We start from the raw sequence: 461,373 nt of genomic DNA on the forward strand, positions 1-461,373 counted from the left end.
TCGACGACGAGTCCGGCAGGCTGGAGCCGAGCGCGCGGGAGATGGCGCACGTCAAGCTGCGCTCGGTCGGCGACATCGACGCGGACCTGTTCACCGGATGGCTCAAGCAGGCCCGAGACCTCGAAAGCGCCTCGGCGGCGCGATGACACAATCGACGACGTGCCTGTGATCACCGACGATTCCCGTTGCCCCTGCGGTCTCGGCGAGCCCTACGGCGTCTGCTGCGGCCGCTTCCACCGGGGCGCCGCGACCGCGCCGACCGCCGAACTCCTGATGCGGTCGCGGTTCAGCGCGTTCGCCGTCGGCGACACCGCGTACCTCACGAAGACCTGGCATCCGAAGACCCGGCCCGCCGATCTCGAACTCGACCCCGGGCAGCGCTGGACGTTCTTGGAGATCCTCGGCAAGACCGGCGGCGGACCGCTGGAGAACGAGGGCACCGTGGAGTTCCGGGCTCACTACCGCCAGGATCGCCGGGCGGACAACATGCACGAGAACAGCCGCTTCGTCCGCGTCGACGGGCAGTGGAGCTACGTGGCCCCCGTCGGCTGACGAACCCGGTGCAAGGGTCTGTTCCCCGCGCGACGTGACGGCTACTATCTCCCCCAACATTGTTAGGGAACTTTCTTAACGATTTCCGCCCAGGTCCGCCGCCGTGTGCCCGAGGAGGCGCGCTCGTGAGTTTTCGGCAGAAGAGAACCCGGATCCCCTTACTGGCCATGACCGTCACCGCGCTGGCCGCCGCGGTCTGCGGGGTGACCACCGCCCCCGCCGCCACCGGCGCGGAGGTGGCCGTCGGCGCCGCCGCGGGCGACGCCACCCCGATCCCCGGTTTCGTGATCCAGTCTTCGGCGCAGGTCAGCGACGATTCGGCGGTGTCGAAGCCGGGCTTCCCCACCGCCGGCTGGTATCCCGTCTCGTCGCGTTCGACGGTCTATGCCGGATTGCTGCAGAACGGCAAGTACGCCGACCCGTTCTACTCGACGAACATGAAGAACGTCCCGACGGCGCAGTTCTCGGTGCCGTGGTGGTACCGCACCGATCTGAACGTCGACGACACCTCGAAGCGCACGTACCTCGACTTCAGCGGCGTGCTCTCCAAGGCCGACGTCTGGGTCAACGGCACCCGGATCGCGACGAAGGACCAGGTCAACGGCGCCTACACCCGCCACGACCTGGACATCACCGAGCACGTGCGCCAGGGCGCCAACAGCGTCGCGTTCAAGGTCTACCCCAACGACCCCAACAACGACCTCTCGATGGGCTGGATCGACTGGGCGCAGACCCCGCCGGACCAGAACATGGGCATCGTGCGGGACGTCCTCGTCCGGCGCGGCGGCCCGGTCGCGCTGCGCAGCGCCCACGTCGTCCAGAAGCTGAACTCCGCGCTCGACCACGCCGACCTCACGGTGAAGGCCGACGTCCGCAACGACTCGGCGGACGCGGTGCAGACCACCGTCGCCGGAACGGTCGCGGGCAAGCCGGTCAGCCAGACCGTCTCGCTGGCCGCCAAGGAGCGCAAGACCGTCACCTTCCCCGTCGTCGGCCTCGACAAGCCGAACCTGTGGTGGCCAGCCGGGATGGGCGGGCAGCACCGGTACGAACTCGACCTCACCGCGAGCGTCGGCGGCACACCGTCGGACGCCTCGAAGTCGAAGTTCGGCGTCCGCGACGTCAAGGCGCCGCTGAACTCCAGCGGCGGGCGGCAGTACAGCGTCAACGGCAAACCGCTGCTGATCCGCGGCGGCGGCTACACGCCGGACCTGTTCCTGCGCTGGAACGAGACCGCGGCGGCCGACAAGCTCAAGTACGTGCTGAACCTCGGGCTCAACACGGTCCGGCTGGAAGGCCATATCGAGCCGGACGAGTTCTTCGACCTCGCCGACGACCTCGGCGTGCTGACCATGCCCGGCTGGGAATGCTGCGACAAATGGGAAGGGCACGTCAACGGCGAGGAGAAGGGCGAGCCGTGGGTCGAGTCGGACTACCCGATCGCCAAGGCGTCGATGTTCTCCGAGGCCGAGCGCCTGCGTGACCACCCGAGCGTCATCTCGTTCCACATCGGCAGCGACTTCGCGCCGGACAGGCGGATCGAGCAGGGCTACCTCGACGCGATGAAGGCCGCCGACTTCACCCTCCCGGTGATCCCGTCGGCGTCGAAGCGGCCGTCCCCGATCACGGGCGCTTCCGGGATGAAGATGAACGGCCCGTACGACTACGTCCCGCCGGTCTACTGGTACGACAAGTCGCAAAAGGACCGTGGCGGGGCGTGGAGCTTCAACTCCGAGACCAGCGCGGGCGTCGACATCCCGACGATGGACACCCTGAAGCGGATGATGTCGGCCAGTGAGCTGGAAACGATGTGGAAGGACCCGTCGGCACCCCAGTACCACCGCTCCTCGTCGACGACCTTCGCGAACCTGAAGCTGTTCGCCAACGCGCTCACCAAGCGCTACGGCGCGCCGTCGGACCTGAACGACTTCGTGCGGAAGGCGCAGCTCGCGCAGTACGAGAACGTCCGCGCCGAGTTCGAGTCGCACTCGCGCAACTACACCGACTCGACCAACCCGTCGACCGGGTTGATCTACTGGATGCTCAACAGCCCGTGGACCTCGCTGCACTGGCAGCTGTTCGACGCCTACATGGACCAGAACGGCGCCTACTACGGGGCGAAGAAGGCCAACGAGCCGCTGCACATCCAGTACTCGCACGACAATCGCTCGGTCGTGGTGATCAACCAGACGTCGAACGCGGCGAGCGGGCTGACGGCGACCACGAAGCTGTACAACCTCGACGGCACCGAGAAATACAGCAACACCAAGACCGGGCTGTCGGTCGGCGCGCTGGGCGCCAAGGCCACCGCGGTCACCGTCCCGGCGGTGAGCGGGCTGTCGAGCACTTACCTCGCGAAGCTGGTGCTCACCGACTCGTCCGGCAAGGAGGTCAGCCGGAACGTGTACTGGCTCTCCACCAAGGCCGACACGCTGAACTGGGGCGGCAGCGACTGGTACTACACGCCTCAGTCGGGTTACGCCGATCTGACCGGGCTGAAGAACCTCGGCCAGTCCGCCGTCGGCGCGACGGCGAAGTCGGTCGCCGGCGCCGACGGCACCACCACGACCACCGTGACGCTGAAGAACACCTCGGGCGGCAAGCTCCCGGCGTTCTACGTCGACTCGAAGGTCGTGGACGCCGCGGGCAAGCCGGTGCTCCCGGTGGAGTGGAACGACAACGCGGTGAGCCTCTGGCCGGGTGAAACGACCACGCTGACCGCGAAGTACCGCACGGCCGACCTCAAGGGCTCCAAGCCTTCGGTGCGGGTCTCGGGCTGGAACACCGGGACGCAGACCGTTCCTGCCGACGGCTCCGGGCCGAGCAACCCGGTCGACTACCAGGCCGAGGACGCGGCGATCGACCAGGGCGCGGTGGAGTCCAACCACGCCGGGTTCACCGGCACCGGGTTCGTCAACTACGACAACGTGGCGGGCAGCTCGGTCGAGTGGACGGTGAACGTGCCGTCCGCGGGTACCTACGACGTGGTCGTCCGGTACGCCAACGGGACGACGGCGAGCCGGCCGCTGGACTTCTCCGTCAACGGCTCGATCAGCGCGTCCGGTGTCGGCTTCGGTGGCACCGGGGCCTGGCCGAACTGGACGACGAGAACCGTCAAGGTGACGTTGGCGGCGGGAGTGAACAAGATCAAGGCGGTCGCCACCACGGCGAACGGCGGCCCCAACATCGACAAGATCACCCTCTGACCGCGGGAGTCGCCCGAGGCCCCCTTCGCCGCCCGGCGGAGGGGGCCTCTTCCGTCGGGCGTGGGTTACGCTTTCCGGGTGACCGGCAAACCCGACCCGCGCCTGCGGGACCTCGCGATGCTGCGCCGTGTCCGCGACCGGATCGATCGCGACTACGCGCAGCCCCTGGACGTCGAAGCGCTGGCCCGCGGCGTGCACGTCTCCGCCGGTCACCTCAGCCGCGAATTCCGCGCCGCGTACGGCGAATCGCCGTACAGCTACCTGATGACCCGCCGGATCGAGCGGGCCATGATGTTGCTGCGGCGCGGGGACATGTCGGTCACCGAAGTGTGCTTCGACGTCGGTTTCTCGTCGCTGGGCACGTTCAGCACGCGCTTCTCCGAACTGGTCGGCATCTCGCCGAGCGCGTACCGCAAGCAGGCGGCGGAAGACGGGCGGGGCATGCCCGGCTGCGTCGTCAAACAGGTCATGCGACCGATCAGGAATCGAGAAGCGGCCCCGCCGCGCGCCGACCTACCTTGAGGCGTATGACCCTCTCGATTCAGGCGTCCTACCTTCCCGCAGACGATCTCGAGGCTTCGGTCTCCTTCTATCGCGACATCCTGGGCTTCGAAGTGCGCGACCGGGGCCCGCTCCAGGCCACGGTCGGCCCGCCGGGGCAGCCGGAGACGTCGCTCCTGCTCCGGCCGCTCGCCGCCGATCCGGGGCTCACCGACGAAGAACGCGCCACGATCGCCGAACTGATGGCCAAGGGCGTCCACGGGATCATCGTGCTGTCCACCCCGGACCTGATCGGGACCTTCGACCGGATCCAGGCGAAGGGCGCGGACGTCGTCCAAGAACCGATGAAGCAGTCCTGGGGCGCTTTCGACTGCTCTTTCCGCGACCCGGCGGGCAATTTGGTGCGGTTCGAGGAGCGGTAGCCCGGCCTCGGTGCGCGCACTCTGACGCTCCCGGGTGATGATGAGCGGCGTGGAGATCGCGGTAGAACTCGTGGCATTGGTGGTGGCCGTCCTCCTGGTCACCGCCGCGGCGCGGAAACTCGACTGGTCGGCGCCGCTGTGCCTGATCGCGGTCGGGGTCGTCGCCTCGTACGTGCCGGGCGTCCCGGAGTACGAACTGGATCCGGAGGTCGTGCTGCTGGGGCTGTTGCCCCCGCTGCTGTACGCCACCGCGATCCGCACGTCGCTCATCGACTTCCGCCGCAACCGCGGGCCGATCCTGCTGTTGTCGGTGGGGCTCGTCATCTTCACCACGGCCGCGGTCGGGGTCGTGGCGTGGCTGGTGATCCCCGGTCTGCCGCTGGCCGCCGGGCTCGCGATCGGCGCCGTGGTCGCGCCGCCGGACGCGGTCGCGGCCACCGCCGTCGCCCGCAAGGTCGGGATGCCGCGCAAGCTGACCCGGCTGCTGGAGGGCGAAAGCCTGTTCAACGACGCGGCCGCGCTGGTCGCGTTGCGGACCGCCATCGCGGCCATCGCCGGTTCGGTGAGCCTGCTGCAGGTCGGCGGCGATTTCCTGCTGGCCGCGGCGGCGGGCTGGTGATCGGGTTCGCCGTCGGCGCGCTCGCCGCGCTGATCCGCACCCGCCTCGAAGACCCGGTCACCGACACCGCGCTTTCGCTGGTGGTCCCGTTCGTCGCCTATCTGGCCGCCGAAGCGATCCACGGTTCCGGCGTGATCGCCGTGGTCGTCGCGGGGCTGATCCTCGGGCACAAGGCGCCGAGCATGCTTTCGGGTCGCTCGCGGCTGGCCAGCAGGCTGAACTGGCAGACCATCCAGTTCCTGCTGGAGAACATCGTCTTCCTGCTGATCGGGCTCCAGGTCCGCCGGATCATGACCGAGGTCGGCGACAGCGGGCTGACCGCGCTGGAACTGGTGCTGATCTGTGCCGCCACCCTGGCCGCGACCATCGTCACGCGAATCATCTGGATGGCGGGGATCGGCCTGGCGCGCCGCGTGTTCCGCCGTCACGCCTGGCCGTGGCGGTACTCGGCCGTGATCGCCTGGGCGGGGATGCGCGGCGTCGTCACGCTCGCGGCGGCGTTCGTGCTGCCCGCGGACACCCCGCAGCGGGCCGTGCTCGTGCTGGTCGCGTTCGTGGTGGTGGCGGGAACGCTGCTGTTGCACGGGACGACGTTGCCGGTGCTGGTCCGCCGCCTGAAACTGCCGCCGCCCGATCCGGCCGAGGACGCGCTGCAGGAGGCGGCCGTGCTCCACGACATGACCAGGGCAGCGCTCGAAGAACTGGAGAAGATCCGGACCCCCGAGGACCCGGACGACATCGTCGAACGCCTGCGCAGCCGGCTCCAGCACCGATCGGACTCGGCCTGGGAGGAACTCGGCAGGCAGAGTGCGCTGTCCGAGACACCGAGCGACGCGTATCGGCGGCTGCGGCTGCGGCTGCTCGAAGTCGAACGGGAGAAGTTCCTGGAGGCGCGTGACTCCGGGATGGCCGATGATGATGTCCTGCGCCGGATCCTCGACCGCCTCGACATCGAGGAATCCATGCTGGACAGGGAGGAGGAGACCGTGCCGGACTCCGATCGGGAACTGCGCACCCCCGCCGCGACGGCGGGATCCTGCAAACATCTGACCAAGAACTGGCCGTCGGTCGAACCCAGCTCCCCGGACGTCTGCGCCGTCTGCGTCGAGAACGGGATGACCTGGGTGCACCTGCGCGAATGCGTCAAATGCGGGAACGTCGCCTGCTGCGATTCCTCACCGGGCAAGCACGCGACCGAGCATTTCCACGACACCCTGCACCCGGTGATGCGCAGCCACGAGCCCGGCGAGACCTGGCGCTGGTGTTTCGTGGACAAACAGCTCGGCTAGCTCGGTAGGGTCCGGGGTATGAGCACCCCTGAGCAGGAAGTCGAATACCGCCAGCACCGGTTCTCACCTCCCCCGGGCGCGACCGAGATCTTCCTTGTCCGCCACGGTGAATCCGCCCCGGCGAAGGGCGACAACCCGTTCGACCTCGTCGACGGGCAGGCCGATCCGGACCTGGCGCCGGAAGGCAGGGACCACGCCGAGCGGGTGGGGCGCCGTCTCGCCGACGAGCGGATCTCCGCGCTGTATGTGACGACGCTGCGCCGGACACCGCAGACCGCGGCACCGCTGGCGGCGAAGCTCGGGCTCACGCCGGAGGTCGAGCCGGACCTGCGCGAGATCCACCTCGGCGACTGGGAGAACGGCCTCTTCCGGCGCTACACCTACGAAGGCCACCCGATCGTCGAGCAGCTGTGGCGCGAACAGCGCTGGGACGTCATCCCCGGCGCGGAGACGATGGAGTCGTTCGGCGGGCGGATCCAGGCGGCCATCGGCAGGCTCGCCGCGGCCAACCCGGACCGGAGGATCGCCGTGTTCACCCACGGCGGCGTCATCGGCGAGGTCTTCGCTCAGGCGAGCGGCGCGAAGAACCGGTTCGCCTTCCTCGGCGCGGACAACGGCTCGATCTCACATCTGGTGGTGTCGGGCGAGAACTGGCTGGTGCGGCGGTTCAACGACACGTCGCATCTTCAGTCGCCTTTCGGCTGATCCGGCCCGCCGCGACCAGGTGCACGACGACCAGGACCGCGACCGCCTCGGCGGCCAGCAGCCCGATCAGCACGAGCACCTGCGTCACCCCGGCCTGTACCGGCCCGGCGCCACCGAGGAGGACACCGACGTAGGCGCCGGGCAAGGTCACCAGGCCGACGGTCCGGGTCTGGTCGAGGGCCGGGATCAGCGCGTGCCCCGCCGAAGGGCGGCAGATCTCCAGCGCGGCCGGGCGGGGAAGGAAACCCAGTGCCAGCGCGGCTTCGTACTCGCCGTGCCGGGACACGAGTTCGTCCAGGGCCCGCCTCGCCGCCTGCGAGGTCGCGGACATCGCGCCGCCGATGACGATCCCGGCGATCGGCACGATCGCGATGGGCCGCCACGGGACCACTCCGGTCGCGAGGACAAGGGTCAGCACCGGCACCACTCCGGACGCGATGGCGAGCGCGACCCATGCGAGATCCTTCGCCACCCCGATCCGGCGCGCGGAGGTGACCGCCGCGATCGTGAACATCAGCAGCACGAACCCGCCGGTCAGCCAGCCCGATTTCAGGATCCCGACGATCACCAGCGAAACGGCGCTAAGCTGCACGACGGCGCGCGCGGCCGCGAACAGCACCGCCTTGCCCTGCCCCAGCCGTCCGAAGTGCACCACCGCCGCGCCGAAGATCGCCAGCACGGCCAAGACCACGGCGAGCACCGGGCCGAACTCGATCGCACCATCCGTCACCCGGATGATCCTGCCTTAGGACGTACAGGTCACCGGTGCGCCCGGGCGGGCGCGGTGCGGTCGCTGACGACCTCGCCGTCGACGAGGATCCGGCACCGCAAGGCACCGCTACCCGAACCCTGCGCGGAGAGGCTGTAGAACTCGTCGTGGCCTTCCTGGCTCTCGCGCTCGAACGTGGTGCTCCACGGCGCTGTCACCTCGGTCTTCTGCAGGAGCTCGGAACCCTGCGCGACGTAGGTGACGTTCTGGGCGCCCTTCGCGCCGGAAAGTTCGTAGACGACCGAGTGGATCACGGTGCGCACGGCGGCCGCGGCCTGTTCGACCCGCGGCGCGGGCGCGCTCTGCACCGGGCGCGAGGCCTTCGGCAGCATGTAACCGGTCAGGGTGACGGCGACGGCCACCACCCCCAGCACGACCACGACGGTCCCCAGCGGCTTCAGCCTGCCGGGGGCACCCGGCCCCGGCGCCGATGCCGGAGGGGTCGCGGTGGGAACACCCATGGAGAGGTCTTCTCTCGTCCGAGCGCACTTCCGTCGAGTGCGTCGACTACTTCTCGTTCGAAGGTGACTCCGCGTTAGCCGTTATCGGGAAGAAACCCGATATTCACCCTTTTGGGTGTCCCAGTGAGCGGAGAGGGCCTGGTCATGGGGCGATCGGCGTAAACACAGTGAGCCGAACAGCTCACTTTGAGTGATACAGCGTCAATCGACGAGACCCGTGCCGGCGAGCAGCCCGAGCACCCGCCTGCCCGCCGGCGGCAGAGGTGGGCGTCGGCCGAGGACAGCCACGCGGACTCCGCGATCTCGCGTCCCGGCACGGGCTCCCCGCGGTGTTCGGCGGTGTAGCAGGTCATGCGGACACGGCGGCCGTCCGCGTAACCGTCGGCCTGCTCGTTCAGCACCGCGAAGAAGCGGAAGCTCAGCGGGTCGAGCTCGACGCCGAGCTCCTCCCGGATCTCCCGGCACAGGCCGGCGACGTCGCCTTCCCCCGGCTCCCGCTTGCCTCCCGGCAGGTAGAACTTGGCCTTGCCCTCGGTCCGCACCGACAGGAGGCGGCGGTCACGGACGTGGATCCAGGCCAGTGAATCGATCTCTGCTTCGGACACGGCCTGATTCTGTCGTAGCCCGGGGGCATCATGGCAACCGTGTATCGGGAGAGGACGGCACCCGGCGGCCTGGAGGGCGTGGTGCGCTGCCTGTGGGAGGACGCGGGCGGAGCGCCGAAGCGGATCGTGCCCGACGGCTGTGTGGATCTCGTGGAATGCGACGGCGAGGTCTTCGTCGCCGGGCCGGACACGGCGCCCTGGACCTGGGAGGCCGGCGAGCGGGCGCATGGCGTGCGGTTCGCCCCCGGCCGGGCGAGCGACGTCCTGGGGCTGGGTGCCGACGAGCTGCGTGATCAGCGCGTCTCCCTCGGCGATCTCTGGGGCAAGGAGGGCGAGCTGCTGGCCGAGCGGGTGCTCTCCGGCGCCGCTTCGCTGACCGATGTCGTCGCGAGGCGCCGGGCCGGGCGAGCCGACCGGGAGATCTCGGAGCTGATCGCCAGGCTGGACGGCGGCGCGCCCAGGGTTTCGGCCGCGCTGAAGCGGTTCGCCACCGGGGAGCGGCAATTGCGACGGCGGTTCACCCTCGCGGTGGGCTACGGTCCCGCGACCTACCTGCGTGTCAGCCGGTTCCAGCGCGCCATCGGCCTGTCGGGGTCGGCGCCGGATCTCGCCTCGCTGGCGTTCTCGGCGGGATACGCCGACCAAGCTCACCTGAGCCGGGATTGCCGGGAGTTCTCCGGGCTGAAGGCGAGTGAGTTCTTCCGCGCCAGGAAGTGAGCGATGTCCACTGTGGACCGATATAGATCACGGTAATGCGGATAGAACTCGTCGTAGACATCGGCGTCCGCGCTCGGACGGACGATTTCGGCGACGGGGTTCCAGGCTTCGACATCCGGCTCCCGTCCCAGTGCGACGGACGCGAGAACGGCGTTCCCGAACGCGGCACCGATGGTTTCCGCGGGGATCTCCTGCTCGATCCGCGCGACGTCGCTGACGATCCGCGTCCACACCCCGCCCTGTGTCCCACCGCCGACGGCGACGATCCGGCCGGTGCCGCCACCTGCCTCCCGCATGGCTTCCAGGTTGTGCCGCACCCCGTACGCGGTGCCTTCCAGCGCCGCGCGATACAGATCGGCGCGATCGTGGGAAGTGGTGAGCCCGGCGATGACGCCCCTCGCGTCCGGATCCGGCACCGGTGTCCGTTCTCCCGCGAAATACGGCAGCATCAGCAAGCCGCGGCTGCCCGCCGGGACCTCGCCCGCCGCCGCGGCCAGTTCTCCGAACTCTCCGCTGACGAGCTCCCGCAGCCAGTCGGTGATCGCGCCGGAGGTGGCCATCCCCGCCGCGAGCGAATAAGTACCGGGAAAAGCGCCGCGGGTCGTCCACAACCCCCGCCCGGGGCGGGGATCGGAGAGCATCTGGACCAGGAACATCGTGGTGCCGTACATGAGCATCGTGTCCCCGGGCGCGGTGACCCCGACGCTGGTCGCCTCGGCCCAGGCGTCCACCGTGCCCGCCGTCACCGGGATCCCTTGCGGCAGGCCGGTTTCCGCGGCTGCCTCGGCGGTGACCCGGCCGGCCACCTCGGTCGGCCACGCGAGCCTGGGCAGCTCTACGCCGGGGGCGATCGCGGCGACCCGGTCCGTCGCCCAGCGGGCCTCGCGCAGGTCGTACATCGGGTCGCATTGGCTCGCGGAGTGATGGTCGAGGACGTATTCACCGGTCAGCCGCAGCACGAGGAACGAACTCGCCATCAAGAAGAGCTCCGCACGGTCGAACACGTCCGGTTCGTTCTTCGCCAGCCAGCGCCATTTCGGCCCGACGGCCTGCGAACCGAGCGCGCTCCCCCCGCGTTCCACAATGGATTCTTCGCCGAATTCCTCGTTCAATTCCCGGATTTCGTCGAATGCGCGGGTGTCGACGCCGTAAAGGATCGCGGGGCGCAGCGGTTTACCGGAAGCGTCGGCCGGTAACAGCACCGGGCCGATCCCGCTGACCGACACCCCGATGATGGGATGATCCTCCGCGCCGGCCGAAAGTTCTCTCGCGAGGGCGAGGAAGTCGTGCCACCACACGGTTTCCGCGTCGTGCTCGAACCAGCCGGGACGGGGCCGGGAAGTCTCGTGCGGCCGGGACGCGCGCGCCACCACCGTGCCCCGGGAATCGACGAGGACACCTTTGGAACTCGAAGTGCCGATGTCGATGCCGAGCACCAGGCCCGGTTCCCCCACGACCCCTCCGAACTCTTCCGCGCGAGTAGCGCGATCAGCGGATGGTAACGATTGTCGGTCAAGCTATTCTTCCCGTGCGAAGGTGTCAATACACCTGCAGAAGGGGAGGTCACGGTGGCCACCATCAACGACGTGGCGGCGAAGGCCGGGGTTTCGACGGCGACCGTGTCGAGGACGCTCAACGGCAAGTCCACTGTGGACCCGGTACTCGCGGCACGGGTGCAGGCCGCCGCCGCGGAATTGGGCTACCACCCGAACGGCCTCGCGAGGAATCTGCGCCGCCAGGAGACCGCGGTGCTCGCGCTCATCATCTCCGACGTGGAGAACCCCTTCTTCACCGCGATCGCCCGCGGCGTGGAGGACATCGCGCAGACCGCGGGCTACTCGGTGGTGCTGTGCAACGCCGACGACAACGAGGAGAAGGAGCGGCGCTACATCGACGTCGCGCTCCAGGAGCGGGTCGCCGGCGTGGTGCTCTCCCCCACCGGCCGGGCCACCAACGTCGACCGGCTGACCGAACGCGGCACCCCCGTGGTCGCCGTCGACCGGCCGCTGCTGAAGAACACCGGCGACCAGGTGCTGGTCGACACCAGGCTCGCCGCCCGCGACGCGACCCGGCATCTGCTCGACGGCGGCTACCGGCGGGTCGCCTGCGTCAGCGGGCCGCCAGGGGTGCGCACGGCCGAAGACCGGCTGGCCGGCTACACGGACGCCGTCGGCGAGGGGAACGCGCTCACCCGGCGGGCCGAGTTCCGCGCCGAGGGCGGCAGGCTCGCCGCGCTCAGCCTGCTCGACGAGCCCGAGCCGCCGGACGCGCTGCTGGTCGGCAACAGCACGATGGCGATCGGCGTCCTGGAGGCGCTGGCTTCACGCGGCCTGCGCTCGGGGCAGGACGTGGGGATTGTGTCGTTCGACGACGCGCCGTGGACGACGCTGATCGATCCGCCGCTGACGGTGGTCGCGCAGCCCGCGAACGAGGTGGGCAGGGTCGCCGCCGAGCTGCTGCTCGCCCGCATCGGCGACAGCACGCGCAAGGCCACGACGACCACGTTGCAGGCGAAACTGATCGTGCGCCGGAGCTCACGGCGCGACTGACGACCGGAGAGTGCACGACGTGCCTGGGCGACCGGTTCGCACCGGCCGCCCAGGAACGCCCCACCCCCTTGTTCCCCCAAGCCGGCCCCACACCAGCCGGGTTCTCCGAAGCGGTGGGAAGAAATCGTTTACCTTTCGGAAGGTAAGTTCCTCCTTACCACCTGTCAAGCCGAAGTCCTGGACAAGCTCGCCCGATCCGGGCACACTGTGGCGATATTCCCTACTGCACGTGTTTGATTCCGTGCGCTCTGTGTTCATCTCTGGTGAATTCACCCACGAAATCGAGATGAGACCGCACGAACCCGCACAGACGCGTTACCCTAGGCGTTATGTCGATAGCGCTCGAGAACGTTCTCGCCAAGGCGGGCCTGAAGGTCGACGCCAACGAGTTCCTGAACCTCGTCGAGGACGCGGCGCGGAGGCTGACCCCACCGAACCCCGACCCGTCGCACTACTTCTCGGCGGACCAGCGAGCCGCGCTCACCGACGTCGGCCTGGACCTCTCGCCCCGCGGCGAGGCCGAGCCGGACTTCCGCGCCCGGACGGTCGCCGCGCACGCCGTGCTCGCCGATTCCGCGCTCAGCGTGCTGGAAGCGGCGAAAACGCTCGGCGTGGACGACAGCCGGATCCGCCACCGCCTGAAGGAGGGCAGGCTCACCGGCTGGAAGGACCAGGGCTGGCGGTTGCCCGCCTGGCAGTTCGCCGGCTCCGGGGTGCTGCCCGGCCTGGAGGTCGTGCTGCGCGCCGTCCCCGAGGACCAGCCCGCGCTCGTCGTCGCCGCGTTCATGAGCACCCCGCAGACCGATCTGGTGATCAACGAGCATCCCGCCACCCCGCGCCAATGGCTCCTCTCCGGCGGCGATCCCGAGCACGTCGCGAGACTGGTGGCCACGCTGGGGTCGCCGTTCTGAGATCTTTGCCCGACGACGGAATTTCAGTCGGGGGTAGGCCGTAGGCTGACCCCAACGAGCAAGATCACCCGACAAGGACGGACGACTCCCGAGGTATGGCCCGGCTCCCCCTGCCGCCCGCACGCTCTGTCCTGGTCAAGGAGCTGCACCGCACCAACGACGTGGTGGCGGTGCACCCCGGCACCAGGCTGGTCAGGATCTTCACCGCGCACGGCAACCACCCCCAGCAGTGGAATTCGTTCCGCTACAGCGGCCCGCTCCCGCACGGCCGTTTCGACCCGCAGACCCCCGGTCGCGGCGGTCGCCCGGTCACCGACCCCGGCAACGGCGTCCTGTACTTCGGGCTCACCGTGCGCACCAGCATCGCGGAGGTCTTCCAGACCACGTCGACGGTCGACCGCAAATCCCGCGGCCCGCGTCTTGTGGTCGTCCGGCCGACCCGCACGCTGCGGCTGCTCGACCTCGCCGGCCTGTGGCCGACCCGGGTCGGCGCCTCGCAGGAGATCTCCAGCGGCCCGAAGAAGATCACCCAGGCCTGGGCGCGCGCCATCCGCGCCGCCTTCGGCGACCTCGACGGGGTCTGGTACCGGTCGTCCATGGACTCCGGCGGCCCCGCCCTCGCGCTGTGGGACCCACCGGCCGGGAATTCGCTGCCGGTCGCGCCCGACGTGCTGCTCCCGCTGGACCATCCGGGGCTCGACGTCCCGCTGGGCCGGGTGTGCGAAGAGCTGAACTACACGCTGCTCAGCTGAGCTTCGGGCCTCGTGAGTGGCAAGGACGGTTAGAACCGTCCTTGCCACTCACGAGACTCAGAGGTGACGGCCCCACCACTCGAGCACGGCGTCGAACCGCTGCACCCGGTGCCGGGGCAACCCCGACCGCGTGAGTTCGTGCCCCTCGCCCGGGAACAGCAGGAACTCGGCAGCGACGCCGTTCTGCCGCAAGGCCACGTACATCCGCTGCGCCTGTTCCAGCGGGCACCGCCAGTCCTGCTCGGAGTGCACGACCATGAACGGGATGTCGATCTTCCCCGCGTACGTCAACGGGCTGCGCTTGCGCTGCTCGTCGGGATCGTCCCCGACGTAACCCCCGGCGAAGAACCAGCCGATGTCGGAGCTGCCGACGAACGAGTCCCAGGCGTTGACCGCGCGCTCGCTCCACGCGGCGCGGAACCGGCCGCCGTGATGCGCGGCGAGCCAGCTGGTCATGAAACCGCCGTACGAGCCACCCATCACGCCGACGCGATCACTGTCGAGGTTGGGCAGTTTGAGCGCTTCGTCCAGCAAGGCCAGCAGATCGTCCGCGTCCACGGTGCCGAAGCCGTGGACGATGCTCCGGCCGTGGCTTTCGCCGTAGCCGGCGGATCCGCGCGGGTTGCCCAGGACGACGGCGTAGCCCGCGGCGGCGAGCACCTGCGCCTCGTCGAAGACCTTCCATTCGTACGGCGCGAACGGTCCACCGTGGACCATCAGGACCACGGGATGCGGTCCGTCGCCCTCGGGCCGGACGATCCAGCCGTGGACCGGGTAGCCGTCGGGAGCGGTCGTGTCCAGTTCCTCCAGCGGCAGGATCCCGGTGTCCCGCAACGCCTTCGAGTAGTCGGTGAGCACGCGCGGCTCCCCGTCCGAGAGCAGCACGACGTCGCCGGAGCTCTCCGGCGTCCCGATCACCGCGACGATCCGTTCGCCGTCGACGGCGAACGACTTCACCGCGGTGCGCTCGCCCGCCAGGCGCCGCAACGTCTTCAGCTCGGCCAGTTCGGCCTCAAGGGGGACGGCGCGCAGCTCGGCGGCACCGCGGGTGCGGACCACGACGAGGACCTCGTCACCGAGGACGACCGGAGGGCTCGCCGCGTTGTCGCAGTCCACCGTTTCGACGTCGGTCAGCCGCCGCGGCGACGAGGTCTCGGCTCCGGAGGGCCAAGAGGCTTGCCAGAGCCCGGTGTTGCGGGCGATCTCCTCCTGGCCGGAGAACTCGGTGCCGTAGAAGAGGATCGAACCGTCCGGCGCGACGACCGGCCGGTCCGCGGTGCCCAGGGACCGGACGAGCAGCCGAGGTTCGCCGCCGGCCGCGGGCACCGAGTAGACGTCCGAGCGGACGGTGTCTTCGGCGGCCCAGTCACGCGGGGCGGTGAACAGGACGTGCTCGCCGTCGTCCGTCCACGAAGGATGATCGACGTCGGCCCGGTCGTCGGTCAGCGGCGTGAGCTCGGCGGGCTCCTCCTCGTCGAGCGCGGCCGCGGTGTCCACGACGAACAGACGCTGTGGACGGTCGTTGAGGAAACCCGCGTCGTCGACGCGGTAGAAGAGGTTCTTGATATGCCGCGGCGCTTCTTCGGACGGCTCCGGCGTTTCGCCGTCCGCGTTCTCGGTGCCGTAGCGGCCCGGCTCCGGCACGCGGGCGACGAAGGCGACGCGGCGGGAGTCCGGCGCCCAGACCGGCGCGCCCGCGCCGAGGGGAAGATCGGTGATCCGCTTCGCGTCGCCGCCGGCCGCGGGGATCACGTGCACCTGCGGCTTGGCCACGCGCCCGGAGCCCTCACCCGCCCGGAGGAAGGCGACCCACCGGCCGTCCGGCGAGATGGCGGGGCGGAGTCCTTGGCCCCGTGGGTCCAGGGCCCTTCCCCGCCACCGCCGAGGTCGACCTTGTGCAGGCGGCCGCGGTAGCTGTTCGTCTTCAGATCAGGCCTGCTCACCGCGGTGAGCAGCAGGTCGCCGCGCAGCGCGAGGATGCCGGGGACCGTCAGGGCTTCGATGTCAACGGGACGCACGGCCCCGACGGTACCCGATCCTTAGCAGCTCTAACTACTGATTGAAGACTCCCGCTCCGCGGCTTCCAGCTTCTTCGCCTTGGCGAGGCTGGCCACCGTCGTCACGCTCAGGACCACGACGATGACACCCAGGGAGACCCAGTTGTTGATGTCCAGCCAGTCCGGGACGACGTGGTACTCGTGCAGCGCGTGCAGGAACAGCTTGGCGCCGATGAAGGCGAGGATCACCGCGAGGCCGTAGGACAGGTACACCAGCTTGGTGACCAGGCCACCGAGCAGGAAGTACAGCTGGCGCAGGCCCATCAGCGCGAACGCGTTGGCGGTGAAGACCAGGAAGGCCTCCTGCGTGATACCGAAGATCGCGGGGATCGAGTCGACGGCGAACAGCAGGTCCGCGCTGCCGATCGCGACGATCACCAGGAACATCGGGGTGATCCAGCGCTTGCCGTCTTTCTTCACGAAGGACTTGTGCCCGTGCCACTCCTCGGTGACCGGGAAGAGCTTGCGCACCCAGCGGGTGAGCGCGTTCTCCTCGTATTCCTCTTCTTCGTCCTTGTTGCGGACCATGCTGACCGCGGTCCAGATGAGGACGGCGCCGAAGAGGAAGAAGACCCAGACGAACTGCGCGATCAGCGCGGCGCCCACGGCGATGAACACGCTGCGCATGGCGAGCGCGAGCAGGATGCCGATCAGCAGCACCCGGTGCTGGTGGATCGCGGGCACCTTGAACGACGTCATGATGATCATGAAGATGAACAGGTTGTCGACACTCAGCGAGTACTCGGTGATGTACCCGGTGAAGAACTGGACCCCTGGGTCGTGTCCGGCGAACACCCAGACACCGACGCCGAAAGCGATGGCCACGGCGATGTAGAAGATGACCCACCGGGCGGCTTCGCCGGTGGTGACCTCATGCGGCTTGCGATCGACGATGACCAGGTCCAGCGCGATGAGCGCGAGCAGGCCACCGACCGTGGCGATCCATAGCCACAGGGGAACAGACATGTATCCAACCCTCCGGATAGTGCACAGCAGCGACTAACCGGAGGTCTCTTCCGCCGGTGCGAAACCGGCCGACGGTGCCGGGGGCCTGCGAAGGCCACCGTGCTGACGACACCGCCGCGAAGGAATACTCCCCTCACAGCTGGTCCAGTTTGACCTGTCTGTACGTCTGACGCCAGTTAAGGTTGCCCTTGTCACCAAGATGATGGCGTAACTCCCGTCACACCCACCTCTTCTCCCTCGCGGGGTTACCCGTTCCGGTGGTGGCCACACATCACGCTTGTGTGGTCCCTGTGTGCTGGAGGAGCGACTCTCAGGTTCGGTGAAATACGGTCATTCCGTGCCCCGAATCCCGCTCCCTCGTACGCGAAGCGCGAAGCTCACCGCGCTCGCCGCGGTCGTGGTGGTCCTGGCCGCCGCGGCCGTCGTGTGGACGAACAGCGAACCCGCCCCGTCCGCGGTCAGAACCCAGGACAAGACCCTCGATCTGCCCGAAACCCCGGGCTCGTCGGAGGTCGTCAAGATCGACACCACCACGTACCTGCCCGAACAGACCCCGGCTCCGGCCGTGCTGCTCGCCCACGGTTTCGGCGGTGACAAGAACAGTGTCGCCACCGAAGCCCGTGAACTCGCCGACAAGGGCTTCGTCGTGCTGACCTGGTCCGCGCGCGGTTTCGGCCGCAGCACCGGGAAGATCGCGCTGAACGACCCCGACCGCGAGGTCGCCGACGCCCGGAAGCTGATCGACGCCCTGGCCGGGATGCCCGAGGTCCTCACCGACAAGGGCGACCCGAAGGTGGCCGTGTCCGGCGCCTCGTACGGTGGCGCGCTCTCCCTGTTGCTCGCCGGGACCGACAAGCGGGTCGACGCGATCGCGCCGGTGATCACCTACAACGACCTCGCGCAGGGCCTCTTCCCGAACGCCGCCGCCCCGGCCGCGCCGAACGCCGCCACCCCGGCCGCCGGCGCGTTCACCGCGGACGGCGTCTTCAAGAAGTCGTGGGCCGGCATCTTCTTCTCCGCCGGTTCCGGCGCGGCGCAGTCCGGCTCCCCCGCCAACGACGCGCCCGAAGCCGGTGACGAGACGAGCGAATCCGGTGCGGCACAGGGCACGGGCGCGGCGGGGGCCGCGGCGCAGTCGCTGCCACTCGGCGGCCCGGACGGGCAGCGCCCGCCCTCCGGCCCCGCGGACCCTTGTGGACGGTTCACCGCCGAGGTCTGCCAGGCCTACACCGAACTCGCCACCACCGGGAAGGCGAGCCAGAAGACCGTCGACCTGCTCCGCCGGGTGTCCCCCGCGTCCGTGACGGACAAGATCACCGTGCCGACCCTGCTGGTGCAGGGGGAAAGCGACACGCTGTTCGGGTTGGACCAGTCCGACGCGACCGCCCGGCAGATCTCCGCCGCGGGCGGCAAGGTCCGCACGATCTGGTACACCGGCGGCCATGACGGCGGAAAGCCAGGACAGAAGCTGCGCGCGCAGATCGCCGACTTCCTCAAGTTCTCCCTCACCGGGCAGGGCACCGATCCCGGCACCGGGTTCAGTTACGACATCCAGGGCACACTGCGGGCGAACGGCGCCCCCTCGGTCCGGACCGTCAGCGCCCCGGCGTATCCGGGAGCGACCAGCGACGCCACCGAGCGGCGGCAGTTCGCCTTGGCGGGCCCGGCGCAGTCCGTGGTCCGGCCCGCCGGCGGCAATCCCGCCGCGGTGAGCGGGATCCCCGGATTGAACGGCGCGGTGGCGGGCTCGTCGCGGCTATCCGGGCTGTTCAGCCTGGACCCGCCGGGGCAGGCCGCGCAGTTCGCGACGCCGCCGCTCGACGCGCAGACGATCGCGGCGGGTTCCTCGACGGTCCGGCTCCAGGTCTCCGCGGATCCCTCCACCGGGACCCCGCAGAAGGAAGCCGTCCTGTTCGCGAAACTCTACGACGTCAACTCGGAAGGCGTCCGCACGCTTCCGGCCAACTCCGTCGCGCCGTTCCGCGTCACGGGCCTGCCCGCCGACGGCAGTCCGGTCGAGGTGACGGTGACCCTGCCGGGCATCGTGCGGCCGCTGGAGGCCGGGCACACGCTCCGGCTGGTCGTCGGCACGACGGACCAGGCGTTCGCGACGCCGGTCGAGCCCGCGGTGTTCCGCATCGGGCTGGCGGACGGCGGACGGCTCGCCGTCCCGGTCGTGCCCGGCAACTCCGTCGGCGCGGGTGCGCCCATCGCGCAGCTGCTCGGGATCGCCGGGACGCTGCTCGCGGGTATCGCGATCACGGTGATCGCCGCGTTCCGCCGCCGCCGCGCGCACGACGTCGACGAGAGCCTGGCGAAGACGCCACTGGTGATCGAAGGTCTGCGCAAGGCCTACGCGGGCGGTTTCGTCGCGGTGAAGGATCTGTCCTTCCGGGTCGAACCCGGCCAGGTGCTCGGCCTGCTCGGGCCGAACGGCGCGGGCAAGACGACGACCCTGCGCATGCTGATGGGGCTCATCACCCCGACCGCGGGCACCATCCGCGTGTTCGGCCACTTGATCGCGCCCGGCGCGCCGGTGCTGTCCCGGATCGGGTCCTTTGTGGAGGGTTCGGGCTTCCTGCCGCATCTATCCGGCAAGGAGAACCTGGAGCTGTACTGGGCGAGCACGGGCCGCCCGAGGGACAAGGCGCATTTCGCCGAGGCAGTGGAGATCGCCGGGCTCGGCGACGCGGTGAACCGGCGGGTCCGCACCTACAGCCAGGGCATGCGGCAGCGGCTCGCGATCGCGCAGGCGATGCTCGGCCTGCCGGAGCTCATGGTGCTCGACGAACCGACCAACGGGCTCGACCCGCCACAGATCCACCAGATGCGCGAGGTGCTCCAGCGCTACGCGGCGACCGGGCGCACCGTGGTGGTCTCGAGCCACCTGCTGGCCGAGGTCGAGCAGACCTGTACGCACGTGGTCGTGATGCACCGCGGCATGCTGGTCGCCTCGGGTGAGGTCGGCGAACTGGCCGCGTCCAGCGGCGAGGCGACGTTCCGCGTCGACAAGCCCGCCGAAGCGGCCGAAGCGCTGCGGAAGGTCGGCGGGGTTTCCGGCGTCGACGTGGACGGGGAGCTGGTCCACGCGGATCTCGACGGTCTCGCGCGCGCCGAGGCGGTCGCCGTCCTGGTGCGGGCCGGGGTCGCGGTCGAGCAGGCCGGGCCGCGGCGCCGTCTGGAAGACGCGTTCCTGCAGCTGGTCGGAGAGGACTCGAAGGGTGAGTAAGACCAATGGTTCCGGCCCGGTGACCCGGGCGGATCACGGAGTGCACACCGATCCGGCCGCCTTGCTGGAGCTGACGGAGGTCGCGTCGCACGAACCGACCGAGGTCGGCCCCGACGGGGCGGTGGCGGGGTACCGCGCCGACCGGACGCTGAGGCTCGGTGTCGAACTGAAACGGCAGCTCAAACGGCGGCGGACCCAGCTGATGCTGGGGTTCGTCGCGCTGCTGCCGTTCATCCTGGTGATCGCGTTCGAGATCGGGCAGGCCAACCCGAACCGCCGCAGCGGCGGCTTCGTCGACCTCGCCACCGCGAGCGCGCCGAACTTCGTGGTGCTCGCGCTGTTCGTGTCCGGGACGTTCCTGCTCCCGATGATCGTGGCGTTGTTCTACGGCGACACGATCGCGAGCGAGGCGTCGTGGTCGAGCCTGAAGTACCTGCTCGCGATGCCGGTCCCCCGGCATCGGGTGCTGCGGCAGAAGGCGATCGTCTCCGGCATCCTCTCGGCGGTCGCGCTGATCCTGTTGCCGCTGGTGTCGCTGGTGGTCGGCGTCATCTGGTACGGCGCCGGCGACGCGATCAGCCCGACCGGGGACGCGGTGTCGTTCGGCGACAGTCTCATCGCGATGGGGCTGGCGACGATCTACATCATCCTGCAGCTGGCGTGGGTGGCCGGGCTGGCGATGCTGCTCTCGGTCGCCACCGACGCCCCGCTGGGCGCCGTCGGCGGCGCGGTGATCGTCGCGATCGTCTCGCAGATCCTCGACCAGATCACCGCGCTCGAAGGGCTGCGGGACTATCTTCCGACGCATTTCGCGTTCTCGTGGATGGATCTGATCTCGACCGACATCGACTGGACGAACATGGCCAACGGCATGGTGTCGGCGGCGTTGTACGGCACGGTGTTCTTCCTCCTCGCCGGCCGCCGGTTCGCGACGAAGGACATCACCAGCTGAGAGCGTTTCAGCACTGGAAAACGACCGGGGTCCACCGGGAAGACGAAATCTTCTTCCCTGGTGGGCCCCGGTTTTCACTGGCCGTGGCGACCTTCACCCATTAGCGCCGGTAACCGGTGTTTCATGCGCATGAGAACATCTGTTTTCCGATCATCGACTCATTGGGTGAAAAGCTCCCATTCACCTTCGGAGACCTCCGGGTAATCCTTATCTTCAGTGAATAAGGTGCCGACGCGAGAAGAAAGCGGGGACGTCACCATGACCCAGTCAGTCGAGACCCCGGTCCAAGAATTCTCTCTTGATTGGACCATGAGCGCCGGCAAGGGCGGCCGGGTCGGATTCGCCGTCTCGGGCCAGGTGACGCTTCTCGACAACAATCGCTTCTACAAGATCGACGGGGTCCTCTACATCTCCGAGGGCAGCACCTACTGCCGCGATATCGGCAACCCGCATCTGTTCGTCCGGCGCAACGGCGTCGAGGAGAGCGGCAGGCAGTGGGGCTGGGAGACCATCTGCAACCGCAAGTCCTGCAGCAGGCTGTGCTCGATGGACGCGTACTTCGTGCGCACCGGCTACTGGGCGCCCGCCGACCGCGCCATCCAGCTCAGCATCGGCGCCGAGACCGGCTGGAACCGCAAACGGTCCTTCAGCCCGACGGTCACCGTGCGCCTCAAGGACTAGCGGTCCACTGTAGATCCCCGCGGGCTCCGGTACGGTCGGCCCATGGCCACCTCCTCGATCCGCGTGGACGACGAAGGCGGGATCGCCGTCGTCACCCTGCAGCACGGCAAGGCGAACACCCTCGACACGGAGTTCTGCCAGGAGCTCATCGTCCGGCTCGAAGACGTGCAGCTCGGCGGTTGTCGCGGTGTCGTGCTGACCGGTACCGGCGGCATCTTCTCCGCGGGCGTCGACCTGCGGCGGGTGCACGACGGCGGCACGGGTTATCTCGAGGACTTCTTGCCCGCGCTGTCGGACGCGTTCCTCTCGGTGTTCGGTTTCCCCGGTCCGGTGGTCGCGGCCGTCAACGGACACGCGATCGCCGGCGGGGCGGTGCTCGCCGCCGCCTGCGACCGCCGCGTCCTCGCCGACGGCCCCGGCCGGATCGGGATCACCGAGCTGCTCGTCGGTGTGCCGTTCCCGTTGGCGGCGCTGGAGATCCTGCGATCCGGCTTCGGCGCCGACATCCTCGCCGAACTCGCGTTCCTCGGCGAGACCCATCTCCCGGCGGACGCGCTCCGGCTCGGCCTGGTGAACGAGGTGACCGCGCCCGGGAACGTCGTCGAGCGGGCGGTGGAGGTGGCCAGGAAACTCGCCGAGATCCCGGCGGCCGCGTACGCGCACACGAAGGCGCAGCTGCACCGGCCGTTCCACGAGCGGATCGCCGAACACCGCACCGGCGACGACGCGCACGTCCTCGAACTGTGGAGCTCCCCCGAAGCCCGCGCGGCCATCAAGGCCTATGTCGACCGGGTGCTGCGCGGCTCGACCGGATAGGCGATTGCCCACCGGCGGTGACTCTGTGAGTATCCGACCGCTCAACAGGTCCCGATGGGGAGGGCATGGATGCGGAAGCTCACGGCCGCGTGGTCGATTCTGGCGATCACCGTTCTCGCACTGGCCGGGCTGACCCCGGCCGCACAGGCGGCACCCGAAGACATCAAGGAAGCGCTCGGGAGGATCCCCGGACTGACCGTCGTCTCCGAGAACCCGGCGCCGACCGGATACCGGTTCTTCAAACTCACCTACACCCAGCCCGTCGACCACCGCCGGCCGGACAGCGGCACCTTCGAGCAGCGTTTCACGTTGCTGCACAAGGAATTCCGCTCGCCGACCGTGGTGTACACGAGCGGGTACAACGTGTCGCAATCGCCCAACCGCTCGGAGCCGACCCAGCTCGTCGACGGCAACCAGCTGTCGATGGAATACCGCTTCTTCACCCCCTCGCGTCCGGAGCGGCCGAACTGGGGCAAGCAGCTGACGATCTGGCAGGCCGCCGCCGATCAGCACCGCGCCGTCGAGGCGTTCAAGCGGATCTATCCGGGCAAGTGGCTCGCGACCGGCGGCAGCAAGGGCGGTATGACGGCGACCTACTTCCGTAGGTTTTTCCCGGACGACGTCGACGCGACGATCCCGTACGTCGCGCCCAACGACGTCATCAACTCGCACGATCGCTACAACGCCTTCCTGGCGAACGTCGGCGACGATCCGGCCTGCCGTTCGGCACTGAAGGCGATCCAGCGTGACGTGCTGACCCGGCGCTCCGAGTTCGCGGCGCTCGCCGCCGCCGACGCGGCCAAGAACGGCTACACGTTCAAGACCGTCGGCTCGGCCGATGTGTCGCTGGAGATCTCGGTGATCGACTCGTACTTCGCCTTCTGGCAGTACCAGAGGCAGTCGGACTGCGCGACGATCCCGAAGGCGGGTGCCCCGGCGGCCGAGGTGTACGCCTGGTTCGAACGCGTCGAGAGCCTCAACACCTACTCCGACCAGAACCTCGAGGTCTACGTCCCGTACTACTTCCAGGCGGCCTACCAGCTCGGCGCCCCCGAGTCCTACGAAGGCTATCTCCGGGATCTGCTGCGCTACCCGGGCTCCAACGTGTCGCGGACGTTCGTGCCGAAATCGGTCGACATCCCGCGGTTCGACCATCTCGCGATGCCGGACATCGACTTCTGGGTGAAGTCGCGGGGCAAGCGGCTGATGTTCGTGTACGGCGGGAACGACCCGTGGGGTGCCGAGCCGTTCAAGCTCGGCTTCGGCACGAAGGACTCCTACAGCTACACGGTGCCGGGCGGGAACCACGGCGCCCGGATCTCGCAGCTTCCCGCCGAGCAGGCCGCCGAAGCGACGAACACCGTGCGGCGGTGGGCCGGTCTGCCGCCGGTTTCGCCGGGCGTCAGCATGCGCTCGGCGCCCGCCGGGTTCCCCGACTTCGACGCCGACCTGACCATGCTGGAGCGCCGTCGCCTCTGACCGGCCTCACGCGTTTCGTCCTCTGAATGCGGTACTTGCACACGCAACGATCGCATTCAGAGGACGAAACGCGGCTACTTGATGCCGGCCGCGTCCATTCCCCGGAGCTCCTTCTTGAGGTCCGAGACCTCGTCACGCAGCCGGGCCGCCAGTTCGAACTGCAGGTCGCGCGCGGCCTGCATCATCTGGTCGGTCATCTGCTGGATGAGGTCGGCCAGTTCGGCGCGCGGCATCCCGGCGACGTCCTTGTCCGCGAGCATCCCGGAGCTGCGTACACGGTCGCCCTGCTCGGGCTTCTTGCCACGCGAGGAGTTCCGGCCCGAGCCACCGACGGCGACCGACTCCGTGTCCTCGGCCTCGCTGTAGACGCGGTCCAGGATGTCGGCGATCTTCTTCCGCAGCGGCTGCGGGTCGACACCGCGTTCCTCGTTGTAGGCGACCTGCTTGGCGCGGCGGCGATCGGTCTCGTCGATGGCGTGCTGCATCGAGTCCGTGATCTTGTCCGCGTACATGTGCACCTCGCCCGACACGTTTCGCGCCGCGCGGCCGATCGTCTGGATCAGCGACGTGCCACTGCGGAGGAAGCCCTCCTTGTCCGCGTCGAGGATCGCGACCAGCGACACCTCGGGCAGGTCGAGACCCTCACGGAGCAGGTTGATGCCGACCAGCACGTCGAAATCGCCGGCGCGCAGCTGCCGCAGCAGCTCGACCCGGCGCAGCGTGTCCACCTCGGAGTGCAGGTACCGCACCCGGATACCCAGCTCCAGCAGGTAGTCGGTGAGGTCCTCGGCCATCTTCTTGGTGAGCGTGGTGACCAGGACGCGCTCGTCCTTCTCGGCCCGCTCGCGGATCTCGTGCACCAGGTCGTCGATCTGGCCCTCGGTGGGCTTCACGACGACCTTCGGGTCGATCAGGCCGGTGGGCCGGATGACCTGCTCGACGAACTCGCCGCCCGCCTGCCCCATCTCGTACGGCCCCGGCGTCGCCGACAGGTACACCGTCTGCCCGATCCGGTCGCTGAACTCCTCCCAGGTCAGCGGCCGGTTGTCGACCGCGCTGGGCAGCCGGAAACCGAAGTCGACCAGGTTCCGCTTCCGCGACATGTCGCCTTCGAACATGCCACCGATCTGCGGGACGGTCTGGTGCGACTCGTCGATGACCAGCAGGAAGTCTTCCGGGAAGTAGTCGATGAGCGTGGCGGGCGCGGAGCCGGCGGAACGGCCGTCGATATGCCGCGAGTAGTTCTCGATGCCGGAGCAGAACCCGACCTGGCGCATCATCTCGATGTCGTACGCGGTGCGCATCCGCAGCCGCTGCGCCTCGAGCAGCTTGCCCTGCTTCTCCAGCTCGGCCAGCCGCTCCTCCAGCTCGGCCTCGATGCCGCGGATGGCCTTCTCCATCCGCTCCGGGCCCGCGACGTAGTGCGTGGCCGGGAAGATGCGGACCTCGTCGACCTCTTTCACGATGTCGCCGGTGAGCGGGTGCAGGTAGTAGAGCTTTTCGATCTCGTCGCCGAAGAACTCGACGCGGATCGCCAGCTCTTCGTACGCCGGGATGATCTCGACCGTGTCGCCGCGGGCGCGGAAGGTGCCGCGTGCGAAGGCGATGTCGTTGCGGGTGTACTGCACGTCCACCAGCGCGCGGAGGAAGACGTCGCGGTCGAGCTGTTCGCCGACCTTCAGCTTCGTCGACCGGTCGAGGTACGACTGCGGCGTGCCGAGGCCGTAGATGCACGAGACACTCGCGACCACGATGACGTCACGCCGGGACAGCAGGTTCATCGTCGCCGAGTGCCGCAGCCGCTCGACGTCGTCGTTGATCGACGAGTCCTTCTCGATGTAGGTGTCCGTCTGCGCGATGTACGCCTCGGGCTGGTAGTAGTCGTAGTAGCTGACGAAGTATTCGACCGCGTTGTGCGGGAACAACTCCCTCAGCTCGTTCGCCAGCTGCGCGGCGAGCGTCTTGTTCGGCGCCATCACCAGTGTCGGCCGCTGGACGCGCTCGATCAGCCAAGCCGTCGTCGCCGACTTGCCGGTACCCGTGGCGCCGAGGAGCACGACGTCCTTCTCGCCCGCGTTGATCCGGCGTTCGAGCTCGTCGATGGCCGCCGGCTGGTCACCGGCGGGTTTGTATTCGCTGACCACCTCGAACCGGCCGCCGGTCCGGGGGATGTCCGTGACGGGGCGGAAGTCCGACTGGGCGAGCACGGGGTGTTCGGTTGCGAAAGCCACGGGAACCAGAGTAGGCGCTGGGTCCGACAGTTTCTTCGATCCCCTGGTCAGCTCAGCATGAGCAGTCACAGCAGTTGCAGCAGTCACAACCGTCACAGTTGTTGCACCAGGCCTCGTGCGGCTTCCCGCTCCACGACCCGGGGAACGGGTCCCGGCAGCAGAACTGGCAAGAACAGCACATGTAGGTCGCCACCGCGCAGCCGAAGAAGAACCCTCTCGGCTGGGCCGGCACCCGGAACTTCGGCGTCCAGCAGCAGCCGCCCTGGCCGTCGGTCGGCGGGCCGCCGTGCTTCCGTTTCTTCTTCGGCGGCTCCTGCGGCGGGCCTCCGCCACCGGGAGCGCCCTGCGGCGGGACAGGCCTCGGCGGCGGCGCCTGGTGTCCGCCCTGCGGGTAGGGCGGCTGGGGGTAGGGCTGTTGCTGATACGGCTGGTGGGGATGCTGTTGCGGCCGGGGCCCGGGCCCGATCCAGCCCGGCGGCGGCTGCTGGGGGCCGTGCCCGTGACCGCTGAGGTTGTGCCCGAAGGACCGTCGCACCGCCTGCCGCAGTTCGTGCACGAGCAGCGCGTGAATCAGCTTCGGCTGTTCGAACCTCACTTCGCGAAGGGCGAGTTCGACACCGAGCACGGCGTCGTCGCACAAGCGTCGCGCCTCGGCGAGACCGGTGCCGGTGGCCGTCAGCGGGTTCCACGCCCCGGCGGCCTCGTCCTCGGCGAGGTCCTCGACGGCGTCGAGCAGGTGAGCCGCCCTGCCGAACAGGCGCCCGGCCTCGGCCAGCGGCGCGGCGTTCTCCGGACGGCCCGCGAGGACCGCGGTGTGCGCGAACGCGGCCGCCGTCGCCAGTTCGGCCGGTTCGGTGGCGAGCACGGCCGAATCACCCAGATGGAGGGCGCGTTCGATCTCGCCCTGCCGGTCGACGGCCTCGGTCAGGACAGCCGTGTCGAAGCCGATCCGGACGCCCGTGCGGCTCCCCTGGTCAGCCCAACGCGTCGCGACCCGCTTCGCAGCGAGAGCGACGGAACGCCGCGCGAAGGCGCCGTCGCGATCCTCGACGTGGTCACTGATCTTGGCCGACGCCAGCACCAGGGAGACTGCCGCCGCGAGCTGGGCACCGCCGCCCTTCGCGACCGACGTTCCCTTCATCGCCCGAAGCGGGCAGGGGCCGGCTTCGCGCCGCCCCTCCGCACGCGGCGACTGGGCTTCGACGAGCGCCGAGATGATCAAGCCGTCGTAGTTCGTCACCATTCGGGCGAGATGTCCGTGTTCGTCGCGCAGTGCCAGGCAAAGACCGCAGAGATGGGCGAGCCAGTCCGCGTGCAGCCCTGCGGAAAGCCGGTGGCGGCACGGCCTGATGATCCCGAACATACGTCGACTCCCACTCACCCCTACGGCGCAACCAGCGCACCTTATCCGGCCGGCTGGCTCCGCTCCCCCGGAACCGCGAAACCGTGATCGTCCACCCGGTTGGGCGGTGTTCGCGGGCGTCGGCGCCTTCCAAGATGGGCGCATGACCGCGCTGCATCCGCCGAAGGTCGAGTACTTCGACCCGGCCGCGAAGACCAACACCGATCCGAAGGGCTTCGTGAGGGACGTCGACGAATACCGCGAAGAACCCTTCGGCCTCTACATGGCGCGGCCGACGCCGGGGCGGACGCAGTTCCACTACATCGAGTCATGGCTGCTGCCCGATCTCGGCCTGCGGATCACCGATTTCTGGTTCAACCCCGGCCACGAACGCGATCAGGACTTCTACCTCGACGTCGTCGACATCCGCCGCGAGGACGGCGTGTGGGTCGCCACCGACCTCTATCTCGATCTCGTCCTGCGGGACAAGAAGTCCGTCCAGGTGATCGACACCGACGAACTCCTCGCCGCGGTCACCGCCGGGCTGCTCTCCCCCGCCGACGGCGAACGCGCGCTCGGTGTCAGTCACACGACCGTCGACGGGCTGGCCACCCACGGCCACGACCTGCGCGGATGGCTGTCCACAAAGGACATCACGCTCGGCTGGCGACGGCACTGAGCCACCGTCATCCATCGTTCGGTTGATCTTCGCTCATCCCTTGGGCGCGCGGATCCCGACCGGCCGATGGATACCGGGAGGGGCGTCCTTGCGGGACTCTCGATCACGGCGTAACCGATCGAGAGGGGGCGGATACCCGTGGTCATCGAGACCGAGAGGCTCCGAGAACGCACGGAGACCGTGCCGTTCGCGAGGGCACCGGTGCTGGCGATCGCCGGCGCGATGGGGGCGGTTCTCGCGGCGACGGCAGGTCGCTACGGCTACTTCGGCGACGAGTTGTACTTCCTGGCGGCCGGTCGGCATCTGGACTGGGGGTATGCCGACCAGCCGCCGCTGTTGCCGCTGCTGGCCCGGCTGATGGACGCGTTCGGCGCCGATTCGCCGTTCGTGCTGCGGATCCCCGCGATGCTGGCGATGGTCGCCGGCGTCGTGCTGACGGCGCTCATCGCCAGGGAACTGGGCGGCGGCCGCAAAGCGCAGACGATCGCGGCGGCGACCTTCGCGGTGTCCCTCCAGATGCTGGGCAGCGGGCACTACCTGGCGACCAGCACGATCGACCCGTTCCTGTGGACACTGCTGATCTGGCTGCTCGTGCGCTGGGTGCGGACCCGCGAGGACGGGCTGCTGCTCTGGAGCGGTGTGGTCACCGGGTTCGCGCTGAACACGAAGTTCCTCATCGGTGGCTTCTGGCTGGTCGCGCTGATCGCCGCGGTGGTGACCGGGCCCCGCGACCTCGTCCGCCGTCCGGCGCTGTGGCTCGGCGCGCTGATCGCCACCGCGATGATCGCGCCCACGCTCGTGTGGCAGGCGGCGAACGGATGGCCGCAGCTGACCATGGGCGCGGCGATCTCCCAAGAGGTCTCGGCGGGCTGGGGCGGACGGGCCACGTTCGTCCCGACGCTGGTGATCAGCGCCGGAGTACCGGTGGGGATGATCCTGGTCGGCTATGGCCTGTGGCGGCTGCTGCGGTCCGAACGACTGCGGCCGTACCGCTTCCTCGGCTGGACCGCGCTCGGCGTCCTCGCTCTGTTCCTGCTCGCGAACGGGCGCTACTACTACGCGGCAGGGATGTTCGCCCCGCTGTTCGCCGCCGCGGCGGTGGAGATCGAAGCGGGCCAGGCGTCGAAGTACTGGCGGTGGATCGCCACGTGGCCGGTGTACGTCGTGGCCGTGGTGATCGCGATCCCGCAATCGCTTCCGATCCTCCCGAGGGCGGAGCTGGCGAGTGCGCCGGAGTGGGCCCGGCCGGTCTTCGCCGTCGAGGAGGTCGGCTGGCGGGAGATCACGGAGTCGGTCGCCCGGGCGTACCGGACCGTGCCCGATCCGTCCCGGACCGGCGTCATCGCGGCGAAGTACTGGCAGGCGAGCGCGATCGACCACTATGGACCGGAGCTCGGGCTCCCGTCGCCGTCGAGTCCCAATCGCGGCTACGCGACGCTGCCGAGGCCGCCGGAATCGGCACGGGACGTCCTGTTCGTCGGGAACGACCCTTCGGGGCTTGTGCCGCACTTCACGCGGATCCAGGAGATCGGCGCGCTCGACAACCGGGCCGGGGTCACGAACACGAGCCAGGGCATGAAGATCTGGCTGGCCACCGGCCGGAACGGGACTTGGGACACGGTATGGCCGAAGCTCACGGACTGGGGCTTCTGATGCCTCACCGGTCCTCTCACGACCGACGCGCCAGGCCGGTGGCACGTAAGGTGCGAGAGGACCGGCACCCGAGGGATCTGCGAGGAATGGATGGAAGCCGCCCACGCGGCCGAAACACCGACCGTGTCCAGTGCGGCGTTCGCCCGGCTCCCGGTGGGGCTGCTCGCCGCCGCGGCCGCGGCGGTCCTGCTGGCGACGGCGTGGCGCTACGGCTACTTCGGCGACGAACTGTACTTCCTTTCCGCGGGCAAGCGGCTGGCCTGGGGATATGCGGATCAGCCGCCGGTGCTCCCGTTCCTGGCGCTGGCGATGGACACGCTCGCGCCGGGCAACGTCTTCGTGTTCCGGCTGCCCGCCGTCATCGCGACGGCCGCCGGTGTCGTGTTCACCGGGCTCATCGCCTACGAGATGGGCGGGGACCGCCGGGCGCAGACCCGCGCCGCCGCCGCGTACGCGATCTGCGGGCAGTTCCTCGGCAGCGGGCACTACCTGGCCACTTCGACGATCGATCCGGCGCTGTGGGCGCTCATCGCGTGGCTGCTCGTCCGGTGGATACGGACGCGTGACGACAACCTGCTGCTGTGGCTGGGCGTGGCGACCGCGGTCGCGCTGAACGTCAAGCTCCTCATCGCGACGTTCTGGGTCGCCGCCGGGATCGCGATCCTGCTCTTCGGGCCCCGGGATCTCTTGCGCAGGCCCAAACTCTGGGCCGGTGCGGCGATCGCCGCGGTGTCGATGGTGCCGACGCTCTGGTGGCAGGCCGCGAACGGCTGGCCGCAGCTGGAGATGGGCGACGTCATCGCCCACGAGACCACCGGCGGCTGGAGCGGGCGCGCCGGGTTCCTGCCCGCCCTGCTGACCGGCGCCGGGCTCGGCATCGGTGTCGTCGGTGTCCTTTATGGACTCTGGGTGCTGTCGTTCTCGCCCAGGCTGCGCACCTACCGGTTCCTCGGCTGGACGACCGTCGGCGTGATCGCGCTGTTCATCCTGTCCAACGGCCGGTACTACTACGCGGCGGGCATGTTCGGGGTCCTGTGGGCGGGTGCGGCCGTCCACTTCGGACAGCTGAAGCCGTCACTGTGGTTCCGCTGGATCCCGACCTGGCCGGTGTTCCTGCTTTCCGCGCTGTACACCCTCCCGTACGCGCTGCCCGTGTGGCCCGCCGCCTGGCTCGCGGAAGGCCGCGACGTACCGCGTCCGGCGTACGCGCTGGAGGAGATCGGCTGGCCGGACCTCGCCCGTTCGGTCGCCGACGCCTATCACCGCCTCCCGCCGGAACAGCGGGCGCGCACCACCCTCGTCACGGCCGGCTACTGGCAGGCCGGAGCGCTGGACCGGTACGGCGCCGACTACGGGCTGCCCGCCGTGTACAGCCCGAGCCGCGGGTTCTGGTACTTCGGGCATCCACCCGAGACCGCGGACAGCGTCCTGTTCGTCGGTCCGGATCCCGCGCGGCTGCTCCGGTCCTTCACCGACGCCCGGATCGTCGCGCACGTGGACAACGCGGCCGGTGTCCGCAATGTGAGCCGCGGGATGCCGATCTGGCTCGTCACCGGCCACACCGAAGCCTGGGCGACGGCGTGGCCGGGGTTGAGGGAATTCCGAGTGTGACTTGAGGCTTACGGCGTCCAGCCGGTCGACTCCGCCCAGGCGTCGGCGCGGGTGAAGGCGGCGTCGACCCAGACCTGCTTCTCGTCGGTGTATCGCTCGACGGTCCCGTCGCCGGCGTGCTTCGCGGCCATGGCGTTCTTGACCGCCGCATAGGCGTCGCGTTCGCCCGGATTCTGTCGCAGCCATTCCGGGAACAGCAGCGCGAGCCGCCAGGCCGGGGTCTCCTGCGAGCGGACGTGCAGGTTGACCGGACGCCGGGGGTCGCCGCCGAAGTGGAACCGCTTGGGCCAGGTGCCCTCTTCGCCGTGCGCGTCGTCGAACCACTCCCCGTCCGCCCGCGGGAACCCCGCGTCGGAGAGCGCGTCCGCCAGCTCGTCGGCCTTGTCCAAAGTGGACACCGTCAGCTGGAGGTCGAGGATGTCCTTGGCGGGCAGGCCCGGCACGGACGTCGAACCGATGTGATCGATCCGCACGGCGTTGTCGCCCACCGCCACCCGGATCCGCGCGAGCGCCCGCTCGGCCTGCACCGGCCACGTCTCGTCGTACGGCGCGATCTTCGGCGACATCGGCGCACGCGGTTTGCGGAGCCGCACGTTCGCCTCGAACGGGGTCAGCCGGTCCGCCCACAGCGCGTCGACCTCGGCGAGCACGATGTCGGGCGCTCCGCTGTTGTCGAACCACACGTCGGCCACGGCCCGGCGCTGATCGGTCGTGGCCTGCGCCTTGATCCTGGCTCGCGCGTCCGTTTCGGCCATTCCCCGTGCCTCGACCAGGCGGCGGACCCGGACCTCCTCCGGCGCGTCGACCATGACGACGAGGTGGTACATCGGCGCGAGCCCGCCCTCGACCAGCAGCGGGATGTCGTGGACGATGATCGCGTCCGGCGCGGCGGCCGCCATCAGCTCGGCCGTCCTGGCGCCGACCCTCGGATGGACGATCGAGTTCAGCCGCTTGCGCGAGTCCTCGTCGGCGAACGCCTTCGCGGCGAGCGCGGCCCGGTCGAGCGCACCGTCGGAGGCCAGGATGTCTTCCCCGAAGGCCTCGACGAGCTCGGCGAGCCCTGGCGTCCCCGGTTCGACGACCTCCCTGGCGATCTTGTCGGAGTCGATGAGGACGGCGCCGTGCTCGGAAAGCCGGTTCGCCACCGTCGATTTTCCGGCGCCGATCCCGCCGGTCAGGCCCACACGCAGCATGTCGATCAGCCTAGTGGCGCGACCTGGGCCGACCGCGCAGGGTCACGAGAGGTACGCATCCGGCACAGAAGGATGCAAAAGGCAAGTTCATAGTGACGCGTTACACGACCTTTATGGGTGACACGCCGGGCGGTTACGCCGCTTCCGGGGCCTGATTGCGTACCGTGCGCGGCGAAGGTAGCCCACACGGAGGAAAGATGGCAGACGGCAAGCACGTCGGAAGGCACCGGCTCGGTACGCCGGGCCTGGTGCACTGTGTCCTCCATCGTCCCGTGGCCGAGGCCCTCGCCGAATATCGGCGCACGTGGCTGAGCGCGCTCCTGGTTCCGGCCAAGCACAGCTTCGCCGGGCTCCGCCGCAAGGCTCGCGCCGCGGCGCTCGAACGCATCTGGGTGCCGGCCGTCCGGCCCGCCACTTCCTGACGCCCTTCTCTCCCCCTACCGCGTTCAGTCCTCTGGATGCGGTAGTTGCGCGTGCAAGGACCGCATCCAGAGGACTGAACGCGGGCAAAAGACAGCGGCCCCGGTCCGTGTGGACCGGGGCCGCTGTCTGTCAGCTATTGGCTGAGCGCCTGGATCACGCGCCGCCCGACAGCTTCTCGCGGAGAGCCGCGAGCTGCTCGTCGCTGGCGAGCGTGCCACCGCTCTTGGCCTCGGCCGGAGCGGAGGTGTAGCTCTGCTCGCCCGAGTCGCCGGAGGTGACACCGGTCGCGGCGTCGGCCGCGGCTTCCGCGTCGGCCTCGGCGGCCTTCTGGACCTGCTTCATGTGAGCCTCGTAGCGGGTGTGAGCCTCGGCGTACTGACGCTCCCACTCCTCACGCTGCTTGTCGAAGCCTTCCTGCCACTCCTGGGTGTCCGGGTCGAAGCCTTCGGGGTAGATGTAGTTGCCCTCGGCGTCGTACTCGGCGGCCATGCCGTACTGAGTGGGGTCGAACTCGGTCTCCGGCGTGACGCCCTCGTTCGCCTGCTTCAGCGACAGCGAGATGCGACGACGCTCGAGGTCGATGTCGATGACCTTGACCATCACGTCGCCGTTGACCTGGACGACCTGCTCCGGGATCTCCACGTGGCGCTCGGCCAGCTCGGAGATGTGCACCAGGCCCTCGATGCCCTCCTCGACGCGCACGAACGCACCGAACGGGACGAGCTTGGTGACCTTGCCCGGCACGATCTGGCCGATCGCGTGGGTGCGGGCGAACTGACGCCACGGGTCTTCCTGGGTCGCCTTCAGCGACAGCGAGACGCGCTCGCGGTCCATGTCGACGTCCAGAACCTCGACCGTGACCTCCTGGCCGACCTCGACGACCTCGGACGGGTGGTCGATGTGCTTCCAGGACAGCTCGGAGACGTGCACCAGGCCGTCGACGCCACCCAGGTCCACGAAGGCACCGAAGTTGACGATGGACGACACGACACCCTTGCGGACCTGGCCCTTGGCGAGCGCGTTGAGGAACTCGCTGCGCACCTCGGACTGGGTCTGCTCCAGGTAGGCGCGGCGGGACAGGACCACGTTGTTGCGGTTCTTGTCCAGCTCGATGATCTTCGCCTCGAGCTCGCGGCCGACGTACGGCTGCAGGTCGCGCACGCGGCGCATCTCGACCAGCGACGCGGGCAGGAAGCCGCGGAGGCCGATGTCCAGGATGAGGCCGCCCTTGACGACCTCGATGACGGTGCCCTTGACGGGCTCGTCCTTCTCCTTGAGCTCCTCGATCGTGCCCCAGGCGCGCTCGTACTGCGCGCGCTTCTTGGACAGGATCAGACGGCCTTCCTTGTCCTCCTTCTGGAGAACCAGGGCTTCGACCTCATCGCCGACGGTGACAACCTCAGCCGGGTCGACATCGTGCTTGATGGAGAGCTCGCGCGAGGGGATGACACCCTCGGTCTTGTAGCCGATGTCGAGCAGGACCTCGTCACGGTCGACCTTGACGATGGTTCCTTCGACGATGTCGCCATCGTTGAAGTACTTGATCGTCTTGTCGATCGCAGCGAGGAAGTCTTCCTCCGACCCGATGTCGTTGATAGCGACTTGCTGGGGCCCGGCGGGGGCGGTCGGGGCGGTGGCGGTGTCGGTCGTCATTAGGCGGGTTGCTCCGGTGGATGGGAAGTAGTGGGTTTGCAGTTAGGGCACCATGGGCTTCCGACATGAGGCGACCGCATAAGCAAACGTCCACAGGGAACGACCGCGAGCATCACCGCATCCGGTACGCGACCCCCTGACCCGGACGCTGAGCGAACCGGGGGAAAGAGTAGCGCGAACCCACTGCGCTAACAGATATCCTACGCGGCCCCCTGTACACGGCACAATCAGGGTCGCCCCCACGATCACGGCGGGCGGATAAGCTGTGCCGCGAAGCCCTGACCTGGGGAAAGGATATCGGTTTGAGCCAGCAGTCCGTCGCCGAGCCCGATCGGCACGCACAGGCCGAGGAGCGGCTCGGCACCACGGGGGTCGCCTACCGGGCGGTCTCGGCGCCGGAAGCGACCGCCGCGAACCTGGCGTGGTGGGACGCCGACGCCGACGACTATCAGGCGACCCACGGCGGGTTCCTCGGCGACGCGGACTTCGTCTGGTGCCCGGAGGGCGTCCGCGAGGCCGACGTCGCGCTTCTGGGTGAAGTCGCCGGCAAGCGGATCCTCGAGGTCGGCTGCGGGCAGGCGGCCTGCTCGCGCTGGCTCGCCGCGCAGGGCGCCGAGGCGGTGGCGACCGATCTGTCGGCGGGCATGCTGCGGCACGCGCGGGAGGGCAACGACCGGACCGGCACTCCCGTCCCGCTCGTGCAGGCGACGGCCGAGTCGCTCCCGTTCGCCGACGCGAGCTTCGACGCGGCCTGCTCGGCTTTCGGCGCGGTGCCGTTCGTGGCGTCGGTGGACGTCGTGTTCGCCGAAGTGCGCCGGGTGCTCCGGCCGGGTGCGCGCTGGGTGTTCTCGGTGACCCATCCGATGCGGTGGATCTTCCCCGACGACCCCGGACCGCAGGGGCTCACGGTCACCCAGCCGTATTTCGACCGCACGCCGTACGTCGAGGTCGACGAAGAGGGCGTCGCCACGTACGTCGAGTACCACCGCACCCTCGGCGACTACGTCCGCGCACTCGCCGACGCCGGTTTCGCGCTCACGGATCTCATCGAGCCCGCCTGGCCGGAGGGTCACACCCGCACCTGGGGACAGTGGAGCCCGTTGCGCGGCAAGCTCTTCCCCGGTACCGCGATCTTCTGCACCCAGCGGGGATGACCCCGGCGGCGGAACGGCAGCGGGCACGGTTCGCCGCGCTCGACCCGTGGCTTCCGCCGCCACCCCCGCTCCCGCCGGGCGAACCCCTCGAAGCGGGCGGCGCCATCGGGACGATCACGCACGTGCGGTTCGCGGCGGGTTCCTGGCAACGACTCTGGAGCCCCGCGCATCTGCAGATCCTCTCCGCGATCCTCCCCCTCGACGCGGTCGCGGGCATGAGCGCGCTGCTCTCCGCCTGGCGCGAGCGGATCGCGCTCGCCGACGCCGAACCCGATTCGTCGTGCACGGTCACCTGGCCCAGCCGTGACGTCGCGGTCTCACGGGCCCTGCTCGACCACGGGCTCGCGCCGCAACTGGCGCTGGCCGTCCGGGCACCCGCGGCGGGGGAAGCGCATTCCGTGCCCGGCGTGACCATCCGCGCGTCGACACGGGGCGATCTGGAGGAGATCGTCGGCCTTCGGTTCGAGGAACTTCGCTACACCTCGCTCGTCGGCCACGGTGTCGTCCGGCCCGGCGCCAAGGCCCTGCTCGCGGAAGAGGTCCGGCGCGGCCTGCAGTTCGGCGGCCGGATCTGGATCGCCGAAGAGGAAGGTCTCACGGTCGGGATGGTGACCGGCGGAAAGCGCTCCCCGATCCCCGGCGACGCGCTCGCCGGGCGCCTGCCACCGGGCGAATGGGGTTACGTCGGAACGCTCGCGGTCACCGCGGCCGCGCGGGGACGCGGGATCGGGCGCGCGCTGACCGCCGTCGTGCACGACGAGCTGTTCTCGCCGTCGCTGCGCGGTACCTTCGTCTCGTACAATCCGGCGAATCCGCTGTCCCCGGTGTTCTGGCACCGGCAGGGTTATCGTCCTCTGTGGACGACGTGGGCGGCCGCCCCGGCCGCGGCCCTTCGGTAGCGGTGCCCGGCGCGGTCGACCCTGGGGACGGGATGGAAATCGAGAAGACCTTGTTCGACGCGCACCGCGCCCGGTTCGCGTCGATCGACAGGTTCCTGCCCGAGGCCGCGCCCGCCCCGGTCGCCGGCGAACGCGTGGACGCGGCCACCGCGGCGGGCGTCCAGGTCACCGGGGTGGTGCAGCGCCAGCTGCACGGCCCGGACGACGTCCCCCTGCTGTGGTCGGCCGCCGACGTGCGCCAGCTCTTCCCGTTCATCGGGGACACCGGCACCGAAGGCATGGATGTGCTGCTACGCGCGTGGCGGACGTGGATGGAAGCCGAATCCCCCGGCGAGGACTCGTCGTGCGTGGTCAACTGGCCGAGCCGGGACGCCGAGGCGATCCGCGCCTTCCTCGACCACGGGCTGGTGCCGATGTCCGCACTCGCCGTGCGCACCGGAAGCCATCGGGACGGCCCTGCCGTCGAGGGCGTGACCGTCCGCCGCGCCCGGCACGACGACTTCGACACCGTGCTCGCGATGGCCGTGTCGACCCACGACTACATCGGCCAGGTCGCCACCCGGCACCGCCCGAACGCCGCCGAACTGCTCGCCCCGGCGCTGGAAACCGCGCTCGACAAGGACGTCCCGCTGCTGTGGCTGGCCGAACGGGACGCCCGCATCGCGGCCTTCGCACACGGCGCGTGGATCACCTCATCGCCGGGTTCGGCCGAGGCCGAGCTGCTCCCCCACGGCCGCTGGGGCTACGTCAACAACGTCGTCACCGTGCCCGGCCTGCGCGGAAGCGGGCTCGGGCGCACACTGATGTCGGTGGTGCACAAGGAGTTCGCCGCCGACGGCGCGGACGGCACCTACCTCTATTACAACCCGACCAACCCGCTCTCCTCGGTGTTCTGGCACCGGCAGGGTTATCGTCCACTGTGGACGTCCTGGGAGGTCCATCCGGCGTCGGCCCTGCGTTAGCCGTCCGGTTTGCGGGGGTTTCGTCACTCTTGCGTGTGACGTGGACCCCCAAGGTTGTGCGCCTCCCAGGTCAGGGCTAACTTTTGAACTGACCAGTCAGTTTAAAAGTTCCGCGAGTCACCGACCTGGGAGTTCTTCGTGCGGGTTCAAGCCGACAGGGTGTCCGTGACCGGACCCCACGGCACGTTGCTGTCGCCTACTTCGCTCACCGTTTCGGGTGGTGAGCTGGCGATCGTGCACGGCGAGCCGGGGGTCGGCGTCACCGCCTTCGGGCTGGCGCTGGCCGGCAGGCTGAAGCCCGCCACCGGGACGGTGACCGTCGAGGGCGGTGACCCGCACAAGGTCGTCGCGGTCGTCGACTCCCCGGGCGTGAGCGAGCCGGACGGCGCGTTGCCGCTGCAGGTCGTCGTCGGCGAGGAACTCGAGCTGGCGAAGCGCCCGGCGAACAAGGCCGCCGTCGCGAGCTGGCTGGCCGAGCACGACGCAGCCGCCTTCGCCACCACCCGCTTCGAAAACCTCGAACCGGTGACGCGCACCCGGCTGCTCACCGCGCTCGCCGCGGGCCGCGAGGGCGTCGGCGTCCTCGTGCTCGACACCCCGGACAGGCACACCAGCGACGTCGACAGCTGGGCGCGGCTCGCCCGCGAGCACGCCGAGCGTGGCCTCGCCGTCATCGTGCTGACCGCCACCACCCCGGTTTCGGCCCTGCCGGAGAAGCCCGCGCTCTGCGGCGCCCTCGAGCAGCCCGACCCCGTGCGCTGCGCGCCGGTCGAAACCGCGGAGATCGAAGAGACTTCAGGAGACCAGGAATGAATCCCGTCCGGATCGCCGCCAACGAGCTGCGCCGGCTGAGCAGTGGCACCCTGCCGAAGCTCGCCATGGCCGCGCTCGTGCTGGTGCCGCTGCTCTACGCGTCCTTCTACCTCTACGCGAACTACGACCCGTACTCGCGCCTGGACAAGCTGCCCGCCGCCGTCTTCACCTCCGACACCGGCGCCAAGGACTCGGCCGGCGTGGAACGCAACGTCGGCCGCGAGGTCACCGACGAACTGGTCAAGTCCGGCACGTTCCAGTGGCACGAGGTGTCCCAGGACGAGGCGGCGAAGGGCGTCCGCGACGACAAGTACTCGTTCGCGATCGGCATCCCGCGCGACTTCTCCACGGCGCTGCTGTCGTCGGGCAACTTCCAGCCCCAGCAGGCGACGATCACGCTGACCACCAACGACGCGAACAACTATCTGTCGGGGACCATCGCGAAACAGGTGGCCGAGCAGGTCCGCAAGACGATCGCGGAGAAGGTCGGCAGCGAGGCGGCGGACAAGTTCCTGGTCGGCTTCTCCACGATCTACGGCAAGATCCAGGAGGCCTCGACGGGCGCTTCGCAGCTCGCCGACGGCGCCGGCAAGCTCAAGACCGGGCAGCAGCAGCTGGCCGACGGCGCCAACCAGCTCGCCTCCGGCAGCTCCCAGCTGGCGACCGGGCTCGGCACCCTGAAATCCAGCACCGCCCAGCTCCCCGCGCAGACGCAGAAGCTCGCCGACGGCGCCGGTCAGGTCGCCGACGGGAACCAGAAGGTCGCCGACGCGGCCTCGCTCGCGGCGACGGCCTCCGGCGACATCCAGGCCAAACTCGACGGCTACCGCACCCAGCTGGCACAGGACCTGCGCGACGCCGGCGTCCCCGAGACGAAGGTCCAGGAGATCCTGAGCCGCCTCGACACCCTCCGGTCGCCGGTCGACCAGGCGAACACGAAGATCCAGGGCGCGAACAGCCAGCTCGCCCAGCTCGCGTCCGGTGCCAGGCAGGTGTCCGACGGCGCGCACCAGCTGGCCTCGGCCACCCCACAGCTCACCAGCGGCATCGCGCAGGCGGCCGACGCTTCCGCGCAGATCCGCGACGGCGCCGCGAAGCTCAACGACGGCGAGCGGACCGCGGTCACCGGCACGAACCAGCTCGCCGACGGCTCGGTGCAGCTGCGCGACGGGCTCGCGGCCGGGCTCAAGGAGATCCCGAATCCGGACGACCCCACCCGTGCGGCGACCGCCAACACCATCGCGGACCCGGTGGCGGTCAACTCCTCCGGCGTCGCCTCGGCCGGGACCTACGGCGCGGGCCTCGCCCCGTTCTTCATCTCGCTCGCGACCTGGATCGGCGCGTTCGTGCTGTTCCTGTTGCTGCGCCCGCTCTCGACCCGCGCGCTGACCGCCGGCGCGTCACCGTTCAAGGTCGCCCTCGGCGGCTGGCTGTCCTCGGCGCTGCTCGGGATCGCGCAGGTGATCGTGCTGTTCGGCGCGGTGACCTGGCTGGTCGGCATCGACGTCGCGCATCCGCTCGGCGCGATCGGATTCGCCATCCTGGTGTCGCTGACCTTCACGTCGGTGGTGCACGCGCTCAACGCGTTCTTCGGCGCCGTCGGGAAGTTCCTCGGCCTGGTACTGCTGGTGCTCCAGCTGGTGAGCGCGGGCGGCACGTTCCCGTGGCAGACCATCCCGGACGCGTTGTACCCATTGCACATCGTGCTGCCGATGGGTTACGCGATCGACGGGTTCCGGCACCTGCTCTACAGTGGCGCCTCGATGGAGATCCTCGGTGACATCGGTGTCCTTCTCGCGTATCTCGTCGGCGGGATCCTGGTCTCGACACTGGCGGCGCGGAAACGGCGCACCTGGACGGTTTCGGCGCTGAAACCCGAGCTGGCGTTGTGAGTCCCCGGGGCGAGGCGACGAAGCAGAAGCTGTTCGAAGCGACGTTGCGGCTGTCCGCCAGCCGTGGCCTCGTGGGGCTGACGGTGGACGACATCGCGGCCGAGGCGAAGGTCGCGAAGGGCACCGTCTACTACAACTTCGGCAGCAAGGACGGTCTTGTCGACGCGCTGCTGCGCTACGGCGTCGGCGTGCTCGCGGACCGGCTGCGCGCGGCGACCGGCGACGGCGACCCGATGGACGTGATCGAGTCGCAAGTGGACGGTGCGCTGGAGTTCATCGCCGAATACCCCGGTTTCTCGCAGATCCTGGTGAGCGAGATGTGGCGCACGCCCGGCACCTGGCACGAGACGCTGACGTTGCTGCGCGAGGAGATCATTTCGATCGTGCGCGAACAACTCCACCGGCTGGACGCCGCCGGGCGGCTGCCCGACAGCGTCCAGATCCAGACGGCCGCGGCGGGGCTGTTCGGCACGATGCTGGTGGTCGCGCTCGACTGGCAGGTGTTCCAGCCGAAACGGACCAGGGACGACGTGCGGGAATCGGTGATGGTGCTGATCCGGGGCCTCGGGCGGAGCTGAAGGACGCTTTCCCCGCATCTAACGCGACGAAAGCGTCCTTCACCGCGTCTCATGCGGGGAAAGCGTCCTTCAGCTCTCGGCCTCCCGGACCCACTTGAGCTTGACCTCGAAGTTCCCCTCCAGGCCCGTTTTCGCGATGACGGCGCCCGCCTGGGCGGTCAGCTTGACGCCGAACTTGAGCTCGACCTCGTCCGGTCCCCTGGTCATCGACCGGAAGGTGTCCAGCGCCGCCGCGGCCGCGTCCTTCACGTTCGCGAGCGCCGCTTCGAAGGACCCCTTGGTGTCCTCGATCAGGTCGTCACGCCGGGAGACCCGGGCGGTGCCCGGGACCGGATCGATCTCGACGACCACCGAACCGCCGCCTTCGAGCGGGAACCGTGCCAGGTCGTTCACCGATGCTCCTCACTGTCCACAAGGGATTGTCAACCATTCGCCGGGTTGGATGCTCTTCCGGACGTCGTCGAGCTGCTTCAGCAGGATGTCCAGCCGGTCCCGGTTGCTCAGGTACTCCAGGACGGCGCGATGGAACGCGCCGGTCATCGTCGCGGGCATCAGGTCGGAGGCGTCGAAGCACAGCGCGGACGCCGACGTGATCGTGTCCGCGACCCTCCGGCTCACCTGGTCCGGATAGATGTCGGGACCGAGCCGCCGGTTGGCGGAAAAGGCGTTCGCGCGCAGGATCGACGGCCAGATCCGCTGTGCCTTCTCCGAAGCGAGGAACTCCATCAGCTTCCGTGCCTGCGGGGTGTCCTGGAACATCCCGGCGAGGTCGGCCGCGACCTCGGAGACGTCGCGCCCCGGGAAGGAGAGGAAATCGAAATCGGTCCCCGGCTTGGGAAAGGTCCCGTCGGGGCGCTTGAAGTTCTGGTAGCGGCTCATGATGAACGACGCCTGGTGTTCGAGTGCGCAGCCCGGCGGATCGGTGAACATCGCCTTGCCCGCGTCCCCGAAATCGGTCAGCAGCGCGGCCGCGGTGCCGCCGCGGATCGCGGCGGGTTCGAGCACGGAACCCCAGTCCAGCCACGCCTGCTTGATCTCGGGCGAGGTCCACGGCAGCCCGCCGGACGCCCACTGCCAGTACTTCTCCGGCCCCGCCGCGTGCAGCAGGATGTCTTCGATCCAGTCGGTTCCCGGCCAGCCCGAGGTGGGCGGGGCGCCCATCCCGACGCACCAGGGCGTGCCGCCCGCCGCCGTCAGCCCGGCGGAGTACTCCCGGAGCGCGGCGAACGTCGTCGGGCGGATCCCGGTCATCCGCGCCGGGTCGTACCAGATCAGGCTCTTGAGATCGGCCTTCACCGCGACCGCGTACAGCTTCTCGGTGCCGATCTGCTGCAGGGTCACCCACTGCGAACTGAAGGACCGCTTCACGGCGGCGGAGAGGTTTTCGTCGAGCGGCAGCAAATCGCCGGACTTCCGGTACTTCGCCAGCACGCCGGCGTTCGGCAGGACGGCCACGTCCGGCGGCGTGCCGCGCTGCACGTCCGAAGCGAGTACCTGGTCGACGGCCCGGGTGCCTTCGTAGAGGTAGTCGATCCCGGTCTCGTCCTTGAACGCGTCCAGCACCTGGCGGAACGCCTTCTCCTCGCCGTCCGTCCAGGACGCGAGGACGACGACCGGCTCGTCCGCCGCCGTCGCCGAACAGCCGCCCGCGACCAGTGACAGCGCCGTCAGCACGGCGATCAGGCGTTTCATGGGCGATACCGGTATTCGTCGATCCGGGCGTGCAGCCCGAGCAGGACGAGCCCGCCCGCGAGCAGGGTGCCCGCCGGGATCAGGAACTCCCGTCCGCCGGATTCGGCCGCGGCGGAGGCGTCGGCCGCCACCGCCTTCGCGCCCGCCGTGGCCACCCGGGTGTTGTCCGTCGCCACCGTGGTGGACTGTCTTGCCCGGGCCAGGAACTCGTCGACGGTCACGCCGCATCCCTGCTCCTCGTCGCAGTACCCGGTGAGCAGCTCGGCGAGCCGCCGCTGGCCGGCGTCGTCGGCCGCCTGGATCTGCTGGGACCGCACCGCGGCGACACCGTCGAGCCGCTCCCCGACCGAATCCAGCCTGCCGCGGCTGACCAGCGTGAACACCAGGGCGACCCCGATGGCGGCGATCAGCACGGTGGCCACGAGCAGCGGGACGTTCGCCACCCGCCGGAAACGCTTCCGCAGGTACAGCTGGGTGAAGACCAGCAGCACCAGCAGGGCCAGCACCGGCAGGAGCCACAGCGGGAGCATCGCGAGACTCATCCCGGTGTCCGACAGCTGCCGGTCCAGCGCCTCACGTTGCCTGTCCTGCAACACTTCCAGCTCATCCAGGACACCGCCCGAAGCGTGCAGCAGCCGTGAGGCATGCCAGAGATCGACCGCGCCCAGCACGGCGGCGTCCGGCTGGCGGAAGTGTACGTCGGCCTGTCCGATGGAGCCCGAGTAGGCCGCGACCTGGCTTTCGATCACCTGCAGCGCGTTACCGCCCGCCTCACCCGCCTGGTTGAACTCCGCGACCCGCGCGAGGCTCTGGCTCGCCAGCGCCAGCTGATTCGTGTACTCCTGCCCCGGCCCGGCCAGTCTCGCCTCGCCGGAAGCGAAACTCGCGATCGCGGCGGCGTCGGCGGCCACCAGCGCGGCCCGCGCGGCGGTCACTTCGAGCACCGCCTGCGCGGTGCGGTCACGGACGGTTTCCGCCGTGTTCTGGACGTTTTGGAACGCCCACAGCGAGACCACCAGTACCGCGAGGGTGAGCGCCAGGAGGGCGGTGCGGAGCCGGACCAGCCGCACCCGGGTGGCCGTCACGAAACCGCCTCGCCGAACGGTCTTCCGCAGCCGACGCAGAAGTTCGCCCCGGCGGGTGAAAGCGCGGGGCAGACGGCGCAGGCGACCGGTGTTCCCTCGGGCATCGGCCGATCTTCCTGCGGAAGAGCGATTTCCGAAACCCTCGAGGGGATGACGACGTGCAAGGCGTGGCTGCGGGTCGCGTCCGGCCGCAGCCGCACCACCCCGTTCTCCGCGTCGACGATCTCCACGACCCCGAGAGACGGCTGAGGATCTCTTCGTCGCCCGCGGCGGTGGCCAGGACGACCGCGCGCCCCCAGTCCCGTTCGGCCCCGGCCCGGTCGCCGGCCGCGTAGGCGTCGCCGCCGGCGGTCAGCGCCTCGCCGAGATCGGCCAGCGCGGCGTACTTCGAGACCATCGGGTGAATCAGCGTCGGCGGGATCGGATCGCGCGTCCACCGCCCCGCGATGGCCAGCGCGTCCTCCTCGACCGCGGCTCCCGGCACCGGGACGAGTTCCGTCCACGCCAGCTGGCGATCTTGTCCGAAGCTGGGTTCGAGGTCCGGATCGAGATCCAGGATCAGCTGGTAGTCCCGCGTCTCGTCGCTCGCGAACGAACCGAGCGACAGCTCCTGTTCGCGGACGCCGGCCGCCCGGCACCGGTCGGTGAGGTCGTACTCGTCGGGGAACACCTGCTTGATCGATCGCAGCCTGCTGAACGGCATGGTGCCGATCCGCAGCCGGACCTCGGGTAGCACCTTCGTCATCGCGCTCTCGATCAACTGCCGGAAATCCCCGGCGAGTGCGTCGTCCTCGACGACGGAATCGACGTTGCCGCGCAGGACCCGGCCGATCTGGGTGAGCTCGGCGGGCTCCCAGCCGTCGCCGATCCCCCTGGCGTCGCAGACGAACCGGCCCTCGCAGCTGTTCAGCACGGTCATCAGGTCGGCCCTGGTCTGGGAATCGTTGCGGCCGTCGGTGAGCAGGATGGCGTGGCGGACGGCGTCGGGCACGCCGTCGAAGAGGTCGCGTGCCTTCGCCAGCCAGGCACCCATCGCGGTGCCGCCGACAGCCGCGAGATGCTCGACGGCGGCACGCGCCTCCGCCCTGGTCCGCTCGGAAGCGGTCACCAAGCCGTCCTCGGCCGGGTAGATCGTCTTCGCGCGGTCGGTGCCCTGAATGACCGCGAACCGCACCCCGTCGGGGAGGACGTCGATGGCCGCCGCGGCCGCTCGCCGGGCTTCGCCGATCTTGGTGCTGGGGAACCGCATCGAGCTGGAACAGTCGATCATCAGGACCTCGGCGGCCGTCCTGGCCGCGGACGCCTCGCCGCCACGGGAGACGACGCGGACGATCGCGGTCATCGCCCGGTCCCCCTCGGCCAGGAACTTGTTCTGGTGCACTTCGAGGCCCAGACTCGGTTCCTTCATCTCTCCCCTTTCACACCAGCGTCACCGGTCTCACCGAGTTCGCGAGATCGATCAGCACGTCGTGCGCTTCCGGCGCGGGCGCGTGATGGGCGAGCCGCCGGTACGACCTGTCCAGCACGGTGCGGGCACCCGTCTCGTCCGCGCGCAGGATCTCCCCGCCGGTGATCCCGTCCTGGCCGAGCAGCACCCCCGCCAGCCCGGTCTCGCGCACGGCCGTCACCAGCCGGTCGAAGGCGTCGCCGTCGAGGTCCAACGCGGTCAGCCGGACCACGGCGTCGTCGAGTTCCGCGGACGACGGCAGGTCACCCGTCTCCGGCATCGGCGCGGACAGCACACGCACGCCGGCGATCCGCGCCGCCTCGTCGTAGCGCGAGAATTCCGGGACCTGGTCGAGGATTTCGACGGCGGCCGCACGATCACCGCGCGACAAACGGACCCGCGCGAGGCCGAACGCCGCGCTCACCTGCGATCGGTCCCGCACCCACAAGGCGTCGTAGTACCGCTCGGCGGCGGCCGCGCCGTTAAGATGCTCCTCGCAGAGCCCCAGCGCGAGTTTCGGCGGCTCCTCGCCGGGGATGTCGCGGTACACGGCGGTGAACTTCTCCTTGGCCGCGGCGAAGTCCCCCGCGCCGAGCGCGAGCAGGCCACGGTGCCACGCCACCCGCCAGTCGTGGGCGGCGCGCTCGCCGAGCAGCCGTTCGGCCTCGGCCACCGCCCGCGTGCCTTCGATGACGGCCCCGAGTTCCAGCTGCGCCCGGCACCGGCGGAACCCGACCTCCGGCGAACCGGGCACCTTGTCGAGCTTCTTCAGCAACCGCGCCGCGTCGGGCGCGCGGACGGCACGGAGGAAGTTCGCCTGCGGATCGTCCGGATCCTCACGCGGTACCGGCAGCCCGAGGGCGATCTCCGTGGCGGACGGCCGCGCGCCGAGCGAGACCGGGGTGCCCCGCGTCCAGTGCTCCAGCGGCGGAGCCTGACCGAGTCCCGCGTCGAGCAGCACTGCCCCTTCGGCGAACAGCGTCGATCCGCCGGGCCGGGACTGCTTGTCCCGCAAGGAAAGGATCTCGCCGAGCACGCCGTCGAGCTGGACCAGCATTTCGCGCGCGGTCGCGAACCGCTGTTCGAACGGGGCGGTCGCCCGGTCGAGCACGCGGAGGAACGATTCGATGCCGAACCGGACGCCGCGCGCGTCGGTGGTGACCGACCAGCCGTCGCTGGCCTGGAACAGCTCCCGCAGTGTCACGCCGACGGTGTGGATGTCGGAGCGGACGGTGAGGCCGTGGGTCGCCCGTTCCCGCGGGGTCACCTGATAGTGCTCGGTGCCGACGATCGGGCTTTCGTCGTCGTCGATCTTGCGGATGGCGCCGAAATCGATGAGCTTGATCCGCTTCTCGCCGTGGATCACGTTGTCCGGCTTCATGTCGCAGTACAGCAGGCCTTCGCCGTGCAGGTAGTCGAGCGCGGTCAGGATCTCGCGCCCGTACGCCACGACGTGCTCGACCAGCAGCCGTCCCTCACTGGAGTCCAGCCCGGCCCGGCCGCGGTTCTTGACCTCCCGCAGCGAAAGGCCGTCGACGAACTCCATCACGATGTAGCGGAAGTCGTCGTGCTCCACCACGTCGAGGATCCGGACGATATTCGGATGATCCAGCGCGGTGAGCACCTGGCTCTCGGTTTCCGCGATCCGGACGGCGGCGGTGTTGTTCGTGTTGATCAGGCCCTTGAGCGCGACGTACCGGTCGCCGAGCCCGGAATCCGTTGCCAGATAGACGAATCCGAGCCCGCCGCGCGCGACACAGCCGACCACGTGGTAGCGGCCGTCGACCACGTCACCCGCCGTGAGCTTGGGCGAGAAGGAGAACGGCGTCCGGCAGACCGGGCAGAACCCCTCGGCGGGCGCGGGCCCGCCGCCGATCGAACGGCCGACCGGGGCGGTGCACCCGTGCTTGCCGCAGAACCGTTCCTCCTCCGGGACATGCGGCTCGGTGAGCAGGCGGCCCGCGACGTCCGGGAGTTCGACGACGGGCAGCGGGACCCGGTCGTCCGCGCCGGCGTGGCCCGCGATCTGCTGGGAACGGGTGACCACCGTGCTGGTGATCCTGGTCGGCGCCGCATCGGGGCCGGGGATCACCAGTGTCGGTTTCGCCCGTGGCTCTTCCGGTGCTCCGGGCGGCAATCCGCAGATCTTGCAGAAGCCGGTCTTGCCGAGCACACCCGGGCACCCGTCCCGTCCGCAGGCCGTCATCCGTCGATCCGTTTCCGTACGGTGTCCGCGTACCGCTCGACGGCGGCCGCCGCGGCCGTCAGGTCACAAGGTCCTTCGAAGAGCATCCGCCAGGCGGGGGCGTAGGCGGCATCCAGTTCGACGTCTTCGACGAGCCCGCCGTTACGGGCCATCTCCCCGTACGCGTCGAGCCGGGCGCGCAGTTCGGCGCGCCGGGCGAGGTTCTCGTCGAGGAGCCGGCGCAGGTCGCGAGCGCGATCGACGGTCTTGGCCACGGCACGCTCACAGACCGGAAGCTGCCGTTTCACCCAATCGGTGTCGCCATCCCGCTCCGCCGAACGCAGTTGTGTCAACGCGCCTCTCAGCCGTCGCGCCTTGGGATGGACATGCGGTGCGTCCGAGAAACGGGGCGCGTCGCTCAGATTGTCCTTCTCCAGACTTTCGAGTTCACCCAACCGGGTTTCCAGGAGGGCGAGACGGCCCTCGGTGTCGTCCTCGTCCGCGGGCAAGACGTCCGTACTCGACCGGACCACGCTCACCCCGGGCGAAGTCGCCTCGCGGAACGCCAGCGCGAGCCGCAGCCCGAGTTCGTGCGCGCGCTGGGCCAGCGGCACGAGCACCTCACCGACGAGTTCGTCGGGTTCGGCGGCTTCGTCGATCCCGTAGACGACGACGGTGCGGCCGGAACCGTGACGGCCGGCCGGCGAATCCGCGGCGACGTCGAGCCGCTCGGAGATGCGGCGGCGCACCTCGTCGGCGGTCTTGCCGATCGCGTCGACGGCCAGCACGACACTGCCCACCGGCGGCACCGTCGGCCCGGTCGCGGTCCGGCCGGCGCCGCTTTCGCGGTCGGCGAGGACGACGGCACGCCGCAACGAGGCGGCGACGGCGGAATCGTCCTGTCCCATGATGATCACCCGGACGTCGGCCCGGCCGTGCCCGCCGAGCCACCGGGCGAATTCGGCCGCGAACCGCGGATCGAGCGCGGGCGGCTCCGGATACCGCACGAAGCTCGGGTCGATCGCGGGGCTGCCTTCGGCCCAGCGGCGCAGTTCCGGCAGGTAGCCGAGCATGGTCTCGACCGGGATCATCCACGAGACACGGGCTGCCTCGGTCGCGTACCGGGTCGCGACCATGCCGACGACGTGGCCGGTCTTGTCGGCGATCACCGCGGCACCGCTGAAGCCGTGGGTGATCGGCTCGGCGTCGGGATCGCGGTGCAACTGGACGCGTTCGAGACCGTGCCCGCCGTCGCCGACGACGGTCGCCAGCGACCACATGCCGTCCGACCCGGCGGGGAAGCCGTACGCGCGGACGCGTTGGTGGTCTTCGAGAGCGGTCCGGTGCAGCGGGGCGCCGGAGATCTGTTCCTCCGGGTCACGCAACCGGAGCAGCGCGATGTCCCCGCCGTCGTCGCCGATGGGCGCGGCGTGCGCGACGACCGTGGCGATTCCGGGCTCCACACCGGGAAGCGCCACGAAATCCACCGCGACACCGTCTTGGCCTTCGATCACGTGAGCACAGGTGAGGAGATGCCCGGCGTCGAGCATGGTCCCGGCGCCCAGGACCCGCCCACGATGATCGCGCAGCCGCACCCGCCAGCGTCTGCGCTCGGAAGTCACCCGAAAGACCCTACCGATCGTGAGTGGCGATGACGGTTCTAACCGTCATTACCACTCACGAGGCCTAATTTGTCTGGCGGTGAACCCGCGTCCGCGATCGACGTCGGCAGGGCGCCACCCGGTCATCCACGTCCCCGTGGCAGCCAAAGGCGCCCTGCCACCGCGATAGCGGGGCCTGCGGCCGGGGCGGGTTCACTCGTCGGGTCCGTTTCACGGTCCGTCTTCAGCTCCGCCAACAGGCTCTAATGCGCGGCGTCGTTCCAGGACCGTCCGTACCCGACCGAGACCTCCAGCGGGACCGCCAGCTCGTAGGCCGAACCCATTCCCTGGCGCACCAACGCTTCCAGCTGCTCGCGCTCGCCATCGGCGACCTCGAGGACGAGCTCGTCGTGGACCTGCAGCAGCACGCGGCTCTTCAGCTTCGCCTCGGTCAGCGCCTTGTGCACGTTGAGCATGGCGACCTTGATGATGTCGGCCGCGCTGCCCTGGATGGGCGCGTTGAGCGCCATCCGCTCGGCCATTTCGCGGCGCTGCCGGTTGTCGCTGTTGAGATCGGGCAGATAGCGGCGGCGGCCGAAGATCGTCTCGGTGTAGCCGACCTTCGCCGCGTCGCCCACGACCGAATGGAGGTAGTCGCGCACGCCGCCGAACCGGGAGAAGTACGCCTCCATCTGTTCCTTGGCCTCTTCGGTGGAGATCCGCAGCTGCTGCGAAAGGCCGTACGCCGAAAGCCCGTACGCCAGGCCGTACGACATCGCCTTCACCCGGAAGCGCAGCTCCGGCGTGATCTCCTCCGGCGGCAGCGAGAACGCGCGCGACGCCACGAAGGTGTGCAGGTCCTCGCCGCTGTTGAAGGCCTGGATCAGGCCCTCGTCCTGGGAAAGATGCGCCATGATCCGCATTTCGATCTGGCTGTAGTCCGCCGTCATCAGCTCGGCGTACCCGTCGCCGACGACGAACGCGTCGCGGATGCGGCGGCCTTCTTCGGTGCGGATCGGGATGTTCTGGAGGTTCGGGTCCACCGAGGAGAGCCGTCCGGTGGCGGCGATCGTCTGCAGCAGCGTGGTGTGGATGCGGCCGTCGTCGGCGACCGACTTGATCAGGCCCTCGACCGTGGTGCGCAGGCGGGTCGCGTCCCGGTGCTCCAGCAGATGCTGCAGGAACGGGTGCTCGGTCTTCTCGAACAGGCTCTGCAGGGCCTCGGCGTCGGTGGTGTAGCCGGTCTTGGTGCGCTTGGTCTTCGGCATGCCGAGCTCGTCGAACAGGATGACCTGCAGCTGCTTCGGCGAACCGAGGTTGACCTGCTTGCCGATGACCGCGTACGCCTCCTCCGCGGCCTGCGTCACCCGGCTGAGGTAATGCGCTTCGAGGTTGGTCAGGTGCTCGATGTCGACCGCGATACCCGCCGCTTCGAGCCCGGTGATCACCTGCAGCAACGGCAGTTCGAGCTCGGCGAGCAGCTGCGCGCCGCCCAGTTCTTCGAGCTCCTTGGTCAGCGCGCCCGCGAGCTCGGCGACCGCGCGGGCCTTGACCAGCTCGGCCTGGATCTCCTTCTGCTCCATGTCCTCGGCGCCGCCGTCGAGCAGGGAGAGCTGCCCGTCCCCGGTGTCCGCCTCGGACCGCAGCTCACGGTGCAGGTACCGCAGGGCGAGGTCGTCGAGCTCGAAGGTGCGCTGGCCGGGGCGGACCAGGTACGCCGCGAGCGCGGTGTCCATGACCAGCCCGGCCAGCGTCCAGCCGCGCGCCTGGACGGCGTGCAGGGGGACCTTGAGCTCGTGGCCGATCTTCTGGATCTTCTCGTCGGCGAGCCAGGCCGTGAGCGCCTTGTCGTCTTCGGCGTCCATCGTGGTGACGTCGACGTACGCGCCTTCGCCGTCCGCGGCCGCGAAGGTGATGGCCTTCAGGTCGGAGCGGACCGAGGCGCCGGTGGTGCGGAACGCCAGGCCGACCGGCTTGTCTGTGCCGGTGTGCGCGGACAGCCATTCCGTGAGCGCGCCCGGCGCGAGCTTCGAACCGCTGACCTCGAAACCCTCCTCGGCCTCGGGCTCTGCGCTCTGCAGGGTGGCGAAGAGCCGGTCTCGCAGGACGCGGAACTCGAGCTCGTCGAACAGCGCGTGGACGGCCTCGCGGTCCCACGGGCGCAGCTCGAGCATGCTCGGGCCGAGCTCCAGCTCGACGTCGCGGATCAGCTCGGTGAGCTGGCGGTTCAGCATGACGGCGCCGAGGTGCTCGCGCAGCGCGTCGCCGACCTTGCCCTTGACCTCGTCGACCCGGTCGATCAGCTCGTTGAAGGAGCCGAACTGCCTGATCCACTTCGCGGCCGTCTTCTCGCCGACGCCCGGGATGCTGGGCAGGTTGTCCGAGGGGTCGCCACGCAGCGCGGCGAAGTCCGGGTACTGCGCCGGCGTGAGGCCGTACTTCTCCTCGACCGCCTCGGGGGTGAACCTGGTCATCTCCGACACGCCGCGCTTCGGGTACAGCACGGTGACCTGGTCGGTCACCAGCTGGAGCGCGTCACGGTCGCCCGTACAGATGAGGACGTCGAAGCCTTCGGCGGTCGCCTGTGTCGTGAGCGTGGCGATGATGTCGTCGGCTTCGTAGTTCTCCTTGGTCAGCGCGGGGATGCCGAGGACCTTGAGCACGTCCTCGACCAGCCCGACCTGGCCCTTGAACTCGTCCGGGGTGCTGCTGCGGTTGGCCTTGTACTCCGCGAACGTCTCCGACCGGAACGTCTTGCGGGAGAGGTCGAACGCCACCGCGAGGTGGGTCGGCGCCTCGTCGCGCAGCAGGTTGATGAGCATCGAGGTGAACCCGAAGACCGCGTTCGTCGTCTGCCCGGTCTTCGTCTTGAAGTTCTCCGCGGGCAGCGCGAAGAAGGCGCGATACGCCATCGAATGGCCGTCGATCAGCAGCAGTTTGGGCCGCTCGGCCTGTGCGGTGGCGGGTGTGGCGTTGGCAACGGTCGTGTTCTCACTCGGGCTCACGGGAGCGAGTCTAGGGTGAGGGTCTGACAGTCCTACCTGTCGTGTCGTTTAAGGAGCGCTGCGTGACCGAACAAGCCCTCGAATCCTTCGCCGGGATCGACCCGGCCTTCGCCGGACAGCAGCTCAACGACAAGCTCGGGCTCGAGATCAGCGAATTCGGTCCCGAACGCGTCGTGGGCAGCATCCCGGTGGAGGGCAACCTCCAGCCCTACGGCCTCCTCCACGGCGGCGCGAACGCCGTCGTCGCGGAAGCCCTCGGTTCGATGGTCTGCGCGCTCAACGCCGGCATCGACAAGGCGACGATGGGGCTCGAACTGTCGTGCACCCACCACCGGGCGGTCCGATCGGGGCGGGTGACCGGTGTCGCGACGCCGGTGCACGTCGGACGGGGGACCGTGACCGCCGAGATCGTGCTGACCGACGACCAGGGGCGCCGGTCGTGCACGGCGCGGCTGACCTGCGTGGTGCGGGAGCGTCCGCCGGGCGCCTGAACGAACCCTTCCTCGCGTCTGAGTACGTGAAGGGGGCCTTCACGTACTTTGAGCGGCGTGGATCTCGACACGGCCCAGGTGCGCGCGTTCGTCGCGACCGCCGACCACGGCCATTTCGGTCGCGCGGCGGAATCCCTGTTCCTCACCCAGCAAGCGCTGTCGAAGCGGGTCCGGAAGCTCGAGGACGCGCTGTCGGTCCAGCTGTTCCGCCGCACCAACCGGTCCGTCGAGCTGACCGCCGACGGCGGCCGGTTCCTCCCGCACGCGCGCGAGCTGATCCGCGCGGCCGACGCCGCCGTCGCCGCGATGGGCCTCCAGGACCGCCCGCCGCGGCTCGACGTCATCGATCCGCGCCTCTCCCCCATGTACATGCTGCGGCGCATCGCGGAGCGGGATCCGGCGCTGGCGGTCGAGCGGGTCGCCGGGCGCGGGCTGGCCAACGCCCTCGACCCGCTGGTCCGCGGCGAGATCGACCTCGCGTTCGGCCGCGTCGCGGACCTCGGCCGCGAAGTTCCCACCGAGCTCGACCACCGGCTCGTCCGGCTCGAACCCTTGGTCGCCCTTCTCGCGCCGGAACACCCGCTCGCGGGGAACGATGTCCTGAAATTGTCCGATCTCGAGAACGAGGGCATCTGGATTCCGCAATTGGGCGGCCCGGTCGAATGGCTTTCTTATTTGCAACGCCTATGCAAAGAATTCGGCGTCCCGATCGACGACTCCGGGGTCAGCTACGACCTCCGGCACACACTGGAACAGACGCGCTACGGAAAGCAGCGGGTCACCCTCGCGGGCGCCGACATGGATCTCGCGTCCGACCTCAATCTGCGCGTTCTTCCGTTCGAGCCGTCGCCGCTGTTCCCGTGGTCGGTGGTGTGGCGCCGCGGCGAAGGCCCGGCCCTGCGGCGCCTGCTGGCGCTCGCGGGCCGGACCAGCCACGAAGAAGGTTGGTGCGCCTACGATCCCGAGCGGGCCTGGCTGCCGGACGACGACCTCAAGCAGTTAGGTGCCGGGCGAACCAGCGCGTGAGCTCGGCGTCGACCAGCTTCGCGTGTCCGGTCTGCGGAGCGGGTTCGAGGCCGGGCGCCTCGGCGAATTCGTGTGCCATCCCCGGGATGGTGACGAGTTCGGATCGCCGCTCCCCCAGCGCCTTGTGCAGGGCTTCGGCCGGTTCGGTGATCGAGACGTCGTCCTCCTCGCCGATGACGAGCAGGACCGGCGCGGTCAGTTCGTCCGCCCGCCGCACGTAGTCGTACTCGTTCGCGACCGCGCGGGAGCGGTCCGACCAGGGGTAGGTGATGTCGTAGACCCGCTCGTTCGCCGCGATCACCGGCGCCAGCTGGGTCACCGGGTTCACCAGCGCGGCGGCCGCCACGTCGATCTCGGCGTGGGTCAGCATCTGCAGCGCGACCCCGCCGCCCTGCGAACCGCCGACCAGCCCGACCGGACCGTCCTCAATGGACAGGCGGGAGCGCAGTTCCGCCACCGCCGCCGGGAACTCGGCCTCGACCTGCTTGGTGAGCGGCTCGACGACGTTGAGCACGTTGTCCTCGCTCGCGAGCCGGAAGAAGCCCTCGAAACCGCCTTCGGGAAACCGTTTCCCGGTCAGCGGCAACCCGAGGTGCACCCGCCACGCGTGCAGGTCCCGCATCGGCAGCGCCGCCGCCATGGCCGCCTCGCTGAACGGCGCGCCCAGCAGATGCCAGGTCAGCACCAGTGGCGCCGGACGCTCGCTGTCCGTGGGCGGCAGCGCCACGAACGGAACTCCTGCCGCCACACCTTCGATCGCTTCGGTACTTGTCGTCATGGGAACAGCCAATCGCGAGGTCAGGGCCGAGATCCAACAGCCGTTCGGACCCCGGTGACAACCATCGGTTGTCATGACGCCGAGGAAGCGGGGGCACCGTTGGCGCCCTTTGGGGCAGCATTGCTACGACGAACGGCCGCCCACGAAGGAGCTGAAAAACCGCAAGATACGCGGCCGAAACATGATCCTTACCCACGAGCATGATCGACGTGGTAGCGGTGAATCCCCAGCGTGACCAGCGAAGACTCGCCAACCGGCAACATTCGCCTTTTCGTGCAATTCGTTCTGGTTTCGACCGTCACGATGTGGACACAGAGTGATGGGCGTCTGGGCAGATCATGGCGTATGGGGATATCTTCCTGCCCTAACCTAGCCCCTGTGTCGGGGGCAACGCCTACCGGCGGCTGGTTGGTCATGGGAGGTAGTCGGTGTCAGGAGTGCGTTTTGGACGGGTTTTCGCCGTCGCGGCGGCTGCGTCGCTGGCGCTGGCGGGCTGTGCAGGCGGCAGCAGCTCGTCCGGCAGCGGTGACAGCAGCACGCTGAAGATCGGGTTCATGGGTGACCTCACCGGTGAGAACTCCGGGATCGTGATCCCGCCCCGCAACGGCGCCAAGCTCGCTATCGACGAGTACAACAAGACGAACCCGGCGATCAAGCTGGAGCTCAAGGAATACGACAGCCAGGGCAAGCCCGAGCAGGCGACGTCGCTGATCGCGACCGCCGTCGGCCAGGACAAGATCACCGCGCTGATCGGCCCGGCCTTCTCCGGTGAGTCGAAGGCCATCGGCGGTCAGCTGGAGCAGAACAAGATCCCGAGTGTGTCGCCCTCGGCGACCAACGCGGGCCTCTCCTCGAACGGATGGAAGTACTGGCACCGTGTCGTCGCGAGCGACGCCAGCCAGGGACCGGCGATCGCCAACTTCCTCATCACGGCGAAGTCGCCCAAGAAGGCCTACATCATCTCGGACGACCAGGAATACAGCGTCGGCCTGGCCGACAACTTCGAGAAGACCTTGAAGGAGAAGAACGTCCCGAGCGAGCGCGACAAGTTCGCCAAGGACGCGTCGGACTACTCCTCGACCGTCCAGAAGGTCAAGGCCGCGAACCCGGACATCATCCTCTTCGGTGGCTACTACGCCCAGGGTGGCCGTCTGCTCAAGCAGCTGCGTGACGGCGGCGTGACCGCCACCTTCGCGACCGGTGACGGTTCGCTCGACGCCCAGCTGATCAGCGGTGCCGGTGCCGCGGCCGCCGAGAAGGCCGTCGTCGGCTGCCCGTGCAACATCCCGGACGCCGGCTCCACCGACGAGTTCAGCACCAAGTACAAGGCCGCGTTCAACGTCGATCCGGCGATCTACTCGAGCGAGGGCTACGACGCCGCGACCGCCATCATCAACGCGGTCAAGTCCGGCGCCAACACCTCGGAGAAGATCAACGAGGCCCTCAAGACGATCGACTTCAAGGGTGCCTCGAAGCAGATCAAGTTCAAGGAGAACGGCGAACCGTCGACGGAAGCGATCAACATCTACCAGGTCACCGGTGGTGTCCTGAAGAACCTCGGCGTCTCGACCGAAGCCAAGCTCAACGGCTGACGGAGCAGATAGGAACACCTAACGGAAGCGGGGGCGCTGTGCGATCACAGCACCCCCGCTTCCCGCAAATGTGGCGAAAGAAATCCTCGCCCCGTCCCGTAAGGCATCCACGTCATGCTTCAAGACCTGCAAGCCCAGTTCCTCGGTAGCACCATCGGCGGACTGGTCGCCGGAAGCATCTACGCCCTCATCGCCCTCGGCTACACAATGGTCTACGGCGTGCTCCGGCTCATCAACTTCGCGCATTCCGAAATCTTCATGATCGGGACGGTCACGTCCCTGTTCGTCCTGATCACCATCGCGGGTGGCACCGCCCCGATCACGCTCGGCGTGTTCGGGATGATCGCCGTACTGCTGTTGATCATCATCGCTTCGGCCGCCGTATCCGGTGGTGCGGCGGTCCTGCTGGAGCAAGTGGCCTACCGGCCGCTCCGCAAGAAGGGCGCGACCCGGCTCGCCGCCCTGATCTCCGCCATCGGCGCCTCGCTGTTCCTCCAGGAACTGTTCGGCCTCGAGATCATCGAGTGGATCACCGACAAGTCCGGCCGCGTGCAACAGAACGCGCCGCGCTTCATCCCGCACGAGGAGCTGTTCCACATCGGCAACGGTGTGGTGCGCACGGACCACGTGTTCGTCGTCGTCGGTGCCGTGATCATGATGGTCGTACTCGACCAGCTGGTCAGCCGCACCCGGATCGGCCGAGGTATCCGCGCCACGGCGCAGGATCCCGAAGCCGCCGTGCTGATGGGCGTCAGCATCGACAAGATCGTGCGCCTCACCTTCCTGCTCGGCGGCGCGATGGCCGGTGTCGCCGCCGCGCTGTACGTGATGGAGTACGAGAACACCGACTACCGCATCGGGTTCCTCCTCGGCATCAAGGCGTTCACCGCGGCCGTGCTGGGAGGTATCGGCAACCTGCGCGGCGCCCTGCTGGGTGGCATCGTGCTCGGTTTGGTGGAGAACTGGAGTTCCATCTTCTTCGGTTCGGCTTGGAAGGACGTCACCGCCTTCGTGGTACTGGTGCTGGTCCTGATGTTCCGTCCCACCGGCATCCTCGGTGAATCGCTGCAGCGGGCACGCGCATGAAGGGCAACGAAGAAGTGGCTGAGAAGTCCCCAGAGAACGGAAAGCCGACGCGCGCCGGCTTTCACCCCGTGGACGGCATGCGGGATTGGTGGGCACGCGCCCCGCATTGGCAACGTTATGGCGTGTACCTCGCCCTGATCATCGGCGCGCTGATCCTGCCCGCGCCCGCGATCGGTTCGTTCATGTCGCCGGAATCGGACTGGACCACGGTCCTGATCTTCCCGGTCGGGGTGTACATCCTGCTGGCGATCGGCCTGAACATCGTGGTCGGCCACGCGGGCATGCTGGACCTCGGGTTCGTCGCGTTCTTCGCGATCGGCGCGTACACGCTCGCCGTGATGGGCACCCTGCACGGCTGGGGATTCTGGGGCACGCTCGTGCTCGGTATCTTCCTGGCGGCGATGTCAGGGGTGATCCTCGGTGCTCCGACACTCCGGTTGCGCGGCGACTATCTGGCCATCGTGACCCTCGGCTTCGGTGAGATCGTCCGGATCACCGCGACGAACACCGACTCCATCGGCGGCGCCCGCGGTATCACCAACATCCCGCACCCGGAGCCCATCTTCGGGACCGAGTTCCTGCTCGACCCGGCGCCGTACTACTACCTGATCCTCGCGGCGATCGTGATCGCGATCATCTTCTCGGTGCGGCTGCACAAGAGCCGCGTCGGGCGGGCGTGGGCGGCCATCCGCGAGGACGAGGACGCCGCCGAGCTGATGGGTGTCCCGACGTTCAAGTTCAAGCTGCTGGCGTTCGCCATCGGCGCCATGCTCGGCGGTATGGCCGGTGTGGTCTACGCGAGCAAGGCCGTCTTCATCGAGCCGAACAACTTCCCGTTCATCCTGTCCGCGACCATCCTCGCGGCCGTGGTGCTCGGTGGCGCGGGCAACCTGCCCGGCGTCATGCTCGGCGCTTTCCTGGTCGCCTGGCTTCCGGAACGGTTCCGGTTCCTGTCCGAGTACCGCATCCTGATCTTCGGTGGTGTGCTGGTGCTGATGATGGCGCTGCGGCCGGAGGGTCTGCTGCCGTCGCGGCAGCGCAAGGCGGAACTACGAGAAGGAACGGGCGGGATGGGTGCCATGGGCGCCGAAGTCGCGGGTCCGGATTCCGAGGCTTCGGCGGAGGTGACGAAGTGAGCGCGCTGCTCGAATTCGACAAGGTGACGATGCGCTTCGGCGGTGTCACGGCCTTGAAGGAAGTCAACCTCACCATCGACCAAGGTGAGATCTTCGCTCTCATCGGCCCGAACGGTGCCGGCAAGACCACGGTCTTCAACGTGATCACCGGCGTCTATCGGCCGACCGAAGGCCAGGTGCGCTTCGGCGACACCCGGATCGACGGGATGAAGCGGTTCAAGATCAACCAGAACGGGATCGCCCGGACGTTCCAGAACATCCGGCTGTTCCACAACATGTCGGCGCTCGAGAACGTGATGGTCGGTGCGGACTCGCACCACAAGACCGGCGCGATCTCGGCGACGCTGGGCCTGCCCATCCACCGCAAGGAGGAGAAGCGGGGCCGCGAGCTGGCGAGGGATCTGCTGGACTTCGTCGGCATCGGCCGGGTCGAGCACAACACCGCGAAGAACCTCTCCTACGGCGACCAGCGCCGTCTGGAGATCGCGCGTGCGCTCGCGACCGACCCGAAGCTGCTGCTGCTCGACGAGCCCGCCGCCGGGATGAACCCGGCGGAGAAGAACTCGCTGCAGCAACTGATCCGCAAGATCCGCGACGACGGCCGCACCGTGCTGCTCATCGAGCACGACATGGGCTTGGTCATGCAGATCGCCGACCGGCTGGCCGTGCTCGACTTCGGCCAGAAGATCGCAGAAGGGCTCCCCCACGAGGTGCAGAACAACCAGAAGGTGATCGAGGCTTACCTGGGGGTGGCGGAAGATGCTTCTTGAGGTTCAGGACATCAACGTCCACTACGGGAAGATCGCCGCGCTCAAGGGAATGAGCATCGAGGTCGGCGAGGGTGAGATCGTTTCGCTCATCGGGGCCAACGGCGCAGGCAAGACCACGACGCTGAAGACGATCTCGGGCCTGCGTCCGCTGACCAGCGGCCGGATCCTCTTCGACGGCAAGGACATCTCGAAGACGCCCGGCCACAAACGGGTCGAGCTCGGGATCGGCCAGTCACCGGAAGGCCGGGGCGTGTTCCCCGGGATGACGGTGCAGGAGAACCTCCTGATGGGTGCCTACACCCGCAAGGACGATCTGAAGGCCGACCTCGACGAGGTCTACGAGCTGTTCCCGCGGCTGAACGAACGCAAGACCCAGTTCGGCGGCACGATGTCCGGTGGCGAGCAGCAGATGATCGCCATCGGCCGCGCGCTGATGACCAAGCCCAAGGTGCTGCTGCTCGACGAGCCGTCCATGGGCCTGGCGCCGATGCTGATCGCGCAGATCTTCGACATCATCCGCGAGATCAACAAACGCGGGACCACGGTCCTGCTGGTGGAGCAGAACGCGCAGCAGGCGCTGAAGCTCTCCGACCGCGCGTACGTGCTGGAGACCGGTCAAGTGGTCAAGAGCGCCCGCGGTGCCGAGCTGCTGGACGACCCGCAGGTGCGGGCCGCCTACCTCGGTGGCGACCTGGGCGTCTGACGCCTTTCGAGAAGGGCCCCGTCGCTTCCGCGGCGGGGCCCTTTCTCATGCCAGCTTGATGTCGGTGCCCTTGAGGTTCTTCATGTCGGTCAGCGTCGGACCGCCGAAAGCGCGTAGCACCGCGGGTTTCGCCTCCTTGGGAAGGTCGAAGTAGAGGTCGAACTCGACCCGCACACCGCGCCCCAGCTCGAACTTGTCCGGCTGCCGTTTGATCGTCATCGCCTGGTTGTCGACCGCGATCACCGCGCCGGAATCGGTGACCAGCTGCTGGCGCCGGGTGTCGAAGAGGATGCCGGACACCCCCTTGCCCGTGACCACCAGCCGGAGCCGGACGAACTGCCCCTTCGCCTCGAACTCGGTGTGACTGCCGGTGAGGCTGTGCAGCCCGGCGGCCAGCCCGATGAGGGAGAACTCGGTCTCCCCGTTGAGCGCGGGCGGCAGGTGCAGCGCGGTCTCGTCCGGGCGGACTTCTCGCGCGGGGAGATCGTAGACGGGTTTGGCGGGTGGCTGGTCTTGCCCGGCGGAGCACCCGGCGAGCAGGAGAGCGGCTGTCGCGAGAGCCCCAACGATTCCGATGCGCACCCCGTCGATTCTGCCCCGTCCCGGGCTAATCTGCGGCTGTGGAGTTACGACGTCTTCGATATCTGTGCGCCGTGGCGGAGGAAGGGCATCTCACCCGTGCCGCGGAGCGCCTCGGCATCCGGTCGTCGTCGCTCAGCCAGCAGATCATCGCGTTGGAACGGGAGCTGGACGCCACGCTGTTCGTCCGCACTCAGGCGGGGATGACGCCGACCGCCGCCGCGCTGGCGCTGCTCCCCCACGCCCGCCGGATGCTGGAGGAGGCCGAACTCGGCGCACGGGCCGTCCGCGACACCGTCGGCCGGCCGCTCCGCGTCGGCGTGACACCGGGCGCCCCGGCGGCGGTATTTCCAGCCCTGTACGCGGAAGCGGTGGAGATCGAGGACCTCTCCGCGGCACGGCAGCTCGAACTCCTCCGCCGCGGCGCGCTCGACGCCGGTCTGCTCGCTCTTCCGGAGGAGGTGGACGGCCTGCGGGTGGCCGTCGTGAGCGAGAGGCCGCTGGGTGTGCTCGTCGCGGCTACCCACCCGCTGGCCCGGCTGGACACCGTGGGCTGGGAAGACCTCGCCGGGCTGGACCTCCTTCTGTACGAACGGAAGCTCGCCCCGGGGTATCACGACGCGCTGCTCGCGGACTGCGCGGCGGCGGGCTGGCGGCCGGCTCACGTACGCGCCGGGCCGCCGCGCCGGTCGTTGTTCGTCGGCGAATTGCGGTACGGCGGGGACGTCGTCGCCTTGCGCCCCGAGGAAGAACCGGCCGAAGGTCTGCGACGGCTGACGCTGCGGGAGGCGCCTGTCGTCCGGCACGCGCTCGTATGGGATCCGGCGCACGAGTCCTCCGATCGGATCGCGGCGCTGGTGTGACGGCGCCCACAAAGGGGTTTCCGCGCTGCCCGCCCGGCCTCTCCTGTTCGGTGCCGCCGAACGGCCGTCCGGATCCGCCTCGTGGACGGCACTCTCGTTTCGCGATTACCTCACGGTGTTCGACAACGGAGGAGGATCGTCATGCGACAGTGGGGTTTCGTGTACTTGGCCGACGGCTGCGACCCGGCACGGGATGTGTCCCGTGTGGACAGTGGGGAATGCCTGACGGTGCTGATCGGGGTCGGCCGCGTAGACCAGGTCGTCGCCGCGGCCCGGCGGCTGGTCGGCGAAGGGGCGCAGCTGATCGAGCTGTGCGGCGCGTTCGGTCCCGTGTGGACGGCGCGGGTGATCGAAGCCGTGGGTAGCGAGGTTCCGGTCGGGAGCGTCATGTACGGCGCCGAAGCCACGAAACAGCTCCACGACCTGTTCGGCCTCGGGGCCTAGCAGTCGTCGGTGTGCGCGGCCCCGAGGCAGGCGGCGGGCTCGGCGTGCCCCGCCGCCTGGTACAGCAGGCTGTACAGCGTCTCGCGCTGGTCCTTGTCGAGCCCGCCGAGCACCTCGTCCTCGACTCCGGCGAGGGCGAACTCGGCTTTGACGAGCTGTTTGGCGCCGACGTCGGTGAGTTCGACGATATGCCGCCGCCGGTCCCGCGGTGACCGCCTGCGTTCGATCAGGTTCGCGGACTCGAGGTCGTTCAGCAGCCCGACGACGTTCGTGCTGTCCATCTCCAGCGTTTTCGCGAGGTCCTGCTGCGAACAGCCGCCGAGGTCACGCAGCACGGTCAGCGCGACGAGATGCCGCGGCCGCAGGCCGAGCGGGGCCAGCACGGTCTCGCTGCGCGACCGGATGCGGCGGGTGACGTGGTCGAGCAGCGCGCCGCAACGGTGCGGGGGCTGGTTCACGACCGGGAGCTCGGACACCGGTCAAGTGTACGTTCCTTCATGATGACCGCCACAGCACCAATGGTTTGCGTTACACAAACTATCTGTGCAAGATAGTCGGTATGACGAACCTGCTGCACATCGACTCGAGCATCACGGGCGAGCACTCGATCAGCCGCCGCCTCACCGCGCGTGCCGCCGCGGCCTGGCGCGCCGCGCATCCGGACGGCACCGTCACCTACCGCGACCTGGGCACCGATCCGTTGCCGCATCTGGGCGCGGCCGCCAACGAGGCCAAGGCGACACCGCCGGAGCAGCACACCCCGGAGCAGGCCGCGGCCTGGCGGCTCATCAAGGAGCTCGTCGACGAGGTGAAGGCGGCCGACACGATCCTGCTGGGCCTGCCGCTGTACAACTTCGGCCCGCCGAGCACGGTCAAGGCCTGGGTGGACCACCTGATCGCGCCGGGATTGTCGGTCAACATGGACACCAGGGAAGGCCTGCTCAGGGGCCGAGACTTCATCGTCGTGACCGCACGCGGCGGCGGCTACGGAGAAGGCACCCCACGCGAGGGCTGGGACCACGCGCAGGCGTGGATCCCGCACGGCATCTCGCTGACCGGCCTCGAACCGCGGTTCGTCACCGCCGAGCTGACCATGGCGATGGTCAATCCGGCGATGGCGGAGCTGATCCCGCTGGCCGAGGCCAGCCAGGCCGAGGCCGAACGAGCCATCGACGCTTTGTGGACGCCCGTCGCGGCCTGACTCGTGAGTGGTAAGGACGGTTCTAGCCGTCCTTACCACTCACGAGGACTCAGCCGATACCGGCGGCGAACACGTGCATCGCGGTGTTCGACGGCAAGGTCACCGCGACGACCTCCTTGCCCGCAGTCAGCGGGACCGAGTTCGCGAACACCCGGTACGGCGTGGTCGGGTACGCGGCCCCCGTGCGGGTGTTCTTGCCCAGCACGGTCGCCACCGTGGTCGCGCCGTATTGGGCCGGATCGGCGCAGCACCAGTTGGGGAACCCGAGTTCGGCCTGGCTGGTACTGCCATCGGCGTAGCGGACGACGACCGTGCCCTTCGCCGTGCCGGTACCGGTTCCCGCCAGCACCAGCTTGGCGCCCGTACCCCGCACCGCGATCGTCTGACCGGACGCGAGCACGTTGTCCTTCTGTCCCGAACCGGTCTGCGGCCACGTCAGCTGCGCACCGAGCGCGGAGAAGCCCGTACCAGGCTTGAGCCCCGCCTCAGCGAGCCCTTCCGCCCGGAAACTGCTGCCGCCACCGTCGATGTCCCCCACCGCGACATGGGCCGTGTCGGTCACGCCGACGTTGCCGTACGCCGCGGCCAGCGAACCGTGCGGGACGGTGACCGTCACCGAGTCGGTGACTCGGTTCTCCCCGAGCCGCGCCTGGTACGACGCCGACGCGGTGAGCTGGTAGTCGTCCGGCTTGATCCCCGCGTCCGGCGTGACCTTCACCGGGACCTGGACGGTCTTGCCGGGCATCACCAGTCGCGGACCGGCGGGTACCTCGGCGCGGAAGCCGTTGGCGGGCAAGGAGAACGAGACGTCCCGGACCGGCAACGGCGTGCCATTGGTGAAGCTCAACGTGCCCGTCGCGGTCTGCCCGGGGCCGGCGACCGCCGGGACGGACAGGGTGACCGAGCCGTTGCGGTCTTCGGGGAAGATCCCGCCGACGGCACTCGTGCCGAACAGCCGGACGTCCTGACGTTCACCAGCGCCGATCTTGCCGGTCTTGACCCGCGCGACCCCGCCGGTGGCCGGATCGAACCACCAGCCCGACGGTGCCGCGTCCAGCTCGGCCTTGCTGCCGTACTGCCGAAGGATCGAGTTCCCCGCCAGTACCGTCGCCGGCTTGCTTCCCGTGTGGACTGTCAGCTGGTAGTTCCGCGACGCGGGCTTCCCGGTGTAGGAACCGGAACTGGCGCCGATCCCGACCGTCACCGTGCCCAGGCCGGACGTCGGCGCGTCGACGGTGAACGTCTGCTTCGCCTGGTCGCCGTTCTTGTAGGCGCGAGTCACGCCGTCGTCTTCGGTGAGCGTGAACGAACCCTTGCCCTGCGGGTAGACGTCGAGATCGAGCACGCCCTTGTCCCGCGTCTGCCACGACTTCGTGCCTTCGGCCCACATCGGCACCACGGCACCGGCGCGGACGAAGAGCGGCAACGTGTCGAGCGGCGCGTCGTAACCGTCCACAGTGGTCGGACCGGTGTAGGTCTTGCCGCTCCAGTAGTCGACCCAGGTGCCCTTCGGCAGGTAGATGCCGTTGCGGACGGTGGAGTTCTCGTACACCGGCGCGACCAGGAAGTCCTTGCCGGAGAGGAACTCGTACTTCGCCTTCTCGCCCCACACGTTCGGGTCGTCGGGGTATTCGAGTGCCAGCGGGCGGACCTGGCCGACGCCGGTCTTGTGCGCCTCCACCGAATGGCTGTAGGTGTAAGGCAGCAGCCGCTCCTTGAGCAGCAGGTACTTGCGGTTGATCGAGGTGTACGGCTCGCCGTACCGCCACGGCTGCTTGTCCGACGCGGCCCAGCCGTCCATCGTCATCGAGACCGGAAGGAAGGCCTTCCACTGCAGGTCGCGGACATAGGTCTGCGGGCTGCCGCCGAAGATGCCGTCGATGTCGCCGGTGTTGTACGCGATCCCCGACGTCGTGGCGCCGGCGTAGGTCGGGATCTGCCACTTGATGTAGTCGTAGGAACCGGCCTGGTCGCCGCTCCACAGCACGCCGCAGCGCTGCGCGCCCGCCCAGCTGACCGGTGTCCAGACGAAGCCGCGCGCGTCGCTGTTGTCCTCGATGCCCTTGTGCGCGGTGTCGCAGGCGTCCAGCGCGAACTGGTAGCCCGGGCCGACCCACGCGACGTCGAGTTTGCGGACCCGCACGCCGGCCTTGACCTCTTCGACCTGGTTCGGCACGCCGTTCTCGGTCCACAGGCCCAGCTGCATGTTGTTCTTGCGCAGGCCTTCGCCGGTCTGCTGGAGGTTCTCGTATCCGCAGCCGTAGCCGTCGTTCACGAGCATCCAGCCGTTGGGCATCCCGTGCTCGGTGTACCCCTCCGCGATCTTCACCGCGTCCAGCGTGTGCCGCTCACCTCGGTTGGCGTTGTGCAGGTAGCAGTCGGCGTCGCCGTGTTCGAGCCCGTAGAGCGGTGGCAGGAAAGGCTTCCCCACCAGATCGGTGTAGCCGGTGATGACGTCCTTGAGCCCGTCGCCGACGACGTACGTCGCGTCGAAGCGGCGCTCGTCGTGCGTGGTGCGCACCGGCTCGGTGAAGGCGTAGGTGCCTTGCGCGAAGGTGTTGCGCAGCACGCCGTATCCCGCCGTGGAGGCGTAGAACGGCTGCGAATTCGGGGCACCGCCGTCGTTCCAGTTGTAGTCGGCGAAGATCCGGATCGTCTGGTCGCGGTGGCTGAAGCGGCCGTTCTGCTCGCCGCCGCCGACGAACTGTTCGGTCGCCGTCCGGGCGAGGGTTTGCGTGGTCTGCTTGCCGGTCCAGGACAGCGGCGCCGACTCCTCCCAGAGCCGCTTGCGGTCCGCGCCGTCGTACAACGCGAGCCGCAGCGGGTGTTTGTACGCCCGCAACGTCGCCTTGGCCGTGGAAACCGCCCAGTAGCCGCCCTTGTCGACCGTTTTGGGCGTGACCGGGCCGCCGGTGCGCGGCAGGACGATCTTGCTCCCCGCCGGGTCGGTGAACGTGCCGTCCGGCGCCAGCCAGACCCGGACGGCGCCTTCGGCCGGGAAGCCGACGCGCACCGCGGCGCTTCCCGACTTCAGCGTGACCGTGGGGCCTTCGGCGGAGATCCCGGTCAGATCGCCGAGCCTGCCGGACGCCGCGTCGGCCGGATCGGCGTGGGCGGCGACCGGGGAAAGCCCGAGAAGGGCCACTGCGGCCAAACAACTCAGGGATTGCGCAACTCTGCTCATTCGAGACACCTTTCGCGCATGAATACGCAATAGGGTCTCTGTATAGCGCACGGTTCGCGCAAAGTCATCCGCCGAAGCGGTGCTGCCGACTTTCGTCGGGTCGGCCGAAGATCCTTATGTCACAACAACGCCTAGCGTCCTGCGCAGTCAGTCCGGCCATGGTGTGCCTGAGCCGGTGCACAAGACGAAGGCTGGGTGGTCGTGAGTGATTAGGAGCGTTAGAACGACCAATATCACTCACGACGCCGCGCCAAATCGGAGACATGGACACCAATCGGACATTCGGCGCCCGACGAGTGTCCCTTGTAGACAGGGACAGCAAGGCCCTCATCCCACGCGGTGAAGGGCGGCTTACCCGCGTCACATACGGTGAAAGTCCCCTTCACCACCCTGAGACCAGAAGAACTCAAGACACCGAATTTCTGGCGCAGTACACCTGGTAGAGGTCAGACGGCTTGGACCTCGACGCCCGCGGCCTCGAACGCCCGCAGCACCTTCGGATCGGCGTTGGAATCGGTGACCAGGGCGTGCACCTGCGGCGTCGCGCAGATCCGCGCGAACGCGCGACGGCCCAGCTTCGAACCGTCGGCGACCGCGACGACGCGTTCCGCCCGCTCGACCATCAGCCGGTTGATACTCGCTTCGCCCTCATGATGCGCGAAGGCCCCTGCGTCGGCGTCGAACGCGTCGACCCCGAGGAACAGCAGGTCGATCGTCAGTTCGCTGAGCACGCGAGTCGCCAGCGGCCCGCTCAGCTCGAACGACTGCGGACGCGCGACCCCGCCGGTGACCACGATCTTCACATGCGGCCGGACCGCGAGTTCGTGCGCGATGTTCAGCGCGTTGGTGACCACGGTCAGCCCCGGCGAATCACGGAGACCGGCCAGATCGGACCGCGTCGCCAGCGATCGCGCGACGCCGGCCGTCGTCGTCCCGCCGTTGAGGCCGACCACCATGCCCTGCGCGACGAGCGCCGCCGCGGCGACGCTGATCCGCTGCTTCTCGGGCACGTGCCGGGCGGTCTTGTACCGCAACGGCAGGTCGTAGGCGAGGTCGTTGGCCACCGCACCACCCCTGGTGCGGGTGAGCAGCTGCTGCTCCGCCAGGTGATCGAGGTCGCGCCGGATCGTGGCGGCGGAGACGTTCAGCTCCTCGGCCACGTCCTCGACGTCGATCTTCTCCCGCTGCCCCAGCAGGTCCAGCAGGGTGCTCAGCCGTTCGTGCCGGGCCATCGGCGCCACTCCTAGCTCGCTGCGGCCTATCGCGCATACCGGTGCGCTGTTGGCCACTGTTTCGAGCAGTATGCTGCATCGCGGTTGTCCGCCGCGAGCGGCACGCCGGTCGAGTGGCCCGGCCGGTCACTTCATCCGGAAGTCGTGCTGTTCCGGCAGCGGTTCCTCGGAAACCGCCGCCCAGGTGTCGGACAAGGACGTTTCCCCTTCCCTGATGTTCGCGACCTCGAAACCGCCGTCGTACACGGCCTTGGCCCCGGCGACGTCGCCGAGGGCGAGCCGGGTCCGGGCGGTCAGGAGGGCGACCCGCCCTTCCACGGGCAGCCCGTCCAGCAGTTCGCTCGCTTCGTCCGGGAGTCCCGCGGCGAGTTGCGCCGCGATGGCCTCGACGACCAGTGGACGCAGCGACGGCGCGAGGGCGACCGCCCGCCGGTACAGCCAGGCGGCCTCGTGCCCGGCCGTGGCGATCGCGAGATTCCGCAGGGCCCAAGGGTTCTCGGCCGCCGAGACCGACTCTCGCCAGGCGCCGACCGCGTCCGAATGCCGTCCGGCCGCCCAGTGCGCGACGCCGCGGTGATACCAGGTCAGCCAGTTCTTCGGGGCGTACTCCATGAGATCCGCCCAGTACCGGTTCACCAGCGTCGCCGGGGGAACCGCGAGCGGATCGCCGTCCGGCGGCGTGCCGTCGAGCAACGCGAGCCACGGCTCCTGGTCCGGTCCGAGCGACTCGTCCGGGAACGGCGTGCCGGGCAGGCACATCGGCGCGCGCCGGTTCTCCAGCGCGCCCCAGCCCGAACCGGTGGCCAGGAAGGATTCCGGGGTGACGTCGGCGATCTTCCGCCAGTCGTCGTGATACTCGTCCATGGTCTCCGCCGACGGCAGACCGGCGGCGACGGCCTCGCGAGCCGCCGTCCAGTCGTCACCGTGCACCGCGGCCGGATCGGCGGCGACCGGACCGTACGCCTCCAGCCAGTCCCAGCCCTCCCCCGGCGGCAACCGCAGATGCTCCAGCTGGGTGCGGGCGAGGCCGGCTTGGATCTCCAGATAGCCACCGGCGCCGGGAGCGAGCCACTCCTGCCAACGACGTCCTCCGGCGGACTCGCCCCACAGGAACAGCTTCCGCCCGCGCAACCGGCCGGTGGACACCTGGGCCAGCCCGGTCCCGTCCTGTTCGACGGCCGCGACCCACGGCCTTCCGGTCACCTCGAAGAAGTAGTCCGCCGCGGCCTCCGCGCGGGCCGGATAGGTCAGCTCGCCGGGCACGTCGACCAGGTCGAGCCGCCCCGAATAGCCGTAGTGCCACGCCTGCGTCGCGGGCGCCAGCACGCGGGTGCCTTCGTTCTGCGGCACCGCGATGTTCGACCACCAGTACACCGGGACGTCGTAGGGATGCGGGTTCCGCACCCGCACCGCCACGAGCAGGTGTTCCGACCCGTCCGGCAGCCAGAAGTCGACCTGGTACGGCAGGTCGCGGGTGCGTTCCCACTCCCACAGGCGCAGCACCGGCGTGCCGTCCGGTCCCTCGATCTCCGCGGCGAACATCGGCTCGCAGGTCAGCGTCGTGTGTCCGGTGCTGCCGAGGTTCCACTCGACCCCACCGGCGAACCACGCGTCCCGCAGCGCGAGGTTCGCGGGCTGGAACACCGGGTTGCGGTAGAGCAGGTCGCGTCCGGACGCCTTGTGGACCAGCGAGTACAGCCGCCCGCCCAGCGACGGCAGCACGGTGGCGCGGAGCTTGTCGTTCTCCAGTACCACCGCCGGGATCTCACGTTCGGTGCGCTCGCGGGTGTAGCCGTCCTGCAACAGGCAGGGCAGCGTGGTGTCCAAACGGCCGTAGCCGATGTTCTCCGCCAGGTCCGGCGGCAGCTCGTCCACATTGGACACCTTGGCCACCGCCTCGGGTTTCCGCAGCGGCGGCAGCGGGTTCTCCGGCCCCAGCTCGGCGGCCGGGAGCACCAGCCCGGTGCGGTACAGGCGGGTCATGCGTCCGGGAGCCGATCGCCGGTGGCGGCGTCGAACAGGTGCACCGCGCCCGGTTGCGGTGTCAGGGAGATCGGCTCGCCGCGCTGCCACGGCGCCATCCCCGGAGTGCGGACCGTCAGCACGCGGTCGCCGTCCCGGCAGTAGAGGTATTGGTCGCTGCCCAGTTCCTCCACGACCTCGACGATGGCCTCGAAACCGCCCTCGCCGATCGTCCAGCCCTCGGGCCGGACGCCGACGACGATGCCGGGCCCGGTCAGCGCCGAACGTTGCGCCGGAGTCAACGGCAGCCTGGTGCCGCCGGCGACGGCGCCGTCACTGTCCACAGTGGTCTCCAGCAGGTTCATCGCGGGCGAGCCGATGAATCCGGCGACGAACACGTTGACCGGCTTGGCGAACAGCCCGACGGGCGTGTCGCACTGCTGCAGGAGCCCGTCCTTCAGCACGGCGACCCGGTCTCCCATCGTCATCGCTTCGACCTGGTCGTGCGTGACGTACAGCGTCGTGATGCCCAGCCGCCGTTGCAGGGAGGCGATCTGGGTGCGCGTCTGCACCCGGAGCTTCGCGTCCAGATTGGACAGTGGCTCGTCCATCAGGAACACGCTGGGCTCGCGCACGATCGCCCGCCCCATCGCGACACGCTGCCGCTGACCACCGGACAGCTTCGCGGGCTTGCGGTCCAGGTACTCGGTCAGGTCGAGCACGGCCGCGGCCTCGGCCACCTTGCGCTCGCGTTCGGCCTTGGGGATCTTCGCCAGCTTCAGGTGGAAGCCGATGTTCTCCCCCACCGTCATATGCGGGTAGAGCGCGTAGTTCTGGAACACCATGGCGATGTCCCGGTCCTTCGGCGGGAGTTCGGTGACGTCGCGGTCGCCGATGTGGATGGAGCCGTCGTCGACGCCTTCCAGCCCGGCGAGCATGCGCAGCGTGGTCGACTTCCCGCAGCCGGACGGGCCGACCAGCACCAGGAATTCGCCGTCGGCGACCTCGAGGTCGAGGCCGTCGACCGCGGGACGGTCCACCCCGGCGTAGAACCGGGTGGTGTCGGAGAAGGTCACGGTGGCCATCAGGTCCTACTTTCCGGCGCCGAGGGTCAGGCCGGTGATGATCCGGCGGGCGAGCACAAGGTAGAGCACGAGCATCGGGAGCACGACGATCGCCACACCGGCGATCAGCCCGCCGTACTCCGACTGGTAGCTCGCCGCCCCGTAGAAGGTGAAGAGCGCGCGTGACAGCGTGAAATGCGCCTGGTCCTTGAGGAACACGATCGCCAGCAGCGTCTCGTTCCACAGTCCGATGGCGTTCAGGGTCAGCGCGGTGATCATGCCGCCGCGGGTCAGCGGCAGCATGACCGAGAAGAACGTGCGCGTCGGCGAGGCGCCGTCGAGCGCGGCCGCCTCCTCCAGTTCGTCCGGCAGCGACCGGAAGAACCCGGTCATCAGGAACACCGTGAACGGGATCGACAGCGCCACGTACAGCACGAACAGGCCGTATTCGTTGTCCAGGTGCACTTTACTGAGCACCACGAACAGCGGGATGATCACGGTCTGGAACGGCACCCCCATGCCGATCGCGACGGCGTTCGTCATCGGCCCGGAGCCGCGGACGCCGAGCCTGGTCAGGGCGTAGGCGCAGGGCGCCGACACGGCGACCGTGACGACCGTCGCCAGCCCGACCAGTACCACGGTGGTCAGCACGGCCTCGCCGAAGCCGGCGTTGTTCCAGGCGTAGATGAAGTTCCGGAACGGCTTGCCGACCTTGAACCACTGGTACGGCAGGTCGAACGGTTTGGTGAAGATCTCCACCGGTGTCTTGAACGACGCCGTGAGCAGCCAATACAGCACCAGGATGTTGCCGGCGGTGAACAGCCACACGATCGTGGAACCCAGCACCCGCAACGGGCTGAACCGTTTCGAGCCGGGCGCCGGACGCGGTTTGCGAGGCGGCTTGCGCACCGGTTTCGCCGCTCGCCGCGCGGGCGCCTCGACGTCGGTGACGGACATGGGATCTCCCTCAGAACTGGATCGCGTCACGGCGCATCAACCGGCGGAGCAGGACCACGAGCACGGACACCAGCGCGATCATCGCCACCGCGCAGGCACAGGCGGCGCCGAAGTCCGGGGTGCCGTTCGAGCCGAAGGTCCGGTCGAACACGTAGATCCCCAGCGTCCACGCCTCGTTGGGCGGGGCGTAGGTGCCCGGACCGGCCAGTACGAACACCAGCTCGAAGATCTTGAGCGCGTTGATCGTCCACAGCACCCCGGCGACGCCGACGACGTCCCAGGTCATCGGCAGCGTGATGTTCTTGAACTTCTGCCACGGCGACGCGCCGCCCAGCTCCGCGTCCTCGTAGAGATACGGCGGGATGCGGTCGACCGCGGCCATCAGGATGGTGATGTAGAACCCCGAGCTGGCCCAGATCAGCGAAGCCGTCACCACACCGGTCACATTGGCCGGTGCGAGGAACTTCGCCGCGTCCGCGCCGAGGCCTTCCAGCACGTAGTTCGCCAGCCCCTGTTTCCCCGGCTGGTACTTGAAGACGAAGCCGAGGAACATGCCGAGCGCCACCGGCGCCACGATGTTCGGGAAGAACAGGATGGCTCGGACGATCTTGCCGCCCTTCATGTCCCGCAGCACCATGGTGAACAGGAACGCCAGCGCGAACGTGCCGATCCCGCCGAGGAACACGTAGATCAGCGTGTTGCGGAAGGCGTACTGGAACGAGTCGCTCGCCCACATCTGCGTGTAGTTGGTGACGCCGTTGGGTTCCGGCGTGTCCCCCGCCCCGGCCCAGCTGGTGAAGCTCAGCACGACGGTCGCGATCGTCGGCAGGACCAGGAAGGCCAGGTACAGCACCAGCGCCGGCGCGGCGAACGGCCAGAACAGCCGTTTCTTGCGACTCAGGTGCGCCCCGGCCTTCACGGCCCGCGCCGGCGGTGTCGCCGGAGTCGTGACTGTCGCCATCAGCCCTGGTTCTTCCAGAACTCGGCGCCCTTGGTGGCGAGCTGGTCCACGAACTGCTGCGGGGTGATCTGGCCCTTCAGCAAGGCGATGTCGGCGGGGTCGAAGACGTCGGTCTGCCATTTGCCGCCGGCGATGCCGTCGATCCCGTCGTACTGCAGGACGTGCTCCTTCTTCGGGTCGTCCAGCGCGGCCTTGACCTGCTTGAGGTCGTCCGGCACGGCGAGGTCGGCACGCGGCACGAGGTTGTCGGCCACCACCGGGATCCCGGCGAGCAGGTCCTTGTTGAGGAAGTAGGCGATGAACGCCTTGGCCGCCTCGGCGTGCTTGGCCTTCTTGGTCACCGAGAAACCGATCGACATCTGCTCGACGGTGTCGTGCGTGGCGCCTTCGGGCATCGGGAACTGGAAGGAGCCGTAGTTGATCTTTGTCCCGGCGCCCTGCTTGTCGAGGTACTCGCGGGTCTCGCTCGGCGCCCAGCTGCCGACATAGAGGAACCGGGAGTCGCCGTCGGCCCAGCGCTGCTGCACCTGCGGGAACTTCGCCGCGTCCCAGCCGTCGATGAAGTACTTGGGCAGCTTCGCGGTTTCGGTGGCGGCCTTGAGGAACCCGGGGTCGGTCTTCCACGCCTGGCCGGTCTTGTCGGTCGCGGCCTTGTACAGCCCGCCCGCGCCGACGTAGCGCTCGGCGAGCTGGGTGTAGAAGTACATGTTGTAGAACGGGATGTCGCCGTCGAGGCTGATGGCGGCCTTGCCGTCGGCCTTCGCCTTGTCGAACAGGCCGATCAGCTCGTCCATCGTCTTCGGCTGCTGGATGTCGCCTGCGGTGTCCTTGTTGAACCACCAGGCGCTCGACTGGATCGTGTACGGGACCATGAAGTTGTGGCCCTCGCGGTCCTTGTTCTGCGGGAAGTCGTACGAGCTGGGCGAAAGCACGTCCTTGACGGTCTTGTCGCCCTCGCCGACCTTCATCGCGAACACGTCGTCGACGCTCTGCGTGCCGCCCGGCGTCATGACCGCCGCGCCGACCTTGCTGACGTCCTGGTCGAACAGGTCCGGGACGGCGTCGGTGTTCAGCGCGGGCACCAGGTTCTGGGTGTAGGCCTTGCGGCCCAGCCACTGCACGTCGACCTTGACGCCGGTCTTCTCCTGGAAGCATTTGAAGGCCTTCTGGAGGACCTTGCCCTGCGGCTCGTCGGCCGTCCACATGGACCAGTACGTGAATTCCTTGTCCGTCGCGGGTTTCACCCCCGCCTCCGGACAGGGCGCGTTGAGGAACTGATCGACGCCCGGGAGCGCGTTCTCGCCGGTGCCACCGGCCGTGTCCCCACCGCCGCCGCAACCCGCGAGCAGGAGCGCCGCGCCTGCCGTCAATGCCGTGAGCCTGCCTACCCGCATCCGCCACCACCTGGATCGAAGATCACACAAGTTCTGCTTGTTCTTGCGCAGTTTTGTGAGGTTTCACGCACATGTCAACACTCAATCGCGCAAAGTCTGCTCAATCGTCACCTTGACCGGTTCAACATGATCAAGCTTGAGCACTCCCAGCAGCCGTCGCACCTCGACGGCGACCGCGGCACGCCCGGCACCGAGGTACTTCCGCGGGTCGACGCGCTCCGGATGCGCACGCCAATCCCCCGCCGCGGCCGCGGTGAACACCTTGTTGAGCTGGGTGGCGATATTGATCTTCGTCATCCCGGCTCGCACGGCTTCGGCCAGCCCGTCGTCGGGCACGCCGGAGGATCCGTGCAGCACCAGCGGCACCGGCACCCGCTCCCGCAGCCGTGTGATCAGCTCGAAGTCCAGCGCGGCGTCACGGGTGAGCATGGCGTGCGAACTGCCCACCGCCACCGCCAGCGCGTCGATCCCGGTGGACGCGACGAACTCCGCCGCCTCGTCGGGATCGGTGCGCGCGCCGGGCGCGTGGACGCCGTCCTTGCCCCCGACCTCACCGAGTTCGGCCTCGACCCACACGCCGTGGTCGTGGCAGTATGCGGCGATTTCCCGCGTGGCGCGGACGTTGTCGGTGTAGTCCAGTTTGGACGCGTCGAACATGACGGAGCCGAAACCGAGCGCGACCGCCTCGCGGACCAGATCGGCCGATTCCGCGTGGTCGAGATGCACCGCGACCGGCGTGGCGGCCGCCCTGGCCGCCGCGAGGGCCGCAGTGCCGACCGGCGCCAGCGAGCCGTGGTACTTCACGGCGTTCTGGCTCAACTGCACGATCACCGGCGCTGCCGCCGCGGCGGCGCCGTCGATGATCGCGGTGATGTGTTCGAGCTGGATCGCGTTGAACGCGCCGCAGCCGTGCCGGTCCGCCGCCGCGGCTCCGACGATTTCCCCGGTTCCCACCAGAGGCATGAGGGTTCTCCTAGTCCGGGCGGGCGCGCACGGCGACCAGCCCCTGTTCGGCTCGGTAGTGCGCGAGGTCGACGTCACCGGCGAGCGGGCCGAGCACGGCCGCCCCGGACAACGCGACGGCGCGGCGCAGGATGTCCGGCCAGGATTCGGCGCGGCTCAGCCCCAGCGCCAGCGCGGCGACGACGGCGTCACCCGCGCCGGTGGTGTTGCCACTGAGCACAGTGGACGGTGTCGCGTGCCAGATGCCGGAGCCGGTCACCGCCAGCAGCCCGTCCGCCCCCAGCGAGACGACGACGGCGCCGGCCCCGGCCTTGCGCAGTTCGGCCGCGGCGGCCACCGGATCCCGCAGGCCGGTGACCTCGCGCAGTTCGTCGGCGTTCGGTTTGACGACGGACGGTTTCCCGGCCAGTCCGGCGATCAGCGCCTCGCCGGAAGTGTCCAAAATGGACGGCGCGGTGCCGAGCAGACCGGCGTATCCACCGGCTCCCGGAGGGAGGCTGCCCGAGCAGACGAGCACGTCCGGCTTTCGGGCCCGGACGGCCGCGGCAAACGTTTGCCACTCGTTCCCGGAGAGCCGCGGCCCGGGCTCGTTCAGCAGCGTGACCGATCCGTCGCCGGCGAGAACCGTGATGGTGCGCCGGGTCTCGCCGCCGACCGGAACGGCCGTGGCCGGAACGCCCGCCGCCGCGAGATCGCCGACGACCGCGGCGCCCGTCGCGCCGCCCGCCGTGAAGATCGCCCGGACGTCGGCGCCGAGCGTGTGCAGCACGCGGGCGACGTTGACGCCCTTGCCGCCCGCCCGGTGCCGCACCTGTCGCACCCGGTGCACGTCACCGGCCCGCAGACCGTCCACTGTGTACGTGACGTCCAGCGCGGTGTTCGGCGTGACGGTGACGATCACGGCTGCCTCAGGTCAGGACGACGGAACGGGTGAGGCTGCGGGGGTTGTCCGGGTCGAGGTCCTTGCGGGCGGCGATGGCCCCGGCGACACGCTGCGCGCGGACCAGGTCCGCCAGCGGGTCCAGACCGCTTTCGACGAACAGGCCGCCCGCGCGGGCGACGTCGCCGGCCAGCCCCTCCGGCGCCTGCCCGAACATCCAGGTCACGCGGCCGGGTTCGCTGATGCTGATCGGCCCGTGCCGGTAGTCCCATGCCGGGTACGACTCCGTCCACAGCAGGCACGCCTCGCGGAACTTGAGCGCGGCCTCGTTCGCGATGCCCACGGACCAGCCGGTGCCGAGGAAGCTGAACTGTTCCGCGGTGATCAGCTCGTCGGGCAGCGGCTCGGCGAGCACGCGTTCGGCCTGGTCCGCGACCGCGGTCAGGTCCTCGCCGAGGTGTGCTCGCAGCATCGCCAGCGCCGTCGTGGCGAAGCGGGTCTGCACGACCGAGCGCTCGTCGACGACGGAGAGATCGACGATCGTGTCGGCGGCAGCCTCGATCTCACGGGGCACGCCGGTGATCGCGATGGTCGGCGTCCTGCCCCGCAGCTTCGCCAACAGGGCGTGGACCTCGGTCGTGGTACCCGACCTGGTCAGCGCCACGACGTGGTCGTAACCGCGGCCGTCCGGGAACTCCGACGCGGCGAAGGCGTCGGTCTCGCCGAGCCCGGCAGACTCGCGAAGGACGGCGTACGCCTGGCCGATGAACCACGACGTGCCGCAGCCGACGATCGCGACCCGCGCGCCCGGGGGCGGCAGCAGCTCACTGTTCGCCGAGGCCAGCGCCGCCGCGTCCCGCCAGCGGCCGGGCTGGCTCGCGATCTCCGCCGCCATGAAGGTCCCGCTCATGAACTCCCCATCCGTGCCAGTTGTGCGCAATAGCTGTCACGTTAGGTGCAGTTTTGTGCAACGTCAATGCTCTGTTAGCGCACTTTCACGCATTTGGTCCGCGCGGATTTGCAGGATGGCCTGGTCGCCTACGGTGGACGGATGCGGATCGTCTCGCTGCTCCCCGCCGCGACCGACTTCGTCGCGGCCCTCGGTCTCCTGCCTTCGCTGGCGGGCCGGACCCATGAATGCGACTGGCCGCCCGGTGCGCTGGACGACGTCCCGGTGGTCACGAGCAGCGCGATCGACCACGACGTGCTGTCGAGCCGGGAGATCTCGGCCGCCGTCGGCGGCGAACATCGCGGCTCGGGCCTGTACTCCCTCGATGCCGCCCTGCTCGCGGCGGCCGAACCCGACATCGTCCTCACCCAGGATCTCTGCGATGTCTGCGCGGTCTCGTACCGCCAGGTCTCCGAAACCGTGCGCGCGATGGACGGCGACACCCGGGTGGTCAGCCTCGAACCGCGGACACTCGACGGCGTCTTCACCTGTCTGCGCACCCTCGGCGAAGTATTGGGCGTTCCCGAGCGCGCGGCAGCCGAGACACGTCGTCTTCAGGACCGCTTGGCGGCGGTCCGCGCTCGCGTCGCGGGACGGCCACGCCCGCGAGTGGCGGCCATCGAATGGCTGGACCCGCTCTGGCCCGCCGGGCACTGGGTCCCGGAGCAGATCGACGCCGCCGGCGGGATTCCGCTGCTCGCCGCGGCGGGCGAACACACCCGGCCGATCACGTGGGACGCCGTCGTCGAGGCACGGCCCGACGTACTGCTGCTCATGCCCTGCGGATTCCCGCCCGAACGGACCGAAGCGGAACTGCCGCTGCTGACCGGACTGCGCGGCTGGGACGACATCCCGGCCGTGCACATCCTGGACGGCCCGGCTTACTTCAACCGGCCCGGCCCCCGCGTCGTCGACGGCGCCGAGATCCTCGCCGGGCTCATCCACGCCCCTTCGCCGCCCACAGGTTGAAACCGACGGCCGCCGCCAGCGCGACGCACCAGATCGCCAGATAGCCCGGGGACCAATGCCGGATCAGGGCGACCAGCCCGACGATCAGGCAGATGGCGGCTCCGACGGCGGTGAACAGCGAGACGGCGCTGGCCGGACGATTGCCCATCACTCACGGCTACCCGATTTCCGGGTGATCAATCGTGGTGACCGGCGTCACCCCTGGAGCTGTCACAACCGCGCCGCCAGGATCGTCATGTGTGCAGGAACCGACGGAGAGGAAAGATCATGGAACCGCGAATCAACCTGTTCGAGAACACTGTCGTCCTCAGCTACGTCAAGCGTCTCGGCGCCGCGAACCGCCCGATCGAGGAGTCCTCGCTGCCGCACGCGACCCAGGAACTGGTGAAGCTGCGCGCCAGCCAGATCAACGGCTGCGGCTTCTGCACCGACATGCACAGCAAGGACGCCGTGCACGCCGGCGAGACCTCGGTACGGCTCAACCTGGTCGCCGCCTGGCGGGAAGCGAACGTGTTCACCGAGGCCGAGCGCGCGGCCTTGGCGCTCACCGAAGAGGGCACCCGTATCGCGGACGCGCACCACGGGGTCAGCGACGAAACCTGGGACCAGGTCCGCAAGCACTACGACGACGAGCAGATCGGCGCCCTCATCTCGCTGATCGCGGCGATCAACGCGTACAACCGGCTCAACGTCATCGCCCGGACCCCGGCAGGCGACTACCAGCCCGGCATGTTCGGCTGATCCTCGCGTTCATCGACAACAGGACCGCTTGGCCGGACAACGATTCCGGAAGCTCCCGGTGCTAAACCTTCGGAAACAGCGATTCTTCCGGAGGTTCAGCCCGTGGAACTCGACGTCCGCTTCTTCCCCGTGACCGGGACCCATCGGCTCAGCACCGACCTCGTCGGGCTGCGCGCGAACTTCCACTACGGCTCCGGGAACGTGCTGGAGCAGCACTACGCGGACAAGACGACGATGATCTGGACCGGCGTGTCCGGCGATTTCGCCGGTGTCCGGCAGAAGGAGGCGACACTGCGCGTCTTCGAAACCGGCCCGGCGCAGTATTTCGTCACCTGGTACGAAACCGGGACCGTCGCGACTGCGGCGCACGGCGAGATCTTCGACGGCGGCTATCCCATCGCGGTGATGGCCGACTTCGGCAAGGCGGTGGCCACGGCCGCCTACACGAATCCGCGCGAGGACGGCGGGCAGTACTTCCTCGTGGATCAGGCGACGATCGAGATCCTGGACAAGCCGCACGGATGGCCTTCCTTTCCCGAGCCTCGGTCTTGAGTGGTTTTTCGGATTCTGGGGTGCCGTCCTCCGGCGAGCCTTTATCGGGGAGCCGCGCCTCTGCGATCTGGTGTGAACAACGGGCCGGTTCCGGTGGGGTCGCTGTAGGCGGATGGGGTGAATTCGGGGAGGTCGTCCTGGGCGATCCGGGGGGGGCAGAGGTGATCACGGCCTCAAGTTGTCGCGGCCGGTTGTGGTTTCGGTTCTGGACTTTTCGCGGGGTCGGCCTATGTCCTGAGGTGCATGGTGTTGCGCCTCGGTGTCCCGGTCGGGTCGAGGTAAGCGGGCGGGGTGAATTCGGGGAGGCCGTCCTGGGCGATCCGGGGCAGAGGTGATCACGGCCTCAAGTTGTCGCGGCCGGCTGTGGTTTCGGTTCTGGAATCTTCGCGGGGTCGGCCTATGCCCTGAGGTGCATGGTGTTGCGCCTCGGGGTCCCGGTCGGGTCGAGGTAAGCGGGCGGAGTGAATTCGGGGAGGCCGTCCTGGGCGATCTGTACTTTCCATTCGCTGCGGTGGATCAGCCGGTGGTGTTTCGTGCAGAGGAGGACGAGGTTGTCGATTTTCGTTTCGCCGTGGTGCCGCCAGAAAACAATGTGATGAGCGGTGCACCGCGGCACCGGCATGTCACAACCCGGGAAGGCACAGCCGCCATCGCGGAGGGTGAGCGCGTACTTCTGGGCCAGGGAGACGGTGCGTTTCGACCGGCCGATGTCCAGCGGTTCGCCCGCGGTGCCGAGGACGCCGGGTCTGACACGGGCGTCACAGGCGAGAATGCGGGCGTCGGTGACACTGATCGGCCCGACCAGATCCAGGTGGGCTTCACCGAGATCATTCATCAAATCCTCGTAGGACATGGTGACGAGGATGTGCGTCGCTTCCCCCGCCTGGCCGGGAAGGTTCCGGCTGGTGGTCTTCAAGCGGACATAGTCGGTGAAGGCATCCCCGTAACGTTCATCCTGGGTACGGGAGTCCCGGACCCCGTCGATGGCCTTGTGCGGCTTCGCCATCGGATCCAGGTCGGATTTGAGGCGGGCGTAGGTTTCCAGGTCGAGTCTGGCTTTGAGGCCGAGGGTGCCGTCGCGGTGCTTCACGAACCGCAACTCCGGCCGGGTCTCTTTCGGATCCTCGTTGCGGGGTTCCTTGCCATCGGGGTCGAGCTCGTCGAGCAGGCGCCGTCCGGCACGGGCGATCTGCCGAGGCCCAGCATGACGGGCCAACTCGACCAGGATCTTCTCCCCAGCACGCACATCCTCTTCGGGGACGGCGGACGGGATGCGGGCGAGGGTTTTGATGATGGCGTCGATCTGGCCGCCGCCGATCGCGCCCTCAGCGGCGGCGTCGGCTGTGAGCGGTGCCAGGGGTGGTTCGGGGTCTCCGCCGATCGACGGACCAGGGTGCAGGGCGAGGACGCGGTCGGCGCGGGCGCTGGCTTCCTTGTCCGACACCAGGAAATCCTCGACAATCAACCCCGCCAACGTCGAATGACCACTACGGCCACGCACCCCACGGGAGTTGATTTCCGCGAGGATCGCGTTCTGCTCGGCATCCAACCGGCGCTTCTGGATTTCAAGTTCCTGTTTACGGGCATGCAGCGTCGCGGTGTCGACGCGCCACCACTCGGTGGACGTCTTCGGAGAGGCCTCGTCGCTGGACACAAGATCAACGCTACGCCGAGTCGAACACCTGTGCTATAGCATATTCAGACTACAAAGCCCCGGAATCGCGTGGATCGTGAAGCGGTAAGGGCTTCCGGCATCGAGGCACGCCACCTTCACTCCGGCCGAGGAAAACCAGGCGCTGCCGAACAAGTGCCGCGCGCGCAAAGGCAAAGCCGACGCCCGCCCCCGCTCCCATACTGGCCGTCCAGCGGAGATGAGGAGCAGCGCATGAGCCGAGACGACACGTCGCTCGCCAAGAACGTCCTGGGCGTGCCGGGCATCGTCTTCCTCGTGCTCGCCGCGGTCGCTCCGCTGACCGGGATGATCGTGATCGCGGCCATCGGCATCGCGGTCGGGAACGGCGGCGGCATGGTCGCGGCGTTCCTGCTGGCGACGGTCGTCCTGCTGCTGTTCGCGGTCGGGTACGCGCAGATGTCGCGGGTGCTCACCAGCGCGGGCGGCTTTTACGCCTTCGTGGTCAAGGGACTGGGCAGGACACCGGGGCTCGTCGCCGGTTTCGTCGCGATGCTCGGCTACAACTGTTTCGTCGCGGGAGCGATCGGCACGAGCGGGTTCTTCACCTCCACGGCGATCGACGACGTCTTCGGCCTGAAACTCGATTGGCTGTTCTGGAGCGCGCTTTCGGTCGCGCTGGTCCTCCTGCTCAGCCGCCGCGGGATCGCGGTCAGCGCGAAGGTGCTGGGTGTCTCGCTGATCCTCGAAGTGTCGATCCTGCTGATCATGGATTTCAGCGTGCTGTTCCGGCACGGCTTCTCGTTCGCCGCGTTCAGCCCGTCCGTCGTGTTCCAAGGTGCCGGTGGTCTGGCGTTGTTGTTCGCCGCCAACGCTTTCATCGGTTTCGAGGCGACGGCGCTGTTCGGCGAGGAGGCCAAGGATCCGAAGCGGACGATCCCGCGGGCGACCTACATCGCCATCGGGTTCATCGGGGTGTTCGCCGCGTTCACGACCTGGGCCGTGGTCAGCGCGATCGGCGCCGAGCAGGCGCGGGACGTGGCCGCCGCGCATCTGTCGAGCGGGATCTCGTGCTTTCGGTCGCCCAGGAGTATCTCGGCGGCCCGTTGACCAAGCTGATGTTGCTGCTTCTGGTGGTCAGCCTGTTCGCGGCGCTGCTGGCGCTGCACAATTCGGCCACCCGCTACCTGTACGCGCTGGGGCGGGTCGGCGTGCTGCCGCGTCTGCTCGGCAAGACCAGCCCGCGCAACGGGGCGCCGCGCTACGCCTCGATCGTCCAGCTGGCCTTCGGTTCGTTGGTGGCGCTGGCTTTCCGCCTCTCCGGGCTCGACCCGGTCGCCGACCTCACCGCGAGCATGACCGGCTTCGGCACCCTCGGCATCCTCACCCTGCAATTGTTCGCGGCGGTGGCGATCCTGGTCCACTTCCGCCGGACGCGGGACCGCCGGATCGTGAAGACGCTGATCGCCCCCGGGCTGGGCGCGGTGGGGCTCGGGCTCATCGTGACGCTGGCGATCCTCAACTTCCCGACGCTCGCCGGGTCGAGCAACGGCGTCGTCCCGCACCTGCCGTGGCTGCTCCTGGTGGTGGCGCTGGCCGGGCTCGCGCTCGCCGGCTGGCTGCGGCGCTTCCGTCCTTCGGTGTACGAGGCGCTGGAGACCGACCTCGAACGTGAACCGTCAAACGTTGTTGGTCAGTGAGAGGTTGAACGAATAACGCGAGGCGCGGTAGACGTGCCACCCGTATTCCACGACCCTGCCGGACTCGTCGTAGGTGGTGCGGCGCATCGTGAGCAGTGCCGCGCCCGGCTTCTCGTCGAGCAACTCGGCGTCCTCCTCGGTCGCCTGCCGGGCGCCGACGTTCTGCTGGGCGGCGTGCAGACGGACACCCGCCGAGCGCAACAACTGGTAGAGCCCCTTGTCCCGGAGTTCGTCGTCGGCCGGGTCGATGAGGCCGTCGGGCAGGTAGTTGTTCATGATCGCCAGCGGCTCGCCGCCGGTCGACCGCACCCGCTTCAACCGCCGGACGTGGGTCAGGCCCGGGGTCTCGAGCTGTTCGATCGCTTCGTCGCCCGCGGGCTCGACCCGGTTCACGAGGACGACGGACTCCGGCTTGTCCCCGAGCTCGCTCAGGTCGTCAAAGAGGCTGCTCAACCGCAGCGGCCGGGCGACCTTGGTGCGGACGACCTGCGTGCCGACACCCCGTTTGCGGACGAGCAGACCCTGGTTGACCAGTGACTGGATCGCCTGGCGGATGGTCGGCCGCGACAGATGCAGCCGCGCCGCCAGATCCAGCTCGTTGTCCAGCCGGGCGCCGTTCGGCAGCCTGCCGTCTTCGATGGCGGCGCCGATCTGCCGGGCGACCTGGGAGTACAGCGGTTCCGGGCCGTTCGGATCCACGACGATCTCGCCGGGCACCCAGGGTTTCATGCGCGGAGCCTACCGCGCTCCACCACTATGACCTTATGTCCATATGTCTTGACAAAGTCTCCGGGCGCTTGCGATGGTCGGACGACCACGCGAGCCGGGAGGTACGAACGTGTCGGACACAGTGCGCCGGATAGTCGCCGCGCGAGTGCGGGATCCGGGGGCCGTCGCGGTGGCCGCGGCCACCCGCGTCCGGGCCAAGTCACCGTTCAACGACAAGGGCCGCACGATGATCATCGCCGCGGACCATCCGGCCCGCGGCGCCAACGGTGTCGGCTCCGACCCGCTCGCCATGGCCGACCGCGGCGAACTCCTCGACCGCCTCGGCCTGGCGCTGGAACGGCCAGGCGTCACCGGCGTGCTGGCGACGCCGGACATCATCGACGACCTGCTGCTGCTCGGCGCGCTCGACGGCAAGACCGTCATCGGCTCGATGAACCGTACCGGACTGGCGGGGTCGAGTTTCGAGATCGACGACCGGTTCGCCTGCTACGACGCCGAAACGATCGAGCGGATGCGCTTCGACGGTGGCAAGACGCTCACGAGGATCTGCCTGACCGACCCGGCGACGCCGAGCGTTCTCGAGAACACCGCGAAAGCGGTCAACGACCTCGCCGACCGCAAGCTGATCACGATGGTCGAGCCGTTCCTCTCGGACTGGGTCGACGGGCGGCTGCGCAACGACCTCTCCCCCGACGCCGTGATCCGCTCGATCACCATCGCGTCCGCCCTCGGCCGCACGTCCGCCTACACCTGGCTGAAGCTTCCGGTGGTGAAGGACATGGAGCGCGTGCTGGCCGCCTCGACCCTGCCCGCCGTCCTGCTGGGTGGCGAGGTCAAGGACCCCGACGCCGCCTTCGCCGCCTGGCAGCGGGCGCTCGCGCTGCCGACCGTGCAGGGCCTCGTGGTCGGCCGGTCCCTGCTCTACCCGCACGACGGCGACGTCGCCAAGGCCGTCGACACGGCCGTCGGACTGCTGTGAACACCTGTGGAGGACAACGCGTGAAGACCATCGACCACTGGATCAACGGTGCCGCGACCACGGCGGGCTCCACCCGCACGGCCCCGGTGTACGACCCGGCCGTGGGACAGGCGCGGGCGGAGGTGCTCCTCGCGGAATCGTCCGATGTGGACACCGCGGTGGCCGCCGCGGCCAAGGCGTTCGAGACGTGGGGCGATTCGTCGCTGTCGCAACGGACGAAGGTGATGTTCGCCTTCCGCGAGCTGCTGGTGCGGCACGAGGACGAGCTCGCCCGGATCATCTCCGCCGAGCACGGCAAGGTGATCGACGACGCGCGCGGCGAGATCGTCCGCGGCCGCGAGATCGTCGAGTACGCCTGCGGGATCGCCGACGCACTGAAAGGCGGCTTCTCCGACCAGGTCTCGCGGGACGTGGACGTGCACGACTTCCGGCAGCCGCTCGGGGTCGTCGCCGGCATTACGCCGTTCAACTTCCCGATCATGGTGCCGCTGTGGATGCACCCGATCGCCATCGCGGCGGGCAACACCTTCGTCCTCAAACCGAGCGAACGCGTCCCGTCGGCGTCGCGGCTGGTCGCCGAGCTGTACGCCGAGGCTGGGCTTCCGGACGGCGTGTTCAACGTGGTCAACGGGGACAAGGTCGCGGTCGACGCGATCCTGGAGCATCCCGGGATCTCCGCCGTGTCGTTCGTCGGGTCGACCCCGATCGCCAAGTACGTCCACGAACGCGCGACGGCCACCGGCAAACGCGTGCAGGCGCTGGGCGGGGCCAAGAACCACGCCGTCGTCCTGCCCGACGCCGATCTGGAGTACGCCGCGAACCATCTCACGGCGGCCGCGTTCGGCTCCGCCGGGCAGCGTTGCATGGCGATCTCCATCGGTGTCGCCGTGGGATCGGCCGGTGACGGGCTGATCGAGATCCTCGAACGCAAGGCCGCCGAGATCAAGGTGGGCCCCGGCCACGACGCGGGCAACGACATGGGCCCGGTGGTCACCGAGGCCGCGCGGCAGCGGGTGATCGACTCCGTGGCACTCGGCGCGAAAGAGGGCGCGACCGTGGTCGTCGACGGCCGGGACCTGCGAGTCGCCGGGCACGAAGAGGGCTTCTTCGTCGGACCGTCCCTTTTGGACCATGTGACCACCGGGATGGCCGCCTACCGGGACGAGATCTTCGGCCCGGTGCTCGGGATCGTCCGGGTGTCCACACTGGACGACGCGATCGCGCTGATCAACGCGAACCCGTACGGCAACGGGACCGCGGTCTTCACCGGCAGCGGCGAGGCGGCGCGGCGATTCCAGCGGGAGGTGAAGGTCGGGATGATCGGGGTGAACGTGCCCATCCCGGTGCCGATGTCGTACTACTCCTTCGGCGGGTGGAAGGACTCCCTCATCGGGGACAGCCCGATCCACGGCCCGGCGGGCGTGCGGTTCTACACGCGGGCGAAGGTGGTCACGACGCGGTGGCCGCATTCCGCGGCGGGGTTCAACTTCCCGACCTCCAGCTGAACCACCGCGTTTCGCAGGGCGCCACGTCTCGTGAGTGGTGAGGACGGTTCTAACCGTCCTCACCACTCACGAGGCCCAAGACCGGCGTCAGCGCACCTCTTGCCGTTGCCGTTTCCCGACGATCCGCCAGCCGACCGCCAGCACCACGACCAGCACCGGGATCGAATAGAAAGCGATCTTCTCGGCACCGTCGGAGAAGCCCATCAGGACGACCACCAGCGCGAGGAAGCCCAGCGTCGCCCAGCCGCTGTAGGGCGCCCACGGCATCCGGTAGGACGGCCGTTCGAGCTCCCCGCGCAGCGCCGCCTGGCGCAGCCGCAGCTGGCAGAAGATCAGCGTCGCCCAGGTGGTGATCACGCCGAGCGAGGCGATGGCGATCGCGATGTCGAAAGCGTCCTTCGGCACCAGGTAATTGAGCACCACGCCCAGCACGTAGGCGCCGGAAGTGAACAGGATGCCGCCATAGGGCACGTGACGGCTGCTCATCCGGCCGACGAACTTCGGCGCCTCGCCCTTGTCGGCGAGCGCCCGCAGGATGCGGCCGGTCGAATAGAGCCCGGAGTTGCAGCTCGACAACGCGGCGGTGAGCACGACCGCGTTCATCACGTCGCCGATACCCGGGATCCCGAGGCGGCTGAACACCGTGACGAACGGGCTCTCGCCGCCGTTGTAGAACGGCCACGGCAGCAGCATCGCCAGCAGCAGCACGGATCCCACGTAGAACACGCCGATCCGCCAGACCACACCGTTGATCGCCTTCGGCAGCACCTTGCGGGCGTCCTTGGTCTCGCCGGCCGCGATGCCGACGACCTCGATCGCCGAGTACGCGAAGATGACGGCCTGCAGCGTCATCAGTGCGATGCCGACACCGGCCGGGAAGAAGCCGTTGTGGGCGGTCAGGTTGTGCACGCCCGCCGTGGTGCCGCCGATGTCGGCGCTGGTGAGCACCAGCCCGGCCGCGGTGACCAGGAAGACGACGATGGCCAGCACCTTGACCACCGAGAACCAGAATTCCAGCTCGCCGAAGAGTTTCACCGAAAGCAGGTTCACCACGATCAGCACGCCGAGCGCGACCAGCGCGGTGATCCACTGCGGCACGTCGGGGAGCCATTTGTGCACGTAGATCGCCACCGCGGTGATCTCGGCGATACCGGTCATCGCCCAGTTCACCCAGTACATCCAGCCGGAGGCGAAACCCGCCCACGGCCCGATGAACTTGCGGGCGTAGGTGACGAAACTGCCGGAGGACGGCTCGTGCAGCACGAGCTCACCGAGGGCGCGCATCACGAAGTACGCGGCGATGCCGCAGAGCGCGTATGACAGGACCAGCGACGGCCCGACCTGCTGGAGCTTGCCACCGGCACCGAGGAACAGCCCGACGCCGATCGCGCCGCCGATGGCGATCATCTGCACTTGGCGGTTGCCCAGTGCTTTTGAGTAGCTTTCACCTTTTTCGGTGAGCAGCGAGGAATCCATGGTTGCCAGACGCTAGAGCGTGTGCGGCACGTCACCAACCTTGCTAAGGAAGACTTAAGGTGTGCGGGACGTCACTCCGGCGGTTTTACGGGAATTTCCCTTTTCGATTTGACAAATTCACCCGCGAACCCCGATCGTCGCGCGCGAAGGAGCGCTTCTACGCTACGGCCGTGGACCTCGCAGCGCTGCTGGACCGGATCGCCGACGACGTCGCGCCGGAGATCGGCCGCGGCTCCGTCGCGGACTACATCCCCGCACTGGCCAGGGTCGAACCCGGGCGGTTCGGCATGGCGGTGGCCGAAGTGGACGGTGGGGTGCACGGCGTCGGCGACTGGGAAGTGCCGTTCTCCATCCAGAGCATGTCGAAGGTCTTCACCTTGGCGCTCGCGCTCTCCCACGGCGACGGGGTGTGGGAACGGGTGGGCCGCGAGCCGTCCGGAAACCCGTTCAACTCGCTGGTCCAGCTGGAGAACGAGGACGGAATACCCCGCAATCCCTTCATCAACGCCGGTGCCCTCGTGGTGACCGACGAATTGGCGCACCACGGCGACGCGGCGGAAACGCTGCTCCGGTTCCTCCGGGAGGAAAGCGGGCGCGCGGCCATCGGGATCGACGCCGAGGTCGCCGCGTCCGAGGCCGGGCACGCCGACCGCAACCGCGCGCTCGCGTATTTCATGGCGTCGTACCGGAACATGCGTCATCCGGTGCCCGCCGTCCTCGACCAGTACGTGCGCCAATGCTCGATCGCGATGAACTGCGGCGACGTCGCGCGGGCGGCGGTGTTCCTCGCCCGCCACGGCGTGCGCAACGACGGCACCCGGCTGCTGGAGCAGAGCGCGGCCAAGCGGGTCAACGCCGTGATGCTGACCTGCGGCACTTACGACGCGGCGGGCGAATTCGCCTACCGCGTCGGGCTTCCCGGCAAGAGCGGGGTCGGCGGCGGCATCGTCGCGATCGTCCCCGGCCGGTGCGCGATCTGCGTCTGGAGCCCCGGCCTGGACCCGCGCGGCAACTCCGTCGCGGGTGTCGCGGCGCTGGACCGGTTCACCACCCTGACCGGCTGGTCGGTCTTCTGACGTTCAGCCGCTCGGCCGCCCCATCTCGTGTCCCGGCCGCCCCTCGGTACGCCGACGTCGCTTGATCCGTTCTTCGTGCAGGTGCCGCCGCCCGCCGGTCAGGTCACCGGTGACGTCGCGCGCCATCCGGCGATAGGCCGCGTAGTAGCCGTCGTCGTACTCCTCGATCAGCTGGAAGGTCCACCGCTCCGGGAGCACGTTGAGCCCGACCAGTTCGGTCTGGATCCGCTCCGACCACTCGGCGTGCCCTGCCTTCCGGAGGGCTTCGGCGGCCTCGCCGAGCGCGAAGTCGGCGGTTCCCGTGAGGTGATGGAAGGCGTACAGGTGGCCACGCGCCTGTTCGACCGTTTCGACGGCGAAGATCAGCTTCCCGACGGCGTCGATCGTCGCGTCGTCGGGTTCCGAGGATGAGTCAGGCATGCCGGTGAATGCCCCGGAGGCGGTGTTTCTACACCCCGCCGTCGTATCGCGTCCTGGCGTCGTTGATCTCGTTGATATGGGATTCGGCCCAGTCCCGGATCACCGCCAGCGGCGCCGTGAGAGTGCCGCCGAGCTCGGTCAACGTGTACTCGACCTTCGGCGGCACCGTCGGATGCACGGTGCGCGTGACCAGACCGTCGCGTTCGAGCCCGCGCAGGGTCTGGGTGAGCATCTTCTCGCTGACACCGTCGATCGCGGCGCGCAGTTCGCTGTAGCGCTTGGTCCCGGTGGAAAGGCAGCCGACGATCAGCGCGGTCCATTTGTCCGCGATGCGATCCAGGACCTGTCGTGAGGGACACGGCGCGCTGTACACGTCGGCGGGGCGCCCGTCCGGCAACCAGGCCAGCACCTGGCCCGGTGTGCCCGGACGGGGACGGCGGCGGGATGGCTCCGGCATGCTTCGACGTTATCCGGCGGCCCAGATCCGGCGCATCGCCGGCGGCAGGACGCGGCCGAACACCTGCCCGGCGAAATGCCCGCCCGCGAGGATCGTCCGGTCGTCCTCGATCTCCTTCAGCAGCTGCTCGCGGGTGGCGACGCCCTCCGCCGGGTCGACGTCGAACGCGAACGTCCAGTGGCTTTCGGTGATCTGCACCTGGCAGTGCATGACGTCGCCGAGCACGACGACGCGGCGGGGATCCGCTTCGTCCGGATCGGTGACCACCAGGCTGCTGTGGCCGGGCGTATGCCCCGGCGTGGCGAGTATCCGCACCCCTGGCGCGACGAGGTCACCGTCACCGAAGAAACCGATCACCTCGGCCAGCGGCCGCTGCACGGCGAGCGGATCCGGGCCGACCGGGTCGTTCGTGCCGGACCAGTGTGCCCATTCGGCCTCGCTGACGAGATGCCGTGCCGCCGGGAAGGTCAGGCCGGTCACCGGTCCGCCAGGGCCGTCCGGTGCGGGCGGGACGTTCGTCGTCCAGCCGACGTGGTCGTGGTGCAGATGCGTGTAGATCACGGTGTCGACGTCTCCGGGTGTCAGGCCCTCCTCGGCCAGGGCGTCGAGCAGGCCGCCACCGTGGAACTCGGCTGCACCGGGCAGGGCGAAGTCGACCGCGCCCAGCCCCAGGTCCACCAGGATCGCCCGGTCTCCGACGCGGATCAGGAAGGAGCCGATGCTGACCGGGAACCAGCCGCGTTCGTCGAGGAACGCGTCGTGGGCCGCCCAGCCGGACGGGACACTCGACGGCAGGAAAACGGCGGGGTTGAGCCAGGCGTGGCCGTCGGGCAGGTAGGTGACGGTGGTCCGGCCGACCTGGATCCGGGACCTGGCAGCGGGTCTTGACATGACGTGGTCTCCCTTGTGGACGGTGAGCGAAGCCGTACTCACTTTCGGGGAGCCGCTCTCCGGAGGGAAGTACGCACTTACAAGTGCGCTTCCACGGCGATCCGCGCGAACGAGCGGATCAGCGGGTTCTCCCGCTCGGTCACCCACGCGACGACCAGCGGGCTCGGGGGCATGTCGGCCAGCGGCACCCAGGTGAGCCCGTCGGGCAGGGCGTGCCCGAGCGGCGCGATACCTGCCGAGCCGTTCCACAGGACGGCCTGCAGGCATTCGCCGACCGTGCGCACCACCGGCCCGGCCGCCCGCTCGCCGACGGGGGTCGCCCCGTTCCAGTACTCGCGCCACCGTGGATCCGTTCCCTCCGGCAGCTGGAACCACGGCCGATCGGCTACGTCGGCCAGCCGGAGCGTCGCACGGCAGGCGAGCGGATCGCCGGTGCGCAGCACCAGCCCGACCGGATCCGAACGCAGCACCCGCACGGTGATTCCGGTTTCGTCGAAGGGCGCCCGGGTCAGCGCGACGTCGGCCAGCCCGGCGCGCAGGCCGGTGGTGGGATCGGTGAAATCCGCCTCACGGAAACGGATCGAGACCTCGGGGTGCCTTCGCCGGAACGCCGCGGCCAGGCGGGTGCTCGCCTCCCCCGCTCCGTCGGCCAAGGTGCCGACGGTGAGTGTCGCGGGGCCCGCCGCCTCCACCACCCGTGCGCGAGCGCGTTCGGCCTGGTCCAGCAGGGTGCGGGCCTCGGCGTACAGGGTGGTTCCGGCGGCGGTGGGCTCGACGCCGGCGGCCGACCGCAGCAGCAGGACGACGCCCAGATCGTTCTCCAGCTGCCGGATCGCCCGGCTCAGCGGCGGCTGGGTCATGTGCAGCCGCGCGGCGGCCCGGCCGAAGTGGCGCTCCTCGGCGACGGCCACGAAGTAACGCAACAGACGAAGCTCCATCACCTGCGATGATACCCATCAGGTATCGGGACGTGGAGATCGGTCTTGGACGGCGCCCGGAGACCGGCGCGAAAGTGGGGCCATGCCCTTCGAACCCCTCACCCACGAACCCGCCGTCGACCCCGCCCAGGCCCGGGAGATCGCCCGCGACCTCGTGGTGATCCCGAATCTCGGCGTCGAGCTCGTCCCCAACATCGGCGTCATCGGCGGCTCGCATTCGGTGCTCGTCGTCGACACGGGGCTCGGTCCTCGCAACGCCGGGAAGGTGCTCGCCTTCGCGGCCGAACACGCCCGCGGCCGCAGGCTGTACCTGACCACGACGCACTTCCACCCGAGCACGCGTTCGGCGCGCAGGTCTTCGCGGGCGAGGCGACCTACCTCGTCAACAGCGCCCAGGCCGCGGACCTCGTCCACAAAGGACCGGGCTATCTCGAGATGTTCCGCGGCCTCGGCACCCCGGTCGCACGGGCGCTGGAGGGGGTCGGCCTCGCCACCCCCGACGTGGTCTACGACGACGCGTACGACCTCGACCTCGGCGGGCGGGTCGTGCGCTTGGCGGCCACGGGACGCGCGCACAGCAAGGGCGATCAGGTGGTGACCGTGCCCGACGCGGGTGTGCTGTTCACCGGGGATCTGGTCGAGACCGGGCAGTTCTCGATCTTCCCGTGGTTCCCGCCGTACGACACCGATGTCTCGGGACGGCGCTGGATCGAAGTGCTGGGACGGCTGGCCGCCGCCGGACCGGACCTCGTCGTCCCTGGTCACGGCGACGTCTCCGGACGCCGGATCCTGACCGACGTCCGCGAATACCTCGAACTGCTGCGCGACGAGACCTGGAAGCGGCGCGATTCGTCGCTTCCCGAAGAGACCATCGCCGCGGAGGTCGAAGCGCTGATGATCGAACGCCACCCCGAATGGGAAGGCCGGGACTGGATCGCGAAGGGCGTCGGCTGCTTCTGCGCCGACCACTCAGGCCATGAGGCAGCAGGCACCGGTGAAGCAGCCGAAGGCGCCTCCGCTTGACGCGTTCTTCCAGTGATCGAAGTGGTCGATCACGAGTTCGACCTCGGCCTGCCCGGCCGCGGTGACATCGATGGCGGAGTCGGCGAAGAAGGTGCGGATATCGTCGGAAACGGTGGTCTTCATGGAAGATCTCCCTCGAACCTGCGGTGTTGGATACCGAAATCGTGCAGGTTCGGGCCCCGGTGCCGACAGTGCGAAGCGACACGGGCGACGTGTGGCTTTCGACTGCTCCACTCGTGTCAACCGGACGACGCGAGTGGAGCAGCCGGCTATTTGAAGATGGCGATGGGATGGACGACGAGTTCCCCGGTTTCGGGGTCCCAGTCCTCGACCTTGCCGAGGCATCGGGCCCGGAACGCGCCGGCGGGCGCGGAATCCCGCAGATCGCTGGTCACACAGGTGAACCGGATCCGCCTGCTGCGCTCCGGATCGTCCGGATTCCCGTACGGCGCCACGAAAACCGTCTCGGTGTCGGTCTGGGAGCGTTTACGGAACAGACCCTTCACGGAGATGAACGCCTCGACACCGCGCAGCCGCGTCTTGACCTGCCGGGTGCTCTCGGGACCGTCGGCCCAGCCGAGTTCCTTCACCAGTGCCCGGTTGTGGACCAGTTCCTGCTTCGTCAGATCGACGTAGATGATGTCGTGGTGCTTCTCCAGCACCTTCGTCACGATGCCGATCACGGTGATCGGCTCGGCCTTGCGGATGTACCGCCGGAACTCCTCGTCGGTGTCGGTGCGCTCCGATTCCCCTTTCAGCGGACCGAATCCGCCCGAACCCCAGAACCGCCAGCCCCGGCTCGTCCGTTTCTCGACCTCCTGTTCCAGCGCCTCGTTGTAGCGATGCAGCTGGTAGAGGCCCATCACGGATTTCGTGTGCAGGTAGAAGCCGATACCCCGGATCATGCCCTGATCGCCGTCGGAGCGCGCGCGGCGCCAGTGTTTCACGAAAACGACGATCGCGACGAGGAAGGCGGCCACGGTCAGCACCCAGACCGCGAGCCACCATCCCCAGACGTCCCACCACAGATTATCGGCAGCCACGGATCTCCTTGAAGGCGTCGAGCAGGGATGTCGTGTTCGCGTCGACCATCCGGCCACCGGTGGCCACGGCCGCGCGCTCCAGTTCGGCGGGGTTCGCCTCGCCGAACCGGATGGTGTACGTGTGCACGCCCGGATCCCTTGGCGCGCGCAGGAATTCTTCGATACCGGGGCCGGTGTTGCTCTCCCCGTCGGTCATCAGCACGATCGAGACGCCTCTGCCGGGCTCGGCGCCACGATGGGCGCTCGCCTTCGCGTACGCCTCGCCGAGCGCGGCCCAGACCGCGGTGCTGCCGTCGAACTCGTCGGCCGCGATGAAGGCCCGCAGCGCGTCGAGATCACCGGGTCCGCCGATGGTGAACTCCTTGTCCCCCAGTATCTTCCCGCCGAACCGGAGGACCGTGAGCCGCTCGCCGCGGTAGAAGCGGTCGAACCCTCCGCCCGGACCGCCGCTCAGCCCGGCGAAGGTCGCCCGGAGCGCGGCGATGCGAGGCCCCTTCATCGAACCGGAGAAGTCCAGCACGAAGATCACGCGGCCCGGCGCGCGGGAGGAAGAGGCCGCGTAGTCGTCGAGGAGTTTGTCCACGACGGCCTGTTCGTCCGGGAAGTACAGCGAGTTCCCGATCGAGGACGGCAGCCGCGGATCGAGCCCCACCTCGCCGGTGATCGGACGGCGCAGGGTCCGCTCCATCAGCTTCTTCTGCGTGGCCGGGCTTCTGAGCCAGGACACGACCTGGTCGTACGCCTCCCGCTTGGCCGGGTCGAGCAGCAGGACCGGATAGTCGGACTGGACGATGCCGTCGCGCGGGTACACCAGGTCCAACGGGGTCTTGAGCCTGCCGCTCGCGTTCAGGGAGAGCAAGGTGGACTCGTAGCCGATGATCGCGTCCACGTCCTGGCGCTCGGCGAACCGATCGGCCACGGCGGCCGAGGTGTCCGCCGTCAGCGTGTGCCCGGTGCGGAAGCCCTGCAGCTTGTCGCATTTCACGTCCGGGAGACGCAGCGCCGCGCCCGTGCCCGCGGCGGCCGTCGCCACCCCGACGAGGGAGGTGAGCCCGCTGGTCGACTTGGCCGGATCCGCCATCGCGAACCGGAAGCCACCGCCCGCCGCCGCGTCCGCCAGATCCGCCCACGAGAGCTTCCCGTCCGGTTTGCCGCGGCGCAGCTCCGCCGCCTTCGCCGGGGTGATCCCGACGATGACCGGCGACACCATGGTCTTGGTCGCGAGCGGCCGTTCCCCCTTGTCCCCCGACTGCCGGTGCTTGAGCTGGAAATACCGGTCGGTGGAAAGCCAGGCGAGATCGTGCGTGGCCTTTCCCGGGGTGAGGGAGGCGGCGGCGTCGATGGTTCCCCGGAAATCCATTTCCAGTTCGATTCCCGTTTCCGCGCGAAGGTCTTCGAGAATGGGCCCGAGATCGGCCAGCTCCGAACTGGCCAGCACGCGTAGTTTCACCTTCTGCCCGCCGCTCGTACAGGCGGCCACCAGGAGCAGACAGCACAGGACCGCGAGGAGCCGCTTCACGGGCAGTCCCCGACCGTCTTGATCATCTCTTCCAGCACCGGGTTGTCCGGCAACGGCGTGGTGCTGTCGTCGGCCGCGATCTCCGGGGCCGGCAGCCCCTGTTCGCGCAGGAAGTCGTACAGCCGCGCGCTTTTCGTGCTGCCCGCGGGGGTCGCGACGCCGAAGCCGAGCTCCATCGCGCGGCGCTGCAGCTCCGGATCGAAGGTGATCAGCTCCCCGAGCCGTTCCGCTTCCGGTTTCAGCGCCAGGAACTGGGGTTTCGTCAGGATGTCGTCCTTCGGGTACAGCAGGACCCGATCGTGGTCCGGCCGGCCGCTCTGCGCCTTGGCCCGCAGCTGCATGGCGAGGTACTGGTGCTCGTAGATGACGACGATCGGCTTGTCGCCCTCGGCGAGATTCGCGTAGGACTCCGACAGATCCGAAGACGGGAAGCCTTGGGCCGCCACGAGCGGTTTGATCCGGTTGGCCAGCTCTTTCGCGGCCGAGAGGTTCGGCGGCCCGGCGGGAGCGCCCGCCGGGCGCGGGTCGACGACCGGGACCTGGCGGCCGTTCTCCAGGAACGCCAGCAGGATCAGGTACGTCGCGCCCGAGTTGGAGTCGCAGATGTTCGAGGTCTGGGCGAGCACCCGGTTCCCGTTCCCCGCGCCGAAGCGGCTGATGCCGAGCGAGTCCCAGGTCTGCCCCTTTCGCAGGGTCTCGATGAACTTCTCGGTGTCCAGCGTGTAGTACAGCGGCACCTGCTCTCCCCGCGGTTTCGTGGCGATGTCCTTGCTCGCCAGCGTTTCCGCGTAGCGGCGATACGTGGCGAGGACGATCGGGCTGGTGAACGGCTGCCGCGCGGTGCCCGTCCACTCGTTGGCCCTCGACCGGCGGACGAGACCCGCGGCGGGCTCGCCCGACATGAACACGAAGTCGTACCGGCTGAGGTCGTGGGTGGCGACGTCCCGCGAGCCCGCCCTGGTCACGTGGACGCGGATGTGGTGGCGCATCAGGATTTCCTGGATCTTCGGGTCTTCGAAGAGATCCGATTTGGAGCCCATCTTGCCGCGCAGGACGAGCGTCTGCTGGAACGGCACCACGATCGTGCCGCTCACGAGCAGGGCGATCAGGCCGGCCACGGCCAGGGCCAGGGCGGGCCCGAAAGTGCGGAGAAAACGACGGCGCAGAAAGAACGCCGAGGGTTTTGGTCGGATGGTGAGCTGGGGTTCTTCACGAAGCGAGCTATCGGTGGTCACCGATTTCCTCCCCGAATGTCCGGCAAGGCCCATTTTACCGGGGACCACCGACGGAAAAGCACGTCTCGATCCGGCTTCGGGACCCACCCTCACCAGCCCGGGAGGCTGGACGGTTAGGCTCTTCGGTGGCGAAAACCGCCATGCACCACGACGCCGGGAGATCTGAACCGCCATGCTGGACCGAGCAGTCATCGACGCCCTCTTCCCCGCCGACCTGCCCGAGCCCGAGCACTGGGAACAGCGTTACCCCGCCCGCGAGCTCCCCGAGGGCGCCCTGGTCACCCGGTTCGGCCCGTCGCCGACCGGGTTCGTCCACATCGGCGGGGTCTACGTCGCCACCATCGACCAGGACGTCGCCCGCCGCAGCGGCGGCCGCTACCTCGTCCGGGTCGAGGACACCGACCGCTCGCGCGAGGTCGAAGGCGCCATCGAGCAGTTCGAGCGCGGGTTCGCCTACTTCGGCCTCGCCGCCGACGAGGACATCCACCGCGGCGGCGACTACGGCCCGTACCAGCAGTCCGAGCGCGAGCAGATCTACCTGACCTACGTCCGCCACCTGCTCCGCACCGGCCGCGCGTACCTCGACTTCGCCACGAAGGACGAGCTGGCGGCGATCACCGCCCGGCAGCAGGCGACGAAGCTGCCGACCGGCTACTACGGCTCGTGGGCCATCTGGCGCGACGCCGACCCCGCCGACGTGCAGGCGAAGCTCGACGCCGGGGATCCGTACGTCGTGCGGTTCCGCGCGCCGGACGACACCGGCGCCCGCGCCCGGTTCACCGACGCCATCCGCGGCCCGCTGGAGGCCGAGGCCAACCGCAACGACGTCGTCATCCTCAAGAGCTCCGATCAGAGCCCCCGGCTGCCGACCTACCACTTCGCGCACGCCGTCGACGATCACCTCATGCGGGTCAACCTGGTGATCCGCGGCGACGAGTGGATCTCGTCGGTGCCGGTGCACCAGCAGCTGTTCGACGCGCTCGGCTTCGAGCCGATCACGTACGCGCACATCGCGCCGCTGATGAAGCAGGAGGGCGGTAGCAAGCGCAAGCTGTCGAAGCGCAAGGACCCGGAAGCGAGCGTCGACTTCTACATCGAGTCCGGCTACCCCACCAAGGCCGTCCTGTACTACCTGCGCGGCCTCGCCAACGGCCGTCTCGCCGAGATGCCCCTCGACCAGGCCTTGGCCGAGCCGATCAACCTCGACGAATGCGGGGTCGCCGGCCCGCTGGTCGACCTGGTCAAACTCGACGACATCTCGGCCGACCACATCGCCACGCTGTCCGGCGCCGAGATCCTCGAAGAGGTCCGGGGCTGGGCGGAGCGGTTCGACCCCGAGCTGCGGACCGTCCTCGACGCCGAGCCGGACCTCGCGCTCCGCGCGCTCGCCGTCGAGCGTGACGGCGCCGAGAACCCGCGCAAGGACCTGAAGAAGTGGAGCGAGTTCCGCGCCGTCTACGGCTTCTTCTTCCCGCAGCTGCACGCGGCCGTCGCGAGCCCCGACGACGAGCGGATCACCGCCCTCGGCGTCGACCGCGCCGTCGTCCAGGCCGTGGCGCGGGACTTCGTCGAGAACTACCGGCAGCTCGACGACGGCCAGGAGTGGTTCCAGCAGATCCGCGATGTGGCGGCGAAGCACGGCTTCGCGAAGAACGCCAAGGAGTTCAAGAAGAACCCCGAAGGCTTCCCGGGTTCCATCCGCGAGGCTTCGCAGATCATCCGGATCGCGATCACGGGCTCGACCCGGAGCCCGGACCTGCACTCGATCACCCAGGCGCTGGGGCGCGAGGAGACGCTGGGCCGGTTCGCCGGTCTCGTTGCCGAGTGACTCGTGAGTGGTGAGGACGGTTAGAACCGTCCTCACCACTCACGAGGCGGGCAGGAACTGGTCGTAGAAGGCCGTCTTGATCGCGACGACCGCCTCCTCGGTCTCCCGGAACCGCTCCCGCGCCTCGCCGGAGTCGATCAGCTGCACGAGCCGCAGCCCGAGCTGGTCGGAATGCGTCAGCGACAGCGGGGACGCGGCGGCGAGCGGGCGCGACTTCGCGTCGTGCACGTGATGCGGGTAGTAGAAGACGGACTTGGCGCCGAGCACCGGGCCGATCCGGCGCCAGAGTTCGCCGTATTCGACCGACACCAGCACCTCGCCCCAGAACCGCAGGATCGTCAGCAGCTCGACGTCGGCGTGCTTCGAGTCGCCCGCCGAGGCGATCAGCTCCATGGTGGTGTCGAGGCAGGCCGAGGTGGCCAAGGACCTCCGTGACCGCACGAGCACTTCGCGAGGGACGCCCAAGGCGAGGATGTCCGCCATCAGGTCCTCGCGGTGCGAAGGTGTGCTGCCGGGCGAATTGTTGTCCGGATACTCCTCGCGGACGATGACGCGGGCGATCCGTTTGGACTGCTCGTCGGTGAGCAGGTCGATCGCCAGGTCGTAGGCCATGGTGAAGGCCAGTGACAGGAACCGGCGCTGCACCAGGACGGCCCGGAGGTCCTCCTCCGGGAGATCGGTGACGCCCCGCAGCGCCGGGTGGTTCCTGAACCGCTCGATCAAACCGTCTTCGAACTCGTCGAGCTCGCGCATCACTACACCTCTTGCTCAGAAACGGATCATGTCGATGCTTCGGTTCCAGTCGGCGAGGTCGACGTCGCGGCCGATGTCCCACAACGTGTCGAGCTCGCGCTGGATCTGTTCGCCGAGCACGGTGTCGTGCGTGCCCTCGATCTGGAACTGCGGCGAATTGACCGCCAGCTGGCCGTGCAGGAACATGCTGACCAGGTAGCGCCCGTCGGCCCGGTACACCGAAACCGAGGCCTGCGAGTTGAACACCCGCACCTTCAGGTTGCCCTGGCGTCTCGCCAGCCGCCGGTGCAGCCGGGAGAGGATCTCCAGGCACTCCGCGATCCCCGTGCTCACGAAGGGGTTGCCCGCGCCATCGCTGCGGCCCAGCGCCGCTTCCCGCAGCCCCACCAGCATCGAGTTCGGGTGCAGCAACATGATCCGCACCTCGGCGCGCCGTTCCACGATCGCGGCTTCGAGTTCCTTTTCCAGGCGTTGCAGGTTGGGGATCCAGGTGTTCAGAATCGTCACCTGTTTGGCCTTCGCGACGTGTGCCGCGAACTCGTCGTCCGGAAAGCGTTTGTGCACTTCGACCACACCGCCGTAGTGCGAACGGCGGAGACTCGCGGCGATGGTGTCGATGTCGAGACCGGCGAGGCGATCGCGGATGTCCTCCAGCGCGCGCAACGGCGTCAGCTCGATGAGCAGCACCACGACCACACCGCTGACCATGATCAGGGTCAGGGTGGTGACGCCTTTCGGCGCGACTTTGTCGAGAAGGCCGAGCTGTTCCGCGATTCCGACGGCGAAGCCGGCCACCGCCAACCCGCCGAGACTGAGCAATTCGAGCCAGCGACGCATTCTGCGGAGCATTCACCCTCCGGGATCCGGCAGCTTGGCCCTCATGTTCTCACGATCGTGGAGCCGATTTGTGATCGGGGTCACCGCCTTGATGCGACGGCTTCCCCTCCGCGGAATTCACGAAAAGAATCGAATCCGGCGCGGGAATCCGCAGTGCGAAGGGCGCAGATCACAAGGCAAGGGTGAAACGTGCGAGCCTCGACAGACGACTTACCCGATACGCGAGTACGGAAAGTTGTGGTCAATGAGCGCTGATCGCGTTGTCCAGCTGCACTGGGAGCCCCTCCGCGTGGCCGACGACGACGGCCACGCGGCCTTGTCCTATCCCGGGATCTCGGTGGTCCGGCGCGACGAGGGTGAAATCGTCGACCGCACTTGGATACCGGTCGGGGAAGAACCCACCTTCGCCGACGACGAGGCACTGATCACCGCACTGCACGCCGCCTGGCGCTGGGCCAGGCCAGCCGCGTGATCCCCTTATTCGTCGCCCGATTTGTACCGGCGCTGGAGTTCTTCGTCCTGCTCACGCGGCGCCTTTTCCGTCCAGCGCCCGTGGACGAGGTCGTTCTCCGTGTAGTCGGCGCGCCGTGAGGCCCACCCCGGCAGCATGATCTTGCGCGTCCCGCCCCGCCCTCGATCACGCAGATCGGTGACGACGGCGATGCCGATCACCATCAGGAGTATCCCCAGCGCTATCCAGATTCCGACCATTGTCCGCTCCCCCGCAGATCAGTCAGTTTCGATCAGAATAGCGGGGAACGGTATTCGTGCGGACCTCATTTTCCCGGACGGGCACCCGGCGGAACGGGGCGGCCAGGGCCGGCAGGATGTGGCGGCGGTCGCGGATCAGGGCGGCGAGCGCGATGAGCGCGTAGACCCCGCACAGGACGTTTCCCCATCCACCCTGCCGGCGAGAATTCCCTTGCGGGATAAGGAAGAGCGAAGATCGTCATACCGAAAACCGGATATCGTCCCGCCGGAGCAAGCGGGGCTGTCTGCCCGGACCTTCCCCAGATCTCAGCGCGAGGGCTCCTCGCTCCCCGCGCCGTCGTCCTGGCTCCCCAGGGCCGGGAGTATCGCTGATCTCAGCGCCCGGAAATGACGAACTCCCCGGTATCCGCGGGATACCGGGGAGTCCGGGGGCGGGTCAGCCCCGGGCGTTCGGATCGATCACGTCGCCTGCCAGCCCGGTGGCGGCGTCACCGAGCGCACCGGTGGAGTCGACGACGCCCTGCCCGGCCGCGGTGGCCGAGTCGACGGCGTCCTGGCCGGCCGTGGTCGCGCTCTCGGCGAGACCCTGACCGGTTTCGGCCAGCCCGCCGGTCGCCTGGGTGACCTGGTCGGCGGCGCCGGAAAGGTCGACGCCGGTCAGTTCGCTGACCTTGTCGCCCGCGCCGCCCAGCAGTTCGGCGGCCTTTTCCTTCAGCGAGTCGAACAGGCTCATCAGGGGTACTCCTCGGATCGGTCGTGCGAAAGGCGGCTGAAAGTTCACCGTACAGGACAAAACGGGCACGGTGCGCGATGGCCGTCCCTCCGGACAGGTGAAAGACCGAGGAACGTTCAGAGACAGGGCGGCCGGTAGCGGTCGATCGAGAGGCCGCGGAAGTCGAGCTTGTTCGGCGTCTTGCCGACGAAGACCAGGCCTCGCGCCTCGGCGAGCGCCGACGCGAAGGAGTAGCCGGGCGTGCCCAGCTCGGGCAGCGTCGTCCAGGCGGCGGGTTTGAAGCTGAAGAACTTCTTCACCATTTTGCCGCCGGTCGACGGCACCTTCGTGAGCCACTTGTCCCCGCCGCTCCAGTGCGAGGCGGGACGAAGCTGGACGTAGAGGTCGTCGGTCGCGCTGTACGTCATCCAGAAGCCGGCGGATTTCGACAGATCGGCCTGTGCTTCGAACTGATTTCCCAGCCAGACGACGACCACGTGCCATTCGGCGTTGAGGAAGGTCACCTTGGCGGCGTAACCGCCATGTTCGCGAACGAGCAGGCTGCCGGTCGGCGGCAGCGTGGTGCCCTCACCGGAGGCGAGCCAGTGCTGCAAACGGTCGATCGACGGGGTGGCGCATTCGCAGCCGTGCCCGCCGGACGCGTTCGCGACGACACCGGGGCCGATCAGCGAAGCCAGGAGCATCGACGAGAGCACCGCGAGCGTACGAATCCTGGATCCTCCGCGCATTCCCGGAAGCTAGCACAGCGAACGCGAAAACCACCGCACAGCGCCGAAAGCGGTCGACGATGCCCCACTGACCGGGAACCGTCCTTTATGGACGCTGGTCGCCGCCGCGCTGCCCGAGTACATGTCGCGAAAGCCACTTTCGCGACGTTGGATGTCCCGAAAGTGGCTTTCGCGACACGTGCCGGGGAGCCGCCCGGCGGGTGCGCAGGGCCGGAACGGACGACACACGTGACCAGACGGACGACACACGTGACCGGATGGACGACACGCTCGCGGCCGGGTCCCGCCGCGAGTCGTCCGCCTGGACACGCGTGTCGTCCGTCTGATCACGCGTGTCGCGCCTCCAAGCACGCGTGTCGCGCCTTTGAGCACGCCAACTCGCGGCCCGATCACGAACCGGCGAGCGCGATCACCCGGGCAGGTCGTCGACCTCGGCGGCGAACAGGAGGGCCGGGTCGAACCCCATGCCGGCGAAGTGCCCGGCGAGCTCGAGCGACAGGACGCCGTGAACGCGGGTCCAGAAGGTCACGGCGCGACGGAGGACCGCGGACGACACCGGCAGCCCGCCCGCCCACTCTCGATGCTCCTCGAGATGAGCGTCGAACGCCGTCAAGCGCCCGTCGTCCGGCTCCGCAGCGTGCACCCGGAGCAGCACGGCCATGATCTCGTTCGAGATCTCCGTGGTGTCGCCGGGCGCGCGGTAGCCGGGGATGGGCGTTCCGTAGACGAACAGGTATCGCTGCGGATCCGCCAGCGCCCATGTCCTGATCGCGTCGGCGACTTCGGCCACACTGGCCGACGACTGGACGGCGTCGGCGAGACTCCGGTACGCGTCGCGGATGAGGTCCGTGATCAGGTCGTCGCGGCTGGGGAAGTACCGATACAGCGCGGGGCCGCTCATGCCGACGTGTTTGGCGATCGCGTTGAGGGACAACGCGGACACGCCCGTCGTGGCCAGCTGCTCCCACGCGTGCCGCTTGATCTCGGCGCGCACCTGGGCTCGGTAACGCTCGCGCGAGGTCTCCACCGGCCACCTCCTTCCAGCCAGTTAGAGGCTATCACTTTCCCTATTGACACTCACGCCATTGGTTATAGCTTCTAACTATCGCAATCGCCACTAACAAGGAGTTCTGATGAAGTCGCTCTACCGCACCGCCGCGCTCGCGCTTCCGCTCGCGATCGGCCTGCTGGGCGGTGCCGTGGCACCCGCACACGCCGCCACGACCGCGTCCCCGCTTTCCTGCCAAGGCAAGACCATCGACACGAAGGCTCCGATCCACTATCGGACCGAGGCCCTGATCAAGGCACCGCTGCCCAAGATCTGGCGACTTCAGACCGACGTCGAACGCTGGCCGTCGTGGCAGGAGCCGGTGCTGAGCAACGAACGCCTGGACCACGGCCCGCTCCGGAAGAACTCCCGGTTCCGCTGGACCACCCCGGCGCCGCCCACCGCCACGACCCCCGCCACCACGCTGTCGATCACCTCGACCGTCCATCAGATCCAGCGCGGCGCATGTCTCCGCTGGAGCGGGCCCGCGGTCGGCGAGGGCCTCGGCATCGACAACGGGATCCACGTCTGGACCTTCACCGAGGTCAACGGCGGTGTGCTCGTCCGCACCGAGGAGAACTGGTCCGGCGCCCAGGTGGAGGCCGACGTGCCCACCGCGACCAGATTCCTCGGCTGGGGCCTCGAAGCCTGGCTGAAGGACCTCAAGACCACCGCCGAATCCCACTGCTGAACACACCCCGGAGGAACCGATGTCCGACCGCGAAACCACCGTCCGCCATGCCCCGCGCGCCGTCGTCGTCTCGGCCTGGGCCGTACCGATCATGGTCGCCGGCCAGTTCGCGATGCTCGCCGTCGTCCCGCTCGCGATCGCCCTGATCGGCACTTTGCGCGACACCCGGCTCCGCTGGGGCGCGATCGCCCTCACCGCGGCCTACGCGACTCCCCTGGCGCTCTGGGCGATCGGCCCCGACCGGGCGCAGAGCCTGTCCAAGGACATGCATCCCGTCTTCGCCGCGCTCATCGTGGCCGTGGGAGTGGCGTTCGCCGTGTCCTTCCACGTCCTGCGCCGGAAGCGGGCTCATCGGTGAACGAGGGGATCACCCCGTAGGAGGCCTTCCGCGAAGCCCGGCGCAACGTCGCGAGCACGGCGGGCCCCAGCACCAGGATCGCCACCGTGTTGGTGATCGCGCGGCCGGTGTCCCAGCCCGCCGTCGAGGTCAGCAGGGTGAACACGGCGAAGCGGTGCAGGTTCTCCAGCAGCGGGGCGCCGGGCACGTAGGAGATGTGCCCGTCGTGGTACGGCACCTCGGCGTCGGTGATGAACGGCCAGAACCACAGGTTCATCAGGAATCCGAAGACGTACGCGACGAAGATCCCGTACGCCACCAGCATCGTGATCTCCGCCTTGCCGGTGATCCGGCGCGGCAGCAGCCCGGCGCCCATCCCGATCCACGCCGAGCACATCATCTGGAACGGCAGCCACGGCCCCACCCCGGCGGTCAGCAGCGCCGAAGCGAACATCGAAGTACAGCCCAGCACGAAACCGAACCCGGGGCCGAGCACCCGCCCGGCCAGCACCAGCAGGAAGAACACGGTCTCGATACCCGCGGTCCCCGCGCCGAGGGGCCGCAGGGCGGCGTTCACCGCGGAGAGCACGCCGAGCATCGCGAGGGCCTTGGAATCCATGCCCCCTTCGGACATCTCGGCCAGCACGATGACGATCAGGATCGGCAGGATCCCGATGAACACGAACGGCGCGTCCGGGCCGTGCTGCATGGACTGCGGCTCGACGCGGACCAGGAGCGGCCAGACGAACATCATCAGCCCCGCCAGCGACGCGAGGCCGAGCACCGTCGCCGAACGGGGGCCGAGCCGGACCGCCGGGGCCACCGCGGTCACGGGACCTCCTGCGGCAGCGCCGACCGGACCTCTTCGACGGTGAGCCAGGGCTCGCCGAGGATCTTCGCGATCTGCGTGGCGAACGCCGGGGAGCCGCCGAGCACCTCACCGGTCGGGCCGTCCGAGACGATCTCCCCTTCCGCCATCACGATCACCCGGTCCGCGATCGTCGCGACGAACTCGACGTCGTGGGTCGCCACGACGATCGCCTTGCCCTCGGCCGTCAGCGAAGCGATCATCCGCGCCAGCGCTGCCTTCGCGGTGTAGTCGAGGCCGCGGGTCGGTTCGTCCAGCAGCATGATCCGCGGGGCGGCCGACAGCTGGACGGCGAGCACGAGCGCGAGCCGCTGCCCTTCCGAAAGGTCACGCGGGTGCGACTCGGGATCGATGCCCGGAGCGAGCCTGTCGAGCAGTTCCCGGCACCGCCCCGGCTCCGCACCCGATTCCGCGTCGGCGGCTTCGCATTCGGCGGCGACGGTCTGCAGGTACAACAGATCGCTCGCGGTCTGCGGCACCATTCCGACCAGGGCCCGGGCCGCGGCGCTGCTCAGCGTCTTCGGGTCCTCGCCGTCGACGGTCACCTTGCCGCCCTGCCGGGGGCCGGAACCCTGCACCGCCCACAGCAGCGAGGACTTGCCGGAACCGTTGCGCCCCATCATCGCCAGCACCTCGCCGGCGCGCAGGGTCAGGCCGGCCTCCCGCACCGCCACCTTCGGCCCGTAACGCACGACGACACCGGACGCGGCCAGCAGCTCCTCGCCCACTGTCGTGGTCCGCGCGGGCGGAGCCCCCAGCGTCAGCGAGGACGCGCGCCGCCGGGCGTCCCGGACCGACATCGGCAGCGGATCCCAGCCCGCCAACCGTCCCAAGTGGACGATCGGCGGCGCGATGGGCATGTCCTTCAGCACTTCCGGCGGCGTTCCGTCGATCACTTCCCCGGTGCCCGGCACGTGGATCATCCGGTCCGCGAACGGGATCACGCGTTCCATCCGGTGCTCGGCCATCAGCACCGTCGTGCCGAGGTCTTCCACCAGCCGGGCCAGCGTCGCGAGCACCTCCTCCGCCGCGGTCGGGTCCAGCGCCGACGTCGGTTCGTCCAGCACGAGCACCTTGGGATGGGTGGTGAGCACCGAGCCGATCGCCACCCGTTGCTGCTGCCCGCCGGACAGCGTCCGCAGCGCGCGCCTGCGCAGTTCCGCGATGCCGAGGAGGTCGAGGGTCTCCTCCACGCGGCGGCGCATCACCTGCGGGCTCAGGCCGAGTTGCTCCATGCCGTACGCGAGTTCGTCCTCCACCGTGTCGGTCACGAAGCCCGCGAGGGGATCCTGTCCGACGACGCCGACCAGATGCGCGAACTCGCGCGGCGGCCGGGATCGCGTCGTCACGCCGTCCACGGAGACCGTGCCTTCGAGATGACCGCCGGTGAAATGCGGGACGAGACCGTTGATCGTGCCGAGCAGCGTCGACTTGCCCGCGCCCGTCCGGCCCGCGAACAGCACGAGTTCACCCTCACCAATGGAAAGTGTCACGTCGGACAGCACCGGTTCGGCGCGGCCGTGATAGGTGAAGGAGACGTGGTCCAGTTCGATCATGCGCGGGCTTCTTCTTCCAGTGCGGCGTACGGAGGTTCGGGAGCCGGCGTCAGGAACGCGGGAAGCACGCCGATCAGCACCCCGAGCAACGGCACCCACGACAGCGAAGGCCAGGACAGGCCGATCAGCGACGGGTTCATGTTCATCGGGTTCACCTCCGACGTCGCGAACAGGACGGCCGCGACGGTGATCCCGCTGACGGCGACGACGATTTCCGGCGGATGCCAGCGATCCGGCCGGTAGCGTGTGCGCCGGACGCGTTTGCCCGCCGACCAGAATCCGATCAGGCCGACCACGACACCCGCGGAAAGCACCGGTGCGGCCAGGTATCGGGGCGTCGAACCGTCCAAAGTGGCGTATACACCGACGCAGACACCGAGCAGCCCGGCGATCATCAGCGTTCCCGTGATCAGTCTGGCGCGCGCTTCGACCATTCCCGCCCGGCCGTAGCCGCGTGAGTCCATCGACGCGGCGAGCTGCAGCGAACGGGAAAGCGCGTCCTCCAGTACCGGGATGAGGATGGTGTGCAGCGCCTTCACCTTCTTCTTGCCCGAGCTGCCACGCAGCCGGCGGGCCCGCCGGACCCGCAGCACGCTCTCGGCGAGCTGCGGGAACACCGACAGCGCGACGATGACCGCCGTGCCCACCTCGTACAGCGCCGGCGGCATCGCCTTGAGCAGCCGTTTCGGGTTCGCCAACGCGTTGGCCGCGCCGAGGCAGATCACCATCGTCGCCAGCCGCATCCCGTCGTAGAGCCCGCCCAGCAACGATTCCGCGGAAACGTCGCCGAAGAGCCGGATACCCGCCGCCCATTCCGGCAGCGGGATCTCGGGCAGCCGTAGGAGGATCGTGGATCCTTCGGCACCACCGAACACGACGCGGAAGAACACGCGGATCGCGACGATGAACGCGCCGAGGTACAGATACAGCCGGAACGCCAGCGCCCACGGCGCCTCGCTGCGGCGGGCCACGACGACGTACCCCGCGACGGCCACGATGGTCAGCAGCAGCCACGGGTTCGTCGTGCGGGTCGCCGCGACGGCGAGTCCGAGCGCCCACACCCACCACGCGGCCGGATGCAGATCGCGCGGCAGGAAGTAGGACGTCATCAAACTCCTTGAGCGCGTTTGCGTCTGCGTGCCATCAGGAATCCTGCCACGCACAACGCCAGTACCGCGGCGCCGGCCGCCCAGGGCGCCCAGCCCGCCGCTCCGGACTCGCGTTCGAGCACCGCGTTGACGTCCTCGGCGTTCTCCCCGCCGGTGAACGCGACGTTCGACGACGGGTCCTGCGCCTTCGGCCGCGCCGAAGCACTCGGACGCGGCTTGGGCGGCGGCAGCGCGCCGGAACCCGGCTCCGCGGCCGGAGCCTCTCCCGCGGTCGTCGCCGGTTGAGATCCGTCGGCTTGCTGACCGTTCCCCGCCGGCGGTCGCTGCTGCCGCTCGCCGGGGTCGCCGGTAAGCGGCTTCGCCTCTTCTCGCGGCACACAGGGCTGGTTCTCGGTGCCCGGCCGGACGGCGGAGACCCGCGGGACCGGGTTGCTCTGGGCGGTGGCGTTCAGGGAGAACGACCAGCCCTCGAAACCGCCCGGGATGAAGTCGCGGTTCTTGACCCCCCACTGGCTGTAGTCCCAGGCGCAGTTGTTCGAGGCGTGCCAGTACGACCAATAAGCCTGAGCCGGCGGTGTGTCGACGCACGGCTCCCGGTAGCCCTCACGGCCCGTCATGGGAAGGCTCTCGGTCGCGGACGGGCGGTTCTCGACCCGGCAGACGAACGACTCGCCCCAGCGCTGGACCCCGGCGATCTGGAAACCGGCGCCCTTGAGCGCGTCGAGCCCGGTGCCGCGGGTGGTCTGCGGATTGCACCGCACGATCGTCGTGCCGCCGAGCTGCTGGAAATCCACCACCACGGTGACCCCGGTGGCGTCCTTGCAGAACCCGGGATATCCCTTGCCCTGGTCGATCGCGTGCGCGGACGGCGCCGTGGCGGCGATCAGGAAGACCGCCGCCACCACCCCGAGGAGCCTTTTCACGGGACGGCCGGGTTCCTCGGCGTGACGCCGGGCGGCGGGTTGGTCGTCGCGGACTTGTTCAGCGAGAACGACCAGCCCTCGAAACCACCCGGGACGACGTTGCGGTTGAGCGCTCCCGAGCTGCTGTAGGTCCAGGTGGAGCCGGAACCGTCGGCGTGCCAGTAACCCCAGTACGCGCCCGCGGGCGGGGTGGTGACGCATGCTTCCTTGTAGTTCGGGTTGGTCGACAGCGGGAGGGTCTCCGTCGCGGACGGGCGGCCTTCCAGGCGGCAGACGAACGCGAGCCCCCAGCGTGCGGTGCCGGCGACCGCGATCCCCGCGTCCTGCAACGCCTTGATGCCCGTGCGGGCGGTGCCCGGCGCGGCGTTGGGCGAGCAGCGGGTGATCGTCGGCGCGGCCAGCTCCTGGAAATCGATCACGACCGTGACCCCGGTGCGCGCGTCGGCGCCGGTGCAGATCCCGTTGTACCCCTTGGTGGTGTCGACCGCGTTCGCGGGTGCGGCGGACAGCCCGATCAGTCCGATGAGGACAGTGGTGACGGCGAGCAGTCTCTTCATGGTGTTACCCCCTTTTTCTTGGTGAAACGGCGAAGGACGAAGACGAGCGCGATCGCGGTGAGCAGGAGCAGCGCGGCCAGTCCCGCGAGCCCCCAGATCACCCAGGCCGGCTGGTCGTCGGATTGGGCGGCGGCCAGCACCGGCGTATCGGTGCCGGTGGTCAGCGGGAGCCGGATCGCGGGTGACAGCGGCGAATCCGCGGCGGTGAGCCAGGAGCGGCCCGCGATCCCTTGGGCGGCGGCCGAACTGGTCGGGAGATCGGTCTCTCCGCCGGATGCCTTGGCGAACCCGCCGTCCGCCTGGACGAGCTTGCCCAGCGAGCGCGCGGTTCCGCTCGCGTCGAGCCCGGCGGTCTGCCGCGCGGCGGCGACGGCGGCGCTGAGCGCGACGTCCGTCTCGCCGCCTTCCCCGGTCACCAAACCCTCGCCGGTGGGCCGGACGCCGAGCGCGCCCACCGCGGAGACGAACGCCGACACGCGCCGCTCGGTCCAGGCGTTCGGGCGTCTGGTCGGCGGCGCGGTGTCCGTGTGCGGACGGGCGACCAGCGCGGTGACGGCGGCGGCTGTCGCGGCGAGGTCGCCGGAGCCGCACTCGGCGGTGTCGAGGTGCTTCGGGAAGGTGCCGTCCGCGCACTGGCGGGAGAGGAGCAGTTCGACCGCGGGGCCGGGGTCGGCGGCGGTGGCGAGCACCGCCCAGGCGTGCCGCTCGACCGTCCGGTCGGCGTCGGCGAACGAACCGGTGTCGGTGAACTCGCCGTCGGCACCGCGCAGTTTCACCAGATCGGCGCGCAACGGCCCGGCTGCGTCCGACTTCGCGAATTCGGCCACCAGCACGAGTTTCGCGAGCGGTTCGGCGTACGACGCCTCGCCCTGTTCGTACGGCGCACCGTGGGCGTAGGCCTGCACGGATTCCGGCTTCAGAAGGAACTGCGAAGCGCGGGCGACCGAATCCGGCCGCTGGTCCAGCGCCCGCAGAGCCAGCACCACATCGGCGGTGGCGTCGTAGTCGACGTAGGTCTTGCCGCCCTCGGTGACCTCGACGTGGTCGCCGCCGACGAGCCGGTTCGTCAGGTAGGCAGCGAGACGGGCGGCCGGGGTCGCGTCGGCCGGGGCGGTGACCGCCGCCACCGTGGACACCCGGGCACCGGTGGACGCCCTGGGCGTGACGAACTTTTCGGGTTTCGGAGCAGGCTTGTGCGGCTGCGTCGTCGGGGCCGGGGTTTCCGGGACGCCGGTGGCCGGCGGCAGGGTTTCGCCCTTCGCGAGCGCGTAGAACCCGACCTGTGACAACCCGAGCGAAGCCTGCGCGCTAGCGCGGATCCAGGTGTCGAGGCCACTGATGCCGGAGGAACGCGCGGCCTCGTAGGACGCGGGGTCGTAGGCGATCGCGCCGAGTTCGCCCGCGAGCTTGTTCCCGGCGTCGGCCGCGGCGTTCGCCTGCGCGGATTTGAGGTACCGCATGCCCTTGTCCACCGCCGCGTCCGCGCCGCCGGCGTCGGCGAGTGCTTGGACGATCAGGCCGGTGCTGTTGGTGTTCGGCGCCTCGGTGCCGACGCCGCCGCCCCAGCCGCCGCCGGGCGTCTGGTTCGCTTTGAGCCAGGAGACGGCCTTGCCGATCGGAGCGTCGAGACCGGCCGCGCCCGCCTTCTTCGCGGCGAGCAGCGCCGAGAGGGCGAGGCCGGTGGCGTCGCCGTCGGTCGGGGAAAGGCCGGGCGCTTTGCCCTCGTCGCAGGTCGAGACCTTGCGGCCGTCCGGGGTGACGTGGTCGCCGGTCTCCTTCGTCGGGATGTAGGAGAACAGGACGCGGAAGTAGCCCTCGGAGCATTGCTGGGTCAGCAGCTTGTCGATGGCGAGCCGGTCGTTCACGCCCGCGGCGGCGAGGCCGATCACCCCGAGCGCCTGGCCGAACATGTTCGCGTTGTTGCTCACCGCGTCGGCGAGCGCGGGATCCTTGGCGTAATCGCTGATCCGGCCCTTGTCGGGGCCCTTGCGCATGATCGCGCCCTGGGTCTCGGCGACCAGGTCGTAGCCGTCGAAGGCCCGGGGATTCCGGCCGGAGACCTGGGCGGCGACCAGTGTCTTCGCCACGGCGCCGCCGACGACGATCTTGTCGTACCCGGCGCCGGGGGCGAGCCCGTCCCAGGTGAAGTAGTCGGTGGCGTGGCCCTGGTCGTCGAGGAACTTCACGATCGGCTCGGCCCGCGCGCCTTCTCCCGCGGCGTACATCGCGAAGAGCACGTCGAGCATCAAGCCGTGGTCGGGCAGTGAGCCGCCGCTGGGGTTCTCGAGCGTGCCGTCCGGCTTCAGCTTCGCCGCGAGCCAGCGGGAACTCGCCTTCGCCGCGCCCGGATCGTTCGCGGCCGTCGCCGTCCCGGCGAACGGTGCGGCGATCACGGCGACGCTGACGGCGAAGGCCGTCGCGGCCAGGTACCCGCGGCGCATGACTCCTCCTTGCGGCATGGCGGAGGACAGCGCGGGACGCCGCAGTCACCCCTGTTTATCGCGACAGTGGTTCGTTCATCCGCCCGTTCGGTATCCCGGCTCGCCCTGCGAAAGGGCCCACGGTTGCGCGACAGCGCCGGATTTCGACCGGCTTCCCCGTCACGGGCGGCGGTGTTCTGTTGTCGAGCCAGCCGAGGTTAACACCCGTTCACCTCAGGCAGGTACCGCTGACCAGGTCGGTAGCCAGGATCACATCGGCACCCGGCGGTATCCCGCATTCGACCGGGGTGAGAGTCTTCTGGCGCGGTCGTGGGGGAAGTCCGGTGAGAGTCCGGCGCTGTCCCGCAACGGTGTGCCTTCCTGGCGAGCCCGGTCACCCACGTCGCGCGGTGTCACCGACTCCTGTCGTGGAAATGCGGGAAAGGGTTCTCATGAGACGTTTGGTTTTCGCTGTCGCCGTGCTGTGCGGCATCGGGCTGGCCGCCGCCCCGGCGGCGGCCGCGGCCACCCACCACAAGGCGGACGCCGCCGCGGGCTGGCTCGCCAGGCAGATGACCGACGGCGAACGGTTCGAGGCCGACTTCGGCGGTCAGAAGTTCCCCGACCAGGGCCTGACGATCGACGCGATCTTCGCGTTCGCCGCGGCCGGGGTGTCCGACACGAACGCGGGCAAGGCGATCGCCTGGCTGGCGAAACCGGAGATCACCACCGGCTACGTCGGCGGCGGCACCGAGGCCTACGCGGGCGCGCACGCCAAGCTGATGCTTGCCGCGCAGATCCGCGGCAAGGACCCCGCGTCGTTCGGCGGCGTCGACCTGAAGGCGGGCCTTCTCTCGCTGCTCACGCCGTCCGGCCGGTTCTCCGACCGGTCCGAATACGGCGACTACTCCAACGCCCTCTCGCAGTCGCTCGCCCTCCTGGCGCTGGACCGCACGCCCGGCGGCGCCCCGGCACCGGCCGTGACGTTCCTCGCGAGCACCCAGTGCGCGGACGGCGGTTTCCCGCTGAACTTCGGCGAGGCGACGTGCACGAGCGACGTCGACGCGACCGCGACGGTCGTGCAGGCCCTGCGCGCCACCGGCGACGCGGTGAACGCCGGCGAGGGCACCTCCTGGCTGGTCACGAAGCAGCACGCGAACGGCGGCTTCGGCTTCGGCACGAATGCGCCCAACGCCAACAGCACCGGCCTCGCCGCGGAAGCGCTGGCCGGTCACCGTCCCGCCGCCGCGATCAAGGCGCGGGAATTCCTGCGGTCGCTGCAGACCGGCTGCGCCGGCGCCGAAGCGGACCGCGGCGCGATCGCCTACGACGCCACCGGCCTGAACCCGGCGACCGCCCCGCGCGCGACCGCGCAGGCGATCCTCGGCCTGGCGAGGGTGCCGCTGAGCGAACTGCACGGCGGTGGACGTCCGCAGGCACCGGTACTCACCTGCCCCTGACGTCACCTCGTGAGTGGTAAGGACGGTTCTAACCGTCCTTACCACTCACGAGGCGGTTCACTCACCGGCGGCGACCCGGCGCGCGAGTTCCACGCGTGACCGCACTCCCAGCGCGGTGAAGATGTTCCGCAGGTGGTGGTCCACCGTGCGGTGGCTGATCACCAGCCGCCGCGCGATCTCCTTGTTCGTCTCCCCCGCCGCCACCAGCCGGGTGATCGCGTCCTGTTGCGGGGTGAGCCCGGCGAGCGATCGGTGCGGCACGTCGACGGTCTCGCCCGCCGCCCGCAGCCCCGCTCTCGCCCGTTCGGCGAACCGGGCCGCGCCGACGTTTTCGAAGCCGCGCAAGGCATCTCGGAACTGGTCGCGGGCGTCGCGGGTCCGGCGATGCCGTCGCAGCAGGGTGGCGTACGCGAACCGCGTCCTGGCGAGTTCCATCGCGCCGCCCGCCCGCCGGTGCGCCTCGACGGCCAGCCGGAAACGCCGTTCCGCCACGGCGGGATCCGACGCCATCAGCGCGTGACAGCGGTGGCTCAGCGCGAGCCAGCAGGGTTCCGCACCGGCCAGGGTCCAGCGGTCGAACACCTCCTGCGCGGCACGGGCGCGTTCGGGCCGTCCGGCACAGACGGCCGCCTCGACGAGTTGCGGAGTGGCCAGCACGCGGATCACCGGCTGGTCGCCGGAGACGCCCGAAGCGAGATCTTCGAGCCTGCTGAGCGCGTCGTCGGGCCGGTCCTCGGCCAGATCCAGGCACGCGTGCGCCCACGCGGCGACGGCGGCGGGCCTGCCGAGGCCGCGTTCGGCGATGCCTTCGGCCGCTTCGTCCAGTTCCGGCGCGCGGTCGCCGAGGAGCGCGGCGGCCAGCCCCAGCAACGTCAAATGCTCCATCCGCAGGTTGTGGGGCGCGCGCAATCCGTCGCGGGACGCCGCCCGCGCACAGGGGATCCGGTCGAGCGCGATGGCCGAAAGCGAAAGGTAGACCAGCGCCCACGGCAGTTCCGCGTGCCGTTTGCCGAGCCGGGCTCGGCTCACCGCCGCCGCCGCGTACTCGTGCGCCTGCTCCGCATGCCCGCGAGCGAAGGCCGCTTCGGCGGCCCAGACGGCTCCGGCGACGTCGGTGTCGGCCATCCCCTTGGCGACGGCGTCCTCCAGCGGGGCGACGGCGTCGTCGTGCCGTCCGGCGTAAACCGAGGTCAAACCGCGGAAGTGCGCGAACGCCAGACCTTCTCCGGCCGGGACCGCCCGCGCCAACGCCCGGTAGCCGCTCAAATCGCCGCCGAGCCGCCGCGCCTCGCCCGCCAGCAGGAGCGCGGCGGCCGGATCGGGCAGCAGTTCCGCCGCCGTGCCGAGTTCGTGGGTGGCGACGGCGGGATCGCCGTCCCGCAGCTCGATCTCCCCGTGCAGCAACGCCACCGCCCCGGGCTCGGCGTCGACCCTCGACAGCAGCAGCCGCGCCCATCCCGGCCGGCCCGCCTGCCAGGCCGCGTCCGCCGCCGCCAGCAGCCGGGCCGTCCGCGCCGCCGGATCGGCGGTCAGCGCGGCGGCGCGTTCGAGGTGCCGAGCAGCGGCGGCGTGGTCCACCGCGGGTGCCGCGGCGAGCGCGTCCGCGAGTGGCGCGGACGGCGTGGCCGTCGCCATCGCACGATGCCAGAGCGCCTCCGGTCCTTCCTCGACCGACGCCAGCCGCGCGTGCGCCGCCCGGCGATCGGCCGGGGACGCCGCCGCGTACCAAGTCGCCTTCCGCGCGGAAAAGTCCATGCAAGCGCCGAGAAACCGGAGACGCTCGTCGAGCGGCATCGCCTCGAGCTCGGCCGCGTACCGAGGCAGACGGTCGCGCAGGATCGGCGAAACCGGCTCCCGCCCGGCCGCCTGCGCGGGTGTCAGCGAGGCCGCCAGCGCGACCAGGTCGGCGGGATTCCCGTCGCCCAGGTCGACCAGCTGCGGGCGTACCCCGGCGGGCACGCCGCGGTCGCGCAGCACCTGGTCGGCGGCGGACTCGCTCAACGGTGGCAGCTCGACGGAGTCGAACTCGTCCGACTCGGATCGCGACGCGAGCACCATCCCGACCGGCGCGCCCGCCAAGCGCCGGGCCGCGAAACCCAGTGCCGCCAAGGACTCCTGGTCGACCCAGTGCGCGTCGTCGACCCAGCAGATCGTCGGAGCCGAGACGGCGCCGAGCCGGTCTCGCGCCTCCGCGCCGCTGGAGACCGAAGCCCCGAACATCCGCTGCAGGGCGCCGTACGGCAGCGTGCTTTCCGCCCGCAGGCCCCGCACACCGACGAGGCGGACACCGAGGGTGGCGCGCAGCGCGGTGAGCAGGGCCGATTTACCCAGCCCTTCCGTGCCGCGGATCAGCACGGCGCGCCCGGTGGCCGAGCGCAGCCCACCGAAGAGGTCGTCCCTGCCCCGCAACGGGTACACAGGCATCCACGCCTCCTCGAGATCCCTCTCGATGAAACACCAGGCGCAAGTGTTTCACAAGGTCTTGCTCGGCACCCGTCCTTCCACGAGCGCTCCGAGCAGCGTCGACGCCGCGTCGAGATCGGGCGCCCGGGAGGCCAGGACGTCCGAATACAGGAACGCCTCCCCCAGCCGCACGATGGCGTAACAGAGGCTGTCCAGACCGACGCTGGGCTCGAAACCACCCGCGTCGACGTCGCGGCGCAGCAGCTCGACGTGCGCGGCGATCACCCTCGGCTGGACCCGGCCGTCCGGGTCGGTGAGCAGCCTGATCGCCAGCACCGGCTCGTCGTCGAGAAAGCGCCGGAACCCCGCGCTCGCCGCCAGCACCGACCGGTATTCCCGCATGATCGCGAGACAGCGCAGTTCACCGGCCGCGTTGCGCACCACGTCGCCCTCTTCGCGCTCCCAGGTGCGCGCGGCGGCCGTCAGGGTGCGCTCGGACAGGTAGTAGAGGGCATCACCGAGCAGGTCTTCCCGGTTTCCGACGCGACGGAACAGGGTGCTGCGCGAGATGCCCAGGTCTTGGGCGAAGGCGGAGGTGTCGACGCGGACGCCGCGATCGATCCACCGGGCCGCCGCGCGGACTATGTCCTCGGCTGAGGGATTCACGATCGCCGATCGTACGGGCGCCCGGCCCGGTGAGGGCGGCCGCGGACCGACACTGGCGATTTCACCGATGCAGCCCCCACCCGCCCTTTGCCACAGTCCATCACCACGGACTGTGTTCAACGGCGAACGGAGACGGCACCATGCGTAGTACGACCCGGATCCTTTGTGGACTGGCCACCGTCGCGGCACTCACTGTCGCCCCCGCGGCCTACGCCGCCGAGAACCCCTACGAACGAGGACCGGACCCGACGGAAAGCAGCATCGAAGCCTCCCGCGGCTCTTTCGCGGTGTCGCAGACCTCCGTGTCGAGCCTGGCCGTCACCGGCTTCGGCGGCGGAACCATCTACTACCCGACCAGCACCGCGCAGGGCACGTTCGGCGCGGTCGCCATCTCGCCGGGGTTCACCGCGACGCAGTCGAGTATCGCGTGGATGGGCCCGAGGCTGGCGTCGCAGGGCTTCGTGGTGTTCACGATCGACACCAACACCATCTACGACCAGCCCGACAGCCGCGGTGACCAGCTGCTGGCCGCGCTCGACTACCTGACCCAGCGCAGCACGGTCCGCTCCCGCATCGACACCACCCGGCTCGCGGTGGCGGGGCACTCGATGGGCGGCGGCGGCTCGCTCGAAGCCGCGCAGGACCGGCCGTCGCTGCAGGCGGCGGTGCCGCTCGCGCCGTGGAACACGCAGAAGTCGTGGTCCTCGCTGCGGGTGCCGACCTTCATCATCGGCGGCGAGTCCGACTCCGTCGCGCCGGTCGCGTCGCACTCGATCCCGTTCTACACCAGCATTCCCGCTTCGGCGGAGAAGGCGTACATGGAGCTGGACAACGCGAGCCACTTCTTCCCGAACACGGCGAACACGACCATGGCCAAGTACACGATCTCGTGGCTGAAGCGGTTCGTGGACAACGACACCCGCTACGAGCAGTTCCTCTGCCCCGCCCCGGACGACCGCGCGATCAGCGACTACCGGGACACGTGTCCGCACGCCTGAGTGTCCCCGGCCCCGGCGCGCCCGCGCCGGGGCCCCCTTCCGCCGTTGGGAGTTCTTGCGTGACCCTGTCGACCTTCGAGATGTCCGGCGTATCGGTGACCTTCGGTGGTCTCGTCGCGCTGTCGGACGTCTCCCTGACCGTCGCACCGGGCCGGGTGCTCGGGGTGATCGGCCCGAACGGGGCGGGCAAGACCACGCTGTTCAACGTCGCGTGCGGTTTCGTCCGGCCGGACACCGGCACGCTGTCCTGGCGCGGCGAGGAACTGCGGCGGCTGCGCCCGCATCACCTCGCCGGCCTCGGCATCGCGCGTGGCCTGCAGGAGCTCGGCCTGTTCGACCGGATGACCGTGCTGGAGAACGTCCTCGTGGGCGCCGGCAGGCACGCGAAATCCGCCTTCTGGACTTCGTTGCTGGGGCTGACGAAGGACGAGAAAGCCCTGACCGAGCGGGCGATGACGCAGCTGGAGGACTTCGGCATCGCCGACGTCGCCCAGCGTTATCCCACCAGTCTTCCTTACCCGATAAGGAAAAGGGTCGCTCTGGCGCGAGCGCTGGCGAGCGAACCCGACCTGCTGCTGCTCGACGAACCGGCGGGCGGCCTGTCGTCGGCCGAGATCGACGAGATCGGCACGCTGGTCCGCGGCCTGACCGAACGCATGTCGGTGATGCTCGTCGAACACCATATGGATTTGGTGATGGAGGTCTGCGACGAGATCGTGGTGCTGGACTTCGGCAAGGTCATCGCCCGCGGCACCCCGGAGGAGATCCGCGCCGATCCGGCGGTGCAGGCGGCCTACCTCGGCGAGGAGGTGGCCGGTGCTGACCGTTGAGCGGCTCTCGGCGAGCTACGGTCCGGTGCGCGCGCTCGATTCCGTGAGCCTTTCCGCCGCCGAAGGCGAGATCACCGCGGTGCTCGGCGCGAACGGCGCGGGCAAGACCACCTTGTTGCGCACCATCTCCGGACTCGTCCGGCCCGCGGGCGGCCACGTCACCCTCGGCGGCAGGGACTTGAGCCGGGTGTCCACAGAGGACTTACCGGCACTGGGGCTCGCGCATGTGCCCGAAGGCCGCGGCGTACTGGCCGAACTGACCGTCGAGGAGAACCTGCGGCTCGGCGCGCTCGGGGCACGCGGCCGGGTGAAGACGGCCGACCTGCGCCGGATCTACGACCTCTTCCCCGTGCTCGCCGACCGCAAGAACGGTCTCGCGCACGTGCTCTCCGGTGGGGAGCGGCAGATGCTGGTCATCGGCCGCGCGCTGCTCTCCCGGCCGAAGGTGCTGCTGCTCGACGAACCGTCCTTGGGCCTCGCGCCCCGGATCGTGGCGCGGATCTTCGGGCTGCTGCGCGGTCTCGTCCACGACGAAGGGCTGGCCGTCGTGCTGGTCGAGCAGAACGCGCGCAGCGCGCTGTCCATCGCCGATCACGGCGTCGTGCTCAACCTCGGGCGGGTCGTCGTCCGGCGGGACGCGGCAGCGCTCGTCGCGGACGACGCGCTCCGGCACGCCTACCTCGGATTCTGAAAGGGAGCTTCGTGCAGCAACTGCTGACCACCGCGCTCACCGGCCTGACGCTGGGCGTGGTCTACGCCGCGTTCGCGCTGGCGCTCGTGCTCATCTGGCGCGCGACGCGGATCGTGAACTTCGCGCAAGCGCCGATGGCGATGATCACCACCTACGTCGCGCTGGTCCTGATCGACGCGGGCTGGTCGTACTGGGCGGGATTCGCCGTCGCCCTGCTTTCGGGCCTGGTGCTCGGCGCGCTGGTGGAACGGTTCGTGATCCGGTTCGTGTCCGGGAAACCCGAGATCAACGCCGTCATCCTGACGCTGGGGCTGTTCATCGTGCTGCACGCGCTGGCGGCGCTGGTGTTCGGCTCGCGGTACCGGTCGTTCCCGGCGCCGTTCGGGCTCACCGGGTTCCAGGTCGGCGGCACGACGATCGCCTTGACCGGGTTCGGCGTGTTCACCATCGCCGCCGTCGGCGTGGTACTGGTCGGGCTCGTGGTGTTGTTCCGCGGCACGGATCTGGGCCTGCGGATGCGGGCCGCGGCCTTCGACCGGGAGGTGGCCCGCCTGCTCGGTGTGCGGGTCGGGCGGATGCTCACCCTCGGCTGGGCGCTGGCCGCGCTCGCCGGCTCGCTGTCGGGTCTGCTGATCGCCGGCGGCGGGCTCGTCCATCCGTCCTATATGGACGGTGTGGTGGTGTACGGCTTCGTCGCCGCGGTGCTCGGCGGGCTGGACAGCCCGGTCGGCGCGGTCGTCGGCGGCGTCGTCCTCGGCCTGTCGCTGAGCCTGGTGAGCGGCTACGTCGGCGCGGAGCTGGTGCCGCTGGCCGCACTCGCGCTGCTCATGGCGGTGCTGCTCCTGAAACCCGGCGGCCTGTTCACGAGCGTCCGCGAACGGAGGGTGTGACATGCTGCGACGTCATCTGCCCGCCGCCCTCGCCGGGCTGGTCGTCGTCGTGCTCGTGCTGGAGAACTCCGGGCCGTACCTCACCGCGCAGCTCACCACGATGGCGTATCTCGCGATCGCCGCGGGCGGTCTGACCGTCCTGACCGGGCTCAACGGGCAACTCTCCCTCGGGCACGGCGCCCTGATGGCCGTCGGCGCCTACTCAACGGCGCTCCTGCTGAGGTCGGATGCCTTGCCGCTCCTGGTGATCCTGCTCCTGGCGACGGTGATCACCCTGATCGTCGGGACGCTCGTGGGGGTCGCCGCCGCCAGGCTGCACGGGCCGTATCTCGCCGGGGCGACCCTCGCACTCGCCGTCGCCGTCCCCGGGATCCCTTTGTTCTTCGGCGAATCGCTCGGCGGGGAGCAGGGCTTGCCCGTGCGGACGCCGGAGATCCCCGCCTGGCTGGCGGACGCGGCGTACTTCGTCACCGGGCAGGACCTCACGGCGATCCGTTATCTCGCTTACCTTTCGTGGTTCGCGGTGATCGCCGTGTTCGTCCTGCTGGCGAATCTCTCGCGCGGTCGCGTCGGACGCGACTGGCGGGCGGTCCGCGACGAGGACGTGGCCGCCGAGCTGGCCGGGATCGACCTCGGCCGCACCCGGGTGCGGGCGTTCGTGGTCAGCGCGGGATGCGCGGGGCTGGCCGGAGCGCTGATGGCGTTGTCCGCGCGGCTCGCGGCGCCGAGCGGTTTCGCGCTGACGCTGTCGCTGCTGCTGGTGTCCGCGGTGGTGCTCGGCGGTCTAGGAAGCCTCACCGGAGCGCTCGCCGGGGCCGCGCTGCTGACCTTCCTGCCGCCGCTGGTGACCGGCGCGGGAACGGATCTCGGCCTGTCGGACGTGCAGGCCGCGCATCTGGCGCCGTTGATCTACGGCCTGGTCACCGTCCTGATCGTGCTGCTCGCACCGGCGGGCCTCGCCGGCGGGCTGCGGAAACTCATCCACTGGAGGCGAAGTTCATGAAACGCTGGACCAAGGCCGTGGCCGTCTTCCTGGCCGTGACGGTCACCGCCGCCTGCGGTGCGGGCGGCAGACCCGAGGGCGAACAGAAGGGGTCGACGGTCGGCGTCACCGACACGACCATCAAGATCGGGGCGCATTTCCCGCTGACCGGCGTCGCCGCTCCGGGCTACAGCGAGATCCCGAGCGGGCATCAGGCCTACTACGACTACGTGAACGCGAACGGCGGCGTCCACGGCCGCAAGATCGAGTTCGTGGTGAAGGACGACGGCTACAACCCGACCACGACCAGCTCGGTCACCAACGAACTGGTGCTCAAGGACGAGATCTTCGCGATGGTCGGCGGCCTCGGGACACCGACGCACAGCGCCGTCGTCGACTTCCTGAACAACTCGAAGGTGCCGGACCTGTTCGTGTCCTCGGGTTCGCTGCGCTGGGGCGACGACCCGAAGAAGGCGCCGTTCACCTTCGGCTGGCAGCCGGATTACGAGATCGAAGGCAAGATCATCGGCGACTGGGTGCGCAAGAACCTGCCGAACGCGAAGATCGGCCTGTTCCTCCAGGACGACGACTTCGGCCGCGACGGCGAGAAGGGCGCGCGGCGCCATCTCGGCCAGCAGATCGTGGAGGTCGCGAAGTACTCGCCGGGCAATACCGACATCGCGCCGCAGATCGCGAAACTCAAGGCCGCGGGCGTCGATCTCGTGCTGGGCTTCACCGTTCCGTCGTACACCGCGCTCTCACAGCTGGCTTCGCTGAAGATCGGGTTCAAGCCGAAATGGTTCTACAGCAACGTCGGCTCCGATCCCGCGCTCGTCGGCTCCCTGCTCGCGCGGTTCTCCGAGGGCAAGGTGACCAACGGCGCGTCGCTCATCGACGGCGTGGTCACCACCGAGTACCTGCCCGGTGTCGACGCGCCGGACAACGCGTGGACGAAGCTGTGGCAGAACGTCTGGAAGGCGCACGGCAAGGGCGGCGACCTGACGAACTACCGCATCTACGGGATGGCTCAGGCGTACACGTTCGTCCAGGCGTTGCGGGCGGCCGGGAAGGACCTGACGCGGGAACGGATCGTCGAAGTGCTCCAGCAGTCCGGGAAGTCCTTCGAGGGACCGGGTCTCGCGCCGTTCCGCTACTCGGCCGACGGCCACCTGGGCATCTCCGGGATGTCCGTGGTCGAGCTCAAGGGAGGCGTCGGCAAGGATCTGACACCGGTCCTGGTGACCGACCTCGGCGACGCCCCCATCGAGGCGAACGACTCGGCGGCGAACGACGCGCCGCCGCCGAACGGGATTCCCGGCAGCTGAGTCACTTCGCCGGCAGGACGCGCCCCCGCACCTCGCCGAACCCGATCCGCGAGCCGTTCGCGCCGGGCGCGGTGCCGGTGATCACGACCTCGTCGCCGTCCTGCAGGAAGGTGCGCTCCTCCCCCTTGACCGTGAGCGGTTCCTTGCCGCCCCACGACAATTCGAGGAACGCGCCGCGCTGACGCTTCTCCGGTCCGGAGATCGTGCCGGAGCCGTACAGGTCACCCGTGCGCGAGGAGGCGCCGTTGACCGTCAGGTGCGCGAGCATCTGAGCGGGTGACCAGTACATCTCGCGGAACGGCGGGCGGCTGACCTCCTCACCGTTCCATTCGATGACGAGGTCGATGTCGAGACCCCACGGGTCGCTCTCGCGCAGGTACGGCAGCGGCTCCGGATCGGCCTGGCCCGGCAGCGGGATCCGCGCGGCCTCCAGCGCCAGGATCGGCACCACCCAAGGGGAGATCGAGGTCGCGAAGCTCTTGCCGAGGTGCGGGCCCAGCGGGACGTATTCCCACGCCTGGATGTCGCGGGCCGACCAGTCGTTGAGCAGGACGGCGCCGAAGACGTGGCGGGGAAGTCGTCCGGTGTGATCGAGGTGTTCAGCGGGGTCCCGGTGCCGACGATGAACCCCATCTCGGCCTCGATGTCCAGCCGCGCGCTCGGCCCGAACACCGGCGCCGCGTCGGCCGGGGCCTTGCGCTGACCGTTCGGGCGCACGATGTCCGTACCGGAGACCAGGACGGTGCCGGAGCGCCCGTGGTAGCCGACCGGGAGGTGCTTCCAGTTGGGCAGCAACGGTTCCGCGTCGGGGCGGAACAGGCGGCCGACGTTCGAGGCGTGGTGTTCGGAGGCGTAGAAGTCGACGTAGTCGGCGACCTCGATCGGCAGGTGCAGGGTCACCTGTCCGATCGCGTGGACCGCGCCGTCGGGGACCTCGCCGGCGACCAGGTCGCGGATCCGCTCGCGGACCGCCACCCAGCGGTCGTATCCCTGCGCCATGAACGGGTTCAGCGTCGGCGCGGCGAACACGTCGTCGCCGAGCGCCGCGGCCAGGTCGACGACCGAGTCGCCGACGCGCACGCCGACGCGCGGGGAATCGCCGTCGACGGAGAACACGCCGTACGGCAGGTTGTCGATCCCGAACAGCGAGCCTGCGGGGATGTCGATCGTGGTCATGCCTCTCCTCGGGGCGCCTCGAGCAGGCCGAGTCCGGCCAGTTCGGTCAGGGGGTCGGTGATGCTGCAGGTGCCGAACGACGTGAAGCCCGCGCGGACCGCGGCGACACGATCCGCGTCCAGTGCGCGGAGCCGCTCGGCGACGGCGGCACCGTCTCGTTCGGCGAGAACGGCTTCGGCGTCGCCGCCGGTGAGGACGGCGTCGGTGGCGAGCATCAGGTTGAGGAAACCGTGCTGTTCGAAGCCGGTCTCCGGGTCGGTGTTGCGGAGGGCGTGGTGCAGCCCGGCGGTGGCCTTGAACGGAACGCCCGCGCCGACGGCCGCACGGACGGCGGCGGCGAGCTCCGCTTCGCCGGGGTACAGATCGGCCCGGACGCCGCCGGTGCGGAACTTCGCCTGATGACCGGTGCCGGAAAGCGCGCTCAGCAGCGGGACGCGCCGCTCGTCACGCGGGATCTCGACGAAGACCGGCGCGGTGGCGTGGGAAAGCGCGGCGAGCACCTCGTCCGGGCCCATCCCGTCCGGGACGGCGATCTCGAGCGCGTCGAGTTTCACCGGGAGCTTGGCGACGGCTTCGTTCACGCCGTCGAGCTGCGCGGGCCCACCGGGCAGGGTCACCGAGACCGGCAGCGGGGTCTCCCGGCCGCCCAGCACCTCGGCGAGGTCGCCGAGCGCGGGCGCGGCGATGACCAGCGGCCCGACGAGATCGGCGTACCAGGCGTCGAGGTGCTCGTCGTGCGCCGTGACGGCGTCCGGCAGCGGGGCCAGACCCGGCGGGAACACCGCGGCGTCGTCGCACAACCCGACGAAGAGCGCGGGAATCCGTCCGCCGTCCACCATGGTCTCCTCCTCGCCGATTTAGTTCAGGCTTTTACTACCTACCGGGCAGCGTAGCCCGGTCTTCCAGGGGACGGGAAGCGTCCTTCAGCCTACTTACGGCTCCGCGTGCCGAACTCGGCCCGGCTGGTGATCAGCTTGCCCAGCAGCATCACGAGGATGCGCTGTTCGGTCTCGGTCAGCGCGTTCGTCCAGCCGAATTCGCGCTCGTTGTGCTCGCGGAAGACCGAGACCATCTCCTCGTGTCCCGCCTCGGTGAGCGACAGCCGCACCGAACGACCGTCGCGCTCGTCCGGGGCACGGTCGAGCATGCCCTCCGCGACCAGCGTCTTGACCAGATTCGACACCGCGGCCCGGCTCATCCCGGTCAGCCGGGCGGCGCTGGTCGGTTCGAGTGGTCCGGCGAGCCAGACCACGAACAGCAGCCGGAACGCCGACCAGGACCGCCCGCGCGGCCGGTGCACCGCGGCTTCGAGGTCGTAGGTCACCAGGTCGGAGGCCCGATTGAGGGTCAGCAGCACCTCGGTCGCCAGCTGATGACGGAAGCCGTACTCCTGCGCGAGCCGCCGGTTCGCCAGCGCCACGAACGACCAGAAGTCCAGCCCGGCCGCGTCCACGGCGTCCCCGTCTTCCATCGGCGAACACTAACCCGGTACCGCGAAAATAATCAAAGTCGAAACTATCCTTCACCGGAACTCGCGTGCTTGGAGGCGTATTTCGCGTGCTTGGAGCCGTAACACGCTGTTCCGCCTCCAAGCACGCGAGTTACGTCTTCAAGCACGCGAGATACGCGCTGCCGATTGGAGATTTGCCCAATCACACTCCTTGATCATGGAGGTTTCTCCATGGCGAGAGTCCGGGTGGCCCCTGTTTGCTGGGGGCATGAGCAGAACGGAAGTGCCACCGGGCACCGCCAAGGCCGTCCGTGTGGCCGCAGGGGACCTGATCCGCGTGATCGACGTCGACGGCGGCCAGGTCGGGGACGTGTTCGCCTTCCGCGACAGCGGCGGGACCGAACTGGCCGAGCACCACAGCGCGGCGCACACCCGCGCGGGTGTCGACAAGCTGTTCCCGGCCGTCGGCGAGGCCTTCCTCACCGACCTGCGCCGCCCGATCCTCACGCTGGTCGAAGACACCTCCCCCGGCGAGCACGACATGCTCATCCCGGCCTGCGACCCGGCCCGGTACACCGCGCTGGGGGCTCCGGGGCACCGCTCGTGCGCCGCGAACCTGCGCGAGGCGCTGGATGAAGCCGGGCTGGGCTTCCCAGGCCCGACCCCGCAGCCGATCAACGTCTTCATGCGCGTCCCGGTCGGCGAGGACGGACGCCTGAACTGGCTCACCGCGACCTCGCGCCCCGGCGACGCCGTGACCCTGCGGGCCGAGATGGACTGCGTCGTCGTGGTCTCCGCGTGCCCGCAGGACCTCGTCCGGATCAGTGCCGCCGGACTCTCCCCGCTCGCCATCGAAACCGTCCACAATGGAGGAACCCGGTCATGACGACCACCGTCGAACACCCCGCGCTCGCCCCGATCGCCCTCGGCGGTCTCGCGCTGCGCAACCGCTACGCCGTCGCCCCGATGTCCCGTGTCTCCGCGCGGCCCGACGGCACCCCGACCGGCGAGATGGCCGACTACTACGCCGAATTCGCCCGCGGCGGCTTCGGGCTGGTGTTCAGCGAGGGCACCTACCCCGACGGCGCGGCCAGCCAGGGGTATCTCAACCAGCCGGGCCTCGCGCGGGACGAACACGTCGCGGGCTGGCGCGTGGTCACCGCCGGAGTCCGCGCGGCGGGCGGCCGGATGATCGCGCAGCTCATGCACGCCGGGGCGATCGCGCAGGGCAACCCGCACCAGGACCACACCGTGGCCCCTTCCGCCGTCCAGCCGCGTGGGGAGATGATGCGCGCGTACGGCGGCTCCGGGCCGTGGCCGGTCCCCCGCGTGCTGACCACCGCCGAGATCGACGACGTCGTCGACGGTTTCGCGGCCGCGGCCGTGCGTGCCCGCCAGGCCGGCTTCGACGGCGTCGAGGTGCACGCGGCCAACGGGTACCTGCTCGACCAGTTCCTCACCGACTACACCAATCAGCGCACCGACTCCTACGGCGGACCGGTCGCGAACCGGATCCGGCTGACCGCCCGTGTCGTGACCGCGGTCGCCGAAGCCGTGCCGGAACTGGTGACCGGCGTGCGGTTGTCGCAGACGAAGGTCAACGACTTCACCTATCGCTGGCCCGGCGGCCGGGACGACGCCGAGGTGATCTTCGCCGCGGTCGCCGAGGCCGGCGCGCAGTATCTCCACATCGCCAGCGAGGGCCGGAACTGGCTGGAGACGGCGAAGCTGGCCGACGGCGGCACGATCACCGCGCTCGCCCGGAAGGTCACCGGGCTGCCGGTGATCGCCAACGGCGGGATGCACGACCTCGCGCAGGCGCACGAGGTGCTCACCGGCGGGCACGCCGACCTGCTGTCGCTCGGGCACGGCGCGCTGGCCAACCCCGATCTGCCCGCCCGGGTCGCCGCGGCGGAACCACTGGCCGAATTCGATCGGGCGATGGTCTCCCCGACGGTCACGGTGGCGAACGCGCGCCGTTGGCGGGAGAGTCGGCAGGCGTGACGGAAGCAAGCTGGCACGGCGGCGCGGCCGCGGTCACGACCCTGACCTTCGACGTCGACGCGGAATCCCCGATCCTCGCCCGAGGACGGGGCTACGCGGACCACCTGTCGACCATGTCCCATCAGGCGTACGGGCCACGGGTCGGGGTGCCGCGCATCCTCGACCTGCTCGACGAACTGGCCGTACCCGCGACGTTCTTCGTGCCGGGCTGGGTCGCCGAACACCGGCCCGGCCTGGCCGCCGCGATCGTGGAGCGCGGGCACGAGGTGGCCCACCACTCCTACAGCCACCGTCCGCCGACCACGATGACCGCGGCCGAGCAGCGGGCCGATTTCGAACGGGGTATGGCGGTCTTCGCCGCACAGGGCATCGAGATCAGCGGTCATCGCGCGGCGGGCTGGGAGTCCACTTGGGACACTCCGGCACTGGTGGCCGAGCACGGGCTGAGCTACGACTCGTCGCTGATGGCCGACGACCGGCCGTACCTGCTCGAGACCGGGGCGGGCCGGATCGCCGAGCTGCCGGTGCACTGGTCGCTCGACGACTGGGAGCAGTACGCGTTCCTTCCGGCGCCGCAGGTCGGCTCCGTGATCACCTCGCCGGTGCGGGTACTGGAGATGTGGCGCGCCGAGCTGGACGCGATGCGCCGCTACCGATGCCTGTTCAACCTGTGCCTGCACCCGTTCCTTTCGGGCAGGCCGGGACGGCTGGAGGCCGTGCGCTCGCTCATCGAGTTCGGGCTCGGCCTCGGCGACGTCCGGTTCGCCCGGTGCCGCGACGTGGCGGCCGCGGCGCTGGCCGACCCCGCGTTGCCCGTGGAACCGTTGCGGCGCCTCGAAGCCGACCCCGCGGTCTATCCGGACTGAGCCGCTTCCAGTGCCAGGAACAGGTCGACCCGGTCCGCGGTCCGCCCGACGTCGCGGCCGGTCAGCTCGGTGACCTTGGCCAGCCGGTTGCGCAAGGTGTTGACGTGCACGTACAACGCCGCGGCGGTGGCCGCCCACTGGCCGTCGTGGTCGAGGAACGCCCGCAAGGTCGTCTCCAGTTCGCCGTCGCGGACGCGGTCGTGCTCGCGCAGCGGGCCGAGCAGGGCGTCGGCGAAGGTGTGCCGCCACTGCTCGTCGTGCGACTCCAGCAGCAGCCGGTAGCTGCCCAGCTCGGCGAAACTCGCCGCGATCGGCCCGCCGCGCCTGCCCCGGAGCACCCGGCAGGCCTCGCGGCTGCGCGACAACGGCGTCCGCAGTTCGGCCGCGCCCGGCACCGGGTCGGCGAGCCCGACGACCACGCGCCCACCGGAGAGCCGGTGCGACACCGACGCCGCCAGCCGCGGCGCGAAGGCGGCGGGCGACTGACGGCCCGAACGGAACGGCAGCACCGCGACGACGTCCTGGCTGCCCGCCGCCACGACCGCGGGCAACCCGTCCGCCAGCAGGAAATCCGTCACGGCCTCCGCCATCCCCGGCGGGATGGCGGCTTCTTCACCCGCGAACGCCAGCGCGATCACCGCCAGCGGCCCGTCCGGATCGACCCCGAAGGCGCGCAGCCTGCCGGGCACCTCCGCGGCACGCTGCGCGCCGGAGAGCACCATGTCCAGCAGCTCGACGGCGAACCGCATCTCGATCGCCTGCACCGCTTGGTGCCGGGCGACCTCCAGGCTGAGGTAGCGCGCGGTCTGCTCCAGCGCGTCCCGTTCCCCTGGCGTGAGCTCCGCCGCGGGACGCAGGCACAACAACGCGGCGTCCGCGTCGCCGATCGCGCCGACGGGGAACAACGCCGCCCGGGTGCCCGCGCCGAGATCCGCCTCCAGCGGCGGCGGATGCCCGGCCAGTGCCTCCGCCGCGGCGCGCGTCTGCCCGGCGTCCAGCTCGGCGCCGTCGGACGCCAGCTCCCGGCCCATCCGGTCCACGACCGCCAGCGGAAGCTCGTGTTCGCGGCGGAGCACCGCGAGCACCCCGGACGCGCCCGCGCCCCTCGACAGTGCGGACGTCAGCTCGTCGCCTCGGCGCACCAACGACATCAGCGCGTTCTGCCGGTCGGTGGCCTGGATCGCCGCGGCGGCGCGGGTGACCGCCGTGAACGGCACCGCCACGGAGATCTCCAGCAGCGGCAGCCCGGCCTCCCGGCAGGCGTCGGCGAGCGCGGGAGGGGTCTCCCGTTGTTCCACGCGCAGGCCGAAGATGATCCCCGCCGCTCCGGCGCCCGCCACTCTCGCGACGAAGTCCGCCGGATCGACCCGGTCCAGCCACAGGCCGTTGGTCAGCACGACCTCGTGCTCGCGCACGTACGGGCCCGGATCGGGGAGCTCGGTGTTGTGCACCCACAACACCTGCCCGGCCAGCGCTCCGTCGCGGCCGGGGACGACCACGCGCAGTTCCAGGGCCGGGTCCTCGACCAGCGCCGCCAAGGTCAGCATGCTGTGAATATATCCAGCCCGGCCGGTCCTTTATGGATGAACGGCCATTTCATCGTTTTGTCATGAGCCCTGGTTAGCGTCCCCACTGTGACAACAGTTTTCAGCACGATCGCCGAGCGCTACACCCTGCTCGAGAAGCTGGCCGACGACGGGACGGCCGTGCTCTGGCGCGGCGAGGACGGCCCGGACGGCGCCCAGTTCACGATCAAGGAACTGCGGCTTCCCACCCACGAGCCCGCCCTCGCCGAGCGGCTCCGGCGCGAAGCCCGTGTCGCGGTGGATCACCCGTCGGTGGTGCCCGTCCACGATGTCGTGGTCGCGGACGGGACGGCGTTCATCGTGATGGCCCCGGTGGAGGGACGGACCCTGGAGGACCTCGCCTCCGCGGGTCCGCTGCCGCCGCGGTTCGTGGCCGACATCGGCGGAAAGGTGCTCGGCGCGCTCGCCGCCGCGCATACGGCGGGCGTCGTGCACGGGGACGTCCGGCCCGCGAACATCCTGGTGGGTCCCGACGGCGCTGTGAAGCTGACCGGCTTCGGGATCGCCAAGGCGCTGGATCCGTCCGGCACTCCGGCCTTCCTGTCCCCCGAAACGATCGCGGGGCACGAAGGCACGCCCCATTCCGACCTCTGGTCGCTCGGCGTGACACTGCTGAGCGCGAGCGAGGGCGGGAACTTCTTCCAGCGGGCGAACGTCGCGGCCACGCTGTACGCCGTCGTCAACGAGCAACCGCCGGTCAACCGGACGCCCGGCCCGCTCGCCGACGTCCTTCGCGGGATGCTGGAGAAGGCGCCACAGGCGCGCATGCTGCCGGACGTCGCCCTCCCGTTGCTGGCCCAGGCCGCGAACGGGATCGAAACGCCGGTATCGCGGCCGCCTTCTCCCGGGCTCGCCCCGCCTTCGGTGCCCGCGATCCTGGCCGGTGTGGCGAGCATTCTGTTCGGCTTCTACGTGCTGACCGACGCGATGGTGATCCACCAAGCGTATCTGTTCGACCTGCACTGGCCGCCGATGCTGCTCGCCCACGTCGGCATCGTCCTGGCCGGCGTGTTTTCGGTGGTCGGTGGCGGTCTCCTGTTCGCCAGCGTCCGTCGTGGGCAGGTCATGACCACCGTCGGCGGAGGGCTGACGCTCCTCAGCCTGCTCCTGCTGCAGACGTTGGGTGAGCAGGAATACCTGGGCGTTCCCCTGGAACCGGGGCTCACCCTCGATCTCGTCGCCCTCATCTTCGCCGTGTTCTTGACCATCACCGTGTGGTTCGTGCCTGCCAAACGCCCTGCTGTGGGCTGATCCGCTCACAGCAGAGAAACCGGCGGGCGGCCGGGCCCCGGCGGCATGGTCGGGGCATGACCGACAACGAGAAGCAGCCACTGTTCGACCAACGGCAACGGGAACGGTTCTTCAGCCAGCGTGTGCTGGTCCTCGACGGCGCGCTCGACGACGACAACGGGACGGTCCTCACCACCCAGCTGCTGTCACTCGCGAGCGAGGATCCGCGCAAGGACATCGCGTTGTGGATCCACTCGCCGGGCGGTTCGGTCCCCTCGATGCTGGCCATCCGGGACGTGATGCGGCTCGTGCCGTGCGACGTCGCCACCCTGGCGCTGGGGCTGGCGTGCAGCGCCGGGCAGTTCCTGCTTTCCGCGGGCACGCCGGGCAAACGGTTCGCCCTGCCGCACGCACGGATCCTGATGCACCAGGGCTCGGCCGGTATCGGCGGCTCGGCCGTCGAGGTGGAGGTGCAGGCGGACGATCTGCGCTACACACGCGACACGGTGCTCGGCCTCATCGCCGACGACACCGGGCAGCCCATCGACCGGATCTTCGCCGATTCGCTGCACGATCGCTGGTTCACCACCGAGCAGGCCCGCGAATACGGCTTCATCGACCACATCGTCGAAAGCCTCGACCAGGTCGTCCCGGTCCGCACCCACAAACTCGGCCTCGGCACGGAAAGGGGTGCGGGTAAATGAGCACCTACACCATCCCCAACGTCATCTCCCGCAGCCCCGCCGGCGAGCGGATCATGGACGTGTACTCGCATCTGCTCTCGGAGCGGATCATCTACCTCGGGACCGCGATCGACTCCGGCGTCGCGAACGCCCTGATCACGCAGCTGCTGTACCTGGAGGCGGACAACCCCGAGCAGGAGATCAACCTCTACATCAACACCGAGGGCGGCGACCCGTCGGCGATGCTCGCGCTGTACGACACCATGCGCTTCATCAAGGCGCCGGTGGCGACGACCTGTGTCGGCCAGGCCGTCGCGGCGGGCGCGATCCTGCTGGCCGCCGGCGAGGCGGGGCACCGGTTCGTACTGCCGCACACCCGGGTGGTGCTGCACCAGCCCGCGGCACAGGGTCGCGGCACCATCCCGGACCTCATCCTGCAGGCCGACGAGGTCGTGCGGGTGCGGACTCAGCTGGAGGAGATCCTTTCCGCCCATACCGGCCGCGCCGTGCCGGATCTCCGCCACGACACCGACCGGGATCGCGTGTTCGACGCGGCGGGCGCCGTCGCCTACGGGCTCGCCGACCGCGTCCTCGACGAACGCGCTTAAGCGGCCATGAGCACAGGTCCTCGCGGACGCCGGCCGACCGCGAGGCCCGTGCTGCCGCCCCGGCTGATCGTGCCCGCGATCCCGAAGAGCAGATCCGCCAGGTCGAGCCCGAGCGCGCCGGTGACCGCGGCGATCATCTCGCTCGACGGCTCCTTGCGGCCGCGCTCGATCTCGGACAGGTACTGCGGCGAGATGCCGGCGCGTTCCGCGACGTCGACGAGGCGGCCGCCCTGTTCCTCCCTCGCGGCGCGCAGGCTCCGGCCCAGCACGTCACGCCACAGCGGTTCCGGTTCGGAACGCTTCTGCTGGAAAGGAAGGATGTCCGCCATACGGTCATCGTGACATCGGGCCCGGGGCCCGCGTGCGCCGTTCCGCTCAAGGCGAAACCGAGCCCCGGAACGCGCGCCGGTACGCGCCCGGCGTCGTGCCGACCTGATCACGGAAGCGGCGACGGAGGTTCACGGCCGACGTCAGGCCGACACGGGCCGCGATCACCTCCACCGGCAGGCCGGTCTCCTCCAGGAGGGTGCGCGCCTCGGTCACCCGGCGCGTCAGCAGCCAGGCCCCCGGCGTGGTGCCGAGCTGATCGGCGAAGCGCCGGGCCAGCGTGCGCGGCGAGACGTTGAGGCGCGCGGCCAGATCACCCACCGACAACGGCGTCCCGAGGCGGGTGCCCGCCCACTCCAGGAGACCGTCCAGCTCGTCGCCGGGCGGTGGGGCCGGGACGAACTGCGCCTGCCCGCCGTCGCGATGCGGCGGCATCACCATGTGCCGGGCGACGAGGGCGGCGTGCGCGGCACCGTGGTCACGCCGGACGAGGTGCAGGCAAAGGTCGATCCCCGCGCCCGCCCCGGCGCTCGTGGCGACGTCGCCGTGGTCCACGTACAGCACGTCCGGCTCCACCCGCACCAGCGGGAACTCCTCCGCCAGCTGAGCGGCACGCGCCCAATGCGTGGTCGCCGACCTGCCGTCCAGCAGCCCGGTGCGGGCCAGCGCGAAGACACCGGAGCAGATCGTGACGAGCCGCGCTCCCCTGGCGTGCGCGCGCAATAGCGCCCGGCGCACGGGGGCCGACAGCGGCGCCTCGACCGGGGACCAGCCGGGGATGAGCACGGTGTCGGCGTCCGCCAGCGCGGAAAGGCCCCGCGTCACGGACATCGCGTACCCGGCCGTGGTCGGCACCGGCCCGGGTTTCTCCGTGCAGACGTCGAATTCGTAGTACCGCGGCACCCCGGCCCGTTCCGTGCCGAAGACCTCGGCGGCGATCCCGAGCTCGAACGTCGACTGCACCGGCCGCACCAGTACCCTCACACGATGCATGGCAGAAAAGTACCCCATGGTGTCTTCCCTGACACTGTCCGAGGGCCCGACCGCCGAGACAACATGGGTTCATGCACTCAGAGATCCTCACCCAAGAGGGCTACACTTCCGTTTCCGCCAAGGAATCCCCCGCGCGCGAGCTCTTCCCCGGGATCCGGCTTCGTCCACTGTGGACAGGCACGGACGGCGCGCACGCGAACCTGCTGGAAATGGACCCCGGCACCTCGTGGCCGCATCGCGACGTCCACGAGCCGGGCCCCGAGGAGGTATTCGTCGTCTCCGGCACCTTCAACGACGGCGCACGCGACTATCCGGCAGGGACCTTCCTGCACGCCCCGGCAGGCTCGTGGCACGTGCCCGCGTCGGCGACCGGATGCACGCTCTTCGTCTTCTACCCCGAGGGCTGAACCGACAAGCCGCTCTCGGCCGCGAGGATGCCCGCGACCGAGACGGCCTGTTCACCGGTGATCTTCGCGCCGCGCAGGGTCAGCAGACCGCGGACGCCGGACAGGCGCGAGCCGCGGAGATCGCAGCCCGCCGCGGCGGTCGCCGCGAATTCCGATTCGGTGAAATCGCAGTCCACGAAGGTCAGCCGGGACAGGTCGCCGGAGAACACCGTTTCCCGGAACGAACACCCGGAGAACACGGCAGCGCCCTTCACCCGCTCGACCGTCACCGAGGCGTAGTCGAACCGCGCGTTCTCGACGTACAGATCGGTGGCCGAGGTGATCGCCACCCCGAGCCCGATCGCCCGGCAGCGCAGGATTTCGACCCGGCGGGCCGACAGTTCGCGGAGCGCCGCGTTGGACAGGTCGACGCCTTCGAGGATCACGTCGGAGAGCGTCAACCTGTCCAGCCGGGCGTTCGCCAGGCTCACTTCCGAGACGAGGGAGCGCGCGATCTCGCCGCCACCGCGGGCACCGTCCTGCTCACCGCCGTCGAGATGGACGGTGTCGAAATCGAAATCGCCGCGGAACACGGCGGGTTCGCTTTCGAGGTCGTCGCGCTCGACCGAAGGCCGCCGCACCTTGATGCCGTCGAAATCCCGGAACTCCATGCCCCGGACCGTACCGGGGCCGGGCCCGAGATCAGTCCCGGACGCCCTTCACCGCGTCCTTGATCTTCTCGCCCGCCTGCTTGACGTTGGCCTTCCCCTGCTCGGCCTTGCCTTCCGCCTGCCACTGCTCGTTGTCCGTGGCGTTCCCGGCGGCTTCCTTGGCCTTGCCCTTGAGTTCGTCGATCTTGTTCTCGGCCTTGTCGTTCATCGGAGCCTCCTTCGTCGTCCGTGGCGTCCGGATACCCGTCTCACGGCCCCGAAAACGGCCGATCCGCCGTGGCGCCCGTATGGCCGCAGGGGTACTCCGTCCTGGCGGCGACGGCTTCGCAGACCGGGCAGTTGTTCACCGGCCGCTCACGACGGCCCCAGTACGGATGAGTGGCGCCGCAGAGCGCGGTGACCGGTTCGCCGAGGGCGGGGTCCGGGTTGCAGACCGGGCAGTAGGCGTGCGCCGCCCGCTCGATTCCGGCTGTCATGCTCCACCTCCTGGCGGATGGCCCCTCGCGAATACGGTACTCGCCGCGGTGTCCGGTTCCGGGAATTCATAGTGCGATCGCCCGGCCGAACGGGACAACGGAATCGCCCCCTGCCGTGAGTGAGCGGCCGTCCCTCGATCGTGGCTCCCCGGGCCCCTGAATGGCCGCTGTTCCCCCCACCGTGCCCGGTTCTATCGTTCGGACGCATGGCAAGCGACTTGCAGCGGCGCAAGGTGTCGGGGGTCTTCGCCGCGATGGACGTCGACGGCGACGGTTTCCTTGAGGAGCAAGACTTCCAGGCCTTGGCCGACCGCTGGGCGCGGCGGCGCGGCCCGGGTGACGAGCGGCGGCTGACCGGCATCATGCTGAGCTGGTGGGCGACGTTGCAGGCGGCCTCGGACGCCGACCGCGACGACAAGGTCACCCTCGACGAGGTGCTGCTGGTGGTCGACAAGCTCCCGGACACGCCCGAGGCCGTGACCGCGACGGCCGACGCGATGTTCGAAGCGATCGACGAGAACCGCGACGGGCTGATCTCCGCGGCGGAGTACCACCAGTTGATCGAGGTGTGGAACGGGTGCCCCACCGACACCGACGCCACCTTCGGCCTGCTGGACGCCGACGGCGACGGGATGCTGTCCCGTGACGAGTTCGCCGCGCTGTGGCTGGAGTTCTGGGCGGGTGACGACGCGGAGGCGCCGGGCACCCTCGTCTTCGGTCCACTGGCGGTCTGACGGCTTTCGGGCGGACCCCGCGTCCATACGGGCCGAGCCCGGCCGCTCGGCACGTCGCCGCCGTCCGGGCCGCTCAGGATGGCACGCGTGGAAGCCGACTCGATGGTCTCGCGCGCGATCGCGCTGTGCCTGCGGGACCGGTGGACGGAAGCGGCCGGACTGTTGGCGGAGAACGATTCCTGGCGCACCGGCCCGGCGGCTTCCGTCATGCTGGGCGAGTTCTTCGGCGGCCTCGCCGAGCTCTGGGACGGCCGTTCCGCGCGGTTCGGCGCGAATCTGACCGAACGCGAGCGGTGGCCGTTGCGGACGGTACCGCGGTACCTGAACGACCAGATCGTCTCGTACGTCGCCGCGTTGCTGGTGCTGGGCGAACGAGCGCGCGCGGAAAAGCTGCTTGCCGACGAAGCCTTCCCCGAATCCGGCCTGCGAGACAGCGAACGGTCGATGCTCGCGGCCATGCGCGGCAGGCCCGGTCCGGCGATCGACTTCGCGCACCGAAGCCTGGCCAACGGCGCTGGGCCCGGCTATGACATCGGCTCGTCCTCGATGTGTCTGTCGGCCGTGTCGGTCCTGCTGTCACAGGGACGGTCCGCCGAGGCACGGGAGCTGCTGACCGCCGCCCGCGCCACGGCACCGACGCTGGCGCATCTGCTCGACATCGCCGAAGCCCGGATCGACGTCGCCGTGGGCGATACCGACCGGGCCACCCGGCGCCTCCACGCGGCCACCCGCGGGCTCGCCGTCGGCACGGACATCGCCTGGGCCGACCTCGCCGATCTCGCGTTGCGGAGGAACGACCGGGCGTCGGCGAAGCAGGCGCTCGACGCGCTGGAGGCTCTCGCCGCCGCGATGCCGACGGGACGGGTGCTGCTGCGTCGCCATCTGGTCCGGGCCTGCCTCGGTGAGGAGCCAGCCGGCGAATGCCTCCGGCTGGCCCGCGAACGCGACCAGCCGCTCGAACTGGCCGTCGTCGCCGAACGCCTGGCGAGCTGTGAAGCTAGATCACCCCGGCCCGTACGGCGTACGCGACGGCGTGCGGCCGGTTCTTCAGCTTCAGCCGTCCGGTGATGCCCTGGATGATGTGCTTCACGCTGCGCTCCGAGTAGCTGAGCTCACCGGCGATCTCGACGGTGTCCTTGCCCTCGGCCATCAGCCGCAGCACGTCGATCTCCCGGGTGGTGAGCCCGGCGGTGTTGACGCCCATCGGGTCGAGCACCTCGCGTTGCAGCCGTTCGACGTGTTTGAGCAGTTCGCCGAGCAGGCTCGGCGGGAGCACTCCGCCGCCGGTGGCCGCCGCGCGGACCGCGTGCGCCAGCCGTTCGCCGGTCGTGGCCGACCGTGGCAGGACCGCCACCACGCGGCATTCGATCGCGGGCACGAGCTCGGCCTCGCTGATCTGGCTCACCACGAGCACCACCGGCTTGCCGTCCTCGGCGGCGAGCCTTCGCAGCCAGAGCACGATCTCCGGGGTCAGGCATTCGGCGGCGAACACCAGTACGTCGGTCTCGGCGCGCCGCTCCCACTCCCGGATGTCGATCCCCTGCTGCGTGCCCAGCTGGCTGGCCAGGCCCGCCGTGGTGATCGGATCGGGCGCGTGCACCGCCACGGTGATCTGTCGGGTTTCCGTGTCCACTTCGTCCCCTCCGCTTGTACGCGGCCCCAGTCGGATGGATGGGACACAGTCTGCGAAGGAGCTCTTCACGAATTCTCAACGAGGCGTGAAGGACTTCGTGGCCTGCTGAAACGCCTCGACGTACTTGGGGAGCTCGTCCAGGAGCTCGCGGAGCCTGCCCTCGGGGCCGGTGTAGTCCGGGTCGGCGAGGAGGGCGTAGCCGTAGGCCAGCGTCCGGCGAAGCTCGGCGACGCGGGCTTCCGCCTCGTCGGCGTCGAGGACCAGCCTGCCGGTCCGGGCGAGACTGAGCAGGACATCACCGTCGAACAGCTCCTGATCCTGGCTCACCGGGACAGCATGCACAGCCGCGCACGCCCGCCACCAGCGCCGGACGGCACTTTGCCCCTGCGAACGCCCGGGTCTGCCCACTCGTCCGGGGCGCGAAAACCCACATGAACGGACATCCGACAGTCCATGGTTCGGCGAAATCCGGTCATGGCGGCCCAAACCCACACGGTGAGTGTCCGATTGATTGCGAAACCCACATCGGCGCCACTAGGATTTTCGCCGAGCGGGACACTCTTTTCGGCGGTCGGACGCACAGGCGGCAGGTCATGGACGAGGTTTCCTCGCTGACGGTGCGGCTGCTGGGCGGTTCCCCCGCCCGCCACGGCGACGGCGAGATCGCGCTGGGGCCTGCCCAGCGGCAGGCGGTGTTCGCCACGCTCGCGCTGCACGCCGGCCAGTTCGTCTCCCGCCGGGAGATCATCGACGCCGTCTGGGGCGAGCGCCCGCCCGACAGCGCCACCGGCATCGTGTACACCTACGTCTCGGCGTTGCGCCGCGCGCTGGAGCCGGTCGGTGAACCGCTCGTCGCCAGCCGCGCGGGCTACCGCCTCGACCTGCCGAAGCAGCAGGTCGACGTGCACGTCTTCGAAGCCGAGCTCGACCGCGCCCGCGCGCACCGGCTCGACGGCGCGCACCAGCGGGAGCTGGAGTCGCTGCGGTCCGCGCTGGGGCAGTGGCAGGGTTCCGCGCTCGACGGGATCCCCGGCCCGTTCGCCGAGACCGAGCGCGCGCGGCTGAACGAACTCCGGCTGAGCGCGCTCGAACGCCAGGCCGAGGTCACGCTGCGGCTCGGCGGCCACCACGAACTCGTGGACGAGCTCGCCGTGCTGGTCGAGCGCCATCCGCTGCGCGAAGGCCTGCACCGCATGCTGATCACCGCACTGTTCCGCTCCGGGCGGCAGGCCGAGGCACTGGCCGCGTTCGACCGCGCCCGCGAGACGATCATCGAGCGGTCCGGCCTCGAACCCGGCCCGGACCTGCTGGACCTGCGGCGACGGATTCTGGACGACGACCCCTCGTTGCACCTCCGTGACCGGACGCAGGCCGTACCCGGAAGGCCGTCCGCTTTCGTCGGCCGGGAGTTCGAGCTCGGCCGGCTGCGAAGGCATCTGTCCGCCCTGCTGGACGAAGGTCGCGGCGGGACGGTCTGGCTGGACGGCGAAGCGGGCGGCGGCAAGAGCGCGTTCCTGGCCGAGGCGCTGGCCACGGTGCGGAGCCGGACGCGCTGGGTCGAGGCCGACGAGCTGAGCGGCGCGGTCCCGATGAGCCTCATCGCCGATTGCCTCGGCGGCGAGGCACTGGACGATCTCGGCAAAACGGTCACCGGGCTGTGCGAAGCCGGGCCGCAGGTGCTCGTCTTCGAAGATCTGCACTGGGCCGACGAGGAAAGCCTGCTCGCCTGGCAGCGGCTGCACCGGCTCACCGCGCATCTGCCGCTGCTGCTGATCGGCTCGGCGCGCCCGCTCCCCCGTCGCCGCACGCTCGACCTCCTCCGCTCGGAGTTCGACGGCGAGATCGTCCCGCTGCCGCCGTTCGACGGCCCGGCCGTCGCCGCGCTCGCCGAAGAGACCCTGGCCAGGGATCCGGGTGACGGCTTCCTCGCGTTCTCCACCGAGTACACCGCCGGGAACGCCGCCTATCTGCGCGAGCTGTTCTCCGCGTTCGCCGAAGGCCACGAGCCGGACACCGCGCCGCACGGCAGGCTCGCGGCCGTGGTGGAGGACCATCTCGCCACGCTTTCCGTGCCGTGCAAGCGAACGCTGAATTCCGCCGCGTTGCTCGGCTCGTCGTTCACCGTCGCGGACCTGGCGGGGGTCACCGGCCGCGAACCGCGGTCGCTCACCGAAGCGGTCGACGAGGCGCTCGCGGCGCAGGTGCTGGAAGCCGGCGGAGAAGGCCTGCGGTTCCGCGTCCCGCTCATTCGAGCGGTGTTCGCCGCGAACACCCCGCCCGCCATCCGCGCCGTGCTGCACCAGGAGATCGCCACGACCATGGCGGATTCCGGCGCCCCCGCGGATCGTGTCGCCGAGCAGCTGCTCCAGGCCGGCGACGAGCTGACGGCGGCCTGGATCCCCCGATGGGTGCTCGACAACGTCCGCGCGCTGTCCGCCGAGCCCGCCGTCGAACTGCTCCATTTGCTTTCCCGTCAACGGAATCTCACCGAAGAGCAGCACCAGGAGCTGACCGGCGAGCTCGCCGCGCTGCTGCTGCCCGGACCGGACACCCCGCCCGCCTGGCCCACCCAGCCCTGGTGCACGCCGCTGCACGCGCTCGCCCGGGTGCGCAACCCGGCCGCACCTAGGACGTCCTAAACTGCGGGGACACACCAGTGATCCGGCCACTTTCGAGGTATGACGAGAAATGGAGCCGGCGTGACGAACGGGCTGCGCGTCGAGCTGCTCGGGCCGCCTCGTGCCTGGCTCGGCGACGTCGAGCTGAAGCTCGGGCCCGCCCGCCAGCGCGCGGTCTTCGCCACCCTGGCGACGCGGCGCGGCCAGGCGATCTCCCTCGGCGAACTGATCTCGGACGTCTGGGGCGGGTCGGCGCCCGCCAGCGCCACCGGCAGTGTCCACACCTACGTCTCCGGCCTGCGCGGAGCGATCCGCAAGGCGGGCGGTGACGCGCACGAGATCCTGCGTTCGTCCGGATCGAGTTACTCGCTGCGGCTGGACGGGGAAGCGCTCGACGTCCACCGGTTCGAAAAGGACGTCGCGGCTGCCAAGGCTGCACCCGCCGATCAGCGGGGCGCGGCCGCGCGGCTCACCTCCGCGCTCGGTCTCTGGCGCGGCGAGGCCTACTCAGGTGTGCCGGGCCCGTTCGCCGAAGCGGAACGCGTCCGGCTCGCCGAACTCCAGCTCACCGCCGCCGAACTGCGCGCCACGGCCCTGCTCGGCACCGGCGACCACCGTGCGGTGGTGGCCGAGCTGACCGCGCTGGTGCAGCGGCACCCGTTGCGCGAGTCGCTGCACGAGACGCTCATGCGCGCCCTGCACGCCAGCGGGCGCCAGATCGAAGCGCTCGGCGCGTATCGCGAGGCCAGGCGGATCCTCCGTGACGAACTCGGCGTCGAACCCGGTGCCCCGCTGCGGGAGCTGCACCAGCGCATCCTCGACGGCAGCGAAAAACCCGTCACGGCACCGAAACCGGTTCCGGTGCGCGTCGTGCCGCCGCCGGTGGCCAAGGCGATCGAACGCGGCGGCCACGGCCATCTGCCCGGCCGTGCCCGGCAGGTCGAGCGGCTCGACGGCTTCGTCACCGACGTGCTCGCCGGCCGCGGCCGCCCGGTCTGGCTCGAAGGCGAACCGGGTATCGGCAAATCGGAGCTGCTGATCGCCGGGCTGGCCGGTGCCGCGGCGCGCGGCTGCCAGCTCGCCTGGACCGCGGCCGACGAGCTGCAGCAACGGTTCCCGCTGCAGGTGATCATGGAGTGCCTCGGCGTGCACCACGGCGCGGCGGATCCGGCCAAGGCCAAGCTGGCGGGCGAGCTGCACGCCGAGCCCGCGCACGGGAACTGGGGTCCCGCCGATCCGATCCTGTCCACTGTGGACAAGCTGCTGACGCTGGTCGACGAGACCTGCGCGGCGGGACCGCTGGTGCTGGTGATCGACGACCTCCACTGGGCCGACGAGGCCAGTGTGCTGCTGTGGCAGCGGCTGGCCGCCGCCACCCGCCAGCTGCCGTTGCTGCTGGTCGCCGCCACGCGCACCGGGCACGGCCGGCGGGACCTGGCCCAGCTGCGTCGCGGGGTCGAAGCGAGGGACGGCGAGATCATGCCGGTCGAGGTGCTGGCCGACGACGACATCGCCGCCGTGTTCGAGGTGATCCTCGCGGCGAAGCTCGGGCCGAGCCTGCGCCCGCTGATCCGGCGCGCGGCCGGGAATCCGCTCTACGCCAGGGAAGTCGCGCACGACCTGGTCCGGTCGGGCGCGGTGCGGATCACGGCGGGCGTGGCCGAGGTGACGCTGGACGGCACCGAGAACGCGCCACGGTCGCTGCTGGCGGCGGTGGCCAGGACGCTGGAGACCCTCGACCCGGCCACCGCCGGGATCCTGCGCACGGCCTCCCTGCTGGGTGCGGAGTTCGCCGTCGAGGACATCGCCACGCTGGCGGGCAAGAGCCCGCTCGAGGTGCTGCAGGAGCTGGAGCCCGCCATCACCGCGGGCGTCATCGAGTACGCCGGCGACAAACTCGCCTTCCATCATCCGTTCCAGCGGCAGGCTCTCTACGGCGCCATCGCCGAACCCGCCCGCGCCGCGTTGCACCGGCGTGCCGCCGAATCGCTCGCGCGGGCGGGCGCGCCGGTCAAACGGGTCGCCGAGCAGCTGGCCGCCGGGCCGGTGCCGTTCGACCCGTGGCTGGCGGGCTGGCTCACCGCCAACCACGTCGCGGTGTCCAACCGCGCCCCGCATATCGCGGCCGACCTGCTTCGCGGCGCGCTCGACAGCACGGTGCCCACCCGAGAGCAACGGGAGACGCTGATCGCCGCGCTGGTCCGCGTGCTGTTCCGGCTCGAACTGACTCCGGAGACCGAAGCCGAGGAGGCGGTGAAGACCGTCGTGGACAAGGCGGATCTGGCGCAGATGCGGCATTTCCTGGCCGCGCTGCGCTACCGCCGGGGCGACACGCCAGGGGCGATCGAGGCACTCGGCGACACCGCGGACGACCCGTCGATCCCGGAGCTGTGGCGCACCAGCACCCGGACGCTGCTCGCCAACTTCCGCCGTGGGGACCTGTCCGACCTCGACGAGACCGAACGGATCGCGCGGGGCCTGCACGCCGAGGCGGCCGAAGCGGGTGAGCGCTACCCCGCCGCGCACGCGCAGCAGACGTTGTGGCTCGTGCACTCGATCCGCCGGGAGCACGACCGGGCGCTGACCGCGATCGACGCCGCGCTGGAGACCGCCGGCCACGAGGCCGGCCTGGCGACCTTGCGGTTCGATCTGCTCGACAACCGCCTCTTCACCCTGCAGAACCTCGACCGGCTCGGCGAGGCCGACGCCACGCTGCGCGCCGGGTACGAGACCGCGGCGCGGCACGGCCTGCCGACCGGTCCGCAGGTCTCGGCGGCCGTGCACTACTACTGGACCGGGCGCTGGGACGAGGCGCTGGCCGAACTGGACTCGGTCACCGAGGACGGCCCGGCGATCACCTTCTACGGCGTGCGTGAGCCGGGTGCCGCCGCCCTGTTGCTGCACGGGGTCGCCGCCCTCATCGCGGGCCATCGCGACGAACGCGTCTCCGTCCGCGCCCATCTGGAAGCGGCCGAGGCGCACTCGCCGTCGAACTCGTCCGAACGCGAGAGCTGCGACTTCTACCTGGCGGCACAGGCGATGGCCGCCGAACAACGCGGCGATCTCGACGACGCGCTGCGGCTGTTCGCGCCGGTACTGCGCCCCGACTACGCCCGGATGATGCTGCGCCACCAATGGCTCCCCGACGTCGTGCGCGTCGCGATCGCGGCCGGGAACGACGCCGTCGCCGAGGAAGCGCTCGCCGTCTGCGCCGAGGAGGCGAGCCAGGAGTCGGTGCCCGCCAGGGCCACCGCCGCCGCCCTGCGGTGCCGGGCGCTGATCGACGGCGACCCCGAAGGCATGCGGGCCGCGGCCGATCACTACCGCGAGGTCCGTCGTCCCATCGAACTCGCGGCCGCCCTGGAGGACGCCGCCGAACTGCTCGGCCGGGCCGGGTACCTCGAAGCGGCCACCGGCTCGCTCACCGAGGCGTGCGAGGTGCTCGGGCAGGTCGGTGCCACCTGGAGCATCCGCCGCGCGGAAAGCAGGCTGCGGCGCTACGGCGTGCTGAGCCGCGCGGCGCGGGGCCTCCGGCACAGCGGGACGCTGTCACCGCTGGAACTGCGGGTCGCCCGGCTGGTGGCGGCGAAACTGTCCAACCCGGAGATCGCCGCGGAACTGAGCCTTCCCAGGAGGACGGTGCAGTCGCTGGTGTCCAGGGTGCTCACCAAACTGCACGCCGATTCCCGGCTGACCGTCGGCGACCAGCTGCCGAGACGACTCGCGTGACCGCACGACCGAGGAGAACCATGACCCGCGTACTGGCCGGATTGACGGCGCTCGTGCTGCTGCTCAGCGGCTGTTCGGGCACACCGGAAGCCGGCGGCCCGATCAAGCTCACCGTCGCCACCTTCGGCGAATTCGGGTACGAGAAACTCTTCGACGACTACGAAAAGGCCCATCCGGGAATCACCGTCGAGGGCCGGGTCGCCGATTTCGAGACGCATCACCGGCAGCTGGCCACCGGGCTCGGCGCCGGACGCGGCAGCGCCGACGTGGTGGCGATCGAAGAGCAGTACCTCCCCAAATTCCGCCAGTCCACGGACAAGTTCAGCGATCTCTCCGAGTTCGGCGCGCAGGGCCTCCGCGAGCACTGGCCCGCCTGGAAATGGGATCAGGGCACCGCTGAGGGCGGGAAGTTCGTGATGGGCCTCGGCACCGACATGGGCAGTCTCGCCCTCTGCTACCGCCGTGACCTGTTCGCGAACGCCGGCCTGCCGACCGACCGCGACCAGGTGGCCGCCCTGTGGCCGACGTGGGAGAAGTTCGCGGAAACCGGGGAACGGTTCAGCGCCAAGGCACCCGGCGACGTCAAATTCGCCGACTCGGCGGGAACCGTCTACACGGCGATGCTCAACCAGGCGGAGGAGAACTACTTCTCCAAGGACGACAAGTTCATCGCCGACACGAACCCCAACGTGCGCAAGGCCTTCGAGCTCGCGGGCGGGATGGCGCTGAAGAAGGAGACGGCGGCGGTCACCACCTTCACGCAGCCGTGGACGGTGGCGATCAAGCAGAGCCGGTTCGCCGCCATCACCTGCCCCGCCTGGATGCTCACCCAGATCGAGGAGGCGGGCGGCCCGGAGCTGGCGGGCAAATGGGACGTCACCTCGGTGCCGGGCAAGGCGGGCAACTGGGGCGGTTCGTTCCTGACCGTCCCGAAACAGGGCGCGCACCGCAAGGAGGCCTACGACCTCGCCGTCTGGCTCACCGCGCCCGAACAGCAGAAACGGATCTTCCTGGAGAGCGGGTTGCTGCCGAGCGCGCTGGGCGCCTATCAGGACAGCGCGGTGCTTTCCCACACCAGCGCGTACTTCAGCGGCGCGCCGATCGGCAAGATCTTCGCCGCGTCCGCCGAAGCCCTGCGGCCGAACTACCGCGGGCTGCGCGACGGCGAGGTGCGGCCGGTGTACGGACACGCGCTCGGCCGCGTCGAAGAGGGTAAGCAATCGCTCGACGAGGCTTGGAACCAGGCCGCCACCGAAGGCCGCGCCGCGGCCGCCAAGTGAGCGGGGACGGCGTGAAACGCGGGTTTCCGGCCGGTTTCCGGTGGGGCACGGCCACGGCGGCGTACCAGATCGAGGGCTCGACGACGGCGGACGGCCGCGGACCGTCCATTTGGGACACCTTCACCGCGCGGCCGGGCCTGGCCAGCGGTGACCCGGCTTGCGACCACTACCGGCGTTACCGCGAGGACATCGGCCTGCTGAGCGACCTCGGCGTGCCGTACTACCGGTTCTCCGTCGCGTGGTCGCGGGTCATGCCGGACGGCCGCACGGTAGAGCCACGCGGGACGGCTTTCTACGACCGTCTCGTCGACACGTTGCTGGACCACGGCATCACCCCGATGGTGACGCTCTACCACTGGGATCTCCCGGAGGCTCTGCAAGCGGAAGGCGGCTGGCCGAACCGTGCGCTCGCGGATCTTTTCGCCGAGTACGCGCTGACCGTCCACAAGGTACTCGGGGACCGGGTGCGGCAGTGGACCACGATCAACGAGCCGTTCTGCGCCGCCTTCATCGGCTATGGCAACGGGGAACACGCCCCCGGTATCCGGGACGAGGGTGCGGCCTTGGTCGCCGGGCACAACCTCCTGCTCGCGCATGGCAAGGCGACACAGGCGTTGCGATCTGGTGGCGGCGAGCAGGAAGTGTCCATCGTGCTCAACTTCGCCCCCGTGCTGACCGACGTGGACGACGCCGCGCACCGCGAGGCCGCCCGCAAATTCGACTTCCTGCACAACAGGTTCTTCCTCGATCCGCTGCTGGGCCGCGGCTATCCGCCCGAGCTTCTGGCGGATTTGGCGCATCTCGGCACCCTGGAACCGGCGATCGCCGACGGTGATCTGGAGATCATCGCGCAGCCGCTGGACGTCCTGGGAGTCAACTACTACGCGCCCGCCCGCGCAGTCCCGTTGGAAGACCCCGAGGCCGATAGCAACTGCCCGCTCCCCGGCCTGCGCGGGATGGACGTCCAGCCGCCGCGCGGCGAGCTGACCTCGCTCGGCTGGGAGCAGCGGCCGGAATGCCTGACCGGACTCCTGCTGTGGCTGCACGAACACTGCCCCGGCCTGCCGCTCGTGATCGCCGAGAACGGCGCGGCTTTCGAGGACGAGGTCGTCGACGGACGCGTACACGACGAGAAACGCGTACGGTACTTCGCCGAACACCTCGCCGCCGTGCACGACGCGATCGAGCGCGGCGCCGACGTCCGCGGCTACATGGCCTGGTCGCTGCTGGACAATTTCGAGTGGGCCAAGGGGTACACGCAGCGGTTCGGCCTCGTGCACGTCGACTTCGAGACCCAGGAGCGGGTGCTCAAGGACAGCGCGCGGTTCTACGCGGACGTGGTGGCGCGCAACGGTCTTTAGCGGTTGCTTCCGGTGGCGCCGAAACTGTCGGTGGTCGGTTGTACGTTCTGCGTGTGGACACACTCAACGCCACTGTGGCGCTACTCAAGGAAATCACGTCGTCGGACGCTCTCCGGGAGGTCAATGCTTCGCTGGATTCGTTGGGGGACAACGATGCCATGGACGCCGCAGTCGCGGCATCAGAAGGGATCGCACGATTGGAAGCGGTCCGGTTCCGTGCGCTGGGGCGGTTGAGCCGCCATCGCGACGGGGCCGGCAGTGTGGCGCAGGAGGTCGCGCTCGCTCTGTCCGTTGTGGACGGTCACGCTGCCGGCCTGGTGTCCACCGCTGAAGCGTTGACCACCCGACTTCCCCGCACACTGGGGCTGCTGGACCAGGGGAAGGTGGGCGGCTTCGGAGCGATGAAAGTCGCCACGGCCACCGCCTGGCTGTCCGACGAGGACGCCCGCGCGGTGGACGCGGTCCTGGAAGACCGGCTGCCGGACAAGAACTCCGACCAGATCCGGAAAGCGGCAAACCACGCCGCGATGATGGCCGACCGTGACGGCGCCGCCCGGCGGACCGAACGGAATCGTGGCGGGCGCCGGGTGACGGTGCGGCAGGGCGAGACCGGGGTGGCATCGATCGAGGTCGAAGACGGCCCTGTCGAGAAGGTCGCCGCCGCCTACACCCGCATCGACCGCGAAGCACGCGCACTACGCGCCGCTGGCGAGACACGCACACTGGACCAGCTGCGCGCGGACGTCGCTCTTGATCTTCTGCTCGGCGGCCAAGGAGGGAAGACCGAACGATCCGAGGTGTTCCTCTACATGGACCTGCACACCTACCTCGGACTAAACGATGACCCCGCCGAGCTAGCCGGACACGGCCACATCCCCGCCTCACTGGCCCGGCACATCGCCTCCGGACCCAACACAGTGTTACGGCGAATCATCACCGACCCACTCTCCGGACAAGTCCTCGACCTCGGCCGCGACCGATACCGACCCACCGCAGGCCTGGACGAATTCGTCCGAGTCCGAGACCGCGAATGCCGAAGACCCGGCTGTCACCGTGTGGCCCAAGCCTGCGACCTTGATCATTCGCTGCCGTGGCAGTTCGGTGGTCATACCGCCGACACCGAGCTGGTCGATCTCTGTCGTCGCGACCACCGGTTGAAAGACGAACCCGGCTGGAACTACCGGCTGGGTTCTGATGGGACTCTCACCATCACCACACCTACGGGGCAGAGGTACGACAGCACACCCCCACCACTCCACACGCCGCGCACTGACGAACCACCACCGTTCTGAGCCATCGCCGAAAAACGACAACAGCCCGCGAACGCCACTGACCCGCTCGCTCATGGCCTTGGCCTGAAGGTGGCTTGCCCATCGCCGAAATATGGCCATGGCTCGGTCGTGGACCGCCATCACGACGCACCTCTGACCGCGAGGTCACCACCGTTCTCAGCGTCGCCGGAAACCGCCCGGGACCACACGTCGCGGCCATCGCCGAAACGACCACGCCGCTTCGACGCACGCCCGAACACCCTTCAGTCTTCGTTGCCGAGAAACGGCTACGCCCACACGAGCGGTCCCGCCGAGGCCGCCGACCCCCATCGCCGAAGACGATCACAGCCGCTTCGTCACCGAAAAACGGCAACGCGCACCCGAACCACCCCGCCGGTGCCCAGCACAACAACGCCCCCTCCCCGCGGCCACCGACCCCACCGGTCACCGAAAACCGGCCACTGCCCGGAAACGACTACCTCCACATCAAAGCCCGCCGAACAGACCGACCGTCGCCAAAAGACGACCGACGCCGGAATCTTGTAGCGGCGCCCGCGCGATCCCACAGCGGCCTGAGCACTCGCCTCCCCCGACATCGCCGAAACATCGCCGAAACAGGAGCCCAACGCGACTCAGGCCCGCGGAGCGCCCCGCATCACCCCGTCGACCACCTTCCTGGCCAGCACGATGAACAGCACGACCACGGGCAGCACACCGATGGTCGCCGCGGTGAGCATCAGCGAGTAGTCGGTGAAGTACCCGCTGGCCAGCCGCGACAACGCCACCTGGACGGTCGGGTGCGCGTTGGGGTCGAGCACGATCAGGGGCCAGAAGAAGTCGTTCCACGCGGTCATGAAGGTCAGCATCGCGAGCACGGCGGCCTGGGGGCGGATGGCGGGCATGGCGACGTTCCAGAACAGCCGCACCGTCGAGCAGCCGTCCACGCGTCCGGCGTCCAAGAGCTCGCCCGGGATCGCCTCCTCGCACGCCTGCCGCATCCAGAACACGCTGAACGCGCCGACCAGTCCCGGCACGATCACCGCCTCCAGCCGTCCGTACCAGCCGAGTTCGCCGACCACCAGGTACAGCGGGATCACGCCGAGCTGGGCGGGCACCATGGCGGTGCCGATGACGACCAGGAAGAGCGAGTCACGGCCGGGGAACCGCAGCCGCGCGAAGGCGAATCCGGCCATGCTGGAGAGCAGCACGTTCGACACCGTCACCGTGCCGGCGACGATCAGCGAGTTCTGCATCGCCAGCCAGAAGTCGACGGTCCCGAAGACCCGTTCCACGTTCTCGATCAGGTTTCCGCCGGGCACCAGCGGCGGGGTCGTCTCCCCGAGGGCGGAGTTGTCCTTGGAGGACACCACGAACGACCAATACAACGGGAAGATCGACGCGACGGCGACGGCGAGCAGCAGCCCGTAGACGACGAACCCGGTCCGTTCTCGCGCCGCCACGGTCACTCACCGCCCCGCATGCGGCGCACGAGCGAGAAATTGACGAGCGCGAACACGGCCGAGAACAGGAACAGCGACCACGCGATGGCCGCCGCGTATCCGGCGTCGAACTCGCCGAATCCCTTCTCGTACAAGTACATGGCCAGCGTCTGGAACTGCCGGTCGGCGCCACCGGTGCCGTTGACGCCGGTTTCGTCGAGCAGCTGCGGCTCGGCGAACAGCTGCACCCCGCCGATGGTCGAGACGACGACGGTGAAGGCGATGGTCGGGCGGATCGCGGGCACCGTGATCGACCAGAAGCTCCGCCAGCGCGAGGCGCCGTCGAGCATCGCCGCGTCGTAACGCTCCTGCGGCACGGACTGCATGGCCGCGAGGTAGAGCAGCGCGTTGTAGCCGGTCCAGCGCCACATCACCATCGCGCTCACCGCGACATGCGACGCGAACCGGTCCGACCGCCAGTCCACCGGATCGAGCCCCACCAGGCCCAGCACCCAGTTGACGACGCCGTAGTCCTCCGCGAACAGCTGGCTGAACACCAGCGCCACCGCGACCACCGAGACGACGTTGGGCAACAGCACACTGGCCCGCCACAGGGTCCTCGCCCGCAAGGGACGGTCCAGCAGGGCCGCGAGCCCGAGCGCGGCGAGCAGTTGCGGGACGGTCGAAAGGACGAAGATGCTGACCGTGTTGAAGAGCGCGTTGTAGAAATGCGGATCCTGGAACAGGACGGCGAAGTTGCCGAGCCCGGCGAACCCGGTGTCACCGTTGACCAGATGCCAGTGGTGCAGCGCCACCCACGCCGTGTAGAGCAGCGGGAAGAGGCCGAACACGCCGAAAAGGACGTAGAACGGCGCTGTCATCAGGTATCCGGCGAGCCGCTCGCCCGTACGCTTCAAACGATGATCACCTTGACGCCTGCCCGGCCGATCTCGTCGAGCTCCCGCGGTTCGGCGCCGCGGTCGGTGATCAGGGTGTCGATATCGCAAAGGTCCCCGAACCGGGCGAAGTGGTCGTCACCGATCTTGGTGTGATCGGCCAGCAGCACCGTCCGCCGCGCGGACGCGATGGCCGCGCGCTTCACCATCGCCTCGGCGGTGTCCGGGGTGGTGAGCCCCCGCTCGACGGAAAGGCCGCTGGTACTGAGGAAAGCGACGTCGACGAAGGTGTCCTTGAGCGCGTCCAGCGCCCAGCCGTCGACCGAGGCCATGGTGTGGCCGCGCAGCCTTCCGCCGACCAGCATCACCGTGACGCCGGATCGGTTCGCCAGCGCGCACGCGTTCGGCAGCGAAGGGGTGACCACGGTCAGTTCACGGTCGGCGGGCACGAGGTTCGCCAGCCGGCCCACCGTGGTGCCCGCGTCGAGCAGGATCGCGCCCCCGTCGGGGATCTGCTCCAGCGCCGCGGCGGCGATACGGTCCTTCTCCGCGGTCATCACCGCGTCGCGGGCGCCGAGCCCCGGCTCGATGCCCTGCCGTTCGACGGGGATCGCACCGCCGTGCACCCGCCGCACCACTCCGCTGCGCTCCAGCGCGGTCAGATCACGGCGGACGGTCTCGCTGGTGATCTCGAAGGCCGCCGCGAGCGTCGCCACGTCGACCCGGCCGTTCCGCCTTGCCTGCTTGAGGATGGCGCGTTGCCGCTCTTCGGCGTACAACGGTCACCTCCTGCCTGGCGCGGACGAGCGGTCATGGCGACAATAGTTGGTTTCCCCTCGCTCCGACAACGGAACCCCTCCGTCCATTGAGGACAGAGCATTGCCCGAAATTACGGCAGGGCTGCCCGTTTGGCCCGCAGGAAGGCCCGTTCGGTGTCGTTGGTGGCCAAGGCGATCGCCTCGTCGTAGGCGGCGACGGCTTCCGCGGTCCGGCCGAGGCGGGCCAGTAGATTCGCCCGCGTAGCGGGTAGATGGTGGTAGCCCGGCAGGTCCAGCTCTTCGATACCGGCCAGCGCCGCCGCCGGGCCGTGCACCTCGGCGACGGCGACCGCGCGGTTGAGCGCGACGACCGGCGTCGGGGCGAGCCGCCACAGCTGGTCGTAGAGCGCCAGCACCTGCGCCCAGTCGGTCGACTCGCCGTCCGTGTGCACGGCGTTGATCGCGGCCTGCACCTGATACGGGCCGGGCCGGGCGACACGCAGACATCGCCGCACCAGCTCGTGGCCTTCGGCGATCAGCTCCCGGTCCCACAACGACCGGTCCTGCTCCGCGAGCACCACCAGCTCACCGGCAGGCCCCACCCGCGCCGGCCGCCGCGCTTCGGTGAGCAGGAGCAGCGCCAGCAGCCCGGTCACCTCCGGTTCGCCGGGCATCAGCTCGGCGAGCGCCCTCGCGAGCCGGATCGCCTCCAGGCAGAGATCCGTCCGCAGCAACTCGCCGGACGTGGACGTGTACCCCTCGTTGAACACCAGGTAGAGCACGGTGAGGACGGAGTCCAGCCGTTCGGGAAGTTCGCCGTCGCCCGGCACCCGGTACGGGATGCCCGCGTCGCGGATCTTCCTCTTCGCGCGGACGATCCGCTGGGAGACGGTCGATTCCGGGACGAGGTACGCCCGCGCGATCTCCCCCACCTCGAGTCCGCCGAGCAGGCGCAGGGTGAGTGCCGCCCGCGCGGGCGGCGAAAGCGCCGGATGGCAGCAGGTGAAGATCATGCGGAGCTGGTCGTCGCGTACGGGCCCCGTCTCCCGCTGCTCCTCCGGTGCGTGCAGGAGCAACGCCTGGGCGTGGCGTGCCTCGCGGGTGGATTCCCGGCGCAGCCGGTCGATCGCGCGGTTGCGGGCGGTGGTCACGATCCACGCGCCCGGATTGGGCGGCGTCTTCTCCCACTTCTCGACGGCCGTCGCGAACGCGTCCTGAACGGCCTCCTCGGCGAGCGAGATGTCGCCGAGGAGACGCGTCAGGGTGGCCACGCACCGGCCGTATTCCGCCCGATAGATCCCGTCGAAGTCCATCACTGCCGCAGCGACGGATCGCCGAACGGCCGCACCTCGATCGGCTGCCCGCAGGCCAGCGCGCACTTTTCGGCCCAGGCGAGCGCCTCGTCGAGGTCTTCGACCTGGATCACCCAGAACCCGCCGAGCTGTTCCTTCGTCTCGGCGAACGGGCCGTCCGTGATCGTGGTCGTCCCGCCGGCGGGCCGGACGACCGTGGAGACGTCCGAATGTTCGAGCCCGCCGACGAAGACCCACGACCCGGCGGCCTTCATCTCGTCGGTGACCTTGCCCGTCCTGGCCAGCATCGCCCGGACCTCGTCCTCGGGCGCGTCCCGCTCGCTTTCATCGAGCTGGACGGCGAGCAGGTACTGCCTCATCACGGACTCCCTCGATCGGTGAGGGCGGAAATCATTCCACGGTCACGGACTTCGCGAGGTTCCGGGGCTTGTCGATGTCGTGCCCGAGGAGCAGCGCGGCGTGGTAGGCCAGCAGCTGCAGCGGGATCGTGAGCAGGATCGGGTCGAGCTCCGGCTCCGAACGCGGCACCACGAACCGCGGCACGTCGAGGTCGCCGAAGTCCACGTCGTCGTGGGTGATCGCCAGCACCTGCCCCTTGCGTGCCTTGATCTGCTGCATCGCGGCGAGGTTGCGGTCGGCGAGGTCGTCGGACGGCACGATCGCGACCGTCGGCAGCTCCTCGTCGATCAGCGCGAGCGGGCCGTGTTTGAGTTCCGAGGTCTGGTAGGCCTCCGCGTGCCGGTACGAGATCTCCTTGAACTTCTGCGCGCCTTCCCTCGCCACCGGGAAGCCCCGGACCCGGCCGATGAAGAACAGGCTGCGCGCGTCCGCGCAGATCTTGGCGTGCTCGGCGATCTGCGACTCGGCTTCGACGATGGCCGCGACCTGCTTCGGCAGCGCCCGCAGGGCCGCGACGATCCGCTGTCCGTCCGCGTTCGACAGGTCGCGGACGCGGCCGAGGGCGAGCGCGATCATCGCGAAGCCGACGGCCATGTTGGTGAGCGCCTTGGTCGAAGCGACCGCGATCTCCGGGCCGGCGTGCAGGTACAGGCCGCCGTCGCAGGCCCGCGCGATCGTCGAGCCGACGACGTTCACGAGGCCGACCACGCGGCCGCCCTTGCGCTTGACCTCTTCGACGGCGAACGCGGTGTCCGCGGTCTCGCCGGACTGGCTGACCGCGATGTACAGCGTGTCCGCTTCGATGATGGGGTTGCGGTAGCGGAACTCGGACGCCGCCTCCGCGTCGGCCGGGACCCGCGCCAGGTCCTCGATCATGGTGGCGCCGATCTGGCCCGCGTAGTACGCCGAGCCGCAGCCGAGGATCTTCACCCTCGCGAAACCGCGCAGATCACGGGGAGTCAGGTTCAGACCGTCCAAACGGGACACTCCGAACCGGTCGTCGAGGCGGCCGCGGATCATCCGCTCCAGGCATTCCGGCTGCTCCTGGATCTCCTTGTACATGTAGTGCTGGTGACCGCCGAGATCGAGGTCGTCGGCCTGGATGTCGATCGCGGTCGCGGCCTTGCCGGTGTCGCTCTCGTCGACGGTGAAGGTGCGGTAGCCGGTGGCCGAGACGCTGGCGAACTCGCCGTCGTCGAGGTGCACCACCTGCGAGGTGTGCCGGACCAGCGCGGACAGGTCGCTGGCGACGAACATCTCCCGGTCGCCGACGCCGATGATCAGCGGCGAGCCGTTCCGCGCGACCACGACGCGGTCGGGGTGTTCGGTGTCGGTCACGGCGATCGCGTAGGTACCGGTGACCCGGGAAACGGCCTCGACGACCGCGTCTTCCAGGGTCTTCGCGCCCGACCGCGCGATCAGGTGGGCGAGCACCTCGGTGTCGGTCTCCGACGACAGCGTCACTCCCGCCTGGGTGAGCTGCTCGCGCAGCGCGTCGGCGTTGTCGATGATCCCGTTGTGCACCACGGAGATCCGGCCGTCTTCGGAGACGTGCGGATGCGCGTTCGCCTCGGTGGCGGGACCATGCGTCGCCCACCGCGTGTGCCCGATGCCGACCTTGCCCGCGAGCCGCTTGGGCAGCGCCGCCGTCAGGTTCCGCACCCGCCCGACGATCCGGTGCACCTGGGCGCCCTTGCCGCCGAGGACGGAGATCCCGGCCGAGTCGTAGCCGCGGTACTCCAGCCGCGTCAGCCCCTCGATCAGGATCGGAGCGGCGTTCTGGCCGCCGATGTAGCCGACGATTCCGCACATGACGAGTCAACCTCACAAAAGAAAACGGACGCGCGTGGTCCGTCAGCCGTAGACGATGCGGCGCAGTTGCCGCTCGGACAGGTCGGGAGGCGCGACGAGACGGCGGCTCAGTTCGCCGGCGATCAGGGGGAAGATCTCGGGGTTCTTCCGGCCCTCCGCCTGCAACTGGGCATGCCGCGACCGGACGTACTGCTCGGCGGGTTGCCGGTAGAACGCCAGGACGTCCTCGACGACACGGGCGGCGATGGCCGTCGGCAAACCTGTCGACAAGGCCACCTGCTCGACGATGTCCGCGTCCTCCACGGAGCTCATCATGCACATCCGGCTTCCGGAATGCCAGTTCTTGCCCGAAATCGGGCAAGAACCGACTCTTGAACCACTCAGAACCCTCGGATCGCCTTCACCAGCCCGGTGACCAAACCTGCCCGCTCCACCATCGACTCGACCAGCAGGTATTCGTGATCGGCGTGGGCGCCGCCGCCGACGGCGCCCAGACCGTCGAGGGTCGGGACGCCGATCGCGGCCGTGAGGTTGCCGTCACTCCCGCCGCCGACGGCCACCCCGGCGACCCCGGGCAGGAGCCGCTCCGCGACGGCGAAGAGGTCCGCCGCGGCCGACTCGGGCATCGGCGGCCGGTGGATCCCGCCCCGCACCTCGACTCCCGCCCCTTCGAGGCGCGGGGTGAGCGCGGCGAATCCGGCTTCGACCCGCGCCTTCTCCTCGGCGGATTCGACCCGGACATCGACCACGACGGTCGCGGACGCGGGCACCACGTTGCTCGCCGTTCCCGCCGAAGCGACCGTCGGGGTGACGCTGGTCCCGGCCCCCGGCCGATCGAGCGCGGCGATCGCCAGCACCTGATGCGCGGCTTCGGTCAGCGCGTTCACGCCCGCCTCTGGTTCGAGGCCTGCGTGCGACGCCCTGCCGGTGACGACGACCTCGAACGTGCCGCAGCCCTTGCGGCCGACCTTGAGACCACCGCCGTCGGCCGCGCCTTCGAAGACGAGCACCGCGCCGCACGCGCGGGCGCGGTCCTCGATGAGCGCCCGGGATTCGTGCGAGCCCGTTTCCTCGTCGGCGGTCACGAGGATCTCGACACCGGACAGATCGCCGAGTGCGGCCAGGCCGTGGATCGCCTGCACCAGCCCGCCGAGCATGTCGAACACCCCCGGCCCGGTCACCCGGCCGTCGGCCACGGCGAACGGGCGGCGCGCCAGGGTGCCGACCGGGAACACGGTGTCGTGATGCCCCAGGATCAGCACGCGGGGTTCACCGCCGCCGGACCAGCGGACGTGCGGCCCCGCCGCGCTCTCCACCAGGGTCGCCGCTCCGCCGAGGCGGGCTTCGACGAGCGCGGCGACTGCCTCCGCCGAAGCCGTCAACGCCTCGATATCCCCCGAAGGCGACTCGATCTCGACAAGGGTCCGGAGGTCTTCGATCATCGCGTCGACGGTCATGCGGACACCTTCTCAGGCGGCTCCTCGCTCAACCGTTCCGTCTTGGTCCAGCTGTTGCGGCGGGCGACCACCCGGAACAGCGCCCGCCAGGTCGCGACGACACCGAGCACCAGGAATCCCGGGTAGAGCAGGCCCGCGAGCAGACAGCGGCGAAGGGGTTCTTCGCCGAGCCGCAACCGATGCACGACCGCCCACACCACCCCCGGCACCAGCAACACGGCGGCGCCGATCAGGGCCGCGCCGGGCAACGCCGAGGGTGGCGCGATCAGGCCGCCCAGCGTGACACCCGACCAGGAAGCGACGAGCGTGCCCACGAACAACAGCGAGACCACCAAGGACAACGGCACGGTCAACCACGGGGTCACGAGATAGGCGAGGAAATCCAGGAGACCGATACTGCCGACATGCCGTGAAGCCAGCAATTCCCGCAAATGTCTCGCACATTGCAAATTGCCTTGTGCCCATCGCGTGCGCTGCCGCAGCAACCGGCGCAGATCGACGAGACCCTGTTGCGTGACCCATGCCGATTTCACATACCGCATCCGGATACCGGCGACGTGCAGCCTCAGCCCGAGTTCGAGATCCTCGACCAGGCAGTCCGACCACGGGGCCGGATCGAATCGACGCAGCACGCCAAGTCTCGTGAATTGCCCGTTTCCGCCCATTCCGACACTGCCCGCGAGATCACGCAGGCTTTGGGACGCGTCGGCGACCGCGCCGAACTCCAAATCCTGCAGCAGGGCGAGCACACTGCGCCGATTGTGGATCCGCACCCGGCACTGCACGGCGCCGACCCCGCGGTCGCCGAACACGTCGGCCACCTCGCGCAGCATTCCCGGGCTGCCCCGCCCGTCGCCGTCGATGATGCCGACGATCGTGCGCGCCACGCTCCCCTCGGCTTCGCACAGCCTGAGGATGTAGCGGTAACCGGCGTTCAACGCCTCGCCTTTACCCTGCCGCGCCTGCGGGAGATCACGGCGCAGGACGTGCAGGCGCCGGTCGGTCACCTCGCGGAGGACATCGGGCGTGCCGTCGTCCGAACCGTCGTCGATCACCAGGACACGTACCGGATTCCGTTCCGTGCCAAGGGAAAGCGCGTTCCGGACGGTATTGCCGACCACGCGTTCCTCGTTGAGCGCCGGGATGACGATCCAGAACTCCAGCCCTTCGCCGCGCGCCGCCACGGACCGGCGCGGACGCCCGGTGCGCCACGCGAACGCCGCGAGCAGGAGATTGTGCGCCGGCCACCACAGGAGCAACAGCATCATGGTCGCGGCGAAGGCCGGGCTCGTCATCAGTCCTTCAGTCGAAGGTGCAGTGAACGCGCCATGAGCAGCAGCGCGATCGCCCCGATCACCAGCGCGAGCACGGTGCTCACCGTCGCGCCCGCCATGGTCGCGCCGATCCCGAGCGCGGAAACCTTGACCGGGCCCACCGGCACCATCGACATGTCTTTTTCCTCCGGGCGGCGGGCGCCACAAACATCTACTCACAGTTTTCAAACGGCGAGTCGCGGGTCACCCTGGTAAGCGATATTCAGCCTTTCGAGTGGGTACAGTACCCCGACTGTGTTAACGTTCGGCAGCGACGGATCCCCCGTAAAGGTGACCATCAGTTAGTGATCCTCGCCTCATCCGCCACTCTTTCCGTGACTTCACCGACGAATTCACGCCGTACCTAAGCGCGACCCGGAAGAAGGACCAGGTGCGTAACGCACAGAACGAGACCGACGTGCTGCCCGAAATCTGGCTCGTCGTGGGAACCCGGCCGGAGGCCGTGAAACTGGCCCCGGTCGCCAGGGCATTGGCAGCGGGCGGACGGATGCGGCCCGTACTCGTCGCCACCGGCCAGCATCCGGAAATGGTCGGCCAGGCCTTGGCGACCTTCGGATTGACGGCGGATGAAAATCTGACCTTGAATCGGCGAACGGGTTCCCAGTCCGAACTCCTTTCCGGACTTCTCACCGGTCTGGAAGAAGTGGCCGATCGGCGCCCGCCCGCCGCCGTGCTCGTCCAGGGCGACACGACGACCACCTTGGCCGGGGCGCTCATCGCGTTCTGGCGCCGCGTCCCCGTGGTGCACCTGGAAGCCGGCCTCCGCTCGTTCGACCTCGGCGCCCCGTTCCCCGAGGAGCTCAACCGGAAACTGGTGACCCAGGCGGCCGCGCTGCACCTCGCCCCGACTCCTGACGCGGCCGCGAACCTGCGCGCCGAAGGGGTGCCCGAGGAGAACGTGCTCGTCGCCGGCAACACGGTCGTCGACGCGATCCTCACGGTGACGGACGGCTCCACCACCGTGCACGATCCGGAATTGGCGACCCTGCTGGAAAACGCCACCCGCGGCGCGGTCAAGCTGATGCTGGTCACCCTCCACCGCCGCGAATCCTGGGGCGAGCCGATGCGCCGGGTCCTGCGCGCGGTGGCCCACTTGACGGCCACGGATCCGGCCCTGCGGGTGGTTCTTCCCGCGCATCCGAACCCGGAGGTGCGCGATCTCGTCCGTGCGGAGCTGGCGGACACGCCTGGCGCGCTGATCACCGGTTCGCTGCCGTATCCCGAACTGGCGGCGACCCTGGCCGCCAGCACACTCGTGCTCTCGGATTCCGGTGGCATCCAGGAAGAGGCGCCGACCTTCGGCGTCCCGGTCCTGGTGCTCCGCGACGTCACCGAACGCATGGAGGCGGTGAACGCCGGCTGCGCCCTGCTCGTCGGGACCGACCACGACAAGATCGTGTCGACCGCGAAGCACCTGCTGAACGACCCCGCGGCGCGCACGCGGATGATGAGCAGCGGCAACCCGTTCGGCGACGGCGCCGCCGCCGAACGGACCGAGCGGGCCCTCGCGTATCTCCTCGGCCTGGCCGCGGATCCGCCCGCCCCGTTCCGGCCCGCTTCCGCGAACGCGCCGGCCGAGGTCTGACCCGATGACGAAGGGCAACGGCGGGCAGCGTTTTCGGCTGCCCGCTTGGTTCCGGCTGGCCGTCGTCGCGGTCGTCGTGGTCACCGTCGCCGTGGTCGTCCTGGTCCAGGTCACGAAGAAGGTCCCGGTCACGGCGTCGCCCGCCGCGGCCCCGGTGTCTCTCGCCGGCCGCCTTCCCGAGGTGGGAAAGGCCGGGCAGCCCGGCCCCGGCGGGGATCCGGCCAGGAAGACCCTCGTGCTCTACGACGACGGGCGCAAACAGGACGGGACCGTGTCCCCTCCCGAGGAGGCCCGGACGGCCGAGGCGTACGCGATGTTCACCGCGAACCTGGTTTCCCGCGGCACCGCTTGGGAAATGCGGCCTGCCGCCGACTACCGGCCGCGGGAGGCGGACGCGTTCCAGGCGATCGTGTACGTCGGTTCGGTCTCCGACGCGGCACTGCCGAAGGCTTTCCTGAACGACGTCGCGGCGGCCCGCGTCCCCGTGGTCTGGATCGGCGACGGCATCTGGCGGCTGCGCGCCGACGCGGGGTGGCGCGCGGAGGGGTACCGCGGCGACAACCCCACCACCGTCACCTACAAAGGCACTCCCCTGCGCCGCGATCCCCGTTCGGGCACCGGGGTCGTCGCGATCGACGTCCGTGATCGGACGCGGGTCCAGATCCTGGCCGAAGCGAGCGCTCCGGGCGGCGCACCTTCGCCCTGGGCCGTCCGATCAGGACAGTTGACGTACGTGGCCGAGGTGCCGTACGCCTACGCCGAGGCGCGGGACCGCTACCTCGCCGCGGCCGACATCCTGCTCGGCGTCCTGTCGCCCCAGGCGCCGGACCGGCACCGCGCGCTGATCCGGCTCGAAGACGTCGGCCCCCGGACGAAGCCGGAAGAGCTCCGCCGCGTCACGGATTTCCTCGTCCGGGAAAAGGTCCCGTTCTCCCTCGCGGTGTACCCGTACTACTCGGATCCCCAAGGCCGGGCCAACGACGGCGACCCGACGTCCGCACGGCTCGTGGACTCGCCGGAGCTGGTCGCCGCGCTCAAGGACGCCGTCCAAGCGGGCGCGACGCTGGTCATGCACGGCTACAGCCATCAGAGCGACAGCGGCCCGAACCCGTACGACGGCGTGAGCGCGAGCGACTTCGAGTTCTACAAGTCCAGTGTGGACGGTGACGGCGACGTGCGGCTGGACGGCCCGATGCCCGGCGACTCCGCCCAGTGGTTCGACGACCGCATCGCGACCGGACTCGCCGAGTTCCGGCGAGTGGGCCTCCCGGAGCCGACGATATTCGAGTTCCCGCACTACGGCGGTTCCGCCGTGGACTATCAGCGGGTCACCGAGATCTTCCAGGCCCGCTACGACCGCGGCAGCTACTATGCGGGCTTCTGCCCGGGCGGCCGATGCGGTTCGACGGCCACCGCCACCACGGAACAGGTGTACGGCCAGTTCTTCCCGTACCCGGTGCGGGACGTCTACGGCGCGAACGTCGTCCCGGAGAACATCGGCAACGTGGCACCCGTCGCGTTCAACCAGCACGCCTCCCGCACCGCCGTCGACATGCTCGCCGACGCGCAGAGCGCGCTCGTCGTCCGCGACAACGTCGCGAGCTTCTTCTACCACCCGTTCCTCGGTGAGGGTGGCCTGCGGGATCTGGTGAACTCGTTGCGGGCGCTGGGGTACCGCTTCGCGAAACCCACCGAGATCCTCGACGGCTGACCCCTTCTCCCCCGTGCTCGGACACGGAACTCGCGAGTCGCGCTTTCGGTTGGGCATAGGATCGGGTCATGCTCGAAACCCTGCTCACGCCGGAGACCAGGACCGATCCGTACCCGTTCTACCGCCGGGTCTTCGACCGCGGTCCGGTCTTCGCGGCCGCCGACGGGTTCTTCGTGGTCAGCGGGTTCGAAGAGGCGTCCGCCCTGCTCAAGAACCCCGCGTTCGGTCACGGGGAGCCGGAGGTGCTGCCGGATCCGCACGAGAACGAGCCGGTGGACGAGCGGGGCCGGGTGGTCCGGTCGTTCCTCGCGCTCGACCCGCCCGATCACACGCGGCTGCGGCGGCTGGTCTCCAAGGCGTTCACGCCGAGGATGATCGAGCAGCTCGCCCCGAGGATCGGGGAGCTGGCGAAGGAGCTCGTGGCGAAAGCGCTCGAAATGGGCGAATTCGACCTGATGACCGAGATCGCGAAGCCGTTGCCGGTCGTCGTCATCAGCGAGATGCTCGGCGTCCCCTTGGCCGACCGCGAGCGTTTCGAAGGGTGGTCGCACGCCATGGGGCGCGCACTCGACCCGTCCTTCCTGATCGCGAAGGAGACCGTCGCGGCCGCCGTCGCGGCCCGGCGCGAGTTCGTCGCCTACTTCCGTGAGCTGGCGAAGGAACGACGGAAGCGGCCGACCGGCGACCTGTTCTCCGATCTGGTGTCGGTCTCCGACGAGGGCGACAGGCTCAGCGAAGGCGAACTGGTGATCACCGCGATGCTGCTGCTGGTGGCCGGGCACGAGACGACGACCAACCTGATCGGCAACGGGATCCTCGCGCTGCTGAACCATCCGGAGCAGCACCGGAAACTCGCCGAAGACCGGTCGAAGATCCCGAACGCGGTCGAGGAGATGCTCCGGTACGACTCCCCCGTCCAGCTGACCACGCGGCTCGCCCTGCGGGACACGACGATCGGGGACGAGACCGTCGGCGAAGGCGCCCAAGCGGTCGTGCTGCTGGGAGCGGCCAACCGCGACCCGCGCACGCACGAGAGCCCGGACAGCTTCGACGTGGATCGCCCCTCGCCGAGGCATCTCGCGCTGGGACAGGGCATCCACTTCTGTCTCGGCGCCCCGCTCGCGCGACTGGAGGGCCGGACCCTGTTCGAGGCGCTGCTCGGCGCCGGCCGCGTCTTCCACCAGACCGCCGATCCGGCCTGGGTCAAGCAGGTGACCCTGCGCGGCCTCGAAAGCCTGCGGCTCGAATTCGCCTGAAAGTCCGGTTTTCGACCTTAGGCGGTTGCCGACCGGCGCCGGACTGCGCATGCTTTGCGCCAATCCGGCGTCGGCGGGGGTGCCCATGTACCAGGAACGCGAGGTCAGAACCGGTCCGTTCCATCGCGCGCTTTCCGAGGCGGTGGAGCATCGCGGCCTTTCCCTGTCCCGTATCCGCGCGCATCTGGCGGCACGCGGCGTTTCCGTGGCCGAATCGACGTTGAGCTACTGGCAGCGCGGGCTCCGGCATCCGTCGACACCGCGCTCGCTCGACGTCGTCCGCGCCCTCGAAGCGGTGCTGGGCCTGCCGCCGGACAGCCTCATCGTCCTGATCGGCCCGCAGCGGCGATCACCGGGCGACGACCGCAGGCCCTCGGTGGCCGAACTGCGGCGGAGCTGGGCCGAGACCTGTTCGCTGCTGGACGAGCTGAGCGCGTCACCCGGCACGGAGGGCAACGCCAAGCTCGACGTCGTGACCGTCGTCGACGTGCTGACCATGACCGGTGAAGGGCGGATCTCGGAGATCACCTCGACCATGGTGGTGCGGGCGCGGGAACCCGGCGCGGACGGCTTCGTGGTGACCCATCAGGACGAGCCGGGCACGGACATGCAGGCCACGACGGTCTTCGCCACCGACGGCTGCCGAAGAGGCAGAGTGCGCCGAAGCGCCTCGTCGCCGGGGATGGTGTTCGAGCTCCTCTTCGACCGCGGCCTGGCCGAAGGGGAAACGCACACCTTCGCGTTCACTCTGCGGCTGGCCGCGTCGGTCCGTTCGACCTGCTTCCACCGGACGGTGCGGTCGCGCATGTCGGCGTACCTGCTCCGGATGCGTTTCGACGGCGGCGCGCTCCCCGCGCGGTGCGTCAAAACCGTGCGGGAGCGCGAAGAACTCGCCCCCGTGGTCAGCGAGCCGCTGCATCCCGGGCCGGGTGCGACGGTCAGTGCCTACTTCGAGGAACTCGACGTCGGCATCGCGGGAATCGACCTCATCTGGGAGTGAGACGGCGTTTCCGCCACACCGCGACCAGCACGACACCCACTCCGGCCGTGATCAGGCCGGCCACGATCGCGACGGGAATGCCGGAGTCGACGGGCGGGGGCTGCGCCTGGGTGAAGCCTATCCCGCCGCCGCGCTGATAGTCCGATCCCGGCAGCTTGTCCGCGTAGCGGCCGTGTACTTCCCTTTGGTAGTCGGAAAGCGGGACGAACTTCCCCACCGGCGACTGCGGCAGGCTCGCCTGCAGAAGCACCACACCGTCGGGACCCAGTTCGTACCAGCCGTTGATCTGGGGCTCGTTGAGCAGGACCGCGCCGGGCTTCAGCCGTGAGCTCAGGGTCTCTTCGTCGTTCCCGGAGAACACGCTCGCCGCGACCCACTTCCCCGGCCCGTCGGGCATCGCCTGCAGCGTGGCCTTCTGACCGGTCTCCGCGGTGGCCGTCACGGCGACGGATCTGAGCACGCCCGCCGGCGCCCCCGCCACGCCCCTGACGAAGTCGGGATTGAGGGTGTAAACCGGGATTCCCTTCTCCCCCATGGTGATCCGTCGCGGTTCGAGCTGGGCGACCTGCCGGAAGTTCGATCTCGCGAGACCGATCGCGTCGGGTTGCCCGGCGACACGCACGGCCGCCGCGAGGTCGCCGTCCGAGGGCGGGACGACACCTTCGCTCGCCGAGGCGGGCAGCGTGGCGGGCAGCAGCGTCGCGACGGCCACCGCGAGACATCCGGCGAACTTCCGGCAGATCGTGTTCATGACCGCGCCTCAGCCCTTCCGGATGTTGACGATGGTGTCGTTCCAGCGGAACTGGCCGTTGCTGCGGTACTGGTTGTAGTTCCAGGTCTGGTAGCGCTGGTAGGTGGGCCACGGGTCGCCGACCATGATCGACTGGTTCGCCGAGTCGTAGCCGTAGATCACCTCGGCGTGGCCACCGCCGGAGGTCCAGTAGATCCCCGTCAGGTTCAGGATCCCGGCGTCGATCTGGCTGACGACCGAGCTGAAGCCGATCGGGCCGCCCGCGTCCTGCGCGGAGAAGCCGGTGCCGCGGAAACCGCGGACGATCTCGTAGATCTGGGCGGGCTGGTTCGGGCAGTACCCGGCCGAGGTTCCCTTGCCCGCGGCGCAGAACTGGGCCTGGGAGGCGGTGCCGCCCATCGACCGCTCGATACTCGAACCGTCCGCGGCCCAGCACCATTGGTCGTACTGCTGCACCTGCTGGGTGTAGTTCAGCTGCTTGGACGCGGAGGTCGCGGCGACCGTCATCGCGGCCCCGGCCGCCGGCGCGATCTCCCGCACTTGAGTATGGGTCTCGGTCTGGATCAGGCCGCTGGGCCGGTCCCCGTCGCCGCCGGACTGCGCCGACGCGGTGGCGGGCAGCATGCTCAGCGCGAAGACGGCGGCTCCGGTCGCCAGCGCGGCCCTCGAAAGGCTCTTCACAGATGTCTCCTTTGACACTGGGTGGGAGATCACCGTGCGCCGCCCCGGCTTCGGGAACAACGCCCTCACCAGGCGCGAAGGAGCCGCTGTGATCGTTCACGGTCCGCCAACCGGCGGAGCGCGAGCCGCCGCGCAAGATTCACGGCGCCTTCACAAAGGCTGTGAATCCGCCACAGGTGTCGCGAGCGTGGTGGGCCGGGACCGGCCCCGCAAGGTGACGTCCTCCGTCGCCCTCCACTGCGCGGCCTCGGCTTCGGCGGCCGACTCGATCGCCGTCCACGAAGCGAGCAACCGGGCCTCGACGTTCTTCGCCAGCTCGGTGAGCCGCGCCGCCTCGTTGACCGGATCGCCGATGACCGTGTACTCGAACCGCCGCGGGTCGCCGACGTTCCCGGCGACCACCTCACCCGTCGCCACGCCGATCCCGGCCGGGCATTCCGGCACCTCCGCGGCCAGCCTGCGCGCGATCGCCCGTCCGGCGGAAAGCGCGAGCGTCGCGTGGTCCTCCAGCCGTACCGGCGCGCCGAAGATCGCGAGCGCGGCGTCACCGACGAACTTGTTGACCAGCCCGTGATTACGGTCGACCTCGTCGACCACCACCGCGAAGAACCGGTTGAGCAGGCCGACGACCTCCTCGGGCGGACGGCTCGCGGCCAGCGCGGTCGAGCCGATCAGGTCGACGAACAGCACCGACACCGTCCGCACCGTGCCACCGAGTTCGGCCGACGTGCGCATCGCCTCGCTCGCGACGTCCTCGCCGACATGCCTGCCGAACAGGTCCCGCAAACGTTCGCGTTCGGCGAGACCGGCGGCCATCCCGTTGAAACCGGCTTGCAGCAGGCCGAGTTCGGTGCCGTCGTAGACCGGGATCTCCACGGCGAAGTCACCGGCACGCACCCGGCCCAGCGCGTGCTGCACCGACCGGATCGGGTTCACCACGGCACGCGCGGTGAACACCGTCACCAGCAGCCCGAAGACCAATACCACCAGCCCGAGCGCGATCACCGAGATGGCGAGCTTCGTCGTCGACACGTCGCCGCGCGCCCACGCCAGCACCGCCGTGACCACCAGCCCCGCCACCGGCACCCCGGTGCCGAGGCACCAGAACAGGAGCATCCGCAGGTTCACGCCCGCGCTGAGCGGCCGCGACGGCAAGGTGCCGGACAACGCGAGCGCCGCGTACGGCCGCAGGATGAATTCCCCGGCCAGGTAGGCGATCGCGCACACGACCACGCCCGCGAACGCGACGACGAGCAGTTCGGTGAGCACGACCCTCGGCTGCACCAGCGCGGCCAGCACGCCGAACACCACGGTCGCGATACCCCACAACACCGCCTGGACCAGCGTCAGGCGCAACGGGACCCGAAGGCTCGACGCGCGCTCCTCGTCGGTCGGCGTCCGGCCATCGGCCGCCCACCGCAATGTCCGCAGTGCGCCGCGGGTGCCCCACAGCGCGCCCACCACCACGGCGGAGACCACGTAGACCGGTACCGCGATCGCGGTCACCCGGATGAGGTCGCCGGACATCCCGGGTGCGGGCATGAGCAGCGCCGCCAGGCCGACCACGACCAGCGCGCCGATGACGTTGGTCGCGATCAGCGTCCCGGTGAGCAGCCCCTGGACGCGACGGCGCAACACGGCGGCGTCCTGATCGAGCGGGCCGAGCAGCCAGGAGCCGAACGGCCCCTGCCCGCGGCCCCGAACAGAGGAGTCGTTGTCTGATCGCACCCGTGTCCCGCCGTTCACCCCGGTTTGAGTGAACGACTGTACACCGAGACGGCCGCGGCCGTCAGCGTACGGTGCCGGAGCCGATCAATGTGGTGGCGTCGAGTTCGGTCACCCCTTCGGCGCGCAAGGACTCGAGATAGCGCTCGCGCACCCGCTCGACGACGCCGGGCTCGAGGTCGGCGAGCAGCCCGCGGAACCCGGATCCGATGACGACCAGCCAGGCGATCTCCGGCGTCATGGAGAGCCGCAGTTCGTTGACCACGACGTCCACATCGGACAGATTCCGCTCGGAAAGCCAGGCGGCGTAAGGGCCGGCCTGGTCGATCCGATCGATCAGGCTCGGCTCCCGCTCGGCGGGCGGCGCGGAATCGGTGACCGCGGCGACCGCACGGCCGAGATGACGGCCCGCGGCCACCATCGATCCACCGCGCCAGATCGTGAACACGGCCCGCCCGCCGGGCCGGGCCCTGGCGATCAGCCGGTCGGTGCCGTCCGTCATGTCGGGGAAGAAGAAGATGCCGAGCGCGGACTGGACGACGTCGTAGCCGCCGGTGCCCCACGCCGTCGCGTCGGCCTCGTGCGCGCGCAGCTGCGGCAAATCGGCCGAAAGACGGCGCAACTCGCCGATCATCGGACCGGAGAGGTCGATCGCGTCCACCACACCCCCGGCACCGACCGCGTGCGCCGCCGGAATCGCCGAAGCCCCGGTGCCGCAGCAGGCGTCGAGGACCTTGTCGCCTTCGGCGGGCCCGGCCGCCACCACCGTGGCCGCGCCGATCGGCTCCCACAGATACCGCCCGAGCGCGGCGAAATCGGCGGCTGCCGCGTCGAAGGCGCGCTGGGTTCCCACTTCGCGAGAGGACATGCCGTGACGATATCCGTTTCGCGCCTCGTGAGTGGTGAGGACGGTTCTAACCGTCCTCACCACTCACGAGGCGGGAAAGCGCGGCAGTGCCGTCGAAAAGCGCCCGCGAGCGGGCCGTGATCCCGGCGTCCCTGGCGGCGAGCGCGGAAGCGACGTCCTCCAGCCGCCGGGATCGCCGCAATTCCGGCATCAACGCCCGCAGGGGCGCGACGCGGTAGCCCGCCAGCCGCAGCTGATGCACGATCCGCGCGTCCCGCACCTGCGACGGCGTGTACCGCCGCGTCCCGCGCCGATCGCGTCCGGGCACGACGAGGCGTTCCGTGTCCCAGTGCCGCAGGGTCGACGGGCGCACGCCGAGCGCCGACGCGAGTTCGGAGACGCTCATCGAGTCCGAGCCGCGCACGTCTTCGATCGGTTCCCCGGAGATCACCCGGACGGCTTCCCTGGCGTCCCGGAGATCCGCGCGTTCGGCGTCGAGCCCGGCGTGTGCCGCGTCGAGGAGCGCGAGGACCTCGGGGAGCGGATCCCGGTGCAGGGCGCGGACGATCTTCTTGGCTTCGACCGGCCCCACCGCGGCGGCGAGCGCACGGTAGGCCAGCGCCGACCGGAGGTGGATCTCGCCGTAGCCCCGGTAGCCCGAAGCCGTCCGCGACGCCGCCGGGAGCACACCGTCGCGTTCGAGGTTGCGCACCTGCTGGACGGAGTACCCCGCCCGGCGCGCGACCTCAGCCGTGCGCATCGATTTGAGACTTGACACCTTCACCCCGTCGTAAACGCGCTCGAACCCTCCATAAGCACTTTAATGCCACGCTTGAACACATGACCATCGAAGAGATCATCGGCCTCGTCTCGGGCCTCGACGGCGTCCTGACCCTCACCCCGGGGCCGGGCGACGAATGGCCGGAACTCAGCTGGGGCGACGCGTTCTTCTACTACTCCCCGACGGCGTCGTCCCCACGAACGTCCAGCCCTTCGCGACGATCGTGACCAAGAACTACCCCGGCGACGAGACCTCGCGGCTGGACCGCCCGGACACCTTCCGCGTGAACATCCACGCCGGCAAGAAGGAGTTCACCCGCCGGCTCGGCGAGGACCCCGCCGCCACCGACACCCTGATCGCCCATCCCGTGTACGGGAACGCGGGCTGGCTGGCGGTGGTGAACCCGGCGTCGGACACCGAAACGGCCACTCGCGAACTGCTCGAAACGGCCTACCGGCTGGCTCGCACCCGATACGAGCGGCGGGCGGACCGCTAGACCGCATATCGTGGGGCGGTGGGCCGGAACCTTCGAACCCGTGAGCGGCTCAGGCCGGTCGACCTCGCGCGCGAACACGGCCTGTCCGCACAGGCGGTCCGCAATTACGAGGCGGACGGCATCCTCCCCGCCGCCGAACGCGGCCCGCAGGGCTATCGCACGTACACGCCACTACACGCGCTGGCCCTGCGCGCGTTCCTCGCCCTCGTGCCCGGGCACGGCCACGCGAGGGCGGCTGCGATCATGCGGGCGGTCAACCGGGACGCGGTCGAGGAGGCTCTCCGGCTCGTCGACGAAAGCCACGCGCAGCTGCTCGACGACCGCCGCACCCTCCAGGCCGTCGCGGCCGCGCTCCGCGATCTCGAACCCGTGCCGCAGGAGCGGGGTGAGGTGTTCGTCGGCCCGCTGTCCCGGAAACTCGGCGTCCGGCCCGCCACCCTGCGCGAGTGGGAACGGGCGGGCCTCCTCCGCCCCGGACGCGACCCCAGGACCGGCTACCGCGTCTACAACGCGGCCGACGTGCGCGACGCGAAGCTGACCCATCAGCTCAGGCGGGGCGGCTACCTCCTGGAGCGGATCGCGCCGGTGCTCGACCAGGTCCGCTCGGCGGGCGGCGTCGTTCCGCTCGAGTCGACGCTGCGCGACTGGCACGCCCGGCTCTCGGCGAGGGGACGCGCCCTGCTCTCCGGCGCCGCCGCGCTGGACGCCTACCTCGCTGACACTTTTGGGACAATGGCACTTCCGCGCAATTGAATACGCGGGCAATTCGCGTTCCCCGCATACGAAAGTAGGTCCGTGATCACGGATCCTACTTTCGGCGCTACGGCATGCCGTACGGGCGCTCGTACTGTGCGTGACGTCGAGATGAACCGCCCGGTCCCCTGCGCTTTCCGAACATATTCCGGCGGTTCGTCGTTCCCTCCTTATCGAAGGAAATTCGCATGCGAATTCGCGGACCCGTCATGCTCACCCTGTTCAGCGTCTGTGCCGGGATCGGCGCGCTCGCCGTCCCGGCGACCGCCGCGCCGGTCACCGCCTACGACCAGACGATGCTCGAGACGCTCGCCGCCCAGCTCAAGGTCAGCCCGCTTCAGGCCGCCCAGAAGCTGGACCACGAGAAGAACCTGATCGCGTCGCTGGAGAACGTCAGAACCCGTGGCCTTCACACCGACGGCGCGTACTTCGACAACGCCGGCGCCCTCGTGGTGAACGCCGACGCCGGCTCCGCGAAGGAGCTTCGCTCGGCCGGTCTGACCCCGCGCACCGGTGCCCGCGGCGAGAACGCGCTGAACGCCCTGTCCGCCAAGGTCGGCACGGTGATCGGCAAGGATGTCGCCCAGGTGCAGTCCTGGGGCCCGGAACTCGCGGCCGACCAGGTCGTCGTCACCGTGCAGCCGGGTGCCGACAGCGCCCTCGTGCGACGGCTCACCGCGCTCCCGGGTGTCGCGGTCCAGACCGGTGTCGCCAACGGGAACACCACGCAGGCCGACGTCATCCCCGGCCAGATCATGGACCTCGTCCCCGGCACCAACTGCTCGCTCGGCTTCCCCGGCACCACCAGCAGCGGCAACAACGTCATGCTCACCGCCGGGCACTGCGTCGAGGGCAACCCGGACATCCTGAACCGCAGCGGCGTCCACATCGGCCGCGGCGTGGCCACCCAGTTCCCGTCGGCCGACATGGGCCTGATGGACATCGACGCCGAGGACACCGGCCGCGGCTACGTGGACACCCGGATGGGCACCACGGTGCGGATCACCGGCAGCTCGAAGGCGCCGGTCGGCACCACGCTGTGCAAGGCGGGCAACACCACCGGCTGGACCTGCGGCAAGATCACCGCGTACAACCAGACCGTCCGCTACAGCGGCGAAAGCGTCGCCACCACCGGGCTGGCGAAGTCGACCGTCTGCACCGAGGGCGGTGACAGCGGCGGCGCCTACATCGCGGGCAACACCGCGCAGGGCATGACCTCCGGCGGCCCCGCCGACGGACACGACTGCGGCTGGAACCAGGGTGCCAACGCCACCGGCTCGTACTCCTACTATCAGCCCGTCGTGGACGCGGCGAACAAGTACGGGGTCACGCTGACCCGTTCCTGACGAACGACACGCGATGACGGGGAGCCGGCGCTCCCCGTCATCGTCGTCTCTCAGGAACTGAGGATCTGCTCGCGCAGGATGTCCGCGTGGCCGCCGTGCTGGGCGAGCTCCCGCAGCATGTGGAGGTACACCCAGCGCAGCGGGAGCGGTCCGCGCCGGTTCCCGTGGAGCAGATCGTCCAGATCGAGGGCGGCCGCCGCCTTGCGGGACACCTCGCAGGCTTCGCGGTACGCCTGCCGCACGGAGTCGATCGTGTCCTCGTCGGTGAGGATGAAGGATTCGTCGGGCGTCTCGGGGAGGCCGATCTCGGTCCGCGGGCGGCAGGTGATGCCTTCGACGAACCACACCTTCTCCACGAAGGTCGCGTGCTTCACCAAGCCGAGCAGGGTCGTCCTGGAGGGAACGAGCGACCGGCGGGCCTGTTCCTCGGTCAGCCCTTCCAAGGACTCGTCGAGAACACGGCGATGCTCGTCGAGGAAGACCTCGAACTGCTCGCGGAACGGGTGGTTGAGGACTTCCAGCGTGGACATGCGCGAAGCATCGCAAAGGTTCTCGATCTTCGGCAAACTACTTCAGGAAGCCGATCAGTTCGGCGCTCACGAACGCCGGATTCTCCTCGGCTAGCCAATGTCCCGCCCGCGGCACCTCGACCGCGCGGACCAGGTTCGCCACGCGGGGCACCAAAGTGGCCTTCTGCGGTTCGAGCAGTCCCTCGGCGGTCATCAGCAGGGTCGGGGTGGTGAGGGGTTTCGCGCCGGCGTTCGCGGTCGCGTCCTGCCCGAGCGTCCGGTAGAGCTCGAAGCCGCCGTGCAGGACCTCCGGCTTGCTGTAGGTACGGGCGTACTCGTCGATCTCCGCGTCGTCGAAGGGTGACGGCGCGCCGGGACCACCGAAGGCCGTCCCCGAGTAGGCGACCTGGGGATAGAACAGGGAAAGGTACTCGCGCACGTCGTCGCCGACGACGGCTTCGGGAACCGTCTTCTGCGAATGGAACGCGATGTGCCAGCTCAGGTTCCGATAGGCCGTCGCGTCGAGCGCGGGCCCCGGCAGCGGCAGATCGAGGTAGGCGAGTTTCGCGAGATCGCCCGGGAATTGCGCGGCGTACTGGAAGGCGACGGCGGCGCCGAGGTCATGGCCGACGACGCGCGCGTCGCGCAGGCCAAGCCGTCCGGCGACGAGGCCGTGCACGTAGCGGGCGAGGGTCGCTTTGTCGTAGCTCGGCGGCGAACCGGTGCTGTCGCCGAGGCCGGGCAGGTCGAGTGCGTACACCGTGAAGTGTTCGGCCAGCGCGGGCATGACCCGATGCCAGCCGTACCAGGTCTGCGGCCAGCCGTGCAGCAGGACGAGCGGGGCGCCCTTCCCGCCGGTGACGTAATGCATCTTCACGCCATCGACGTCGGCGTACTCGTGCCGGAACCCGTCGGGCGGGGCGGCGGCCGGGGGTGCGCCGCAGGCCGTCAGCAGGACGATGGCCACTAAGAACGCGGCGGCTCGGCGGAACATGGGAATCTCCTTTTCAGCGCCCGGTGGCGCCATCGATCAGTTCGCGCAGGATGTCGGCGTGGCCCGCGTGCCGCGCGGTTTCCTCGATCAGGTGGGTCAGCGTCCAGCGCCGCGATCCCCGGCGAGGTCCCGTCGCGGCGAGGTCGTCCCAAGAGGCGATCACGGCGTTCGCCTCGGCGATGGTTTCCCGGTAGGCGGCCAGAATCGAGGCCGTCGTGTCGTCCGTGCCCGGGTGGAACGTCGCCTTCCAGCCGGTGACGCGGTGGCCGAGCAGCCAGTGGCGTTCGACGTGGGTCAGGTGCTTGACCAGGCCCAGCAGGTTCGTGCCGGACGGCACGCCGGGAACACGGGCCCGGTCCTCCGGCACGCCTTCGGCCTTGGCCATGACGGCGGAACGGAGATAGTCGAGGAATCCGGCGAGCACGTCCTTCTCCCCGGCGCCGGTCGACGGCGGCCCGGCGTCGCGTTTCCGGCTCATCGCCCGGACCGCCGGAGGACCAGGATGTGGTCGACGACCGTCGCGGTCCGGCCACCCGGGCCGGTGGCCAGACGTTCGGCCGCCTCCGCGCGGACGATCGACCAGTCCGCCGGGTCGAGGTCCAGTCCGGCCGCCACTTCGCCGGGGGTTGCGAACTCGGCGTCCTGATCCCACGACCAAGGCGCGGCGGAACCGTGGTCGACGACGACCAGCCGTCCGCCGGGCTCCACCGAGGCCGCGGCGGTGCGCAGCACCCTGGCCCGGTCCAGCTCGAAGGGCGTGTGGAAGTACTGCGCGGACACCAGGTCGAAGGTGCCCTCGGGAAGTCTTCGGCGAGGTCGACGCGGAGCGCCGTGATCGGCTCACCGCGCCCTTGGAGTGACCGCACGGCCGCTCCGGAGATGTCGACCGCGGTCACCCGCCAGCCTCGGGCGGCCAGCCAAAGCGCGTCTCCCCCGGCTCCGCAGCCGAGGTCGAGGGCGGTGCCCGGGGTCAGCGGGCCCACGATCTCGGCCAGCCGCGCGTTCACCTTCGGCGTTCCGGCGGCCCGCCGTTCATGGAGTTCGTCCCAGAATTTCGTAGCGCTCATGATCGCCACCTTCGCCCCGCTCCAGCCGGTTTGGCACGAAAACTTGCCGACCTGGCAAGATCGAGGGCATGGACGAGACGGACGAGGTGCTCGACGCGGTCGGCCCCCGCTTGCGAACGCTGCGCAAACACCGCGGCCTGACCCTCGCCGAACTGTCGGCGGCGACCGGGATCTCGGAAAGCACCTTGTCACGCCTGGAAAGCGGCGGACGGCGGCCGACGCTCGAACTGCTGCTCCCGCTCGCCCGGGTGCACGGCGTACCGCTCGACGACCTCGTCGGCGCTCCCCGGACCGGTGATCCGCGGATCCATCTGCGGCCGATTCACCGCCACGGCATGACATTCCTTCCGCTCACCCGGCGCGCGGGCGGGGTGCAGGCGTTCAAGATGCTCATCCCCGGCCGGGACACGCCGGCGGAGCCCACGCCGCAGACCCACGGCGGCTACGAATGGGTGTATGTCCTCAATGGACGGTTGCGGCTGGTGGTCGGCGACCGCGACATGGTGCTCCCGCCGGGCGAGGCCGCCGAATTCGACACCGCGCTACCGCATTGGCTCGGCTCGGCCGACGGGCACGCCGTCGAAACCCTCGTCCTGTTCGGGCCGCAGGGTGAACGCGCGCACGTGCGGGCGCGTTAGAGCCAATCGTGCTCGCGGGCGTACCTGGCGGCCTCGTGCCGGGTCTGCGTCTGGGTCTTCTGCATGGCGTTCGACAGGTAGTTGCGCACGGTGCCCTGCGCGAGGTGGAGCCGTCCGGCGATCTCGGCGACGGAATAGCCCTCGCCGGTCACCCGCAACACCTCCAGCTCCCGCTCGGTGAGCGGACAGTCGTCGACGACGGCGAGCGCGGAGACGTCCGGGTCGATCCAGCGTTTGCCCTCGTGCAGCGTGGCGATGACGGACGTGATGTGCGACGGGTCGGCGGCCTTGCTGACGAAACCCTGGACGCCGAGCTTGAGCGCCTTGCGGAGCACACCGGGTTTCGCGTGCCGGGTCAGCATGAGGATCACCTGGTCCGGCCTGGCGCGCCGGATCTCCGCGACCGCGCCGAGCCCGTCCACCCCGGGCATTTCGAGGTCGATGACGAGGACGTCGGGCTCGTGCCGCAAGGTGGCCTCGACGGCTTCCTCGCCGTTCTCCGCCTCGGCCAGGACGGTGATCTCGCCTTCGAGCGGGAGCAACGCGGCCATCGCCTTGCGCAGCAGGGCTTCGTCGTCGGCGAGCACCACCGTGGTCATCGTTCCTCCATGGCCGGGAAGGACGCCGCCGTCACGAACCGCCCGTCTTCCTGTTCCACCGTCAGTTCGCCGCCGTCCGCGGCGACGCGTTGTTCGAGCGCGGCCAGCCCGCGGAGTTCGGGCAGCGGCGTTCGCTGGGCTCCGTCGTTGACGATACTGATGCTCCATTCCGACAGGGTGATCCGCACGCGGGTCGCCTGAGCGTGGCGCAGGATGTTCGTCGTGGTCTCGCGCAGGACCTGGCCGAGCAGCCTGCCCGCCTCCGGAGCGACGTCCGCCTCCCGGTCGACGCGCACGCGGATGCCCGCGGCCTCGAACAGGTTCCTCGCGTTCTCCAGCTCGGCGGAGAGGTTGAGCCGGCGCTGGGCGTAGGCGAGTTCCTTCGTCTGGGTGATCGTGTCGGCCACGAGCGCGTGGATCTCCCCCAGCTCCTGTTTGGCCCGCTCGGCGTCGATGTCCACCAGCTTCCTGGCGAGCGCTGTCTTGAGCTTCACCACGTGCAGCGTGTGGCCCTGGATGTCGTGCAGATCGCTCGCGAACCGGACCCGTTCTCTGATCACGGCCAGTTCCGCTTCCCGCTCGCGCGACTCTTCGAGCTCCTTGACGACGTCGTAGAACCGCTTGTTGGGGAACATCAGGCCGAGCACGACGGCGGTGATCGCGGCGGGCACGAACACGAAGCTGACCAGCTCACCGGACACGTCCTCGTGGGAGACCAGCAGTCTCGTCGCGCCCACCGCGGCGATGTACGCGGTGAGCGCGAGAGCCGCGGCGACCCGATGGCGTGGCAACTGCGGGACGACCAGGGAGCCCACGAGGAAGACCCCGAAGAACGCCGAGCTGCCGCCGACCACCAGCACCGAGAACGGCCACACGGCCGCCGTGATCACCAGGCACGGGATCGCGACCCGCAGGACCTCGCCCGCCGCCCAGCGCACGAAGGCGACCAAGGCCGCCACCACACCCACGCTCAGGACGACCGCGTGCCACCAGGTCCGCGAGTCCGAGGCGACCACGATCACCCCGCCGACGACGAGCAGCGGGACGAACATGGTGAGGTTCAGCTTGCGCAGCTGCCCCTTCGCCGGCTCGGTGTCCACATCAGACATGCGCCAAGTATCGGCCCTCCGCGGCCGCGGACGACAGTGACACCACGTCATGGTTTCCTCGTGACGTGACCGCACTGGCCGGAGCGCGGCCGGGCGGCTGAGATCGAGGTATGACTTCGACAGCGATCGACGTTGACCGGCTGAACGTGAAATACGGCGATTTCCACGCCGTGAAGGACCTGTCCTTCCAGGTCCGGCAAGGCGAGTTCTACGCCCTGCTGGGCACGAACGGGGCCGGGAAGACCTCGACCTTGGAAACCCTGGAAGGACACCGGAATCCGACGTCGGGCACCGTCCGGGTGCTCGGGAAGAGCCCGCGGGACCGCGCCGCCGTCCGCCCCGAGATGGGCGTCATGTTGCAGGAGAGCGGTTTCTCACCGGATCTGACGGTGAAGGAATCGATTCGCCTGATCGGGGCACTGACCCGGCGCACGGACCGGATCGAACGGGTACTCGGCATCGTGGACCTGATCCGCAAAGCGAACACGAAGGTGTCACAGCTTTCCGGTGGCGAGAAGCGGCGGCTCGATTTCGCGACCGCGGTGTACGGCTCGCCGCGGCTGGTGTTCCTGGACGAGCCGACCACCGGCCTGGACATCCAGTCGCGGGACGCGTTGTGGGACGCCGTCGACAACCTGCGCGAGGACGGGTCGACGATCGTGCTCACCACGCATTACCTGGAAGAGGCGCAGCAGCGCGCCGACCGTATCGGCCTGATGCACCGGGGCACGTTCCACCGCGAGGGCACGGTCGCCGAACTGACGCGGGCGCTGCCGTCGGTGATCCGGTTCTCGCTTCCGATCTCGGCTCCCGCGCTGCCGGTGCAGGGCAAGCGCGAGCACGACGGGAGGTTCGTCATCGAGACCTTCGGGCTGCAGAAGGACTTGCACACCCTGCTCCGGTGGGCCCAGGACAACGCGATCGAGCTGCCGGACCTCGAAGCGGGCCCGACCCGGCTCGACGACGTGTTCCGCGCCATCGAAAACGACTGAAGGACTTGTCATGCTCTCGATAGCCCGTAGCGAACTGATCCAGATCTTCCGGAACCGGTCGGTCCTGATCACCAGTTTCGTGATGCCCCTCGCGATCTCCGCGTTCTTCGTCTACCAGCACGAGGTCTTCGCCAAGATCGGCAGTCTCGGCTACATCGCGGCGATCGTGATGTTCACGGTCTGCGCGTTCGGTCTCTACACCAGCGCGGTGACCACGCTGGCCTCGCGACGGCAGAACCTGTTCCTCAAACGGCTGCGCTCCACCGCGGCCGGTGACGCGTCCATCCTGGCCGGGCTGGTGCTGCCGGTCACCGTCATCTCACTCGTCCAGGTGGCCGTGATCATGACCGTGCTGGGCGTGGTCACCGACACGCCCGCCAACGTCGGCCTGCTGGTGGCGGCGGTGCTGGCCAGCGTCGCCATGATGATCGGCCTCGGCCTGGCCACCGCGGGTCTGACCAACTCCCCGAACACGCCCAAGTCACTACCCTGCCGGTCAGCCTCGGCGTGATCGCCGTGGCCAGCTGGGTCGGCATCTCCGGTACCGACGAGCTGACGCTGCTCAAACGGCTGCTGCCCGGTGGCTCGGCCACCGAGCTCGCCGTCAACGCCTGGAATGGCGGCGTGGCTCTCACCGATTCGCTGCTCCTGCTCGCCCCGACCCTGGCGTGGGTCGTCGTCGCCGTGGTCCTCGCGACGCGGCTCTTCCGTTGGGAGCCGCGCCGATGACCGTCCGAAGTGGAGCGAAACTCGTTCTCGTTCTCGCCGCCGCCTTGGTGACCACGGCGACCCCGGCGATCGCGTCGGCGGCACCGCCGCCGAAATGGGGTCCGTGCCCCGAAGAGGCGGCGGGCCTCGGCCTGGAATGCGGCACCATCCAGGTCCCGCTGGACTACCGGAACCCGGACGGGAAGACCATCGAGATCGCGATCTCGCGCCTGGCGAGCACGCGGCCGGAGAAGCGCCGCGGTGTACTGCTGACCAACACCGGCGGCCCCGGCGGCGAAGGGCTGGCCTATCCGGCGACCCTCAAGAAGCTGAACATCCCCCAAGAGGTGCTGGACAGCTACGACGTCATCGGGATGGACCCGCGCGGGGTCCACAACAGCACCCCGGTGACCTGCGGCCTGTCGCTCGCCGAGCATCCGACCAACATCCCGAGGTACGCCCGAAACCCCGCCGACGTCACGGCTGAGGCCCGGCGGGTCGCCGCCGTCGCCGCGAAATGCGGTTCCTCGGCCACCGCCCCGCTCCTGCCGTACATGACCACCGCCAACACCGCCCGCGACATGGACCGGGTGCGCGAGGCGCTCGGCGAGCGGAAGGTGAACTACTTCGGCATCTCGTACGGCACCTACCTCGGCTCGGTGTACACCTCGCTGTTCCCCGAGCGCAGCGACCGGTTCCTGATCGACAGCGCGACCGGCCCCGGCGGCTGGGACGCGACCTTCTCGCGGCTGTTCGGCCAGGGCGTCGAAGACCGCTTCCCGGACTTCGCCAAGTTCGCCGCTTCGAAGCCCGAATACGGCTTGGGCCGGACGCCGGCGCAAGTGACGGCGAAGTACTTCGAACTGGCCGCGCGGCTGGACAGGACACCGAGCCCGGACGGCTACAACGGCCAGGTGTTCCGCCACGTCACGTTCGCCGATCTCTACTACGACAAGAGCCTGCCGCATCTGGCCGAGACCTGGCGTGCGCTCGACACCGGGAAACCCGTGCCGGCTCCGGCCGCTGCGAGCTACCCGTCGGACAACTACCTCGCGAGCCAGCTGCACGTGATCTGCAACGACTCCGACTGGCCGGAGGACGTCGGCACGTATCGGCGCAACGTCGCGATCGACCGGTTCCGGCACCCGATGTTCGGCGCGGCGGCCGCGAACGTCACGCCGTGCGCGTTCTGGCCGTCCGAACCGATCGAGCCGCCCGTGAAGATCACCGATCGCGGCCCGTCGAACGTGCTGATCGTGCAGAACCTCCGCGACCCGGCGACGCCGCTGGCGGGGCACGGAAGCTGCGAGAGGCCTTCGGAGACCGCGCCAGGATGGTCACCGTCGACCAAGGCGGTCATCTGGCGTACCTGTTCAAGGACGACAAGTGCGCGAACGACCTCGCGACGGAGTTCCTGCTGACCGGGGCGCGGCACGATTTCGCCTGCTGATCCGGTGTCACGAGCGACAGGTGCGGTCGGCCGGGAGCCGTCCGCTCAGCAGGTAGTCCCGCACCGCCGTGTCGACGCACGCGTCACCCTTCAAGAACACCGAGTGGCGGTACGCGCCCTCCACTGTCACCAGACGCGATCCGGCGAGCGCCCTGCGCATGGCGAGTTGTCCCGCGTAGGGCGTCGCCGGGTCGCCGGTCGAGCCGAGGAGCAACGCCGGCGCGGTGGTGCGGATCCGGGTGGCGGGTTCGGCGGGAGCCACCGGCCAGAACGCGCACGGGGTGATGTTGCGGGCCATCGGGCCGAACAAGGGTTCGGCGGCGCGATGCTCTTCGATGTCCCGGTAGTAGGTCATCGGATCGCGGCCGGCCGCGCGATCGGCGCAGACCACCGGCGTCCCGGCCCGGTCGGTCGCGGAGCCGGAGCCCGTCGTCAGACCGTCGAGCAGCACGCTCAACGCGGGCGAAGGTGTGGCGGGCAGACCGGCCGCGGCGGATCGGAGAGTCCGCACGGTGGCGGTGAACTCGGCCTGCGAAGCGGGCCTGTCGTCATAAAGGTTCGCGAAGAACACATACGGCACCGTGTGACCGTCCACTGTGTACTTCCCGACCGCGAACGGCCGCCGCTCGGCCGAACGCGCGACGTCCCGCACGGTCGCCAGGACCTCGTCCGCGGTCTCCCCCAGGCCCTGTCCCACCGCGGTCCGCGCCCAGTTCCGCAGCGCGGCGTCGAGCGGCGGCGCGGTCGGGCGGAGCAGGCCGGGGCCGAACGCCTCGGGGTCCACCGCCGAATCGAGCACGAACCGGTCGGCCCGCGAACCGAACATCTGGAGGTACACCGCGCCGAGGTACGTCCCGTACGAGGCGCCGATGTAGGAGATCTTCCGCTCGCCGAGCGCCGCGCGGATCAGGTCCATGTCCCGTGCGGTGTTGCGGGTCGACGCCGCCCGCAGCAACGCGGGGTCGTTGCCCGCACAACCGCGCGCCAGCTCCTTCGCGAGGGCCACGCTTTCGCCGAACGTCCTGAGATCCGGCCCAGCCGAACGCGTGAACGTGTCGGTCTTCCAGTCGCACCGCAGCGGCGAACTGCGCCCGACGAACCGCGGATCCATGCCGACGAGGTCGTACCGCGCGGCGATCTCCGGCATGGATGGCCCCGCCAGGACCAATTCCCTCGCCGGGCCGCCCGGCCCGCCCGGATTGAGCAGCACCACGCCACGACGGCGCGCGGGATCGGTGGCCTTCATCCGCGCCAGCGCGAGAGTGATCCGGGGACCGTGCGGACGGCGGTAGTCGACCGGCACGGCGACGTCGGCGCATTGCGCGCCCGCCTTGTCCAGCTCCACGCCCACGCTGTCGCCGGGACCGGTCGCGCAACCGTGCCAGGTGATCGCGGGGGCCGCGACGGCGGTGGCCGGTGTCAACGCACCGGCGACCAGCAGTGCGATCAGGGCGGCTGTTTTCCTTGGCAACGCTGGCTCCCTTGATGTCGAATTCCCGGGGCCAGGCTAGGAGCCGAGCTCGTGCGAGGGCGTCCGTCTGCGGTCGGAGGTGTCTAGCCCGCTGGGGGGCTTTTCTGGTGGCCTCGCTCGGTCGTGACTGGTCCGTTGGCGGCGGACTGTGTGGATTTCGGGCGTTGGATGACCCGGAATCCACACAGTTGTGGGTGGTCGGTCCGGTAATGGGGCTTGATCAACGGAGGATTGGGGACGTTGAGTGTCCCGGATCCTCCGTCGATCAAGGTATGGGTTGGCGCCGTGGTGGGTAGCCAGTTCGGTGGGCGCCGGGCCTTTGTCGGACTGGTCGCCTGATCGGGAGCTGCGGGTATGCCGAGGGGCCCGTCGCCTGGTGGCTGGCGGGCTCCTCGGGCCTAGACGTTGTGCAGGGTGTTGCGGCGGGGTTTTCGGAGTGGGTCTCGGTATTGGGGTGGGATGAATTCCGGTAGTCCGTCGGCGGCCATGCGTACTTCCCAGTCGCCGTGGTGGATTAGCCGGTGGTGGAACCCGCAGAGCAGCACCAAGTTCCGGAGATCTGTGGGGCCGCCGTCTGCCCAGTGGTGAATGTGGTGGGCGTGGCAGTTCTTGGGTTTCCGATGGCAGCCGGGGAAGGCGCAGCCACCGTCGCGGATGTTCAACGCGCGTCTCTGGCCGGGTGTGACGAATCTTCGGAGGCGTCCCATGTCGAGGGGTTCGCCTGAGGTGCTCATGACGACTGGGAGCATGAGGCAGTCGCAGGCGGCGAGCCGGGCTTCGCGTGCGGTCATGGTGCCGACGAAGTCGAGGCAGGCGGTGCCGAGGCCGGATTTGAGTTCGTCGAGTCCGATGGTGACGTGGACGAGGGTGCGGTAGCCGCTGGTGCCGGGTTGGTCGGGGCAGGCGATGGCCAGGTCGAGGAGGTCGGCCCAGGCGTCTCCCAGGCGTTCGCATTTCATTCGCAGGTCGGCTTGGCCGAATTCGTCGACTGGCCGTGGCTGGGCATGTGCCTCCAACGCGGCGGCGGTGCGGGCGCCGGTTTCGTCGTCGAGGAGGCCGGTGAGTTTCCAGAAGCCGTCCTTGCGGCGTTCCAGAGTGATCTCGCGGCGTGGTTCCTTCGGCTCGGGTTCTTTGGGTTCCTTGCCGTCGGGATCCAACCAGCCCAGCAGGTTTGCTTCGGCCTTGGTGAGCTGTGCGGGTCCGGCATTCGGGGCCAAGTCGGCGAGGATCTTCTCCGCCTTCGCCCGATCCTCCGCAGAAGTATCGGCGGGAAGTCGTTTCAGGATCTCCAGGATCTGGTCGATCCGCTCGTTCCCGATCAGTCCTTCGGCGGCGACCGCGGCGGTGGCAGGCGCGATAGGCGGAACCTCGGTGCCGTCCAGAGCGCGCGTCGGGTTCAGGGCGATGGCCCGCTTCACGACCGCACCGGCCTCGGCGCGGGACAATCCCGCCACATCCGCAAACCAGCTGGCCGTACTGCCATGGCCATACAAATCCTTGACGCCCCGAGACTCGATCTCCGCCAAGAACTGCCCCAGCGCGGCAGTCGCCACCCGAATCACCCGCAGAGACTGCTGCACGCCATGCGCAAGCTCCAGCTTGCCAGCACGCCACAACTCCTGCGGCAACTCGGGAAGGAAGGTCTCGGACACACCTCCATCATACCCGAAGAAATCGAACACGTGTTCGTAATTTTAAGCGACCAGCAAACCGTGCCAACAACACTGAAGAGTGATACCACCCAGAACGAACGCCACGCGAAGAAAGCAATTAGTCAGAACGAGAAGCTCACGACCAGGCCCAGAAAGACCGAGCGCCCCGGACCGGGGAATCCGGCCCGGGGCGACCCCCAGTAAAGCTCCCGGCACCGACGCCGGATCAGCGGTCGCGTTCCTTGGCGAACAAGGACTTCGACCACACATACCCGACGACCGAGAGCAGGACGCACCAGCCGATCGCGAGCCAGCCGCTGTTGCCGATCGGGGTTCCGAGCAGCAGGCCTCGAATGGTTTCGATGACCGGCGTGAACGGCTGATAGTCGGCGAACCAGCGCAGCCAGGCCGGCATGGAATCGGTGGGCACGAACCCGCTGCCGAGGAACGGCAGCAGCATGAAGATCATGGGTGTGTTGCTGGCCGTTTCCACGCTTTTGGCCGCCAGGCCCAGCGCCACCGAAAGCCAGGTGAGCGCGATGGTCAGCAGCAACAGCACGCCGACGACGGCGAACCATTCGCCGACACCCGCCGTCGGGGAGAACCCGATGAGCAGCGTGACCCCGAAGACCACGGCGAGCGCGAACGCCGTCTGGATGAGCGCGCCGACGACGTGCCCGGTCAGTACCGAGGCCTTGCTGATCGCCATCGTGCGGAACCGCGCGATGATGCCCTCGGTCATGTCCGTCGCCACCGAGATCGCGGTGCCGAGAGCGGCGCTGCACACGGTGACGAGCAGGATGGCGGGCGTGACATAGCCGACGTACTCGGCCCGGCCGCCTCCGCCGCCGAGACCGTTCCCGAGCGTGCCGCCGAAAACGTAGACGAACAGCAGCAGGAACACGATCGGCTGCCCGATCAGCATGAGGGTGAGCGACGGATACCGTTGCATATGCCGGATGTTGCGGCGCAGCATGGTCGTCGAGTCGCGCATCGACAGGGACAGGGTGCTCATCGGGCCATCTCCTTGGTCGCTTCGGTCCGGTGACCGGTGAGGCTGAGGAACACGTCGTCGAGGTCCGGCGTGTGCACGGTGAGGCTGTCGACGGCGACGGCCTCGTCGTCGAGCCGGTCCAGGACGGCGCGCAGGGCGGCGACGGTGCCGTCGGTCGGCACGCGGAGCGCCAGCGCTTCTTCGTCCGAAGTGGACACTCGAAGCACTCGGGTCGCGTCGCGCAACGAGACCGCGTCGGGGAACTTCAGTTGCATGTGCCCGCCGGGCACGCGTCGCTTCAGTTCGTCGGGCGTGCCGAGCGCCACGATCCGGCCGCCGTCGAGGACGGCGACCCGGTCGGCGAGCTGATCCGCCTCCTCCAGATACTGCGTGGTGAGGAAGATCGTCACGCCGCCGTCGACGAGGTCGCGGATGATCTGCCACATCGTGCGGCGGCTGCGCGGGTCGAGGCCGGTGGTCGGTTCGTCGAGGAAGATGACCTTCGGGTCGCCGATCAGGGTCATCGCCAGGTCGAGTTTGCGGCGCATGCCACCCGAGAAGGTGGACGGCGTCTTCTTCGCGGCGTCGGTCAGCTCGAAGCGTTCCAGGAGTTCGGCGGCGCGCCTGCGGCCCTCGCGGCGCGGCAGATGGTGCAGATCCGCCATCAGGAACAGGTTCTCCTCGCCGGTGAGCAGATTGTCGACCGCGGAGAACTGGCCGGTGAGCCCGATCGAGGCGCGGACACCGTCCGGGTCGGTCGCCAGGTCGGCTCCGGCGATGGTCGCGGCGCCGCCGTCCGGGGTGACCAAAGTGGACAGGATGTTGACAGTCGTGGTCTTGCCCGCGCCATTGGGGCCGAGCAAGGAGAAGACGGTGCCGGCCGGGACGTGCAGGTCGATGCCGTCCAAGATGACCTTGTCGCCGTAGGACTTGCGCAGTCCGGTCGCGGTGATGGCCGGGTTTCGCATGGGGATTCCCTTCAGGAACGGTGGACGAGGATGTCGCCGACGGAGGTACCGGCGTGGACTTCGACCTTGTCGGTCGTTTCGCCGGGCGCGGTGGCGGCGGTCATGTCGTTGACGACGCGGCCGAAGCCGGTGTTCACGTCGAGCCAGGCGGCGCTGCCCTCGCGGATGCCGATTTCGACGTCCCCCAGCGAGGTTTCGAGGGTGAGCGTGCCCCTGGCCGCGTCGAGCACGCGGACGGATCCGTTGGCGGTCTTGGCTTCGACGCCGCTTTCGGCCTTGTCGACGGTGATGTCGCCGTTGGCCGAGCGGAGACGGATCGAGTCGGTGGCGGTCCCGATGTTGGTGGGCCCGTTGGAGTTCTTGACCACGGCGGTGCCCTCGATCGCGCCGACGTGCACGTGGCCGGAGCTCGTGCTGATGTCGGCGTTGCCTTCGGCGTGCTCGACGACGATGTTCCCGGACGCGGTGTGCAGTTTCAGCTCACCGGTGTGGTCCAGCCGGATGTGCCCGGTACCGGATTTGTAGCGGCAGCCACCGATCCGGCCGGTCACGGTCAGATCGCCGAGGCCGGTGCTCCCCTGCACCCGGGAGCCTGCGGGCAGTTCGATGGTCACGTCGATCGACCTCGTCCGCCTGGAGAAGTCGAGCAGGCGCATCTTCGGCGCGCGGACGGTCAAGGTGCCGCCGGAGAACTCGACGACGGTGCGCTTCGCGGCGTCGACGTCGGAGTCGTTGTTCTCGTCGAGCGGAGCGACTTCGACGACCGTGTCGGTGCGGTCTCCGGCGACGATCCGGACGTTGCCGACGACCGGATCGAGGTCCGCGAGAATGGGTTCCGGGGTGGCGAAAGAAGGCATGGTTGTCCCCTCAGAAGTGGTGTGATCGGTGTTTGTGCTGGTCTAGGAGATCTAGCTGACCCAGCCGGTGTAGCGCTGGACGCCGCGGTGGCCGCTCGCCGGGGCGGGCGGCGTGGCCCGCTCCGCCGGATGCAACGCCGCGGACGCGGCCCGCACGAGCCACGCGTTGACCGAACGGCCTTGCGCGGCCGCGGCTTCCTCGACGCGTGCCTTGAGGTGTTCCGGGAGCCGGAAGTTGATCCGGGCCGTGGCCCCTTCTTCGTCCGGCACCGGTGGCTCCGGCGCAGCAGGGGCCACGGGCGCGGCGGGTGCGGCCTGTTCGACCACGGGAAGCGTGACGGCGAAGCTGGCCTCCCCGGCACGCAGCCGGACCTCGACCGAACCCGGCGCGAGGTCACGGGTGATCTCGTCCGACGCGGCGGACAACGCGTCCAGCAGCGCGAGACGAATGGCCGACGCGAGCGGAGCGGTCAGGCGTTCGGCGAGCGCGCTCGCCTCGGCTCCCCCCGCTTCGGCGGCGACGGCGAGTTCCCGGCGAACGTTGTCCACAAAGGGCGTCAAATCCATGATGCCATCATGGCACCACAGTGGCGCCAATGCAAGGCCATGTTGGTGCCACTTGGCGCCAAAGTGGCGTCTATGCAGGTCAGGGCTACTTTTGCCCCTTCGGCCAGTCTCGGCTGGCGGGGGAAGCAGGACACGGCCGAACGCGTTGCCGGGGCCGTTCGCGGCGGGCGAGAATCGCCACGAGCCGCGCGGGAAGGAAGCGACCCGCCGCCGGATGTGGGGGTCACCCGAGGCGGGCCGCTACCCGGATCCCACCGTACAAGAGGTCCACTCGCGTATGCGGGCAACGCTTTTTGTCCTTGCGGCTCTTGACAAATCAAAGATCCACAGTGGACGGAAGACGGACACATGCGAGCAGTTCGGGTGAGCGTCTGCGCCCTGGACCCCATCACGAAGGCCGGCCTGGTCGACCTCCTCGGGACACGCGCGTCCGTGGTGGTGGTCGAAGGCAGGGCACGGACCGAAACCGATGTCGTCGTCGCCGCTTTCGAGCGGCTTTCGGCCGACGCGATCACCGCGTTGCGCGCGGTCGCCGCCGAACTCGGCAAGCCGATCGTGCTGGTGACCGACCGCATCGAGGAGGGCGGCCTCATGGCGGCGGTGGCGTGCCAGGTGGTCGCCATCCTGCCGAGGTCGGCGATGACCGACTCCCGCGTGGCCGACAGCGTCCGTGCCGCCGCGTCGAACACCGTGGCCTCACCGCGGGATCTCCTCGGCAGGCTGGCCGACCACACCGAGCGGCTCCACCGGGAGATGCTCGCGCCGAGCGGTCCGGCCGGGGCCGCGCTCTCCTCACGGGAGATCGACGTCCTCCGCCTGATGGCCGACGGATTCGGCACCCAGGAGATCGCGACGGAACTCGCCTATTCGGAACGAACGGTGAAGAACGTCATCTACGCGGTCACCGACCGGCTGAGGCTGCGGAACCGGTCGCACGCGGTGGCCTACGCGATCCGGGAAGGAGTCATCTGAAGGCGCTCAGATGAGACCTTCGCGGAGCGCGTACGCCACGACGTGGGTGCGGTTGCGCAGATTGAACCGGCTGAGCAGGCCGTGCAGGATGTTCTTCACGGTCCGGTCGGAGTAGGCCACCCGCCGGGCGATCTCCCCGGTGTCGAATCCCTCCGCGAGCAACCGGAGCACTTCGGTCTCGCGGGGTGACAGACCGCTGAGCGTGAGCTCACGCGGCTGGAGAACTTCCTTGTGCAGCCGCGAAATCCCGCGCAGCAGGCTGCCGAGCTGATCGGCGGGCAGATCACCCCGGCCGGCGTGGGCGTCGGCGACCGCGCGCAGCAACCGCCCCGGCGTCGCCTCCGAACGCGCGACGACGACGGCGAGCCCGCGTTCCACCGCCGCCCACAGTTCGGCCTGGTTGGGGTGATCGGCCACCAGTACCAGCCGGGCGGGCCCGGCCGGGATTCGCCGCGGGTCGTCGCCCGCGACCGCGACGAGGACGTCGGCCTTCGCCGGGTCGTCGCGCAAGGCGATGCCGGGGCCGCCGCCGAGCGCACTGCGCAGCCCCGCCAGGACGAGCGGATCACCGGCGTGCACGGCGACGCCGATCTCCCGGCGCTCCTCGGTCCGCACGACCGGCCGGACGGGCGTCGTCATGATCGTCGACATGCCTCCAGCCAACCGGCCCCGGAGAAGGCGGGACAAGCGGAAGCAGGGGGCAGCTTTTCGTCATCGCAAGCCTGCCGGTTGAATGGACCGCGGTGGAGGCGAACGAGACGCGGTCGGTGTTCGGCAAGCTCCTGCTCGAACACCGGCGGGCCGCGGGATGGACACAGGGGCGGCTGGCCGAGGCCTCCGGTATCAGTGTCCGCGCGCTGCGCGAGCTGGAGCGCGGCCGCGCGCGAGCCGCCCAGCAACGCTCCGCCGAAGTGCTGGCCGACGCGCTCGGCCTGACCGGCGGTGACCGGGAGTTCTTCCTGACCGTCGCCAAGCAGGGGCGGCGCCGGAATCCGGCGCTGGCCGCCCAGGTCGCGGCGAGCTGCGCGCTGCCCGCGCCCACCGCGGATCTGTCCGGCCGCGAAAGCGAGCTGGAGCAGCTTTCCGCGAAGGTCGCCGAGGGCGGTGGCGTGGTCGCGATCGTCGGACAGGCCGGGGTCGGGAAGACCGCGCTCGCGGTGACCGCGGCGGACCTGTGGCGCGCGGAGTTCCCCGACGGGAGCTACGCGGTGGATCTGCGCGGGATGGACGAGGAACCGCTGAGCGCCCGGACCGCGCTCGACCGGCTGCTGCGCGCGCTGGACGTCGCACCGGGGCAGGTGCCCGCCGCCGAGGCCGAACGGTCGGCGTTGCTGCGGATGCTGCTCGAAGGACGGAAAGTCCTGCTGCTGCTCGACAACGCCGCGGACGAGGCGCAGATCCGTCCGCTGCTGGTCGCCGGGCCCGGCTCGCTCACCCTGATCACCTGCCGTCGCACGCTCGCCGGGCTCGAAGGCGCCCGTTGGCTGGGGCTCGAACCGCTGTCGGACGACGGCGCGACCGGTCTGCTCGCCAAGATCATCGGCGCCGGCCGGGTCGACGCGGAGCCCGCCGCGGCCCGCGAGCTCGTCGAACTGTGCGGATACCTGCCGCTCGCGGTCCGGATCGCGGGCAACCGGCTCGCCACCCGGCCGCAGTGGTCCCTCGCCCAGCTGGCCGACCGGCTGCGCGACGAAAGCACCCGGCTCCGCGCGCTCGCGGCGGGCGATCTGCAACTGCGCTCGGCTTTCGACCTGTCCTATCGCGCGGTCTCGGCCGAGGCACGGCGGCTGTTCCGCCGGCTGGCGACCGTTCCCGGCGCCGACTTCGGCCTGGAGCTCGCGATCGTCGTCTCCGGCGCGGCCCCCGCCGACGTGCGCGACCAGCTCGACGAACTCGTCGACGCCAGCCTCCTGCAGACCACGGCGGAACCGGAGCGGCACCAGTTCCACGACCTGATCCGGCTGTTCGCCGAGGAACGGTTCGAGGCGGAGGAGGACCCAGCCGCCAGGGACATCGTGCTCGCCCACCTGCTCGACAAGGCGGCCGATGCGGCCAGGCTGTTCTACCCCGAGGCGCCCGAGACCGGTCGGTTCGGCTCGCGGGACGAGGGCGCCCGCTGGCTGGAGGTCGAAGGGGAGAACTGGGTCGCCGCGCACCGGCTGGGAGCACGGAAGGGATGGCACGAGGAGGTCCGCGACCTCGCCATCGCGCTGCACTGGTACTCCGACGGAAGAAGCGCCCAGCAGCCGTGGTGGGAGATCTTCTCGCTCGGCGCGGCCGCGGCGAGCGCGCTCGGCGACGCCCGGGCCGAAGCGAAGCTGCTCAACTTCGTCGGCTGGGCCGCCGGCATCTGTCTCGGTGACGACAAGGGCGCCGTGGCGGCGCACCGGCGCGCGCTGGACATCGCCGTCCGGATCGGTGACCACGTCGAGCAGACCTGGGCGTCCATCTACCTCGGCCAGGCGCTGCGGCTGACCGGGCAAGGCGACGAAGCGTTCGAGTTCGCGAAGCGCGGGTACGAACTGGCGCACGAACTGCCGTTCTGGGACGGGCAGACCACGGCGCGGAACATGTACGGGCGCGCGCTGCTCAACGCCGGAAGGCATACCGAGGCGCTCGCCGTGCATCGTGCCGTGCTCTCCGACGCCGAACGGCTGGCGGGCGACACGTATCCCGATTTCCATCGGCTGCTGAAGACCCTGACCGTGCGCGCCATCGGCGACGTGCTCGGCGATCTCGCCGAATGGCGGGAAGCGGCGAGCCAGTACCGCACCAGCCGGTGGCTCGCGTGGGAAGGCGGTTTCGGCGGGCTGGAAGTGATCAGCGCGATCCGCGAGGGACGGGCCTGGCGGGAGGCCGGTGCCTTCGAGGAGGCCAGGGAGTGCCTGGCCCTGGCCGTGGAACTCTCCCCCGGACCGTCGTTCGCCGCGTGGCGAGAGCAGGCTTTGGCCGAACTGGCGCTCTTGCCCGAGTGATCGGAGCCGCGAGCGCCAACTAAGCTTCGGGCCGACGGAGCGGGAGGGCCGATGACCAACGCGGACGGGCAGAGCCCGCGAGAGCGCTATCGCGACCAGGTGCGCACGGAGATCAAGCAGCACGCGTGGGAGCAGATCGCCACCGCCGGGGTGCCCGCGCTGTCGCTCAACGCGATCGCCAAACAGGTGGGGATGAGCGGCCCCGCGCTGTACCGGTACTTCGCCAGCCGCGACGACCTGATCACCGCGCTCATCCGCGACGCGTACCGGAGCCTCGCCGACACCGTCCGGGCGGCGTTCGACGGCGGTGCCGACCTGGCAGGACTCGCCGTCACCATCCGGGACTGGGCCCGGAGCGACCCGCAGCGCTACTTCCTCATCTACGGCACGCCCGTCCCCGGCTACCACGCGCCCGAAGACACCACCGCCATTTCGCGCGAGGTCATGGCCGTGCTGCTCGAAGCGTGCCGCGCGATCCCCGTCGACGGCCCGAAAACCCCGTTCGACAAGCATCTGGACGATCACCGTGACTGGGCGGGCGACGATCCGGCCCCGTCCGCGACCCTGCACCGCGCGCTCGCCTTCTGGACCCGCCTGCACGGCGTGCTCTCACTCGAACTCGCCGGCCATTTCACCGGAATGAAATTCGACCCCGAGCTGTTGATCTCGGACGAACTGGACGACCTCACGACCCGGTGACCGGCCGAGTGCCCGCACAGTGAACCTTTCCCACCCGTCGGGCGTCTTGCCCTGTGACGTTGCCGCGGTTGACATGCAACGTTGGAACGTTATAGCTTCTAAGTACCGCAAGAGCTATTAACATCGGTTTCGGGCGCTTCGGGGGGACTTCGATCATGAGGCACGGGGAGAAGACCAGCAGGAGGACCGAACGCGTCAGAGTCGCCGTGCACGCCCCGGATCTGCTGGCCGGGCTGGGCACGACGAGCATCCTCGGCGCCGACGAGCGGCTGGACGTGCTGTCCGACACCGACCTCGGGCCCGCCGAAGTCATCGTGACCGTCGGTGACTCGATCGGCGACGGGGTTTTCGCTTTCCTGCGTCAGGTTCGCGCCGCGTCGTCACTGCCGACGCCACCGAGATGCGTGATCGTCACGGACCATTTCCCGGTCCAGGTCCTGATGACGGCCATCGAATGCGGCATGGCCGCGCTGCTGCCGCGACGCGACCTCGACGGCGAGCACCTCGTGCGGACGATCCTCGCGGTCAGCCAGGGCGCGGGCGCGCTGCCGCCGCGTCTGCAGGGCAGCCTGCTCTCCCAGCTCGAACGGATTCAGGAGGATCTGCTGGTCCCCAACGGTCTCGCGTTGTCCGGGCTGTCCGACCGGGAACGCGAGGTGCTCCGCCTGCTGGCCGACGGCCATGGCACGGAAGAGATCGCGGCCAAACTCGCCTATTCGGAGAGCACGGTGAAGAACGTCCTCCACCGGGTGATGTCGCGATACGGCCTGCACAACCGCACGCACGCCGTCGCCTTCGCGCTGCGCACCGGCTCGATCTGAAGCATCGTCCAGAATGGATTGATTTCCCCCGCCCCCTTCAACTTATAGCGGACATGGGGGCTTGCGGCAAGGCCCCGGTCATCCCCCAGAATTGCCCGCCGTAGCCGGAAGCCGCGGAAAAGGGGAGTCGCGAAGTGCGTGTTCTGCTGACGACATGGGGGTCACGCGGGGATGTCGAACCCTTGGTGGCGCTCGCGATCGAAGTGCGGGAACTCGGTGCGGAGGCGGTGGTGTGCGCGCCGCCGGACGAGGAATTCGTGAAATTGCTGGAGCGGGCCGATATTCCCATGGTGCCGCTCGGCCCGACGGTGCACTCGGTGGTCGCCGGGCCGAAACCGCCGACGGGGGAAGACGCGTTGAAACTCGCCCCGGCCTTGGTGGCCGCCCGGTTCGAAACGCTTTCCGCCGCGGCGAAAGAAGGGTGCGACGCGATCCTCGCGACCGGGCTGCTGCCCGCCGGCGCTCGGGACGTCGCCGAGAAACTCGGGATTCCTTATGTGTACGCGTGTTTCCACACCTTCGGATTGCCGTCGCGGCAGTTCGCCCCGGGAGTGCGGCCGGGCACGCCGTCGCCGGAGGGCGAGACCGACAACCGGGTGCTGTGGCGCCACGACGCCGAACGCGTCAACGCCCTGTACGGCGGGGCGCTCGACAGTCACCGGGCGGCGATCGGGCTGCCACCGGTGGACAACGTCCGCGATCACGTCTTCACCGGTTCGCCGTGGCTGGCGGCGGACCCGGTTCTGTGCCCGTCGGAGGGGATGACGGATCTCGACCTCGTCCCGACGGGAGCGTGGATCCGGCCCGACGACCGCCCGCTCCCGGGAGAACTGGAGGAATTCCTCGAGGCCGGTGAGCCGCCGGTGTACGTGGGTTTCGGCAGCATGGCCGCGTACGCGCCGAAGGAGATCGCCCGGGTGGCCATCGAGTCCGCCCGCGGGCTGGGACGGCGGATCCTGCTCGCCCGCGGCTGGGCGGGTCTGGCGTCGATCGACGACGCCGACGACTGTTCCGTCGTCGGCGAGGTCAATCAGCAGGCGCTCTTCCGCCGGGTGGCCGCCGTCGTGCACCACGGTGGCGCGGGCACCACGACGACGGCCTCCCGGGCGGGCGCGCCCCAGGTGGTCGTCCCCCGGATCGCGGACCAGCCGTTCTGGGCCGAGCGGGTGGCGGAGCTGGGAATCGGTGTGGCACACCGGGATCCGATGCCGACCGTCGAATCCCTGACCGCCGCGCTCACCGCGGCCCTCTCCCCCGGAACCGGCGCGCGGGCGAAGGCCGTGGCGGACACGATCCGGACCGACGGGGCGGCGGTGGCCGCGAAACTGCTCGTGAGTGGCAAGGACGGTTAGAACCGTCCTTGCCACTCACGAGGCTTGAGCACCTCCTCGCACCACTGACGGAAAGTGGTCGGCGTGGTGGCCGCCGGGGTCCGCGGTTCGGCGTTGTCGATCCCCGCCTCCTTCGCGGCCATCATGTCGACCATGCCCTGGGCCATCGCCTCGGACCAGCCGTGTTCCCGCTGCGTCGCGCGGAAGGCGTCCATGGATACGCGCTGATAGCGGACCGGCCGCCCGAGGACGCCGGACATGATCTCCGCGAGATCGTTCTGAGACAGGTCTTCCGGGCCCAGCACCGGAACGTCGGCGACACCCTGCCACGACCGGTCGAGCAGCCACCCGGCCGCCACGGCGGCGATGTCGCGGGTGGCGCAGGTCGGCGCCTTGAGATCACCCGGAAGCGGGCCGAAGAAGACACCGTCCCCGCCGATCGATCCGGCCTGCCACAGGATGTTGTCCATGAACGTGGGCATCGTCAGCGCACGGTAGGCCACGCCCGTGCCCGCGATCAGATCGTCCATGGCGTGCGAGGCCGACAGGTATCCGGTGTTCTCCGCGACGCCCCTGCCGAGCGCCGAGATGCCGACCACCCGCGACACGCCGTGCTTTTCGATGGCCGCGCAAGCCGGCCGGGTGAAGTCCAGAAAGGCGGCTTCCAGGCTTTCGGCGCGGCGATCCGCGACGACCAGCCAGAAAACGGTTTCGGCGCCGGCGAAGGCTTCGTCGACGACAGCGGCGTCGCCGTGCGAACCCTTGACGACCTCGACGCGCTCGCGGACGTGGTCGGGCAGGCGGGCGGGATCGCGGGCGATCACGCGGATCGGTTCGCCACTTTCGAGAAGGGCGGCAAGCACCCGGCTGCCGATCTGTCCGGTCGGCGCGGTGACGACGATCATGAAGACTCCGAGGTGATAGGGGATTTTCGACTTCACCCAGTCAAGCCACGAAGGCCGTCGAGCTGAAGGATCACCTCGATCACCATTGATACCCTGGGGATATGAGTGACCTGGAGACGCGGCAGCTCAAGTACTTCGTCGCGGTCGCGGAGGAGCTGCATTTCGGCCGGGCCGCCGAGCGGCTTTCGATGGCGCAGCCGCCGCTGTCCAGGGCGATCCGAGATCTCGAACGACGGCTGGACGTCCGGTTGCTCGAACGCACCACCCGCCAGGTCACGCTGACCACCGCGGGCGAGGTCTTCCTGCGGGACGCGAGAACCGCGCTCGAAGCGGTCGCCGCCGCGGAACGGCGGGCACGGCAGGCGGGCCGCCCCGACCCCCGGCTGCGCCTGGCGTTGAAGGCCGACCACGACGCCGGATTGCTGCCGAAGATCATCGAGGCCTACGAAGCCGAAGAAGGCGTCCTGCCGGTCGAGCTGATCCTCGGCGGCCGGGGCGAACAACCGTCGCAATTGCGTGACGGGAGGGCGGACGTGGCGCTCGTGCCGTCTCCGTTCGACGCGCGCCGCCTCGACTTCGAGCCGTTGCTGACCGAACCCCGGCTCGTGGCGCTGGCGGCGAACGATCCGCTGGCGGCCAGGTCGCGGCTGACCCTCGCGGATCTCGAAGGCCGGCTCCTCCCCGATGGCGCACCTGCCGTCCAGGGCCCCTCGGCCGGGCCGTCCGCCACCGCGGCGCCCCACGGTCCAGTCTCGGATCTGACGCAGATCTTCAAACTGGTCGAACTCGGTGCCATCGTGTGTTTTCTGCCGGTCTCGGTGGCGGATCGCTACCGCCGGGCGGGCATCACGTATCTGCCCGTCGACGATCTGGAGCCCACGACGCTCGCCGTGATGTGGCCGCAGGACTCCCGCTCACCGGCCGTCGCCGCGTTCGTCCGAGCGGCCACCACGGTGGTGACGACCGCGTACGCCGTCGGTCAGCGCAGCTGAACGCGGCCCAGCAACCGGTCGACGACCTCGGGCAGCGGCTGCTCCTCGGGGCCTTCCAGCCACAGCACGTTCCCCGTCCGCAGCGTGGCGAGGAAGGTCGCCGCGGTGAGCCTGGCCAGCTCCTGGTCGAGGCCGTGGCCCCGGGCGAGCAGGACCGCGATCAGGTCGCGTTCGAGGGCGAGCTGATCACCGGCCTGCCGCGCGAGCAGCGACGGATGCCGCCGCAGCAGCCGTAACTGCGCCACCCACTCGCGGTCGGGGACGGGATGCGCCCGGTACAGCTCCCGGCACGCCGCGCGCAGCGCCTGCCACGGCTTCTCCCCCGGCGGCCTGCCTTCGACCAGTGAGACCAGCAGCCCCGTGCGCTCGCGGTCGGCGTGCAGGATCGCGTCCTCTTTGTTCGCGAAGTAGTTCGAGAACGTCCGCCGGGACACGCCCGCCGCGTCGGCGATGTCCTCGACGGTCACGCCGTCGAGACCGTGCTCCATCGCCAGCCGGAGCGCGGCCTCGTGCAGTGATTGCCGCGTCGCCGCCTTCTTGCGGGTGCGGAGCGTGCCGAGGGTGTCCACCAGGACAGCGTAGCGACGGGAATAAAGTGCCCACTGTGCAAGTTTGCACAATGAGCAACGAATGCCGCTCGAAAGGACGCCATGAAGACCGAGGCACCGTCAGAGGCGATGGGGCACCGTCAGGTGCTCGAATCGCTGTCCGGTCTGCTGCTCGCGCTGCTCGTGGCGATGATCAGCTCGACGGTCGTGTCGACCGCCCTGCCGTTGATCATCGGCTCGCTGAACGGCTCGCAGACGCAGTACACGTGGGTGGTCACGGCCACCCTCCTGGCGGCGACCGCCACCACCCCGATCTGGGGAAGCTCGCCGATCTGTTCAACAAGAAGACGCTGGTCCAGATCGCGATCGTCATCTTCGTGATCGGGTCGATGATCAGCGGATTCAGCCAGAACACCGGACAGCTGATCGCCGCCCGCGCGTTCCAGGGCATCGGCGTCGGCGGCCTGCAGGCCTTGGTGCAGGTCGTGATCGCGGCGATCATCCCGCCGCGTGAACGCGGCCGCTACAACGGCTACCTCGGCGCGGTCATGGCGGTCGCCACGGTCGGCGGGCCGCTGCTCGGCGGCCTGATCGTGGACGTGCCGTGGCTCGGCTGGCGCTGGTGCTTCTTCGTCGGCGTGCCGATCGCGGTGGCGGCGTTCATCGTGCTGCAACGGACCCTGAAGCTGGAGACCGTGCGCCGGGAGAACGTCCAGGTCGACTACCTCGGCGCCGGGCTCATCGCCGCGGGCGTGAGTGTGCTGCTGATCTGGGTCTCGTTCGTGGGCAACGGCTTCGGCTGGCTGTCGTGGCAGACGGCCGTCATGGTGGCGGGCGGCGTCGTGCTCCTCGTCCTCGCCGTGCTGGTGGAACGGAAGGTCCGCGAACCGGTCGTCCCGCTGCACATCATCACCCAGCGCACCCCGGCGCTGGCGATCGTCGCGAGCCTGGCGGTCGGGATGGCGATGTTCGGCGGCGCGGTGTTCCTCGGCCAGTACTTCCAGGTCGGCCGCGGCTACTCCCCCACCGAAGCCGGTCTGCTGACCATCCCGCTGATGGGCGGCGTGCTCGTCTCGTCCACCGTGTCCGGACGTCTCATCAGCCGCACCGGACGGATGAAGCCGTACATCGTGGCGGGCACGATCACCCTGGTGATCGGCTTCCTCGGGCTGGGCACCGTCGACCACGCCTCGCCGCTGTGGCTGGTCGGCATCGCGATGGCGGTGGTCGGCATCGGGGTCGGCATGACGATGCAGAACCTCGTGCTCGCCGTGCAGAACACCGTGCCGCTGCGGGATCTCGGCGCGGCGAGCGCGTCGGTCACGTTCTTCCGGTCGCTCGGCGGCACCATCGGCGTCTCGGTGCTGGGCGCGGTGCTCGCGAACCGGGTCACCGCCGATCTGTCCACCGCGCTGCACGTGCCGGCTGGCCAGGCGTCGACGGGCAGCGTCAGCGCGCTGAACCTCAAGGCGCTGCCGCCGGAGGTCCAGACGATCGTGCACACCGTGTACGGCGACGCGACCGCGCACATCTTCCTGATCTCCGCGGCGGTGGGCGTCGTGGGCGTGATCGCGGCGCTGCTGCTCAAGCCGCTCACCCTGCGCACCACGCTCGACGTGGAGACGGAGCCGGAAGTCCCGGTGGCGCGATGAACGGGGCCTTCGAGTCCACTGTGGAGCGTTTCGGCCCGCCCCGGCACCACACGGGGCGGGCCATCCTGGCCGGGGTCGACGGCTCCGACACGGCGATGCGGGCGGCCGCCTTCGCCTTCGGCATGGCCCGGCGCGAGGGCGGCAGGCTGATCGTCGCCTTCGTCTGCCGTCCGGCGCTCGGTCCCGCGGTCGCGGCGACGGTGGAACTCGACACGGCGGTGCAGCTCTACGAGGAGATCCGCGAGCAGATCCGCGCGGCGGCCGAAGAACTGGAAGTGCCGGTCAGCTTCCTGAGGATCTTCGGCGATCCGTACACCGCGCTCCGCGACACCGCCGACCGCAGCCTGGTCGACACCGTCGTGGTCGGCGCCTCACAGCAGGCCGGCCACCGGTTCGCGGGGTCGGTCGCGACCAAGCTCATCAGGACCGGGCACTGGCCGGTCCTGGTCGTTCCCTGACGACCGGCCGCCGAGGAACGACACGGCCCCCACCGCGGCGACGACGAGCGCGCACCCCGCCAGCTGCAACGGTGTCGGCCACTGGCCGAGCAGCGCGGCCCCGAACAGGATCGCGGCGGCGGGTTGCAGCATCAGCACGGCGGAGCCGCCGCTCGCAGGCAGGGCGGACAACGCGCGCCCGATCAGGAGCCAGCCGAGCACCTGCCCGGTCACGGCCACCACGAACAGCCACACCAGCGCCGGAACGGGCGGCGTGACGTCGAGGTTCCCGGCGAACAGGCCCGACAGGCCGCCCACGCTCGCCGACGCCGCGGTCGCGGTGGCGAGCATCGTCGTGCGGCCGCCGCCGTCGGTTCCGGCGCGGCGCAACAGGATCAGGTACCCGGCGTAGGCCACACCCGCCAGCACCGCCATCACGGTGCCGTACCAGGGATCGCTGCCCGCGGCGCCACCGTCCGCCAGTCCGCCCGCCAGTGCCGTGCCCGCCAGCATCACCGGGATGGACAGCCAGAACGCCCGCGGCGGCCGTTCGCCGAACCACAGCAGTCCGGCCAGCGGGACGAGGACCACCTGGACGTTGACCAGCGCCGTGGCGACCCCCGCGCCGACGGAGAGGATGGCTTCGCTCCAGAGCACCATGTCGATCCCGAGCAGGACACCGGCCAGCACGTGCCGCCGTCGCGCGGCCGGGGCCCGACGCCGTCCTCGCTCACGGGAGCGCGCGAGGATCACCAGGATCGGCAACGCGAACAGGCAGCGGAAGAACGTCGCCGTCGTCGAGCTGACGCCGGACAACGCGACGAGCGGGGCGGACAGGGCGATCGCGAGGGCTCCGAGCACTCCTTGTACCCGCGGATCGGTGAGGAATCGGTTGTGCCGCATGGCTTCGATTCGATCGCACGGCGAGCGCGAGGACCAGCGAGATCCTCTTACCCCGAGGGTTAAGCTCGGCTAATGAGTGGCGATCTGTCCAATGTGGAACGGCTGCGGATGCTGCACGCGGTGTGGCGGCGGGGATCGCTCGCCGCGGCGGCCGAACTGCTGCACGTGACGCCGTCGGCGATCTCCCAGCAGCTGACCAAACTGGAACGGGAGGCGGGCACCGGGCTGCTCGTGCGGCACGGGCGCGGCGTCCGGCTCACCCCGGCCGGGCTGCTGCTGGCGCAGCGTTCGGACCGGGTGCTGGCCGAACTCCGCGCCGCCCGCGCAGATCTGGACTCCCTGACCGGGGAGACGACCGGCGTCGTCGAGATCGGAGCGATCCCCTCGGGGGTGCACACGTTCATCACACCCGCCCTGACCGGCCTCGCCGCCTGCCACCCCGGCATCGAAGCGCGGCTGCACGAGGTCGAACCCGAAGTGGCCCTCCCAGCGCTGGCCGACGGCGTGTTCGACGTCGTGGTCGTCGAGAGCTGGGAGAACCTGCCGCTCACCCGGCCGCCCGCCACCCGCTGGACCGAACTGCGCGACGACTCGGCGATGATCGTGCTCCCCGCCGGACATCCGCTGGCCGGGGCGGATTCGGTGCGCGCCGAGGAGCTCGCGGAGGAGATCTGGGTCGCGTGGGCCCGCCCGACCCTGGCGAACGCCTGGCTCCGGCAGACCCTGCGCGAACGCGGGATCGAGCCGATCGTGCGGCATACGGTCAGCGGTTTCGGCACGCAGTTCGCCGTCGTCGCCGGGCTGGGCGCGGTCACGCTGGTGCCGAGTATGGCCACCACGATCGCGCCGCCGACGGTGGTGTGCGCCCCGCTCGAACCGGCCCTGCACCGGCAGCTCTACGCCGTGCAACCACAAGGGGGAACGCGGCCCGCCGTCGCGGAATGTGTCGAGGCACTGGTGGAGGCCGCGAGATCTTGGGGCTCGTGAGTGGCGAGGACGGTTAGAACCGTCCTCGCCACTCACGAGGTGGATCAGCCGCAGAGGGCGTGGTCGATCACCGGCTCGATCGGATGCACCTCCGGCAGCGGGGCACCGGGAAGGTACGGCGTGAGGGTGTTCAGCGAGACCATCACGCTGCGCTTGCCGTCCTCGGTCACGCCGTTGCCCGTCAGGTATCCGGGCAGCGCGCCGCCGTGGCCCCAGTAAGTGCCGCAAGAGCCGGCCGTCTTCTGGAGGCCGAGCCCGTACTCGCCGAGCCCCGCCGCGGGCACGGTCTTCTTCATCTCGGCCAGCAGCGCGGGTTTGAGCACCTTGCCGCCCAGCAGCGCCCGCAGGAACTTGTTGCCGTCCTCGGTGGTGCTGTTGATCGAGCCGTCCGCTCCCCCGCCCATCGACGGGTTCATCAGCGTCACGTCCACCCGCCGTCCGAGCATCGGCGGGTTCGAACCCTCGACGACGAACCGGTCGTAGCCCCGCGCGTGCGGGGCCGGGATGAACGGCGACGTATGGGGCAGGGTGGTCTCACGCAGGTCCAGCGGACGGACGATCCGGTCGATGATCGCCTGCCGCCAGTCCCGGCCGGTCACCTTCTCGGTCACCAGCCCGGCGAGCACGTAGTTGGTGTTGGAGTAACCCCAGCTCGTCCCCGGCGCGAACTCCGGCGGCTTGCCGACCGCCAGTTTCACCGCCTCGGACGCGCTGAGCTCGTCGAACCGATGACGCAGGAAACCCTTCTCGGTGAAGAGATCGAGCTCCGCCATGTAGTCGTGCAGGCCGCTGGTGTGCTGCAGCAGCTGCCGGACGGTGATGGCCTTGCCGTCGTTGCCGTTACCGCTCACCACCCCGGGCAGCCACCGGTCCACGGTGTCCTCCAGGGAAAGCCGTCCCTCGCCGACGAGCTGGAGCATCGTCGCGGACAGGAAGGTCTTGCTGAAACTGGCGATCCGGAAGTGGCCGTTCCACGGCATCGGGGTCCTGGTCCGCAGATCGCCGTGGCCGCTGCGCACCTTGACGCTTCCCCTGTCCGTGCTCACCTCCACGAGCACGCCGGGGGAACCGTTCGCCACGATCGTGTCGGCGTCGCGTTGCAGTGTCCGGTGCAGTGGTGGCGCCGCGGACGCGACGGCCGGGGAAACGAGCGTTGCCGCGCAAAGGACGGCGATGACCACTGAAGTTCGTTTCATACCGGCAAAACTACGAAGCCGCGGCGAACCGGGCATCGGCTTGGAGGACGATACAGCCTCCCTCCCTGGTACCAACGGAGCACAGGGTCTTCTCAGGGTTTCAGGTCCATCCGGAGGAATACACCGAGGCGGAGGAATTTCGGCGGGCGCGTGACGCCGTCGGGGAATTCGTCCGCCCCGACGAGCCGGGGGCCGGTGAGGTCCACTTCCCGTCCGCCGATCCGAAGCCGCGCCTCCCCGGCCGCCAGGATGTTGCGCACCCAGTCCGCGTCCGGGCCGTACACCGGGACGAACAGGTAGCCGCCGTCGACGGGATGCGCGTCGAGCGGCGTGTGGCGGGTCTTTCCCGAGGTGCGGCCGACATGGATCAGCACCGGGTATTTCCCGCCGGCGATCGCGCGGGGGTTGAAGACCCGCTTGTTGACGTGTCCCCACCATCTCGGCATCGGCATCGTGCTCTCCTCTCGATAGCCTTACAAGCGTAAGGCTGACTTACACCTGTAAGGTTGTCAACGTGCCGCCTCGCCGATCACTCACCAGGGAACGCGTACTGGAAGCCGCGATCGAAGTCGCCGACCGCGGCGGCGTGGAAGCGATGACCATGCGCCGCGTCGCGCAGCACCTCGGCGTGGAGGCCATGTCGCTGTACCACCACGTGCCGAACAAGGACGCGATCCTCGACGGCGTCGTCGACGCGGTGTTCTCGGCGATCGAGCTGCCCGGCGACGAATCCGGCGACTGGCGCGAGGCGATCCGCGTTCGCGCTTCGTCCGCACGCGCGGTGCTGTCGCGGCACAGCTGGGCACTCGGCCTCGTGGACTCCCGCCGGAATCCAGGACCGGCGACGCTGCGCCACCACGACGCCGTCTTGGGCGTGCTCCGGCGGGCGGGATTCACGCTCCCGATGGCGGTGCACGCGGTCTCGCTCATCGACAGCTACATCGGCGGTTTCGTGTTGCAGGAGGCGAATCTCCCGGCGAGCGAGGAGGTCGCGGAGGTGGCGGACGACATCCTGGAGCATCTGCCGCCGGGCGAATTCCCCTATCTGGCCGAGGTGATCACCGGCCACGCCCAGCGGCCGGGCTACGACCACACGAGCGAATTCGACTACGGCCTCGACCTCATCCTGGACGGCCTCGAAGCCCGCCGGAAGTGACTCACCCCGGCAGCACGAGGGCCAGCCGGGCGACCGGCGGCAACGGCGACGGCTCCGGCACGGCCCGGAAGGCCTGGATCACGAGCGCGGCGAACCGCCGGGACGCCGCGACCTGCGCGGCCGGCGAAGCGGCCTGGATCCCGTTGTTGGCCATGAGCATGAGGATCAGGTCGTCGAGGACGAAGTCGGACCGCAGTTTTCCCGCGTCCTTGGCCCGGCCTGCCAGTTCGGCGATCGCCTTGAGCGCGTAGTCGCGGTCCGCGGTGAAGTCGACCGCCCGAGGAAAGGCCGAGACGAAAGCCGCCGTGAAACCGCGGTCGCGCGAATGCAGCTCGCAGATCTTCTCGATCACGGAACAGAAACCGCACCACGGATCCGGGTCGGCGAGCCCGTCGTCGACGACGACGTGGCAGGCGCGCATCTGCTCGGCGAACGCCTCCGTCGCCAGGATCTCCTTGGTCGGGAAGTGGCGGTACAGCGTGGCGGGGCCGACTTCGGCGCGGCGCGCGACCTCCCGCAGCGGCACGTTCAGGCCTTCGGTGGCGAACAGCGCGCGAGCCGCTTCGAGAATGCGTTCACGGTTGTCCAGGGCGTCGGAGCGCGGGATCCGAGGCAAACGATCGGTCACCACTCTCACTTTAGCCAAAACGGACGGGGGCGTCCGTTAACGTCCGCCGCATCAGTGATCGACGACCAGGAGACGAAGAATGCGCGCAGTCGAGATCCGGACGTTCGGGGCCCCCGAGGGCCTCGCCGTGATCGACCTCCCCTCCCCCGTCCCCGCCGCGGGAGAGGTGCTGATCGAGGTGGAAGCGATCGGTGTCGGCGGCGTCGACACCGTGATCCGGAGCGGCGCGCTCGCCGGTTTCGGCTTCCAGGAAGGGTTCATCCCCGGCAACGAGGTGGCGGGCACCGTCACCTCGGTCGGCGACGGTGTCGATCCGGACTGGATCGGGCGGCGCGTCTGGGCGTTCACCGGCGAGGGCGGCGGCTACGTCGAACAGGTCGCCGTCCCCGCCGAAAGGGTCGTGCCCCTCCCCGCGAACCTGCCCGCCGCCGACGCGGTGGCGCTCGGCACCTCCGGCATGGTGGCCCGGTTCGCACTCGCCCACGTCCATTTCGCGGCGGGCGAATCGGTGCTGGTGCGCGGGGCCGCCGGCAGTATCGGGATCATGGCGGTGCAGCTCGCGGCACAGGGCGGCGCGAGCGCCGTGGCGGTGACGACGTCCTCGCCCGCCCGCGGCGAGCGCCTGCGCGAGCTGGGCGCGACCCACGTCCTCGACCGCTCCGGCGCGGGGGACGGCCCGGCGGGGTACGACGTCGTCATCGACATCGTGTCCGGTGTGGACATGCCGTCCTTCTTCGACCGGCTGAACCCGAACGGCCGCCTGGTCGTCGTCGGCGTGGTCGCGGGAATGCCACCGGCGGACTTCGGCGCGAAGCTGATGGCGACGTTCCGGAAGTCCCTGTCGTTCGCCGCCTTCAGCGCGGACTCGATCCCCGAGCCGGATCGGCGGGCGGCGAGCGCGGACCAGTTCGCCGCGGCGGCGCGCGGTGACCTGCGTTCCGTGGTGCACGAACCGCTGCCGTTGGAGAAAGCCGTTCTGGCGCACCGGAAGATGGACGACGGCGAGGTCTTCGGCAGGATCGTGCTGACCCCGTAGGCAGGTCCATTGTGGAGCGCCCTGTCACCCGGTCAGTGCAAGTTTCCCCATCGCGTGCGCTCTCGCACTAGGCTGCCCACTCGTGCCAGATCCGATGCCCGAGGGAACCGGCTTCACGGCGGTCGGCCTGCGGCCGCTCTCCGAGGGCGAGGGCACCGGCGCGTACTGCGTGAACGACGCGGGGAAGATCGCGGGCGAGTCGGGGTCGCGGCCGGTGTGGTGGGACGGTGACGGTGCCCCCACGCCCTTTCCGGTCCTCGACGGCTGTTCCGGTGGCCGCGCGGTCAGCGTCAACGCGACGGGGCTCGTCGTGGGCTCGCTCTATGCCGGCGAGCACCTCCGGCCGGTGTGCTGGGGGCCCGACGGCCGGGTGCGCGCGCTCGAACTCCCCGACGGCGCGGTCTCCGGCACCGCCTGCCGGGTGAACGAACGCGGATCGGTGCTGGGCAACGTGATGTGGCCGGGCTTTCGCTGGCGAGCAGTGCGCTGGGGCCCCGGCGGCGAGGCCGTCGAACTCGGCACCCTTCCCGGCGACGGCGAGACACAAGGGCAAGACCTGAACGGTCTGGACGAGGTCGTCGGATCGGCCAAGAACGGCACGGGCACCCGGACCGCGGTGCGCTGGACGTCCTCGGGGAAGATCAGCAAACTGCCTCCGCCCCGCCGCTCGACGGCGTGCGGGATCACCGACTCCGGCGCCATCCTCGGCGACGGGGTGGTGTGGAACCGCGACGGCGGCACCGTCCTGCTGACCGGTGGACCGGAGTTCTCCGCGGGACAGGTCGTCCGGATCACCGCGCGCGGTGTCGCGATCGGCTGGGGCGTGACCCCGGACCGGCGCGGCACCTGCGCGCGCTGGGCTCCCGACGGACGCCCCACCGTGCTCCGGCCCTTGCCATCGGACGACGCCAGCACGTGTTTCGACGTCGACCAAGCGGGGACGGTCGTCGGCGAATCCGCCGGCCAGGGCACGGCGCGGCCGGTCCGCTGGGACGCGGACGCGACACCGTTCCCGCTCCCGTCGCCCCGCGGGCTCACGGCGATCGTGGCCCAGCACATCAACGCCAGCGGCACCGTCATCACCGGCTACGGCTTCGCCGCGGACAGCTCCACCTATCGCGGGATCGCCTGGCTCCGTTCGTGATCACGGCGGCTCGCCAGATCGATCGCGCGCCGCATCGCCTCATCGAGCGGGGTCCCGAGGCGGAGGGCCGTCACTCCGGCGGCGAAGATCGCGCCGGTGACGGCGCCGACCATCGCCGCGGCGTCGACCTCGTCGAGTTCGCCGTCGCAGGATCGGCACAGGGCGGCCGAAAGCCGCTGCTGAGCGTCGAACGCCCGCTGCAGCATCGTCGCGCGCAGCGACGGCACCGACGTGATCAGGTCGAGGCGGATCCGTTCGGGCTCGGCGGCCGGATCACGGAGCCCGTCCCCCGCTTCCGCCAGCATCGCGAGCATCGCACGCCGCAGAAGCCCGGCCGGCGTCTCGCCCGCCTCGCGCACGGCGAGCTCGTCCAGCCCCGCACGCAGGATGTGTTCGCCGTCTTCGGTGAGGACCAGGTCCTCCTTCGTGGCGAAGTGATTGAAGAACGTCGCGGGTGACACCTCGGCGGCCGCGGCGATCTCGGCGGTGGTCGTCCGGTCGTAGCCCTGCCGCTCGAAGAGCCGATACGCGGTTTCGATCAACGTCTTCCGAGTGCGCTGCTTCTTCCGCTCGCGCAAGCCCGCCGGTTCGGTCATGACCCCAGCATACTGGATGAACTCCAAAAGTTGAGTTACTCTAATTTTAGAGTCACTAGAAGGAGGCATCATGACCATCGAAGCGTTCCTCGACCGGCTGGAGTACCGCGAGCCTGTCCGGCCCGATCTGGCCACCCTGCGGCGCCTGCACCGCGCGTGGCGGCTGCGAGTCCCCTACGAGAACCTCGACGTCCAGCTCGGCAGGCCGATCCTGCTCACCCCGGACGCGTTGACCGACAAGTTCGCGCGCCGCGGCCGTGGCGGTCTCTGCTACGAAATGAACGGCGCGCTCGCGCTCTTGCTGAAGGCCGCCGGATTCGCGGTGACCGTCGTGGAGGCCGCCGTCCTGCGCTCGACGCGCGGCGAAGGCCAATGGGGCAACCACATCGCCCTGCTGGTCGACGTCGACGGCGAGACCTGGCTCGCCGACACCGGGATCGGGGACGCCTTCCTCGAACCGCTTCCCCTGCGGGATGGCACGCACCGGCAGGGAGAACTGGCGTTCCGGATGGAACGTCTCGACAGCGGCACCTGGCGGATGCACCACCATCCCGGCGGCACGATCGGCTCCTGCGACTTCCGCACCGCGCCTCGCGACCTCGCCGAATTCGCCGAACGGGCCGGGACCAGGTCGCCGGACTCCGTGTTCGCCAAGGTGCTCGTGGCGCAACACCATCGCGACGGGCGCGAGCTCGCCCTTCGCGCGCGAACGGTCAAACGTGGCGGTGGAGAACGCCACACCCTGTCGTCGCTCGACGAATTCGCCGGGACACTGCGGGAATTCCGGGTCCCGCTGGAGGACATCGGCGCCGACGGGCTGGCGGCTCTGTGGGCCAAGACCGAGGAACAGCACGAGACCTGGCTGGCCATACAGGGCACGGCCTAGCCTGGCGCGATGGACCACAGCGAGATGATCGAGTACGTGCGCGGGCAGCGGGCGGGAACCGTGTCGACGATCGGCCCCGGCGGCGCTCCCCAAGCCGCCTATCTCACGCTCGCGATCACCGGACGCGGCGAGTTCGTGTTCGACGCCAAGCCGGACTCCCGCAAGGTCGCGAACCTGCGCCGCGACGGCCGGATCGCGATCGTCGTCGGCGGGGCCGACGGTACGACGCTGCAATGCGAAGGTGCCACCGACTTCCCGGCCGGAACCGGACTCGACCGATGCAAGGCCGCCTATCTGGCGGCCTTCCCGGAGTTCACGGAGTCGATCGACGGCGGAGGCGTCGTGGTCCTGCGCGTCGTGCCCACCTGGGCGAGGTTCGGCGATTTCCGTTCCGGGACACCGGAGCTGCGAGAGATCCGGCTCCCGTAGACGAATCGCCGCTCACGACTCCGTGATCCAATCCCTGCTCGGGCTGAGCACCCGGGGCACGTTCAAGACCCATACCGTCGCCATGTCACTGGCGTCGGTGATCTCGCTCCCGATCGTGCTGCTGCTCGGCCTCGTCGTCTGAGGCGCGAGGTCAGTCACGCCAACGGTTGTTGAGGAAGGCGTCGTCCTCGTCGTCGGCCGGTGCCGGGCGGGCGCGAGGAGCACGCCGGGGCACGTCCCGCCCCGTGGGGGCGGCGGGCGGCTCCGAGCTGAACGGAGCCGCCATGTCCACGGAGTCGTCTTCGAACGCCGACGTGGTGCCCGGCTGCGCGTGCGACCGGTCGGTGCTCCAGCCGGATTTCGTCTTGCGCTGCCCCAGTTCCCGCCGGTGTTCGACGTACCGCTGGGCGGTCTGGACCTGTTTGGTCATGAACTCCTGCGAGCTGGCCTTGATCTCGTCGGCACGCTGATCCCGCAGTGCCCGGCGCTCCGACTGCTCGCGGACGAGACCGTCCAGAGTCGCCCTCATGGCGGCGGTGTCCTCGGCGCTCATCTGTTCTCCCCTGCCCCGGCTCACCGCTTGCGGGTGACCGACTGATCCTCATCGTCCAGCAACGAACCGGTGATCCGGCCGGTGGGTTCGTTGATCTGGTCGAACACCTCGCCCTCGATCCGGTACGCGCGGTTGGTCCGTTCCTGGTCCCCGCCCTGGCCGCCCGCTCCGCCGGCACCCATGCCACCCATCGGGGGCATCGCGCCACCGCCGAACGTCTGGCCGGTCGTGCCGCTCATCGGAGCGGACGGGGCACCCGCCGCCACGTGCTGCGGCTGCTGTGCCCCACCGCCGGTGTGCACGCCCTCGGTCAGCGGCTGGCCGGCCGCGGGGCTCGCGGATTCGAAGGGCATGGACGGCATGGACGGCGCCGAACCACCGCCACCGAAACCACCACCGCCACCCCCGCCGATGTCGCCCCGCGAATCCCGTCGGGGACGGTCCCGCCGCCACCGTGATGCGGGGTAAAGGCCGGTTTGGAGTCGGGCTGCGCCGTCCCGGTGACGGGGGTCGCCGGATGCGATGCCTTGTCCGTGGCGGGTTTGTCCTCGCCGAGGGTGTACGTGGTCGGCTTGCCGGTGCCGTCGTCGACGGTGACGACCGTCGGACCGGACGGACCGTCGGGACGCTCGGCGGTGATCTTCACATCGCCGTCCTGGATGTGGATCTTGCCGTCCGGCCCCGGACGGTGGACGCCGTCCTTGTCCGGCTTCCCGTCGTCCGGACCGGGAGTGGAGCCCAGCTTCGACTCGTCACCCTCGCCGGTCCAGTCGAGCTTGAAGTCCTTGGCGGGCCCGGAACCGTCCCCGACCTTGATCTCCATCTCGCCGTCTTTGTCCGGCTCGGTCATCTCGAAGGTCTTGTCGCCCTGCTTGACCTTGAGGGTCTCGCGCTCGCCGTCCTCGGCCTTGCCGCCGTCCTCACCGGGTTTGTCACCGGCCAGCTTGTCGCCGCCTTCACCGGGCAGCTCGTCACCGAGCTTGTCCAAGGCGTCCGAAGCCTTCTTCTTCGCCTCGTCGGCGGCCTTCTCGGCGTCCTTCGAGTCGGCGTCCTTGGGGTCACCGTTCTTGGCATCACCGTCGCCCATGCCGCCAGGGGCGTCGCCCAGCTTGTTCAGCGCGTCGGAGGCCTGCTTCTTCGCCTCTTCAGTGGCCTTCTCGGCCGCTGCCTTGGCGTCGGCCGCCGCGTCCGTGTTGCCGCCGCCACCGGGACCACCGCCGGTGCCTCCGCCACCCGGACCCGAACCGCCGGAGCCGCCGAGGTCGCCGCCGGTCGGACCGTCGCCCAATTTGCCCAGCGCCTCGGAAGCCTGCTTCTTCGCGTTTTCGGCGGCCGCCGCTGCCTGCTTCTTGGCCTCTTCGGCGGCGGCCTTCTGCTCGTCGCCGTTCGACGGCGGCGGGACCGAACCCGAGGGCGAGGTCTGATCCTTCTTTTCGTCCGGTCCGCCACCGGGACCGCCGCCCGGCGATCCGCCGCTCTCGGGGATGTTCACGTCCGGGATGGGCGGGGGCTTCTGCGCCGCCGGGCCGGTACCGCCGCCGGGACCGGAACCACCCGATCCGGGGCCACCACCGGGACCGCCGCCGGTGCCGCCCTCGGGGCCGCCACCCGGTCCACCGCCGGGTCCGCCGGTGAACTCCGGCCCCTTGCCCGAACCACCCGGGCCACCGCCAGGTCCGCCACCGGGACCACCGGTTCCCGAACCGCCGGTGCCGCCACCCTGCCCGCCGCCGGGACCACCCTGGCCACCGGTGAAGTCCGGGCCCTGGCCACCGGGTCCGCCGCCTGTGCCGCCGGGACCGCCGCCCGTGCCACCGGGCCCGCCCGCGCCGCCGGCGCCGCCCTTGTCACCCGCGCCTTCGAACTCGTTCTTGACCTTGCCCATCACCTTGTCGAGTTCGTCGTAGGCCTGGTTGACGAAATCCTTGGTGTCCTTGCAGGACTTGACGAAACCCTCGTAGATGATGGTCCACATCTCGGGGATGAACTGCCGTTGGATCCACTGCTTGGCGAGGTTCTGGCCCGCCTTCTTGAACTCGTCGTCGTCGCAGCAGCCGTCGTTGTTCAGTTGCTGGACCAGGTTGGAGCCGAAGTTGACGTCCATCCAGCCCGCGATCGCGCCGAGGTCCTCCTTGCCGCTCTTCTCACCGGCGGCGATGGCGATGACCTTCTGCGCCATCGGGAAGTCCGCTTTGCCGACGATCTCCTTGTAGAGATCGATGACCGTGTCGGCCTTGCCCTTGCACAGCTTGAACACCGTCGCGCTGGTGTGCAGCGTCGCTTCGCTCGCGTTGTTGAGCGTCTCCGAGAGCTTCTTGGCCTTGGGGAGGATCTTCTCGTTGTAGTTGTCCGACGAGGCGTCCGCGGCCTTGCCGGTCCACGTCCCGTAGAGCGTGTTCAGCTGGGAACCGGTGTCGTCGATGGTCTTCTGGACGGTCTTCGAGCCGGTCTTGAAATGCGCGGCGTCGTCGACGAAGTTCTTGAAGCTGATGCCGCGCTGCTCGTCGAACGGCTTCTTGATGTCCTTCTCGAAGTCGAGCGCGCGGGTGGTGCCCCGGCAGTCTTCCGGGAGCTTCGCCAGCAGCGAGCCGAAGGTTTCGAAGACCTTCAGCGCGGGCGCGGCGGCGTCGAAGATCTCGTCCGACGTCTTGGTCCCGGCGCCCTCGGCGGTGGGTTCCTTGGTGCCGTCGAGTTTCTTGTTGCCCTCGTCGACGGCCTTGGTCTCCGCCTTCCGGTTGAAGCTGGCCTGATCGCCCGCGCCCTTGGCGCTGTTGTAGACCTTGTCGAGGTCGTCGTCGTAGGGCAGGAACGGAAGCGCGTTGTACGACGCCGCGTATTTCTCGGCTTCCTTGCGCTTCTGCTTGATCTCTTCCGGCTCCTGGTCCGCCGTCCACGGCGGGGGCGCCGGATGCGTCCGCATCCACGAGCCGATGAGCTTGGTCTTCTGCTCGGCGGGAACCGCCGGGTCGTCGAGGACGGCCTTGACGTCGGTCCAGGTGGTATTGGTGGCCACTAGCGCATCCCCGTCTCGGTGATCTTGTTCCTCTGCTCGTCCTCGTTGGTGCCGTACGCGGTGCCGGCGGTGCCGAGGTTCGTGCCGAACGAGCCGAGCGTGGTGCTGTATCCCTGGACCGAAGCCCACAACGCCGCCACACCGTCGGTGTACTTCTTCGCGTGGTCGCCGTGCGCCTGGCCGAAACCGGCCGCGTTCACCGGAGTGCTCGACAGATCCGGGTTGTCTTCGAGCAACTGCTCTGTCAGCTTTCCGATGTTCTTCGATGCCGATGAAAGCGCATCGGTCGCCGCGGTGAAGCCCCCGCTCATTCTTTTCAGCGCCTTTCGTCGGATGCGCCGGCTTTACCGCCGAGTGCCTCTTCGAGCACTTCGGCGACCGACCCGATGTCGGTGAACCGGTCCAGCTGGTCCAGATCGATTCTCACGTCGTGGTAGATCTCCAGCGCCGACAGGAGTTTTATCCGTCCCTTGGAGTCGATACCCAGCTCTTCGAGCGGCGCGTCGGACTCGATTTCGGCGGGATCAAGCCGAAAAGTCTCACTGACGACCTTCACGACCTCCGCGCGGTGATCACCCACGGGGCCGACTATAACGCGCCCTCGCCGCGGCTCGCGCGACCTTGCCGCTGGAAGTGCGCGGAAGGTCACCGGAGGGAACCAGACGGACAGATCGCAACGTCAGATCATGTTCCCGTGAAACGGCGCGCAATACCACTCTCGTCACTTCTTTGACATCCGCGTCCGCGTTCTTTGCCCATTCGGCTACCAACATCGCCCCTTCGCCCCTTTCGTCCGAGACACCGAACGCGGCGACGCGGTCGCGGCGGATCGCCGGATGCGCTTCACCCGCCACGGCTTCGATGTCCTGCGGGTGGAAGTTGCGGCCGTCGATGACGATGAGGTCCTTGAGCCTGCCGGTGATGTAGAGGTCGCCGCGGTGGAACACGCCGAGGTCACCGGTGCGCAGCCACCCTCCGACGCCGTCGAGTTCGCCCCCGAACGCGGCGGCGTCACCGCGGCCCCAGTATCCCGACGCGACGTTCGGCCCGTGGATCCAGATCTCACCGACGAGGCCCTCGGGCCGCGCCACGCCGTCGCCGACGACGCGGACCCGCTGGCCGAGCGGGCGGCCGACCGAGACGAGTTCCTGGCCGTCCGGCACCTCGATCGCTTGGCCCTGTGCCAGGGCTTCTCTGTCGAACACGGCGCTCCGCGGCCCTTCGGCTCCCGCGCTCGCGACGTACACAGTGGCCTCGGCCAGACCATAAGACGGGCGGTGCGCTTCGGCGCGGAACCCGCGCGGGCCGAAGGCTTCCAGGAAGCGTGCGACCGTCCGCGGCTGGACCGGTTCGGCGCCGTTGAGCGCGACCCGGACGTCGGAGAGATCGAGATCTTCCCCTGCTTCTTCCGCAGCTTCGACGGCCAGGTCGAACGCGAAGTTCGGCGCGGCGGTGAACACGGCCGGGTGATCGGCGAGCTGACGCAGCCAGCGCACCGGACGGTGCACGAACTCGGCGGGCGACATGAACACCGATCGCGCACCCGCGTGGACCGGCAGGCACAACAGCTGGATCAGGCCCATGTCATGGAAGAACGGGATCCATCCGGCGCAGGTCGTGCCCTCGTCGACGGCGTAGGCCCGGCTCGCCTGCCAGCAGGCCGCGGCCACCGCCCGGTGCGGGATCACGGCACCGGCGGGCTCCCGGGTCGACCCGGACGTGTACTGCAGATACGCGGGGCTTTCCGGCGCGACGGGAAGCGGATCGATCCCCGGCCCGGAGAGTTCGTCGACCACGATCAGGTGATCCGGCTCGCCGGCTTCGCGCACCTTCGCGACGGCGGCCGAAGAAGTCAGCCAAACCCTTGCGCCGCAGTCCGCCAGCACACCGGTGAGCCTGCCGCGCTGGGAAGGGCTGCCCGGCGCCATCAACGGCACGGCCACCAGGCCGGCGGCGAGTGCGCCGAAGAAGGCCAAGGGGTAATTCAGGTCCTGGCCGGTGAGCACGGCGACGCGATCACCCGGCCGTGTGACCAGGCGCAGTGCGCCCGCGACGACCCGCACCCGGGAGACGAATTCCGTCCACGTGACCGTGCTGTCGACACCGGCACTGTGGTCCTGGTGCGTGAACAGGGGCCGCGGGTCGGCCTCACGTGCGAACAGCCGCTCGACGATCGAGGTGCGCAGCACCTGCTCGGGCACATCCTCCGGCGACGCGGTCATGTCCCGCAACGTACTGGAACCGCCGCGAGTGCGCGCGGAGGGCCTGCTCCACAGCCACCGTCCTAAGTAGACAATGATGGGCGTTCGCTCTTGGGAATTCCGGACAGAAGACCGGACATTTCTCGCCCTTTCCCCGGCCACGGCCCCACACTCGGCGGGCAGTGTGTTTCTTTCCCCCGGCCTTGGAGGAGTAACCATGCGTCGAAGAATCGCCCTGGCACTCGGCGGCGCCGCCGTCCTGACCGCGAGTCTCACTTCCGCCGCCCTCGCCCCGATCGCGCAGGCTTCCCCGGATTGCTCGCCGCGATGCAGCGGGACCTGGGGCTCACCGCCGCGCAGGCCTCGACCCGGCTCACCCAGGAAATGACCGCCTCGCGGGTGCTGCCCGCCGCGCAGCGGGCCGCCGGCGCGGCGTTCGGCGGCGCCTGGTTCGACCCGGCGCGCGGCGCGCTCGTCGTCGGGGTGACCGATCCCGCGGCGGCGTCCGCCGTCCGGGAGGCCGGTGCCGAACCCACCGCGGTCGCGATCAGCGCGACCCGGCTCGACGCGGCCAAGGCCGAAATCGACAGGTCGGCCAAGACCCGGCCCGCCCCGCCGCCGTCAGCGGCTGGCGCGCCGACCCGCGCAGCGGCAGTGTCGTGGTCGCGCTGCGGCCGGGCGCGCACGGTTCCGACGTCGACGACTTCCTGGCCAGGGCGAGGAAATCCGGTCCGGTCACGGTGGTGACCGCGCCCAAGGCCGAACCGTTCGCGGCCGGTACCGTCGGCGGCGACCCGTACTACATCAACGGGAACACCCGCTGCTCGATCGGGTTCAGCGTCCACGGTGGATTCGTCAGCGCCGGCCACTGCGGCGGCACCGGCAGCCCGGTCGTCGGCTGGGACGGCTCGGCGATGGGCAGCTTCGCCGGTTCTTCCTTCCCCGGCAACGATTACGCGTTCATCCGGATCGGCAACGGCTGGTGGACCGCGCCGGTCGTCCTCGGCTGGGGCACCGTGAGCGACGCGCTCGTCCGCGGCTCGTGGGTCGCGCCGGTGGGCACCTCGGTGTGCCGGTCCGGTTCGACGACGCACTGGCACTGCGGCACCGTGCTGGGGCACAACGAGACGGTCAACTACTCGCAGGGCGCCGTCCACCAGATGACCCGCACCAACGTCTGCGCCGAACCCGGTGACTCCGGCGGCTCCTTCATCACCGGTGACCAGGCGCAGGGCGTCACCTCCGGCGGCTGGGGCAACTGCGGTTCCGGCGGCGAGACCTGGTTCCAGCCGGTGAACGAGATCCTGCAGAACTACGGTCTGTCTCTCGTCACCGCCTGACGACCGTCGTGAGTGGCGACCCGTTTTCCGGAGCGGATCGTCACTCACGACGTCCTCGAACCGCCTACTGTCGCCTGGCGGTGAACAACCGTTCCAGCGCCAAACGGCTTTCTTCGGTCCCTGCGCGGTAGATCACCAGGCGCTGGTCCTGATCCTCGAGCGGAGTGAGCACCTCGTAGTCAAGGTCGACCACACCGGCCTCGGGATGCCGCATCACCTTACGCCCGCGGCCATTGACCTTGACGTCGCGTTCTGCCCACAATCGCGCGAATTCCTCGTCGGCGGTGAATTCGGTGATCAGCTCGGTCAGGGCCAGATCGTCCGGATGCGCGGCCCAGGCGGCGCGCAGATGCGCGATGCCCTCCCGCACGACACGTTCACGATCCGCGTAGAACTCGCGGATCTCGGGATGTTTGAGGCACAACCACATCGAGTTTCGCTGAGCAGGCGGCAGCGTGCCGAAATCCACCAGCAGTCTCGCCATTTCGTCGTTCCAGGCCAGGATGTCGTAGCGGTGGTTCATCAGCATGGCGGGCAGCGGTGAAAGATCCGCGACCAAGCGGGCCAGCGCCGGTGCCGCGGTGGTGGCGAGCTTGTCGGCGTTGCGGGGACGCTGCCGGGCCAGATCGAAGAGGTACGCGCGTTCGTCGGGAGCCAAGCGCAGCGCCTTGGCCAGCGCCTCCACGACATCGGCCGACGGCCGCAGCCCACGGGCCTGTTCCAGCCGCACGATGTAGTCGACGCTGACCGCCGCCAGTTCGGCGACCTCTTCGCGGCGCAGCCCCGGGGTCCGCCGGGACCGGCGGCGCGACGGCAGGCCGAATTCGTCCGGGTCCAGGCGTTCACGCCGGGTCCGCAGGAACGCGGCCAGCTCCTGTGTCGTGTCCACGGTGGAGGTCGTCATGCCCGGTCCAACAGCCAGGGTGGGACCCGTGTTCCCAGGAAGTGTTCTCCCTTATCCCCCGCTCGCGACGGTCGCAGACTCGGCTTCGACCACGGAACACGAACACTGGAGGACCCGATGTCGCTCACCCTCGACACCTATCGGCTGCTGGGCCGGTCCGGGCTGCGGGTTTCCCCGCTGGCCCTGGGCGCGGCGACCTTCGGCACGGAATGGGGCTGGGGCGCCGAGCAGGACGAGGCACGCAAGCTGTTCGACCGCTACGTCGAACGCGGCGGCAACTTCATCGACACCGCCAACACCTACACGAACGGCAGCTCCGAGCGGCTGCTGGGCGAATTCGCCCGCGACCGCCGCGAAAGCCTCGTGCTGGCGACGAAATACACGAACCTGCGCCGCCCCGGCGACCCGAACTCCGGGGGCGGCCAGCGCAAGAGCCTGTTCGCGTCGGTCGAAGCCAGCCTGCGGCAACTGAACACGGACTACATCGATCTGCTTTACCTGCACCTGTGGGATTTCACGACGCCGGTCGAGGAGATCCTGCGCGGGATGGACGATCTGGTCCGGCAGGGCAAGGTCCTGTACGTGGGGATCTCCAACACCCCGGCCTGGGAGGTGTCGCGTATGCAGGCGATCGCCGACCTGCGCGGCTGGTCGCCGCTGATCGCGCTGCAGATCGAGTACAACCTGATCGAGCGCACCGGGGAACGTGACCTGATCCCCATGGCCCGCGAGATGGGGCTGGGCGTGGTCCCGTGGTCGCCGCTGGCCGGCGGGGTGCTCACCGGGAAGTACAGCCGGGACGACATGTCCGCGACGCCGTCCGAGGACGGCACCCGCAAGGACTTCAACCTCGCCCTGGGCACGCTCACCGAGCGCAACTTCGCCATCGTGGACGTCGTGAAGGAGGTCGCCGCCGAGCTCGGCCGCACCCCCGCCCAGATCGGTCTGGCCTGGGCCCTGCGGAACCCGGGTGTGACGTCACCGATCATCGGCGCCCGCACCACCGAGCAGCTGGAGGACAACCTCGGCGCGTTGGAGGTCGAGCTCACCGCCTCGCACCTGGCCCGCCTCGACGAGGCCTCCGCGATCGAACTCGGCTTCCCGCACGACACCCTCGCCAAGAGCTCGACCCTCGCGTTCACCCGCGGCGACATGACGATCGAACCACGCCGCTGATCCTCGTCGCGGTCGTGAGTGTCCCTCTGGCACGCTCACGACCAGCGCCGTGGAGCGCCTTCAGTTGCGGATGATCCTCCGTTCCGTGGCGACGGCCACCGCACCGGCACGGCTGTCGACGCCGAGTTTGTCGTAGATGTGGACGAGGTGTGTTTTCACCGTGGCTTCGGAGATGAACAGGCGAGCGGCGATCTGCCGGTTGATCAGCCCTTCCGCCACCAACTGCACGATCTCGGTCTCACGAGGGCTCAGCGCGGGCGCCGGTGCCCGCATCTGCCCGAAGAGCCGGGCCGCGACCTGCGGCGCCAACGCGGTCTCTCCACGCGCGGCCGCGTGGATTCCCTTGAAAAGATCCTCGGGCGGTCCCGCCTTGAGCAGGTAACCGGTGGCGCCAGCGGCCACCGCCCTGGTGATGTCCAGGTCGGCGTCGTAGGTGGTGAGCACCAGTACCTTCGGCGGATCGGGCAGGGCGGTCAGGCGTTCGGTAGCGCTCACGCCGTCCGGGCCGTCGCCGAGCTGCAGGTCCATCAGCACGACGTCCGGCCTGCGGGCGGTCGCGAACCGCACGGCCTCGTCGGCGCTCGCGCACTCGCCGATCACCTCGAAGCCGGGCTCGCCGGCCAGCAACGCGGCGATGCCGGCCCGCACCACCGGGTGGTCGTCGACGATCAGCACCTGGACCGTCATCGAACCTCCCTGGTGGGCACGGCGACGGCGACCGCGGTGCCCTCTCCCGGCGCGCTCTCGACGACCATCTCACCACCGAGTTCGGTGACCCGCTCGCCGAGCATCCGCAGCCCGTTTCCCCGCAGTCCGCTCGCGCGGGGCGAACCCGGGTCGAAGCCGACACCGTCGTCGCGGATGTCGAGGACCACCTTGTCGGCCAGGTAGGTCAGCGTGACGGCGGCCTTCGTCGCCCTGGCGTGCTCGCTGACGTTCGCCAGCGCACTCTGCGCGACCCGGAGCAGACCTGCCTCCACCTCGGGTGCCAGGGGATACGGATCGCCACTGGTCTCGAAACGCACCGGGTGCGTTGTGGCGAACGTGACCTGCTCGGCGAGCGCTCTCAAGGTCTCGCCGAGGTCGGTGGCCTCGAGCCGCGGCGACCCGAGGCCTTTGACGAACCGGCGCGCTTCGTCGAGGTTGTCCCCTGCCGCGTCGACGGCGCGGGACACGTGGGCTTTGGCCAGTTCCGGATCCGTGTCCCACGATCGCTGCGCCGCCTGCAGCAGCATCCGCATACTCGACAGCCCCTGCGCGAGGACGTCATGGATCTCTCGCGCCAAGCGCTCCCGTTCCTCCACCACCCCGGCCGCTCGCTGGCTCTGTGCGAGGTCGATCCTGGTGCGCAGGAGTTCCCCGACGGTCTGGCTCAGTTCCAGCCGGTCCCGGTCGAGTTGCAGGAACGTCATCGTGGCCATCAGCGCGACCGCGATGGGCGCGAGCACGATGCTCGGATCGAAGCCGTCCGCGATCCTCAGCTGGGCGAGGATGGTCGCGACGGTCAGGAGGACGACCACCGCGATCATCATCCGCGGGCGCAACATCTGCAGGCAGACGAAGAACAACGGCACGGCGCACCAGGCAAAACTCGGCGCGGCCACCACCAGCGCCAGCCAGACCGCGATCACCGCCGTCAGCCACGCCGGACGCCACCGGTCGAGCACTTCCCAGCTCAGCACGCCCGCCACGTACACCAGCGCGAGCGCGCCGGTGAGCACGAGGATCAGCGGGGTGGCACCGCTCAAGCCGTGCCCCGCGACGAACCGGGCCACGGACGCGGCGAGCAGCAGGAAGAACCCGGCGTGCATCGCGGCGTTCAGCCGCGTGGCCGCTTCGAGATGCGGTTTCATTCCGGTCCTCCCTTCCTCGCCGATGATCGTATGCGCGGAGGCGGGGTGCTCCGCATCAATCGTTCGGTTGATGCCCGCACCGACCGCTCGGCGTCCGATCGATGGCCACTCGCCTGATTCGCCGCGGCCCGCCAGACGGGAAAGTCGAGGGAGAACGAAACACCCCACACCGCAAAGGAAATCCGATGAACGCCAAGCTCCCCCGCACTCGTCTCGTCCTGGGTATGACGGCCGGTCTCGCGACCGTCGCGCTGGCCACCGGCGTGGGCGCGGCGCAGGCACAACAGGACCGCAAGCCGCAGCCGCCCGCCGCTCAGGCCGTGGTGCAGACCAGTGTGCTCGGCGTCGACGCCGCCACCCGTGCCGCGCAGGCCGCGCTGGACGCCGCGGAGAAGGAGGGTCAGCGGGTCACCGTGGCCGTGATCGACCGGTCGGGCGACGTCCGCGTCCTGCTCAAGGGCGATGGCGCCGGCCCGCAGACGGAAGAGTCCGCCAAGCGCAAGGCCTTCACCGCGGTCTCCTTCGGACAGCCGACGTCCGCCCTGGCCAAGAACGCCCAGGGCGACGGTCCGACCATCCGCGACATCCCCGGCACCCTCTTCCTCGGCGGCGGTGTGCCGGTCGCCGCGAACGGTGGCCCGATCGCCGGGATCGGCGTCGGCGGCGCGCCCAGCGGTGACCTCGACGAGAAGTTCGCCGCGGCCGGCCTGCGCGCCATCGGGGAACTTCGCTGATGATCGGTGAGCGGGCGATCGTGGCTCTGCTCGCCGCCCTCGTGCTCGGTGCCTGCTCCCCGCAGGCACCGAGCGCACCACCCCCGGCGGCACCGAGTACCACCACCCCACCGCTCGCGTCGTCCCAGCCGCCCCGACAAGGAGTCCCCGTGAGCCAGCTCTTCGAAGCCGACGCGAACCGAGTCCGGCAGGCCGTCGACGCCGGCGCCGACCTGGAGACCCGTGACGATCGCGGCCGGACCCCGTTGCTCGTCGCCGTCACCGAGAACCGGCTCGAGGTCGCCGAGATCCTCGTCAAGGCGGGCGCCGACCCGAACGCGCTCGACGGGCGGCACGACACGCCGTGGCTGGTCACCGGAGTCACCGGCAGCGTCCCGATGGCGAAGCTGCTTCTGGCGGCCAAGCCGGATCTGACCATCACCAACCGGTACGGCGGCGTCTCGCTGATCCCCGCCTCCGAACGCGGGCACGCCGAGTACGTGCGGCTCGTGGCAGGCAGCGGGATCAACGTCGACCATGTGAACGATCTCGGCTGGACCGCGCTGCTGGAGGCGGTGATCCTCGGCGACGGCGGGCCGCGCCATCAGGAAGTGGTCCGGGCGCTCGTCGCCGCGGGCGCCGACGTGAACCTCGCCGACAAGGAGGGCGTCACTCCCCTCGCCCACGCCCGGACCAAGGGTCAGACAGCCGTCGCCCGGATCCTCGGCGAAGCCGGGGCGCGCTGACTTCGCCGGACATCCGCGACGTTCTCGGTCCTTGATCAACGGAGGATTTGGGACGTTCACCGTCCCAAATCCTCCCCACTCAGGTCACCGATCGGCCGCCGACCTCGCGATTATTTTCTGTTATGCCAATTGACACAAGACTTCGCGGCTGGCTACGGTTCGGTTGTGGAGCAGGCACGAGGACGGGGCAGGCCGCGCAAGGATCCCGCGACACTGGCCCGATGGACGCCTCCCGAGGGGTGGTCACGGCTGGTCGCCTGGATCTCCCCCGAGGAGAAGAAGGCGCTGAAGCACGTGGCGGTCGAAGCCGACGTTTCCGTGGCGGAGCTGATACGGGCACTCGCCGGCGGTCTGACCGTCGGCGCCATCACTCCTGAGGAACTCATCGGGCACGTCGTGAAAGGGAAGACAGTCATGGAGAAGATCCCCACGCTTTTCGAACGCGACGAACGTTTTCACGTCGTCGACCGGCCTCGCGCCGAGTGCGCCTGGGTATTCGACGGCGCCGGGGTGGGGACCGAGAAGCTCGACGGCACCAACGTCCGGCTGACCGTGCGCACGGGACAGCTGGTCCGGGTCGAGAAGCGCCGCAACCCGAGCAAAGCGCAGAAGCAGCAGGGCATCGTGGACGGCTGGTACGTGGACACCGACAGCGGATCCGCCGACGACAAGTGGATCCTTGCGGCGGCCGGGAACACCGACGTGTCCGGGTGGCCGGACGGGGAGCATCCGAGTGAAGCGCTCGGCCCTCGTATCCAGGGCAATCCCCTCGGCCTGGAGGAGCACCGGTGCGTCCCGTTCGATCTCCAGGCACCGACGTTGCCCGAGGTGCCCCGCAGCTACCACGAGCTCCGGGACTTCCTCGACACGCTGGACAGCCGGTTCTCGCCTGGGCACGTGGCCGAGGGCGTCGTCTTCCACCATCCGGACGGCCGCCGGGCCAAGATCAAGCGCAAGGACTTCCCCGCGCGGTGACGGCGTAGGCCGCCGGCGCCGGAGGTGACCTCACATCCGGCGCCGGTGTCTCGTCGTACCCGGGACACCACACGCGACCAGGGGGCGAAACCCATGAACGAACCAACGCTCGACCCGGGACTCAAGGCGATCGTGAGTGAGCGGCGTCAGCTGATCGGGCTCGCGTATCGCCTGATCGGTTCCCTTTCCGAGGCCGAGGACGTGGTGCAGGAGACCTACACCCGTTGGTACGCCTTGTCCCCCGCGCAGCGGGAAGCGATCGAGTCCCCCGGAGCCTGGCTGACGACGGTCGCCAGCCGGATCTGCCTGGACCTCCTCGGGTCGGCACGCGCGCGCAGGGAACGCTATGTCGGCGAGTGGCTTCCCGAGCCTCTGCCGGGCCACGTCGAGTGGACGACCGGGCGGCCGCCCGCCGTCGACCCTGCCGACCGGATCACCCTCGACGAGTCGATCAACATGGCGTTCCTCGTCGTGCTCGAGTCGCTGACCCCGGCCGAGCGGGTCGCGTTCGTCCTGCACGACGTGTTCCGCTACGCCTTCGCCGAGGTCGCGGAGATCGTCGGCCGCACCCCGGCCGCCTGCCGGCAGCTGGCGTCCTCCGCGCGACGCCGCATCCGTGCCACTCGCGTTTCGCCTGCCCCGATCGCCACACAGGCCGAGCTCGTCAAGGAGTTCAAGAAAGCCTGGGAGGCCAAGGACATCACCGCGCTCATCGGCATCCTCGATCCGGACGTCAAGGCGGCCAGCGATGGCGGCGGGGTCGTCAGGGCGGCACTGCACCCCTTCGAAGGAAGCGAGGAGGTCGCCTCCTATCTCATCACGTTGGCGCGCTTGACGTCCGGTCTCGAACTGGTGGAGCGGGACGTCAACGGCCGGCCCGGCCTCGTGCTCCGACAGGCCGAGCAGACCGTCGCCGTCTTCGCGTTCCACGTCGCCGGAGACCGCATCCGGCACATCTGGGGGATGCGGAATCCGGAGAAGCTCCGTCCCTGGGGCGGAGCCTGATCGCTACGCCGCGAGGGCGCCGAGTTGCCGTAGCTGGGTGAGCACGTCCACGACACCCCAGATCTCGGCGACTCGCCCTCCGGCGAAGCGGAGGATGAAGATCTCGCTGTACGAAACGGTCTTCCCGGTGGCGGGCAGTCCTCGGTACTCACCTTGGTGGGTGCCGGTGACCGTGTTCCGGCAGACGATCCTGTCCCCGTCGGCGAGCACGTCCTCGGCCGTGACCCGCAGATCGGGGAACGCGCGCAGCAGCACCGTCCACACTTGTTTCAGTGCCTGCGCGCCTGTCGTCTCCATCGGCACCGGCGCGTGGAACACCACGTCCGGCGCGACGACCTCGTCGATCGTCTTCTCGATGAGGCCGTAGTCGCCGGTGTTGGTCGCCTCGTGGAAGCGGCTGAACGCGGCCCGGTTGCGTGCGGTCTCGGTGGTGGTCATGCGAACTGCCCCACCCGGTAGTCGCCGCCGGGGTTCTGGACGATGGCGTTCACCCGGTTGAAGGCGTTGATCAGCGCGATCACCGCCACCAGCGCGGCGAGCTGGTCCTCGTCGAAATGCTTGGCGGCGTTCGCCCACGCCTCGTCGGTGACTCCGCCGCCGTCGGCCATGCGGCAGGCCTGCTCGGTCACCTCCAGCGCGGCACGTTCGGCCTCGCTGAAAACCGTCGCCTCCCGCCAGACGGCGACCAGGTTGATCCGCACGTCCGTTTCGCCCGCGGCGGCGGCTTCCTTGGTGTGGATGTCCAGGCACACCGCGCAGCCGTTGATCTGGCTCGCGCGCATCCGCACCAGCTCCTGGATCGTGAGCGACAGCGGCGAGTCGGTCAGCCCCCTTCCTGCCGAGACGATGGTCCTCATGAACTTTCCGCCGACCGGGTTGCCGAAGTAGTCGAGCCGGGCGTTCATCGCGTTCTCCTCGCGGTAGTGGATGTTCCTGCCCTACCGACGACGCGGCCGCGCGAAATGTGAGGTCTGGGTCCGCTCGGCCACGCGCTCGACCTTGCCGACCAGTAAGACGTAGGACAGGATCCCGGCGACCGTGATCACCGTCATGTAGGCGAAGCCGGGCGCGAAACTGTCGTCGGTGACGATCAGGCCGATGACGATCGGCGTGGCGATCGACGACAGGTTCCCGATGAAGTTGAACATCCCGCCGGTCAGCCCGAGCAACCGTCGCGGCGCCAGCGCGGAGACCAACGACCAGGTGATCGACGCGAGCCCGTTGCCGAAGAAGGCGATGGACAGGATCACGATGACCATCGCGGTCGAGTCGGTGAAGCCCGCCGTGACCATCACGGTGCTCAGCAGCAGCCCGGCGATGATCGGGCCCTTCCGCGCCACCCCGAGCGAAGCGCCGCGCCACACCAGGAAGTCCGACAGGACACCGGAGACCAGCACGCCGACCAGTGCCGCGATGAACGGCAGCGACGCCAGGAAACCGGACTTGATGTAGTCCATTTCCCGGTACTCGACGAGATACGTCGGGAACCAGGTGAGGAAGAACCAGAGCGTCGAGGTCAGGCAGAACTGTCCGAAGTAGATCCCCCACAGCTTCCGGCTGCCCAGCACGGTCGCCAGATCCGTCCGCGAGATCCGCGCCCGCTCCGGCCGCTCACGCGGAAGATCCACCAGGCCGCCGCCGGAGCGGATCAGCTCCACCTCCGCCTCGTTGGCCCGCGAGTCGCGCGGTTCCCGGTACTTCGCGTACCAGAGCACGGCCCAGAGGATGCCGACCAGGCCGGTGGCGATGAACACCCAGTGCCACGAAAGCACGGTCTGCAGCCAGGACAGCACGGGCGTCAGCAGCGCGAGGCCGATGAACTGGCCCGAGGTGTAGAAGCCGATCGCCGTGGCGCGTTCGCGTTCCGGGAACCAGACGGTCGCGATCTTGCTGTTGATCGGATAGGCGGGCGCCTCGAAGACGCCGACCATCAGCCGCAACGCGATCAGCGCCACGAACCCGCCGATGATCCCCATGAAGAACGTCGCCAGCGACCACAGGATCAGGCAGGCCGGATAGAGCAGCCTCGGCGGGATCTTGTCGACCAGCCAGCCGCCGGGCAGCTGCAACGCGGCATAGGTCCAGCCGAAGGCCGACAGGAGGATGCCTTGTTCCGCCTTGGACAGGTCGAGTTCGCCGGCGATCGCGGGCATCGCGATCGAAAGGTTCGAGCGGTCGAGATAGTTGATGACGACGGTGACGAACAGCATCACCGCGATCAGCACCCGGAACCGGGTCGGGCGCACGGCACCCTGGACGGTCGTGGTCATCGCGCTCACCATTCCGCGAACGAGCCGTCGGCGTGCCGCCACACCGGATTCCGCCAGCGATGGCCCTCGGCCGCCCGTTCGGCGACGTACTCCTCGTTGATCTCGATGCCCAGCCCCGGCCCGCGAGGGATGACGACCTGGCCTTCGTCGTAGGCGAACACCGACGGATCCGCCAGATAATCCAGCAGATCGTTGCTCGTGTTGTAGTGGATGCCGAGGCTCTGCTCCTGGATCGTCGCGTTGTAGCAGCCCGCGTCGATCTGCAGGCAGGCCGCCAGCGCGATCGGGCCGAGCGGACAATGAAGCGCCAAGCCGACGTCGTACGCCTCGGCCATGTGCGCGATCTTGCGCGCTTCGGTGATGCCGCCGCAGTGCGACGGGTCCGGCTGGATGATGTCGACGGCGCCCGACGCCAGCACGGTCTTGAAATCCCATCGCGAGAACAGCCGCTCGCCGAGCGCGATCGGGATCGGCGAGTTGCGGAGGACGTCGGCGAACCCGTCGACGTGTTCGGAAAGCACCGGCTCCTCGACGAACATCAGCCGGTACGGCTCCAGTTCGCGCAGCAGGACCTTGGCCATCGGCTTGTGCACGCGGCCGTGGAAGTCCACCCCGATGCCGATGTTCGGGCCGACGGCCTGCCGCACGGCGTCCACATTGGCCACACAGCGGTCGACCTTGTCCCAGGTGTCCAGATAGGACAGTTCCTCGGTCCCGTTCATCTTCACCGCGCTGAACCCGCGGTCCACCACCTCGCGCGCGGCACGGGCGGTCTCGGCGGGACGGTCGCCGCCGATCCACGAGTACACCTTGATCGACTCGCGCACCCGGCCGCCGAGCAGTTCGTGCACCGGGACGCCGAGCGCCTTGCCCTTGATATCCCACAGGGCCTGGTCGATCCCGGCCAGCGCGCTCATGTGGAGACCGCCGCCACGGTAGAACCCGCCGCGATACAGGACGGTCCACAGATCCTCGATCTGCGAGGGATCTTTGCCGATCAGATAGTCGGAAAGCTCCTCGACGGTCGCGGCCACCGAAGCGGCCCGGCCCTCCAGGACCGGTTCGCCCCAGCCGGTGACGCCCTCGTCCGTTTCGATCTTCAGGAACGACCAGCGCGGCGGCACCTGATATGTCGTCATTGACACGATCTTCATGGTTCTTTTCCTATTCCTGGTGCCAGATCTCGGAAAGTGCGCGGGCACGGACGCCGACCACGTCCGCGGTGTCACCCGGCCGGTAGAGGCAGGAACCCAGCCCCGCCCCGGCCGCCCCGGCGGCGGCCCAGGCCGCCAGGTTCGTTTCGTCGACCCCGCCGACCGGCAGCAGTCCGACCTCGCGCGGCAGCACGGCGCGCCACGCCTTCATGCCCCCGATCCCGACCGAGCCGGCGGGGAACAGCTTGAGATACCGGGCGCCCGCGGCCAGCGCGGCGAAGGCCTCGGTCGGCGTCGCGACGCCGGGGTACGGCGTCATCCCTTCGGCCACGGCGGCGGAGATCACCGCGGGATCGGTGTTGGGTGCCACGATCAGCCGCGCCCCGGCCTCCCGCGCCCGGCCGACGTCTTCGGTGGTGAGCACGGTGCCCGCGCCGATCTCGCACCGGTCCCCGAACGCGTCGGCGAGCAAACGGACGCTTTCGAACGGTTCCGGCGAGTTCAGTGGCACCTCGATGGCGGGGAATCCCGCCTCGACGAGCGCCCGGCCGACGCCGACGACCTCGGCCGGGGTCACCCCGCGCAGGATCGCGATCAGTCCGGTCACGGTTTCAGTCTCCTCATCAGACGGTCTTCGAGCAGTCCGGCGGCCGTCGCGATCCGCCACAGCCCTCGGGCGGTGACCTCTTCGGACAGCACGATGGCCTCCACTCCCCGTTCGGCGAGGGCGGCGGCATAACGACGGCAGAGTTCATCCGCACCGCACAGCACCACGCGGGTGTCGGTGTCCCGCAACAGATGCGAGACCTCGTCGGCGATCAGGACGCCGGACAAATACTCGGGCAGCGACGCCGGGTCCAGCACGCCGTCGAGCACGAGCGGGCGAGCGCCGAACGCCTCGGTGGCGAGCCCGCGCGAACGTCGTCCCGCGGCGAGGCCCCGCGAGAAGGCCGTGTCGTCGGCGACCGGGTCGGCGGCCGTGCGGGCGAGGATGCCGTGTGTGATCAGCAATCCGTAGAGTTCGCCGGTCATCGCGGTGGTGAAGCCGGTGACGAGCCCGTCCTCGACGCGGACCCATTTGCTGTGCGTACCGGGAAGCACCACGGTGAGCGGTCCGCCGGGGTCGCCGAGCGCTTCGAGCACACCGACCAGTTGTGTCTCCTCGCCGCGGATCACGTCGCCGGGATACTCACCGGACGGGATCCGCAGCCCCGGCACGAGATGGAGCACGCCGTCGCGATGGGACACGGGGACGAGCGAGGGGAAGCCGAGCCCGGCCGGGACGGTGCGGTAGCCGGAGTCGGCCCAGCCCTGCGCGCTGCCCACCATGCCGGCGGCGAGGGCGGGAACCCCGGGGAACGCGGTGAGCCAGTCTCCACAGGTCTTCCGGAAGGCGGACTCGTAGGCGGCCGCCCTGGCTCGCGGGTCGTGGGGGTCCACGTCCTCGGTGGTGGTCAGCAGTCCACGCCCGGCGTTGCGGGCGGCCAGGATCTCGCCGTCCCCGCCGAGCAGCCAGGCACGCTGACCGGAGGTTCCCCAGTCGAGCGCGAGCAAGGCGGGTTCGGTGTCGGTCACGAGCGACATCGTGCGGGCGCGTTCCCGATAATGCGATCGTCGTCCCTATATGTAGGATTCCACCATGTCCGACACGGCACCGCCCGGCACCCAGACCCTCGCCCGCGGCCTCGCGCTGATCCGCGCGGTCGCCGGCGGCGCGACCGACCTCCGCGGCCTGGTCGAGGACACGGGCCTGGGCCGCAGCACCGCGCACCGGCTGGTCCAGCTGCTCGTCAGCGAGGGTTATCTGCGCAGCGGACGGGACGGCTACGCCCTCGGGCCCACCTTGATCGAGCTGGGTTTCCAGGCCCTGCACGGCAGCCCGCTCCCGGTGGTCGCCCGGCCCGTGCTGGAGGAGCTGGCGGAGCAGTTGCGCGACACGGTGCACCTGGCCGTCCGCGACGGGGATTCGGTGCTGTACCTGGACAAGCTGCCCGGCTCGCGGGGCGCGGAGATGCGCTCCCGGATCGGGCACCGGATGCCGCTGACCCGCACCGGCGTCGGCATGGCGCTGCTGCTGGACTCCGCGCCGGAATGGCGGGAGCTCTATCTGGCCGAGACGCCCGCGGAACCCGGCAGGGTGCGCCCGGAGGACCTCGACGCGTTCCTGGCGCGCATGCGCGAGTACGCGGAGTCAGGTGTGGCGATGGACCTGGAGGACAACGAACCGGGTATCCGCTGTGTCGCGGCGCCGATCCGGGACGCCACCGGCGCCATCGCCGGGGCCATCAGCGTTTCGGCGACGAGGCCGTACATGCCCGCCGCCCGGATGCGCGGCCTGAACCGGGTCGTCGGCCGCGCGGCACGGCAGGTCTCCGCCGGCCTCGGCCACCGCGAGCCCTGACGTCAGTCTCGTAGCTCCACCAAGGGAACGAGGAACCGCTTCGCCACTGCGGCGAGCTGCTCGTCGTCGTCGACGTCGACCACCTGGCTGGGGATCACCAGGAACGAGGTCGAGACCCGCACCATCAGCTCGGCCGCGAGATCGACATCCAGTTTCCGGGAGACGTTGCCCGCCGCCTGCTCCTGCTTGAGCTGGCCCGCGACGAAGGCACGGACGGTGGCGAGGGTGCGGCCGCCGTCGCCGATCATGGACGCCATGAGGAGATCCGGCTCGACGTCGAGCAACCCGCCGATCAGCGGATTGCCGCGGATCGCCCGCAGCGAGCTCACGAAACCCAGCACCACGCGTTCGGCGACGGTGCCCGCCTGCTCGATGTCGGCGAGGAACCGGTCGAAGTACCGCCGGAACTCCCGCCGGACCACCTGCTCGACCAGGACGTCCTTACCGGGGAACCGCCGGTAGACGGTGATCCGGGAAACCCCGGCGCGCCGGGCGACATCCTCCATTGTGGACCGTTGGATGCCGGTCTTGGCGAACTGGGTGTACGCCGCGTCGAGGATCCGCGTCCGCGTCTCGTCCGTCTCGTCGACCCGCTCGACGGCGTCCGAGTACGCCAGCTCCAGCAAGGACTCCGACGGTTCCATGGCCACCTCCGCACCCGATTGTGCCTTGCGGTCAGGCCTTGTGGAGTCCAGGGCCGCCGTGCTCTCATGGTGATACGCAGGTTCGCAGCGTGTTTCATCGTATCAGAGCTCGGCCGACTCGACGCGGAGGAACGGCGACATGGACGAACACGGCAGGCGTGGCGTTTTGAAGGCCGGAGGGGCACTCGGCGCGCTCGGCGCGTTGAGCATCGCGACTCCCGCACAGGCGATGCCATGGACGTGGTCCGCCACGGGTTCGGTGGCGGGCACCGGAACGGGAGCCGATCCGCGCTGGGTCTGGGATCCGGAGGCCGACACCCTGGTCGCCTCGCTGATCCTCCGGGGCGACGTGCCGAAGGTGAACGCGCTTTTGCGCACCTGGAAGAAGAACGGCCAGCCGCTCCCGGACGAACTGCCATCGGATCTGCGCGACTTCATGGAGCGGGCCCGGCGGCTGCCGTCCTGGGCCGATCAGCGCAAACTGGCCACCGCGTACGAGTTCAACGAGAAGCGCGGCCTGTATCTCGGCGTCCTCTACGGTTTCGCCAGCGGCATGATGAGCACGGTCATCCCCAAGGAGGCACGCGCGGTCTACTACTCGAAGGGCGGCGCGGACATGAAGGACCGCATCTCGAAGACCGCCAAACTCGGCTACGACATCGGCACCCGCAACGCCTACGCCCCGACGGCGAAATGATCGTGACGTGCGTGAAGACCCGGCTCGTGCACGCGGCCGTGCGTCATCTCCTGCCCCAGTCGCCGTATTGGGACGCGGTCGCCGACGAACAGATCCCGATCAGCCAGGCCGACATGATGGTCACCTGGCACAGTCTTCCCACGACCGTGATGCAGAAGCTGACCGCCTGGAAGGTCCCCATCCCGGCGCACGAGTCGGAGGCGTTCCTGCATTCGTGGCAACTCGGCGGGCATATGCTCGGCATCGCGGACGAATATCTTCCGGCGTCGTGGGCCGAGGCGGACGCGCAGGCCGCCCAGGTGCTGACCCCGATCCTGGCGGCCACACCGGAAGGCATCAAGCTGGCCGACATCCTGCTCGGCCTGGGTTCGTCCGTCGACGCCGGCGTCCTCAGCAAGCCCATCCTCGGCGCGTTCACCCGGTTCCTGCTCGGCGACCGGATCGCGGACTGGCTGAAGATCCCGCGCGAGCCGATCTGGGACCCGCTTCTCCGCACGGCGTGGGGTCCTTTCGTCGCCGTGCGGGAGGGACTGCTGCCCTTCCCGACGGCGCCGCAGGTCTATTGGCTGTTCGACGAGTTCCTTCGCAAGGCCGCTTTGCTGTTCCTGTCCGAACTACGGCCGATCAGCATCGAGATCCCCGACGCCAACCGGCCGTCCTGACAGTGTTCAGAGGCCGTAGGTCTTGCCGATGATGTCGCGCTGGATCTCGCTGGTTCCACCGTACACAGTGGACACCAGCGTGGCCCGCACATGCCGCTGCATGTCGAATTCCATCGCGTGGCCGTAGCCGCCCATCATCTGCATGCCTTCCAGCGCGACCTTTTTCGCCGTCTCGGTCACCTTGAGCTTCGCCATCGACGCTTCCCTGGGCAGCAGCCGCTCGGGGTCTTCGTCGACGAGCTCCGCGACGCGATAGACCAGCAGGCGGCAGCACTCGATCTCCGTCGCCAGATCGGCGAGCCGATGCCGGATGGCCTGGAAGGTCCCGATCGGCTTGCCGAACTGACGGCGCTCGCGGACGTAGGCGAGCGTGTCGTCGAAGGCGCGCTGAGCGGTTCCCAGCATTCCGGCGGCGAGGATCAGCCGCTCCAGGTTCAGCCCCGCCATCAGCTGCCGCCAGCCCTCCCCCACCTTGCCGACCACGGCGTCCGCGGGCAGCACGCAATCGGTGAAGTACAGGTCGTTGACGTCGCTCCCACCCAACGTCTCGATGCCCTTGATCGTCAGCCCGGCACTGTCGGCGGGCACGTGGAACATCGTGAGGCCGTCGTGTTTGCCGCCCTCGGACGACGTCCTGGCCACGAGCAGGATCGTGGTCGCGATATGCGCGTTGGAGCACCACGTCTTCTGGCCGTTGATCACCCAGCCGCCGTCACGGCGTTCGGCCCGGCAGGTCAGCGCGCCGACGTCCGACCCCGCTTCGGGTTCGGACATCGCGATCGACGCGACCTCGCCTTCCGCGACCCCACCGATGACGAGCTTCTTCTGTTCGGGCGAGCCGAACCTGCGGTACGCCTCGGCGACGATGATCGACGTGGTGAAGCCGCCGATCGGCGCCATCCCGCGCGCGGTCTGTTCCAGGAAGACACAGATGTCGACCATGCCGCCGTCCGCCCCGCCGAACTCGGCGGGCAGCCCGGCGCCGATCCAGCCCAGCCCGGCCATCTTGCGATAGAGCTCGTCGTCGTGGGCTTCCCGGGCGCCACCTTCGCGGCGGCACAGCTCCGCCACGGACGCGGCGAATTCGTTCTGCTCGGAGGTGAGTCGCATTTTCTTCTCCCGTCGAACCGCCCAGATGATACGCAGTAGCAGATCGCGTATCACCGTATCAACGGCGTCAAACCCCCAAGGCGCCGACGAGCAAGGCGCTGACGGCGTCACGGTTGACGGGGACGTCCTCCCAGCGCAGTCTCCGTCCCGCTTCGACCACCACCCCGAAGCCGGCGTGCACGAGCACCCTCGCCTGACGCTGGTCGAGCTCCGGCCGCGCCGACCGCAAATGCCGCTCCCAGACGGCGATGTGTTCGCGCTGCGCGCCGACCAACGGACGACGCAGGGCCGAGGGCAGGCCCGCGAGTTCGGCGTTGGCGACGCTGGTGAGCGCGGTGTGCTCGAAGCTGTAGGCCACATAGGTCCGCGCCAGCGCGAGCAGCGCGTCGGCCGGGTCGTCGACGCCGTGCAGGTTCCGCTCCACCGCCTCGGCCAGGATTCCCGCGGCCTGCAGACAGGCGGCGGCGAGGATGTCGGCCTTGCCGGGGAAATACCGGTAGAGCGCGGACGGCACCAGCCCGACGGCTTCGGCGATCCGGCCGTTCGTGACGTTGGCGAACCCGTCCCGTTCGAACAGCGGGATGGCCGCCGCGATGATCTCCGACCGCCGGGTGCGCGGCTCCGGGCTGGACGGCAACTCGACGGCGTGCGTGCCCGCGACGCCCGTCGCCGGATCGGTCGCGACCACGCGCAGGGCGGCCTCGACCAGCACCTCTTCGACCCGGCGCTGGGCGATCGAGGTGCGGTGCATCGTGATCGAGCCGATCACGCCGAGGGCGGCCACCGCCCGCAGGCCCTCGTCGGGGAGCGGGTATTCGCGCCGCACCGCCTCGGCCACCCGGTCCACGACCTGCCCGAACTTCACCGCGAGCGAGTGCCGGTCCTCACGTTCGAGATACCGGGATTCCCAGCGGTACAGGCCACTCGACGCGCGATGGACGACCGTGCCCTGGGTGACGGCGGCGAGCACGTCCGCCAGCGGCGCGCCGGGCGCCACCTCGTCGAGCGTGGCGGCGAGCCGGTCCGCCATGACGTTCGCGCACGCGGCGAACAACGCGTACTTGTTCGGGAAATGCCGGTACAGGGCCGCCGCGGTGATGCCGACGTCGGCGGCGATCTCCTCCATCGACGCCGCGTGATAGCCGTGCTCGCTGAAGATCCGCCCGGCCGCGTCGACGATCTGCTGCTTGCGGTTGCGGGGCCGGGCGGCCGTGCGCGGGGACAGGACCATGCGGGAAGTCAACCACGAACCGGATCACCCCCAGGGGAAACTGCCGCGCAGGTCGGCGCCGCGATGTGATTTTCGATTAACTTATCGCTTCTCAACCGGCGGCTTGGCATGCATACTGGCCACGCGAGAAGTCCCGTCCCGACAGCTGAGGATGGCCAATGTCGACCGTTTCGGCTCCCGCCTCGTCCTTCCGGCACCACTGGATGGCGCACGCTGCCACGCACGCGATGATGCGACCGGACAAGCCCGCCCTGCGGTACCTCGGCGAGACGACGACCTGGGCGGAGCTCTCACAACGGTCGTTGCGCTTGGCCGCCGCGCTGGCCGCGCGAGGTGTCGCCGAAGGCGATCGCGTGGCCACGCTGACCTTGAACCACCCGTGGTTCGTGGAGACCGTGTTCGCGGCGAACAGCCTGGGCGCGATGGCCGTCCCGCTCAGTTTCCGGCTCGCCCCGGCGGAACTCGACTACATCCTGGCCGACTGCACGCCGTCCGCCGTCGTCGTCGACGCGCGGCTGCTCCCGCTGCTCGACGCCGCGCCGAACGCCGCGTCGATTCCGACGGTGCTCGTCATCGGTGAGTCGTACGAGGAATTCCTGACCGCGCACGAGCCGATGGACCTGCCTGACATCAGCGAGGAAGCGACCGCGCTGATCATGTACACCTCGGGCACCACCGGCAGGCCGAAAGGGGTGATGCTGTCCCATCGCAACCTGCAGATGCAGGCGATCACCTGTATCCGGGCGATGAAGATCTTCGACGACACCGACGTCGCCTTCCTGACCGCGCCGTTCTTCCACATCGCGGGCCTGGGTTCGATCGTGGCGAACTTCCTGGTCGGCGGGGTGGTCGTGATCCACCCGCTGGGCGCCTTCGATCCGCGCGCGGTGCTCGACGCCTACGAACGCGAAGGCGCCACCGTGGTGTTCAACGTTCCCCAGCAATGGGATCTGATCTGCGCCCAGCCGGATATCGCCGAACGGAAGCTGAAACTGCGGATCATCAGCTGGGGCGCGGCTCCCGCGACGAAGGCGACGTTGCTCGCCATGGCCGAGAAGTTCCCCGGCGCCCTCAACGTGGCCGTGTTCGGCCAGACCGAGACCTCCCCGATCACCTGCGTGCTCAGCGGTGAGGACTCGACGCGCAAACTCGGCTCCGTCGGCAAACCGATCCCGACCCTGCAGTACCGCGTCGTGGACGACGACATGAACGACGTCGCCCCGGGCGAAGTGGGCGAGATCGTCTACCGCGGGCCCACGGTGACCAAGGGCTATTGGCAGAAACCGCAGGAGACCGCGGAAGCCTTTTCCGGCGGCTGGTTTCATTCCGGCGATCTGGTCTCGCAGGACGAAGACGGTTTCATCTGGGTGGTCGACCGCAAGAAGGACATGATCATCAGCGGCGGCGAGAACATCTACTGCGCGGAACTGGAGAACGCGATCTCCGCGTATCCGCCGGTCCGGGAGGTCGCCGTGATCGGCCGGGCCGACGAGCGCTGGGGCCAGGTGCCGGTCGCCTTCGTCACCGCGGCACCGGACGCCGAACCGTCATTGGCCGAGCTGGTCGAATTCCTCGACGGCAGGCTCGCGTCGTTCAAGATGCCCAAGGATCTCGTGGTGCTGCCCGAACTCCCGCGCAACGCGGGCGGGAAAGTGGTCAAGGGTTCGCTTCGCGACCTGGACGAAAAAGGATTGTGAATCACTCATCGGAACCTACCAAGGGAGTTAGGGAAGTAAATGAGCGATCTCAGCAGGAGGAATGTCCTTTCCCTCGGCGTCGCACTGGGCTTGGTGGGCGCGGCGAGCGTCGCCCCCGCCTGGGGTGCGACGCAGACCGGCACGGCCGCCGACCCATGGTGGGTCTGGGACGACGAAATCGACCGCATCATGGCGGGGATTCTCGAAGCGGGCCAGGTGCCCGCGGTCAACACCGCGATGCGGTCCTGGGTGGACAACAACGACCCGCTCCCCGGCGGGCTGCCCGCCGATCTGGCGGGCTATCTCCAGCGCGTCAACCGGTTGCCGTCCTGGGCCGACCCCGCGAAGCTGCACCGCGCGGCCGATTTCAACCGGCGCAAGGACACCTATCTGTTCATGCTGTACGGGCTCGGCAGCGGCATCATGAGCACGGTCATCCCGCGTGAGGCCAAATCGGTCTACTGGTCCGCGGGCGGGGCCGACATGCAGGACCGCGCGGCCAAGACGTTCACCTTCGGCTACGACCTGAGCGACCTGAACGCCTTCGAGCCCGACGGCCAGTTCGTGGTCACCGCCAACAAGACGCGGCTGGTGCACGCCGCGGTGCGGCATCTGCTGCCGCAGTCGCCGCACTGGAAGGCCGTCGCGGACGAGCGGATCCCGATCAGCAACGGAGACATCCTGGTCACGTTCCACAGTCTCGGCACCTACGTGCACCGGAAGCTGCGCGAATGGAAGGTCCCGATGTCGGCCGCCGACGAGGACGCCTTCCTCCACATGTGGCAGGTCGCCATCCACCTGCTCGGCGTGCGGGAGGAGTTCATCCCGAAGACGTGGGCGGCCGCGGAAGCGCAGTCGGCGCAGGTGCTCACCCCGATCCTTTCCCCTTCGTTCGAAGGGAAAGAGCTCGCGGAAGACCTGCTCGGGCTGACCGCGCAGGTCGATCTTGGCGTCACCCGGGGCTTCCTGAACGAATTCGTGCGCTACGTGCTGAGCGACGCGATCGGCGACTGGCTCGGGCTGCGCCGCGATTACGCGTCCGCGGCCCTCATCCGCACCGCGTGGCCTGCCTACATCGCGTTCCGCGAGGGGCTGATCCCCATCATGCCCGCCGGGTTCTACATGTTCGACCAGATGGTGCGCGCGCTGGCGATGTTGTTCCTCAACAAGGGAACCTCACCGACGACGACGCTCATCACCATCCCGACCGGGAACCGCGCCGGTACCTGACCGCCCACGTCACCTCGTGAGTGGTAAGGACGGTTCTAACCGTCCTTACCACTCACGAGGCCGGAAACCTTATCGGCGTGACAGTTTTTCCCTACTCAGTAGTTTCCACGACGCGCGCCCGGACGGTTCCCCGCTATATCTGGGAAACCGTTCCGGCCTCGGAACGGTTCTTCCGAGAGGACATACGCGATGAAGCGTGGATCACGATGGGCCGCCGCGGTTCTGGGTGCGGTGACCGCACTGCTCGTGGTGGCGGTACCGGCGGACGCCGAAGAGAATCCCTACGCCCGCGGCCCGGCTCCGACGAACGCGAGCATCGAGGCGGATCGGGGATCGTTCCAGACCGCCACCGAGAAGGTCCCCGCCGGACAAGGTTTCGGCGGCGGGACGATCCATTACCCGACCGACACCGGCCAGGGCACCTTCGGCGCGATCGCGATCGCGCCCGGCTTCTTCGAGACGGAGAGCGCGATCGCCTGGTACGGCCCGCGCCTGGCCTCACAGGGATTCGTCGTCATCACGTTCTCGACCAAGAGCACCTGGGACACCCCGGACCTCCGGTCCGAGCAGCTGCTCGCGGCTTTGCGCTACGTGACGGACAAGAGCCAGGCCAAGAACCGCGTCGACCCGGGCAGGCTCGCGGTCATGGGGCATTCGATGGGCGGCGGCGGGTCCTTGATCGCCGCCCAGAAGGCGCCGACTCTGAAGGCCGCGATCCCGCTGACGGGCTGGAATCCGAACACGACGTTCTCCGACCTCAAGGTCCCCACGTTCGTGGTCAGTGCCCAGAACGACTTCATCGCCCCGGACGGCTCGCATTCCCGGCCGTTCTATCAAAGCCTTCCCGAGTCGTTGGACAAGGCGTACATGCTGCTGGCCGGTGCCGGCCACATGGCGCCGACCAAGCCGAATGTGACGATCGCGAAGTACAGCATTTCGTGGATGAAACGCTTCGTGGACGAAGACACGAGGTACGACCAGTTCCTGTGCCCGCTTCCGGCGAACGATCCGAAGATCGCCGTGTACCAGGGAACCTGCCCGCTCGGCTGACACCGGCGGCCGCTGTGACCTCCGGGTCACAGCGGTCCGCGGTCCCTTTGCTCGACCCAGACGGCCAGCTGGGTCCGGTTGGCGAAGTCGAGCTTGTGCGAGATGTGCTGCAGATGCGTCTCCACGGTGCGCCGGGCGATGACCAGTCTCGCCGCGATGTCCCGGTTGCTCAGCCCCGCCGCGACGAGCCGCGCGATCTCCGACTCGCGCGGCGTCAGCGGCGGGAGGTCGGCCGGTTCGCCGTCGGACGGCGTCCCGGGGCCGGCCAGGGCGTCGTGCGGATTCCGCCGCCGCCCCTCCGCGAAGGCCAAGTCGAACCTCTTGTCCCCCAACGCTTTCCGAGTGGCGTCGTGGAACATCCGATGGGCGGCGGTGACGGCCACGTCGGGTTCGGCACTGCAGCGTTCCCAGAGCGTGGCGGCGATCCCGAACAGCTCCGCCGCGCGGACCCACTCCGCACGCCGTGCCGACACCCAGGCCAGACCGTCGACCCGGTAGGCCGCGGAGAGCACGTCGGAGACGCGGAGGTCGATCTCCAGCGCGTCGCGGATACTGCGTTCACCGTCGTCGAGATCTCCCCCGTAACAGACCTCGGCGACCCCGAGCCCGAACAGGGCCATGGAGCGATACCGGTACTCCCCCGCCTCCTCGCATATCCCGCGCATCGAGCCCAGCAGCTCCCGCGCTCCCGGCAGGTCTCCTCGGTGGGCCAGCGCGACGCCTTGGATGAACATCGGATGCATCTGGCGCCGCACGTCGCCTCGCGCGCCGAAGAGCCGCACGGCTTCCGCCGCCCGGACCATGCTGTCCGGCTCGGTGGACAGCATCCTCACGAAAGCACTCGCGTGGGCGACGTAGGGAGCGGCTTCGTCGTCCTCGATCGCTTCGGCCGCGGCCAACCGCTGCCGCGCTCGCGGCAGATCCGCGTGCAGCGCGGCACACAGGGCGGCGATCGCCAGGCCGCGCGCCCGCCCCCGGGTCTCCGGCGGCACCGCATCGAGCGCGCGATCGATCCAGTCCCGCAGTTCCCAGGCCGCGCCGCGAGCCACCCAGTATTCGACTATGCCGGTGGCCATTTCCAACGCCACCGCGGCCTCACCGGGAGTGCGGAGCGACCACGACAACGCCTCGCGGATGTCGGCGTGCGCCGCCGTCAGGCGCTCGTACGCCTCGTCCTGTCCCGGCCCGAACCACGTGGCGGCGGCCTGGTCGATCAGCCTGGCGTAGTGGTCACGATGCTTCCTCGCCACGGTGATTTCGTCACCGGAATCGGCGAGCCGGTGCGCGCCGTATTCGCGGAGCAACCGGAGCATCCGGTAATGGACCCTGTCCGCGCCGTCGATACGCGCGAGCACCGACTTGTCGACCAGTCCGTCCACCGCGTCGAGCACGGCGCGCGGGTCCAGCCCGCCGTGTCCGGCGCAGACGTCCTCGGCGGCGGACAGGTCGAACTGCCCGGCGAACGCCGAACAGCGGGCCCAGACGATCCGCTCGGTCCCGGTGCACAGCGAATGACTCCACTCGATGGTGGCGCGCAGCGTCCGGTGCCGCTCGACCGGCATCCGGAGACCGGTGGCCAGCACCTCCGAGTTCTTCTCGACGCGGTCCGCGATCTGCGACGGCGACAGGACACGGATCCTGGCCGCGGCGAGTTCGATCGCCAACGGCAGGCCGTCGAGCCGGCGGCAGAGGCGGACGACGTCCGAGACGTTGCCTTCGCCGACCTCGAACGCGGGCAGCACGCTGGCGGCACGCTCCGCGAACAGCCGCACCGCGCCGAACGTCAGCGCTTCCCCCGGTGTCCCGACCTCCTCGTCGGGCACGGCCAGGGGCGGGATCGCCAGCACGTGCTCACCGGCCAGCCCCAGCGAGCAGCGGCTGGTGGCCAGGACTACGAGGTCCCGGCAGTCCCGCAGCAACGCCGTCACCAGGTTCGCGCTGCCTTCGAGGACATGTTCGCAGTTGTCCAGCAGCAGCAACGACCGCCGCGGCCGCAGATACGAAACGACGGCCTCCAGGTCGGTGCGTCCCGCCGTGTCGTGCAGGCCCAGACCGTCGGCGACCGTGCGCGCGACGAGGCGTTCGTCCCGCAGCTCGCCCAGCCCGGCGACCGCCACACCGCCGGGGAAAGCACGGGTGAGCGAACTGGCCACCTGACCGGCCAGCCGTGTCTTGCCCACGCCACCGGCGCCGGTCAAGGTGACCAGACGGCCCACGCCGAGCAGCCGCCGCACCTCGTCCTCGTCGTCCGTACGGCTGACGTAGCTCGTCAGGGGCCGCGACCGGACCTCGCTGTCGTTCGTCATGGTCCCTCATCGAAGCATGCCCGCCGGACGGAGTGGGCTGTTCGGACCACAGCCCGGGGTTTCGCGCATAATGCCCCATGACCGGCAGGCTGGACATCGCCAAGGAACAAGTCGAACGGGCCTTCGGGCCCAAGGTCGCGAAACGGCTCGGCGCGTTCGACGACGGGACGCTGTACGTCTCGGCAAGCGGGTGGGCGGAGTTCGCGGCGTGGATCGTGGACTTCGCCGTCTACCTGCTGTGCGCGGGGATCGGTTTCGTCGTGTTCGCGGTCGCCACCCGCGACAGCGCCGTCTCGGGCAACGCGTCCTTGCTGACCCTGCTCGGCCTGCTGATCGGCGTCCCGGTGCTCTACGGCCTGTTCTTCGGCGACGGCCGGGTTCTCGGCGCCGCGCTCACCGGGACCCGGCTCGTGCGGATCCGGGACGGCGGGCGGATCGGCGCGGCGGCCTGCTGGGCCATGTTCGTGCGGACGGTGCTGTTCCCTCTCCTGCTCGTCGCGATGGTGCTGGCCGGATCGGGCGGCGTCGGTTCGGTCCGGAGGGTCAGCATCGACGACGAGGCCACCCGGCGGGTGCGCGAGCGCTACGGCGTGTCCCATTCCGGCGCGTCGACGAAATGCACGTCGTACCGCTCGTGAAGGCGCTCGACCTCTTCCGGTGCGACGTTTCCGCGCAGGATCTCGGGCAGCGCCCGGAAATAGCCGAACCGGTCGACGCCGGGCGCCAGCGTGATGAGCACGTCCGCGGCGCTCTCCGGCGGCGCGGCGAACGCGTGCCGGACGCCCGGCGGGACCACCACGTAGCCCCCGCGCTCGACCGTGACCGTTTCGGCGCCCACCAGCATCCGCAGCGCCCCGTCGAGCACGTAGAAAGCTTCCGCGGATTTCTCGTGGTAGTGCGGTTTCGTACCGGGTTCCCCGGGGCGTAGCGACAACCGGTTCGCGCCGAGAAGACCGCCCGTGTGCTCTCCGTCGGCCAGCAGCCGCAACGCGGGCCGCTCGACGATCTCCGCGTCCTGCTCCTGGATCACCCAGGCTTCGTTCGTCATCACGTTCCCCATCTAGTTGAAGGCTTCAACCAAAACTAGCCCGAAGTGGTTGAAGGCGTCAACTGTTACTGTGTGCGCCGTGACCGACTGGCTCGACCCGGAACAGCAGCGCGACTGGCGGGCGTTCATCGAAGGATCCGTGCGGTTCGTGGACCTGCTCGACCGGCGATTGCGCGACGAACACGGGCTTTCCCTGGCGGAGTTCGAACTCCTGGTCCGGCTTTCCGAAGCCCCCGGCCGGTCGATGCGCATGGCGGACCTCGCCGAATCCGCGTACTACTCGCGCAGCCGCCTTTCGCACCGCGTCAACGGGCTGGAGACGCGTGGCCTGGTCCAGCGGGAATCCACCGCGGACGACGGCCGCGGCGTGCGGGCCCGGCTCACCGACCAGGGTCACGAGACCTTGCGCCGAGCGGCGCCGGACAATCTCCGCACCGTCCGCGAGCACTTCGTGGACGTGATCGCGCCGGAAGACCTCCGGGCCGTCGGCCGCGCCATGCGCGCCGTCGCCGGACGACTCGACATGTGACGAAATCGATCAGCCCTGCCGCTCGGGGCGGCGACCGGTAATCTCCGCGCCATGAGCGACGCGCCGACCCCTTCCGAGGCCTTCGACCTTCTGCTCGCCGGCAACCGGCGCTTCGTCGCCGGTACCCCGGAACACCCGAACCAGGACGCCGTCCGCCGCGCCGAGACCGCCCCCGAACAGAGCCCGTTCGCGGTCCTCTTCGGCTGCTCCGACTCACGGCTGGCCGCCGAGATCATCTTCGACCGCGGGCTCGGCGACCTGTTCGTCGTCCGCACCGCGGGCCACGTCGCCGGTTCGGAGGTGCTGGGCAGCATCGAGTACGCCGTCAGCATCCTCGACTGCCCGCTGGTGGTCGTCCTCGGCCACGACTCCTGCGGTGCCGTCGCCGCGACCCGCGAGGCGCTGACCGACGGGCTCGGCACCAACGGCTTCGTCCGCGACGTCATCGAACGGGTCACCCCCAGCGTCCTCGCCGCCCGCGCCGCCGGGCTCACCAGCAACGACGACATCATCGACGAGCACATCCGCCACACGGTCGACCTCCTGATCGACCGCTCGCGGCTGCTGTCGGAGAAGATCGACGCCGGGAAGACCGCCGTGGTCGGGCTGTCCTACCACCTTGCCGACGGCAACGCGCGCGTCGTCACCACCCGCGGCGTGGACGAGCCCCGGCACTGAGGCTCAGCTCGGCAGGAGCGCTCCGGCGAGCGCGAGCACCGTTCCGGCGCAGGCCGCGGCGAGGATCGTGGTCACCACTCCGCGCCGCAGCACGAACAGCAGGACCCCGGCACCGGCGAGCACGGCGTACTGCCATCCCTGGGTCAGGCTGAGCGCGAGCGGGATCGCCGAGCCGAGGATGGCGCCGACCGCCGCCGGACCTGCGCCGTCGAGGAACGCCCGCACGTTCGGATTGCCGCGCAACCGGTCGAAATGCTTGGCACCGAACAGGATGAACAGGAACGACGGCGCGAACGCGACCACCGAGGCCAGGATGCCTCCGGTGAGACCGGCCGCCGCGTAACCGACGACGGCGACGGTCTGCACCACCGGGCCGGGCGTGACCTGGCCGAGCGCGACCGCGTTGAGGAACTCCCCCGCGCTCATCCAGTGGTAGGTGTTCACCGCGTCGTCCTGCATGAGCGGGATGATCACGAAGCCACCGCCGTAGGACAGCATCCCGACCTTGAGCGCCACCCACGCGACCGACGCGAACACGCCGGCGCCCGCGACCGCGGCTGCCCAGGATTGGGCGGGCACGGCGAACAACGCGGCGCTGGACTCACCCCGGCGCGCGCGGTTCACGGTCAGTTCGACCACGCCGCAGCCCAGCAGGACCAGCACCAGCCACGGGCCGAGCACGGCGGCCGACACGACACCCGCCAGGACGTACAGGGCCCAGCGCACGCGGCCGGTGGTGGCCGCGCGCCGCCAGCCCGCCGGGATCAGGCCTGCCCCCGCGTGCACCGCGACGGCAGCGACCGCCGCACCCGCGCCCGCGCCGGCCCCACGCACCCAGGCGGGCGGGGATCCCGTGAGGAACAGCGCGGCCAGCGCCAGGATCACGACGAGGCCGGGCACGATGAACGCCGCGCCGCCGACCAGCGCCCCCGCGCGGCCGCGCACGCGCCACGCGGTGAAGATCGCGAGCTGCGTCGACGCCGGGCCGGGCAGCAGGTTGCAGGCGGCGATCGCGTCCTCGAATTCCTGATCCGACAGCCATTCCCGGCGCTGCACGCACAGCTTGCGGAGCAGGGCGATGTGGGTGGGCGGCCCGCCGAAGCCGATGCAGCCGATCCGGCCCCATTCCCGCAGGACGGTCCCCAGGCCCGGCGCGGCGACGGAGTCCTCTGTGGACTTTCCCGGCATCGAGGGCTCCGGCTCGTGGTGCGGGGTCAACGGGCCGCGGGCTGGAACAGTTCGACCGGATTGCCCGCCGGGTCGTCGAACACGATCTGACGGCCACCCGGCCCGGTCACGACGTCACTGCGGAACGGGACGCCGTCCGCGCGCAGCCTGGCGACTTCGGCGTCGATGTCGTCGACGACGAGATGGATGCGGTTCCAGCCGCCCGGGGCCGGTTTCGTGCCGTCCGGCATCGGACGGCCCGCCGAACTCGCCGGACCGCTGAGGAGCAGCCGGAGATTCCCGCGCACCACGTCGGCGAACGCGGGCAACACGCTCGAACGCACCGCGAAACCCAGGTGCCCGGTGTAGAACTCGACGGCGGCCTCGACGTCGTCGACCAGGTAACGCACACTCACCAAATCCGAAGTCATGTCCTGTTCACCTCATCATTGCTGTCAGGAACCCGATCCGGCGATCCAGTTCGGCGGCGAGACGGCGGAACGCCGGATAGGTCTCGCCGGCCTCGTCGGCTTCCTTGGCCGGGTCCGGCAGGCTCCAGTGGATGACGCGCGGATGCCCGGGGAACTCCGGGCAGACCTCGCGGACCCGGTCACAAAGGCTGATCACCCAATGGAATCGCCTGCGCCGAAGACCGTCCACATGGGAGGGTTCGTGGGTCAGGGCGATGCCTCGCTCGGCGAGCACGCGCACGGCGTCGGGATGCACCGGTTTCGGATGGCTGCCCGCGCTGGACACCTCGACCCGCGAACCGGCCCGGTGCCGCAGCAGCGCCTCGGCCATCGGAGAGCGCCCGCTGTTCCCGGTGCACACGAACAGCACCTTGAGCCGGGGTCCGGCCCTCTTCGGGCCGGACCCGATCGGCGCCAGGGCGGGATGCAGCGAACCTCCCGCCTCGGCGAGCGCGTCCGCGCACCGCTCCAGATCGAGGTGGTAGTAGGTGTCACGGCCGTCGAAGCTGCTTCTCCGCGCGGTGACCAGCTCCGCGGCCCGCAGCTTGCCCAGGTGATAGGACACCAGGTTCTGCGGCTGCCCGACCAGGTCGACCAGCTCCCGCACCCGGCGGTCGCCGTGCGACAGCTCGCGCAGCAGCCGCCAGCGCAGCGGATCGCTCGCCAGCCGTACGAACGGCGGCGGATCGGCCGTCTCGAAGGTCGCCACCGCCCGAAGATACATCAACGCAGGTTGATATATCTAGACCTCGACGCCCGGAGACCGTTATCGTCGTGGGGTGCCGTCTCCCCGAGAACGTGGAGTTGTGATGACCGCACAGCCGCCGCATCTGCCGCCCAGCGACGAAAACCTCGAGAAACTGGTCGATACGCTGACCGAGCGCTTCCCCGCCGGCCGCGAGGAGGTCGGGGCGATCGTCCACCGGAACTTCACCGAACTCAGCTCCCACGCCCCGGTGGACGTCTACCTGCTCCAGCTGACCGAAGGAAAGGCCGCGGACGAACTTCGCGCCCGCTACCCGGCGCGATAAGAACCGCGCCGGGACAGGGCCAGCCCGCCCAGTGCCGCGGCGATCAGCCCGATCACCAAGGCAACGAAGCCGCCGACGATCCCGTAGCCCGTGCCGGGGCCGCCCTTGGCCGCGACCACCACGAACGCGCCGCCCGCCATGGCGAGCAGCCCCGCCGTCAGTGCCACGACGGCTCCTCGCCGGGTGTCGCCGGAACGGCTCCGTGCGAGCGCCAGCCCTCCCACGACCACGCCGATCACCCCCGCCAGCGCGGCGATCAAGGACCAGAGGCGCCCTGGGGTCAGGTAGTCGGCGGACAGCAAGTGGACGGTCATGGGGTGCTCCTTCGCTCGATGGCTGATGTCCGCCGATGGTGTCCGGCGGACCCGCCCCGCGTCGTCCGGTGAACGCAGGCATTCCGGACTGCCGCCGAGGTCGTGGAAACCCCGGGACTACCGCGTTCGTGGTAGCCGGCGGATCGTTCGCGCGGAGGAGTCGCACGCGGGGACGGCTGGCTAGGGTGCGTACATGAACAGGGTCCGGGACTGGGCGATCGCCGTCGGGGTGACGGTGGTCCTGCTGGTCACGGCACTGTCCGATGAGGACACCACCACGAGTCTCGGCCCGCTGGGCCACGTGGCGCTGGTCGCCGGTGGCCTGGCGCTCGCCGCGCACCGCCGGGCGCCCCTCACCGTCCTGGCCGTGACCGCGGTATGCGCGCTGGGGTACCAGGCCGTGGGTTTCACCGTGCCCGCCGTCGCCTATCTGGTCGCGGTCTACGCCGCCGTCCGCGCCGGGCACCGGATCGCCGCCGTCGCGGGGTCGGTGCTCATGATCGTCGCGCTCCCGCTCGTGCTTCTGGCCTCCGCCAACGCCTCTTCCGTCGGCGAGGCACTCGCACAGAGCCGAGACGCTCTTCAGCTGGCCTGGCTGATCGCCGCCGGCGCGGCGGGTGAAGCGCTGCGACAGGCCGAACGGCGGGCCGACGAGGCCGAGCGCACCCGCGAGGAGACCGCGCGGCGCCGGGCCGACGAAGAGCGGCTGCACATCGCGCGGGAACTGCACGATTCGCTCACCCACCAGATCTCCGTCATCAAGGTGCAGGCCGAGGTCGCCGTCCACCTGGCCACCAAACGGGGCGAGGCGGTGCCGGAGTCGTTGCTCGCGATCCGCGAGGCCGGCCGTGAGGCGACCAGGGAGCTGCGAGCGACCCTGGAGGCACTGCGGGACGACGAGACCGATGCGCCGTACGGGCTCGACCGGATCGCCGACCTGGTCGAACGGGCGCAGGCGGCCGGTCTGGACGCGACGCTCACCGTCGAAGGGCGGCGGCGCGACCTGCCCGCGGCCGTGGACCGCGCCGCGTACCGGATCGTCCAGGAATCCTTGACCAACGTCGCCCGGCATGCCGCGGCGACGACCGCGTCGGTGCGGATCGATCACCGGCCAGGTGCCCTCGCGATCCAGATCGACGACGACGGCAAGGCCACCCCGGGCACCGCCCCGATCCCCGGTGTCGGGCTGCTGGGGATGCGTGAACGGGTCACCGCGCTCGGCGGCCGTCTCGACGCCGGGCCCCGAGACGCGGGCGGTTTCTCCATCCGGGCAGAACTTCCCTTGGAGGCGCCGTGATCCGCGCCGACGTACTCTTTCCCGCGGAGGCGCCATGATCACCGTCTTGTTGGTGGACGACCAGCCTCTCCTCCGCAGCGGGTTCCGCGCGCTCCTGGACGTCGAGGACGACATCGAGGTCGTGGCCGAAGCCGCCGACGGCGGCGAAGGCGTCGCGCTCGCCAGGAAGCATTTGCCCGATATCGCGCTCATCGACATCCAGATGCCCGGGGTCGACGGCATCGAGGCGACCAGGCGCATCACCGCCGACCCGGCGTTGTCCGGGGTGCACGTCGTGATCCTGACCAACTACGGCTTGGACGAGTACGTCTTCAACGCGCTGCGCGCGGGCGCGGCGGGATTCCTCGTCAAGGACATCGAGCCCGAAGACTTCCTGCACGCCGTTCGTGTCGCCGCGCGCGGCGACGCGCTGCTCGCGCCTTCGATCACCCGTAAGCTGATCGACCGGTACGTCACCGTCCCGCTCGGCGGCGGCAGCGGTACCGGGCTGAAGGAACTGACCAACCGTGAACGCGAAGCCGTGGTCCTGGTCGCGCGAGGCCTGTCCAACGACGAGATCGCCGGCCAGATGGTGATCAGCCCGTTGACCGCGAAGACCCACGTCAATCGCGCCATGACCAAACTCCACGCCCGCGACCGCGCGCAACTCGTGATCCTCGCCTACGAATCGGGCCTCGTCGCACCCGGCGAGCGGTCAGGGCCAGCTACCTGAACCTCCCCTGGCCGCCCTGGCCGCTTTTCCGGTGCCACGTGGGAAACCGTGTTTGCCGAGCCGGACCTCGGCCAGCTCGTCCGCGCTGGTCATCGTGAAGAACAGCCCCAGGAAGAGGCTCAGCATCAACGCGCCCAGCACCGCGGGCACGGGCAGCGGGGTGAGCGTCACCAGGAGCACGAACGCGATCGCGAGCCACGGCAACGCCTCGAAACAGATCCGGACGGCGAACCTCAGCAGCCACGTGCGCGAGGTCGCGTCGTACAGCACCCACTCCCGGTATCGCTCCGGCAGGCGTCGCCCGTAGACGTACTGCACCCACCGGATCGGCCCCGGCCTGTCCATCGCGAATCACCTCCCGTCCGGGAGAACGGGCCACTACCGGGAGGGGTACCCGCTTCGCGTCGATCCATGTACGCGAATTCCGCACACGGGATCATTCCCGCGAATCACTTCAGCGATCCCCGACCCACCGGTAGTGATGGCTCGGCCGCCCGATCCTTCCGTGGCGGACGGACATCGTCGCTTCTCCGTGATTGACCAGCTGGCGCAGATAGCGGCCCGCGGCGACCGTCGACAGGCCGCACCGTTCGGCGATATCGGGTACTGACATCGTGTGATCGTGCTGGCGGAGCACGGTCGACACCTGGTCACGAGTGCTGCCGGACGCCGGACGGCTCCGGGTGCGCCTCGCGTGGACCGCGGGCAGCAACTCGTTCACGACGCGCCGGCTGAGCACTGCGTCGGGCGGCAGGCCGGCCAGCTTGCGTCCACGGTCACGCCAGCCCACCGCACACTCACTGACCGAATCCGCGTCGAACGGCGGCACCAGACAGCCCAGGACGCCGAACCGCGCGGCGTTGCGCACCACGGACGCCTTCGGTCGTTCCGTGACGATGACGAGATCGCTGAAGTGGCGCCCGGGGTCGCGAAGCCGATGCAGAAGCGTCAAGCCGCCGTCGGGAATCCTGTCCAGGGACAGCACCGTCAGATCGGGCTGCAGATCTTCGAGGGCGCGCGGCAGGGCTTTCGCGGCGCGCGCCCCGGAGACGGACTCCAGGTCGGGAACCTTCCGCAGGCCCGCCAAGATCGTCGCCTGGTGCGGACCGCCGACGCTCACCAAGACCCGGTACGGAGTACACGAGTCGGTCACGTCGTCCGAACGGTCCCAGGGCCCTCGCTCATCATCCTGTCGATCAAGTACCCCCATGTAGGCTGTATACCAATTGCACCGACAGTTGGCAAGCAACTTTCGTTCAGTTCCGCAGGCCGCTGGTTTCTAAAGTTTCAAAACGCCGTCCAATGCTCCGATCAGGTCCACGAATTCCGATCCCTTGACGTTTTACGAATGCCTCGCGATGCTGGAGATCGCACCCCGACACAGACGTTGATTTCGATTTCGGGAAGGCGACGAGAGAATGTCAACGAATATCGGAGATGCTGCCGATTCACCCGATTTCGGATTGGTCATGCCGGTTTCCCTCCCCGCCGACGGCCGTGTTCCCGATTCGGTCACCGGAGCCGCCACGACCGCGGAATACGACGGTTACTTCCGCATCTCTCGCGAAGAGGGCGACCTGACCGGCTGGACCCGGAGCTGTCTCGGTGCCACGGGCAGGCTCATGGACGACCTGCCTTCCGGCGGACTGACGGACGCGGAGCGGGCCGACCTGATGTGCGGTCTCGTACTCGTCTTGCAGTCCACTTTGGAGCGATGGCTGGCCGTCGCGAGCCGCTGACCGCGGCCCGCCAGTACCCCAGGGAGTCCATCCATGCCCCGAGCTTCCACGCTTTTCCCTGGTCACGCCGATGCCATCCGCCGGTGGAAACTCGGCCACCAGGTGTTCCACCTCAAGCTGATCGTCATGAACAGCACACTCGTCGAGCTCCACGCGGCGTGCGGCTCGGCTCACTGGGAAGACGCGGAGCGTCTGCTGCACCGCCTCACCTGCCTCTACGACGCGGCCACGGCCAGCATGAAATACGCCGCGGACTTCCCGCCGCACGCCTACCGCGACCTGATCCGGCCGTCCATGGACGAACCGTTCCTGAGCCCCGGATTCTCCGGAACGCTCAACCACGATCACGGCCTGATGCTGGACCACCTGCGCGAATTGCGCACCCGGTTGCGGCAGCACCGCGACGCCGGAACCCTGCCGCGGTCCACGACGAGAGCGGCCAAGGCGTTGTGGTCCGCGCAGGCGCGTAACCGGCGCCATCACCTGCTCGTCTGCGAGCGGTTCGTCCCGGGTGGCGAATCACAGCTGCGGGAATTCCTCGGCAGGCAGGACACCGCCGATCACTGAATCGCGAGAAAGGAACACCCATGATCACCGTCAAGGAAACGTGGTACCTGCGCGAAGACATCGCCGACCGGGCGATGGAACTGATGCAGGAGATGGACGACCTCACCGGGCCCAACGCACACGACGATCCGGGATGGGCAGGCCACGCCAGGTTCTTCCGCCGCGAAACCGAACCCGGCCAAGTGATCATGATCTACCCCTGGCGCAGCCACGAGGACCATGCCCGGTTGCGCGCCGCCGAAAAGTCCCTTCTCGCCGAGTTCCACACGAAGTACTGCACGCGCGAGAGGGATATCGAGTACTTGGAGGAACTGCCGGTGGACGTCGACGGCGAGCACGGTCACGGCCACTGAGGCGCACCGATCCGACAGAGAGGACCCGCCTTGATCGGGACCGACGAACCGCCGGGTGACTGGACGCCGGAGGAGCTCGAGAAGAACGGGAACATCCTGCTCGCCCGGCTGCGGGAACATTTCGCCGCGATCCGGAACGTCCCGGTCACTTCGGACATCTCCGCCATCGAGCTGCAGCGGCGCATCGACGCGCCGCTGCCGGAGGCTCCGACGCCGTTCGAGCAGGTGCTCGACGAGACCTGGTCCGACGTGGTGCCGCATCTGGCGCTCTGGCACCACCCGAACTTCCATGCCTACTTCAGCAACAGTTCGAGCGGACCCGCCATCCTGGCCGAGACGCTGACCGCCGCGCTCAACGTCAATTGCCAGCAGTGGCGGACCGCGCCCGCGGCGTCGGCGGTCGAACGCCTGGTGTTGCGGTGGCTCGCCGAGCTGGCGGGCTACCCCGAAGACGCGGACGGCGTGCTGGTCAACGGCGCTTCACTGGCGACGGTGTACGCGCTGATCGCGGCCCGCGACGCGCATGGCGGACTGCGAGTGCGCGAACGCGGTCTCGCCGGGCGCGACTTGCCACGGATGCGGGTGTACACGTCGGATCAGGCGCACAGCTCGGTGGACAAGGCCGCGATCGCCCTTGGCATCGGCCTCGACAACGTGGTCCGGCTGCGGAGCGGTCCCGACCTGCGGCTCGACCCGGGGGAACTCGCGAAGACACTCGACCAGGACATCGCCGACGGGGTCCTGCCACTGGCGGTGTGCGCCACCGCCGGGACGACCTCGACCGGTGCCATCGACCCGGTGTCCGAGCTGGCGCGGGTCTGCGCCGAGCGGAACGTCTGGCTCCACGTGGACGCCGCCTACGGTGGGTTCTGGCGCTTGGTCGACCGGCTCGCGCCGGATCTGGCCGACCTCGCCGCGGCCGACTCGGTGGTGGTCAATCCGCACAAGGTGTTGTTCTGCCCCATGGAGGTCTCCGCGCTCTATTGCAAGCGCGGTGGCGCGTTGGCCAACGCGTTCAAACTCGTCCCGGAATACCTGCGGACCAGTCCCGACGAGGGTTCGGTGGACTACATGGACCACAGCCTGCAGCTGGGCAGGCAATTCCGGGCTTTGAAAGTGTGGTGGGTGCTCCGCTGTTTCGGCCGGGCCGGACTCTCCCGGCTGCTGACCGCCCGAGCCGGTTATGCCGATTGGTTACGCTCCGCGGCCCGCGCGAGTCCTGATTGGACGGTCCCCGCGGAGTCGGTGCTGCCGCTGGTGTGCCTGCGTTACGACCCCGGGACGGCACCGCCGCCCGGCGTCGATCGGCGCGAGTGGATCGACCGGCTCAACGAGAACATCTGCGCCGCGATACACCGGAGCGGCCGGTCGTTCGTCTCCCACACCCGGCTGGACACGGGCTACGTGATCCGGGTGTCGATCGGGAACATCCAGACGACCGGCGCGGACGTCCGCGCTTTGTGGGCCCTGCTCCAGGACACCGCCGCCGAATGCCATCCGCCCGGCGAACCGAGGAGAATCGTATGACCGGCACCGTTCCCGAGGCCGACGAGGAGTTCTACGCCCGGCTGGCCGAATTGAGCACCGAAGCGCGCTGGACGGTCGATCAAGGGGCGTGGTCGCCCCGGCCGGCGTCGGCCGCGATGCTGTGGCGCTACGCCGACCTGCGCCCACTCGCGTTGCTGTCCGCGCGGTTCGTCCGGTCGGACGCGGCCGCCCTGCGCGTGATGACCTTGAAGAATCCCGGTGGGGCGGAACAGATCGCCACGCCGCACGGCAGCGCGCCCGCGGTCGGTCACCTGTACACCGGCCTTCAGCTGCTCAACCCCGGCGAGTCCATGACCGCGCACAGGCACGCCGCGACGGCGCTGCGGTTCATCATCGAGGGCACCGGTGCGTGGACCGTCATCGGCGGCGACCGGATCGAGGCAGGCCCGGGGGATTTCATCGTCACGCCGAGCAGGTCCTGGCACGAGCACGGCACGGACTCGCACGACGAGCCGGTGATCTGGCAGGACTGCACGGACGACCCGCTGGTGAACACGCTGGACGCGAACTTCTACGAACTGCATCCCGATCTGCACCAGGTACACGGGAAACCGGTCGACGCCTCATTGCGCGCACACGGCAGCGCTCTGCTCCGCCCGGACCGGCGCGGGTCCGCGCCCGCCTCGCCACTGCTGCACTACCCGTGGGAAATGGCCTACAGCGCGCTGCGCGACTACGCGGAGGTCACGGACGGCTCGCCGTACGACGGGGTGCTGATGGAGTACCAGAACCCCACCACCGCCGGCCCGGTGACACCGACGCTCGGCGCGGCCTTGCAGTTGCTGCGCCCCGGTGAACGCACTCGGGCACACCGGCACACCGGCTCGGTGGTCTACCAAGTCGCCAAGGGCCGCGGGCATTCGGTGATCGCCGGTACCCGCTTCGACTGGGCACCGAACGACATCTTCTGTGTGCCGTCGTGGGCTTGGCACCAGCACGCCAACGACGACCCGGACGACGACGCCTGCCTGTTCTCCTTCACCGACCGCCCCGTTCTGGACGCACTCGGCCTCTACGTCGAGGAAACGCCGGACGGGGACACCGATTCCCCGGGGGTTTCGACGTGACCACAGCCCTGTTCGCCGTCACCGCCGCCGACCGGCTCCGGCTGGCGGACGGTTCCGATCATCCGTGCGGCTTCTGGCCCGAAGAGCTCGGCACCCCGCACAAAGTGCTGCGAGACGCGGGGATCGACGTGGTGGTGGCCACTCCCGGCGCCGCCGTCCCGACCCCGGATCCGGCGGGGATGAATCCCGCCTGGAAGTCCTATTTGGACACCATCGACGAGCTGGCGAAACCGCTGTCACTGGAGGAGATCGAGCCGGGCGACATCGACCTGTTGTTCGTCCCCGGCGGGCACGCGCCGATGGCGGATCTGGCCGAGTCGGCGGAGTTCGGCGCCCTGGTCTCCGCGCTGGTGGAGAGGGGGACCCCGGTGGCGGCCGTCTGCCATGGGCCCGCCGCGTTCCTGTCCGCACGGGCCGGGGACGGCGGCTGGCTCTTCGACGGGTACCGGATGACCGTGTTCACCAACACCGAAGAGCGGGACACCGGACTTCACGACCGGATGGCCTGGCTGGCCGAAGACCGGCTTCGCGCCGAAGGCGGCGTGATCTCCGCCGCCGATGAACCGTGGGCCGAGCACGTCGTGGTCGACCGGGCCCTGCACACCGGTCAGAACCCGGCGTCCGCGGGGCCGCTGGCGAAGGTTCTGGTCCATACCAGCGGTGCCGTCCGGTGATGACCGAAGGGAAACGGCAGTGCCCTTGACGACCATCAACGGGATCCGCCTGTCCTACGCCGATCACGGCGCGGGAACGCCCGTCGTGCTGCTGACGGGGACCGCGGCGGCGGGCTCGGTCTGGGAGCTGTACCAGGTGCCGGCGCTCGTGGCCGCCGGGATGCGCGTGATCACCGTGGACAACCGCGGCATCCCCCGAGCGACCCTGGCGAGGTCGAGTTCACGATCGACGATCTCGTCGCCGACGTCGCCGGGCTGATCGAATCGCTGGGGATCGTTCCCTGCCGTGTGGTCGGAACGTCGATGGGCGCCTACATCGCGCAGGAACTCGCACTGGCTCGCCCGGATCTTCTGGACAGGGTGGTGCTGCTGGCCGCGTGCGGCCGCAGCAGCCTCGTCCAACGAGCACTGGCCTCGGCGGAGGCCGAGCTGATCGCCACGGGAATCGAACTGCCCACGGGATACCGCGCGGCCGTGCGGGCTCTGCATCACCTGGGGCCCGTGACCTTGGCCGACGACGAGCTGACCGCGGACTGGCTCGACGTCCTCGCGAAGGCCGGGCCGGCCGGCGAGGGAATACGCAATCAGCTGGCGGTGAGCGCGCTACCGGACCGTCTCGCCGCCTACCGGGCGATCTCGGTGCCTTGTCATGTGCTGTCGTTCGGGAACGACATCGTCACACCGCCGGGCGCGGGCCGTGAGCTCGCGGCGGCCATCCCCGGGGCCACCCATGCGGTGATCGACGGCTGCGGCCACTACGGGTACCTGGAGGATCCGGACTCGGTGAACCGGTACCTCGTCGAGGTACTGCGCGGCGCGCCCCCGGCCACGAGGAGGAGCGCATGACCTTCTCCCCCGCCGAATCCCGGCCGACAGACATCGGGGCGCCGACCACCGCCGCGCTGTTCGAGTCGACGGCGGCCGCCGTGCCCGAGCTGCCCGCCGTGCGCCACGGCCGCGACGAGTACAGCTACCGCGAACTCAACGCGCTGGCCAACCGGTTGGCCCGTCGGCTGGTCCGGCACGGTGTCGGACCGGAACGGCTGGTCGCGCTGATGATGCCGCGAACGGTCGAATTCGTCGTCGCGATGCTCGCCGTGCACAAGGCCGGCGGAGCCTACGTACCGATCGATCCTGGCTACCCCGTACGGCGCCGGTCGTTCATGGTGGCGGACGCGGCACCGCGGTGCCTGCTCCGGCTGCCCGGCCAGGACGTGGCCGGGGCAGGCGAGATGCTGGACGTCGACCTTCGAGAGCTGCGGGAGGGCACTGGGCACGACGCGGACGACCTGTACGACACGGAACGGTTGGAGCCGCTGCGCTCCGATCAAGCCGCGTACGTGATCTACACGTCCGGCTCGACCGGGCGCCCCAAAGGCGTCGTGGTGGCGCACCACGGGATCCTCAACCTGGTCACCGACTACGTGCCGCGTCAGCGGCTGGGCAGGGACAGCAGGCTGCTGGCGTTCGCGTCACCGAGCTTCGACGCCTCGGTCGCCGAGTTCTGGCCGGCTTGGGCGGCCGGAGCCTGTCTGGTGCTGGCACCGCAGGCTCGGCTGATCCCCGGCGCTCCGCTCGCCGAACTGCTCCGGGAGCAGGGCGTCACCCACCTGACCCTCCCGCCGTCGGCCCTGGCGCCGCTGGCGGAAGAAGGCGGCCTTCCCGCCGGTCTGACGTTGCTGGTAGCGGGCGAGGCGTGTCCGGAGCCGGCCGCTCGCCGCTGGGCACCGGGCCGCTTGATGATCAACGCGTACGGCCCGACCGAGACCACGGTCGCGGCGACCGCGAGCGATCCGCTGGACGGCGAGGGGATCCCGCCGATCGGCAGGCCGATCGCCAACACCCGGGTGTACGTGCTCGACGAGCGGATGTGCCCGGTTCCCGAGGGCGCGACCGGCGAGATGTACGTCGCGGGCCCCGGCGTCGCACGCGGATATCTCCGGCGGCCCGAACTGACCGCGCGCCGATTCATCCGCGACCCGTTCGGTCCGCCGGGCAGCCGGATGTACCGCACGGGTGACCGCGCGAGAAGACGGCCCGACGGCCAGCTGGAGTTCGCGGGCAGAGTGGACGACCAGGTGAAGGTGCGCGGTTTCCGGATCGAGCCCGGCGAAGTGGAATCGGCACTGCTCGAATCGGCGGGCCTGGCACAAGCGGCGGTGGGCGCGCACGAGGACCGGCTGGTCGCTTACGTGGTGACGACGTCCGGAGGGACCGAGGGCGTCCGCGACCGGCTACGCGACCGGTTACCGGAGCATATGGTCCCGGACGTGGTGGTCGAACTGCCGCGGTTGCCGACCACGCCGAACGGCAAGATCGACCGGGCCGCCTTGCCCGTCCCCGGGTCGATCGGGACGGGCAGGCCCCCGGCCACACCCACGGAGATCGCGCTGGCCGGAGTGTTCGCCGAGGTACTCGGCACCCCGGAGATCGGGGCGGACGTGAGCTTCTTCGACATCGGCGGGCATTCTCTGCTCGCCACGCGCGCGGTGGGCCGGATCCGCTCGACGCTGGGTGTGCGGCTGAGCGTTCAGGCGTTCTTCGACGCGCCGAGTGTCAGCGGGCTGGCGCGGGTGCTCGACGAGCGGAACGGGTAGCGGGCCGGCGATGGAGACGGGAACAACGGACTTCGGCGACCCTGACCTCTACACCTCGACGGAGCGGTACGCGCGCTGGCTGGCCTTGGCCGGCGACGACCGGATGGAATGGAGCGGGCCCGGCAGTTCACCGGCCGGATTCTGGTCGGTTTTCTCCCACCGCGCCTGCGCGGAGGTCCTGGCCCCGTCGGCGCCGTTCACCTCCGAATACGGGATGATGATCGGCTTCGACAAGGACCACCGCGACCGGTCCGGCGGCCGGATGACCGTGGTCACCGATCACGCGCCGCACCGCCGGCTGCGCAGGCTGATCGGGCCGCTGATGTCGAGGGCCTCCGCGCGGTCCGTCGCGGACCGGGTGGCGAAGGAGGCGGACGACCTGCTGGATCGCGTGCTGGACGCGCCGTCGTGCGACGTCGCCGCGGAATTCGGTCCGCGGATTCCCGCGGCGGTGGTATGCGACCTGCTCGGCATCCCGCCGGACGACCAGGAAATGCTGATCGGGCTGACGAATCACGCCTTCGGCGGCGAAGACGCCCTCTTCGACGGGATGACTCCACGCCAGGCGCACACCGAGATACTGGTGTACTTCGACGAACTGATCGCGGCCCGGCGGCGCCGGCCGGGTGACGACCTGATCAGCGTGTTGCTCGGCGACGACGGCCTCGACCCCGACGACGTCCTGCTCAACTGCGACAACGTGCTGATCGGCGGCAACGAGACCACCCGGCACGCGATCACCGGGGCGGTACACGCCTTGGCGACCACACCCGGCCTGCTGGGAACGGTGCGCGCCCGCGGCGGCGACCTCGATCCGGTGGTCGAGGAGGTGCTGCGCTGGACCTCGCCGGCGATGCACGTCCTCCGGGTGACCACCGCCCGATTCGTCCTCAATGGACACGAGCTCGGACCGGGTGTTCCCGTGGTGGCCTGGCTGCCCGCCGCCAACCGGGATCCGGCCGTGTTCACCGAACCGGACCTCTTCCGCGCCGATCGCCGGCCCAACCGCCACATCGCCTTCGGGCACGGCACGCACCACTGCCTCGGTGCCGCGCTGGCCAGGGCCGAGCTGGCCGTGGTCCTGCGCGCGCTCGCCCGGCGGCTGGCTCGTCTGGAGCTCGACGGCGACGTGGAATGGTTGCGAGCGATCACCGTTCAGGGCTACCGGGCACTCCCTGTCCGGTTCACCGCTTCCTGACGTGAGATCAGCGCGTCGAGCAGGGCACGTATCGGCGGGCTCTGATCGTCGGTACGCCAGGCGACGCGGATCTCCCGGTGCAGCACCGGGCGGGTGCGGAGGAACCGGACGCCGTCCGGGGTCGGCCGCTGGGCCATCCTGGGGACGAGCGCGACGGTGAGCCCCGCGGCGACCAGCGCGAGCTGGGTGGGGTACTCGGCGACGGCGAACCGGATGTCCGGCTCGGCTCCGAGCCCGCGCATGGTCTGTGTGAGCGCCACGTGGGCCTCAGTGCCTGCCGGGCAGCAGGTCCAGGTCTGGCCCGCGAGGTCGGCGAGGTCGACGAAGGACCGGCCGGCGAGCGGATGATCCGCGGCGAGAGCGACCTCCGCCGGTTCCCGGACGAGCGTGCGCACGGCGACCCCCGCGGGCAGAAGCGGCGGCCGCGCCTCCCAGCTCTCCATCAGCAGCACGGTGAGCTCGTCGGTGAGCAGCCGGGGAAGCAGGTCCACCACTTCGCCGTCGCGCAGGGTCACTTTGAGCCGTGGCCGGTCGGCGACCAGTTCGGCCAGCAGGTCCGGCAAGAGCTCCCGGATCGCGCTGCCGACGGCCCCGATCCGCAAGGGGCCCGCCACCTCCTGATCCAGTGCGGCGAGATCGGCCTCGGCCGCGGCGACCTGGGCGAGCACTCGCGCCGCGTGCTCGGCGAGCACCTGGCCCGCCCGGGTGAGCCGGATGCCGCGGCCGGCGGGCTCGAGCAGCGGGTGCCCGGTCTCCTTCTCCAGCTTGTTCAGCTGCTGTGACACCCCGGACGGCGTGACGTGCAGGATTTCCGCGGCGCGGGCGACGGATCCGTACTTCGCGACCGACGCGAGCGCTTGAAGCCGACCCAGGTTCATGAAGCAATGCTACCGATTTCACCGTAGGAACATTCACTTTTGCTATGCGGCCGCGCTCGGCATAGTGAACGCCATGAGCGTTCGGGCACCTGACCGGCACCGCACGGCCGCGCTGCGCATCACCGGGGGCGCCGCGTGCACTTCGGTGTCGGCCGGGTTCGCCAAACTGTCCGGCGCGAGCCCGGGCACCACGGCGTTCCTGCGCTGCGCCATCGCGCTGACGGTGCTGATCCCCCTGTCGGTCCGCGAATGGCGACGAATCGGACCGCGGCCGTGGCGGCTGATGCGGTTCGACCTCGCGGCGGGGGCGCTGCTCGGCGTCGACTACGTGTTCTGGGTGGCCAGCATCCAGGACGTCGGCGCGTCCATCGCCACGGTGCTGATCAACATCCAGGTGGTGGTTTTCCCGCTGCTCACCTGGCTTTTCCTGGGTTCGGCCCCGTCCAGGCGGTTCCTCGCGCTCACGCCGGTCATGCTGATCGGCGTGACCATGGCGGCCGGCGTGATCGGCCAGGCCGAGCCGGGTACCGACCCGGTCGGCGGCATCGTTTTCGGCACCATCGCGGGCGTCGCCTACGCGGGATACCTGTTCTTCATGCGGCAGGGCAGCGGCCAAGGCCATGTGATGTTCCCGGTCTGCGCCTCCACGGCGGCGGCGTGTGCCGCGGCGGTCGTGGTCGGCGGTGTGTGGACCGGGATCGACCTGGACCTCGACCTGGCCGCGTGGCTGTGGCTGATCGCGCTCGCACTGGTCGGGCAGGTGCTCGCCTGGCTCCTCATCGCGGGCGCCCTTTCCCAGCTGGCGCCACAGGTGAGTGCCTCACTCCTGTTGCTGCACCCGGTTCTGGCCGTCGTGTTCGGCGTCCTCGCCCTGCACGAGCGGCCCACCATCACCCAGCTGGCCGGCTGCCTGCTGGTCGTCGCCGGCGTGTGGGCGGTGAGCCGGACACCTCGGCGGGAACGGGTTCCCGAAGCCGACACCTGACGCGCGGCCTCAGGTGTCGGGCCTGAGGTACCCGGCTGAGCCGAGGGGAAAGGAGCCTTCACGCGCAGCCGCTGTGGTTGCTGTGGTTGCTGTGACTGCTGTGGTTGCTGTGACTGCTGTGGTTGCTGTGGCAGACAGGGTGCATGTGGCGATCCTGAGGGTAGTGAGGGCCCCCTTCACTACCCTCAGGGTAGGCAAGGAGGCCTTCACGGACCTGGCACTCTGCCCCTGGCCCGAACACAGTCCTTTATGGACACTTGTTCGCGAAAGGGTTGCCGGAGCCGTGAGCCGGGTAACCGGTCGGTATGACGAACTGCGAAGTCTGCGGAAACGACTACGACAAGACGTTCGAGATCCACACCGTCGACGGAGCGAAGCACACCTTCGACTCCTTCGAATGCGCGATCCACCAGCTGGCGCCGATCTGCGAGCACTGCGGCTGCCGCGTGGTCGGGCACGGTATCCAGGTGGAGGACCGCTTCTTCTGCTGCGCCCACTGCGCCAGGGAGAGCTCGGTCGCCGGCGGCGACAAGGCACGCGACGCCGTCGCGACGCACTGATCCGGTCAGATCGCGAAGCGAAGGACCGCGCCGACGCCCTCCGTCAGACCCTCGCCGCTGACGGGGACGATGTCCGCGCCTTCGGCCAGCACGGCCACCGGAAGCGCCTCGTCCGCCCGGCATTCGGTCAGCGTCTCCGTCCCGGAGAGTCACCGTCTCCGGCCGTCGCACCCGCACCGGCCGCCACAAACTGGTCTCGGGGCCGGGGCACGGCGAACCGAACCCGACCTGGATCCCGGCGGGCAACGACGCCGCACGCCGCGTCGCCGAGAAGATCGACGGCATCGCGGGAGGGACGACCGGCGAGATCCTCAACATCCCGATGACCGCGCATTTCCTCGGCGGTTGCGCCATCTCCGACGATCCGGACCGTGGTGTCATCGACCCGTACCACCGGGTGCACGGATAGACGGCCTGCACATCGTCGACGGATCCACCATCTCGGCGAATCTCGGCGTCAACCCTTCCCTGACCATCACCGCCCAGGCGGAACGGGCGATGTCCTTCTGGCCCAACCGCGGCGACGCCGATCCCCGGCCGCCATCGGGCGAGGCCTACCGGCGGATCGGCGCCGTGCCGCCGCGGACTCCCGCGGTCCCGGCCGGCGCGCCCGCCGCCCTGCGGTGACGCTCCCGTGGGCGGGCACCCGGACGGGCGCCCGGGTGCCCGCTGATCGGCTCACACCACGGCCTGGACCCAGCCGTCGGTCTCGTCGACGACCTCACCACCGCTGATCTGCTCCAGCTTGTAGTTGATGGTCGTCCCCTCCGGGAATTGGTAGTCGCACTCCTCGGAACCGTTCTCCGAACCGTTGTAGTCCTTGCAGGAGCCCTTGAACTTCCCGTGCGAGTTCGGCGCCGAGCTGGTCCAGCGCAGCCGCGCGCCGTTCCCGTCCCAGGTGTCGTCCGCGACCTTCAGCCGGTCCCCGTACGAGATCACACAGCCCCAGTCGTCGTTGAGCCAGATCTTCGTCTTGGCGCAGGACGCCCGGTCGCCGTCCCGGGTACCTTCCGTCGCACTCGCGGTGGTGACACCCATCGTGGCCGTGGCAGCGGCCACCAACGCCGCCACGGCGGCGAATCGCTTCATCTTGCTCACTGTTGTTCCCCCTCTGTCGTTCTCTTCGGAGGATTCCAACGTCATCAGCCGGACGGCCCGGCGGCAAGGCGAACGGCGCGGACTGGGAGGCGGGAACGAAACAGCGGCCCTGACCAGCGGGAACGTGACGTCCTGGGACGAACCGGCCGCGTTGGGAGACGCGCCCGTCAGGAAGCCGGCCTGTCCGCCAGCTGCTCCAGCCGGGCCATCTCGACGTCGAGGGCGGTCTGGGCCCGGCTCAGCGCCTCCGAGCTGTAGGCGCCCCTCGACCGGGCGTGCTGGAGGCGTTCGGACTGTTCGGTCAGGACCCGCAAGCGCAGCCGCAGGTACTGCTCGATCTGTTCAGGAGCCGGACGGTCGCCCGGCGCCTCGGGCGGGACGCGCACGTCCGAGCGCACCCGGTCCACGACCCGGTCGACGAAGGGCCCGTTGCCCGGATCCTCCAGGGCGGGATCGTCCAAAAGGGACTTCGCCGCGTCGGCCAGCTCGGTCGTGAGCCGGACGTACTCGCGCCGCAACCGGCCAGGGTCCTCCGACGGCACGCGCGCCGCGCGGATCACCGCAGGCAACGTCATTCCCTGGACCAGCAGGGTCGTGGTCGCCACCACGTAGGCGATCAGGACCAGCAGTGCGCGGTCCGGGGTGTCCTGGGGCAGGGTCTGCGCCGCCGCGAGGGTGATCGCGCCGCGCATCCCCGCCCAGCCGAGCACCACGCCGCCGCGCCAGCCCAGTGTCTCGGTGAGCCGGAACTCGACGTCGGCGGCGGCACGGTCGAGCCGTTTCCGGAAATGCGCCACCCGCCTCGGCGACGCCTTGTCCAGCCGCTCGGTGACGGCGGGATTCGACTCGTCGCCCCGCAGCACCGCCTGCGTCGTTTCCAGCCGGGGCTTGAACCGGGCGGCTTTCCGCTGCTCGCGATACAGGCCGCCGACCAAGGGCCCGACGAAGACGATGCGCGCGACGATGACCAGCGCCGACGCGGCCAGACCGATGACGAGCGCGCGCCCGACGCTCGAACCGTCCTCGTGCACCTCGTCGACGAGGGTTTTGACGCTGAGCCCCATGAGCAGGAACATCGCGCTCTCCAGCAGGAAAGCGGCGGTGCGCCAGTTGACGGCCTCGGCGAGCCGATCCGTCGCGCGCAGGTGCCGCGGTGCGAGGTGGCCGGTCACCAGACCGGCGACGACGACCGCGAGCACGCCCGAGGCTCCGGCCTCTTCGGCGGGCAGGAAGGCGATGAACGGGACCACGAAGGAGATCGCGGTGTTGAGTACGGCGTTGCCCAGCAACGCACGCACGCGGACGTTGACGATCCCGACGAGGAGCCCGATGCCGGCCGCCACGACGACCGCGTAGAAGAACTGCCCCACGATGCCCCAGACGGAGACCGACCCGGCGACCGCGGCGACGGCCGACCGCAGCAGCACGAGCGCGGAGGCGTCGTTGACGAGCCCTTCGCCTTCGAGCACGGTCAGCAGCCGGGGCGGCAGGCCGAGCCTCCTTCCGACGGACGTCGCGGCGACGGCGTCGGTGGGGCTGATGACCGCGCCGAGCGCGAACGCGGCGGGCCAGCCGATGTCCGGGATCAGCCAGTGGAACAGCCAGCCCGCGCCCAAGGTCGTCCCCACCACGAGCAGCACCGCGAGACCGGTGATCGGCCGGATGTTCCGCCGGAAGTCGACCACCGGCATGTTCACCGCCGCCGAATACAGCAGCGGCGGGAGCACCCCGGCGAGGATCAGCTCGGGTTCGATCTCCGGATGCGGGACGCCCGGCAGGAAGCTCAGGCCGATACCGGCCAGCACGAGGCTCAGCGGAGCGGCCACGTTGAGCCGCTCGGAGAACGCGGCCACCGCGACGATGCTGACGACACCGAGTACGACGACGAGAGTCAGGTTCACCGGATTTCGTGTCCTCTCGCCGGTCAGGTGGCCTGTCGTGTCCATTGGTGACACGACGGCACCGGACCCGCAAGTCGGCGCCCGATTCGCGCACTTTGCGCATTCCCGCGCCAAGCACCCGAATCCGACACAGGGGGCAGGCTTATGTCCTTTATGGACAACTGAGGTCGTGATCTGGTCTGCGCCTCAGCGCAGCGCCGCCAGGACGTAGTCGTCGCCGGACTGCCACACCGGTGCCACTTCCGCGAAGCCCGCCTCCCGGAGCAGCCTGGAGTGCTCCTGCGGGCTGAGCCGGTTGCCGTAGCCGGTCGAGATGCCGCGCAGCTCTTCGGCCGTGAAGTGCTCCCGCAGCGCGGGATCGGCGGCGGCCGCCGCCCACCAGGTCTTCCAGTCCTCGTTGGCGTGGACCCCGGCACGGGCCGCGCGGCGCTCCTTGACCACCTCGGCGAGCTCGCGGATGGCCGGCTGTTCGTCGTAGAGGTGGTCGCCGTTGACGAGCGCTCCGCCCGCCCTCAGCGCGCCGGCGAGGTCGCGGTAGACCTCGGCGAGCCGCTCGGGGCGCAGCCAGTGCAAGGCGGTCGTCGAGACCGCGGCGTCGACCGGCCGCCACTTCAGCCAGCCGCTTTCGGCGAGGTCGGCCCGGACGTACTCGATGCCGCCCTGCTCCGGCCGGGTCGCCCTGGCGAGGGCGAGCAGGAACGGGTCGTCGTCGACGCCGACGATCCGGGCGTGCGGCAACCGCCGGGCGAGCCTGGTGGTCAGCGAGCCCGGACCGCAGCCGAGGTCCAGCACCAGCGGCTCGGCGACGTCTCGGCAGACGTGTTCGACGACGTCGATCAACACGGTGAAGCGTTCTTCACGGTCGGCGACATAGCGTTCCTGCTGCACGTCCCACCGGCGCACCCAGTCCGCCGCGAGTTTCCCGTCCACCGGCCTCCCCTTCGTGATCTTGATCCTGTGTAGCACACCCCGCTCATGGGTTACCGTGTGCGCCACAACCCAAGAAGGTGCCCGTCGGGGGAAGCCGGTGTGAATCCGGCGCTGACCCGCAACCGTGAACGGCCGTACGCCGTGAGCCGGACTGCCCGCCGGACACCGCCAACCCCAACTGTCGTGGAGTGCGGAGCGGGGTCCCGTTCACGTGCGGTCGCGCGCCCGGGACAGTGCTCGATGTCCCGGAGGTACCTATGACGCGTCATCCGCTCACCCGTCGGAGACTGCTGGCGCTGGCCGCGCTCGCGCCCCTGGCCGCCTGCGGGACCGCGCCGGCGGACACCGGCCGGCTGCGAGTGGCGTTCGCCGCGGGCGGGTCGAAGGAGACCCTCGACCCGGCCCAGGTTTCGCTCTTCGTCGATCAAGCGCGGGCCAAAGCACTCTTCGACACGCTGGTCGCCTACAACGCCGACACCTCCTTGCGGCCGCGGCTGGCGGAGTCCTGGGAAAGCGACGCCGCGGGCACGCGCTGGCGGATCCGGCTGCGGCAGGCGGCCTTCCACGACGGACGCCCGGTCACCGCGGACGACGTGCTCTACAGCTTCCGGCGGATCGCCGATCCCGCGCTGGCGTCCTCGTCGCGGCAATATTTCGCGAAGGTGGACTTCGCCCGCAGCAAAGCGTTGTCCCCCAACGAAATCGAGCTGACGCTGGCCGCGCCCGACTTCGAGTTCCCGTCGGGCTGGGGCGCTCCCGGCGCGGAGATCGTGCCGGCCGGGACGACGGACTTCACCGCGCCGGTAGGCTCCGGGCCGTTCCGGTTCGTCTCGTTCACTCCCGGCGGCCCGGCGGTTTTCCGCAAGAACGAGTCGCACTGGGACGGCGCGCCGAGCGTCGACGAGCTGGAATTCGTGCCGGTCAGCGAAGAAGCCGCGCGCGTCAACGCGTTGCTGTCCGGGCAGGTCCACTACGCCCACGACCTCGCGGCCGGAACCGCGGCCCGGCTGGCCGGCGACGGGCGCGTTTCGCTGCTCGAAGCCAAGGGAACGACGATGCAGGGCCTGATCCTGCGCCTGACCCAACCCCCGTTCTCCGACCCGAGGCTGGTGCGCGCCGTTCTGTCCGGAGTGGACAGAGAGGCGCTGAACCGCGTCGCACTGGCCGGACGTGGCGAGATCGGCAACGACCTGTTCGGCAAGGGGCTCCGCGGGTACGCCGCGGACATCCCCCAACGCCGCCGCGACGTCGACCTGGCCCGGTCGCTCGTCCGCGAGGCGGGCGCGGAGGGGCTGGCCTTCGCCGTCGAAACCAGCGACGTCGACCCGGGCTTCGCCACCGCGGCCACGCTGATTTCCCAGCAGCTCAAGGAGATCGGGCTCGCCGCCACGCCGAACACCCGCGCGTCGAGCACCTACTTCAGCGAGATCAAGACCAAGGGTGTCGCCGCGCTCACCCGCACGGCCACGCTGCCCGTCCCGACGTTCCTCAACCAGCGCTTCCGCACCCGCGGCTCGAACAACGTCAACGGCTTCGGCTCGCCGGAGTTCGACGCGCTCCTGGATCGCGCCACCGCCACCGCGGACGAACGGGCCAGGCTGGCCCTGTTCGGCGACGCGCAGCGGATCGTCCACGAATCGGGCGGTCTGCTCGCCTGGGGGTTCAGCACCTGGACGATCGCCGTGTCGAAGCGGGTTTCCGGGGTGGTGACGGCGCCACCGAACACCTTCGATTGGGCGCGGTTCGACCGCGCCCGGCTCTCCTGACGTGCCGGGTCACACCGTACGACGGCTGGGTTTCGCCGTGGTGCAGGCGATGTTCGTGCTGGTCGCGACGTTCGCCGTGACCGCGTTGCTCCCCGGCGACGCCGCCTCGGTCGTGCTCGGCGAACAGGCCACCGACGAGCAGGTGGCGACCGTCCGCCAGCAGCTCGGGCTCGACCGGCCGCTCCTCGACCGGTTCGGGAGCTGGCTTTCGGGGCTGGTCACCGGCGATCTCGGCCGGTCGCTCGTGACCGGCGCGCCGGTGGCCGACGAGATCGTCCGCCGCCTCGCCGCGACCGCGGTGCTCGCCGGGGTGACGCTGCTCGTGCTCGTACCGCTCGCGCTGGTCGTCGGAGTGGTCTGCGGGCTGCGCGAAGGATCGCGGATCGACCGGGCGCTCACCGCGGTCACGCTGTTCCTGCACTCGATCCCCGAGTTCGTCCTCGGCCTGCTGCTGGTCGCGGGATTCGCCGTGCACACCGGATTGCTTCCGGCCACCGCGGCCGGAACGGACCCGGCCGCGCTCCCCGAGGTGTTCGTGCTGCCGGTGATCGTGCTGGTCGCCCGGCAGCTGTGCGACGTCGCCCGGCAGCTGCGGATCGGGATCGCCGAACAGACCCGGGGGCCGGTGGCCGAGCATCTGCGCCTGCTCGGGCTCCCCGAACGCACCGTGGTGCTGCGGCATCTCCTGCCCGCCGCCGCCGCACCCGCCGTGCAGCAGCTCGCCCGCGCCGTCGAAGGACTGCTGACCGGCACGGTGATCGTCGAATCCCTGTTCGCGATCACCGGGCTCGGCACGGGTTTCGTCGAGGCCGTGCAGAACCGGGACATCCCGCAGGTGCAGGGCTACGTGCTGGTGTTCGCCGGCGTGGTCGTGCTCGGGAACCTCGTCGCCGACCTGGTCGCGCACCGGCTGACCCCGCGCCGGGAGCTGGTCACATGGTGAGCCGGGCGCTCGGGTGGTCGCTGCTCGCGATACCGCTCCTGCTCGCGGTGGCCGGGCCGGTGCTCGCGGGCCCCGTGGTGTCGGTCGGCGCGCCCTGGCAGGCGCCGGCCGCCGCGCATCCGCTCGGCACCGACGTCCTCGGCCGCGACGCGCTCACGGTGATCCTCGCGGGCGGGCTGCCCGTGATCGGCATGACCGTCGCCGCGCTCCTGCTCGCTTATCTGGCCGGGGTGCCGCTCGGTCTCGTCGCGGCCGGGCGCGGACGGCTCGCCGACGAAACCGTGATGCGCTCCCTCGATCTCGTGCTGGCCTTCCCGTCGCTGCTGGTGCTCATGGTGCTCGCCGCGACCGGGCACCGCGGGCCCGGTGTGCTCATCCCGGCCGTGGCCTTCCTCCAGGTACCGGCGATCACCCGCGTGGTGCGGGCCGCGGCCTTGGCGCCCGGCTGCCGTACCGCCGTGGAAGCCCTGACCCTGCAAGGAAGACCGTGGTGGCGTATCCAGCTCGGATACGTCGCCCGGCACGTCACCGGCCCGGTCGCGACCGACGCCGGCACCAGGCTCGGCGTGGTGCTCTATCTGCTGGCGTCGGCGAACTTCCTCGGCCTCGGCCTGCCCGCCGACTCCCCGGACTGGGCCGTGGTCATCGAACGCAACAGCGAGGCCCTCTACACCGCGCCCGCGGTGGTGCTCGTGCCCGCCGCGCTGCTGATGGCGTTGTGCGTGGGCACGAACCTCGTCACCGACCGGCTGCTCGCCGCCCGGCGGGTGATCCCGTGACCGTTCTGGAGATCACCGGTCTGTCCGCCCACGCCGGGGAAACCGTTCTGCTCGACGACGTCTCACTGACCCTCGAACCGGGCCGCGTCCTCGTCGTGCTCGGCGCGTCCGGCGCGGGGAAGACCACCCTGGGCCTCGCCGCGACCGGACGGGCTCGCCCGGGGATCACGCTGTCCGGTTCGGTGCGGCTGGCCGGCTCCCCGCTGCTGGACCGGACCGCTACCGAACTGCGACGAGCCACGGCCGGGGTCGCCGGCCACCTGCCGCAGCAGCCGTCGGCGGTGCTGGACCCGGTCCGCCGCTGCGGGCCGGTGCTGGCCGAACTCGCCGCGCTTCACCACCACGGCCGCGCCGCGCGGCTCGCGGCGGCCCGCACCGCCTTGGCGGAGGCGGGACTCGAGTCGGAGCTGTGGCGCCGGTTCCCGCATCAGCTGTCCGGTGGGCAGCAGCAGCGCATGGCGCTGGCCACCACTCTCGTGACCAGGCCCCGGCTACTCGTGCTCGACGAGCCGACCAGTGGTCTCGACGCGGCGAACAGGACCGTGCTCACCGCCAGGCTCGCGGAGCTTTCCCGGTCCGGAACGGCGTTGCTGATCCTGACCCACGACCTCACGCTGGCGCGTGCGCTGGACGGCGACGTCGCCGAACTCCGCGACCACCGTCTGCACCCGTGCGAGGCCGTCCCCGGCCCCGTGCGCCTCGATGAGCCCGCGCCGCCGTCGCCGGCCTCGCCGGTACTCGTCGTTCGCGGACTCACGGTGCGCGCCGGGCGGACGGCCCTCGTCGAGGACGTCGACCTGGAGCTCGCGGCGGGCAGCCGCACCCTGATCACCGGGGTCTCGGGAGCGGGCAAGACGACCCTCGCCCGCGCGGTCGCCGGTCTGACCCCGCCGACCGCTGGCACGATCGAAGTCGACGGCGTCCGGCTCCCCCGCCTCGCCCGTCGTCGCGATCGCGCACAGCTGCGGGCCGTCCAGTACGTCCACCAGGACAGCCGCGCGTCCTTCGACGAGTTCCGTGAGGTGCTCGACCAGGTGGCCGACACCGCCCGTCTTCTTCGCGGCCTCGATCGCGAAGAAGCCCGGCTCGAAGCGACGGAGATCCTGGGATCCCTCGGCGTCGACCCGGACGGCCGCCGTCCCGGCTCGCTCTCCGGCGGCCAGCTCCAGCGCTGTGCCGTGGCCCGCGCGCTCCTGGCCCGCCCCAGGGTCCTCGTCTGCGACGAGACGACCTCCGCCCTCGACGCGGCCAACCGCGACCGGCTCTGGGATTTCGTGACCGCGACGGCGCTCCGGCACGGCATCGCGCTGCTCATGATCAGCCACGACACCGCGGCCGCCCCGTTCGCGGACGGCACGTTCACCATGTCCGGCGGGCGCCTTCGTCGAGGAGGACGGGCCTAGGCGGGAAGGACGTGGCGTCCTTCCCGGTCCGTGCTCAGGCACAACGAGCAGATCGTCCCGCCGGTGGCGGACGCGGCCATGTCGGGGCGCTCGTAAGCCTCTCCGCAGACCTCGCAGCCGTAATGGGTGCCGCTCGGATTGCCGTCTTCGTCCAGTATCGGCTCGGTGAGGCCGTCATCGGTGCGGCGCAGGTAGAAACGCCCTCGGGTGAGCACCGCCATCAGCGGGGTCAGCACGACCGCGACCACCACCGCGACCAACGGGGAGTACGGCCGGGGTCCGGGCCCGAAGAGTCCGAAGTAGACGGAGATCGAGAGGAGCGAGGAACCCAGGAACGCGACGACACCGACCGGGTTGACCGCGAACAGCATCCCGCGCCGGAACTCCGGCTGTTTCGGCGAGAGCCCGAGCACGAACTTGTTGATCGCGATGTCGGTGGCGACGGTGACCACCCACGCCATCGCACAGTTCGAGTAGAAGCTCAGGATGCCGTTGAGGAAGCTGAACATGTCCGCTTCCATCAGGATCAGCGCGATGGCCAGATTCACCAGCACGAACACCAGCCTGCCCGGATAGCGTTTCGTGATCCGGGTGAAGGAGTTCGTCCACGCCAGCGACCCGGAATAGGCGTTGGTGACGTTGATCTTGACCTGGCTGAGCACCACCAGGACCAGCGCCAGTGGCACCACCAGCCACGCCGGCATGACCTCGGTGAACACGCCGGTGAACTGCTCGATCGGCTCGACGGCGGCCGCCTTGCCCACCGCGTCGAGGATGTAGACCGCCATGAACACGCCGATCGCCTGCTTGATCGCGCCGAAGAACACCCAGCCCGGCCCGGCCAGCACCATCGAGGTCCACCAGGCGCGCCGGTTCTCCGCCGTGCGTGGCGGCATGAAACGCAGGTAGTCGACCTGCTCTCCGATCTGCCCCATGAGCGAGAGGCACACGCCGGCACCGAGCATGATCGCGGCCGTGCTCAGCCCGGCCCCGCCCTCTCCTTCGTAGGACAGCCACCGCTGGACCGAACCGGGATCCTTCACGACGAGGAACACCAGCGGGGCCACCATCAGCAGCAGCCACAGCGGATTCGTCCAGCTCTGCAGTTTCGCCAGCACCTTCATGCCGTAGACGACCAGCGGGATGATCACCAGGGTGGACACCAGGTAGCCGAGCCACAACGGCAGCGCTATCGCGTACTTCAGGCCCTGCGCCATGATCGAGCCTTCGAGGGCGAAGAAGATGAAGGTGAAACTGGCGAAGATGACGCTGGTCAGCACCGAACCGTAGTAGCCGAAACCTGAACCGCGGGTGATCAGGTCGAGGTCGATGTTGTACCGGGCCGCGTAGTAGGCCAGCGGGAATCCGGTCACGAAGATGATCACCGCCGCCAGGGCGATCGCCAGCAGCGCGTTGCCCGTGCCGTGGGTCAGGCCGATCCCGGCGCCGATCGAGAAATCCGCCATGTAGGCGATCCCGCCCAACGCGGAAGCACCGACCACCGCCGGTGTCCAGCGACGGTAGGTCCTCGGCGCGAATCGGAGGGTGTAGTCCTCGAGTGTCTCCTTCGTCGCGCCGAGGCCGGTGGGCGCGGCACGGGTCTCCGATTCTTCGATGGTCATGACCGAGGTCTCCTCCAGAGCACCGGGGACGGGAGCCAGAAGCTACGAACGCCTCGTTTCCGGTCGTCCGCCCGGTGGTGACGGGCGGGTTTCCGTGTGTTGCCGAACCTCGGCGCGGCCGTTAACACGGGGCAGGGCAAGGGTGGGCAGTTCGCGACCCCGGAAATACGCACAAACCGGGCAATCCGCCGCAGCGTGTGTCCTTTATGGACACCCGGGCAGCTCAGGCCCGCCGACCTTGAGTTCCCGCCCTTGCCCTGGACCAAGGGGAAGGCGCCCTTCGACCTGCTCCAGGGCAAGGTGACGTGTCGCGAAAGCCACTTTCGCGACGTGTGATGTCCCGAAAGTGGCTTTCGCGACACGAACGCCGACGGAGCCGCGTGCGGGCCACCAACCTCACGACGGGCCGGGGTAGGCCAGAATCGACCCCGTGCAGTTCGCCATCCTCGGGCCGGTCGAAGCCCGCCTTCCCGACGGGACACCCGTCGCGCTCGGCGGGCCGCAGTTGCGGGGCCTGCTCGCGCTGCTCGCGCTCGACGCCGGGCGGATCGTCAGCGCCGACCAGCTGATCGACGGCCTGCACGGCGACCATCCGCCCGAGGGTGCCGCCGAAGCCCTGCAATCCCAGGTCTCCCGGCTCCGGCGGCGGCTGAAGGACGGCGGCGCGCCCGACGGGCTCGTCGAGTTCACCCCCGCCGGATACCGGCTGGCCGTCGATCCGCAGGACGTCGACCTCCACCGGTTCGAACGCCTCACCGCCCAGGCGCGGGAGACCGCCGAGCCGGGCACGAAGCTCGCGCTCTTCACCGAAGCGCTGGCGCTGTGGCGGGGGCCCGCCCTCGACGGGCTCGCCGACCCGCCCCGCGCGGCCCGGCTCGCCGAGCTGCGGCTGGCCGCGATCGAGGACCGCGTCGAGGCCGGGTTCGCCTTGGCACACCACGAAAAGCTCGTCGCCGAACTCCGTGAGCTCGCACGGGAACACCCGCTGCGGGAACGGCTCACCGCCCAGCTCGTGCGCGCCTTGCACGGCAGCGGCCGCTCCGCCGAGGCGCTCGCCGTGTTCGCCGAAGCCCGCGGCCGCCTCGCCGACGAACTGGGCGCCGACCCGTCGGCGGACCTCGCCGACGCGCACGCCGCCGTCTTGCGCGGGTCGCCGGCCCTCCGGGTTCCCGTGCCGCTCACGGGATTCGTCGGCCGCGGCGAACTCGACCGGCTCGTCGCCGCGCTCGGGAAGACCCGGCTCGTCACGCTCATCGGGCCCGGCGGAGCGGGCAAGACACGGCTCGCCGTCGAAGCGACTTCCCGGCAGGACGGCGAAGTCTGCTTCGTCGAACTCGCCACGGTGACCGAGGTCGCGCCCGCCGTCCTCGCCGCGCTGGGCCTGCGCGAACAAGGCGTCCTGACGCCGGGGGCGGTTTCGGATCCCGCCGACCGCCTGGTCGCCGGGCTCGCCGACCGGTCGCCGCTGCTCGTCCTCGACAACTGCGAACACGTCGTCGCCGAAGCCGCGTGGCTGGTGCGGCGGCTGCTGTCTGACTGCCCGGGTCTGCGGGTGCTCGTCACCAGCCGCGAAGCGCTGGGGCTGACCGGCGAGACGCTGGTGCCGGTCGGTCCCCTGCCCGCGGGCGCCGCCGCCCGGTTGTTCACCGAGCGGGCCGCGGCGGTCGCTCCCGATCGTCCGCCGGACCCGGCCGCCGTGGCCCGTATCTGCGCCGAGCTCGACGGTCTGCCGTTGGCGATCGAGCTCGCCGCGGCGCGGTTGCGGACCTTGTCCGCCGCCGATGTCGCCGCCCGGCTCGGCGACCGCTTCGGGCTGCTGTCGCGCGGCGAGCGGACCGCCGAACCGCGGCACCGGACCCTGCGCGGCGTCGTCGAGTGGAGCTGGGACCTCCTCGACCCGCGAGAACAGCGGCTGGCAGGCCGGTTCGCGGTGTTCGCCGGTGGCGCGAAGCTCGACGCCGTCGAACGCGTCTGCGCCGTGTCCGATACGGAAGGCGTGCTGGCCGGACTGGTCGAGAAGTCCTTCGTCGAGTTCGACGGCGGCCGGTACCGGATGCTGGAGACCATTCGCGCGTTCTGCGCCGAGCAGGGCGAAGACCGGCGCGCCGAGCACGCCGGATACTTCCTCGGCCTCGCCCAAGCGTCCGAACCGAGGCTGCGCGGCGCGGACCAGCTCGTGGCGTTGGAAGAGCTGAGCGCCGAGCACGCCGAACTGCACGCCGCCCTGCGCTGGAGCGTGACCGCCGCCCCCGGCCTCGCCCTGCGGCTCATCGCGGCCCTGTCCTGGTACTGGTGGCTGCGCGGCCTGCGCAGCGAAGCGACACCCTTCGCGGACGCCGCGCTCGCCGCCATCGGCCCCGAACCGCCGCCGGGACTGGCCGAGGAATACGTCCTCGGTCTCGTCCACGCGTCGGCCACCGGCGCCGGGATCGAGCCGATCGTGCGGCGGCTCGACGGTCCGCTGCGGTACCCGTACCTGTTCCTGCTGTGGGCGTTTTCCCCGCACCCCAAGGCAAAAGAGGGCGAACGGCTCGCCGCGCTCATCGGCGAAGACCGCTGGTCGCGGGCGTTCGCGCGGGTCAGCGACGGCCTCGGCGCGCAGTACAACGGCCGGATCGCCGAGGCCGAAACGCACTTCTCCGCGTCGCTGGCCGGGTTCCGCGAACTGGGTGACCGCTGGGGCGCGGCGAGCACGCTGGAGAAGCTCGCCGAATTCGCGGACTGGCGCGGCGACCACGTCCGGTTCCGTGAACTGATGGACGAATCCGTGCGGCTGGCCGCGGAGCTCGGTTCCTTCGAAGACGCCGCCGATCTGCTCTGCCGCCGCGCCGACGGCGTCCTGCGCGCAGGTGACGGGGAGGCCGCGAAAGCCGACTACGAGGCCGCCGCCGGCCAAGCGCGCGGCAATCCGCTGACGCTCGCGCGGGCCAGGGGCGGGCTGGGCGAGGTCGCGCGCCGCGCCGGTGACCTGGCGACGGCCAGGCGCTGGTACTCCGCCGCGCTCGGCCTGGCCATCGGCCCGGTGACCGGTGGCGAGACGCGGATCCGGCTCCACACCGGTTTCGGCTGGACGATGGCCGCCGCCGGTGACCTGGACGCGGCGACCGAACTGCACCAGGAGGCGCTCGCCACCGCGCTGGAGTACGCGAACCTGCCCGGCGCGGCCCAGGCGATCGAGGGGCTGGCCGGGGTCCTCGCCGCCCGTGACGAGGACGAGCGGGCCGCGTTCCTGCTCGGCGTCGCGGTCGGGCTGCGCGGCGCGTCCGTCGCCGGAGACGCCGACGTCGACGGTGTGGTGGGCCGCGTCCGGGCCCGCATCGGCGCCGACGCCTACTCCGACGCCTTCGCCCGCGGCCGGGAAATGCCTCCTGACCAGGCGATCCACGATCTCGGTCAGCGGCGGTTCGCGCTCGGTTCGTGACCGGTCAGCGGGCTCGCCCACGCTGCCGGACATGACGAAGAACATCCTGATCTCCGGCGCCGGCGTCGCCGGGCCCGCCCTCGCCTGGTGGCTGCACCGCCGCGGCTTCAGCGCCACCGTCGTCGAACGGGCCCCAGCCCGCGCGAAGGCGGCTACAAGGTCGACATCCGCGGTGTCGCCGTCGACGTCGTCCGCCGGATGGGCCTGCTCGACGAGGTGCACACGGCGAGCACCGACATGCGGGGCGCCGCGTTCGTGAACAAACGAGGCAAGCAGCTCGCCACCCTCGACGCCGACACTTTCGGCTTCCGCCACGGCGACGACACCGAAATCCTCCGCGGCGACCTGGCGAAGGTCCTGTACGACGCGACCTGCGAGAACACCGAGTACGTCTTCGGCGACTGGATCACCGGGCTGGCACAGCGTTCCGGCGGCGTCGACGTGACGTTCGCCCACGGGCCCCGCGCCGGTTCGACCTGGTCGTCGGCGCCGACGGGCTGCACTCCGGTGTCCGGGCGCTCGCGTTCGGCCCGGAGGAGGACTTCCTGCACCGGTTCGACGCCTACATCTCGATCTCCACCGTGCCCAACACCTTCGAACTCGACCGCTGGGAACTGCTGCACTCGGCGGCGCCCGGCAAGATGGTCAACGTCTACAGCACCGCGCGCGCCGACGACGCCAAGGCCGCGTTCTGGTTCAGCGCTCCGCCGCTGGCTTACGACCGGCGGGACGTCGAAGGTCAGAAGAACCTCGTCGCGCGCCAGTTCGCCGAGCTGGGCTGGGAGATCCCGGCGTTGCTCGACGCCATGCGAGAGGCGGGCGACTTCTACTTCGACCTGGTGTGCCAGATCCGCATGGACCGCTTTTCGGCCGGACGCGTCACCCTCCTCGGTGACGCGGGCTATTGCCCGTCGCCCGCCTCGGGGCAGGGCACGAGCCTGGCCCTTGTCGGCGCGTACGTCCTGGCGGGTGAGCTGGCGGCTTCGGGCGACCCCACGGTGGCGTTGTCCCGCTACGAGGCGGAAATGCGCCCGTACGTCGAGAAGAACCAGGCCTTGGCGAAGATGGCGCTACGCGGGATCATCCCGCAGTCGCGGGCTTTCGCTTGGTTCAACACCCGGATGATCAAACTGATGCCCTACCTCCCCGGCCGCAACCGCGTCCTCGAACAGATGGCCCGCCCGATCCGGGAAGCGGCGAACGCCTTGGTGCTGAAGGATTACGGCCCCCGCTAGACCTGCGAGTCCGCGAGCAGTTCCAGCGCGAGCGCCTTGAGTTCCGGGCTCGCCGTCGCGGCGTTGCCCGAGTCGAACGGCGGCCGCGGGTCGTATTCGACGGCGAGCTGGATACCGCGGGCGATCTCCTCACCGGCCAGCAGGGACGCGAGATGGAAGGCGAGGTCGATCCCGGCGGACACCCCCGCCGCGGTGACGACCTTGCCGACCTGGACGTAGCGCTCGGGCACGTAGCGCACGCCGAAGGTCTTCTCCAGATAGTCCGCCGAGGCCCAGTACGTGGTGGCCCGGTCGCGGAGCAGCCCGGCCGCGCCGAGGATCAACGAGCCCGTGCACACCGACGTGGTCCACGTCGTGTGCCGGTGGATACGCCGGATCCAGTCGAGCAGGACCGGGTTCTCCATGGCGGCGACCGTGCCGCGATTGCCCGCGCCCGGCACCAGCACCACGTCCAGCCGGTGCACCTCGGCCACCGAACGTTCCGCCAGCACCGCGACATCACCGGTGTCCGTGCGCACCGGGCCGCGCTGCTGGGCGATCATCGTCACCGTGGCGCCGGGGAGCCGGGACAACACCTCGGCCGGCCCCGTCGGATCCAGCAGGCTGAACCCGTCGTAGAGCAGGATGCCGATCTTCGGTCCTTTGGTCTCCGCCTGAGCCGTGCCGGTGGAGAGGCCGAACGCGGCGGCCGCCGCGACTCCGGCCAGCACTGTCCTGCGGGTGGTCTTCGCACTGTCCATGCCGCGATTCTGGGGAGCTCAGGCGCCGATCGGGTGGGGCATGTCCTTCATCCTGCGAAGTGTGTCCCCGGTGATCCCGTAGTACTGGCGGAACGCCGTCCGCAGGGTCTCCGGCGAGGCGAATCCGCATCGCCGCGCGACCGCGGCCAGCGGCAACGCGGTGGACCGCACCAGCTGGGCGGCGGCCTCGGTCCGCGCCGTCCGCACGGTCCGGGCCGGGGTGCTGCCCAGCTGCGCGGTGAACAGCCGGGTGAGGTGCCGGGTGGTGACCCCGGCGCGAGCCGCCAGCGCCGACGGGCTCAGGTCTTCGGCGAGATGCGCGGCGATGTACCCCAAGAGGTCGCGCACGACCCGGTTGCCCGGCGGCGGGACGGCCAGGAACGTGCTGATCTGGGCCTGGTCGCCGGGGCGGTGCAGATAGGTCACCAGCTCCCGGGCGACCTCGCGGGCCAGCGTCGGGCCGCAGTCGTCCTCGATCAGCGCGAGCGTGAGATCCAGCGCGCTGATGACCCCGGCCGAGGTGAACACGTTGCCGTCGCGGATGTAGAGCGGCGCCGGATCCACCGTCACCGCCGGGAAGGTGGCGGCGAGCAGCTCGCCGTATCCCCAATGCGTCGTGACCCGCCGGTCGTCGAGCAACCCGGCGGCCGCCAGCACGAAGGCACCCGTGCACACCGAGGCGATCCGCCTGCTCCGCCCGGCCAGCCTGCGCACCTGCGTCAGCAGACGCTCGTCCACCGCGGCCGCCCCCGTTCCCGCGCCACCGACCACGATCACCGTGTCCATCCGCCCGGACACTTCGGCGAGCCGGCGAGCACCCGCGAGCATGATCCCCGACGAACTCCGCGTCGTCCGCCCGTCGAGCGTCGCCAGCTCGACGACATACGGTGGCGCGGCGCCGTGCGAATTCGCGATCTCCAGCGCTCCGCTGGGACAGGCCACATCGAGGATCTGCGCGTCGTCGAACGCGACGATCACCACCCGGCGCACCGCTTCCTTTTCAAGCCCCACAGGGAGAATCTACCCGCCTGCCCGCTTACCTCCGACGTAATCGACAGCGCTCCCCGGTCTCGACGATCCTTGGGCCATGAAGGTTTCACGACTGTTGCCCGCCCTCGCGGCGGCCGTGCTGTCCTGTGTCGTTCTCGCGACTTCCGCGACCGCCGAATCCGGTGACACGCCCTCGAACGTGGAGCGGTTCATGGACGCCTACCGTGCCTGGGGAAGAAACACCCAGGATGTCGACGCGTACATGAACCTGTTCGTCCAAGACGGGACGGCGCGCTTGTGGGACAGCGGGCTCGAGACGCCCCGGGACTGGGCGGGAATCAGAAGCCAGATCGAGGGCGTGCTGAGCTTGGTCCCGGACTACGTCTTCGTTCCGGAGACCGTCACCTCCGGCCCCGACGGCAGGGTCGTCTTCGTCGAGGCGCTCAACACCGGCACCGTCAAGGGGAAACCGGTCTCCTTCAAGACGATGCACCGGCTCGTCCTCGGCGATCCCGCCGACGGCAAGGATCCGGCCAGGGTGCAGGACGGCAGGCGGTTCTGGGACCAGGTAGACATGTTCCGCCCGGTCGAGGATCCGGCGAACCCGCTGCGGAACCTCTTCGAGGGGATCACCCCGTCGGCGACCGACCCGGCCCCGGCGCTCCCCTTGCCGCCGCGAATCCGGCAACTGGCGTGGAACCGGGAAGCGGCGGGGATCCTGGTCACCGGGGTGGACGGCACGGCGACCCTGCGGGGTCCCGGCCTGACCGAGCCGATCTCCGGCCGCCGGGCCATGACCGAATACCTGGACCGGTTGTTCGGCGCGCTTCGTGACGTCGCACTCGAGCCGCGGGCCACCGTGTCCGCGGGCGGCACCGAATACCGGGAGTGGGTCGGCACCGCCGTGGCGCTGGGCGGCGCCGACCCGCGCAGGATCTCCTTCAGTCTGGTCGAGCGGACCGTGAAGACCGCGGCAGGCACGGCCTGGTCGCTGCACCTCGACACCCTGGACCTGATCGCCTCGGTCCAGACGGTGAAGGAACTACGCGCCCGGATCTTCGGCTAGCGTCCGGTTCAGTGGTGGTCGACGTACCAGGCGGTGCAGCCCCGGTATCCCTCCGGGGTTTCGACACAGCTGCGGACCGCGTAGCTCTTGTTCGTGCCTCCGATCTGCAGTGCCACGGCGGGTGATTTGATCCAGTCCCGCACGTTGGCGTCGTACCAGGTCGCCTTCCGGCTGCGGCAGGATCCGTAGTTGCCGCCGATCAGGTCGTCGTCCGGGTACCAGGGATCGTCGCGCATCTCGAACTTCCGGTGGCTGCGCTGGGCGATGACCCGGTCGCCCGTCGAGATGTCCTCGGCGTAGCCGCCGGCCTGCACGTCCGCGAGGCTCTCGGATTGGACGATGGTGTAACGCCCCTTGACGGTCTTGCCCTTGCCGCTGTCCCGGAAGGCGCCGGCGCGGTCCATGCAGAAGGATTTCTCCGCGTCGGCCGGTGACTCCTCGGCCTGGGCCGTCCCGCCGAGGACGGTGGTGATGGCGACAGCGGCGCAGGTGGCACCGATGAAACGATTGGCTCGCATGCGATTTCCTTTCGAAGTGGTGACAATTCGGCAGGGGCCCGCGGCGAGATTGCCGTTTTCGTTCGAAATTTCCCGATCTGCTACGGGATCCCCCCTCGTAGCCGTGCGATTCGAAGTCTTGCCGGACCGTTCGGCGGGGCACAAGGGGGCTCGGCGACGTGAGACGCGAAAGGGGACCTGAACAGGGGTTTCTCGTCGTCCCAGAGACGGGGCGGGATGCTCACTCGCTCACGTTCAAGGTCGCACAGTCCGCGACTCCCAGGTCGGACAACACCGCCCTCAGCCGCTCCAGTGCCGCGGTCGTGTCCGAGCCCTCCACGATTTCGAGGTCGAGATGGCAACGACCCAGGCCACTGCCCGCACCGGTGACCTCGAACTCCGATTCCAAAGCCTCCTCGACCTCGTCACGATCGATCGGCAACCCCGCGAACACGATCTCGACGAACACTAGGCGCCGCCGGTCCAAGGACTTCCGGCGCCCGTTCGTGTCACGCTGCCGCCGGGTGGCAGGTCGAGGACGTCGACCAGGGTCCGGTCTTCGTCGATGGCGTGGTGCAGATGCCCGGCCTTGCCGGTGCCGGCGTCCGCGTCGGAAGCACCGACGAGCTGCCACATGCCGTCGTCGGCGTCGTGCTGGACAAGCAAAATCGGCTCGCGGCGCTCGAACACCTCAAGGGTCTGGACGCACATGGTGCGCAAGAGCCAGTGCCGCATCCACCAAGCCCGCCGATCGCGCCGCATGACCTCGTCGGCGACCGCCCAGATGAACGGCAGGTCCTCATGGGCACGTGCCTCGTCCGCTGTCAGGTCGGGACCGCCCTCCGGAACCCGTTCGAACGGGTCGCTGGTCAACGAGAACGCGTGTCCGTCCTCGTGGTGGAAGATGACGGCGTGGAAGGTGCCGCCGCCGGGGTTGCCCGCGCCGATCCCGACCGACAGGCGAGCGGCGTGCGGATCCGATCCGGTGGTCCATCCGAACGCGTACGAGGCCAACTCGCCCCGCGGCCCGACGAACTCCCCGAAGGCACGCCGGTCCATTCCTGTGTCCGCCGGTACCTCGACCAACGCACCTTCAAGCACTTGAACATCCACACCCGCAAGATAGTCGGCCAGCAGCACGACTCGGTCGTGAGCCGGATCGAACCCGAGGACCGGATGGGCCTGGCTTCCGCCTTCCGGCGTCATGAGAACCGGCTTTCCCAGCTCTCGCCCGATGTCGGTGAGAAACCCGCACAAGGTGTCGACTCCGGCTTGCCCCTGCAACTCCCGCAAGTCGATGTCGAAGTCGATCTCCTCGGCCGCCATGAGACGGAAGATGGCAAGCACTCCTGGAACCGGCCAGACCTTCAGTTCCACCAGTTCGGCATCGAGCGGGCGAAAGAGCACTTCGGCTGCTGAAGGCAAGGGCAGCGTCATTTCGCCCTGTCGGAATTCCCACTGCCAACCGCGCGCCTCGATCAGATCGAGCACGCGCTGCCAGTCCTCCTCGGAGGTGCCCGGGACGTACACATCGGGAAGCGCACCCATCAGCTCAGGATCGAAGAAGCACTTGACCTCACCCCACTGAAGATCCGCCATGCGGTCATTGTGCCCGCACGGATATTCCGGTGCGCCGCCCGGAAGCCGACCGTAGTCTTCGCGTGGTGAGGGAACCACCGCACGAGATGATCCAGCATTACCGATCGATCGATGAAGGCGCACGACTCACCGAGGCGTCCGGCCGTCTCGAGTTCCTACGGACGCAGGAGATCGTACGGCGGCATCTGCCGGACGGCACCCTGCGCGTACTCGATATCGGCGGAGCCACCGGAACGCACGCCGCCTGGCTTGCCGAGGACGGCCATCAGGTGACGTTGTTCGACATCGTCCCGGACCATGTCGCCGCGGCTCGGCGACTCGCCGGCAGGACACCGGGAATGACCGCGGCTTTGGCCGACGCCCGTGCGTTGCCGGTGCCGGACGGGAGCTTCGACGCCGCGCTCCTGCTCGGCCCCCTCTACCACCTCACCGACCGCGATGATCGTCTCGCGGCATTGCGTGAAGCCGGTCGCGCGGTCCGCCCCGGCGGATGGATATTCGTCGCGGCGATCTCACGCTTCGCATCACTGTTCGACGGCCTCGCCCGCGGCTTTCTTTTCGACCCGGAATTCCAGCGGATAGTGAGCGCCGACCTGGCTACCGGTCAGCACCGCAACGACAGCGACCATCCCCATTGGTTCACCACCGGCTACTTCCACCACCCCGGCGAATTACGTCGAGAATGCCTCGATGCCGGGCTCAGCTTGCTTGACGTGGTGGGTGTCGAAGGGCTCGCGGGCTGGCTTCCGCAGCTCACCGACCGGTGGGACGACGCGGCGGACCTCGACGTTGTTCTCCGCTTCACCAAAGCCGTCGAAAACGAACCGGCGCTGCTCGGGCTGAGCAGCCATTTGATCGCGATCAACCGGACGCCGGCGCGGTGAAACGACGGCCGGCCGGCTTCCTTGTAACAGCTTCCTTCCGCGCGGCGACCTGCATGCGAGGTTCCCCACGAAAGGGGGCGATGATGCGGCGACAGCGCTCGATCTCCGTTGTGCTCGCTCTGGCGATCGCTTGTCCCACGACGGGTTGTGAAGGCGGCGGAGGACCACCGCCGCCGGACACTGTGACCGCCACCCCCGCTCCTGGCTGCCCCGATGCCGCGACCGGCAGGCGAGTTCCGTTGTCGATGATCGAAGGGCCGCCGCGGGATTTGTCCCAGCTGGTCATGTGCACCAACGAACTCGGGACGACGGTCTTCGTCAGCAACGACACCAAGGTCGTCTGGCTGGTGCGGACTCCCACCGACGTCGCGGCCGATCGCCACGGCGGCGTGCCGACGGAGGTGCAGCTCTTTCGCTTCTGGCGAGCGAAAAGACCCCTGGCCGGAACGCCGCTCGAACCCGGCACCGCGTTGACCGTTTCCTCGTCCCCGGCACGGGTGACGCTCCAGATCGACACCGTGCTTCAACGCCAATGGGCGACGTTCGACATGCTGGGGAAAACATTCTCCGCCGCCGGTGAAAACCTTCCCGATCTGGTCAAGAACGAAAAGTACAAGAACGCCGTGAAGAGTTGTCTCGAAGCCGGCACTCGAATCGTCGACTACGGTGCGGCGGCGCGGTACGACACCGAGAAGTGGATCGATTCCCTGGGCTTGCTCACCGGCGGCGCCGTATGCGCCTCCGACCTCAAGATCGCGGAGGACGAGCGGCAGCTCAAGGCCTGGCGCGAAGGTCGGCGGCCGCTGCCGGAGCTGAAGCCGTCGACCTTCGCACAGAAGGCGCGATCGGTCTCGTCCGAATTCGACGACGTCCTCAAGGCGGTCGGCCAGATCCTCGCCAAGAGCTGAGTCGTCAGGACAGGCCGATCGTCAGTTCCGCGATCCGGGCCATCTCCTCCGGCGGATCGACCACCGGCTGGACGACGATCTCGTCGACACCGGCTTCGGCCAGCGCGGCGATGCGGGAGCGGAGGCCGCCCGGGGTCCCGACCAGGGTCAGGGTGTCCATCAGCGACGGTGTGATCAGGTCCCGGTCCGCCGGTGCGATGCGGTCCAGGTAGCCGGGGTAGAGCTTGGTGTACCGGTCCGGCGCGGTGGCCGCGGTGCCGCGCCGGTCGAGCAGGCGGCGCACGGCGTCGCGTTCCTCGGCACCGAGCCCATCGGCGACCGCCGGGGTGTCGGCGGCGAAGGCCAGCAACGCCAGCACGATGTGGCCCACCGCGTCCCGGGCCGCGTCGCCGTAGGGGTCGGCGCCATCGTCGAGGACGTGCAGCGCCGTCATCAGGTACGCATCGCGGGGCGTGTCTCCGCGGGCCGCGTGCAACGCCCGCCACGCGGCGGGGTCGAGGAGACCGAAAGAGACGAGACCGGCATCGCGGCGTCCGGCGACCGCGGCGGCTTTCGGCCCCAGCGCGGCCACCACGAACTCGATCGGATCGGTGACGTTCGCCGCCTGCCCGGCATGCAGGAACCGGACGTCGCGCACCCTGTCGCCCTCGCGGTACTCGACCGGTTGTCCGGCGCACAGCCCTTGGAGCGCGGCTGTGAACGCCTCCAGTTCGGCCGTCGTGGTCGGCGGCATGCCCAGGGTGCGCCGGGCGGTGTTCCCCGTGCCGACGCCGCAGATGATCCGTCCCGGAGCCAGCGCGTTGAGGGCGGCGAAACCGCTCGCGGCGGCAGGCGCCGACCGCAACGCCGGTGACGTCACCCCGATCCCGAGCTTGATGCGGCTGGTCGCCCGCGCGCACATGCTCAGCGCGACGAACGGATCGCCGTGGACCATCGGTGTGTCATACACCCAGAAGCTGCTGAACCCAAGCTCCTCGGCCCGCACGGCCAAGTCCGCCACACCGGGTTGGGCCGCGACCACGATGCCGGTACGCACAGGACTCCCCCTTCCACCCGTGAATCCAGCTTGCCAGAGATCGTGACCGGATCGGCTACCGTGGCCTCATGCCCTCGCCTGATCGTCTGGCCGCTTTCGCGCTCGCGTCGTTCGTCCTGATCCTCATCCCGGGCCCCGCCGTGCTGTTCGCGGTCAGCCGTGCCCTGGCCTACGGCAGGCGGACCGCGCTGATGACCGTGATCGGCGGGGCGATCGGGAGCTTCGTCGCCGCCACGGCCGTCGCCATCGGGGTGGGCGCCATCATCCAGGCCTCCGCCGTGATCTATACGGTGATCAAGTTCGCCGGCGCCGCGTATCTGGTCTACCTCGGCATCCAGGCGATCCGGCATCGCCGGGCACTGCGGGAGGCCTTCGAGGCGCAGGCGGCCCCGATCAGCGGCGGACGCACGCTGCTGCAGGGATTCATCGTCGGCGTCACCAACCCGAAGACCGTGGTGTTCTTCGCGGCGATCCTGCCCCAGTTCGTCGACCCCTCCGCCGGGCAGGCCGGCCTTCAGATGGTGATCCTCGGAGCGGTGTTCTCCACGATCGCCCTGGCGATGGACTCCGTCTGGGGTGTGGCGGCGGGCGCGGTCCGGTCGTGGTTCTCCCGCTCGGCACGGCGTTTGGACCTGGTCGGCGGAGCGGCCGGGCTCACGATGGTCGGGCTCGGCGTCGGTTTGGCCGTCAGCGGCCGGAAGGACTAAGCGGTCCTTGACCTCCAGCAAGCTGGAGGTTCCATGCTGAAGTCATGACGATCTGGATCTGTGGGACCTGCGGCGTCGAGCACCCCGACACCGCCGCACCTCCGGCCGGGATCTGCCGGATCTGTGCGGACGAACGCCAGTACGTCCGCGCCTCCGGCCAATCCTGGACCACCGCTGAAGAACTCGCCGCGGATCCGCACAAGCTGGTCCACGAGCAGCCGGAGCCGGGCCTCCACCGCCTGCACCGCGAGCCCGAGTTCGCGATCGGCCAATGGACCTACCTCGTCCAGACCGACCGGGGCAACCTGCTGTGGGACCCGCCGAACGCACTCGACGCGCCCCTGCTCGACAAGATCGCCGAACTCGGCGGGGCGGCCGCGATCGTGGCGAGCCACCCGCATATGTACGGCGCGCAGGTGAGCTTGAGCCACCATCTCGGGAACGTTCCGGTCCTCGTGCATTCCGCCGACCGGCGGTGGGTACGACGGGAGGATCCGGTGATCCGCGAATGGCACGGCCCCGAAGAGATCCTGCCCGGCGTCACGCTCGTCGAAGCGGGCGGCCACTTCCCCGGCGCCGCGGTCGCCCACGTCGCCGCGAACGGCGGCTCGCTGCTGGTGGGCGACACCATCGTGCCGGTGGCCGCCGCGGGCTGGGTGACCTTCATGCGCAGCTATCCCAACCAGATCCCGCTCTCGGCCGGCCTGGTCGAGCGGATCCTGGCCCGGTTGGAGCCCTACGAGTTCGATCGGCTCTACGCCCTGACAGGCGCCACTCTGCGGGCGGACGCGAAGGCCGCCGTGCGGCGCTCGGCGGAGCGCTACATCGCGTGGGCCGGCGGGGCGAACGACCATCTCGGCTGAACGAATCCGAGTCCGGTAGGCGATGCTGTAGGCGTGGAGTACCTGTCCCGGGTGCCGCGTCCGCCGCTGGACGGGCTGATCGACGACCTCTACTACCTGGAGGGGGCGCCGCCGTACGCCCGGCTGACCTTGCCGCCGTCGCCGTCGGCGTTGCTCATCGTCAATCTCGGGGACCCGTTCCGCATCCGCGCCGGCGCCGACGTCGAGGCGTCCGAGTACGCCGACGGCTGCGTCATCACCATGCCCACCCGTGCGTACGAGTTCGGCTATCCACCCCGGACCCGGTCCGTCGGCGTGCACTTCAAGCCGTGGGGGCCCTCGTCGTTCCTGCCGATGCCCGCGGCCGGGCTGTGTGACCGGCCGGTGACGCTGGAGCAGGTTTGGGGACGGCCCGCCGTCGCCGAGCTGCGAGACCGGCTCGCCTCGGCGGCCGGGCCGCGCGAGATGCTGGCGCTGCTCGAAGAGGAGCTGACGCGACGACTGTGCGAGACCTCCGGGCTGGGGCTGGTCCGCCATACGAGCGGCGTGATCGCGGCGACCGGCGGCGCGGTGGCGATCGGCGGCCTGTGCGCGGCGGCCGGTGTCAGCGGCACGCATCTGACACAGCGGTTCAAGGAGCTCGTCGGCGTCACGCCGAAACGGCTGGCCCGCACGTACCGCTTCACCGCCACCGTGTTCGGGATCGACCCCGCCGGACCGATCGACTGGGGCGAACTCGCCAGCGGCGCCGGCTACTTCGACCAGGCCCATTTCGGCCACGAGTTCCGGGCGTTCACCGGGCTCACGCCGACCCGGTACCTGGAGGTCCGGCGGCGGTTCCTGCGCGAACATCCCGGCCACGTGTTCGACGGCTGGCCATTGCCCGCCGATTGATTTCTTACAAGCGCGCCAGCTCACGACACGCTAATTTCGGGGCTCCCGAAGCAGAGGAGTGCCCGTGGGCAAGGTGGTCATGTACGGCTCGGTGTCGGTGGACGGCTTCGTCGCGGACGAGAACGACCAGCCCGGGCCGCTGTTCGACTGGCTGACCAGCGGTGACGTCCCGTTGGACGACAGCGGTGTCCTCAAGGTGTCGCGAACCTCCTACGACCACACCCGGCCGTACTGGGACGAGATCGGGGTGACGATCGCCGGGCGCCGCGTCTTCGATCTGACGGACGGCTGGGACGGGAAGCCGCCGAGCGGGATCGACCACGTGGTCGTCGTGACGCACCGGCCGGCACCCGAGGGCTGGGACCCCGGCGCGCCTTTCCACTTTGTCGGCGGCGTCGAGGCGGCCGTCGCCAAGGCGCGGGAACTCGCGGGCGACCGCGTCGTCGAGGTCGCGGCCGGTGACGTCGGCGGCCAGGCGCTCGCCGCCGGCCTGGTCGACGAGGTGCGTATGGACGTCGTACCCGTCGTGTTCGGGTCCGGCAGGCGGTTCTTCGGGCCGGTCCACGCGCGGCACCTGCTGGAGGATCCGCACGTGGTGCTGCAGGGCGACCGGGTGCTCCACCTGTGCCATCGGGTGCGCCGTTGACCGCGCGATAGGGGCCACGCCGGGTCGGTAGGGGTTGTCCGGCCGGACCGCCCGCCCGCACGCTCGGTGGGACGGGCGATCCGCCCGTCGCCGACGCAGGAGGTGGCCGGGTGGCAGGCAACGACGACGGACTCTGGGTACGCAGGTTCCATCCCGCGGACGACGCGCCCTTCCGTGTCGTCTGTTTCCCGCACGCGGGCGGTTCGGCGAGCTACTTCTTCCCGGTCTCGCGGACGTTGAGCCCCGCCGCCGACGTGCTCGCGATCCAGTACCCCGGACGCCAGGACCGGCGTCACGAACCGGGGCTCGCCAGCATCGCCGAACTGGCCGACGGTGCCACCGAGGCACTCCTGCCGTGGCTGGACCGGCCGACCGTCCTTTTCGGACACAGCATGGGCGCGACCCTCGGCTACGAGGTCGCCCGCAGGCTCGAAGCCCGCGACGTGCGGCCGCACGCGTTGTTCGTCTCCGGCCGCGTGGCGCCCAGCCGTGCCCGCGACGAGACGGTTCACCAGCGCGACGACGCGGGGCTCATCGCAGCGGTGAAGGAACTCGGCGGTACCGACGCCCAGATCTTCGAGGACGAAGCGATCCTGGAAATGGTGCTGCCCTCGATCCGCACGGACTACACCGCCGCGGAGACCTATCGCTACTCGCCGGGGCCGCTGCTGCGGGCCCCGATTCACGCCCACGTCGGCGAAAACGACCCGAAGGCGACCATCGGCGAGGTCCGCGACTGGGCCGCGCACACGTCCGGGCCGTTCACCCTGACCACGTATCCCGGCGGGCATTTCTACCTGAACACTCATGCCCCGGCCGTGATCCGGGCCATCTCGGACGCCTTGCGGCCTGCCGAACTCCACGTCACCCAGTGAAAGGAGCCCTTCCGTGGTGCACATCAGAATCGATCCCACCGGATCCCGCGCACGGTCGGCGGATCTGGAGTCCTACCAGAAGGTCGAAGACCTCACCCAGGACTTGAAGATCTGCGTCGACGGAGGATACGAGCACTTTTCCCACGCCGGGGAATTCCAGAAGGACGGTCATCAGGTCTTCGCCGTCTTCCGGTGGTCTGGCCGGACCAAGATCGCCGAGTGAGAGAAAGGGGAATCCCATGTCCGCGAGACTCTTCGCCCTCGATTCCTTGCAGACGTTCGACGAGCTCGAACACAGCGCGCTGGGGGTGGCGGAGTCCCTCCGGGAGCGTGGCGTGACACCCGCGACCAGGGTGATGCTGAAGGCCGGGAATTCGGCCGCCTACGTGACCACGCTGCTGGCACTGATGCATGTCGGCGCGAGCATCGTGCTCGTCGACCAGCAGGAGAACGCCGCCGAAACCCAGCGGGTCTGCACCCAGGCCGGGGTCAAGATCAGCCTGGTCGACGAGGACGCGCCGCTGGTCACCGACGGCGCGCACACCCTGCTCTACGAACTGCTCGTCGCCGGGGCGTCCCAGGCCACCCGTGATCCGGAGCTGCGGGTGGGCCCGTGGTGCGAACTGCCGGACGGGCTGATCATGTACTCCTCCGGGTCGACCGGTGTGCCCAAGGGCGTGGTCAAGAACGGCGGACGGTTCCTGAAGAACCTTCGGCGCAACGCCGACCAGGTCGGCCACCACTCGGGTGACGTGCTGATGCCGATGCTGCCCTTTTCCCACCAGTACGGCCTGTCGATGGTGCTGATCGCGTGGCTGGTGCGCTGTTCGCTCGTGGTGGCGCCGTACCGGCGGATCGACCGTGCCCTGCGGATGGCGGGACAATGCGGCGTGACCGTGACCGACGGCACGCCTTCCACGTATCAGAGCATCCTCAACATCGTGAAGCGCAATCCCCGCTACGGCCTCGATCTGGCGGGGGTGCGCATGTTCTGCAGCGGCGCCGCTCCGCTGGGCTCGACGCTCAGCGAAGACTACGTCGCCTGGTTCGGCCTTCCGTTGCTGGACAGCTACGGCAGCACGGAACTGGGCAACCTCGCGTTCGCGACGCCCGAGAACCCGGTCGGCTGCGGCCGCGCGCTCCCCGGGCACGAACTGCGGATCCTCGACGACGAAGGCAACGCGCTCCCCGCAGGGCAGACCGGCGAGATCGTGATGCACTGCCCCGACATGATGGCGGGTTACCTCGCCGCGGACGGCTCCCTGGAGCCGGCGGAGCAGGGCTGGCGGCACACCGGCGATTTCGGTTACCTGGACGAGAACGACAACCTGTTCGTGGTGGGTCGCAAGTTCGCCGTTCACCGCAAGGGACACACGCTCTATCCGGAGATCATCGAGCACAAGGTCACCGAAGCGCTGTGCCCGGTCAAGGTGATCCCGCTGCCGGACGAACGGCGCGGCTGTCAGCTGGCGTTCTTCGTCGAAGACCCCCTCGGCCACGACGGCAGGCACTGGCGTACCCGCATCGCCGAGGTCCTGCCGGAGTTCGAGCGGCCGGACCGCATCCGGGTCGTCGACCGTTTTCCGCTGAACCGCAACGGAAAACCCGACAAGAAGCGGATGACGGAACTCGCGCTGAACGAGCCGGCCACTTCACCGAAGGCCGGCTGAGCGACGTGACCGACGAACGCACCGCCCTGGTCTTCCCGGGAATGGCCCCCACGAGAGCCGGGGACGTGAGCCGTTTCCTGATGATCAACCGGAATGCCCGGGAACGGCTCGCGACGGCCGAGGACGTCCTCGGCCGTCGCCTGCTCGGCCCGGCCCGCGAAGACGGCGATGTGTACGACGAGGCCGCGCAGGTCGTCTTCATGCTGACGTGTCTTTCCCTCGCGGAGTGGGCCGAAGACGCCCTCGGGGTGAAACCCGAGATCTGCGCCGGTCCCAGCTTCGGCCAGAAGGCGCTGACCGCGTACACGGGCGTGCTGTCGTTCGAGGAGACCGTCCGGCTCACCGCGGAGCTCTCGCGGTGCGAAGTGTCCTACTTCGAAAGCGACTATTCCGACGTCGTGACCCACTGTTTCGTCCGGACTCCGGAAGAGGGTTTCGCCGAGGTCCTTGCCGAACTGAAGGACGAGTTCCACGACGTATCGGGCGTCATCGACAAGGGCTTCTACCTGCTTTCGGTGCGGGAGAAGGCTTTGGAGCGGGTGAAGGCGCGAGTGCGGGCGATCGGCGGCTACTCGATGCACACCATGCGGCCGCCCGTGCACTCCACCTTCTTCAGCGGTTTGCGCCGACGCGCCGAGGAGGAAGTGCTCTCCGGTTTCACCCTTCGCGACCCCGAACTGCCGGTGGTCGCGGACCAGGACGGCGCGCTCCTGGACTCCGCGGCAGGGGTGCGCCGGATGCTGCTCGACACCTTCGACCGGCCGATCGACTGGCCGTCGATGGTCGCGACCTTGCGGGCGCAGGGGGTGACGTCGTTGTGCTTCTCCGGACCGGACAATCTGTTCCACCGGGTGGACAGCACGGTGGCGAACTTCGCGGTGCGGACGGTGACTCCGGAAATGGCTTTGAAGCCGCGGAGCCGCGCTTAGTACTTGGTGAGCGGGGAGGTGGCGTGATCGTCAGCTGGGCTGAAGGGGACTTTCGCTGCGTCTGATGCGGTGATGGGCCCCTTCGCGTCTTGCTGGGCGCGTCGGGGTGCCGCCGATCATGACGCCACCCTTGTCTTACGGTCAATAATACTTGGTGAGTGGGGAGGATTTCGGACGTTCAGCGTCCGGAATCCTCCCCACTCAGCAGGCACCCCCGTACCGTTCGTCCCGATCCGCTCCGACCCGAACGCCACTCACGACCTGTATCCGACCGCGCCGAAGGCTCCTTTCCTCGCATAAGACGCGGCGAAGGGAGCCTTCAGCCCACGCACCCCACGAACCCGACACAAGCGCCGGTCCGTGAAGGCCTCCTTGAGGGACTCTGGGTCCCTCAAGGAGGCCTTCACGGACCGACCACTACGACAGCCGCCCCAGCCACTCCCGGACGGCGTCGGCGGTCGTCGCCGCATGCTTCTCCAGCATGGTGAAGTGATCCCCCTCGACGTCGACCGTGTCATGCGGCAACGCCCAGCCGGACCGCCATCCGGCCCGGTCGCGCCAAGCTTCCAGCGGCTCCGAGGCCCGCACCAGCAAGGTCGGCACAGCGGTCGGCGCGGGCACGTAGTCGGCGAAAAGGCGCAGGTAGGCCCCCATCGCGGTGAGCCGCGCGTCGTCACCGAGGCCGGTTTCGGCGCCGGTGAGCCGGTCGCGGATGCCGTCCAGCGCGTGTTCGTCCTGCGGGTAGACGTCGATCAGCACGAGCGCGCGGGGCGCGGGGCCCGCTTCCTCCAGATGCCTCGCCAGCGCGTGGGCGAGCGGGCCGCCCGAGGAGTGGGCCACCAGCACCACCGGGTCACCGGCTTCGCGGAGGATCGCGTCCGCCTGCGCGTGGAGGACCGCCTCGATCGAGTCCGGCAGCGGCTGCCCGTGCCCGAATCCGGGCACCGGGACGACGGAGACGTCCTGCACGTCCCGGAACGACGCGGCGAAGCGCGCGTACTCGTGCGCGCCCGAGCCTGCCAGCAGGGAAGGGACGCAGACCAGTTCGGGACCAGACGGCCCTTTCGCGAGCCGGACCGGTTGCAGGTTCTGGTCCGGCGCGGTGTCGACGGTGAACGACGGCCGGTAGCGCGACGCCTGCGCGGCCAGCGCGACGAACTGCGCGACCTCGTCGAGTTCGACAGCGCGGGCGAACATCGCGCCGAACACGCCCGTGGCCGCGGGTGGCGCCTCGGGCTGCCGGTCGGAGGCCGAGAAGTCACCGGAGATCCGGTCCGCGACGGCGAGCGGCGTCGGGTGGTCGAAGACCAGCGACGGCGGGAGCCGCAGGCCGGTCGAGGACGCCAGCCGGTTGCGCAGGTCGACGGCGGTGAGCGAGTCGAAGCCGAGTTCGAGGAAGGCGGCCCCGGCATCGATGGCGCCGGCACCGTCGTGGCCGAGGACGGCCGCGACCTGACCGCGCACCAGCTCCAGGATCTCCGCGTCGCGGGCGTCCGTGTCCAGTCCGGCGAGCCGTGCGCGGAACGCGCCGCCGCCGTCGGGCGCGCGCCGGGCACGGGCGCGGACGAGCCCGCGCAGCAACGGCGGGATCTCCTCGGCGTGGAGCGCGGTGAGGTCGAGCCGCATCGGGACGGTCAGCGTCCGCCCGGTGGCGAGCGCGGCGTCGAACAGGTCCAGACCCTCCTCTGTGGACAGTCCGGTGAGCCCGGCCCTCGCCATCCGGTCGACGTCGGCGGAATCGGTCATGGCGCTGGTGGTCGCCCACAGGCCCCACGCCAGCGACGTCGCGGCGGCGCCGTCCGCCCGGCGGCGTTCCACCAGCGCGTCCACGAACGCGTTGGCCGCGGCGTACCCGGACTGCCCCGGATTGCCGAAGACCCCGGCCGCCGAGGAGAACATCACGAAGGGCGCGGCGCCGGGCAGGAGTTCGTGCAGGTTCACCGCGGCGTCCACCTTCGGCGCGAGCACCCGGTCGAGCCGCTCGGGGGTCTGCGCGGTGATCAGCCCGTCGTCGAGGACGCCGGCGGCGTGCACCACACCGGTCACCGGATGCGCGGCCAGCACCTGGCTCAGCGCCTCGCGGTCGGCCGCGTCGCACGCCAGGATCCGGACCTCGGCGCCCAGCCCGGCGAGTTCGTCCGCCAGCTCCGCCGCGCCGGGCGCGGACGCGCCGGAACGGCTCAGCAGCACCAGCGAACGGACGCCGTGCGTCACCACGAGATGCTTCGCGACGGCCGCGCCGAGAAGGCCGGTGCCGCCGGTGATCAGCACGACGTCGCCGTCGCTCCACGGCCGCGCGGGGCCGGGCTCGGGGACCCGGACGAGCCTCGGGACGAAGCTGACCCCGTCGCGAACCACGACCTGGGCTTCCCCGGCGGGCAGCGCCGCGGGGACGGCTCCGTCCACGAGCACGAACCGGCCGGGGTGCTCGGACTGCGCCGAGCGCACGAGGCCCCACACCGCGGCCGCCACCGGATCCGGGCGTTCGGTGGCGATCCCGCCTCGGGTGGCCACCACGAGCGGCCCGTCCCCGGGTTCGTCGAGCCATGTCCGGACGCGTTCGAGCGCCGCACCCAGCACGGTGCGGAGATCCCCGGACTCGCAGTGCCACACCGCCGCGTCGTGCGGCTCGGTCGCGCCCGCGGGCACCCAGTCCAGGCCGAACAAGGACTCGCGATACCCGCCGAGGCCGGACACCGACACCGGCCGCAGCAGCAGGCCGTCCACGTCGGCGACCGGCAGGCCTTCGGCGTCGGCCACGGTCAGCGCGACGCCGTCCGCCGACGGCCGCAGCCGCACCCGCAGGGCCGTCGCACCCCGCGACCACAGCCGGACCCCGGAGAACGCGAACGGGAGCCGAAGCCCCTCCTCGTCCTCGGGAAGCACCCCCAGCGCGATCCCGTGGAGCGCGCCGTCCAGCAACGCGGGATGCAGGCCGAAGGCCGGGGCGTCGCCGGTCTGGGCTTCGGGCAGGTCGATTTCGGCGAAGACCTCGTTCTCGCGGCGCCAGGCGGAGCGAAGTCCTTGGAACGCCGGGCCGTATTCGAGGCCCGCGTTCGCGAGTTCGTCGTACAGCGTCTCGACGCCGACGCGTTCCGCCCCGGACGGCGGCCACTCCGCGAGCGGGGTCGGCACGCCGTCCGTTTCGGGCAGCAGTACGCCGTGGGCATGCCGGGTCCAGGGTTCGTCGCCGCGGCGGGAGTACACGCCGACCTCGCGGCGGCCGTCGATGTCCGCGTCGCCGAGTTCGACCGAGAGCCGGACGTCAGTGCCTTCTTCGAGCACGAGCGGGGCTTCGAGGGTCAGTTCGTCGAGTACCGCGCAGTCCACCAGGGTGCCGGCGGCCAGCACGAGTTCCACGAAAGCGGTGCCGGGCACCAGCACCGTCCCGGACACGGCGTGATCGGCGAGCCAGGGATGGGTTTCCAGCGAGATCCGGCCGGTGTACAGCAGGCCACCGGCCCCGGGGACCGCGACGACGGCGCCGAGCAGCGGATGGTCCACCACCGTCTGCCCGAACGCCGACGCGTCCCCGGCGACGGCGCCCGCTTCGAGCCAGAACCGCTTGCGCTGGAACGGATACGTCGGCAGATCGACCCATTCCGCCGCCGGGAGGATCGACGACCACTCCGGGCTCAGGCCGTGCACGTGGGCTTCGGCGAGCGACAGAACGAACCGCTCCGCGCCACCCTCGCCCCGACGCAAACTCCCCAACGCCACAACGTCTTCACTGATACCAGGCACCAGCACCGGATGCGGACTCGCCTCCACGAAAAACCGGAAACCATCCTCCCGCAACCGATCCACCGTCTTCGAGAACTGAACCGTCCCCCGCAGATTCCGGAACCAATACCCAGCATCCAACTCCAGAGGCTCATCGGTCACCGTCGAATAAAACGGAATCACCGGCTCCCGCGGCGAAATACCCGCCAACGCCGACACCACATCTTGCTCGATCGCATCCACATGCGCCGAATGCGACGCGTAATCCACCGGAATCCGCTTCGCCCGCACATCCAGCAGCTCACACCGCTTGACCAACGCATCCAACCCAGCGACATCACCCGACACCACCACCGACGCGGCACCGTTCACCGCCGCCACCGACACACCCTCCGGCAACAACTCCCGCACCCGGTCCTCAGCAGCGGCCACCGACACCATGCCACCGAGACCCGACAACGCCAGAATCGCCTTACTCCGCAAACACACAACCCGCGCCGCATCCTGAAGCGACAACGCACCAGCCACACACGCCGCAGCGATCTCACCCTGCGAATGACCCACCACCGCAGCAGGCTCCACCCCACACGCCCGCCACAACCGCGCCAACGACACCATCACCGCGAACAACACCGGCTGCACCACATCAACCCGCTCCAACGCAACCGCGTCGGACAACACCTCGGACAACCGCCAGTCCACAAAGGACGAAAGCGCCGATTCACACTCGGCCATCGACTCCGCGAACACCGGAGCAGCCGACAACAGCTCCTCCGCCATCCCCACCCACTGCGAACCCTGACCCGGGAACACGAAAACGGCCTTGCCCTGCTGCGCGACGCCTTCGACCAGGAGGCTCGACGGCTCTCCGGCGGCGAGCGCGTCCAGCGCGGGGCGCGGATCACCGACGATGGCCGCCCGGTGCCCGAACAGTGGTCGCGCGGCGAGCGTGGCGGCCGCACCCGGGAGATCCACAACGGACCGAAGCTGGGCCGCCCTGGTACGCAAGGCTTCCGGTGTCCGGGCCGACAGCAGCCACGGCGTCGCACCGGTCACCACCGGCGGCCGGGGTTCGGCCTCCTCGGCGGCCGGGGCGGCTTCGAGGACGACGTGCGCGTTCGTGCCGCTGATACCGAACGACGACACCGCGGCCCGGCGAGGACGGTCGAGTTCGGGCCACGGCCGCGCCTCGGCCAGCAGGGAGACCGCGCCCGCGCTCCAGTCCACATGCGACGACGGGGTCTCCGCGTGGAGGCTGCGCGGCAGAGTCCCGCTTCGCAATGCCTGCACCATTTTGATGATCCCGGCGACCCCGGCCGCGGCCTGCGTGTGGCCGAGGTTCGACTTGATCGACCCGAGCCACAACGGCCGATCGGCCGGCCTGCCCTTGCCGTAGGTCGCGAGCAACGCCTGCGCCTCGATCGGGTCGCCCAGGGTGGTGCCGGTGCCGTGCGCCTCGACGACGTCGACGTCCGCCGTCGTCAGCCGGGCGTCGGCGAGCGCCTCGCGGATCACCCGCTGCTGGGACGGGCCGTTCGGGGCGGTCAGGCCGTTCGACGCGCCGTCCTGGTTCACCGCCGATCCGCGCAGGACCGCGAGAACCGGATGGCCGTTGCGCCGCGCGTCGGAAAGCCGTTCCACCAGCAGCATCCCGGCGCCCTCGGCCCAGCCCGTGCCGTCCGCCTCCTCGGCGAAGGGTTTGCAGCGGCCGTCCGGGGCCATTCCGCGCTGACGGCTGAACTCGACGAACGTTCCGGGGGTGAACATCACCGTCACCCCGCCGGACAGCGCGAGGTCGCATTCGCCCCGGCGCAGCGCCTGGGCGGCGAGGTGCAGGGTCACCAGCGAAGACGAGCACGCGGTGTCCACGGTGAGCGCCGGGCCTTCGAACCCGAAGGTGTAGGACACCCGGCCGGAGGCGATGCTGCCGGAGTTCCCGGTGCCGAGGTAGCCGCCGACCTCGTCGGGGATCTCGGTCAGCCCGGAGACGTAGTCGTGGTACATCAGCCCGGCGAACACCCCGGTCCGGCTGCCCTTCAGCGAGCCGGGATCGATCCCCGCCCGCTCGATGGCCTCCCACGACGTCTCCAGCAGGAGCCGCTGCTGCGGATCCATCGCCAGCGCCTCGCGCGGCGAGATCCCGAAGAACGCCGGGTCGAACTCGGCGACGTCGTGCAGGAAACCGCCCTGCGAAACGTAACTCGTGCCCTGCTTGTCCGGGTCCGGGTCGTACAGCGCTTCGAGGTCCCAGCCACGGTCGACCGGGAATCCGCTGATCCCGTCGCCGCCGGTTTCGACCATCCGCCACAGGTCCTCCGGCGAGGTGACCCCGCCGGGATAGCGGCAGGCCATCCCGACGATGGCGATCGGTTCGCTGCCCGCGGCTTCGGTCTCCTTCAGGCGTTTGCGGGTTTCGTGGAGATCCGCGGTGACCTGCTTGAGGAAGTACCGGAGTTTGTCCTCGGTGTCTTTCATTTCCGCCCCCAAGTCAGGAGATCCCGAGTTCCTTGCCGATGAATTCGAACATTTCGTCGTCCGAGGCGTCTTCGAGCCGATCCGCCACGGATTCGGTGCCCTCGCCCGGATCGCAGGCCGCGAGCAGGGCACGCAGCCGGTCCTTGACCTTGCCGCGGATCGCGTCGTCCGGGCTTCCCCCGGCGAACGCCGCCTCCAGCCGGTCGAGTTCCGCCAGCACCCCCAGCGGCGGTGGCGCGTCGTCCACGACGATCTCCGCGCCGACCAGTTCCGCCACCGCGGTGGTGGTCGGATGGTCGAAGACCAGCGTCGCGGGCAGCCGCAGGCCGGTGGCCTCGTTGACCCGGTTGCGCAGTTCGACCGCGGCGAGCGAGTCGAACCCGAGTTCCGTGAACGCCTTGGCCGGATCGACCTGTTCGGGGCCGGCGTGCCCGAGGACCGCGGCGACATGCGTGGCGACGAGGTTCAGCAGTGCCGCGGCGCGTTCCTCCCCGGTCATCCCGGCCAGCTCGGCCTTGAGCGCGTCCCCGGTCGGCGAACCGGCGGTCTCGGCGCGTTTGCCGGTACCGCGGATCAGGCCGCGCAGCAGGGGCGGGACGTCGGCGCCGAGGCCGGCCCGCAGGGTGGCGAGGTCCAGCCGCATCGGCAACAGGACCGGTTCGGCCGCCGTCACCGCGAGGTCGAACAGCGCCAGTCCCTCCTCTGTGGACAGTGCGCCCGCGCCGGAGGCCGTCATCCGGTCCAGGTCGCGTCCGGACATGCCGCCCGCCATCCCGTCACCGGCCCAGAGGCCCCAGGCGAGCGACGTCGCGGGCAGCCCCTGCGCACGGCGATGCCGGGCGAGCGCGTCGAGGAACGCGTTGGCCGCCGCGTAGTTCGCCTGTCCCGGATTGCCGAAGGTGCCCGCCGCGGAGGAGAACAGCACGAACTCGTCGACGTCGCCCGCCAGTTCGTGCAGGTTCACCGCGGCGTCGACCTTCGGCCGCAGGACGGCGTCGAGCCGTTCCGGGGTGAGGCCGTCGAGGACGACGTCGTCGAGCACACCGGCGGCGTGGACGACGCCGGTCACCGGGTGCTCGGCCAGAAGTCGTTGCAGCGCTTCACGATCGGCCGCGTCGCAAGCGACCACCGCGACCTCGGCGCCCAGATCGCGCAGTTCGCCGGCCAGCTCGCCCGCGCCCGGCGCGTCCGGGCCGCGGCGGCCGGCGAGCACCAGCCGCGTCTTCCCGTGCGCGGTGACCAGATGCCGGGCCAGTGCCGCGCCGAGCGCGCCGGTGCCGCCGGTGATCAGCACGGCCCCGTCCGTCGGCGCCTTGTCTTCCGCGGCCGTCACGGCCGGTTTGATCAGCCGCGGCGCCTTCACCGTGCCCTCGCGCAACTCCAGCTGCGGTTCGCCGGAGGCGAGGGCGGGCAGCAGCACGCGATACGACGCGTCCTGTTCGTCGAGGTCGACCAGTACGAACCGGCCGGGGTGCTCGGATTGCGCCGAGCGGACCAGGCCCCAGATCACCGCCTGCGCCGGTTCGTCGACGGCACCACCGGTGACCAGCACCAGCCGGGAACCGGCGAACCGGTCCTCGGCCAGCCACGCACGGACCAGGTCCAGCGTTCGGTGGGCGGCGGTGTGCGCGGCGGCGGCCAGGCCTTGGCTGTGGTCCGGCGCGCAAGACACGAAGACCAGCTCTGGCACCCGATCGGTCACGTCGGCCAGATTCGCGTGAGCCTGCCCGCGATAGCCGGCGGCGGTGAGCGCGGCGTCGAGTTTGTAGTCGTCCACACCGACGACGGCCCAGCTCGCGGCCACCGGGGCGGTGGGATCGAGCGGGACCGGCGCCCAGGCCAGGCCGAACAGCGACTCGTGGCTGCCCTGCCGCCCGCCGATCTGCTCCAGCGAGACCGGACGCAGCGTCAGGGCGTCCACTGTGGCCACCAGCCTGCCGGTCTCGTCGGCGGCGACCAGCGAGACCGCGTTCTCCCCCGCCGGGGACAGCCGGACCCGCAGGGCGCGCGCACCGGAGGCGTGAAGCCGGACGCCGGACCAGGCGAACGGCAGGCGCACACGGCCGGCCGCCACGTCGGCCTCCTGCTCGCCTCCTCCGGCGAAGCCCAGGGCATGCAAGGCGGCGTCGAGCAACGCCGGATGCAGGCCGAAGCCCTCGGTCGTGGTGTCCTCGGGTAGGTCGACCTCGGCCCAGATGTCGTCCCCGCGCCGCTGGGCGGAGCGGAGTCCCTGGAAGACCGGGCCGTACTCGAGACCGGCGGCGGCCAAGCCGTCGTAGAGGCCGTCGGTTTCGACGGTCTCGGCGTCGGCGGCCGCCCATGCCGACAGATCGAACGGCGCGCTCGCCGCCAGAGGTGACACGGTGCCGGTGGCGTGGCGGATCCAGTCGCCCTCCTCGGGGCGGGAGTAGACGTCCAACGCGCGCCTGCCGGACTCGTCCGGTGCGGCGGCGACGATCCGCAGCGCCGTACCGCCGTGGTCCGGCAGCACCAGCGGCGCTTCCAGGGTCAGTTCGTCGATGGCCGCGCAACCGGTCAGCTCACCGGCTCGCAGCGCGAGTTCGACGAACGCCGTACCCGGCAGGAGGGTCGTCCCGGCGACGACGTGGTCGGCCAGCCACGGCTGCTCCTGCACCGACAGCCTGCCGGTAAACAGCACCGCATCGCTGTCCGGCGCCTCGACCGCCGCACCGAGCAGCGGATGCCCGGCGGGCGACTGCCCCAGTCCGGTGACGTCGCCGACCGCGGGCGCGGCGGGCCGCAGCCAGAACCGCTCGTGCTGGAAGGCATAGGTGGGCAGATCGATCTTCCGGCCGGGGAGCGCCTTCGCCCAGTCGACCCGGGCACCGTCGACGTGCAGCCGCGCGAGCGCGACGACGAACGACTCGACATCCGACCGGCCGGCGCGCAGCGACGGCACGAACAGCGGGGCGTCCACAGTGGACTCGTCCGTGACGCAGTGCTCGCCGAGGGCGGTCAGCGGCGCGTCCGGGCCGAGTTCCAGGTAACGCCGGACGCCGTGCGCCTCCAGCGTCCGGACCGCGTCACAGAATCGCACCGCGTCCCGCACGTGCCGGACCCAATACTCGCTCGACCGTGCTTCGTCGCCGGTCAGCGGCTCGCCGGTCAGTGTGGACACCAGCGGGATCCGCGGTTCGGCGGCCGAAATCCCGTCGAGCACGGCGCGGAACTCGCCGAGCATCCCGTCCATGAGCGGCGAGTGGAACGCGTGGCTCACGGTGAGCCGTTTGGTCTTGCGGCCGCGTTCGGCGAACCCGGCGGCCAGCGCGGTCACGGCGGCCTCTTCGCCGGAGACGACCACCGACACCGGGCCGTTGATCGCGGCGATCGACACGGTCTCGTCGTCGACCAGCGGCCGGATCTCCTCCTCGGTGGCCTGGACGGCGATCATCGCACCGCCCGGCGGTAGCGCCTGCATGAGCCTGCCTCGCGCGGCGACCACGGTGCAGGCGTCCTCCAGCGACCAGACCCCGGCGACGTGGGCCGCCGCCAGTTCCCCGATCGAATGCCCGGCCAGGAAGTCCGGCCGGATGCCCCGGCCCTCGGCGAGCCGGAACAGCGCGACCTCGAAGGCGAACATCGCGCACTGGGTGTATTCGGTGCGGTCGACCAGGTCACCGGCGAGCGCCTCGCGCAGCGGGCGGTCCAGCAGGGCGTCGAAACGCGCGCAGATCTCGTCGAAGACTTGAGCGAAGACGGGGCAGGCAGCCGAGAGCTCGTCGGCCATCCCGGCGCGCTGGCTGCCCTGGCCGGTGAAGAGGAACGCGAGTTTCCCGCCCGGTTTCGCCACACCGGTGACGAAGTCGCCCGGTTCTCCCCCGGCCAGCGCGGCCAGCGCGTCGAGCAGCCCGTCGCGGTCACCGGCGGTGACCACCGCCCGGTGCTCGAAAAGTCCCCGTGTCGCGAGGGTGTGCGCGACGTCGGCGAGCTCGGGCGCGTCTCCGGTCAGCAACCGGGCACGCGTCCTGGCCGCCTGCCCGCGCAAAGCGTCCTGGGTCTTGGCGGACAACGGGAAGGCGAGTACGTCCGGCTGACCGGCCGGTGCCGCGTCCCCGGAGCCGTCCGCTTCGAGGACGGCGTGCGCGTTGGTCCCGCTGATCCCGAACGACGAAACCCCGGCGCGCCGAGGACGTCCGGTGTCCGGCCACTCACGTGCTTCGCTGAGCAGGGAGACCGCGCCTTCGGACCAGTCCACATGGGACGATGGTTCTTCGGCGTGCAGGGTGCGCGGCAGGATCCCGTGGCGCATGGCCTCGATCATCTTGATCACCCCCGCCACCCCGGCGGCGGCCTGTGTGTGACCGAGGTTGGACTTCACCGAGCCGAGCCACAACGGCTCCTCCCGATCCTGCCCATAGGTGGCCAGCAGAGCCTGCGCCTCGATCGGGTCACCGAGTGTCGTCCCGGTCCCGTGCGCCTCGACGGCGTCCACATCGGACGGACGCAAGCCCGCCTGTGCCAGTGCCTGACGGATCACGCGTTGCTGCGACGGCCCGTTCGGCGCGGTGAGCCCGTTCGACGCGCCGTCCTGGTTCACCGCCGTGCCCCGCAGGACGGCCAGCACCCGCCTGCCGTTGCGGCGGGCGTCCGAAAGCCGTTCCAGCAGCAGCATGCCGACGCCCTCGCCCCAGGCCGTGCCGTCCGCGGTCTCGGAGAACGCCTTGATCCGGCCGTCGGGCGCCATCCCGCGCTGGCGGCTGAACTCGATGAAAGTGTCCGGAGTGGACATCACCGCGACACCGCCGGCCAGCGCCAGGCCGCATTCGCCCTGCCGCAGCGCCTGCGCCGCCAGATGCATCGCGACCAGCGAGGACGAACACGCCGTGTCGATGCTGACCGCCGGGCCTTCCAGCCCGAAGGCGTAGGCGAGACGTCCCGAGATCACGCTGCCCGAGTTCCCCGTGCCGAGGTAGCCCTCCAGATCCGCCGGGATCTCGGTGAGTCGCGAAACGTAGTCGTGGTACATCGCCCCGGCGAACACACCGGTCGCGGAGCCGCGCAGGGTGGCCGGGTCGATCCCGGCGCGTTCGAAGGCCTCCCAGGACGTCTCCAGCAGCAACCGCTGCTGCGGGTCCATCGCCAGCGCCTCACGCGGCGAGATCCCGAAGAACCCGGGGTCGAAGTCCCCGGCGTCGTGCAGGAATCCGCCGTAGCGGGTGCAGGAGGTGCCCGGCCTGCTGACCTCGGGGTCGTACAGGCCTTCGACGTCCCAGCCCCGGTCCGCCGGGAACGGGGTGATGCCGTCACGGCCTTCGCTGACCAGACGCCAGAGGTCTTCCGGGGACCGGACACCGCCGGGGAACCGGCAGGCCATGCCGACGATGGCGATCGGTTCGTCGACCGGTGCCGTGGTGACGGCGGCGGCCGCCGCCGCGCCGCCGGACAGTTCCTCCCGCAGGCGGGAGACCACCGCGTCGGAGCTCGGGTGATCGAACACGAGGGTGGCGGGCAGGCGCAGGCCGGTCGCCGAGTTCAGCCGGTTCCGCAGGTCCACCGACGTGAGCGAATCGAAGCCGAGTTCGGTGAACGCCCGGTCCGACGGCACGTCCTCCGGGCCGGAGTAGCCCAGCACCGCGGCGACCTGTGTCCGCACGAGTTCGAGCAGGCGCGCGTCACGGTCCTCTTCGGACAGTCCCGCGAGCTGCCGCTTCCACGCCGACGCCCCGGCGGAGCGCCGCGCGGGCGCCTTGATCAGCCCGCGCAGCAGGGACGGCACGTCGGAGCCGAGTTCGGCGCGGAGCGCGGCGACGTCGAGCTTCATCGGCAGGACGACGCCGTCGGCCGCGGTGTCGAACAGGCGCAGCCCTTCTTCGGTGGTGAGGCCGGAACCGGTGAGCCTCGCGACGGCGGCGGAAGCGTCCATCCCGTCGTCGGTGTCCCACAGGCCCCAGGCCAGTGACCGGGCCGGGAGCCCGTTGGCCACCCGGTGCTGTGCCAGCGCGTCCAGGAAGGCGTTCGCCGCGGCGTAGTTCGCCTGCCCGGCGTTGCCGAACGTTCCCGCCGCCGACGAGAACAGCACGAACTCGTCGACGTCGCCCGCCAGTTCGTGCAGGTTCAGCGCCGCGTCGGCCTTGGGCCGTAGGACGGCGTCGAACCGTTCGGGGGTCAGGCTGCCGACCAAGCCGTCGTCGAGGACGCCGGCCGCGTGCACCACGGCGGTGAGCGGATGTCCGGGGTCGATCCCGGCCAGCAGCCGCGCGAGGGCTTCCCGGTCGGCGACGTCGCAGGACTCCAGGACCGCGGAGGCGCCGAGCCCGGTCAGTTCGGCCAGCAGGTCCTCGGCGCCGGGGGCGGTCGCGCCGCTGCGGCTGACCAGGAGCAGGTGCCGCACGCCGTGTCCGGAGACCAGGTGCCGGGCCAGCGATCGGCCCAGCGCGCCGGTGGCCCCGGTGAGCAGGACGGTCCCGGCCGGGTCGAAACGCGGTGTGGCACTGGAGGGCGCGCCCTTCGCCAGACGCGGCGCCCAGAGCTTCCCGTCGCGGATGGCCAACTGTGACTCGCCGGTGGCGACGGCCCCGGCCAGGTCCGCTGTGTCGGTGTCGGTGTCGGTGTCGGTGTCGACGAGCACGATCCGGCCCGGGTGCTCGGACTGCGCCGACCGCACCAGCCCCCAGACGGCGGCGCGGGCGAGATCACGCGTGTCCTCTCCCGCCACCGACACGGCGCCGCTGGTCAGCACGACCAAGGTGGCGTCGCTTTCGTCGGCGAGCCAGGATTGGAGCGCCGCAAGCGTTTGCGCCGTCGCCTCGTGCACGTCCGTCACACTGTCCACTTCGGACCGGACGACATATGCGACGTCCGCGGCACGGGCACGGACCGGGACCCACTCCACCCGGAACAGCGAGTCGGCGCCGCCACCGAACGCGGCGGGGTCGACCCGGCGGACGGTCAGCCCGGCGACGGTCGCCACCGGCGCCCCCGCCCCGTCCGCGATCGTCAGGGAGAGCGTGTCGTCCTTCGCGGTGAGCCGGACGCGCAGGCTCGTGGCGCCGAGGCCGGTGAACGAGACACCCGACCACAGGAAGGGCAGCCGGGCCCCGCCTTCGGTGCTCAGCGCGCCGAGCCCGGCGGTGTGCAGGGCAGCGTCCAGCAGCGCCGGGTGCAGGCCGAACCGGGCGGCGTCGCCGTGGTGACGTTCGTCGAGATCGATCTCGGCGTACACCGTCGTGCCGTCGCGCCAGGCGGCGCGGACACCTTGGAACACCGGGCCGTAGTTCAGGCCCGCGTCGGCGAGCGCGTCGTACAGGCCGTCGACGTCGGTCTCGTCGGCGGCGGGCGGCCACGACGTCAGGTCGGCGGGGGCGGCGCCGGTGTCCTCGGTCAGCGTCCCGACCGCGTGGCGGATCCAGGGTTCGTCGTCGTCGGCGCGGGAATGCACGCTGACCGCGCACGCGCCGGTGTCGTCCGGTTCGCGGACCCACACGCGCAGCTCGACACCGCCGTGCTCCGGCAGGACCAGCGGGCTCTCCAGGGTGAGTTCGTCGAGGACGACGTGGCCGTGCCGCCGTCCGGCGGCGAGCGCCAGATCGACGAACGCGGTTCCGGGCAGGAGCACGGTCTCCCCGACGGCATGGTCGGCGAGCCAGGGCTGGGCCGAGAGCGACAGCCTGCCAGTGAAGACGGTCCCGCCGGAATCCGGCAGGGTCACCGCGCCACCGAGCAGCGGATGCCCGGCGTCGGCCAGTCCCGCCGCGGTCAGATCGCCGGCCGCGGCACCCGCGTCGAGCCAGAACTCCGTGCGCTGGAAGGCATACGTGGGCAGATCCACCCGGCGGGCACCGGCGCACCACGGGCCCCAGTCGACGTCGGCGCCGTGGACGTGCAGTCCGGCCACCGCCGTCAGCAGGGTCGTCACCTCGGGTTTGTCGCGTCGCAGGGCGGGGACGACGACCGCGTCCTCCAGGCTGTCCTGGGCCATCGCGGTCAGCACGCCGTCCGGACCGATCTCCAGGAACCGCGTGACACCTTCGGCTTCCAGGAACTTCACCGAATCGTGGAACCGCACCGCGTCACGGACGTGACGGACCCAATAGTCCGAAGTGGACACATCCGCCAGACCACCCGACACGATCGGAATCCGCGGCGCCGCATACGACAGGCCGTCGGCGACCGCGCGGAACTCCTCCAGCATCGGCTCCATCAACGGCGAATGGAAGGCGTGGCTGACCACGAGCCGCTTGTGCTTGCGGTCCTCGAACCGAGAGACCACAGCGGCGACGGCGTCTTCGTCACCCGAGACGACCACCGATTCCGGGCCGTTGACGGCGGCGATCGACACCCGATCGGTCAGCAGCGGGGTCACCTCGGCTTCCGTCGCCCTCAGCGCCACCATCGCGCCGCCCGTGGGCAGCGCCTGCATCAACCGACCACGAGCAGACACCAAAGTCACCGCGTCGTCGAGGGACAGCACACCCGCGACATGCGCGGCGGCGATCTCACCGACCGAATGCCCCGCCAGGAAGTCCGGCCGGACACTCCAGCTCTCCACCAACCGGAACAGCGCCACCTCAAGAGCGAACAACGCACACTGCGTGTTCGCGGTCTGGTTCAGTTCGTCGGCCGTCAAGTCCTTGATCGGCTGCTCGAACCGGGAACACACCTCGTCGTAAGCCTCGGCGAACACCGGGAAGCGCTCAGCCAGCTCAATACCCATCCCGAGCCGCTGGCTGCCCTGACCGGTGAACAGGAACGCCGTCCGGCCGGTGTGCCGGGCCGTTCCCCGGACGATCCCCTCGGCGGTCTCGCCGTGCGCGAGCGCGTCCAGTGCGGCCAGGAGACCGTCGCGGTCACCGGCCACGAGCGCGGCCCGGTGCTCCAGATCCGCCCGAGCCGTAAGGGAGAACGCGACGTCCGTCGCGCTCAGGCCGGGATTGGCCAGCAGATGGTCGTGGAGGCGGGCCGCCTGCGCGCGCAACGCTTCCTCGGTCTTGCCGGACAGCGGCCACGGCGCGACATCCTGGCTTCCGGACGCGGCGGCTTCCGGCTCGACGGCCTCGATGATCGTGTGCGCGTTGGTCCCGCTGATCCCGAACGACGACACCCCGGCGCGTCGCGGACGTCCGGTGTCCGGCCACTCCCTCGTCTCGGTGAGCAGGGAGACCGCGCCATCGGACCAGTCCACATGGGACGAAGGCTCATCGACATGCAACGTCCTGGGCAGCACGCCGTGCCGCATCGCCTCGACCATCTTGATCACACCCGCGACACCGGCGGCCGCCTGCGTGTGCCCGAGGTTCGACTTCACCGAACCCAGCCACAACGGCTCCTCACGATCCTGCCCGTACGTGGCCAGCAAAGCCTGCGCCTCGATCGGATCGCCAAGAGTCGTTCCCGTACCGTGCGCTTCCACGGCGTCCACATCGGACGGACGCAAGCCCGCCTGCGCCAAAGCCTGACGGATCACGCGCTGCTGCGACGGCCCGTTCGGCGCCGTCAAGCCGTTCGACGCGCCGTCCTGGTTCACCGCCGAACCGCGGACCACGGCCAGCACCCGGTGGCCGTTGCGGCGGGCGTCCGAAAGGCGCTCCAGCAGGAGCATGCCGACGCCTTCGCCCCAGCCGGTGCCGTCCGCGGCCTCGGCGAAGGATTTGCACCGGCCGTCGGTGGCCATCCCACGCTGTCGGCTGAACTCGACGAAGGTGTTCGGCGTCGCCATCACGGTCACGCCCCCGGCGAGCGCGAGCGAACATTCGCCCTGCCGCAAAGCCTGTCCGGCGAGGTGCATCGCGACCAGCGAGGACGAACAGGCCGTGTCGATGCTCACCGCGGGGCCTTCCAGCCCGAACGTGTAGGCCAGCCGTCCCGAGATCACGCTGCCCGAGTTGCCCGTGCCGAGATAGCCCTCGACGTCCTCCGGCACGGAGTTCAGCCGCGCCGCGTAGTCGTGGTACATCACCCCGGCGAAGACGCCGGTCTTGCTTCCCCGCACCCCGTGCGGATCGATCCCGGCGCGTTCGAAGACCTCCCACGACGTCTCCAGCAGCAACCGCTGCTGCGGATCCATCGCCAGCGCCTCGCGCGGCGAGATCCCGAAGAACGCCGCGTCGAATTCGCCCGCGTCGTGCAGGAAACCGCCCTCGCGGGCGTAACTCTTGCCTGCCTTGCCGGGGTCCGCGTCGTAGACGTCGTCCCAGCCCCGGTTGACCGGGAACGACGAGACCCCGTCACGGCCGGTGGCCACGAGATCCCACAGCTCTTCCGGAGAAGTGACACCGCCTGGATAGCGGCAGGCCATGCCGATGATCGCGATCGGCTCGTCGACCGGACTCGTGCGCACCGGCGTTTCCGGTGCTTCCGCGAGCCCGCTCCCGGCGAGCCCCTCCAGCAGGTGTTCGGCGAGCACGAGCGGTGTCGGGTAGTCGAAGACGAGGGTCGCGGCCAGCCGCAGGCCGGTGGCCTCGGTCAGCCGGTTGCGCAGTTCGACCGCCGCCAGCGAGTCGAAGCCGAGCTCCTGGAACGGTTTCCCGGCGTCGATCGCCGCCGAGCCGAGGTGGCCCAGCACGATGGCGACATGTGTCCGCACGATCTCCAGCAGTTCCCGGCTCCGTTCGGCAGGGGCGAGCGCGGCCAGCCGGTCGGCGAGCGCACCGGCCGAACCGGTGACGGCGGCGCGGCGGGTGGGCCGGATCAGGCCGCGCAGCAACGGCGGCACGTCGCCGCCGAGCCGCGCACGCAGCGCGGGCAGATCGAGCCGGATCGGGACGAGCGCGGCGTCGCCGAGCGCCGTCGCGGCGTCGAAGAGCGCCATGCCGTCCTCTGTGGACAGAGCAGGGAAGCCGGGGCGGGAGCCGAGCGAGTCGCCCATTCCGGCGGCCCACATCCCCCACGCCAGTGCCGTGCCGGGCAGGCCGTTCGCGTGCCGATGCCGGGCGAGGGCGTCGAGGAAGGCGTTCGCGGCGGCGTAGTTCGCCTGTCCTTCGTTGCCGAACACTCCGGCGGCGGAGGAGAACAGGACGAGTTCGGTGTCGCCGAGCAGCTCGTGCAGATGTACGGCGGCGTCCACTTTGGACTTCAGGACGGCGGTGAGCCGCTCCGGCGTCAGGTCACCGAGGAGGCCGTCGTCCAGCACACCCGCCGCGTGCACGGCGAGGGCGATCGGCTGATCGGCGAGCAGGGCGGCGAGCGCGTCCCGGTCGGCGGCGTCGCAGGCTTCGATCCGGACGTCGGCGCCGAGCGCGGTCAGCTCACGGAGGAGGATGTCCGCACCGGGGGCCGCCGCACCGCGACGGCTGGTGAGCAGCAGCCGCCGCACACCGCGCGACCGCACCAGATGCCGGGCGAGGTCCGCGCCGAGCGCGCCGGTGCCGCCGGTGACCAGCACCGTCCCCGCGATGTCGCCGGGTTCGGCGGAGGCACGCGAGGCGCGAACGAGCCGGGCACCGGACAGGACGCCTTCGCGGAGCATGAGTTCGGGTTCGCCGGTGGCGACGGCGGCCGCGACGAGTTCGCTCGTGGGCTCGATGTCGGTGTCGAGGAGCACGAACCGGTCCGGGAACTCTTCCTGCGCCGTGCGCACGAGGCCCCAGACGGTGGCCTGCGCCGGATGCGGCACGGCCTCCCCGACGGCACCACTGGTCAGGAAGACGAGTTTCGGGCCGCCTTGATCGGCACGCACCAGTTCGAGCGCGCGGACCGCGGCCGCGTGGGCGTCGCCGAGCAGGTCACCGGTGTACCCGGTGAACGAGGCCACGACGTGCTCAGCGGATTCGGCGGGCATGGCGAGCGGCTGCCAGTCCACCCGGAACAACGCGTCGCGCACCGGGTTCCGGGAGGTGAGAGCGCCCGACGGGACCGCGCGGACGAGGAGGCCGTCGGCGGTGAACACCGGCCGCCCCTCCGGATCCGCGACGGCCAGCGCGATCGTGTCCGGCCCCGCGGGGGTCAGCCGCACGCGGATCGCCTTCGCTCCGAAGGCCCTCAGGCTCACGCCGGACCACGAGAACGGGAGCCGGGCTTCGGTGGCGTCCAGTGCGCCGAGTCCGGCGGCGTGCAGGGCCGAGTCGAGCAGGGCCGGGTGGATCCCGAAGCGGGCCGCGTCGGCCTTCTCGGCGTCGGCCAGCTCGATTTCGGCGTAGACGGCCGATTCATGGGTCCAGGCGGCGCGGACGCCTTGGAAGGCGGGCCCGTAGTCGAGGCCGACCTCGGCGAGCGCGCCGTACAGGCCGTCGATCGCGACCGGCTCGGCGCCTTCGGGCGGCCACGCGGCGAGGCTGAAGTCGGTGTCGGGGAAGCCGGGGGCGAGGACACCGGTGGCGTGGCACGACCATTCGGCGTCGGCGGCCTCGGGGCGGGAGTGGACGCCGACCGTGCGCCTGCCGGTCTCGTCCGGCGCGCCGACGACGAGTTGCAGGCTGAGCGCGTCGTGTTCGGGCAGGACGAGGGGTTCGCGCAGGGTCAGTTCCTCCACGATCCCGCAGTCGACCTTGTCCCCGGCGTGCAGGACGAGGTCGACGAACGCGGTGCCCGGCAGCAGGACGTGTCCCGCGACCACGTGCCCGGCCAGCCACGGCTGCGCGGCGAGGGAAAGCCGCCCGGTGAGCAGCACACCGTGCGCGTCGGCCATCGTGACGACGGCTCCGAGCAGCGGGTGATCGGTGGCGCCCAGGCCGAGGCTCGCCGCGTCACCCTCGGCGTTCAGCGGGCCGTCCAGCCAGAACCGGCGGTGCTGGAAGGCATAGGTGGGCAGGTCGACGCGGCGGGCACCGGCGAGCAGCGGCGTCCAGTCGACGGCCGCCCCGTGGACGTGCAGCGTGGAGACCGCGGCGAGCAGCGTGACGTCTTCCGCGCGGTTGCGGCGCGTGGCCGCGACGACGACCGCGTCCCCCGCGCTTTCCTTGGCCATCGCGGTCAGGACGGCGTCCGGACCGATCTCCAGGAACCGGGTGACGCCCTCGGCTGCCAGGAACTTGACCGAATCGTGGAATCGCACCGCATCACGGACGTGCCGGACCCAATAGTCCGAAGTGGACACATCGACCTTGCCACCGGACACGATCGGAATCCGCGGCGCTGCGTACGACAGGCTTTCGGCGACCGCGCGGAACTCGTCGAGCATCGGTTCCATCAGCGGAGAATGGAACGCGTGACTCACGGCGAGCCGCTTGTGCTTGCGGTCCCCGAACCGGGACACCACGGCGGCGACAGCGTCTTCGTCGCCGGAAAGGACCACGGACTCCGGGCCGTTGATCGCCGCCAGCGAAACCCGGTCCGTCAGCAGCGGGACGACCTCGGCCTCGGTCGCCTGCAACGCCACCATCGCGCCGCCGGTGGGCAAGGCCTGCATCAGGCGGCCTCGCGCCGACACCAGCTTCACGGCGTCATCGAGACTGAACACGCCCGCGACATGGGCCGCCGCGATCTCGCCGATCGAGTGGCCCGCCAGGAGATCGGGCTTGACGCCCCAGCTCTCCACCAGCCGGAACAGCGCCACCTCGAAGGCGAACAACGCGCACTGCGTGTTCGCCGTCTGGTCCAGCTCCTCGGTGGACAGTTCGCCGACCGGCAGCTCGAACCGGGCACACAGCTCGCGGAAGGCCTCGGCGAACACCGGGAACCGCTCGGCCAGTTCCCGGCCCATCCCGCGCCGCTGGCTGCCCTGACCGGTGAACAGGAACGCCGTCCGGCCGTCGGCCGCGACGCCGTGGGTGACCCCGGCGGTGGTGGCGCCGGCGGCGAGGATGTCCAGTCCGGCGAGCAGCTGGTCCCGGTCGGCCGCGACGATCGCACCCCGGTGCTCGTGCAGCACGCGGGTGGTGGCGAGCGACGCGGCGATGTCGGCGACGCTCAGCTCCGGCCGGGCGAGGACGTGCGAGCGCAGCCGCGTGACCTGGTCGCGCAGCGCTTCCGCGGTCTTGGCGGACAGGACCGCGGGCACGGCGCCGGTGGGCGGCACGCCCGCGACGTCTTCGCTCTCGGGAGCCTGCTCGATGATGGTGTGCGCGTTGGTGCCGCTGACCCCGAACGAGGAAACGCCGGCGCGGCGGGGCTGCCCGGTCTCGGGCCACTCACGTGCTTCGGTGAGCAGTTCGACGGCACCGGCCGACCAGTCCACTTTGGACGAAGGATCGTCCGCGTGCAGGGTGCGCGGCAGGACACCGTGCCGGATCGCCTGCACCATCTTGATCACGCCGCCGACGCCGGCGGCGGACTGGGAATGCCCGATGTTCGACTTCAGCGAGCCCAGCCACAGCGGCCGGTCCGCGGACTTCTCCCGGCCGTAGGTGGCCAGCAGCGCCTGCGCCTCGATCGGGTCGCCCAGGGTGGTCCCGGTGCCGTGGCCCTCCACGACGTCGACCTGCCCGGCCGAAAGCCGCGCGTTCTCCAGGGCCTGCCGGATGACCCGCTGCTGCGACGGGCCGTTCGGCACACTGAGACCGCTGCTCGCCCCGTCCTGGTTGACAGCGCTGCCGCTGACGACGGCGAGCACCGGGTGGCCGAGCCGCTGCGCGTCGGAAAGCTTCTCCACCAGGAGCATCCCGACGCCCTCGGCCCACGACGTGCCGTCCGCTCCGTCCGAATAGGACTTGCAGCGGCCGTCCGCGGCGAGCCCCCGCTGGCGGCTGAAGTCGACGAAAGTGTCCGGTGTGGACATCACCGCGACACCGCCGGCGAGCGCCATCGTGCATTCGCCCTGCCGCAGCGCCTGCGCCGCCAGATGCAGTGCAACCAGCGAAGACGAGCACGCGGTGTCGATCGTCACCGCCGGGCCCTCCAGCCCGAAGGTGTAGGCGACCCGCCCGGAAACGACGCTGCCCGAGTTCCCGGTGCCGAGGTAGCCCTCGAGCTCCTCCGGGATGGCGGCGAGCCGGGAGACGTAGTCGTGGTACATCACCCCGGCGAACACTCCGGTCCGGCTGCCCCGCAGGGACCCGGGGTCGATACCCGCGCGTTCGAAGGTCTCCCAGGAGATCTCCAGCAGCAGCCGCTGCTGCGGGTCCATGGCGAGTGCTTCCCTCGGCGAGATCCCGAAGAAGGCCGGGTCGAATTCGCCCGCTCCGTCGAGGAAACCGCCCTCGCGGCAGTACGAGGTGCCGGGCTTCTCCCCCGTCGGGTCGTACAGCGCGGACAGGTCCCAGCCCCGGTCGGCCGGGAACCCGGAGATCCCGTCGCGACCCTCGGCGACCAGCTCCCACAGATCCTCCGGCGACCGCACGCCACCGGGGAACCGGCAGGCCATCCCGATGATGGCGATCGGCTCGTGGCCGCGGTCCTCGGCCTCCTTCAGCCGTCGCCGGGTCTCCCGCAGGTCGGCGGTCGCGCGCTTGAGGTAGTCGAGGTACTTGTCTTCGTTCGCCACGGAAGGGTCTCCCAGTATCAGGCGGGTCAGGACGCGCCGAGTTCGTGATCGAGCAGGTCGAACAGTTCGTCCGCGGTGGCCGACTCCAGCGAGTCGTCCGCCTCCGCGGCGGGCTCGCCGGTCCACGCCGCCAGCAGCGTGCGCAGGCGCGCGGTGACCCCGGCGCGGTCCCCGTTCGCCGGGGCCGCGGTGGCCAGCAACGCTTCGAGCCGGTCGAGCCCGGCGTGCACCGACGCGGTGGTGGCCACCCCTTCGGCGGGCAGTTCGGCCGCGAGGTGCCCGGCGAGCGCGGCCGGGTTGGGGTGGTCGAACACCACCGTCGTCGAGAGCTTCAGGCCGCTCAACGCGCACAGCTGGTTGCGGAGTTCGACCGCGCTGAGCGAGTCCATTCCAAGTTCGACGAAACCCTTGCCCGGATCGATCGCGCCGGCGCCCGGATGACCGAGCGCGGCGGCGACCTGCTCGCGCACCACTTCCAGCACCGCGTCGTCGCGTTCGGCGCCGGTCAGGCCCGCAAGCCTGTCCTGCAACGCCGGACCGGTGGGGGCGGACGCGGCACGCCGGGACGTCGTCCGCACCAGACCGCGCAGCAACGGGGGCAGCATCGCGGGTTCCACGTCGCGGAGCGAGGACGGCGTCAACGCCATCGGCAGCACCACCGGACCGGCGCCGGAGGCCGCGTCGAACAGGGCGAGCCCGGCTTCCGGGGTCAGCGCGGCGATACCGGTGCGGCCCATCCTGGCCAGGTCGGTGTCGCTCAGTTTGCCCGTCATGCCGCCGTCGGTCGCCCACAGACCCCAGGCGAGCGACGTGGCCGGAAGCCCCTGGGCGTGGCGGTGCCGGGCGAGCGCGTCGAGGAACGCGTTGGCCGCCGCGTAGTTCGCCTGCCCGGGATTGCCGAACGTGGCCGACGCCGACGAGAACAGGACGAACTCCTCGACGTCGCCGGCGAGTTCGTGCAGGTTCAGCGCCGCGTCGACCTTCGGCCGCAGCACCTTCGCCAGCCGCTCCGGAGTCAGCGAACCGACCAGACCGTCGTCGAGCACGCCGGCCGTGTGCACGACGGCGGTCAGCTCGTGCCCGGCGACGGCCGCTTCCAGCGCCGCGCGGTCGGCGACGTCGCAGGCTTCGACGGTGACGTCGGCACCCGCGGCCGTCAGGTCGGCCACCAGATCCTTGGCGCCCTCGGCTTCCAGCCCGCGCCGGGACACCAGCAGCAGTTTGGTCACGCCGCGCGCGGCCACGAGATGCCGGGCCACCAGCGCGCCCAGCGCGCCCGTGCCGCCGGTGACCAGCACCGTTTTGGCGGGATCGAGCGCGATCGGAGCGGCCGCGGCGGTCTTGCGGACCAGCCTCGGCGCGTACGCGACACCGTTCTCCAGCCGCAGTTCGGGATCGTCGGCCGACACCCGCACCGGCTCCCCGGCGGTCTCGGCGATACCGAACCGGCCGGGGTGTTCGGACGAGGCCGACCGGAACAGTCCCCGCACCGCGGCCTGGGCCAGATCGGTGCCGTCGGTCAGCAGGACGAGCCGGTGCGCGTCGAGGCGTTCGTCGGCGAGCCAGTCCCGCACCTGGCGCAGCGCCCAAGTGGTCGCGTCATGCACCGCCTCGGCGGTCTCGCCGGACGGGCAGACCAGCAGCGCGACTTCGGGTGTCCTGGCGGCAAGCAGCGTCGCGACGTCCGCATAGGACTCTCCCGCGCCAACCCGGACGTCCTCTGTGGACACTTCGTCGGCGGGCACCTCGGTCCACTCGACGTGGAAGAGCGAGCTGCTCCCCTGCCGGTTTCCGAGCTGCTCCGGCGAAACCCGCCGGAACACCAAGGAATCCACGGTGGCCACCGGGGAGCCTTCACCGTCGGCGAGCAGCAGCGAAATCGTTTCCGGGGCGGGCGAGGACAGCCGCACCCGCAGCGTCCGGGCACCGGTCGCGGCCAGCGAGACACCCTTCCACGTGAACGGCAGGAAAGGTCCCTCGCTGTCACCGTCCAGCCGCAGCTTCGAAGCGTGCAGCGTGGCGTCCAGCAGCGCGGGGTGGACGCCGAAACCTTCGGCGTCACGGAAACGGTCCTCAGGCAACGAAACTTCGGCGTAGACGTCGTCCCCGGCCTTCCACGCCGCGCGCAGGCCCTGGAACAACGGCCCGTACTCGAAACCGGTGCCGTCGAGCCGGTCGTAGAAGTCCTCGACCGGGATCTCGGTGCCTTCCGGCGGCCAGCTGTCCAGATTCCCCTTGTCGGCGGGGGTTCGGGCGGCCAGGAGACCGGTGGCGTGCCGCGTCCACGGCTCGTCGTCCGCGGCGTTCCCGGCGCGGGAGTGGATCTCGACCGTGCGCTCGCCGTCCTTGCCGGGCTCGCCGACGGTGACGTGCAGCCGGACGTCGCCACTTTCCGGCAACGCCAGCGGGGCTTCCAGGGTCAGCTCGGCGACGATTCCGCAGCCGGCGCGGTCACCCGCGTGCAACGCGAGATCGACGAACGCGGTGCCGGGCAGCAAGGCCGTTCCGAGCACGACGTGCTCCGCGAGCCACGGCTGAGCCCGCAGGGAAAGCCTTCCGGTGAAAGAGATCCCGCTCCCGCCGGGAACCGGGACAGCCGCGCCGAGCAGCGCGTGTCCGGCCTCGCCGAGCCCGAACGCGGCCGCGTCACCAGCCGCCGCGCCGGTGCTCGCCAGCCAGAAGTGCTGATGCTCGAACGGATACGTGGGCAGGGTGACCCGGTTCGCCGGGACGCCGTCGAACACGCCGGTCCAGTCGATCCCGACGCCGTGGACGTGCAGGCGGCCGAGTGTGGTGGCCAGCGCGGCGACCTCCGGACGTTCCCCGCGCAGGGTCGGGATCAGCACGGTGTCGTCGTCGAGGAAGTCCCGGGCCATGGCGGACAGGACACCCTCGGGGCCGAGTTCGACGAAGGCGCGCACGCCCTCGGCTTCGGCGAACCGGATCGCGTCGTGGAACCGCACGGCCTCGCGCACGTGCCGCACCCAGTACCCGGGTGAGGCGATCTCGGGATCGGGACGGCCGGTGACCGTGGACACGACCGGGATCCGCGGCTCGGCGAAGGAAAGCCCGGACACGACACGGCGGAAGTCGGCCAGCATCGGCTCCATCAACGGCGAGTGGAACGCGTGGCTGACCACGAGCCGTTTGTGCTTGCGGTCCGCGAACCGGTCCACCACGGCGGTGACGGCGTCCTCGTCCCCGGACAGCACCACCGCTTCCGGGCCGTTGACGGCGGCGAGCGAGACGCGCTCGGTGAGCAGCGGGGACACCTCGGCTTCGGTGGCCTGCAAGGCGATCATCACGCCGCGGGAGGGCAGAGCGCCCATGAGCCTGCCGCGTGCCTCGACGAGCGTGGCGGCGTCCGGCAGCGACAGGACCCCGGCGACATGCGCGGCCGCGATCTCGCCGACCGAATGCCCGAGCACCAGTCCCGGCCGGACTCCCCAGCTCTCCAGCAGCCGGAACAGCGCGACCTCGACGGCGAACAGGGCACACTGCGCGAACGCCGTATCGTGCACCCGCTCGGTTTCGAGGACTTCGCGCAGCGGGAGTTCGAGGTGCGGGTCCAGATGGGCGCACACCTCGTCGAACGCGGCGGCGAACACCGGGAAACGGGCCGCGAGTTCCCGGCCCATCCCGGGTTTCTGGCTGCCCTGCCCGGTGAACAGGAACCCCGGCGCCCCGGCCGTGAGCGCGCCGCGCAGCACGGCCGCGCTCGGCGTCCCCTCGGCGAGGAGGGCCAGTTCGCGCAGACGGTCCGCGCCGGTCACCGCTGCCCGGAACTCCAGCCCCGCGCGGGCGGTCGCCAGCGTGTAGGCGACGCCGGAATCGTCCTCGGGGTGCTCCTCCAAGTGCGCGTGCAGCCGGGAAGCCTGGGCCCGCAACGCTTCCTCGGTCTTGGCCGAGAGCACCCACGGAATCCACGTGTCTCCGGCGGCGGGCGGTGCCGCGCTCTCCGGGACCTCTTCGATCAGCGTGTGCACGTTGGTCCCGCTGACGCCGAAGGAGGAGACGCCCGCCCGGCGCGGACGGCCGGTGTCCGGCCAGTCCACCGGTTCGATGAGCAGCCGGACGTCGCCCGCCGTCCAGTCCACCTCCGTGGTCGGCGCGTCGACGTGCAGGGTCGGCGGCAGGACGCCGTGCCGGATCGCCTGCACCATCTTGATCACGCCCGCCACGCCCGACGCCGACTGCGTGTGCCCCAGGTTCGACTTGACCGAACCGAGCCACAGCGGATGATCGCGTTCCCCGCCGTACGCGGCGAGCAGGGCCTGTGCCTCGATCGGATCGCCGAGACTGGTACCGGTCCCATGTGCCTCGACGGCGTCCACATCGGACGGTGCCAGGCCGGCGTTCGCCAATGCCTGCCCGATCACCCGCTGCTGCGACGGCCCGTTCGGCGCGCTCAGCCCGTTCGAGGCGCCGTCCTGGTTCACCGCGGAACCGCGCACCAGCGCCAGCACGGGGTGGCCGAGGCGACGCGCGTCGGAAAGCCGTTCCACCAGAAGGATCCCGGCGCCCTCGGACCACGCGGTGCCGTCGGCGGCGTCGGCGAACGCCTTGCAGCGTCCGTCCGGCGCGAGCCCGCGCTGACGGCTGAACTCCACGAACGCCGCCGGGTTGGCCATCACGGTCACCCCGCCCGCCAGCGCCAGCGAACATTCGCCGCGCCGCAGCGCCTGCGCCGCGAGATGCAGCGCCACCAGCGACGACGAACAGGCCGTGTCGATCGTCACCGCCGGGCCTTCCAGCCCGAAGGTGTAGGAGAGACGGCCGGAAACGACGGCGGTGGCGGTTCCGGTGAGGAAGTAGCCCTCGGTGCCTTCGGGCGCGTCGGCGGCGTCCAGCCCGTAGTTCTGGAAGGAGGCGCCGACGAACACGCCGGTCGCGCTCCCCCGCAGGGTCGCCGGGTCGATGCCTGCCCGCTCGAACGCCTCCCACGACGTCTCCAGCAGCAGCCGCTGCTGCGGATCCATCGCCAGCGCCTCACGCGGCGAGATCCCGAAGAACGCCGCGTCGAAACCGCCCGCGTCGTCGAGGAAGCCGCCTTCACGGGCGTAGGTGGTGCCGAGATGCGCGGGGTCCGGGTCGTACAGCGCGTCGAGGTCCCAGCCGCGGTCGTCCGGGAACGCGGCCATCGCGTCCCCGCCGCCTGCGACGAACTCCCAGAACTTCTCCGGATCCGTGATCCCGCCGGGGAACCGGCAGCTCATCGCGACGATCGCGATCGGCTCGTCGTCGGTCACCGCGACGGCCGGGGCGGCCGGGGCGCCGGTGACGTCGCCGGTGAGTTCGGCGACGAGGTGCCCGGCGAGCGCCGAGGCGGAGGGGTGGTCGAAGACCAGGGTCGCGGGCAGCCGCAGGCCGGTGGCGGCGGCCAGCCGGTCGCGGACCTCGACCGCGGTCAGGGAATCGAAACCGAGGTCGCGGAAAGCCCGGTCCGGCTCGACGGCGGCTGCGCCACCGTGGCCGAGGACGGCGGCGGCCTGCGCGCGGACCAGGTCGAGCACGATCCGGGCCCGGTCGGCCTCGGGGGCGGCCAGCAGTCCGGCGGCGAATTCGGAACCGCCTTGTCCGGCGGTGTCGGCGGACAGGGCCTCGCGGACCTCGGGCAGCGCGTCCAGCAGCGGCCGGGGCCGGGCGAGGGCGAATCCGGGGGCGAAGCGCGCCCAGTCGACGTCGGCGACCGCGACGAAGGTCTCATCGTGCGAAACGGCCTGGACGAGCGCGGAGACGGCGAGCGCCGGGTCCATCGCGGCCAGCCCGAGCCGGCGCAGCCGGTCGACGTCGTCCTGACCGGCCAGCCCGCTGCCACCGCCCCACAGGCCCCACGCCACCGAGGTGGCGGGCAGTCCCCGGGCACGACGACGTTCGGCGAGCGCGTCCAACGCGGCGTTCGCGGCGCCATAGGCCCCCTGCCCTGCGCCGCCCCAGACACCCGCGTTGGAGGAGAAGAGCACGAAGGCGTCCAGTTCGGTGCCTTCGAGAAGTTCGTCGAGGTGGATGGCGCCGCCGGTCTTGGCGGCGAGCGCGTCGGCGAGTTCCGCCGGGCCGGTCTCGGCGAGCGACGCGGTGGTCCCGACCCCCGCCGCGTGCACGACGGCGTTCGGCGGGTACTCGGCCAGCACCACGGCCAGTGCCTCGCGATCGGCGACGTCACAGGCGGCGAACGTCACCTTGGCACCGAGCCCGGCGAGTTCTTCGCGCAACTCCGCCGCGCCTTCGGCCGCCGCCCCGCGCCTGCTGGTGAGCACCAGGTGTTCGGCGCCGTTCCCGGCGAGCCATCGCGCGACGTGGGCGGCCACCGCCCCGGTGCCGCCGGTGACCAGCACGGTTCCGCGCGGCCGCCAGTCCGGCGCGACCGCGTCCCCGAGCGGCGCCCGTACGAGCCGCCGCAGGTAAACCCCGGACGATCGCACGGCGACCTGGTCCTCGTCGCCGGTGGCGAGCACTCCGGCAAGCCTGGCCGCTGCGCGTTCGTCGAGTTCCGCGGGAAGGTCGACGAGGCCGCCCCAGCGTTCGGGGTGTTCGAGACCGACGGCCCGGCCGAGCCCCCAGACCGCGGCCTGCGTGTTCGGCACTTCCGACCGGCCGACGGCGACCGCGCCGGAGGTGGCGATCCACAGTGGAGCGTCGAGCCCGTCGAGCTTTCGGACGAGGTCGGCGGTCGCGGCGAGCCCGGCGGGGACCACCGGATGCTGCCGTTCGTCCAGCGCCAGCAGGGAAAGCACGCCGTCGACCGGCTCGCTCGGCAGTTCGTCATCGGCGCCTGCGACCAGGACACGGGCACCGAGGCGGGTGAGCACCTCCGCGACGGGCGGCACCGGACTGGACGGGACCACCAGCAGCCACGTCCCGTCGAGAGTGGCCGCGGTGGCCCCGGTGGCCGGGACCCAGTCGATCCGGTATCGCCAGCTGTCCACTGTGGACTTTTCGAGGCCGGAGCGGCGCCAGGCCGAAAGCGCGGGAAGCACCGCGTCCCAGGCTCCTTCCCCGGCGGGGACGGCGGCGTCCAGCGCTTCGGTGTCTGCCTGGTCGACGGCTGCCCAGAAGCGCAGTTCGGCCGCCGTCCCGCCCTGCCGGGCGACGACGGCGTCGAGCCAGTACGGCACCCGTTGGAAGGCATACGTGGGCAGGTCGACCCTGGTGGCACCGGGCCACAACGCGGCCCAGTCCGGGCGGAGGCCGCGCACATGCGCCTCGGCCAGCGAGGTCAGGAACCGTCGGACGCCACCCTCGTCGCGACGCAGCGAACCGAGCGCGACCGCGTGGGCGCCGCGTTCCTCGATGGTTTCGGTGACGCTGCCGGTCAGCACCGGATGCGCGCTGGCTTCGACGAAGAACCGGTGGCCGTCGTCGAGCAGCCGCCGGACGGCACGGTCGAACCGGACGGTGGCCCGCAGGTTCCGGAACCAGTACTCCGGGGTGAGACCGCCCGTGTCGAGGGGTTCGCCGGTGACCGCCGAGTAGAACGGCACCGTGGACGCGTGGTGCTCGACGCCGGCGAGCAGGCCGAGCAGCTCCTCGCGCAGGACGTCCACCTGCGGCGAATGCGAGGCGTAGTCCACCGGGATCCGGCGGGCGCGCACGCCGTCCGCTTCGCAGGCGGCGATGAGACCGTCGAGCGCCTCGGGGTCGCCGGAGACGACGACCGACGCGGGTCCGTTGACCGCGGCCACGGCGGCCCGGTCGCCCCATGCCGTCAGCCGAGGGAGCACGTCGTCGCGACCGAGCGCGACCGCGACCATGCCTCCGTCCCCGGACAGCGCGAGGATGGCCTTGGCCCGCAAGGCGACGACCTTCGCGGCGTCGGCCAGCGACAGCGCGCCGGACACGTACGCGGCGGCGATCTCGCCCTGGCTGTGCCCTGTCACCGCGTCGGGTTCGACCCCGCACGCCCGCCACAGCGCCGCCAGCGACACGTTGACCGCGAAGAGCGCGGGCTGGACGACGTCGACGCGCTCCAGCGCCTTCGCGTCGCCGAGCACGTCGGTGAGCTTCCAGTCCACAAAGGACGAAAGAGCGCGCTCGCAGTCGAGCAGCGCGGCCCGGAAGACCGGCGAGGAGTCTTTGAGCGACAGAGCCATCCCGGCCCATTGCGATCCCTGCCCGGGGAAGACGAACGCGACCTTGCCCGGCGGCAAAGCGATGCCTTCGACCAGCCCCGCCGCAGGCGTCCCGGCGGCCAGCGCGTCGAGCGAGGCGCCCGCTTCGGCCACGACCACGGCGCGGTGCTCCAGCGCGGCACGGGTCGTCGCGAGCGAGAAAGCGATGTCGGTCAGCGATTCCGTCCGGCGAAGGTGCTCACGCAGCCGGGCGGACTGCGCGCGCAAGGCCTCGGCGCTCCGGGCGGACAGGACCAGCGGTGTCACCCCGTCGCCGACCGGTGATTCGCCGTCGCGCTCGGCGGGCTCGACCTCCGGCGCCTGTTCGACGATCACGTGCGCGTTGGTGCCGCTGACCCCGAACGACGAGATCCCGGCGCGACGTGCTTCACCGGTTTCCGGCCACGGGCGGGCCTCGGTAAGCAGTTCGACCGCACCGGCTTCCCAGTCCACTTTGGACGTCGGAGTGTCGATGTGCAGGGTCTTCGGCGCGATCCCGTGCCGGATCGCCTGCACCATCTTGATCACGCCGCCGACCCCGGCGGCCGCCTGGGTGTGCCCGACGTTCGACTTCAGCGAACCGAGCCACAGTGGACGGACGCGCTCCTGCCCGTAGGCGGCGATCAGGGCCTGCGCTTCGATCGGATCGCCCAGCGTCGTCCCTGTGCCGTGCGCCTCGACGACGTCGACCTGGTGCGGCGCGAGCCCGGCGCTGTCGAGCGCCTGCCGGATCACCCGCTGCTGCGACGGGCCGTTCGGCGCGGTGAGCCCGCTGCTCGCGCCGTCCTGGTTGACCGCGGTGCCGCGGACCACGGCGAGTACCGGATGCCCGTTGCGACGGGCGTCGGAGAGCCGTTCGAGCAGCAGGATCCCGGCGCCCTCGGCCCATCCGGTGCCGTCGGCCGCGTCGGCGAAGGGTTTGCAGCGGCCGTCGGGCGCCATCCCGCGCTGACGGCTGAACTCCACGAAGGTCTCCGGTGAGGCCATCACGGTCACCCCGCCCGCCAGCGCGAGCGTGGATTCCCCGCGCCGGAGCGACTCGGCGGCGAGATGCAGCGCGACCAGCGAAGACGAACAGGCGGTGTCGATGGTGACGGCGGGGCCTTCGAGGCCGAAGGTGTAGGCGACGCGGCCGGAGGCGACGCTCCCGGCGCTGCCGTTGCCGAGGTAGCCCTCGAACTCACGCAGTTCCTCGGCGCGGGGGTCGAGCCTGGAGCCGTAGTCGTTGTACATCACCCCGGCGAACACGCCGGTCCGGCTGCCGCGCACCGAAAGCGGGTCGATCCCGGCGCGTTCGAAGACCTCCCAGGCGGTCTCCAGCAGGAGGCGCTGCTGCGGGTCGACGGTGAGCGCTTCACGCGGGCTGATGCCGAAGAACGCGGCGTCGAACTCGTGCGCGTCGTAGAGGAAGCCACCTTCGCGCGTGTAGGTCTTGCCGTGCCGGGCTGGGTCGGGGTCGTACAGGGCCTCGACGTCCCAGCCCCGGTCGGCGGGGAAACCGCCCACCGCGTCGGTGCCCGCGGCCACGAGGTCCCACAGCTGCTCCGGGCCGCGGACCCCGCCCGGGTACCGGCAGGCCATCCCGATGATCGCGATCGGCTCGTGGTCCCGAGCCTCGGCTTCCCGCAACTGGGCACGAGTCCGATGCAGGTCGGCCGACACCCGCTTGAGGTAGTCGCGCAGCTTCTCCTCGTTCAGCATCAGTAGCCAACCTCTTCGCGCCGGGAAAAACGAAATGCCACTCGAAGAAAAGCTAGGTGAGCTGCGAAGAGGCGGACAACCCCTAGCCGCCCCTAGGTCCCCTTGGGGAATAGGCGACGGACAGGGGCACTTTCGAGACCGTATCCGACCGGGGCGAAGGCTCCTTTCACCGCATCAGACGCGGTGAAGGGAGCCTTCAGCCCACGCGCGTCCGGTCGAGCCTCCGCCTGAGCGGGTATCGCGAAAGCCACTTTCGACCCGATCCGGCCGGTACGAAGGCTCCTTTCACCGCATCAGACGCGGCGATGGGAGCCTTCAGCCCACGTACGGCGGGTTCTGCCCACCTGCGGCGGGGCTCGGTCTGCCACCTTGGGTTCGCTCTGCCACCTTGGGCTGAGCCGACGGCCGGGGCGGGTGTCGCGAAAGCCACTTTCGAGACATGTGACGTCCCGAAAGTGGCTTTCGCGACAGGTCGAAACCATTCTTACCACTCAGCCGGGTTTCAGCACATTGTCGATGAAGGCGAACATTTCCTCGTCGTCCGCCGATTCGAGTTTTCCGTCGATTTCCGCGGCCGTGTCCTCACCCCCTTGGAGCGTGCCGAGAAGGGCGCGCAGCCGGGCGGTGAGCCGGGCCCGTTCGGCCTCTCCGGGGTCGGCCGCGGTCAGCGCGGCGGCGAACCGGTCGAGTTCGGCGTCGAGGCCCGGGCCGGCGGACTCGGTGCCCAGTTCGGCCGCCAGGTAGGCGGCGAGCGCTCCGGCGTTGGGCCGGTCGAAGACGAGCGTGGGCGGCAACCGCAGTCCGGTCGCCTCGGCGAGCCGGTTGCGCAGTTCCACGGCGGTCAGCGAGTCGAAGCCCAGTTCGAGGAACCCGCGGTCTTCGGCGATCGCGTCGGCCGACTCGTGCCCGAGCACGGCCGCCACCCGCGTCCGCACCACCTCCAGCAGCAGCCGGACGCGTTCGGCCTCCGGTTTCCCGGCGAGGTCGCGGGCCAGCGCCTCGGCCGTGCCCGACGCCTCCCCCGCCCGTCGCGCGGGGACTCGCACCAGGCCGCGCAGCAGGGCGGGGATCTCGGCGGCCGCGCGGCCCCGGAACGCGGTCAGGTCGATCTTGGCGGGGACGAGCAGGCCGTCCCGGCCGGACACGGCGGCGTCGAACAGCGCCAGTCCGTCCTCCGTGGATAGCGCGGTGACGCCCGCGCGGGCCATCCGGCGGACGTCGGTGTCGTCGAGTTCGCCGGTCAGCTTGCTGCGTTCCGCCCAGAAACCCCAGGCGAGGGACACGCCCGGCAGCCCCTCGGCGCGGCGCCGGAGCATGAGGGCGTCGGCGTAGGCGTTGGCCGCGGCGTAGCCCGCTTGCCCAGGGTTGCCGAAGACCCCGGCAGCCGAGGAGAACACGACGAACTTGCGGACCGGCCCGGCGAGTTCGTGCAGCACGCGGGCGCCGTCGGCCTTCGGGGCCAGCACGGTGCCGAGCCGGTCCGGGGTCAGGCCGTCGACGAGCCCGTCGTCGAGTACGGCCGCGGCGTGCACCACCGCGGTCACCGGATGGTCGGCCAGCAGCGCGCGCACCGCCGCCGGGTCCGCGACGTCGCAGGCCGCGACGGTGACCTGGGTGCCGTGGTCCGCCAGCTCCGCGACGAGGTCTTCCGCACCGGCGCCCGTCCGCCCGGTCAGCACCAGTCCGCGCACGCCGTGCCGGACGGCGAGGTGCCGGGCCAACGCCTGCCCGAGCCGTCCGGTGCCGCCGGTGATCAGCACGACGTCGTCGGGCGTCCAGTCCGGTTCGCCCGCGTCGGCGGCCGCCACCCGCGCGAGGCGGGGTACCAGCGGTTTGCCGTCGTGGACGGCGACCTGCGCCTCCCCGGTCGCCAGCGCGGTGCGGACCTCGTCCTCGGTCCGCGCGTCGATCAGCACGAACCGGCCCGGATTCTCGGACTGGGCCGACCGCACCAGGCCCCAGACCGCGGTCGCCACCGGATCCGGCGACGCGCTCGCCACCGCGCCCGACGTGAACACCACGGTGGTGGCCGTCGAATCCGCCTGGATCCGCTTCAGGACCTCCTCCAGGACCGGCCGCAGTTCACCTTCGGGGCAGCGCCACACCACCGGCTCTTCCGGCGCCGACCCCACCGGCGCAGGGACCCAGTCGAGCCGGAACAGCGAATCCCGGTGGCGTCCGAGCTGGGCCGGGGAGATCGGACGCAGCCCCAGTTCCCCGACGGTCAGCACCGGGGCGCCGGTGTCGTCGGCCACGGTGAGCGAGCCGCCGTCGGCGGTCGGGGTGAGCCGGACCCGGAGTTTCGACGCGCCCGTGGCGTGGAGGGTCACGCCGGACCAGGTGAACGGCAGGCGGACGGTTTCGTCCCGGGCTCCGAGGCCGAGGGTGTGCAGGGCCGCGTCGAGCAGGGCCGGGTGCACGCCGAAGCGGTCCGCCTCCTCGCCCGCGGGCAGGTCGACCTCGGCGAACACGTCGTCACCCTGGCGCCACGCGGCACGCAGTCCTTGGAACACCGGACCGTAGGCGAGGCCGAGTTCGGCGAAACGGTCGTAGAGATCGGCCACCGGCACCTCGGCGGCACCGGGAGGCGGCCACTCGGCGAGCGACACCGTCGAGGGAATGCCCGCGGACAGCGTGCCCTGGGCGTTGCGGGTCCACGGTTCGGCGGAGTCCTCCGGCCGCGAGTGCACGGACACGACGCGGTGGCCGCGCTCGTCGGGCTCCCCGACCACGACCTGCAGCGCCACAGGCCCGTCGACGAGGAGCGGGGCTTCCAGGGTCAGTTCGCCGATGCCGTCGCAGCCGGCCTCGCGCCCCGCGCGCAGGACGAGTTCGACGAACGCCGTACCCGGCAGGAGCACGGTGTCCAGGACGGCGTGGTCGGCAAGCCAGGGATGGGTCTCCGGCGAGATCCGGCCGGTGAGGACGAGGCCGTCGCCGTCCGCGAGCGGCAAGGCGGCACCGAGCAGCGGATGGTCCACCACCGTCTGCCCGAACGCCGACGCGTCCCCGCTCGCGGTGCCCGCTTCGAGCCAGAACCGCTTGTGCTGGAAGGCATACGTCGGCAGGTCGACCCGTTCCGCAGGCGGCAGCACGGCGGACCACGAGGGACTCAGGCCCTGCGCGTGGGCTTCGGCCAGCGACGCGACGAACCGCTCCGGCCCGCCCTCGCCCCGGCGCAAACTCCCCAACGCCACAACGTCTTCACTGATACCAGGCACCAGAACCGGATGCGGACTCGCCTCCACGAAAAACCGGAAACCATCCTCCAGCAACCGATCCACCGTCCGCGCGAACTGCACCGTCCCGCGCAAATTCCGGAACCAATACCCAGCATCCAACTCCAGAGGCTCATCGGTCACCGTCGAATAAAACGGAATCACCGGCTCCCGCGGCGAAATACCCGCCAACGCCGACACCACATCTTGCTCGATCGCATCCACATGCGCCGAATGCGACGCGTAATCCACCGGAATCCGCTTCGCCCGCACGTCCAGCAGCTCACACCGCTTGACCAACGCATCCAACCCAGCGACATCACCCGACACCACCACCGACGCGGCACCGTTCACCGCCGCCACCGACACACCCTCCGGCAACAACTCCCGCACCCGGTCCTCAGCAGCGGCCACCGACACCATGCCACCGAGACCCGACAACGCCAGAATCGCCTTACTCCGCAAACACACAACCCGCGCCGCATCCTGAAGCGACAACGCACCAGCCACACACGCCGCAGCGATCTCACCCTGCGAATGACCCACCACCGCAGCAGGCTCCACCCCACACGCCCGCCACAACCGCGCCAACGACACCATCACCGCGAACAACACCGGCTGCACCACATCAACCCGCTCCAACGCAACCGCGTCGGACAACACCTCAGACAACCGCCAGTCCACAAAGGACGACAAAGCCTTCTCGCACTCGGCCATCGACTCCGCGAACACCGGAACAGCCGACAACAACTCCTCCGCCATCCCCACCCACTGCGAACCCTGACCCGGGAACACGAAAACGGCCTTACCCGTCTCGGCGGCACCGGTCACGACCCGCGCGGCTGGTTCACCGTCGGAGAGGGAACGCAGGCCGCCGAGCAGCTCGACGAGGTCTTCGGCGAGTACGACCGCCCGGTGCGGCAACGCCGACCGCGTGTCGGCGAGGGCTCGCGCGACGGCCTTCGGGGATGGCTCGCTTGCCAGATGTGCCGCCAGCTTCGACGCCTGGGCGCGCAAAGCCTCCTCGCTCCGGCCGGAAAGGACGAACGGCAGAGCCGCGGATTCGAGCACCCGAGTGTCCACAAGGGACTCGGGTTCGACGGGTGGCGCCTGCTCCAGGATCACGTGCGCGTTGGTACCGCTGATCCCGAACGACGAGACCCCGGCCCGGCGTGGTTCCCCGGTCTCCGGCCACGGCTGTTCCCCGGTCAGCAGCGAGACCTCGCCCGCCGACCAGTCCACATGCGACGATGGAGCGTCGACGTGCAGGGTGCGTGGCGCGATCCCGTGCCGGATGGCCTGCACCATCTTGATCACCCCGCCGACCCCGGCGGCGGCCTGCGTGTGCCCGATGTTCGACTTGAGGGAGCCGAGCAGCAGCGGGCGTTCCCGGTCCTGGCCGTAGGTCGCCAGCAGCGCCTGCGCCTCGATCGGGTCACCGAGGGTGGTGCCGGTGCCGTGTCCCTCGACGACGTCGACCTGTCCCGGCGAGAGCCGGGCGTCCGCGAGCGCCTGACGGATGACCCGTTGCTGCGCGGGACCGTTCGGCGCGGTGAGCCCGTTCGACGCGCCGTCCTGGTTGATGGCACTGCCCCGCAGCACCGCGAGAACCTGGTGCCCGTTGCGCTGCGCGTCGGAAAGCCGCTCCACCAGCAGCATTCCGACGCCTTCGCCCCAGCCGGTGCCGTCGGCCGCTTCGGCGAAGGCCTTGCAGCGGCCGTCGGCGGCCAGCCCGCGCTGACGGCTGAAGTCGACGAACGCGGCGGGATGGGTCATCACGTTCACCCCGCCGACGAGGGCGAGGGTGCACTCCTCGCGACGCAGGGACTGCGCGGCGAGGTGCAGTGCGACCAGTGAAGACGAGCACGCCGTGTCGACCGAGACCGCGGGTCCCTCGAGACCGAGGGTGTAGGCGATGCGGCCGGAGGCGACACTGCTGAAGTTGCCGTTGCCGAGATAGGGCTCCAGCTCCGGCGGGATGTCGGTGAGCACGCCGGTGTAGTCGTTGTGGATGACGCCGGCGAAGACACCGGTGCGGCTGCCGCGCAGGGCCGCCGGGTCGATCCCGGCGCGTTCGAGCACCTCCCACGCCGCTTCGAGCAGCAGCCGCTGCTGCGGATCCATCGCCTGGGCCTCACGCGGCGAGATACCGAAGAACGCGGCATCGAAATCCCCGGCGTCGTAGAGGAATCCGCCTTCGGAGACGTAGGTCTTGCCGGGCGTGTCGGGGTCCGGGTCGAAGAGACCGCCCAGATCCCAGCCCCGGTCGCCGGGGAATTCTGACAGCGCGTCGGTCCCCGAGGCGACCAGTTCCCACAGCTGTTCGGGCGAGCGGACCCCGCCGGGGAAGCGGCAGCTCATCCCGACGACGGCGATCGGCTCGTGCCCGGCCTCCTCCAGCTCGACCAGCCTGCGCCGCGCGCGCCGCAGCTCACCGGTCGCCCACTTCAGGTTCTCCAGCAGTTTCTCATCGCCAGACACGGGTCACGACCTTCCGAATTCCTTGTGCAAGATGTCGAACAGCTCGTCGGCGCTGGCGTCGGCCAGATCGCCGTCGCCCTCGTCCCCGGCCGGGCCGCGGGCCTCGGTCCACCGGGCGAGCACCGCGCGCAGCCGGTCGGTGATCCGGTCCGCGGTCTCGTCGTCGGTGACCGCGGCGGCCAGCGCGGTCTCCAGCCGGTCGAGGTCGGCCAGCACCGCCACCTCGGGCTCGGCGCCCGCCGGCTCGCCCAGTTCCGTGAGCAGATGCCGGGCGAGCGCGGCCGGGCTCGGCTGATCGAAGACCAGCGTGGACGGCAGCCGCAGCCCGGTCGCCGCGCCGAGCCGGTTGCGCAGCTCGACCGCGGTCAGCGAGTCGAAGCCGAGGTCGCGGAAGGCCAGGTCCGGGCCGACCTTGGCGACCGACGCGTGGCCGAGCGCGGCCGCGGCGTGCGAGCGCACCAGGTCCAGCAGGAACGGCTCCCGGTCCGCGGCGGGCAGCGCGGCCAGCCGCTGCGCGAGCGACGGCCCAGTCGAGGCGGCCGCTCCCGCGATCCGCCTGGCCGGTGCGCCCGCGAGAACCCGCAGCAGGGCGGGCACTTCGCCGCGGAGCGCGGTGGTGTCCAGGTGCACGGGCACCAGCGCCGCGACGTCCCGTTCCCCTGCCGCGTCGAACAGCGCCAGACCCTCCACAGAGGACAGTGGGCTGACCCCGGATCGTTTCATCCTGGCCACGTCCGCCTCGTCGAGGTGGCCGGTCATCGCGCTCCGCTCGGCCCAGAAGCCCCACGCCAGCGCCTGCCCGGCGAGCCCCTCGGCCCGGCGGTGCTGGGCGAGTGCGTCGAGGAAGGCGTTGGCCGCCGCGTAGTTCCCCTGTCCGGCGGCGCCGAACGTCGCCGCGGACGAGGAGAACAGCACGAACGCGGCCAGTCCGAGGTCGCGGGTCAGTTCGTGCAGGTGGACCGCGGCGTCGACCTTCGGCCGGAGCACGGTGTCGAGCCGGTCCGGGGTCAGCGCCGGGATCAGCCCGTCGTCGAGCACGCCCGCGGTGTGCACCACGGCGGTCAGCGGATGCTCCGGCGGCACGGAGCCGAGCAGTCCGGCGACGGCGGCGCGATCGGCGACGTCGCAGGCCACGACGGTCACCGTGGCCCCGAGGCCGGTCAGCTCCGAGACCAGGTCCTGCGCACCCTCGGCGTCGAGCCCGCGCCTGCCGGCGAGCAGCAGATGCCGGACGCCGCGCGTGGTCACCAGATGCCGGGCGAACAGGCCGCCCAGCACGCCGGTGCCACCGGTGATCAGTACCGTGCCCTCGGGGTCGAGGACGGCGGGCGGCTCCAGCACGATCTTGCCCGTGTGCTTGGCCTGGCTGAGGAACCGGAACGCCTCGGGGGCGCGCCGGACGTCCCAAGCGGTGGTCGGCAGCGGCCGCACCACGTCCTTGTCCGCCAGTGCCAGGAGTTCGCCGAGGATCTCCTGGATCCGGTCGTGCCCGGAGTCGATCAGGTCGAACGCGCGGTAGGTGACGCCGGGATACGCGGCCGCGACCTCGTCCGCGTCGCGGATGTCGGTCTTGCCCATCTCCACGAACCGGCCGCCTTCGCGCACGAGCCGCAGTGACGCGTCGACGAACTCCCTGGCCAGCGAGTCCAGCACCAGGTCGACCCCACGGCCGCCGGTCGCTTCGCGGATCTTGTCCTCGAAATCGAGGGTCCGGCTGGACGCGATGTGGTCGTCGTCGAAGCCCATCGCCCGCAGCGTGTCCCATTTCGCGGGGCTGGCCGTCACGTAGATCTCGGCGCCGAAGTGCCGCGCCAGCTGGACCGCGGCCATCCCGACGCCACCGGCGGCGGCGTGGATCAGCACGGTCTGCCCCGGCCGCAGCTCGCCGAGGTCGGCCAGGCCGACGTAGGCGGTCAGGAACGCGACGGGCGCCGACGCGGCCTCGGTGAACGACCAGTCGTCCGGGACGGGCGCGATCAGCTTCCGGTCGGCGACGGCGACCGGGCCGAACGACGCGTCGAACATGCCCAGCACGCGGTCTCCCGGCGCCAGATCGGTGACGCCGGGGCCGGTCTCGGTGACCACGCCCGCGCCTTCCCCGCCGATGCCTTCCTGGCCGGGGACGAGCCCGAGGGCCACCACGACGTCCCGGAAGTTGAGCCCGGCCGAGCGCACGGCGATGCGGACCTGCCCGTCGGCGAGCGGGGCCAGCAGATCGGGCCGGTCCCGCAGCACCAGGTTCTCCAGGGTGCCGCCGCCGAGGGTGTCGACCGTCCACGCCTCGCTGCCGGCGGGCGGGACGAGCGCGGTGTCTGCGGACGCCTTGACCAGCCGGGCGCCGAGCACCGTTCCGGCCCGCACTGCGAGCTGGGGCTCGTCGAGCGCCAGCGCCTCACCCGGGACGGAACCATCGGTGTCGAGAAGACCGAACCGACCGGGGTTCTCCTCCTGTGCCGTGCGTACGAGACCCCAGACGGTCGCGGTGGCCGGGTCGGACACCGGTTCGTCCGCGGTCACCGAGACCGCGCCCGAGGTGCGGAAGACCAGCCTGGCCCCGGAGAACCGGTCGTCAGCCAGCCAGTTCTGGACGAGCGCCAGCGCGTCCCTCGCCGCGGCGCGCGCGCCCTCGGCGAGGTCGCCGGTGACGGGTGCGCAGGTCGTGAGCACGACGTCGGGTACCGGCCTGCCCGCGTCGATATCCGCGGCGAGCTCCGCGAGATCCGCGCAGTCTTCGCCGAGCACGACGATCGACGGCGCGACGGCGTCCTTTGTGGACAGATCCGTCCACTGGACCTGGAACAGCGACTCCGCCGGATCCCGCCGGGCACCGGCGAGCTGCGCCTCGTCCACCGGCCGGAACACCACGGAGCCGACCGAGGCGACCGGTGCCCCGGCGGAGTCGGCGAGATCCACCGTCACCGCGTCCTCCCCGGCCGGGGAAAGCCGGACCCGCAGGCTCGGCGCGCCGACGGCCGACAGCGAGACCTCGTTCCACGAGAACGGAAGCCGGAGCCGTCCGTCGTCGGGGAGCAGGCCGAAGCCCAGCGCGTGCAGGGCGGCGTCGAGGAGCGCGGGATGCAGGCCGAACGCGGCGGCCTCGGCGATCCGGTCCTCCGGGAGCGCGACTTCGGCGAACACGTCGTCACCCCGGCGCCACGCGGCGCGCAGCCCTCGGAACGCCGGACCGTAGCCGTAGCCCAGTTCCGCGAGGCCTTCGTAGTGCCCTTCGAGGGAGATCGGTTCGGCTCCCGCGGGCGGCCACTGGGTCAGCTCCGCCACGGGCGTCTCCCCGTCCGCGGCGAGCAGACCGGTCGCGTGCCGGAGCCAGTCCGTGCCACCGGTTTCGTCACGGGAGTACACGGCGACCTCGCGGGTGCCGTCGTCGCCGGGTGCCCCGACGGTCATCTGCAGCCGCGCGCTCCCGGACTCCCCGAGGACGAGCGGCGCCTCGATGGTCAGTTCGGCGATCCGGCCACAACCGGTGCGTTCCCCCACCGCGAGCGCCAGGTCCACGAGTGCCGCGCCGGGCAGCAGCGGCGCGCCGCCGACGGCGTGGTCGGGCAGCCAGGTCTGGTTCCGCGCCGAGATCCGGCCGGTGGCCACCAGGCCGTCGCTGCCCGCCAGTGGGACGACGGCCCCGAGCAGCGGATGCCCGCCGTCGTCCAGACCGGCCTGCCCGGGATCGGCCGAAGACCGCGTCCTCAGCCAGTAGTGCTCGTGCTGGAAGGCGTAGGTGGGCAGGTCGACGCGGGTGCCGGGGGCCAGCGCCGCCCAGTCCGGGCTGAGGCCGTGGACGTGGGCCTCGGCCAGCGAGGTGAGGAACCGGAGCGGCCCGCCCTCGTCCCGGCGGAGGCTGCCGACGGCGACGGCGCGTACTCCCGCGTCTTCGGCGGTGTCGGCGATCCCGGTGACCAGCACCGGATGCGGGCTCGCCTCGACGAAGAACCGGAAGCCGTCGTCGAGCAGCCGCCGGACGGCCTGTCCGAAGTGGACGGTCCCGCGCAGATTCCGGAACCAGTACGCCGCGTCCACCACCGGATCGAGCGGCTCCCCCGCCACCGTCGAGTAGAACGGGATCTCCGGAACCCGCGGCTCGATACCGTCGAGCGCGGTCAGCACGTCCTGTTCGATGGCGTCGACGTGCGCGGAATGTGACGCGTAGTCCACCGGGATCCGCTTCGCACGCAATCCGCCTGCCTCGCAAGCGGCCATGAGCGCGTCCAGACCGGCGACGTCACCCGACACCACCACCGACGCGGGGCCGTTCACCGCGGCGAGCGAGACACCGTCGGGCAGCAGCTCGCGGACCCGCGCTTCAGGAGCGGCGACGGAGACCATGCCGCCCCGGCCCGAAAGCGCCGTGATCGCCTTGCTGCGCAGGCAGACCACCCGCGCCGCGTCGTCGAGCGACAGCGCGCCGGCGACACACGCCGCCGCGATCTCGCCCTGGGAGTGACCGACGACGGCGGCCGGTTCGACGCCACTGGCACGCCACAGCCGCGCCAGCGACACCATCACCGCGAACAAGGCGGGCTGCACGACGTCGACCCGCTCCAGCGCGGCCGCGTCCGAAAGCACCTCGGTCAGCTTCCAGTCCACAGAGGACAGAAGAGCCGTTTCGCATTCGGCCATCGACTCGGCGAACACCGGCGCGGACGCCAGCAGCTCGACCGCCATCCCGGCCCACTGCGAACCCTGGCCGGGGAAGACGAACACCGGCTTCCCGCTGGTCGCGGTCCCGGTCACCACCGAACCCGAAGGCTCACCCGCGGCCAGCGCGGCCAACCCGGCGATCGGATCCTCGCCGACGACGACCGCCCGGTGTTCCAGCGTGGTCCGCGCGGTCGCCAGCGAGTAGGCCACATCCACCGGACGTTCGCCGGTCAGGAACGACTTCAGCCGTGCGGCCTGCGCGGCCACGGCCTCGGGTTCCTTCGCCGAAAGCGGCCAGGCGACGACGTCACCGAGCAGCCCGGGCGCCGGTTCGTCCCGTGTCTCGACCGGTTCGGCCTGTTCGAGGACGACGTGCGCGTTGGTGCCGCTCATCCCGAACGACGACACCGCCGCCCGGCGCGGGCCGCCGGTCTCCGGCCACGGGGTCGGCTCGGTCGCGAGCACCACCCGTCCCTCCGCCCAGTCGACCCGCGAAGTCGGCGCGTCGACGTGCAGCGTGCGCGGCAGCGTCCCATGCCGCATCGCGAGCACCATCTTGATCACCCCGGCGACCCCGGCGGCGGCCTGGGTGTGCCCGATGTTCGACTTGACCGAGCCGAGCAGCAACGGCCGTTCCCGGTCCTGGCCGTAGGTCGCCAGCAGCGCCTGCGCCTCGATCGGGTCACCCAGTGTGGTCCCGGTGCCGTGCGCTTCCACAGCGTCCACTTCGGACGGTTCGAGCCGCGCGTTCGCCAGGGCCTGCCGGATCACCCGCTGCTGCGAAGGACCGTTCGGCGCGGTGAGGCCGTTCGACGCGCCGTCCTGGTTGACCGCGCTGCCCCGCAGCACCGCGAGGACCGGATGCCCGTTGCGACGGGCGTCGGAAAGCCGTTCCACGAGCAGCATCCCGGCGCCTTCACCCCAGCCCGTGCCGTCGGCGCCGTCGGCGAACGCCTTGCAGCGGCCGTCGGCGGCCAGGCCGCGCTGACGGCTGAACTCGACGAACGTGCCGGGTGTGGCCATCACGGTCACCCCGCCCGCCAGCGCCAGCGTGCATTCGCCCTGCCGCAGTGCCTGGGCCGCCAGATGCAGCGCGACCAGCGACGACGAACACGCCGTGTCGACGGTGACCGCCGGGCCTTCCAGCCCGAAGGTGTAGGAAACCCGGCCCGAGGCGACACTCGCCGAGGTGCCGGTGGCCAGGTAGCCCTCGACCCCGTCGGGGACTTCCGCCGAACCGGACACGTATTCGTTGTCCATCACCCCGGCGAACACGCCGGTGCGGCTGCCGCGCAGGGTCGCCGGGTCGATCCCGGCGCGTTCGAACGCCTCCCACGACGTCTCCAGCAGGAGCCGCTGCTGCGGATCCATCGCCAGCGCCTCACGCGGCGAGATCCCGAAGAAACCCGCGTCGAACTCCCCCGCGGATTCGAGGAAGGCGCCTTGGCGGGTGTAGGAGGTGCCCCGGCGGTCCGGGTCGGTGTCGAACAACCGCTCCAGGTCCCAGCCGCGGTCGGCGGGGAACTCGCCCAGCGCGTCCCGGCCCTCCGCCAGCAATGCCCAGAGCCGTTCGGGGTATCGGCGTGACCGGGGAACCGGCAGCTCATCGCGACGATCGCGATCGGTTCGTCGGCCGTCACCGCCGCCTGCCCGGTCTCGGGCCCGCCCTGCGAACCCAGGACGCCGTCACCGATATGGGCGGCGAGCGCTTCCGGGGTCGGGTAGTCGAAGATCAGCGTCGCCGGCAGCCGCAGCCCGGTGGCGGCGGTGAGCCGGTTGCGCAGTTCGACGGCGGTCAGGGAGTCGAACCCGATCTCCTGGAAGGATCGCGTGGCCTCGACCGCGTCCGCGCCGGTGTGCCCGAGCACGGTCGCGGAATGGCCGCGCACGAGGTCGACCAGCAGCGCCTCCCGGTCGGCGACGGGGACCGCGAGAAGCTTGTCTCGCAACGAGTCCGCGTCACCGGCGGTCCCGGCGGACGCGGCGCGGCGTACCTGGCCGCGGGCGAGGCCGCGCAGCAACGGCGGGAGTCCCTCCGCGCCCATCGCGGCGACGTCCAAGCGCATCGGCACCAGGACCGGTTCCGCCAGCGCGCTCGCGGCGTCGAAGAGCTCCAGGCCGTCCTCTGTGGACAGTGCGGGGGTTCCGCTCTGGGCCATCCTGGTCAGTTCGGCCTCGCCGAGCGTGCCGCCCATCCCGCCCGTCTCGGCCCACAGGCCCCACGCCAGCGATCGCGCGGGCAACCCCTGCACGGCACGCCGGACGCTGAGCGCGTCCAGGAAACCGTTCGCGGCGGCGTAGTTCGCCTGCCCCGCGTTGCCGAAGACACCGGCGGCCGAGGAGAACACGACGAACTCGGCGAGATCCGCGCCGCTGGTCAGTTCGTGCAGGTTCAGCGCCGCGTCGACCTTCGGCCGCAACACCTTCGCCAGCCGCTCCGGGGTCAGTGAGCCGACGAGGCCGTCGTCGAGGACACCCGCAGTGTGCACCACCCCGGTCAGCGGATGCCCGGCCGGGATCCGGGCGAGGACGGCGGCGAGCGCGTCGCGATCCGCAGCGTCGCACGCCTCGACCGTCACCGACGCGCCCGCCTCGGTGAGTTCGGCGACCAGCTCGGCTACACCCGGGGCGTCGTGGCCGCGCCTGCTGGTCAGCAGCAGCCGCCGGACGCCGCGTTCGCGCACCAGATGCCGGGCGAAGAGCGCGCCGAGCGCTCCCGTTCCCCCGGTGACGAGCACGGTGCCCTCGGGATCGAGAGCGGCGGGCATCGTCAGGACGTTCTTGCCGACGTGCTTGGCCTGGCTGAGGAAACGGAACGCGTCACGGCCGCGCCGGACGTCCCAGGCGGTGACCGGCAACGGCGTCAGCGCCCCGGCCGCGAACAGCTCCAGCAGCGCGGCGAGCATCTCGTGGATGCGCTCGGGTCCGGCGTCGATCACGTCGAAGGGGTGGTATTCGACCCCGGTCTCCCCCGGTTCGCGGATGTCGGTCTTGCCCATCTCGGCGAAGCGCCCGCCGGGAGCCAGCAGCCGCAGGGACGCGTCGACGTAGTCGCCGGCCAGCGAGTTCAGGACGACGTCGACACCGCGTCCGGCGGTGGCGGCGCGGAACTTCTCCTCGAACCCGAGGTCACGCGAGGAGGCGAGGTGGGCATCGTCGAAACCGTTGGCACGCAAGGTGTCCCACTTGCCCGGACCGGCGGTGCCGAACACCTCGGCCCCGGCGTGGCGGGCCAGCTGGGTCGCGGCCATGCCGACGCCGCCCGCCGCCGCGTGCACCAGGATCGACTCCCCCGCTTCGAGCCGCGCGAGGTCGAACAGGCCGTAGTAGGCGGTGAGGAACACGATCGGGACCGAGGCCGCCGTAGCGAACGACCAGTCCTCCGGCATCTTCGCCAGCGTCCGGTGATCGGTGACGACCTGGGGCCCGAACCCGTTCGACATCAGGCCGAACACGCGGTCGCCGACGTCGAGTCCGGTGACGCCGGGCCCGATCTCGGTGATCACGCCCGCGCCTTCGCTGCCGAGGGTGGCCGCGCCGGGGTACATGCCCAGCGCGATCAGGACGTCGCGGAAGTTGAGCCCGGCGGCCCGCACCGCGATCCGCACCTCGCCTTCGGCCAGCGGCGCGACCGCTTCGGGCGACGGCACCAGCGTGAGATTCTCCAGGGTGCCGCGGCCGGTGGTGTCCAGCCGCCAGGCTCCCTCGGGCGGGGTGAGTTCCGTGGACGAGGCGGTGGTGGCCAGCCGCGGCGCGAGGGCCCGGCCGTCCCGCAGGGCGAGCTGCGGCTCGTCGACGGCCAGGACCCGGCCGTCGGGCGTGGTCTCGGCGTCGACGAGCACGAACCGCCCGGGGTTCTCCGACTGCGCAGCGCGCACCAGTCCCCAGACCGCGGCGTGCGCGAGGTCGGTCACCGCTTCGCCGTCGCCCGCGGCGACCGCGCCCCGGGTGTGGACGACGAGCGGGCCGCCCAGCTCGTCGTCGAGCCACCGCTGGACGGCTTCGAGGACGGCGGCCGTCGTCTCGTGGACACGCTCGGCGGAGTCGCCGCCGCGAGGCACGGAGAAAACGGATTCCAGTGCTTCGCCGGTCTCCGGGAGCGGGACCGGACGCCAGCCGACCCGGTAGAGCGAGTCGTGTCCCTTGCGCGCCAAGGCGTCGCCCGAGATCTCGCGCAGCGTCAGTTCCTCGGCCGAGACGACCGAGCGGCCGGTGCCGTCGGCGACCAGGACCGCGAACCCGTCGGGGCCGGCCGGCCGCAGCCGGACGCGGAGCCGGGTCGCGCCCGCGGCGTGCAGGCGCACTCCGGACCAGGCGAACGGAAGCCGCGTGCCGTCGTCGCCGCCCGCGAGGGCGAGAGTGTGGAGCGCGGCATCGAGCAGCGCCGGATGCAGGCCGAACCGGGCGGCGTCGGCGTGCTGGTCCTCCGGGAGGTCGACCTCCGCGAACAGGTCTTCACCCGCTCGCCACGCCGCGCGGAGGCCACGGAAAGCGGGCCCGTACTCGAGACCGGTGGCGGCGAGCCGCTCGTAGACGTCCTCCACCGAGACGGCTTCCGCGGCTTGCGGCGGCCAGGTGGTCAACCCGGCAGGTTCGGCGGCTCCGGCGGCCGACAGCAGCCCGGTCGCATGCCGCTGCCAGCCGTCTTCGCCCTCCTCGCGCGAGTGGATCTCGACGGTCCGGCGACCGGTGTCGTCGGCCGAGCCGACCAGCACGGACAGCTGAGTCGCACCGCGCTCGGGCAGGACGAGCGGCGCTTCGAGGGTGAGGTCTTCGAGGTGGCCGCAGCCCGCCTCGTCCCCCGCGCGCAGGGCGATCTCGACGAACGCGGTGCCGGGCAGCAGGACCACGCCGCCGACCCGGTGTTCGGCCAGCCACGGCTGGGCATGCCCGGACAACCGGCCGGTGAGCAGGAACCCGCCGTCCCCCGGCAGTGCCGCGGCCGCGCCGAGCAGCGGATGATCGGGGGTGCCGAGCCCGGCGGCGGTGACGTCGCCCGCCGCGCCGCCCGCGGAGGAGAGCCAGAAGCGGCGGTGCTGGAAAGCGTAGGTGGGCAGGTCGACGGGACGGCCACCGTCGAGCAGGGCCGTCAGATCGACGTCCACGCCGTGGGCGTGCAGTCCGGCCGCGGCCGTCAGCAGCGTCTCCACCTCCGGCCGGTCGCGCCGGAGTGCCGGAACGACGACCGCGTCCTCGGCGCTCTCCTTGGCCATCGCGGTCAGGACACCGTCCGGCCCGATCTCCAGGAACCGCGTGACCCCTTCGGCTTCCAGGAACTTCACCGAATCGTGGAACCGCACCGCGTCACGGACGTGACGGACCCAGTAGTCCGAAGTGGACACATCGACAAGAGCCCCCGACACGATCGGAATCCGCGGCGTCCCATACGACAAACTGTCGGCGACCGCGCGGAACTCCTCCAGCATCGGCTCCATGAGCGGCGAGTGGAACGCGTGGCTCACCACGAGTCGTTTGTTCTTGCGTCCCTCGAAATGCGACACCACCGCGGCGACGGCGTCTTCGTCACCCGAGACCACCACCGACTCCGGACCGTTGATCGCCGCCAGCGAAACCCGCCCGGTCAGCAGCGGCGTCACCTCGGCTTCCGTTGCCTGCAAGGCCACCATCGCGCCGCCGGTCGGCAAGGCCTGCATCAACCGGCCCCGCGCCGACACCAGCTTGGCGGCATCGTCGAGGGAAAGCACACCCGCGACATGCGCGGCCGCGATCTCACCGACCGAGTGCCCGGCCAGGAAGTCCGGCCGGACACCCCAGCTCTCCACCAACCGGAACAGCGCCACCTCGACCGCGAACAACGCACACTGCGTGTTCGCGGTCTGATTCAGCTCCTCGGCCGTCAAGTCCTTGATCGGCTGCTCGAACCGGGAACACACCTCGTCGTAAGCCTCGGCGAACACCGGGAAACGCTCGGCCAGCTCACGCCCCATCCCGAGCCGCTGACTGCCCTGACCCGTGAACAGGAACGCCGTCCGGCCCTCCGTCGCGCGGCCGATGACGGTGAGATTTTCCAGCCCTGCCAGCAGGGTTTCGCGGTCTCCGGCCACGACGGCGGCCCGGTGTTCGAGGGCCGCGCGGGTGGTCGCGAGCGAGAAGGCGACGTCGGCCAAGGCGGCGGGCGTCTCGGCGAAGAAGTCCCGCAACCGCAGCGCTTGGTCGCGCAGGGCCGCTTCACTCCCGGCGTACAGGACGAACGGCATCGTGCTCTCGCCCGCTTCGGCGACCCCTACCGGTGCGGGGCCTTGCTCCAGGACGACATGCGCGTTGGTGCCGCTGATCCCGAACGACGACACAGCGGCACGCCTGGGCCGTCCGGCCTCCGGCCAGGGCCGGGCCTCGGTCAGCAGGGACACCGCTCCCGCCGTCCAGTCCACATGGGACGACGGTTCGGTGACGTGCAGCGTCTTCGGCAGCACACCACGGCGCATCGCCTCGACCATCTTGATCACGCCCGCCACCCCGGCGGCGGCCTGACTGTGCCCGATGTTCGACTTGATCGACCCGAGCCACAGCGCGGCGTCCTCCCGACCCTGGCCGTAGGTCGCCAGCAGGGCCTGCGCCTCGATCGGGTCGCCCAGCGTGGTCCCGGTCCCATGCGCTTCGACGGCGTCCACTTCGGACGGTTCCAGTCGTGCGTCGGCCAGGGCGCGCCGGATCACTCGCTGCTGCGAAGGACCGTTCGGGGCGGTCAGCCCGTTCGACGCGCCGTCCTGGTTCACCGCGGAACCCCGGACGACGGCCAGGATCCGGTGCCCGTTGCGCTCGGCGTCCGAGAGCCGCTCCACGAGCAGCATGCCGACGCCTTCGGACCAGGACGTGCCGTCCGCACCGTCCGAAAAGGACTTCGAGCGGCCGTCCGGCGCCAAGCCCCGCTGACGGCTGAAGTCGACGAAGGTCTCCGGGGTCGCCATCACGGTCACCCCGCCCGCCAGCGCGAGCGAACATTCGCCACGCCGCAGCGCCTGTGCCGCCAGATGCAGCGCGACCAGCGACGACGAGCACGCCGTGTCCACGGTGACCGCCGGGCCTTCGAGCCCGAAGGTGTAGGAAACCCGCCCGGACAGCACGCTTCCGGAGTTGCCGGTGCCGAGGTAGCCCTCGACGTCGTCGGGGACGACCGTGGCGCCGGTGAGGTAGTCGTGGTACATCTGCCCGGCGAAGACGCCGGTGTCACTGCCCCTCAGCGTTCCGGGGTCGATCCCCGCCCGCTCGAAGGCCTCCCACGAAACCTCCAGCAACAGCCGCTGCTGTGGGTCCATGCCGAGTGCCTCACGCGGCGAGATCCCGAAGAAGCCGGCGTCGAAATCACCGGCCTCGTACAGGAATCCGCCTTCGCGCACGTAGCTCTTCCCCGCCTTGCCGGGGTCCGGGTCGTAGAGGCCGTCCAGATCCCAGCCGCGGTCCGCCGGGAAGAGCGAGATGCCGTCGCGGCCCTCCGCGACCAGCCGCCAGAGGTCCTCGGGCGAGGCGACCCCGCCGGGATAGCGGCACGCCATCCCGATGATGGCGATCGGCTCGTCGGCCGCGGTCGTGGGCGTGTGAACCGGGACGTCGGGCGCGGCGCCGAACAGTTCGGCGGCGAGCAGCTCCGCGAGTGCCTTCGGGGTGGGGTGGTCGAACACCGCGGTCGCGGGCAGCCGGAGCCCGGAAGCGGCGTTGAGGCCGTTGCGCAGTTCCACCGCGGTCAGCGAGTCGAAACCGAGCTCCCGGAACGGACGGGCCGGTTCGACGGACCCGGCGTCCCGGTGGCCGAGCACCTCGGCGACCTGGCCGCGGACCAGCGCGAGCAGTTCCCGGTCCCGCTCCTCGGCGGACAGGGACGCCAGCCGGTCACGCAGCTCCCGCGCGGCGGGGGCGGCCGACGCGGTCCGCCGGGACTTCCCGGCGAAGGCCCGCAGGAGCGGGACGTCCGTGACGCTCGTGCGCAGGGCGGGCACGTCGAGCCGCATCGGCACGAACAGTGCTTCCTCCGTCCCCACGGCGAAGTCGAACAGGGTCAAGGCGTCGCCTACCGGGAGCGGCAGGAGACCGGAGCCCGCCATCCGCGCGCGATCGGCCCCGGCGAGCGCTCCCGCCATCCCGTCGCCGGTCTCCCAGAGCCCCCACGCGAGCGAGGTCGCGGGCAGTCCCCGTTCCCGGCGGCGCGCCGCCACCGCGTCGAGGGCGGCGTTGGCGGCGGCGTAGTTGGCCTGCCCCGCGCTGCCGAGCACACCGGCCGCGGAGGAGAAGAACACGAGGTGGGCGTCGCCGGCCAGTTCGTCCAGCAGGAGCGCGGCGTCGACTTTGGACCGCAACACGGTCTCGAACCGGTCCGGGCTCAGGTCGGCGAGCAGTCCGTCGTCGAGGACACCGGCGGCGTGGACGACGGCGGTCAGCGGAACGCCGTCGAGCAACGCCGTCAGTTCGGCGCGGTCCGCGACGTCGCAGGCGACGATCCGGGCCTGGGCGCCGAGATCCGCCAGTTCGGCGACCAGTTCGCTCGCGCCGTCCGCGGCGGGACCGCGTCGGCCGGCGAGGATCAGGTTCCGCACACCGCGCCGGGTGACGAGGTGCCGGGCGAGTTCGGCGGCGAGCGCGCCGGTGCCACCGGTGATCAGGACGGTTCCCGCCGGATCCCAGCCCGGCCCGGTTTCGCCCTCGCGCACCGGGGTGAGCCGCGGAACGCGAACCTCGCCGTCGCGCACGAGGGCTTCGGTCTCGCCGGAAGCCACGATCCCGGCCAGCATCCCGGCCGTGAGCGCGGCGGGATCGTCGGCGTCGACGAGCACGAACCGGCCGGGATACTCCTCCCGCGCCGAGCGCACCAGCCCCCAGACCGCCGCCTGCGCCGGATCGGTGAACGCTCCGCTGGTCAGGAACACCACGGGATCCTCGCCCGGTTCCACGGCGATCTCCCTGGCGTGCGTCGTCGCATGCCGGACATCGGCGATGTCCACAAAGGACTCGACGGTCGGTTCACCGGTCCCGGCCGGCGTCGCCACCGGCGTCCAGGTGACGCGGAACAGCGAGTCGCGGGGAATCGAGGCGGCCGCGGCGGCCGGGGCCCGCAGGCTGAGCGCACCGACCGACAGCACCGGCGCTCCGGCGGGGTCGGTGGCGAAAACGGAGACCGCGCCGTCGCCCACGGGGCTGAGCCGGACCCGGAGAACGGTCGCGCCGTCGGCGTGCAGGCGGAGATCCGACCAGGCGAAGGGGATCTCCAGCCCCCGCGACTCGCCGACACCGATGGCGTGCAGGGCGGAGTCGAGCAACGCGGGGTGGATCCCGAAGGTGCCGGGAGTGTCGTCCACCTGGACTTCGGCGAACACGTCGCCGTCGCGGGTCCAGACGGCACGGACACCCTGGAAGGCAGGACCGTAGCCCAGCCCTTCGGCCGCCAGGTCCGGGTAGAAGCCGTCGATGTCGACCGGTTCCGCCCCGAAGGCGGCCACTCGGTCATCTCGTCCTGTGTGGACGGTCCGGTGCCGAGGACGCCGGAGGCGTGCCGCACCCAGACGTCGTCGTCCTCAGGCCGGGCGTGCACGGTGACCGAGCGCCTGCCCTGGTCATCGGCGGCCCCGACCGCGACCTGCAGCTGGACACCGCCGTTGCCGGGCAGCACCAGCGGCGCTTCCAGATTCAGTTCCTCGACGGCTTCGCAACCGGCCTCGTCGGCGGCCGCGAGCGCGAGTTCCGCGAACGCCGTGCCCGGCAGCAGCACGTTCCCGCCGACGACGTGGTCCGCCAGCCACGGCAGCGTGCTCAGCGAGATCCGGCCGGTCAGCAGGATCTCGTCCTCGCCCGCCGGCCGGACGGCTGCGGCGAGCAGAGCATGCGGTGACGCGTCGAGCCCGGCGGCGGAGACGTCACGATGAGCGGCACCGGATTCGAGCCAGAAGTGCTCGTACTGGAACGGATAAGTGGGCAAGTCGACACGGCGGGCCCCGGGGAACAGCGGCGCCCAGTCGACCTCGGCCCCGTGGACGTGCAATCCGGCGACCGCCGTCAGCAGGGTCGCCACCTCGGGGCGGTCCCGCCGCGACGCCGGGAACACGACCGCGTCCTCGGCGCTTTCCTTGGCCATGGCGGTCAAGACGGCGTCGGGGCCGATCTCCAGGAACCGGGTGACACCCTCTGCTGCCAGGAACTCGACCGAATCGTGGAACCGCACCGCGTCACGGACATGACGGACCCAGTAGTCCGAAGTGGACACCTCCGCCAAGCCGCCGGACACGATCGGGATCCGTGGCTCGGCGAAGGTCAGCCCCTCCACCACCGCACGGAACTCGTCGAGCATCGGCTCCATGAGCGGCGAGTGGAACGCGTGGCTCACCACGAGTCGTTTGTTCTTGCGTCCCTCGAAGTGCGACACCACCGCGGCGACGGCGTCCTCGTCACCCGAGACCACCACCGACTCCGGACCGTTGATCGCCGCCAACGAAACCCGCTCGGTCAGCAGCGGCGTCACCTCGGCTTCCGTCGCCTGTAAGGCCACCATCGCGCCGCCGGTGGGCAAGGCCTGCATCAACCGGCCCCGCGCCGACACCAACGTCACCGCGTCATCGAGAGACAGCACACCCGCGACATGAGCCGCCGCGATCTCCCCCACCGAATGCCCGGCCAAGAAGTCCGGCCGGATGCCCCAGCTCTCCACCAACCGGAACAACGCCACCTCGAAAGCGAACAACGCACACTGCGTATTCGCCGTCTGATTCAGCTCCTCGGCCGTCAGCTCCTTGATCGGCCGCTCGAACCGTGACGAGACATCATCGAAGACCTCGGCGAACACCGGGAAACGCTCGGCCAGCTCACGACCCATCCCGAGCCGCTGACTGCCCTGACCTGTGAACAGGAACGCCGTCCCGCCGTCCGTCGCCCGCCCTTCCACCAAAGTGGCGGTGTGCAGGTCGTCCAGTGTGCCGACGACGGCGGCCCGATAGTCCAGCGCGGCCCGCGTGGTGGCTAGCGAGAACGCGAGATCCGCCGCGGTGACGTCCGAGTGCCGCGCGAGTTCCCGCACGCGCGCCACCTGCTCGCGCAGCGCGGCCTCGGTCTTGCCGGACAGCACGAACGGAACCGGGCCCGCGAGGGTGGAGGGCGGTTCTTCTTCGGCGGCGGGCTGTTCGAGGACGACGTGCGCGTTCGTCCCGCTGATCCCGAACGAGGACACCGCGGCCCGCCGGGGGCGATCCGCCTTCGGCCACGGCTCGGCCTCGGTCAGCAGCGAGACCGCGCCCTCGGACCAGTCCACATGGGACGTCGGCGTGTCGACGTTCAGCGTCTTCGGCAGCACGCCGTGCCGCATCGCCTCGACTAGCTTGATGATCGACGCGACCCCGGCCGCGGCCTGGCTGTGCCCGATATTGGACTTCACCGAGCCGAGCCAGAGCGGGGTGGTCCGGTCCTGGCCGTAGGTGGCCAGCAGCGCCTGCGCCTCGATCGGGTCGCCGAGCCGGGTTCCCGTGCCGTGCGCCTCCATGGCGTCCACATCGGACGGTGCGAGCCGCGCGTTCGCCAGCGCCTGCCGGATGACCCGCTGCTGCGAAAGACCGTTGGGGGCGGTGAGCCCGTTCGAGGCGCCGTCCTGGTTCACCGCGGATCCGCGCACGACGGCGAGGACGCGATGCCCGTTGCGCTTGGCGTCCGAAAGCCGCTCGACGAGCAGCATGCCCGCGCCTTCACCCCAAGCGGTGCCGTCGGCGGCTTCGGCGAACGCCTTGATCCGGCCGTCCGGCGCGAGCCCACGCTGACGGCTGAAGTCCACGAAGGCCGCCGGGTTGGCCATCACGGTCACCCCGCCCGCCAGCGCCAGCGAGCATTCGCCCTGCCGCAGCGCCTGCGCCGCCAGATGCAGCGCCACCAGCGAAGACGAACACGCCGTGTCGACGGTGACCGCAGGGCCTTCGAGCCCGAAGGTGTAGGAAACCCTGCCGGAGGCGATGCTCGCGAAACTCCCGTTGCCAAGGTACGGCTCGAGATCCGCGGGCGGCGTGCCCGCGATGGCCGAGTACTCGTTGTGGATGACCCCCGCGAACACGCCGGTCCGGCTGCCCCGCAGGGAATCCGGGGCGATCCCCGCGCGTTCGATCGCCTCCCAGGAGATCTCCAGCAGCAACCGCTGCTGCGGATCCATCGCCAGCGCCTCACGCGGCGAGATGCCGAAGAACGCCGGGTCGAACCTGGCGGCGTCGTGCAGGAAACCGCCTTCCCTGACGTAGCTCTTGCCCGGTTTGCCCTGCTCGGGGTCGTAGAGCCCGTCGAGGTCCCAGCCGCGGTCGGCCGGGAATCCGGTGAGGCCGGTGCGTTCCCCGGCGACCAGGTCCCACAGCTCCTCCGGCGAGCGGACCCCGCCCGGGTAACGGCAGGCCATGCCGATGATCGCGATGGGCTCGCCGGTCAGGCGCCGGTTCTCCCCGCGCAGGCGGTCGGCTTCCTTCAGCGCCGCCCTCAGGGCCTCGACGACCTTGTTCTCGGATGTGGACATCGCAGCTCCAGGGTGTTTCGCGTCAGGCGGGGTCGGAAGCGTCGAAAGCGAGTTCGATCAGGCGGTCGGCGTCCATCTCGTCGATGTCCGCGCCGTCGAGCGACTCGGTGGGGCGGTAGCCGGGGTCGGCCAGCCGGGTCAGCAGGTCCAGCACGCCGGCTTCACGGAGCCGGTCGGCGGGCACCGAGGCGAGGACCGCGCCGATGCGGGCGACCTCGTCGTCAACGGCGTCCTCGGCGGGTGCCAGCCGGTCGCCGAGGGTTTCGGCGAGCGCGGTGGGCGTCGGATGGTCGAACACGACGGTGGCGGGCAGCCGCAGGCCGGTCGCCGCGTTGAGCCGGTTGCGGAGTTCGACCGCGCTGAGCGAGTCGAACCCCAGCTCCCGGAACGCCTGCCGGACACCGACCTGCTCCGGGGAACCGAAGCCGAGCACCGCCGCGACGTTCGCGCGGATCAGGTCCAGCAGGGCCCTGCCGCGGGCTGCGGGGGCGAGCCCGGCCAGCCGGTCGGCGAATCCGGCGGTCTGTGCTCCGATGGCCGCGGCCGCCCGGCGGACCGGTGCCTTCACCAGCCCCCGCAGCAGCGGATGCACTTCCCCGCCTCGCAGGGCGGCGAGGTCGATGTGCATCGGCAGCGGCGCCGGTTCGTACCCGGCGCGGGCGGCGTCCAGCAACAGCAAACCGTCCTCAGTGGACAGCGGGCTCATCCCGGATCGCTTGAGCCGGGCGAGATCCGCCTCGCCGAGGTGCCCGGTCATCCCGCTCAGCTGGGCCCAGAAGCCCCACGCGAGCGAGACCGCGGGCAGCCCCTCCGCACGACGGTGCCGGGCGAGGGCGTCGAGGAAGCTGTTGGCGGCGGCGTAGTTGCCTTGTCCGGCGTCGCCGAACGCACCGGCGGCCGAGGAGAACAGGACGAACTCTGCGAGCTCCGCGTCGCGGGTCAGCTCGTGCAGGTTGACCGCGGCGTCGACCTTCGGCCGCAGCACCTTCGCCAGCCGCTCGGGGGTCAGCGTGGCGACGAGGCCGTCGTCCAGGACTCCGGCGGCGTGCACCACCCCGGTCAGCGGATGTTCGGGCGGGACGGTGGCGAGCAACGCGGCCAGCGCCGTCCGGTCCGCCGCGTCGCAGGCGGCGATGGTGACCGACGCCCCGGCGGCGGCCAGTTCCGCTTCGAGTTCCGCCATCCCGGCCGCGGCGCGGCCCCGGCGGCCGACGAGCAACAGGTGCCGGACACCACGCTCGGCGACCAGATGCCGGGCGACCAGTGCGCCGAGTGTCCCGGTGGCACCGGTGATCAGCACCGTCCCGTTCTCGTCCATTGCGGACGGAATGGTGAGCACGTTCTTGCCGATGTGCTTGGCCTGGCTCATGAACCGGAAGACCTCGGGCGCGCGGCGCGCGTCCCACACCGTCGGCCGGGGCACGGTGAGCGACCCGGCGCCGAACAGCTCCAGCAGCTCGGCCAGGATCTCGCCGATCCTCGGCCGTCCGGCGTCGAGCAGGTCGAACGCGCGATAGGTGACGCCGGGATGCGCGGCCGCGACCTCGTCCGCGTCACGGATGTCGGTCTTGCCCATCTCCACGAACCGGCCGCCCTCGCCCAGCAGCCGCAGCGACGCGTCGACGAACTCCTTGGCGAGCGAGTCCAGGACGACGTCCATCCGGCCGAACCGGTCCTCGAAGTCCAGCGTGCGGGAGGAGGCGATGTGCTCGTCGTCGAAACCGAGGCCCCGCAGCACCTCCCACTTGCCGGGGCTCGCCGTGGCGAACACCTCGACGCCGAGGTGGCGGGCCAGCTGGACCGCGGCCATGCCGACGCCGCCGGTCGCGCCGTGGATCAGCACCTTCTCCCCCGGCCGTAGCCCGCCGAGGTCGACCAGCCCGTAGTAGGCGGTGAGGAAGACGACCGGCAGCGCCGCCGCTTCGGTGAACGTCCAGTCCGTGGGCATTCGCGTCACCGTCCGCCGGTCGGCGATCGCGACCGGGCCGAACGCGCCGTCGAACAGGCCGAAGACCCGATCGCCCGGTTTCAGCCCGGTGACACCGGCGCCGATTTCAGTGACCACGCCCGCGCCCTCGCTGCCCATCACCGCGTTGTCCTCGGGATACATGTCGAGCGTGATGAGCACGTCGCGGAAGTTGATCCCGGCGGCCCGGACCTGGATCCGGACCTCACCGTCGGCGAGCGGCCGGGCGGCCGCGGGTGCCGGGACGAGCGCGAGCTCTTCCAGCGTGCCACGACGGGGCGCATCGAGCACCCACGGGCCGTCGGGCGGGGTCAGCGTGCCGTCGGCGGAGACCTTGGCGAGCCTCGGCACGAGCAGTTCCCCGTCGCGCCACGCGAGCTGGGCCTCACCGGTGGCCAGTACCTCGGCGGGCAACGCCGGGGGAAGGTCCCCGTCGCTGTCGAGGAGGACGATCCGGTCGGGGTTCTCGGCCTGCGCGGACCGCACCAGGCCCCAGGCCGCCGCGGCCGACAGGTCGCTGACGTCCGCGACCGCGCCGCGGGTGTGCAGCACCAGCCGCGCGTCGGCGAACCGCTCGTCGTCGAGCCAGGTCCGGATCAGGTCCAGCACCCGGGCGGTCGTGCGATGCGTGCTTTCGGTGAGGTCGCCCGCCTCGGCTCCCACCGGCACCAGCACCACATCGGGAATCTCGGTGAGCGCGGTGAGGTCGCCGTCCGGCAGGACCGTGACGGTCGGCGTCCCGACGGCTTCCGGTGCGACCACCGGAGTCCAGCCGACGCGGAAAAGCGAGTCCGGACGCCGAGAGCCCGGCAGCGCGGCAGGCCGCGTGACCAGGCCTTCGACGGTCGCGACCGGCGCACCCGACGGGTCGGCCGCCGTCACGGCGACGGTGTCCGCCCCCACGGTGAGCCGGACCCGCAGCGCGGTGGCGCCGACGGCGTGCACGGTGACCCCGGTCCACGCGAACGGCAGTTCCGCGCCGTCGCCGGACCGGACGGTGCCGAGGGCGTGGAGGGCGGCGTCGAGCAACGCCGGATGCAGGCCGAACCGGTCCGCTCCCTCGGCGCCGGGCAGGGCGACCTCGGCGAAGACGTCGGAGCCCGAGGTCCAGGCCGCCCGCAGCCCCTGGAACGCCGGGCCGTAACCGTAGCCCTGCGTCTCGGCTTCGGCGTAGAAGCCGTCGAGGTCGACGCTCGTCGCGCCGGCGGGCGGCCATTCGGTCAGCCCCTCTCCCGGGGTCTCCTCCGAAGTCAGGAAGCCGGACGCGTGCCGCACCCAGATGTCGTCACCGGATTCGGCCTGGGAGTGCACGGTGACCTCGCGGCGTCCGTCCACTTCGGACCCCACGGCGACCTGGACGCGGACGCCACCCTGCTCGGGAAGCGGCAGCGGGGCTTCGAGGGTCAGTTCGTCGATCCGTCCGCAGCCCGCGTGGGTCCCGGCCTGCAGCGCGAGCTCCACGAACGCGGTGCCCGGCAGCAGGACGGTGCCCTGCACCGCGTGATCGGTCAGCCACGGCTGGGCGGCCGTCGAGATCCGGCCGGTGAGCAGGAGCCCGCCGGAACCCGGCAGCGCGGTCGCGGCGGTGAGCAGCGGATGCCCGGTGGCGCCGAGACCGAATCCGGCGGCGTCGCCCGGTTCCCCGGCGTCGGTGAGCCAGAACTCCTGATGCTGGAAGGCATAGGGCGGCAGATCCACCCAGCCCGCCTCGGGCAGCAGCGCGGCCCAGTCGGGGCTGAGGCCGTGGGCGTGCGCCTCGGCCAGCGACGTGACGAACCGGGTCGGCCCGCCTTCGTCGCGGCGAAGGCTCGCGAGCGCGACGGCGGGCACGGCGGCCTCTTCGACGAGTTCGGTCAGCCCGGCGACCAGCACCGGATGCGGGCTCGTCTCGACGAAGAACCGGAACCCGTCTTCGATGAGCCGCCGCACCGCCAGGTCGAACCGGACGGTGGCCCGGAGATTGCGGAACCAGTAGGCCGCGTCGAGGGTGGTCGTGTCGATCGGTTCCCCGGTGACGGTCGAGTACATCGGCACGCCAGCTTCGCGCGGCGCGATTCCCGCCAGGGCCGTCACGACGTCCTCTTCGATCGAGTCGACGTGAGCCGAATGGGACGCGTAGTCCACCGGGACACGCTTCGCCCGCACATCGAGCAGCTCGCACCGCTTGAGCAGCGCGTCCAGCCCGGCGACGTCACCGGACACGACGACGGAGGCGGGGCCGTTCACCGCGGCCACGGACACGCCGTCGGGCAGCAGCTCCCGGACCCGGTCCTCGGAGGCCGCGACCGACACCATCCCGCCCAGCCCGGACAGCGCCAGGATCGCCTTGCTGCGCAGGCAGACCACCCGCGCGGCATCTTCCAGCGACAGCGCGCCCGCGACACACGCGGCCGCGATCTCGCCCTGCGAGTGCCCGGCCACGGCGGCGGGTTCGATCCCGCACGCCCGCCAGAGCCGGGCCAGCGACACCATCACCGCGAACAGCACCGGCTGGACGACGTCCACCCGCTCCAGCGCCGCCGCGTCGGACAGGACGTGCGTCAGCTTCCAGTCCACATGGGACAGCAGCGCGGTCTCGCAGTCGGCCATCGCCTCGGCGAAAACGGCCGACGAACCCAGCAGATCCACCGCCATCCCGGTCCACTGCGAACCCTGGCCGGGGAAGACGAAGACGGGCTTGCCGTTCTCGGCGACCCCGCCGACGACGTGGGGCGCGGGGACGCCGTCGGCCAGCGCGCGCAGCCCGGCGGTCAATCCGGCGCGGTCGCCCGCCACCACCACGGCACGATGGTCCAGCGCGGACCTGGTCACCGCGAGCGCGCGGGCCACCGCGGGCAGCGAGACGTCGTCACGGAGGTGCCCGGCGAGCCGGTCCGCCTGCGCGGCCAAGGCGGCGGACGTCTTTCCGGACAAGACGAACGGCAGCACGTCACCACCGAGCGGTGATGTGTCCGAAATGGACTGTTCGACCGGCTCCGCCTGTTCCAGGACGACATGCGCGTTGGTCCCGCTGATCCCGAACGACGAGACCGCCGCGCGCCGGGGCCCTCCGTGTTCCGGCCAGGAAACGGGCTCGCTGAGCAGGGACACGTTCCCGGCCGTCCAGTCGACCTTGGTCGTCGGCGTGCCGAGGTTGAGCGTGCGCGGCAGCACACCGTGGTGCATCGCCTGCACCATCTTGATGATCCCGCCGACCCCCGCGGCGGCCTGGGTGTGGCCGAGGTTCGACTTCAGCGACCCCAGCCACAGCGGCCGATCCCGGTCCTGGCCGTAGGTGGCGAGCACGGCTTGTGCCTCGATGGGATCGCCCAGTGGCGTCCCGGTGCCGTGCGCCTCGACGGCGTCCACTTCGGACGGTTCGAGGCCGGCGTTCGCCAGCGCCCGGCGGATCACCCGTTGCTGCGACGGACCGCTCGGGGCGGTCAGGCCGTTGGACGCGCCGTCCTGGTTGACCGCGCTGCCCCGAACGATCGCGAGGACGCGATGGCCGTTGCGGCGGGCGTCGGAGAGGCGTTCCACCAGGAGCATTCCGACGCCTTCGCTCCACACCGTGCCGTCGGCGTCGTCCGAAAAGGACTTGCAGCGGCCGTCGGGGGCGAGGCCCCGCTGACGGCTGAAGTCCACGAAGACCTCGGGCGTGGCCATCACGGTCACCCCGCCCGCCAGCGCCATCGAGCATTCGCCGCGCCGCAGCGCCTGCGCGGCCAGGTGCAGCGCCACCAGCGACGACGAGCAGGCCGTGTCGATCGTGACCGCCGGGCCTTCCAGCCCGAAGGTGTAGGCGACCCGGCCGGAGTGGATGCTGGCCGAGGTCCCGTTGCCGAGGTAACCCTCGACGTCGTCGGGCACGCGGTTCAGCCCGGTCGCGTAGTCGTGGTACATCACCCCGGCGAACACACCGGTTCCGCTGCCGCGCAAGGACTTCGGGTCGATCCCGGCCCGTTCGACGGCTTCGTGGGAGATCTCCAGCAGGAGCCGCTGCTGGGGGTCCATGGCCAGCGCCTCGCGCGGCGAGATGCCGAAGAAGCCCGGATCGAACTGCCCGGCGTCGTGCAGGAAACCGCCCTCGCGCACGTAGGTGGTGCCGCGGTGGTCGGCGTCGGGGTGGTAGACGCCGGCGGTGTCCCAGCCGCGGTTCTCGGGGAACCGGGTGACGCCGTCGTTCCCGTCGGCGACCAGGCGCCACAGGTCGTCGGGTGTGTTCACCCCGCCCGGATAGCGGCAGGCCATGCCGATGATCGCGATCGGCTCGTCGGTGTCGGCCGGAGCGGCCACCTCGTCGCGGACCGGAGCGGATCCGGCGGCGAGGAACGTGGCGACCGCACGCGGGTTCGGGTGATCGAACACCAGCGTCGGCGCGATCTTCAGCCCGGTGGCCGCGATCAGCCGGTTGCGCAGTTCCACGGCGGCGAGCGAGTCGAAGCCGACCTCGGTGAACGCGCGGTCCGGGTCGATCGCGCGGGCGTCCGGGTGGCCGAGCACGGCGGCGACCGTCGTCCGGACGAGGTCGAGCAGGGCCGCCTCGTCCAGTCCGCCGCGCGGCGCGGCCGACGGCGCCGGGCGGGTGACCCGGACGAGTCCACTGAGGACGGTGGGAAGTCCGTCGGCGGTGGCGCGGGCACGCAACGCGGCACGGTCCATCCGCATCGGCAGGAGCACCGGCCGGTCCGCCGCCAGCGCCGCGTCGAACAGCGCGAGACCGTCCACTTCGGACAGCGCGCGCTGGCCGGTGCGGGCGATCCGGCGCAGTGCCGCCTCGTCGAGCCGTCCGCCCATCCCGGCGTCCCACAGTCCCCAGCCCAGTGCCACGCCTGGGCGGCCTTCCGCGCGGCGGCGGAGGGCGAGTGCTTCGAGGAAGGCGTTGGCCGCGGCGTAGTTGGCCTGCCCGGCGCCGTCGAAGGTGGCCGCGGACGACGAGAACAGCACGAAAGCCGACAGGTCGAGGTCACGGGTGAGCTCGTCCAGGACGAGCGCGCCGGTGACCTTCGGCCGGAGGACGGCCGCCAGCCGCTCGTGGTCGAGCGTGGCGACGGTCGCGTCGTCGAGCACGCCGGCGGCGTGGACGACCGCCGACACCGGGTGTTCGGCGAGCAGTGCCGCGACGGCCTCGCGGTCGGCGATGTCGCAGGCGGCGACGGTGACGTCCGCTCCCAGCGCGGTGAGGTCGTCCACGAGCGGGCCCGCGGCGCCGCGACGGCTCACGAGAAGCAGGCTGCGGACCTCGTGCCGCTCGACCAGATGCCGGGCCAGCAGCCCGGCGAGACCGCCGGTCCCGCCGGTGATCAGCACCGTGCCACCGGTGGTGAACGAAGCCGGGGCCGGGCTCGGGACCCGCGTCAGCCTGGGGACCAGCACCACGCCGTCGCGGACGGCGAACTCGGGCTCCCCGGAAGCCAGTCCGGCGGCGAGGCCGTCTTCTCCCGTGACGTCGGCCAGCACCAGCCGGTCCGGATGCTCGGCCTGCGCGGAACGCACGAGCCCCCACGCGGCGGCCGTTGCGGGATCAGGGCTTTCGGTGGCGACGGCGCCCTCGGTCAGCAGTGCCAGCCGGGCCGGGGCGAACCGGTCGTCGGCGAGCCAGGCCTGGACGAGATCCAGCACGCCTTCAAGGGACTCACCGCAGCGGACGGCGACGACCGGCGGCACCTCGCCGTCGACGGCGGTCAGGTCCGGGTAGAGCCGGTATTCAGCGGTACCCGGGCTTCCGGAAAGCGGAACCCAGTCGACGCCGTAGAGCGCGCCGTCCTGCGCGCGCGGCGCGGTGGCGAGCGGGCGCAGGGCCAGGGATTCCACCGACGCGACGGGCTCGCCCGCGGCGTCGGCCACCTTCAGGGACACCGAGTACGTCCCGGCTTCGGCGCCCGCGACGTGGTTCTCGAGCTTGACGCGCAGCACGTCGGCACCACTCGCGTGCAGCGTCACACCGGACCACGCGAACGGCAGCGCCGCGGGACCACCGCCCCCGGCCCCGAGTTCGAGCACGTGCAGGGCCGCGTCCAGCAGCGCCGGATGCACGCCGAACCCGCCCTGGGTCTCCGGCACGGCGGCGACCTCGGCGTAGAGGTCGTCACCGGCCCGCCACGCGGCGCGCAGGCACCGGAACGCCGGTCCGTAGTCGAGGCCGGAATCGGCGAGCCGGTCGTAGAGATCGGAAAGGTCTAGGGGCTCACCGGCGGGCGGCCACGCCCCGAAGTCGGGAGCGGTCGCCGCGGCGCCGAGCGTGCCCGAAGCGCACCGCGTCCACTCGTCGTCGTCCGTGTCACGGAAGAAGATCAGGAGCCTGCCGTCGCGGACCGACACCTGGACCTGGACGCCCGCTTCGGAAACCACCAACGGCATTTCGAGGGTCAGTTCTTCGACGCCGCCGGATCCCGCGAGCTCCGCGGCCCGCAACGCCAGTTCGAGCAGCGCGGTGCCCGGCAGCACCACGTCACCACCGACGACGTGGTCGGCGAGCCAAGGCTGGGTGAGCGGGGACAGCCTGCCGGAAAGCAGCAGGGCACCGTCTTCGGCCGTGGTGACCGACGCCCGCAGGAGCGGATGACCTGTGTCGCCCAGCCCGTAGGCACCGGGATCCCCGGCGGTGTCCTGGTCGATCAGCCAGTACCGCTGCCGTTCGAAGGCATAAGTCGGCAAATCGGTCTTCGGGTGCTCGCCGAACACCCGGGGCCAGCCGGGTTCGGCGCCGCGGACCCACAGTTCGGCCAGCGACACGGCGAGCGCCTCCGCCTCCGGCCGCGAGCCGCGCAGGCTCGGCACCAGCGCCGGTCCCTCACCGTCGAGGACTTCGGCCGCCATCGGGGTCAGCACCGCGTCCGGGCCGAGTTCCAGGAGCACGTCGACGCCGAGTTCGTCCAGCCGCCGCACGCCGTCGGCGAACCGCACCGGGCGGCGCACGTGCTCCACCCAGTACTCCGGCGCCGTCGCCTCGGTGAGCAGTTCACCGGACACGGTGGACACCAGCGGAATCGCCGGCTTCCGGAAGGTGAGGATCTCGGCGAACCGGCGGAACTCGTCGAGCATCCCGTCCATGTGGTGCGAGTGGAAGGCGTGACTCACCTTGAGCCGTTTGGTCTTGCGCCCGGCGAACGCGGCGGCGATCTCCTCGACCGCGGCCTCGTCGCCGGAGACGACCACCGACCGCGGGCCGTTGACGGCCGCGATCGCGAGGCGGTCGCCCAGCAGCGGCAGGATCTCGTCCTCCTTCGCCTGCACGGCGAGCATCGCACCGCCCTCGCGCGTGTCCTGCATCAGGCGTCCCCGCGCGGCGACGAGCGCGGCGGCGTCGGAGAGCGAGAGCATGCCCGAGACGTGCGCGGCGGCCAGCTCGCCGATCGAGTGCCCGGCGACGTAATCGGGGCGCAGGCCCCAGTGCTCGTACAACCGGAACAGCGCGACCTCGACGGCGAACAGCGCGCACTGCGCGTATTCGGTGCGGTGCAGCAGCCCGGCTTCCTCGGTGCCCTCGGCAGCGAACACGATCTCGGCCAACGGCCGGTCCAGTTGCAGGTCGAGATGCCCGCAGGCGTCGTCGAAGGCGGCGGCGAACGCCGGGAACCGGCGGTGCAGTTCGTGGCCCATCCCGGCGCGCTGGCTGCCCTGGCCGCTGAAGACGATCCCGACCCGCGCCGTCCCGTGGACCAGGCTCGGCAGAGCTTCACCGGTGGCCAACGCGTCCAACCCGGCCAACAGTCCCGCGCGATCGGCGGCGGTCACCACGGCCCGCCACTCCAGGGCGGACCGGGTGGTGGCGAGCGCGGCGGCGATGGCGGGGAGGTCACTGTCCGGCAGGTCTTCGCGCAGCCGCGCGGCCTGACGGCGCAAGGCGTTCTCGTCGCGGCCGCTGACGGGGAACAACCAGGTGGGCCAGGCTTCCGGCGCCGGCTCGGGCTCCTCTTCGGCGGGGGCCTGTTCGAGGACGGCGTGCGCGTTGGTGCCGCTCATCCCGAACGACGACACCGCCGCGCGGCGGGGCGCCCCGGTCTCCGGCCAGCCGGCGGTCTCGCCGAGCAGCTCGACGGCACCGGAGGCCCACGCGACCTTCGGGGTGGGTTCGTCGGCGTGCAGGGTCTTGGGCAGCACACCGTGCCGCATCGCCTGCACCATCTTGATCACCCCGGCCACCCCGGCGGCCGACTGGGTGTGCCCGATGTTCGACTTGACCGAACCGAGCAGCAGCGGGCGCTCGCGGTCGCGGCCATAGGTCGCCAGTAGGGCCTGCGCCTCGATCGGGTCGCCGAGAACGGTGCCGGTGCCGTGTGCTTCGACAGCGTCCACTTCGGACGGTGCGAGCCCCGCGTTCGCCAGCGCGCGCCGGATCACCCGCTGCTGCGCGGCGCCGTTGGGCGCGGTGAGGCCGTTGCTGGCGCCGTCGGAGTTGATCGCGGTGCCGCGGACGACGGCGAGCACCCGGTGCCCGTTGCGCCGGGCGTCGGAAAGCCTTTCCAGCACCAGCATCCCGACGCCTTCGGACCAGCCGGTGCCGTCGGCCAAGGCGGAGAACGGTTTGCAGCGGCCGTCCGGGGCGAGCCCGCGCTGACGGCTGAAGGCGAGGAAACCGCCCGGGCTCGACATCACCGCGACGCCGCCCGCCACCGCGATCGAGCACTCCCCCAGCCGCAGCGCCTGCCCGGCCAGGTGCAGGGCCACCAGCGACGACGAGCACGCCGTGTCCACGGTGACCGTCGGGCCCTCGAACCCGAACGCGTACGAGACTCGGCCGGACGCGACGCTCGCCGCGTTACCGGTCAGCAGATACCCTTCGAGGCCTTCTTCCGCGCCACCGAGACGTGGTCCGTATTCCTGGGTCTCCGCGCCGACGAACACGCCGGTCGCGCTGCCCCGCAAGGTCGCCGGGTCGATCCCCGCCCGCTCGAACGCCTCCCACGAGGTCTCCAGCAACAAGCGCTGCTGCGGATCCATCGCCAGCGCCTCACGCGGCGAGATCCCGAAGAAACCCGCGTCGAAATCCCCGGCGCCGTCGAGGAAACCGCCTCGCCGGGTGTAGGTCTTGCCGGGCACCCCGGGGTCGGGGTCGTACAGCGATTCCACGTCCCAGCCGCGGTCGGCCGGGAACTCCGACGTCGCGTCCCCACCCTCGGTGACCAGGCGCCAGAGGTCCTCCGGCGAACCGATCCCGCCGGGATAGCGGCAGGCCATGCCGACGATCGCGATCGGCTCGTCGCCGGCGATCGGCTGGTAGTCCTCGATCTCGGCCACGGCCTCGCCGGCGAGCAGATCGCGCAGGTGCCCGGCGAGCGCCGACGGCGTCGGATGGTCGAAGACGAGCGTCACCGGCAGTTCCAGCGCGGTGGCCGCCGAGATCCGCCGGTGCAGCTCCACCGCCGCGAGGGAATCGAACCCGAGTTCGGCGAACGGCGTCCCGGGCGCCGCGGCCCCCGCGTCCGGCTTCGCCTCCAGCACCGCTTCGGTCTCGGCGACGACCAGAGCGGCGAGCGCCCGCCGTCGCTCCCCGTCCGGGGTTTCGTCGAAAGCGGCCAGCACCGTGGCCCAGTCCGGCCGAACACGTCGAGTTCGCAGAATCAGTTCGTCTCGCATGGTCCGCATTTCGGGTTCGAGGATGGGGTTCCGAAGCTAGTGCGGGAACGGACCCCTTTCGCACCCCTACGTCCCCCTGTTCACCGTCGAGCGCGGGGGCGGGCAGGGGTCGGTGCGGCGGTTCCGCGGGCAGGTCTGGGGCGCAGGTCGCGAAAGCCACTTTCGCGACGTCTGATGTCCCGAAAGTGGCTTTCGCGACACGCCCCCGTATCCGACTTGGGCTGAAGGCTCCCTTCGCCGCATCAGACGCGGCGAAGGGAGCCTTCAGCCCATCACTGTCGCACCAAGGTCAGAGCCGGGCCGCCAGCTCCCGTTTGAGGATCTTGCCGCTCGGCCCGAGCGGCATCGCGTCGAGAAACTCCACCCGGCGCGGGTATTTGTAGGCCGCGACGTGCTTCTTGCTCCACGCCACGAGTTCGGCCGCCAGTTCCGGCCCGGCTTCCCGGTCCGGAGCGGTCACGACGACGGCGCAGATCTCCTCGCCGTACCGTTCGTCCGGCACGCCGATCACCGCGACCTGGGCGATCGCGGGATGCCTGGCCAGTACTTCCTCGATCTCGCGCGGATACACGTTGTAGCCGCCGCGGAGGATCATGTCCTTTTTGCGGTCCACAAGGGACAGATAGCCGTCGTCGTCGAGGAAGCCGAGGTCGCCGCTGCGGAACCAGCCGTCCACGATCACGGCCGCCGTCGCCTCGGGCCGGTTCAGGTAGCCCGCCATCACGTTGTGGCCACGGACGACGATCTCGCCGACCTCGCCCGGCGGCATCGGCTCGATCCGGTCTTCGGTCTCGGCGCGCGCGATGGCGACGTCCACGCCCCAGATCGGTTTGCCGACGGTGCCCGCGCGGGTCGGCCACGCGCGCTGGTTGTAGGCCACCACCGGCGAGGTCTCGGTGAGGCCGTACCCCTCGTAGATCGGGCAGTCGAACTCCGCCTCGAACCGTTCCAGGAGCGCCACGGGCAGCGAGGAGCCACCGGAGAAGGCGCGGTCGAGTTTGGGCCTTCGCGGATCCTCCGCGGCGGCCTCCAGCAACGCGACGTACATCGTCGGCACGCCCATGAACAGCGAGCAGTTCTGCTCCACCATCAGCTCCAGCGCCTGCCGCGCGTCGAACCGCGACATCAGCACCATCGTCGCGCCGGCGCGGAAACAGGTCGCCATGCCGCAGATCTGGCCGAAGGTGTGGAACAGCGGCAAGCAGCCGAGCAGCACGTCGTCGGCGTGGAAGTCGAACGGCGACAGCATCGTGGTGGTCACGTTCAGCACGACGCTCAGCTGGGTCAGCATCGCGCCCTTGGGTTTGCCGGTGGTCCCCGAGGTGTACAGGATCAGGGCGAGGTCCGACGGTTCCCGGGGTTCGTACCGCTCGATCTCGGCGGCGGCCCCGGCGAGGACGTCGAGGCGGGTCCGGCCGGTGTCGCCGTCCTCCAGCATCGTCAGTACTTCGACACCGGCCGCGTCGGCGGCCTCGCCGCCCTGCTCCAGGAGGGCGGGGCCGCAGATCAGCACCCGGGCGTCGCAGTCGGTGAGGATGTACTGGATCTCCTCCGCGACGAGCAACGTGTGCACCGGCACGACCACCGCCCGAGCGCCAGGGCACCGAAGTAGACCATCGGGAACTCCGGGGTGTTCGGCAGGAGCAGCACGACCCGGTCACCGGCGCCGACCCCCTGGCCCCGGAGCGCGGAGGCGTACCTCTTCGCCCCGGCCCAGAGTTCCCGGTAGGAGAACGGTTCCCCGTCGAACACGAGCGCGGGGTGGTCCGGCCGCCTGCCCGCCGAATCGGCGAGGACGGCCGCGAGCGACAAGGACACCGGACTCCCCTCTCAGAGCCTGTTGGCCGAGCTGAACGGATATATCGACGCGAAGGGGCCCATCACCGCGTCAGACGCGGTGAAAGCGCCCTTCAGCCCCAGCTCACGGATGTGTCACCTTCGCCTTGCTCAGCCGCGCGGCAGGCCGAGGTCCAGCCAGATCTGGTCCAGCGCCTCGACCATCTTCTGCACGTCGCTGCCGGTGTGCACCGCCGACGGGGCCGTGCGCAGGATCTCCTGTCCGAACGGGACACTCGGCGCGTTGATCGACTGGATGTAGATCCCGTGCCGCTGCAGCAGGAGCTCGTGCACCTTCTTGCACAGCGCGTCGTCGCCGACCAGGATCGACACGATATGCGACGCGTCCGAAAGGAACGGGATCCCGCGCTCGGCGAGCAGTTTGTGCAGCAGCTGGGCGTTGTCGGCGAGGATCTCCCGCTCCCGCTCCGAGGAACGCAGGTGCCGGACGGCGGCGAGCGCTCCGGCGGCCACGGCGGGTGGCAGCGCGGTGGTGAAGATGAACGAACGCGAGTGGGTGCGCACGGCGTCGATGAGCGCGGCCGGTCCGGCGATGTACCCGCCGGTGGTGCCGAACCCCTTGGCCAGCGTGCCCATCACGACGGTGAACTCGTCGGCGATCCCCTCGCGAGCGGCGATCCCGGCGCCTTCGGGGCCGTACATCCCGACGGCGTGCACTTCGTCCACATAGGTCATGGCGTCGTACTGCCGTGCCAGCGCGGCGAATTCGGCCAGCGGCGCGATGTCGCCGTTCATCGAGTAGACCGACTCGAACACGATCATCTTCGGCCGGTCCGCCGGGGCGGCGGCGAGCAGCTCGGCCAGGTGGGCGACGTCGTTGTGGCGGAAGATCTTCTTCTCCGCGCCGCTGTGCCGCAGCCCGTCGATGATGGAGGCGTGGTTCTTCTCGTCGGAGAACACGATGCAGCCCTCGGGGCGGCCCGCCAGCACGGTCAGCGAACCGTCGTTGGCGGTGTAGCCGGAGGTGAACAGCAGCGCGTCCTCCTTGCCGTGCAGTTCGGCCAGTTCGCGTTCCAGCGCCACGTGATAGTGGTTGGTGCCCGCGATGTTGCGCGAACCGCCCGCCCCGGCGCCGAACCGCTCGACGGCCTCCTTCATCGCGGAGAGCACGTCCGGATGCTGGCCCATGCCGAGGTAGTCGTTGCTACACCAGACGTTGATCTCGGCGACCGCTTCGGCCTCCTCGTACCGGCTGGCCGTCGGGAACCGGCCCGCCTGCCGCCCGATCTCCAGGAAGTCGCGTTTCTGCAGCACTTCGCCTTGCAGGGTGCGCTGGAAGGACTCCAGGTAGGTGGTCATGACGTCAACTCGCTCTCTGGCTCGGCGTGGCTGGGCTTGGTGGCGGGTTTCGCCTCGTCGCGGAGGCGGAGCTTGTCCGGCTTCCCCGCGTCGGTCAGCGGAAGTTCGGCGCGGAGCCGGATCTCCGCCGGTACGTGGCTCGGGGACAGCGCCCGCGCGACATGCGCGGCCAGGTCGGCGGGGTCCACGTCCCTGCCCCGGCGCGGTACCGCGATCGCGTGCATGTACTCGACGTTGTCCTCGTCGGCGACCCCGAACACCGCGGCCTGCGCGACGTCCGGATGGGCCAGCAGCGCGTTCTCGACCTCGGCCGGGTACACCTTGATGCCGTTGGTCTTGATCATGTCGGCGAGCCGGTCGACCAGGTACAGGTAGCCGTTCTCGTCGAGGTAGCCGACGTCGCCGGTGTGCAGCCAGCCGTCGATGAGGACCCGTGAGGTCAGGTCCGGCCGCTTCCAGTAGCCGTCCATCATCATCGGCGACCGGACGCAGATCTCCCCGATCTTCCCGGCGGGCAGCTCGTGCCGCACATGCGGGTCGCGGATGCCGACCTGCACGAACGGGACCGCCTTGCCGACGGTGGTGAGCAGTTCCGGTTTCAGGTGCTCTTCCGGCGAAAGCGCGGCGATCACCCAGCTTTCGGTGGTGCCGTAGATCTGGATCAGCTTCGCGCCGAACACCTCCGCGGCGCGGGAGAGCCGCACCGGGGAGGCCGGGCTCCCGCCGTAGTAGAGCTCCCGCAGGCTGGAATGGTCGGTGGTGCCCAGTGCCGGATGGTCGAGCAGGTCGTAGAGCTGCGGGGTGGCCAGGTAAACCCGGTTGACCCGGTGGCGTTCCACGGCTTCGAGCACGGCGCCGGCGTCGAACCCCTCGTGCAGGACGATCATCCCGCCGGAGGCGACCGCGTCGTCCACTGTGGACGACACGGAATGGCTGAGCGGCGTGGTGACCAGCATCGTGCAGCGTTCGGTCATGTGCCGGGCCTTGGTGACCACCGCGCCCAGCCCGCCGAACCCCCGGCCGATGCCCTTGGGCCTGCCGGTGGTCCCGCTGGTGTAGGTCAGCACGGCGGTGCCCTCGGCTCGCGGCTCGACCTCGCTCGCGGTCCCGGTGAGGTCCGTGACACCGTCGCCGAAGTCGCCGAAAGCCGCCAACGCCGCCGGTTCCGCCATGGCGTCACGGATCTTCCCGGCCCGGTCGAGGTTCGCCGCGTCGGTGAGCAGGACGGTGGTGCCGGTGTCGTCGACGATCTCGACCTGTGTCGCGATCGGGAGCTCGTCCAGCGGATCGGCGGCGTTGATCCCGCGCAGGTGCACCACGGTGGCACCGATCAGGTTGGCGGCGTAGCGGCCGATCAGCGTCGCCGGGCTGTTCCCCACGGTCAGCAGGGCCACCACCCCGCCCTCGCCGGTCCCTTGGTCGCGCAGCGCGGCGGCGGCGCCGGTGATCGCCGCGGCGAGTTCCGCCGAGGTCAGCTCTTCGTCGCCGTGGCGCAACGCGATCTCGTCCGGCCTGGTGGAAAGCACGTCCAGCAGCTGGCTGACGTAGTGGTCGATCTGCACCGCGCTACTCCGTTCCCGCGGCCCGGCCGGCGAGCTCTTCGAGGTGCGCCACGGCGGACTCCACGCCCGGCATGGTCAGGCTCCGCCGCTGGGCCTGGGCGACGGTGGCCGCGATCCGGGTGTCGGCCAGTACCGCGCGGCAGGTCTCGGCGACCGCTTCCGGGGTGGTGGCGGGGATCTGCTTGCCGAAGCCGAGCTCCTCGATCCGGCGGGCGTTGTGCGGCTGGTCGCCGAACTGGGGCAGCGTGGCCATCGGCACCCCGGCACGCAGCGCCTCGCGGATGCTGTTGTACCCGGCGTGGGTCAGGAACAGCTGCGCACATTCGAGCAGCAGCGGCTGCGGCATCCGTTCGACGACGAGCACGTTGTCGCCGACCTCGACGTCGCCGATCGGGAACCCGGCGGTCGCCACCACCGCCGAACAGTCCACACTGGACAGTCCTTCGATCAGGGCCCGCACCGTGACGTCGGGATCTTCCATCTCCTCCGGCGGATCGATGCCGAACGCCTTGAACGCGCCGAGCATGGGCAGCGCGGTGCCGACCGAGGCGAGCACCAGCGGCCGGTCCGCCGGCATCGCGGCGATCTCCGGCGGCAGGACCTCACCGGTGGCCACCTCCGACGGCTGACGGTAGGTGAACGGCGTCGGCAGATCGAAGGCGGCGAAGGAGGTATCGGCGGGCAGGCAGTCGAAACGGCCGTAGCGGTGCACCATCCCGGCGTCGGGTTCGGCCGCGAGGCCCAATTCCTGGCGACGCTCGTTCAGCGGCTCCACCAGGCCCGCCGGGTCGATCAGGTTGCCCGCGCCCGAGGGCGCGCTGATGTAGGGAACGCCGAGCTGCTCGGCCACCAGCGCGCCGGACAGCTCCGCGCCGTCACGCAGCACGATGTCGGGCTGGAACTCCTTGGCCAGCGGATAGAGCTTCTGGTAGGCGGTGGTGACGTGCGGGCCGCTCGCGGTGGCGATCAGCTGTTCGCGCGTGTCCAGCACCCGGCGCGGGGTCCCGGCCGCTTCGGCCTCCTGGCGTTCCTGGACCATCCGCCCGATCGCCTCGACCATCCCCGGCAGCACCGGTTCGATCCGCATCAGCCCGGGTTCGAAGACGTCGGCCAGTTCCGGCGGGGTCACGACGAGCACGTCGTGGCCGGCCTTCGCCGCCGCCCTGGCCAAGGGCAGCACCGCCCGTGCGTGGCCCTGCGAGCCGGTCACGGTGCACAAAACCCGCATGGGGTCCACCTTTCGTTTCTGTCCTGTGAGGACGGTCAGGGAACGGGGTCGAGGGACGGCGTGCGCACCGGGTCGACCGGGGGCCTGCCGAATCCGCGCCAGGCGATCCCGGACCGGCTGAGCGCGTCGGGGTCGAGGTGGTTGCGGGTGTCGACCACCACCCGCCCTTCGAGCAGGCCGGCGATCCGCGGCCAGTCGAGGGCACGGAACTGCGGCCAATCGGTCAGCAGGACCAGCGCGTGCGCGTCCTTCGCGATGTAGTAGGGGTCGTCGACGACCCGGACGCCGGGGATCGGCGGTTCGGCGCCGGTGAGACCGGGGTCGTATCCGGTCAGCTCCGCACCACGCTCGGCCAGCAGCCGGGCGACGCTGAGCGCCGGGGAATCACGGAGATCGTTGGTGCCCGCCTTGAAGGTCAGCCCGAGCAGGCCGATGCGCAGGCCGGTGAGGTCCGCGTCCGCGGCGAGCCCGCAGGCGACGGCGATCCGCTCGACCACCCGGGACGCCTGTTTCGCGTTACCGGCGATGACCTCGTCGAGCAGGCCGAACTCGAACCCCGCGACCTCGGCGACCTGTTTGAGCGCCATGGTGTCCTTGGGCAGGCAGGAACCACCCCAGCCCGGGCCCGGCGAGAGGAACGTCGGGCCGATCCGGCGGTCGTAACCCATGCCTTCGGTGACGTCGCCGATGTCGGCGTCGAGCCGCTCGCACAGTTCGGCGATGGCGTTCACATAGGACAGTTTCGTGGCGAGGAAACAGTTGGCGGCGTACTTCACCATCTCCGCGCTCGCCGCGTCGGTCAGCACCGTCGGGGCGCCGAGCCGGGCGTAGAGCGCCGCGACCCGTTCGGCCGGGCCGCGGCTGTCGGAACCGACGACGATCCGGTCCGGGTTGAGGAAGTCGTGGACGGCGGTGCCCTCGCGCAGGAACTCCGGATTGCTCACCACCGCGACGTCGTCCCGGCCGAGCAGCGCGGCGACCCTGGCCGCGGTCCCGACCGGCACGGTCGACTTGTTCACCAGCACGCAACCCGGCGAAAGCACGTCACGGACCTTGGTCGCGACGTCGATGACGGCCGACAGATCGGCCATCCCGCCCTCGCCCATCGGAGTGGGTACACAAAGGAAGACGGCTTCGGCGGTCTCGACGGCCTCCGCGGCCGACTCGACGAAACCGAGCCGTCCGGCGGCGATTCCCTCGGCGACCAGGCCGGGCAGGCCCTTTTCCAGGATGTCGACTTCACCGCGTTTGAGCCGGGCCAATTTGCCGCGATCGGAATCGGTGCATCGGACCCGGTGCCCGAGCGAGGCGAGACACGCCGCGGTGGTCAGCCCGACGTATCCGGCGCCGACGACGGCCACTTGGTAGGAATGCAACGTGAGACACCTTTCAGTCGGCGAAATCCGGCTCCGAATTCCGGGAAACGGATTCGAAAGCGAGAGCCGATCGGGCCGGGAATTGGCGGTCCGGCCGATGAACCCGACAGTAGGATCGGCCTCGAAGCGCCAACAACCCCTAGCGACCGGTGCCCACCCCTAATCGCCGGATCCCCGGTTCGGGTGGATCGGGGAATTCCACCCGGACGTCAACCCGTGGTTGGTCGCCGCCGCGGGCCCCGGCTCCTACGCTCGTGATCGATACCGAAGGAACAGGTCGCCCACAGCCGAGGAGAGTGCGCAGTGGACACCAGCACGCTGATCAACATCGCGGTCGCCATCGCGGTCGTCGTCTACGTGATCTACCAGCGCATGAGCTGGAAGCCGCTGGAGAACGTGGAAATCTGGGGCGGGCCGCTCACCCTGGTCGCCATCGGGGTCATCCAGATGCGGCATCTGGACACCACCATCAGCGTCACCGACATCGTCTTCCTTGGCGCGGGTCTGCTCGTCTCGCTCCTCGGCGGCGCGGCGATGGGCGCGATGACGCAGCTGCAGCGGCGCGGTGACAAGGTCTACCAGCGGATCGGTGCGCTCGGCCTCGCCGTCTGGGTGGGTCTGCTGCTCGTCCGCGGCGTGCTCGGGGTGATCGGGCACTTCGCCGGCGCGACGCTGACCTCCGGCGGCGGCACCATCCTGCTCTCGCTGGGCGCGAACCTGATGGCGATGACGCTCGTCCTGTCCGCCCGCCTCGGCGGCGCCAAGATCCCCGGCGGCAGCCCGCAGCGCTGACCGCGGAAAGCCACGTTTGGGGGCCGGTGGTCGTGAGTGGGGAGGGTTCCGTCCGGAATCCTCCCCACTCGGCATCTCAGCCGCCGGAACGCCACCCTCGCCCCGGGCCGAAAGCTCCTTTCGCCGCATCAGACTCGGCGAAGGGAGCCTTCAGCCCACCTGGTCCCGGATCGACGTCCGTACCCCTTCACCGCCGCCGGACCGCGGCGGTCACCACCTCGGCGAACTCACCCGGCCGGTCCTCCGGGAAGCCGTGCCCACCGGGGAAGACCTGGAGGTCGAACGGGCCGGTGGTGTACTCGTGCCAGGCGCGTGCCTCGTCGAGGGACACCGTCGGGTCGCTGTCGCCGACCAGCACCGTGACCGGGCAGCGCAGCGGCGGCGCGGGCTCGGGCCGGTACGCCGCCAGTGCCCGGAAATCGGCCCGGATCGCCGGAAAAGTGGCCTTGAGCAGCTCCGCGTCCCGCGCACCCGGCGAGCCGGCGTCGCGAAGCGAGTACAGCTCGGCCACGAGGTCCTGATCCGGCAGCAGGTGGAGCCCGACGGCGCCGGACCGGGACGGGGCCGCGCAGCCGGACACGATCAGCGCGACCGGGCTCCCGGTCAGCACCTGCTCCAGCCGCCTGGCCACCTCGAACCCGACGACCGCGCCCATTCCGTGGCCGTACACCGCGAACGGCGCGCCCTCCCAGAGCGAGAGCGCCCCGGTGACCCGGTCGGCCAATTCCCCGATGTCTTCGGCACACGGTTCCGCGACGCGATCCTGACGCCCCGGATATTGGACCGCGTGTACTTCGATCCCCGGCGCGAGCGCGGCGGAAAGCGGGAAGAACGCATTCGCGGCCGCACCGGCGTCGGGCAGGCAGATCAGCCGCGGCGCCGATGGTCCTCCGGGCCGGAAAACACGGACCCAGTCCCCGGCATCGCCGCTTGGAGCGGTCATCGCAGGATTCCTCCGAAAGGGATGGGAATTGTTCGGCGGAGGGTCGAGAGACCGCTTTCTTTCGCCTCGGCGAACACTAGCCGGACGCTTCCTGCGGAAACAACCGCGAGAGAGCGACCTCCTACCAACGGTGACGGTATTTCCACCCTCGGAATGATCACCCGCGAGCAAAAAGTGGTGGTGGCCCTACGATCGTCGTATGACCGACGCAGTGTCCGACGAAGTCGAGGAACGTCGCTGGCGATGGGCCGCGCCCGCCGCCGGGACGGCGCTGCTGGCCGTCACCCAGATGACCGCGACCGTACCGGCCGGCGCCGGCTGGCTGTGGGTGCTCTACGCGGTGTCGTCGGCGAGCTGGCTGCTGTGGATCGGGATCAGCGAACGCTTCCCCCGCGCCGCCCTGCTCCCGCTCGCCGTGGCGAGCGCGGTCCCCGCCTTCGGCACCGGCGCCGCCACCGACGGCACCGCCGTGATCATGACCTGCATCACCCTCGCCGCGTTCGCCTCCCGGCTGGAGCCCGGCACCGTCGCGATCATCGCGCTGATGGTCTTCGACTCCGCCGCCATCGTGGCGTCCAGCCTGCTCGGCCACCGCCCGTCGGAGGCTTGGCTCGGCGCGCTCGGCGCGGTCGTCATCGTGGTCCTCGTCGGATTCACCCGCCGCGGTCATCTGACCAGGGTCGCGCAAGCGGAACGGTTGCTGCACCAGGAACGGCTGGCGCACACCCGGGGCGTGCGCGCGGCGACGCTCGACGAACGCACCCGCATCGCCCGCGAGATCCACGACGTCGTCGCCCATTCCCTGGGCGCGCTGCGGGTCCAGCTGGAGGTGATGCACACCCTGCTGGTGGAGGAGAACGACACCGAAGGCGCTCTGCGATCGCTCGCGCTGTCGCGAAGTCTCGCCGACCAAGGGCTCAGCGACGTCCGGGACGCCGTGGCGGCCCTGCGCGAGGACGTCCGCGCCCTGCCGGACGCGCTGAACGAACTGGTGCGGACCTTCGGCCGGGAACACGACACCCCCGCCGATTTCACCATGCTGGGCGAGCACCGCGATCTCCCGTCGGCACAGACGATCGCGCTGCTGCGGATCTGCCGGGAAGCGCTGACGAACGCGGCCAAGCACGCCGCGGGCGAGGCGGTGAGCGTCGAGCTGGAGTACCCGCCGGACGAGGTCCGGCTGCACGTCCGCAATCCCCTCGCCGTCGCACCGGACCCCGGTCAGCCGCCGGGCTACGGCCTGACCGGGATGCGTGAACGGATCGAACTCGTCGACGGCACCCTGGTCACCGGCCCGGACGGCCGGTTCTGGGACGTCACCGCCCGGGTCCCGGGCTGAGGCGAACGTGCCGCCAGCCGTAACTCGCGTGCTTGGAGGCGTAACTCGCGTGCTTGGACGGCGAACACCGAGTTACGCCTTCAAGCACGCGAGTTACGCGCTCAAGCACGTGAGTTACGTGCATCAGTCCCGCACGTAACCCGCTTGGTAGGCATAGCGGACGGCCTGCGCGCGATCCCGGCTCCCCGTCTTGGCGAAGATCCGGTTGATGTGGCTCTTGACCGTCGTTTCGCTGACGAACAGTTCCGCGGCGATCTCCTTGTTGCTGCGCCCCGCCGCGATCAGCGTCAGCACATGGGCTTCGCGCTTGGTGAGCTTCGCGTCGTCCTCCGGCGAAGGCGCCGAAGCCGTCGCGGCCGCGGGCGTCAAGGCGGCGCCGAGCACCCGCCGCTGCACCCGTGGGTCGAGCAGGGCCTGTCCCGCGGCGGCCGCGTGCACCGCGCGCCCGATTTCGTGCTTGTTCGCCGATTTCGTCAGGTATCCCAGCGCTCCGGCCTCCAAGGCGCGCAGCACCCAGTCGTCGTCGGCGTAGGTGGTGAGCACGACGACCTCGATCTCCGGATGGTGTTCCTTGATCCGCCTGGTCGCCTCGACGCCGTCGCACCGGGGCATGGAGAGGTCCATCAGGACGACGTCCGGGCGCAGTTCCCCGGCCAGCCGCACGGCGACCTCGCCGTCGGGCGCCTGGCCGACCACGGTGATCCCCGCGACCGTCCCCACCAGCAGGGCCAGTCCTTCGCGCACCGCCGCCTGATCCTCGGCGATCACGATCCGGACCGGGGGCACTTCTTCGACCATGCCTGCATCATCTCCTGCCCTCGCCGGTCCGCGCCACACGGCACTCCACCTCGAGGTGGACGCCGATCTCCAACCGGATCCCCACCCGCACGCCGATGATCGGCCCGGCCGTTCGCCCTAGATTTCGGGACAACCGGCACCGAACTGCCGGATGGGGAGTCTTTCGAAGGAGTTTTGATGAGTGAAGCCATGCGAAACGCCCTCATCCTGAGCGGCGTACTGCTGGCGCTGGTGCTGTTCACGCACATCGGTCGCCACAAGGCCCACCTGGTCATCCTGATCCTGCCGTTCTTCACGTGCGCGCTGGTCGGCTGGGCGGTCCTCTACGACCTCAAGCTGACCACGCCGAACTCACTGGCCGGACTGGTCGGCATCGCGGCCGGCGTGCTGATCGGCTGGGGACTGCTGAAGGGCACCAAGGTCGAGTGGGACCAGGACAAGTCCGCCGTCTACACCAGGGCAGGCTGGGTCTACTTGGGACTGTGGCTGTTCGTTCTGGTGGGACGGCTCATCTTCGTCTACACGCTGGAGCACAGCCACTCGTTCGCGGCCGATTTCGGCAAGTTCCTGATGGACACCGGGATCGACGCGGGCGGCGTCTCCGCCTTCTTCGTCACCATGGCGCTGACGATGGTCATCTTCCGCACCGCCGGGGTCTGGGTGTACCGGGCCAAGGTACTCAGGCAGGCTCAGCGAACCCCCAGCTACGCGAGCTGAGCCTTGCCTCGCCTGCCCGGTCCGTCGGCTATCCCCCAGTCGCCGGACCGGGCCTCCATCCGTTCAGGACTCGGGCAATTCGATCGGCGCGATGTGGTCGAAGACGTCGCCGGGTCCGGGATTACGCGGATCGGTGGCCCCGCCGAGATGGCGCAGCGTCCCCCACACCGCGTTGAGCGCGCTGGTGACCGCCCCTTCGGCGAAGCCGCCCATCCACGAAATGTCGTCACCGGCGAGGAACAGGCCGCGCTGGGCGGCGGGAAGGTCGTCCTGCCGGAAGTGGGTGAACAGGCGGCGCTGGTAGCGGTACTGCCCCGGCAGGTTCGCTTTGAACGCGCCTTGGAAGTTCGGCTCGTTCTCCCAGGTGACGGTGACCGGGTCGCCCGTGATGTGCGAGCGGATGTCGACACCCGGATAGATGTCGGCGAGCGCGTCGAGCGCCAATTCGAGCCGGTCGGCCGGGCCGAGCGTCGCGAACTTGAGCGAATCATCGTTCCAGGTATAGGAAAGACACAACGCGGCCGGCGAATCCGGTCCGTCGTCGAACAAGTAGACGCTGCGCGGGGTCCGGTCGGTCAGTGTCATCCCCATCAGTTCCTCGCCGGTGCGAGGGTCGACGTCGTGCCAGAACGGCCGGTCGACCGGGACGAACAACTTCGAAGCGCCCATGTAGTGCGTGCGTTCCAGCGCGGTCCACACGTTCGCGGGCAGCAGGGGGCGCGCCCCGGCGATCTTGGTGAGCAGCACCCGGTGCTGCGCGGTGAAGACCACGGCCGGATAGGTCCGCACGGCACCGCTCGCGTCCTCGACGGCGAACCCGTCCTCCGCCGGGCGCAGCCCGAGGACGGCGGGACGCGGCGACCCGTCGTGCAGCGACGCGACCGACGTCCCGGACGGCCAGAACCGCGCGGAAGCGGGCGCGTGCTCCCACAACCGCCGCGGAAGTTGCTGGCAGCCACCGACGATCAGCCGCGGCCCCTCTTCGACGCCGGTGTAGATGACGCGGAGGATCTCCAGTACGGAGTTGGGGAAGTCGGTGTCCCAGCCGCCGGTGCCGAAGCCGACCTGGCCGAAGATCTCGCGATGCCGGAACGAGGCGAACGCCGTCGACCGCGCCAGGAAACCGTAGAAGGACTGGTCGTCGAGTTCGGGCAGCAGCCGGTTCCAGATCGCCTTCACCATGGCGGTGTCGCGCATCCGGATGGCGTCGCGCATGGTGGACAGATCGGCCAGTTCCTGCAGGGCCTTGTGCCAGGCGTCGTCGACCTCATGGAACACCGACGGGAGGTCCGCCGGGGTCCGTGCGCGGTAGGTCACGCCGTCGAGGTTGATCACCGTGGTGGAAGTGCTGCGGGACAACGGGTTCGCGAACGGCCTGGTCTCCAGGCCGACGGTGTCGATGTACCGGTACAGGGTGGTCGCCGAGGGCGGGAACCGCATCGCGCCCATCTCCGCGACGGCACCGTCCCGCCCCGCCAAGGGGATCGACCGCATCCGCCCGCCGATCTGGCCCGCTTCGTAGACCACCGGTTTCAGCCCGAGGCGCAGCAGTTCGTAGGCCGCGACCACGCCCGCTATCCCGCCGCCGACGACGGCGACCTCCTGACCGAGGCGTTCGGGCGGCAGTTCGCCGAGCCCGGCCGGATGCGCGAGCCAATCGTCGTAGGCGAACGGGAAATCGGGGCAGAGAGTGGTCAGTGGAGGCGCGAAATCGGCTGCGGTCATCGTGGCGGATCTCCCTGGTCTTCGGGGCCACACTGTCTCGACCGAAACGTACGACGGGGGATCGCGAGGACCAACCCCTCACCGTCCCCTAGTCGCCCCTAGTCCATTTTAGACAGCCGCGGGCGCGGTATCCGCCGTGCGGAGCGTCTTTTCCAGGCCACGCCCGGCGGATCGCCGCCGGTACCAGACGGTCCAGGCGACCACACCGGTGATCGCGGTCAGCTCGATCGCGGTGGACAGGCCGACCATCACCGACGCGGGCAGCAGGTAGATCAGGACGAGCCGCGCGACGGACTCGGCGACCAGGACCACACCCCAGCCCGCGGTGGAGACCCGGTGCAGTTTGCGGAACTCGGGTTCCGCGGCGTACAGCCGGTCCCAGCCCGTCCGCAGAGCCGGGGTCAGCGCCCGGATCCGGCGGGAGATGAAGAAGGTCACCGGTTTCCCGAAGGCGAGGCTGCCGAGGAAGGCGATCCCGGCCAGGCCGCTGGTGAAGGGATCCTTGGCCAGCAGCAGGCGTTCGTCCCCGCTCACCAGGGAGACCAGCAGGGTCACCGCGCAGACGGCGAGGACGAACACCCCGAAGCCGTCGACCTTGCGTTCCTTGACCGCGACGGCGAGCACGAGGACGCCGATCGAGATCGTGGCCGCCACCAAGGCGGAGCCGCTGCTCCACCCGAAGGCGAGCAGCGCGTAGTAGACGACGACCGGCACGGTGACGTCGGCGATCAGCGAGACGACGGAACGCCTGCGCGCGCCGCGGCCGTCGGTTTCCTGGTTCTTCGTTTCCCCCGGCATGTGAAGTTCCTATCACGGGGAAACCGCCCGTGCGGAGAAGTTCACCCCCTATTCTCCGAACCCCTATTCCCGACGTCAGTGCCGTTCAGTGGTCAAGTCACCCCCTGCATTTCGGCTACGGCACCAAGATCACCGATACCGTGGGGGCGAAAGGAACTCGCGTGACCGTAGGAGATATACCAGAATGCAACGGAACTTCAAGGAATTCAAGATAACGGTGGACCCGGTCAGGGACGACTTCCTCCGGGCCAAGGGGCCCGGCCAGCGCAACCTGCTCCTCGGCCGCGCGGTGTTCGAGTTCGCCAGCGATCTGGAACACCTGGACACCATCCAGCAGGAATTCGTCGACGGCTCGCACCGGCCGCTGATCCGCCAGAACTGGCAGGACAGCACCGCGGACTACAGCGATCCGACACAGCTGCTCATCCAGGGCCAGCAGGTGATGCAGAACTGGGAACGGCCGCTGATGAAGGTGCTGGCGGAAAACGCCGCCGCGAACGGCGGGGATCTGCTCGAAGTCGGTTTCGGGATGGGTATTTCGGCCACCTACGTCCAGGACGCGGGCGTCCGGTCGCACACCCTGATCGAAATCAACTCCGAGGTGAAGGCGGAGTTCGAGAAATGGCGTTCCCAGTGGCCGGACCGCGATATCCGGCTGGAACTCGGCGCCTGGCAGGACGTGCTCGGCGGCCTCGGCCAGTACGACGCGATCCTGTACGACACGTATCCGACCGATGAACGGGAATTCGCCAGGACCCTGGGCCCGAAGGCCATCGTGCTGGCGGCCGAATTCTTCGAGCACGCCGCCGCCCATCTTCGCCCCGGCGGCGTCTTCTCTTACTACACCAACGAAATCGACTCACTGAGCCGGGCGCACCAGCGTGCCCTGCTCGAACACTTCAGCTCGTTCCGGGTGGAGGTCGTCCGGGACCTGAAGCCGCCGGCCGACTGTACCTATTGGTGGGCGGGGACGATGGCGGCCGTGACCGCCGTCAAGTAGCCGGCGAGTCCCCTGGCGAGCTTGGCCTCGTCGCGCTGCCGCAGCGGAAGATGTCGGCGAGCGGGGAGGATTTCGGACGTTCGGTGTCCGGAATCCTCCCCGCTCGGCTGCGCTCCGGCCGGCGGTTTCGCGTGATCGAACGGACGGCGCGCGTGATCAGACGGACGACACGCGTGTCGTCCGTCTGATCACACGTGTCGGCCATCCAGTCACGCGAGACCGTCGTCGGCCCGGCCTTGGCTTGATCGAGTCAGGCGCTGTTGACGACCGAGATCTGGAGCCACGACGGGAGATCCCGGCGCCGGTTGACGTCCAGTTTGCGGTAGACGCGGGTGAGATGCTGTTCGACCGTGCTCACCGTGATGTAGAGCTTGCTCGCGATCGCCCGGTTCGTGTGACCGAGGGAGGCCAGCCCGGCGACCCGTCGCTCGGCCTCGCTCAGCGACTCGATGAGCTCGCGTTCGACACCCGACACGGCGATGTCGGCCCCGGTGGACGCGGGCTTTCCCTCGTCGCCCGTTCCGTCGAGACGCAGGTCCCGGCAGATCACCTCGGCGTGGCAGCCCTTCGCGATATGCCACGCCTGCCGGGCCACCGTGCGCGCACGGCCCGACTCGGCGAGGGTGTAGTGCGCGCGGCTGAGATCGCCGAGCGCGCGGGCGAGTTCGAGCCGGATACCGCCCGCCTGGAAGATCTTCACCGCTTCACGCAGCAGTTCGGGCCGCTTCTGCGGTTCGGCGATCTTGGCCTTGAGCCGCAACGAGATCCCCCGCACATGCGACGTCGAGCCGGCGAGCTTCGCGAGTTGCTCGTCCAGCAGGGACTTGGCCTTGTCCGGCATGCCGAGCCGGAGGTACGCCTCGGCCGTGTCGCCGCGCCAGGGCACCAGCACCGGCAGGTCGAAATCCCAGCTCTTGCTGAGTTCCCCGCACAGGACGAAGTCGCCGAGTGCCGCGTGCACCCGGTCGGTCTCCAGGTAGAGCCTGCCGCGGGCACGCAGGTAGTGCAGGCCGAACCGGGTTTGCAGCATCGAGGCGGGCACCGGCTGGTTGATATGCGCGGCCGCCTCCTCGAATTTGCCCATCCCGGCGGCGGCGAGGCACAGCGTCGCCAGCGGGACTCCGACGGCCACTCCCCAGCTCTGCGGCGTGATGAACGTCAAGGCGGCCTTGGCCTGTTTCTCCGCCGTCACCAGATCTCCCTGGCGCAGCGCCATTTCCGCCCTGGCCGCGGCGAACACGGCCTGCCAGCTGGGGGCGTCGCAGTCGGCAGCCTCCTGCTGCAGCAGCTCGCACCACGGCACCGCCTTGTCCAGCCGGTCGGCGTAGATGAGCGCGAACAGCGCGCTGCGCACGGATTCGACCATCGTGTCGCCGAGCTGGATGCTCTTCAGCACGTTTTCGGCCGAGGCGATCGCGTCGTCGTCCGGTCCGTTGGTGACGATCCGGCTCAGTGCCATCGCGGCCTGGACGTTGGGATCGAAGGATTGCGCGGGAACGCGGTCCTTCGCGGCCGGGGCGGGCAGCCTGTCGCGCAGAACGGGATACGAACAGAGGATGAACAGCCGGGTGATGCGCAGTTCCGCCTCGGTGCGATCGTCGATCGACGGCTCCATGGCGGCGAGCCGGTCGAGCACCTCGCCCGCTTCCCCGGTCCGGCCGTGCCACAGCAGGAACCGCACCAGGATGGCGGCGGCCCGCACCGGGAGCTGCCCGGCGAGGAAGATCTCGTAGAGGTGGTCCGTGTGCACGGCGCCGATGGCCGGGTTGTTCCGCCATTCCAGACCGGCGAGCTGGGTCACCATCTCGACCTCGAGCGCTTCGTCCCCGCAAGACCGGCAGGCCAGTTTCAGGCATTGGACCGCGAACGAGGTCTGGTTGTCCACTTTGGCCAGTTCGGCCGCGGTGCGCAGCACGGGCACCGCCCACGGCCGCTCGGCCCGGTCGGCCGCGACGAGGTGGCGGGCCACCTCGAGCGCGCCGGCGCCGTCGTGGTGCAGGAGCACGGCCGCGCGCTCGTGCAGGCGCGCCCGCTCCGAGACCGGGACGTCGGCCAGGACCGCGGTCACCGTCATCGGATGCCGGAACCGGCCCGCGTCGAGCAGGCCGACCTGGTGCAGGAGGGTGATCGCGCGGCCGGCGGTGCGCTGGTCCATCCCGGCCACCCGGACCGCGAGGCAGACCGCTTCTCCCTTGCCCAGCACCGCGAGGACCACGGCGAGGGTCCGGGTGTCCTGGTCGCCGCGCTGGAGGCACGCCGCCACCGCCTGGCAGTAGTGATCGCCGGGGATGGGCCGGGCCTCGGGCGCGAGGGGTACGCCCGAGGCTCGGAGATCTTCGAGGAGTGCCTGAGCCAGCAACGGGTTGCCGCCGCTGAGGTCGTGCAGGCCCCGTACCAGGGTGTCGTCCTGGCCGGGCGGGACGAAACGGGCCACCTCGTCGCGGCCGAGCGGCTTCAGCCGGATCCGGCGGCAGTGCGGGAGCCGGAGGTACTCGGCGCCCAGCAGGGGCAACGTCTGCTTGGCGGACAACGACTCCGTGAGCACGACGAGCACGTTCATCGTGCGCATGCGGCGCATGAGGAACATCAGCCAGTGCAACGACGGGGTGTCCACATGGTGGAAGTCGTCGACCAGGACCACGACCGGGCGGTGGGCGGCGAGTTCGCGCACGAGCTCCAGCAGGTCGAGCATGAGGTGCGTGCTGGGCCGCCCGGTCAGCCCGGCCCCCTCGGCCCGCGTGAGCAGCTCCGCAGCCTTCGCGCGCAGCTCTTCGGGCAGCGCCGGACCGCGGAAAAGCTGGAACAGCGCGGTCAGCGGCAGGTCCTTCTCCGCTTCCACGCAAAGCGCGCTCAATACCGTTGCTTCCGCTTCAGCGCATTGTTGCCCGAATGCGTGCAAGAGTTCACTTTTCCCGCTCGCGGCGGTTCCGGTGACCACGGCCGCGACCGCGTTTCCCTGTTTGGATTCGGTAAAGAAATCCCGCAGTACCAGCAGTTCCGCGCGAGGGTACGCCCCCGCGCGGAACTCGCCGTCCGCTCTGATCACTGAATTCACGTGCATTCTTCGTCGCCCCCATGGCAAACCCGCAATGTGGAGTCCGGCGGCGGACCGGCATCGTCCGTTCCACGCAGGAACCCTTGCCGAGGAGCCTAGAGGACGTCACCCTATCGTGTCGACCCAAGAGAACAAATGAGAGGTTAGTCCGTTTTTCTCAGTGGATGACCACTGTGGACGAAGCGAAAACCCAGGCACGACAAGCACAACAGGCGTCAGTCCTGTTTGGACCCACGCTCCCGCATGGCCTGCTGATCCCGCCAGACCACGTCGAGCAGGTTCTTCACCAGTTCGCGGCGATCGGTCGTGAGCTCACCCGCCCGCATGGCCATCAGGCGGACCTCGTCGGTTTCGGCCAGCTCACGCAGCCGCGCCTGTTCCGCGCGCAGGTACTCCAGCTGCCGGTCCACCCGGTCGCTCACGCCCTCGTTGAAGAAGTACGTGACCGGAACACCGAAGAAATCCGCCAGCCCCTGCAGGTGCTTGAGCGTCGGGTTGTCCTTCTTTCCCTTGCGCAGCTGCCAGACGTAGCTCTGGGAGATCGTCACACCCTCGGCGGTGATCGCGGACGCGACCTCTTCGTACGTGAATTCGGTGCCATTGCGCCGAGTGACGTGCGCGAACAGATGGTCGAGCTTTTCGGCCAGACTCCGGCCTGGTTCGTCCTGCCCGGACATGCTGCCTCCCAAGAGCACCGCCGAGTTCCTCATGAACCCGTGCCGCGCTGCCGTATGGCGGTGCAGGTCCCCCGAGTACCGGAGTATAGGCGGCCACCTCCCTTTCATCAACTGACGTGAATGGATCGCCCCCGGTTCCGTCCAACTGAGGAAAAAACGGACGCTCAGGCGCGCAAGGTCTTCGACAGCGTGACGAGCTCCCCGACGTCGGCCTCGATGTCCTGCCCTTCCGGGCGTGCCACCGCCACCGCGACACGCGAAGTCGGCCGCTCCCCCGACCGCAACCGGGCCAGAGCCTCGCGGAAGACCTCGGGCGACACCCGTTCCCGGCCTTCGACGAAACCGCAGTCGGCCAGGTACGGGCTCAGCCGGACCAGTCCGTCGCGGATCTCGACGACTCTTCGCCAGTACCTGCGGTGCATCCGCCAGAACGCGAGCTCCTCCAGCCATCCGTGCCGCTGCCCGGCGTACAGCGCGTCGCCGGGGAACACGTCGTGCAGATGCCCCCACAGTGGACGCAGATCCCCGTACCGCCGCCGGTGCCGCAGCCACAGCCGGGCCGCGGCGACCACGGCGAGCAGCCCGACCAGGGTGATCCCGGCCATGAACAGGATGATTCCCACGTGGACGAGCACGGCCGTCATGTCCGGCACGGACGACGGAACGTCACCGCCGGACCAGCGCACCAGTATCGTGCCGAACCGCGCGAGCGAGGTCAGCGCGAGCACGATCAGGCCGCCGGCGGCGATCCGCAGGCCCCACCGCACCCGGCGCGGGGTCTCCACGGCGTCACGCAGGGCCCAGCTCGCCGCCTGCACCGTCGTGTAGGTGCCGTACGCCGCGTCGACCAGGTAGAACAACGCCACCCCCGGCTCGGTCACCACCGACGGCAACGCCGCGCCGACACCGAACGCCTGCTCGCGCGACGCGGCCGGGACCGCGAACAGCGCCACCGCCAAGGCAGCGGAGACCAGCATCAGCAGCCCGGCGTCGAGGGCCACCCGCCGCCGTGTGCCACCCGCGGAGAGCAGGAAGAAGACCAGCAGGCAGAACAGGCTGGCGTCGAGCGCGACCGTCTGGACCAGGCGGAAGGTGGCGACGTCGAGCGCGCCGCCGGTGAACTCGTGCAGCGAGACCATGGTCGAGGGCGCGGTCAGCAACCGCAGCACCAGGCAGCCGACCAGCGCCCAGATCGCCGGGTCGCGCGGCGATCGCGTCAGCCGGAAGGAGAACCACACCAGCGCCGCGATCACGAACTCCTTGGCCAGGCTCACAGCCAGCCCCGCGCCTCGTCGAGGGCGTGCCGCGTACGCCTGGAACGCGACGAACCCGGCCCGGCGAGCAGCCGGGCGACCACGGAACGTTCGAGCAGCAGGGTGGCGATCGTCTCGGCCTCCCGCTCCCGGACCGAGTCGTACTGCGTTCTTTTCAACAGCCTCCGAATTACCCCCGGGTCGATGTCGGGCATGAACCGGGACCATATTTCCTCTTCATCCGGCTCCACCTGATGACCGGACAGAATATGACCGAGCTCATGCGCGATGATGTGCTCTTGATGAATTCGGGTGGTCTCCGACTGGTAGACGATGTAGTCGCCGGAAGCCGCGCTCAGCCACGCTCCACACGGGCCGGGGACCTCCATCGGGAAGGCGATCAGTTTGATCGGCCGACCTCGGCTTTCCCCGACACGGCGACACAGTTCGGCCATTTCGACCGGGCCGTCGATCCCGACCTTGACCAATTCTTTACGCAGGCCGCGACGGAGTTTCCGCTCACCGGCAACGGTCTTGACGAAACCATGAATCGCTTTCACCCGACCCCCTGGACACTCGATACCCACGGGTCCGTTCAGACCCGCAGCGAGGAAGGAAATGCTGCACCCCAGTTGTTTCGCATCCCCAGATGACGCGGGCTTCACACCCGAAACGCCAGACCCTCGCGAGCAACCAGCGGCAGGCTAACACGAGTGATCAGCTCGCGTCAGCGCATCACCTGAACGGATCAACTCCGGAAAATATTCGCCGCCGAACACGCGGCGAACAGCAGGAAGAGGCCCCGTCTCCAAAGCGGGAACAAGGCCACCGCCCCCTTACTCCGCGTCCGTTGTCCGGACACCATTGTCCCTATTGTCACTAGGTAATCGATCGATAGCTAAGCGTCAGATCTTCCCTTTGACGTCGGGATCCCCGTCCCCCGGCCGAACGCCGGCGGCGGCGCGCGAACACAAGGGCCAATCGCACCACGGCTTCGCCCGGCCGCGCGGAGATGTCGATTCTTTGTGATTTCCACTCCGGTGGAATGACGCCAGTGGGACACTGTGGCTTGGGAATGGGAAGTCACCGGGCGCACCTGGCCGAGACAAAGAAAGGCGGACGCGATGAAGGAGCCGCTGTACCGTCGCGTGAACACCCGGGCCAGACTCGTCCACCACGACCACGGCGGGGATTATCGGCACCAGCGCAACACGAAAAGGGAACGCGCCTCCGATCTGACCCGCGGGTCCATGGGACGGCGGGCACGCCGGGGCCTGGACTACACGCCGTTGTTCCGCTTCCTGCTCGGCAAGATCGGCGCGGACTGGGGCGAGGTGTACACCGAAGCCGCCGCCCGGCTCGACTCCCCCGAACCGATCTACTGGCTCGTCGCCCGGCACCCGCACGAACGACGCGACCATGTGCGGGTCGGCGAGGCCAGTTATTACAGCGGCCTCTACGTGGACGACGACAACCGGTTGCGGGTCGTCGACCCCGCCCTGGGCGCCGACGACCTGGAGCCGGCCTGCCCCTGCTGCACACACACCTTCAACGGTGTCCGGTTCACCCGGGAGTACCGGCACCCGCCGCGGTGACGGCACCGGCACCGCCCGGCCGCGTCAGCGGCAGTTCCCCTTTATGACCTTCCCCGGCGTCCTTCCCGTCCGTACCGTCGCGCACTGGTTGATTCGCCGCGTTCAAGGAGAAAGGGAACGTCGTTGAGAAGAGTGATGATCGTATTGTTCGGCGTGGCACTGGTGGTGAGCGGCACCTTCCTGGTCACCCCCTCGGCGCAGGCCGCGACGGCACGGAACGGCGTCTGCGAAGACGGCGAGTTCTGCTTGTACTACAACAGCAATCAGCAGGGATCGGTCAGCGATTTCGACGCGTCGGTCGGTGACTACGGCACCGGCTCCGACTGCTATCACTTCCTCGGCGCGGGCGCGGGTAAGGGTCTGTGCGTGAAGAACAGGGCGGCCTCGGTGTGGAACCGGCGGGACGCGGTGGTCACGGTGTTCTTCAAAGGCGGCTGGACAGGCCAGATCGACTCGTTCCCGCACGGCGTCAAGGCCAATTTGTCTTCGACGTACAACGAAAACGCCGGGCATCTGCTCGGCCTCGTGGGGAACGAGTGGCTGGAAACCGGGCTGTACCACAGCGATTCCGGCCGCATCAGCTCCTATTTCGACGGCTACGTGAGCACGTCGGGCAGGCACGAGGGAATCGACTTCGCCCGCGGATTCGGCGTTCCCGTGTACTCGATGACACAGGGCCATGTCATCAGGAAGACCGAGGGCAGCAACGGCAGCGGCGGCCTGTTCACATTGGCCATCTACAACCGGGATCAGGATTTCACCATCATCTACCTGCATCTCAACCCGTCGAACGGGCTCGCGGCCGGTGAATTCGTCAGTCGCGGCCAGCAGATCGGCACCGAGGAGTACCGCGGGGCCACCGCCGCGCACACACATGTCGAGTACCGGCCGGGCAGGCACGAGAGCGCCTCGAACAGCACCGGCGATCCGGTGCTCGACAACCCCAGTCCGTCGTTGTTCTGGCGGAACCACGGCTACAACATCTGCTGCGGATAACGCCGTCGAGCCCGCTCCGCCCGCCCGGGCCGAGCGGGCTTCACCGGTCGCCCGGTGAACCGGAACTTCTTCGGTGAAGTTTCCGGTTGCTCCTCCCTTGTCGCTTTCCGACCATGATGCGGCATCGGTGACGTGAGTCGCCGAGCGAAGCGGAGGACGCCAGTGACTCAAGGTGTTCAGACGGGACCGATCCTGCCCGGCAGGCAGGCGATCGTGCTGTACGTGCTGCTGCGCAACGCGAATCGGGTGGTCGGCATCGACCGGTTGGTCGACGCCGTCTGGGACACCGAACCACCCGCCACCGCGCGAGCCCAGGTGCGGATCTGTGTGTCCGCCCTGCGAGCGAACCTCGGCAGGATCGGGCTGCCCTCGTCCATCGTCTCCGAACCGCCCGGATACCTCATGCGGGTGACCGACGCCGCCCCCGCGCTGGAGGCGATGAGCCCGGCGGGTGAGAGCCCGGCCCACTTCGGCAGGTTGCTGCGGAGCCACCGGCAAAGCCTCGGCACGACCCAGCGGCTTCTCGCCGCCCGCTCCACCGTCAGCGTCCGAGCGATCAGGGATCTCGAGCACGGCCGGGTCGTCCGGCCCCGCCGCGACACGGTCCGGCTCATCGCGGCCGGGCTCGGCCTGTCCGGCCAGGCTCGCGCCGAATTCGAACGGGCGGCGGCCGCGTATCGACCGACCACCGGCACGTCAGCGCCGGGAACACACCGCAAGAGGAGACCCGTATGAAGCATCCGTTGAGAGCGGCGATGGCCGCCACGCTCGCCGCTCTCGCCGCCTTCGCCGTCGGCGCGCCCGCCGGTGCCGACGTGACCCCCCAGGCCGACGACCTGCCACCACTCGCGATCGAAGACTTCAACTATCCGCAGGCCGCCCAGATCCAGGCGGAGCGCGGAATTCTGCTCAAACGCGGCGACGGCCACATCGTGCTCCTCGCCACCTGCCCGGCCGACACGACGGATCCGGATCTGCTGCGGATCGCCGAACGGGGCCAGCCCGGCTCGGGCTACGTGTGCTTCCGCGTCTCCGGGAAGACCGGGTACCTGACCGTCGAGATGCCGTCCGTCTACGGCGTGGACTCCGGGAACTTCACCACCGACGTCGTGCTGACCCCCGACGACGGCGCGACGAAGAAGACGTACAAGGTGCCGCCGAACAGCTACGCGGGCGTCGGCGAGACCGACCCCGGGGGCACCGGCGGCGAGTACACGCTCCTGGAAATCAAGGTCTCCCGTTGACCGGCCACCGCTTCCCGCACCGTGTGAGGAACTCCGTCATGACAAGACCCACCCGGACCCGCTCGACCAGACCGGCCCTGGTGGCCGGCCTGGTCCTGGCCGCCGCCGCGGTGACGTCCACCCCCGCCGCGGCCGTCGTCGGCGGCGACTCCGAGCACGCGTTCGTCGTGCGGCTGGATATCGGGGGCGGCGCCCGCGCCTGCACGGGCGCGCTGGTCGCGCCCGGCTGGGTGCTCACCGCCGCGAGCTGTTTCGCGGCCACCCCCGGCACGGGCCTCCCGCCGTCGGGCACCCCGCCTCAGCCTGTCACGGCGACCATCGGCCGCCCCGATCTCACGACCACCGCCGGCGTGGTGCGCACCGTGCTCCGGCTGGTGCCGCACGGGTCGCGGGACCTGATGATGGCCCAGCTCGATCTGTCCGTCCCGGGGGTCTCCCCGGTCGCGGTGAGCTCGACCGCGCCGACGGCCGGAGAACAGCTGACACTCCCCGCCTACGGCCGCACCACCACCGAGTGGGCGCCGCTGCACCAGCACGCGGGCACCTTCACCGTCGACGCGGTCACCGGTGGGGACGTCGCGCTCACCGGGCAGAACGGCGCCGCCGTATGCGCCGGTGACACCGGCGGCCCCGCGCTCCGCACCACCGCCTCCGGCGTCGAGGTGGCCGCGGTGAACAGCCGCTCCTGGCAAGGCGGCTGCTTCGGGACGCCGTCGACCGAGACCAGGACTGGGGCCGTCGACACCCGCGTCGACGACGTGCGGCCGTGGATCGCGAGCATCGCGCAGGGCGTCCAGTGGACCGCCGCGGCCGCGGCCGCCGGCGACAACCAGACCGACTCGGCGGTCGCGACCTCGCACAACGGCGCGATGACCGCGGTGGTGTGGGAGGACGACCGGCTGGGCACCAATCCCGCCGACACCGTCGGCACCAACGTCTACCTGCGGCTGTACCAGAACGGGCAGCCCAAGTTCACCCGCGCGGTCACCGGCACCGGAACGGCGAACTGGAAACACATCCAGCCGGACGTCGCGGTCCGCGACGACGGCACGACCATCGTCACCTACGCGGACGACCACGACGGCAACGGGTACTACGACATCCGGGTCAAGACGTTCGACGCCGCCGCGCGCGAGACCGGCTCGACCATGGTCAACGCGGACGCGGCCGGGCAGCAGCAGCACCCCCGGATCGCCGCCGACCCGAACGGCACGGGTTTCGCCATCGCCTTCGAAACGTGGAACGGCGCCCCGAAGCAGGTGCGCCTGGCGTTCTATTCCGCCATCACCCTCAAGAAGTGGGAACAGATCATCAGCCCCGGCGCGGGTCCCAGCCAGAACCCCGACGTGGCGATGGGCTCGAACGGGAACGCCGTGGTGGTCTGGGAAATGGACACCGGCAGCGGCGTTTTCGCCATCCGCATCCGCGGGTTCGCCCCGGACGGCTCGGAGTCACTGGGGTACCGCGCCCCGGGCGGCACCGGGGATCAACGGGACGCGAGCGTCGCCGCCGATTTCGCGGGCAACTTCGTCGTCGGCTGGCAGAACGACAGCACGGGCAACAGGCAGGTCGGGGTCCGGTCGTACACCGCCGCGGGTACCGGGGGCGCCATCAACTACGGCCCGAACGGGGCGGAACCGAAGGTCGGCATCGACGGCCAGCGGCGCGCCGTCGTCACCTGGCGGTACGGCGGCGACGTCTACGTGCGAGGCGTCAACGCGGACGGCACCACCACCGGCAGGCTGCCGGTGGTGCGCGCCACCCCCGTGGCCAACTCCGGCCCCGACGTCGAGCCCGCGGTCGCCGTCGATCAGGTCGGCGGGATCACGCTGACCCACACCAAGACGATCGACGCGGCCGGGTTCAACCAGATCCAGTACGGCACCGGCCTGAGCAATTTCGGTTGGTGAGCAAGGTAAGTCGAACGTGGCCGTGCGGGTGCGGCCGGTCGTGAGTGGCACCGGCCAGAGCCGAAAGCTCCTTTCGCCGCATCAGACCCGGCGAAAGGAGCCTTCGGCCCACCGCGCCCCGCCCACGTTCGCCTCACCCCTCGGCAAGCCCCTACCACCAGCAAGCTCCGCTCCGGAAAGGAATCCGCGATGTCCTCGAACGAATGGACCAGACGCACGGCGCTACGCGCGCTCGGTGGCGCCGCAGCGCTGACCGCATTGCCCGCCGGCTTCTTGCTCGGCACCGCCGGCCCGGCACTCGCCGAGACCGGCCCGGCGGAGGCGGGACTGCCGGACACCGCCCGGGGACGGGCCGTGTGGCAGTACAAGATCGGCGGCAAGGCTGTGCGCCGCGAAGGGAAGACGGCGCTGCTCGGTTCGGACGCCGACATCACGGATTTCCTCACCAACCGGCTCCCGCAAGCCATCGACGAGGACAACCGGTTCGCCCTCTTCGCCGCGCTGCCCTTCGCGGGTCGCGCGACCACCACCGGGATCGGGACCGCCCTGTCCGGCGGCAGCGCCTCGATGTCGGGCTTCCTGCGGGACGGCTACACCGCCGCCGTCACCGAGGACAAGCGGGTCGAGGTACTGACCATCAAGAACACGGGTGGGACCTCGGTGCAGCGGGCCGCGACCAACGCCTTGAACACCAACACCCTTGCCGCGTTCACCGCGTTCATCGAGACCGGCCAGTACCCGGCCCACGACGAGGACGCCAGGGTCATCGTCTTCACCATGCTCAACACCGCGTCGCCGCAGGTGAAGCTCTACGCCCAGCGGGCGATCGACGCCGGTACCCCCGAAGCGATCGACTGGTTCCTGCGCACCGGCCAGTACATCGCCCGCGCCCGCGACGAGGAGTCCGCCACCATCCAGCAGCTGGTCGGGATCGTCGAACGGGAGGGCCGCATCGCGCAGCGGTGCACCGACCAGGCCGTCGCCCTGTCCAACGCCGCGAAAGAGGCCGCGGCCAAGGCGAAACAGGCCGCTCTCGCCGCGCTGGCGGAGGCCCAAGCCGCCCAGAACGACGTGCGCCGCTCGGCGAAGGCGGCCAACGCCGCCGCCCGCGCGGCGAAGAACGCGGCCTCCTGCGCGGCCACCGCGATCAGCGCCTCCCGTGCCGCCCAGCAGGCCGCGCGCCGTGCCGCATATGCCTCCCAGGCCGCCGCGCACGCCACCGCCGCGGCGGGCCAGGCCGCCGCTCGCGCGTACAACGCCGCCATTTCCGCGTCCAACAACGCGAGCGCGGCGGCCGCCGCCCGCAACGCCGCCGTCACCGCCCGCAACGCCGCCGGGCAAGCGCGGAACGCCGCGAAAGCCGCCGAGCAGGCTCGGATCGCCAGCTGGAGCGCGGTCTCGGCCGGTAACTCGGCCGCGGCCGCCGCGACCGACGCGGCCGACGCCGCGAAGGCCTCGTCCGACGCCGCGTCGGCCGCCGGGGTGGCACAGGCCGAGGCCCAGGAAGCGCGTCAGGCCGCGGCCGAAGCCACGGCGGCGGCGGCTCGCGCCAACCGGGCGGCAGAGGCCGCGCGGGGGTTCGCCAACCAGGCCTCCGTGGCGGCCGCCGCCGCACGCGATGCCGCGAACAGCGCGGCCGACCACGCGGACGCCGCGGCGGCCGCCGCGGAAGAGGCGGCCAACCACGCCGGTGAGGCGATCGACTACGCCAGAAGGTCCACGGTGGCCGCCCAGCGCGCGGTCACCGCGGCCGAACTGGCCCTGAACACGGTCAACCAGGCACGGGCCGTCGAGCAGGCCGCCAGGGACGCCGAGACCGCCTCGCTGGCCGAGGAGACCGAACTCGGCGTCGCGCTCGCCCAGCAGGAGGCGCGGGGCGAGGCGGACGAACGGGCCAGGATCGCCCGGCAGCAAACGCAGAACGCACTGACCGAAGAGGCGCTCCGCACCTTGATCGCCGACGCGGAAACCGCGTTGCGCGCGGGCGACACCGGCCGGGCGGCCACGCTGGGACGGCAGGCCGCGCTCCAGCTGATCACGAACGGGCTCACCAGGAGCTGGACCAGGTCGGCGGCGGAGTTCGCCGTCGCGGGCGGTGACGAGGACGTGCTGGCCTGGCTGGGCACCGACCGGCTGCTGTCACAGCGGCAGGACGACGCCGAATCCGTCGCCGCCGTGGCCGGGGTGTCGACGATGAAGGTGGCCACCGCCGCCGCCCAGGTGCTGGAGAGCGGCGATCCCGCGTCGGTCACCGAATTCCTCACGACCGGCGCGATCAACGCCGCGGCGGAGGACAACAGACTGACGATCTACTCCATCCTCGCCGACAATCCCGGGTCCGCGATGCGTACCGCCGCGGAGGCGGCGCTGAACGACGGATCGCCCGCGGCGTTGCACCGGTTCCTCAAGGTGTCCATCGTCGACGCGGCCGCCGAGGACGACCAGGTCGAGGCGTACCGGCTGCTCAACGAGGGCGGCCCGTACACGAAGGCGGCGGCGAAGATCGCGCTCGCGGGCACCACGAACATGCGCCGCGGTTTCGTCACCGGTACCCAGTTCGACACCGCTCGACTCGACCACGACTGGGCCACGCACGTCGCCGCGATCCGAGCGGCCATCGCCCACGCGGCCAGGATCGCGTCGGACGCGCTGGCGAACGCCGCCCTCGCGTCCAAAGCCGCCGCCGAGGCCAGGAAAGCCGCCGCCGAAGCGGTCACCTGGGCCAATCGGGCAGCCGGGTACGCGGCGGACGCCCAGCGCTCCGCCACCGAAGCCGCGAACAACGCCGCCGCCGCCGAGCAGTCCGCCGTGGACGCCCGGCGCTCCGCGGATCAGGCCGCGGCCGCGGCCGCCGTCGCGAACAAGGCCCGGCGCTCGGCGAACTCCTCGATGCTGCGCGCGTTCGACTGTGCCGGCCGGGCGGTCAGCTTCGCGTACAAGGCCCAAGCCTCCGCGAACAGTGCCCGCGCGTCCGCCATCCAGGCGGGGAAAGACGCCACGGCGGCGGCGGAGGCGGCGAGCCACGCCCGGCACATCGTCGTCCTGGCCGCGGAAGCCGAGGCCGCGCTCGCGGCGCAGAGAGCGGCGAGGGACGACAGCGAGGATCCCAACGCGAACGGCGACTCGTCGATCATCGGGATGTGGCAGAACAACCCCGATCGGCTGCTGGAAGAATCGGCGAAGTTCTTCGACCGCCTCTCGGACTGGGCGGGCCTGCTGTCCACCGGTTGCAGTATCGGCGCGCTGCTCCTCGCCGGAGCGCCGCCGGTCGCCGCCGTCCTCGCCGCCATCAGCACCGGCGCCAAGATCGTGTCCGTCGCCTCCGGATTCCTCGCGGCAGGAGCGTCCGGCATGCGTTATGGCTGGGAAAGCAGTGAGTTCCACACAGCCCTCGGGAAGGCGATGGTGAACACCGTCTTCACCGGAATCGGGGCGCTCAAGATCAACAAGAGGTCCCTGCCGGAGGGGTGGTCCGCCGTCCCGCAGACGTTGCTCGAGCGCCATTACGAAACGATCGGTTCATGGACGTGGGACAAGTTCGACGACACCTTCGGCTGGCTGCACCGCCTCTTCAACCCCTGATCTCCGTGATCGAACGTGCCGGGTCCTTCACTCGCCGAAGGACCCGGCACGGCGTTTTCGACCAAATTCGATCAAAATCCTCGGCGAACCTCTCCTTTTCGGCGTCGCGCCCGCTCTAACATCCGCAAAATGGACCCTCGGCCGAGGTCGTTGCTGGGTGAGTCACGGCGGGACGCCGGGCTCACCCAGGAGGAGTTGGCGGAACGCACCGGGCTGACGGTGCGAAGCATCAGCAACATCGAGCGTGGCCGGGTCGCCCGGCCACGCCGCCATTCGGTGGAGGCGCTGGCGCTGGGGCTGGGTCTCCAGGGCGAGCAGGCCGGCCGGTTCGTGCGGCACTACTGCCCGGACGCGGTGTCGCCCGCGGGAACGCCGGTCGCTTCGGTGCCCGCGCAACTGCCTTCGGGTATCACGTCGTTCGTCGGGCGGCAGCGGGAGATCGAAGCGCTCGACGCCCTCCGCGGCGAGAGGGCGGGCGAGGGTGTCGTCGTGGCGGTGCTGGAAGGCATGGCCGGGGTCGGCAAGACGTCGTTGGCCGTGCAGTGGGCGCAGCGGGTCAAACAGGATTTCCCCGACGGGCAGCTGTTCGCGAACCTGCGCGGGTACGGGCCGGGGGCGCCCGCCGACCCGGGTGAGGTGCTGCGGTCGTTCCTGCGGGCGCTGGGCGTACCCGTGGCGGACGTGCCCGCCGACCTCGACGACCGGGCCGCGTCGCTGCGCAGTGTGCTGGCCGGCCGTTCCGTGCTGCTCGTGCTGGACAACGCCCGTTCGGCGGACCAGGTCCGGCCGCTGCTGCCCGGGCACGCGGGCTGCGCGGTGGTGGTGACGAGCCGCGCGGCCCTGCACGGGCTGACGATCAGCGCCGACGCGCACCGGGTCCCGGTGCCGCTGCTGTCCGAGCAGGAGTCGTTCTCCTTGCTCGACCGGCTGGCGGGCAGCGGACGAAGATTCGCCGACCGCACCGCGCTCGCCGACATGGTGTCGGGATGCGGCGGCCTGCCGCTCGCCCTGCGCATCGTCGGTGAACGGCTCGCGCACAGCCGGAACCTGGCGAACGTGGCGTCCTCGATGCGCTCGGCCGGGGACCGGCTCGCCGCACTGACCACCGAAGAGAAGACCACCTCCCTGCCTTCCGTGCTGTCCTGGTCCTACGACGCGCTTCCCGGCGACGTGGCCTCGGGCCTGCGTCTGCTCGGTCTCCATCCCGGCCCGCACTGGGACAGCGCCGCCGCGGCTGCGCTGCTGGGCACGGATCCGCCGGAGACCCGCAGGCTCCTCGACGCGCTCGTCGACAGCCACCTGCTGCTCGCGCACCGCGCGGACGGCCGGTTCGAATTCCACGATCTGGTCCGCGACTACGCGCGCGGCCGCGCCGACGAGGAACCGGCGCGGCGAAGATCGGCGGCCCTGCGCCGCCTCGCCGAACACTATGTGGCGAGGGCCGCCGACGCGGCCGGGTCGATGGCGGCGGGCGACCCCAACCGAAGACCCCTGCTCACCCCGGTCGTCGAGTACGCCGGGTTCACCGGTGCCGAAGACGCGGCGACCTGGCTGGCGGCGGAACTGCCCACCTTGATCGCCATCGCGGAACAGTCGTCGGCCGACGGCGACACCTACGCCCGCGACCTTTCGACCGTGCTGTGGCACGTGTTGCGAGTACACGGTCACTACGGCGTCCTGCGCACACTGCACCGTCTCGCGCTCACCGAGGCACATCGGGTGGGCGACGCCAGCGGCGTCCAGCAGGCGCTCGTCGACCTGGCCGCGATCTGCGCCAGGCTCGGCCATTTCGACGAGGCCGTGACACATCTGACCCGTTGCCTCGACGTCGACGGGAGCCCGGTCGTCGCCGGTCGCGCGCTGAACACCCTCGGCACCGTGTACGCGCAGCTGGGCCGGTACTCCGCCGCGGTGGACCACTTGAGCAGGGCGGTCACGGTTTCCCGCGAGACCGGCGACCGCCTCAACGAGGGGCGCTCGCTGTCCAACCTCGGCTTCGTCCACGAACGCCGGGGCGAACTGGACGCCGCCCTCGACTGCTATCGGCAGTGCCTGGCCAACGCCCGGTGCATCGGTGACCGGCTGAGCGAGGCGATCGCGCTGCATAACCTCGGGGACGTGTACCGCGCGCTGGGCCGGTGGCCGGAAGCCCTCGACCACCTCGACCGGTCGCTGATGGTCAGCAGGGCCGAAGGCCACCGCGAGGCCGAAGGGTACGCGCTGGCCTATCTCGGGCTGGTGCACCTCCGGCAGGGCGATCCGGCGACGGCCCGCCTGCACCAGGAGGCGGCGCTCGACATCGCGGTGGCGACCGGCATCCGGCCGCTGGAGACCTTGGTGCACAACGGGCTCGCGGACAGCGCGCTGGCGTGCGGAGACCGGACGGCCGCGATGGCGCACTACACGCGGGCCGCCGAGCTCGCCCGGCTCACCCGCGAACCGCACGAGGAGGCCCGCGCGCTGACCGGTATCGCCGCGACCCACGCCGACGCCGGTGATCAGGACAAGGCCAGGCCGTTCCGCGAACGCGCGCGGGGCTGTACGACGCGATGGGCACCGCGACGGTCTCGTCGTGACCGGAACTTTCCGTCCGCACGGTTTCCGGTCGCTGTTCCTGGACCGGGCGCCTTCCCGGACGTTCAATCTGCCGAGGTCGGCGAACTCCGGCCGGTTCACGAGAGGGTTCAGCGGTTGCGGGTAGATCTGGGCGTGTTCGACCGGGTACACGAAGCGTTCGAGGAGCAGGCGAGAAGGACACCCCACCGCTGTGCGCTCGTCGCGGACGACGAGCGGCTGAGCTACGGCCGGCTGGACGAGGTCGCGAACACGGTCGCGCACACGCTGCTGCGTCGTGGGGTGGCCTCCGGTGACCTCGTCGGCGTCTGCCTGCGCCGCGGCCGGTGGCTGGTGCCCACGCTGCTGGGGGTGCTGAAGGCGGGGTGCGCGTACGTCCCGCTGGACCCGTCCGCTCCCCCGGCGCACGGCGCGTCGGTCGTCGCGGATTCCGGGCTGTCGCTGGTGGTGGCGGACGAACCGGATCCGGCCGCGCTCGCGGACGCCGTCGTGCCGGTGCTGGCCGTCGGGGACGTCGTTTCCGCGCCCACGACCGCGCCCGGTGTCCCGGGTTCCGGCACGGACCTCGCGTACGTGATCTACACGTCCGGCTCCACCGGCAGACCGAAAGGCGTCCAGGTCGAGCATCGCAACGTGCTCGCCTTGCTGTCGTGGGCGGCCGCGACCTACGGCGACGAAGAACTGCGTGGCGTGCTCGGTGCCGCGTCGGTCTGCTTCGACGCGTCCGTCGCCGAGATCTTCCCGCCGCTGGTGACCGGCGGGAGCCTGGTGCTCGCCGAGAACCTGCTCGCGCTGCCCGGGCTGGCCGCACGGGACGAGGTGACGTTCGTACAGGGCGTGCCGTCCGTGCTGGCGGTGCTCGCGCGCACTCCGCTGCCGCGTTCGGTGCGGACCGTCGCGATCGCGGGCGAGGCACTGCACCGGTCGCTCGTCGACCGCCTCTACGCCAACGAGGGCGTGCGGCGGATCGTGAACTGCTACGGCCCGACCGAGGCGACGGTGAACTGCTCGTGCCACGAGGTCGGCCGGGACGGGCTGGACGACCCGCCGATCGGCACCCCGCTGCCCGGCGCCGCGTTCTCGGTGCGGGACGCCGGCGGTCGCGAGCTCGGCGACGACGAGGTCGGTGAGCTGTGGGTCAGCGGGGCGCTCGTGACCCGCGGGTACCTGGGTCAGCCGGAGCTGACCGCCGAGAAGTTCGTGGCCGACTCCCGCGGCGTCCGGCACTACCGCACCGGCGACCTGGTCCGCCGCCGCGACGGTGTGCACCATTTCGTCGGCCGCGCCGACGACCAGGTGAAGGTGCGGGGTTTCCGGATCGAACCGGGGCAGGTCCAGGCGGCGCTCCTCACCCATCCGGCCGTCGGCAACGCCTTGGTGCTCGCGCCCGCCGACGAACACGGGGAGCGCAGGCTCGTCGGGTTCGCCGAACCGGCCGGTGACGGGGTGTCCGAGCCGGAGCTGGTGCGGTGGCTGCGGTCGCGGCTGCCCGCGCACCTGGTGCCGTCGCGGATCGCCGTGCTCGACGCGATCCCGCTCGGCACGACCGGGAAGGCGGACCGGGCCGCGCTGGCGGCGTGGGTGTTCGACCGCGAGGACACGGAGTACGCCGCCCCGCGCACCGAGGCCGAACGGCTGGTCGCCGAGGCGGTCGCGGCCGCGTTCGGGCTGCCGGGGATCGGGGTGCACGACCGGTTTTCCGAATCGGGCGGGCATTCCCTGGCCGCGGCGCGTGCGCTCGCGCGGCTGCGGGAGAGCGCCGGACGCGTGGTGACGCTGGCGGAGTTCCTCTCCGACGGCACGGTGGCCGCGGTCGCGCGGCGGCTCGCGGACGCCCCGGTCGCGGCGCCGCCGGTGACGCTGGCGGAGAACCCGGACCGTGGGACCTGCCCGTTGACCGGCACGCAACGGGATCTGTGGACCCTCGCCCAGCTCGGCTCGACCGGCACCGCGACGACCGTCGCCTGGCGGCTGCGGCTGCGCGGCCGGGTGTCGGTGCCCGCGCTGCGCGCCGCCGCGGACGGGATCGTGGCACGGCACGAGGTGCTGCGCGGCACGATCGGCGACCACGACGGCGAACCGGTGATGGTGGTCGGCCCGCCCGCGCCGGTTCCGCTGGACGTGCACGACCTGCGCGGGCTCGCCGACGCGGACCGGCGGGCCGGGGAACTGGCCGCGGCCGCCGCCCGGCACGCGTTCGACCTCACCAAGGACACGCCGCTCCTGCGACTGACGCTGCTCCGCCTGGCCGACGAGGTGGCCGATCTGGTCGTCGTGTCCGACCACGTCGCCACGGACGGCGCGTCCATCGGCGTGCTCATGGCGGAACTGGCCGGTGCGCCCGCGGCTTCCTTCGCACAGGTCGGCGCGGTGGCGTCGCGGGAACGCGCGCTCGCGGAGGCGCCCGGTGAACGAGACCGGCTCGTGGCGTACTGGTCGCGAGAGCTGGCCGGAGCGACCCCGCCGGACGCCCTGTTCGACCGCGCCGCGCACGGTCGGCGGCGGTTCGGCGGGGAACGGATCGGCATGCCGGTACCGGAGTCGCTGGGGTCGGCCGTGCGTGCGCTGGCCGAATCGACCGGGGTGACACCGTTCGCGGTGTACCTGTCGGCGGTCGGGGTACTGGTCGGCGAGCTGGCGCGGAGCCGGGACGTACTGCTGGGGATGGCGGCCGCGCACCGGGACCGGCCCGAGCTCGAACACACCGTCGGGCCGCTGGTCGACGTCCTGCCCGTGCGGTTGCGGCTCGGCGCGGACACGTCGTTCCGGGATCTGCTGCGCGCGGCCATGACCACGGCGGCGCACGCCATCGACCATCGAGGCCTGCCCAGCGGCGAACTCGCCGGGCTGTGGGGCGGCGACCGGCCCGCCGGGGTACCGCTCACCCCCGTGTCGATCGCCGTGCAACCCGACGGTCTCCCGCTGTCGGCCCACGGCCCGGACACACGGCTGGACCTGCTCGGCGAGCTGCCGACCGGCGGCAGCCACAATCCGCTGACGGTGTTCGTGAACACCCATGTCGGCGGCGCCGAGCTGATCGTCGAGCACGACCCGGCGTGGCTCGGCCCCGGCCGCGCCCGCTGGTTCGCCCGTTCCCTGCTGCGTCTTCTGCGCTCCGCGGTGTCCACACCGGACACCGCGCTGTCCGCACTGGTACCGGCGGCGGACGGGGAACTCGCCGAGCTGACGCGGTGGGGAACCGGCCCCGCGTTGCCCGCCGACGACGCGACCGGCGTGCCGGACGCGGTGTGGCGCGCGGCGTCGCGGACACCGGACGCGGTCGCGGTGTCCGCGGAGGGCGGGCAGCTGACGTACGCGGATCTGGTGGCCCACGCCGACCGGATCGCGCGCGTGCTCGCCGCGTCCGGCGTCGCGGCCGGGGACACGGTCGGGGTGTGCCTGCCGCGCGACGAGTTCCTGCCCGCCGCGCTGCTCGCCGTGTGGCGGGCGGGTGCGGGGTATCTGCCGCTCGACATCGGGCAACCCGTCGCCAGGCTGGCCCAGCTCGCGGGCGAGGCCGGTCTGCGCGTCGTGCTCACCCGGGGCGGCGCCCAGCCGATGGCGTCGGAGGTCGCCGAGGGCGTCCCGGGCCTCCGTGTGGTCGATGCCGACCGGACCGACGGAGCGCCCTTCGAGCCGGTGCCGCCGGACGGCGACGCGCTCGCCTACGTGCTGTACACATCGGGGTCGACCGGGCGGCCCAAGGGCGTCGAGATCAGCCACGCCAACCTGCACGCGTTCGTCCGCTCCCGGAGTCTTCGCCCCGGTATGACGCGGGACGACGCGATGCTCGCGGTCGCGCCGCTCGCCTTCGACGTGTCCGCCGAGGAACTGTGGTGGCCACTGACCACCGGCGCGCGCTGCGTCGTGGCCGACCGCGACACCGCCGTCGACGGTCACCGGCTCGCGCGACGGATCGCCGAGAGCGGTGTCACGGTCGCCGACCTGACCCCCACGAGCCTGCGGATGCTGCTCGCCGCGGGCTGGGCGGGCGACCCGGCGCTGCGGCTGCTGCTCGGCGGCGAGGTGCTCGACCCTGACCTCGCCGCGCGGACCCTGCCGCTGGTCGGCGAGCTGTGGAACGGCTACGGCCCGACGGAGACCACGGTCGCGGCGACCGCGCACCGGGTCACCGGTCACGACCGGGACCGTGTCCCGATCGGTTCGCCGACGCCGGGCGCCCGGCTGTACGTCATGGACGAGGCGGGCGGGCTCGCGCCGCCGGGTGCGATCGGCGAGCTGTGGATCGGTGGCGCCGGTGTGGCGGCCGGCTACCGGTCGCGGCCCGAGCTGACCTCGTCCGCGTTCGTCGCCGACCCGGTGCGGCCAGGCGAACGCTGCTACCGCACCGGTGACCTGGTCCGGTGGCGGCCGGACGCGACGCTGGAGTTCCTCGGGCGCGCCGACGACCAGGTGAAGGTGCGCGGCAACCGGTTCGAACCGGGCGAGATCGAGTCCGTCCTTCGTGGACTGTCCGATGTGGACGACGCGGCGGTGGCGGTGGCCGCGGACGGCGTGGACGCGCACGTGGTCGGCTACCTCACTCCCGCGACCGTCGACGCGGCGGCCGTCGAGCGACGGCTGCGACGGCTCCTGCCCGCCTACATGGTGCCGAGTGCGTGGTGCACCCTGGACGCGCTCCCCTTGCTGCCCAACGGAAAGCTCGACCGACGGGCGCTCCCTCCGGCGCCCGCCGCCCCTTCCGCCACGCCCGCGCCGCTGTCGGAGGCCGAGGCGGTGGTCGCCCGGGTGTGGCGGGAATGTCTCGAACTCGACGTGGAGATCGGCCCGGACAGCGATTTCTTCGCACTCGGCGGCCGGTCGCTGGCGGCGACCAGGGTGGTCGGCCTCCTGCACACCCGGCTGAGACGCCGGATCACCGTCCGCACCCTGTTCGACCACCCGGTGCTCGCCGACTTCACCGCACGGATCGACGGGGAAGCCGCCCGCGCCGTCCGCCCGCTCGTCGCCCGTGCGGACCCGGCCGCTCCCGCGCGACTGTCACCGGCGCAGCGCATGCTGTGGTTCGCCGCGAAACTCGACCCGGGCAGCGCCGCCTACAACTCCCCCACCGTGCTGCGGATCCTGGGCGCGCTGGACGAGGCGCGGCTGTTCCGCGCGATCCGCACGCTCGCGACGCGCCATCACGTGCTGCGCAGCCGGTTCACCGAGATCGACGGTGAGCCGGTCGCGCTCCTCGGGCCGGCCGGCGCCGTTCCGATGTCCACTGTGGACGTTCGAGAGCCGGACCTGGCCGCGGCGGTGACGGCGGAGATCCGGCGCCCGTTCGCGTTGGACGCCGCGCCGCCGCTGCGCGTGGTCCTGTTCCGGCTCGCCCCGGAGCACCACGTACTGGCCCTCACCTGTCACCACATCGCCACCGACGCGACCTCCCAACGGCTCCTGCTGTCCGAAATGGACCGCTGGTACCGCACGGAACCCGGCGAGCCGCCCTCGATCCAGTACGCCGACCACGCCGCGCGGGAACGCGAACAGGACCGGGCCGCGGGGCTCGACTGGTGGGAGCGGCGGCTCACGGATCTGCCCGCGTTGCGGCTGCCCGCCGACCGGCCCCGCCCCGCCATCGCGGACCGGACGGCGGACGAGGTCCCCCTCCGGCTGCCCCCGGCCGTCGCCTGCCGGGTCCGGGCACTGGCGAGCGCGGCCGGGACCACCCCGTTCACGGTCCTGCTCGCGGCGTGGCAACTGTTGCTCGCCCGGCTGGCCGGCGTACGGGACCTCGCCGTAGCCGTGCCGCACAGTGGCCGCCGCACGGCCGAACTGGCCGGAATGGTCGGCTTCTTCGTCGACACCGTGGCCGTCCGCGCCGATCTGGGGCCGGGCGTCCGCACGGGCCGCGACCTCGTGGCCAGGGCCCGCGACGCGGTGCTCGACGCGTTCGCGCACGCCGACGTGCCGTTCGACGAGGTCGTGCGGCGGCTCGCGCCGGAACGCGATCCGGCGAGCACCCCGGTGTGCCAGGTGATGATGAACGTCCTCGACGACCAGGCGACCGCGGCGCTCGGCGACCTGGCCGTGACGGCACTGCCGCAACCGGTCGCCACCGCGTTGTACGACCTGAACCTGGACCTCGCCGAAACCGGTGACGGCTATCCGGGCAGGCTCGTGTTCCGCACCGATCTGTTCGACCGGGACACGATCGAACGCTGGGCCCGCTGGTACGGCGTCCTCGTGGACCGGCTTACCGCCGATCCGGGCGCCGAACTGTCCACACTGGACATCCTGGACGACGGGAACCGTGCCGCACTGGTCGCCTGGGGCACCGGGAAATCGTTGCCCGCCACCAGAACCGTGGTCACCGAGGTGCTCGCGCGACAGTCCGGCGCGGTGGCGACGTCGTCACCCACCGGCCGGCTGTCCTTTGCGGATCTGGCCACCTGGTCGGCGCAGGGCGCCCGCGGCCTGCTCGCCGCGGGTGTCGCCACCGGTGACGTGGTCGGCGTATGCCTGCCCCGCGACGAATACACGCCCGCCGGGCTGCTCGCGGTGTGGCGGGCGGGTGGCGCGTACCTGCCGCTGGACCCAGGCCAGCCCGCGGACCGGATCGCGGCGCTCGCCACCGACGCCGGGATCCGGATCGTCGCCGCCCGCGGCCACGCGCTGGACGTGGCCCGCGCCGCGTTGCCGCACCTGACCGTCGTGGACCTCGACGCCCCCGTCACGGACGCCCGCGCGCTTCGGGAGCCGGACCAGGACGACCTCGCCTACGTCCTCTACACCTCCGGTTCGACCGGCAAGCCGAAGGGAGTCGCGGTCACTCACCGGAACCTCGCCGCGTTGGTGCACGCCTTCCGCGAAGTCACCGGCGTCCGGCCCTCCGACACGTGGCTCGCGGTCGCGCCGCTCGCGTTCGACACGGCCACCGGCGAGATCTGGACGACGCTGACCGCGGGCGCGCACTGCGCGATCGCCGACCGGGACTGTGCCGTCGACGGGCACGCCCTGGTCCGGCGGCTCCTCGCGACCGGCGCGACCCGGTTCAACCCGACACCGACCACCCTGCGGATGCTCATCGCCGCCGGACTGCCCGATCTGCCGGGACTGCACGTGTTCTCCGGCGGCGAAGCCCTCGACGTCGCACTCGCGCGGCAGGTCACCGCCCGGGTCGCGAGCCTGCGCAACTGCTACGGACCCACGGAGACCACCATCACCGCGACGACCCATCTGGTGACCACCGCCGATCTGGCGGCCGACCGGCCGATACCGATCGGCGGACCGATCGGCGGCACCCTGCTCACCGTGGTCGACCCGTTCGGCCAGACCGCTCTTCCCGGCGCCGTCGGCGAGCTGTCCATCGGCGGCGCCGGCGTGACACCCGGCTACCGGGGCCGCCCGGAGCCGACCTCGGCCGCCTTCGGCACCGACCCGTTGCACGGGGCCCGTTCCTACCGCACCGGCGACCTGGTCCGCTGGCGCGGCGACGGCACGCTGGAGTTCCACGGCCGCGCCGACCACCAGGTGAAGATCCGCGGCAACCGGGTGGAACTCGGCGAGGTGGAGCACGTGCTGCGCACGGTCGCCGGGGTGACCGACGCGGTGGTCGTGGTGCGTACCGGGGAAGGCGAACCACATCTCGTCGGCTACCTCACCCCGTCCACTGTGGACACCGCCGCCGTGGCCGCCGTGCTGCGCGGGCGCCTGCCCGACTACGCGGTGCCACACCGCTGGGTGCCGCTCGACGCGTTCCCCGCCACCGCGACCGGCAAGGTGGACCGCGCCGCGCTGCCCGCCCCCTCGGCACCGGCGGGGCCGGACAGCCCGCCCGAAACGGCGGTCGAGGAACTCATCGCGGTGACCTGGGCCGAGGTACTCGGCCGGGAGCGGGTCGGCGCGCTGGACGACTTCTTCGGCCTCGGCGGACATTCGCTCGCCGCGACCAAGGTCGTCGGCCGCCTCGGCGAGGCGCTCGGTTTCCCCGTCCCGGTGCGGTGCCTGTTCGACCGGCCGGTGCTGCGGGAGTTCGCGACGGAACTGGAACGGATCGCGATGACCGCGCTGGCGGACGACACCGCCGACGTCCCGGCGGGGAGCACGGCATGACGGATTCACTGGTCACTCCCGCACAGCGACGCCTGCGCGAGCTGCTCGCCGGACGCGCCGCGGCCGCACTGCGTGGCGGCACCCCCGACGCGGAGCCCGCCATCCCCCGGCTCCCCCGCGACGGGTCACCGGTGCCGCTGTCGTCCGCGCAGGCCAGGCTGTGGTTCCTGGCCCGCTTCGAACCCGGCGGCCACGCCTACAACCTGCCGCTCGTACTCGAACTGACCGGACCGGCCGACGAGACCGCGCTCGTCGCCGCGGTCCATGACGTCGCCGACCGCCACGACGTGCTCCGCGGCGTGTACCGGGAGATCGACGGCGAGCCGATGCGGTGCGCGGGCCCCGGCGTTCCGGTGTCCACTGTGGACGTGACGGCGGCGGAGCTGGACGACGCCGTGGCCGCCGAGGCCATCCGCCCGTTCGCGCTCGGCGACCTGCCGCCGATGCGGGCGGTGCTGTTCCGGGTCACCGCCGACCGGCGGGTGCTGGCGTTGACGTTCCACCACATCGCGATGGACGCCCCGTCGGCCGCGGTCGTGCTCGACGACCTCGCCGCCTGCTACGCGGCCCGGCTCGGCGTCCGCGACGTGCCGCCGCCACCGGCGCTCCAGTACGCGGACCTGGTGGCGTGGAACGGTTCCAGGCCGGACACCGCCGAGGCCGACCTGGACTGGTGGCACGAGCGGCTCGCCGGGCTTCCCCCGGTGCTGGAGCTGCCGACCGACCGGCCCCGTCCGGCCGTGGCCGGGGAGGAGGGCGCCGAGGTCGCCGTCGAGGTGCCCGCCGCGCTCACCGCGCGGCTGCGGGAGATCGGCCGCACCACCGGCGCCACCCCGTTCATGGTGTTCCTGGCGTGCTGGCAGACCTTGCTCGCCAGGCTGGCCGGGACGACCAACGTGCCGGTAGGAGTGCCCGAGTCCGGACGGCGCCACCCGGACGCCGAACGCGTCGTCGGCTGCTTCGTCGACACGCTGGTGCTGCGCACCGACCTGGCCGGGGCGGCCACCGGCCGCGAGCTGCTGGCCGCCGCCCGGGACACGGTGCTCGACGCGTTCGCGCATACGGGCGTGGCGTTCGAGCGGATCGTGGAGCGGGTCGCGCCACGACGCGGGCTCGACGCGTCGCCGATCTTCCAGGTCATGCTCAACGTGCTCGACGAACCGTCGCGGCCACCCGGGCTGCCCGGCCTGACCACACGGGTCACCGAACCGCCGGTGCGCGGCGTCAAGGCCGACCTGAACCTCGCGCTGTCCCGGTCCGGCGACGGCTATTCGGGCGGGCTCGCCTACCGCACCGACCTGTTCGACCGGGGCACCGCGGAACGCATCGCCCGCTGGTTCGTCACGCTCGTCGACGGGATCACCGCGGACCTCGACCGTCCGGTGGCCGAGGTACCCGTCGAGGCCGTCACCGCACCGGTGCTGGCGGGACCGGAACCGGAGCGGACCGGACTTCGCCCGGTGCACAGGCTGATCGAAGACACCGTCGACCGTTGCCCGGACCGGGTCGCCGTGGTCGGCGCGACCGGCGCGCTGACTTACCGGCAGCTCGACGAACGCGCCAACCGGATCGCGCACCGGCTGCGGGCGCTCGGCGTACGTGCCGACGAGCCGGTCGGGCTACTGCTCGAACAGGGCACGGACGTGGCGTGCGCGGTACTGGGCATCATGAAGTCCGGCGGCGCGTACCTGCCGATGGACACCACCTACCCGCGGGCGCGGGTGGCCGCGATCCTCGCCACCGCGGGCGCGCGGATCCTGCTCGCCGAACCCGGACTCGACCTCACCGTTCCCGATGTCACCGTCTTGACCGTCGACGACGCGGTCGCGGGCAGGCCGGGCACCCGGCCGGACGTCCCGGTCGCCGGGCACGCCCTGATCCACGTGATCTTCACGTCCGGTTCGACCGGCGCGCCGAAGGGGGTCGCGGTCGAGCATCGCAACGTCGCGCACTACCTGTCGGGCATGCTGCCCCGGCTCGGCGACGTGGCGGGCGCGTCGTTCGCGGTCGTCTCCACCCCGGCGGCCGACTTCGGCCTCACCTGCGTGTACGGCGCGCTGACCACCGGCGGCACCGTCCACCTGGTCGAGCGGGACACCGCGATGGACCCGGAGTCCTTCGCCGGGTATCTGGCCGGGCATCCGGTCGACGTGCTCAAATGCGTGCCCAGCCACCTGGAACTCCTTGCCCGGCACGGGGATCTCGCCGCCGTGCTGCCGCGGCGGCTGCTGATCCTCGCCGGTGAGGCGTGCCCGTGGTCGCTCGTCGAACGTGTCGAGGCGGCCCGCCCCGGCCTGCGGGTGCAGAGCCACTACGGGCACACCGAGAGCACGATGATCTCGATGACGTGCGACGTGGCGACCGTCCCGCCGCACGAGCGCACCGGGCACGTGCCGCTCGGCACGCCGCTTCCCGGGGTCGTCGGTCATCTCGTCGACGCGCGCGGCGCGGTGGTTCCCGACGGCATGACCGGCGAACTGGTGATCGGCGGGCCGCAGATCACCCGCGGCTATCTGGGCGACGACGCGCAGACCGCGGCCCGGTTCGTATCCGACCCGCTGGGCACCGGCGTGCGCTGCTTCCGCAGCGGCGACCTGCTGCGGGTGCGGGCCGACGGCACCGTGCAGTTCCTCGGCCGTGCCGACGACCAGGTGAAGGTGCGCGGCCACCGGGTGGAACTGGGCGAGGTCACCGCCGCCCTCCGCGACGTCGACGGGGTGGCCGAGGCCGTGGTCCTGCCGGTCGGCACCGGCCTGGACCGCAGGCTCGCCGCTTGGCTGGTCGGCCCGGGGCTCGATGTGGCGACCGTGCGCCGGACGCTGCGAGAGCGCCTGCCCGACTACATGGTGCCCGCCTCGTTGACCGTGCTGGATCGCTTGCCGCTCAACGCGAACGGCAAGATCGACCGGGCCGCCCTGCCCGACGCGGCCGAGCAGGCGCCCGTCGCGCGACGGCCGGTGGCGACCCCGGCCGAACGGCTCGTGGCGCGGATCTGGGGCGACGTGCTCGGGATCGACGGCATTTCCGCGGACGACGACTTCTTCGCCGTGGGCGGTCATTCCTTCGCCGCGGTGCGGGTGGCGGGGCGGCTGGGCGAGGCGCTGCGCCGCGACGTCGCCGTGCGCACGGTGTTCGAGCACCCGGTGCTGGCCGGCCTCGCCGCCGTGCTGGCCGCCGACCCGGGCGGCGTGTCCGGCGGCGCGCCCATCCCCGTGCGGCCGGACCCCGAAGCTCCCGCGCCGCTGTCGTCCGCGCAGGCACGGCTGTGGTTCCTCGAACTGCTCGGGCCGGGGTCGGCCTATCACGCCGATCTCGTGTTGCGGCTGCGTGGACCGCTGGACGCGGCGGCGATGGCGCTCGCGGTGCGGGACGTCGCCGCCCGGCACACCGTCCTGCGCACCGTCATCGAGGAGCGGGACGGCACCCCGGTGGCCGTGCCGGTGCCGGCGGACCGCGTTCCGGTGTCCATAGTGGACATCGCCGCCGACCGGGTGGACGCGGCGTGCCGGGCGGAGCTGGCGCGGCCGTTCGCGCTCGACCGGGAGCCGCCGCTGCGGGCCTCGCTGTTCCGGATCGCCGCCGACGAGCACGTGCTCGCGCTCACCGTGCACCACATCGCGACCGACAACTGGTCGCGCGGCATCATCGGCGCGGACCTCGCCGACGCGTACGCCGCCCGGCTCGCGGGCTCGGCACCGGACGCGACTCTGCCCGTCCAGTACGCGGACTACGCCGCCTGGCTGGCCGCCCGCACGCGCGACGAAGACCTGGACTGGTGGTGCGACCGCCTTTCCGGGCTGCCGCCGCTGCTCACGTTGCCGACCGACCGGCCCCGTCCGGCGGTGGCCGGATGGACCGGCGGGCACGTCCGGTTCGCGCTCCCCGCCGCGCTCACCGCACGCGTGCGGCGGGTCGCGGCCGAGACCGGCGTGACGCCGTTCATGGTGTTGCTGGCCTGCTGGCAGGAACTGCTCGGCCGCCGCGCCGGGACCGACGACGTCGCGGTCGGCGTACCGGAGTCCGGGCGGCATCACCCGGACGCCGAGTCGACGGTGGGCTGTTTCGTGAACACGCTCGTGCTGCGCACGGATCTCGGCGGCGACCCGACCGTGCGGGAGTTGCTCGGCCGGTCCCGCGAAACCGTGCTCGGCGCGTTCACGCACGCCGAAACCCCCCTCGAACGGATCATCGAACGGCTGCGGCCGGAGCGATCGGTGGCCGCGACGCCGATCTTCCAGGTATTGCTGAACGTCCTCGACCAGCCTGCGACGCCGCCCGCCATCCCGGGGGTCGAAGTGACCGCCGTCCGCGACGCGGGCGAGCAGGTGAAGTTCGACCTCAGCATGGTGCTGGTCAACGACGGCGACACCTATCTCGGCGGCCTCGCCTACCGGGCCGACCTGTTCGACGACGGCACCGCCGAAGGGATCGTCGCCGATTTCCAGGCACTGCTGGCCGGTCTGCTGTCCGATGTGGACAGACCGGTCGCCGCGGTCGGCCCGGCCCGCGCCGGGGCCGGGGCCGCTGGCCCGGTCGCCGAGCCCGTTCCCGTGCCGGTGAGCGGCTCGCGTGCGCCGGAAACGCCGTCCGAGCACCGCGTCGCACAGGTGTGGGCACAGGTGCTCGGCGTATCCGAGGTCCGCGCGGACGACGACTTCTTCGCTCTCGGCGGCCATTCGTTCACCGCGGTCCGCGCGGTCCGGCTGATCGACGAGCGGCTCAGGGTCATCGACCTGTTCCTGCACCCGACCGTCCGCGAACTGGCCGCCCATCTCGACGCCGGACGGGACACCGACGACGGCCGCCTGCTGCACCGGCTCTCCCCCGCCCGCGCGGGCACGCCGGACGTGACGCTCGTCTGCGTGCCCTACGGCGGCGGCTCGGCCGCGGTGTTCCAGCCCTTGGCCACCGAACTCGCCGCCGCCGCACCGGGCATCGACCTGCTCGCCGTCGAACTGCCCGGCCACGACGTGGCCCGGCCCGACGAGGCGTTCCGCACCGTCGACGAGGTCGTGGATCTGCTGGCCGGCGAGATCGGCCGGACCGTTACCGGCCCGGTCGCGGTGTACGGGCACTGCGTCGGCTCGGCGGTGGCCACCGCGCTCGCCGCCCGGCTCGAGGCCGGCGGCCGCGCCGTCGCCGGGGTGGTCGTGGCGGGCAGCTTCCCCTCCGCACGCCTGCCGGGGAAGCTTTCGGCCTGGCTTCAGCGCCGGTTCCCGCGCGAACGCTGGGTGGCGGACCGGCTCTACCGGGACACCCTGCGGGCCACCGGCGGACTGCTGGACGACATGGACGAAGCCGCGAGCGCGGCGATGCTGCACGCCCTGCGACACGACGCCGGACAGGCGCAGGCGTGGTTCGGCCGCGCGCTCGACCCGGACGCGGGGCACGGGCCCCGGCTGAAGGCGCCGGTGCTGTGCGTGGCCGGGTCGAGCGACCCGGCGACCGAGCTGTACCAGGAGCGGTACCGGGAGTGGGGCGCGTTCGCCGACCGCGTCGAACTGGCCGTGCTGCCCAAGGCCGGGCACTACTTCCTGCGCCATCAGGCCGCCGAGGTCGCGGCGCTGCTGCGGGACCGGCTGTCGGGCTGGGCCGCCGGTGACCTGCCGCCGGAAGTCGACGACGTCCCGGTCGCCGCGGCCGCGACCCGGCGCGGGCTGCGCGCGTTCTACACCGTGGCGGGTGGCCAAGCCGTGTCGATGATCGGCAACGAACTGAGCGCGTTCGCGCTCGGCGTGTGGGCGTACCAGCTGAGCGGACGCGTCCTCGACCTCGCGCTGGTCGTACTGCTCGCACGCGTGCCGAGCATGCTGCTGACGCCGGTCGGCGGCGCGCTCGCCGACCGGGTGGACCGCCGCCGGATCATGCTGTGCTGCGACCTGACGAGCGGCGCGGCGATGGCCGTGCTCGCCGTGCTGGTCGCCTTGGGACGGCTGGATCTCACCGCGGTGTGCGCGATCGTCGGGGTCATGTCGGTGGCGTCGGCGTTCCACCGGCCCGCCTACCTGGCGGCGATCGCCCAGCTGGTGCCGAAGCCGTATCTGCCGCAGGCCAACGCGCTCGCCGACATGGGCGCCGGGCTCGGGACCGTGCTCGGGCCCGTCCTCGGCGGTGTCCTCATGGGACTGTCCGGGCTGACCGGGGTGGTCGTGGCCGACGTCGCCACGTTCGCGATCGGGGTGACCACCCTGGTGCTGGTGCGGTTCCCGGACAGGATGTCCTTCACCAGGGTCGAACCCTTCACGAGGGCGGTCGCCGGCGGGTGGAAGTTCGTGCTGCGCCGCAAACCGCTGCTGGTGATGATCGGCTACTTCGCGGTGGTCAACTACTTCACCGCCGTGATGTGGGTGGGGCTCACCCCGCTGGTCCTGTCGATCGGCTCGACGGGCGAACTGGGTGTGGTCAGCGCCGTCGGCGGGATCGGCGCGGCGGTCGGCGCGCTCGTCGTGATCACCTGGGGCGGCACCGCGCGCCGGGCCACCGGCATGATCGCGTTCGTCGTCGGCTCCGGGCTCGGGGTGGCGCTGATGGGCGCGTGGCCTTCGGTGCTCGTGGTCGCGATCGGCCTGTTCGTGCGGCTGGCGTGCATGAGCATCGGCAACGCGCACTGGCTGTCGATCATCCAGACGAAGGTCGGCCAGCATCTGCAGGGCCGGGTGCTGGCGATCAACGTCATGCTGGCGACCGCCATGCAACCGCTCGGGTTCCTGACCGCGGGACCGCTCGCCGGCCTGCTCGGCGGCTTCGCCGCGCTGATGGTGGTCTCCGGGGCCGTGCTGGTGGTGTGGGGTCTGCTCGGCCTGCGATACCGGCCGCTGCACCATATCGAGGAACTGCTGCCGGACGCGGCGCCCCCGGCGGAGATCGACGCCGACCTCGACCGCGTGCAGGCACTCGCCGACCGCGAGCTGGCGCGGTGACGCCGATGTCCTCCTCGTCACCGTGGCCGACATCCGCTCCGCCGCCGCGCGGATCCGGCACTCCGTGCACCGCACGCCCCTGCTCGGCCCGTTCGGCATGGGCGTGCTGGATGTGGCGCTCTACGGCGCCATCGCCTCGCAGGCCCGGCACTTGGGCTTCGGATCGCTCGTCGATCTCGGCTGATGCCCGGATCCGCGTTTTCGAACAACCTCGATCAAGATCACCGCACAAGATCACTAGGCGGCTCCGCATATTGCCGATAATGTTTGCCGTGGCCAGTTGATTGGCTGACGGAAAATCACTCACGCGGACAAGTCGTGCTCTTCTGGCGCGGAAATGACCCAGAAGGCCGGCCGTCCTATCGAACTCGAAAGAAGGCCCGGCGGAATTCGCACGGCTTTCGATCCGAACGACGAGAAAGAGAACACCAGTGAAGAAATGGACGACACGGGTCACGACCGGCCTGCTGGTCGCGGGAATGGCACTCGCCGTGCAGAGTGCGCCGGCGATGGCCGAGGAAGAGGCGGACTCCACCACGACCGAGGTCGCACTGACCGACGTGACCACGGAGGGCATCGACGCTTCCGGCGACTGCGGCGGATGGCGGGGCGGTTTGGCTGGCTACAAGGACTGGAAGGTGGACAAGGCGGGCTGCGGCTACATCAGCCCGGATTCGAAGAAGAACCCGCAGCACCGCCGCTACACGTGGAAGCTCCCGCCTGGTAGCAACAGCAGGATCTGTGTCCAGGCGGAGGGCCACTACTGGAGCACCAAGAAGAATAAGTCTGTCAAGACCTGGAAGACGGCAGGCTGCGGAACCGGCGGCACCGTCGTCGTGCGCTGGTCGGGCCCGCCGAAGAAGGGCGGCGGTTATCTCGGCCTCGCCTCGACCCCCAGGGTGCGGGCGAAGGTCCAGCCGGGCTTCGGTGGCGTCGCGTACAGCTGGAAGTGAGCCGGTTCGCGCCGGTATGACCGGCGGCCCACCACGGATCCGGGACACCGCCACTCCCCCTCGATGGCGCCCGGATCATGTCGCGAAAGCCACTTTGGGGACATCACACGTCTCGAAAGTGGCTTTCGCGACAAGCCACATTTGCGTTGCCCCCGCGGGAACGACCATTGCCACTCACGACTCGCCGGACACCGACGAGCGCAGGCCGATCTCGGCGAGCAGGGCCCGCGCCTTCTGACCGTGATCGTCGGCCATGCCGGTGTCACCGGCGACGGCCGCGCCCTGTTCGATCCCTTTGTGCGCCCGTGCTTGCTCGTAGCGGTCGCCCAGTTTTTCAGCGACCGCAAGCGCTTCGCGGTAGCTGGCGATCGAGCCCGCCGTGTCGCCCAGGCCGCCGAGCGCGGTGCCGATGCCGTTGAGCACCTTGACCTCGAACTCCCCCAAGCTGTTCCGGCGCGCGAGGTCCAGTGCTTCGGTCAGGTGCGCCAGGGCGTCGTCGTACTCGCCCAGCCGCGCGAGCAGCACGCCGATGTGGAGCAACGCCTCGGTCTCCGGGAACGGGTAGCCGAACTCGCGTGCCTTGCCGAGTGCCCGCCGGTAGTGGCCGAGTGCCTCGGCGGAGTGCCCCTGCTGTTCGTGCACCGTGCCGAGATTGCCGTAGGTCAGGCATTCCCCGACGCGGTCCTCCACCTCCAGCATGATCGCCAGTGCCTCGTCCAGGTACGCCTCGGCCTTGTCCCAGTCGCCGACGCGCATCGCGCTGTTCCCGAGGTTGCCCAGCGCGCGGCCCTCGCTGGTGCGGTTGCCGGTGGCCCGGTGCACGAGCAGCGCCTGCCGGTAACAGTCCTCGGCGGCCGCGAAGTCGCTGAGCCGGTCGAACGCGTTGCCGAGATTGTTCAGTGCCCGCGCCCAGCTGGCCCGGTCACCGCCCGCGTCGTAGCGCGTGAGCGCCTGCTTCAGCTGATCGATGCTCTCCTGGTAGCGGTTGGAACGCAGGTAGACCGCACCCAGGCTCAGGTAGGCGCTCGCCTGGACCATGGGGTCGGCGGCGCGGACCGCGATGCCGTGCACGATCTCCGCGTCGGCGAAGCGCAACGCGTTGTACAGATACCGGTTCAGGATCGGCGACATCGTGGCCGCGTCCTCGCGCCTGCCCTGCTCCTCGGCCAGCGCGGTGATACCCACCAGGTTGTGCCGCTCGGCGTCCAGCCACGCCGTCGCCGCCGCGGCGTCGGCGAAGTCCGGCGCCGGGATGTCCGAAGTGGACACGGCGGGCCTGCGGTCGCGTTCGTGCGGGGCGTAGTGGTCCATGGCGCGGCAGGCGGTGTGCCGGTAGTAGTCGAACAACCGGCCGAGCGCGGCCCGCCGCGCGGAAGCGGCGTCCACGTCCCGCGCCAGCCCCGCCGCGTAGACGCGGACCACGTCGTGCAGGCCGAACCGATCCTGGGCGCTCCGCTGCACCAGGCTGCCGTCGACCAGTTCGCCGAGAAGTTCCTCCGCCGTGCGCGGATCCACCCCGGCGAGCGCGGCCGCCGCGCGCGTGTCGACGTCGCGGCCGGGATGGATCGCGAGGAGCCGCAGCAGCCGCGCGGCCTCGGCAGGCAGGTCGGCGTAGGACAGGCCGATGGCGTTCTCCAGCTCGTCCTCGACCCGCAGGCTGTCCCGGCGTTCCGCGAGCCGGGCGGCGTGGTCGCGCAACGTCCAGTCGCGCCGGTTCCGGATCCGGCCCGCCACCACCGTCAACGCGAGCGGCAGATGACCGACCAGGCCGGCGATCCGCGCGGCGGCCTCGGTGTCCTCGGCGACCTCGGCCGTACCGACGAGCCTGCGCAGCATGTCGAGCGACTCGCTATCCGGGAACGCCTCCAGGTGCACGGCCCGCGCACCGGCCAACCCGGTCAGGCGCCGCCGGCTGGTGATCAGCACGCTGCCGCCCGGCCGGTCCGGCAGCAGCGGGCGCACCTGGCCGGCGTCCGCCGCGTTGTCCAGCACCACGACCGGACGCCGGTCCACGAGCAGCCGCCGATAGGTCTCCTGCCTGCCCTCGGGACCGAGGCGGTGGATCTCCCCGCCCGGCACCCCGAGCCGCCGGAGGAACTCGTCCAGCACCGCGAGCGGGTCGGCGGGCGCGCGGTCGGCGTCGTAACCGCGCAGGTCCGCCCACAACCGGACCTCGGTGCCGTTCCGCCGCGCGAGCCGGTGCGCGGCACGGACGGCGAGACTGGTCTTGCCGACACCGGCCATGCCGTCGATCACCACCACCGGCGACCGCCCGGTGATGGCGGCCAGCTCGGCGTGCCTGCCGACGAAGTCCGTGCTGTCGGCGGGAAGCTCACCCGCCACGGTCACCCACGACGAGTCGGCGGTGTGCCCCGCGATCACCTGACACGCCTGGCGCCACCGGGCGACCACCGTCTCGTCGGCGGTGAGCACCCGCACGATGTCCGCGACGAGGTCCGCGTCGACCCGCCGCCGCCCCGGCCGCAGGCAGCGGTAGACCGTGTTGAACACCGGCAGATCGGGGTTCCCCGCCGCCCGCCGTCCCCGCACGACCCGCCGGTGCAGCTCCCGATAGGACACCCCGTTCCAGCCGCGCAGCGCGTTCAGCCGGGCCGCCAGCTCGTCGAACGATCCGGCGCCCGGCGGCTCGGGCGGCACTCCGCCCTCGTCCGGCGTACGGTCGGGATTCACGATCGGAAAGGGTAGTGCGTGCGGCCGATCGGCACTGTCCAAACGGGAGAGATCGCCGGTCGCCGAGTTCGCCGACCCGGCCCGCCGGGCACGGATCTCGGCTAGAGTCGCTCGGCGTTCGGTTCGCGTGTCCAGGGGGTTCCCGTGACGGAGGAGCAGCCGCCGAGCCCGGTCGGAGCTCGGTCGTACGACGAGCTCTCCCAGCGGCTGCGGCAGGCGTTGGCCTGGGCGGGCTTGACCCACCGGGAACTGCACCGGCGGGTGCGGCGTTTGCGCACCGCCCGGGGCACGGCCGACCTGCCCGCCTACAACACCGTGTACCGCTGCCTGCTGCCCGGACGTAAACGGCTGGACGTCGAACTGGTCGTCGACATCGCGGCCGTGCTGCTCGGCATGGACGTCGCGGCGGAATGGCGGCAGGCGCACCGGGTGATCACCGGGAACGCCACCGAGGCGGCCGTGATCAGCGTGGCCGATCACCTGCCCGCCGCGGCGGGCAGGTTCGTCGGCAGGCAGGCGCACCTGCGCCGGGTGCTGGAGGTCGAGCCGGACGACGCCGGTGTGTGGGCGATCTCCGGCATGGCCGGGGTCGGCAAGACCCGGTTCGCGAGCGAGGTCGCGCGGCTCCTGGCCGAGCGGGACCGGTTCGCCGACGTGCGGCTGGTGGTGAATCTGCGCGGTTTCGACGCGGACCGGCCCGCCGCGGACCCGGCCGCGGTGCTCGAAGGTTTCCTGCGACGGCTCGGGGCGTCCGGTGCCGAGATCGGCTGCCTCACCCTTGCCGACCGGAGCGCGCTGTTCCGGCGGCTGCTGGACGGGCGGCGCGCGCTGATCCTGCTGGACAACGCGGCGTCGGTCGACCAGGTGCTGCCGTTGCTGCCTGCCCTTCCGACCTGCCTGGTGCTGGTCACCAGCAGGCGACGGCTCGTCGAGCTGGACGGGGCCCGGCACGTGACGCTCGACGTGTTCACGCCGCAAGAGTCGGTCGAGGTGCTCCGCGACGGAATCGGCGACGAACGCGTCGACGCCGAGCAGGGCGAAGCGGCCGACATCGTCGAACTGGTCGGCCGGTTGCCGCTGGCCCTCGCGCTGGTGACCCGCCGGTTGGCCGCCGCGGACGCGTGGACGATGGCCGACCACCGTGACCGCCTCGCCGACCTGCGGACCATGCTGCGGCTGGACGACGGGGTCGAAGTCGCGTTGCGCACGTCGTACGACGAGCTGGCCGAGCCGGACCGGATGCTGCTCGGGTTGCTCGCCCTGTATCCGGGACGCGATGTCGACGACCACGCGGCGGCCGCGCTGGCCGGCGTCGAGGTCGGCGTCGTCCGCCGCCGGCTCGACGATCTGGTGGCGGCCAACATGGTCACCGCCCGCGGGTCCCGGTTCGAACTGCACGACCTGGTCCGGGTGTTCGCCGAGAAACGTGTCCGGGAGAGCGTCCAGGCCAGGGTGCGCCGGGCCGCGGCGGGCCGGCTGCTCGACTTCCAGCTGGCCACCGCGCGTGCCGCGCTCGTCACCTGTTACCCGCACGAGGCGGAGCGCTGGGAGGACCTGCCCACACCGGCGGCGCGGGCTCTCGTGTTCGACGGCGCGGACGAGGCGATGGCCTGGCTGGACGCCGAGCGGGTCAACCTCGTCGTCGCGTCCGGGTGGGCGCTGGGCGAGGGGCGTGACGACCACGTGACCCGGCTCGCTTGCGTGATGACGAGCTATTTCGAGGCCCGCGTGCACGTGAGTGACGCGCTCGCCCTGTTCGGCGACGCCGCCCGGGTCGCGTCCGGTGTCACCCGGGGGCACGTGCTGAACGGGCTGGCCATGACCCATTGGCAACGGGGCGACGCGGCCGGATCGCTCGCCGTCCTGCAGGACGCGATCCAGGAGTTCGACGCCGCCGGTGAATCCGACTACGTCCTCAACCTGTCGGGGAACGTAGGCCTGTTGCTGGCCGGACTCGGTGACTATCGCGCCGCCCTGCCCTGTTTCCGGCGGGCCATGGACTTCGCCGCCGCCCGGAACAACGAGTCGTTCCGGGCGCGGCAGCTGTGCAATATCGGCGTGGCCGAAATGCGGCTGGGGAATCATTCCGCCGCCGCCGACTACCTGTCGCAGGCCCTCGACGCGACCAGGGCGAGCGGTGACCGCCTCTGTGAATGCCGGACGCTCGACGGTCTCGGCACCACGTTCTGGCTAATGGGCAAGGCCGCCGACGCCTGGGCCTGTTACGAACAGGCGCTCGGCGTGGCGAGGCAGACGCACAACCGGGCCGACGAGGGCAAGGTGCTCAACCATCTCGGGGTCCTGCTCGTCGCCGCGGGTCGGTTCGACGAGGCGTTGACGCATCACCGGCAGGCCATCGAGCTGGCGAGGGAGATCGGCAGCCGGGAAGGGGTGCTGGCCGCAAGCACCGACATGGCGGCCACCCTGCTTTCCGCCGGGCGAGCGGCCGAAGCCGTGCGCTGCCTGCGGCAGGCGATCGAGTCGGCGACCGCGGCGGACAGCCGCTACGAACTGGCCAGAGCCCAAAGCGGGCTCGGCGACGCACTGTTCGCCGACGGTGATCCCGTCGCCGCGCGGAAACACTGGCGGACCGCGTACACCGCGTACACCGAGATGCGGGTGCCGGAGGCCGCCGAAGTCCGTGAGCGTATCGCGAGCCCGGCCGTTCTTTGACGGCTCGCCGTCCGGACCGATCAGTTTCCCGCGCCGCGGCCGTCTGTACGGGTGAGAGCGACTCACAGGAGGCTTGACGTGCGGAAACTGACCTTCGCCATGAACGTGACCCTGGACGGCTACATCGCCGCGCCCGGCGACGACCTCGGCTGGAGCGCGGGCGACGGACCGGATTCGTCGCCGAACGACGAGCTGTTCGGGTGGTGGTCCGACCGGGTGGCGGCGACGAACCTGGCGCTGTACGGGCGCAAGCTGTGGGAGGGGATGAGTTCCCACTGGCCGACCGCCGACCGGCGGCCCGGCGCCACCCCGGCGGCGATCGAGTACGCCCGCCGCTGGCGGGACATGCCGAAGGTGGTGTTCTCCTCGACGACCGGCACGGTCAGCTGGAACGCCCGCCTGGTCACCGGCGACGCGGTCACCGAGATCACCCGGCTCAAGGCCGAGGACGCCGGCCCGATGGACATCGGCGGCGCGACGCTCGCCGGGGCGGCCATGCGGGCCGGGCTGATCGACGAGTACGTGCTGGTCACCATGCCGGTCCTGGTCGGCGACGGCACGCCGTTCTTCACCCCGCTGGACAACTGGGTGAACCTGGCGCTGGTGGAGACCCGGACGTTTCCCGGCGGCGTGACGCTGGCCCGGTACGAGACGAGACGCTGACGAGGCCTGACCCAGGTCGTTTCGCGTGTCTGGAGGGACGGCACGCGTGATCAGACGGACGACACTTGTGTCCAGGGGGACGGCTCGCGGCAAACCCGGCCGCACACGTGTGTCGTCCCTCCAGTCACGTGTGTCGTCCGTCTGATCACGCGTGCCGTCCGGCCGGTCACGCGAAACTCCCGGATCGGGCCCGGGCACGTGAGTGATCACAGTGCCGGGGCAGGTCCAGCCATGGCTTGCCGGTGGCGTCGAAGCCGGTGAGCTCGGCGATCTTCCCGTCGGCGACGCGCAGCACCGCGATGGCGAACAGCCGGTGCTCCGGTTCTCCGGGGGCACGCAGGTACAGCGCGGCGGCGGGCATGCGGTTGACCGTCGTGGCGATACCGCGCCAGTCGTCGTGACCTCGCTGGAAGAGCCCACCGGAGACCCAGCCGTCCACCGCGTCCTCGGCCGTCGTGGTCAGGGTGCCCGCCTCGGGCAGCATCGCGAAGCGCAGGTCTTCGCGCAGCAAGGACGCCAGCCCGTCGAGGTCGTTGCGTTCATGGGCCTCGATGTACGCCTTCACCACACCGCGCTCGTCCTGCGACAGGTCCGCGCCCCGCCAGTCGAGGCGGCGTTCGGGCAGCCGCCCGCGCATCGTCACCCGCGCCCGCTGCAGTGCGCTCGTCACCGACGCGACGGTCAGCTCCAGGACGCCGGCCGCCTTCGACGCCGGCCAGCCGAGCACGTCGCGCAGGATGAACACCGCCCGTTGCCGCGGCGGCAGGTGCTGGACGGCGACGATGAACGCCAGCTCGATCGTCTCCCGCGCCACCACCGATTCCTGGGGATCCTCGGGAGCATCCGGTCGGGGTACGGCTGCAGGTAGAGCACCTCGGAGTGCTCCAGCCTGGCCGGTACGGGGGTGCGGTCCCCGCGCTTCTCCAGGAAGTCGAGGCAGGCGTTCGTCGCGATCCGGTACAGCCAGGTCCGCAGCGCGGCATGGCCCTTGAACGACTCCCGCTTGTGCCACGCCCGCAGGAACGTCTCCTGTGTCAGGTCCTCGGCGTCCTCGTAGTTCGCGAGCATCCGGTAGCAGTGCACCTGCAGCTCACGCCGGTGACGTTCCGTGACGAGCGCGAACCGCGCCGGATCGCCGGAGCGAACCACCTCGATGAACGTGGTCTCGTCCGCGCCCGGCGATCCGGCGTCGGTCATGGTCGTCGATCCTTCCACCGGTGAGTGAGCCACCAGAAGAGACGACGTGGCGGAGGATTTCTGATCGGTGAAGCCCCGAAATCACTCCTGGCCGTCGCCCATGGCGGCCGGGTCGTAGGCCAGCAGCTCCCAGCTGTGGCCGTCCAGGTCGTCGATGGCCCGGTTGTACAGCCAGCCCATGTCCTGTGCGGCGCGCGGCTCGGTGGCACCCGCGGCCAGTGCCGCGTCGACCAGGCTGTCGACCTCTTCGCGCGACCCGGCGGCCAACGCGTTGATCACCTCGATCGGCCCGTCCGTCATGGGCCGCTTGGTGAACGAAGCGAACGTTTCGCGGGTCATCAGCTGCACCAGGATCGTGTCGGCGAGCGCCACCTGGACCGAGGTGTCACCGCTGAAGTCCGGGTTCACCGTTCCGCCCATCGCCGTGTACAGCTTCGTGCTCGCCTCGAGGTCGGAGACCGGCAGGTTGACGTAGATCTGCGAGATTGCCATGGGATGTCCTCCAGTAGGTCGGTGCGTCACCAAGAACCTAAGGGCGCACCGCGACCTCGGTCTTGTACAGAAGCGACAGCACCTCGTCTTCGCCGGTCCGCCTGAGCTGGGTGGCCGTGCGTCCGGTGAACCGCGTCAGCGAGCGGGCCAGATGCGGCTGGTCGTGATACCCGGCGCGCTGCGCGACCTCGATCGCCGCCATCCCCTCCCCCAGCAGCATCACGGCCTGCCTGGCCCGCTCGATCTGCCGGATCGCGCCCTGCGTCAGCCCGGTCGCCGCGGCCACCCGCCGCTGCACCGACCGCGGCGTGACCAAAGTGGGCACTTCGCCGCGGAGCACGTCGGTGACCAGCGGATCGCGGATCAGCAATCCGGCACGGACCAGGCGGTCCACGAAGACGTCGGCGTTGTCGTAGGCCGGTGTTTCCCACTCCTCACCCTGGAGGACGAAGGAACGAGCCGTGGTGTGCGGGCTCGGCACCGCGGTGTCGACCAGTCCCGGCACCGGCATCGGCGCCAGGTACGCACCGTGCCGGAAGATGATCCCGATCGTCTCGCCCTCACTCGGGCCCAGCTCCAGCACCGTAGGGCTCGTCTCGGGCCCGCGCACCGCCACCTGCGTCTCGCCCCGGTCGCGCCACACCACGAGCTCCCAGTTCGAGTTCGCGATGGAGCGCATCCGCGACGGCACCACGGCAGCCTGACCGGCACGGTAGATCCGCTCCACGTACGGAGAATCCGAGGGACGCTGCTCGACGCCGTCAAGGCTCACGGCAAGAAGCTAGCACCGGCGCCGATCCGCAGGTGGTACGAGCGCTACCGCGGTTCGGGGGCTCGCCCGATGGTCATGGACAGGGTGGACGACGAGGCTGGACTCGATCGATCCGGTCCTCGAACTAAGGAAACGCATGACCCTACGCCGCAACCTGGTCCGTGCCGCCGCTGTCACGCTGGCGGGAGTGTTCTGCGCGATCGCGGTGCCCGGCAGCGCCGGCGCCGTGGTGAACGGCAAGAACTCCACCGAGCGCTACGAATTCATGGCCTCGATCCCCGAGGTCGTGCCCGAAATGAACAACGCCAAGGGCGTCTGCGGTGCCGTACTGGTGCATCCACAGTGGGTGGTGACCGCGGCACACTGCGTCGACCCGGAGAACAACCCGGCCACGCCGGAGGGCACCGTGCGCATCGGCAGCGAACGGCGGACGTCCGGCGGCACCGTCCGCACGATCGACCGCTGGGTCCGCCACCCGGGCTACCAGCCGGGCGCGCCGAACAAGAACGACATCGCGCTGGTGCGACTGGACCGTCCGGTCTCCGAACGGCCCATCCGCATCGCCGACCGTCCCGGCCGCCCCGGCACGCCGACCCGCTTGATGGGTTTCGGGACCACGGTCGACACCGCCGACTTGGACAAGGTCGTGTTCCCCGAACGGCTTCAGCAACTCGACACGCGCATCGGCGCCGTGTCCGAATGCTCGCCCGGTTACGCGGACTCGACCCGGCTGTGCACGGTGAGCCGCAAGCGCGGCGCGATGGCGTGCATGGGCGACTCCGGCGGACCGCAGGTCCAGCGCGGCTGGGGCGGCCGATGGGAGCTGATCGGTGTCACGTCCGGCCCCGGCGACGACGACGTGCCGTGCGCCAACGGCCCCGGCCTCTACACGAGCGTTCCCGCCTACGCCGGGTGGATCCACCGGACCATTCACGGGCACCGCTGATCTTTCGTTGTCGGGTCCGATGGTGGGCTGAAGGCTCCCTTCGCCGAGTCTTATGCGGCGAAGGGAGCCTTCAGCCCTGGTTGGGGCTGAGCGTGGAGGATTGGGACGTCGAAAGTCCCAAATCCTCCACCGTCGAGCGGTCAATCGGTCCTCAGAGCTTGATCAAGCCGGTCAAGCCTGGGGCTGACAGGTCGAGTGGGGAGGATTGGGGACGTTGAGCGTCCCCAATCCTCCCCACTCACCTTCGCCTCACCGCGATCTCGGCCAACGTGCGATGGCAGACCTTCCCGGTACGTCCCAGCGGCAGCTCGGGAAGCGTGATCACGAATTCCGGCATCTTCGCGACGGCGAGCCCCCTGGCGGCAAGAAACGCCTTGAGCTCGGGCAACCCCGGCGAGTGTCCATTCCGGACGGACACACACGCGCAGAGCCGTTCCCCCAGAACGCTGTCCGGCACCGGGACACAGGCGACCTCGCGGATCGCGGGATGGCCGCCCAGCGCGAGCTCCACCTCGGCCGGGCTGATGGTGTACCCGCCGCGGATCACCACCCGTTTGCGCCTGCCGGTGACGTGGAGCCCGCCCCGGTCGTCGAACCGGCCGTCGTCCCCCGTCCGCACCCAGCCCCCGTCCAGCCGATACGCCGCGTCCAGCTCGGGCGCGCCCACATAGCACAGCGGTGTCATGGGGCCTCTCGCGCGGATCTCGCCGTCGACGACGCGTATTTCGCATACCGCGGGATCCGGGACGCCGACACCGTTTTCCGGCGTCGTCGTATGGCAATTGACCCCGTCCGAGGAGCCGTAGACGTCGATCATCCCCACGCCGAACCGACGTCGGCAGGCGTCGCGCGTCGAAGGTGGCAGTGTGTCGCCGCTCGACACGATGGCCACGAGCCCCGAGGGGTCCGCGGTCGAAGGGTGCTCGACCATCCGCCGCCACATCGCGGGCACGCCGAACACGTGTGTCGGGCGGTGTTCGGTGATCAGCCGCAGCGCCGCGCCCGCGTCGAACCGGCGGGTCAGGATCAGCGTGCCGCCGAGACGGCACAGCGTCACCGCGACACCGAAAGAGCCGAACCCCGAAGTCAGCGAGACGAGGACCAGGTCTCGCGGTACCGCGGTCTCGCCGTGGACGGCACGGACGTAGTTGGCCCGTCCGCCGGCGAAGGCGTTGTGCGAGTAGGCGACCATCTTCGGTTCCGATTCCGAACCGGACGACACCAGGATCCGGGCCGGAGCATCCGGGTGGACGTCGGCGACACGGCTCGGTTTCGACGAACCCGACACTCTTCCGCTCTCGATGACGAACCGGACACCGGCGCGTTCGAGCAGAGCGTCCGCCCCGCGTGGCAAGGGCAAGACCACAGCGCCGAGCGCGAGGATCGCCAGTTCGGCGACCACCGCGTCCCGTCCGTCGGGTTCCCGCACCCCGACGATGTCCGCCGAACCGCACCCCGCGGCCGACAACCGGGCGGCCATCCCCGCACCGCGACGTCCAGCATCGTGTAGTCGAGCGCGCCTTCGTCGTCGATCACGGCCGTGCGCAGCGGATGCTCGCGTACCCGGTCACTGAACAACGAGTACAGATCCCGGTCCGGGCAGTGTCCACAGTGGACCCACTCGCGGCGTAGCCCGGCGGGCACGAGGTCACGCAGGACCACGCCGGTCTCCGACACCCAGCTCACGACGTGAATTCCCAAGGCGAAGCGACGAGCGCGCAGTCGGCCCGGACGAGGGCGGGGGAAAACCGGGGATCCGCGGCGAGTGCGGCGAGGTCGTCGCACACCGGCACCGACAGCGGGCGGTCGCAGCGGCGGCGGGCACCCGCGTTGAGCCGGTACGCCGCGGACAGCAGCGACGACGCGACCCGCGTGGCGCCCTGTACCAAACCCGTCACGATCCCGTGCGCGCACACGACTCCGCCGAACACGTCGACGATCGTCATCAGCGACGGCGGGATCCCCGCGTAAGCCTGGACGACGAAATCCGTGCCCACCGGTGGTTCCGGCCCCAGCTCCGTCCCCCATCCCGACGCGTGCGCGTACAGGATCCCCGGCCGGGCGCGCGCGAGGTCGAGTGCGCTCAACGACCACCGCTCGGCCTTGCCCGGCGCCCAGTTGTGCAGGAACACGTCGGACCCGGCGGCGAGTTCGAGCAGATGCCGCCTGCCGTCCGGGGTGCCCAGGTCGATCTCGACGACCTCTTTCCCGTCGTTGAGCGCGCGGAACCTGGCCGACGTGTGGCCGGCGATCGGCGGAACCCACCGCAGCGGATCGCCGCCCGGCGGCTCGATCCTCAGCACCGTCGCGCCGAGAAGGCGGAGCAGATGGCCCGCGAGCGGACCCTGGACCCGGCGGCAGGATTCGAGGATGACCAGGCCGGACAACGGAAGCGGCTCCACCGCCCGGACCGGACGGTACCCGCGGCCCTCCCCGCTCACGACGAACGCGGGAGCCCGGTCGAGCGGCCGCTCCGCCGTCCGCACCAGGGTCATCCCCGTCAGGAGGGCGACCTGTTCGAGCTCGCCGATCGGTCGCGCGGCGAGAGTCGCCGTCAGTTCCGGCGGCAGCGGGCAGGTCGCGGTCGCGAAGCGGTGCATGAACGGATGCCAGCCACTCGAAATCACTCGTGTGCCGGCTCCGAGTGTCGTCCAGAACCGTTGCCACACCGCCGGATCGAGTGTCTCGATCTCGAACGCGACGCCGTCAGCCGAGCGGAAGGGCGGCCCGCCGGGGAGGAACGACTCGTGCTGTTCGTCTTCGGTCGTCGCCGCCGCGAGATATTGGGAGATCGCCAGCAACGCCGCCTGCGCCAGCGAAGTGGACACACCGCGCAGCGGGATGCCCCGGCCACGCGCGAGCTTCAGCGCGACGGCGCCCAGTGCCGACAGCTCGGCCGCGACGATGGACGCGTAGTCGAGACCGAGCCGGGCCGGCCCGCCGAACCTCCGGCCGTGCACATGCATGATCCCGCAGGCGGCCTGGACGTCGAGCTCGCCGGCCAGCGGCAGGTCGAGTGGCCCCGCCACTGTCACGGTGTCCAGCGCGGTACTCATTCCGGACGCCTGCCCAGCACCGAATACACGACACACGACGACGCCCGGAACCCCGGATCCCGCATGACCGCACGCACTTCGGCGAGCTCGCCGTCGGTCATCCCCGCGGCGATCAACCGGTCCCGCAGGTGATGTGTGTGGTGGATCAGCAGCTCCAGACCGGGCGATCCGGCCCGCCACGGGAAGACCGACGGCACCGGATCGACGTCCGCCAGCCCCGCGGCGACCATGGACGCGGCGGCGCGGCGGCCCCACGTGCCGTCCCCGCCCGCCATGGTGAACGCCTTTTCCTTGGCCGCGAGGAACTTCTCGTAAAGGTTCGCGGCCCGCACGCCGGGTGCGAGCAGCACCGGGCCGTAGGAAATGTCGAACTCGTCGATCTGCATCCACCCGCCCGGCTTCAGCGCGCGGACCAGCTTGCGGAGCACGGCCTCCCGCTCCGGCAGATGCTGCAGTACCAGCCGGGTGTGGACGAGGTCGAACTCGGCCTGTGGCAAGGGATCGTGGACGACGTCGTGCCGAAGGACGGTCAATCCCGGTGCGGGCGCGATGTGGTGGGGTTTGATGTCCGTCGCCAGCACCGTGCCGGTCGGCGCCACTCTCCCGGCAAGCCAGCGCGCCACCCCGCTGCCGCCCGCGCCGACCTCGAGACAGGACCAGCCCGCCCCGACGCCGGTCCCCGCCAGCCGGGCGAAGGTGACCGGATCGTACGCCGCCGAGAGACAGCGATGCTGCTCGACGGCGTGCCCGCTGTCGTTGTCGAACGCGTAGGCCGTGCTCACGTCCACCTTCCCGAACCGTTCGTCTCGGCCGTGCCGGTCAGCCGCGCCAGCAGTTCCAGGCGCCGCACCTTCCCCGTCCCGGTTCTGGGGACCTCGTCCCACGAAAGCACCACGGGCTCCCCGAGCGGCGGCAGGCCGAACACCGCCTTCCGCCAGTCCGCCGCGTCCAGCCCGTCGTCGGTCACGACGACCGGGATCGGCGCGCGTCCGGCCGCGGAGAGCACCACGCATTCGGCGATGGACGGGAGGCGGTCTTCGATCGCGTCCTCCACCGCGAGGCAGCTCATCCCGGGCACGGTGTCGACCTCGCGGTCGAGCAGCGTCACCGCGCCACCGCGGTCCACCACGCCCAGATCACCGGTGTTCCACCACCGCCCGTACACCTTGGCCTCCCATCGGTCCTGTTCGCCCACGTACGCCACGCATCGCGCCCGCGTGCGGGCCAGCAACAGCCCGGCGGTGCCGCGCGGCACCGGTTCGGCGGTATCCGGGTCGACGGCCCGCAGCCGGGCGAGACCGGGCAACGGCCTGCCGAGATCGCGGGTGGTGTGCGCGGTCCGCCTGGTGAAGAACCGGAACGACAGCGGCCCCGTCTCCGATTGACCCCAGCCCTGCATCCACAGTGGACACTTCCGGCCGCTGGCGTGGAGCATCGTCCGGATCACCGGCGGGTGCACCGCGTCGTACGTGCTGACGAATCTCCGCACCCGGAGGAACGGGTTCTCCGGCGAGTTCGCGAGTGGCCGCCAGCGCACGAACGCCGAAGGGAGGGCTTCGACGACGGTCGGCCGATGACGGCCGAACATCGACGGCGCCGAGGAGGCGTCGCTCAGGATCACGATCTCCCGCGGCGCGAGGCACAACGCCGACGCCGTCCAGCAGAAGGTCCGGCCGTGCGCGTACGCGCTGGCGTTGGCCAGCACGTCGTCCCGCCGCACACCGAGGACGGGCCAGCGGATCGCTTCCGGGCGCGCCAGCCGGTCGATGATCGTCCGTGTCGTGTGGACCACCAGTTTCGGTGTCCCGGTCGTCCCCGAGGTGTGGCAGACGAGCAGCGGTTCGTCGGCGTGCCTGCGGTGTACCGGGGGCGGCGGCGCGGCGGCGAAGTCTTCGACGCGCAGGATCCGGTCCGCTCGCAGGGAAGGCCGGTCGGTGACCAGCACCGCCGGGCCGAGGCGGCGCAGCAGGAGATCCAGGGTGTCGTCCGGCAGCGCGCCGGAAAGCTTCGCCGGAACGGCTCCGATCCGGACCGCGGCGCAGGCGAGCAGGTCGTAGTCCCAGTGGCCGCGTTTGACGATGGCCACCCGGTCCCCCGGCCCCACGCCGGCTTCGGACAACCATCCCGCGGCGTCCCGGACCAGCCTGGCGAGCCCGGCGACCGAGTAGGCCGTCCCGCGGTCCGGGGCGATGTCGAACGGCCGGTCGAGATATACCCACGTCCGGGTGTTCGCGCACTCGTCGAACAACGTGCCCATGTCGTGGGGCTTCATCGGGCCCTTTCCTTCGCCGGGCGAACGGCCAGCCGACGCGCCGCCCGTACACCGGAGCGGACGGCCGCCTCACTGCACGGGCTCAGGAACACCCAGTCACCCGCGTAGTCGACGACGCCACGGCCGAGGCCCGCCTCGAACCCGCCACGCAAGGCCAACGCCCGAGGCGTCGCTTCGGGCGCCGCGTGGCGCACCCGGCGGACGATCGCGCGGCGGGTCGCCGATCCCAGACCGGGAACGAGCGGTTCGGCGGCGCCGGTCAACCGGCTCGCCACGGCCTCGTCGGAGGCTTCCAGCAGCTCCGGCGCCACGGCCGGATGGGCCATGAGCGTGACCAGCCCGAGCCCTTCCGGCGCGCGGCCGGGATGTTTCAGATGGTCGAAGATGACCGTGGACACCGTGCCGTTCTCTGCGGTCGGCACCACCAAGGCGTAGTCGGGCCCACCGAGCGGGCGATCGAGCAGCAGGTGCGCCTTGACCACCGGCGTGAACGAACACTCGCGGAGAAAGGCCGAACCGTGCCGGGGATGGAGCCGGGCCGCCACCGGGGCGGGTACGGCCAGTACGACCGATCGGGCGCTGATCTCCCACGCGCCGCCGCGAAGGCGCGCCGAGGAACCGTCGTCGACGACCTCGTCGACGGGAAACCCCGTGGTGACGTCCGTTTTCGCGGCGAGGGCACGGGCGAAGGTGTCCATCCCGTCGCGATACGCCCGCCACGTCGGCGGTGGCCCCACCGCCGTGAGCAGCGCCAGCAAGGGCGCCGCGGCGGACCGGGCCGGATCCCAGCCGAAGAAGCCGGAAACGATCGGCTGCAGCAGGTAATCCAGCAGATCCGGGTGATGCGGCGCGGCGAACTCCGCGACGGTGGCCTCGCCGAGCCTCGAATTCTCCGGCCGTTCGGTGTCGAACGTTCCCCTGATCAGCCGTGCCGCGTCCAGCCGCGCCCGGACGGACAATCCGGCACCGGTGACCAGTCCCCGCGTCTGCGCGACGCCGGGCCTGGCCCGGCCGCGCCACATCGCGATACCCCGTCCGATCGGGGGCGTGGCGGCGGGATCGACGCCCAGTTCCGCCAGCAGCCGCCAGGTCTCCTCGTAACCCCGCTCGGCCATCTGCTCCGCACAGGTGTCGATCAGGTAGCCGTCCTCGCGCAGCGTCGTCATCCGGCCGCCGACCACGTCGGCCGCCTCGAAAACCCGCGCTTCCCTTCCCGCCTTGCCCAGCTCGTACGCGGCGGTGAGCCCGGCGACACCAGCGCCCACCACCGCCACGTCGACATCGGTCACGTGATCACCACCAGGTTCACCAGGACGAGCGTCAGCACGGTGAGCCGGTGGATCCGGATGCCGAGCATGCGCGCCCGCAGGATGTCCCCCAGCGCGAAACCGAGCCACACCTGCCATCCGCGTGCCACGATCGTGGGCACCAGCGCGAGGGGGAACCACCACGGGCCACCGAGGGCGGGGACGGCGAGGATCAGCGCGAGTTCGGCCGCCGACACGGCGATCACGAAGACCGTGTTGCCCCGCGCCGAAGTCAAGGCGGCCACCGTCGGCCTGCCGACCCGGCGATCACCGTCGACGTCGTTGGTGTTGGAGTAGACGCCGAACAGCAGCGGTCCCAGGCCGAAGAGCAGCGCCTGGGCGAGCGCGAACCCGGTGAACTCGCCGGTCGCGAGACCGTACGGCGCGAGGACCAGCGCCCAGCCCAGCGCCGCGATGAAGAACTCCTGGAAACCGTGATAGCTGAGCTTCACCCCCACGAGTACTGCAACGAGAAGAAGTAGGTGACCACGATCAGCACGACCGTCCACAAGGGACGGTGTGGCGCGATCGCGACGGCCGCGAGCCACAGCGCCGCGCCAACGACGCCGGTCGCCCATGCGAACCGCAGCACCTGGGCCTCGTTCAGCGTTCCCGCGACCAAGGGCTTCCGGTACCGCTTGCGCCGCGCGTCGTCCGGCGAGTAGTTCGTGATGTCGCTGCCGTCCCGGTAACCCGTGAGATCGTCCAGCGCGACCATCGCCGCGATCACGAACACCTCGCCGAGCAGGAACACCCCGACGGTCGCCAGGACGCCCGGATCGAACCTCGACACCGGCGCCAGCAACGTCCACACCACGACCACGCCGAGGTAGTAGTCGACGATGTCGAGCTTCGCGAGCCTGAAGTAGGCCTTGCCACGGGAGACGGCGAGGGTGGTCATCGCGGTTCGTCCAACGCGATCAGCGCGGCGAACGACCGGTCGCCGCCATAGTCCAGCTCGCGTCGTTCGAGCAGGCGGGAGCCGGGGAGCAGGGCCAAGTACTCCTCCACGGTCCGCACTCTCGAGAACCGGCCGACCGGGATCTCCGCTTCCTCGTACTCGACCAGGACGAGATGCCGTGCCGCCGCGGCGATCGCCCGGCACGCTTCGGCGATCTCGTCGTCGTCGAGGACGTGCATCAGCACCCATACACAGACGGCGACGTCGAAACGCTTGTCCTTCCAGGGAAGCCGCTGGACGGTCGTCCGCACGAAGTCCACTGTGGACAGATGTGCGCAGCTCTCCCTGGCCAGCGCGAGCATCCGCGGGGTCATGTCGATCGCCGTCAGCGCACGGGCGTGCGCGGCGATCGCCGGGGTGAGCCTGCCCATCCCGCAGCCGATCTCCAGCGCGGATCCCACCTCGCCGAGCGACTCCAGGTACCTCGTGACGAGCCGGATGGTGCGGGCGGTCGTCCCGGCCGCGAGTCCGGCGGGCTGGGAGGCGCGCATGACCCGGGTCAGCCCGGCGCGCTCCGCGCGTTTCCGCCACTCGTCGGCGACCTCGCTCGGCGCGGGGGTGTGGGTGACCTGCTGCATCACGGCTCCTTCGCGAATCGGCACACCGCGTCCGCGATGCGTTCCACCTGCACGTCCGTCAGATGCGGGTAGATCGGGATGGCCAGCGTCCGGCGCGCGGCCAGTTCCGCCGCGGGCCAGGCATCGCCAGGCCGGGTGTAGGGGGCGAACGCGGGTTGCCTCGGCAACGGCGCCGGGTAGTAGACATGCGAGCCGATACCTCGCGCCGCGAGGTGCTCACGGAGTTCGTCCCTGCGCTCGCTGAGGAGCGAATAGACGTAGTAGCACCGTCCGTCACGGGCGGGAGGCGGCGCGAGCACACCGCAGCCCGCCAGTTCGGCGAAGCGTTCGGTGTAGTACTCGCCGATCCGTGCCCGGCGTTCGAGCCGCTGGGGCAACGTCGGAAGCCGGTACAGCTGGAACTCCGCCATGATCTCGTCGAACCGGCTGTTGTAGCCGATGCGGTGATACACGAACCTGGTCTTCCCGTCCTGACCGTGGTTGCGCAGCATCCGCACCACCGAGCCGAGCCCGGCGTCCTTCGTGACGACCATTCCCCCTTCGCCCGGCATCCCGAACGTCTTGACCTGCACGAACGAGTAGACCCCGGCGTCGCCCCACATCCCGGCGGGCGTGCCCGCGAGCATCCCCCCTTGGGCGACCGCGGAATCCTCCAGCAACCGCACGCCCGCGCCGGTGGCGATCCGGCGCAGCTCCGGCATGTCCGCCATGACCGAGAACATGTGCGCCGGCATGATCACCTTGGTGCGCGGGGTGACCAGCCTGGCGACCTCGGCGGGATCGACGACCATCGTCCACGGGTCGATGTCGGCGAACACCGGCTTCGCGCCGAGCAGGGCGGGCGCGGCCGCGAGCGGTGCGCATCCGAAGGCGGGCACGATCACCTCGTCCCCGGCGCCGACGTCCATCGCGCGCAGTACCAGCGTCAGTGCCGAGGTTCCGCTGCCGCAAGCGACCGCGTCCACGGCGCCGACCGAGTCACGGATGGCCGCCTCGAAGCGGGCCGTGCGCTCGCCGAGGATGAATTTCTGCTCGGGCGCGACGCCGACCCGATGCACGATGTCCAGCAGTTCGGCACGGTCGTCGTCGAAGAGATCCGTCGGGAAGAACGGCAGGGTCATCCTCGCCGTCCTCGGTAGAAGTCGCGGATCGCGGCGCAGACCCGGTCGCAGTCTCCGGCGGGCATGTCCGGATACAGCGGGAGCGCGAGTGTGTGACGGCAGGCGTTCTCGGCGTTCGGGAAATCACCCTCCCGATAGCCGAGGCCGGCGAAGCAGGGCTGCAGGTGAAGCGGGGCCGGGTAGTAGATCTCGGTCTCCACGCCCACCGCCGACAGATACGCCGCCAGGTCGTCCCGCGCGTCGACCTCGACCACGTAGACGTAGAACACGCTGTCCGGCCGGTTCTCCGGCAGCTTGCGCACCCCCGCCACTCCCGCGAGCCCTTCGCCGTACCGGGACGCCAGTTCCGCGCGCCGGGCGATGTCGCTGTCGAGTGTGGTGAGCTTCGCGAGGAGGACGGCGGCCTGGATGTCGTCCATCTTGCTGTTCACGCCGGGCAGGCCGGTCGCCGTCGAGATCGCGGGGAAGTCGGCGATCGTGCCGCCGAAGCGGCCGTGGTGGCGGAGCGCGTCGGCGGTCGCGGCGATCCGGGGGTCGTCGGTGAGCACGGCGCCGGCGTCACCGAGCGCGCCCAGCGTCTTCGTCGGGAAGAACGACAGCACGCCGCCCGCGCCGAACAGGCCGGCGTGCGTGCCGCGGTGCCGCATGCCGATGGCCTCCGCGCTGTCCTCGACCACCGTGAGATCGAGGCGTCGCGCGACGTCGAGCACACCGTCGATATCCGCCGGCCGCGAGAACAGATGCGTCGGCATGACGAACCGGGCGCGTTCTCCGGCGGCGTCCGCGACCGCGGCGGGGTCGATGCCGTACCCGTCCGGCTCGATGTCGGCGAAGACCGGCGTACCGCCCGCGAGCACGACCGAGGTCGCCGACGCCCCGAAGGAGAAGGCCGGGACGATCACCTCCCCGCCGGGCTCCAGGCCCGCCGCCCTCAGCAGCAGGACGAGCGCGTCCGTTCCGCTGTTCACCCCGACGACGAACCTCGCGCCGGTGTACGCGGCCAGTGCCCGCTCGAGTTCGGCCACCTTGGCACCGTGCGAATACTTGCCATTTTCGATGACGTCGAGAATATGTCGCCTGGTGCCGGTCCACGTTCGCTCGAATGTGGCCGATTGATTGAAGAAAGACACCGACAGCGTACCCACCTCCGGTGGTGTAGGAACCATTTCCGAGCGTAGGACAGGCAATCCGCCCGTCCGCCCACGTTCGCACTTCCTGGTCAACCCGAGGCCGAACTGTTGACAGTCGATCTTGGCGATGTCAGTTTCGAAAGGGAATTCTCATTGCGAAACTCGAGGAGCGAGCTCGCCTGTGCGTTCATTCGTCGTGGGACTCGGCCGGGCCGGCGCGGGTCTGCATCTCCCCGTCTTGGCCAAACTCCGGGAACGGACCCCGCAGCTCTTCGACGATCATCCCGTCGTGGCCTGCGAACCGAGGGAGACCGTCGTCTCCCGGCCGGGTCTCGTGGTCGCGCCGACCCTCCACGCCGCGGCCGACGGCCTCCGTCCCGACGACACGGTCGTGCACGTGTGCACGCCACCGACCCAGCGTCTGGCGGTGCTCTCCGACCTCGCCGCACTGGGCTTTCGCAAGGTGATCGTGGAGAAACCCCTCACGACCGACATCGACGACCTCGCCCGGATCGTCCGCCTTCGCCGCAAGTACAAACTGCATGTCGAGGTCGTCGAGCCCTGGCTCGCCAGCAGTCTCACGGCGCGGCTGGTCGAGCTCATCCGCGGTGGCCGGTTCGGCGCCGCGAAAGCGATCGACATCGTGCAGAACAAGCCGAGATTCCGCCGGTCGCTCGTGCGGCCCGGCCACCCGACCGCCTTCGACGTCGAGCTGCCGCACGGTGTCGCGCTCGCGCTGCGGCTCGCGGGCGCCGCGCGGGTCACCCACGCGTCCGGAACCGATCTCGAGGTCGAGGGCAACGTCGGTCCCCGGATGGGCGGCGCCGTCGTCGGCCTCCGGCACAACTCGGGTGTCCACACGGAGATCCGCTCGGACCTCACCTCCCCGGTCCGCGAGCGGCGGGTCACCGTGGAGTTCGAACACGGCAGCGCGGTCGGGCATTTCGCGGTGAGCGGCGACGACCATCACTCGCAGCTGACGCTGCGGGCGAACGGGCGGTCCGAGCACGTCGTGCTGCGGGACGACGCCATGACGGAATGGATGTCCGAGGCCTACCGGAAGTTCCAGCTGGACGGGGAGCAGACCCAGGGGTTCACCTTCGCCACCGAGGTGGTGCGGCTGCTGTCGGTGGCCAAGAACATCTGCGCGGAACCGGTCACCGGCCCCGACGCGGTGGCGACCCATGCCGGATGACCCGGTGCTCGCCGGCCTCACGGACGAGGCGGCGTACGACATCGGTGGCCAGCTCTCGGTGCTCGACGCACTGAGCTGGAAGGCCATCGAACTGCGCACGGTCGACAGGGAAGCCGTCGCCGACCTCACCGACGAACGGTTCGACGCCGTCGCGGCCACCTTGTCGGACAGCGGTGTGCGCGTGGTCTGCCTGGCGTCCCGGATCGGTGGCTGGTCCCGGCCGGCAGGCACCGATTTCCGGCACGACCTCAGGGAACTCGACGTGCTCGCCGAACGGGCGCGAGCGCTCGGCACCGGCTATCTGAGGATCATGTCCTATCCCAACGACGGGCTGAGCGATCCAGCCTGGCGCGCGCTGGCCATCGAGAGGATCACCGTTCTCGCCGAACGGGCCGCGGCACACGGGGTGACGCTGCTGCACGAGAACTGCTCTGGCTGGGCGGGCACGAAGGCCGAGCGCATGCTCGACCTGCTGGACGAGGTCGCGAGCCCGGCGCTGAAGCTGTTGTTCGACACCGGCAACGGCGTCGCCCACGGCTACGACGGGTTCGACCTGCTCGCCGACATCGTCGGCCACGTCGAACACGTGCACGTCAAGGACGCCGACGAACGCGGCTTCACACTCCCCGGCCAGGGCTCCGCGCGGGTCGCCGACTGTGTAAAACTCTTGCGGGCCAACGGATACCAGGGCGCGTGGTCGCTGGAACCGCATCTCGCGATCACACCGCACGAACAAGGGGTGCTGGCGGACGGCGCGGCGGACGCGTTCGTCGCCGCGGGCCGGGCGATGGCCGGGCTGCTCCGGTGATACCCGGGGATCGCAGCCTGCTGGTGAAGCTGCTCGACCTCCCGACGGCCGGGCCACTCGAAACGAAGGGCGAAGTCCGCCTGTGGGACGCGATGCGCGCCTACGCCGACGCCGCCATCGACATCGGTTTCGACGTCCTGCGGTTCGCCGCCCCGGACCCGTCCGTGCTGGACCGTCCGGGTGTCCCCCTCCTGCTCCGCGATACCGGGCCCGGATTCCTCGCCTGCCAGCCGAGCCTCGTGCTGCGGATCGGCCCCGCCTCCCCCGCCGTCATGTTCAACGTCCACCTCGACACGGTGGCCCCGTTCGAACCGGCCGGTTTCGACGGCACCAGATTCGTCGGCCGCGGCGCGATCGACGCCAAAGGGCCCGCGGTGGCCTTGCTGGCCGGTATCCGGGCCGCGCTGGCGACGGAGCCGGCGGTCGGCCGGGACATCGGTGTCCTCGTCCAGGCCGTCTCCGGCGAAGAGGGCGGCGCGATGGGCACCTTCGGGACACGGCCGCTCGTCGAAGCGGGTTTCCACGGCGAGCTCAACATCTTCTGCGAGCCGACCGGGCTGCGATACCTTCCCCGCTGCTCGGCGTCGATGACCGCGTGCGTGCGAGTGGACGGCGAAGACGCCATCGACGACGAGCCGCACCGAGGTCACAACGCGACGGTTCTGCTCGGTTTCCTCGCCCAGCACCTCGCGGACGACCTGCCGAAGCACGGTCAGGTCTGCGTCGCGGGCCTGCACACGGGGCTAATGCACAACCGGGTGTACGGCAGCGGCGAACTTCTGCTCAACATCCCCTACGACTCCGGAGAAGCGGCGGCGAAGATGGCCTCGGCGCTGGAGGACGGGCTGCGGACCGGTGTCACCGCGTTCGGTGCCCGGTTCCGGCGGTCTTCGGCTTTCGCCCGCACCGCGAGGGACGCGGCGGCGATCACCGGCTTGCGCTGGCTGAAACGCGACCTGCCGGCGTTACCGGCACAGGACATCCCGCTGCTGGACGCGTTCGTTCCCCGCTGGCCGGACGACGAGCCGGGGTTCACGTGCGACGCCCTGTGGCTCGGCGGCGTTCCCGGTACCAAGACGGCCGTTCTCGGCCCCGGTTCGCTGGGAGCGAACAACGCGCACGCGCGTGGGGAATACGCCGATGTCGAAGAACTCGACCGGTTCGGCGATCTCGTCCGCGAGATCGTCGTGCGGTTCGGCCGCGACGGAGGAGCATGACCGTGCTGGTGCCCTATCCCGTTCTGCTTTCCCTGGCCGCCGGGGTCTTCGCGGACCGCGGCGTTCCCGAAGACCGGGCGGCGATCGCCGCGGCCGCGTTGTGCCACGGCGACCTGACCGGGGTGACTTCGCACGGCCTCGTGAACCTGACCAGGCTGTACCTGCCTCTGCTCGATCAAGGACGCGCCGAGCCGAAGGCGGACATGGCCGTCGAGACCGACCTCGGCGCGTGCGTCCTCGCCGACGCCCGCCGCACGCTCGGGTTGTGGTCGGCCTCGCAGGCGATGGAGCTGGCCTGCGCCAGGGCTTCACGACACGGCATCGGCATGGTCTCGCTGCGCGGAGCGACCCATATCGGCTGCGCCGGTCATCATGCCGCGCGTGCCGTCACGCACGGCATGATCGGCCTCGTCGCTTCGAACTGCGGCGGCCAGCGCATCGCCCCGCCGCCCGGCGGCACGGCCGCGATGCTCGGCACGAACCCGCTCGCGCTGGCCTGTCCCGCCGGCGGCGCGCATCCGTTCGTCCTCGACATGAGCACCACCGTCGTGCCGACCGGCCGGATCCGCGCCGCGGCACGGGAAGGCAGGGAGATCCCGCCGGGCTGGCTCGCCGACGGCGACGGTTCGCCGGTGACCGATCCCGCCGCGTTCGACCGGGGCGAAGCCCATCTGCAATGGCTGGGCGGCGCTCCCGAAACGGGCGCCTACAAGGGATTCGGGCTCGGCCTGCTCGTCGAGGTACTCGGTGCGCTGGTACCCGGCGCCCTGCTCGGCGCGACCTCCGCCGACGGGAACCGCGACGACGACATCGGCGTGCTGGCGCTCGCTATCGCTCCGGACGTCCTGCGCACCGGATTCGCCGCCGACGCGTCCGCGCTTTTCACGGCGGTGCGGGAGTGGCCAGCCCGCGATCCCGCGGCCCCGGTCGTCTATCCCGGCTGGCACGAGGGTGAGCGCGCGGCCCACCGCCGTGCGCACGGCGTGCCCGTGGCCGACGCGGTCTACCGGGAACTCCGCACGGCGGCGGAGAGGACGGCGGGATGATCCGGGTCGGTGTCGTGGGGCTCGGTGTCATCTCGCGGTTCTACCTTTCCGCGGTCGAGCGGTCGGCGGCGTTCCGCCTCGCGGCGGTCTGCGATCTCGACCCGGCGGAGCTTTCGAGAAGCGCCGTGCCCGGCTACCGCGATCATCGGGAGATGCTCGCCGCCGGAGGGCTCGACGCGGTGATCGTCACGGCGCCGAACGACGTGCACGCTGCCGTCTGCCGCGACGTGCTGGACGCGGGTCTGCCCGTGTGCGTGGAGAAGCCGATCGCCACGAGCCTCGTCGACGGCGAGGACCTCGTGGCGCGCGCGGCGCGGCGGAATGTCGCGCTGTTCACGGCCTTCCACCGGAGGTACAACAGCAATGTGCGCGCGTTGCGCGAGAGGATCGCGGGCGGGCCCCCGATCGATTCCCTGACGGTGCGCTACCTGGAACGGATCGAAGAGCACGTCGGCGGTGATCGCTGGTACCTCGACGCGACGCGATGCGGCGGCGGATGCGTGGCGGACAACGGACCGAACGCCCTCGATCTCGTCCAGTTCTTCCTCAGCACGCTGACGCTGCGGGACGTGCGGATCAGCCGCGACCCGGACGGCATCGATCGGCAGGCGACGCTGGTGCTCGACGGCGCGGTCGTCGAACTCGACTGGTCTTTTCCCGGGGAGGTCAAGGACGTCGAGGTCCGGCTGGCGGACGGCACCGTCCGGTACGCCGACCTGCTCGACGGCTACCCGGGCTTCAAGGAATCGCTGTGGCACGAATACGACGGGCTGCTGAACGAGTTCGAGGAGGCCGTGCGCAAGGGCGGCTCCTGGCAGGACAACGGCCTGGCCGCGCTGTCCATAGTGAACGATTGTTACCGGAGGGAGCACGATGCGGGAAGACGGGCCGAAACGGGAGATCACCGGCACGGTGGTGAAGGTGCTGGTGCATCGGCGTGACGACCGGGGCATGAGCCTCGAACCGTTCGCCAGCCGGTGCGTTCGCGCCGGAGAGGTGCACGAACTCGTGACGACCAGCCACGACGCCACCGAACCGGGCGCACGCATCGACCACGTCGGCTTCCTCGGCTTCGCCGAAATAGCCCGCGCCGGCGTGATCGACCGAGGCGACGAAGTGTGGATCGGCGGCGAACTCGTCGGCACCGTGCTCGGTTTCGACGGCTGCCATTTCCCCAACCACTACAACATCCTCATCCACACCGAGCGGCCGGTCACCGGTGAAGGGATCGGTTTGAAGCCGGAGCGGGAGGTCTGCTTCCGGGGCCGGTGGTGAGTGGCTCCCCGGCGCGGGTGAGCCACTCACCACCGCGCGGTCACTTGCCCAGCAGCGGCACGTCGCTCTTGCCGAGGTGGTAGTCGCGGACCGCGTGCACGAGTTCGTCGACGGTCAGCTTTCCGTTGCCGTTCACGTCGATGGCCCGGAACGCCGGGGCGACGGCCGAGGCTTCGACGCCGATCGCGTCCAGCCACTTGGCGAACTCCCGCTGATCGACCTCGCCGTCGCCGTCGGTGTCGCACAGGCCGACGATCGCCGAAATGGTCGGGCGGACCACCCGGGAGAAACCCGCGTCGCCTTCCTGGAAGATCTGCGCTTCGATCACCTCGGTGAACTGCCGCTCGTTCAACGATCCGTTCGGGCCGACGCCCGCCTTGTCCGCCAGGAACTCGAACATCGTCACGAACGAGTCCTTCACCGCTCGCGCCTGCGGCGACGCCGGGTCTTCGCCGAACGCGCCGATGATCCTCGTGGCCTCGGCCTCGAAGTCGGTTTTCTCGATCTTGCCGTTGCCGTTGACGTCCCACTTCTCGAAACGCTTCTTGAGCCGGTCGTTCTTGATCGCCGTGGTCATTCGTGCACTCTCCTTTTCGCGAAAGATCGGAAGAATTGCGGTACGCGTTCAGGCAGAACGTTCAGAGACGGACGACCTCCTTCCCGGGAACCTGTCCCGTCACGTCGAACAGCAACCTGGCCGTCGAGGCCAGGCGGCCGTGGTCGTAGGCGCGATGCGCCACCAGCAGGACGGCGACATCCGCGGTGCGGAGCGCCACGTCGAGATCGGCCACCGGCGGCCCCAGTTCGGGCACGGTCTCCGCCACCGGATCGTGGTAGGACAGCTCCGCCCCGAGCGCCCGCAACCGAAGGGCGATCCGGATGGCGGCGGACTCGCGGGTGTCCGGCACGTCCGCCTTGTACGAGACACCGAGCAACAGCACTTTCGCGCCTCGCAACGGCTTTCCGTGCTCGGCGAGCAGCCGGGTCACGCGGTCGACCACATGCTCGGGCATCCGGTCGTCCACGAGACGAGCGGCGTGCACCACGCCGAGCAGGGCACCTTCCCGCTCGGCCTTGTCCAGCAGGTACTTGGGGTCGACCGGGATGCAGTGCCCGCCGACCCCGGGCCCCGGCGCGAACGACGTGAAGCCGAACGGTTTGGTCGCCGCGCAGTGCATCACGTCCCACACGTCGACGCCGATCCGGTCGCAGAAGATCGCGATCTCGTTGACCAGCGCGATGTTCACGTACCGGTAGGTGTTCTCCAGCAGCTTGGCCATCTCCGCTTCCCTGGTGCCACGCGCGATCACCACCGTGTCGACGAAGCGCTCGTAGAACTCGGCACAACGCTTCGCGCAGGACGGGGTGTGCCCGCTGATCACCTTCGGCGTGTTCCTGATGCCGAACCGCCTGTTCCCCGGGTCGACCCGCTCGGGCGAATACGCGAGCGAGAAGTCGGTGCCCGCCGTCAGACCGTGCTTTTCGAGGATCGGCCGGACGATCTCGTCGGTGGTGCCCGGGAAACTCGTCGACTCGATGATCACCATCATGCCCGGCGACAAATGCTCGGCGACCGTCGCCACCGCGCCGCGCACGGCGGCCAGATCCGGTCCGCCCGCCGTGGTCAGCCCGGTCGGCACGCACAGCACGATCGTCTCCGCGCCACCGAGGACCTCGGGGTCGGCCGTCACCGTGAAACCGTTCTCTCGCATGGCCCGTAGCCGGCTCCCGGACACGTCGGGTACATGCGGCCTGCCCGCGGCGATCTCCGCGGCCACCCGAGGCGAGGTGTCGTATCCGATCACCGACAACCCCGCCCCGCCGATGGCTTCCGCCAGCGGTAGCCCGACGTAGCCGACTCCCACAACGACAACGTCGACAGACACGTAAGCCTTCTCAGTCTCTTTGTCGCACGAAACGATCAACGGTTGACCGAGAACGAGCCGCTGCCCGGCATGACGTGGGAGCCGAACCCTTGCTCGACCCGCATACCCGGTGTCAGGCAGAGCGGATCCGGGTGAACGACCACTTCGGACGAGCTCAGGTTGACCAAAACGTGTGCGGCGATGGGAAGTTTGGTACAGCCTTCCGGATTCCGATAGGTGTCCAGACGCTGGAATTCGGTGGAAAAGACCACCACATTGCCCGCCGCCGCCTGAGCGGGCGGACTCGACACGATCAGCAGTGCTCCCACGGATGCCGCGCTCAACACCGCGGCGACAAAACGCTTCATCGCATGCCTCCACATCCAAGATCACGACTTCTCTCCGCACGCTAACAGTCACTCCGTGTCAAACTTTGCTCGCGGCGGATCTTCACGCGCGCAGGTTGCGGCCGGTCGGGAAGGGTCATTCGGATGGTGGCGTCAAGCGCTCCCTGCGTGACTGCCGAGAACGCGCCGTTCACATGAAGGAGTGGCGTGAACGGTCGTCCGGACGAACCGGGACTACTCAGCCCCGAGCCTCGTCCGTGAAGGTCTCCTTGAGGGACTTTGGGTTCCTCAAGGAGGACCGGTATTCGCTTACCTATGGCTGACCTGCGCGCAGGTCTTGATCAACGGAAGATCCGGGACACTCGACGTCCCCGATCTTCCGTTGATCAAGGTCGTGCCTGCCACGCCCGGTGGCGAACAACCTGACGGGGGAAGATTCCGGACGTCGGACGGCCGGAATCTTCCCCCGTGGACTACACCGCTTATCCAGCAGGGCCCGTCCGTGAAGGATTTGAGGCGCTCAGTGTCCCGAATCCCTCATCGGCGAGACCGAGTGTGGAGGATTCAGGACGTTGAACGTCCTGAATCCTCCACACTCGACCGCCGGTCGCACCAGTGGGTGAGCACTGGTCCCTCAAGGAGGCCTTCACGGACTTGCGGAACGCCACAGACCCCATGCGCACCAGCAGTCACGGCGGCTGCACGTGAAGGACCCCTTCACCCGGCTGAGCCGAGGAAACTCGACCTCCACACCTCGCCGAGGACGAGGCAAAGCGAAAGCCCTAGCGGTGAGCGTCGACCACCTCGGCCAAGGTCGGCAGGGAGGGATGCGCCCCGTGCCGCGTCACCACGACCGCGGCCACTTTCGCCGCGAAACCGCAAGCGGCCACCACGTCCGCGGTCGTCGGCTCACCGGGGATTTCCGCGAGCCTGGCGGCGAGCGCGCCGACGAACGAATCTCCCGCGGCGGTGGTGTCCACCGCCCGTACCGCGACGGCCGGCACCCGCGTGGACGACGACGCGTCGAGCACGGCGCATCCCGCGGCCCCCAGCGTCACGATCACCCACCGGCATCCCGCGGCGAACAAGTCGGCGCCGCCGCGCCGCAACCCGTTGCCGTCGAACGGATCCTGGCCGGTGAGCTGCCGGAACTCGATTTCGTTCGACACCACCACGTCGCTGACCGGCAGCAGCTTCCCGGCCACGTCTCCGGCGGGCGCGGTGTTGAGCACGGTCAGTACGCCACGTGAGCGAGCGGCCGCGAAAGCGCGTTCCGTCGCTTCGGCCGCCGCCTCCAGCTGGCCTGCGACGACCCGAAGCCCCGGCAGTTCGCTGATCGCCGCTTCGGCGGCCGCCGCCGGGATGTCGGCGTTCGCCCCGGACACGACGACGATCGAGTTGACACCTTCCGCGTCGACGGTGATCGCCGCCCGGCCGGTGGGCAGCGCGGACCGGCGCACGTGGGTCACGTCGGCGCCCTCGGCGAGCAGGGCTTCCAGGTACTCGTCGCCGTCCTCGTCCTCGCCGACGCAGCCGATCACGGCCACTTCCGCGCCGAGCCGGGCGGCGGCGACCGCCTGGTTGCCGCCTTTCCCGCCCAGCTCCCGGCTCGCCGAAAACCCCATCAGGGTCTCCCCCGGCTCCGGGATGCGCGGCGCCCGGACGATGTGATCGACGTTGAGCGACGCGACCACGGCTATCGCGCGGCTCATGCGGTCAGCCACCGGGCCGGGACGTCTCGCATCAGCCGGGCCACGGCTTCGGCCGGCACGCCTTCGGCTTCGAGCAGATCGGCGAAGATCGTCGGCACGAAGACGAGCCCGTTGCCGCCGTTGTGCGTCCACATCTGCTTCAGGAACAGGTCGTGCGACAGCATGATCTGGTCACCGAAGCCCTCGTTCACCCACCGGGCCACGGCGTGAGCGGTCTGGGAAACCGTCGGGGCGACACCTTCGCCGGGGAACGAGATGTCGAGGCCGATCATGTCGAACTCCAGCAGCACGCCGCGTTCGAGAAGCTCGCGTTGGTATCCCGGGTCGTCACCGGACGGATCGCTGTGCGCCAGCGCCACCTTGGCCGGGAGCGCCCCGCATTCCTCCAGTACGAGGTCGAGCACTTCGTGCCCGCGGCGCTGCCAGCCGGGCATGTGGATGTTCAGCCCCACGGCCGGGCGCTCCGCCTGCGCGAGCGCCGCGGCCCGCAAGGAGGCCCGTTCCCCGTCGGTGAAGGACGGCGAAACACCGACCTCGCCGATGACACCGGCCCGGATGCCCGTCTCGCCGACACCCTCGTCCAGTTCGGCGAGGATGTGCTCGGTCTGCGCGTCGACGGTGACCGCGGTGATGCGCTCCCCCTCGAACTTCTCCAGGTACGCACCGGTGCCCATGACAATGGTGACCCCGGTGGCTCCGGCGACCGCCGCCAAGGCGAGCGGATCCCGGCCGATCGCCGCGCTGCCGGTCGCGTCGACCAGCGTGCCGCCGCCCGCCGCCGCGAACGCGGTCACCTCGCGCACGACGCTGGCACGGTCCTTCGCCGCCACGTTGTCGGTGCAGCAGTAGGGATCCTGACGAAGCAGGAACTGCAGGCCCGGCCCCACTTCCGCCTCGGCGAGGTGCCGGGTGGACGCATAGGACGGCTCGGCGACCGCGGAGGACAGGTCGTTGAAGAGGTGCTCGTGCGGCAGTACCAGCCCGAGGCCCGCCGCGTCGACCGCGCCGAGAACACCGCGCACCTCAGCCACGGCGCACCTCGGCGGGCTGGGCGAGGACCGCCGGCTCGGCCGTGTGCCGGGACGGGATCATCGCGATCGCCGCGGCCGCCAGTGCCACGACCGCGCCGATGACGGTGACCAGGTGCAGGCTGGAACCCGCGGCGGGAGCGACGAGTTCGAGCAGCAGCGACCCGATGAGCTGACCGGCCGTGGAGGCCAGCCCCAGCAGCAGGAGCCCCAGACCCCGCACCAGCAAGGCCATCAACGCGATCGACATGAGACCGAGCGGCCCGCCGAAGTACATCCACCAGGTGCCCGGCAGCGTGAAATGCGCGCCCGAGACCGCCATCCGCACCACGTACACGAGGCCGAGCGCCACGAAGCCGATGAGGAAGTTCCAGGTGATGGAAACGAACATCGAGCCGGACAGCAGGCCCACCTCGGAATTGCCGGCGGGCTGCCAGCCGGCGAGCAGGCCGCCCACGAACGGCATGATCGCCAGCGCGATCATGTGCGGGGCCGACCAGTTCGGGGACACCACCAGCACGGTGGCGCAGATGGCCAGGATCGCCCCGGCCACGCGCGGCGCGCTCATCGCCTGCTTGAACGGGACGCCGATACCGAGGCGGTCGCACACCACGCCGGAGATGACCATGCCGGAGATCAGCGAGGTCTGGAAGATCGCCACCCCGAGGAAACCGACCGTGACACCTTCGGAGAGCACGATCACCGCGCCGCACAGACCGGCGAAGAAGTTCCACCGCGGGATCTCCCCGCGCACCAGCTGACCGGGCAGCCGGAAGAACGCGTCGCGTGTCCGGGTCCGCGCCAGCACGATGATCAGCATCAGCACCAGGCCGGTGCCGAAGGACACCAGCGCGGCGGCGTGCCCGTCGGAGAGCGCGGTGCCGAGATGGCCGTTGACGAGCGACTGCAAGGGGCCGAGCATTCCGGCGAAGACGGTCGCGATCGTCAAGACGACGACCGAGGCCGCGCGGCCGGTGGGTGACGACGTACTCATCGAATCCTCCTTGATCCCGAGTGCGCGCGGCTCAGACTTCGCGTCCGGCGAGCCAGGACATCGCCTGCGCGAAGAGTTTGCGGTAGCCCTCCCAGTCCATGAACTCCTCGGGAGCCCAGTGCGGGGAGATGTCCGAGGTGAACGCGAGGGTGCGGCCGCGGCCGACCTGGCGCACGGCCAGCATGACGTCGCCCTCGACGGTGGCGAGCAGCTCGGCGTCCGGCTTCAGCGTGGTGTGCTGGTAGCCCAGCAGGATCGGCCAGTGCCGGTCGAGACCCGCGACCACCGGGTGGCCGGGCCGCACGACCTGGGCGCGGACGCCCTCCGGGGTCTCGACGCGGTCGTCGTACGGGTCGATGTCGACCGGGAGGATCTCCTCGATCGGCGTCCGGTGGTAGTTGGCCTTGCCCTCGAAGCCCTGGAAGCTCAGGTAGCCGCCGGCCATCATCAGGCCGCCGCCGTTCGTGACCCACTCGCGCAGCAGCTTGAGGCGGTTGGGCGTCGGACGGCCGCGGGTGAAGGTGTCCGGGTGCAGCAGCAGCGTGTTGGAGCCGATGTCGGAGAGCAGGACGACGTCGTAGGCGTCGAGTTCCTCCAGGGTCTGCGGGAACTTCTCGGCCACGTCGTGCGAACGCAGGTGAGTCACCTCGACCCCTTCCGCCGCCAGCGCCGCCAGCAGCCGCTCGCACCCGATCTCCACCTGCGTGTGCGCGAACGGGTCGTATCCCTTGTGGTCGATCGTCGCACTGACCCACGACTCCCCGGCTAGCAGGACCTTGACCATCGACGACTCCTTCGGGCGAAAGCGTTAGCGCTTGTTGCGCAACATAGCGCAACGCCGCCAATATAGGATGCGCTGCAGTCGCCGTCAACGCTCAACGGGGAGGAGCCGGATGTCGCTGGCGAAGGTGGCCCGAGAGGCCGGAGTGGCCGTGTCGACCGTGTCGAGGTACGTCAAAGGAGAGCTCAACGTCGCCTCCGAGACGGCCCGGCGCATCGACGCCGCGCTGTCGGCCCAAGGGCATCCGCCCGTGCAGAAACAGGTGACCGGGCTCAGCCTCGGCCTGGTGGTCCCGTCGCTGGACAACCCGTACTTCTCCACGCTGGCGGACGCGGTGGTCGACGCCGCCGCGGCGGACGGCATCGACGTGCTCACCACGCTCACCGGCTCGTCGCCGTTGCGGGAGCGCGCCGCCGTCGAGCGCCTGATGCGGGTACCGGACGTGGGCGGGCTGGTCTACCTGGGGATGCACAACACCAACGAAGCCTTCGCGAGCCGGCTGGCAGGCGACTTCCCGGTCGTCTTCCTCGACGAGTACGTCAAGGCCACCGGGCCGCGGATCGCGCACGTCACCGCGAACGGTTTCGGCGGCGCCTACCAGGCGACCACCCACCTGATCTCCCTTGGCCACCGGCGGATCGCCCATGTCGGCGGACCGGCCGGGCTGCGCACGGCCGACCAGCGCGAGGCCGGATACCGGGCCGCGTTGAAGACACACGGGGTCGAGGTGGACGAAGCGATGATCGTGCGCGGCGCCTTCAGCTCGGCGTTCGGCATGAACTTCTTCGCGCATATGGCACGGGCAGGCGCGGAGCCGACAGCCGTCTTCACCGCCAGCGACATCGCCGCGGTCGGCCTGCTCGAAGCGGCCCGCCGCGCCGGGGTGACGGTGCCGGGAGACCTTTCGGTGATCGGCTGCGACGGGATCACCCTCGGCGAATGGACCTCGCCGCGGCTGACCACCGTCGCGCAGCCGACGGAGCAGATGGCCCGCAAGGCGGTCGACGAGATCACCCGCCTCGCGGCCGGCCGCCTCCCCGCCGACCACGTGCTCTCCATGCAGCTCGTCGTCCGCGAATCGACCGAGGAGTACCCCGCATGACCGACGAAGCCCTCGCGTTCCTGCGCGACCTGGTGCGCCACGACACCACCTCCGGCGACAGCGCGGCGCAGGCCGCCGCGCAGGAGCTGGCCGTCTCCTACGCCACCGCCACCGCGGGCGTACGCGTGCTGCGACGCTCCACCACCGGGCGACCGTGGGTGCTGCTCGGCAGCCATTCCGGCGACGGAGCACTGTTCGTGTGCCATATCGACACCGTCCCCATCGGCTCCCCCGCGCTGTGGGAACGCGCCCCGTTCTCCGCGGACGTCGACGAGGAGTTCCTGCAGGGCCGCGGCAGCGTCGACATGAAGGGCGGTCTGGTCGCCGCCTTGGCGGCGTTGCGCAACGCCGCGGAAGCCGGGGCCGGCGCACAGGTCCTCATCACCAGCGACGAGGAGATCGGCTGCCGGGGCGCGACGGAGGCATCCGCCTCACTGGAGTTGACACCGCGGATCGTCGTGGTCCCGGAGGCGACCCGGAACCGCGTCTCACTCGGACACCGCGGAGCCACCTGGCTGCGGCTGGCCGCGAAGGGGAAGGCAGCCCACGGCTCCACGCCCCGGCTCGGCCGCAACGCGATCCGGTTGCTCGCCGACCGGGCCCTCGGCGCACTCGATTCCCTCCCGTTGGCCACCGACGACTACCTGGGCGAAGAAACCGTCAACGTCGGCACCTTCGAGGGCGGGACCGCGACGAACATCGTGCCCGCGTCGGCCGTCCTGACCCTGGATGTGCGCACTGTGGACGGTGGAGCGCCGGCGATCGCCTGGGCTTCTTCGCTCGATCCGGACATCAGCGCGGAGGTGGCCCTCGATCTGCCCGCCGTCCGGACCGCACGCCTGCCCGATCTGCTCTCCGGCCAGGCGACCGCACCCGCCGCCACCTATTTCACCGACGCCTCGGCCTTGGCCGGGTCGGTGGGCGGAGCGCCGATCGTGATCTGGGGCCCGGGAGATCCCCGGGAGATGCACGCGGCGAACGAAAAGCTGGAACTGGAATCCTGGCGGCAGGCCACGCGCGACTACCTCGAGCTGATCTTGTCGGCCGCACGCTGAGCTGTTCCCAGCCGGTGCTCAAGGCCCCGGACATGGCCGTCCGGCGTTGAACTATTGTGCGTTCGATCGAATGCGAGCGCGAGGGGGAATCCGGTGTATCAGGCCGAGTTCGACGGCGAGGGCGGCTGTGTCCGCTGGACGGAAGCGCCCGGTGCCCAACCCGCGCGGGTATACCTGCACGGCCTCGGATCGATGTCCGCGGTCTACCACGCGCACGTCGCGGCCCGGCCCGAACTGGCGGGCAGGCGGAGCCTGTTCCTGGACCTGCCGGGGCACGGGATCAGCGACCGTCCGCGGCACTTCGGCTACACGCTGGAGGATCACGCCGGAGCCGTGATGGCCGCCCTGGACCAGGCAGAAGTGACCGGAGCGGAGCTGATCGCCCACAGCATGGGCGGCGCCGTCGCTCTGGTGCTCGCCCATCTGCGCCCCGACCTGGTCTCCAGGTTGGTCCTCACCGAGGCGAACCTCGATCCCTTCCCGCCGCCGACGGCGGGCAGCAGCGGTATCACCGCCTTCGGTGAGGACGAGTTCGTCGACAAGGAGTTCGCGGGCGTGCTGGAGCGTGTCGGGCCGGCGTGGGCGTCGACCATGCGGCTCACGGACCCTCGTGCGCTGTACCGCACGGCGGCCGGGCTTCGGAAGGGCGCGGAGCCGATGATGCGCACCATCCTGGAACGACTCGACATCGACCGGGTCTACCTGCAGGGCGAACGCAGCGGCGAGCTGACCGGCAGGGAACAGCTGGAGGCCGCGGGCGTGAAGGTGGTCACCGTCCCCGATGCCGGGCACAACGTCATGTTCGACAATCCGGACGCCTTCGTGGCGGCCATCGCCGGAAAGCACTGACCTCATCCGAGGGGCCGGCTACCGGTCTGGTGCTCCTTGTGGTGGCGGACCACGGCGACCGGACACGGCGCGTGGTGGACCATGGCGCGGCTGACCGAGCCCAGCAGAGCCCGGCGCAGCAGCCCGCGGCCATGGCTGCCGACGACGAGCAGCGCGGCACCCTCGGCTTGCTCCGCCAGCGCGTGAGCGGGCCGGTCGACCGCGATCACGCGATGGACGGGGACGTCCGGATACCGTTCCCGATATCCGGCCAGCGCTTCGTCGAGCAGGGGCTTTCCCCGCTCCTCGATGAGCTCCCTGTCGTGTTCGGTAGGCGTCACCGCCATCGCTTCGAGCGGCAGATCGGACCAGACGTGCAGGGCCACCAGCGCGTGGCCGTGCCGGTCGGCGAAGTCGTAGGCGAACCCGATGGCTTCCCTGCTGGTCTCGGATCCGTCGACGCCGACCACGACCTTCCGCTCGTGGTCCGCCGACGGCTCGTCACCGGTGCGCACGACCACGATGGGCCGGTGGTAGTCGTGCAGGAGCTGGTTGGCCGTCGAGCCGACCAGGAGCCTGGGCAGCGCGGTGAGCCCCGACGACCCGATGACCAGCAGATCCGCGTTCTCCGCGGCGCGGGCCAGCTCGTCGGGCGCGCGGCCGGACAGCAGCCGCGTCGAAACGGCCAGATCCGGCCAGGTCCGACGGCATTCCTGCGCGATGTCGTCGAGTACGGCCTCGGCGTGCCGCTGCGCCGTTTCCTGACCCGCTTCGAGGAACCCCGGCCGTGGCCAAGCCCCGCCACCTGGGACGGCTTCGGGCACGGGCGGGAACCCGACGACATGGGTGACGACCAAGGCGCGGCCGCGGGCGGAGGCCTCCCCCGCGGCCCAGCGCACGGCCTTCCGCGCTTCTTCGGAGCCGTCGTAGCCCGCGACGACGGCTCCTTTGTCCCTTGTGGATTCCGTCGACGACATCACTGATCACGCCCGGTCATGGCGTCCTCCCCACCTGCGCGCGGGTCTGGCACGCCAGGGGTACCACGTGCGGTGGTCGCCGAAACGTCGAGCAGCGAGACGACTTCCTCGTCAGTGGTCTGGGAGAAGTCCTCGTACCACCGGCCGACCGCGCCGAACCGCTCCGGTTCGATCAGGCAGAAGACGTCGTCCGCCTCGTCGCGCAGCCTCTCGGGTGCCCGCACGGCGCACACCGGAGTGGCGAACACCAACCGGCGCGGCTCCGCTCGGCGCAGGGCACGCAGCGCGGAGATCGCCGTGACACCGGTGGCCAGCCCGTCGTCCACCAGCAGCACGTCCCGGCCATGCGTCGCGACCGGCGCGCGACCGCCGTGATAGCGGCGGAGCCGGCGGCGCGCCTCCGCCCGCTCGGCTTCGCACGTTCGCTCCAGGTCGGCCGGGCTCAGCCCGAGCTTGCGCATCGTGCCCAGGTCGTAATAGGGCGGCGCGTCCGCCGTCACCGCGCCCACCCCGAACTCCGGGTGGCCGGGCGCGCCGATCTTGCGGGACACGGCCACGTCCAGCGGGGCACCGAGTTCACGGGCGACTTCGGCGGCGACCGGCACACCGCCTCTCGCCAGCCCGAGCACCACCGGATCGGGCCACTCCGGACGTCCGATCAGACGAGCCAATCGCCGACCGGCCGTCCGCCGGTCGGCGAACGCGCGATACCTGACTGACATGACTACGGCGTACCCGCGAAGGGACCGGGCAAACCCGTCCGCCCGATGTTCGTCAGACGAGTGCGGTGATCAGCCCGATCGCCAGCGCCGTCCGCTCCGGGACATGCTTCACGAGGATGTGCTCGTCGCGAGCGTGGGCACCGCCTCCGACGGCTCCGAGGCCGTCGAGCACCGGGCGGCCCAGCGCCGACACGAAGTTGCCGTCGCTCGCGCCTCCCACCGAGGTCTCCTCCAGCTCCCAGCCCGCTTCGGCGGCCACCTTCCGCGCGGTCGCGAACAGCGCCCGCGACGGGTCGTTCGGTGTCATCGGCGGCCGGTTCCACTCCCTTCGACCGAGACGGTCACGCGGGGATCGGCTGCTTCCAGACCGGCGAACACCTGGTCGATCCGGTCCATTTCGGACGGTTCGGCGACCCGGACGTCGACACCGCAGCCCGCGCCGCCCGCGGTCACGTTACGACCGGTACCGCCGGAGATGGTGCCCACGTTGACCGTGGTCCCGAGCTCGCGCGAGCCCGCGGACGCCAGCCGTCCGACGATCTCGGCGAGGGCGTGGATCGCGCTCGCTCCCGCGTACGGGTCCAGGCCCGCGTGCGCCTCGACGCCGGTGGCGGTCACGTCGAACAGGCCGACCCCCTTGCGCGCGGTCTTCAGCTTGCCGTCCAGCGAAGCCTCGAAGACGAGGGTGGCCAGCGCGCCTTCACTGGCTGCTTCGATGTACGGCCGCGAGTGGGGGCTGCCGATCTCCTCGTCGCCGTTGAAGAGGAACTTCACCGACGGATGCGGAAGGCCGAGTTCGCGGAGCCCCCGCAAGGCCCAGACCGATTGCACCAAGCCGAGTTTCATGTCGAACGCGCCCGGCCCGGTGACGCGGCCGTCCTCGTCGGTGTACGGCCATCCGGCGAGCGTGCCCGTCGGCCAGACGGTGTCGTAATGACTCAGCAGCAGTACCGTTCCCGGCGCCGTCCCCGCGTAGCCCAGTTCGAGCACGTCGCCCCGGACCGTGTCGGTGTGGCGCGCCTCGGTGTCGGGTGCGCCGAGACGGTCGATGACCCAGGCCCGGATGGCGTCGATGCCTTTGTCCAGCATCGGTTTGTCGTAGCTGTGCGTCTCCAGCTCGACGATGTCCCGGAGATCGTCGAGCATGGCGGGCAGTGCCTGGCGGGACCAATCCGTGTGTGACAAGAGAATCCTTTCTACCGAACGGGGGCGCCGGGGCCGAGCGGGATGCCGAACGCCCAGAACACGAAGAACAGCAACGTCCACACCACCAGCAGGGCGAACGAGAGCGGGACCGTCATCGAGAACAGCGTGCCGATCCCCGCCGAACGCCGGTAGCGCTGCAGGAAGCCCAGCGCCATCACGAAATACGGGCTCATCGGGGTGATCGCGTTCGTGCACGAGTCCGCGATGCGGTACAGCGCCTGCGTGGTCTCCGGCGGGATGTCCAGCAGCATCAGCATCGGCACGAACACCGGGCCGATCAGCGCCCATTGGGCGGAGCCGCTGGTGACGATCAGGTTCACCAGGGTCACCACGACGAGGATGCCCAGCATGATGACCGGCCCGGAGACCCCGGCGGATTTGAGCAGCCCGGCGCCGTTGATCGCGGTGATCTCACCGATGCCGGTCCATTTGAAGTAGGCCAGGAACTGGGAGATGGCGAAGAACAGCACCAGGATCGGCGCCATCTCGCGGAAACCGTGTGCCATGAACCCCGGGATGTCACGGCTGCTGGTCACCGTCCCGGCGACCCTGCCGTAGGCCCAGCCCGCGGCCAGGAAGCCGAGCGCGAGGAAGATCGAGATGGAGGTCAGCAACGGTGACTCGATGATGCTTCCGCCCTTGCCGCGTAACGGCGACGAGGCGGGCAGCACCGCCAGCACCAGCGCGATCACGAAGACGGCGAGCGCGATGAGCGCGGCGAGCAGGCCCCGTCGTTCCTGGCGGCTGAGCTCGAGCGAGCCGAGATCGTCCTCCTCCGCGTCGGCGTCGACGGGCATCGCCTCGGCCCGCCGCGCGAGGACCTTCTCCGTCACGAGCGTGATCACGGCGGCCAGCACGACCGACGAGGCGAGCGAGAAGAAGTAGTTGGCCAGCGGGGTGACCGAATAGGCCGGATCGATCGTCTGCGCGGCCGCCGTGGTCAGCCCGGACAGGATGGCGTCGGTCGGCGTGATCAGCGGGCTCGCGTCGTATCCGGCGGAGATGGACACGAACGCGACCACGATGCCCAGGATCGGGCTCCGCCCCACCGCGCGGAAAGCCAAGGCCCCCAACGGGATCAGCACCACATAGGCCGCGTCGGAGGCGACGTGGGACACCATTCCGGTGAACGCCAGCGCGAAGGTCACCCACCGCGGCGAAACCTTCGAAACGCCGGACCGGAGCACGGCCGCGAGCAGACCGGACCGCTCGGCGACCGCCACGCCGAGCATCACCACGAGGATGGTGCCCAGCGGCGGGAACGACGTGTAGCTCTTGACCGCGTCGGTCACCATCATCCGCACGCCGTCGGCGGACAACAGGTTCTTCGCCTCGACCGTCTTGCCGGTGGCCGGGTTCACCGCGGACACCCCGGCCGCGCTGAGCCCCCAGCTGGCCAGTGCCAGCACTCCGCTCAGGATGACGAACAGCCAGAACGGATGCGGCAGCTTGTTGCCGAGCCGCTCGACGCCGTCGAGCGCGCGCAGCAGGAGGTTCATCGGACGTGAGGTCGTGCTGGCCTGGCTGGAACTCACCGGCGCGGCTCCTTCCTGATCGGAGGCCCATTACAAACTCAAGCGAACGAATAGTGCAACCCTGAACCGAATTACGCACGGATCAGTCATGAGAACGCCTTAGATGACTGATACATTCATCCGATGCTGACCGAACCCGACCTCGACCTGATCGCGGCGCTGCAGATCGCCCCGCGCGCCTCGGTCGCCACGCTCGCCGAGGCGCTCGACGTCTCCGCCAGCACGGTGGGACGACGGCTGGTCCGGCTCGAGGAACAGCGGATCCTGCGGGTGATCGGCCAGGTCGATTGGACCGCGAGGGCTCGCGGGAACCCGCGCCACGTCTGGGTCACGACCGAACCGGGTGCGTCCGGTTCGGCGGCGAAGGCCCTCGCACGGTTTCCCGAGGTCCAGCTCGCGGCGGAGACCGCGGGCCGGTCGGACGTCTACCTGGCCGTGCACGTTCCGGACCGGGCCGAGGCGCGCGAACTGCTCGCCGAGCGCATCCCCGGGGTGCCGGGGGTGGCGGGAACCCATTCGGAGCTGGTGCTGCGGGCGCTCACCAGGGCCGACTCCTGGCGTCTGCACCGGCTGAGCGAAGACCAGCAGAAGATCTTGTCCCGCGAACAGGTGGTCCCGGCCCCGCCGGACGGCTTCGACGCCGACGAAGTGGGCCCGGACGAGCGGCGGCTCATCGGGCTGCTGGCCGGGAACGGGCGGATCACCGCGGCCGAAGCGGGCCGGAGCCTCGACCTCAGCCAGTCCACCGCCTACCGGCTGATCCAGTCGACGTTGCGGCGCGGCATCGTCCGGCCACGCGTCGAGGTGGAACCCGCGCAACTCGGCTACGAACTGGAGGCGGTCATCGCGCTGACCATCACCCCGGGCGCCATCCAGGCCGTGGCCGGGGAGCTGGCGCGGCATCCGTCGGCGCGGTACGTGTCGATCGTCGCAGGCACCGCTTCGGTCATCCACCAGGGTGTGTTCCGGAACGAGGACGAGATGGCCGACTTCCTCACCAGGGACCTCGCCCCCTTGCCCGGGATCACCGCACTGCAGGTCTCCGTGGTGTTGCGCATGCTGCGCCGGTACTGGCTGTACCGGGAGGACGGCAGGTTCGCGCCGGACCACCCCTGAGGCCGGCGTGCGGTCAGACGCTCCACGGCCAGGCGCGGGCCGCGAGATTCCGGGCCGCCAAGCCGATTCCGGTCTTCGGCACGAGCATGGCGGCGGTCAGCTTGACGGTGCGCCGCGCGGACTTGACCCTGACGCGGTGCTCGGCCTCGTACCGGCCGAAACCGGCGGACGATGCCGACGGCAGCGCGGCGGCCAGCGTGTACGCCCCGGCGATCGCGAGGCTGGAACCTTCACCGAGCAGGGAAACACAGGAGGCGGCGTCACCCACCAAGGCGATCCGGCCGTGTGACCATGACGGGAGGTCGACGACGCTGACCGCGTCGAAGAAGACATCGTCGGACTCCCGCAGGCGTTCGAGCAACGCGGGGACCCGCCATCCGACGTCGCCGTACGCCGCCGTGACGATCCGCTTGTGCCGGGCCGTGTCCCGGTGGTCCACATTCTCCGCCTGGGCACGGAAGATGAACGCGACGCCGCCGTCGTCCCGGCACGGGTGGACGGCGACCAGCCGGCCCGGCGTGTTGTGCAGGAGCACTTCCTCGGGGTGATCGACCGGGCCGCCGAACGACGTCGTGGCGACAAAGATCCCCGTGGGTCGCACGAACGAACGCTCGGCACCGAAGGCGAGCCTCCGGACCGCGGAGTGCAGGCCGTCCGCGCCGATCACGAAGTCGAAGCGCCGTGGTGCCGCCCGGTCGAAGGTGACGTCGACGCCGTGCTCGTCCTGGCGCAGCGCGGCGATCGTATCGTCGAACAGGAATTCGGCGTCGCCCCTGGCCGCCTCGTACAGCACGGTGACGAGATCGGCTCGGGGGACCTCGAGCTCCTCCCCCTTGGCCGAGGGCAGGCCGACGGTGGCGATCCGGCGGCCGTCTCCGCCGAGCAGACACACTCTTTTCGTTCTCGTCGCGACGTCTCGCAGACGGCCCACGACACCCATGGCTTCGACGACCGGCAGGGCGGGCCCGCGGACGTCGACCGGGTTACCGCTGGAGCGCATGCCGTGTGCCCGCTCGACGACAGTGACCTCGAAGCCGCCACGAGCCAGCCAATAGGCGAGGGCCGAGCCGGCGACCCCGGCACCGCAGATCAACACGTTCCCCATGCCGGGCGACAGTATCAGCAGTGAGTGCAAATCGGCAATGACTGCAAATTTGCACTCACTGCCACTCCGCGTATGCTGCCCGCATGTCCCTCCGTGATCGAAAGCGAGCACGCACGCGCCAAGCCCTGATCGACGCGGCGACGGAACTCTTCGAGCGCAAGGGCTACGACGAGACGACGATCGCCGACATCGCGGCGGCCGCGGAGATCGGCGCGCGCACGTTCTTCAGCTACTTCGCCAGCAAAGAAGAGCTTCTGTTCCCGGAAGCCGATGAGCGCGTGCAGGCCGCCATCGACGCCATCGCCACTCGCGAACCGGCCGAAGGCCCGGCCGACGTACTGCTGCGAGCACTGAGCCAGGTCACCGCCTCCGGCGACGAGATGGTCAGCCCCCTGGCGGCCCTGCGGCTCCGGATGATCCAGACCGTGCCCGCCGTCCGCGGACGCGCGCTTCAGGAACAGCTGAGCGCGCAACGAGAAATCGCGAAACATCTGGCGGCCGCGTTCCCCGACCGGATCGATCCGGTGGGCGCGGCGGCGCTGACGGGGGCGTTCGTCGGCGCGGTCACCGGCGCGCTCCAGGCCCTGCTCGACGACACCGGCGAAACGGACCCCGCCACACTGCAGGCCGCGATGAGGACCGCGACCGAAGTCGCGCTCGCGCCCTGGCGACGATCACCATGAAGGAACCCGCTCCCAGAGCCGAACCCGGCGAGGCCCAGCGCGACGAGGATCCGCAGCACCTGACGATGATCCGGCGGCACGAGGGGAACAGCGACCGTCGGCAAATCTCACCTGACGTCAGAGATCGGCGTCGAGCGCGGCCGCGGCGGTCGAATGAGTGCCGGATCACGTTCGCGATCATCGGCGGCGCGAACCACGCGAGAAACAACTGATCCGACCGATCCAGCGCCGACGGCCCGAGTGTCCACTTGCGACACTGTCCCCTGCCGGCACCTCATCGCCGACGCCGAAGACCGTGCGGGCTATCGTGGCTCGGTGTTCCTTCCAGTTCCACCCGAGCGAGTCGAACTCGTCGAGGTGCTCGGTCCCGACGGCACCGGAAACGATCAACTGGTGGCCATCTGGGAGGCAGACGAGGCCCAGGCCGCACTGACGCTCGTCGCCGGCCTGCCCGAGGGTGAGCTCAAACGGTGCTTCCTCCCCTTCTGGCAGATCCGGGCGCACAGCGGCACGCGGTTCCTTTTCGAGATCAGCTTCTGCTTCCGGTGCAATGGAGCACGCCTACACGGGCCCGCCGTTTCCCCGAGCAGGCCATGATTCACGCCTTCGACTCCGAGGACCCCACCAGCCGAGAACTGCTGGCGAGGCTACGAGCAGCAGGCCAGAGCTGACCTCACCCAACCGATTCGGGCGCGAACCAACCCCTGATCGGCTACGGTCCCGGCTCCGAATCGACCGCGCAGCCGAATTGGCTGATCAACCGGCTTGCCGGAATCCCCACGCGCCACAGAGCGGAAACTTGGCAAAAAATTGCGTTTCCCCAGTCGTTCTCCTGGGCAGGCCCTTCCCTGCGGAAATCCACAGTGGACGCATCAGCCGAACCCGATCAGACAGGGAAAACGATGCGCAGCAAGGCCATGACTCTCACCGGTATCTGCACCGCCGCGGCCGGGCTCGCGGTGATGAGCGCGTGCTCCGCGGGCAACGCGCAGCCCGCCCAACCCCAGCAGGCCGCCCCCTCGCAGCAGGTGATCGCCGGGCTCTTCGACGACTGGAACGCCGCGCTGGCGACCGGCGACGCCGACAAGGTCGCCGACCTCTACGCGCCGGACGCGGTGCTGCTGCCGACGGTGTCGAACAAGGTCCGGACCGACCGCGCCGCGATCGTCGACTATTTCCGGCACTTCCTGGCGAACAAGCCGGTCGGCAAGATCGAGCAGGAGGTGGTCGGCGTCCTCGACGCCGACACCGCGGTCAACACCGGTGTCTACCGCTTCGACCTCACCCAGAACGGCTCGCCGCAGCAGGTCCAGGCTCGCTATACGTTCGTCTACGAGCTGCGCGGGGGAAAGTGGCTGATCGTCAACCACCACTCGTCCACCATGCCGGAGAAGAAGCAGGGCTAGGCCGCGCGCAGGCTGATCCTGACGCAGAGACCGCCGCCGACGGCGTCGGTCAGGGCCACGGTACCGCCATCGTCGGTGACCAGTTGTTTCACGATCGCCAGCCCGAGCCCGGATCCGGACGGACCGGTCGTGCCCGCGCCGCGCCAGAACCGGTCGAACGCCCGGTGCCGGTCGGCCGCGGGCAGGCCGGGCCCCTCGTCGGTCACGTCGAGGAGGACATCCTCACCAGACCTGCTCGTCCGGACGGTGACCGCGCCGCCCGCGGGCGAGACCTCGATCGCGTTGGACAACACGTTGTCGAGGATCTGTTCCAGATTTCCCGGGTTGGCCGACACGTTCTGCGCTCCGTCGCCGTGCTCCGCGCGCAGGACAACGGCCCGCTCGGCGGCGACCGCACGCCACACCTCGAACCGGTCATCGACGACATCGGCCACCCGGACCCGCTCCGGCGCGCCCACCGCGGTCTCCGCCCTCGCCAGCACGAGCAGACCGTTGACGAGCCGGTTCATCCGCACGACTTCGGCGGTGGCGAGGTCGATGTCCTCCCGCACCAGCGGATCGGACACCCCGTCCGCGACGTTGTCCAGGGAAAGCCGCAAGGCGGTGAGCGGGGTGCGCAGCTGGTGCGAGGCGTCGGCGATGAACGCGCGCTGAGACCGGACGAGCGTGTCGATCGTTTCCGCCGCGGTGTTCAGCGTCCTGGCCAGCGTGCGGGTCTCGGTCGGCCCGGACTCCAGTACCCGCGCGCCGAGGTCTCCGTCCCGCAGCCGTTGCGCCATCCCGTTGAGTTCGCGGAAGGGCCGGGTGAGCCGCCTGGCCAGCAGGGCACCGAGGATCGCGGCGACGATCAGCACGGCCACGGCGAGTATCGCGCGGAAACCCCAGATCTGCAGCTGCCGCTCGTCCAGCGGTGCGGCGGGGTAACTCACCCGCACCGCGCCGACCACCGCACCGGAGGAATCTCGCGCGGGCACGGCCAGCACCAGGCCTTCGGCTCCCAAGGCGACGGCCTCGCCCCACCGTGCGTCCTCGCGCCCGGTCAACGCGGCGGCGAACGCGGGATCGTCCGGCGCGGCGGGCAACGGCAGCGGAGCGGCCGCGGTCCCGTCGGCCAGCAACGCGTCCAGTCGTCCCGGGGTCTCCTGCTCATAGGCGGCGGCCAGCCGCGCGAGCGCCTGCCGAGACGGGACGTCCGGTGCCGCCAGCAACAACGCCGCGGTCGCTGCCTCACGGCGCACCGACGTCTCCACGTCGCCGCGCAGCTGCCCGGTCAGGACGAAGGCCACCGGCACGGTGAACGCGGCGATCGCGACGGCGACCAGCAGGACATAGCTGACGACCAGCCTGCGGTTCATCAGGACACGACCAGCCGGAACCCGACTCCCCGGACGGTCTCCAGCGTCACCGCGTCGCCGAGCTTGCGGCGCAGCGCGGCGACATGGACATCGAGCGTCTTGGTCGGGCCGAACCAGTTGGCATCCCAGACGGCCTCCATGATCTGCTCGCGGGTCAGCGCCGCACCCGGTTCCTCGGCGAGGAAGACCAGCAAGTCGAACTCCTTGGGCGGCAGGGAAAGCTCCACACCGTCCAGCCGTACCCGGCGGGCCCGCCGGTCGATGACCAGCCGTCCTCCGGCGTGGCTCTCCGGTGCCGTTTCGGAGGACTGTCCGCCGCCCGGCGCCTTGGTCCGCCGGAGCACCGCTCGTATCCTGGCGATGACTTCCCGCACCCCGAAAGGCTTGGAGACGTAGTCGTCCGCGCCGATCTCCAGGCCGACGACCCTGTCGACCTCGTCGGACCGCGCGCTGATGACGATGATCGGCACGTCACTGCGCGCCCTCAGCTCACGGCAGACGTCCAGCCCGTCCGTGTCCGGCAGGCCGAGGTCGAGCAGAACCACCTCACCGATCTCGGCCGCGAGTGCTTCCGCGCCGGTCCGGACCCACTCGACCTCGTAGCCGTACCGGACCAGACCACGCCGGAGGGACTCCGCGATCGGTTCGTCGTCTTCAACCAGCAGTACCCGCACGGGCCGATCATGCCACCACGGCGACCAGGGCACATATCAGCTGTCCACTATGGATTGACGAGGACCACGGGCGAACACACCATGGCCAAGCCGGCTGAGCAAGGCCGCGCTGAATGTCTCGAAGTGGACGATATCGACGAGCGCCGAAGCCGCCTTCGCCGCCAACGAGCCCGCGTCGTCACCTGGCGAATACGTCCTCGCGACAGTGGTGAACAAGGTCAGGCGTGACCGCTGCCCTCAGTCGATCTACGGGCCCATCATGCAGGACCACTTCCAGACGGTCTTTCTTGTCAGTCTTGGACGAAACGCCCCGCAACCCTCCCCTGGCCGTATCGTCAGAACTACGTATTCGCGTGCGACGGCCTTGTTCCCGCGGACCCGGCGCTGTTTGGATCGACCCTCCCAGCCCTCGGAACCCGGGAGATCGTGATGCGCCGAACACGGTCGCTGCTGACCACGCTGACCGTCGCCGTCGCGGCGCTGTCGCTCTCGACAGCGCCGCGACCCGCCGACGCCGCCGGGCCCACCCCTATCCGGACCGCGGTGGTACTGGCCGACTTCGGCGGGAAAACGGTCGATCCCGGGCCGCGCTACCGCGGTTGGCTCACAGACACCTATTTCGGCTCCGCCGACTCACTGCGCTCGTACTACGAGGAGGCCAGTGACCGGCGGATCACGTTCACGCCGATGACCGGGCGCCAGCCGGTGCTCGGCCCGTGGAAGCTCGATCTGGGAGCCACCTGCGACTTCAAAACGATCGAGACCGCGACGCGCCGGCAGCTCGCCGCACACGGGATCGCCGCGTCGGAGTTCGATCGCCTGTCCATCGTCGTCCCGGACATGCGCGGCCAGTGCGCCTGGCTCGGCCTCGGACAGCAGCCTGGCAACGTCCACATGCTGATGGACACCTTCGACCTCGGCCATCTGATTCACGAAAACGGGCACAACTTCGGCTTCTGGCACCTTTTCGGAGCACGTTGCGACACCGGCCTGCTGACGAAATGCGCCGACATCGGCTGGCAGGGCTCCACCCCGATGGGCAAGGGCAGCAGCAAGGCGGGACTGGCCCCGACCGAACTGGTGAAGGCGGGCTGGACATCCCCGGATCAACGGATCGAGAACCCCGCGAGCGGCACGTATTCCCTGACCCCGTTGCACGCCACGGCGGACGTGACCGGACCGCGGATCCTCGACGTACCGATCGACGGTGACGGAGGCCGCCTCATAGTGGCCTACCGCAAGGAAGGGACCACACTCGACACCGCTGTCGAAACGGGCGTCCTGCTGTACAAGACCACCACCGCGAACTACGGCCGTTCCTGGCTGATCGACCCCACACCGGCCACGTCCGAAGACAACACCCTGCCTCCCGGCACCACGGTGACCGCACCGAACGGCACTCGCGTCACCGTGGAATCCGTGACGGATCAAGCCGCAGCGGTCCGGATCGAGGGAGCCACCGCACCGCCCACCCCGACGCCCCCCGCGCCACCCTCGACCCCTCCGCGGACCTGCTGGTGGTTCATCTGCTGGTGAAGGACGGCCCACCCCGCGGCCGTGCCACAAGCTCTCTCCTGACCGGCCTCACCACCGCGCGAACGGTCGACGCCGAACTCGAAAGTGTGGGCAGCGGGGAATCGGACTGTCACGGCTGAACGGCCGGTCAACCGACGCATTGTCCAGAGGATCGACGCGCGGCAAAGCCCTTCTCTGTCAGTACCCGAAATCGGCGGCAGTACCTTTCCGGAATACCCGCGAACGGCAGAGCGGTCATCGAGCGATACCGATGCTCGCCAGAGGGAGTGTCCAAACCAGAGCCGACATGCGAACACGCCTCGACTCGGGCTACGCTCAGCGCCCCGACTGGTTGACGAGGCAGGGAACGGGTGAATTCGTCGACGGAGCCCATGACACCGTGCGGCGTCACATCGTTGGCCCGGCGGACCAGCTACATCGACCGTGCGCAACTGACGACGCGAGCTCTGGAGTTGCTGAACGCCGGGCCGGTGGTCACGTTGACCGGCGCGGGCGGGGTGGGCAAGACGCGATTGGCCGCCGCGGTGGCCGAAACGGTTTCCGGGAAATACCCGGACGGCGTGACTTTCGTCGAGCTGGCCGAGGTGCGAAACGTCGAGCTGTTGCCCAATGTGGTGGCCGAGCGGCTCGGGCTCTACGACCAGTCCGCGCGGCAGCAGCTGGATGTGGTCGCCGACTTTCTGCGGTCCCGCCGTCAGCTGCTCGTGCTGGACAATTGCGAACACGTGCTGGAAACCGGCGCCGACATGGTGGCCGCGCTCGTCGCGGCATGCCCGAAGCTGAACGTGCTCACGACCAGCCGCCAATCCCTGGGAGTTCTCGGCGAACAGGTGCTGGTGGTGCCGCCGTTGTCGGTACCGGACGGCGAGGCGGCCGGCTCGGCGGCCGAGCTGGAAACCTACGAGGCGCCGCGGCTGTTCGCCGATCGGGCACGCGCCGTGCTGCCGGCCTTCGAGATCACCGACGGGAACTGCCGGGACATCGCCGCGATCTGCCGCGGCCTGGGTGGGCTGCCGTTGGCCATCGAGCTGGCCGCGGTACGGCTCCGCGTGTTGTCGGTGTCGCAGCTCAGGACCCGCTTGGCCGATCCGCTTTCTTTGCTGTCACGAGGGCGCAGGGACGGCCCCGCCCGGCATCGGACGCTGCGCGCGACGATCGAGTGGAGCCACGCGCTCTGCTCCGAGCACGAACAACGTGTCCTGGCCCGCGCTTCGGTGTTTTCCGGCGGCTTCGCGCTGGCTGCCGCCGAATGGGTCTGCGCGGGCGACGGAATCCCGGCCGGGGACGTGCTCGACCTGGTGCACGGGCTGATCGACAAGTCCCTGCTGACCGCCGAGGAGGCCGGCGGCGAACTCCGGTACAGCATGCTGGAAACGCTGCGCGAATACGGCGCCGAGCGGCTCGCCGAAACGGGCGAAACGGAACGCGTGGCCCGTCTGCATCGCGCTTGGTGCGCCGACCTCACCGCCCGCTACGCGGCCGGCTGGATCGGGCCGGACCAAGTCGCCTGGCTGCGGCGGATCTCGCTCGAACACGCCAATCTCCGCGCCGCGCTCGAGTACTGCGCCACCGCGCCGGGCGAAGCGGTCGTCGGCCTGCGGATGATCAACCAGCTCGACGTGTACTGGTCCGCGCGTGGGCTGCTCAACGAAGCGCACCGCTGGCTGGACAGGCAGATGGCCGCCGCGCCGCCCGACACCCCGGAGTGGCCGCAGAGTCTCCTGCTCCGCGCGTGGTACTCCGTCCTTCGTGGCGACGCCGACGCCGCGGCGGCCGACGTGCGCGTCAGCCGGGAACTGGCCGAGCGGACCGGCGGCGAGGTCACCGCCGCCTACGCCGAGGCGATACGGGCGACCGCCGTCCTCTACTTCGGCACCGAGCCCGTCGACTGGTTCGGTACGGCCAGGGAGGTGTTCCGGCGGCACGGGCTGACCGCGGCCGAAGCGTACGCCGAATTCCATCACCGGCACGCGACCGCGTTCGACGGCGATCTCGAAACGGCCAGGGAACAGTTCGCCGCGAGCATCGCTGCGGCGGAGGCCACCGGCGAGCTCTACTGGCGGTCTTGGGACTGGTGGGCGTTGAGCGTGACGGAGGAGCTGCACGGCGACCCGGCCGCCTCCGAGCGGGCCGCGCTGGAGTCGTTCCGTTTGCAACAGGTCCTGGGCAACCGGTCGGCCGAGCCCCACACCGTGGTCGCCCTCGGGTGCGCCGCCACCCATCGCGGCGACATGATCCGCGCGGCGACCCTGTTCGGAATCGGCGGGACGATGTGGGCCGCCATCGGTACCGATCCGCGGCGTTTCGGCCGGTTCACCGCGCACAACGTCGAGGTCACGGCACGAGTCGTCAAGACGCTGGGTCTCGACGAGGTCAAGCGGCATTACCGGTTCGGCAAGTCCCTGTCCCGCCAGGACGCCGTGCGTTACGTACTGGAGGGGCCGGCGTCTCCGGCGGCGAGGGCGTCGAGCGCCCCTCTGAGCGCGCGGGAGTTCGAGATCGCCGAACTGGTCACGCGTGGCCTGACCAATCGGCAGATCGCCGCCGAGCTGTTCATCTCGCCGCGGACCGCCGACACGCACCTCAGCCACATCTACACCAAGCTCGGCGTCAGCTCACGCGCCGAACTCGCGGCCTGGGTGGTACGCCGCGCCGATACGCAGGCCGGAGACCCCAATACGTAGTTTCCCGGATGGAGCCGGCCTGCCCGATCGTCCAGGCTCGAAGATCGTCAAGCAGGGCGACTTCAAAGGAGAAGACGATCATGAGCGCACGATGGGGCCGTTGGACGGCGGCAATCGGACTGGCCGTCGGCGCCGTGGCCATACCGGCCCCCGTGGCCGAGGCCACGGCGGCATGCCCGGATCTGGACGTGGTGTTCGCTCGCGGCACCACGGAGATCCCCGGCCCCGGCGTCGTCGGCAAGCCACTCATCCCGGCCGTACAGCGGGCGCTGCCCGGCAAGTCGGTCACCTCGTACGCGGTCGATTACGCGGCTTCGATCGACCAGAGCAGCGCGGGCCCCGGCGCCACCGACATGACCCGCCACGTCGTCCGGCTGGCGGCCGCCTGCCCGAGCACGAAGTTCGTGCTCGGTGGCCTGTCGCAGGGCGCCAGCGTCACCGATATCGCCATCGGCCTCAAAACCGGCCTCGGCACCGGTGAGACCGTGCCGGCCGGCCTCGCCGACCGCGTGGTGGCGGTCGTGGCCTTCGGCAACCCCCTCGGCGGCCTGTTCCGGCAGACGATCAAGGACACCAGCGCCGTCTACGGGCCGAAAGCACTCGAACTCTGCAATCTCGGCGACCTCGTCTGTGGCGGACTCGGCACTCGCGGGCCCGGCTTCGGCCACCTGTCCTACGCGTTCGACGGAAGTGTCGACCTGGCCGCGCGGTTCATCGGCCACCACTACCGGTGATCGAAGGCTTGTTCCTCCGAATGGGCGAAAGCGGGTTAAACTGATCATCCGTCGTACGGAGTCGGATGTGAGGTGGACGTGCTGTCATCCGCGCCGGTCTCGGCCGAGTCGACCAGCTATGTCGGCCGTGCCCAGGAGGGCGCCGCGATACGCCGGTTGCTCGGCCAGGCACGGCTGGTGACGCTCGCGGGTCCCGGCGGGGTGGGCAAGACGAGGCTGGCGGCCAGGGTCATGCGGGACTCCGTCCGGGCCTTCGAGCACGGCGCGGTGTTCGTGGAGCTGGCCCCGGTGCGAGACGGCGCGCTCGTGGCGAACCTGGTCGCGGACCGGCTCGGGCTTCAGGATCGGTCCGACGCGTCGGCGACGCGCATCGTGATCGAACATCTGCGGCACCAGACGCGGCTGCTGGTACTGGACAACTGCGAACACGTCATCGACGCCTGCGCCGGGTTCGTCGCGGAAATCCTGGCCGAATGCCCCCGGGTGGTGGTGCTGGCCACCAGCAGGCAGTCGCTCGCCGTGGCGGGCGAGCGGCTGGTTCCGGTCCAGCCGCTGCCGACCGCGGACGCGGTGCGGTTGTTCCTGGACCGGGCCGCGGCGATCTGGCCGGACGCCGTCGACGGGGAAGCCGCGCGACAGGAGCTCACCGAACTGTGCCGGCGGCTGGACGGACTGCCGCTGGCGATCGAGCTCGCCGCGGCCAGAATCCGTTCACTCTCACCGGCGCAGATCCTCGACCGGTTGTCCGGGCGCCTCACCTTGCTGACCACCGGCCCGCGTCTCGCGCCGCCGAGGCAACAGACGCTACGGGCCACCATCGACTGGAGCTACGAGCTGTGCACACCGTCCGAGCGGACGGTGTGGAAACGGGCTTCGGTCTTCGCCGGTTCCTTCGATCTCGACGCCGCCGTCCAGGTGTGCGGCGGCGGTGACATCGCCCCCGGGAAAGTGCTCGACCTGATCGACGGCCTGCTGGACAAGTCGGTCCTCATCCGTCACGACGAGCAGGGCACCGCCCGCTACCGGCTGCTGGAGGTGCTGCGGGAATACGGCCACGAACACCTGACCTCGGACGGCGAGCAGGACGAGATCGCCAGGCTGCACCGGGACTGGTACGGCAGGCTCGTCACCCTGGCCGACGAAGAATGGCTGAGCCGTCACCTGTACTGGATCGAACGACTGACGCGAGAACACGCGAATCTGCGCGCCGCGCTCGACTGGTCGCTGGCCCGGCGTCAGGAGGCGGGCGTGGCGCTGGCGATGGCTTCCCGCCCCTTCGAGTACTGGCTGCTGCGCGGGCTCTCCTCGGAAGAACGCAGATGGCTCGATCGCGCCCTCGCCGCGGCGGCGCCGGATCATCCCGCACGGCCGTTCGCGCTCTGCGTCGCCGCTCTTCACGCGCTCTGGCAAGGGGATCACGAGAATCTGGGCAGGCTTCTTGACGAGGTCGAGCAGCTGGCGGCCGCGGGCACGGACGAAGAGCTGACCGCGCGCATCCTGCACATCCGCGCCTTCGCCGCCATGATGGCGGGCGGGCCCGAGTCAGTCGACCTCGCGGCTGAAGCCTGTGCGATCTTCCGGGCGCACGGGCTCGTGCGGGCCGAGCTGCACCCGCTGTTCATCCACGGTGTCTCGATCGCCTACCGCGACCGCGACCTCGCCACGGCGCGCCGCCTGCTGTCCCGGATGAACGCCGTGGCCACCGAACACGGGGCGACCTTCTACCAAGCGATGTCCCTGTTCGGGCTGGCCGTGGTCGAAGTCGAGTTCGGCGAAACCGATGCCGCCGCCGAAGCGGCCGCCGAGGCACTACGGCTCGACGTGCTCGCCGGTGACCTCCACGGTCGCGCCTACCGGATCGACACCTTGGCCTGGATCGCCACCCGACGAGGCGAGCACTCCCGCGCGGCCACCCTGTTCGGCATCGCCGCCACGGTATGGGACCGCATCGGGACCTCACCCGATTTCGCCGTCGCCATTCCCCACCGCCGGCATCTCAAACGGACGAGGCAAGAACTCGGCGACGCCCGGTTCGACGAGGCGTTCACCGCCGGCCGCCTGCTTCCCGACGAGGACGGCCTCCGCTACGCCCTCGACGAGCGCGCCCCCGAACCCGAACCGGCGCACGGGGAACCCGCGAACCCCTTGAGCCCGCGGGAAACCGAGATCGCGGAGCTGGTCGCCGAAGGACTGACCAACCGTGACATCTCCACGAAGCTGGTGATCTCGCCGCGCACGGCCGAGACCCACGTCCAGCACATCATGACCAAGCTCGGCTTCCACTCCCGCGCGCAGATAGCGGTGTGGTCGGTCAGCCGCCACACCGAACTCATCTGAACCCGCTCAAGCCGTCCCACGGACGAGATCCGTTTTCGAAAGCTACGCAAGATCACGGATGGTGCTCGTACTGGCATCGCGCAAGACTTCGGGCTCTCGCTTTGCCATCCCCGATTCGAGGAGTAAGCCGTGCGCCGAGTCCTGCCCAGCCTTGCCGCGATCACCTTGGTGGCCACCACGCTGACCTCAGGGTCCGCCTCCGCGAGCACCACCGGCTCCTATGTCGCGCTCGGCGACTCCTACACCTCGGGCACGCTGATCCCGAACACGGTCGACCTGCCCTGCACCCGCTCCGACCACAACTACCCGTCACTGGTCGCCGCGAAACTCGCCCCGCGCTCGTTCACCGACGTCAGCTGTAGCGGTGCGGCGACCCCGGATATGACCAACAGCCAGCTGCTGGCGGGGAACCCGCCCCAGTTCGACGCGTTGAAGCCGGACACCGACCTGGTCACCGTCGGCATCGGCGGCAACGACATCCCCTTCGGTGAGATAGTGCTCAACTGCGGCGCCCGCGGCGTATTCGTGCCGCACGGCTCGCCGTGCAAGAACTTCTACACCAGCGGCGGCAAGGACGCGTTGGCCGCCAAAGTACGCGCGGTCGGCCCGAAGGTCGGCAAGGTGCTCGATGGAATCCATCAGCGTTCCCCGCGGGCCAAGGTGGTGCTCGTCGGCTACCCGACGGTGATGCCCGACTCCGGCGCGAACTGCTGGCCGTCGATTCCCATCTCCGACGGCGACGCGCCGTACCTGCGCGACATCACGAAGCTGCTCAACCAGGTCCTCGCCGAGCAGGCCTCCGCACACGACGCGATCTTCGTCGACACGTACACCAGCAGCATCGGCCACGACGTCTGCCGTCTCCCGTTCGTCAAATGGATCGAGGGCATCCTGCCCACCTCACCCGGCAGCCCGGTGCACCCGAACGCCGCCGGCACGGACAACCAGGCACGCCAGGTACTCGCCGCGCTCGCGGCGCACAGGTGATGTCTCCGCGGGCCTGTGCCACATGCTCACCGGCTTCCACCAAGGAATCCTGCGCCGTTCAGCCCGGCAGGCGAACCGGACGCTGTACGCGGGGCCGGCCGAAGTTCGCCTGCGCGGCTTGGAGTGCCCGGCGCGCGAGTGCGACGACGACCGACCAGTGCGGCAGTACGGCGGTCCGGCCAGGCGGCACGACCCAGCGGCAGTCCGGCGCCGACCGGCCCGGCACGGGGAGCACGACCGCCCTGCCGGCGGGCAGCGTCCGGACTTGGGCGCGATCGAGGTCGCAGGGAAGCACGGTGCCCGGCGGCCGCGCGATCGTGAAGAAGGTCAGGCGTTCCCCACGTCCCGTCGACAGCACCACAGCCGGCTGCAATGCGGATATCAGCCCGTGGACGACGGCACTCGCGAGTGGCTCGGGGATCACGAGCATGGACATGCGCCGGTCAGGGGTCACCGTCACGTGACAGGCCTCCACGTCGAGCCCGACCGGCCGGCCGAAGCTCTCCCGATAGGCGGCGCACGCGATCGCGAGCGCCCTTCGCTCACCACCACTCGTTCCTGAGCACATCACGATCCTCCGTTCGAATGCCGGGGTGATCCCGCTTCCGGCATTTCGGGACGTTAATCGCGGATGACGGCGCATACATCCGTCGAATTACGCACACCGGTCAGCTTTTCGTGACCGCCGGCTCAGCGAACCCCCCATCGCCGGAAGCACGGGCGGGAAATACGCATCCGGCTACGTAGTTCGACTGACCTCACGACAGCGCGTTTCGGGCACGCTTGCCCCTTATCTCACCCAGTGTTGCGGAAGGGGTATCCGATGCCGAAGGTCAGGAACACCGCGTCTCATTCGGGACGATGGCGGAAAACAGTCCCTACCGTGGGCCTTGTGCTGACCGCGCTCGGGGCGTTGGCCGGGCAGGGGCAGGCATCGGCCGCCGAGGGCGAAATCCGCGGCGCCGACTCCCAGCAGGCCATCAAGGGCTCCTACATCGTAGTGCTCAAGGACGGCATTTCGACGCGGTCCGCAGTGGGTTCGCAGGCACAGAAATACGGCGCCACCGTCAAACATCGGTACGACAAGGCACTCAACGGCTACGCGGCCGATATGAGCGAGTCACAGGCCAGGCGGCTCGCCGCCGATCCGTCGGTCGCCTACGTCCAGCAGAACCAGACGATCCGCCTGAGCGAGTCGCAGCCCAATCCCCCGTCATGGGGTATCGACCGGATCGACCAGCCCGACCTGCCACTCGGGAACAGCTATCAGTACTCCACGGGCGCGTCCGGTGTGCACGCCTACATCCTCGACACCGGTATCGACACCGCGCACAACGACTTCGAAGGCCGCGCGACGTGGGGGCTCAACGCCGTCGGAGACGGTAAGGACACCGACTGTCACGGTCACGGCACCCACGTCGCGGGCACCATCGGCGGCAAGCGCCACGGCGTCGCCAAGGCGGTCGAGCTCACCGCGGTGAAAGTGCTGAGCTGTTCAGGCCAAGGCGACACGTCCACTGTGGTCGCCGGCATCGACTGGGTCACCACGAACGCCGAGAAACCCGCCGTGGCGAACATGAGTCTCGGCGGCGGCTCGGACCCCGCGCTCGACGAAGCGGTCAAACGGTCCGTCAGCGCGGGAATCACCTACTCGCTGGCCTCCGGGAACGGCAATGTCTTCGGTATGCCGCAAGACGCCTGCCGGACATCGCCGGCCAGGGTCGGCGGCTCCGCGGGTACAGCCATCACCGTGAACGCCTCGGACAAGAAGGACTCCAAGGCGTCGTTCTCGAACTACGGCCGTTGCACCGACGTCTACGCACCGGGCGTCGACATCACCTCGGCGTGGATCGGCTCGGACACGGCGACCAAATCGGCTTCGGGAACGTCGATGGCCGCCCCGCACGTCGCCGGTGCCGCCGCCCTCTACCTCGCGGGCCACCCGTCGGCCACCCCCGCACAGGTCAAGCAGGCGCTCGTCGGCGCTGCGTCGCAGGGGAAGATCAAGGGCGTCACCAGCGACACCCCGAACCGTCTCGTCTACACCGGGCAGGGTGGCCAGACCCCGCCGCCGGCGCCCGGCCCGGATCCCGAACCCGAGCCGAAGCCGTGGTACTGCATGTGGGTGCCGGAGCCGTTCTGCTTCTGAGCCGGAACGTCGAACGGCGTCGCGTCCGGCCTTTCACTCCTTGTTCGGCACCAGGTACAGCTCCTGCTTTCCGAGAGTCGGCGCGTCGAGTATCCAGTGCGCGAGCGCGTCCGGCGGTGGGGCTGCCAGCCTGCGCAGCACGAGTTCGGGGCGGCGGGGCCGGACGTCGAAGTCGAAGAAGGCGTAGTTCACGCGGAGTATCGCGCGGATCCAGCGGTTGTCCTTGCCGCGCGCCTCGATCGCGGCCGGCAGCAGGCCACGGTCGGAGAACACGTCGACGACCGGGCAGCCGCAACTGTAGGCGAGGACGCCGATTTCGCCCGCGCTGCCGACGGTCCGGCCTCCGGTGAGCGCACCCAGTTCCGCTCCGATACGTGCGTACTGCGCGCTCGAGGTGTAGTTCGACGTGAACGGCGCGTACGTGCGGGGAAGTCCGGCAGCCGCGTACGCGATCAGACCGGCGACGATCAGCGCGAGCACCCCGCCGGCCGCGACCCGGTGCGAAACCGCCACGGCACAGACGACAACGGTCGCCGCGGAGAGGCCGGGTCCGTAGTACCAGTGGTAGGGCGGAACCGCCAGCAGCACATAGCCGAGGTGGTAAAGCAGGCCGCCGAGGGCGAGCACCACGAACGGCCGCAGCCCGGCGGGGATCCCGCGCCGCCGGACGGCGAGCGTCGCCACGGCGAGGACGGCGAGGGCCGCGGGCAGGAAGGCCAGCGCCGCCATCACCGGTGAACTCCGCGCGTAGAACAGCGGACCGTTGCCGAAGTTCCAGGCGCCCCAAGCGTGTTGCGCGCCCTGGAGCGTCTTGATCACAACGGTGTCCGGTACCGCCGCGCCGAGCACCATCCAGCTGAAGCCGAACCACGGCAGCGTGATCAGCCCGGCGCCGAGCAGCGACCGTCCCGTGCCGGGACGGAGGAAGACGAAGAGCGCCACCGCGAACACGATCAGGTCCAGCCGGACCAGCGCGAGCAGACCGGCTGTCAGACCGAAGGCGAAGGGCTCCTTCTCGACGGCGAACACAGTGAGCCAGCCCAGGACCGCCACGCCGAGGGTGACCTCGAGCCCGATCGACGAGAGCAGAAGCGGGTTCGCGGTCAGCGCCGCGAGTGTCAGTGCGGGGAACCGGCCCGGCAACCCGGCCGCCGCGCCGAGCCTGCGCAACCCCAGGGCGAGAAAGACCTGGCATAGCACGAACAGCACTCCGGCGGCGAAGACGGCGTCGCGGACGAAGAAGGTCAGGGCCGCCAGGATGAGCACGTTCGCCGGGGACGTCGCGGTGTTCGACGTCGCGTCGGCGAGCAGGCCCCAGTGGCCGTGGAAGGCGACGTTGCGCGCGTACGCCAGCGTGATGAACGTGTCGTCGATCAAATGCGGGCGGGCGAGCAGGAACACCACCGCCGAGAGCGCCGCTACGGACAGGGGCATCCGCCAGGACCTCGCCTGGTTGTCCGTCGTCCGGACCTGTTCCATGATCATGGTTTGATGTGGCTTCCCCGACCCGGAAAGTTGCGCGCAACGTTCTGCCGGTGCCGGCCACAACCAGGGTGTGAGCAGTCTTGCGATCGGGGTGGGGGTACCGGTGGAGCAGACCGGTGACCGGGAACTGTGGGCCCGCGCGGCCGGCGGCGACGAAGGAGCGTTCGGTGAGCTGTTCGAGCGGCACGCCGAGGCCCTGTGGAACTACACGTATCGCCTGACCGGTTCGTGGAGCAGCGCCGAGGACCTGGCGTCCACGACGTTCCTCATCGCCTGGCGGCGACGGGCCGAGGTGACCCTGGTGCGGGACAGCGCCCTGCCGTGGCTCTACACGGTCGCGGCCAATGTCGCCCGTGACGAGCACCGCGGTGCTCGCCGCCGGCTGCGGCTGCTCGGGAAGCTCCCCGCCCAGCCCGCCGTATCCGACCACGCCGATTCGGTGGCCGAGAAGATCGACGGCCAGCGCCGGCTGGGGCGAGTCGCCGAAGCCGTCCGGTCGCTGCCGAAATCGCAACGCGAAGTCGTCGAACTGTGCCTGGCCGCGGAGGTGAGCATCGCCGACGCCGCGGAATTGCTGGGCATCGCCGAAGTCACCGTCCGCGCCCATCTTTCCCGGGGACGAGCCCGGCTTCGTACCTTGCTGGAGGAGAAATGAGCGGCGAACCCGTGTACCCGCCTCGCCAGGCGATGCCGGACGACGTCCGCGCCCGGATGCGATCGGCCGTCCGCGAGGGGATCGCGAAGCCGCGGCGGACGGCTCGCATCTGGTACGCCGCCGCGGCGGCGGTCGTTCTCGTCGCGTCCGGTGTCGCCGCCGCGACTCAGTCACTTCGTCAGCAGGGCACGGAGCCCGGCCCCGAACCGGCCGCCGGCGGGCTCACCCTGGACGTCGGGCTGGCGACGTCGTCGCTCGACCGCTGCTGGGCCGCGGTGCGGGCCGCGGGGAAGACGGACCGAGTCGCCCCGCGCGAGGAATGGGTTCCCCACTTCACGGACGTCATGCTGGACGTTTCGGTCGTCGCCGCGACGGCGGCGGGAAAGCCGATGTTCTGCGAGACGACGCCGAGCACCGTGACCTTGTCCGACCCGAACGCCGCCCCCGCCTATGCGCCCGGCACCCGCACCGGACTGCTCCTGCAAAGCTCGACCGGACTGATCGGCGGGGTCCTCGACCCGGCCTGGCCGGGTGCGGGTCTCGCGTTCCAGGCCGAGGATTCCGGCGGCGGGGACACCGTGGAAGCCTCGCCCCTGACACATCAGTTCGTCTCGTTCACCTGGACCGCCCCCGCGAAGACACGACTGTCCGTCTACGAACCCGTCGGAGCGACGACCACGAGCCTGCCGCCGGCTCCGGCGCCACTGCTTTCGGCCGTCGACCGCCCGGTCCCCCCGGCCGACCGGACCTCGCCCGCGGGACATGCGCTGGGCGAATGTCTGTCCGGCGCGGCGGACGCCGTCGCCGACGCGGCGGGCTACCGGCCGGGCGCGCTGCTTGAGCAGGACGGCTATCGGGTCGTTCTCGGTCGTTCGGGCGACCGGAGCCTGGCGTGCACGACCGTCCCGGACCCACGGCGACCCGGCAGGCTGAAGATGCGGGTCTACCAAGACCATTTCGAGCTCCCGCCGGAGCAGCCCCGGACGATCCCGATGCAGCCCCTGGGCGGTGTCGAAGACGGCGGCGACCGGAGCAACGCCCGGACACCGTTCGCCGGGACCCGGCTGCCGGCGACGGCGGTCACGGTGACCTGTGACTTCGGCGCCGGACTGACCTCGACAACCGCTGTGGTCGACGGGACCTTCGTGGTCTTCGTTCCGAAAGAGGTGAACGATCCGTTCCCGCAAGGGGTTCGCATTCAAGCGCGTGATGCCCACGGCACCGTCGTGCTCGACAGGACTCTGTAGCCGGGCCGCCGGCTCGCCGACAAAGGTCTTGATCGTGGGTGACGGGCGGGATCGTCGTCCCCGCGGCGACCGCGATACCCAATGCCTCGCCGTCGTGGTGTGCGGCAACGTCGTCTACAACGTCGCCGCCACGCTGCCACCGGATCTCGGCTAGTCCGGCCGTGACCTGGTGACCGTCAGCTGGCCCGGCCGGGGAGTTTGACGGCCGCGACCCGCTCGACCGTGCCGAGTTCGCGCCGTTCGCTGCGCGTCACCTCGAATCCGGTGCATCTCGGCGATCGCATCGCCGTCTTCGCCGACGGACATGACGGCCACGGCCCGATCGCACATCTTCGATCCGCAGGCCCGAGTGACCGAAGTGGACGGTCGCGTCATCGGATTGACGACCGTGAATGTCACAGGTTCTCGAGGGTCGTCTTGTTGCCGTGCTCGAACGCGGCGGCGAAATCGCGCTCTCCCAGCGCTTGCCGAATGGCTGCCGTGATCCGCTCGACGTCACCTCGTTCGGCAGGAGGCAAGGGCGCGCCCGCGGATCGTCTCAGCACGGCGGCCATGCCCAGCAGATGCGCGGCATGGCCGTGGCGCCCGGCGAGGGCTTCCGCACCGGCCAGGCCTTCCAGCGCGAGTGCGATCGCGCGCGGGTCCGCTGTGGAGCGGGCGGCGCGGAAACCGTCCAGGTGCAGGGCGAGCGCCTTCGCGGTGTCACCGCGTTGCTCGGCGATGAAGCCGAGCTCGGCGAGGATGAGTGCAACGCCGGCGTCGCCGTCCCAACGGCGGCACCAGTCGAGCCAGTTCCGCAGGTGCTTCTCCGCCGCGTCGAGCCTGCCCTGCCGTCGGGCACCGAGACCGAGACCGACCTCGGCGTACTGGATACCCCGATGGTGCGACTGCTCGATGGCGAGCCGCATCGACCGGTGATGCCAGTGGTCGGCCGCGGCGTAGTCGCCGTCGAGCAGGGCGATCCGGCCGAGCCCGGACAGTTCCCACGCGGCTTCGGTCCGCAGGCCGAGCTCCTCGGCGGTGCGCAGCCCGTCGCGGTGCAGCCGGGCCGCCGAGCCGTAGTCACCGATGATTTCGGCCAGCACGGCGAGAACCTGGCCGGCCTTGAGATGGCCCCAGTCGTCACCGAGTTCGTCGAAGACGGCCAGACTTTCCGCGCCGAGCCGTTCGGCCACGCCGAGATCACCCCGGGCGAGCGCGAGTGCCGCCCGCGTGGTCGACACGGCCGCGATCCCCCACCGGTCCTCGGTGGCCCGGAAGGCCGACAGCGACCGGTCGGCCAAGCCCTCGCTGGCGGCCGGGGCGCCGAAACCCGCCTGCGCGAACCCGAGGAACCATTCCATTCTGGCCCGGGTGACCGGGTCGTCGATTCCGCCGCACAGCCGTCGCATCTCCTCGGGTACTGGCGCCGGTGTGCCGGTGTCCCGGATCATCAGGGAGATTCCCGCGTGCCATACCTGAGCGACGGCGCCGGCGGCGCCGCGGTCCGAGTCGCTGTCGAGCCCCAGGACGAGTTCGAACGCTCGGCGGGCTTCGCCGAGCCTGCCGCGGAGGAACCAGTACCACCCCAGAGCGCCGACCAGCCGTAGGCCGAGCGCGACGTCGCCGTCGTCCACGAGGCTGTCGAGCGCGCGGCGGAGGTTGGCGGTCTCGGCGTCGAGCGATGCCAGCCACTGCCTCTGCGCACCGCCGCGCAGGTGCGGTTCGGCTTGTTCGGCCAGCTCCGTGTAGTGCCGGGCGTGTCCGCGCCGCATTCGCGCCGTTTCGCCGGCTTCTTCGAGGCGTTCCCGGCAGTACGCCGCGATCGATTCGAGCAACCGGTACCTGGCTCCCGAAGGGGTGTCGACCACGACGACCAGCGACCGATCGACCAACCTGGCCAGCAGGTCCAGGACGTCGTCCGGTCGCACGCCGTCTCCGGCGCACAAGGTTTCGGCGGCGGCGAGAGAGCAGCTGCCGGCGTGGACGGCCAGGCGGCGCAACACGATCCGTTCCGCCTGGGTCAGCAGCTGCCAGCTCCAATCGATCATCGCCTCTAGGGTCCGGTGGCGGGCCGGCCCGCCACGCCGTCCGCCGGTCAGCAAGCGGAACCGGTCGTTCAGCCGCGTGGCGAGTTCCCGCACGTCCAGTGCCCGCACCCGAGTGGCGGCCAGCTCGATGGCGAGGGGGATGCCGTCGAGGTGACGGCAGACGACGGCGACGGCGTCGGCGTTGCCCGCGTTCAGCTCGAAGCCCGGTGCGGCGGCGGAGGCGCGGGCCACGAACAACTCGACGGCGCTGGACCGCCGCAGGACGGACGGCGGTGTGCCGGGCTCGGGTAGCTCCAGCGGAGGCACGGGCTGGAGGAGCTCTCCTTCGATGGCCAGCGGCTCCCTGCTGGTCGCCAGGATGTGCAGCCCTGGCGCGGCCGCCAGCAGCCGTCCGGCCAGGTCTGCGACCGCGTCGACGACGTGCTCGCAGTTGTCGAGGACCAGTAGCGATCGCCGGGTACGCAGCGATGCTGTGAGCCGTTCGATCAGCGGGACCCGCCCACCCGTGGGCAAGGGACCCGCCGGGGTGTCGTCGCGAAGATCGAGGACCCTCGCCACCAGATCGACCACCGCGGTACCGGGGTCGCCGTCCTCGGCTCGGTCCAGTGCGCTCAGTTCGACCAGCCAGGTGCCGTCCGGGAAGGCGTCTGCCAGCTGCCGGGCGGTCTCCACCGCCAGCCGGGTCTTGCCGACTCCTCCCGGGCCGGTGAGGGTCACCAGCCGACCGGAGTCCAGCATCGACCGCACCGTCGGCAGGGCTTCCGCGCGGCCGATCAAGGGCGTCAGCGGAGCCGGAAGGTTCGTCCGCGGTCTCGTCAGGTTCGCCGCCGGGGCAGCCGCGGGGCCCAAAGTGGGCGCCTGCGCCAAAATCGCCTGGTGCAGGTCGGCCAGCTCGGGGCTGGGATCCACCCCGAGTTCGTCGGCCAGCTGCCGTCGCAGGATGTGATAGCCGGCCAGCGCCTCGCTCTGGCGACCGGCGAGGTAGAGCGCGCGCATCTGCGCCGCCCGTAACCGTTCTCGTAGCGGGTGCGCCGCCACGAGGTCACCCAGCTCGCTCGCCACCGCGGCGCCGTCACGATCGTCAGCGTCCAGCCTCGCCTCGGCCTGTTCCTCGATCGCGTACAGCCGTTGTTCCTCCAGGCGTTGCGCGAGGGGCCGGGCGAAGTCGGTGTCCTCGAAACCGGCGAATGCCCGTCCCCGCCACAAACCCAGCGCCTCCGACAGGACCGCCGCCCGTGCCGCCGGATCGCGAACTGTCCGCGCGTGGGCGAGCAGAGCCTGGAACCGGTGCATGTCCAGCGCTTCCGGGCCGACACGCAGCAAATACCCAGGACGGCGCGACACCACCAGCTCCCGGCCGCCCGGCTCGGCCTCCGCGAGCGCCCGCCGCAGCTGCCACACCCTGGTCTGCAGCGTGTTGGCGGGGTTGCCGGGCAGCGCGTCGCCCCACAGGTCCGCGATGAGCCGGTCGGCCGTCACCAGGCGGCCGTCGTTGGCCAGCAGGTCGGCGAGCAGGGCACGGACCTTCGATTCGCGGATCGTTACCGGTGTCCCGTCCGCCGTCCACACCTCAAGCGGACCGAGCACCCCGAAACGCACGTCACCACAGTAACCCTGCCGGACCTAGACCAGACCTTGACCGGACCAAGCGCGGCTCACCTGAGGCTGCGGATCGGAAGAACCCCGCTGAACCGAATGGAGTTTTCGTGAGTGAGCAAGATGCCCTCGACCCGGTGACGGTCGTCGGACTCGGCGCCATGGGCAAGGCGCTCGCGGCGGCGTTGCTGAAGGCAGGCCATCGGACGACCGTGTGGAACCGGTCCGCCGCCAAAGCCGACACCCTCGTCGCCGACGGAGCCGTGCGAGCGGACTCGATCACCGAAGCGGTCACCGCCAGCCCGGTGGTCATCGTCTGCCTGCTCGACTACGAGGTCACGCGCGATGTGCTCGCCACCGCCGCCGATGCCCTTTCCGGTCGCCTCGTGGTGAACCTGAGCAACGGCACTCCGAACCAGGCCCGCGAGACCGCGGTCTGGGCGGCCGGGCACGGCGCCGAGTACCTCGACGGCGGCATCATGGCCGTGCCACCGATGATCGGCCGCCCAGAGGCTCTCGTGCTCTACAGCGGATCCCAGCCCGCCTTCGACCACCACCAGGACATGCTCGGCCGCCTCGGCGACAGCCGGTACCTCGGCACCGATGCCGGACTGGCGTCGCTTTACGACCTCGCCCTGCTCAGCGCGATGTACGGACAGGCCGCTGGAGCCCGGCACGCGCTCGCCCTCATCGCCACCGAGCGAGCCGATCTGCCGGAATTCACCTCGTCACTGCTCATCCCCTGGCTCACCGCCATGACCATCGGACTGCCCGCGCTCGCCGAGCAGAACGACGCCGTCCGAGAAGCCGAAGACCCCGTGTCCCCGGAAAGCATGCAGGCGGTCGCCATCGCCAACATCGCCGAGGCCAGCACCGGCCAGGGCGTCGACGGCGAACTGCTCTCCCACCTGCTCGTCCCGCTCCGTGACCTCATCGGCCACCGCGGCACCGGCCACGATCTGCCGGGTCTGATCGACCTGGCCAGGAAGGCGGCGCTCTGATGCCGACGGGGAAATACACGGGCAATTAGGCCGTGGTCGCCGGCGCCAGACTGACCGTCGACGGCGGACTCGGGCAGGGCATCTCCGCCCCGCACTGATCCGCCGCGGCCGTCCGACCCGTGAAAGGTGCCCGGCCCGCCCAGAGGAAACCTGTGGCGGGCCGGTCGGCGACGGGGTGGAAGTCGACACCATGCTGCGTACCCCGGACCCGTCGATCTCCGCGATCGGCGAGTACGCCTCCTTCCCGACCGGCGACGGAGGCCGCAGACGGCTCGAATCGGTCCGGTCGATCACGTCGCCGCACGCCGCCTCCTC

352 protein-coding genes, 20 pseudogenes and 3 riboswitches (1 of these 375 cut by a window edge) are annotated in these 461,373 nt (G+C 70.3%); of the genes and pseudogenes, 180 read left to right on the top strand and 192 right to left on the bottom strand.

The features are described from left to right. From MJQ72_RS24065 to MJQ72_RS24100, 7 genes and pseudogenes are all read left to right on the top strand, one after another. On the top strand, positions 1-146 hold the 3' end of the coding sequence (locus MJQ72_RS24065; protein WP_240593199.1) for a DUF1801 domain-containing protein. Its footprint begins 232 nt before the window's first position; 146 of the gene's 378 nt are visible here — the last part of the coding sequence; its start codon lies beyond the left edge, outside the window; it ends in the stop codon at positions 144-146. 19 nt (positions 147-165) lie between these two features. Next, positions 166-552, top strand: a complete 387-nt coding sequence (locus MJQ72_RS24070; protein WP_240601407.1) for a YchJ family protein — start codon at positions 166-168, stop codon at positions 550-552. Between the two features lie 125 nt (positions 553-677). After that, positions 678-3,758, top strand: a complete 3,081-nt coding sequence (locus tag MJQ72_RS24075; protein WP_240593200.1) for a glycosyl hydrolase 2 galactose-binding domain-containing protein — start codon at positions 678-680, stop codon at positions 3,756-3,758. A gap of 117 nt (positions 3,759-3,875) precedes the next feature. Next, a complete protein-coding gene (locus tag MJQ72_RS24080; protein WP_198935874.1) occupies positions 3,876-4,280 on the top strand; it encodes a helix-turn-helix transcriptional regulator in 405 nt (134 codons plus the stop codon). A 5-nt stretch (positions 4,281-4,285) separates the two neighbouring features. Beyond that, positions 4,286-4,681: a VOC family protein gene (locus MJQ72_RS24085; protein WP_240593201.1), complete on the top strand. Its 396-nt coding sequence runs from the start codon at positions 4,286-4,288 to the stop codon at positions 4,679-4,681. A 40-nt stretch (positions 4,682-4,721) separates the two neighbouring features. Continuing rightward, positions 4,722-6,589 (top strand): annotated as a pseudogene (locus MJQ72_RS44870) (Na+/H+ antiporter). Between the two features lie 18 nt (positions 6,590-6,607). After that, positions 6,608-7,294: a histidine phosphatase family protein gene (locus tag MJQ72_RS24100; RefSeq protein ID WP_240593202.1), complete on the top strand. Its 687-nt coding sequence runs from the start codon at positions 6,608-6,610 to the stop codon at positions 7,292-7,294. Here MJQ72_RS24100 and MJQ72_RS24105 read toward each other — a convergent pair. The 3 genes and pseudogenes from MJQ72_RS24105 to MJQ72_RS24115 all read right to left on the bottom strand — a co-directional run bounded on the left by MJQ72_RS24105 (position 7,257) and on the right by MJQ72_RS24115 (position 9,129). Further along, complete coding sequence (locus tag MJQ72_RS24105; protein WP_240593203.1) at positions 7,257-8,024, bottom strand: ABC transporter permease; 768 nt, start codon at positions 8,022-8,024, stop codon at positions 7,257-7,259. The genes MJQ72_RS24100 and MJQ72_RS24105 overlap by 38 nt on opposite strands. A gap of 29 nt (positions 8,025-8,053) precedes the next feature. Next, positions 8,054-8,524 carry an MmpS family transport accessory protein gene (locus tag MJQ72_RS24110; RefSeq protein ID WP_240593204.1) on the bottom strand — a complete coding sequence of 157 codons (471 nt, stop codon included), beginning with the start codon at positions 8,522-8,524 and terminating at the stop codon, positions 8,054-8,056. A 201-nt stretch (positions 8,525-8,725) separates the two neighbouring features. Continuing rightward, positions 8,726-9,129 (bottom strand): annotated as a pseudogene (locus tag MJQ72_RS24115) (NUDIX domain-containing protein). A gap of 30 nt (positions 9,130-9,159) precedes the next feature. Here MJQ72_RS24115 and MJQ72_RS24120 point away from each other — a divergent pair. Continuing rightward, a complete protein-coding gene (locus MJQ72_RS24120; RefSeq protein WP_240593205.1) occupies positions 9,160-9,846 on the top strand; it encodes a helix-turn-helix domain-containing protein in 687 nt (228 codons plus the stop codon). On the opposite strand, the gene MJQ72_RS24125 is transcribed toward MJQ72_RS24120, so the two are convergent. After that, positions 9,777-11,300, bottom strand: a complete 1,524-nt coding sequence (locus tag MJQ72_RS24125) for an FGGY-family carbohydrate kinase (RefSeq protein WP_240593206.1) — start codon at positions 11,298-11,300, stop codon at positions 9,777-9,779. The two genes, MJQ72_RS24120 and MJQ72_RS24125, sit on opposite strands and share 70 nt — an antisense overlap. Before the next feature lie 114 nt (positions 11,301-11,414). Between MJQ72_RS24125 and MJQ72_RS24130 the strand changes: the two genes are divergently transcribed. The 3 genes from MJQ72_RS24130 to MJQ72_RS24140 all read left to right on the top strand — a co-directional run bounded on the left by MJQ72_RS24130 (position 11,415) and on the right by MJQ72_RS24140 (position 14,058). After that, positions 11,415-12,395 (top strand): LacI family DNA-binding transcriptional regulator, encoded by a 981-nt coding sequence (locus tag MJQ72_RS24130; protein ID WP_038511357.1) that lies wholly within the window; start codon positions 11,415-11,417, stop codon positions 12,393-12,395. A 329-nt stretch (positions 12,396-12,724) separates the two neighbouring features. After that, entirely contained in the window at positions 12,725-13,306 is a 582-nt protein-coding gene (locus tag MJQ72_RS24135; RefSeq protein WP_240593207.1) for a DNA-binding protein, read from the top strand. A 95-nt stretch (positions 13,307-13,401) separates the two neighbouring features. Further along, the gene (locus tag MJQ72_RS24140) at positions 13,402-14,058 is read left to right on the top strand and encodes an RES family NAD+ phosphorylase (protein WP_240593208.1); all 657 of its coding nucleotides are present in this window, start codon (positions 13,402-13,404) and stop codon (positions 14,056-14,058) included. Between the two features lie 57 nt (positions 14,059-14,115). On the opposite strand, the pseudogene MJQ72_RS24145 reads toward MJQ72_RS24140, so the two are convergent. Continuing rightward, positions 14,116-16,076, bottom strand: a pseudogene (locus tag MJQ72_RS24145) (S9 family peptidase). A gap of 30 nt (positions 16,077-16,106) precedes the next feature. Beyond that, positions 16,107-17,081 (bottom strand): TerC family protein, encoded by a 975-nt coding sequence (locus MJQ72_RS24150; protein ID WP_240593209.1) that lies wholly within the window; start codon positions 17,079-17,081, stop codon positions 16,107-16,109. A 319-nt stretch (positions 17,082-17,400) separates the two neighbouring features. Here MJQ72_RS24150 and MJQ72_RS24155 point away from each other — a divergent pair, with 319 nt between their 5' ends. The 5 genes from MJQ72_RS24155 (at position 17,401) to MJQ72_RS24175 (ending at position 24,238) form a co-directional block, all read left to right on the top strand. Next, positions 17,401-20,310 (top strand): alpha/beta fold hydrolase, encoded by a 2,910-nt coding sequence (locus MJQ72_RS24155; RefSeq protein ID WP_396426870.1) that lies wholly within the window; start codon positions 17,401-17,403, stop codon positions 20,308-20,310. Beyond that, a complete protein-coding gene (locus tag MJQ72_RS24160) occupies positions 20,303-21,262 on the top strand; it encodes an ABC transporter permease (RefSeq protein ID WP_240593211.1) in 960 nt (319 codons plus the stop codon). Before MJQ72_RS24155 ends, MJQ72_RS24160 begins: the two co-directional genes overlap by 8 nt. A gap of 258 nt (positions 21,263-21,520) precedes the next feature. Beyond that, positions 21,521-21,943 (top strand): hypothetical protein, encoded by a 423-nt coding sequence (locus MJQ72_RS24165; RefSeq protein ID WP_240593212.1) that lies wholly within the window; start codon positions 21,521-21,523, stop codon positions 21,941-21,943. Positions 21,944-21,985: 42 nt separating this feature from the next. Then, positions 21,986-22,759, top strand: a complete 774-nt coding sequence (locus MJQ72_RS24170) for an enoyl-CoA hydratase/isomerase family protein (RefSeq protein ID WP_240593213.1) — start codon at positions 21,986-21,988, stop codon at positions 22,757-22,759. 69 nt (positions 22,760-22,828) lie between these two features. Further along, complete coding sequence (locus MJQ72_RS24175; RefSeq protein WP_240593214.1) at positions 22,829-24,238, top strand: S28 family serine protease; 1,410 nt, start codon at positions 22,829-22,831, stop codon at positions 24,236-24,238. A 74-nt stretch (positions 24,239-24,312) separates the two neighbouring features. On the opposite strand, the gene uvrB is transcribed toward MJQ72_RS24175, so the two are convergent. Then, a complete protein-coding gene (gene uvrB / locus MJQ72_RS24180) occupies positions 24,313-26,469 on the bottom strand; it encodes an excinuclease ABC subunit UvrB (RefSeq protein ID WP_315860743.1) in 2,157 nt (718 codons plus the stop codon). Between the two features lie 52 nt (positions 26,470-26,521). Further along, entirely contained in the window at positions 26,522-27,832 is a 1,311-nt protein-coding gene (locus tag MJQ72_RS24185; protein WP_240593215.1) for a DUF5685 family protein, read from the bottom strand. 142 nt (positions 27,833-27,974) lie between these two features. Between MJQ72_RS24185 and MJQ72_RS24190 the strand changes: the two genes are divergently transcribed. The 3 genes from MJQ72_RS24190 to MJQ72_RS24200 all read left to right on the top strand — a co-directional run bounded on the left by MJQ72_RS24190 (position 27,975) and on the right by MJQ72_RS24200 (position 31,754). Next, on the top strand, positions 27,975-28,490 hold the full coding sequence (locus MJQ72_RS24190; RefSeq protein WP_240593216.1) for a DUF402 domain-containing protein: 516 nt from the start codon (positions 27,975-27,977) through the stop codon (positions 28,488-28,490). Positions 28,491-28,628: 138 nt separating this feature from the next. After that, complete coding sequence (locus MJQ72_RS24195) at positions 28,629-30,143, top strand: glycosyltransferase family 39 protein (protein WP_240593217.1); 1,515 nt, start codon at positions 28,629-28,631, stop codon at positions 30,141-30,143. A gap of 90 nt (positions 30,144-30,233) precedes the next feature. Beyond that, positions 30,234-31,754, top strand: a complete 1,521-nt coding sequence (locus tag MJQ72_RS24200) for a glycosyltransferase family 39 protein (RefSeq protein ID WP_240593218.1) — start codon at positions 30,234-30,236, stop codon at positions 31,752-31,754. 8 nt (positions 31,755-31,762) lie between these two features. On the opposite strand, the gene coaE is transcribed toward MJQ72_RS24200, so the two are convergent. Beyond that, positions 31,763-32,947: a dephospho-CoA kinase gene (gene coaE / locus MJQ72_RS24205; RefSeq protein WP_240593219.1), complete on the bottom strand. Its 1,185-nt coding sequence runs from the start codon at positions 32,945-32,947 to the stop codon at positions 31,763-31,765. Positions 32,948-33,144: 197 nt separating this feature from the next. On the opposite strand from coaE, the gene MJQ72_RS24210 reads away from it, so the two are divergent. Continuing rightward, a complete protein-coding gene (locus MJQ72_RS24210; protein ID WP_037345494.1) occupies positions 33,145-33,369 on the top strand; it encodes a hypothetical protein in 225 nt (74 codons plus the stop codon). 154 nt (positions 33,370-33,523) lie between these two features. On the opposite strand, the gene rpsA is transcribed toward MJQ72_RS24210, so the two are convergent. Then, positions 33,524-35,023 carry a 30S ribosomal protein S1 gene (gene rpsA / locus MJQ72_RS24215; protein WP_007028125.1) on the bottom strand — a complete coding sequence of 500 codons (1,500 nt, stop codon included), beginning with the start codon at positions 35,021-35,023 and terminating at the stop codon, positions 33,524-33,526. Between the two features lie 302 nt (positions 35,024-35,325). On the opposite strand from rpsA, the gene MJQ72_RS24220 reads away from it, so the two are divergent. From MJQ72_RS24220 to MJQ72_RS24245, 6 genes are all read left to right on the top strand, one after another. Further along, positions 35,326-36,177, top strand: coding sequence for a class I SAM-dependent methyltransferase (locus tag MJQ72_RS24220; RefSeq protein ID WP_240593220.1), 852 nt, complete (start codon positions 35,326-35,328; stop codon positions 36,175-36,177). Next, positions 36,174-37,076: a GNAT family N-acetyltransferase gene (locus MJQ72_RS24225; RefSeq protein WP_240593221.1), complete on the top strand. Its 903-nt coding sequence runs from the start codon at positions 36,174-36,176 to the stop codon at positions 37,074-37,076. The genes MJQ72_RS24220 and MJQ72_RS24225 overlap by 4 nt, the downstream gene beginning before the upstream one ends. Before the next feature lie 32 nt (positions 37,077-37,108). Continuing rightward, positions 37,109-38,038, top strand: coding sequence for a GNAT family N-acetyltransferase (locus tag MJQ72_RS24230; RefSeq protein WP_240601410.1), 930 nt, complete (start codon positions 37,109-37,111; stop codon positions 38,036-38,038). A 138-nt stretch (positions 38,039-38,176) separates the two neighbouring features. After that, positions 38,177-38,851, top strand: coding sequence for an ABC transporter ATP-binding protein (locus MJQ72_RS24235; RefSeq protein ID WP_240593222.1), 675 nt, complete (start codon positions 38,177-38,179; stop codon positions 38,849-38,851). Further along, the gene (locus tag MJQ72_RS24240) at positions 38,848-40,743 is read left to right on the top strand and encodes a YhgE/Pip domain-containing protein (protein ID WP_240593223.1); all 1,896 of its coding nucleotides are present in this window, start codon (positions 38,848-38,850) and stop codon (positions 40,741-40,743) included. The genes MJQ72_RS24235 and MJQ72_RS24240 overlap by 4 nt, the downstream gene beginning before the upstream one ends. Further along, complete coding sequence (locus tag MJQ72_RS24245) at positions 40,740-41,321, top strand: TetR/AcrR family transcriptional regulator (protein ID WP_240593224.1); 582 nt, start codon at positions 40,740-40,742, stop codon at positions 41,319-41,321. Before MJQ72_RS24240 ends, MJQ72_RS24245 begins: the two co-directional genes overlap by 4 nt. 69 nt (positions 41,322-41,390) lie before the next feature. Here MJQ72_RS24245 and MJQ72_RS24250 read toward each other — a convergent pair whose 3' ends face one another. The 7 genes from MJQ72_RS24250 to polA form a co-directional block, all read right to left on the bottom strand. Continuing rightward, positions 41,391-41,714 carry a CU044_2847 family protein gene (locus tag MJQ72_RS24250; protein ID WP_240593225.1) on the bottom strand — a complete coding sequence of 108 codons (324 nt, stop codon included), beginning with the start codon at positions 41,712-41,714 and terminating at the stop codon, positions 41,391-41,393. A 9-nt stretch (positions 41,715-41,723) separates the two neighbouring features. Next, positions 41,724-43,013: an ABC transporter substrate-binding protein gene (locus MJQ72_RS24255; protein ID WP_240593226.1), complete on the bottom strand. Its 1,290-nt coding sequence runs from the start codon at positions 43,011-43,013 to the stop codon at positions 41,724-41,726. Then, positions 43,010-44,083: a hypothetical protein gene (locus MJQ72_RS24260; RefSeq protein ID WP_240601411.1), complete on the bottom strand. Its 1,074-nt coding sequence runs from the start codon at positions 44,081-44,083 to the stop codon at positions 43,010-43,012. Before MJQ72_RS24260 ends, MJQ72_RS24255 begins: the two co-directional genes overlap by 4 nt. Continuing rightward, positions 43,974-45,506, bottom strand: coding sequence for a vWA domain-containing protein (locus MJQ72_RS24265; protein ID WP_240593227.1), 1,533 nt, complete (start codon positions 45,504-45,506; stop codon positions 43,974-43,976). The genes MJQ72_RS24260 and MJQ72_RS24265 overlap by 110 nt, the downstream gene beginning before the upstream one ends. 10 nt (positions 45,507-45,516) lie before the next feature. Further along, the gene (locus MJQ72_RS24270) at positions 45,517-47,751 is read right to left on the bottom strand and encodes a serine/threonine-protein kinase (protein ID WP_240593228.1); all 2,235 of its coding nucleotides are present in this window, start codon (positions 47,749-47,751) and stop codon (positions 45,517-45,519) included. Next, a complete protein-coding gene (locus MJQ72_RS24275; protein WP_240593229.1) occupies positions 47,748-49,352 on the bottom strand; it encodes a serine protease in 1,605 nt (534 codons plus the stop codon). Before MJQ72_RS24275 ends, MJQ72_RS24270 begins: the two co-directional genes overlap by 4 nt. Positions 49,353-49,594: 242 nt before the next feature. Further along, positions 49,595-52,336 carry a DNA polymerase I gene (polA, locus tag MJQ72_RS24280; protein WP_240593230.1) on the bottom strand — a complete coding sequence of 914 codons (2,742 nt, stop codon included), beginning with the start codon at positions 52,334-52,336 and terminating at the stop codon, positions 49,595-49,597. 62 nt (positions 52,337-52,398) lie between these two features. Here polA and MJQ72_RS24285 point away from each other — a divergent pair, with 62 nt between their 5' ends. Together MJQ72_RS24285 and MJQ72_RS24290 are read left to right on the top strand one after the other, a co-directional pair. Continuing rightward, on the top strand, positions 52,399-52,827 hold the full coding sequence (locus tag MJQ72_RS24285; protein ID WP_240593238.1) for a PaaI family thioesterase: 429 nt from the start codon (positions 52,399-52,401) through the stop codon (positions 52,825-52,827). A gap of 57 nt (positions 52,828-52,884) precedes the next feature. Beyond that, positions 52,885-53,853 (top strand): LysR family transcriptional regulator, encoded by a 969-nt coding sequence (locus tag MJQ72_RS24290; RefSeq protein WP_240593240.1) that lies wholly within the window; start codon positions 52,885-52,887, stop codon positions 53,851-53,853. On the opposite strand, the gene MJQ72_RS24295 is transcribed toward MJQ72_RS24290, so the two are convergent. Next, positions 53,819-54,631: a S9 family peptidase gene (locus MJQ72_RS24295; protein WP_240593242.1), complete on the bottom strand. Its 813-nt coding sequence runs from the start codon at positions 54,629-54,631 to the stop codon at positions 53,819-53,821. The genes MJQ72_RS24290 and MJQ72_RS24295 overlap by 35 nt on opposite strands. Positions 54,632-55,068: 437 nt before the next feature. Between MJQ72_RS24295 and MJQ72_RS24300 the strand changes: the two genes are divergently transcribed. The 5 genes from MJQ72_RS24300 (at position 55,069) to MJQ72_RS24320 (ending at position 59,918) form a co-directional block, all read left to right on the top strand. After that, positions 55,069-56,223, top strand: a complete 1,155-nt coding sequence (locus MJQ72_RS24300; protein WP_240593243.1) for a branched-chain amino acid ABC transporter substrate-binding protein — start codon at positions 55,069-55,071, stop codon at positions 56,221-56,223. A 114-nt stretch (positions 56,224-56,337) separates the two neighbouring features. Beyond that, positions 56,338-57,309 (top strand): branched-chain amino acid ABC transporter permease, encoded by a 972-nt coding sequence (locus MJQ72_RS24305; protein ID WP_034315979.1) that lies wholly within the window; start codon positions 56,338-56,340, stop codon positions 57,307-57,309. Then, entirely contained in the window at positions 57,306-58,445 is a 1,140-nt protein-coding gene (locus MJQ72_RS24310) for an ABC transporter permease subunit (RefSeq protein ID WP_315860744.1), read from the top strand. The genes MJQ72_RS24305 and MJQ72_RS24310 overlap by 4 nt, the downstream gene beginning before the upstream one ends. Next, positions 58,442-59,215, top strand: a complete 774-nt coding sequence (locus tag MJQ72_RS24315; RefSeq protein ID WP_240593246.1) for an ABC transporter ATP-binding protein — start codon at positions 58,442-58,444, stop codon at positions 59,213-59,215. Before MJQ72_RS24310 ends, MJQ72_RS24315 begins: the two co-directional genes overlap by 4 nt. Further along, complete coding sequence (locus MJQ72_RS24320) at positions 59,205-59,918, top strand: ABC transporter ATP-binding protein (RefSeq protein WP_044851129.1); 714 nt, start codon at positions 59,205-59,207, stop codon at positions 59,916-59,918. The genes MJQ72_RS24315 and MJQ72_RS24320 overlap by 11 nt, the downstream gene beginning before the upstream one ends. Before the next feature lie 45 nt (positions 59,919-59,963). Here the strand turns inward: MJQ72_RS24320 and MJQ72_RS24325 are convergent, their stop codons facing one another. Further along, complete coding sequence (locus MJQ72_RS24325; RefSeq protein WP_396427003.1) at positions 59,964-60,494, bottom strand: hypothetical protein; 531 nt, start codon at positions 60,492-60,494, stop codon at positions 59,964-59,966. Positions 60,495-60,538: 44 nt separating this feature from the next. On the opposite strand from MJQ72_RS24325, the gene MJQ72_RS24330 reads away from it, so the two are divergent. Next, complete coding sequence (locus MJQ72_RS24330) at positions 60,539-61,360, top strand: LysR family transcriptional regulator (protein ID WP_396426871.1); 822 nt, start codon at positions 60,539-60,541, stop codon at positions 61,358-61,360. A gap of 141 nt (positions 61,361-61,501) precedes the next feature. After that, entirely contained in the window at positions 61,502-61,804 is a 303-nt protein-coding gene (locus tag MJQ72_RS24335; protein WP_240593251.1) for a DUF6506 family protein, read from the top strand. Here the strand turns inward: MJQ72_RS24335 and MJQ72_RS24340 are convergent. Beyond that, the gene (locus tag MJQ72_RS24340) at positions 61,801-62,280 is read right to left on the bottom strand and encodes a MarR family winged helix-turn-helix transcriptional regulator (protein ID WP_240593253.1); all 480 of its coding nucleotides are present in this window, start codon (positions 62,278-62,280) and stop codon (positions 61,801-61,803) included. The genes MJQ72_RS24335 and MJQ72_RS24340 overlap by 4 nt on opposite strands. An 83-nt stretch (positions 62,281-62,363) precedes the next feature. Between MJQ72_RS24340 and MJQ72_RS24345 the strand changes: the two genes are divergently transcribed. Next, positions 62,364-63,005: an FMN-dependent NADH-azoreductase gene (locus MJQ72_RS24345; protein WP_240593254.1), complete on the top strand. Its 642-nt coding sequence runs from the start codon at positions 62,364-62,366 to the stop codon at positions 63,003-63,005. A gap of 49 nt (positions 63,006-63,054) precedes the next feature. On the opposite strand, the gene MJQ72_RS24350 is transcribed toward MJQ72_RS24345, so the two are convergent. The 10 genes from MJQ72_RS24350 to MJQ72_RS24395 all read right to left on the bottom strand — a co-directional run bounded on the left by MJQ72_RS24350 (position 63,055) and on the right by MJQ72_RS24395 (position 76,512). Continuing rightward, entirely contained in the window at positions 63,055-66,189 is a 3,135-nt protein-coding gene (locus tag MJQ72_RS24350) for a TIM-barrel domain-containing protein (protein ID WP_240593256.1), read from the bottom strand. A gap of 446 nt (positions 66,190-66,635) precedes the next feature. After that, positions 66,636-67,421 (bottom strand): DeoR/GlpR family DNA-binding transcription regulator, encoded by a 786-nt coding sequence (locus MJQ72_RS24355; RefSeq protein ID WP_034316006.1) that lies wholly within the window; start codon positions 67,419-67,421, stop codon positions 66,636-66,638. Positions 67,422-67,547: 126 nt separating this feature from the next. Then, the gene (locus MJQ72_RS24360; protein WP_240593258.1) at positions 67,548-69,404 is read right to left on the bottom strand and encodes a DUF5107 domain-containing protein; all 1,857 of its coding nucleotides are present in this window, start codon (positions 69,402-69,404) and stop codon (positions 67,548-67,550) included. Further along, positions 69,401-70,468, bottom strand: a complete 1,068-nt coding sequence (locus tag MJQ72_RS24365) for an ABC transporter ATP-binding protein (RefSeq protein ID WP_240593259.1) — start codon at positions 70,466-70,468, stop codon at positions 69,401-69,403. The genes MJQ72_RS24360 and MJQ72_RS24365 overlap by 4 nt, the downstream gene beginning before the upstream one ends. A gap of 6 nt (positions 70,469-70,474) precedes the next feature. After that, entirely contained in the window at positions 70,475-71,404 is a 930-nt protein-coding gene (locus MJQ72_RS24370; protein WP_240593261.1) for a carbohydrate ABC transporter permease, read from the bottom strand. A 10-nt stretch (positions 71,405-71,414) separates the two neighbouring features. Beyond that, complete coding sequence (locus MJQ72_RS24375; protein WP_240593263.1) at positions 71,415-72,365, bottom strand: carbohydrate ABC transporter permease; 951 nt, start codon at positions 72,363-72,365, stop codon at positions 71,415-71,417. Then, positions 72,365-73,759, bottom strand: coding sequence for an ABC transporter substrate-binding protein (locus MJQ72_RS24380; RefSeq protein WP_240593265.1), 1,395 nt, complete (start codon positions 73,757-73,759; stop codon positions 72,365-72,367). The genes MJQ72_RS24375 and MJQ72_RS24380 overlap by 1 nt, the downstream gene beginning before the upstream one ends. A gap of 81 nt (positions 73,760-73,840) precedes the next feature. Further along, a complete protein-coding gene (locus tag MJQ72_RS24385) occupies positions 73,841-74,722 on the bottom strand; it encodes a class II fructose-bisphosphate aldolase (RefSeq protein ID WP_240593266.1) in 882 nt (293 codons plus the stop codon). Between the two features lie 10 nt (positions 74,723-74,732). Further along, entirely contained in the window at positions 74,733-75,623 is an 891-nt protein-coding gene (locus tag MJQ72_RS24390; RefSeq protein ID WP_240593268.1) for a 1-phosphofructokinase family hexose kinase, read from the bottom strand. Between the two features lie 7 nt (positions 75,624-75,630). After that, positions 75,631-76,512, bottom strand: a complete 882-nt coding sequence (locus MJQ72_RS24395) for an SIS domain-containing protein (RefSeq protein WP_240593269.1) — start codon at positions 76,510-76,512, stop codon at positions 75,631-75,633. 141 nt (positions 76,513-76,653) lie between these two features. Between MJQ72_RS24395 and MJQ72_RS24400 the strand changes: the two genes are divergently transcribed. After that, the gene (locus MJQ72_RS24400) at positions 76,654-77,520 is read left to right on the top strand and encodes a cobalamin-binding protein (protein ID WP_240593271.1); all 867 of its coding nucleotides are present in this window, start codon (positions 76,654-76,656) and stop codon (positions 77,518-77,520) included. Here MJQ72_RS24400 and MJQ72_RS24405 read toward each other — a convergent pair. Further along, positions 77,489-77,668 carry a hypothetical protein gene (locus MJQ72_RS24405; RefSeq protein ID WP_240593278.1) on the bottom strand — a complete coding sequence of 60 codons (180 nt, stop codon included), beginning with the start codon at positions 77,666-77,668 and terminating at the stop codon, positions 77,489-77,491. The genes MJQ72_RS24400 and MJQ72_RS24405 overlap by 32 nt on opposite strands. A 119-nt stretch (positions 77,669-77,787) precedes the next feature. Between MJQ72_RS24405 and MJQ72_RS24410 the strand changes: the two genes are divergently transcribed. Both MJQ72_RS24410 and MJQ72_RS24415 read left to right on the top strand, forming a co-directional pair. Further along, positions 77,788-78,261 (top strand): carboxymuconolactone decarboxylase family protein, encoded by a 474-nt coding sequence (locus tag MJQ72_RS24410; protein ID WP_240593279.1) that lies wholly within the window; start codon positions 77,788-77,790, stop codon positions 78,259-78,261. Between the two features lie 102 nt (positions 78,262-78,363). Continuing rightward, positions 78,364-78,813, top strand: coding sequence for a MoaF C-terminal domain-containing protein (locus MJQ72_RS24415; RefSeq protein ID WP_240593281.1), 450 nt, complete (start codon positions 78,364-78,366; stop codon positions 78,811-78,813). 397 nt (positions 78,814-79,210) lie between these two features. Here MJQ72_RS24415 and MJQ72_RS24420 read toward each other — a convergent pair whose 3' ends face one another. Then, positions 79,211-80,467 carry an HNH endonuclease signature motif containing protein gene (locus MJQ72_RS24420; RefSeq protein WP_240593282.1) on the bottom strand — a complete coding sequence of 419 codons (1,257 nt, stop codon included), beginning with the start codon at positions 80,465-80,467 and terminating at the stop codon, positions 79,211-79,213. A 231-nt stretch (positions 80,468-80,698) separates the two neighbouring features. On the opposite strand from MJQ72_RS24420, the pseudogene MJQ72_RS24425 reads away from it, so the two are divergent. Beyond that, positions 80,699-82,143 (top strand): annotated as a pseudogene (locus MJQ72_RS24425) (APC family permease). Here MJQ72_RS24425 and MJQ72_RS24430 read toward each other — a convergent pair. After that, on the bottom strand, positions 82,123-82,872 hold the full coding sequence (locus tag MJQ72_RS24430; RefSeq protein ID WP_240593288.1) for a GntR family transcriptional regulator: 750 nt from the start codon (positions 82,870-82,872) through the stop codon (positions 82,123-82,125). The pseudogene MJQ72_RS24425 and the gene MJQ72_RS24430 sit on opposite strands and share 21 nt — an antisense overlap. A gap of 109 nt (positions 82,873-82,981) precedes the next feature. Between MJQ72_RS24430 and MJQ72_RS24435 the strand changes: the two genes are divergently transcribed. Further along, positions 82,982-83,851, top strand: coding sequence for an aldolase (locus MJQ72_RS24435; protein WP_240593289.1), 870 nt, complete (start codon positions 82,982-82,984; stop codon positions 83,849-83,851). 20 nt (positions 83,852-83,871) lie between these two features. Continuing rightward, positions 83,872-85,356 (top strand): CoA-acylating methylmalonate-semialdehyde dehydrogenase, encoded by a 1,485-nt coding sequence (locus tag MJQ72_RS24440; RefSeq protein WP_240593291.1) that lies wholly within the window; start codon positions 83,872-83,874, stop codon positions 85,354-85,356. An 87-nt stretch (positions 85,357-85,443) separates the two neighbouring features. Here MJQ72_RS24440 and MJQ72_RS24445 read toward each other — a convergent pair whose 3' ends face one another. Beyond that, positions 85,444-86,832 carry an amino acid permease gene (locus MJQ72_RS24445; RefSeq protein WP_240593292.1) on the bottom strand — a complete coding sequence of 463 codons (1,389 nt, stop codon included), beginning with the start codon at positions 86,830-86,832 and terminating at the stop codon, positions 85,444-85,446. 170 nt (positions 86,833-87,002) lie between these two features. Between MJQ72_RS24445 and MJQ72_RS24450 the strand changes: the two genes are divergently transcribed. Beyond that, on the top strand, positions 87,003-87,908 hold the full coding sequence (locus tag MJQ72_RS24450) for a glutaminase (RefSeq protein ID WP_240593294.1): 906 nt from the start codon (positions 87,003-87,005) through the stop codon (positions 87,906-87,908). Positions 87,909-87,911: 3 nt separating this feature from the next. Here the strand turns inward: MJQ72_RS24450 and MJQ72_RS24455 are convergent, their stop codons facing one another. The 4 genes from MJQ72_RS24455 to MJQ72_RS24470 form a co-directional block, all read right to left on the bottom strand. Then, a complete protein-coding gene (locus MJQ72_RS24455; protein WP_240593299.1) occupies positions 87,912-88,328 on the bottom strand; it encodes a hypothetical protein in 417 nt (138 codons plus the stop codon). Positions 88,329-88,356: 28 nt separating this feature from the next. Further along, the gene (locus MJQ72_RS24460) at positions 88,357-88,785 is read right to left on the bottom strand and encodes a helix-turn-helix domain-containing protein (protein ID WP_240593301.1); all 429 of its coding nucleotides are present in this window, start codon (positions 88,783-88,785) and stop codon (positions 88,357-88,359) included. Between the two features lie 9 nt (positions 88,786-88,794). Continuing rightward, on the bottom strand, positions 88,795-89,676 hold the full coding sequence (locus MJQ72_RS24465) for an MBL fold metallo-hydrolase (protein ID WP_240593302.1): 882 nt from the start codon (positions 89,674-89,676) through the stop codon (positions 88,795-88,797). Positions 89,677-89,753: 77 nt separating this feature from the next. Continuing rightward, on the bottom strand, positions 89,754-90,614 hold the full coding sequence (locus tag MJQ72_RS24470) for a LysR substrate-binding domain-containing protein (RefSeq protein ID WP_240593304.1): 861 nt from the start codon (positions 90,612-90,614) through the stop codon (positions 89,754-89,756). Positions 90,615-90,696: 82 nt separating this feature from the next. Here MJQ72_RS24470 and MJQ72_RS24475 point away from each other — a divergent pair. Next, a pseudogene (locus MJQ72_RS24475) lies at positions 90,697-91,637 on the top strand (MBL fold metallo-hydrolase). On the opposite strand, the gene MJQ72_RS24480 reads toward MJQ72_RS24475, so the two are convergent. The 4 genes from MJQ72_RS24480 to MJQ72_RS24495 form a co-directional block, all read right to left on the bottom strand. Next, the gene (locus tag MJQ72_RS24480) at positions 91,584-91,760 is read right to left on the bottom strand and encodes a hypothetical protein (RefSeq protein ID WP_240593306.1); all 177 of its coding nucleotides are present in this window, start codon (positions 91,758-91,760) and stop codon (positions 91,584-91,586) included. The pseudogene MJQ72_RS24475 and the gene MJQ72_RS24480 sit on opposite strands and share 54 nt — an antisense overlap. 146 nt (positions 91,761-91,906) lie before the next feature. Next, complete coding sequence (locus MJQ72_RS24485) at positions 91,907-92,680, bottom strand: hypothetical protein (RefSeq protein WP_240593308.1); 774 nt, start codon at positions 92,678-92,680, stop codon at positions 91,907-91,909. Then, positions 92,667-94,199 carry a substrate-binding domain-containing protein gene (locus MJQ72_RS24490; protein WP_240593309.1) on the bottom strand — a complete coding sequence of 511 codons (1,533 nt, stop codon included), beginning with the start codon at positions 94,197-94,199 and terminating at the stop codon, positions 92,667-92,669. Before MJQ72_RS24490 ends, MJQ72_RS24485 begins: the two co-directional genes overlap by 14 nt. After that, entirely contained in the window at positions 94,196-95,434 is a 1,239-nt protein-coding gene (locus tag MJQ72_RS24495; RefSeq protein ID WP_240593311.1) for a hypothetical protein, read from the bottom strand. The genes MJQ72_RS24490 and MJQ72_RS24495 overlap by 4 nt, the downstream gene beginning before the upstream one ends. A 172-nt stretch (positions 95,435-95,606) precedes the next feature. Here MJQ72_RS24495 and MJQ72_RS24500 point away from each other — a divergent pair, with 172 nt between their 5' ends. Continuing rightward, positions 95,607-97,262, top strand: coding sequence for a glutamate--tRNA ligase (locus tag MJQ72_RS24500; protein ID WP_240593328.1), 1,656 nt, complete (start codon positions 95,607-95,609; stop codon positions 97,260-97,262). A gap of 39 nt (positions 97,263-97,301) precedes the next feature. Here the strand turns inward: MJQ72_RS24500 and MJQ72_RS24505 are convergent, their stop codons facing one another. Together MJQ72_RS24505 and MJQ72_RS24510 are read right to left on the bottom strand one after the other, a co-directional pair. Beyond that, positions 97,302-98,015 (bottom strand): hypothetical protein, encoded by a 714-nt coding sequence (locus MJQ72_RS24505; RefSeq protein ID WP_240593330.1) that lies wholly within the window; start codon positions 98,013-98,015, stop codon positions 97,302-97,304. A 15-nt stretch (positions 98,016-98,030) separates the two neighbouring features. Beyond that, positions 98,031-98,864 (bottom strand): hypothetical protein, encoded by an 834-nt coding sequence (locus tag MJQ72_RS24510; protein WP_240593332.1) that lies wholly within the window; start codon positions 98,862-98,864, stop codon positions 98,031-98,033. A gap of 232 nt (positions 98,865-99,096) precedes the next feature. On the opposite strand from MJQ72_RS24510, the gene MJQ72_RS24515 reads away from it, so the two are divergent. Next, the gene (locus tag MJQ72_RS24515; protein WP_240593333.1) at positions 99,097-99,324 is read left to right on the top strand and encodes a hypothetical protein; all 228 of its coding nucleotides are present in this window, start codon (positions 99,097-99,099) and stop codon (positions 99,322-99,324) included. A gap of 5 nt (positions 99,325-99,329) precedes the next feature. Here MJQ72_RS24515 and MJQ72_RS24520 read toward each other — a convergent pair whose 3' ends face one another. From MJQ72_RS24520 to MJQ72_RS24535, 4 genes are all read right to left on the bottom strand, one after another. Further along, complete coding sequence (locus tag MJQ72_RS24520) at positions 99,330-99,563, bottom strand: hypothetical protein (RefSeq protein ID WP_240593335.1); 234 nt, start codon at positions 99,561-99,563, stop codon at positions 99,330-99,332. A gap of 436 nt (positions 99,564-99,999) precedes the next feature. Next, entirely contained in the window at positions 100,000-100,296 is a 297-nt protein-coding gene (locus MJQ72_RS24525) for a hypothetical protein (RefSeq protein WP_016335539.1), read from the bottom strand. Positions 100,297-100,412: 116 nt separating this feature from the next. Then, entirely contained in the window at positions 100,413-100,991 is a 579-nt protein-coding gene (locus MJQ72_RS24530) for a hypothetical protein (protein ID WP_240601412.1), read from the bottom strand. A 442-nt stretch (positions 100,992-101,433) separates the two neighbouring features. Then, positions 101,434-102,051 (bottom strand): TetR/AcrR family transcriptional regulator, encoded by a 618-nt coding sequence (locus MJQ72_RS24535; RefSeq protein ID WP_240593337.1) that lies wholly within the window; start codon positions 102,049-102,051, stop codon positions 101,434-101,436. Positions 102,052-102,157: 106 nt separating this feature from the next. Between MJQ72_RS24535 and MJQ72_RS24540 the strand changes: the two genes are divergently transcribed. Continuing rightward, positions 102,158-102,763, top strand: coding sequence for an SRPBCC family protein (locus tag MJQ72_RS24540; RefSeq protein ID WP_240593338.1), 606 nt, complete (start codon positions 102,158-102,160; stop codon positions 102,761-102,763). A gap of 19 nt (positions 102,764-102,782) precedes the next feature. Next, on the top strand, positions 102,783-103,121 hold the full coding sequence (locus MJQ72_RS24545) for a hypothetical protein (RefSeq protein WP_240593340.1): 339 nt from the start codon (positions 102,783-102,785) through the stop codon (positions 103,119-103,121). Here the strand turns inward: MJQ72_RS24545 and MJQ72_RS24550 are convergent. The 6 genes from MJQ72_RS24550 to MJQ72_RS24575 are packed head-to-tail and all read right to left on the bottom strand — an operon-like array spanning position 103,051 to position 110,554. Beyond that, positions 103,051-103,932, bottom strand: coding sequence for an ECF transporter S component (locus tag MJQ72_RS24550; RefSeq protein WP_240593341.1), 882 nt, complete (start codon positions 103,930-103,932; stop codon positions 103,051-103,053). The genes MJQ72_RS24545 and MJQ72_RS24550 overlap by 71 nt on opposite strands. After that, positions 103,929-105,524, bottom strand: coding sequence for an ABC transporter ATP-binding protein (locus MJQ72_RS24555; RefSeq protein ID WP_240593342.1), 1,596 nt, complete (start codon positions 105,522-105,524; stop codon positions 103,929-103,931). The genes MJQ72_RS24550 and MJQ72_RS24555 overlap by 4 nt, the downstream gene beginning before the upstream one ends. Beyond that, positions 105,521-106,633, bottom strand: a complete 1,113-nt coding sequence (locus MJQ72_RS24560) for an energy-coupling factor transporter transmembrane protein EcfT (protein WP_240593344.1) — start codon at positions 106,631-106,633, stop codon at positions 105,521-105,523. The genes MJQ72_RS24555 and MJQ72_RS24560 overlap by 4 nt, the downstream gene beginning before the upstream one ends. Beyond that, positions 106,633-107,556 carry an ABC transporter substrate-binding protein gene (locus MJQ72_RS24565; protein WP_240593346.1) on the bottom strand — a complete coding sequence of 308 codons (924 nt, stop codon included), beginning with the start codon at positions 107,554-107,556 and terminating at the stop codon, positions 106,633-106,635. The genes MJQ72_RS24560 and MJQ72_RS24565 overlap by 1 nt, the downstream gene beginning before the upstream one ends. Continuing rightward, the gene (locus tag MJQ72_RS24570; protein WP_240593348.1) at positions 107,553-108,113 is read right to left on the bottom strand and encodes a flagellar hook-length control protein FliK; all 561 of its coding nucleotides are present in this window, start codon (positions 108,111-108,113) and stop codon (positions 107,553-107,555) included. The genes MJQ72_RS24565 and MJQ72_RS24570 overlap by 4 nt, the downstream gene beginning before the upstream one ends. Next, entirely contained in the window at positions 108,110-110,554 is a 2,445-nt protein-coding gene (locus tag MJQ72_RS24575) for a hypothetical protein (protein WP_240593349.1), read from the bottom strand. Before MJQ72_RS24575 ends, MJQ72_RS24570 begins: the two co-directional genes overlap by 4 nt. Before the next feature lie 89 nt (positions 110,555-110,643). Beyond that, a riboswitch (cobalamin riboswitch) is annotated at positions 110,644-110,711 on the bottom strand. Between the two features lie 111 nt (positions 110,712-110,822). Further along, a riboswitch (cobalamin riboswitch) is annotated at positions 110,823-110,954 on the top strand. Between the two features lie 31 nt (positions 110,955-110,985). Between MJQ72_RS24575 and MJQ72_RS24580 the strand changes: the two genes are divergently transcribed. Beyond that, positions 110,986-111,993: a prenyltransferase/squalene oxidase repeat-containing protein gene (locus tag MJQ72_RS24580; RefSeq protein ID WP_240593351.1), complete on the top strand. Its 1,008-nt coding sequence runs from the start codon at positions 110,986-110,988 to the stop codon at positions 111,991-111,993. A 57-nt stretch (positions 111,994-112,050) separates the two neighbouring features. Here MJQ72_RS24580 and MJQ72_RS24585 read toward each other — a convergent pair whose 3' ends face one another. Then, positions 112,051-114,417, bottom strand: a complete 2,367-nt coding sequence (locus tag MJQ72_RS24585; RefSeq protein ID WP_240593352.1) for a LuxR family transcriptional regulator — start codon at positions 114,415-114,417, stop codon at positions 112,051-112,053. 48 nt (positions 114,418-114,465) lie between these two features. Next, positions 114,466-115,062: a QsdR family transcriptional regulator gene (locus MJQ72_RS24590; RefSeq protein WP_240593354.1), complete on the bottom strand. Its 597-nt coding sequence runs from the start codon at positions 115,060-115,062 to the stop codon at positions 114,466-114,468. 140 nt (positions 115,063-115,202) lie between these two features. Between MJQ72_RS24590 and MJQ72_RS24595 the strand changes: the two genes are divergently transcribed. The 6 genes from MJQ72_RS24595 (at position 115,203) to MJQ72_RS24620 (ending at position 120,778) form a co-directional block, all read left to right on the top strand. Further along, on the top strand, positions 115,203-116,060 hold the full coding sequence (locus tag MJQ72_RS24595; protein ID WP_240593356.1) for a serine aminopeptidase domain-containing protein: 858 nt from the start codon (positions 115,203-115,205) through the stop codon (positions 116,058-116,060). An 80-nt stretch (positions 116,061-116,140) separates the two neighbouring features. Continuing rightward, the gene (locus MJQ72_RS24600) at positions 116,141-116,890 is read left to right on the top strand and encodes an ABC transporter ATP-binding protein (RefSeq protein ID WP_240601413.1); all 750 of its coding nucleotides are present in this window, start codon (positions 116,141-116,143) and stop codon (positions 116,888-116,890) included. Beyond that, positions 116,877-117,581, top strand: coding sequence for an ABC transporter ATP-binding protein (locus MJQ72_RS24605; protein ID WP_240593358.1), 705 nt, complete (start codon positions 116,877-116,879; stop codon positions 117,579-117,581). The genes MJQ72_RS24600 and MJQ72_RS24605 overlap by 14 nt, the downstream gene beginning before the upstream one ends. Before the next feature lie 11 nt (positions 117,582-117,592). Then, complete coding sequence (locus MJQ72_RS24610) at positions 117,593-118,471, top strand: branched-chain amino acid ABC transporter permease (protein ID WP_240593360.1); 879 nt, start codon at positions 117,593-117,595, stop codon at positions 118,469-118,471. A gap of 1 nt (position 118,472) precedes the next feature. Beyond that, positions 118,473-119,474 carry a branched-chain amino acid ABC transporter permease gene (locus MJQ72_RS24615; RefSeq protein WP_240593361.1) on the top strand — a complete coding sequence of 334 codons (1,002 nt, stop codon included), beginning with the start codon at positions 118,473-118,475 and terminating at the stop codon, positions 119,472-119,474. Continuing rightward, a complete protein-coding gene (locus tag MJQ72_RS24620) occupies positions 119,471-120,778 on the top strand; it encodes an ABC transporter substrate-binding protein (protein WP_240593363.1) in 1,308 nt (435 codons plus the stop codon). Before MJQ72_RS24615 ends, MJQ72_RS24620 begins: the two co-directional genes overlap by 4 nt. A 1-nt stretch (position 120,779) precedes the next feature. Here MJQ72_RS24620 and fahA read toward each other — a convergent pair. The 3 genes and pseudogenes from fahA to MJQ72_RS24635 form a co-directional block, all read right to left on the bottom strand. Then, positions 120,780-121,954 (bottom strand): annotated as a pseudogene (gene fahA, locus MJQ72_RS24625) (fumarylacetoacetase). After that, positions 121,951-122,793, bottom strand: coding sequence for a hypothetical protein (locus tag MJQ72_RS24630; RefSeq protein ID WP_240593365.1), 843 nt, complete (start codon positions 122,791-122,793; stop codon positions 121,951-121,953). Before MJQ72_RS24630 ends, fahA begins: the two are co-directional and overlap by 4 nt. Before the next feature lie 89 nt (positions 122,794-122,882). Then, on the bottom strand, positions 122,883-123,425 hold the full coding sequence (locus MJQ72_RS24635; protein ID WP_240593367.1) for a MarR family winged helix-turn-helix transcriptional regulator: 543 nt from the start codon (positions 123,423-123,425) through the stop codon (positions 122,883-122,885). 247 nt (positions 123,426-123,672) lie between these two features. Here MJQ72_RS24635 and MJQ72_RS24640 point away from each other — a divergent pair, with 247 nt between their 5' ends. From MJQ72_RS24640 to MJQ72_RS24650, 3 genes are read left to right on the top strand one after another with little or no spacing between them, the layout of a single operon-like run. Continuing rightward, the gene (locus MJQ72_RS24640; RefSeq protein WP_240593369.1) at positions 123,673-124,290 is read left to right on the top strand and encodes a DUF1989 domain-containing protein; all 618 of its coding nucleotides are present in this window, start codon (positions 123,673-123,675) and stop codon (positions 124,288-124,290) included. Next, entirely contained in the window at positions 124,287-125,408 is a 1,122-nt protein-coding gene (locus tag MJQ72_RS24645) for a tRNA-dihydrouridine synthase (RefSeq protein ID WP_240593371.1), read from the top strand. The genes MJQ72_RS24640 and MJQ72_RS24645 overlap by 4 nt, the downstream gene beginning before the upstream one ends. Continuing rightward, on the top strand, positions 125,405-126,274 hold the full coding sequence (locus MJQ72_RS24650; protein WP_240593372.1) for a polysaccharide deacetylase: 870 nt from the start codon (positions 125,405-125,407) through the stop codon (positions 126,272-126,274). Before MJQ72_RS24645 ends, MJQ72_RS24650 begins: the two co-directional genes overlap by 4 nt. On the opposite strand, the gene MJQ72_RS24655 is transcribed toward MJQ72_RS24650, so the two are convergent. Beyond that, on the bottom strand, positions 126,262-127,821 hold the full coding sequence (locus tag MJQ72_RS24655; protein ID WP_240593374.1) for a PucR family transcriptional regulator ligand-binding domain-containing protein: 1,560 nt from the start codon (positions 127,819-127,821) through the stop codon (positions 126,262-126,264). The genes MJQ72_RS24650 and MJQ72_RS24655 overlap by 13 nt on opposite strands. An 87-nt stretch (positions 127,822-127,908) precedes the next feature. Here MJQ72_RS24655 and MJQ72_RS24660 point away from each other — a divergent pair, with 87 nt between their 5' ends. The 3 genes from MJQ72_RS24660 to MJQ72_RS24670 are packed head-to-tail and all read left to right on the top strand — an operon-like array spanning position 127,909 to position 130,381. Next, complete coding sequence (locus MJQ72_RS24660) at positions 127,909-129,111, top strand: serine/threonine-protein kinase (RefSeq protein ID WP_240593376.1); 1,203 nt, start codon at positions 127,909-127,911, stop codon at positions 129,109-129,111. Positions 129,112-129,167: 56 nt separating this feature from the next. Beyond that, entirely contained in the window at positions 129,168-129,794 is a 627-nt protein-coding gene (locus tag MJQ72_RS24665) for a ClpP family protease (protein WP_240593377.1), read from the top strand. Next, positions 129,791-130,381, top strand: coding sequence for a ClpP family protease (locus tag MJQ72_RS24670; protein ID WP_240593379.1), 591 nt, complete (start codon positions 129,791-129,793; stop codon positions 130,379-130,381). Before MJQ72_RS24665 ends, MJQ72_RS24670 begins: the two co-directional genes overlap by 4 nt. Here MJQ72_RS24670 and MJQ72_RS24675 read toward each other — a convergent pair. Further along, positions 130,378-130,710: a helix-turn-helix domain-containing protein gene (locus MJQ72_RS24675; protein WP_240593380.1), complete on the bottom strand. Its 333-nt coding sequence runs from the start codon at positions 130,708-130,710 to the stop codon at positions 130,378-130,380. The genes MJQ72_RS24670 and MJQ72_RS24675 overlap by 4 nt on opposite strands. 46 nt (positions 130,711-130,756) lie before the next feature. Next, positions 130,757-131,701 carry a GlxA family transcriptional regulator gene (locus tag MJQ72_RS24680; protein WP_240593381.1) on the bottom strand — a complete coding sequence of 315 codons (945 nt, stop codon included), beginning with the start codon at positions 131,699-131,701 and terminating at the stop codon, positions 130,757-130,759. 71 nt (positions 131,702-131,772) lie between these two features. Here MJQ72_RS24680 and MJQ72_RS24685 point away from each other — a divergent pair, with 71 nt between their 5' ends. After that, positions 131,773-132,108 (top strand): cupin domain-containing protein, encoded by a 336-nt coding sequence (locus MJQ72_RS24685; protein ID WP_240593382.1) that lies wholly within the window; start codon positions 131,773-131,775, stop codon positions 132,106-132,108. Here MJQ72_RS24685 and MJQ72_RS24690 read toward each other — a convergent pair. From MJQ72_RS24690 to MJQ72_RS24700, 3 genes are read right to left on the bottom strand one after another with little or no spacing between them, the layout of a single operon-like run. Further along, positions 132,093-132,758: a pentapeptide repeat-containing protein gene (locus MJQ72_RS24690; RefSeq protein ID WP_240593384.1), complete on the bottom strand. Its 666-nt coding sequence runs from the start codon at positions 132,756-132,758 to the stop codon at positions 132,093-132,095. The two genes, MJQ72_RS24685 and MJQ72_RS24690, sit on opposite strands and share 16 nt — an antisense overlap. 31 nt (positions 132,759-132,789) lie before the next feature. Then, a complete protein-coding gene (locus tag MJQ72_RS24695) occupies positions 132,790-132,966 on the bottom strand; it encodes a CsbD family protein (protein ID WP_034316186.1) in 177 nt (58 codons plus the stop codon). Between the two features lie 40 nt (positions 132,967-133,006). Beyond that, entirely contained in the window at positions 133,007-133,234 is a 228-nt protein-coding gene (locus MJQ72_RS24700) for a hypothetical protein (RefSeq protein WP_240593385.1), read from the bottom strand. Between the two features lie 206 nt (positions 133,235-133,440). On the opposite strand from MJQ72_RS24700, the gene MJQ72_RS24705 reads away from it, so the two are divergent. Together MJQ72_RS24705 and MJQ72_RS24710 are read left to right on the top strand one after the other, a co-directional pair. After that, the gene (locus tag MJQ72_RS24705) at positions 133,441-133,968 is read left to right on the top strand and encodes an EF-hand domain-containing protein (protein ID WP_240593387.1); all 528 of its coding nucleotides are present in this window, start codon (positions 133,441-133,443) and stop codon (positions 133,966-133,968) included. Between the two features lie 87 nt (positions 133,969-134,055). After that, a complete protein-coding gene (locus MJQ72_RS24710) occupies positions 134,056-135,036 on the top strand; it encodes a hypothetical protein (RefSeq protein WP_240593389.1) in 981 nt (326 codons plus the stop codon). Here the strand turns inward: MJQ72_RS24710 and MJQ72_RS24715 are convergent. After that, positions 134,966-135,601, bottom strand: coding sequence for a response regulator transcription factor (locus MJQ72_RS24715; RefSeq protein WP_240593390.1), 636 nt, complete (start codon positions 135,599-135,601; stop codon positions 134,966-134,968). The genes MJQ72_RS24710 and MJQ72_RS24715 overlap by 71 nt on opposite strands. Positions 135,602-135,676: 75 nt before the next feature. Next, positions 135,677-135,928 (bottom strand): hypothetical protein, encoded by a 252-nt coding sequence (locus tag MJQ72_RS24720; RefSeq protein WP_240593392.1) that lies wholly within the window; start codon positions 135,926-135,928, stop codon positions 135,677-135,679. Between the two features lie 266 nt (positions 135,929-136,194). Here MJQ72_RS24720 and MJQ72_RS24725 point away from each other — a divergent pair, with 266 nt between their 5' ends. The 5 genes from MJQ72_RS24725 to MJQ72_RS24745 all read left to right on the top strand — a co-directional run bounded on the left by MJQ72_RS24725 (position 136,195) and on the right by MJQ72_RS24745 (position 145,881). Beyond that, positions 136,195-138,240, top strand: a complete 2,046-nt coding sequence (locus tag MJQ72_RS24725) for a BTAD domain-containing putative transcriptional regulator (RefSeq protein WP_240593393.1) — start codon at positions 136,195-136,197, stop codon at positions 138,238-138,240. Between the two features lie 60 nt (positions 138,241-138,300). Next, complete coding sequence (locus tag MJQ72_RS24730) at positions 138,301-141,948, top strand: BTAD domain-containing putative transcriptional regulator (RefSeq protein WP_240593394.1); 3,648 nt, start codon at positions 138,301-138,303, stop codon at positions 141,946-141,948. A 20-nt stretch (positions 141,949-141,968) separates the two neighbouring features. Next, entirely contained in the window at positions 141,969-143,228 is a 1,260-nt protein-coding gene (locus MJQ72_RS24735) for an ABC transporter substrate-binding protein (RefSeq protein WP_240593396.1), read from the top strand. Positions 143,229-143,239: 11 nt separating this feature from the next. Then, complete coding sequence (locus MJQ72_RS24740) at positions 143,240-144,589, top strand: GH1 family beta-glucosidase (protein ID WP_240593397.1); 1,350 nt, start codon at positions 143,240-143,242, stop codon at positions 144,587-144,589. A gap of 74 nt (positions 144,590-144,663) precedes the next feature. Beyond that, complete coding sequence (locus MJQ72_RS24745; protein ID WP_240601414.1) at positions 144,664-145,881, top strand: HNH endonuclease signature motif containing protein; 1,218 nt, start codon at positions 144,664-144,666, stop codon at positions 145,879-145,881. Positions 145,882-146,492: 611 nt separating this feature from the next. Here the strand turns inward: MJQ72_RS24745 and MJQ72_RS24750 are convergent. From MJQ72_RS24750 to MJQ72_RS24795, 10 genes are all read right to left on the bottom strand, one after another. After that, entirely contained in the window at positions 146,493-147,320 is an 828-nt protein-coding gene (locus MJQ72_RS24750; RefSeq protein ID WP_240593398.1) for a carbohydrate ABC transporter permease, read from the bottom strand. Positions 147,321-147,322: 2 nt separating this feature from the next. Further along, positions 147,323-148,216, bottom strand: coding sequence for a carbohydrate ABC transporter permease (locus MJQ72_RS24755; protein WP_240593400.1), 894 nt, complete (start codon positions 148,214-148,216; stop codon positions 147,323-147,325). Then, a complete protein-coding gene (locus MJQ72_RS24760) occupies positions 148,213-148,974 on the bottom strand; it encodes a DeoR/GlpR family DNA-binding transcription regulator (RefSeq protein WP_240593402.1) in 762 nt (253 codons plus the stop codon). Before MJQ72_RS24760 ends, MJQ72_RS24755 begins: the two co-directional genes overlap by 4 nt. A gap of 110 nt (positions 148,975-149,084) precedes the next feature. Beyond that, positions 149,085-150,266 (bottom strand): RNA polymerase sigma factor, encoded by a 1,182-nt coding sequence (locus tag MJQ72_RS24765; protein WP_240601415.1) that lies wholly within the window; start codon positions 150,264-150,266, stop codon positions 149,085-149,087. Then, the gene (locus MJQ72_RS24770; RefSeq protein WP_240593404.1) at positions 150,266-150,625 is read right to left on the bottom strand and encodes a YciI family protein; all 360 of its coding nucleotides are present in this window, start codon (positions 150,623-150,625) and stop codon (positions 150,266-150,268) included. The genes MJQ72_RS24765 and MJQ72_RS24770 overlap by 1 nt, the downstream gene beginning before the upstream one ends. A gap of 31 nt (positions 150,626-150,656) precedes the next feature. After that, positions 150,657-152,477 carry a glutamine--fructose-6-phosphate transaminase (isomerizing) gene (gene glmS, locus MJQ72_RS24775; protein WP_125734999.1) on the bottom strand — a complete coding sequence of 607 codons (1,821 nt, stop codon included), beginning with the start codon at positions 152,475-152,477 and terminating at the stop codon, positions 150,657-150,659. Positions 152,478-152,519: 42 nt separating this feature from the next. Next, entirely contained in the window at positions 152,520-152,792 is a 273-nt protein-coding gene (locus tag MJQ72_RS24780; protein ID WP_240593406.1) for a hypothetical protein, read from the bottom strand. Positions 152,793-152,857: 65 nt separating this feature from the next. Beyond that, the gene (locus MJQ72_RS24785) at positions 152,858-153,934 is read right to left on the bottom strand and encodes a M20 family metallopeptidase (RefSeq protein ID WP_240593407.1); all 1,077 of its coding nucleotides are present in this window, start codon (positions 153,932-153,934) and stop codon (positions 152,858-152,860) included. Next, positions 153,931-155,229: a glycosyltransferase family 2 protein gene (locus MJQ72_RS24790; protein ID WP_240593409.1), complete on the bottom strand. Its 1,299-nt coding sequence runs from the start codon at positions 155,227-155,229 to the stop codon at positions 153,931-153,933. The genes MJQ72_RS24785 and MJQ72_RS24790 overlap by 4 nt, the downstream gene beginning before the upstream one ends. Further along, a complete protein-coding gene (locus MJQ72_RS24795) occupies positions 155,229-155,384 on the bottom strand; it encodes a hypothetical protein (RefSeq protein WP_240593411.1) in 156 nt (51 codons plus the stop codon). Before MJQ72_RS24795 ends, MJQ72_RS24790 begins: the two co-directional genes overlap by 1 nt. A gap of 254 nt (positions 155,385-155,638) precedes the next feature. Between MJQ72_RS24795 and wecB the strand changes: the two genes are divergently transcribed. From wecB to MJQ72_RS24815, 4 genes are all read left to right on the top strand, one after another. Then, positions 155,639-156,853: a non-hydrolyzing UDP-N-acetylglucosamine 2-epimerase gene (wecB, locus tag MJQ72_RS24800; protein WP_240593413.1), complete on the top strand. Its 1,215-nt coding sequence runs from the start codon at positions 155,639-155,641 to the stop codon at positions 156,851-156,853. A 4-nt stretch (positions 156,854-156,857) separates the two neighbouring features. After that, positions 156,858-158,564 carry a DUF2334 domain-containing protein gene (locus MJQ72_RS24805; protein WP_240593415.1) on the top strand — a complete coding sequence of 569 codons (1,707 nt, stop codon included), beginning with the start codon at positions 156,858-156,860 and terminating at the stop codon, positions 158,562-158,564. Positions 158,565-158,632: 68 nt separating this feature from the next. Continuing rightward, positions 158,633-159,820, top strand: a complete 1,188-nt coding sequence (locus MJQ72_RS24810) for a cytochrome P450 (RefSeq protein ID WP_240593416.1) — start codon at positions 158,633-158,635, stop codon at positions 159,818-159,820. A 25-nt stretch (positions 159,821-159,845) separates the two neighbouring features. After that, the gene (locus MJQ72_RS24815; protein WP_240593418.1) at positions 159,846-160,820 is read left to right on the top strand and encodes a helix-turn-helix domain-containing protein; all 975 of its coding nucleotides are present in this window, start codon (positions 159,846-159,848) and stop codon (positions 160,818-160,820) included. Here the strand turns inward: MJQ72_RS24815 and MJQ72_RS24820 are convergent. The 5 genes from MJQ72_RS24820 to MJQ72_RS24840 form a co-directional block, all read right to left on the bottom strand. Further along, positions 160,807-161,571, bottom strand: coding sequence for a hypothetical protein (locus MJQ72_RS24820; protein ID WP_240593419.1), 765 nt, complete (start codon positions 161,569-161,571; stop codon positions 160,807-160,809). The two genes, MJQ72_RS24815 and MJQ72_RS24820, sit on opposite strands and share 14 nt — an antisense overlap. A gap of 9 nt (positions 161,572-161,580) precedes the next feature. Beyond that, positions 161,581-162,252, bottom strand: coding sequence for a papain-like cysteine protease family protein (locus tag MJQ72_RS24825; protein ID WP_240593420.1), 672 nt, complete (start codon positions 162,250-162,252; stop codon positions 161,581-161,583). 150 nt (positions 162,253-162,402) lie between these two features. Further along, positions 162,403-163,980 carry an adenylate/guanylate cyclase domain-containing protein gene (locus MJQ72_RS24830; protein ID WP_240593421.1) on the bottom strand — a complete coding sequence of 526 codons (1,578 nt, stop codon included), beginning with the start codon at positions 163,978-163,980 and terminating at the stop codon, positions 162,403-162,405. 61 nt (positions 163,981-164,041) lie between these two features. Further along, positions 164,042-164,845, bottom strand: a complete 804-nt coding sequence (locus MJQ72_RS24835; protein WP_240593422.1) for a class I SAM-dependent methyltransferase — start codon at positions 164,843-164,845, stop codon at positions 164,042-164,044. Positions 164,846-164,891: 46 nt separating this feature from the next. Beyond that, positions 164,892-165,584, bottom strand: a complete 693-nt coding sequence (locus MJQ72_RS24840; protein WP_240593423.1) for a MerR family transcriptional regulator — start codon at positions 165,582-165,584, stop codon at positions 164,892-164,894. An 80-nt stretch (positions 165,585-165,664) separates the two neighbouring features. Between MJQ72_RS24840 and MJQ72_RS45160 the strand changes: the two genes are divergently transcribed. The 4 genes from MJQ72_RS45160 (at position 165,665) to MJQ72_RS24855 (ending at position 168,200) form a co-directional block, all read left to right on the top strand. After that, a complete protein-coding gene (locus tag MJQ72_RS45160) occupies positions 165,665-165,832 on the top strand; it encodes a hypothetical protein (RefSeq protein WP_396427039.1) in 168 nt (55 codons plus the stop codon). Beyond that, the gene (locus MJQ72_RS24845) at positions 165,757-166,101 is read left to right on the top strand and encodes a DUF6194 family protein (protein WP_396427004.1); all 345 of its coding nucleotides are present in this window, start codon (positions 165,757-165,759) and stop codon (positions 166,099-166,101) included. Before MJQ72_RS45160 ends, MJQ72_RS24845 begins: the two co-directional genes overlap by 76 nt. 18 nt (positions 166,102-166,119) lie before the next feature. Next, entirely contained in the window at positions 166,120-166,854 is a 735-nt protein-coding gene (locus tag MJQ72_RS24850; RefSeq protein ID WP_240593424.1) for a MerR family transcriptional regulator, read from the top strand. Positions 166,855-167,042: 188 nt separating this feature from the next. Further along, positions 167,043-168,200 carry a S1 family peptidase gene (locus MJQ72_RS24855; RefSeq protein ID WP_240593425.1) on the top strand — a complete coding sequence of 386 codons (1,158 nt, stop codon included), beginning with the start codon at positions 167,043-167,045 and terminating at the stop codon, positions 168,198-168,200. Between the two features lie 50 nt (positions 168,201-168,250). Here MJQ72_RS24855 and MJQ72_RS24860 read toward each other — a convergent pair whose 3' ends face one another. From MJQ72_RS24860 to MJQ72_RS44880, 5 genes and pseudogenes are all read right to left on the bottom strand, one after another. Beyond that, a complete protein-coding gene (locus MJQ72_RS24860) occupies positions 168,251-168,730 on the bottom strand; it encodes a DinB family protein (RefSeq protein WP_240593426.1) in 480 nt (159 codons plus the stop codon). A gap of 37 nt (positions 168,731-168,767) precedes the next feature. After that, positions 168,768-169,703, bottom strand: a complete 936-nt coding sequence (locus MJQ72_RS24865) for an alpha/beta fold hydrolase (protein WP_240593427.1) — start codon at positions 169,701-169,703, stop codon at positions 168,768-168,770. 13 nt (positions 169,704-169,716) lie between these two features. Next, complete coding sequence (locus tag MJQ72_RS24870) at positions 169,717-170,181, bottom strand: DinB family protein (protein WP_240593428.1); 465 nt, start codon at positions 170,179-170,181, stop codon at positions 169,717-169,719. Further along, positions 170,178-170,483, bottom strand: coding sequence for a hypothetical protein (locus MJQ72_RS44875; RefSeq protein ID WP_315860745.1), 306 nt, complete (start codon positions 170,481-170,483; stop codon positions 170,178-170,180). The genes MJQ72_RS24870 and MJQ72_RS44875 overlap by 4 nt, the downstream gene beginning before the upstream one ends. Positions 170,484-170,578: 95 nt before the next feature. Further along, positions 170,579-170,770: pseudogene (locus MJQ72_RS44880) on the bottom strand (class I SAM-dependent methyltransferase); the annotation flags it as partial. A 68-nt stretch (positions 170,771-170,838) separates the two neighbouring features. Here MJQ72_RS44880 and MJQ72_RS24880 point away from each other — a divergent pair. Beyond that, on the top strand, positions 170,839-171,408 hold the full coding sequence (locus tag MJQ72_RS24880; protein WP_240593429.1) for a helix-turn-helix domain-containing protein: 570 nt from the start codon (positions 170,839-170,841) through the stop codon (positions 171,406-171,408). Here MJQ72_RS24880 and MJQ72_RS24885 read toward each other — a convergent pair. Continuing rightward, positions 171,405-172,007, bottom strand: a complete 603-nt coding sequence (locus MJQ72_RS24885; RefSeq protein ID WP_240593430.1) for a DNA-binding response regulator — start codon at positions 172,005-172,007, stop codon at positions 171,405-171,407. The genes MJQ72_RS24880 and MJQ72_RS24885 overlap by 4 nt on opposite strands. Beyond that, complete coding sequence (locus MJQ72_RS24890; protein ID WP_240601416.1) at positions 172,004-173,107, bottom strand: histidine kinase; 1,104 nt, start codon at positions 173,105-173,107, stop codon at positions 172,004-172,006. Before MJQ72_RS24890 ends, MJQ72_RS24885 begins: the two co-directional genes overlap by 4 nt. Before the next feature lie 119 nt (positions 173,108-173,226). On the opposite strand from MJQ72_RS24890, the gene MJQ72_RS24895 reads away from it, so the two are divergent. The 3 genes and pseudogenes from MJQ72_RS24895 (at position 173,227) to MJQ72_RS24910 (ending at position 176,266) form a co-directional block, all read left to right on the top strand. Then, a complete protein-coding gene (locus MJQ72_RS24895; protein ID WP_240593431.1) occupies positions 173,227-174,108 on the top strand; it encodes an ABC transporter ATP-binding protein in 882 nt (293 codons plus the stop codon). Positions 174,109-174,118: 10 nt separating this feature from the next. Continuing rightward, positions 174,119-174,837, top strand: a pseudogene (locus tag MJQ72_RS24900) (ABC transporter permease). Further along, positions 174,834-176,266, top strand: a pseudogene (locus tag MJQ72_RS24910) (alpha/beta hydrolase). Before MJQ72_RS24900 ends, MJQ72_RS24910 begins: the two co-directional pseudogenes overlap by 4 nt. 7 nt (positions 176,267-176,273) lie before the next feature. Here the strand turns inward: MJQ72_RS24910 and MJQ72_RS24915 are convergent. The 6 genes from MJQ72_RS24915 to MJQ72_RS24940 all read right to left on the bottom strand — a co-directional run bounded on the left by MJQ72_RS24915 (position 176,274) and on the right by MJQ72_RS24940 (position 182,775). Further along, positions 176,274-177,737, bottom strand: coding sequence for an alpha/beta hydrolase (locus MJQ72_RS24915; protein ID WP_240593434.1), 1,464 nt, complete (start codon positions 177,735-177,737; stop codon positions 176,274-176,276). A gap of 398 nt (positions 177,738-178,135) precedes the next feature. After that, the gene (locus tag MJQ72_RS24920; protein ID WP_240593435.1) at positions 178,136-179,389 is read right to left on the bottom strand and encodes an HNH endonuclease signature motif containing protein; all 1,254 of its coding nucleotides are present in this window, start codon (positions 179,387-179,389) and stop codon (positions 178,136-178,138) included. A 226-nt stretch (positions 179,390-179,615) separates the two neighbouring features. Next, the gene (locus tag MJQ72_RS24925; RefSeq protein WP_240593436.1) at positions 179,616-180,404 is read right to left on the bottom strand and encodes an ABC transporter permease; all 789 of its coding nucleotides are present in this window, start codon (positions 180,402-180,404) and stop codon (positions 179,616-179,618) included. Next, on the bottom strand, positions 180,401-181,351 hold the full coding sequence (locus MJQ72_RS24930) for an ATP-binding cassette domain-containing protein (protein ID WP_240593437.1): 951 nt from the start codon (positions 181,349-181,351) through the stop codon (positions 180,401-180,403). The genes MJQ72_RS24925 and MJQ72_RS24930 overlap by 4 nt, the downstream gene beginning before the upstream one ends. A gap of 11 nt (positions 181,352-181,362) precedes the next feature. Then, positions 181,363-182,208 carry a DUF4097 family beta strand repeat-containing protein gene (locus MJQ72_RS24935; protein ID WP_240593438.1) on the bottom strand — a complete coding sequence of 282 codons (846 nt, stop codon included), beginning with the start codon at positions 182,206-182,208 and terminating at the stop codon, positions 181,363-181,365. A 51-nt stretch (positions 182,209-182,259) separates the two neighbouring features. Next, positions 182,260-182,775 (bottom strand): toxin-antitoxin system HicB family antitoxin, encoded by a 516-nt coding sequence (locus MJQ72_RS24940; RefSeq protein ID WP_240593439.1) that lies wholly within the window; start codon positions 182,773-182,775, stop codon positions 182,260-182,262. A 402-nt stretch (positions 182,776-183,177) separates the two neighbouring features. Here MJQ72_RS24940 and MJQ72_RS24945 point away from each other — a divergent pair, with 402 nt between their 5' ends. Further along, complete coding sequence (locus tag MJQ72_RS24945; protein WP_240601417.1) at positions 183,178-183,747, top strand: LuxR C-terminal-related transcriptional regulator; 570 nt, start codon at positions 183,178-183,180, stop codon at positions 183,745-183,747. 6 nt (positions 183,748-183,753) lie between these two features. Here the strand turns inward: MJQ72_RS24945 and MJQ72_RS24950 are convergent, their stop codons facing one another. Further along, positions 183,754-184,398: a LuxR C-terminal-related transcriptional regulator gene (locus MJQ72_RS24950; RefSeq protein WP_240593440.1), complete on the bottom strand. Its 645-nt coding sequence runs from the start codon at positions 184,396-184,398 to the stop codon at positions 183,754-183,756. A gap of 92 nt (positions 184,399-184,490) precedes the next feature. Here MJQ72_RS24950 and MJQ72_RS24955 point away from each other — a divergent pair, with 92 nt between their 5' ends. From MJQ72_RS24955 to MJQ72_RS24970, 4 genes are all read left to right on the top strand, one after another. Beyond that, entirely contained in the window at positions 184,491-186,722 is a 2,232-nt protein-coding gene (locus MJQ72_RS24955; protein ID WP_240593441.1) for an NB-ARC domain-containing protein, read from the top strand. Positions 186,723-186,773: 51 nt separating this feature from the next. Continuing rightward, positions 186,774-187,421, top strand: a complete 648-nt coding sequence (locus MJQ72_RS24960) for a TetR/AcrR family transcriptional regulator (protein WP_240593442.1) — start codon at positions 186,774-186,776, stop codon at positions 187,419-187,421. Positions 187,422-187,576: 155 nt separating this feature from the next. Further along, positions 187,577-188,242, top strand: a complete 666-nt coding sequence (locus tag MJQ72_RS24965; protein WP_240593443.1) for a response regulator transcription factor — start codon at positions 187,577-187,579, stop codon at positions 188,240-188,242. A gap of 134 nt (positions 188,243-188,376) precedes the next feature. Continuing rightward, positions 188,377-189,594 carry a glycosyltransferase gene (locus tag MJQ72_RS24970; protein WP_240593444.1) on the top strand — a complete coding sequence of 406 codons (1,218 nt, stop codon included), beginning with the start codon at positions 188,377-188,379 and terminating at the stop codon, positions 189,592-189,594. On the opposite strand, the gene MJQ72_RS24975 is transcribed toward MJQ72_RS24970, so the two are convergent. Then, a complete protein-coding gene (locus MJQ72_RS24975) occupies positions 189,591-190,478 on the bottom strand; it encodes an NAD(P)H-binding protein (RefSeq protein WP_240593445.1) in 888 nt (295 codons plus the stop codon). The genes MJQ72_RS24970 and MJQ72_RS24975 overlap by 4 nt on opposite strands. A gap of 101 nt (positions 190,479-190,579) precedes the next feature. Here MJQ72_RS24975 and MJQ72_RS24980 point away from each other — a divergent pair, with 101 nt between their 5' ends. Then, entirely contained in the window at positions 190,580-191,470 is an 891-nt protein-coding gene (locus MJQ72_RS24980; RefSeq protein WP_240593446.1) for a LysR family transcriptional regulator, read from the top strand. On the opposite strand, the gene MJQ72_RS24985 is transcribed toward MJQ72_RS24980, so the two are convergent. Further along, on the bottom strand, positions 191,458-192,039 hold the full coding sequence (locus MJQ72_RS24985) for a TetR/AcrR family transcriptional regulator (protein WP_240593447.1): 582 nt from the start codon (positions 192,037-192,039) through the stop codon (positions 191,458-191,460). The genes MJQ72_RS24980 and MJQ72_RS24985 overlap by 13 nt on opposite strands. Before the next feature lie 81 nt (positions 192,040-192,120). Here MJQ72_RS24985 and MJQ72_RS24990 point away from each other — a divergent pair. Together MJQ72_RS24990 and MJQ72_RS24995 are read left to right on the top strand one after the other, a co-directional pair. Further along, positions 192,121-193,670, top strand: a pseudogene (locus tag MJQ72_RS24990) (MDR family MFS transporter). After that, positions 193,667-194,128, top strand: a complete 462-nt coding sequence (locus tag MJQ72_RS24995; protein WP_240593448.1) for a universal stress protein — start codon at positions 193,667-193,669, stop codon at positions 194,126-194,128. The pseudogene MJQ72_RS24990 and the gene MJQ72_RS24995 overlap by 4 nt, the downstream one beginning before the upstream one ends. Here the strand turns inward: MJQ72_RS24995 and MJQ72_RS25000 are convergent. After that, positions 194,042-195,010, bottom strand: a complete 969-nt coding sequence (locus tag MJQ72_RS25000) for a DMT family transporter (protein WP_240593449.1) — start codon at positions 195,008-195,010, stop codon at positions 194,042-194,044. The two genes, MJQ72_RS24995 and MJQ72_RS25000, sit on opposite strands and share 87 nt — an antisense overlap. A gap of 72 nt (positions 195,011-195,082) precedes the next feature. Between MJQ72_RS25000 and MJQ72_RS25005 the strand changes: the two genes are divergently transcribed. Then, on the top strand, positions 195,083-195,997 hold the full coding sequence (locus tag MJQ72_RS25005; protein WP_240593450.1) for a LysR family transcriptional regulator: 915 nt from the start codon (positions 195,083-195,085) through the stop codon (positions 195,995-195,997). Positions 195,998-196,041: 44 nt separating this feature from the next. Here the strand turns inward: MJQ72_RS25005 and MJQ72_RS25010 are convergent, their stop codons facing one another. Both MJQ72_RS25010 and MJQ72_RS25015 read right to left on the bottom strand, forming a co-directional pair. Then, positions 196,042-197,193 carry a serine hydrolase gene (locus MJQ72_RS25010; protein ID WP_240593451.1) on the bottom strand — a complete coding sequence of 384 codons (1,152 nt, stop codon included), beginning with the start codon at positions 197,191-197,193 and terminating at the stop codon, positions 196,042-196,044. A 92-nt stretch (positions 197,194-197,285) separates the two neighbouring features. Next, positions 197,286-197,645: a nitroreductase family deazaflavin-dependent oxidoreductase gene (locus MJQ72_RS25015; protein WP_240593452.1), complete on the bottom strand. Its 360-nt coding sequence runs from the start codon at positions 197,643-197,645 to the stop codon at positions 197,286-197,288. 62 nt (positions 197,646-197,707) lie between these two features. Between MJQ72_RS25015 and MJQ72_RS25020 the strand changes: the two genes are divergently transcribed. Next, positions 197,708-198,349: a TetR/AcrR family transcriptional regulator gene (locus tag MJQ72_RS25020; RefSeq protein WP_240593453.1), complete on the top strand. Its 642-nt coding sequence runs from the start codon at positions 197,708-197,710 to the stop codon at positions 198,347-198,349. Position 198,350: 1 nt separating this feature from the next. On the opposite strand, the gene MJQ72_RS25025 is transcribed toward MJQ72_RS25020, so the two are convergent. Beyond that, positions 198,351-198,977 (bottom strand): TetR/AcrR family transcriptional regulator, encoded by a 627-nt coding sequence (locus MJQ72_RS25025; protein WP_240593454.1) that lies wholly within the window; start codon positions 198,975-198,977, stop codon positions 198,351-198,353. A 79-nt stretch (positions 198,978-199,056) separates the two neighbouring features. Between MJQ72_RS25025 and MJQ72_RS25030 the strand changes: the two genes are divergently transcribed. Then, the gene (locus MJQ72_RS25030) at positions 199,057-200,013 is read left to right on the top strand and encodes a zinc-dependent alcohol dehydrogenase family protein (RefSeq protein WP_240593455.1); all 957 of its coding nucleotides are present in this window, start codon (positions 199,057-199,059) and stop codon (positions 200,011-200,013) included. A gap of 82 nt (positions 200,014-200,095) precedes the next feature. Beyond that, positions 200,096-201,157 (top strand): hypothetical protein, encoded by a 1,062-nt coding sequence (locus MJQ72_RS25035; RefSeq protein WP_240593456.1) that lies wholly within the window; start codon positions 200,096-200,098, stop codon positions 201,155-201,157. On the opposite strand, the gene MJQ72_RS25040 is transcribed toward MJQ72_RS25035, so the two are convergent. Continuing rightward, on the bottom strand, positions 201,127-201,753 hold the full coding sequence (locus MJQ72_RS25040; protein ID WP_240593457.1) for a TetR/AcrR family transcriptional regulator: 627 nt from the start codon (positions 201,751-201,753) through the stop codon (positions 201,127-201,129). The genes MJQ72_RS25035 and MJQ72_RS25040 overlap by 31 nt on opposite strands. A 70-nt stretch (positions 201,754-201,823) precedes the next feature. Between MJQ72_RS25040 and MJQ72_RS25045 the strand changes: the two genes are divergently transcribed. Together MJQ72_RS25045 and MJQ72_RS25050 are read left to right on the top strand one after the other, a co-directional pair. After that, the gene (locus tag MJQ72_RS25045; RefSeq protein WP_240593458.1) at positions 201,824-202,639 is read left to right on the top strand and encodes an arylamine N-acetyltransferase; all 816 of its coding nucleotides are present in this window, start codon (positions 201,824-201,826) and stop codon (positions 202,637-202,639) included. A gap of 9 nt (positions 202,640-202,648) precedes the next feature. Continuing rightward, entirely contained in the window at positions 202,649-203,068 is a 420-nt protein-coding gene (locus MJQ72_RS25050) for a pyridoxamine 5'-phosphate oxidase family protein (RefSeq protein WP_240593459.1), read from the top strand. Positions 203,069-203,219: 151 nt separating this feature from the next. Here the strand turns inward: MJQ72_RS25050 and MJQ72_RS25055 are convergent, their stop codons facing one another. The 6 genes from MJQ72_RS25055 to MJQ72_RS25085 are packed head-to-tail and all read right to left on the bottom strand — an operon-like array spanning position 203,220 to position 208,856. Beyond that, a complete protein-coding gene (locus tag MJQ72_RS25055) occupies positions 203,220-203,621 on the bottom strand; it encodes a hypothetical protein (RefSeq protein ID WP_240593460.1) in 402 nt (133 codons plus the stop codon). 20 nt (positions 203,622-203,641) lie between these two features. Beyond that, the gene (locus tag MJQ72_RS44885) at positions 203,642-203,974 is read right to left on the bottom strand and encodes a hypothetical protein (RefSeq protein ID WP_240593461.1); all 333 of its coding nucleotides are present in this window, start codon (positions 203,972-203,974) and stop codon (positions 203,642-203,644) included. Next, positions 203,932-206,634: a WXG100 family type VII secretion target gene (locus MJQ72_RS44670; RefSeq protein WP_315860746.1), complete on the bottom strand. Its 2,703-nt coding sequence runs from the start codon at positions 206,632-206,634 to the stop codon at positions 203,932-203,934. Before MJQ72_RS44670 ends, MJQ72_RS44885 begins: the two co-directional genes overlap by 43 nt. Next, complete coding sequence (locus MJQ72_RS25075; protein WP_240593462.1) at positions 206,634-206,945, bottom strand: hypothetical protein; 312 nt, start codon at positions 206,943-206,945, stop codon at positions 206,634-206,636. Before MJQ72_RS25075 ends, MJQ72_RS44670 begins: the two co-directional genes overlap by 1 nt. Positions 206,946-206,950: 5 nt before the next feature. Then, positions 206,951-207,214 (bottom strand): acyl carrier protein, encoded by a 264-nt coding sequence (locus MJQ72_RS25080; protein WP_240593463.1) that lies wholly within the window; start codon positions 207,212-207,214, stop codon positions 206,951-206,953. Continuing rightward, entirely contained in the window at positions 207,207-208,856 is a 1,650-nt protein-coding gene (locus MJQ72_RS25085; protein WP_240593464.1) for a fatty acyl-AMP ligase, read from the bottom strand. Before MJQ72_RS25085 ends, MJQ72_RS25080 begins: the two co-directional genes overlap by 8 nt. A gap of 196 nt (positions 208,857-209,052) precedes the next feature. Between MJQ72_RS25085 and MJQ72_RS25090 the strand changes: the two are divergent. Further along, positions 209,053-210,175, top strand: a pseudogene (locus MJQ72_RS25090) (S1 family peptidase). Positions 210,176-210,239: 64 nt separating this feature from the next. Here MJQ72_RS25090 and MJQ72_RS25095 read toward each other — a convergent pair. Next, positions 210,240-211,079, bottom strand: a complete 840-nt coding sequence (locus tag MJQ72_RS25095; RefSeq protein WP_240593465.1) for a helix-turn-helix transcriptional regulator — start codon at positions 211,077-211,079, stop codon at positions 210,240-210,242. Positions 211,080-211,196: 117 nt separating this feature from the next. Here MJQ72_RS25095 and MJQ72_RS25100 point away from each other — a divergent pair, with 117 nt between their 5' ends. Continuing rightward, positions 211,197-212,255 carry an aldo/keto reductase gene (locus MJQ72_RS25100; RefSeq protein ID WP_240593466.1) on the top strand — a complete coding sequence of 353 codons (1,059 nt, stop codon included), beginning with the start codon at positions 211,197-211,199 and terminating at the stop codon, positions 212,253-212,255. Between the two features lie 60 nt (positions 212,256-212,315). Here MJQ72_RS25100 and MJQ72_RS25105 read toward each other — a convergent pair whose 3' ends face one another. Beyond that, positions 212,316-212,942 (bottom strand): response regulator transcription factor, encoded by a 627-nt coding sequence (locus MJQ72_RS25105; protein ID WP_240593467.1) that lies wholly within the window; start codon positions 212,940-212,942, stop codon positions 212,316-212,318. Beyond that, entirely contained in the window at positions 212,939-214,108 is a 1,170-nt protein-coding gene (locus MJQ72_RS25110; protein ID WP_240593468.1) for a sensor histidine kinase, read from the bottom strand. Before MJQ72_RS25110 ends, MJQ72_RS25105 begins: the two co-directional genes overlap by 4 nt. Before the next feature lie 185 nt (positions 214,109-214,293). Between MJQ72_RS25110 and MJQ72_RS25115 the strand changes: the two genes are divergently transcribed. From MJQ72_RS25115 to sigJ, 4 genes are all read left to right on the top strand, one after another. Beyond that, the gene (locus MJQ72_RS25115; RefSeq protein ID WP_240593469.1) at positions 214,294-214,842 is read left to right on the top strand and encodes a heme-binding protein; all 549 of its coding nucleotides are present in this window, start codon (positions 214,294-214,296) and stop codon (positions 214,840-214,842) included. 149 nt (positions 214,843-214,991) lie between these two features. Then, the gene (locus MJQ72_RS25120; protein ID WP_240593470.1) at positions 214,992-215,567 is read left to right on the top strand and encodes an ankyrin repeat domain-containing protein; all 576 of its coding nucleotides are present in this window, start codon (positions 214,992-214,994) and stop codon (positions 215,565-215,567) included. 165 nt (positions 215,568-215,732) lie between these two features. Continuing rightward, complete coding sequence (locus tag MJQ72_RS25125; protein ID WP_240593471.1) at positions 215,733-216,542, top strand: RNA ligase family protein; 810 nt, start codon at positions 215,733-215,735, stop codon at positions 216,540-216,542. Between the two features lie 93 nt (positions 216,543-216,635). Then, positions 216,636-217,547 carry an RNA polymerase sigma factor SigJ gene (gene sigJ / locus MJQ72_RS25130; RefSeq protein ID WP_240593472.1) on the top strand — a complete coding sequence of 304 codons (912 nt, stop codon included), beginning with the start codon at positions 216,636-216,638 and terminating at the stop codon, positions 217,545-217,547. 3 nt (positions 217,548-217,550) lie between these two features. Here sigJ and MJQ72_RS25135 read toward each other — a convergent pair whose 3' ends face one another. The 6 genes from MJQ72_RS25135 to MJQ72_RS25160 are packed head-to-tail and all read right to left on the bottom strand — an operon-like array spanning position 217,551 to position 222,555. After that, on the bottom strand, positions 217,551-217,985 hold the full coding sequence (locus MJQ72_RS25135; RefSeq protein WP_240593473.1) for an ester cyclase: 435 nt from the start codon (positions 217,983-217,985) through the stop codon (positions 217,551-217,553). After that, entirely contained in the window at positions 217,982-218,452 is a 471-nt protein-coding gene (locus MJQ72_RS25140; protein ID WP_240593474.1) for a carboxymuconolactone decarboxylase family protein, read from the bottom strand. The genes MJQ72_RS25135 and MJQ72_RS25140 overlap by 4 nt, the downstream gene beginning before the upstream one ends. A 33-nt stretch (positions 218,453-218,485) precedes the next feature. Next, on the bottom strand, positions 218,486-219,817 hold the full coding sequence (locus tag MJQ72_RS25145; RefSeq protein WP_240593475.1) for an MFS transporter: 1,332 nt from the start codon (positions 219,815-219,817) through the stop codon (positions 218,486-218,488). 5 nt (positions 219,818-219,822) lie between these two features. Beyond that, positions 219,823-220,971: a galactonate dehydratase gene (dgoD, locus tag MJQ72_RS25150; protein WP_240593476.1), complete on the bottom strand. Its 1,149-nt coding sequence runs from the start codon at positions 220,969-220,971 to the stop codon at positions 219,823-219,825. A gap of 10 nt (positions 220,972-220,981) precedes the next feature. Then, positions 220,982-221,578 (bottom strand): 2-dehydro-3-deoxy-6-phosphogalactonate aldolase, encoded by a 597-nt coding sequence (locus MJQ72_RS25155; RefSeq protein WP_240593477.1) that lies wholly within the window; start codon positions 221,576-221,578, stop codon positions 220,982-220,984. Beyond that, complete coding sequence (locus MJQ72_RS25160) at positions 221,575-222,555, bottom strand: 2-dehydro-3-deoxygalactonokinase (protein WP_240593478.1); 981 nt, start codon at positions 222,553-222,555, stop codon at positions 221,575-221,577. The genes MJQ72_RS25155 and MJQ72_RS25160 overlap by 4 nt, the downstream gene beginning before the upstream one ends. Before the next feature lie 55 nt (positions 222,556-222,610). Between MJQ72_RS25160 and MJQ72_RS25165 the strand changes: the two genes are divergently transcribed. After that, positions 222,611-223,372 (top strand): IclR family transcriptional regulator, encoded by a 762-nt coding sequence (locus MJQ72_RS25165; protein ID WP_240593479.1) that lies wholly within the window; start codon positions 222,611-222,613, stop codon positions 223,370-223,372. A 2-nt stretch (positions 223,373-223,374) separates the two neighbouring features. Here the strand turns inward: MJQ72_RS25165 and MJQ72_RS25170 are convergent, their stop codons facing one another. Beyond that, positions 223,375-224,016, bottom strand: coding sequence for a TetR/AcrR family transcriptional regulator (locus tag MJQ72_RS25170; RefSeq protein ID WP_240593480.1), 642 nt, complete (start codon positions 224,014-224,016; stop codon positions 223,375-223,377). Positions 224,017-224,155: 139 nt separating this feature from the next. Between MJQ72_RS25170 and MJQ72_RS45165 the strand changes: the two are divergent. Beyond that, positions 224,156-225,375: pseudogene (locus tag MJQ72_RS45165) on the top strand (oxygenase MpaB family protein). Between the two features lie 6 nt (positions 225,376-225,381). On the opposite strand, the gene MJQ72_RS25180 reads toward MJQ72_RS45165, so the two are convergent. Together MJQ72_RS25180 and MJQ72_RS25185 are read right to left on the bottom strand one after the other, a co-directional pair. Continuing rightward, entirely contained in the window at positions 225,382-226,485 is a 1,104-nt protein-coding gene (locus MJQ72_RS25180; RefSeq protein ID WP_240593481.1) for an acyl-CoA dehydrogenase family protein, read from the bottom strand. A gap of 67 nt (positions 226,486-226,552) precedes the next feature. Further along, positions 226,553-227,716: a TetR/AcrR family transcriptional regulator gene (locus tag MJQ72_RS25185; protein WP_240593482.1), complete on the bottom strand. Its 1,164-nt coding sequence runs from the start codon at positions 227,714-227,716 to the stop codon at positions 226,553-226,555. A 158-nt stretch (positions 227,717-227,874) separates the two neighbouring features. Here MJQ72_RS25185 and MJQ72_RS25190 point away from each other — a divergent pair, with 158 nt between their 5' ends. The 3 genes from MJQ72_RS25190 to MJQ72_RS25200 all read left to right on the top strand — a co-directional run bounded on the left by MJQ72_RS25190 (position 227,875) and on the right by MJQ72_RS25200 (position 231,693). After that, positions 227,875-229,413: an AMP-binding protein gene (locus MJQ72_RS25190; RefSeq protein ID WP_240593483.1), complete on the top strand. Its 1,539-nt coding sequence runs from the start codon at positions 227,875-227,877 to the stop codon at positions 229,411-229,413. A 39-nt stretch (positions 229,414-229,452) separates the two neighbouring features. Further along, positions 229,453-230,643, top strand: a complete 1,191-nt coding sequence (locus MJQ72_RS25195; protein WP_240593484.1) for an oxygenase MpaB family protein — start codon at positions 229,453-229,455, stop codon at positions 230,641-230,643. Between the two features lie 189 nt (positions 230,644-230,832). After that, on the top strand, positions 230,833-231,693 hold the full coding sequence (locus MJQ72_RS25200) for a dienelactone hydrolase family protein (protein WP_240593485.1): 861 nt from the start codon (positions 230,833-230,835) through the stop codon (positions 231,691-231,693). A 26-nt stretch (positions 231,694-231,719) separates the two neighbouring features. Here MJQ72_RS25200 and MJQ72_RS44900 read toward each other — a convergent pair whose 3' ends face one another. After that, positions 231,720-233,999: a LuxR C-terminal-related transcriptional regulator gene (locus MJQ72_RS44900; protein WP_315860749.1), complete on the bottom strand. Its 2,280-nt coding sequence runs from the start codon at positions 233,997-233,999 to the stop codon at positions 231,720-231,722. A 77-nt stretch (positions 234,000-234,076) separates the two neighbouring features. On the opposite strand from MJQ72_RS44900, the gene MJQ72_RS25215 reads away from it, so the two are divergent. Continuing rightward, on the top strand, positions 234,077-234,637 hold the full coding sequence (locus tag MJQ72_RS25215) for a hypothetical protein (protein ID WP_240593486.1): 561 nt from the start codon (positions 234,077-234,079) through the stop codon (positions 234,635-234,637). On the opposite strand, the gene MJQ72_RS25220 is transcribed toward MJQ72_RS25215, so the two are convergent. Further along, the gene (locus MJQ72_RS25220) at positions 234,583-235,047 is read right to left on the bottom strand and encodes a cupin domain-containing protein (RefSeq protein ID WP_240593487.1); all 465 of its coding nucleotides are present in this window, start codon (positions 235,045-235,047) and stop codon (positions 234,583-234,585) included. The genes MJQ72_RS25215 and MJQ72_RS25220 overlap by 55 nt on opposite strands. A 79-nt stretch (positions 235,048-235,126) precedes the next feature. On the opposite strand from MJQ72_RS25220, the gene MJQ72_RS25225 reads away from it, so the two are divergent. Both MJQ72_RS25225 and MJQ72_RS25230 read left to right on the top strand, forming a co-directional pair. Continuing rightward, entirely contained in the window at positions 235,127-235,576 is a 450-nt protein-coding gene (locus MJQ72_RS25225) for a MarR family winged helix-turn-helix transcriptional regulator (RefSeq protein ID WP_240593488.1), read from the top strand. 51 nt (positions 235,577-235,627) lie between these two features. Beyond that, entirely contained in the window at positions 235,628-236,254 is a 627-nt protein-coding gene (locus tag MJQ72_RS25230; RefSeq protein WP_240593489.1) for a carbonic anhydrase, read from the top strand. Between the two features lie 3 nt (positions 236,255-236,257). Here the strand turns inward: MJQ72_RS25230 and chrA are convergent, their stop codons facing one another. The 3 genes from chrA to MJQ72_RS25245 are packed head-to-tail and all read right to left on the bottom strand — an operon-like array spanning position 236,258 to position 238,600. Then, on the bottom strand, positions 236,258-237,442 hold the full coding sequence (chrA, locus tag MJQ72_RS25235; protein WP_240593490.1) for a chromate efflux transporter: 1,185 nt from the start codon (positions 237,440-237,442) through the stop codon (positions 236,258-236,260). 26 nt (positions 237,443-237,468) lie between these two features. Beyond that, complete coding sequence (locus MJQ72_RS25240; RefSeq protein ID WP_240593491.1) at positions 237,469-237,852, bottom strand: VOC family protein; 384 nt, start codon at positions 237,850-237,852, stop codon at positions 237,469-237,471. Positions 237,853-237,859: 7 nt separating this feature from the next. Next, entirely contained in the window at positions 237,860-238,600 is a 741-nt protein-coding gene (locus MJQ72_RS25245; protein WP_240593492.1) for an ArsR family transcriptional regulator, read from the bottom strand. Positions 238,601-238,700: 100 nt separating this feature from the next. Here MJQ72_RS25245 and MJQ72_RS25250 point away from each other — a divergent pair, with 100 nt between their 5' ends. Continuing rightward, positions 238,701-238,922, top strand: a complete 222-nt coding sequence (locus MJQ72_RS25250) for a three-helix bundle dimerization domain-containing protein (RefSeq protein WP_240593493.1) — start codon at positions 238,701-238,703, stop codon at positions 238,920-238,922. Here the strand turns inward: MJQ72_RS25250 and MJQ72_RS25255 are convergent. Beyond that, the gene (locus tag MJQ72_RS25255; protein WP_240593494.1) at positions 238,907-239,236 is read right to left on the bottom strand and encodes a DUF6223 family protein; all 330 of its coding nucleotides are present in this window, start codon (positions 239,234-239,236) and stop codon (positions 238,907-238,909) included. The genes MJQ72_RS25250 and MJQ72_RS25255 overlap by 16 nt on opposite strands. 193 nt (positions 239,237-239,429) lie before the next feature. Between MJQ72_RS25255 and MJQ72_RS25260 the strand changes: the two genes are divergently transcribed. Continuing rightward, complete coding sequence (locus MJQ72_RS25260; RefSeq protein WP_240593495.1) at positions 239,430-240,533, top strand: sensor histidine kinase; 1,104 nt, start codon at positions 239,430-239,432, stop codon at positions 240,531-240,533. Between the two features lie 34 nt (positions 240,534-240,567). Next, on the top strand, positions 240,568-241,245 hold the full coding sequence (locus tag MJQ72_RS25265; RefSeq protein WP_240593496.1) for a response regulator transcription factor: 678 nt from the start codon (positions 240,568-240,570) through the stop codon (positions 241,243-241,245). Here MJQ72_RS25265 and MJQ72_RS25270 read toward each other — a convergent pair. After that, complete coding sequence (locus tag MJQ72_RS25270) at positions 241,228-241,590, bottom strand: DUF5313 family protein (RefSeq protein WP_240593497.1); 363 nt, start codon at positions 241,588-241,590, stop codon at positions 241,228-241,230. The genes MJQ72_RS25265 and MJQ72_RS25270 overlap by 18 nt on opposite strands. A 109-nt stretch (positions 241,591-241,699) precedes the next feature. After that, the gene (locus MJQ72_RS25275; protein WP_240593498.1) at positions 241,700-242,365 is read right to left on the bottom strand and encodes a helix-turn-helix domain-containing protein; all 666 of its coding nucleotides are present in this window, start codon (positions 242,363-242,365) and stop codon (positions 241,700-241,702) included. Between the two features lie 349 nt (positions 242,366-242,714). On the opposite strand from MJQ72_RS25275, the gene MJQ72_RS25280 reads away from it, so the two are divergent. From MJQ72_RS25280 to MJQ72_RS25320, 9 genes and pseudogenes are all read left to right on the top strand, one after another. After that, the gene (locus tag MJQ72_RS25280) at positions 242,715-242,984 is read left to right on the top strand and encodes a hypothetical protein (protein WP_240593499.1); all 270 of its coding nucleotides are present in this window, start codon (positions 242,715-242,717) and stop codon (positions 242,982-242,984) included. 33 nt (positions 242,985-243,017) lie between these two features. Then, complete coding sequence (locus MJQ72_RS25285) at positions 243,018-243,551, top strand: hypothetical protein (protein ID WP_240593500.1); 534 nt, start codon at positions 243,018-243,020, stop codon at positions 243,549-243,551. Positions 243,552-243,571: 20 nt separating this feature from the next. Next, on the top strand, positions 243,572-243,904 hold the full coding sequence (locus tag MJQ72_RS25290; RefSeq protein WP_240593501.1) for a hypothetical protein: 333 nt from the start codon (positions 243,572-243,574) through the stop codon (positions 243,902-243,904). A gap of 30 nt (positions 243,905-243,934) precedes the next feature. Then, positions 243,935-245,431 (top strand): pyridoxal-dependent decarboxylase, encoded by a 1,497-nt coding sequence (locus MJQ72_RS25295; RefSeq protein ID WP_240593502.1) that lies wholly within the window; start codon positions 243,935-243,937, stop codon positions 245,429-245,431. Further along, entirely contained in the window at positions 245,428-246,519 is a 1,092-nt protein-coding gene (locus MJQ72_RS25300; RefSeq protein ID WP_240593503.1) for a cupin domain-containing protein, read from the top strand. Before MJQ72_RS25295 ends, MJQ72_RS25300 begins: the two co-directional genes overlap by 4 nt. Next, positions 246,516-247,193, top strand: a complete 678-nt coding sequence (locus MJQ72_RS25305) for a type 1 glutamine amidotransferase domain-containing protein (RefSeq protein WP_240593504.1) — start codon at positions 246,516-246,518, stop codon at positions 247,191-247,193. Before MJQ72_RS25300 ends, MJQ72_RS25305 begins: the two co-directional genes overlap by 4 nt. Before the next feature lie 19 nt (positions 247,194-247,212). Beyond that, positions 247,213-248,039 (top strand): annotated as a pseudogene (locus MJQ72_RS25310) (alpha/beta fold hydrolase). After that, a complete protein-coding gene (locus MJQ72_RS25315) occupies positions 248,036-249,790 on the top strand; it encodes a non-ribosomal peptide synthetase (protein WP_240593505.1) in 1,755 nt (584 codons plus the stop codon). Before MJQ72_RS25310 ends, MJQ72_RS25315 begins: the two are co-directional and overlap by 4 nt. A 10-nt stretch (positions 249,791-249,800) precedes the next feature. Beyond that, positions 249,801-250,988: a cytochrome P450 gene (locus MJQ72_RS25320; RefSeq protein ID WP_240593506.1), complete on the top strand. Its 1,188-nt coding sequence runs from the start codon at positions 249,801-249,803 to the stop codon at positions 250,986-250,988. Here the strand turns inward: MJQ72_RS25320 and MJQ72_RS25325 are convergent. Beyond that, positions 250,952-251,866 (bottom strand): LysR family transcriptional regulator, encoded by a 915-nt coding sequence (locus tag MJQ72_RS25325; RefSeq protein ID WP_240593507.1) that lies wholly within the window; start codon positions 251,864-251,866, stop codon positions 250,952-250,954. The two genes, MJQ72_RS25320 and MJQ72_RS25325, sit on opposite strands and share 37 nt — an antisense overlap. Before the next feature lie 73 nt (positions 251,867-251,939). On the opposite strand from MJQ72_RS25325, the gene MJQ72_RS25330 reads away from it, so the two are divergent. The 3 genes and pseudogenes from MJQ72_RS25330 to MJQ72_RS25340 all read left to right on the top strand — a co-directional run. Beyond that, positions 251,940-252,851: a DMT family transporter gene (locus MJQ72_RS25330; protein WP_240593508.1), complete on the top strand. Its 912-nt coding sequence runs from the start codon at positions 251,940-251,942 to the stop codon at positions 252,849-252,851. A 305-nt stretch (positions 252,852-253,156) separates the two neighbouring features. Continuing rightward, entirely contained in the window at positions 253,157-253,411 is a 255-nt protein-coding gene (locus MJQ72_RS25335) for a Prokaryotic metallothionein (RefSeq protein WP_240593509.1), read from the top strand. Positions 253,412-253,559: 148 nt separating this feature from the next. Beyond that, positions 253,560-254,038, top strand: a pseudogene (locus MJQ72_RS25340) (GMC oxidoreductase); the annotation flags it as partial. Between the two features lie 51 nt (positions 254,039-254,089). On the opposite strand, the gene MJQ72_RS25345 reads toward MJQ72_RS25340, so the two are convergent. The 3 genes from MJQ72_RS25345 to MJQ72_RS25355 all read right to left on the bottom strand — a co-directional run bounded on the left by MJQ72_RS25345 (position 254,090) and on the right by MJQ72_RS25355 (position 257,340). Then, positions 254,090-254,500: a hypothetical protein gene (locus MJQ72_RS25345; protein ID WP_240593510.1), complete on the bottom strand. Its 411-nt coding sequence runs from the start codon at positions 254,498-254,500 to the stop codon at positions 254,090-254,092. A gap of 176 nt (positions 254,501-254,676) precedes the next feature. Then, entirely contained in the window at positions 254,677-256,410 is a 1,734-nt protein-coding gene (locus MJQ72_RS25350; protein ID WP_240593511.1) for a sodium:proton antiporter, read from the bottom strand. Between the two features lie 186 nt (positions 256,411-256,596). Then, positions 256,597-257,340 carry a trans-aconitate 2-methyltransferase gene (locus MJQ72_RS25355; RefSeq protein ID WP_240593512.1) on the bottom strand — a complete coding sequence of 248 codons (744 nt, stop codon included), beginning with the start codon at positions 257,338-257,340 and terminating at the stop codon, positions 256,597-256,599. A 58-nt stretch (positions 257,341-257,398) separates the two neighbouring features. Continuing rightward, positions 257,399-257,514: riboswitch (cobalamin riboswitch) on the top strand. A gap of 83 nt (positions 257,515-257,597) precedes the next feature. On the opposite strand from MJQ72_RS25355, the gene MJQ72_RS25360 reads away from it, so the two are divergent. Genes MJQ72_RS25360 through MJQ72_RS25375 form a run of 4 tightly spaced genes read left to right on the top strand, consistent with a single transcriptional unit; the run spans position 257,598 to position 262,231 of the window. Continuing rightward, complete coding sequence (locus MJQ72_RS25360) at positions 257,598-259,106, top strand: ABC transporter substrate-binding protein (RefSeq protein ID WP_240593513.1); 1,509 nt, start codon at positions 257,598-257,600, stop codon at positions 259,104-259,106. Between the two features lies 1 nt (position 259,107). Then, positions 259,108-260,049 carry an ABC transporter permease gene (locus tag MJQ72_RS25365; RefSeq protein ID WP_240593514.1) on the top strand — a complete coding sequence of 314 codons (942 nt, stop codon included), beginning with the start codon at positions 259,108-259,110 and terminating at the stop codon, positions 260,047-260,049. After that, positions 260,043-260,828, top strand: coding sequence for an ABC transporter permease (locus tag MJQ72_RS25370; RefSeq protein ID WP_240593515.1), 786 nt, complete (start codon positions 260,043-260,045; stop codon positions 260,826-260,828). The genes MJQ72_RS25365 and MJQ72_RS25370 overlap by 7 nt, the downstream gene beginning before the upstream one ends. Continuing rightward, positions 260,825-262,231: an ABC transporter ATP-binding protein gene (locus MJQ72_RS25375; RefSeq protein ID WP_240593516.1), complete on the top strand. Its 1,407-nt coding sequence runs from the start codon at positions 260,825-260,827 to the stop codon at positions 262,229-262,231. Before MJQ72_RS25370 ends, MJQ72_RS25375 begins: the two co-directional genes overlap by 4 nt. On the opposite strand, the gene MJQ72_RS25380 is transcribed toward MJQ72_RS25375, so the two are convergent. After that, entirely contained in the window at positions 262,228-263,853 is a 1,626-nt protein-coding gene (locus tag MJQ72_RS25380; RefSeq protein WP_240593517.1) for a cytosine permease, read from the bottom strand. The two genes, MJQ72_RS25375 and MJQ72_RS25380, sit on opposite strands and share 4 nt — an antisense overlap. Before the next feature lie 430 nt (positions 263,854-264,283). Between MJQ72_RS25380 and MJQ72_RS25385 the strand changes: the two genes are divergently transcribed. After that, positions 264,284-267,274: a BTAD domain-containing putative transcriptional regulator gene (locus tag MJQ72_RS25385; protein WP_240593518.1), complete on the top strand. Its 2,991-nt coding sequence runs from the start codon at positions 264,284-264,286 to the stop codon at positions 267,272-267,274. A 31-nt stretch (positions 267,275-267,305) separates the two neighbouring features. Continuing rightward, a pseudogene (locus tag MJQ72_RS25390) lies at positions 267,306-268,509 on the top strand (FAD-dependent monooxygenase). Here MJQ72_RS25390 and MJQ72_RS25395 read toward each other — a convergent pair. Both MJQ72_RS25395 and MJQ72_RS25400 read right to left on the bottom strand, forming a co-directional pair. Further along, the gene (locus tag MJQ72_RS25395; RefSeq protein WP_240593519.1) at positions 268,506-269,249 is read right to left on the bottom strand and encodes a DJ-1/PfpI family protein; all 744 of its coding nucleotides are present in this window, start codon (positions 269,247-269,249) and stop codon (positions 268,506-268,508) included. The pseudogene MJQ72_RS25390 and the gene MJQ72_RS25395 overlap by 4 nt on opposite strands. Positions 269,250-269,267: 18 nt before the next feature. Next, positions 269,268-270,230, bottom strand: a complete 963-nt coding sequence (locus MJQ72_RS25400; protein WP_240601418.1) for a GlxA family transcriptional regulator — start codon at positions 270,228-270,230, stop codon at positions 269,268-269,270. Positions 270,231-270,336: 106 nt separating this feature from the next. On the opposite strand from MJQ72_RS25400, the gene MJQ72_RS25405 reads away from it, so the two are divergent. Beyond that, positions 270,337-271,305, top strand: a complete 969-nt coding sequence (locus MJQ72_RS25405) for a nuclear transport factor 2 family protein (RefSeq protein WP_240593520.1) — start codon at positions 270,337-270,339, stop codon at positions 271,303-271,305. 8 nt (positions 271,306-271,313) lie between these two features. Here the strand turns inward: MJQ72_RS25405 and MJQ72_RS25410 are convergent, their stop codons facing one another. The 3 genes from MJQ72_RS25410 to MJQ72_RS25420 all read right to left on the bottom strand — a co-directional run bounded on the left by MJQ72_RS25410 (position 271,314) and on the right by MJQ72_RS25420 (position 273,401). Further along, positions 271,314-271,823 carry a hypothetical protein gene (locus MJQ72_RS25410; protein WP_240593521.1) on the bottom strand — a complete coding sequence of 170 codons (510 nt, stop codon included), beginning with the start codon at positions 271,821-271,823 and terminating at the stop codon, positions 271,314-271,316. Positions 271,824-272,043: 220 nt separating this feature from the next. After that, positions 272,044-272,271 carry a hypothetical protein gene (locus tag MJQ72_RS25415; RefSeq protein ID WP_240593522.1) on the bottom strand — a complete coding sequence of 76 codons (228 nt, stop codon included), beginning with the start codon at positions 272,269-272,271 and terminating at the stop codon, positions 272,044-272,046. Then, positions 272,271-273,401 carry a hypothetical protein gene (locus tag MJQ72_RS25420; RefSeq protein WP_240593523.1) on the bottom strand — a complete coding sequence of 377 codons (1,131 nt, stop codon included), beginning with the start codon at positions 273,399-273,401 and terminating at the stop codon, positions 272,271-272,273. Before MJQ72_RS25420 ends, MJQ72_RS25415 begins: the two co-directional genes overlap by 1 nt. A gap of 86 nt (positions 273,402-273,487) precedes the next feature. Here MJQ72_RS25420 and MJQ72_RS25425 point away from each other — a divergent pair, with 86 nt between their 5' ends. Together MJQ72_RS25425 and MJQ72_RS25430 are read left to right on the top strand one after the other, a co-directional pair. Continuing rightward, the gene (locus MJQ72_RS25425; protein WP_240593524.1) at positions 273,488-274,285 is read left to right on the top strand and encodes a bifunctional 2-polyprenyl-6-hydroxyphenol methylase/3-demethylubiquinol 3-O-methyltransferase UbiG; all 798 of its coding nucleotides are present in this window, start codon (positions 273,488-273,490) and stop codon (positions 274,283-274,285) included. Between the two features lie 239 nt (positions 274,286-274,524). Continuing rightward, complete coding sequence (locus MJQ72_RS25430; protein ID WP_240593525.1) at positions 274,525-275,193, top strand: hypothetical protein; 669 nt, start codon at positions 274,525-274,527, stop codon at positions 275,191-275,193. Between the two features lie 4 nt (positions 275,194-275,197). Here the strand turns inward: MJQ72_RS25430 and MJQ72_RS25435 are convergent, their stop codons facing one another. Next, positions 275,198-276,229, bottom strand: coding sequence for an LLM class flavin-dependent oxidoreductase (locus tag MJQ72_RS25435; RefSeq protein ID WP_240593526.1), 1,032 nt, complete (start codon positions 276,227-276,229; stop codon positions 275,198-275,200). 68 nt (positions 276,230-276,297) lie between these two features. Between MJQ72_RS25435 and MJQ72_RS25440 the strand changes: the two genes are divergently transcribed. The 8 genes from MJQ72_RS25440 to MJQ72_RS25475 all read left to right on the top strand — a co-directional run bounded on the left by MJQ72_RS25440 (position 276,298) and on the right by MJQ72_RS25475 (position 282,792). Next, the gene (locus MJQ72_RS25440) at positions 276,298-276,936 is read left to right on the top strand and encodes a LysE family translocator (protein WP_240593527.1); all 639 of its coding nucleotides are present in this window, start codon (positions 276,298-276,300) and stop codon (positions 276,934-276,936) included. Positions 276,937-276,980: 44 nt separating this feature from the next. Beyond that, positions 276,981-277,799 carry a hydrolase gene (locus tag MJQ72_RS25445; RefSeq protein WP_240593528.1) on the top strand — a complete coding sequence of 273 codons (819 nt, stop codon included), beginning with the start codon at positions 276,981-276,983 and terminating at the stop codon, positions 277,797-277,799. 51 nt (positions 277,800-277,850) lie between these two features. After that, positions 277,851-278,672, top strand: a complete 822-nt coding sequence (locus tag MJQ72_RS25450; RefSeq protein ID WP_240601419.1) for a helix-turn-helix domain-containing protein — start codon at positions 277,851-277,853, stop codon at positions 278,670-278,672. Between the two features lie 64 nt (positions 278,673-278,736). Beyond that, positions 278,737-279,318, top strand: a complete 582-nt coding sequence (locus tag MJQ72_RS25455) for a dihydrofolate reductase family protein (protein ID WP_240593529.1) — start codon at positions 278,737-278,739, stop codon at positions 279,316-279,318. Positions 279,319-279,428: 110 nt separating this feature from the next. Next, positions 279,429-280,193, top strand: a complete 765-nt coding sequence (locus MJQ72_RS25460) for a thioesterase II family protein (RefSeq protein WP_240593530.1) — start codon at positions 279,429-279,431, stop codon at positions 280,191-280,193. Between the two features lie 13 nt (positions 280,194-280,206). Then, positions 280,207-280,416 carry a DUF5988 family protein gene (locus tag MJQ72_RS25465; RefSeq protein ID WP_240593531.1) on the top strand — a complete coding sequence of 70 codons (210 nt, stop codon included), beginning with the start codon at positions 280,207-280,209 and terminating at the stop codon, positions 280,414-280,416. A 16-nt stretch (positions 280,417-280,432) separates the two neighbouring features. Then, on the top strand, positions 280,433-281,863 hold the full coding sequence (locus tag MJQ72_RS25470; RefSeq protein ID WP_240593532.1) for a class I adenylate-forming enzyme family protein: 1,431 nt from the start codon (positions 280,433-280,435) through the stop codon (positions 281,861-281,863). Positions 281,864-281,868: 5 nt separating this feature from the next. Then, positions 281,869-282,792: an ACP S-malonyltransferase gene (locus MJQ72_RS25475; protein ID WP_240593533.1), complete on the top strand. Its 924-nt coding sequence runs from the start codon at positions 281,869-281,871 to the stop codon at positions 282,790-282,792. 417 nt (positions 282,793-283,209) lie between these two features. On the opposite strand, the pseudogene MJQ72_RS25480 reads toward MJQ72_RS25475, so the two are convergent. The 13 genes and pseudogenes from MJQ72_RS25480 to MJQ72_RS25535 all read right to left on the bottom strand — a co-directional run. Next, positions 283,210-288,948: pseudogene (locus MJQ72_RS25480) on the bottom strand (type I polyketide synthase); the annotation flags it as partial. A 55-nt stretch (positions 288,949-289,003) separates the two neighbouring features. Next, positions 289,004-304,306: a type I polyketide synthase gene (locus tag MJQ72_RS25485; RefSeq protein WP_240593535.1), complete on the bottom strand. Its 15,303-nt coding sequence runs from the start codon at positions 304,304-304,306 to the stop codon at positions 289,004-289,006. Positions 304,307-304,332: 26 nt separating this feature from the next. Further along, positions 304,333-314,076 carry a type I polyketide synthase gene (locus tag MJQ72_RS25490; RefSeq protein WP_396427005.1) on the bottom strand — a complete coding sequence of 3,248 codons (9,744 nt, stop codon included), beginning with the start codon at positions 314,074-314,076 and terminating at the stop codon, positions 304,333-304,335. A 530-nt stretch (positions 314,077-314,606) separates the two neighbouring features. Further along, positions 314,607-319,814 (bottom strand): type I polyketide synthase, encoded by a 5,208-nt coding sequence (locus MJQ72_RS25495; protein ID WP_240593537.1) that lies wholly within the window; start codon positions 319,812-319,814, stop codon positions 314,607-314,609. 3 nt (positions 319,815-319,817) lie between these two features. Then, entirely contained in the window at positions 319,818-326,024 is a 6,207-nt protein-coding gene (locus MJQ72_RS45170) for a type I polyketide synthase (RefSeq protein ID WP_396426872.1), read from the bottom strand. Positions 326,025-326,107: 83 nt separating this feature from the next. After that, positions 326,108-336,948: pseudogene (locus tag MJQ72_RS45175) on the bottom strand (SDR family NAD(P)-dependent oxidoreductase); the annotation flags it as partial. Positions 336,949-336,970: 22 nt separating this feature from the next. Then, positions 336,971-348,481: a type I polyketide synthase gene (locus MJQ72_RS25505; protein WP_240593538.1), complete on the bottom strand. Its 11,511-nt coding sequence runs from the start codon at positions 348,479-348,481 to the stop codon at positions 336,971-336,973. A gap of 280 nt (positions 348,482-348,761) precedes the next feature. After that, complete coding sequence (locus MJQ72_RS45180; RefSeq protein WP_396427006.1) at positions 348,762-349,241, bottom strand: AMP-binding enzyme; 480 nt, start codon at positions 349,239-349,241, stop codon at positions 348,762-348,764. After that, a pseudogene (locus MJQ72_RS45185) lies at positions 349,239-350,290 on the bottom strand (AMP-binding protein); the annotation flags it as partial. The pseudogene MJQ72_RS45185 and the gene MJQ72_RS45180, both read right to left, overlap by 3 nt. A gap of 129 nt (positions 350,291-350,419) precedes the next feature. Further along, on the bottom strand, positions 350,420-351,628 hold the full coding sequence (gene hemA, locus MJQ72_RS25520; protein ID WP_240593541.1) for a 5-aminolevulinate synthase: 1,209 nt from the start codon (positions 351,626-351,628) through the stop codon (positions 350,420-350,422). After that, positions 351,625-353,190: an AMP-binding protein gene (locus MJQ72_RS25525; RefSeq protein ID WP_240593542.1), complete on the bottom strand. Its 1,566-nt coding sequence runs from the start codon at positions 353,188-353,190 to the stop codon at positions 351,625-351,627. The genes hemA and MJQ72_RS25525 overlap by 4 nt, the downstream gene beginning before the upstream one ends. Positions 353,191-353,194: 4 nt before the next feature. Then, positions 353,195-354,418 (bottom strand): glycosyltransferase, encoded by a 1,224-nt coding sequence (locus MJQ72_RS25530; protein WP_240593543.1) that lies wholly within the window; start codon positions 354,416-354,418, stop codon positions 353,195-353,197. 35 nt (positions 354,419-354,453) lie between these two features. Continuing rightward, entirely contained in the window at positions 354,454-355,794 is a 1,341-nt protein-coding gene (locus tag MJQ72_RS25535) for a UDP-glucose/GDP-mannose dehydrogenase family protein (RefSeq protein ID WP_240593544.1), read from the bottom strand. A 303-nt stretch (positions 355,795-356,097) separates the two neighbouring features. On the opposite strand from MJQ72_RS25535, the gene MJQ72_RS25540 reads away from it, so the two are divergent. Beyond that, positions 356,098-356,586 carry a hypothetical protein gene (locus tag MJQ72_RS25540; protein ID WP_240593545.1) on the top strand — a complete coding sequence of 163 codons (489 nt, stop codon included), beginning with the start codon at positions 356,098-356,100 and terminating at the stop codon, positions 356,584-356,586. Between the two features lie 187 nt (positions 356,587-356,773). Here the strand turns inward: MJQ72_RS25540 and MJQ72_RS25545 are convergent, their stop codons facing one another. Beyond that, positions 356,774-357,529 carry a thioesterase II family protein gene (locus MJQ72_RS25545; RefSeq protein ID WP_240593546.1) on the bottom strand — a complete coding sequence of 252 codons (756 nt, stop codon included), beginning with the start codon at positions 357,527-357,529 and terminating at the stop codon, positions 356,774-356,776. A gap of 199 nt (positions 357,530-357,728) precedes the next feature. Between MJQ72_RS25545 and MJQ72_RS25550 the strand changes: the two genes are divergently transcribed. Then, positions 357,729-358,868 (top strand): sensor histidine kinase, encoded by a 1,140-nt coding sequence (locus tag MJQ72_RS25550; protein WP_240593547.1) that lies wholly within the window; start codon positions 357,729-357,731, stop codon positions 358,866-358,868. Positions 358,869-358,991: 123 nt separating this feature from the next. Here the strand turns inward: MJQ72_RS25550 and MJQ72_RS25555 are convergent, their stop codons facing one another. Continuing rightward, positions 358,992-359,666, bottom strand: coding sequence for a response regulator transcription factor (locus MJQ72_RS25555; protein ID WP_240593548.1), 675 nt, complete (start codon positions 359,664-359,666; stop codon positions 358,992-358,994). Between the two features lie 177 nt (positions 359,667-359,843). On the opposite strand from MJQ72_RS25555, the gene MJQ72_RS25560 reads away from it, so the two are divergent. Continuing rightward, on the top strand, positions 359,844-360,383 hold the full coding sequence (locus tag MJQ72_RS25560; RefSeq protein WP_240593549.1) for a DUF1453 domain-containing protein: 540 nt from the start codon (positions 359,844-359,846) through the stop codon (positions 360,381-360,383). 63 nt (positions 360,384-360,446) lie between these two features. On the opposite strand, the gene MJQ72_RS25565 is transcribed toward MJQ72_RS25560, so the two are convergent. Together MJQ72_RS25565 and MJQ72_RS25570 are read right to left on the bottom strand one after the other, a co-directional pair. After that, positions 360,447-362,108 carry an NAD(P)/FAD-dependent oxidoreductase gene (locus MJQ72_RS25565; protein ID WP_240593550.1) on the bottom strand — a complete coding sequence of 554 codons (1,662 nt, stop codon included), beginning with the start codon at positions 362,106-362,108 and terminating at the stop codon, positions 360,447-360,449. A gap of 108 nt (positions 362,109-362,216) precedes the next feature. After that, on the bottom strand, positions 362,217-362,906 hold the full coding sequence (locus MJQ72_RS25570) for a VC0807 family protein (RefSeq protein ID WP_240593551.1): 690 nt from the start codon (positions 362,904-362,906) through the stop codon (positions 362,217-362,219). Between the two features lie 184 nt (positions 362,907-363,090). On the opposite strand from MJQ72_RS25570, the gene MJQ72_RS25575 reads away from it, so the two are divergent. Next, positions 363,091-363,906, top strand: coding sequence for a class I SAM-dependent methyltransferase (locus MJQ72_RS25575; RefSeq protein WP_063270884.1), 816 nt, complete (start codon positions 363,091-363,093; stop codon positions 363,904-363,906). 250 nt (positions 363,907-364,156) lie between these two features. Here the strand turns inward: MJQ72_RS25575 and MJQ72_RS25580 are convergent, their stop codons facing one another. From MJQ72_RS25580 to MJQ72_RS25595, 4 genes are all read right to left on the bottom strand, one after another. Beyond that, positions 364,157-366,967: an AAA family ATPase gene (locus MJQ72_RS25580; protein WP_240593552.1), complete on the bottom strand. Its 2,811-nt coding sequence runs from the start codon at positions 366,965-366,967 to the stop codon at positions 364,157-364,159. Positions 366,968-367,176: 209 nt separating this feature from the next. After that, the gene (locus MJQ72_RS25585; protein ID WP_240593553.1) at positions 367,177-367,638 is read right to left on the bottom strand and encodes a helix-turn-helix domain-containing protein; all 462 of its coding nucleotides are present in this window, start codon (positions 367,636-367,638) and stop codon (positions 367,177-367,179) included. Between the two features lie 164 nt (positions 367,639-367,802). Beyond that, complete coding sequence (locus MJQ72_RS25590; protein WP_240593554.1) at positions 367,803-368,912, bottom strand: MAB_1171c family putative transporter; 1,110 nt, start codon at positions 368,910-368,912, stop codon at positions 367,803-367,805. Beyond that, the gene (locus MJQ72_RS25595) at positions 368,909-369,451 is read right to left on the bottom strand and encodes a hypothetical protein (RefSeq protein ID WP_240593555.1); all 543 of its coding nucleotides are present in this window, start codon (positions 369,449-369,451) and stop codon (positions 368,909-368,911) included. Before MJQ72_RS25595 ends, MJQ72_RS25590 begins: the two co-directional genes overlap by 4 nt. Before the next feature lie 564 nt (positions 369,452-370,015). On the opposite strand from MJQ72_RS25595, the gene MJQ72_RS25600 reads away from it, so the two are divergent. The 10 genes from MJQ72_RS25600 to MJQ72_RS25645 all read left to right on the top strand — a co-directional run bounded on the left by MJQ72_RS25600 (position 370,016) and on the right by MJQ72_RS25645 (position 396,726). After that, positions 370,016-370,486, top strand: coding sequence for a hypothetical protein (locus MJQ72_RS25600; protein WP_240593556.1), 471 nt, complete (start codon positions 370,016-370,018; stop codon positions 370,484-370,486). 135 nt (positions 370,487-370,621) lie between these two features. Then, the gene (locus MJQ72_RS25605) at positions 370,622-371,482 is read left to right on the top strand and encodes a peptidoglycan DD-metalloendopeptidase family protein (protein ID WP_240593557.1); all 861 of its coding nucleotides are present in this window, start codon (positions 370,622-370,624) and stop codon (positions 371,480-371,482) included. Between the two features lie 162 nt (positions 371,483-371,644). Then, on the top strand, positions 371,645-372,217 hold the full coding sequence (locus tag MJQ72_RS25610; RefSeq protein ID WP_240593558.1) for a helix-turn-helix domain-containing protein: 573 nt from the start codon (positions 371,645-371,647) through the stop codon (positions 372,215-372,217). Continuing rightward, positions 372,214-372,726: a hypothetical protein gene (locus tag MJQ72_RS25615; RefSeq protein ID WP_240593559.1), complete on the top strand. Its 513-nt coding sequence runs from the start codon at positions 372,214-372,216 to the stop codon at positions 372,724-372,726. Before MJQ72_RS25610 ends, MJQ72_RS25615 begins: the two co-directional genes overlap by 4 nt. Before the next feature lie 38 nt (positions 372,727-372,764). After that, positions 372,765-374,636, top strand: a complete 1,872-nt coding sequence (locus MJQ72_RS25620; protein ID WP_240593560.1) for a trypsin-like serine protease — start codon at positions 372,765-372,767, stop codon at positions 374,634-374,636. 189 nt (positions 374,637-374,825) lie between these two features. Next, the gene (locus MJQ72_RS25625; RefSeq protein WP_240593561.1) at positions 374,826-378,218 is read left to right on the top strand and encodes an ALF repeat-containing protein; all 3,393 of its coding nucleotides are present in this window, start codon (positions 374,826-374,828) and stop codon (positions 378,216-378,218) included. 129 nt (positions 378,219-378,347) lie between these two features. After that, positions 378,348-388,853 (top strand): non-ribosomal peptide synthetase, encoded by a 10,506-nt coding sequence (locus MJQ72_RS25630; RefSeq protein ID WP_240593562.1) that lies wholly within the window; start codon positions 378,348-378,350, stop codon positions 388,851-388,853. Beyond that, entirely contained in the window at positions 388,850-395,773 is a 6,924-nt protein-coding gene (locus MJQ72_RS25635) for a non-ribosomal peptide synthetase/MFS transporter (RefSeq protein ID WP_240593563.1), read from the top strand. Before MJQ72_RS25630 ends, MJQ72_RS25635 begins: the two co-directional genes overlap by 4 nt. Before the next feature lie 22 nt (positions 395,774-395,795). Then, the gene (locus MJQ72_RS25640) at positions 395,796-395,957 is read left to right on the top strand and encodes a hypothetical protein (protein ID WP_240593564.1); all 162 of its coding nucleotides are present in this window, start codon (positions 395,796-395,798) and stop codon (positions 395,955-395,957) included. A 247-nt stretch (positions 395,958-396,204) separates the two neighbouring features. Beyond that, complete coding sequence (locus tag MJQ72_RS25645; protein WP_240593565.1) at positions 396,205-396,726, top strand: hypothetical protein; 522 nt, start codon at positions 396,205-396,207, stop codon at positions 396,724-396,726. 174 nt (positions 396,727-396,900) lie between these two features. On the opposite strand, the gene MJQ72_RS25650 is transcribed toward MJQ72_RS25645, so the two are convergent. Then, positions 396,901-399,417, bottom strand: a complete 2,517-nt coding sequence (locus MJQ72_RS25650; RefSeq protein ID WP_240593566.1) for a tetratricopeptide repeat protein — start codon at positions 399,415-399,417, stop codon at positions 396,901-396,903. A 144-nt stretch (positions 399,418-399,561) separates the two neighbouring features. Between MJQ72_RS25650 and MJQ72_RS25655 the strand changes: the two genes are divergently transcribed. After that, positions 399,562-402,090, top strand: a complete 2,529-nt coding sequence (locus MJQ72_RS25655) for a tetratricopeptide repeat protein (RefSeq protein ID WP_240593567.1) — start codon at positions 399,562-399,564, stop codon at positions 402,088-402,090. Between the two features lie 78 nt (positions 402,091-402,168). Next, on the top strand, positions 402,169-402,753 hold the full coding sequence (locus MJQ72_RS25660) for a dihydrofolate reductase family protein (protein WP_240593568.1): 585 nt from the start codon (positions 402,169-402,171) through the stop codon (positions 402,751-402,753). A 166-nt stretch (positions 402,754-402,919) separates the two neighbouring features. On the opposite strand, the pseudogene MJQ72_RS25665 reads toward MJQ72_RS25660, so the two are convergent. The 3 genes and pseudogenes from MJQ72_RS25665 to MJQ72_RS25675 all read right to left on the bottom strand — a co-directional run bounded on the left by MJQ72_RS25665 (position 402,920) and on the right by MJQ72_RS25675 (position 405,214). Then, positions 402,920-403,950 (bottom strand): annotated as a pseudogene (locus tag MJQ72_RS25665) (RNA polymerase subunit sigma-70). Between the two features lie 81 nt (positions 403,951-404,031). Continuing rightward, the gene (locus tag MJQ72_RS25670; RefSeq protein WP_240593569.1) at positions 404,032-404,442 is read right to left on the bottom strand and encodes a VOC family protein; all 411 of its coding nucleotides are present in this window, start codon (positions 404,440-404,442) and stop codon (positions 404,032-404,034) included. A gap of 37 nt (positions 404,443-404,479) precedes the next feature. Then, on the bottom strand, positions 404,480-405,214 hold the full coding sequence (locus MJQ72_RS25675) for a helix-turn-helix domain-containing protein (protein WP_240593570.1): 735 nt from the start codon (positions 405,212-405,214) through the stop codon (positions 404,480-404,482). 136 nt (positions 405,215-405,350) lie between these two features. On the opposite strand from MJQ72_RS25675, the gene MJQ72_RS25680 reads away from it, so the two are divergent. Beyond that, positions 405,351-406,160, top strand: a complete 810-nt coding sequence (locus tag MJQ72_RS25680; protein ID WP_240593571.1) for a trypsin-like serine protease — start codon at positions 405,351-405,353, stop codon at positions 406,158-406,160. A 238-nt stretch (positions 406,161-406,398) separates the two neighbouring features. Here MJQ72_RS25680 and MJQ72_RS25685 read toward each other — a convergent pair whose 3' ends face one another. From MJQ72_RS25685 to MJQ72_RS25725, 10 genes are all read right to left on the bottom strand, one after another. After that, a complete protein-coding gene (locus tag MJQ72_RS25685) occupies positions 406,399-407,640 on the bottom strand; it encodes a fatty acid--CoA ligase family protein (RefSeq protein ID WP_315860750.1) in 1,242 nt (413 codons plus the stop codon). A 202-nt stretch (positions 407,641-407,842) separates the two neighbouring features. Beyond that, positions 407,843-409,216 (bottom strand): CoA transferase, encoded by a 1,374-nt coding sequence (locus MJQ72_RS25690; RefSeq protein WP_240593572.1) that lies wholly within the window; start codon positions 409,214-409,216, stop codon positions 407,843-407,845. Further along, on the bottom strand, positions 409,213-410,004 hold the full coding sequence (locus MJQ72_RS25695; protein ID WP_240593573.1) for a class I SAM-dependent methyltransferase: 792 nt from the start codon (positions 410,002-410,004) through the stop codon (positions 409,213-409,215). The genes MJQ72_RS25690 and MJQ72_RS25695 overlap by 4 nt, the downstream gene beginning before the upstream one ends. After that, positions 409,995-411,488, bottom strand: coding sequence for a class I adenylate-forming enzyme family protein (locus tag MJQ72_RS25700; protein ID WP_240593574.1), 1,494 nt, complete (start codon positions 411,486-411,488; stop codon positions 409,995-409,997). Before MJQ72_RS25700 ends, MJQ72_RS25695 begins: the two co-directional genes overlap by 10 nt. Further along, complete coding sequence (locus MJQ72_RS25705) at positions 411,485-412,777, bottom strand: NAD(P)/FAD-dependent oxidoreductase (RefSeq protein ID WP_240593575.1); 1,293 nt, start codon at positions 412,775-412,777, stop codon at positions 411,485-411,487. The genes MJQ72_RS25700 and MJQ72_RS25705 overlap by 4 nt, the downstream gene beginning before the upstream one ends. Next, a complete protein-coding gene (locus tag MJQ72_RS44905) occupies positions 412,774-413,253 on the bottom strand; it encodes a UbiA family prenyltransferase (RefSeq protein WP_315860751.1) in 480 nt (159 codons plus the stop codon). Before MJQ72_RS44905 ends, MJQ72_RS25705 begins: the two co-directional genes overlap by 4 nt. Next, the gene (locus tag MJQ72_RS44910; protein ID WP_315860752.1) at positions 413,244-413,696 is read right to left on the bottom strand and encodes a hypothetical protein; all 453 of its coding nucleotides are present in this window, start codon (positions 413,694-413,696) and stop codon (positions 413,244-413,246) included. The genes MJQ72_RS44905 and MJQ72_RS44910 overlap by 10 nt, the downstream gene beginning before the upstream one ends. Further along, positions 413,693-414,334, bottom strand: coding sequence for a class I SAM-dependent methyltransferase (locus MJQ72_RS25715; RefSeq protein WP_240593576.1), 642 nt, complete (start codon positions 414,332-414,334; stop codon positions 413,693-413,695). The genes MJQ72_RS44910 and MJQ72_RS25715 overlap by 4 nt, the downstream gene beginning before the upstream one ends. Further along, positions 414,334-415,455 (bottom strand): DegT/DnrJ/EryC1/StrS aminotransferase family protein, encoded by a 1,122-nt coding sequence (locus MJQ72_RS25720; protein ID WP_240593577.1) that lies wholly within the window; start codon positions 415,453-415,455, stop codon positions 414,334-414,336. Before MJQ72_RS25720 ends, MJQ72_RS25715 begins: the two co-directional genes overlap by 1 nt. Continuing rightward, a complete protein-coding gene (locus tag MJQ72_RS25725) occupies positions 415,452-416,621 on the bottom strand; it encodes a DegT/DnrJ/EryC1/StrS aminotransferase family protein (RefSeq protein ID WP_240593578.1) in 1,170 nt (389 codons plus the stop codon). The genes MJQ72_RS25720 and MJQ72_RS25725 overlap by 4 nt, the downstream gene beginning before the upstream one ends. Before the next feature lie 145 nt (positions 416,622-416,766). Here MJQ72_RS25725 and MJQ72_RS25730 point away from each other — a divergent pair, with 145 nt between their 5' ends. The 6 genes from MJQ72_RS25730 to MJQ72_RS25755 are packed head-to-tail and all read left to right on the top strand — an operon-like array spanning position 416,767 to position 422,126. After that, positions 416,767-417,780, top strand: coding sequence for a Gfo/Idh/MocA family oxidoreductase (locus tag MJQ72_RS25730; protein WP_240593579.1), 1,014 nt, complete (start codon positions 416,767-416,769; stop codon positions 417,778-417,780). Then, on the top strand, positions 417,770-418,588 hold the full coding sequence (locus MJQ72_RS25735) for a sugar phosphate isomerase/epimerase (protein ID WP_240593580.1): 819 nt from the start codon (positions 417,770-417,772) through the stop codon (positions 418,586-418,588). The genes MJQ72_RS25730 and MJQ72_RS25735 overlap by 11 nt, the downstream gene beginning before the upstream one ends. Further along, positions 418,585-419,805: a M20/M25/M40 family metallo-hydrolase gene (locus MJQ72_RS25740; protein WP_240593581.1), complete on the top strand. Its 1,221-nt coding sequence runs from the start codon at positions 418,585-418,587 to the stop codon at positions 419,803-419,805. Before MJQ72_RS25735 ends, MJQ72_RS25740 begins: the two co-directional genes overlap by 4 nt. Next, entirely contained in the window at positions 419,802-420,851 is a 1,050-nt protein-coding gene (locus MJQ72_RS25745) for an Ldh family oxidoreductase (RefSeq protein WP_240593582.1), read from the top strand. Before MJQ72_RS25740 ends, MJQ72_RS25745 begins: the two co-directional genes overlap by 4 nt. After that, positions 420,848-421,792 carry a Gfo/Idh/MocA family protein gene (locus tag MJQ72_RS25750; protein WP_240593583.1) on the top strand — a complete coding sequence of 315 codons (945 nt, stop codon included), beginning with the start codon at positions 420,848-420,850 and terminating at the stop codon, positions 421,790-421,792. The genes MJQ72_RS25745 and MJQ72_RS25750 overlap by 4 nt, the downstream gene beginning before the upstream one ends. Beyond that, positions 421,725-422,126, top strand: coding sequence for a DUF6917 domain-containing protein (locus MJQ72_RS25755; RefSeq protein WP_240593584.1), 402 nt, complete (start codon positions 421,725-421,727; stop codon positions 422,124-422,126). Before MJQ72_RS25750 ends, MJQ72_RS25755 begins: the two co-directional genes overlap by 68 nt. A 40-nt stretch (positions 422,127-422,166) precedes the next feature. Here MJQ72_RS25755 and MJQ72_RS25760 read toward each other — a convergent pair whose 3' ends face one another. The 7 genes from MJQ72_RS25760 to MJQ72_RS25790 all read right to left on the bottom strand — a co-directional run bounded on the left by MJQ72_RS25760 (position 422,167) and on the right by MJQ72_RS25790 (position 428,856). After that, the gene (locus MJQ72_RS25760) at positions 422,167-422,703 is read right to left on the bottom strand and encodes an EF-hand domain-containing protein (RefSeq protein WP_240593585.1); all 537 of its coding nucleotides are present in this window, start codon (positions 422,701-422,703) and stop codon (positions 422,167-422,169) included. 61 nt (positions 422,704-422,764) lie between these two features. After that, positions 422,765-424,012: a nucleotide sugar dehydrogenase gene (locus MJQ72_RS25765; RefSeq protein WP_240593586.1), complete on the bottom strand. Its 1,248-nt coding sequence runs from the start codon at positions 424,010-424,012 to the stop codon at positions 422,765-422,767. A 35-nt stretch (positions 424,013-424,047) separates the two neighbouring features. Continuing rightward, positions 424,048-424,359: a hypothetical protein gene (locus MJQ72_RS25770; RefSeq protein WP_240593587.1), complete on the bottom strand. Its 312-nt coding sequence runs from the start codon at positions 424,357-424,359 to the stop codon at positions 424,048-424,050. 761 nt (positions 424,360-425,120) lie between these two features. Beyond that, a complete protein-coding gene (locus MJQ72_RS25775; protein WP_240593588.1) occupies positions 425,121-426,050 on the bottom strand; it encodes a ribokinase in 930 nt (309 codons plus the stop codon). Continuing rightward, positions 426,047-427,081, bottom strand: coding sequence for a phosphotriesterase (locus tag MJQ72_RS25780; protein WP_240593589.1), 1,035 nt, complete (start codon positions 427,079-427,081; stop codon positions 426,047-426,049). The genes MJQ72_RS25775 and MJQ72_RS25780 overlap by 4 nt, the downstream gene beginning before the upstream one ends. Continuing rightward, entirely contained in the window at positions 427,074-428,072 is a 999-nt protein-coding gene (locus MJQ72_RS25785) for a DMT family transporter (RefSeq protein WP_240593590.1), read from the bottom strand. Before MJQ72_RS25785 ends, MJQ72_RS25780 begins: the two co-directional genes overlap by 8 nt. A 31-nt stretch (positions 428,073-428,103) precedes the next feature. Continuing rightward, entirely contained in the window at positions 428,104-428,856 is a 753-nt protein-coding gene (locus MJQ72_RS25790; protein ID WP_240593591.1) for a glutamine amidotransferase, read from the bottom strand. Between the two features lie 109 nt (positions 428,857-428,965). Here MJQ72_RS25790 and MJQ72_RS25795 point away from each other — a divergent pair, with 109 nt between their 5' ends. The 3 genes from MJQ72_RS25795 (at position 428,966) to MJQ72_RS25805 (ending at position 431,859) form a co-directional block, all read left to right on the top strand. Then, a complete protein-coding gene (locus MJQ72_RS25795; protein WP_240593592.1) occupies positions 428,966-429,955 on the top strand; it encodes a LacI family DNA-binding transcriptional regulator in 990 nt (329 codons plus the stop codon). Continuing rightward, a complete protein-coding gene (locus tag MJQ72_RS25800) occupies positions 429,952-431,010 on the top strand; it encodes a M20 family metallopeptidase (RefSeq protein ID WP_240593593.1) in 1,059 nt (352 codons plus the stop codon). Before MJQ72_RS25795 ends, MJQ72_RS25800 begins: the two co-directional genes overlap by 4 nt. A 93-nt stretch (positions 431,011-431,103) precedes the next feature. Next, positions 431,104-431,859, top strand: coding sequence for an alpha/beta fold hydrolase (locus MJQ72_RS25805; protein ID WP_240593594.1), 756 nt, complete (start codon positions 431,104-431,106; stop codon positions 431,857-431,859). Between the two features lie 2 nt (positions 431,860-431,861). On the opposite strand, the gene MJQ72_RS25810 is transcribed toward MJQ72_RS25805, so the two are convergent. The 4 genes and pseudogenes from MJQ72_RS25810 to MJQ72_RS25825 all read right to left on the bottom strand — a co-directional run bounded on the left by MJQ72_RS25810 (position 431,862) and on the right by MJQ72_RS25825 (position 436,242). Continuing rightward, positions 431,862-432,815 carry a universal stress protein gene (locus tag MJQ72_RS25810; RefSeq protein ID WP_240593595.1) on the bottom strand — a complete coding sequence of 318 codons (954 nt, stop codon included), beginning with the start codon at positions 432,813-432,815 and terminating at the stop codon, positions 431,862-431,864. After that, positions 432,815-433,537 carry a phosphoribosyltransferase gene (locus MJQ72_RS25815; RefSeq protein WP_240593596.1) on the bottom strand — a complete coding sequence of 241 codons (723 nt, stop codon included), beginning with the start codon at positions 433,535-433,537 and terminating at the stop codon, positions 432,815-432,817. The genes MJQ72_RS25810 and MJQ72_RS25815 overlap by 1 nt, the downstream gene beginning before the upstream one ends. Positions 433,538-433,589: 52 nt before the next feature. Further along, positions 433,590-434,683 (bottom strand): annotated as a pseudogene (locus tag MJQ72_RS25820) (M20 family metallopeptidase). 50 nt (positions 434,684-434,733) lie between these two features. Continuing rightward, positions 434,734-436,242 carry an AbgT family transporter gene (locus tag MJQ72_RS25825; RefSeq protein WP_240601420.1) on the bottom strand — a complete coding sequence of 503 codons (1,509 nt, stop codon included), beginning with the start codon at positions 436,240-436,242 and terminating at the stop codon, positions 434,734-434,736. A 159-nt stretch (positions 436,243-436,401) separates the two neighbouring features. Here MJQ72_RS25825 and MJQ72_RS25830 point away from each other — a divergent pair, with 159 nt between their 5' ends. Then, positions 436,402-437,394, top strand: a complete 993-nt coding sequence (locus tag MJQ72_RS25830) for an Lrp/AsnC family transcriptional regulator (RefSeq protein ID WP_240593597.1) — start codon at positions 436,402-436,404, stop codon at positions 437,392-437,394. A gap of 13 nt (positions 437,395-437,407) precedes the next feature. Here MJQ72_RS25830 and MJQ72_RS25835 read toward each other — a convergent pair whose 3' ends face one another. Continuing rightward, complete coding sequence (locus tag MJQ72_RS25835; protein ID WP_240593598.1) at positions 437,408-438,499, bottom strand: FAD-dependent oxidoreductase; 1,092 nt, start codon at positions 438,497-438,499, stop codon at positions 437,408-437,410. 83 nt (positions 438,500-438,582) lie between these two features. Here MJQ72_RS25835 and MJQ72_RS25840 point away from each other — a divergent pair, with 83 nt between their 5' ends. From MJQ72_RS25840 to MJQ72_RS25850, 3 genes are all read left to right on the top strand, one after another. Beyond that, positions 438,583-439,182 (top strand): TetR/AcrR family transcriptional regulator, encoded by a 600-nt coding sequence (locus MJQ72_RS25840; protein WP_240593599.1) that lies wholly within the window; start codon positions 438,583-438,585, stop codon positions 439,180-439,182. A 315-nt stretch (positions 439,183-439,497) separates the two neighbouring features. Further along, on the top strand, positions 439,498-439,779 hold the full coding sequence (locus MJQ72_RS25845) for a hypothetical protein (RefSeq protein ID WP_240593600.1): 282 nt from the start codon (positions 439,498-439,500) through the stop codon (positions 439,777-439,779). Between the two features lie 305 nt (positions 439,780-440,084). Further along, positions 440,085-440,588 (top strand): SgcJ/EcaC family oxidoreductase, encoded by a 504-nt coding sequence (locus MJQ72_RS25850; protein WP_240593601.1) that lies wholly within the window; start codon positions 440,085-440,087, stop codon positions 440,586-440,588. Here MJQ72_RS25850 and MJQ72_RS25855 read toward each other — a convergent pair. Beyond that, positions 440,585-441,943 (bottom strand): HAMP domain-containing sensor histidine kinase, encoded by a 1,359-nt coding sequence (locus MJQ72_RS25855; protein ID WP_240593602.1) that lies wholly within the window; start codon positions 441,941-441,943, stop codon positions 440,585-440,587. The two genes, MJQ72_RS25850 and MJQ72_RS25855, sit on opposite strands and share 4 nt — an antisense overlap. Then, a complete protein-coding gene (locus tag MJQ72_RS25860) occupies positions 441,943-442,617 on the bottom strand; it encodes a response regulator transcription factor (RefSeq protein WP_240593603.1) in 675 nt (224 codons plus the stop codon). The genes MJQ72_RS25855 and MJQ72_RS25860 overlap by 1 nt, the downstream gene beginning before the upstream one ends. Before the next feature lie 429 nt (positions 442,618-443,046). On the opposite strand from MJQ72_RS25860, the gene MJQ72_RS25865 reads away from it, so the two are divergent. The 5 genes from MJQ72_RS25865 to MJQ72_RS25890 all read left to right on the top strand — a co-directional run bounded on the left by MJQ72_RS25865 (position 443,047) and on the right by MJQ72_RS25890 (position 450,895). Beyond that, positions 443,047-444,153, top strand: a complete 1,107-nt coding sequence (locus MJQ72_RS25865; protein ID WP_240593604.1) for a hypothetical protein — start codon at positions 443,047-443,049, stop codon at positions 444,151-444,153. A 371-nt stretch (positions 444,154-444,524) separates the two neighbouring features. Then, positions 444,525-446,837, top strand: a complete 2,313-nt coding sequence (locus MJQ72_RS44915; RefSeq protein WP_315860753.1) for a LuxR C-terminal-related transcriptional regulator — start codon at positions 444,525-444,527, stop codon at positions 446,835-446,837. Positions 446,838-446,917: 80 nt separating this feature from the next. Then, positions 446,918-447,571: a cutinase family protein gene (locus MJQ72_RS25880; RefSeq protein WP_240593605.1), complete on the top strand. Its 654-nt coding sequence runs from the start codon at positions 446,918-446,920 to the stop codon at positions 447,569-447,571. 72 nt (positions 447,572-447,643) lie between these two features. Next, the gene (locus MJQ72_RS25885; protein ID WP_240593606.1) at positions 447,644-449,908 is read left to right on the top strand and encodes a LuxR C-terminal-related transcriptional regulator; all 2,265 of its coding nucleotides are present in this window, start codon (positions 447,644-447,646) and stop codon (positions 449,906-449,908) included. A gap of 129 nt (positions 449,909-450,037) precedes the next feature. Further along, complete coding sequence (locus MJQ72_RS25890; protein WP_240593607.1) at positions 450,038-450,895, top strand: SGNH/GDSL hydrolase family protein; 858 nt, start codon at positions 450,038-450,040, stop codon at positions 450,893-450,895. Between the two features lie 58 nt (positions 450,896-450,953). Here the strand turns inward: MJQ72_RS25890 and MJQ72_RS25895 are convergent, their stop codons facing one another. After that, positions 450,954-451,463, bottom strand: a complete 510-nt coding sequence (locus tag MJQ72_RS25895) for a hypothetical protein (protein WP_240593608.1) — start codon at positions 451,461-451,463, stop codon at positions 450,954-450,956. Positions 451,464-451,778: 315 nt separating this feature from the next. Between MJQ72_RS25895 and MJQ72_RS25900 the strand changes: the two genes are divergently transcribed. Continuing rightward, the gene (locus MJQ72_RS25900) at positions 451,779-453,044 is read left to right on the top strand and encodes a S8 family peptidase (protein WP_240593609.1); all 1,266 of its coding nucleotides are present in this window, start codon (positions 451,779-451,781) and stop codon (positions 453,042-453,044) included. 33 nt (positions 453,045-453,077) lie between these two features. Here the strand turns inward: MJQ72_RS25900 and MJQ72_RS25905 are convergent, their stop codons facing one another. Continuing rightward, positions 453,078-454,478, bottom strand: coding sequence for a hypothetical protein (locus tag MJQ72_RS25905; RefSeq protein WP_240593610.1), 1,401 nt, complete (start codon positions 454,476-454,478; stop codon positions 453,078-453,080). 121 nt (positions 454,479-454,599) lie between these two features. On the opposite strand from MJQ72_RS25905, the gene MJQ72_RS25910 reads away from it, so the two are divergent. Continuing rightward, positions 454,600-455,184 (top strand): RNA polymerase sigma factor, encoded by a 585-nt coding sequence (locus MJQ72_RS25910; protein WP_240593611.1) that lies wholly within the window; start codon positions 454,600-454,602, stop codon positions 455,182-455,184. Beyond that, on the top strand, positions 455,181-456,431 hold the full coding sequence (locus tag MJQ72_RS25915) for a hypothetical protein (RefSeq protein WP_240593612.1): 1,251 nt from the start codon (positions 455,181-455,183) through the stop codon (positions 456,429-456,431). Before MJQ72_RS25910 ends, MJQ72_RS25915 begins: the two co-directional genes overlap by 4 nt. 395 nt (positions 456,432-456,826) lie before the next feature. On the opposite strand, the gene MJQ72_RS25920 is transcribed toward MJQ72_RS25915, so the two are convergent. Further along, positions 456,827-460,060, bottom strand: coding sequence for a BTAD domain-containing putative transcriptional regulator (locus MJQ72_RS25920; RefSeq protein WP_240593613.1), 3,234 nt, complete (start codon positions 460,058-460,060; stop codon positions 456,827-456,829). Between the two features lie 107 nt (positions 460,061-460,167). Here MJQ72_RS25920 and MJQ72_RS25925 point away from each other — a divergent pair, with 107 nt between their 5' ends. Beyond that, complete coding sequence (locus MJQ72_RS25925; protein WP_240593614.1) at positions 460,168-461,058, top strand: NAD(P)-dependent oxidoreductase; 891 nt, start codon at positions 460,168-460,170, stop codon at positions 461,056-461,058. Positions 461,059-461,373 lie beyond the last annotated feature (315 nt).

The organism is Amycolatopsis sp. EV170708-02-1 (genome assembly GCF_022479115.1).
Classification (GTDB): domain Bacteria; phylum Actinomycetota; class Actinomycetes; order Mycobacteriales; family Pseudonocardiaceae; genus Amycolatopsis.

Coding starts and splice junctions, on each gene's coding strand:
- MJQ72_RS24860 (WP_240593426.1), bottom strand. CDS start 168,730: ATGTCCACGCTGGAAGTCCTCAACCACCCGTTCCGCGAGCAGTTCGAG.
- dgoD (WP_240593476.1), bottom strand. CDS start 220,971: ATGAAGATCGTGTCAATGACGACATATCAGGTGCCGCCGCGCTGGTCG.
- MJQ72_RS25030 (WP_240593455.1), top strand. CDS start 199,057: ATGCGCGCAGTCGAGATCCGGACGTTCGGGGCCCCCGAGGGCCTCGCC.
- MJQ72_RS25320 (WP_240593506.1), top strand. CDS start 249,801: ATGGAGACGGGAACAACGGACTTCGGCGACCCTGACCTCTACACCTCG.
- MJQ72_RS25755 (WP_240593584.1), top strand. CDS start 421,725: ATGCGGGAAGACGGGCCGAAACGGGAGATCACCGGCACGGTGGTGAAG.
- MJQ72_RS25840 (WP_240593599.1), top strand. CDS start 438,583: ATGTCCCTCCGTGATCGAAAGCGAGCACGCACGCGCCAAGCCCTGATC.
- MJQ72_RS24460 (WP_240593301.1), bottom strand. CDS start 88,785: ATGCCGGAGCCATCCCGCCGCCGTCCCCGTCCGGGCACACCGGGCCAG.
- MJQ72_RS24950 (WP_240593440.1), bottom strand. CDS start 184,398: ATGTCGACGATCATGACGACGCCCGTCCGGCCGGTCGTGCGGACCGAG.
- MJQ72_RS24140 (WP_240593208.1), top strand. CDS start 13,402: ATGGCCCGGCTCCCCCTGCCGCCCGCACGCTCTGTCCTGGTCAAGGAG.
- MJQ72_RS25255 (WP_240593494.1), bottom strand. CDS start 239,236: ATGACCGTCCACTTGCTGTCCGCCGACTACCTGACCCCAGGGCGCCTC.
- MJQ72_RS24540 (WP_240593338.1), top strand. CDS start 102,158: ATGAAGTCGCTCTACCGCACCGCCGCGCTCGCGCTTCCGCTCGCGATC.
- MJQ72_RS25195 (WP_240593484.1), top strand. CDS start 229,453: ATGAGCGATCTCAGCAGGAGGAATGTCCTTTCCCTCGGCGTCGCACTG.
- MJQ72_RS24430 (WP_240593288.1), bottom strand. CDS start 82,872: ATGAAACCCTGGGTGCCCGGCGAGATCGTCGTGGATCCGAACGGCCCG.
- MJQ72_RS24365 (WP_240593259.1), bottom strand. CDS start 70,468: ATGGCCACCGTGACCTTCTCCGACACCACCCGGTTCTACGCCGGGGTG.
- MJQ72_RS25580 (WP_240593552.1), bottom strand. CDS start 366,967: ATGCACGTGAATTCAGTGATCAGAGCGGACGGCGAGTTCCGCGCGGGG.
- MJQ72_RS25105 (WP_240593467.1), bottom strand. CDS start 212,942: ATGACGGTCCAGGTGCTGATCGTCGACGACCACCCGGTGGTGCGGGCC.
- MJQ72_RS25220 (WP_240593487.1), bottom strand. CDS start 235,047: ATGACGAACGAAGCCTGGGTGATCCAGGAGCAGGACGCGGAGATCGTC.
- MJQ72_RS25100 (WP_240593466.1), top strand. CDS start 211,197: ATGTCGCTCACCCTCGACACCTATCGGCTGCTGGGCCGGTCCGGGCTG.
- MJQ72_RS25230 (WP_240593489.1), top strand. CDS start 235,628: ATGAGCGACGCGCCGACCCCTTCCGAGGCCTTCGACCTTCTGCTCGCC.
- MJQ72_RS24935 (WP_240593438.1), bottom strand. CDS start 182,208: ATGCCTTCTTTCGCCACCCCGGAACCCATTCTCGCGGACCTCGATCCG.
- MJQ72_RS25585 (WP_240593553.1), bottom strand. CDS start 367,638: ATGTCCGGGCAGGACGAACCAGGCCGGAGTCTGGCCGAAAAGCTCGAC.
- MJQ72_RS24820 (WP_240593419.1), bottom strand. CDS start 161,571: ATGAACACGATCTGCCGGAAGTTCGCCGGATGTCTCGCGGTGGCCGTC.
- MJQ72_RS25200 (WP_240593485.1), top strand. CDS start 230,833: ATGAAGCGTGGATCACGATGGGCCGCCGCGGTTCTGGGTGCGGTGACC.
- MJQ72_RS25445 (WP_240593528.1), top strand. CDS start 276,981: ATGACGATCTGGATCTGTGGGACCTGCGGCGTCGAGCACCCCGACACC.
- MJQ72_RS24575 (WP_240593349.1), bottom strand. CDS start 110,554: ATGCGCCGCGGGTACCTGGCCGCGACGGCCTTCGCCGTCAGCGTCGCC.
- MJQ72_RS24930 (WP_240593437.1), bottom strand. CDS start 181,351: ATGCGAAACCCGGCCATCACCGCGACCGGACTGCGCAAGTCCTACGGC.
- rpsA (WP_007028125.1), bottom strand. CDS start 35,023: ATGACGACCGACACCGCCACCGCCCCGACCGCCCCCGCCGGGCCCCAG.
- MJQ72_RS24835 (WP_240593422.1), bottom strand. CDS start 164,845: ATGTCCTCTCGCGAAGTGGGAACCCAGCGCGCCTTCGACGCGGCAGCC.
- MJQ72_RS24225 (WP_240593221.1), top strand. CDS start 36,174: ATGACCCCGGCGGCGGAACGGCAGCGGGCACGGTTCGCCGCGCTCGAC.
- MJQ72_RS25405 (WP_240593520.1), top strand. CDS start 270,337: ATGAAGGTTTCACGACTGTTGCCCGCCCTCGCGGCGGCCGTGCTGTCC.
- MJQ72_RS24525 (WP_016335539.1), bottom strand. CDS start 100,296: ATGAGCCTGTTCGACTCGCTGAAGGAAAAGGCCGCCGAACTGCTGGGC.
- MJQ72_RS24100 (WP_240593202.1), top strand. CDS start 6,608: ATGAGCACCCCTGAGCAGGAAGTCGAATACCGCCAGCACCGGTTCTCA.
- MJQ72_RS25160 (WP_240593478.1), bottom strand. CDS start 222,555: ATGTCGCTCGTGACCGACACCGAACCCGCCTTGCTCGCGCTCGACTGG.
- MJQ72_RS24355 (WP_034316006.1), bottom strand. CDS start 67,421: ATGGCCCGGCACGAACGGCTGAGCACCCTGCTGGACCTGCTGGGGCAG.
- MJQ72_RS25720 (WP_240593577.1), bottom strand. CDS start 415,455: ATGACCCTGCCGTTCTTCCCGACGGATCTCTTCGACGACGACCGTGCC.
- MJQ72_RS24465 (WP_240593302.1), bottom strand. CDS start 89,676: ATGTCAAGACCCGCTGCCAGGTCCCGGATCCAGGTCGGCCGGACCACC.
- MJQ72_RS25040 (WP_240593457.1), bottom strand. CDS start 201,753: ATGACCGAACCGGCGGGCTTGCGCGAGCGGAAGAAGCAGCGCACTCGG.
- MJQ72_RS24480 (WP_240593306.1), bottom strand. CDS start 91,760: ATGAAGACCACCGTTTCCGACGATATCCGCACCTTCTTCGCCGACTCC.
- MJQ72_RS24500 (WP_240593328.1), top strand. CDS start 95,607: ATGCTGGACCGAGCAGTCATCGACGCCCTCTTCCCCGCCGACCTGCCC.
- MJQ72_RS24620 (WP_240593363.1), top strand. CDS start 119,471: ATGAAACGCTGGACCAAGGCCGTGGCCGTCTTCCTGGCCGTGACGGTC.
- MJQ72_RS25750 (WP_240593583.1), top strand. CDS start 420,848: ATGATCCGGGTCGGTGTCGTGGGGCTCGGTGTCATCTCGCGGTTCTAC.
- MJQ72_RS24645 (WP_240593371.1), top strand. CDS start 124,287: ATGACGACCACCGTCGAACACCCCGCGCTCGCCCCGATCGCCCTCGGC.
- MJQ72_RS25800 (WP_240593593.1), top strand. CDS start 429,952: ATGACCGACGAAGCCCTCGCGTTCCTGCGCGACCTGGTGCGCCACGAC.
- MJQ72_RS25145 (WP_240593475.1), bottom strand. CDS start 219,817: ATGACCACGACCGTCCAGGGTGCCGTGCGCCCGACCCGGTTCCGGGTG.
- MJQ72_RS24270 (WP_240593228.1), bottom strand. CDS start 47,751: ATGACGGCCTGCGGACGGGACGGGTGCCCGGGTGTGCTCGGCAAGACC.
- MJQ72_RS24555 (WP_240593342.1), bottom strand. CDS start 105,524: ATGATCGAACTGGACCACGTCTCCTTCACCTATCACGGCCGCGCCGAA.
- MJQ72_RS25830 (WP_240593597.1), top strand. CDS start 436,402: ATGCTGACCGAACCCGACCTCGACCTGATCGCGGCGCTGCAGATCGCC.
- MJQ72_RS25810 (WP_240593595.1), bottom strand. CDS start 432,815: ATGTCGTCGACGGAATCCACAAGGGACAAAGGAGCCGTCGTCGCGGGC.
- MJQ72_RS25055 (WP_240593460.1), bottom strand. CDS start 203,621: ATGAGCGCCGAGGACACCGCCGCCATGAGGGCGACTCTGGACGGTCTC.
- MJQ72_RS25000 (WP_240593449.1), bottom strand. CDS start 195,010: ATGCGGCACAACCGATTCCTCACCGATCCGCGGGTACAAGGAGTGCTC.
- MJQ72_RS24670 (WP_240593379.1), top strand. CDS start 129,791: ATGAGCACCTACACCATCCCCAACGTCATCTCCCGCAGCCCCGCCGGC.
- MJQ72_RS25425 (WP_240593524.1), top strand. CDS start 273,488: ATGATCCAGCATTACCGATCGATCGATGAAGGCGCACGACTCACCGAG.
- MJQ72_RS24370 (WP_240593261.1), bottom strand. CDS start 71,404: ATGTCCGTCACCGACGTCGAGGCGCCCGCGCGGCGAGCGGCGAAACCG.
- MJQ72_RS25790 (WP_240593591.1), bottom strand. CDS start 428,856: ATGGTCAAGGTCCTGCTAGCCGGGGAGTCGTGGGTCAGTGCGACGATC.
- MJQ72_RS25095 (WP_240593465.1), bottom strand. CDS start 211,079: ATGACGACCTCCACCGTGGACACGACACAGGAGCTGGCCGCGTTCCTG.
- MJQ72_RS24655 (WP_240593374.1), bottom strand. CDS start 127,821: ATGCTGACCTTGGCGGCGCTGGTCGAGGACCCGGCCCTGGAACTGCGC.
- MJQ72_RS24135 (WP_240593207.1), top strand. CDS start 12,725: ATGTCGATAGCGCTCGAGAACGTTCTCGCCAAGGCGGGCCTGAAGGTC.
- MJQ72_RS25045 (WP_240593458.1), top strand. CDS start 201,824: ATGACCATCGAAGCGTTCCTCGACCGGCTGGAGTACCGCGAGCCTGTC.
- MJQ72_RS24785 (WP_240593407.1), bottom strand. CDS start 153,934: ATGACCGTCGACGCGATGATCGAAGACCTCCGGACCCTTGTCGAGATC.
- MJQ72_RS24685 (WP_240593382.1), top strand. CDS start 131,773: ATGCACTCAGAGATCCTCACCCAAGAGGGCTACACTTCCGTTTCCGCC.
- MJQ72_RS25605 (WP_240593557.1), top strand. CDS start 370,622: ATGATCGTATTGTTCGGCGTGGCACTGGTGGTGAGCGGCACCTTCCTG.
- MJQ72_RS24080 (WP_198935874.1), top strand. CDS start 3,876: ATGCTGCGCCGTGTCCGCGACCGGATCGATCGCGACTACGCGCAGCCC.
- MJQ72_RS24405 (WP_240593278.1), bottom strand. CDS start 77,668: ATGGGCAATCGTCCGGCCAGCGCCGTCTCGCTGTTCACCGCCGTCGGA.
- MJQ72_RS25010 (WP_240593451.1), bottom strand. CDS start 197,193: ATGAAACGAACTTCAGTGGTCATCGCCGTCCTTTGCGCGGCAACGCTC.
- MJQ72_RS25670 (WP_240593569.1), bottom strand. CDS start 404,442: ATGGCAATCTCGCAGATCTACGTCAACCTGCCGGTCTCCGACCTCGAG.
- MJQ72_RS25850 (WP_240593601.1), top strand. CDS start 440,085: ATGCGCAGCAAGGCCATGACTCTCACCGGTATCTGCACCGCCGCGGCC.
- MJQ72_RS25795 (WP_240593592.1), top strand. CDS start 428,966: ATGTCGCTGGCGAAGGTGGCCCGAGAGGCCGGAGTGGCCGTGTCGACC.
- MJQ72_RS24345 (WP_240593254.1), top strand. CDS start 62,364: ATGACGAACCTGCTGCACATCGACTCGAGCATCACGGGCGAGCACTCG.
- MJQ72_RS24680 (WP_240593381.1), bottom strand. CDS start 131,701: ATGCATCGTGTGAGGGTACTGGTGCGGCCGGTGCAGTCGACGTTCGAG.
- MJQ72_RS24150 (WP_240593209.1), bottom strand. CDS start 17,081: ATGTCTGTTCCCCTGTGGCTATGGATCGCCACGGTCGGTGGCCTGCTC.
- MJQ72_RS25005 (WP_240593450.1), top strand. CDS start 195,083: ATGAGTGGCGATCTGTCCAATGTGGAACGGCTGCGGATGCTGCACGCG.
- MJQ72_RS44910 (WP_315860752.1), bottom strand. CDS start 413,696: ATGACCACCCTCGCCGTCTCCCGTGGCAAGGCCTACTTCAGGCTCGCG.
- MJQ72_RS25370 (WP_240593515.1), top strand. CDS start 260,043: ATGGTGAGCCGGGCGCTCGGGTGGTCGCTGCTCGCGATACCGCTCCTG.
- MJQ72_RS44900 (WP_315860749.1), bottom strand. CDS start 233,999: ATGACGAACGACAGCGAGGTCCGGTCGCGGCCCCTGACGAGCTACGTC.
- MJQ72_RS24810 (WP_240593416.1), top strand. CDS start 158,633: ATGCTCGAAACCCTGCTCACGCCGGAGACCAGGACCGATCCGTACCCG.
- MJQ72_RS24210 (WP_037345494.1), top strand. CDS start 33,145: ATGGCAGACGGCAAGCACGTCGGAAGGCACCGGCTCGGTACGCCGGGC.
- MJQ72_RS25115 (WP_240593469.1), top strand. CDS start 214,294: ATGAACGCCAAGCTCCCCCGCACTCGTCTCGTCCTGGGTATGACGGCC.
- MJQ72_RS25420 (WP_240593523.1), bottom strand. CDS start 273,401: ATGGCGGATCTTCAGTGGGGTGAGGTCAAGTGCTTCTTCGATCCTGAG.
- MJQ72_RS25725 (WP_240593578.1), bottom strand. CDS start 416,621: ATGGTTCCTACACCACCGGAGGTGGGTACGCTGTCGGTGTCTTTCTTC.
- MJQ72_RS24885 (WP_240593430.1), bottom strand. CDS start 172,007: ATGACCACGGTGGTGCTCGCCGACGACGAAGCCCTGCTGCGCAAGGCG.
- MJQ72_RS25215 (WP_240593486.1), top strand. CDS start 234,077: ATGACCGGCAGGCTGGACATCGCCAAGGAACAAGTCGAACGGGCCTTC.
- MJQ72_RS25785 (WP_240593590.1), bottom strand. CDS start 428,072: ATGAGTACGTCGTCACCCACCGGCCGCGCGGCCTCGGTCGTCGTCTTG.
- MJQ72_RS25395 (WP_240593519.1), bottom strand. CDS start 269,249: ATGGACAGTGCGAAGACCACCCGCAGGACAGTGCTGGCCGGAGTCGCG.
- MJQ72_RS25685 (WP_315860750.1), bottom strand. CDS start 407,640: ATGGCCGCCCGGTTGTCGGCCGCGGGGTGCGGTTCGGCGGACATCGTC.
- MJQ72_RS24895 (WP_240593431.1), top strand. CDS start 173,227: ATGACTTCGACAGCGATCGACGTTGACCGGCTGAACGTGAAATACGGC.
- MJQ72_RS24295 (WP_240593242.1), bottom strand. CDS start 54,631: ATGACGACAAGTACCGAAGCGATCGAAGGTGTGGCGGCAGGAGTTCCG.
- MJQ72_RS25550 (WP_240593547.1), top strand. CDS start 357,729: ATGACCGACGCAGTGTCCGACGAAGTCGAGGAACGTCGCTGGCGATGG.
- MJQ72_RS25855 (WP_240593602.1), bottom strand. CDS start 441,943: ATGAACCGCAGGCTGGTCGTCAGCTATGTCCTGCTGGTCGCCGTCGCG.
- MJQ72_RS25290 (WP_240593501.1), top strand. CDS start 243,572: ATGATCACCGTCAAGGAAACGTGGTACCTGCGCGAAGACATCGCCGAC.
- MJQ72_RS24790 (WP_240593409.1), bottom strand. CDS start 155,229: ATGACGAGCCCGGCCTTCGCCGCGACCATGATGCTGTTGCTCCTGTGG.
- MJQ72_RS25745 (WP_240593582.1), top strand. CDS start 419,802: ATGACCGTGCTGGTGCCCTATCCCGTTCTGCTTTCCCTGGCCGCCGGG.
- MJQ72_RS24665 (WP_240593377.1), top strand. CDS start 129,168: ATGACCGACAACGAGAAGCAGCCACTGTTCGACCAACGGCAACGGGAA.
- MJQ72_RS24780 (WP_240593406.1), bottom strand. CDS start 152,792: ATGATGAGCTCCGTGGAGGACGCGGACATCGTCGAGCAGGTGGCCTTG.
- MJQ72_RS24705 (WP_240593387.1), top strand. CDS start 133,441: ATGGCAAGCGACTTGCAGCGGCGCAAGGTGTCGGGGGTCTTCGCCGCG.
- MJQ72_RS25915 (WP_240593612.1), top strand. CDS start 455,181: ATGAGCGGCGAACCCGTGTACCCGCCTCGCCAGGCGATGCCGGACGAC.
- MJQ72_RS25690 (WP_240593572.1), bottom strand. CDS start 409,216: ATGAGTACCGCGCTGGACACCGTGACAGTGGCGGGGCCACTCGACCTG.
- MJQ72_RS25760 (WP_240593585.1), bottom strand. CDS start 422,703: ATGACCACGGCGATCAAGAACGACCGGCTCAAGAAGCGTTTCGAGAAG.
- MJQ72_RS24085 (WP_240593201.1), top strand. CDS start 4,286: ATGACCCTCTCGATTCAGGCGTCCTACCTTCCCGCAGACGATCTCGAG.
- MJQ72_RS25600 (WP_240593556.1), top strand. CDS start 370,016: ATGAAGGAGCCGCTGTACCGTCGCGTGAACACCCGGGCCAGACTCGTC.
- MJQ72_RS24925 (WP_240593436.1), bottom strand. CDS start 180,404: ATGAGCACCCTGTCCCTGTCGATGCGCGACTCGACGACCATGCTGCGC.
- MJQ72_RS24265 (WP_240593227.1), bottom strand. CDS start 45,506: ATGAAGGAACCGAGTCTGGGCCTCGAAGTGCACCAGAACAAGTTCCTG.
- MJQ72_RS24350 (WP_240593256.1), bottom strand. CDS start 66,189: ATGAGCAGAGTTGCGCAATCCCTGAGTTGTTTGGCCGCAGTGGCCCTT.
- chrA (WP_240593490.1), bottom strand. CDS start 237,442: ATGCCGGGAAAGTCCACAGAGGACTCCGTCGCCGCGCCGGGCCTGGGG.
- MJQ72_RS25620 (WP_240593560.1), top strand. CDS start 372,765: ATGACAAGACCCACCCGGACCCGCTCGACCAGACCGGCCCTGGTGGCC.
- MJQ72_RS24165 (WP_240593212.1), top strand. CDS start 21,521: ATGACCCAGTCAGTCGAGACCCCGGTCCAAGAATTCTCTCTTGATTGG.
- hemA (WP_240593541.1), bottom strand. CDS start 351,628: ATGACCACCTACCTGGAGTCCTTCCAGCGCACCCTGCAAGGCGAAGTG.
- MJQ72_RS24640 (WP_240593369.1), top strand. CDS start 123,673: ATGAGCAGAACGGAAGTGCCACCGGGCACCGCCAAGGCCGTCCGTGTG.
- MJQ72_RS24690 (WP_240593384.1), bottom strand. CDS start 132,758: ATGGAGTTCCGGGATTTCGACGGCATCAAGGTGCGGCGGCCTTCGGTC.
- MJQ72_RS24560 (WP_240593344.1), bottom strand. CDS start 106,633: ATGACGTCCTACTTCCTGCCGCGCGATCTGCATCCGGCCGCGTGGTGG.
- MJQ72_RS25680 (WP_240593571.1), top strand. CDS start 405,351: ATGACCCTACGCCGCAACCTGGTCCGTGCCGCCGCTGTCACGCTGGCG.
- MJQ72_RS25345 (WP_240593510.1), bottom strand. CDS start 254,500: ATGAAGCGATTCGCCGCCGTGGCGGCGTTGGTGGCCGCTGCCACGGCC.
- MJQ72_RS24505 (WP_240593330.1), bottom strand. CDS start 98,015: ATGCGCGAGCTCGACGAGTTCGAAGACGGTTTGATCGAGCGGTTCAGG.
- MJQ72_RS25110 (WP_240593468.1), bottom strand. CDS start 214,108: ATGAAACCGCATCTCGAAGCGGCCACGCGGCTGAACGCCGCGATGCAC.
- MJQ72_RS25140 (WP_240593474.1), bottom strand. CDS start 218,452: ATGAACGCCCGGCTCGACTACTTCGGCAACCCGGTCGGCGGAAAGTTC.
- MJQ72_RS25280 (WP_240593499.1), top strand. CDS start 242,715: ATGCCGGTTTCCCTCCCCGCCGACGGCCGTGTTCCCGATTCGGTCACC.
- MJQ72_RS24510 (WP_240593332.1), bottom strand. CDS start 98,864: ATGCTCCGCAGAATGCGTCGCTGGCTCGAATTGCTCAGTCTCGGCGGG.
- MJQ72_RS25440 (WP_240593527.1), top strand. CDS start 276,298: ATGCCCTCGCCTGATCGTCTGGCCGCTTTCGCGCTCGCGTCGTTCGTC.
- MJQ72_RS24615 (WP_240593361.1), top strand. CDS start 118,473: ATGCTGCGACGTCATCTGCCCGCCGCCCTCGCCGGGCTGGTCGTCGTC.
- MJQ72_RS25180 (WP_240593481.1), bottom strand. CDS start 226,485: ATGCGACTCACCTCCGAGCAGAACGAATTCGCCGCGTCCGTGGCGGAG.
- MJQ72_RS25085 (WP_240593464.1), bottom strand. CDS start 208,856: ATGACCGCGTCGCCGGAGGATGTGCCCGAGCAGGTGCTGCGCACCTCG.
- MJQ72_RS24190 (WP_240593216.1), top strand. CDS start 27,975: ATGACCGCGCTGCATCCGCCGAAGGTCGAGTACTTCGACCCGGCCGCG.
- MJQ72_RS24255 (WP_240593226.1), bottom strand. CDS start 43,013: ATGAAACGCCTGATCGCCGTGCTGACGGCGCTGTCACTGGTCGCGGGC.
- MJQ72_RS25635 (WP_240593563.1), top strand. CDS start 388,850: ATGACGGATTCACTGGTCACTCCCGCACAGCGACGCCTGCGCGAGCTG.
- MJQ72_RS24400 (WP_240593271.1), top strand. CDS start 76,654: ATGCGGATCGTCTCGCTGCTCCCCGCCGCGACCGACTTCGTCGCGGCC.
- MJQ72_RS24580 (WP_240593351.1), top strand. CDS start 110,986: ATGAGACGTTTGGTTTTCGCTGTCGCCGTGCTGTGCGGCATCGGGCTG.
- MJQ72_RS24965 (WP_240593443.1), top strand. CDS start 187,577: ATGAGGCACGGGGAGAAGACCAGCAGGAGGACCGAACGCGTCAGAGTC.
- MJQ72_RS25380 (WP_240593517.1), bottom strand. CDS start 263,853: ATGACCATCGAAGAATCGGAGACCCGTGCCGCGCCCACCGGCCTCGGC.
- MJQ72_RS24410 (WP_240593279.1), top strand. CDS start 77,788: ATGGAACCGCGAATCAACCTGTTCGAGAACACTGTCGTCCTCAGCTAC.
- MJQ72_RS24455 (WP_240593299.1), bottom strand. CDS start 88,328: ATGCCTGACTCATCCTCGGAACCCGACGACGCGACGATCGACGCCGTC.
- MJQ72_RS24940 (WP_240593439.1), bottom strand. CDS start 182,775: ATGGATTTGACGCCCTTTGTGGACAACGTTCGCCGGGAACTCGCCGTC.
- MJQ72_RS45160 (WP_396427039.1), top strand. CDS start 165,665: ATGACCATCGAAGAGATCATCGGCCTCGTCTCGGGCCTCGACGGCGTC.
- MJQ72_RS24765 (WP_240601415.1), bottom strand. CDS start 150,266: ATGGACTTCGACGGGATCTATCGGGCGGAATACGGCCGGTGCGTGGCC.
- MJQ72_RS24995 (WP_240593448.1), top strand. CDS start 193,667: ATGAACGGGGCCTTCGAGTCCACTGTGGAGCGTTTCGGCCCGCCCCGG.
- MJQ72_RS25135 (WP_240593473.1), bottom strand. CDS start 217,985: ATGACCACCACCGAGACCGCACGCAACCGGGCCGCGTTCAGCCGCTTC.
- MJQ72_RS25545 (WP_240593546.1), bottom strand. CDS start 357,529: ATGACCGCTCCAAGCGGCGATGCCGGGGACTGGGTCCGTGTTTTCCGG.
- MJQ72_RS25570 (WP_240593551.1), bottom strand. CDS start 362,906: ATGCCGGGGGAAACGAAGAACCAGGAAACCGACGGCCGCGGCGCGCGC.
- MJQ72_RS24470 (WP_240593304.1), bottom strand. CDS start 90,614: ATGGAGCTTCGTCTGTTGCGTTACTTCGTGGCCGTCGCCGAGGAGCGC.
- MJQ72_RS25565 (WP_240593550.1), bottom strand. CDS start 362,108: ATGACCGCAGCCGATTTCGCGCCTCCACTGACCACTCTCTGCCCCGAT.
- MJQ72_RS44915 (WP_315860753.1), top strand. CDS start 444,525: ATGACACCGTGCGGCGTCACATCGTTGGCCCGGCGGACCAGCTACATC.
- MJQ72_RS25630 (WP_240593562.1), top strand. CDS start 378,348: ATGGACCCTCGGCCGAGGTCGTTGCTGGGTGAGTCACGGCGGGACGCC.
- coaE (WP_240593219.1), bottom strand. CDS start 32,947: ATGCTGCGTGTGGGCCTGACCGGCGGGATCGGCGCCGGAAAATCGACG.
- MJQ72_RS24110 (WP_240593204.1), bottom strand. CDS start 8,524: ATGGGTGTTCCCACCGCGACCCCTCCGGCATCGGCGCCGGGGCCGGGT.
- MJQ72_RS25315 (WP_240593505.1), top strand. CDS start 248,036: ATGACCTTCTCCCCCGCCGAATCCCGGCCGACAGACATCGGGGCGCCG.
- MJQ72_RS24980 (WP_240593446.1), top strand. CDS start 190,580: ATGAGTGACCTGGAGACGCGGCAGCTCAAGTACTTCGTCGCGGTCGCG.
- sigJ (WP_240593472.1), top strand. CDS start 216,636: ATGAACGAACCAACGCTCGACCCGGGACTCAAGGCGATCGTGAGTGAG.
- MJQ72_RS25735 (WP_240593580.1), top strand. CDS start 417,770: ATGCCGGATGACCCGGTGCTCGCCGGCCTCACGGACGAGGCGGCGTAC.
- MJQ72_RS25075 (WP_240593462.1), bottom strand. CDS start 206,945: ATGAGCGGGGGCTTCACCGCGGCGACCGATGCGCTTTCATCGGCATCG.
- MJQ72_RS24695 (WP_034316186.1), bottom strand. CDS start 132,966: ATGAACGACAAGGCCGAGAACAAGATCGACGAACTCAAGGGCAAGGCC.
- MJQ72_RS24380 (WP_240593265.1), bottom strand. CDS start 73,759: ATGCGGGTAGGCAGGCTCACGGCATTGACGGCAGGCGCGGCGCTCCTG.
- MJQ72_RS24600 (WP_240601413.1), top strand. CDS start 116,141: ATGTCCGGCGTATCGGTGACCTTCGGTGGTCTCGTCGCGCTGTCGGAC.
- MJQ72_RS24175 (WP_240593214.1), top strand. CDS start 22,829: ATGCGGAAGCTCACGGCCGCGTGGTCGATTCTGGCGATCACCGTTCTC.
- MJQ72_RS24200 (WP_240593218.1), top strand. CDS start 30,234: ATGGAAGCCGCCCACGCGGCCGAAACACCGACCGTGTCCAGTGCGGCG.
- MJQ72_RS25185 (WP_240593482.1), bottom strand. CDS start 227,716: ATGGTCCTGTCCCCGCGCACGGCCGCCCGGCCCCGCAACCGCAAGCAG.
- MJQ72_RS25015 (WP_240593452.1), bottom strand. CDS start 197,645: ATGCCGATGCCGAGATGGTGGGGACACGTCAACAAGCGGGTCTTCAAC.
- MJQ72_RS24445 (WP_240593292.1), bottom strand. CDS start 86,832: ATGGATTCCTCGCTGCTCACCGAAAAAGGTGAAAGCTACTCAAAAGCA.
- MJQ72_RS25265 (WP_240593496.1), top strand. CDS start 240,568: ATGATCACCGTCTTGTTGGTGGACGACCAGCCTCTCCTCCGCAGCGGG.
- MJQ72_RS25335 (WP_240593509.1), top strand. CDS start 253,157: ATGACGAACTGCGAAGTCTGCGGAAACGACTACGACAAGACGTTCGAG.
- MJQ72_RS25770 (WP_240593587.1), bottom strand. CDS start 424,359: ATGAAGCGTTTTGTCGCCGCGGTGTTGAGCGCGGCATCCGTGGGAGCA.
- MJQ72_RS25470 (WP_240593532.1), top strand. CDS start 280,433: ATGTCCGCGAGACTCTTCGCCCTCGATTCCTTGCAGACGTTCGACGAG.
- MJQ72_RS24630 (WP_240593365.1), bottom strand. CDS start 122,793: ATGGTGGACGGCGGACGGATTCCCGCGCTCTTCGTCGGGTTGTGCGAC.
- MJQ72_RS25715 (WP_240593576.1), bottom strand. CDS start 414,334: ATGCAGCAGGTCACCCACACCCCCGCGCCGAGCGAGGTCGCCGACGAG.
- MJQ72_RS24570 (WP_240593348.1), bottom strand. CDS start 108,113: ATGAAGAGACTGCTCGCCGTCACCACTGTCCTCATCGGACTGATCGGG.
- MJQ72_RS24185 (WP_240593215.1), bottom strand. CDS start 27,832: ATGTTCGGGATCATCAGGCCGTGCCGCCACCGGCTTTCCGCAGGGCTG.
- MJQ72_RS24735 (WP_240593396.1), top strand. CDS start 141,969: ATGACCCGCGTACTGGCCGGATTGACGGCGCTCGTGCTGCTGCTCAGC.
- MJQ72_RS24305 (WP_034315979.1), top strand. CDS start 56,338: ATGCTTCAAGACCTGCAAGCCCAGTTCCTCGGTAGCACCATCGGCGGA.
- MJQ72_RS24240 (WP_240593223.1), top strand. CDS start 38,848: ATGAATCCCGTCCGGATCGCCGCCAACGAGCTGCGCCGGCTGAGCAGT.
- MJQ72_RS25575 (WP_063270884.1), top strand. CDS start 363,091: ATGCAACGGAACTTCAAGGAATTCAAGATAACGGTGGACCCGGTCAGG.
- MJQ72_RS24865 (WP_240593427.1), bottom strand. CDS start 169,703: ATGTTCCGCCGAGCCGCCGCGTTCTTAGTGGCCATCGTCCTGCTGACG.
- MJQ72_RS24375 (WP_240593263.1), bottom strand. CDS start 72,365: ATGGCGACAGTCACGACTCCGGCGACACCGCCGGCGCGGGCCGTGAAG.
- MJQ72_RS25865 (WP_240593604.1), top strand. CDS start 443,047: ATGCGCCGAACACGGTCGCTGCTGACCACGCTGACCGTCGCCGTCGCG.
- MJQ72_RS25410 (WP_240593521.1), bottom strand. CDS start 271,823: ATGCGAGCCAATCGTTTCATCGGTGCCACCTGCGCCGCTGTCGCCATC.
- MJQ72_RS45180 (WP_396427006.1), bottom strand. CDS start 349,241: ATGCCGCCGGGCGAGGTCGGCGAGATCGTCGTCCGTGGCCACAACGTG.
- MJQ72_RS25260 (WP_240593495.1), top strand. CDS start 239,430: ATGAACAGGGTCCGGGACTGGGCGATCGCCGTCGGGGTGACGGTGGTC.
- MJQ72_RS24795 (WP_240593411.1), bottom strand. CDS start 155,384: ATGTCGATGGTGCCGGTGGGCCCGGTCAAGGTTTCCGCGCTCGGGATC.
- MJQ72_RS25625 (WP_240593561.1), top strand. CDS start 374,826: ATGTCCTCGAACGAATGGACCAGACGCACGGCGCTACGCGCGCTCGGT.
- MJQ72_RS24545 (WP_240593340.1), top strand. CDS start 102,783: ATGTCCGACCGCGAAACCACCGTCCGCCATGCCCCGCGCGCCGTCGTC.
- MJQ72_RS25240 (WP_240593491.1), bottom strand. CDS start 237,852: ATGACTTCGGATTTGGTGAGTGTGCGTTACCTGGTCGACGACGTCGAG.
- MJQ72_RS25250 (WP_240593493.1), top strand. CDS start 238,701: ATGACCGCACAGCCGCCGCATCTGCCGCCCAGCGACGAAAACCTCGAG.
- MJQ72_RS24675 (WP_240593380.1), bottom strand. CDS start 130,710: ATGGCGGACATCCTTCCTTTCCAGCAGAAGCGTTCCGAACCGGAACCG.
- MJQ72_RS24230 (WP_240601410.1), top strand. CDS start 37,109: ATGGAAATCGAGAAGACCTTGTTCGACGCGCACCGCGCCCGGTTCGCG.
- MJQ72_RS25285 (WP_240593500.1), top strand. CDS start 243,018: ATGCCCCGAGCTTCCACGCTTTTCCCTGGTCACGCCGATGCCATCCGC.
- MJQ72_RS24700 (WP_240593385.1), bottom strand. CDS start 133,234: ATGACAGCCGGAATCGAGCGGGCGGCGCACGCCTACTGCCCGGTCTGC.
- MJQ72_RS24385 (WP_240593266.1), bottom strand. CDS start 74,722: ATGCCTCTGGTGGGAACCGGGGAAATCGTCGGAGCCGCGGCGGCGGAC.
- MJQ72_RS24725 (WP_240593393.1), top strand. CDS start 136,195: ATGGACGAGGTTTCCTCGCTGACGGTGCGGCTGCTGGGCGGTTCCCCC.
- MJQ72_RS25505 (WP_240593538.1), bottom strand. CDS start 348,481: ATGCGGACCATGCGAGACGAACTGATTCTGCGAACTCGACGTGTTCGG.
- MJQ72_RS44885 (WP_240593461.1), bottom strand. CDS start 203,974: ATGCCCTTCGAATCCGCGAGCCCCGCGGCCGGCCAGCCGCTGACCGAG.
- MJQ72_RS24855 (WP_240593425.1), top strand. CDS start 167,043: ATGCGAATTCGCGGACCCGTCATGCTCACCCTGTTCAGCGTCTGTGCC.
- MJQ72_RS24360 (WP_240593258.1), bottom strand. CDS start 69,404: ATGACCCGCCTGTACCGCACCGGGCTGGTGCTCCCGGCCGCCGAGCTG.
- MJQ72_RS24975 (WP_240593445.1), bottom strand. CDS start 190,478: ATGATCGTCGTCACCGCGCCGACCGGACAGATCGGCAGCCGGGTGCTT.
- MJQ72_RS25825 (WP_240601420.1), bottom strand. CDS start 436,242: ATGAACCTCCTGCTGCGCGCGCTCGACGGCGTCGAGCGGCTCGGCAAC.
- MJQ72_RS24770 (WP_240593404.1), bottom strand. CDS start 150,625: ATGAGGCAGTACCTGCTCGCCGTCCAGCTCGATGAAAGCGAGCGGGAC.
- MJQ72_RS25905 (WP_240593610.1), bottom strand. CDS start 454,478: ATGCCCCTGTCCGTAGCGGCGCTCTCGGCGGTGGTGTTCCTGCTCGCC.
- MJQ72_RS24585 (WP_240593352.1), bottom strand. CDS start 114,417: ATGCCTGTGTACCCGTTGCGGGGCAGGGACGACCTCTTCGGTGGGCTG.
- MJQ72_RS25270 (WP_240593497.1), bottom strand. CDS start 241,590: ATGGACAGGCCGGGGCCGATCCGGTGGGTGCAGTACGTCTACGGGCGA.
- MJQ72_RS25165 (WP_240593479.1), top strand. CDS start 222,611: ATGTCCGACACGGCACCGCCCGGCACCCAGACCCTCGCCCGCGGCCTC.
- MJQ72_RS24170 (WP_240593213.1), top strand. CDS start 21,986: ATGGCCACCTCCTCGATCCGCGTGGACGACGAAGGCGGGATCGCCGTC.
- MJQ72_RS24310 (WP_315860744.1), top strand. CDS start 57,306: ATGAAGGGCAACGAAGAAGTGGCTGAGAAGTCCCCAGAGAACGGAAAG.
- MJQ72_RS25325 (WP_240593507.1), bottom strand. CDS start 251,866: ATGAACCTGGGTCGGCTTCAAGCGCTCGCGTCGGTCGCGAAGTACGGA.
- MJQ72_RS24515 (WP_240593333.1), top strand. CDS start 99,097: ATGAGCGCTGATCGCGTTGTCCAGCTGCACTGGGAGCCCCTCCGCGTG.
- MJQ72_RS25880 (WP_240593605.1), top strand. CDS start 446,918: ATGAGCGCACGATGGGGCCGTTGGACGGCGGCAATCGGACTGGCCGTC.
- MJQ72_RS24880 (WP_240593429.1), top strand. CDS start 170,839: ATGGACGAGACGGACGAGGTGCTCGACGCGGTCGGCCCCCGCTTGCGA.
- MJQ72_RS25360 (WP_240593513.1), top strand. CDS start 257,598: ATGACGCGTCATCCGCTCACCCGTCGGAGACTGCTGGCGCTGGCCGCG.
- MJQ72_RS25835 (WP_240593598.1), bottom strand. CDS start 438,499: ATGGGGAACGTGTTGATCTGCGGTGCCGGGGTCGCCGGCTCGGCCCTC.
- MJQ72_RS25895 (WP_240593608.1), bottom strand. CDS start 451,463: ATGTGCTCAGGAACGAGTGGTGGTGAGCGAAGGGCGCTCGCGATCGCG.
- MJQ72_RS24335 (WP_240593251.1), top strand. CDS start 61,502: ATGCGACAGTGGGGTTTCGTGTACTTGGCCGACGGCTGCGACCCGGCA.
- MJQ72_RS24870 (WP_240593428.1), bottom strand. CDS start 170,181: ATGAGCCGGAAACGCGACGCCGGGCCGCCGTCGACCGGCGCCGGGGAG.
- MJQ72_RS24805 (WP_240593415.1), top strand. CDS start 156,858: ATGACGAAGGGCAACGGCGGGCAGCGTTTTCGGCTGCCCGCTTGGTTC.
- glmS (WP_125734999.1), bottom strand. CDS start 152,477: ATGTGCGGAATCGTCGGCTACATCGGCGGCCAGAACGCCGCTCCGATC.
- MJQ72_RS25530 (WP_240593543.1), bottom strand. CDS start 354,418: ATGCGGGTTTTGTGCACCGTGACCGGCTCGCAGGGCCACGCACGGGCG.
- MJQ72_RS24395 (WP_240593269.1), bottom strand. CDS start 76,512: ATGAGCGGGACCTTCATGGCGGCGGAGATCGCGAGCCAGCCCGGCCGC.
- MJQ72_RS25700 (WP_240593574.1), bottom strand. CDS start 411,488: ATGAAGCCCCACGACATGGGCACGTTGTTCGACGAGTGCGCGAACACC.
- MJQ72_RS24595 (WP_240593356.1), top strand. CDS start 115,203: ATGCGTAGTACGACCCGGATCCTTTGTGGACTGGCCACCGTCGCGGCA.
- MJQ72_RS25330 (WP_240593508.1), top strand. CDS start 251,940: ATGAGCGTTCGGGCACCTGACCGGCACCGCACGGCCGCGCTGCGCATC.
- MJQ72_RS25775 (WP_240593588.1), bottom strand. CDS start 426,050: ATGAGCCGCGCGATAGCCGTGGTCGCGTCGCTCAACGTCGATCACATC.
- MJQ72_RS25050 (WP_240593459.1), top strand. CDS start 202,649: ATGGACCACAGCGAGATGATCGAGTACGTGCGCGGGCAGCGGGCGGGA.
- MJQ72_RS25190 (WP_240593483.1), top strand. CDS start 227,875: ATGTCGACCGTTTCGGCTCCCGCCTCGTCCTTCCGGCACCACTGGATG.
- MJQ72_RS25560 (WP_240593549.1), top strand. CDS start 359,844: ATGAGTGAAGCCATGCGAAACGCCCTCATCCTGAGCGGCGTACTGCTG.
- MJQ72_RS24635 (WP_240593367.1), bottom strand. CDS start 123,425: ATGGAAGACGGGGACGCCGTGGACGCGGCCGGGCTGGACTTCTGGTCG.
- MJQ72_RS25815 (WP_240593596.1), bottom strand. CDS start 433,537: ATGTCAGTCAGGTATCGCGCGTTCGCCGACCGGCGGACGGCCGGTCGG.
- MJQ72_RS24520 (WP_240593335.1), bottom strand. CDS start 99,563: ATGGTCGGAATCTGGATAGCGCTGGGGATACTCCTGATGGTGATCGGC.
- MJQ72_RS24840 (WP_240593423.1), bottom strand. CDS start 165,584: ATGCGCACGGCTGAGGTCGCGCGCCGGGCGGGGTACTCCGTCCAGCAG.
- MJQ72_RS25615 (WP_240593559.1), top strand. CDS start 372,214: ATGAAGCATCCGTTGAGAGCGGCGATGGCCGCCACGCTCGCCGCTCTC.
- MJQ72_RS25170 (WP_240593480.1), bottom strand. CDS start 224,016: ATGGAACCGTCGGAGTCCTTGCTGGAGCTGGCGTACTCGGACGCCGTC.
- MJQ72_RS24320 (WP_044851129.1), top strand. CDS start 59,205: ATGCTTCTTGAGGTTCAGGACATCAACGTCCACTACGGGAAGATCGCC.
- MJQ72_RS24120 (WP_240593205.1), top strand. CDS start 9,160: ATGGCAACCGTGTATCGGGAGAGGACGGCACCCGGCGGCCTGGAGGGC.
- MJQ72_RS25300 (WP_240593503.1), top strand. CDS start 245,428: ATGACCGGCACCGTTCCCGAGGCCGACGAGGAGTTCTACGCCCGGCTG.
- MJQ72_RS24960 (WP_240593442.1), top strand. CDS start 186,774: ATGACCAACGCGGACGGGCAGAGCCCGCGAGAGCGCTATCGCGACCAG.
- MJQ72_RS25555 (WP_240593548.1), bottom strand. CDS start 359,666: ATGGTCGAAGAAGTGCCCCCGGTCCGGATCGTGATCGCCGAGGATCAG.